Origin of the sequence: Cutibacterium porci (assembly GCF_009696315.1) — a bacterium.
Taxonomy (GTDB): Bacteria; Actinomycetota; Actinomycetes; order Propionibacteriales; family Propionibacteriaceae; genus Cutibacterium; species Cutibacterium porci.
On the sequence record NZ_VUMG01000002.1, the window covers coordinates 109,509 to 570,881 of the forward strand.

Here is a 461,373-nt window from a genome sequence, read left to right on the forward strand (position 1 = left end):
AGGTCGACGACCTCGACCGGGCCACCGTCGATCGAGTAGCCGAACTGGAGGAGCTCGAAGTCGTCGTGGTCGGCGTAGGGGTACACCCCGGATTTCGCCAGGTTCACCGGCGAGAAGGTCTCGATGTCAATGAAGAGTTCACGCATGCGCGACACCTCCTAAAAACAATGGGTGCTGGGAGGAGACCACACCGCAGAAGTGGGCGTGGTGTCCTCCCAGCACGGGTGACGGTTTAGCGGTCGTGGTCACCGCGGTACTTCTCGAGCTCAGCCTCGGTGTCAGCCATGAGCTTGTCGATGCGCTTGCGATCGCGGCGGATAGCCCGCCGTTCGGCAATCACAGAGGCGACCTTTATGACGATGAGACCGAGGACAGCGCCAACGAACATTGCCACGACTGTGGTGGTGTTTGCCGACAGCGCTGCTGAATAACACTCGTTCATGATGCTTCTCCGCTCTTCTAGTTGAGGAAGTCGTTCGACGCGGTGGTGAAGCCTCCGAAGTCAGCCTCGGCGCTGATCCGGTTGCCGCCGAGCGATTCGCCATCACGCAGCGGGAGCTTCAAGGCGGCCTTGTTCGGTCGCTTGCCACCAAACTTGCCAATCCCGGCATCGATCGCCGCGTCAATGGCGCGTTCGATCTTGGCCAGGGTCTCGGTGTCGGACTTCGGAATGATCAGCGACACGGAGTACTTGGGCTTGCCGCCCTGGATGGACTTCGCCTCGAAAATGTTGGCGTAGGACAGGCGGACCTCGCCTGTGACCACACGGGTCGGATTCGTTGCAGACATGTTTGTCTTACCTTTCTTCGTTGTTACTTGATTGCAATGAATTCGTTGGCCGCTGACTGGATCTTCAGTACAGGCCGTGTGTCGGACTCGGGAACAAGGGCGGGTTTGCCTGCTGGTGGGTGGCTTCGTATTCCTCGGCGTCGTCGTCGAGGGCTGGTTGGGCAAGCTGGGCGGCGGCGATCGGGCGGGTGCCGGGCATGCGCACGTGGTCTTCGATGCCTTCCCAGGCCGCTTCTTCGATCGCTTGGGCGAGCATCGTCGCACCCTCTGCAACCCGGTTTAACGCGGTGATGAAACGGTTGGCCTCGGTGATGCTCATGCCCGATCACCACCTTTGCCGGTCACGCCGACCGCGCGGGCGAGCGCCATAAGATCGTCGTCGTCAGCGTTGGCCATACGGACTTCGATTTCAGTGGTGTAGGAGCCGGGCAAGATGATGGCCAGACGCGGCGTCGCGGTGCCGAAGACCTGACGGATCAGGCGTTTGTTGGCCCGGATTTCCGTGGTCGAGATCGCTGCCGCTGGGTCGGGCTTCTTGCCGACCCGGAGCTTGAGCTTGGTACTCATCGGTTCTGTCCTTCCTGAGCGCCACGCTGTGCGTCGCTCAACTGAAGGCCAGAAACCGACGAAGAGTTAACACCTGCCTCACGCAGCTTCTGGACCAGTGTTGTTTTGGCCCGCTTCAATGCCTGCGAAACAGCCGCCTTGTTCACCCCACGCTCGCCAGCGACCTCGACCGCCGGACGCTGCTCAACCAAGATCGCGATCGCCACCGCGCGCTGCACCTCTGGCAGCCCGTCGATCAGTTGCTCAATCAGCACATTTAGCGCATCGCGCGTGCGCTGTTCTTCGACAGCGAAGAATTGGTCTTCCGCTGAGGCCGTGACATAGAGGTCTTGGTTGCCGTGGGCGTTCCACACCTCCCAGGAACACAACACATCCTTGTCGCGGTCTTGCCGCCACACCGTGTGCCACGTGTTGTACTCATCGCGCCCGAGCTCGGTGACAATGTCTTGGGCTGTGCGCGGCTTGATGGTTGACGGGTCGTCGGCTGCCTGTTGGCGCTGCGTGAGGTCGGCGGCGATCATCGCCGCTACCTCCTCAGGCGTGACTTCGAGGTCACGGTCGATACGTGCCTTCGCGCTGGTGTAGTTGCTAATGGGTTCTGACGTGATCGTGAGCTTCATGGCTCCTCCGCATTCGTTGCGGAAGACCCACAGGTGGTGGCGTTGTTAGCCGTTGAGGAAGGTTGGGTGCAGGTATGGCATAAGGCGGACATCCGTGGTGGATGCCCGCCCCGCCGTTACCTGCAGTTCTTCCTAGGGGGCGAACCTGAGCTCAGGAGTTGTTGACACTCGGCGTGATCAAGGTCGAGTCTTCGTCGTTCCCCTGGTGGCGGTTGCCATCTGGGGCTGCGGGGGATGCTGATGTGTCGACGGCATCGGCCTCTCCCGGGAAGGACTCCGACGCTTGGCGATGCCTGACCAAGAGACACCATCGATATGAATCTCTACGAATGCGAAGATCCAGTACGATGGAACTCAGGTCGTATTCGGCTCGACTAACGACTTCGTCCTTCACAGATGACGCTATGAAGCCGGTTGTGACGGGATTTTGTGACGACGTGTGATGGCTTGTGATGAGCCGAAGGAGGTCAGATCTATTGGCAACATCACTCTTGGCAGACCCGGCTGTTTTCGGCACGGTTGCCGAGCAGGTCGCTACTTTCATCAAGATCTTGAATGAGCACCTTGGTCTGGGAAAGGCGAATGCCAAGGTGGTGCGCTCATTCGTCAAAATGGTCACGAAGCTTCCCTACGATGCCGATTTTGAAGACACCCGCAAGAACTACCCGGTTGATCGGTGGAGTGATGACTACATGCGCTCAATCATTGAAAAACCCACTGGGTTCAGACCGGACTACGCCGATGAGATTCTCTATTACCTTGACACCACTGAGCTCGAGAAGAAGGTGCGCGCGCTCGTCCCGACGGCCAAAGATCGTCTTTCTCAAGCGTTGAGAGTCTTTGATACCAACATTGGGCGGGCGAATCTGGCGGAATGGGTCGGCGACAAAGCTGCTGAGCTGATCGCTGAATGTAGTGAAAGGGATTTCGCTCACGAGATCGCGATGGAAAAGGTCAGCCTCGCTCGTCAAGCCCTCGCGCGGACCGAGTATGAGAATTTCTTGATGGGTGAAGCTCAAGGGCTGTGCTCATTTACGTCCTGTAAGAAGCCTCTGCTTGCCAACTCTTCTGGCAAACCCGTTACCGATGTTGAGATCGTGATCATAGATCCCCACGGTGATACGGCCTCCCCAACAAACCTCCTTGCTTGCTGCCATGATTGCGCCGTTTCCTACGGGCCGGAACCATCACCGGATGACATTGCTCAGGCCAAGATCATCAAGGAAGCGCAGCAGCGCAACCACAAAATCAGTGACATTGTCGCAAAAAGGGACGTAGAAGAAGCCATCGCAAAGGTCATCCGGCAACTACCTGACGCAGATCAGGCCGATCTCAACATCGAAATTACCGAACCCCTAAGGGTGCGAACCAAACTCCCAGACCCTCGAACCGTCATGTTGGCGAACAAGATTTTGGGCTACGTCGCCGTCTATTTTTGCTACATCGACACGGTGTTGAAGAGCAACGAACTGGTACGTCCTGGAGGGTTCGATGCATTCGCCCGTACCGTCGCAGATCTGTTTGATGCGATGGATCAGGCTCAAGCACCTGAGCCGGAGATCTTTACTCGGCTCGTTTCATGGCTGAACGACCAAACCCATGGCGGAATAGAGGCATGCGAGGCAGTCATCAGCTACTTCGTGCAAAACTGTCAGGTGTTCCGATGAGACTTCCGAATAAGCTGTTTTCCTTCGAAGAATCCACACTCGCAAACCTGCCAGTAGTCCTCGGACCACTGGAATCCGGCCCCATGGCAGTCCTCGACCTCTTTCGGAGCGTGGAAGCTACCCTTGGCGGCCCGGACGAATTCCTCGACACGATGATGTGTCTCTACGCACTCGGAGCCGTGGAGATCACTGATGAAAGGCAGGTGATCGCTCATGTTGGCCCGACTATGGTCTGATAAGTTCATCGACGCTGGTGAGATACGACCACCCATTGATTTCCATCTCGGCCTCAACACAGTAAGAGGCGGCACACGCGCTGAGAACTCAATCGGCAAATCAACCCTCTTGTCGATCGTCGCTTTCGCCTTCGGCGTCGACGATTTTCTGAGCTCAACGGCCATCGGAGCGGTAGGGCACCACTCGATCTTCTTCACGTTCCGGTTCAACGGAGAAGACCGCACCTATTCACGCGCAACCGATGAACCAGGATTCGTCCAGACCTACCAAGACACTGCAGGTCAGCTACGAGCTGAACGTATCAGCATCGACGAGTTCCGAAGCGACTTGAAAGAGCACTATGGGCTTCGCGGTATCGACGCCACATTCGAGGACATCGTCGCGCGATTCTTCCGAATCCAAGAACATGCTGCAGGGCTCGTCACCCAGCCAATGCGAGCCGACCTTGACGAGCCAGCCAGCGCAGGTATCGCTGTCCTAGAGAAGCTCTTCGGTGTTTATGACGAGATCATCGCACTGGAGAGGCCCTATCGAGACGCTAGCAAACAACTACGAGCATTGAACGCGGTGCGCGACCACGACCTGATCCAGACCATGGCTCTAAAAACCAAGACCGAATACAACGAGGCAAAAGAGCGACTCGCCGAGGTGCAACGTCACCTCGCTGGGCTCAATGGTGAATCCGATCAGCAGCTCCTCGATCTTCAATACAAGCGAGACGAAGAGGTCGAGGAACTTTTCCAACAGCGTCACGCCTTGCGCACCAAGGCAGGAATCACGCGCAGCCGCATCAAGCGCATAGAAGAACAGCAAGGCAGCAAGGTCCTGATCAAGCAGGTACAACTTGACCAGCTCCAGCACTTCTTTCCCGAAGTAGATGTGCGACGCATCGAGCAAGTAGAAACCTTCCACGAAGAACTCGCCACCATCCTCGACACCGAGTTGCAAGCTCAGAAACAAACCTTCGAGGAGGAACTCGCCAGCCTCGACACGGCTATTGGACACATCGAGTCAGAACTTCGACGTAAGAACGTGCCCGTGGAGCTTTCGGCAGACAAATACAAAGAGATCGGCGATGTTGCACAACGCGTCGAACTACTTCAGCAGCAAGTCAATGCGTGGGAAACCAGCGAAGACGTGCGAGTAGCAAAGGAAGAAGCCAAGGAACGACTTGACGCTCAACGCCCAGCACTTCTCAACCAGATGGCCGACAAAATCAACACACAACTGGCCATATTCGATGCTTTGCTCTACGACACCCGTCGTATTCCACCAAGCATACGTTTCGACGAGAACAAGAAGTACCGGTACGGATCACCCGTTGACGATGGGACGGGAGCCTCGGACAAGAACCTGATCCTGTTCGACCTCACAATTCTCGCTCTCACCGATTTGCCTGCCGTCATCCACGACTCACCGCTGATCAAGAACATCAGTGACGACCTAGTCGAAAAAATCTTTGACCTGTATCGCACTTTCACGACCAAGCAGATCTTTATCGCATTCGACAAGGATCAGTCCTACACCGAATGCACCCAAAAACATGTCGAGGAGACAACCGTCATCCAACTCGGAGAGGACGAACACTCCCTCTACGGATTTGCATGGAACAAAGAGGGAGCCAAGGCCCCAGAAGAAATCCAACAAGAAGCCCAATCCCTCCAAGACCTTGCCGACACGCTAAGGAGTGAACAGTGGCCACTGTAGAAAACGCGAGCCTGCAGCTACGGATGAGCTACGAAAAGCTCTGGAATCTCCTCAAAACCCGCAACCTCCGTAAACAGGATCTCCAAAGAGAGACACGTATCAGCTCAGGCTCCATCGCCAAACTCGGTAAAGGAGCCAACATTCAAACCGACACCCTGCTCAGGATCTGCCAATTCCTCGACTGCGACATAGCCGACATCTGCGAAGCGATCCCGACAATACCGAAGGGAGAAACTAAGTAGATGGCAGCGCAACGCCTCCAGCTCACCTGGTACAACAAAGACAAAGCCCTCATCCCCACAGAGAACGGGAAGTACGGCTACACCTGGGTTGATCCCTCCGACCCACGCTACTGCGAGACCCACACCCTCATCATGGACGACTACGTCCGCGGAACTCAGACCCCCAAGACCGACGAGTTCGCCTACTCCGAGCGCGCCGACTTGGAGCCGCAGAACGATAACCTGCTCATCTTCGGTGAGTCCGGCGACGTCCTTGAAGCATTGACTCGCGTACCAGAGTTGGCGGACAAATACCTTGGCAAGATCAAGCTGATCTACATTGATCCGCCCTTCAACACGGCGCAGACTTTTGCCAACTACGAGGACAACCTCGAACACTCGGTCTGGCTCACCATGATGCGCGACCGACTGCTGCACCTCAAGAAGTTGCTTTCAGAAGACGGTTCAATCTGGGTGCATCTCGACGATGTTGAGGTCCACCGCATGCGCGTCCTGCTCGACGAGGTGTTTGGGGCGGATCGGTTTGTAGCGGAGATGCAGTGGCAGAAGACCTATTCGCCGGAGAACAGGTCGGTGATCTCCCACTCGAACGACACCATCCTCGTCTATTGCCTCAATCAGGAACGCTTCAAGGCAGTCCGCAACTTGCTGCCGCGGTCTGACGCTCAAAATCTGGTGTACCAGAATCCTGACGACGATCCTCGTGGTCGTTGGCGTCCTGACAACTTTACCGCGCAGTTCAATCCTGCTGAGAACGAGCGCGAATCCCAGCGTTACACCTTAACTACCCCCGCCGGTCTGTCTTTCGATCCCCCGTCAGGGCGGTGCTGGCTCTATACCAAGGACCGCTATCTGGAGCTGCTCGAAGACAATCGGGTGTGGTTCGGCGCGTCGGGTCAGGGCGCTCCGCAGCTGAAGCGTTTCCTCTCCGAAGTGATGCAGGGCAGGGTGCCGACGACGTGGTGGCCCCATGAGGAGGTTGGCCACAGCCAAGAGGGAAAGAAGGAGATTCTCTTGCTCTTCCCGGGTCAACAGCCGTTCTCCACTCCCAAGCCGGAACGGCTCCTGGAAAGGGTTATCACCATTGGTTCCAACCCGGGCGACATCGTCTTGGATGTGTTCGCCGGTTCGGGGACGACGGCAGCGGTGGCGCAGAAGATGGGGCGTCGTTGGGTGACGTGTGAGCTGGTTGCTGACACGTTCGAGCGGTTCACCAAGGCACGTCTGACCAAGGTGATCAATGATCAGGATCCGGGTGGTGTGACGCGCACAAAGGGGGAGCGGATCGCCGCGGAGAATGTCGAGTTGCCTGAGGGTGTCTCGCCTGGGGACGCAGCCAAGTTCACGTCGGTGTTGAACAAGTTGATCGCGGCTGATCCGGTGGCAAAGAAGGATCCTCGGGTCAAGGCGCTCAAGGCTGCTGCGAAGACGGTTCGCACGAAGGATGTTGTGAACTGGCGGGGTGGCGGCGGGTTCCAGGTGGCGCATCTGTCACCATCGTGTTTCGACTATGACCCAGTGCTGGATCGGGTGGTGTTGACGCCGGAGGCGACAGGGCAGGTGCTGATCGAGTCGGTGGCGGCGAATCTGGGGTTCAGCCTGTTGCATCCCGATGATGACTACGTTTTCGAGGGGCGGCGCGGGAACACGTTGCTGAAGGTGGTTGAGGGTGTGGCCACCATCGAGCTGGTGGATGACCTAGTCAAGGAACTCTCGCCGGGTGAAACACTGGTGTTGGTTGCCACGAGTGTGCTGGATGGGGTGCGGCAGCATCTGCGGAAGGTGTGCAAGGGGTCGCGTGTGGTGGCCGTGCCCGATGATGTCTTCAGTTACCAGAAGGAGGCGCAACTGTGAGCAGGCTTGCCATCTCGTTCGACTCGGACCTCTTGGAGCAGATCGCCTCGGATTTCGACCTGCGTGCCCCGAACAAGGAGGCGCTGCGTCAGCTGATCTTTACCCTCGATGGTGACTATGACCCGTCGGTAATGCAGGTGTTGAACTTGGCGACGGGCGTGGGCAAGACATACCTGATGGCGGCGTTCATCGAGTACTTGCGCCGCCAAGGTGTGGGCAATGTGGTGATCGTGACACCGGGCAAGACCGTGCAGGCCAAGACCTTGCAGAACTTCACCCCCGGCTCGCCGCGTTACATCGCTGGTTCGGTGGTGCCGCCGGAGGTGGTCACCCCGCAGGATTATTCGGCGTGGATCGCACGGCAGAATGGCGCCGAGATGCTCTCGATTGGTCGGGAGAAGCCGGTGCTGGCGTTCATCTTCAACATCCAGCAGCTGATTGCTCCGAAGTCGGAGGACGGCGAGACCCAGGGTTCCGGGGCGGAGGCGCAGCGTCGCAAGCCACGGCGTTTCGATGAGAACGCGGGCGTGCTGTTTGACTACCTCAAGGGTCTGGATGACTTGGTTGTCATCGCAGACGAGTCGCACCTGTATGGAGCGTCGGCGGTGGCGTTTAGTGCGGCGTTGAAGGAGCTGGACCCGGCGGCGACGATCGGGCTCACCGCCTCGGTGGATGCCACGGATCACGTGATCTACACCTATCCGCTGTATCGGGCGATCGCCGACCGCTTCGTCAAGGCCCCAGTGTTGGCATTCCGCAAGGCCGGGTATGACGCCACGCCCGCCTCAGAAGAGCAGCAGCTGCGTGACGCGCTAGCCCTGCGGGCGATCAAGCAGGCCCACTATGACGACTATGCGCAGGCCAACAATCGTCCGTCGCTGAACGCGGTTGCGTTCGTGGTCTGCTCCGATGTGGACCACGCCACTCAGGTGGCTGAGCTGCTGCGGACCCCTGAGTTCCTCGGCAAGGAAGATGCGGTGCTGCAGGTGGACACGAAACATGACGATGAGGTGACCCAGCGTCGCCTCAATGAGCTGGATGCCCCGCATTCGTCGGTTCTCGCGGTGGTGAGCGTCAACAAGCTCAAGGAAGGTTGGGACGTCAAGAACGTCGCTGTGGTGGTGACCTTGCGGGCGATGGCCTCGGAGGTGCTGACCCAGCAGACTATGGGCCGCGGCCTGCGCCTGCCGTTTGGCCGATACACAGGTGTGGGGCAGATTGACCAGCTCGACATTATCGCCCACCAGTCCTTCACCGAACTGCTCGCAGCCGAGAACGTGCTCCAGCAGTTCGGCTTGGAGGACACCACCACAGCCGATCCAGCCGCGGTGCAGTGTGCGATCCGAGACGCCGGACAACCCGAACCTCCCCAGCCCAGCGTTGGGATGACCACCACTAGTCCCGATGCGTCTGAAGCGGGATCCGCACGACCCACCGACCAGACTCCGGGAGTGGTGCCGGTGGAGAATCCGGGCGAAGGTGACAGTCTGCCCGGGCTGGGGGTGCGGTCACTGGATTCCGACCTCGAGGACGAGGCAACCGATCCGGTGCAGCTGGTAACCATCGAACGCAATCCGGTATTCGCTGAGGTGGAGTACTGGTTCCCCGTGACACGGGTAAGCGTGCAACAGCCTCCGATCGATCTGTCCGACATTCACGACGACCAGATCCGTGCGGCCGCCCAACGCGTCACCCACACCGGCGATGTTCTGCTGCGCAAGGAGATCGTCGCCGCGCTCGGTAAGAGGTTGCGCGTCGAGGACCGTGAATCCGCTGAGGTGGAGTCGATCCCTCTTGAGACATCCGATGTGGATTTGGCGCTGAATAAGCTTGTCGTCGGTATGGGCATGGTCCCCAAGACCGATGCCACGATCCGCTACGTCGCGCGGTATTTGGTGCCGACGTTCATGAAGCACGTCACCTTCACCGAGTGGACGGTCAAGTCGTTGGCCTCTGCCGAGAACGAACTTCGCACGTTGGTGCACGGGTACATCGTGGAGACCCTCCGCTCGACGCGCGAGGTGCCGTCCATTCATCCGAAGCGCGAGCCTGGAAACGGGTACACGCTCCCGCTGGGAGAACAGGTGCACGACCAGATTCAGGACCGCTCGCAGTTCGTGCGTGGACGCGTTTACGGTGGCTGGTCGAAGTCCCTGTTTGCTGAAGAGTCCTTCGATTCCTACACCGGTGAGTACCTGTTGGCTCGGTTGCTCAACACGTCCCCACACATTGTGTGGTGGCACAGGTTGCACCCGCAGGATCAGGCCTTCGTCTACTACACCTCGAAGGACCGCTACTTCCCTGACTTCGTGGCACTGGACGATCAAGGCGTGTACTGGATCATTGAAGGTAAGGACGAGCGGGGCCGAGACAACGAGAAGGTCCAGGCCAAACGCAAGGCTGCCGAAGCCCTCGTGCGTCGTCTGGTGGCCGATGATGATTTCGCCGACCAGAACTGGGGCTACCTCATTGCCTACGAGGCAGACACCCAGCGTGCTGACTCTTGGGATGATCTCAAGGCCTACTCGGCACCGGTCACGAATGAGGTCTGACCAGCTGGCAGTGTGACTGCCTTGCCATTGGTGAACACGAAACCAGGCTGCCCTCGGGGAGCACGCACCCTGCAAGAACCAGCGGGCTCGGGGCGTACAGCGGGCGGTGAGGATCTGCGTGGCGAGCCGGAAGTTCTGTCGCAGAGCGGCCGCTGTGACCGAATCGTTGACGCAGCCCGGCGTTGGACATGCCAACTGCCCGGGATCGCGCCGGTATGTGTGCCCGCAGACCCCGCAGACCACTGTGGTCGATCCTGTGGACTTGGTGACCGCGGAGATGGGCTTGTTGCTCGTGCGTCCGTACACGGTCTGACAAGCCGAGATATCAACTTCGCTGCAGACGGTCGACGGAACAAGAGCCAAGCGGTCGCGATCGACGCAGCTGCAAGGAATTCGCCGATGAAAAAGTAGCCCAACCGGGTTACTGGCCGAAGAAGATCGGGTCCCCGCTGTCGGCAACGTGATCCAGAAGTTTCTTCACAGTGGGTGTCGGTGCGATGTTGTAGGCGTGGAATTTGAGGTTGCGGTCGCGCCAATACAGGCTCCACATACCGGTGGTCTTGGTGTAACGGAGCCGGGCGATGGGGAAGCGGATGTGGTCACCGTGGCCGTCCCAAGGTGGGCGGACCTCGTCGATGGTGACGTGACGGGGTTCGATGTCGGCTTCGACCTACAGCTGGTCCCACAGGTGTTTGGGGACGCGGGCATCGCACCAGCGGCGGATACGCTTCAGATCGATGTCGGGCATGGCCACGCCTCAACGCTACCGTCCATCGTGCCTGGTTCTCAGGCCTGGCTGTTCAGCGGTCTCGGCTGGGTGTCCATCCGCGAATCAGCGGGATGGTGATCGTCTCGCCGGTCGTGGTCCCCGCGATGATCCGCGTTGTGCTGGCAACCGTCGCACACCCGACCTGCGCGAGTACATCCTCGAGCTGGAACAGTGCTCGGTCTGGTCGCACCGCGAGGACCTGCCGGATGGCCTCGGCCGTATCGGGCAGATCTCTGGTGATGAGGGCAGGGACGTCGCTGCTTCGGCAGAGTTTCTGCATGAGTAGGTTTGCCCGGCTTTTGAGGTGGGCCTGATAGATGTGTGTGGGGTGCTGCAGGTGCCGCGCATGCTGTAGTCCGTCGGGCATTCAAACACCAGTGCTGCGTGCGGGGTGGCAGTGCGCTAGTGCTTGCGGCCGTAGGGTTCTCCGCAGTGTCCGCACCATAGGTAGCCGTGGTGCTGTCGCAGGTAGCTGCCCGGCGCCAGTACGTGGGCGCCGTCCAATGCTGGTTCGGTGAGGGCGTGGATCCAGCCCAGTGCCTCGGCTATCTGGAGTCGTACCATTTCAGCCTCGTGAAAGGTGCAGGCTCCTCGAACGATGAGGTTGCGCAGCAGGCAGCATGCTCGCCGGTAGAGAGCCCAGGTGCGGCTGTCCCACGTGAACGGCTCGAACGTGATCGCTGGGGGAGTGGCCGTAGCTGGTGCGCAGGCGATGGTCATGGAAGCTCCTCTCGTCGTGGTGGTGACGGGTCCATACGTCACTCGTGAGCGCACGGATAGCATGTCGCTTCCAACGCACCCGGGAGGCGCTCGAGGGCAGACGGGGCGTGAACCAACTCTCACGCGCGGGACTCGCGCTGGCGTCCGCGTCGGTTCAATTCAGCCGAATCGACTCGACTATCGAGCCTGACGGTTGCACCAGGCCCAGGCTCCTAGAGGAGAGTTTGCGAGCGATCGAACGCTATAAATACGCAGACCTTCGTGCGTGGATGCATGAGTTCGCGCGTGATCACCGCCGGTGGGGACACCGGCGCGCCTGGATTAAGGCTCTCGCCGAGGGCTATGGGGTGTGCCGCGAAACCTTCCGGCGGATCTGGCGTGAAGAAGGCGTACGCGCTCTGCCTGGGAAGAAGCGCAAGCGTCTGGCAGCAGATACTCATCGTGACGTTCCTGCCGGGCAACAATACCCGCGCGATGTGTGGGCACTTGATTTCCGGCTTGATTCGACCAGGCATGGCAAGGCGATCAAGATCTGCAACACTATCGACGAACGCACTCGCGTGTACGTCGCCGTCGCGGCCGACAAGAAGATCGACGCGGCTTCGGTGATCGAGCTGCTCGACCTCGCGTGTCTCGAGCATGGTGGGCGCCGGAGGGTGATCCGGATGGATAACGGACGCGACATCAGCGCCCAAGCCCTCCACACCTCGACTGGAGAGGATGAGACGACCCAAGCGTTCATCCCACCAGGCCAGCCCTGGCATAACGGGAATGTCCACAACCGGATGAGGGACGAACTGCTCGAAGATAGTGGTATCGAGAACTAGGAGCACGTCCGGATACTCGTGGCCCAGTGGTCACTGTGCTACAGTAACGCCTGTCCGCATTCCTCTCTGGACTACGTCAGCCCACGGAAATATGCGGACCAATGGAGCCAAGCAAACACGGTCAACGCTTAAACCGACTGGACCTAATTCTTAGGCCACTCCATTCGGGAGAACATTTTCGAGTAAAGGTGGGAATTAAGACCCGGAAGGAGCGATCCGTTTCTCATTAGAATAAGGAACTGACTTGAGACATCTGCACTCTGGATTGAGCTTACGAGTGTCCAGATCGTATAGTGCCTGTGACGAGTAAGTGTTGTTTCTCGTGTCCCTTTTATTACGTAGACGTTGAATCGGCAGCTCAACACAGAGCGGATATGAGTAGGATATTTCCGATTGTTGAGCAGCTTGCACGACGCGAGGAAATAGATGTAGTACTTGGCGGAGGTGAGCCTACGTTGGTGGAAAATCTCGGAGAGATAATCGCCGGGATGTCATTTGCTGGGGCTCGTGTGTCAATCGCAACCAACGGCTCTCGTCCTGTTGTAGTCCGAAGCCTAAGTGTGTAAGCAGCGTACAGGTAAGTATTGATGGTTCAAGAGAGCTATTCGCCATGCTTGGGGAGCATTTGATCGTGCGATTGCAACGATAGGGAATTGTAATGACAATGATATCCCAGTTACAATTCAGACAACATTCTCGACTCTCAATATTGACGCTATTGACGAAAGTCTCGATATGCTGTGCAATCTTCCTGTTAAGCAAGTTAGACTAATAGCTGTTCGCTCTGGTTTATATGCACTAGGCGCAAATTCGGAACAGCTGCTTTTTCACGCTATGTCTAGGCGGCTATTTGGACGACCAGAGGCGCCAAGAATCACGTCGAATTTATGTCTAACAGGTATCGCGAGAGAAATTCTTCGTATCGTGCACCCTGACTCGCTCCCATGGTTTTTTGATCAAGCTGATAATGTGTTCAGGCCTGGAAGTCCAAGCGACAGTGAGTATGAGCTGTCAGCCCGAGAATTTTTGAATGAGAAATCCTGGTATGGAGTGGCTCAAAGCGCACTCGAGACTCAAATAAGAAAAGCGGATGCCTCAGCGGATACTTTTACCTTTTTCGACGATTTTTCGAACGGATTTTAGGAAGGAGGTGAATGATGTCCACTCTCACAACGCCAGAATCGGACAAGGTGCTGGACAATCTCATTGAAAAGACAATTGGACTTCTCGAAGCTGTCGCGGACACCGAGGATAGCCCATTTGAAATTGAGGAGATCGATCTGGAGCAATCGATGCTGAAAGTCTATATGGGTACGTGCCATTGCAGCTTGAGCAGTCCAGGAATTTAGTAGCGGGTGTTTGCTTGGGGCCATAGTGCCCCAAGCAAACACCCGCGAGCCTAACACGTAACACAGGAGCTGATATGGAGCCGATAATTGAAATTAAAAACCTTAGGAAGGAGTTCGGGAGTAGGGTCGCTCTTAAGATTGATGACCTAACAATTATGTCGAGTGAAACTGTCGGGATTATCGGCCCTAACGGTGCTGGTAAAACCACGTTCTTGCGACTCATCAGTAGTCTTTGGGTCCCGACGAATGCAGAAAAGCTTTATGTCGCAGGCTTGGACTTATTAGGCGATCATAATAAGAAGTTGCTGAGTCAATGGCGCTCGAAAATTGGCTTCGCAAGCAACAGCAATCAGCTCTTTGGGATGTTAACTGTGCAGGAGAACCTAGAGTACGTCGCCCGACTGTACTCCGTTCCGAAGAAGTTTAAGCGTGACAGGATCAACGAGGTGCTTTCGCTTTGTGGTGTTATCGATCGTGCTGATGAACAGGTTTGGAAGCTGTCTACTGGCCTCAAGCAACGAGCGAATATTGCGCGGGCGCTCATTTCCAGACCTCAGATTCTTTTTTTGGATGAACCGACAACAGGGTTGGACCCTTTGGCTGCCACAGAACTCTATGAGGTGATCCGTCGCCTCTCATTTAATGGCACTAGTGTCATAATTTGCACACACTTGATGAACGAAGTAGATGATTTATGTGATCGCGTTTTGTTTATGTCGAACGGCCAGATAGTTGCCGATGGATCTCCTGAGAATCTTCGAAGAATTGCGGGTGAAACGGTATATTCACTCACCGTTCCCGCTGATAAAATAGGAAGCGTCCGGTCAAGAGCTGAGGAGAACCCCGGATGGCGACTAGTTATACGAGAATCAAATCCCGCGAACGCGGAAGTTTTGCTTTTTGGGGTTACTGATATGAGCGATATTGCAGAGCTCGGGTATAGCTATTCATCACGTGCTCCACTCCTGCGCGATACATTCTTCCTTCTGGCCGGGGGCGGGCAATGAATGTGCTTACTCATGCGCAATATGGTGTCGTTATGAACTCTAGGATGCCAAGTATATGGACTAAGCTCTTGGTCATAACCCCAATTATGGAGGTGTTACCTCTGCTTATCCTCGGTGCTACCTATCTAAGCGAGGAGAGTCAGCGTCCATATATTTATACAAACATGATCTGGTCCTTCTTTGCTGCGGTAGTCATCCAATGTCTTGTCTCGATCCAAGGTATTTCATCAGGTGGGCGATTGGATACTTTCCTCATGTCGGAAGGAACTGTTGTATCGTGGCTACTCGGTTACTCGGTGGGCGTTTGTGGTTTTTATCTATTGTCCTCGCTGCTTTCGACTGCAATACTGGGATTGCTCCTAGGCTTTCCAATAGTGATAGTCAGGATGCTCCTACAGGCCTTGCTTTCCGTACCAGTGACTCTGGGGATAGTTTGTCTTGTATTCGGCTTCGAAATTCGGTTCAGTCGAACGTTTCATTTCATAAATCTTATTCTTGATATTCTGCAAGTTCTATCTTGTGTGCTCTGGCCATTGGCGGCACTTAGCGGTGTAATTAAAATAGGATCGTTAATCTCACCATTTACTTATCTAAATGAATTTGTTCGCACAAACAATGTCGTTCCCCTCTTGGTTTCTCTTCTGGTGAGTGTAGTGTTCGTGATGGCCGGACTGTTTTGGGTGATGAGATCGACGAAAAAATACCGAGAAGTAGGAGTAATAGGGGGTGACCGGTGAATACTGCCGTAGCGTTCAAGCTCCTCACAACCCTTCGGAGAAATCCAATTGATACCTTCTCCATGGCGGTACGCCCACTGCTTTCCGTTGTGCTTTTCGCAGTTTTTGCATCGACATATATCGAAACTGGAACCGGAGTTGCATTCATGGTGATTTCAGTTGCGCTCGTAAATGTCATTGTGAACTCCGTACAAGGTTCTAGCTATGAAGCGCGTGATGATATTCGCGGATTGAGATCTGATGTAATTCTCCTTGCGCCAGGCGGATTCCATAGCTTTTCAGCCGCACAAGCGCTTGTCCAGACTGTATTTGCGTCAATTCAAAGTTTTGTTATTTTAATTGTTTCCGCACCACTCTTAGAAATTCATCACACGGGTTCCGCTACGAAAATCGCGCTCGCAGGGTTGAGCCTCCTAATTGTTACGAGTTATCTCTTATCGCTAGTACTGCTAAAAATTTCAATTCTGTATGATAATTTTCTGGCAGTTTCCTTTGCGGTTGTCGTGATGGTTACGCTCGGAGGTGCGTTTTATCCTGTGGAGTCTCTTTCTGGTTGGGTGTATGTAATATCCCGACTGAATCCAGTCACATACCTAATTGATTTGTGTAGAACACCGTTGATTGGTGAGAGTCCATTCGTAGACTATTCTACAAGTTTGTTTGTTTGTGTAGGCTTTGTCGCACTATTGGTAGCTATGGATGTCGTATTGAGGAGCAAGACATTCGATCTATCTGATAAGAGTCAGTTTTAGATTCTAAGTGAGAATTAATGGTTTTGGCTTTGTATGGCTTATCTGTGGTGTTTGACGCATGAGAAGTAGAGGTCACAGTTGTTCTCAATTTCTGAAACCGGTCATATTTTCCCCATGGCACTAAATACTGCACTCATCTACCTGTTTTCTGCATCCATCTAGGCTTTGTAGCCCAAGTTGAGTACAGACAACAATGAGAAGCCTGAACGGTGCCCAGCACCGCTCGAGCTTTGCTGTGTCTGCCGTGGCACCGCGAGGCGGTTGAATGCACTCTGTGACCTCGTTGCGGCTGTGGTGGGTAGCGTCCGTGCTGTTCGGGGCTATGTGTCGCTCGTACTGGCCGGTGTCAACCATGTGGCTGTAAGACTTGCGTAGGAGTCCGGGTGTGGGGTACGTGGGTCCGTTCTGGCGTTTACGATTTGTGTGATTCTCATGCCGACTTGTTGCTTTGCAAGGAGGGCGACAGTGGTTGCTTCAGGCAGAGGTAATGCCTGGTGCGAGGCGGTAATGCTTGGGCTTAGTCGCGCGAAAGGTGATACTAGCTGTGCCGTGGTGGAGCGACACGCTGGTTTCGGTCGTTATTTTGTACTGCTGTTCTTGTCCCGTGAGGGTGAAGATGAGTTGCAAGGCGTGGCGTAGTTGATGGGGCCGTAGTTTTCGGCGATGAGGTAGGTGTCGTCTTCGAGCCGGTTCTTGTGGTAGGTGAGAATGGATGTGGCGAGGTGGTGGGCGGAGAGGTCTTCTTGGCCTTGGGTATCGGTGTGGATGAATTGGTCTCGGTTGTTTTTGAGCAGGGTTGTGGTGAGGTCGGCGCTGTCGTAGCTGCAGAGTCGGAGGAAGTACTGTTCGTAGATTCGGCGGGTGACGTTGAGCAGCGTGGTGCTAGAAGGTGCTTCTTTGTATTCGTTCCATAGTGCTGCGTAGGAGTTGAGGCCTGGGGTGTAGTTCTCTTTCTGGGAGGGGGCGTCTTGCGGCTCTTCGCAGTTGAGCGGGTAGGTAGTTGAGCGCTTTAAGGCCAGTGGTAAGTAAGAGTACGGAGAAAACAGGTAATTGATCCTAAACATAGTGATCCCGAAAGCGAAACAATCTGGGCTTTATGTTGTCTAGCCCGAAGGGTGTGAAGCGTCGTTATAAAACCTGGTGTCTCGAAGCTTTCATAATGGGCGGGTGATATTGATCGTCAACTACAAATAACTGATTTCTTAGCGGGGGATGATGGTAGATAAAGTGGTTTTGGCCACCCAGAAGTGGCTGAATGCAATCTATGAGGACACGCTGCCGTCTAGTTCTCAAGTCCAAAAAACTGGTGGGGGCACCATTAACGCGCTGATCCGCAGCTTGCAAATTTATCGTGGGATTATCACTGTGACAAATAATTTTGGTTCTGGAACACGGTCTCCCCTCAAGTCCCATTGACTAAAAGGTATTACTCAAACCGCTGGCCAGGACAATGTACATGGAATCATTCAAAATGCCTTGTAGTGTAAGGGGTATCAAGCCGAATACGGTGGCAAGACGGCTATCCTCGAGGCGCATCAAGCGATCAACAGTGGCCATAAGAACTATACGGGATCATCCCCACTGACGGTCTGTATGGCCGCGAAATAAAAACGGCTCTAATCCAGGTATTTCAGGATACACACCTACCGAAGCCACCGGGAATCCCGGTGCAGGCAGCCACTCCAAGCTGCAGACCATTAGGATCATCACCACTGGCAACAGTGCGGCGGACGTGTTGTAGCGTGCCGGTAAGTAGGGCACCGTCTACGGATAGGCAATCAACATAATGTCCGAGCGCGCCAGCGCCGGGACCCATCACGAGCGCTTAGCTCTTTTGGAGTTCCACCTATTCCGATGCCTAATTTGTGGGTAGGTCGCCTATCCCTTCATCTTCGATCATCTCATCATGTTCCAGGTCAAGATGATCCCAGGTGTCGGGAGGGTTTCCCAGTAATTGCTTTGTAGATCGCACGACGAGGTGACTGAACGCCGCGTTGCCACCTGCGCCTACGATAACACCCAACGCGAGTGGTAACTGTTTTCCTAAAACAAGTACACCTTGCTTTGTGCCATATTTTGTGACGAATCGGGGGTCGAGCATTTTATTGACGGTCCTAATAGCATCCATGGGGATCTTGTTGATGATCGTCTTACTCCAGTATGGAATTGTTTTCTTTCCTAGAGCCTGGGTGACTGTCTTGGTACCAGTATCCCCGAGAAGCGCGGTCATCACAAGAAACTTGCGTCGCTCAAAATCTTCAACATCGACGCCGTGAATCTCGGCCACGGCAAGAACATACAGCACGGAAGATTCCAAGAATGTACCCAAATCAGAAATCGCAGCCGGGATCTGAACTGCGCCGTTTGGAACCGCTGCTGCCATTCCTGCGCCTGTTCCAGAAGCAGTCACCGTACCTAGGTATGTTTTGTCGAGAAACTTGATGAGCTGCTCGGGTGTCTTATCAGGATAGACACGTCGTAACCGTGCCACCATACTGAGGGCAATCGGCTGTTGCATCTGCAACGCCTTGTTGAAACCATTCGTCGCCCATTCTCTCATCACTTCAACATCGAAGCGATGTGCAATGCCCTTGTGCTCTTTCTTGGTCACGGTCGAAGCACCCCTCCTACTGAGAGCTACACCCTACTCAGCCAGCACGTATGTTTCGCCACTTTGTATCGATCCCGTACTGGAAGTTTCGAAGAACGTCAGGCCAACCAGCTTGTCCTGGATCCGCGACAGCCGGTTGCGGCGTGTGACCGGGAGCACGCTGGTGTCGGCAAGGATCGTCTGCAGGTCCTCGTCGACGTCGCGCGTGGTCGCGGCCAGGTGGTGGACCGTCTTCTGGGCACGTCGCTGCGGCTCAAGCGGATGCCGCCCGCGTGCTGCGAGAGGCCTTCGGCTCCCAATTCGACAAGCTCGGTTACCTTAACGGGGTGACGCTAATCGGGGGCGACCAACATGTGTGGCGTCACTCTGGTCCCATTCGGGTAAGAAGTCATATACCCACCAAGCAAAGAACTCATGACAATCACGCTGAAAAGTCAGCTCTGGCGTTGACTATTGGCGCTCTATCTGGAGTTCCATGAAGTAGTTGGTGAGCGTAATGTCGCCACGTTGTGGGTGACATTCGCAGCGCGTGGTGAAGCCGCGTCGGGTAAAGAATTCGTGTGCGGCAACGGATGCGAAGGTGGTCAACCGAGATAGTCCACGTCGCTTGGCTGTAGCGATGACATGGGTAAGCAATAAGGTGGCTACGCCTTTCCTTTGCGAATTGGGGTCAACGAACAGCATGTCGATCTCGCCGTCATGTGCGAGTGAGGCGAACCCAGCCACGTGTCCGTGGCCTTGACGGGCTAGAAATAAGACCTGCCCGCGAAGGCGATTGCGCCATTGGTCACTGGTAATGGGGGCGCAGGAAAGCCACGCCTGCACCTGAATCGGGTCATAAAACGTGGGAGCGGTGTGCGTGACAGACCGTGTGAAGAGGTGAGCAATGCCTTGCCACTCGTCGGCAAGCCCCTGCGTTGCTCGCTTCTCCTCGACGTGCCACTCCACCGTCGGTCATTGTAGACGTTGACGGCGGGCGAGCCGTGATCCCGCCCCTCATGGATTGAGCAGCCATCTTCTACACGGTTGCACCGACGTGGCCGGTACCTGCGCCCGGTCGTGCATCCCTCAATGATCGCCCGCCGACGATAAGCCGCAGTGAATGTCTCCGAAAGCATGGGCTGGTCTCGACGACATCGGTCACCCTCTCGGTAACGTCATTGCGGTTGGCCACAATGTCATCGAGAGGGTCTGGACCGAGCACGACATCAGCGGATAATTCACCGCATTACCGGCGGCTTGCAAGGATCACGTGCAAGCATTATCCGAATAGCCCCAGATTACGAATAGAGCAGCGTGTTAGATGTGCGACCACAGATGGTCGACGGCGACGTGAGTGTGCAACCGCACACCGGTGGCAAGCGTCTCGTCGTCGGCGTAGAACGCAGGGTGATGGTTGGGCACTATTCCGCGTCCGCCCTCGATTGGCACCACCTGGCCGTCAACAAAGTGTGTGTCCTGCACGCCAAGACCGACATAGACGCCACCGTACGCATTAACGAATTCAGAGACGTCGTCGTAGCCAAGCGTTGGGGCTGGCTCAAAGACGTTGTCAGTGCCGACGACCTCGGTCAGTGATTGGCTGACGCTGTCCACCCACTCTGGCGTGTTCGTTACAGCGGGGACGGGTTGTAGGAACTCCACCTCGGCACGGCACCCCATTGCGGCAGCACTGCCCTCGGCAAGTTGGCGTACTTGCTGTTGGGCCTGGGCCATGACGGTGTCGGTGAGGGATCGAATAGTGCCCCACATCGTGACCTTGCGACCGATGACGTTAAACCGGCCCACGTCGTCTAGATGACCGATGCTGACAGTCAGGGCATCGGCTGCGTCATTGCGGCGGTAGATCTGGCCGATTCCGGTGAGTATCGCACCAACCGCAGGCATCGGATCGAGTCCTTGCCACGGCGTAGATCCGTGCACCTGTTCGCCGATAATTGTGATGCGCACCATACACGAGGCGGCGAATTGGTTTCCAGAAAGAATCGAGACCATGCCTTTCGGATACGGTTGTACGTGCATGCCAAATGCCATTGTCGGATCCAGGCCCTTCAGCGCACCGGCCTCGAGCATGGCCTTGGCGCCACCAACTTCATTGATGGGAGCGCCCTCTTCGGCAGGCTGGAACACCGACACGACCGTTCCCGGGATGCGATCGGCATGCTCGCACAGTACCCGCATAGCTCCGAGCAACATGGCTGTGTGGCAATCGTGTCCGCACGCGTGTGAGACGGGGAATGGTCCGCCAGGATACGTATCGTCAACCGCGTGTGAAGCGAAGTCGACGCCTGACTCGTCGGGTACCGGCAAGGCATCCATGTCGGCTCGCAGCACAACAACACCGTCGCCGGCTTGGCCACCCCGCAGAACGCCGACGACGCCATGCCCGGCAATGCCCGTGCGGACATCGTCAACACCCATGCTACGCAGGGATTCGGCCACGAATGACGCAGTCTTCTCCTCGCGGTTGGATAGCTCTGGATGAGCGTGCAGATGATGCCTCCACGAGACCATGTCGGGTGCGGTTGCGGCGACACGGCGGTCGAGGTCTGCCAGCAGCTGGGTGCGCGAATCAGCGGTCATAGAAATCCTCACTGTCATGAACGTGGGTACATAGACATCGTCAAATCTATGTGCCTTTCGGATCGTTTTACATTGACGATCGCGCCTGGTTCCCCAGCTGTCAGTGACACAATGGATCTCGTGATCCTCGCGAACCCCCTCAAGGCTGGAGACTTACTGGTGGCAAGTCTCCACATCGACGAGGGAGTTTTCTGCGAATCTGTTGTGTACCTCATCGATGTTGCACTTGACGGCGTTCTCGGGGTTATCGTCAATCAGCCGTGCACTGAAGGAACACTGCACAGACAGCTTCCTGGTTGGGTACATTTGGCCACTCCGCCGCAGGACCTGTTTCTCGGCGGTCCAATGTCGCCCAGCGGGGCTATCTGCCTTGCCCGGGTGCAGCGATCAAGCGAGGAACCTCCCGGATGGCGACGTGTCCATGGGCTCACCGGTCTGCTCCACCTCGACACTCCGACAGAACTCATCGAAGGCGCGTTTACTGACGTTCGAATCTTCGCTGGATACGCCGAATGGGGACCCGGCCAGTTAGAGGCCGAACTCATTCGCGGGGACTGGATTAGGGCCGTCGCCCACCCCGAGGATGTCTTTTCCTCTGAGCCGCGAGGCTTATGGCGAGCCGTACTGCATCGTCAGAATGGCCTTGATGCTTTACTTGCAACGTCGACCAACACCCCGAAGCTGAATTGATCTCGATGTCGTAACTGATCTCAGCGTTGAGGATGACGACGACGAGATGTGGATGGGGACTACGATATGGGCTATCCCAGAATCCAGTGAGGAGGCCCATGGTGGACGCTGCCGGTGATCATGGGCCGATTCTTGTCGTCGACGATGACGCTGCCCTGGCTGAAATGCTTCAGCTTGTCCTTGTCAAAGAAGGATTCTCGACGGTATGGGTTGGGCACGGCAACAATGTGATGGATGTGTTCCGTGAGCGCAGACCCGCTTTAGTTCTCCTTGACCTTATGCTTCCAGGGCGAGATGGCATCCAGATCTGTCAAGATATTCGACGCGAGTCTGGCGTCCCGATCATCATGTTGACCGCCCGATCCGACACCCCCGACGTCGTGCGAGGGCTGGGTGCCGGGGCCGACGACTATGTCTGCAAGCCGTTCCGGTCCGCCGAGTTGGTTGCTCGAATCCGTGCCCGGCTGCGCACACCCTTGAATCAGCGTGAGGAGGGCGACGTCATCACGGTAGGGGACCTCACCATTGATCCCGCTGCCCATGCGGTCCAACTTGCAGGAGAGGAGATTTCGCTCACTCCGTTGGAGTATTCCCTCCTTGTCACAATGGCCCAACACCCCAACAAGGTTTTCAGCAGGGAGACCCTGCTTCGTGAGGTATGGGGGTACACCAACAATGCCGACACCCGGTTGGTCAACGTCCATGTGCAAAGGCTGCGTTCCAAGGTAGAGCGCAACGCCGACCACCCCCAGATGATCGTCACCGTTCGTGGTATCGGGTACCGCGTCAGTGCCCCTGGGGAGGAGAGCTGATCACCCCGGCTCGCCGGACCGGTCGTGGTCGACGGTCGGGTAGAGCGTCATCGTGGCTGGCCGCACCGCGACGGCTGTGGTGGTCCTCGCTGCCACTGCGCACAGTCACGATAACCCTGTCGAGTAGTCTGGTCATCCTCGTTGTTGGCGGCTTTTTCCTCGTTCGTCAGGCGACGGCGGGCATCGTCGAGGCCAAGCGCACCTCCGCCATTGCCGAAACAACCGCCACCATCAACCGAATTCAGGGACAGCTGCGCGACACTGATTTGCGCACGGCCTCCCTCTATGAGCGGCTTAACCGTCTTGCCGACGACGCCGCAAGCCAATCTGGGCAATACCACGTTCTCATCCAGGGGCCAGTTTCTGGTCTCATCTCTCAAGGTGTATCCCCAGACTCAGTCCCGGCAGACCTGACAGCTCAAGTGGGCGAATCCAGCGGTGTGTGGACTGCCCCAACGATGGTGCATTACACCGACCACGTCCGTCCCGATGTCCCCGGAATTGTCGTCGGATCGACGCTGTGGTCGCCAGGATCAAGCCAATCCATCCCGGTATATTTCATCTTTCCTGAAACCCAGGAGGTTGCTACTGTTGCGCTGCTGCGCCGCAGTGTTATCAGCGTTGGTGCCCTCATGGCCGTAGCCATCGCAGTGACGACCTATCTCGCGACCCGCCACATCTCCCGACCGATTCGACAAGCGTCCATCACCGCCTCAAAGCTTGCCGGCGGTGACCTCGACGAGAGAATGGTGGTGCGCGGCACGGACGATCTGGCGACTTTGGCATCGTCCATGAACGACATGGCTGCTCAACTCGACCGACGCATTGGTGAGCTTGAACGATTATCCAGTCTGCAACAGCAGTTCGTTTCTGACGTCTCCCACGAGTTACGCACGCCGATGACGACGATGAGGATGGCCTCGGAAATGATTGAGGCCGACCCACATGATCCGGTGCAAGTACGCTCTGTGGAACTCATGCGTGCCCAGATGGAACGATTCGAGCTTCTTCTCGCTGACCTGTTAGAGATCTCGCGTTTCGACGCTGGCGCTGCCCAACTCGCCTTAGAAGATTGCGACATTGTTGAGCTGGTGCGCTCTGAGATCGTTGATGTCACACCGTTGGCCGATCGCCTGGGAGTTCCGATCGTGCTCGTCGCAGACTGTGCGCAGACCGCTGAGGTAGATCCGCGTCGCATCAGTCGCATTATCCGAAACTTGCTCGCTAACGCAGTCGAGCATGCCGAGGGCAAGGTTGTCGAGGTCACGGTGGTTGGCAACGATTGCGCGGTGGGAGTGGCGGTACGTGATCATGGCGTCGGGTTTGAGCCATGGCAGGCCGAGAAAGTTTTTGGACGATTTTGGCGGGGCGATCCATCTCGGGTGCGCACTGTGGGTGGCAGTGGATTAGGGCTGGCAATCTCCCGTCAGGACGCGAATCTCCACCATGGCTGGTTGACCGCGTGGGGGCGTCCTGGCCAGGGGGCGTTCTTCCGACTGGTGGTTCCCAGACAGCCCGGCGGGGTCATCGTCGAGTCTCCGCTTCCCCCATCGCCAACTGATGGCGACCATGCAGACGACCAGGAGGAATGATGACCTTACGTCCGTCTCGTCGCGCTGTGCTGTCTGGGGCAGCTGTTCTACTTGCTGGGTGCGCAAAAGTGCCCTCCCAGGGGCCCGTAAAGCCAGCCGACGACCCTCACGAAGCGGCGCACGAGGGTATTGACGTCGCTCCTCATCCTCCCGCAAATGGAGCCTCCATCGACCTTGTTGTCGGCGGGTTTTTGCAGGCCATGACGAGCGCTCGTGACGACTACCGGGTTGCGAGGTCCTACCTCACCAGCGACATAGCCGATCGGTGGGATCCCCATGCGAAAGCCACTATCTACGACGCCACGAACTCTAAGCCACGTAGCACCGTCGCCACCGCCGCACTCCAGGCTCCCATCGTGGGGCAAATTGATTCCCACGGCCATTACCACCCGGCCAACTCTCATATCAACCATGATTTCGGAATGGCACAGGAATCTGGCCAGTGGCGTATTTCTCGACCGCCCGAAGGGTTGCTTATTTCCCAGTACACTTTTCAACGCAGCTGGTCGACGATTCCGATCTATTTTTTGACCAACACAGCCGATCACTTGGTACCCGACGTCATCCATCTTCCCAGTGCATCCGCCAACCCCGACGCCGCCCTCCGGGCTCTCACTGCAGGCGTCCCCGAACACCTAGACGCGGCGCTGCAAACGGCCTTGCCTCGGGGCGTGACTGTCACGGGAACAACATCAGTGGATGCTGTCGGGGTGGTCACGGTTCCCTTGAGCCCTTCGGCGGCTCAACTATCGCCATCTCAGCGGCGTCTGCTAGCTAGTCAGGTCACATGGACACTCAGCGGCTTTGCAGCGATCTCGCGCATCCGTTTCACTGCTGGCGGCTCTGTGTTGCCACTGCCGGAGGCGGCTGAAGACAACACCGTATCTGCCGACCTTTACGCCGACTTCATTCCACTGCCGGCTACCCACTCCCTGACCGTGGTTGCCGTCGTCAAGGGACAGCTAGGGCGCGTTGAGACGTCAAGACATAGTATCCAGGTGATGCCCGGCGCATTGGGGCGAGAGGCAGATCCGGATACCGGCGTGGCTTCGGTTGCGTCCACCCAATTCGCGATGCCAATGGCGTCCATGAGCAGTCCAGGTGCGGTGTGGCACGCCGTCTCGTCAGATCGACGCTCGTTGCTCGCCTGGCAGGAAGGTAGCGATGACGCCCAGGTGCTGGCCACCGGCACGAACCTGTTGCGCCCGCAGGTGCTTGCCGACCACACCGTCATGACCTTCTCGGGCACGGACCCGACGCTAATTGTCGTCGGACCAGACGGCACTCGGATGTCAACCGTCGTCGATCTGGCCGGACGCAAGGTGACATCATTCAGCGTGGCCCCCGACTCGACTCGCGTTGCCCTCGTCCTCGATCGGGGGAAAGCCCTGGGGATGGGGCTGCTATCGCGCCAGGAAGGATCAATATATCTAGGCCATATTGTCGATATTCCGCTGTCCTCTTCGGATGCGAACCTGTCGATTATCACCGACGTCGCATGGTTATCCCAGACTCGACTATGTGTACTGGGTCGTGCAATCGAGGCGGGTGTGACAGCCCCGTACGAAATTGTCGTCGACGGCTCTGGTGCCACCTCGATGGGTCAGCTCACCGCAACCAACATGACAGCCGTCGTTGCAATGCCGACAGAAACGGGTACTGAGGCAGTCGTGCTGGGTGCAGACGGGACGCTGTTGCACCACGAGGAGAACTTTCGCTGGCGTCAGATCCTCCAAGGAGTCACCGCCGTCGCAGTCGCTGCATAACTCTTCCGTTGAGCCGCATAACTCTTCCGTTGAGGCGGGTCGAGTCGCAACACTAGTGGATCATGAAGCCACTCGAATCCTTGGCCGATCTGCTGTTAGGGGCATGCTGCCCAGGTTGCACAGCGCCCGGGCTCGGGATCTGTCAGGCGTGTTTGGACGCGGTTAACCCGGCACCGCGCGTCATCCTTGACGGACCGCCCCCAGTCGTCGCATGTGTGGGCTATCACGGCCCGATGCCGGGGATCATCACAGCCCATAAAGACCGCGGCGCTACCTGGCTTACCAGTCAACTTGGCCAATGGTTGGCCCACGGACTAGGGCCGGCCATAGCTGCTGCTCCCGGGCACGTGGACGTCGTCCCGGTTCCGTCGTCGAACCGGGCAGTCAGAAGGCGAGGAGTTGACCACGCTGCTGATATGACGCGTTCAGCCTTGCAGTGGCTTGCGGTACGCGAGGCGACAATGGCTCGGCTACTGCATCGAACTCGTCAAGTGGCCGATCAGCTTGAGGTCCGTGACGATCAGCGGGGCGACAACCAACGCGGGTCTATGAGGGCCGATCCAGGCAGGGGAGACGTCATCGTCGTCGACGACGTGCGCACCTCTGGGGCGACAGCCGACGAGGCCTGCCGTGCCCTCACACGGTCAGGGTGGCGGGTGCTATCCATTGTTGTGCTGGCCGACGCTGCGACGGCCACGCGTTGGCCGTGATCATGATGAGCCTCACATCATGATCACCGTGCTGTTGACATCGTCACTGCGTGCGTTGAAGCTTGCCAAACAGCTGTTGGGAATGTCCCGTATGGGCTAGCGTAGATACATGGCACGACCGAATGGCATACCGATCTCCACGTGGAGGGCGCTACTCGGTCGTGTTTTGTGTGTCAGCGTCGGAAAGACCGATGCAAACCCCAGCACAGGAGGTTGTCATGGAGGTCATCGTTTCGGGACGGCATTGCCACGTCAGTGACGACGTGCGCGCCCAGGTCGAGGACAGGCTCTCCGGGGTCGAGAAGTTGAGGGACCGGGTTCAACGTGCAGAGGTGGTCTTCACCGCCCAGGGCACCAAGGGACCCAAGGACCAAGCTATGACATGTGAGATCACGCTGCGGGCTAAGGGGCCGGTGGTGCGAGCCGTTGGACAGGCAGAGGACAAGATGGTTGCCTTCGATATGGCAGCTGATCGGCTTCGCACCCAGTTAGTCAAAGCTGCTGATCGTCGCCGCAGCCGTCGTGGGCTGCGGGTGTCGCAGGTCCTTGACATTGCGCCCGAAGAAGCTACCGAGGATGCACCCGATATCCTGGCTACGCGGAAGATCGCAGGTGACGTAGAAGTCACCGGAGACAGCCCCATCTACGTCAAGGAAAAGGTCTTCCAGGCTGTTCCCTTGACGCTAGCTCAAGCCCTCGACGAGATGGAATTGGTCGGTCACGATTTCTTCCTCTACCTTGATCAGGATTCCAAGCGGCCTAGCGTCGTTTACCGGCGAAAGAAGGGGTACAACTACGGCGTCATCCATCTGGATTTTGATCACGAGTGATACCTACTGACGTCTCGGCGTAGCGGCGATGCGGTTTTTCGCATCGCCGCTTGTCGTGCCCGGATGAGCTATCGCCTTGAGCGTCGGGTATTGGTGTCGGCAGTGATGGTGATGTGCCAAGATCGAGCCGCGACATTCTTGGTTCAGCCAGGGACCCCCTAGGATAGGTGCGGTGGCTTCACTACGCCACACGTCGGGCATATGCTCGGACGGTTACGACGTCTACTCCTTGAAGGACCCGCCCCGTGAACCTCATGGATCGCGTGCTGCACGCCGGTGAAGGCAAGATCATCCGACGACTCAACCGCATTGTCGGCCAGGTCAACAGCATTGAGGAGGACTACGCCGCCATGGATGACGACGAGTTGGCGGGGCAGACCGCCGACTTCCGTCAGCGTCTCGACAACGGCGAGAGTCTGGATCGCCTCCTCCCGGAGGCCTTTGCGACGGTTCGTGAGGCCTCGAAGCGCGTGCTGGGTAAACGTCACTTCGATGTTCAGATTATGGGTGGTGCAGCCCTCTACCAGTGCAATATCGCCGAGATGAAGACTGGTGAAGGCAAGACGCTCGTTGGTCTGCTTCCTGCCTACCTTGAGGGGCTGCTCGGTGAGGGAGTGCATATCGTCACTGTCAATGATTACCTGGCTCGGGTGCAGTCAGAGCAGATGGGTCGCGTGCACCGGTTCTTAGGACTGTCCATCTCTGCCATCCTGTCGGACATGCCGCCGATGGCTCGTAAGGAAGCCTATAAAGCTGATGTCACCTATGGCACGAATAATGAGTTCGGATTTGACTACCTGCGCGACAATATGGCCAGCTCACTTGGCGAGTGCGTGCAGCGTGGTCACCATTACGCAATCGTTGACGAGGTCGATTCCATCCTTGTCGACGAGGCCCGTACCCCGCTGATCATCTCCGGACCAGCCGAAGAGAACAAGCAGTGGTACCCGGAATTCGCCAAAATAGTCTCGCGCCTTGAGCGCGATGTCGATTACGAGGTTGATGAGAAGAAACGCACTGTTTCCGTGCTTGGGCATGGGATCACCGTTGTCGAGGAGAGGCTCGGTATCGAAAACCTCTACGAGTCGGCGAATACTCCACTTATTGGGTACCTCAACAACGCCATTAAGGCCAAGGAACTCTTTCATCGAGATAAGGACTATGTCGTCGTCGGAGGTGAGGTCCTCATCGTTGACGAGCACACCGGTCGGACCCTCGCCGGTCGTCGCTACAACGAAGGTCTCCACCAGGCCCTTGAAGCCAAAGAGCATGTTGAGATCAAAGACGAGTACCAGACGCTCGCCACGATCACCTTGCAGAACTACTTCCGCATGTACGACAAGCTCGCTGGCATGACCGGTACCGCGAAGACTGAAGAGAGTGAATTCCAGAAGATCTACGGCCTGGGCGTTATCCCAATCCCGACGAACCGTCCGATGATCCGTAAAGACCAGAAAGATCTCATTTATCGCACCGAAGAAGCCAAGTTCGACGCCATTATTGCCGATGTTGTGGAACGCCACGAGGCGGGCCAACCGATCCTTATCGGTACGGCGTCGGTGGCTAAGTCGGAGCTGCTCTCTGACAAACTCAAGCGAGCCGGTGTGCCGCACAAGGTACTGAACGCCAAACACCATGAATCTGAGGCTGCGATCGTTGCTTTGGCTGGTCGTAAAGGTGCCGTCACAGTGTCGACGAATATGGCTGGCCGTGGTACCGACATCATCCTCGGCGGTAACCCTGAGTTCCTTACTGAGCTTGATCTGCGTGAGAAGGGCCTGGACCCCGTCGAGGACGAGGAGGCTTATCAGACTGCGTGGAACAACACCCTGACTAAGTACGAAGAACAGTCGAAGGCCGAGCACAACGAGGTCGAAGAGCTCGGTGGCCTTTATGTCATTGGCTCGGAACGACACGAATCTCGCCGCATCGACAACCAGTTGCGTGGACGTTCCGGACGACAAGGTGACCCCGGCGAGTCGCGGTTCTACTTGTCACTGCAGGACGAGCTCATGCGACTGTTTAAGCCTGAGGTCATCGACCGCACGATGGTCACGTTGAAGATGCCCGAGGATATGCCCATCGAATCGAAGTGGGTATCGCGTCAGATTGAGAGCGCTCAGAAGCAGGTCGAGGCGCAGAACTTCGAGATGCGAAAGAACGTCCTCAAGTACGACGACGTTATGAACCGTCAGCGTCACGTGATCTACGGTGATCGTCGCAAAGTGCTGGAAGGTGCTGACGTCGAAGCTGAACTGCGGGCGACCACTGATCGTGTCGTTGAGGCCGGAGTCCGCAAGTACACCGAGGGTTACTCGGAGGACTGGGATCTCGCTGCGATGTGGGAGGAGATCGGGACGGTATACCCGGTTGGTCTCGATATTGACGAGTATGCCGATTGTCAGGATGCTGAGGAACTCGTCGAGGATTTCAAGGCCGATGCTCAAGAGGCCTACGATCGCCGTGAGTCTGAACTCGGCGAGGCGACGATGAGGCAGCTTGAGCGTGAAGTTCTGCTGACGGTGTTGGACCGTAAGTGGCGCGAACACCTTTACGAGATGGATTATTTACGCGAAGGCATTGGTCTGCGGGCCATGGCGCAACGTGATCCGTTGGTGGAATACCAGCGTGAAGGCGGCGACATGTTTAACTCGATGATGGACTCCTTCAAGGAGGAGGTCGTCGGGTTCTTGTTCAACCTTGAGATCGAGACAAGCCCCCAGGTTGGCTTGGTGACCGATGACGGCGGTGCCCCGGTTACGGCTGATTCGGTGCTCCCGAAGGAGAACCGCGCGCGTCGAGCCTTGACATATTCGGCGCCAGACGAACGCGGCGACGCTGAGACGACGTCCGAGGGTGGCAGGCAACAGGCACGTAGTGGGGGAAACCGTGCCGCCAGAAGGTCCGCGGCGTCGAAGAAGCCGAAGAATCGTCGCAATAAGAAGCGTCGTTGAGTGGCTCACGGCGTCAGTCCTGCGTGACTGACGCCGTCGCTATCACCCGAGACCGACGGTCTCGCAGGTGATTTTCTTCGATGTCAAGAGCGTAGCCACCTTGGGATTGAGAACGAGCTCGGCGGCGTCGAGACGCCACGAGCGATTCTCACGCACCAGACTTGTGGCGAGCGGCAACCTTCGACCCCTGAGATCAAGCAGACCCACCCCGTCAACTCGGTTGTCGTCGTAGCTGACGCGTGGCTCGCCAACGAGGAGTATGCGGCTCCAGCCTGGACCTCGAGGCCAACGCCTCATAGTTGCAACTGCGCGAGCGCTGCTGGCCTTGACGAGCTGACTCATGGGTCGGCGCCCGGCAATGGTCTCCACAATGACGATATGGACGGCGCGGGTGAGCCGTATCGCCTCGTAGCGGGCTTGCGCATCATCTGCGTCGGGGCACACCGAGGGTGCTGACGAGACAACACAGAGTTCGTCGGGCCACCAATCCCGATCGAGTTCGAGGAAGATTCCAGAGTGGTCGTCGAGTGCTGAATTGAGAGGTGTTGCCGAGGGTGTCGCTGTCATGCGCTCAAGGACAGCGCATGAGACGCTTGACGCGGAAGGGTTGGTCACGAAATCTGTGGACAACTCTGCTTCGCGAACGGTTCCATCATCTGGGACCTCGCGACCCAATATGTGATTCATGTTCCCATGTGGGTAGCGTGGATCATGGATCTGGGACCACGCTGACCAAGGAGAGTTCAATTGTCGACGTCAACCATCGTCTTCATTCCAACGAATGCGGAACAGGCTCATCGGCTCGTCGCTGCACCGATGAAACAGGTGACAGCGTTCACAGTCACGAAGGAGTTGGAATCAATCCTTGACGTCACTGATCCCGAGGAAACTGAGCATGCTGCCATGATTATCGGCTCGGTATGGGGATTAACTCATACTGGACGACGCTTGGTACTCGTCGCCCATGTTCGCCCCGAACAAATCACCAGTCATGAAGAGGTCGATAATGGCGGGGTTACCCTCACCCGCGTCGAACCTTCTCAAATTACCGCGTGGTTCGCTGACGACGACGATGCCGACTCCCAGGCGGCGGCGGAAGCTGTCAAAGGCATGACCATTGACGATGCGTGGAACGACGTCACGATCCAAACTCTTATTGGTGAGCATGAGCTGTCATGGCACGATGTCACCGAGGAGCTCCCTGCGGTCGGCACCGACCCGGAGGGGTTCCGTGGTCTTGAGTGATGCCGACCGCGTGGCCTGACCTGGCTGGCCTCAGTGAGAAGCCAGCCAGTCGTTACCGGCATCTTGCTGCATTTCAAAGGCCTGAATGATGTGAGGACCAGCGGTCTTTTCCAGTTTCTTACCAACTAACGGCACCGACACTGTGAACGTTCCGGTGTAAACGACCTCAGTCCCGGTGGCGTCAGCCCGTACGCGGGCGTGACCATCGGCCTGTGCTGGCATGCCATGAGGGACAATCTGGAGAACTCCTTCGCGTGAATTGTCGGGGCCGGCCGGCTGCCACGACAGTGTTTGCTTGGCGGTCAGAGTCGGACCAACGAATTTGGCTACTTGGCTTGGGGCTGGCATAGCCACGTCCAAACTCAGCGAATCGTCTGTAACAACGGCATTACTTGTCGTGCCACCGCCACGACGGTGAACGTCTTGCCACCATGCCGGATCAGTCATCATGGCGACGACTTGATCGGGGGTGGCGTCGAAATGGGCTCGGTAATTGATGTCCATAACAACCATGATGCCGGACCGCTGCGGTATATCTCACGTCACGCTTTTTCGCAGTGGTTCACGCAAGGGCATTGGCCCTTGTAGAGTTCTCGATGAGGACCACGCGGAGGTGGCCCCGTAACCATGGCGAAGGTGACCCGATCGTGTCAGAGATGGACAAAGTCATCCCGGCTCTCGTGGCGGCTGTGCAGGAGCAACATGCCACCGGAGATCACTATCGTGAAGAGGTGATTCATCAGGCGATGGAACATCAGGTGCAGCTTGCGCTGCAACCTGGGCCGGTTCGCGTTGATGTTATCGTCGACCCCCCGTGGTCAGATGGCCAGATCAATTCAGTTCAGGTCGTCATGGATGATCGTCCGTTCCTCGTGGACACGGTGGTGTCTTGCTTACTGAAGCATGGCTGGAGGGTTGAGGACGTCAGGCATCCGATCATCGGCGTGAAGCGTGACGGCAGCATGATCGAGTCGGTCGGAATGCCCGATCGTGGCGGTCGCTCCCCGGAATCGTGGATTCACATTGACGCGAGGGCTCCACTTGGTATCGATACCGAGAGTGCTGCCGAACAGCTTCGTAAGGATCTGAGTGCGTGCCTTGATCAAGTCGTTCGTGCCACCGACGACTGGGGCGCAATGCACGAGGCAATGCTGCGTACAGCCGAGCTAGTCAGTGCGTCGCAGGGGCCAGCCGACGATCGCGACTCAAGCCGTGAGCTGCTCGAATGGCTGGCCGATGATCACTTCATGTACCTCTCCTATGAGGAGTTTTCGGTCGATGGCGAGACGATGACTCCGGTTGCTGGTACCCGTCTGGGCATCGTTGAAGACGGTCCGCGGTTTGACGCCGTTGTGCATAGCGGGGACACAGCGACCATCGTCGTCACTAAGGATTCGGTCCGTTCAGCAGTACAGCGTAACGGCTACCGTGACTATATCGGTGTACGGATTCGTGACGAGCATGGCACTGTTGTGTCTGAGCACCGCTTCCTTGGCCTGCTAGGGTCTGCGGCGTACACGGAGTCGGTGGCTCATATTCCGGTATTGAGAGCTAAAGCATCTCGTATTCTCGCACTGTCTGGTTACCGTGCGAACTCCCATGGCGGAAAAGCCGTCATCCGCACGATTGCTGAGTTTCCACGTGACGATCTTTTTGAGGCTTCGGCCGAGGAGCTCGTGCCGCTCATTATGGCCATCGTCGACTTGCGGGAAAAGCAGCACTTGCGTGCTCTGGTGCGTCGCGGGCCGTGGGGACGCTTCTTCCACCTCCTCGTCTTTGTCCCGGCGGACCGTTTCGATGCCAGCACGGTCGGCGTCGTTGAGAGGATCGTGGCTGGACGCACTGGTGCGGTAGAGGTTGACTCGACCACCATGATGGGGGAGTCCTCGCTAGTGCGAATCATGGTGACGGCCAAGGTCGCGGACGGAGAAGTTTTGCCTCCGATTGACGATAAAGAACTGCAGGCCGAACTTGCGGACGCCACCTCGAACTGGGACGACGAGTTCATCACGTTGGCTAGCGCCATTCCAAGCAACCAGCGGGGAGTCGATTTTGGCCCCGAGTACAAGCAGGAATTCACGGCCAAGCAGGGCATCTTGGATTTGGAACTCCTCAATGGCCTGGCTGAAGACGATCTTGGGCTCGTAATGTACCGCCCCGATGACCCAGCTGATCCGTCCGATCTGAGACTCAAGATTTTCAATCAGCGGGCTGCGATGACGCTATCTCAGGTGATGCCGCACCTATCGAGTTTGGGTGTGCAGATTGTCGATGAGCATCCGCACCGCATCGTCTTGCGTGGTCGGGACGTGTGGCTGTTCGATCTCGGTCTGCAAACTCCCGGTGAGCTTTGGACAGACGCCGGACGCCATCGTTTTACTGAGGCCTTTGCGGCTTCGTGGAAGGGGCAGTGCGAGTCTGATACTTTCTCCGGATTAGTGACAGAGGCTGGATTATCGTGGTCGCAGGTAGCAATGTTGCGGTGCATCGCTCGATACCTGCGTCAAGTTGGTAGCCCCTTTTCACAGACCTACATGGCGCGAGCCTTGCGGGCTAATCCAGGTTTGGCACGCGATCTCGTGAGGATCGTCGAGGCGAAGTTTGATCCCAGTGCGTTCGATGATGGAGCTGACGCTGGTCCGCAGCGTCTAGCCAACGTTGAAGAGCTATCCGAATCTTTCCTCGCTGACCTTGAGGATGTGGCGTCCCTCGACCATGACCGCATTTTGCGCATGATGCATGCAGTCATTAAGGCCATGATCCGTACCAACTGGTGGCAGAGCGATCGACGAGCGTTGGCCTTTAAGATCCGCCCGACAGAGCTCGATTTTGCCCCGGCACCTCGTCCCAAGTTTGAGATTTTCGTCAACTCGCCACGAGTGTCCGGCACCCACCTGAGGTTCGGTGCGGTTGCGCGCGGTGGCCTACGGTGGTCGGATCGACCCGAAGATTTTCGTACCGAGGTGCTCGGCCTGGTCAAGGCGCAGATGGTTAAGAACTCCGTCATCGTTCCGGCCGGTGCTAAGGGAGGATTTGTGCCTGCGCATCTTCCCGATGCCACGACACATCGAGCTGAATGGGCCGAAGAAGGCAAGGAGTGCTACCGCATTTTTGTGTCCTCCTTGCTATCGCTGACAGACAATGTCGTTGAGGGTGAGGTCGTCGCACCGAAGAACGTTGTTCGTCATGATGGCGATGACCCGTACCTCGTTGTCGCGGCGGACAAAGGCACCGCAACGTTTTCGGATACCGCGAACGCCATCGCCGCCGACCATGGCTTCTGGCTTGGTGACGCCTTCGCTTCTGGTGGCTCACACGGCTACGACCACAAGGCGATGGGCATCACGGCCCGCGGCGCGTGGGAATCGGTCACACGACACCTGGCAGATTTAGGAATTAATCAGAGTGTCGACGACTTCACCTGCGTTGGCATTGGCGATATGTCCGGTGACGTTTTCGGCAACGGCATGTTGTTGAGTAAGCACATCAAATTGGTCGCGGCCTTTAACCACCGCCACGTTTTCGTCGACCCGACCCCGGATCCGCAAACCTCATGGCAGGAGCGTCGTCGTCTCTTCGATCTTCCGCGTTCGAGCTGGGGCGACTATGACACGTCTCTTATTTCCGAGGGAGGTGGCGTCTGGGATCGCAGCTTGAAGTCGATCCCGATAAGCCAGCCCATGCATGAGGCGTTGGGAATTGACGCATCGGTGAGCAGGATGACGCCCGACGACCTCATCTCTTCGATGTTGCGAGCCCCTGTTGATCTGTTGTGGAATGGCGGCATTGGTACCTATGTGCGCGCCACGAGTGAAACTGACGCTCAGGTCGGTGATCGTACTAACGATCCGGTGCGAATCACTGCCAAGGAAGTGCGTGCGAAAGCTGCTGGGGAAGGCGGAAATCTGGGGTGGACCCAGGCCGGGCGTATTGAATATGCCCGCAATGGTGGTCGCATCAACACCGACTTCATCGACAACTCAGCAGGAGTCGATACTTCTGACCATGAGGTCAACATCAAGATCCTTTTGGATGCTGAGGTGGCGGCAGGACGAATCAGTGAGAAGGAACGAGATGAGTTACTTCCAGCCATGGCAGATGACGTTGCCGCATTGGTATTGCGCCACAACCGCGCACAGAACTTGGCCTTGGCTAACGCGCTGAGCCCATCGGGGCCGACAGCTGGGGTACTAGAAGCCTGGATGTGTCAGCTTGAGGAATCGGGTCACCTTGATCGCGCTGTCGACACTATGCCATCGACCACGGAGATGAATCGTAGGATGGCGGCAGGGGAAGGGCTTTCTAGTCCAGAACTGTGTACTCTGCTGGCCTGGACGAAGATTGCGCTGTGCGACGCCGTGTTGGCGACAGACTTGCCAGAAGATCCATTCGTTGCAGACCGCCTCGTGGCCTATTTCCCGCCGCTATTGAGGGAGAGGTTCGCGCAGCAGATGCCGGCGCATCGGCTACATCGCGAGATCATCACGACCGAGGCCGTAAACCGCTTCGTCGACTCGCAGGGGATGACGGCTTACTACCGGTTGCATTTGCAGACGGGGGCAGATATTGCCCAGGTCATTCGATGCCAGCTGGCTGCTCGATCTGTCTTCGGGCTCGGACGAGTCGAGACTGACCTCGCCCACCTTGGCTTGGATGCCGTCCGAACTGCGAAGATTCGACTTGCGTTGCGAGACCTCGCGATGGATGCCACACGGTGGTTCCTTAATCACGGTGGTGCAGACGACATCGCAGGAACTATCGAGATCTACCGACCTGGTGTCACCAGGCTTGTTGGGACGCTATCTGAGCTGTTGTTCGACGACAACGCGGACGCGTGGCAGGAGAAGGTCGATGAGGTCACCGATCTTGGGCTTGATCGTTCGGATGCTGCGGTCGTGGCCGCCTACGATTGGGGCCCCGTGCTTTTGAGCGTCGTCGAAATCTCCGAAGAGGGTCATCCACTAGACGAGGTTGCGAAGGCCTTCCTGACGTTGGCACGCCGCGTCGACATGATTCGCCTTACTCGGCTCGTCGAGCAACTTCCGCAGGACCGTCCGACCGATGCCAGAGTGCGGGCGAGCTTGCGTGAAGACTTGTTGCAAGTAATGTCCGACGCGACTCGTCGTGCTTTGAAGGTTGGAACAGACAATGTTCTGGCAGATGGTGGTCGTATTGTGGAATCCATAGCGACAAACCCGGATCTCGCTCACTGTGTCGTCATGGTCAGTGATCTACGGTCCGCAGTGGGCCAGGAGGTCACATTGTGAGAATTGATCTCCACACCCACTCAACTATTTCAGACGGGACGGATTCACCAACGCGTCTGATGATGAAGGCCGCCAGGAGTGGTTTGGACGTCATCGCCCTTACCGATCACGACACCTTTGACGGACTGGAGGAGGCTCAGGCGGCCGGGCAGCGTTTCGGCGTCCGGCTGCTACCTGGCCTCGAGATGACGTGCCATATCGGTGGTCGAGATGTCCACCTGCTGGGTTATGGGACCCGTCTCGACGACCCGGTATTAGGGAAGGAACTACAAGCTACCCGCGTATCGCGAGTCACGCGTCTCGACGCCATCTGTCAACGGCTGTCTGATGCCGGGATGACGGTAACAGTCAACGATGTGCACCGGGCTGCCGGGGCTGCTTCTAGCCTGGGGCGCCCTCACATCGCGGATGCGATGGTGGCCAAGGGGTACGTCGAGGACCGTGACGAAGCGTTTCGCGACTGGCTGTCCGAGGGGAAACCGGCCTATGTCTCCCGGCGTAGTGTCGCCTTGGAGGATGGTATTGATCTGATCCATGATGCCGGCGGCGTCGCTGTGCTAGCCCATCCGTGGGGAAGAGGTACCCAGCAGGTTTTGACCCCGCAGGTCATTGCCTCCCTGTCGGCGTACCACCAGTTAGATGGGATTGAGGTCGATCATCAAGACCACGACCCGGCCGCCCGTCGGATGCTCTTTGATCTGGGGGGACGGCTCGGGTTAGTCCGAACTGGTGCAAGCGATTATCACGGGGCAGGCAAGAAGGATCACGAGCTGGGATGCAATGTGACGCGTGAAACTGCATATCGGGAGTTAGTGACGAGGATTCAGCTGCGCAGGGGAGTTCTTCGGGTCCGGTGAGGCTGCTACAGTGACCGTCATGACGTGTGCACCGGCGATGACCACCTCGTGGTGGCGTCGCGGTGCGCGGCGCTGAACCATGTGAGGGCCGCCTTGCCTGGTGGCGCTTCCTCGTCGCCGGAAGGTGGCGAGGAAGGATTATCGATGACTAGTGACGTCTCCGAAGTCGGATCCAACGCTGCCACTTTGGCGCGTTCGCAGGCCCGTAGCGATAAGGTTGAGGCTGATTTAGCCGCCCATCCGGATAGATGGCGCATTCTCACAGGTGATCGTCCTACTGGCAGTCTGCATATTGGGCACTACTTCGGGTCGCTAGCCAACCGGGTGCGCCTGCAGGATAAGGGCATTGAGTCTTTTCTGGTTATCGCCGATTATCAGGTCATCTATGACCGCGACGGGGTGGGCGAACTCCAAGCTAATGTGATGTCGAATCTCGCCGATTATTTGGCAATTGGCATTGATCCAGCTCGTACGACGATTTTTACCCATTCGGCTCTGCCAGCTCTCAATCAGTTGCTGTTGCCTTTCTTGTCGTTGGTGACTGACGCCGAACTGCGTCGCAACCCGACTGTTAAAGACGAATTGGCCACCTCAGACCGTCCGATGTCTGGACTCATGCTTACCTTCCCGGTACATCAGGCTGCTGACATCCTCTTCTGCAAGGCGAATCTTGTCCCTGTCGGTCGTGACCAGCTTCCACATATTGAACAGACTCGCGTTATTGCGCGGCGGTTCGACGAGCGATATGGGCGCGCTGAAGCCTCCAAGCCGGTCTTTCCCGAGCCCGAAGCGTTACTCTCGGCGACCCCGCACGTCCTCGGCCTCGATGGCACGAAGATGAGCAAGTCGAAGGGCAACACCATTGAGCTTGGCATGACCGCAGACCAGACCGCCAAACTTATTAAGAAGGCCAAGACTGACGTCGAGCGTCATATCACCTGGGATCCGGAGGGCCGACCGGAAGTTTCCAATCTGCTGTTGCTTACGTCGCTATGCGAAAACACCGATCCGGTTACTATCGCCGAGGAGATCGGCGACGGCGGGTCTGGGATGCTCAAAAAGCGTCTGACAGCGTCCCTTAATGATTATTTCGCCCCGATTCGAAAGCGTCGTGCTGAATTGGCATCGGACGAGGGGCATTTGCGTGAGGTCCTCCGCGATGGCAATGCGAAGGCCGCTGCTGTGGCTGACCAGACGCTGGCAGAGGTGCGCGAAGCTATGAAGATGGTGTACTGAAATAGCCTGGCGCACCCATCTGCCAGCGACGTGGTGCGTCGTCAGAAGGTGATGCCATCCTGAGTATTGAGCTCGGGATGGCGTGCCTTATTGCGCTTGACGGCTGGCCAGGCCAGGAGCATGACAGCGATATATATCAACGAGGCCGCCAAGACGATTCGATTCTGGGGATCGAGCACCATGAGGGCCGTCACCCCGGCCAAGCTGACAATCCCGAAAATACCTGTGACTGGATAACCGGGCATGTGGAAACCGGAATCGGCGATCTGTCCTCGGTTCACGCGTCGACGCAATACCAACTGGCACCAGAAAATCGTTGCCCATGTCCAGATGACACCGACCGCAGCTGTGTTGATGGATATCTCGAAGGCGCGCTCGGGAACGACGTACTCAAGTCCCACGCCGAGCAGGAAGACACTAGCGGTCATGAGGATGCCACCGGCAGGAGTTTTGAACCGGTTAAGGGTGCCCGCAAATCGTGGAGCTTCGCCTGCTGCCGCTAGTGACTTGAGGACTCGACCCGTCGCGTATAGCCCTGAGTTAACCGAGGAAAATGCGGCGGTGATGACGACGACGTTCATGGCGTCGCCAATCCACCCCACTCCCATAGCTGAGAATGCCGTAACGAATGGGGATTCGTCGGCGGAATATGCCTTATATGGCAGCAGCATGGCCAGCAACGCCAGCGATCCTAGATAGAACACGACGAGCCGGAAAACGACCGCATGAACTGCCTTGGGAATGACCTTGCGGGGATTCTGCGTCTCTCCGGACGCTGTGCCGACCAGCTCGATTGTGGCGTAGGCGAAGATGACGCCTTGGATGACGAGCACCAGGGGTAACACCCCTTGCGGGGCGAACCCGCCGTCGAATCGCCAGAGGTTCGACACCGCTGCCTGGTGACCGCCGACATTGACGTGGGAGGCAACCAAACCGATGGCGACGACGATGAACGCCGTCAAAGCGACGACCTTGAGCAATGCCGCCCAAAACTCGAATTCTCCGAAGGCCTTGACACTGATGAGGTTGACCGATACGAGGATCACCAAGGCGACAAGCGAGGGTATCCACATCGGCAGATTGGGCCACCAAAATTGCAGGTAGGTTCCTATGGCAGTTAGTTCGGCGATACCCGATGTCATCCAGTTGAGCATGTACATCCAGCCCACGGCATACGCCCAGCGATCGCCAAGGAGTTCCCGGGCGTAGGACACGAAAGAGCCGCTTGAGGGACGATGGATAACGAGCTCGCCGAGCGCCCTCATGACAAAGAAGGCAATGAGTGCGCAGAAAGCGTAGGACAGGATGACTGCTGGCCCGGCACTGCGCAGGCGGCTTCCCGCGCCGAGAAAGAGCCCGACCCCAATCGCCCCACCGATTGCCATCATCTGGACTTGGCGATTGGACAGGGTCGCGGCATAGCCTTCGTCACCGCGATCAACGACGTGTTGGGTCTCTCTGTTCTCAGAGAGTTGGGGGTCGGCACGAGGCGCGCTGACCTTAAGGGTTTGCGGACCATCATCACGAAACCGCTGGGTTGTGTGGGTCATCATCGACCTTCCAGAACGTCTGACTGGGTTACGGATGTGGTGCCCCAGTAAGCCGGGGGCACCACAACTTGTTCAGTGTAAAGGCCGAAGCGGTCACCTCAGGGGCCTCTTCGTGGCCGAATTGTGGATCAGACGTGATCGATGCCGTCGGTAAGACGGTCACTTGTGCAAGGCGTTTCGGGCGCGTCGTCGCCGCGGCCGCGCCTGGCGTTGACTGCCCACCGCATCACGCTTGCGACTGTTCGCCGTGCGCCCTTTCGCGTGTGTGGTCGGCTGTTGGGCATCTCGCTCAGGAGCAGCCCCTGCGACCACTTTGCCGTTGCGACGACGAATCCGCTTTCGACGCGTGTGTCCTCCGTCCCGGGAATCATCACGAGAACTGCGTCGCAGGGTCTTCTCGGAATCATCGTGGCGGTGATGCCGCCGTTTCCTTTCGGTATCGTCCTTCGTCGCGCCGGTTACGGTGCCATCGACGCCTTCGGGGATAGCGAGATCGGTGTACAGGTGCGGGGAGGTGGAATAGGTTTCAATCGGCTCAGGAAGTTCAAGGTTCAGAGCTTTATCGATAACCTTCCAGCGGGTGACGTCAGCCCAATCAACGAGGGTGACAGCAACGCCCTTGGCACCAGCGCGACCGGTGCGACCAATACGGTGAACGTACGTTTTCTCGTCCTCGGGGCACTCATGGTTGATGACGTGAGATACTCCGGTGACGTCGATGCCGCGGGCGGCGACATCGGTAGCCACCAGAATGGTCGCGTCGCCATGGCGGAACTTTTTGAGAGCCTTTTCCCGGGCAACCTGCGTGAGATCGCCATGGATGGCGCGGGCCTTAAAACCACGGTCGCTGAGGTCGTCAGACAGCCGCTGGCACGCGCGCTTGGTGCGGCAGAAAATGATGACTTTCTCGACGTCATTGGCCTGCAGAATGCGTCCAATAATCTCGATCTTGTCGAGCGGATGGGCTTGGTAAACGAATTGCTGAGTGTCGGGGACAGTGGCCTGAGTGTCGGCTCCCTCAGCGCGAACATGTACCGGTCGGTTCAGCTGAGATCGGGCTAGGGCCATTATTGGGGCCGGCATGGTTGCCGAAAACAGCATGGTCTGTCGAGAAGTGGGAGTACGCGCAATGAGGTTTTCCACATCGGGTAGGAAGCCGAGGTCTAGCATCTCGTCGGCCTCGTCGAGGACCACAATGCGTACATGGGACAGGTCGAGGTCCGTGCGCTGGGATAGGTCAAGAAGGCGTCCAGGAGTACCGACGACAACGTCGACTCCTGCCTTGAGCGCGTCAATCTGTGGCTCATAGCCGACCCCGCCGTAGACGGTGAGGATACGTGCGCCTCGGACGGACGCCGCAGTGGAGATGTCTTTAGATACCTGGAGCGCCAGCTCCCTGGTAGGGCACATAACGAGTGCTTGGGGTTTGCCTTTGGCGGTGAGTCCGTCCCAACCCTCATCGCCGGGCATGATGATGCGCTGGAGGATCGTGATACCGAAGGCGAGAGTTTTGCCAGTGCCGGTACGAGCTTGCCCAATGAGATCGGTGCCCTCAACGGCAATGGGGATCGACATAGCCTGGATAGGGAAGGGTGAAACGATTCCCACCTCTTGCAGTGCTTGGCAAATATCTCCGCGGACGCCGAGGTCGGCGAAGGAAGTGGGAGCAGAAACAGTAGTCTCGGTCAGTGTCTTGGCCTCTTCATGCATGGACCCGTCAAGGCCCGTTGTCGTTCTTATGACGTCGTTTAATGTCACGTCTGGTGTGGACCGGCGAGATGACGCGTTCGACACACCACAGGCCATGCTACCTCTCATGCCGTCAACCCTCTAACCTGATGGGGTGAGCATCGACGACACGAAAACTGGCCATACTGCCGTTGCGGAGATTTTTTGGTCTGCCGTAACGTCATGTGCTTTGCACGGGTTTTCGGCGACAGTTGCCGGCATGGCACTGGCTCCTGGGCTTTCGGAACGGTTCCTCGTCGTCGATCGCAGCGCTGAGATACAGCACATTTTGGCTGAGGCGAGAACTCGTCTGTCGGACCGCGAGACTCTCATTGACGTTGAGCCTCTCGTCGGCTCGGTGGAGGGGTACGTTCCAGCCGAGACGTGGTCTCAGGTGTTGCTGCGCGACCACATCCTGGTAGACCTCATTGCTGATTTCCTAGATCGAGTTGAGCCGAATCTCGATCCTGAGCTTCTCCCTGAGTGTGGATCTTTTGGCCCATGGTTGGGGCGAGGTACTGGAAGTCGAGTGATGTGGGATGCTGCGATGCGTCACGTCCTCGCAACACACAAAGATAAGTCTGGTGACTCTCTTTTCGCTCGGCGACTTGTAGGCGAGGTGCTGTCGGTTGCGCAGCGTCTGTTCGCTCGGCATCAAGGCCTCACATCAGCCTTGACTCAGGCCGGTGGCGGTGAATTTGACGACCTGGATCTCATCAATGAAGTCATGGCCGGTGTACTAGGCGGGCATGATCAGCGCATGATTGAACTTGGCTTAGAGCCCTGAGGACGCGCTGAACACGTCCGGCGCTGATAGGAGCCCCGACGATCGCCAGAACTCCTATTGCGTCTCGCAGCCTAGGTCAGAGCGCTCCAAATCCCACTTGCCGGCTATTTGGCTGGCCTAGATCGAGGTACGCGATGCCTCGAACTGGAATGAGGACCTTGCGGCCCTTGGCATCAGTCAAAGTGAGGACGGCGTCGGGCTGGGTCAAGCTCTCTTTGAGCTGCTGCTCGATGGTTTCGATGCTCTCCTGGGCGTCGATGCTGACTTCGCGTGCGGCGTTGACGATGCCGATTTTGATCTCCATGATCCCAAACCTACCGTCGGATCAAGAATCTCGGCGCCACAGAGCCACCGTAACGTTGTCATGGCCGCCGCAATTGTTGGCGTGAACAATGAGTCCGTTGGCTACGTCTGCTGGACAAACATGGCCGGCGTCGTCAGTGCGAGCCTTATGTACAAGGTGAGCCATGAGCCGGGCCAGGCTTCCGATATCCGGTACGTGGTTCCACAATCCGTCGCTACACACTAATAGCCATCCAGATTGTTGCGGGTGATACGCCATGACGCGAGGAGCAACGTCGGTAGCTGATGCGCCGATCCATTTTGTGATGGCGTGAGCGCCTACCCCCTTTTCAGCCTCTTCCCGAGGTACGCCAAGGTCAATGTGGGTCTGTGCCATCGAGTCGTCGATCGAGAGGCGAATAGGGTCGCCATTATCGGGACACCAGTAGGTACGAGTATCGCCGATATTGCCGACGACAATGCGATCCTGGCTTGCAACTGCGGCAGCAAGCGTGCACGCACCGATCGGATCAGATCCACTCATGGCTGCCTCATGGGCTTTGCGGAAGGCGCGTTCGAATAACGTGACGGTGTCGTCATCGTTGCTCGGCATGCCCTGGTCCATCGTCGCCGTAAGGTAATCGCGCGCCGTCAAGGAGGCGATTCTGGCGCAGTCCTCAGCTCCCTCGGTCGAGGAAACGCCATCAGCGACGACGAGAACAATGTGCTGTCCTGACCTGTCAATCCCCACAGCTGCGGCGTCCTGATTGGTGTCGTGGCGGAGTCCAATATGGGATGCACACGCGACGTCTTTTCGGGCTGCGGCGTTGTCGGTGAGATCCACCCGTGAGGTAGTGGTGTTATCGGGTGTCACGGTGGTGGACTGATCCGATTCGTTCATGAAGGTCCTCAGGCTGGGCAGGCGGTTTCCGCGTGGTCCTTGCGGCTGCGAAAAATGCTCACGATAGCCGTGCCGTCCATCTACGAACGCGGCTAAAACGAGCTATTCGGCGCGCGGAATGTGCCTCATCGTGTGAGACATCACGTCTACTGTTTCACATGCCACCACACTGCTGCTAGGAAATGGCCTCTGACGAGGTTGTTCTGTGTGATCGACATCGCATATTCGCTAAATCTGTCGTGGGTCCCTGGTGGGATATGTGTCATGAGCGGTTGGGATGACCTCCAGAATCGAGTACTTGCCGATAACGCCGGTACGGTTCTCGTCATGGGCGGGCCTGGCACAGGGCGGACGAGCTTGTGTCTGGAGATTGCGGCGCGGCATATTTCCGCCGGGGGACAGCTGTCTGACGTCTTGATGTTGGCACAGACGAGATCTTCAGCTCAGGCGTTACGCACTGCGCTCGTTCGTCGTCTCGGAGGTGCCCATCTAGAACCGCGAATTATGACGGTTCACGCGTTGGCCCGTCGTATTGTCGCTTCCCCACAGCTGCGGCTGCTCACGGCACCAGAGCAGGAGTTCCGGATGCGGGAACTGCTAGCTGCGCGGGATATGTCCGATTGGCCTGATGAGTTACGTACCTGCGCCAGGACGACACAGTTTGCCTCTGACGTGAGGGTGATGGCATCGCGTTTACGTCAAGAAGGATGTGACCCGCAAGATCTGACTAATCAGGGCATCGCGTGGCGGGTGCCTGAATGGCGCGTACTCGGGCCTTTCCTGGCCGATTATTTGGACGTTCTTGATCTGGAGGGATCACTCGATTATGCCGAGGCTGTTCATCGCGCCCGGATTGCGTTAACTCGACCGGGAGCCGATGTTGAGGTGCGGTCACGGGTCAAGCTAGTGATTTGTGATGACGTGGCGGAATGCGATCCGTCTCAGATTCGTCTTCTCGCTCAGATCGCGCGATGCCACGTCCCTTGCGTATTGAGTGCGGATCCTGACCAGACGATCTATGGGTTCCGTGGCGCTATTGCAGAACGGCTTGACGACGTCATCGACGAATTTCCAGACGTGTCAGTTCACCATCTGACAACGAATTACCGCAATAGTCAGCACATCGCCGAGGTTGTCGAAAGTGTGCGAACCGGGATGCCTGTGATCCCATCTTCGAGTCGGCTACGTCGTCGCGCCAACCGTAGCGCCGCTACTGAAGACGGCGTCGTAGCGGCGGTGCGGGCTCCGAGCATCACGCGGTTAGTTAGAAAGATTGCCGGCACACTGCGTCACGCACATGTTGCTGAGGGTGTGGCGTGGCGGAATATGGCAGTGGTTACGCGCCATGGCAATGAGTTGGGCGTGGTCGCGACGATTCTTGCAGCAGAGGGTATTCCAGTCCTGAGGTCGCGCGATGAATATGCGCTGTCGGATATTAATGCCGTAACGCACATCGTGAACGCATTGCAGGTCGCAGTTGTTCTTGCCTCCGGGGCGCAGCCTAGCGATCGAGACGTTGCAGCGCTCATGTCGAATCCGCTAGCGGGGATTGAACGCAGTGTCGTTCATCGGCTAGACACCTGGTGCCGTCTGGTGCGCGGTAGCGTCGTCAACTGGCCGGTGTTGCTGGAACTCCGAGATAATCCGACGGCTGCAATGACTCGGACGACCGGGCATGTTGGCGATACCGGTCGATCTGACGATGCCAATGACGCTGGGGATGTCAGCCGAATTGAGAATTTATCTCGCAAAGAATTGGCCATGTCGCACGAAGTACGCTCGATACCTCCTGGCTTACAGACCCGTGCCCAGCCGTTAGCGATACTAGCTCAACGGATCCAACGTGCTGCTGAGCTTTTGCGCTCTGGCGCCACGTGTCACGAAGCATTGTGGGTGCTGTGGCATGGCAGTTCCTGGGAGTCCTCGCTGCGTCGTCGAGCCTTGGCTGGTGATTCGACTGCTAACCGCGACCTGGACGGTTTGTGCTCGCTTTTCGATATGGCCGATGGCGCTCAGACGATGGCTGGAATCGCAGGCGGACGACGTCTCATTGAAGTGGTGCGGCAAGAGCAGATTCCGGCTGATCGAGCACGCGAATCCGATGAGGATCGCGACGGGGTGAGCATTGTGACTGCCCACCGTGTTAAAGGGCGGGAATTCGACGTCGTAGCTGTATGCGGCCTTGAAGAAGGTAACTGGCCCGCTCATAACCACACCGGATCCCTTACCAGCGCAGACCGTTGGTCTGCAGACGGTCTCGTGGCACCGCCCAGTTGGTCAGAGAATCTTCGCGCTGAAACGAGGCTGCTGCTTGTGGCATGCTCACGTGCACGTCGCCAGTTGCTGTTGTGTTCCGTTGAGTCTGCCGAGGACGGGAAACGTCCATCCGGGCTTGTCACCAGGCTGCCCCACATCGAGGATAATGCTGATTCGCTGCACGTCACTAGTCTCACCGAACTCGTCGGTGAGTTGCGTCGAGTCATCGTCGATGAGTCTGAACATCCGGGGGTTCGCGCCGAGGCCCAAAAACTGCTTGACGATTTGCGCGGTGAACGGCATCGCGGACAGCGATTGGTGCCACAAGCTGATCCGTCAACGTGGTGGCGTCACGGAGCACCCCGCCAGAGGGACGTGGCTGGAGAAGTAGAGCTCAGTGCCTCCCATATTGGGGAATTACTCACATGCCCGCGACGATGGTTTATGACCCGCCGTGCTGGCGCCAACAACGGATCAGCTCTTCGGGCGAGTATTGGCTCCCTGGTACACCGGATCTGTGCGGAGAACATGGACCAGTGGTCACTTCCTGACGCTCTAGCCGAATTGGAAGCGGCCTGGCCTGAAATCGAGCTATCGGCAGAGTGGCAGCGCAGCGCAGAACTCGCTGATGCGAAAGCAGCGATACAGCGTTTTGACGGATGGTTGCAGTCGCGCCATCGCCAGCCCATCGGAACTGAGGTGCGTGTAGATGGCACGATCACAGTGCCGTCCGGCATAGCTCGGATCCGGGGCAGTATCGATCGGCTCGAACGTGATGCAGAAGGCGCGTGTTACGTGGTGGATCTCAAGACCGGGACCAGCCAGAGTGATGAGATTAAGCAGTCTCACCGGCTACAAATTGGTGTATATCAGGCCGTTGTCGCATCCGGGGGAATAAAAGCCATCGGCCCGACACATGACAGCGGTGCGGAGTTAGTGCACCTACGGATTGGTGCGGGGAAAGGACATGCGAATCCGAAAGTCGACCATCAGAGTGGTCTTGTTGATGTGCCGTGGCCTGACGAATGTGATCCTGTTGACGGCTGCCGTAATTGGATTGAGGCAAGCGTCGATAGGGCATTAAGAATTGTCATATCAGGCGAGTACACCGCTGTTGCGAATCGAGGGTGTAGCCATTGCCCTGCCCGGGCAGGATGTCCCGCACTGGTACCGATGGATCCGGCTACTGCGCATACAGGAGGGCATCTCGCATGACAATCGTGACTGGCAACGCTCCGATTGATGGCGTTGATGTGGCAGCACTGCTGGGTATTCCCATTTCCGCCGAGCAGGAGAGAGCAATTAAGGCGCCGCTGAAGCCTTGTGTAGTTATTGCTGGGGCAGGAACTGGTAAGACGACGGTAATGGCCGCTCGCGTGGTGTGGCTGGTTGCTAGTGGGCAGGTAAGCCCTGAGGAAATCCTCGGGCTGACGTTCACTAACAAGGCGACGGCAGAATTATCCGATCGAATTGAGTTTAACCTCACCCGCGCAGGTTTGCTGGAGCCAGACCAGCCCCGCCCGACAGTAGCGACCTATGACAGTTTTGCCGGAACATTAGTAGGCGATTACGGAGCCTGGGATGGTATTGACACCGGTGCGCATCTCATCACTGACGCGAGGGCCTACCAACTAGCCGCAGAGATCGTTGCGGGACTCGACAAGGCCCCAGCAGCCGCGACCCATCTTGGGCCAAGGTCTATAGCTCAGGCAATAGTGGAGCTAGCGGGAGCGATGGCTTCACACGATGCAAGCACAACCACCGTAAGGAAGGCCGATGCTCGTTGGCGCCAGATGCTCTTCGACGCCCCCACAAAACGGGGAGGGGGTAGATACGCTGATATTGATAAATGGCTCTCTCGGGTCGATGAACGCGAAGAACTTCTTGACCTTGTCGAGGCCTATCAGAGCCTCAAAAAAGAACGTGGACTGGTCGAGTTTGGCGACCGCATGGTTCAAGCTCTCCATGTGGTTCGTCATCACCGGCGAGTGGGGGAGGAACTGAGGGCTCGATACCGTGTTGTTCTTCTCGACGAATACCAAGACACATCATCTGCCCAGGCCGACGTGCTCGCTGCGCTTTTTTCCGGTCCAGACTCCGCTCATGGCATGGGGCATCCGGTGATGGCTGTCGGTGATCCGCTTCAAGCGATCTACGAATGGCGTGGTGCGGCTGCTAGTAACATTTTGCACTTCCATCGGCGCTTTCCTGACAAGGACGGGGCACCAGCTCAGGTCCTCTCTCTGGCAACTAACCGAAGATGCGCCGATCAGATCATTAATGCGGCAAATCTCGCATCCGAGGAGTTGCGAAACACACTATCTTCTGCGATGGAGTCTGACGGTGATGGTCGCGCCGATTGTCGGGCGGAAGTAGCTGTCGGTAAGCCACTCATTGCGCCCAAGGAGAATCGGCCTGGCGAGGTTACGGTAGCTGCATTTCCCGACTGGGCGCAGGAGTGCCATGCGTGCGCTGACACCGTGGTGGAGGCCAGGGAGCGCGGCATCATCTCTCACTGGTCTGATGCTGCAATCCTCGTTCGGCGCAATTCAGATGTGGCAGATCTCTATGATGCGCTCAGCGCCCGTGATATTCCGGTGCGGTTCGCGAACCTGTCTGGGCTACTTCGACTTCCAGATATCGCCATGGTGGTAGCTCATCTTCGGTTACTTGTAGATCGCCACGACGATGCAGCGATGGCGAGTCTGCTCGCTGCACCACGGTTTGGGCTCAGCACGGATGACTTGGCAACGGTGTATCGACGCGCCCGCGTGTTGGCGAAAGCTCGTGCCGAGGCAGATGGTCTAGATCCCAACGATGTTGAGGCCCACCTGTGCGACGCTGTCATGGAAGGACGGCCATACGGCCATCAACGTTTGCAATGGGTACTGCAGCGGATGTGTGCCGAAATCGTTGAGGTTGATGCGCACCAAAGTGACAGTCCCGACGACTTGGTTCTGCGCATTGAGGCTATTACTGGGCTCATTGATGACTTGGCTGCTGACGACCCGCACCGCAGCGCAGCTCGGCGAGATCATCTCGACGCGCTGTGGAATGCGATACGTGAGGCTCGTCTCAGCGACGCCACGATGACGACCGCAGGAATCGTCGCCTGGTTGGCTGCTGAAGAGGATATTGGTGCCGGACTTCCTCGCGCCGCTACCGATGACCGTGACGCCGTCACAATATCGACGGTTCATGGGGCTAAAGGCCTGGAATGGCCGCTGGTCATGATTCCTGACATGGCTCAGGGCGTATTCCCGTCAACCTCGAGTCCGGACAACTTCACCTCGGTGGCCGCTGTGCTGCCTTCTTTTGCTAGAGGCGATGCTAGTGACATTAGTCATCCAGTCTCGGGAAGTGTCGCAGACGTTCAGGCTTACGTCGCGGCACTCAAGGATGATTCCCAGTGGGCTGAAGCCCGTCTCGCCTATGTGGCCCTGACTCGCGCTAAAGAGCGATTAATTGTGTCGTGGCACAAATGGAATCCGCATCGCAAAAGCGGCTTACAGCCAAGCCACTATGCGGATCTTCTCGCCGACATGCTTGGAACGTCATGGCCGGACTTTGATGAACGCCCTGACGATGACGTTGAGATTGGCACACCTTGGCCGGTGATCGTCGAGGACATGGCTTCCGGGCCCAGTGACCACGCCTACCAACCCATTGATGATCCTCGACAGGTCGATCGGGTGAATGCATGGCGGTCTGATGCTGATGCGCTGCTCAAAGACGCGAGACGACGTATTGACCTGCAAGACGAAGTCCCGCTTCCGCCTCGACTCACAACCTCGCAGATGGTGAGAGCCCACGACAATCCGCAGGAGTTCCGCGACGAGTTGCGTCGCCCAATACCTCGACGTGCTGACAGGGGAGCCGGGATTGGTACGGCATTTCACGAGTGGGTGAGCCAACGACTCGCCCCGGCAGAACCGACTCCGCTGTTCGACGCCGATGAGTTTGAAGGGCTGGATGCACCACGGGTTAGCGCTGAGCATGACGGCGCTGACGAGCGGGCGTTGCAGAGCCTGCGCAAAGCGTTTGAAGAAAGTCGGTGGGCGGACGCCACTGTGCTGGCAACTGAGAAATCGTTTGTTATGACGATTGGCCAGACGGTTGTGCGAGGCCGTCTTGACGCTGTCGTTGCTGATCCGGATCATCCGGGGGATGAGCTTGTCATCGATTGGAAGACGTCACCACCAGGCTCAGCGGATCCGCTTCAGCTATCCATCTATCGGCTGGCCTGGGCGCAAGCGAGAGGGATTGACCCTTCGAGGGTGCGTGCAGTCTTTCACCACGTGGGTGCAAACACGACTATTAGTGCCGAGCCTCTCTTAGATGCAGACCACGTGGCTGATATTTTGGCGACGTCGTCGTCTGCAAACACGGCAGTGGAAGATACCTCTGAAGCGTGATGATCAGATGGTACACAACGGGTTTAGAGTGGCGGCGTGAGTAGGATCAGCGATGTTCGGGTCGTCGGGCGACCGATAATAGACCGCTGCCATGCCGATCGGGACGATGAGAATGCAAATCGGGCTAGATGGAATGATCCGGCTGCTCGATTGTTGCTCATTGATGCTCACGACAGAGTCGTTATGGAAGACGGCCGGGTGGCTGCTGTTCCTACTGAGGGCGAGCGTGATGACCAGCGCGACCTATTACTCGGCGTTGTAGATGGTGTGCCATGGTTCGCCCGTCGCAGCAGCGAACTGCGGCCAGAGGCCCAGAGCTTGCGGACGGTTGACCTCGTCCCCGTTGATCGCGAACTCGTCATGTCGGCGGTGGCTGCATTGGCTTGGCATGAGAGTAACCCCGTATGCCCGCGATGTGGGCAGCCTACCCGTATTGCCAGTGGTGGGCTGGTGCGGTATTGCTCTCGGGGGCACCACACGTTTCCTCGTACCGACCCCGCGATCATTACCGCGGTTCTTGATGACGACGACCGCATTGTGCTTGCTCGCCAGCATTCCTGGGATTCGCATCGCAAATCAGTATTGGCAGGATTCATTGAAGCCGGAGAACCCGCAGAACATGCCGTCGTGCGTGAGGTTGCCGAAGAAACAAGCCTGACAATCACCTCGGCGTGCTACATAGGATCGCAGGCCTGGCCTTTCCCTCGGTCGCTCATGTTTGGCTACGTAGCTCGGGGGATCGGAACCATTGATGTCGGCCACGACGAGCTAGCAGAGGCCGATTATTTCAGCCGCGAGGAAGTGTCTGATCAGGTCGACGCCGGGCATCTCCAGTTGCCGCCGTCTCTGTCCCTCGCGAGGGTTCTTATTGATGCGTGGCTAGAACAGCGACTTCCGGAGCCAGAAAGCGGTTTCGACTTTTCGACGTGCTGAGGTAATTGTGCGATGGTAGTTGGGTTTCGGTGGCATTAGCGGCTACGACTTTCCTCCCAACGTCGCTGAATTCCTGACCGTCGATCATTCCTTCGATCAATAGCGCGCTCAACCGATTCTTTGGTACCTATCACAGTGAGGTGCTCACGGGCACGCGTGATGGCGGTGTAGAACAACTCACGAGTGAGAAGGGGCGACTCAGGCGGTGGCAGGATTACTGTCACATCCGTGAACTGGCTACCTTGCGCTTTGTGAATCGTCATAGCCTGAAGGGGCTGCAACGATGGGATGAGCGAACAAGGCAATCGTCTGGGGGCTCCACCCGGGCCGGGTAAAGCTAGCGTGGGGACAGGCCTTGTCTCGACTATGACGCCGCAGTCACCGTTATTGACTCCCAACTGCGGGAGGTTGTGCGTTACGATCGCGGTTTCCCCGAGAGTCCATCTGCCCTGGTTAATGCCAGGCAGCACGTCTGATAGCACGGCAACCATGCGACGGGACCACTCGTCTACTCCATATGGCCCCTTTCGGTGGGCGCATAAGAGCCGGTGGGCGTCGACGAGTTTGAGTGCGTCGGCGTCAGCGTCGTTAGTGGCCAGTTCAAGCATGTGCGCTCCGGTGCGCATAATCACTTGTGCGACCGCCGGGAGATCGTCCATCCCGATATTTTCAGGGTCGGCGTCGATCCACGTAATACTGCGAGGACCGCGGTCCGTATTGCTGTCATCGACGGCAGGCTGATCACTTGATGCTGTGGCTGCCATGAGCACGTCCAGTGCAGCGCTGGTATCTCCCTCGCGTACCGCCTCTGATAGTTGTGCGATATCTCCTCGTGATCGGTGATTATGGGTGAGGATCGTGACAGGAAGTCGGGCTTGGAGGGTGTCAGCCGACGAGACGATATCTGCTAAGACACTACCGGCGTCCACTGAAACGAGCTGGCCTGGGTCGCCAACGAGGATGAGGCGAGTCCCAGGCCCGATTGCTGACAGCAGGCTCGCAGCAAGAGTCAGAGATAGCATCGACGCTTCGTCTACGACGACGACTCCAAATGGAAGTTTGTGCTGCCTGTCATACCCGAATGAGGTCCCCGGCCCTTGCCACTTCAACAGTGAATGGACGGTCGTTGCATCAGCAACAAGCGGTTTCACGGTGTCGGGCATCCGCTCGGACACATGAGAAACGGAGTCACGCAAGCGCGCCGCCGCTTTCCCGCTTGGGGCCGCGAGGGCCACAGCCCCAAGGTGAGGATCTGCTTGCTGCAAAGCCGCCAAGAGGGCGCATACTGTGGTTGTCTTGCCGGTTCCGGGACCGCCGGCGACCACACTTATCCGGTGCGTAATTGCTGCGACGGCGGCATCAGCTTGGGCCGAGTCAAGGATGATTCCAGATGCTGCTAAGGCACCACTGATGGTGGTAACAACATCAGCAGCACAGACCGCGCCTTGGTATGGCGGGTCTGCAGCGAGGGCAGCGAGATCGCGGGCGACGTCGTGCTCAGCCTGCCAATACTTTTCTAAGTAGACCAGGCCGCCGTCAAGCCGAGCTGGCAACTTGTTGAGCGGATCATCACGGCCAGCGATGACGGGACTGGCCGCTAGCGTGGACAGCCATTCATGAGGATTCGGCCACTCTAATGCGGCGAATAAGGCCGCCTGGTCGCTTCCCTCGATGTCTGGAATTGCTGGATCAAGAACCTGACGACGGATGGCTTTTGCGATCTCGTGGGGATTCCAAAACACTGATCCGCGGCGGAGCTCACGGCATGACACAGCGATCGCGAGGTTGACGTCACCATTCGTCTCGCCACCGATGCGACATACCAGATTCGCTAGGTGAATATCGCTGGCTTCGAGAACTCCGGCTCGGGCAAAAGGCTCGAGTCGGTCGCCTGCCCCCACTGGAATGATGTCAGTCATGGATGCCTCCCAACAGCTCACTGATCGCCTCAATGAGTTCAGGCTTCGGATGCCAGGTAAAGACTCCGTCGGGCATGTGGCCGTCGGATGCCGGGAGACCAGCCATACCTCGAACAAAAAGATAGCCAATGGGGCCGAGGTGGGTTGCCGGGTCGTATCCGGACAGGTTTGACGCCAGGAATCGATGCAAGGCTGCTGAGTACAACAGTCCCTGAAGTGGGTAATGAGAACTGAACATCATCGCTCTCATTGTGCGCGTGTCGTACATATGAGGGCTGAGCTTTGACATCCCAGGAATCCGGTTCGTCTTGTAATCGACAATGACATGGCGACCATCTGGGCGCCGCAGTACCGCGTCGATCGAACCCGTGAGGAAGCCGCGTAAAGCCTGGTCAGTATTGGGAATATGAGCCAATATTTCGCCGTAGCCAGCAATGGGGTCGTCTGGTGGTACCAAACTCGGATCGCGGAGGAGGGAGGCTAGATCTGTGACAGTTGACGACCGTCCCGATTGCGACATGGCAAGTTCGAAATTCATCTCGGCGAGCCGATGTGCCGGCGGAAAATCTGCCAATGTCATGCCGGGAGCCAACATACCAAGATCGCTATGGAGAACCTGCTCTAAGCCGGCCGCGAGCTCGGCTGGCGGGACGTCTGGCATCGGCCATGTCCGAAGAGTTTTCCGGGTGATTGCCAAGACTTCGGCAGAAAGATCTGTCGCTGCAGTATCGACGTACTCAAGCACGGCGTGAACCAGGGTGCCGAACGATGTTCCGCCGGGGAGACCACACAGGCCAGTGGCACTGTCGTCGATGCTCTCGTCATCTACGGGCTCGTCGGTGAGAGCATTCGTCAATGTCGGCATGGCTGCGTGGAGGTCGGCCGTCAATGCTGAATATGACGTGTGGACAAACGCGGTGTCAATCGGCCGGTTGAGCGTGCGAGCGTTGACGCGGGAACTACGTTGAGTGCTGATTGTCCGGGTGAGGCTCCTTTGGTTAGCTGGTGCTATTGCGGTCGCAATCGGTCCAGAATTGAGCCAGGCGAGGGTCACCGGATCTGTGCTGGCATTGCCCGTGCCAAGCTCGCCCGTCGCGCGGTTCATTTCGATGAGGCGTTGGAAGGCGGACCATCGGTGTCGTCGACGGCAGGGAGACCACCACAGCCGCACGGCAGACCGGGCACGGGTCAAAGCGACGTATAGCAGGCGAAGGTCTTCTCCTTGTTCGTCCTCATTGTGGCTGTTGACTGCTATGGAACGGTCAGGCCCGTGTGAATTGATGTCCAGCACACGCCGTTGACCGTCATGCCACACGACCGGACCGCGGATGGCGTCTTTCGGCTTCCTCCCGGTGGCGATGTCAGGCAGTAGTACGACTGGGAATCCGAGTCCTTTCGCCTCATGGATGGTCATGATGGTGACGGCCTGGTGGTCACTATCTAGGCGACGGGGATCGTCATTTCCGGTCAGTTGCTGTTGCTCGCGGATCCACGCAGCGGTTGCCGTCGCCGTCCATTGTGCTTGACATGCCGCAATGTGCGCTTCTTGCGCAACCTGACGTAGATCGGTGATGTATCGCTCACCGCCCACCATGCTTACCAGACGGGCTAACGCATCTGGGCGGTGAAGGGCGGCTTCAACGGTTCCCCATACTCCCGTGACCGTCCAGGTACTCGACCAACGGGCTAGGTCAATCGCCACGTCAGAGCGCACGCGTGAATCCGGTGCGGCCAAATCGGCTGGGGTTGCACCGATGAGGTCAGATAGGCACAGTCTGGTTCTCAGCCGCTCATCAGTATTGTCGAGGGCTTCAAGTAGCGTCATAAGGTCTTCGGCAGCCTGAGACGACCACACTGATGAGGCACCAGAAAACACTGCGGGCTGGTGGGCCCGCGATAGCGCTGTCGCAAGCTCGGCGCCCCTGCGACGTTTTCGTACCAGTATCGCGATGTCGTTGGGGTGAAGCGGCCTGACCCCATGGGTGCCATCGTCAATGACCGTGCCTCCCTCAAGCATCATGATGACCTGGTTGACGAGGTCTTCAGTGACGAGTTGATCGGACAGTGTCGTATCTAGCTGAGCGTTAGCAGGAGCTTCGAGACAGCGAATTTGGAAAGGCTGAGACCAGGAGTAGCGCGGCCCATCAGTAGCCGATGTTGTGATTCGGGATGTCGAATGATGTGCCGTTACCGGCTCCATTGAGATACCATGCCCCAATTGAGCATTGCCGAAAAGGCTGTTGATGGCCTCGACGATAGGGGCATCAGCACGATAATTGACGTCGAGATGAAAGACATGGTTGACCGATTGAGCCGCTTCCTGATAGGCGTGGACGTCGGCCCCTCGAAAGGCGTAAATCGACTGCTTTGGATCTCCGATAAGCCAAAGATTGCTGTGGTTATGAAAAGCTAAGCGCAGTATCTCCCATTGCAAGGGATCAGTGTCTTGGAATTCGTCAACCATGACGAGTCCAAACCGGTGAGCGAGAGTCTGGCACGCTAGAGGGCCACGGTAGGGGTCGCGAAGGGCCGCAACAAGGTCGCCAATGAGGTCGTCAAAGGTATGGACCGACCGCAATCGGGAGCGTTGTCGAACGTCTTCCCGTATTGATCGAGCCCACTCGATATCTTGTGTCGGGATATCTTGTTTCGGGGTCTGCGCATCCTCGTCGGAGGAGAGTGGAACCTCGCCGAATTTCACCGCAACATCCCACGAAAGCTGGCGCTTTTCATGTACCGAGGGCGGTCGATCGGAGTTGACATACTGGGCTAGGTAATGGTCATCGGAGACTTCGGTTACTAAGGGCGTGAGATCCGTCACGAGTGCTGAGGATGGATCGTGATCTGATAACACGCCTAATTCCACAAGCATCCTAGACGCGAATTCATGGGTCGTGGTGATTATTGCTCTATCGAAAGCATCGAGAGCAACGTCCACTCGTTTCAATCCTTGTGGGCCAAGTTCGATAAGCGACTTGTCAAAACTGTCAGAAGGATCTCGTGATCCTGCGAGTAGCTGACGGGTGTCGACAAGGCGTTCGTAAACCCGGCCGCGCAATTCTTGGGCAGCTGAGCGGTTAAACGTCACTAAGAGAAGATTCTCAATATGCACCATCCCGGTTGCGATGGCTTTTGCGCACACCGCTGAGATCGTCCATGTCTTTCCAGTTCCGGCGCTTGCTGCCAGTAGGACGGTTCCTTGTGGCAGGGGTTGAGTGATGTCAAAGGGGATGTCGGTGGTCATGCCATCCTCCCCAGATGTGGAAACTGTTCCATGGTGGGTTGTGAGAGGCCAGTGTGACGAGATGCTTGAATAATCGGGTTGAATAGCCATCCGGCAAGGTCTTCCAGAGTGGTGCCACGATCACGGCAGCAGGCTATGAGTTCGTCGACATCGGGTCCCAAAAATGCTGCCCAGTTTGAATCTCGTTCCCTCGACCACTGTACCTGGAGAGGGCTGTCTCCGGTCCAATAGTTAGTACGTGCCATGGGCGATAACCCGACGAGAGCATGCGCTAGTTTCACGGGAAGTGGAATGAGTTGTTGGTTGCTCCACCACGCGAGTCTGGTGAGGCCGGCCAGGATGTCGCGGGCCTGGTCAGGGGCTGGGGCGGCCAGATGCGTAACGCCGTCACTGGACACGAGTGCTCCGAACCATCCGACGTCGTCAGTCGCTATGGCCACAGCCAATAGATTGACCCACAGATCGAGGAGTGGCTTGGCATTCGCCCGCGTCGCGACGGCGTGGACAATGCGATGTCCCCTCACACCAATGCGCCCGTGCATATGAATGGGGTGAGTCGGATCGACAATGAGCCCGTCAGGCCACAGCAAGTGAGGGCAGTTACCTTCAACAAGGTCGAGGGCAATTTCGATGAACTGTTCATCCTGCTCGCCTCGGAGCTGAGTAGCCGTCTGAGAAATCTGCACGGAGCTTTCAGCCAACGAGGTGACGATGGATTGGCCCAAATGTCCAGGAGCGGCAGAGCCTCGTAGCCGCTCTGCACTGATGGCATCATCTGGCAAAGAGCCGTGTTCTAGGTCAGCCAGTATACGGGAACGTATCCAGTACTTGTCCAATGCACTTGGCGAAAGTGGTAAGTCGCTCGGAAAATCGGAAAGCCGGTCGTTGACTGGTGCGCCGACACGAGCTCGCAACAGAGTCCGTGCTGGGTGAGACAGGGCGAGAGCGAGATCAGTTGGGGACATCCGGGGATCGGGGAGCTCTGTTACCGGCGGCAACACGACGCGATCAGGTCGAGGTTGTGATCCAGGATGACAGCGTGCCGCTGCGGCGGCGGCCTCGTCGAATCCAGTCCAAGCAGTCTCGGTGAAGTCACAGGACTTATCGGCGGAGAATGGTTGCAAACCGTGAACGATGTGACGTGGTGTTGCCGAGCGTGCGTCTAGAGCGTGGGCGAGGGTTGTTGTGAATGGGCCCGCCAGTACCGGAAGGTCATTGACAGGGTTACGAGTCTGCCTGACAACGACGAGGAGGGTCTTGGCCGACAGGGCAACGTCGAGTAGGTCCTGCCGTGCTTGAGCAGTCGGGTCGAGGCTATCGTCTCGCAGTCCATGAAGGGGGTTTGCGTAGACGACATCGTGGTCGGGGTCAACGATAATGACGACCTCGTGATCGACAGGGGAGAGTTCCCCCGGGTGGCACACTTGAATAGAGCCATCAAACCAGCTGTACCGGCCGTGAAAGGTGCCTGAGAGCCAGACAAGTAGATCGATAATCTCGTGGCGATCAAACTCTCTGTCTTCTGCGACGCCTTCCAAGCGTGTCAGCAGGGCGAGGGTGTCAAGCGCTGATCGAGGGGAGTCTGCGGGAGCGGCCGTGAGGTTGTCAATGATCTCGCTTATCCGACGACTCCAGGTGGCGATCGGTGCCGGTGCTGTGGTGTCGAGGATCGTCTTGCGCATACGGGATACAAGCTCAGCGAGTTTCCCGACGAGTGGGATGGTTGTTGACCCAACGTCAGTAATCGGCGTGACCGTGCCCAGATGAGTTGGTGGGGTAGATGACATCGCGATGGCCAGCAGCATCCGTTCAACACCGGCTAGCCACGTCGACTGCCTAATCCGCCCAAGCCCTGCCTGCTCTCGTGCAGCAGAGTCGATTCCCCACCGGATGTCGGCCTGGCTTACTAGCTGTTCAATTGATTCCAGATCGTTATCGGAGAATCCGAATCGTGCACGTACCGCAGGCATGGCGCACAGGTGAAGTAAGTCTTGTGCTGTGGCACGTGACGACACTAATCCCAAGATGGTCGTCACGGCTTCGGTGACGGGATTGGCATGTTCGCGTGACTCGGGGGTCGTAAACCGTAACTGATGTGCGGGGTGGTCTGTATCTGCCACTGTCGCAGCAGAAAGAAGGTGGGCGGTATCTTCTCCTCCACAACATACGACGACGATGTCTCTAGGCTCGAGAGCTGGGTAGTCGGCAAGGGTGGCGCACACGACATCGCGCACGACTTCGGCTTGGCGATCAGCCCCGTAGCAGTCATGGAATTCGACTGGGGGCAGCTGCGCGTGGTGGGTATGTGCGTCGTCCTCAACGGGGGGGATCGACGACGATGTCCACCGCATGGTCGTAGCGGAGCGCGCACGATCAAAGGTTCGCCACGGATCGGTCTTATGAAGGTTGTGATCGAGATGGACGATCGTGACGTCGCGCGAAGTGGACAGTGCCTCGGCTAAGTTGACGTCGTGGTGAGTCATGGCCGTCGATGAAAACCACACGATTGGAGGCTCAGGGCGTTCGTCACTACATATTGCGTCGACGAGAAGCCGATGTCGGCTCACGGGGTCAGGGACATGGCAGTCTTCGGCGAGAAGTGCGCGCCATAGCGGAGCCCACCATGCGCGGGCGGGATCTAGCGGGTTTCCTGCCGAGTCTGTGTCGCATGGATGAGATGTGGCGTCTGGCCCGTCGGCCCAAGCGCTCAAAACATCGTGGCAGTCGCGAGTGAGCGCGTAGATCGCATCTGCGGCTTGCCGTGCAGTTGTCCAGGATGCGCGCGGCACTCCTAGACAACGACTAGCTTCCAGATGGGCAGAAACGACCTCGAAGCCGGGGGAATCGGTTTCGATAAGGAGAGCGATTCGCAGGGCGAGAGGACCGGGCTGCCACGGGTCAGTGTCCCGATCAATACCTAATAGATCGTCCTCGAGTCGTGCTCGTAAACCTTGCGTAGTCGTGATCTGGATACCGGCGGCGACTCCGTGGCGTCGGGCAAGGGATTGGAGCAGAGCACGGGCCTGAGCATAATTGGGGGTGACCAGAATCGGTCGGATGAATGGATCGGTGGCGGGCTCGGACAAGGCAGTGACGACGGCGTCACTGACGTCGCGCCAGGAATAAGCGACTCTCACTGCACCTGTCATCGACGCACCTCCTCGTGATAGCGCCCGGCTACTTGCCGAACTGATTGGTCAGTTTATGTGTCGGTCATGACATACCGACGCCGCAGATGTGTAACAGAGGCAGAACACTCACGAAGAACGCAGCAATATGTTGCTGTCGGCCATGCCCCTTATGGTGATCGCTGTGAGAACCCAATCGGCAGATGCGATTCTGGCGGCACTGGATCCTGAACAGGCCAAGGTTGCGAAGACCTTCGACGTTCCGGTGTGCGTGATTGCCGGTGCCGGTACAGGTAAAACGCGTGCTGTTACTCATCGCATCGCGTACGGTGCGGCGACGGGCAAGCTTGATCCGCGTCGTACTCTTGCGGTGACGTTCACGACGAAGGCGGCCGGTACGATGAGGGGCCGACTTGCCGATCTCGGGGTTGTTGGGGTGCAGGCTCGCACTATTCATTCTGCTGCGTTGCGACAGATCAAGTTTTTCTGGCCACGTGCATACAATTGTGAATTACCGCCGGTGAGTGATTCGCGGTTCTCAATGGTAGCCGAGGCGTCTCGTCGTGTCGGTCTTGGCAGTGACAAGGCGCTTCTACGCGATTTATCTGCCGAAATCTCGTGGGCTAAGGTCTCCAATGTTACGAATGATCAATACGCTTCCCTAGCGAGGGCTGAAGGCCGGGTCGTGGCGGGAGTCTCTGCCACCGACGTAGGGCGTGTTCTGGCCGGGTATGAGGCTGTGAAGAGGGAATGTTGCGTCATTGATCTTGATGATATTCTATTGTGCGCCGTGGGATTGCTCGTCCAGCATCGTGACATTACTGAGGAGATTCGGAATCGGTATCAGCATTTTGTAGTTGACGAATATCAGGATATTTCTCCGCTGCAGCACCGGTTGCTTGAATTGTGGTTCGGAGATCGAAATGATGTATGTGTGGTTGGCGATCCCCATCAGGCTATTCACTCTTATGCAGGTGCGCGATCGGACTATCTACTCAACTTCGTTGCCGATCATCCTGGTGCTAAGCGCATCGATTTGGTTCGCAATTACCGTTCCACTCCCGAAGTCATTCGATTGGCCAACGAGGTTCTCGTTAACCGCGTAACTCCCGAGGAGGCTCTTGAGCATGGCACGGGAGTTACATTGGTCTCGCGCGGGCGGTCTGGCCCAGAGCCCATTTTTCAAGCCCTCAGTGATGAGGCCTCCGAGGCCGCTGCCGTGGCAATGTGGATTGAGTCGCGTCATGCTGCGGGAATCCCGTGGTCCGAGGTTGCAGTTTTATACCGAATTAATTCTCAAGCAGCCCACCTTGAGACCGCGCTGGCGGAAAGATCTATCCCATATCTTGTGAGGGGCTCTGAGCGTTTCTATGACAGAGGAGAAGTCAGATGTAGCCTCGACGCGTTGGCTCAGCTCGTGGCTGATGAACCCGGTGCTGATCCCTTGCCAGCCTTTGATCAGTTGCTCGTTGCTCACGGTTGGTCTACGACAGCACCCGAGGGAGAAGGAGATATCAGGCAGCGGTGGGAGTCTTTGCAAGCTCTGCATGATCTAGCGGTTTCGCATGTGAACGATGGCGTGACGACTTTAGAGGGTCTGGCTGCAGTGTTTTCCCGTCGGGCTGCCACCCAGGAGCCTCCAGTCGGCGACGCAGTGACGCTGGCGACACTACACGCGTCCAAAGGCCTCGAATGGGATGTCGTGGCCTTGTATGGCATCAGCGACGCGATGGTGCCGTTCGTCATGGCTGAAACTCCGGCTGAAATGGCTTCAGAGCGCCGGTTGTTGCATGTTGGTGTGACTCGAGCCAGAAGAGACCTATGGGTCTCGTACTCGTGGGCTGGTGGAAACCGGGAACGGCAGGGCATCTCGCGATTCCTGCGCGGCCTGCCCGGGACCGGGGACATGACCGACAGGTCGCCGCAACATCCGCGGAGCCGGCGTGCCACGATCATGGTGTGTTCGGTGTGCGGAAGACCCCTGACCGCCGCTAAGGATCGAAAACTTGGCCATCACCTTGGGTGCACGGTGGGAGTTGACCCGGACCTCGTCGATAGGTTGCGGCAGTGGCGCAGTGAGCGGGCGGAAGCCGACCGCGTACCCGCTTTCGTCATTCTCACTGACGCGACGTTGCTGAGTGTGGCAGAAAGGCGGCCTCATTCGGTGGAAAGCTTGTTACAGGTTCCAGGAATTGGCAGACGCAAGGCCGATCTTTACGCCGCTGATCTCATCACCGTGTTGCACGATTTTTCCTCAGACAACCAACAGTGACATCCCGGCTGGGCTGGCACGTCGATACTGCGCTCACCGGCGGTGGTGCGCACATGGAAGGTCTTCGTCTGACAGGTGATCGTCGAGTCGCGGATAGACAGTGCAGTATCTTCAACCCGACTGACGAGCCATTCGGTGACTGCCGGGTCATACCCTCCTTCCGTCATGCTGCGAGCCACTGTTACCCAGTCGGGGTCGCGGGCGGCCATCGCCATATCGACACAGTGCTGACATCCGGGACGGTGGTCGTTGATGGGGCCAAGTAGAGCCCACCCGTGGTGCCCCCATGCGATGACCGATGGGATCCCTGCGCGATGACACTGTTCGGCCATATCGCGGCCTCCGAGGAGGGTCCGAGGACAAATGACGACGACGTGAACGTCAGGGTGAGTATGCCCACTGATGCGACGAAGGTCACAGGTGTTCGGGTGTGCTCTAACCCACGTGGCTACGTCGATGCGTCGCGCTGTGAGACCGCGCACTAGGTCGTCGGAACACCCAAGGTCGCTGACGACTGCCACGCGAAGATCGCTGGGCTTGGTCGCTACCCCCACCTCGTAGAGGTGACGTGCGACATCTGCTGGAACGTCGATACGTCCATCGGTACTTGCTTTGGCACCGCGCAGCCGGAAGGACCGGCCGTCTGGAGCGAGGATGCGTAACCCGTCTGAAACTGGGATCCAAGGACAGTCAAGTTCAACGTGCATGGTTCGAGCTTTGCCAAGCCATAGATATTTACGTAAGTGCCGGGGCGTATATGGGCAACACAACGAGGATAATGGGCAACAACACAAGGCCTCGGGACAACACGTCATGCAGGTGGGACAACACGTCGTCTGGACATAGCCCGCTACGATGCACCAGATGCATAAACCCCCGGACCATCACGATGTGCCTTCCCCTGCACATCCGGGATCCGGGGGCTACCTTCAATCTAGGCCAGGGGTGAGCTCTCGTCAACTTTGCTCCGTCGCCATACGTGTCTTTGCCCCCGGGCATGATGGCTGTTATGGCTGACGCGACGGTTCCAGACGAGATCATTGCGGCGCACGACGGTAGGCCCGAGATCATTATTCGACGCAGTGCCCGTCGTCGTCGCACCCTGAGCGCCCGGATGGAGGGACGTTCCGTCCTCGTTATGGTGCCCATGAGTATGCGGAAGGCTGGCCAAGACCCTCAGGTGATGGAATTAGTGGATAAGGTGACAAGGTCCCATGCCCGTCACCGACGCCATGCTGGCGACGAGGAATTGGCTCGACGCGCTGTGCAATTGTGCCGGACGTATCTCGATCCGCAGGTCAGCGACACGGTCAGGCCGACATCGGTTCGATGGGTGTCGAACCAGAACACTCGCTGGGGTTCATGCACTCCGTCGACGGGTCAGATCAGGTTGTCTGACCGCATGCAGGGATTCCCCAACTGGGTCGTCGACCATGTCCTAGCGCACGAGCTGTGTCATCTTGTGGAAGGCCATCACAACCGACGATTTCATGAATTACTTGCCGGATTCCCCAACGCTGAGCGGGCGGAGGGGTTTCTGGCCGGTTTCCAGTGGGCTGTGGCCGGCAGCGGTGACACCGCCGTCACTGGTTCTGACGGCACCGTAGCGGATCAGTCGTCGTGACCGTGGTCTCGCAGTAGCTTCTCTAGTTCGGCGTCGAGGTCGTCGGCGCCTTCTGTAGGTTCTTGGCGATCACCCGAAACGTAACCGAGCGGATCGTCGAGGTCGGCGGTAGTGGGGACGAGGTCGGGATGGTTCCACACCTGGTCACGTCCCACCGTTCCACGGGCCTCACGTAGCGCTGCCCATAGGTTTGCGGCGTCGCGGACTCGGCGGGGACGCAACTCCAAACCGAGCAAGGATTGGAAGAAGACCTCTGCGGGTCCGGACGTGGCACGGCGACGTCGTACCGCTTCACTGAGCTGGTCGTGGCTGGGAAGCCAGGTGCGGGCAACCTGGGAGGTGACCTCGTCGACCCACCCTTCGATGAGTGCCAGCAACGTTTCTAGACGCTGGAGTACACCCTCCTGCTCCGGGGTTCGGGTCGGCTCAAAGAGGCGTCCCTGCAGGCGCTCCGACATTTCCTGGGCCTTTTCTGGCGTCAATCTGGAAAGGTCGTCGATATCAATGGCATCCTCAATCGCCGAGGAATCAATGCGGATTTCGCGGGCGTAGTGCTCAACGAGTGCTAACAGTTGCGGGCCGAGCCAGGTTACGGCATTGAACAGGCGCTGACGAGCCGATTCACGCAGCACAAGATAAATCTCAACATCTCTTGGATCAAGGTCAAGGTCATTCCATGCGGCGGCGATATTCGTGGGGAGGATGACGACTTGCGGCACCGAAAGCACCTGTAGGCCGATCTCAGTCCCGGTGACTGTTGAGGTCGACAGCTCTCCGAGCCCCTGAGCCAGCTGGGCTCCATATAGCATCGCCGACATTCTGCGCAGCACCGGACCCATCATCTGGGCGAGGGCGGCCATTGGGTCGTCAGCGCCGCCCTGAGACATCAGACCGCTCATGGCTTCCGTCAGCGAGACCAGCACAGGTTCGACGACGGACTGCCAGGACGAGAAAGTGTGTTCAATCCACTCCGCACGGCTCCAGCACGCTGGCTGGGCGTTGACCTGAGCGAACTCGCATTCCCGGTCTAGCCAGCTTTCTGCCAAGCGAGACGCATCGAGTAAAGCGGTGCGTTCCTGCTGGCCTGGCGTCGGGTCAGAGCCACGGGAAGCGGCAATATGCCTTGCCATGTCCTTGATGTGAGACCAGTCGACCGGTCCGTCACTCGGATTTGCTCCGGACATGCCGGATCCAAGCATCTGTGACAACTGTGTCATGAATGAGGCGAGGTCACCGTTGGCGGGCAGACCTAATTGCTGCATCATGCGTCGCAACTGCTCAGCCATCTCTTCGGGGTCGGGCTGCCCAGGATGCTGGGGTCCGTCATTCATTCCCGTCTCCGTTCGCTCGTCGTGGTATCTCAACCAAGTCTAGGGCCGTGGCCGTCGAGGCAAAGTCATCGTCGGTGACGGCTAGCATGGCCATCATGTCCGAGCCGACCACGCCGCATGACCCTGGCGCCTCCGTCACCGCAACAACGGTTGAGACTGAGGCTCTGCGTACGAGACGCTTTCCTACTCGCTGGACAGCGATCTCGTCGGCCCTTGTCGTGCTGCTCTGTGTTCTAGCCTTGATTCTCGTCCCGATCCCATTCGTGGCTCGCTCTCCCGGCCAGACCGTGAATCTGCTCTCGACGAACGAACAAGGCAAGCCGATGATTCAGGTCGACGGCTTAACTACGCGGCATAGTCAGGGCGAGATGCGGATGACGACCGTCTCGATTACCCGTTCTGATTCACGCCTCTCCTTGGCTGAGGCGTTGGTCGCGCATATCCGCGCGGACCACGACGTTCTCCAGCGAGAGGCGATTTATCCGCCGGGACGCTCACCTCAGCAAGTCGATGCTGATGAGTCGTACATGATGGACACCTCCCAGCGCGACGCGGCCGTGGCTGCGCTACGAGCTGCTGGTCAGCCCGTCACGGAGATGCCCATGGTGAGCGCCGTCAGCGCGGCGGGACCGGCTCACGGTCAACTTATGCCGGGAGACCTCATCGAGAAGGTAGATGGGAAACCGGTGGCGTCTCTCCTCGACGTTGGAAAGGCAGTCCGTAAACATGCGGTGGGCGATACCGTCGTGCTTGTTGTGCTGCGTAATTCGTCTGCGAAAACGATTGCGGTGACGACGGTGTCGTCAGTAAGCGATCGGCGCGCACCGGCAGTCGGCATTACCGTCGATACGGGGTATCGATATGCGCCGTCGATTCGCTATAACACTCCTGGAGACATCGTTGGGCCGTCAGCTGGGCTTGCAATGGCACTGTCGATATATCAAATGGTTGCTCCCAACGATCTCATTGGTTCCCTGCACATAGCGGGTACTGGAAGTATTTCCCCTGACGGCAACGTCGTCGCTATTGGTGGCATCCAAGAGAAAATTGCCGGGGCTGAGCGAGATGGTGCAAAGGTCTTCCTTGTCCCGGCCGGTAACTGCCGCGATATTAGCGGAGTTGAATCATCTATGAGGCTAGTGAAAGTGTCGAGTCTCAAGGACGCCATTGCTGCTATCCAGAAAATCCGTGCTGGGGGATCGGGAGTACCACATTGCTAAACGACGGTGACGAAGAAACAATGCAGGAGCCGCCCGCTGCGGCGCCGACACATGACGCGTTAATTGCATGTCTGACCGAGATCGAACGGTTTGTTGCCTCGTCGAGTTGGGGAGGCCCGCCTCGCCTGTTCGCGTTGGTGCGCACTGCCGACCTCGTGAAGGCCGAACCGGCGTTGGCCGGTCAGCTTGTCGCGGGAAGCCCCGACAGCTTGTCCAGCATTGAGCAGGATGACTTTCGTCCTGGGGCGGACCTTGCCCAGGCCCTCGCCACCACGACGTGGGGTGACGCCGTGGACGGGGCCGCCATCTGCGTCGAGAGGATCTTCCTACCAGAGGAATTTGCTGATGAGATACCTCACGATCCGGACGAAGCTGCAGCGTATGTAGCTGCTCATCCCCACCGCCATGAGGTTCGGGTGGTGGCCGGAGCCCTTCGTGATGGCAGCCACTATGGTGTCGCGCGGCTCGCCGATCACCCCGATGACCTCCTTGGCTCGATCGATTTGGTGCCTGCCTTGGAATCAGCCGTGTTGGGGACGCTGTCGTGACGATTGTGAGCGCGACCGTCATCTGATCAGTAATATGCATTGTGGTGCTGCCACATCTAGGAGACGGTCATGACGGATCACCAGCCCGCCAATGAAGAAGTCAATGTCCCCGATGACGCCGGGTCTCTCCGCGCGCCTGAGACGTATCAGCGCTCGCCTCGTGGTTCCATGAAGGGCCGCCCCGTGATCGTCGCGATCATGCCGGATATCCCGAAGCCGGTGTTGGAAACAGGGGTTGAGCACGCAAAGGCGATGGGGAGCACAATTGTCTTTGCATACGTGGCAACCGATCGAGTCTCAAGCCCGTCGAATCCCGACGCCAGCTATCCGCTTGATCCGACTGCACAGCAGACGTCGATGGAAACGGCGAGGTCAGCCATCCACAGCGCTCTCGATGTCTTCATGTCTGACTATCCGGACGCCGATTGGGATTTGGTGTACCTGTCTGGACTGCCGGATCAGCAGTTGGCGCACCTGGCTCACACTATTAATGCTGGGTGCTTCATCTTGGGCACTCGTCGGCCAGGGTTCCGTGCTGGGCTTCAAGAGTGGTTGGACGGTTCTGTTGCGGTTCAGCTGGGCCGCCGCCAGTTGCGGCCGGTGATTATCGTGCCCCTTCGAAGCGACGACTGGGAATACCCACTCTGCTCGTCATGACGGTAGGTCGATTGGCGGCCGCCGTCGCATGTTCCGCTGGCTGCCGCAATGTCGCTTTATCGCGCACATTGTTGCACGACGGGCCCAGCGTTGGATGCGAATTTGACCTTGTCAACGACGAGTAATCCACCCAGTAGGCATGGCTTTCGAGCGTGCAGCTGAGTCGGTGCTTGGGCGGGTCCCGCCAGGTGAAAAACTGTTAATTATCTCAGGCGTGACGAAGGCCGGTTCACAAGCGTTTCTCCTTGTGAACCGGCCTTTAAGTGGTAGCGGGGACAGGATTTGAACCTGTGACCTCCGGGTTATGAGCCCGGCGAGCTACCGAACTGCTCCACCCCGCGTCGACTCGTTTCACTATACAGATCACACAGATGCAAGACAAATCGGACTGCGGAGGGCTGCGTCGGGGCGTCAAGAAAGCAGCGATTTCCGTTGCCAGACGCCTGTCCTCGCCAATGGCGCTGAGTTCGCTCAGAGCGTGTCTGGGTCTATGCTCTCCGGCAGGGCGCCGAGCCCGAAGGGAGTATGACCAGACGATGCGGGACCAGCTGAAAGCTGCAGGGCTAGCCGTTGCGGTAGCTTTGTCGGCTACAGGAATCGCCGGTTGCCAGCCGAGTGACGAAAAAGTACTCACTATCGGGGCGACGGCAGCCCCTCCGACTCTGGACCTCGTGTCCAACGCAGCTGCGGCTATTCCGCAGGTTTTGCTCTATAACGTGTATGAGACTCTCGTTCGCGTTGACGATTCAGGCAAGCTTGTTGGATTGCTGGCGAGATCGTGGGAGCTTTCTGACGACGGTCTTAACCTCACCTTTCACCTTGACCCCAATGCGCGGTTTTCATCTGGTAGCCAGGTGACGTCGGCTGCCGTCAAAGCGTCGCTAGAGCGCATGAGGGGGCAGTCGGCAAGCCCGGTGAATCAGGCGAATCTGGCTGCGATTAAGGCTATTCGTACCCCAGACGCCACCACCGTCATCCTGGATTTGTCAACACGCGATAACTTCTTGCTCTTTAACCTAGCGAGCACGTCCGGAGTCGTCATTGACCCGGCGACGAAGGACCTCGCTACTCGACCTCAAGGGTCTGGGCCCTATGTCGTTAGTGAATTCACCCCTGGCCATTCGGTGACTTTGTCGCCGTCATCGCATCCCTGGCATGAGGGAAATCGCCCCACCGTCCGCTTCGCATATTATTCCGATCCGACGTCCCAGACAGCAGCTCTACTGTCAGGCGATCTCGATGTGGTCTCTGATATGACGACCCCTCAGGCGTTATCACGGTTTACTGATAATCCGAATTACCGGGTGTTACGCGGGACTACGAATGGCGAGGTAGTCCTTGGAATGAATAACACGTCGAAGGCTCTGTCAGATCGAAGGGTGCGCCAGGCCATTCTTATGGCAATCGACCGTAAGGGCTTGCTCGACGTTGTTTGGAACGGGCAGGGTACCCTCATCGGGTCGATGGTTCCTCCAACGGATCCTTGGTACACCGATCTTTCACATACATGGCCGCATGATCCGGCTCGGGCCCGTAAATTGCTTGCTGAGGCCGGGCACGCCCATGGCCTTACGCTGAGGCTGCGTACCGCTGCGTTGCCTTACGCGACCTCGGCATCCAGAGTGGTGGCTTCTGAGCTGGCACAGGTTGGTATCAAGGTTGTCACTGACGAGCTGGAGTTTCCCGCTCGCTGGCTAGACGTCGTCTACACCCATGCGGACTACGATTTGACGATCGTTGCCCATGTCGAGGCGCGTGACATTGTTAACTGGGCCAACCCCGATTATTACTGGCGCTATCGAAATAAGGAATTCAACCGGCTCATCGAGTCGGCGCGCACCGGCCCGGCTGATCGGACTAACGCGACCATGATGCAGGCCAGCAGGATCCTGGCTACCGACGCTGCCGGTGGGTTCTTATTCCTCATGCCGAAAATCACTGTCAGCAAGTCCGGCATTACCGGTCTGCAACGCAACTCCACGTCAATGAGTTTCGATCTGACGAAGGTGAGAAGATCACAATGACTCCCCTTAAACGCGTCGTGATTCCATTGGGGGAGCTACTGGTGTGGCTCGTCGTTGCATCCCTTGTGGTTTTTGCACTACTGAGTTTGCTCCCTGGGGATGTCGCCCAGGTCATTCTTGGCGCTAACGCCGACCCTAAAGCGGCTGCCGTGGTGCGCACTCGCCTCGGCCTTGACCTCCCGTGGCCTCAGCGCTATTGGGACTGGATAAGCTCCCTCGTGCGCGGCGACCTTGGCACGTCGATCGTCTCGGCTGAACCCATTGGCCCACAGATCGCTTCTCGCCTAGCTGTGACCGGATGGCTGGTCGGATTGTCCTTAATACTCGCTTTGCTGGTGTGTTTACCGGTTGGCGCGTATGCCGCTGTACACCGTCGGGAGAGCCGTGGGTTTGTGGCCTCGGCTCTGTCCCAAATCTTGATGAGCATTCCTGCCTTCTTAGCCGGCATCCTTCTCATTTTGCTGTTTTCAGTTACTCTCGGTTGGTTACCGGCCGGCGGCTACGTTCCCCTGCATGAGAACGCCGGTGAATGGGCGACCCACCTCGTGCTGCCTGTCTTGTCGCTATCGATTGTTCAGGCGGCCGTCATGACGCGGTATGTGCGTAGCGCCTTCATTGACGTACTGGCTGACGATCACCTACGCACCGCGCGGGCGGCCGGGTGGCGACTGTGGCCCGCGTTGCATCGTCACGGATTACGCAATGCGTCGATCAGCTTGGCCACCGTGCTCGGGCTCCAGGCCAGTGCGATGCTCGTCGGGGCTATCGTCGTGGAGGAAGTGTTCGTGATCCCCGGTCTTGGATCCTATCTTCTTGACGCGGTGAGCACCCGTGACTTACTCGTCGTCAGCGACGTCGTCATGGTCATTGTGGCGCTTGTGTTGGTCATCTCTTATCTCACTGACGTCATCATCGTCATCCTTGACCCGCGGCTGAGAACTGCCGCCCGCACTGCCCAGGAGGAGCAATCATGAGGCGGGCAGGTCTCATCATCGGATGCGTACTAGTTGGGATCGTCCTTATCGCAGGGGTGGTTTCTGCACTGTGGACTCCGCATGACCCAACGCTTGTTGTCCCAGCTGAACGGCTGATGCGCCCCAGCTGGCAGCACTGGCTAGGAACCGATGGGTTTGGCTCCGATATTGCCTCGCGAATGCTTGTAGGCGCTCGCACATGTCTGCTCGTCGGCGTCGTCTCTGTTCTCATAGCGGCTGGCGTCGGAGTGCCGTGGGGGATGACGTCAGCAATGTTGCCTCGTCCATGGTCGACAGTTGTTGGTCGAGCCGCAGACCTTCTCTATGCCTTTCCAGCATTGCTACTCGCCATCATTTTTGCTGCTGCCGTCGGTGGATCGACGTTAACGGGAATGATTGCGATCGGGGTATCTACGGTGCCGGTGTTTGCGCGCATCACCAGAACTGCCAGCCGTCAGATACTGGCGCAGGATTATGTCATTGCGGCGCGCAGCTCTGGCATGTCATGGCGATCAGTAGCTTTCGACCATGTTTTGCCCAACATTGCCCCCCTGATTGGGGTACAAGCCTCTGTCTCGTATGGCACGGCGATCTTGGCTGAGGCTGCACTGAGTTATCTCGGGTTGGCAACTCCAGCAACTGTTCCAACCTGGGGCCGTATGCTGCGGGATTCGCAAGTGTACCTTTTCGACTCGCCCTGGCTGACCGTAGCGCCGGCCGTGGCTATCGCGGGAGCCGTGATGGGATTCACACTCCTTGGAGACGGATTGCGGGACTTCCTCGACCCGCGGCTGAGGGAGGTCCGTTGATGTCTCTACTAGAGGTTAATGACCTGGTTGTCGATTTTGGACGTCACCGCAGGGTCGCCGTCGATCATGTGAGTTGGTCATTGGACTCCGGTGAGCGACTCGGTCTGATCGGCGAGTCAGGGTCTGGTAAATCCGTTACTGCGCTGGCGATCATGGGTCTGTTACCGGGTAATGCGCACGTGTCTGGCTCGGTGCGTTGGCGCGGCGAGGAACTGCTAGGCGCGTCAGATCACGATATGTCGGCCCTGCGAGGCAGCAGCATTGGCATGGTTTTTCAGGAACCTATGACAGCCCTTGACCCCACGATGAAGGTAGGTCGGCAAGTAGGAGAGGTACCGCTGCTGCATCGGTCTGTCAGCCGTGGGGATGCTCGTGGGCGTGTTCTCGATATGCTTGAGCAAGTCGGAATTAAGGACCCGGCTAAGGTAGCTGATTCTTACCCACATCAACTTTCTGGAGGCCAACGGCAGCGTGTCCTGCTTGCTATGGCATTGGTGAATTCCCCGGATCTGCTTATCTGCGACGAGCCCACGACGGCATTAGACGTCACAGTACAGTCTCAGGTATTGGCCACTATCAATGAGGTGCTCGACTCAGTCGGGGCGGCGTGCCTATTCATCACCCACGATTTGGCGGTGGTTTCCCATATTTGTCAAGAACTCATCGTCATGACGTCGGGAAAGGTTGTTGAAGCCGGGCCAGCACGCGCTGTGTTGTCTCACCCGGAGCATCCCTACACTCGCCGCCTGTTGCGAGCTGCCCGGCTCGACCTCGTTGAGCCTGGGACGACAATCGTGTTGGAGGATTGATGACAACTCAGATCGAGGTCGAGGATCTTCACCTGCGCCTGGGATCGGCGAAGAGGGGCACCCATGCTCTAGACGGTGTCTCGCTGCATGTTGGCCAAGGCGAACGGCTAGGTCTGGTTGGGGAGTCTGGCGCTGGAAAGTCCACTCTGCTCAAAGTAATGATGGCGCTCCTGCAGCCAGATTCCGGGGCCGTCCGCTTTAGGGGCAAACCCTTGACCGATACCGACGCTATTCGTGAGCTCCGGCGATCGGCTGCGATGGTTTTCCAGGATCCACGGTCCTCTCTCGACCCCCGTATGAGCGTGGGGCGGGCGATCACGGAGCCACTGCGGTCGCCGGTCGCGCGACGAACGACACGTCAGCAGCGCAAAGACAGGCTGGCGAAGGTGATGGTCGACGTTGGTCTGGAGCCAGATGCCGCCTGCCGCTTTCCGCATGAATTTTCGGGTGGGCAGCGGCAGCGGATTGCCATTGCGAGGGCGCTGATTACTGACCCGGACATCTTGTTTGCCGACGAACCGGTCTCAGCGCTTGATGTGTCGGTACGCGCCCAGGTCCTCAATTTGCTCAATGACTTGGTCAGGGAGCGTGGCCTGACAATGGTCTTCGTCTCCCATGATCTAGGTGTTGTACGGCACCTATGTGACACAGTTGCCGTCATGAGCCGTGGGCGGGTCGTTGAGCAAGGCCGACTTACGGATGTGTATCGCGATCCGCAACACGAGGTTACTCGGGAGCTATTGAGAGCAATTCCGCGTATTCGTCTCGACGATTCCACCCACTGAGACGGCGGAGACTGGTCGATCCTGCGTCGTTCATAAACTGGCAGTTATGAAGGCCCTCCTGCTCGAAAACATTCATGACGAAGCCGTCCGAACACTGAAAAAGGCTGGATACGAAGTTGAGCGGGTGAGCGAGGCCCTTGAGGAGGACGACCTCATCAGTGCCCTTGACGGAGTTAACCTGTTGGGCATCAGGTCGCGTACCCGCATAACCCGTCGGGTCGTTGAGGCGTGTGGGAACACTCTCAGCGCGGTTGGTGCGTTTTGTATTGGCACAAACCAGATGGATCTTGGCGCGTTAGCCGAGGTTGGTGTTCCCGCTTTTAACGCCCCCTACTCCAATACTCGCTCCGTGGTTGAACTTGCTATGGCGGAGATTATCGCGTTGGCTCGTCGTCTCGGTGATCGCAATACTCAAATGCACAATGGGGTGTGGCGTAAATCCGCAATTGGGTCACACGAAATTCGCGGGCGTCGATTGGGCATTATCGGGTACGGCAATATCGGACAGCAGCTGTCGGTAGTGGCGGAAGCCATGGGCATGCAGGTGTTCTTCTACGACATCGCTGACGTCTTGCCCATGGGTAACGCTCACAAGTGTGGCTCAATGGAAGAGTTGCTTGGAAGCGCCGAGACAGTGTCCCTCCACGTCGATGGACGCCCCAGTAACACCAATCTTATTGGTGAACGCGAATTCGCCATGATGCGACCGCGATCCCTGTTTTTAAACTTGTCGCGAGGCAAAGTTGTCGATATCAATGCCCTCGTTGACAATCTACGTACCGGGCACATCGCTGGTGCAGGTGTGGACGTCTACCCCGAAGAGCCGGCGTCCGGTAAAGAACCCTTTGTCTCTCCGTTACGCGACATGGACAATGTTATTTTGACTCCGCATGTCGGCGGTTCGACCCAAGAGGCTCAAGTCGATATTGGCCGTTATGTTGCCCGGAAACTGATCGACTATGTCGAGAACGGCGCGACCGGAATGAGCGTCAATTTTCCTGAGATCACCCCGTCGCCTCGCACAGGTGCTCGTATCGGTCATCTGCATCGCAATGTCCCTGGTGTGATGGCGACGCTGAACAGACTCGTTGCCGATCAGGGAGGAAACGTCACATACCAAGCTCTTGCGACAAAAGGGGAGCTCGGCTATTGCGTTCTCGACATTGCCGAAACTGACGGTGGCCTGCTCGCCAACGTCACGGATCTTGACGGCACAATTCGGGCTCGCATCCTTTAATGGCGAAGTTTGGCCTCTCACTGCTCAGGTTGCACTATGGCTAGGACTTCGTCGTGAAGAAAGCCGTTCGATGCTAGAGCGTTGCCCGACCACGGTCCGTCCTTGCCGTCAAGGCCGGTGAACCTACCGCCAGCTTCGGTCACGATGACGTCGAGGGCAGCCATGTCGTGCACGTTGAGTTCGGGTTCGCATGCTAGATCGACGACGCCCTCGGCAACCAACATGTATGACCAGAAATCACCGAAAGCCCGGCAACGCCACACTGACCGCATGAGCTCACCGAACCCGCGCCCCCTCCCGCTTTCGACCCAGCCGTGGAGTGACGAGTAGGACAAGAAAGCATCTCCGAGGCTGCGAACGTTTGAGACGTGGATCGGAGTTGCCGAGGCTAGAGATTTGCCTGACCATGCGCCTAAGCCACGCGCTGCCCACCAGCGGCGTTTGAGGGCAGGGGCGGAGACCACAGACACGACGACCTCATCGTCCACGCTGAGGGCAATGAGGGTGGCCCATACTGGAACGCCACGCAAAAAATTCGCAGTGCCGTCGATCGGATCAATGATCCACCGCCTTGGCCCGTCTCCGGTATCGGCACGCTCTTCGCCGTGGACGGCGTCTCGGGAGCGCATTCGAGACAGGGTCCGGCGTATTGAGTCTTCGACGGCGAGGTCAGCGTCGGTCACTTCGGAGCGATCAGGTTTAGTCGAGATTGTCAGATCTCGGGCACCGAAACGTGACATTGTCAACGAGTCGGCATCATCGGCGAGAATGTGTGCCAAGCGGAGGTCTTCGGTGTGGTCGGCCATGTCCACACCCTACTGGGAGGACGCCAAGGAGATAAGAACGGCCAGTGGCCGTAGGCTGAAGCTATGACGACAGACGAGACTCCCATCAAGGCTCCAGAGGCACCGAGTGACGACCTAGTGACGACCCGCCACACGATCTCGACGGTCGACGGTGACCTTAGCTACACCGCCACCACCGGACGCATTGTGGTGGACAGTGAGAAGATCGCAAACAACGCATTTACTGCTCACAATCCACAGGCGCTTATGGGCATTACTGCGTACACCCTGAACGACGCCGACCCCATGACAAGACCGCTGACCTTTGTTTTTAATGGTGGCCCAGGCTCTTCCTCAGTGTGGTTGCATATGGGGCTCGTCGGGCCTCGCGTCGTCGATCCGGGCACTCCTGAAGAGCCTGCTACCCCTCCCTTCCACCTCATCGACAATGAGCACACGTTGCTGCGCGAGACAGATCTCGTTGTTATCGACGCTATGTCGACTGGCTATTCCCGCGTTGTCGACGGACACGACCCTGCTGAGTGGCACGGCTGGAGCAAGGACGTTGAGCTGGTCAGCGAGCTCATCCGGCTGTGGGTCACCCGTTATGGACGATGGGGGAGCCCTCTATATCTGCTTGGCGAGTCGTATGGAACGGTCCGAGCTGTCAGCGTTGCGCAACGGTTGCAGGACACGTTCTCGATGTACCTCAATGGCATCGTTCTGGTGTCGTCAGTTCTCGACTTTGGTACTCAGGATTTTGATGATCTGAACTGGGATAGTGCGTGCATTGGTTTTCTGCCGACCTATGCTGCAATTGCTCATTACCACGGTTATAATTCCGATCGCAGCCTGGAAGATGTCCTTGCTGAGGCTGAAGAATTTGCAGACGGTCCCTACCGTCAGGCTCTGGCGGCAGGGCGTCGCCTCGATCCGGCAGATAGAGCACAGGTTGTCGCGACTCTTTCGCAGCTCACAGGTCTGGATATAACGTATATTGAGCGCGCTGATCTTCGCATCGAGCATATGCGGTTTTGCACTGAGCTGTTGCGCAACAAAGGCAAAGTCGTCGGTCGCATTGACGGGCGCTATACCGGTGCAATCCCTAAGCGTACCGATGAGATCGCCGGTTCTGACCCTACCGGTGACGATACTGGTGCCGCCTTTGTCCATGGTTTCCAGCATTACTTGCGCAGCGAGCTTGGCGTGACAACGGAGTCGACGTACACCCTCGGTTTGCCGTTGTACAAGAATTGGAATTATCACGAGTTTCAGGGGCGTCCCGTCAACGTGACAGACAAACTAGAGCGCATTTTGCGAGCTCAGAAGGGGCTACATGTGCGTGTCGAGTATGCCCATTACGACTTGGCAACCCCGTATTTTGCAGCACGAGACACGATCAATCATCTCAAGATTGATGACCATGCATTTGATCGGATCGAAGAGGTTTTCTTCGACACCGGTCATATGCCGTATCTGGGATGCCGGGAGCAGGAAGCAGACGGTATTGCGGCGTTTATCCGTCGGACAGCACGTCACGATGCTCCACATCGTGATGGCCACGACGATTCTGGCAGCACAGACTGAACAGGTATTCCACCGTCCCATCGTCAGCGTGGGGCCGTCAGCGTGGGGCGGTGGCACCTAACAGCCGACGGAACGAGTCGACCCTCGATTGCCGCACTCGCCCGTCGCGGACGGCGCTATCGAGTGCACATTCCGGGCTATCGTCGGTGTGACGGCATCCTCGGGGACAGTCGGCACAAACAGCATCGAGTTCCCGGAATCCGCAAAGAATACCCTGGGCGTCGACGTGGGATAGCCCGAACGACCGGACGCCCGGGGTATCGATGATCCAACCCCCCTCCGGCAAGGGGATCGCTTCCGCGCTGGTGGAGGTATGACGTCCTCGGCCGGTGACGTCATTGACGTGGCCGGTGGCACGGTTGACTCCAGGGACCAGCGTATTGATGAGGGTTGATTTACCGACGCCTGAGTGGCCGACGAGGACGCTCACCTTGTTTGTCAGCATTGTGCGTAACTCGGTGAGGTCGGTTCCTGGTTGGCTAGTGATGACAGGTATTCCCAGCTTCGAATACATGTCGACGAAGTCGTCACCGGATGCGAGGTCAGCCTTGGTGAGGCACAGGATAGGGGAGACTCCAGCAGCGTAACCGGCGACGAGTATCCGATCGATCATGCCTGGTCGTGGTGGCGGGTCGGCAAGAGCAGTGACGATGACCACTTGATTCGCATTAGCGACGATCGGGCGTTCATGGGGGTCTGTGTCGTCTGCGGTGCGTCTGAGTACAGTGGCACGTTCCTCGGTGTGCACGATCCTGGCGAGGGAACCCTTAGTCCCCGATACATCGCCGTCAAGGCGTACTTTGTCGCCAACAATGACTGATTTGCGACCGAGCTGGCGGGCCTTGGCTGCGGTGACGTCGACGTCACCGTCAAGGCGACAACGGTAGCGGCCGCGATCAATAGTGATGACGGTTCCGACAGGCAACGACGAGTAGTCAGGTCGCTGCTTGGTTCGCGGCTTTGTGCGGCGTCGAGGGCGGTCATAGGACGACCACTCACGCGTATCAATCCCAGAAGAGGCTAAACGCCGAGGCGACACGTTAACGCTCCTGGATGAGGTCGGCCCACATCTGCGGGAATGTCGGCATAGTTTTCGATGTACAACCGATGTCATCGAGGTCAATTCCATCGATAACGAGTCCGAGAATGGCACCGGCGTGAGCCATTCGGTGATCGGCATAGCATCGAAATGTTCCACCGTGCAGTATGGCGGCACCCCGACCAGCGATATCGAGGCCGTCATCGGTTTGGTGAATCTCAACGCCGCGGTTAGTGAGTTCCTGTTCGAGAGCGGCAAGGCGGTCCGTTTCGTGGCCGCGAATATGCGCCACGCCGCGGATACGTGAGCGGCCGTGAGCCACAGAGGCTACTGCTGCCACAACGGGTGTGAGTTCGCTGGCCTCATGGAGGTCAACGTCAATAGGTTGCAATCCTTGCCAACCGGGGGCGGTGAGAGTCATATCGCCGTCAGTATGGGAAGCTGTCGCCCCCATTGCGGTGGCAATCTCAATGAATTGAGCGCCAGGTTGGGTGTTGTTTACCGGCCAACCCGGCACTGTGACGGTCCCGCCGACGACCAATGCGGCGGCAAGAAAGACAGCGGCATTGGTGAGGTCTGGCTCGATGACGTCGTCGAGTGCATGTATTGGCCCTGGATGCACGACCCAATGACATGGCTCATCTGACATGACGGTGACACCGCGATCGGCAAGCATGGCGCAGGTCATGGCGATGTGGGGGGCCGATGGCACTGACGTTCCGTCATGACGAAGGTCTATTCCCTGTGGAAAACGAGCTGCGACTAGTAATAAGGCCGAGATGAACTGGCTTGACGCTGCTGAATCAATTGTGACCTCAGGACCACCGAGGCAAGCGGGGGAGTTCAGCGAAAATGGCAGCTGGTCAGAGTCGACGTCGACGCCGAGCTGGCGTAACCCGTCGAGAACTGGCTTGATAGGCCGTCGAGAGGCTTGCTCATCGCCTACAAATCGGGTCGTTCCAGGCACGAGGGCAGCCACGGCTGGGAGAAACCTCATGACGGTACCGGCTAACCCGCAGTCAATCGGATCAGTCGGATGAGCGAGATGCGGCACCACCTGTACGGAAGACGGACCGATAACGCGTATGTTTACTCCGAGTCGGCGTAACCCAGCCGACATGAGATCGGAGTCTCGCGATGACAACACACCGTCGAGGACGCTGGGCCCGTCACTGAGAGCTGCAAGGACGAGGGCGCGGTTCGTTTGTGACTTGGATCCAGGGATGACGACGCGCCCCGCGAGCCGGTGGTTGGCTCGCGGGGCAGTCCACAGGTCAGTTAGCAATCTTCTTCTGAGCCTTCTTGGCCTTCTTACGGGCCTTCTTTTGAGACTTTGCTGCTTCCTTGTGGGCTTTCTTCAGCTTCTTGCGAGCTGACGTCGACACGTCATCGAACGACGCAGTGATGGCTTTGCGCTGATCACCTGCAGCCGACGACACGCGGCGCTGGGTATCGGCGGCACGCCAGGCCAGGCTAGGGCGACCTGCAGTGTCGACGGAGGCCATCATCGCTCCACCAAGTAAAGCGATATTGCGCAGCAAGACGGAGCGAGCAGCTGCACGTTCGTCCTTCGGCAACGACTTGTCAGGGATAGACGCGAGCGTATGTGGAACCATCGTTGCAGCCACGATGCCGGCACCAACGCGACGTGCAAGACCAGTTGCCATGCCGAGGCCACCCAAGACTTGGGCGGCACCGGTGGCGCGAACCAGGGTCTTGGTGTCCTCAGGGATGTAGGCACCGACAGACGCTGGCAGTGCGCGCTGCACCAGTGGGAGGAGACGGTCAGCGACCGGCTCGGCATCCTCAACGAAGGAATCGGGCTTCATCGCAGAGTTCGTCCCTTTAACGATGAAGTAACTGGCGAACATGGTTCGGCCCAAACCTCGGATGATACTCATGGGTATATGTCTACCGTGCCGACGGCTTCTGCGGTAGCGAACTGGCCGGAAATTTCGCTAGATGATGAGTCGTCGCGGGAATACAGTAGCCTGACATATGTGTTGACCCACCATGACTGCTGCCGTTATGACCCACCGTCCACTGCGGAGGCCTCGCTCCTCCCCGGGTCATCGCTGTGCATTAGGCTGGACCACGATGATCAGGCGTGATTCCAAAACCACGATGGATTGCCGCGCGGACGCGTCGTCTAGCGTGGACGTCACCCAAGAGACCGAAGCCCAGCGAGCGGAACGGTTCGAACGTGACGCTCTGGAGTACCTTGACCAGCTGTATGGTGCCGCGCTACGCATGACCCGCAACCCTGCTGACGCTGAGGATATTGTTCAAGAGGCCTATGCCAAGGCTTTTTCCTCGTTCCACCAGTTTCGGCCTGGCACGAACCTCAAGGCGTGGCTATATCGTATTTTGACCAATACCTACATCAACTCTTATCGCAAGGCTCAGCGTCGTCCCCAGACGTCAGACGACCAAGACGTCGAGGACTGGCAGATCGCTAAGGCCGCCTCCCATGACAGTAATGGGCTGCGCTCTGCAGAGCTGGAAGCCTTGGATGCGCTACCTGACCAACAGATCCTTGACGCTCTCGACGGGTTATCGGATGAGTTTCGCCGGGTCGTATTGCTTGCTGACGTCGAGGGTTTTGCGTACAAGGAAATCGCTGAAATTATGGGTACCCCGATTGGCACTGTGATGAGCCGACTAAACCGGGCTCGCAAGCAGTTGCGCAAGCAGTTGGTCGATGTCGCGGGTGCTCGCGGAATTGGTCCTCGTGCCGGACAAGTAGATGAAGAGGATCTGGGTCGTCCTGCCATGGCCCGTAGCGCAGCGAAGGTGGGATCACGATGACGCAGTCCGCTGGTGATGAGGAGTCCTGTTGCTGGGTCATTGACCACCTTCAGGAATTCCTTCATGGTGAAATGAGCCAGGACGATGCTGACGCCTTCCGTCGCCATATTGCAGCCTGCGAAAGCTGCATGGATGAGGCTGACATGGAAGCCGCCGTCTCTCGAGCGTTGAAGAGATGCAATCGAACGGTGGCTGCCCCTCTGCAGTTAAGAAGTCGTCTGATACAGATGCACGTCTCGTATCGTTCGCAGGCTTGAGATCGTCGTGAAAGTCGTTATGCAATAAGACCCCCATCCACGCGGATGGGGGTCTTAACATCCCAAAGACTCAGGCGTTGGGACGCTTGCCGTGGTTGGCGCCCTTCTTGCGACGCGCACGACGCTTACGACCAGTCTTGCCCATGGCGCTCTCCTTCCTGAGGGGTCATAAACCTCCCTACTGATGAAGGAGGGTCCGCGCGGGTGCGCGGCAACGACGATCAATTCTGCCGTATGGGGCGGCCTTGACCCAAATCGAGCCACTCACCGATCCAGGTGCGAGTTGGAGCCGGGTTGAGGTGTGTCACTAGAGTGACGACATGCCCGCGCTCAACCGCATTGCCGCCGACCGTATTCGTCTTGACGCCGCCGATATCACCTGGCTCGAAGAACTTGTTGACGATTGGCAGATGTTGGCAGATACGTCGTTTTCGGACCTCATCTTGTGGGTTCCGGACAAGGATCCAAACGTATTCTGGGCCGTCGCCCAGGTGCGGCCAGACACGGGCCCGACTGCCTTGGAGGACGACGTCGTAGGGGAGTCTGTTGCCTATGACGATGAGAGTCTCGTCACAGAAGCCTTTATGAGTGCCGAGATGTGCGAAACAAGCGATAACAAGCTGTCTGCTGGCATTCCGGTCGACGTGTGGGCGATTCCGGTTATTCGGCATGGGGACGTTATCGCTGTCGTCGAAAGGCACACGAACCAAATGGGGGTGAGAGCGCCAGGCAGCACAGAGGACAATTACCTCGAAATTGCCGACATCCTTTCGGAGATGCTTCATCACGGCAGATTTCCGCAGTTCCCGGACTCTGATCGGGCGCTCGCCCCCAAAGTGACTGACGGCGTGATCCGCGTAGCGGCCACCGGAATGATCACCTTTGCCAGCCCGAATGCGCTATCAGCATTTCGTCGTCTCGGACTCGCTGGTGATTTAGATGGGGAATACCTCATTCCGACGGTGCGAGAGCTTTGCCCGAAAGTGCGCCAAGTTGGCCAGTCGCTGACCTTGGATTTGGAAGGCCGCTGGCTGACCGAGACCGATATCGAAAATTCCGAAGCCACTTTGCGAGCCCGCGTCATCCCGTTGCAGACCTGGCTCGACGACGTGGAGGTTTCGGCTGGCACGCTGATCCTTATTCGGGATCTCACCGAGTTGCGGGACAGGGATCGTCAGCTTGTGACAAAGGACGCCACGATCCGGGAGATTCATCACCGGGTGAAAAACAACCTCCAGACAGTTGCTGCACTGTTGCGATTGCAGTCACGACGCATGAATAATTCGGACGCCAAGGACGCTCTGAAGCAGGCTATGGGAAGGGTGTCGGCAATTGCCGTTGTTCACGAGATTCTCTCGCAGAACTTTGAAGAACAAGTCGCCTTTGATGAGGTCGCCGATCGCATCCTCCACATGGTGGGCGATGTAGCGGCATCGTCTGGGTCTGTTGTGGCCCGACGAGAAGGTAGCTTTGGCGAGGTGCCCGCCGAAACTGCGACCGCGCTATCTCTGGCGACGACAGAACTGTGCCAAAACGCTATTGAGCACAGCCTAGACTCATCCTCCGGGAATGTCGTTGTACGGCCCCACCGCACCGACGACACCCTCGTGGTGGATGTTGTCAATGATGGTAAACCACTGCCAGAAGGATTTTCGCTAGATGACCATCGCAGTTCGCTGGGGCTGTCGATTGTGACGACGTTGGTACAGGACCTCGGGGGAACATTCACTCTTGAAAACAACCCTGACCACATCGGAACGTGTGCCAGGCTCGTCATCCCGCTTCAGCGGGCATAACCGGGGATCAGGAGCGACGCACGCGAGAGCGGGATTGACGACGCTTGATGGCGCGCCTTTCATCTTCGCTCATGCCGCCCCATACACCATGGTCTTGGCCGGCTTCCAGAGCCCAGGCCAAGCACTCGGCGCGAACCTCGCACCGGGCACAGACCTTCTTTGCCTCCTCTATCTGGGCGAGGGCCGGGCCGGTGTTTCCAATCGGAAAGAACAGCTCGGGATCCTCGCTCAGGCAGGCAGCCCTGTGGCGCCAGTCCATCCCTCTTCGACTCCTTCTCCCCGGCGGAACCCAGGGCACGTGTGGTGGTGCGGGCGGATGACCCGTCGTGTCGCATGGCCACAGAGTGGCTATACGGCAGGTAACCATGAAAGTCTGGCAACCAATGGATGCTTTGACAAGAACATCCGCGGCAGGAAGAACATCCGTGCATGAACCGCTCGAACGTGATGCACATTAGTCCGGGCGACCATGCTTTGAGGAGCTCCATGCCAGTTCGATTATGATACGTCGTCGGCCCACCTGTGCAGGAGCAATACCATGATTCCGTCAAGTGAACACAATGGGCGATCGCCTGCGAACCATACCGTTGCCCCCGTGGCTGTGATGGTCGCCGTTGGTGGTACGTGGATGAGTTCTGCCGCATTACTGTGCGTTGCCATAAGGGTTATCGCGTCGGGTCGGGATACCTTCAGTGCCGGGGTGGGGGCCATGCTCATCATCTACGCGGGTCTCGTCGGTCTCGTCGGATGGCTAGCCGTCAAGGGTCAATCCGTGGCTCAGGGGTTGCTTGTGGCAAGCGGCCTCTTGCATCTGGTGGTGTTGGTGTCGATGCAACGGTCTGGCGGCCCAGTCTGGTTCTGGGGTCTGGCCATTCTTCCGGCAGTAGTGACGGTTGCTTCGGTGCTGCCACAGTGTCGCGCTTGGTTCAAGGGCTGAACAGGCTCGGAAATGACGGACTCTGAGACTATTGCGATACATCGCGAGGGAAGGACCTTGCTAGGGCAGTTAAATGCTTCTCAAGTACTCAGTTTAGGCTACCGTATGGGTATGAGTAAGCGGGATGAGCTTCGAGAACAAGAAAATAAGGCGCTTACTAAGAGGCGATGAGCCAAGATAGTTGCGATAGCCACTTCCGTTGTAGCTCTCGTTGTCGTCGTTGCGGTAGTAACTGCGTCCATTGTTCATAAAACAAATGTCGTGCGTGAATCAGAGAAAGGGGTGATGTCAGCTGGCTTAGTTTCTCTAGATCCGAGTCTGTATGATAAAATTGGTAAAGGGCAAGCGCAATATGTGGCAGAAGATACAGGTAACCCGATTGGGGGTTCTGGCCAAGCATCCCTACTATATGTAGGTGCAGAGTTTTGCCCTTATTGTGCCATGGAACGATTATCGCTAACTGCAGCATTATCTCGCTTTGGGAAATTTGATGGTCTTTCAGACTCTGTTTCTAGCTCAAGAGAGAAGGATATGGCAAGTATTCCGACTGTGACATACAGAAATTCTACGTACTCGAGTAAGTATGTAAGGTTTTCTCCTGTCGAACTCCAAGACTCAGACGGAAATAAAATCTCTGACTTAACTTCGGAACAGCGTAAAGTATTTCAGAAGTATGATCCGAAAGGGTACATCCCATTTTTGTATTGGGGTGATTCCGTAACCGAAATACCTGCGCAGATTCAATCACTGTCCAACAAGACGAGTAGTGACGCAATGGGTCTGATTAAAAATCCCGATACCGATGAGTCAAAGAAGGTGATTGGTGGTGCTAATCTCATGTCGGCTGAGATCTGTAAGAGAAATGGTGGTCGTCCCGCTTCTGTGTGCACATCTAAGGGTGTAAGGGATGCCGATAGCCTTTTGAGATAGAATTCTCTACCTCTATTTTCCGGATCTTCACTTCGATGACTTGATTCGCTGCGTCACCTACGTAGTCAATCATCCTTGACGCTGCTCCGCCTGTCATCGGAGCTTTTATTCCAATGAGCTGTCACGGGAGTATGTTGCCCATGGTCGGTCATATGTGACGCTAACCCCGACAGATTTTGTGATCTTGTAAGGTTAAAGACCGTCTACTCAGTGTGTGGGATTGCTATGAAAAACCTCATGTAACCGCGTGGGATTATTCCTAAGACGCAGCAGATCTTGTCTCGAATTTTCCCTCAGTCGTCCTCGTCGTCAAGCCGGGCGAGAAAGGTAGCAAGTCGCTCAACGGGAACCTCAAACTCTGGGTTGAGATCGACGAAGTGACGCAGCTCGTCGGCGAGCCACGTGAAGGTGATTTCCTCGTCTCCGCGACGATCTTCTAGTTCCTCGATGCCCCTATCAGTGAAATACATGGCCCCATCATGCACCATGGCGTCATCTCGTGGCAGAGGTGACGCCATGGTGCAGCGTGTTACGTCGCTCAGGCGAGGGCCTTCTCGAGCAACTCCTTCTCTTCACGGACATGGACGCTGTGTTGTCCCACTGAAGGAGCCGAGGACGGCGGGCGGGTGACTGCGGTCAAGCCGTCAAGGAATCCTGGCAGCTTATCCGACATAGCCTGGGGGAGGTGGGTCAGCATGTAGTACCACGCGCCCTGGTTTTCTGGCTCTTCCTGGACCCAGCGAACGTCGGTGACGTGAGTGTAAGGTGCCAGGACCTCAGCCAGTTCGTCAACCGGTAGCGGGTAGAGACGTTCCATCGGGATGATGGCAAGCTGCCCGTCAAGACCGGCTGCCTTACGCTGCTTGACTAGCTCCCATCGCACCTTGCCGGAGCACAAGATAATTCTCGTGACGGCAGAGGGATCAGTAATGGATGGGTCAGGTAGAACCGGACGCCATTTTCCGGTAGTGAAGTCTTCGGGATTCGAGGTCGCCATCTTATTTCGCAGCATCGACTTCGGCGTTGCAATGACAACTGGACGATGCATGTTGACGTAGGCGTGCTGACGCAGCAAGTGGCTGTAGCTTGCCGGCGTCGAGGGCTGGCACACGGCGAGTGCGTCCTCGCTGCACAGATTGAGGAAACGCTCCAGACGGGCCGACGAATGGTCAGGGCCCTGACCTTCGTAGCCATGTGGCAACAGCAGTACCACTCCGGACTTCTGACCCCACTTGGACCCAGCTGAGGCAATGAACTCGTCGATAATCGTCTGGGCACCATTGGCGAAATCGCCGAACTGGGCCTCCCACAGCACCAGGGAATCTGGGCGGGCGACAGAGTAACCGTACTCAAACCCCATTGCCGCGTACTCGTTAAGCGGAGAGTCGAAGACGTCGAGGTGTGCCTGTTCGCCACCGAGGTGGTTAACGGGAACGTAGAACTCGCCAGTCTCGTGATCCACGAGTGCGGCAAAACGTTGAGAGAAGGTGCCGCGCCGGCTGTCTTGGCCAGCAAGACGTACATGCACACCATCACGTAATAGGGAGCCCAGCGCGATCATCTCGCCGGTAGCCCAGTCAATGCCGCCTTCGCGAATATGCTTAGCGCGCCGTGCCATCTGGGGGGCGACCTTGGGGTGAGCATGGAAGCTCTCGGGTAGGTTCTCATGGGCCCTGGCGACGGCTTCCATTGTGTCAGGCTCGACCTTGGTCGGGTGAAGGCCACTGTGCTTGACCGGGTAGTCCGGCACACCGCTATAGGGCTCAGGGGCTGACGTAGCCTCGCGAACCTCCTTGAACACGGTCTCTAGACGAGACCGGAACTTTGACATCACAGCCTCAGCATCTTCGGGCGTGATGTCGCCGCGACCAATCAGACTTTCGGTGTAGAGCTTGCGGGTCGAGCGCTTTTCGGCGATGAGACCGTACATATGCGGTTGGGTGAAGCTCGGGTCGTCACCCTCATTGTGGCCGCGTCGCCGATAGCACACCACGTCAACGACGACGTCTCGATGGAAAGTCTGACGGTACTCGTACGCAATACGAGCAGCGTGAACCACCGAGGCGGGATCATCCCCGTTGACATGAATGACCGGTGCGCCGACGGCCTTAGCGACGTCGGTGCAGTAGGTCGAGGAACGACCGTCACGAGGAGACGTGGTGAAGCCGACTTGGTTGTTAACGACGACGTGTATGGTGCCGCCAGTGCGGTAACCGTCAAGTTGGCTCATCTGGAGGGTTTCGTAGACGACGCCCTGACCCGCGAACGCGGCGTCACCGTGCATGAGAATGGGCAGCACCGGGAAGCCTTCCGGGTTACCAAGGGCGTCAAGCTTCGCACGGCAGATACCTTCAAGAACCGAATCGACGGCCTCGAGGTGACTGGGATTGGCCGCGACCGATGCCTTGATGGTGTTTCCTGAGGCCGCAGTGAACTGGCCCTCGTCACCGAGGTGATACTTGACGTCACCGGATCCTTGAGAATTCACTGGCTCGGTATTGCCCTCAAACTCACGGAAGATCTGCCCATAAGACTTCCCGATGATGTTGGCTAGGACGTTGAGACGGCCACGGTGTGGCATGCCAATGCAGACCTCGTCGAGGCTATCGTCAGCCGCGAGATTGCACAGAGCAGCCAGCAAGACAATGGCAGACTCCCCGCCTTCAAGACTGAAACGCTTCTGACCCACGAATTTGGTCTGGAGGAAGGTCTCAAAGATCTCAGCCTCGTTGAGTTCGTCCAGGATCTGCAAGTGCATCTCCCGAGAAAGTGGCTGATGCTCCTTCTCGAAGCGGTCCTGGAACCACTTGCGCTGTTCATGGTCAGCGATGTGCATGTACTCAATACCCATCTTCGAGGCGTATGAGTCACGCAAAATCGTGAGGATCTCGCGTAGGGACATCGTGGCGCGACGTTGACCAGCAAAGTTCGCTATCGGGAAGGTGCGATCAAAGTCCCACAGCGTCAGCCCGTGGCTGTTGAGCATAAGGTCGTGGTGGAAGCGTGGCCGGTACTCGACGGGATCTAGATCAGCTGACAGATGGCCGAAACGACGCCATGCATCGATGAGTTCGATGACGCGGGCCTGTTTTCCAACCTGGTCGGCGCGGTTAGCAAGACGGTCGCTCGCCCATTGAACTGGGGCGTAGGGGATGCGTAGCGACTCAAAGATGTCCTCATAGAAGCGGTCGGCTCCCAGGAGCAGCTGGTGCATGCGACGTAGGAATTCGCCAGACTGAGCACCCTGAATGATGCGGTGGTCATAGGTGGAAGTGAGGGTTGTTACTTTCGAAATGCCCAACTCCGCCATCCGGGTAGGGGAGTTTCCCTGATACGCAGCGGGATAGTCGATTGATCCAACGCCGAGGATCATGCCCTGTCCGGGCATAAGGCGAGCGATGGAGTGGTTGGTGCCGAAACCACCAGGATTCGTCAGGGAGGCTGTGACTCCCTTAAAGTCATCGACGGTGAGTGAATTCGTGCGACCCTTGCGAACAATGTCTTCATATGCGCGCCAAAAATCGAGGAAGTCCATCTGCTCGGCGCCCTTGATGGCAGGTACGACCAGCTTGCGAGACCCATCCGAAGAAACGACGTCAATAGCCATGCCCAGGTTGATCTGGTGGTTCTCGATGAGGTGCGGTTTGCCGTCAATCTCAGCATAGGCATTGTTCATGGCGGGCACTGTTTTAAGAGCCTGAACCATGGCATAAGCCAGGATGTGGGTGAATGAGATCTTGCCGCCCTTGGCCTTCTTAAGGAAGGAGTTAATCATGGCGCGCTGCTCGATAACCAACTGCATTGGGACGTCGCGCACTGTGGTGGCCGTCGGCATTGTTAGTGACTGATCCATGTTTTTGGCGGTGCGCATCGGCGCACCCTTCATTTTCGTCACTGTTGGCTCAATGGTTTCTGGCTTAGCGCTATGGCGCGGTGCGTCGGCCGACACAGGGGGACGAGAGGGCTTCTTGGGTGGCTTCGGGGTGGGGTCGGGTGCCATGTCTTTGGCCTTCGGAGTCGTTGTGGGTGCAGGATGTGCAGCGGGTTGCGTTGCGGGCTTCGCGTCAGCCTGTGGTTTTGCGGCGGGCTGTGGGGCTGACTGCCCGTCGACACCCTTGCTGGCAGATTGTTCGCTATCGGCAGGCGTAGTTACCGTGCCAGCGGCTGCGGTTTCCTGCTGGCGAAAAAACGTAGCCCAGGCCGGCTCAACTGAGTTCGGATCCTTCTGGTATTGGTCACGCATCTCTTCGATGAGCCAGTCGTTGGCTCCAAAATCAGGAGAATTGTTGGACTTGTCGTGTGGGGCGGGACTCACCACTGCCTTCTTCCGTCAAACCGTCGTCTCGAGCGCTCGCGGAACCTCTGGACAGGCCCTTCGAGCTGCGCTGCTCTGTCTGTGCTTCATCAACCCAGACGTGATGATGGTAGCCGGATTTGCTATGTCATCCCAATAATTCGGACACATCGGGGAACACGCATCCTCGATCGCTAAAATGTGATATAAATCACCGAGACTTACTCATGCTGTGAGGCATCGCGTTGCCGATCACTCGTATCAGTGGTCACTTATGGCGTGCCGTGGTTTCTCGAGGGTGACGGTTGGCGGCGCGGGCATGTGCATGCGAAGGCTCACTATCAAAGTTGCGATACATGCCGCAAAGGTGACGAGGACTAGAACGTTTCGACTAATGAGGAGCCAGCCGCTGCTCAATGTGCCGTGCAGGATTTTCGAGTAGTGCAGCGGGTACTCCAGCTGGGTCATGAAGCCGGTGAGGGCCATCAGCACTGCAACGATCGAGCACCACGTGCGTGCCCGCGACAGCGCGTCGGGATCAACGTGGACGTCGCCAGTCGCCTCAGCCGAGACGTAATCCACGATCATCGCGGTCGGAGCAGCCCACCAGACGAAGTACTGGGGTGACAGGGTCTTATTGGCAATGACGAGGGCACCAATGATGACGAGATCCGCGATAACTGCGGAACGGTGATCGAGCCCATTGCGGCGCCACGCTACGACGGCTAAACCGACCGCCAGAGCCACCGCAAGCACCATGAGGACGGAGGACACCGACTGCCACTCAGCTACGCGCGGTCCAAAAATCTCGTACGCGTTGTACTTCGACATCTTGACGGTGTGATCGCCGTGAGAATTTCGAAAATAGTGGAGCATCGGAACAGTGGCGGGTACCGATTCGATCTGCAATCCACGGTCGGCCTGCCACGTCAACGGCGAAATAAGACGGTTCCATCCTCCCGCAAGTAATGATGCCAGGGCGAGCCCAAAACCAGTGACCGTGAAAGCAATGAGACGTCGCATAGTGGCTCGATGCCGGGAGATCATGGGCAAGATGAGGAGGGCAGGCCATAGCTTTGTTGCAGCGCCTAGCGCAATCATGACGCCACAGGCGGCAGGATGGCGTCGGTACCACAGGGCTCCCAGTCCCATACATACCGCCGGAACCATGTCGAAGCGATTCCACATGATCGGTCCCAGGAGAGGCACCAAGACAATCCACCACAGGGCACCCGCGCGGTGCCCATCGTGCCACATGGCCACAGCGAGAATAGCGTCAAGAAGCAGCATCGTCGTCGCAAAAGCCATGGGGAAATAGGCGTCGCCTCCTGCCCAATAAAGCGTTCGCATGAACCACACAACAGGCAGCGGATATTCCGGAAGAACGGACGCATCTGGCTGCCCACTCGACATCCACCACAGGTAGTACTGCACGTCACCCGTGATGTAGTTCGATGACGGCTGGATGAAGACGTGGAGCATGATGAGTCGCCCTATCGCCCACAGCACTACAGCACCTGCTGCAGACAACAGCGCGGCTCGAGATCCCCGTCGATGAATGTCAGGTAATGGCACGGACCCATACCTTATCTGGTTGGTATGCCGTGATTGGCGCGCGTGAGCGCTCCCGGAGGGATTCGAACCCTCGCTCCCGCCTCCGGAGGGCGGTGCTCTATCCCCTGAGCTACGGGAGCCGACAGGTCCGAAGACCTCGACCGTCCATCGACTCTAGCGCACGAATGGGTTGCTTCGCTATTCACGGTCACGAGCATGGACACCCCACGATCATGTCGGCGGCCTCTGGCAAGGTTGGACTATGACGCATATGCACGTTGCCGGCTCGGTTCACGCTGACGTCGTGGCTGCCGGTCCCCAGTGGCTAACTTTGCCTGACGATGTGAATGCGTTGGATCCTGCGCTGTGGTCAGTATCGGTTGATCGTGGTGACGATGGAATCATTGAGATAGCTGGGGTATCCGTTACTGAGTTGTTGTCCCAATACGGTTCTCCTCTGTACGTTCTTGACGAGACCGACTTCCGACAGCGGGCGCGGGCCTTCCGTGACGCTTTTTCTGGCTGGGACGTCTACTACGCGGGGAAGGCGTTTTTGACCCGCACGATCGCGTCGTGGATTGACCAAGAGGGGTTGTGTCTGGATACCTGTACCGGTGGCGAGCTCCTGACGGCACTACAAGGTGGAATGGATCCCGCCCGCATCGGCTTGCACGGAAACAATAAGTCACTTGACGAACTCAAACTGGCTCTCAGTGTCGGTGTTGGGCGAATCATCGTCGACTCCCTCGATGAAATCACGCGCATTGAGGATTTGTGCCGAGAAAACGGCTGGCACGCCCGTGTCATGGTTCGAGTGACGGCAGGGGTCGAGGCCCATACTCATGAATACATCGCTACCGCTCACGAAGATCAAAAATTTGGTTTTTCGATTACCAATGGTGCCGCAATGGTCGCCATGGTGAGGTGCCACACCAGCGACGTCATCGACCTGTTGGGCGTTCACTCCCATATCGGTTCTCAGATTTTCGACACTGCTGGATTTGAGGTGGCAGCTCGTCGCACTATGAAGCTTCTTCAACAGTTCCGTCAGGCGACAGGACGCTCCCTACCGGAACTTGACCTTGGTGGCGGGTTCGGTATTGCGTACACCAGCCAAGATTCTCCGGCTACCGCCGAAAGCCTTGCTGAGGCACTTCGTGAAATCGTCGCTGTTGAGGCCCGGGGGAGAGGCATGGCAGTTCCCCATATTTCTTTAGAGCCTGGTCGCGCGATTGTTGGGCCGACGACCATGGCCCTGTATACCGTTGGAACAGTCAAGCCAGTCGACCTGGATACTGGCGCGCAACGGATTTATGTGGCCGTCGATGGCGGAATGAGCGACAATATTCGCCCTGCCCTTTATGCCGCCGAATACTCTGCCGTCATTGCGAATCGCGTATCTGACGTCGCTGCTGTACTGTGCCGCGTCGTCGGAAAACATTGTGAGGCTGGCGACATTCTGGTGCGCGATGTATACCTTCCCGGCGATATATCGCCCGGCGACGTTATTGCTGTTCCTGGGGCCGGCGCGTATTCCAGATCTATGGCCTCGAACTACAACCATGTGCCGCGCTCGGCTGTCGTTCGAGTTGGGACAGGCAATCGTCCCGACGTCTCGGTTCTACTCCGCCGCGAGACTATCGACGATCTTCTTGCTCTCGATGAGGGGCCGGTACGTGCGAGGGTGGAATATCCGTGACACACCGGCCAGCCGCTATGGGCATCACCTGTGAACTTTCATCGCCTGACAACAACGAGATGAGGACGAGATGACGAATACCACCGATTCCGCGTCAGCCCAGCCAATACGTGTGGCCCTGCTGGGGTGTGGGGTCGTGGGATCCCAGGTGGCTCGGATGATTGAGTCAAGAAAGGAGGATATTGCTGCTCGAGTGGGGCGCCGGGTTGAGCTCGTTGGCATTGCCGTCGCTCATCCTGACCGCCCGCGTCAAGGTCTAGATTCGCGGCTATTTACCGATGACCCCGCAGCGCTAGTCAGTCGCGACGACGTGGACATCGTCATCGAGCTCATTGGCGGTATTGATCCCGCCCGACAGCTTTTGACGATGGCCCTCAATAAGGGGCACTCCGTTGTCACGGCGAATAAGGCCCTGCTGGCCGCTCATGGCACTGAGTTACATGCAGTGGCCGAGGACAACGGCGTCGACTTGTACTATGAAGCTGCGGTAGCTGGAGCGATCCCGATCGTTCGTCCACTGCGCGAATCCCTTGTCGGAGACCAGATCACTCGTGTCATGGGGATCGTCAATGGTACGACGAACTACATCCTTGACCAGATGACGACGACCGGCGCTGGGTTCGATGAAGCTCTTGCTCAAGCGAAGACTAAGGGATATGCCGAGGCTGATCCGACGGCAGACGTCGAGGGTTATGACGCTGCAGCCAAGGCTGCGCTGTTGTCGTCGCTAGCGTTCCATACTCGGTTGCGCGGCGACCAGGTATATCGAGAAGGCATCACGGCGATTACCCCCGACGACATCGATGCTGCGCGCGACATGGATTGTGTCGTCAAGCTGCTGGCCGTGTGTCAGGCCGGTCCTGACGGTATTTCGGCCCGTGTGCACCCTGCTCTCGTACCTGCAACTCACCCGCTGGGAGGTGTTTCGGGGGCGTTCAATGCGATATTCGTCGAGGCACGTGAGGCTGGACATCTCATGTTCCTCGGGCCCGGAGCCGGAGGCTCTCCTACGGCATCAGCCGTTATGGGGGACCTTGTTACTGTGGCGCGTAACCTCGTGCGCGGGGTCGCTGGTCCGCCTCAGGACGTCTATGGCGAATTCCCGATACTGCCCATTGCTGAGGTTCGCACCAGGTTCCATTTACGCCTGCAAGTTCGTGACCAGTCAGGTGTCCTTGCCGAAGTGGCAAAGATCTTCGCCAGCCACAGCGTGTCCTTGCAAACAGTGCAGCAGTCCGCAGTTGAAGGTACCGACCGCGCTGATGGATGGTCAGCTACTCTCAAGATCCTCACCCACGAGGCCAGAGAATGTGACGTCCAAGAGTGTGTCAATGAGCTCACCGGCCATCACTACGTTAATTCCGATCCCCGCGTTATCCGAGTAGAGGGAATGTGATCATGAGCAAGCAGAAGCGTCCTTTCGGTGTCATCGAGACCTACCGTGACCGTCTCCCCATGGACGGCATTGACCAGATTGTGACGCTTGGGGAGGGATCGACGCCGTTAGTGCCTGCCCCACGACTGGGTGCTGAGCTGGATGCGACGGTGTGGATCAAGGTCGAAGGAGCCAACCCGACTGGCTCATTTAAAGATCGTGGCATGACGATGGCTATGACGAAGGCACTCGCTGACGGTTCGAAGGCCGTAGTGTGTGCCTCTACTGGAAATACCTCTGCCTCGGCGGCGGCGTACGCATCCCGGGCTGGTATGACTCCAGTGGTGCTCCTTCCTCAAGGTAAAATCGCAGCTGGGAAACTTGCCCAGGCCGTGGTCCATGGTGGCAGGATTATTCAGGTTCTTGGCAACTTTGACGATTGCTTGCGTATTGCCCGCGAGCTGGCTGATGCACTCCCGGTATCCCTGGTGAATTCCGTCAATCCGTACCGTATCGAGGGACAGAAAACAGCCGCTTTCGAGATTATTGATGTTCTCGGTGATGCCCCCGATATTCATGCTCTTCCAGTGGGCAACGCAGGTAATATCACTGCTTACTGGAAAGGTTACCGCGAGTATGCTGCTGATGGTCCAGCTAGCCATACTCCGCGGATGTTCGGGTTCCAGGCCGCTGGCGCTGCGCCCTTGGTATTGGGTCACGATGTTGATGCCCCGGAAACCGTCGCTACCGCTATTCGGATTGGCCGGCCTGCTTCTGGGGAAAAGGCTCTGGCTGCTCGAGATGAGTCAGAAGGACTTATTGACGCCGTCACAGATGAGCAAATCCTTAATGCTCAGGCTTTCTTAGCTGCTCGCGAGGGCATCTTCGTCGAGCCGGCATCGGCAGCCGGAGTGGCAGGTTTACTGAAGTTGAAGGCGCAAGGACGTCTGGACCCTGGACAGCGCATCGTTATTACGGTCACTGGAAACGGTCTGAAGGACATTGACACTGCGCTGAGTCGAACCACCCTGTCGACTGAGGCCGTGGAGGCGTCGACTGATCGGGTGGCAGCCCTGTTAGATTTCGATTCCTGAGGAATTGACGATGGCTAACGGTGTGCGGGTGCGTGTTCCCGCTACGTCTGCGAATCTTGGTCCTGGGTACGACTGTATGGGTCTAGCTCTGGACCTGTGGGACGAAGTAGGCGTCGAGGTACTCGATCGCCCCGGCGTGGTGATCGACGTGACGGGGGAAGGGGCTGACACGGTTCCCCATGATGAGTCTCACCTTGTGGTGGCGACATTGCGCCAAGGCTTGGTGGAGCTCGGATACTCCCGCCCTGACGCTGGCTTGCACTTAACTGCCGTTAACTCTATTCCGCAAAGCCGCGGTCTGGGATCTTCAGCTGCAGCTATTGTTTCTGGGCTGGCATTGGCCTGGGGGCTGGCTCGCCCCGCAGTCCCGCTGGATCGCACGGTGCTTCTGACAATGGCTGCTGCCATCGAGGGACACCCAGATAACGCGGCTCCTGCTATTCTTGGCGGTGCCCAGCTGGCGTGGCGCGACAGCGACGTCGTCAATCACATTAGTTTGGCAGTTAACCCATCCATCATATTCCGGGTATATGTTCCCGATCGCCATGTACCGACAGCCTTGGCTCGGCAGGTGCTTCCTCGCCAGGTTGATCGCGATGATGCGGTCCATCAAGTCCTAGCCGCGTCACTGCTCGTCACTGCGTTGACGACCTCACCTGAGCACCTGCTCGCGGCAACTGAGGACTGGCTCCACCAGCCATATCGGCGTTCCCTTATGCCGGAATCTGTGGCCCTTATGGATAGCTTACGCAACCATGGTGTTGCCGCTGTTATCTCCGGAGCTGGGCCCACCGTCTTGGCTCTGGGAAGTCGAGACCAGCTTGACAGAGTGTCCGACATCGACACGACTGGATTTGTGGTGCATGACCTGGTTCTCGGTGAAGGGGTTCACTTCCTTTGACCCGATGAATGACCACGATCCGGTATGTGCGTTATAGTGGTGCTGCAGCGCGCCGGATGCGCGCAACTCCCCACTGGCGATCGTGATCCCTGTGTCACAGTCTTGTCGTTGGGGTCATGTCTTCGGCGTTCGAGGGCCTCGAACGTCACACCACGGTTGGGGTCTGTGCCCCGCGAACCATTCTGGTTTCCGTGGTGTCAGCCGCCCGACCCATTGTCGATTCCGACGGCAGGCCCGATGAAACCGCGCCCACCGGATACCGGCCGGGGCAGTTCGAAGGGACTTACGTGACTCAGACCTCACAGCCGGATGGATCTTTGGATCTGTCCACCAAGTTGCTCCCCGAGCTTCGTTCCATCGCTACTCAGATGGGGATTAAGGGAGCCCGCAGCATGCGGAAGGCTGACCTCGTCGCGGCTATTTCCGAGGGGGGATACCCAGGAGCCGGGGGGACAGCTGCCCATCTGAATCGTGGTCAGGAATCCCGAACCAGGAGTGGCGAGGACCGTCCGCATCGTGCGTCACGACGCCGTTCTGTAGAGTCTGAGAACTCTGAATCTCAACCTGCAGCAGGGGAGAAGGTTCCATCTGTAGGCGACTTGCTCGATGCTGCGGAAGCCGAGAGGGCCCAAGCTCGCAAGCACACAGACGTGAATGGGAAGACTGACGACGATAATCAGAGCGGCGACGATAGCTCAACTGATCGTTCTGTTCGCAATGACCGTGGGCGTCGAGGAGATTCCCCTCGGCGCCGGGCTCGTAACACCTCACGAGGAAACTCCAACGGTAATTCCGGCGACAGTAGCATTAACGATGAGGTCGGAGCGCGTCTCGAAGCATTGTCACGGGAGCAGCGTCATGAGCGCAACGAGTCGTCAGATCGTGGCGCTCAGGATGATCACAGTAACGACTCTTCTTCTGATTCTGACGATGAGTACGGTCGTTACTCGGAGTATGGCAATGCGGGGCGACGTTCTCGCCGTCGTCGTCAGCGTGATCGTCAGAACCGTCGCAAGCGTTCTAACGACCGCTACTCTGATTCCGAGCCGAATGTGCGCGAAGATGACGTCCTTGTGCCGTGCTCAGGCATCCTCGACATTCGCGATCAGTACGCGTTTGTGCGCACCTCGGGGTATCTACCGGGTGCCAATGATGCCTACGTCTCGATGGCTATGGTGCGTCGTAACCGGTTGCGTAAGGGCGATGTCGTCGTCGGACAGATGCGTGCCCATCGCGAAGGGGAGAGACGTGAAAAGTTCGCACCACTGGTCAAAATTGAGCAGGTCAATGGTGCTGATCCTGAGCAGATGAAGCAGCGTCCTGAGTTTTCTAAACTGACCCCGCTGTATCCGCAAGAACGGCTGCGCCTCGAGGACGACCCCAAGAACATGACGGGTCGGATTATCGATCTCGTGAGTCCCATTGGTAAGGGCCAGCGTGGCCTCATTGTGTCGCCTCCAAAAGCTGGCAAGACGATGATCATGCAGTCGATTGCAAACTCGATCACGCGCAATAACCCTGAGGTACACCTGATGGTTGTGCTGGTTGATGAACGCCCCGAGGAGGTGACCGACTTCCAGCGTACGGTGAGCGGTGAGGTCGTCGCGTCGACCTTCGACCGTCCCGCTGACGATCACACCCAGCTGTCTGAACTGGCCATTGAGCGTGCTAAGCGCCTCGTTGAGCTGGGCCATGACGTCGTCATCTTGCTGGACGGCATCACCCGTTTGGGACGCGCCTACAACCTTGCTGCCCCTGCGTCCGGTCGGATTCTGTCTGGTGGCGTCGACTCAGCCGCCCTCTACCCGCCGAAGAAGTTTTTTGGCGCTGCCCGCAATATTGAGCACGGTGGTTCCCTGACAATCCTTGCCACCGCTCTTGTCGAGACCGGCTCGAAGATGGACGAGGTTATCTTCGAGGAATTCAAGGGCACCGGCAACATGGAGTTGCGGCTTCGTCGTGAGTTTGCCAATAAGAGGCTGTTCCCGGCTATCGACGTCGACGCGTCGGGTACCCGTCGCGAAGAACTGTTGCTGTCGCGCGAAGAGACGGCAATTATGTGGAAGCTTCGTAGAGTGCTGTCTGGCCTGGAAGGCTCTCAGGCCCTAGAAATGATGCTTTCGCGGCTGCGCAAGACGCAGACGAATGTGGAGTTCTTATACACCATTTCCAAGACGACCCCGAACCAGGATTGAGATCGTTAAGTGGACTGGAGCTGGGCGCCCGGTGTAAAGTGACGCCCCGGTTCCGGTTCACGTCTGTTGGCATCAATCGGGCGACCCGGAGCGCGTTTGATAAGGAGATCACATCATGAAGCAGGGAATTCATCCCGATTACCACGAGACGACCGTGGTGTGCACCTGCGGGAACACCTTCACGACCCGCAGCACCGCGAAGTCTGGCACCCTTAATGCTGATGTTTGCTCGAAGTGCCACCCGTTCTACACCGGCAAGCAAAAGATTCTTGATGCTGGTGGCCGTGTCGCGCGATTCGAGCGCCGCTACGGCAAGAAGAACTGACGTCGTCTATCAATGACGTATTGCCATGACGCTGGGCTGCTGCTCGGCGTCATGGTTTGTTTCTGGGGCTACAACGCCAGACTCCGTCGAGGCTGGCCAGGAGGGGCATGAGCGAGTCTGCGCAACAGGCGATTGACGAGGTACGCCGTCATTTGCGGGAGATTGAGACCCAATTGGCCGATCCGACAGTGCTATCAGATCCGTCCGCCATGGGGAAGCTGGGCAAGCGTCACGCACGTCTCCGTCATGTGGTGTCAGTAGCCGATCATGTTGACCAGCTGAGCGCTGACCTAGAAGCAGCCAACGATCTCGCTGACGAAGACCCCACTTTCGAGCATGAAGCTGAGATGCTGCGCGGCCAATTGGACCGCGCCAGTACAGAGCTTACCGAGTTGCTTGCCCCGTCAGATCCGCTCGATCAGGAAGATGCCTTGGTCGAAATTCACTCGGGGGAGGGCGGTGAAGAATCTGCTCTGTTCGCTGCTGATTTATTGCGAATGTATATTAGATATGCTGAGCGGGTGGGATGGAGCGTACATGAGCTCACCAGTGAGCCGACAGATCTAGGTGGTTACCGTACGGTGGTGGTTGCCGTCGAAGGGGTCCCGTCGCGTCCGGCCTATGGTTACCTCAAGCATGAAGGTGGTGTACATCGGGTGCAACGGGTTCCGGTAACGGAGTCGGCGGGGCGCATTCATACCTCAGCGGTGGGTGTCCTTGTGATGCCGGATGTCGACGAGACTGAAGTTGATATAGATCCGGCGGATATTCGTGTTGACGTTTATCGGTCTTCAGGGCCGGGCGGACAAGGCGTCAACACTACAGATTCGGCCGTACGTCTCACCCACTTGCCTACTGGCGTCGTCGCTAGTTGCCAAAATGAGCGAAGCCAGTTGCAAAATAAGGTAGAGGCGATGCGTATGCTGCGAGCAAAAGTCGCCGCACTGGCAGCCCAGCAAGCCGCTGATGAGAATGATCGAATGAGACGCGACCAAGTGCGTACTGTCGATAGATCGGCTCGGGTACGTACGTATAATTTCCCTGAAAATCGCCTGACTGATCACCGTATCGGGTATAAGTCCAGGAAGCTCGATCAAATCTTGGCTGGTGATCTTGGTGAGGTTCTTGACGCCCTTCATGCCGATGAGGTGCGGCGTCGTATGGCGCAGCGCTCAGAGAGCCAAGAAACCTGATGGCAGATCATAGTCCCTCACTGTTACTGGCAAAAGCTACCCGTCGACTAGCCACTGGGGGAATTGATACTCCGGCAGCAGATGCACGTATGTTGTTATGCGAGGCACTCGGTATTCATCCGTCACAACTTATTGGTGTAGCGAAGGTTGATGCTGACGATGAAGATCGGTTTAACCAGATGGTGGATCGACGACGAGCTGGGGAGCCAACACAGTACATCGTCGGTCATGCCTGGTTTCGTGGCCTTCGCCTAGCGGTAGGCCCCGGGGTGTTTATACCGCGCTTGGAGACGGAGTTGGTGGCCGAGCGGGCTATTCATGAAAGTCGACGATTGGTGATGTCGGGGGCGTGTCCCAGCGTGATCGATCTGTGTACCGGTACCGGCGCTATTGCCCTTGCGGTGGCTAATGAAGTCCCAGGTTGTCGGGTAAGCGCCGTCGAAATAGATGACGATGCGTTGGTATGGGCCCGGCTCAATCTGCGCGACACCGGAGTCGAGGTCCTTTCCGGCGATGCTTTGCGGGTTCCTGACGATGGCCGTCGGTTCGATGTCGTCGTAACGAACCCGCCGTATTTGCGCCGCCGTGATGCCCCGGCAATTCCTCACGACGTCACCGATCACGAACCTGACTTCGCGTTATTTTCAGGTGACGACGGGTTAGATTTACCGTTACGGCTCGTCGAGCGGGCTGCAGAATTGCTCATGGTTGGTGGCCTGTTCATCATGGAGCATGACGAAACTCAGCGCGACCAACTGACGACGGCCATGGCGGCGTCTCACATGTGGGAGCAGATCGATGATCACGACGACCTGGCAGGCAGACCGAGGTTCGTCACCGCTCGACGACGGTGCAAGGATGGACACCATGGATGAGATTGACCAGCCAATGGTCGAGGGTAATGAGCCAGCCGGGACTGTCGCAGGTACGACCACTGCAGAAGAAGAGTTGCCCGGTGCCGGAGATACATCGGCAATCAGTGATATTGACTCAGCAGGAGACGCCACAGGCGACGATGTCGGGGTTCACCCTTTCATCCTCGACGTCACTCATGCTGATACGTGTGAGGACGCCTTAGAGCAGGCCGCAGACGCCATTGCTGATGGCGAGTGCATCGTGCTGCCTACTGACACCGTCTACGGTATTGGTGCCGACGCTCTCAATTCTTTAGCGGTGCAGCGCTTGCTGAATACCAAAGAGCGCGGCCGCGATATGCCGCCGCCAGTTCTCATCAGCGACTCAGTCGCTTTGCCGGCCCTGTGCCAGCACATACCGTCGGCGGCTCAAGACCTTGCTGAAAAGTATTGGCCGGGGGGGCTCACTCTTATCCTGCGTGCTCAGGATTCGTTGGGAATGGATTTAGGAGAAACGAACGGCACTCTTGCGGTCCGTGTCCCTAACCAGGACCAAACTCGTGAATTATTGCGTATGACCGGACCGATGGCTGTCTCCAGCGCGAATAAGTCTGGCTATCCTGCGGCTCTGACTGCTCAGGAAGCAGCAGATCAACTAGGCGTCGAGGTAGCCGTCTATTTGGATGCCGGTCCGAGTCCGGTCGGGGAGTCGTCCACGATTATTGACTTCGTCTCGACGGCAGACGGAAAAGTCGTGCGTCAAGGCGCCCTGTCACTGGACGATATCCACGAGGTTGCTCCTGACGTCCTCGGGATGGAATCGCCAGACGCGGCCACGGATTCATCTGACGATCATGACGTTGACGCCGCCGGAGACCGAGCTGACACACTGACCGAGGGCTGATTACTCGAGATGCGTGAGTACCTCTTGGTGATGCTGACATCGGGTTTGACGACATATCTGCTGTCTGGCCTGTGTCGACAGGCGGCTCTGAAATGGGGAGCCGTCGCCAAAGTGCGTTCACGCGATGTTCATACCGTCCCTATTCCCTACTTCGGCGGCGTCGCCATGCTGGGAGGAGTGGCTTTGGCGTGCCTACTGGCGCGTAATATGCCTTTCCTGGGTCGCCATCTCTTAGTTGCTGACGACGCTTTGACGATATGCCTAGCCGGTGTAGTGATTTGTGCTGTGGGTGTCGTCGATGACCTTCTGGACCTTCCAGCCCTAGCGAAGGCCGCTGGCCAGGTGCTAGCGGCTGGTGTCGTTGTTACGGGCGGCGTACGAATGTTTTGGATTCCACTGCCGAATTCCATCATCGCTTTGGGGACGCCCACCTCGATTCTGGTGACGGTGTTCTTCATCGTGTTGTGCGCTAACGCGGTGAACTTCATTGATGGGCTTGACGGCCTGGCGTCCGGGGTAGTGGCCATCGGCTCCTTGGCGTTCTTCTCGTATACCTATCTGTTGGCCCATGAGCAGGACTTTGTCGTTGCGACGACGACCAGCCTTATCACCGCAGCTACTGCGGGCGCGTGCCTCGGTTTCCTGCCCCACAACTGGCATCCGGCCAGGATGTTCATGGGTGATTCTGGTGCCTTGTTGCTGGGGCTGTTACTTGCCACATCGACAATCTCTTTGACCGGTCAGATTGATTCGTCAGCTTTGACAGCACAGGGCGGTGGACTGGTTCCGGCTTATTTACCAATTGTTGTACCGCTCATGGTGCTCGCCATCCCTTTAGTCGATCTCATCATGGGATATGTCCGGAGAACATGGCGGGGGACGTGGTTTTTTGTTGCCGACAAGCAGCACCTTCACCACCGATTATTGCAACGAGGCCATTCTCATCTACGTGCGGTCTTGTTGATGTATTTATGGACGATTGTGCTTACTTTTGGCACGGTGTTCATCGGTCTTGAGCAGACGTGGTGGGCGGTTGTCATTGTGCTGGCAGGACTTGCAGTATGCGTGGCCCTCACCATGGCGAATTCGCGGCACCCTGCTACTGAGGCCTGAGATGTCGACGAAATCGTGCTTTATGTGTTACCTTTCTCACCGAGGACATTCCCATCAGGTACATCAGTACTCGACTCACAGCGTCGCGTTGGCGAGTTTAGGTACCTCGCTTATTCACTACTGGAATCATCGGTCATGACCACGGGGAGGGATGACGAGATGACAAGTCTCGCCATGGCTGGCTCGGATCGTGGCCGGCCGACTCGCACGTGGCCGGTAACGTCGCGGCTTTTATCTGATATTTACCTCAAAGGGCTGCTATGGGCCACCGGGGCTGGACTGCTTGTGACCGCTGTGACAGCCATCATCGTTGAGTACCACATGTTGGCGATTCTCAGCGGACTGATTGGTACCACGATTGCGGTGGTGTTCTTCGCGTGCGGTCGTAGCGTTCATCTGCTCAATCGAAGCGGTTCCTGGCTTCTCAGCGTTGGATCGTTCGTGGCTCAAGTCGGCGTTCTGGGCGGCTTAGCGGCGCTGGCATCTAGCTACCACACCAGTGTTCTTGAGCTGCCATGCACATTGGCAATGGTTGGGGCATCTCTGTCGTGGATCGTCGGCGTCGTAGTAGCGGGATCGCAACATAAGCGGATTTATGACGATCCCGAAGACCTCGGTGGTGACGAAAACCATTCGACCGATAGCGGTCTTCGATGAGGGCGAGTGGGGTTATGACTGCTAGAGTCAGCATGGACATGGACACGAACTCAATGACGCGAACGAGTACCAGCTCTGCGCCGTCCAGTGACGGCGACGCTTGGGGTGTTCTGAGCTACGTCCTAGCGGGGATGCTCTTCTACGGTGGCATCGGCTGGCTACTGTCAAATCACTTCCATCACATATGGATGTTCGTCGTAGGCATGATTATTGGCCTTGTGGCGAGCGTCTATCTCATTGTTAAGCGCTACGGGGTCGTGCCCGACCAGAACGACGACCGGGAGGGTCAGTGAGCGGGATTATGTCTCCTCTGGAGTTCCATACTCCAGGGATTGAGGACTTCAAGTTCGACGGGACTTTCGGGTCTGCGTGGTTGGACAAGCCGTTCTGGCAGGTGATCATTGCGTTCCTCCTCGTCATCGGCTTCTGGGTGTGGATGAGCCGCGATCTTAAGGTGGTCCCTGGGAAGCGTCAGGTTTTCGCTGAGTATTGCTACAACTTCCTCCGTAACTCTTTGGCGCGAGACACCATTGGTCACGGATTTGAGCCATGGCTGCCATATTTGGTTGCCGTCTTCAGCTTTATCCTTATCAATAACTGGTTCGGCGAACTCTTTGTCTTCATGTTTCCGACCTTCTCTCATGTCGGCTACGTTTACGGCCTATCTATAGTGTCCTGGTTTGTCTACGTCATTGCCGGTTTCAAGACCAAGGGGATTCGCTATCTCAAGGACTCGGTACTGCCCCCCGCCGTGCCGTGGTACCTGTGGTGGCTCATCATTCCGCTGGAGTTCTTGTCAAACTTCATCACCCGCCCGCTGACCCTGTCGTTGCGACTATTTGCCAACATGTTTGCTGGCCACCTCATTATCATGATCTTCGTCGTTGGAGGCGGATTCCTCCTCACCTACCCGTCCAACATTATTTATAACGCCGCTGGTGGTCTTTCTCTGATCCTCAGCTTTGCGCTCTTTGCGCTGGAGTTGTTTGTGGGCTTCCTGCAGGCTTACGTATTCACCGTGCTGTCAGCCCAATACGTGGCGTCCTCGATTTCTGAAGGGCACTGACAGCACATCGACCCCTAGGACCTCGTCGTCGTCAAACTGCGGCGATGAAGACAACGCCCCGCAAGGGGCACAATCCGGAAGGAAACACTATGGTTCCCATGCTCATCGGAGGCTCGCTCAACGTGCTCGGCTACGGCTTGGCCACTCTTGGTCCGGCTCTCGGCGTGGCGTGGATCTTCGCTGCCGTTATCAATGGCACCGCTCGTCAACCTGAGCTTCATAGGACCATGCTGACGACGGCGTTCATTGGCTTCGCCGTGGTCGAGGCCCTCGCGCTGTTTGGCTTCATCCTTGCTTTCATCGCTAAGTGAGCTTGGACGTATGAACATTCTCGAGATGGATCTCGGGCCGCTTGCCCCTGAGCATCCCATCGAGATCATCGTCGGAATCATCCTTGTATTGCTTCTCACCTGGCTCATCGCTAAGGCGGTTGTACCCCGTTTCGAGGAGCTTTACGAGGAACGCACCGAGACGATTCAAGGTGGGATCGAGCGGGCTGAGAAGGCTCAGGCCGAGGCTAAAGCGGCTCTAGAGAAATATCAGGCTCAGCTGGCTAATGCGCGTGATGAGGCAGCCCAGATACGTGATGACGCGAAGAGCCAGGGCGCGCAGATTATTGCTGAAATGCGTGCTAACGCTCAGGCAGAGGCAGATCGAATCACGGAGCGTGCCAACGCCCAAATCCAGGCCGAGCGCGATCAGGCGGTGCGCGAGGTACGTGCCGAGATCGGCGGTCTTGCGACCACTTTGGCCAGTCGGATTGTGGGGGAGTCCCTACAGGACGACCAGCGCGTTCAGGCGACCGTCGACCGCTTCCTCTCATCGTTGGCCGAGGAGCCCTCGGCATCTGATTCGCGGACGGTGAATCGGGCATGACGACGGTGGTGAGCGCATCACAGCAGCTAGACGAGGTCGGTCGTGGTACAGGTACCGAGTTCGCTAACGAGATTTTCGCGGTAGTCGACATCCTCGATCGTGAGTCTGGCTTACGGCGGGCAGTCTCAGACACAGGTTCTGAGACCAAGGCTCGTCAAGGACTTATCGACGCGGTGTTCGCATCGAAGGTCTCGCCCGATTGCAAGGAACTCCTCGACGCAACAACCACCTGTAAGTGGCGGTCTCCGGCGGCGCTGACTCGCGCTCTGGAGCGGCAGGGGGTTCGTGCTGTGTTGCGTGGAGCCCGGCAAGCTGATCGCTTCGAGACGGTTGCTGACGAGTTGTTCCACGTAGGCCGCCTTGTACGGGGCCAGGCTGCGCTTCAAGTGGCGCTGGCTGATCCCAACCGTTCGGTGGCGGATCGACAGGAGCTACTTATGACGTTGGTTGGGGGCCAAGTCAGCGAGGAAACCCTCGTCTTGGCTCGCCGAGCCGTCGCAGCATCGGACAGCACATTCGAGCAGATGATTGATGGTTATCTGCAGGTTGCTGCCGAGATGGCTGATCGCGTGCGTGCGATTGTGACAACCGCTAGGGCACTGACTGAAGCGCAACGCATGGAAATGGTGAAACAGCTGGAACGGATCACGGGCAGACAGATCGAGCTATCAGAGGTCGTTGACCCAGCGGTGCTCGGAGGTGCGCTCATCAACCTCGGTGACGAGGTCATTGATTCGACGGTGGCCCACCGTCTGGACCAAGCCCGACGCAAACTGGGCTGACACACGTGACCCCCCGGTGCAGGACGGGGGAACTTACAAGGAGACGTAATGGCGGAACTGACGATACGTCCGGAGGAGATCCGCGACGCTCTGGACAACTTCGTCCAGAACTATGAGCCGGAGACAGCGGTCCGTGAGGAGGTCGGTACTGTCATTACATCTGGCGACGGTATCGCCCACGTCGAGGGGCTTCCCTCGGCGATGGCCAACGAATTGCTGCGCTTCGAGAATGGGACGATGGGCATCGCCCTGAACTTGGAGGAGCGGCAAATCGGTGTCGTGGTGCTCGGCGACTCCGACGGTATTGATGAGGGGTCGACGGTTCGTGGCACTGGCGAGGTGTTGTCTGTGCCGGTCGGTGAAGGTTACCTCGGCCGCGTTGTGGATGCGATGGGTAACCCGGTTGACGGGCTCGGTGAGATCAAGAGCATTGAGGGCCGCCGTGCTCTCGAGATCCAGGCTGCTGGCGTTATGGACCGTCAGGAAGTCCGTGAGCCGTTGCAGACCGGTCTCAAAGCCATCGACTCCATGATCCCGATTGGCCGTGGCCAGCGTCAGCTCATCATCGGTGACCGCAAGACTGGTAAAACCGCTATTGCGATTGACACCATCATTAACCAGAAGGACAACTGGCAGTCCGGCGACCCTAAGAAGCAGGTTCGCTGCATCTACGTCGCGATTGGTCAAAAGGGCTCGACTGTTGCCGAGGTGAAGGGCGCTCTGGAGAAGGCCGGTGCGATGGAGTACACCACCATCGTCCATGCCCCTGCCTCCGATCCCGCCGGCTTTAAGTACATTGCTCCCTATGCCGGCTCGGCCATCGGCCAGCACTGGATGTACCAAGGCAAGCACGTCCTCATCATCTTTGATGACCTCACCAAGCAGGCCGAGGCTTACCGAGCGATGTCGCTGCTGCTGCGGCGTCCACCGGGCCGTGAGGCTTACCCCGGTGATGTCTTCTACCTCCACTCCCGCCTGCTGGAGCGTTGCGCGAAGCTGTCCGACGATCTGGGCGGTGGGTCAATGACTGGCTTGCCGATCATTGAGACCAAGGCCAATGACGTTTCGGCGTTTATCCCGACGAACGTCATTTCTATTACTGACGGTCAGATCTTCCTTCAGTCGGATCTGTTCAATGCCAACCAGCGTCCGGCCGTCGACGTCGGTATTTCGGTGTCGCGAGTCGGTGGCGCTGCTCAAATCAAGGCGATGAAGTCGGTTGCTGGAACGCTGAAGATTTCACTGGCTCAGTACCGCGACATGCAGGCCTTTGCGATGTTTGCCTCCGACTTGGACGATACGTCGCGTCGTCAGTTGGATCGTGGCGCTCGCCTGATGGAGTTGCTCAAGCAGGGCCAGTTCTCGCCGTACCCGGTAGAGGAGCAGGTCATTAGCGTGTGGGGTGGCACCACTGGCAAGTTTGATGATGTCCCGGTCGACGATGTCCTTAGATTCGAGGCGGATGTTCTTGAGCACCTGCGTAGTCACAGCAATGTGCTCACGACGATCCGGGAGACTGGCAAATTCGACGATGACGCGAGGGATGCGGCTGCTGCTGCCTTTGAAGAGGTGAAGAAGGGATTCAAGACCTCTGGCGGGAAGCTGCTAGCCGGGCACGAGGAGTTCTCTCCGATGGACGATGAGAACATCGACCAGGCCAAGATCGTTCGCGCGAAGAAGGGCTGAGCCGTGGCGTCGAACCTGCGTGAACTGCGGGAAAGGCGGAACTCCGTCGCGACGACGAAGAAGATCACTCGCGCGATGGAGCTCATCGCTTCATCGCGTATCATCAAGGCGCAAAACACCGTCAAGGCGGCGAGTCCGTATTCACTGGAATTGACTCGTGCCCTCTCGGCAGTAGCTGCTCACGCTCACGAGGATCATCCGCTGACCTCGATCAACCCAGACCCAAAGCGGTCTGCAGTGCTGGTTATTACTTCGGATCGTGGCCTGGCTGGTGCCTACTCGTCCAATGTGATTCGAGCCGCTGAGGAGCTGACGGCTGCTATCCAGCCGAAGCAGGAGATCGCCACCTATCTGTGCGGTCGCAAAGCGGTGCAGTACTTCGAATTCCGAGGACGCAAGATTGACCATCTGTGGAGTGGTTTTTCTGATTCGCCGACTTATCGAGATGCCAAAGATGTCGCAAATCGTCTCATCGAAGACTTTCTGCGCCCGACTGATGAGGGTGGTGTCGATGAAATCCACATGGTTTTCACTGAGTTTGAGTCGATGCTGACCCAAACCCCGAAGGTTGTCCGTCTGCTGCCACTGGCTGTTGTTGACCCAGAGGACACTCCAGAAAGTCAATTAGCCGAAGGTGACCCCGGGGTTGGAGTTAGTAACGAGGAGATCTTTCACGAGTACCACTTTGAGCCCGATCCGATGAGTGTGCTGGACGAGTTACTCCCGCTATACGTCATCAACCGCGTCCATTATGCGTTATTGCAATCGGCTGCATCGGAGCTGGCTAGTCGTCAGCGCGCCATGAAGGCTGCGACCGACAATGCCGAGCAGCTCATCCAAACGCTGACCCGACAGGCTAACCAGGCTCGTCAGGCCGCCATTACCCAGGAAATCACCGAGATCGTGGGTGGCGCCGCTGCCCTTGCAGAGACCGCCCCACAGGAGTGAGAGAGAACACCATGACTGCGACAGCAAGTAACCCCGAGACGAAGGACAAGGTGGCCGGCGTCGGGCGTGTCGTCCGCGTCATCGGACCCGTCGTCGACGTCGAGTTTCCGGCCGGTCAGTTGCCGGAGATTCTTAACGCCCTTCACGTCGACACTGAGGTCATGGGGGAGACCCACACCATTACCCTCGAGGTAGCTCTGCACATTGGCGAGAATGTTGTGCGGGCTATCTCCCTCAAGCCGACTGACGGTATGCGCCGTGGCACCGAGGTTCGCGACACGGGTGCCCCGATCAGCGTTCCGGTTGGCGACGTCACGAAAGGCCACGTCTGGAATGTGACTGGTGATGTCCTCAACGCTGATCCAAGTACTATCGAGGTGACTGAGCGTTGGCCAATCCACCGGGATCCGCCGGCCTTCGACGACCTTGAGCCCGAGACCGAGATGCTGGAGACTGGCATCAAGGTTCTCGACCTGCTGACTCCGTACGTCAAGGGTGGCAAAATCGGCCTCTTTGGCGGTGCTGGTGTGGGTAAGACGGTGCTCATCCAGGAGATGATTTACCGTATCGCCCACAATTTCGGCGGTACTTCGGTATTCGCTGGTGTTGGTGAACGTACGCGTGAGGGCAACGACCTCATCAATGAGATGGACGAGGCTGGTGTACTCAAAGACACCGCGTTGGTGTTCGGCCAGATGGACGAGCCGCCGGGTACTCGTCTGCGCATTGCTTTGACAGGGCTCACGATGGCTGAGTACTTCCGTGATGTGCAAAACCAGGACGTGCTGCTGTTTATCGACAACATTTTCCGGTTTTCCCAAGCGGGGTCTGAGGTTTCCACACTGTTGGGTCGTATGCCCTCGGCAGTGGGCTATCAGCCGAACCTGGCTGACGAGATGGGTCAGCTACAGGAGCGAATTACCTCGACTCGTGGCCATTCCATCACCTCGATGCAGGCCGTTTACGTCCCCGCCGATGACTACACCGACCCGGCACCCGCGACGACCTTCGCTCACTTGGATGCCACCACGGAGTTGTCCCGTGAGATTGCGTCTCGTGGCCTGTACCCAGCTGTGGACCCGCTGACGTCGACCTCTCGTATTCTTGATCCGCTGTACGTGGGTCAGGAGCATTACGACACCGCCACCCAGGTCAAGCAGATCCTGCAGCGCAACAAGGAGCTTCAAGACATCATCGCTATCCTTGGCGTTGACGAATTGAGCGAAGAGGACAAGGTCACGGTGGCACGGGCCCGCCGCATTCAGCAGTTCCTGTCTCAAAACACCTACACGGCCGAAAAATTCACTGGAGTTGTCGGATCGACCGTCCCGATTGCTGACACCATTGAAGGATTCCAGATGATCTGCCGTGGTGACGTTGACCACATCCCCGAGCAGGCCTTCTTTAATGTTGGCAGCATGGATATGGTGATGGAGAACTGGGACAAGATGAAGAAGGAGGGCTGAGCCCTATGGACTACCCGCCGCTTCATGTCAAGGTCGTCAGCGCCGATCGGGAGGTGTGGAAGGGGGAGTCGGTCAACATCATCGTTCGGACTACCGAAGGTGATATCGGTCTGCTTCCCGGTCACGAAGCTTTTCTAGCGGCTCTCGTGCCGTGTGCGGCACAGATCATCACAACAGATGGCAGCCGTGAGGTGATCGCTTGCGAGGGTGGCTTTGTGTCTCTAGACAATGACGGAAACGTCTCGATTATCACCCAGTACGCCACCCGGTCCGATGAGATATCGGTCGAACAGGCAGAGCGTGATCGCGACAGTTTACGTAAGCAGCTGAACGAGCACGAGCGTTCTGAGCAAGACTCTGAGGTAATTCAGGACGTCACTCATCGCCTCCGTTTGGCTCAGGCACAGATCGCAGCTTCGCGGGTATCCGGAAAGCAGCATTCATGAATCCGATCCCTGATGGTCGTGCGGGCGAGACCCTGTCACGACCATCAGGATGAATTCTGCAAAGTTAGGCTAGCCTTCGTGGACGGTTAGGGGTGTGCTGAATAGCGTTAGAACATGCATGTGTCCACCGCTCAGTTCGGGCCTACCCCGATGCTGTCGACGCTGACGATGGATGCTGCCATTGTTGGTCTTATCGCGTGTTGTGCAGTCCTATATTTAGTGTGGCTTCTCATCAGGCACCGCGTTCTCATGCGCAGACGCGGTGCCTTTTTATGTGCTCTGCGCGTTATGGGCGGCTCTAAGCCAGGCAGCTGGATGATGGGAAGCGCTCGCTACGTTGATGGGGCCTTTGAGTGGTTCCGCGCAATCGATCCTCGCCCAGTTCCGACGATCGTTTTACGGCGGGGTGGTTTGGCCATGGTAGAGCACCGCCCGCCAACCATAGATGACGCACTCGTTGTTGCCTCTAGTTCCTACGAGATTGTTACTCTCGAAACTGGGCGTAAAGGTCGATCGTCAACATGCCAGATCGCCGTCAACCCTGGAGTTGTCACCGGACTGCTGTCATGGCTGGAAGCTGCGCCCCCAGGTGGCGTCGAATACGCCACCGAAGGGCACCTTGTATGATCAGAATGGCCTGATTATTTGGTTTTCTTCGTGCCCGTATTGCGTTCTCCGCCGGGCACCCACAACACCTCGTCAGAAGAGTCCTCGCCGGCTTTATTTGCAGCACGCGAGAGGATAAACAACAGATCCGACAGGCGATTCAGGTAGGTAATCGCAAGCTCATTGACTCCACCTGGGGTGGTTGTTGGGTCCGGTGATGCTTCGGTTCCGTAAGTCTCAGCGGCTCGCCACGCAGCCCGTTCGGCAGTGCGGACTGCAGTGCGGCAAACGTGAAGCTGGGCCCCAACGGGGTTGCCGCCGGGAAGAATGAAGGACCTGAGGGTCGGCAACGCATCGCCAAATTCGTCGCACCATCGCTCTAGGCGATCAACACTGTCCTGAACTGTTCGTAGTGGCTCCCATTTAGGGTTTGCAATGAGTGGATTGGCCAGATCCGCTCCGACGTCGAATAGCTCGTTCTGGATGATGCTAAGGGCGTGCCGAGCATCGGAGGACAGTGACGTCGTCGTGGTGTCGAGAGCGATAGCTAGACCAATGCTCGCGTTGGCTTGGTCGACAAGACCGTAAGCCTCAACACGAGGATCCGACTTTGCTGCCACCGAATTGTCAACCAGGCGTGTTGAACCGTGGTCGCCGGTACGGGTGTAGATCTTAGAAAGAATGACCATGCCCCCAGCGTACGGTCCTTGCCGATGCAACGGAGCGGGACAGCGCGCTAGGTTGGTGACACTGTCTCGACATTCTTGCGCTAGTGGATCCATTGTCCCGCCGTGTGCGGTCGCACCGCCGAGCAGCCCTCGCTGCTTGTAGGTGTTATGGCACGTCTACATGCATGGTATCCGGTCCCTACCCAGATGCAGTATTACGGAAACCGGAGTATTCTGACCGCACGTGAACTCACCGCGCCCCCAGGGATCTGTGCCACTTGAAGCTGACCTAGCAACAGACCTCGTCCTCACTTGCGGACGAATCCAGCGCTTAGCGAAGCGGCGGGCCGGCATACCGCCATCTTCTGTGACATGGCGAGTACTGCACACCCTTGAGGCTAGGGGCGCGATAAGTACCGGAAGCTTGAGCCGAATCGAAGGCACCAGGCCCACAGCGACGACCGATCTTGTGGAAAGGCTGGAACGAGAGGGACTGGTAGCGAGGCGACGCGATCCCCGTGATGCGCGCAGTCGTCTCGTGGAGATTACTGATGCCGGGCGTGAATACTGCCGCAACTGCGAACAGTCCGTGGGGGAGTCCGTCGTTCCGGCGCTAAATGGGTTAAGCAATCGGGATCGAGATGTGCTGGTGATGGCATTGCCTGCGTTGCGTCGGGCTGTCGAAGTGCTGTCCAAAGATGGCGAAAAGCCGACAAGGAATTGACGATGAGCAAAGAGCCAATTAGGCCCGCAGTGTGGGCGGTCACCATTGCGGTGGCATTCTCCTACATGGGGGTTGGGGTGGTAGACCCAATTCTCCCTGAGATTTCGTCAGCCTTGAAAGCTAGCCCCGGACAAACCGAGCTGTTGTTTAGTACCTATCTCTTCGTGTCCGCCGCGCTGATGTTTTTCGCATCTTGGGTCGCTACTCGCATTGGGCGCAAGAAAACCCTGCTTATCGGTTTGACGATTATTGTGGTTTTCGCGATGGCGTGCGCACTGTCTGGGAACGTCAATCTCATTATTGGATTCCGCGGCGGTTGGGGCGTGGGCAACGCATTGTTTGTTTCGACCGCATTGGCGGCGGTCCTAGGCGCGTCAGCCGATCCCCGGCGAGCGATCATGCTCTACGAGGGAGCTTTGGGGGCCGGAATGGCGCTCGGGCCGCTGGTTGGCGGTGCGCTCGGCTCGATCTCGTGGCGCGGCCCTTTCCTCGGAACGGCGGTCCTCATGGCTATCGGCCTCGTCGCTATCGCCTTCTTCGTTCCGGCTACACCGATTGAACGATCCGCACGGCGCTCGGTGGTGGAACCTTTTCGTGCCCTCGTCGACCCGCGGTTATCAATCCTCATGCTGGCGGCATTCGTCTACAACTATGGCTACTTCACCTTGCTGGCATACGCACCCTTCCCGGTAGCTGAGGCATCAATCCGGGCCGGGGGTCAGTTCACACCCCTGGACCTCGGCTTGGTGTTCTTCGGTTGGGGCGTGATGGTGGCCCTCGGATCGGTGTGGCTTGGGCCTCGCAGTTGCGAGCATGTCGGGATTCGTCGAACAGTCGCGGGCGTCTTGGTGCTGTTCACTATTGACGAAATTATCCTCGCGACCTGGATCTCTCCCATTCCGCAGGTGGTCGGAGTCATTCTTGGTGGGTTGTTTATTGGGATCATCAACACTGCCATGACTGAGATCGTGATGTCGGCCAGCGACATTCAGCGTGAGGTCGCGTCCTCGGCATATTCAGGTGTCCGGTTCCTTGGCGGTGCGTGTGCACCAACGCTGGCTGGGCTACTGAGCTCGGTGTGGGGGATTGGAGGCCCGTATTACGTCGGTGCCGTGACTCTTGTGGTGACGATCGCCCTGATGTGGCTGGACCGTCAACGCCGTATGCGCAGTACCGCACACAGTGTTGCCTTGGAGTGACGTCGTCAACATCCCCATCCTTGGCCGCGGCCGGTGTGATTGATATCGCATTTAGCGAGTGCTGACTCGTCGATGCGGTGTAGAGTAACGGCTCGGTCGCGGTTGACGCTCGCTAATCACTGCGGGCGGGCCACCTAAGGTATCCTCCGCCACGGCGGCGGAGGTGGTTCAAGAGGGGGAGTCATGACTCGTGTTGTCCATAGCACCTTATGTAAGGTTTTCGCTATAGTCCTCGTCATCATTGGTATCGGAGCGACGATCGGCGGGACCTACGATCATGGTTACGTCACCGATCAGTTGTCCCAAGAGAAGATCGCCATGCCGCCGGAGCAGGCGCTGAAGACCCAGGAAATGAAAGACGCCCTTGCCAAGTATGAGGGTCAGCAGATGACGACTGGGCCTCAGGCTGAGGCCTTCGCGAATCACTTCATCTACGTTCACATGATGAATACGTCCAGCGGTAAGACGTACCAAGAAGTCTCGGGAGAGTACACGACAAAGTGCTCGGCTGACGATGCAACTAAGAACACCGATGAGTGCAAGAAGCTTGATGCGATTCGTCAGAACCTCTTCATGGGTGACAGCCTCCGTGGCATGCTTCTCAACGCTTACGGCTGGTGGCTCGTTGGCACTATTGCGATTTGGGCTGGCGTGGCCTGCATCGTTTTGGGTGTCGTGCTTGCAGTCTTGGGTTGGGGAGTATTCCGCACCAAAAAGGACGTCCCTCAGGCATGACGGCGGTCCGGTAAGGTCCTACTAAGAAGGTGCCACGGAGTTTTCGAGCCCGTTCGACAGCTATCGATCGGATGGGTAGGTCGAAAACCCGTGGCACTTCGCATGGTGAATTTGTCTCATGAGACCGGGGGAAAGATGGCGAAGGACGGCAGTATCGAAATTATGCCAGGCTTCGTTATCGCTGAATCGGACTTGCAGGAGAGGTTTTCGCACAGTCCGGGCCCTGGTGGGCAAGGCGTCAATACCGCCGATTCCAGAGTGGAACTGATGTTTAATGTCAGACGGTCAGACGCCGTACCACACTATTTACGCCCGGTCATCATGTCGGCGCTGGAGAATCGACTCGTAGACGGCGTGTTGACAGTGACAGTTCATGATCAACGGTCTCAGCTTGCAAATCGCAGACTGGCTCGAGCTCGCCTTGTTGAAGTGTTGCAGGCAGCGTGCATTCAGCCTCGCCGGAGACGTCCTACAAAACGCACTCGCGGATCCCAGCGTCGTCGATTAGACGCTAAGAGACGACACAGTGAGCTCAAAAAGAATCGTCAGCGCCCACAATGGTGACGCAGTTGGTGCTCCGAGTTGACCAGGTGTTGCTGGGGGACCTGCGAAGCCATCTCAAGGCAATGGGCCGTACTAGCCGTACGCCGTCCGTAGCCGCGGTCCATGAAATGACATAATGTTTCTTATCGGACACTTAAGTGGTGGTGCATGCCTGCGCTTTGGCATTCGGAAACTGATGGCACGTGGTGAATGATTGCCTTGATCATGCAGCGTTGTGTGGATTAACGCAATCCTGCTGCTGGCGTTTTCTGCGTCGTGATACAGATGCGACCGTTGTCAATTCTCTTATTGAGACAAACCTCGGGGTGCTATTCATGATGCTCATTAGGAAAGCTTGGCGTGTGCGTCACCCAAAGGAATTCCTGGCTCTGCCGGTCGCTGCCTCGCCATCAGCAGACCAACGCGAACTGGACTGATGAGAGTGTCATGGTCTGGGTTCCGTTGGTCGCGCTAGACCGAGCATACGAATTTTACAATCGTTTCTTAGCGTTATTATCACTGTATGACGATCCAAACTCTCGATGAAGCCGAGGTCGAACTCGATGGTCCTCACCGGCTTGTAGTCGTCAGGCGTCATTTCCATGGAAAACAACACCGCGTCGCTGATCTGGATGGACCCGCATCTGCGGCAATAGTAAGGGCACAACGTTGAGCAGCCACAAACATGATCATTCCCTACCCTCCGACGCGGACCCCCGATTTCTCATTGCGGCATTGACTCTCCTGGCGGCTTTCATGATCACCGAAGTCGTGACTGCCGTCGTTTCCGGGTCATTGGCACTGCTTTCCGACGCAGGCCATATGCTGTCCGACATCGGCGCTATCGCCATTGCTTTGTGGGCAGCACGACTCACTCAGCGTCGTCCTCAAGGATCGTGGACGTGGGGTTGGAAGAGAGCCGAGATTCTTTCGGCAGCGGTCAACGGCGTCACCCTGCTCGTGGTTGCCATCGTCGTCGGAGTCGAGGCTATTCAACGACTGCTCACTCCCCCCGCTGTCGGCGGAGAGCTGATTATGGTCATCGCGGCCATTGGTGTCGTCGTCAACATCGCGGTTGCGTGGCTTGTGGCACGAGCCAGTCGCCGTAGCCTCAACGTCGAAGGTGCCTACCAACACATTCTCACTGATCTGTTTGGCTTTATCGGAACGCTGGTTGCAGGTCTTGTCATTGTGCTAACCGGATGGGCGCGTGCCGACGCGATCGCATCCCTCATTATTTGTGCTCTGATGTTGCGCGCGGCGTATTCGCTGCTCAGTCAGACAGGGCGGATACTCATGGAAGTTGCGCCCGCCTCCCTCGACCTTAACGAGGTGCGGCAGCACGTCATGGGGCTCGACCATGTGCAATCGGTTCACGATCTCCATGCGTGGACAGTCTCGAGTGATCTACCTGCGGTTAGCGCCCATATCGTCGTGGAGGATACCTGCTTTTCTGACGGGCATGCCCCTATCCTCTTGGCCCAGATTCAGCAATGTCTATCGGGCCACTTTGACCTGGAGCATTCGACACTCCAGCTAGAGCCACCCCGGCATGCCGGCACTGAAAACCAAACAGTGTGAAGCGAAGGGGTCCCGGCCAGAAAACCAGGACCCCACAGTATGGCGGCCAGGCCTCATACGTCCCAGCCGCCATCGCATTAGAAGTTGATCATGTGCCCTTCGACACCTTCCGCGGCATCCTTGAGCGCTTCCGACAGCGACGGGTGCGCATGAATGTTGCGTCCGATTTCCTCAGCAGTGATGTCCCACAGCTGAGCCAAGGTCAGCTCGGGGAGCAGCTCGGAAACGTCATGACCAACCAGAGAAGCCCCAAGAAGCTCGCCGTGGCGGGCGTCAGCAACGATTTTGACGAAGCCGCTGCCATCGCCCAAGCCCCATGCTTTGCCATTGGCGGCGAACGGGAACTTGGACACCTTGACCTCATAGCCCTTCTCGCGGGCCTGGTCCTCGGAGTAGCCGAAAGACCCCACCTGCGGCTGGCAGTAGGTGGCGCGCGGAATCATGTCATAGTTGATCGGCATGGTTTCGGCTCCAGCGATCGTCTCGGCGGCGACAACCCCCTGAGCTTCGGCGGTGTGGGCCAGCATGAGTTTGGCGGTGCAGTCACCAATGGCGTAGATGCCGTCAACGTTGGTGCGCATGAAGTCGTCAATCTCGATGGCGCCACGCTCAGTGAGCTTCACACCGGTCTTCTCTAGCCCGTATCCTTCAACCCGAGGAGCGAACCCGACGGCCTGCAAGACACGGTCAGCCTCAATGACTTTGGAATCGCCGCCCTTCGACGGCGAAACGGTGACCTTGATCTTGTCACCAGAGTCATCGATCGAGTCAACCTTGGTGGACGTCAGCACCTTGATGCCAAGCTTCTTGTAAGCCTTGGCTAGCTCAGCTGAGACCTCCTTGTCCTCATTCGGGACCATGCGGTCAAGGAACTCGACGATAGTGACGTCGCAACCGTAATTGGCTAGCACATAGGCAAACTCCGTGCCAATGGCACCGGAACCTGCGATGACAATGGATCCGGGGACGGTATCAGAGAGGATCTGCTCTTTGTAGGTGACGACCCGCTCAGAAAGCTGAGTACCCGGCAGAGTCTTGACAACTGAACCAGCCGCAATGATCGCGTTATCGAAGGTGATCTCGTCGGTCACCGTGCCGTTAGAGTCCTTCACAGAGATCGCCTTAGGGCTAGTGAACTCCCCCCATCCGTTGAACTCGGTGATCTTGTTCTTCTTCATAAGGAAGTGGATTCCCTTGACCATCCGGGCAGACACCTCGCGGGAACGGCTGAAGGCCTTGCCGAAATCGACGGTGATGTCGCCGCTGATGCCGAACGTCTTGGCTTCTTTGGTGACGATGTGGGCTAGTTCTGCGTTGCGCAGAAGCGACTTGGTGGGGATACAGCCGACGTTAAGGCAGACACCACCCCAGTATTCCTTTTCGATGATGGCGGTTTTCTTACCGAGCTGGGCAGCGCGAATGGCGGCTACGTAGCCACTAGGGCCGGCTCCAAGGACAACAACGTCAAAATGTGAGCTCATGAGTAACACTCTAGTGGGAAGGTCGGTCTGTGACGAAGATCTCACGAAAGAGACGGCGCCTGGCGCGACCGAGCCGACCGCCTCCATGGTAAAAACTCAGATCTGATATATCCTGGTGAGGAACCACGTTGTCGTCGAAAGGATCTGCTGTGGACAATATCACCCCAGCTTCGGTCGGTCGCCTCATCCGCGACGCACGCAAGCAGCATGGAATGACGCAGAACCAATTGGCGGAGATCTTGAAGACTTCCCAAAGCGCTATTCATCGGGTGGAGTCAGGCACACAGAACCTCTCTTTGGAGTACATCAACCGTATCGCAGAGGCCTTAGAGTCGCCGATCATTACCCAGCCGGGAAGCGGCACCATGAATTACCGCATTGAGGGTGGCCATCAGCTCTGTGGCTCCATCGAAGTACGGTCTTCTAAAAATGCCGCCGTCGCCCTGCTGTGTGCTTGCCTTATTAATAGGGGCCGTACCGTGCTTCGCGGCATCGCCCACATTGAGGAGGTGAACCGGATTCTTGAGGTGCTCACGTCGATTGGCGTCACGTACGAATGGTCAGACGATGAGCGCGACCTTACCTTAATTCGTCCCGCTGAACTCAACCTTGATGACATGGACGTTGAGGCTGCTCGACGCACGCGAAGCGTCATCATGTTCCTCGGACCGCTGATGCGGTTCTATGATTCCTTCAAACTTCCCTACGCCGGTGGCTGCAACTTGGGCGCTCGAACCGTCGAACCCCATTTGCAGGTATTACGCGCTTTCGGTCTTGACGTCGTTGCCACCGAGGGTTTTTACCACTGCCACGTCACTGATCGCACCGTCAAGGAGCGTCATATCGTCTTGACTGAGCGTGGCGACACCGTTACCGAGAATGCGCTGCTGGCGGCCGCTCAAACTCCTGGCGTGACTGTGCTGCGCAATGCCAGCCCGAACTATATGGTCCAGGACCTTTGCGTATTCCTATGTCAGCTAGGCGTGCAGATTGAGGGTATCGGAACAACGACTCTACGTATTCGCGGCGTCGAGGACATTGACGTTGACGTCGAATACGCCCCCTCTGAGGATCCCATCGAGGCCATGAGCCTCCTTACGGCGGCAGTCGTCACCAAGTCCGAGCTTACGATCACTCGCTGCCCGATCGAATTCCTTGAAATTGAGCTGGCGATCTTGTCCGAGATGGGCTTGGACTTTGAGCTCTCCCCCGAATACGTCTCGCACAACGATTTCACCCGTCTAGTCGACGTCACAGTGCGCCCCAGTCAGTTGCGGGCGGTAGCCGACAAGATTCATCCCATGCCCTTCCCCGGCCTTAACATCGACAACCTGCCGTTCTTCGCGGTCATCGCCGCCGAGGCCGAGGGACAGACCCTCATTCACGACTGGTGTTACGAGAATCGCGCTATCCACTTGCTTGAGCTGGGCAAACTCGGCGCGGACGTTCAGTTGCTCGATCCGCACCGTCTCATCGTGCGTGGCCCGACTCGTTGGCGCGGTCGCGAACTCATCTGCCCGCCAGCGTTGCGTCCCGCCGTGTGCCTGCTATTGGCGGCGTTGGCTGCGTCTGGCGAGACGACTCTGCGTGACGTTTATATGATCAACCGCGGTTACGAAGACCTTCCGACCCGGCTTGGGGCGTTGGGAGCCAAGATCACGGTCTTCCACGGCTGAGCGATAGCGTCCTCAGGCCACCAGTCCAGCTCGTCGCCGGGATGGGTTGCGGTGCGCTTGAGGACGTCATGGACGACGCCCGCGGCTTTGCCTAGCGCAACGTCTGGTGATGTTCCCTTCACCAACTCTGCAGTAAGAACGGCAGTGGTGAGGTCTCCTGAGCCATTGAAGTGATTGTCGAGGAGAGGCCCATGGGTCAGAATGGTCCTCTCCCCCATCACCCCTATCATCGCGATGGCGTCACCGTCGTCTTCGCGGTACGGCACGGAGGTGACGACGACAAAGCGAGGTCCAGTGAGGCTGTGAGCTGCGTCGATAGCCTCGTCAAGAGTGCGAGGTTCAGTCCCCGTCAGAATGCCGAGTTCAGCAAGATTAGGCACGACGACATCGGCCCGATGAACGGCCTGCTTCATCCACGCCACGGTCTCGTCAGGGGCGTAGGCTCTGATATGGCCATCTGGTGTCATATCCGCCATGACTGGGTCGCAGATCCACATCGTGTCGGGGTGGTGAGCGCGGCACCTCTCCACGGTTCGCAGTACCGCTGGCCCGGTACGTGGAGTGAGGTATCCCGACAGGACTGCGTCAACGTGCTTGAGCTCGCCATTGGCGTCAAGGGCGCTGACCATGGCATCAATCTGCTCGGAATCGATGGGGATACCAGCGACGCTGGAACGTCCATTGTGGTTCGACAACAGGGCGGTGGGCATTCCCCAAGCGCGCACTCCCATGGCTCGCATCATGGGAACGGCGATGCTGTTGCCGACGGTTCCCTGGACGACATGGGACTGTAGCGATAAAACGGTGACGCTCACGCTACGACATGGTAGTGGTCACGGTGTCCACCCATCCGAACCATCTCAGGGGCACAATGGACTGTTGTGAGAGCCATGGATTACCCGTACTGTCAGCGTCCATTCACCGTGTTAGCCCATCGTGGTGGCGCAGGGATGGCCGTCAACACGGGAATTGAGAACACTCTGGCTGCTTTTAGCCATGCGCTCGAGGTGGGATGCACCCATCTCGAAACCGATGTCCACGCGACCAGCGACGGCGTGCTCGTGGCTTTCCACGATCCGATGCTTGATCGCGTCACCGATGAGAGCGGCATCATTGCGGCAATGCCATGGCACAAGGTCAAACATGCCAAGGTCGGGGGCGAACCGATAGCCACCCTTGACGAGATTCTGGACGCTTTTCCTGAGTCATTCGTCAACATCGATATCAAGCATGATGGTGCTACTCAGCCACTCATCGATGTCCTTTCCCGCCACCGGGCGTGGCAACGCGTCTGTGTCGGATCTTTCAGCAGTAAACGCATCCGAACGTTCCGGCGTCTCGCCCGGGAGCGCACCGCGACTGCGGTCGGCCCTGTCGGCGTCGGCTGGGCTGTCGTCGGTCCTCATAGGATGCAAATGACAGAAGGGGACGCCTACCAGGTGCCGCATCGCTTAACTCGCTACGGGGTCCCTTTAGTGACGCCGTCATTTATTGAGGCTGCTCATCGTCTAGGCAGAGCAGTCCACGTCTGGACGGTCAACGAGATCTCTGAAGCTCGCGAGCTGATGGATATGGGAGTCGACGGCATCGTGACAGATCGTCCGGACCTTATGTGCGAGTTTGCTCGCGTCCATCAGCCGAAGGAGGCGCCAACTCTTATCCCGCGATAATCCAGCTGTTCATGTTGCTACCAGTCACCGCATTTCTACGACGAAAAAGCCGATCTCGGACGTCGGTTCGACTCCCCGAAATTTGCGGCTTGTGGAATGCTGGGGGTTATCGAGGCCCAGTCAGGGCTTGATGCCTACAGAGCAGGAGGGAGCATCATGGCCGACCGCGCGCTACGAGGCATGGGTTTGGGATCCAAGAGCTTCGAAGATGAAGAAGGCGTTGAGATGGCCGAACGCCAGGAAATCGGCTTTGATTGTCAAAACGGCCACCACTTTGACCTCACCTTCTCTACTGAGGCAGAACTGCCGAGCTTGTGGGAATGCCCGCGATGCGGTGCTGAGGCGGTCCGTAGCGACGGCACTGATCCACAGCGAAAGAAGCAGAAACCGCAGCGCACCCACTGGGACATGCTTACTGAGCGTCGCTCAATCCCCGAACTCGAAGAACTACTCGCCGAGAGGCTGGACGAAATTCGTCGGGATAGTTGATTCGCAGAGATAGGTGATTCGCGTCTCGGTTGTATGGCTGATGCGCCCCGTGGATGTGATGGTACGGGGCGCATCCGGGCTAGTCAGTGGCGAGACCGGTGCTCCTTGATATCTCCAGCGATCTTCTCGGCCCGATCCAACGCCGCGCGACCGAGATCTTTGAGCTGGTGAGAGCGATAGTCGAGCCCCCATATAGTGGTGCGTAGCAACGCCTCGATGACGATATCCTTGCTCATCTTGGAATCGCCGTATTCGCGCTCAATGAATTCGATTGGGGCTTCGGCGACAATCATCCCATTCTTGAGGGTGCGCCAGGTAAGGTCAAGCTGGAAGCAATAACCCGCCGAGGCGATATTGTCGAGTCCGATGGCGCGCAGAGTGTCAGCGCGGAAGGCGTTAAATCCGCCGGTGGGATCTTTGACGCCAATCCCCAGGCACATTCTGGTCCATAGACCACCACCCCGAGAGATCAACTCACGATATTTTGGCCAGTTGACTACCGATCCGCCTTTAACGTAGCGGGACCCTTTGACCATGTCGGCACGCTTGAGGGCCTCCAATAACAACGGCAGCTGCTCGGGTTGATGGGAACCGTCGGCGTCCATCTCAACGAGCACGTCATAGCCGAGGTCGAGGCCCCAGTGGAATCCGGCGAGGTACGCAGCACCGAGGCCCTCTTTACCCTTGCGATGCATAACGTGGACATGGTCGTCGCCGGATGCAATACGGTCGGCAATTTCTCCGGTGCCGTCTGGTGAATTGTCGTCAGCGACGAGAACATCCACGTTTGGGTTAGCGCGGCGAGTCCGCGCAACGATGGTCTCGACATTTTCCGCCTCGTTATAGGTCGGAATAATGACAAGGACCTTGTCGAGCCGGACTTCAGTGTCGGTGGCGGACATCCCTCTCCGATCTGTTGTGATTCGCTTGAGTGAGCATACCGCGTCGGCGTCGCAGCAACGACAGCGCAATCACTCCTACCGCGCATACAACGACGATGATTCGCAACCAGGGCGCACTCTGTACGCCGATGGTGAGGCCAGACTCGAGCGGAATAGTCACCGTGAAATGGGTATGGTCTCCTTCTCTAGTGCGCAGCGCGACGGATCCGTCAGGATTCACCAGTCCTGAAAAGGAATTTGTCGTCGAGACGACGATATGTCGTCCAGTTTCTATTGCTCTTGCCCTCGTGATTTGCCACTGCTGCGGTGTCTGGGCGGTGTCGATAAAAGACGAGTTGTTGGACTGAACGGCCAGAATTCGTGCCCCGTGGCGCACGGTGTCAGCGACCGTATCGTCATAGGCCACCTCAAAACAGACCACCACTCCAACCGGGACATTCTTGCCAGCGATCGTGGCATCAAGGACGCCTGGACTTGCCCCTGGGACGGACTGTCGTCCAATGTTTTTCAGGATCGGGAAGAGGGGAAGGAAGAATGACCGCGCGGGTATCCATTCGCCAAAAGGCACGAGGTTGCGTTTGTGATACGTCGAGCTTGGCTGCGGTGACGACGATGGCCACCACAGCGACGTCGTTTGACGTTCATCGTTGCCTGGGCCGTCGGTCACAGCACCGATCAGGAATGGCCGTTGTGACAAAGCCAGTGCGCCGAGGACGATGTGGTGACTCTCAGCATCGAGAATGGGGTCAATATCGGTAGAGTTTTCCGGCCATAGCACCATGTCAGGGACGGGATTGTCGGATGCCTTTTGTTCGGCTACGGCCATAATCGTCTGGGAGAGGTGATTATCGGTGACTGATCGGGCATATCCCATCGCGTAGGGACCGGCGGTTCCGTCAACTCCTCCCTGCACGACCAGTACCCGTACGGAGCGCTGGTGTGAACTACGGCGGTCTGCGAGGGTGACGCAAACAGTTGCCGCCAAGGTAACAACGAGAAGCTCTGTGACGAAGATAATCCCAGTGCGACGTCGATTACCTCCTGACACAACTCGGGCCAGTAGTCCTGCCGCTAGGGCCACCAGGAAGCTCGTCCCAATGCTGCCTGCCCATCTGAGGACACCGGACCACGGTGTATCAACAACGGTCCATGCCAGCCGTACCCAACCGAAGCCTCCGAGCGGGACAGCGGCAGCGCCCACCTCCATAGCTGTCCACACCATTGCCTGCCACGCCGGGGCTCCAGGCAGGATGCTGACGCATTGAATCGCCCATCCGGAAAGCAAACACCACAAGGACATGACAGCGATGAGCAGGAGCGCCACCGGCGGCCCCATGACTCCAACCCACGCGATTGTGGTGGAATACAAACCTATTCCAAATATGTACCCCAACCCGGCTGCGGCTCGGCTCGTGGTGGTGCGCACCAGCAGGATAAGCGCAGCGAGGCCGGGAATAACGAGGATCCACCAGTTGAGGGGCTGGAAACCTGTCCCGGTCGCAGCACCCGTGGCAAGAGCGGCCACGCCACGCAGCCAGGCAGAGCGCGGCAGACGACACGTCACCGGGTTCCCAGCATCCCGAGGTCGTCGAACATGGTCTCGAGGACGACCACTGTTTCAGTGCCGCAATGACATTCCTTGCGAATGCGAGTGAGCAGCTGATCAAGGTGACTGGTACTGGGTGCTTGGACTCGCGCCAAATAGGAGGCTGCCCCGGCAATCGAATGACAACCCCGGACCTCAGGGAAAGTTTGAAGGATGCCGGGTATCGTTTCATCCTCCTCGGGATCGATTGGGTTGAGGAAGATAAAAGCTGTGATGCCTGCACCGATCGCCTCAAGGTTGAGTGCAGCATGATACCCGGTGATGATCCCCTTGGCTTCAAGACGCTTGACACGTTGCTGGGCCGCAGAGGTTGACAGGCCGGTCTGGTGGCCAAGCTCGGTCCACGACATCCGACCGTCTTTCTCAAGTAGGCCGAGGATGTGACGATCGGTGGGCTCAAGAATCGGTGACCGATCTTCGTCCTCTTCGTCATGGTGTTTAGTCATGAATGCTCCTCCCCGTCTCCGGCTCGACCCAATGGGACTTCAGGACGTGAATGGTTGATCCGGCGAGCAAGTTTGGTGCCGCAGATGCAACCCGCGATGGATGTCCTTTGCCGTCCAAGCACACTCTTTTCACTACCTCAAGGTCGAAACTTGCGAACCAGTCCTCAAGGTCAGCGACGCCCGAATATGACTGGTTCGGAGTGTCATGCCACGAGTACGGCAGATCATGGGAGGTTGGCATCCTCCCGCCTATGATTTTCAGGCGATTACGCCAGTACACGAAGTTCGGCACGAGAAGGACAAGCAATGTACCGATACGCGCCATTTCGGCGAGCACCACATCAGGAGAGGTCACGGCCTGCAGCGTCTGGGACAAGATGACGACGTCATAGGACTTGTCGTGAAACTCCCCCAAATCATCGTTAAGGTCTAACCCCAGCACGGGTACGCCGGCTGACATCGCGGTAGTCAAGGCTGAGTGATCGAGCTCAACCCCGGTGCCTAAGCAACCCCTCGTGGTGATGAGATGACGAAGAAGCGAGCCATCACCACACCCTAGATCAAGGACCCGGGAGTGTGGCGGAACTAGTGAGGTAACAATGCGTTGATCGGGACGGAGAGTCACAGCGTCGTCTCCCTCGTACACAAGTGGCCATCGAAATGTGGGGCACGGTGTGATGCCGCCATGGGTAGTCGGCTAGCCGTCAGAAAAGCGCTCACGAGGTCGTGATAAGGGTCCAACTTCATGAGGAAGGAATCGTGGCCCCACGACGACGCGATTGTCGCGAAGCTGACCGGGAGCCCAGCTCCTTCCAGGTGTCGTACGATCCGTCGCGAGTGCGCGGGAGAAAACCTCCAGTCGGTGTCAAAACACACGATGAGGAAGTTTACGGGATCAGCGACGAGATCGTCTGTGGCACCCGGCTGGCCGAACGGGTCGAAATAGTCCATCACGCGAGTGAGGTAGATATAACTCAGTGGGTCGAATCGGGTCAGAAATGCCTCTCCCTGGTGGTCAAGATATGACTCAACAGCAAAATTGATTCCAAATCCGCGCTCAACAGATTCGGATTGACGAGCTCGCCCAAACTTTTCGGCGAAAGCGTCCTCCGATAAGTACGTGATGTGGGCGAGCATTCGAGCAATCGACAAACCAGTGTCCGGACGAACATCGTGGTAGTCACCCTCGGCAAAAGCCGGATCCCGTAAAATTGCTTCACGTCCGACCGCAGAAAAAGCAATATTTTGAGCCGTTAAGCCGCTTGATGAGGCGATGATGACGGCATTGTCGAGGGTCGACGGGTGCGTGAGTGACCAGTCAAGAGCTTGCATGCCGCCCATGGAGCCGCCGACGACGGCGTGGAAGTGTTCCACACCGAGGTGTTTCGCTAGTCGCAGGTGCACCTCGACAAAGTCGTGCATGTCGATTTGTGGAAAATCAAGTCCCCAACGCTTCCCAGTATCGGGATTAATAGATGCTGGCCCCGTCGTTCCAGAGCACCCTCCTAATAGGTTTGATGAAATGACAAAAAACCGATTGGTGTCGATGGCGCGACCAGGTCCAACGATGTTGTCCCACCATCCTGGACGGTCTGCCCCGGGATGTAGCCCGGCGGCATGTGCGTCACCTGTGAGCGCATGACAGATATAAATTGCGTTGTCGCGGGACTCGTTGAGTTCCCCGTAGGTCTCGTAAGCGACCGTGACGTGATCGAGACGCCCACCGGCCACCAGATGAAGCGGATCGTCTGGCGTGGCAACAGTTGCGTATAACGTCTCGACGGTCCCGACACCGGGGCCTTCCGGGCTGGTTCTGGGAGCTGGTTGACGGGGTGACATCCCCTCTATTCTGCCAGTTTTCCTCGCCATACATGGTGAAGGGCCATAAGCCACTACCCTCATTGTCGTGCGCATGATGGATCAAGCCGGCCTTGAAAGCGTCTTGACAAGGATGACGGGCCAACCCCGAGTGGTGTGCGGTGGCTCCGGTTCCACTCCTGTGCCCCTCCTCACTGTCGTTGACCGATGCCTAAAGAAGTGGCGCCTAGCATGCATTAATGCCCCGATCGGTGTGCCAACACGCAAGGGGATCGTCCATGAAACGGTCTTCATTGGTCCTGGATCTCGTCACGCTGACACTCTCGAATATGTACCCTGCCGGTTGAGCCTCGCCCCACGGCTCTACGAGGACCGCCTTGCCCCGGATATCCTTATCCTCCATACCAGCGCACCTCGCAACGGCACGGTCAGCATGGGGATTGAGGTGCAGGTTCTTCCGGCGGCATTGGAATCGGCGAAGCGTCGAGGAGCCCTCATTATTGCCCAGGTAAATCCGAACATGCCTTATGTTTTTGGCGACGGAATTGTCGATGTCGACGACATCGACATTGGGGTCAGCGTAGATGCTCCTTTACCGACAGCCGCCATGCCGCCAGCCGGACCAGCTGCCCAACAGATTGGCGAACTCGTGGCTTCGCGGGTACCAGCCGGAGCGACACTTCAGGTGGGTATCGGTGCAGTACCCGACGCCGTCGTTGCGATGCTGCCTGGCGACCGGACGTACGGCGTGTGGACCGAGCTACTCACCGATTCAGTGAGACTGCTTGAGCAGACTCACAGGCTTGACGAGCGCCCCGTCACGGGGACTTTCGCCATGGGAACCCCCGCCCTGTACCAATGGCTGGATGACAATCCCCGGGTGCAGTTGTTGCGCTGCGAGAAAACGAACAACCCGAATTCCATTGCGGCACAGCCAAGAATGGCCAGCGTCAATACGGCGTTGCAGGTGGACTTGTTCGGTCAAGTCAACGCCACCCGGGTGCGCGGAAAAATCCATTCCGGCATCGGAGGGTCAACTGACTTCTTAGTTGGGGCAATGCACTCACCGGGCGGACAAGCGCTTATTGCCATGTTGAGTTGGCACCCCAAAGCTGATTGCTCGACGATTGTCGGATTATTGGACTCCCCCGCCTCGGCTAGCCAACCCTCAGCAGTTGTGACTGAACAGGGCGTTGCCGATCTCTTCGGGAGATCCCAAGAGGAGCAGGCGCGACACCTCATAGACGATGCTGCCCATCCCGACGCCCGTCACGACCTCTGGCGTCGCGCCGCAGAGCTGTCGTTAGCTTGACTGTGGCCCCCCGGAACATCGACGCCCAACAATGCAGCAAGGACCGTTATAACACCGTTGTCTGTGTTCGGCGGGGCAACATAATTGGCAGCCTCGATAATGTCTGGATGACCGTTGGCCATGGCAAATGACCACGCTGCTAGGGGCATCATCTCGAGGTCGTTGAGAAAGTCGCCGAAGATAGCGGTTTGATCGCTCGTGACACCAAGGTCACGCTGGACGGCTGCGACGGCACTGCCCTTGTTGACGCCGGGGTTCATGATATCGACCCAGTTGGGGGTAGCGAGGATCACCTGGTGCTCGGCGGCAACGCGCTGCATGTCCGGGTAGGTGGCGTTCGAGGCTTCACCGAAATCGTATATAGACAGTTTGATGACATCGTCGGTGTGCTCGGTAAGGTCATCGACGACTGTGTGGCTGTGATAGTACGTTGACACATGCGAGACGAAGGGGTCGTCTGCTCGCTCAAGATAAGCGATGGACTTGGTGGCGACAACCAAGCCAACGTTATGGCCATCGTCACGAAGGTGTCGAACTCCGACAATGACCCGCCGGGCAAGTTCGGAATCAATGACCGATGACGAGATGTCGACGCCGTCACGGACGACGTAGGTCCCGTTCTCAGCGATGATCGGCATACCCTGCAGGTGCGACTGAAACATCGTGGACAAGGTGGTGAATTGGCGTCCCGACGCTGGCACGAAGGCGATGCCCCGATCTTTCATCGTGTCCAACAGCGGCCACAGCTGTGAAGGAATGTTACCGTCGCCGTCAAGGAGGGTGCCGTCCATGTCGGAGACCACCAAACGAAGGTCATCTGCGGGGACAGGAAGCGGAGTTGGATTCGGCATGACCACGTGGTCAGGATAGCGAAAGCTTCAGATAAGGTTACCCGCACTGCCCGCAAGTAAGCGGTTCACACAGCGCAATGACCCGCGCAGTGACACCTTTGGCGCGGGTCCAAGCTGGTCAGAACAGCAGTCCGAGGATCTTGTGACGAAGCTCTCGGAATTGAGGATCGTCCTGGGTACGGGGCCGATCGAGCGCCACGGGGAAGTCTGCGACGATATGCGCCGGACGCGGCGAGAACACCACAACGCGATCGGACAGCAAAAGAGCCTCATCGACGTCGTGGGTCACCATGATCCCGGTGAATCCTTGAGTTCTCCACAACCTTTCCAGCTCGCCTTGCAGGGTTGAGCGAGTCAAAGCGTCAAGTTTGCCCAGAGGTTCATCCAGCAACAGGATCTCTGGCCGGGTGACGAGGGCCCGGGCAAGGGAAGCACGCTGGGCCATACCGCCGGACAATTCTGACGGTAGGGCGTGTCGGAAGTTGTCGAGCCCAACCATGTCGATCATCTCGTCGATCCTGCGGATCGACTCATCGTCATCGCGATGGCCTTGAACCGTCGGTCCGAGACCGACGTTATGCTCCACATCAAGCCACGGCAGCAGCGTCGGGTCCTGGAAGACGAGGCCGCGACGCGGATCGGGCCCGGTGACGATCCGACCGTCCACGTACACCTTTCCGTCAACTGGCATGTCGAGGCCAGCGATCAGTCTCAGTAACGTGGACTTTCCACAACCTGAAGGCCCGATCAGACTGACGAAAGTGCCGGGCTTAACTGAGAGGTCCACCTCGTCGAGCACGGGCAATGGCTTGCCGTGATTGCGAAATGCCTGGGTGACGCCGATCACATCGACTGCCCCGGCCCGGCCATGCTGATTTTCGTTCACCATCGTGTGAGATCTTTCTGCCACGCAAGGACGCGGTTGCGGATGGCCAATTCAAGGCTGAGTAGGCTGCCACACAGGATCACCATGATGCCAATGGCGGCGTACATGGCTGGGTAGGAACTCCACCCCTTCTTCCAGTTGATATACCAACCGAGGCCGGAATTGACCCCTAAAGTCTCCGCGATAGTCAAGGTAACGAATGCTGTCGGCAACGCCATAAAGATTCCAGTGAAAATGTTCGGTAGGGCCGCTGGAAGACTCACCTTAAGCACAAGGAATCGTGTCGATGCACCGAGAGTTTGGCAAACGTCAAAGTAACTCTTCGGAACCGATCTAATACCGGCATTAGTGAGGACCGTCATCGGAAACCATACGGTCAAGGAGACAAGAAATACCGCAGCCCAAAACGTGTTTGGGAACGCAAGAAAGACAATAGGAATCCATGCGAGGGTCGGAACAGGACCGATGTACTTGACGATGGGGTTAAACCAGTACCCAGCCCGGCGGGACCAGCCCATCCATAATCCGGTAAGAAGCCCGACGATTCCTCCTATGAGCAACCCGACTATTAGCAATATCGCAGAATGGGCGATGGACTGGCCTAACAGCGTGCGATCATTCCATGCCTCGGTGAGTAACTGGCCCGGCGGGGGAACGTAGGGTGGTCTCAATACAGCGGTCTTCGCAGTAAGCACGTCGAGTAGCAAGGTGACAACGCTTAAAGCCACCCACCACCACGTCCATACTCCGAGCCACCGCGAGACACGCAACCGAAAACCATGGGTTGCGCCAATCGACAGCATCCACAGAACTACCATCACTGCGACGACCAAGCCGGTCGCGACAGCCAATGGCTTCTGACCATGAACAATGAAAGCCGTCGTATCTGGTATCCACAGGATGACTGCGGTCGTCAGTGCCCACAAGCCCACCATGAGTCCAACGAGACCATGGTTCGCTTTGCGGGCGCGATGACGCAGGGCCAATGCCGCCCTCACCTTTGGATCGGAGGCGAGGGCGGCATCCCGGTCACGAAGCCGGGCTTGCTCCTCGGAAGTAGTCACCACGTGAATCCCAGGGTCGTGAAGGCCGTATCAGCCAGCTTCTTCGGATCATCGGAAGAGTCCAAATAACCGGTCTTCTTGAACTTGATAATCCCAGGTAGCAAGGAGGACTTTAGCTTGGTCACAGACGGCTTCCATGAGTAATTCTTTAGGAACGTCTCAACGAGTTTCGCGTCCCCAGTAGCGACATATTTTCCGTCCACCTCAATCTTGGCGACTTCGGCCTCGTGTCCATTGACGTATCGAGATCCCTTGCACCAAGTTTCGACGAGCCGACGAGCCACATCAGGCTCATTTTTAATAATGTCGCCGTTGATAGCAGTGCAGCAGCAGAAATCCTGGGCCTTCTTACCGCTCATATTGTTGGCCAACTCTACCGCGGATCCGTCATGAATAGGCCAGTAGGCGATGGGGTCTGAAGTAGCAATGGCATCAACTTGTCCGCGTTTAAGTGCATCACCCAATACGGAATTGTCCATGACCTTCCACGTCACCTGTTTAGCTTCGGGAAGAGGATTGATGCCAGCGTCCAAGAGATCCATCGAGAAGAACATGGTTGCTGACGAGTGCATGCTGGGTACGCCAATCGTCGCGCCTTTGAGATTATCGATCTTGGTGAACTTCGAATTCTTAAGGACGACTAGCCGCAAGCACCCACCGTGCAGGCCCGCAACAAATTTGACATTCTGGCCCTGTTCAACGGGCTTGAGCCAGGAGTAAAAAATGCCGGATGCGGCGTCGTACTGACCTGATCCAACGGCTGCCTTGATGTCCTCATCACCGACGGTTCGGTGCAGAGAGACGTCGAGGCCAGCGTCAGCGAAGAACCCTTTCTCCTTGGCGACGATAGCTGGCGCATCACAGACATCACCGCCGAAAACCAGATTGATGTGTCGCTTCTCGCCTGCCCCAGTACCAGCAGCCGACTTGCCGCGATGATACGCGATAGGCGCGGCCACGCCGGCTCCAACGGCAAGCCCGGCAACGGCTGAGACACCAATTCCGGCGAGTAGGGCGCGACGCGAGACAGTAGCAGATCCGGGTTTAGCGGAATCGGAATCGGCCTTGATGGTGGCTCCTGAAGGTAGCACCGCAGAGTCTGAACTGTCAGAGGACGAAACGGGCTGTTCTGAATTCTGGTCTGTCATGAGATGTCCCTTTGTGGAAGATCAGCTCGACGTTGGAGTCACGACGAGCATGTGCTGAAGGCTAGGACAAACGCAGATCAAGCCACAAAAGTATCTCGTATAACGAGATCCTATATCAATATGTAAGATATGTTCAGCGTGCGCGAACAGTAAGCTCGGTTAAGCGGCACTGCGAATCTCGTTACGGGAATTCAGGCATAAACAACCGCGATAATTGTGGCCTGTCGTGGCGCAACGCGGACATGTGATTAAACACCACACGTGTCGAGAATGCATATGCAGAATCAGATGGACCATCAGTTATTGGCGGTATGCCGGGAAACGCGAACCTCTCTCACAGAAGCTCCATAACGTCGGGCTGACAGGATTTGAACCTGCGACCCCTTGACCCCCAGTCAAGTGCGCTACCAAACTGCGCCACAGCCCGTTTGGATCACTTGGTGACCCGAAGAAGTACATTAGCGTACTTCCTTTCCTTCGACAAACGATCACTTCTGCTGCCGCTTAGCCCGAGGGCGGATCTCCACGTGGACGGGTGAGCCCGCGAAGCCGAAATCTTCGCGTAGTCGCCTGATGATGAACCGCACATATCCTTGGTCGAATACCCCCGAGGTGAACAGCGCGAAGGTCGGTGGACAGTTGTGGGCTTGGGTTCCGAAGAGGATCCTCGGTTGTTTTCCTCCCCGCACCGGATGAGGATGGGCCGCTGCGAGTCGGCCTAGGAAGGCATTGAGTTTTCCTGTCGAAACGCGTGTTTCCCAGCCCTTTGCGGCGGTTTCAATAGCCCTCTCGAGTTTGTCAACGTTACGGCCGTTCAGCGCCGAGATATTGACTCGTGGCGCCCAAGAATACGCCTGGACGTCGCGCTCAATCTCGCGCTCCAAGTAGCGGCGCCGCTCGTCGTCGGTTAAATCCCACTTGTTATAGGCAATGACCATAGCTCGACCCGCATTCTCAACCATGGTGAGGATACGCAGGTCCTGCTCACTGATCGGCTCCGATGCATCAATGACGACGACACACACCTCGGCACGCTCGATAGCAGCTTGGGTACGCAGCGAAGCGTAATACTCGTGGCCGGACGCTTCTTTGACTCTCTTACGCAAACCAGCGGTATCAATGAACTGATAGACGGTGCCGCCGACCGTCACTAACTCATCGACGGGATCAACCGTCGTTCCAGAAATATCTGAGACGACGACGCGGGTTTGGCGTGCGATCCGATTCAGCAGAGACGACTTGCCAACATTCGGCTTGCCCACAATCGCGACCCGACGCGGCCCGCCGGATGATGGCTCCTGGCTTGCTTTCACCTCCGGTAGCACCGCAATAAGCGCGTCAAGAAGGTCGCCTGAACCACGCCCGTGCATCGCGGAAACCGGGTGGGGCTCCCCCAGCCCGAGGTTCCACATGGTCGCAGCTTCAGGTTCGCCACGCACGTTGTCGACCTTATTGGCAGCTACCACGACGGGTTTGCGAGACTGCCGTAGCACCTGCACGACGGCCTCGTCTTCGTCAGTCGTACCCACGCTCGCGTCAACAACAAAAAGGACGGCATCAGCAGTTGCGATAGCCAATTCAGCTTGCTCAGCGATCATGGCTGCCATGCCAGAAGCGTCCGAAGCCCATCCGCCAGTATCAACGAGGACGAACTGACGGCCAGACCATTCAGCATCGTAAGACACCCGGTCGCGGGTCACCCCCGGTACATCCTGGACGACAGCTGCTCGACGACCGAGAATGCGATTAACGAGGGTTGATTTACCGACGTTAGGTCTACCAACGACGGCGACAACTGGCTTGGGGAGAGTCTCCTCGATGCCGTCGCGGGAATCGTTGAGGAACTCGGGCGAGTCGGACATGAGGGCACGCTCCTGCTAGATGACTAAACCACGGTACACGGTGTTGCGGTAGGACGCTCAACGTAACGAAACGGGCACCAGATCAATGACAACGTCAATAACCTGGTCCAAATTCAGGTGGGTGGAGTCAACCAGGGTGACCCCCTCAGCCGGCTGCTCAAAGGTTGACACCGTCGAGTCGTCCCGGTCGCGTCTGACGATCGAATCAATGACCTGCGCCATATCAATGGTTTCCCCCAGCTCGGCTCGACGCCGTGCGATACGGACGGCTGGGTCAGCTACCAGAAGCACTTTTACCTGCGCGTCAGGGCACACCACAGTTGTGATGTCTCGCCCCTCCATGACGATCCGGCCACTGTCTGCCGCCACGTGGCGCATACGGGCGGTCAGAGCATCACGAACAGGTTGAATCGTCGCTACCGCAGACACTTTGGCGCTGGTCTGCGGGTCTCGGATTTCTTGAGTGACATCCTCTCCATCAATGATGACGCTATCGCGGGTGGTCGAGGTATCAATCTCTAAGCGACATTGTCTAGCCACCTCAATAACATCATTGGGATTGACAGTCGGATCAATACCCAGGTGAGCGACGCGACAAGCCACCGCACGGTACATCGACCCAGTGTCGAGGTGAGCTAGCCCAAGGCGGTGAGCGACCCCACGAGAGGTCGATGACTTTCCGGACCCACTAGGCCCGTCGATGGCGATGACGAGAGGTGAAGGTGACACGTTCTGCCTGCCTAACGATGGCGATCTGACGGGGAGAGACTATCGGTAACCACTGACATCGGTTCAGGATCGTACCGACCAGCCGTGATCGCGCATTGACACCGCTAACCTGTCCGCTCGGTCTGTGGCAACGTCAATCGACAAGAAACCAACTTCACGGGCTGGATCATGTTCCACCGACAAGTCCTCGACGTTCACCCCGGCTGCCTCGACGTCGGCAAATAGTCGCGCTAAGGCTCCTGGGGCATCCGGAATCTCGACGACAACGGCGGTCGTCTCGACCATCTGATGTCCGTGCTTGCCTGCTAGCTTGCGAGCCCCGGCTTGCCCAACACTGAGGAACTCCTCTAAGCGCTGTGAATCGTCAAGTCGGGACAGCAAGTCGTCGAGGTCATCACGAATTGCTTCTAACTGGCTGCGCACCTCAGTGCGGTTGGAAGTGAGGATTTGACGCCACATCGCTGTTTGGGAACGAGCGATACGCGTAACGTCGCGGATACCTGATCCCGCAAGACTCAGGTGTTCGGCACGAGCATGGCGCAAATTTGCCGCTGTAAGAATGCTCATGAGGTGGGGAAGGTGAGACACCTCTGCGACAGCCCGGTCATGCTCGTCGGCATCCATACTCACCACCCGTGCACCGCACGTTCGTGCCAACGCGACAACTTGAGCAACGTCATCGTGACGGTTATCGGTCCGCGGGGCAACAACCCAGGTGCGGTCAACGAAGAGCTCCTCAGAAGCCGTCAACGGGCCGCTATATTGTGTCCCGGCCATCGGGTGGGAGCCTACGTAGCGGGAGATGTCAACTCCGTTGCCGGCCGTGGTCAACTCCGATAGCACTGCCCCTTTTACCGACGCAGTGTCAGTAATGACGGCGTGCGGATGTCGCATTAATCGTTCAACAATCGTCGGAGCGACGACAGCCGGTGGTGTCGAGACGACCACCATCCGGTATGCCTCGTCGGGAAGATCATCAAGCGTGCCAGCTCCCCGGCCGGCAGCGACGAGGGCATTGCCGCGATCAATATCCCATAGGTGGACGTCGATTCCCGCTGCCATTAAGGCTTTGCCAATAGATGCTCCAATAAGCCCGGCACCAACGATGAGGACTGGGGCATTTAACGACACTTTGACCGACTCAGGATCTGTCACCATCAGCCCCCAAGACGGTAGCAGCGTCCAGCCGTCGGAAGTGACGCCGCGTCGAGACGTGACGATCGAGCAATCCCACTTCAAGGTTCCCTAGTTCGACGTCGAGGACGGTACTAGCCGCCCGTATGACGTCGGAAACCGTGGCGCTGGGAGGCAATTCGAGGAGGCTCTCATTGACCATACCCATGACAACAGGACCCGTGCTCGCACGCACGGCACCGTCAAAGTCGATAGTGTAAAAGCGGTCCTCTGAGGGCACTAAGCCAAGTTCAGCAACCGTGAGCTGGATTTGATAAGGCTTAACGTCTGGGCGAGCAAACACTTTGCCAATAATTCGCGCGTACATGCTGGCGAGGCTGCGACCAGTGACATCGAGGCGGTCATAAGCGTAGGCGCGTAAGTCGGCAAAACGGATACCTGCTACCCGAAGTTCTTCTGCTTCGTGGAATAGCCCGACAGCTGCAAGGGCCAAACGGTCGTGGATTTCGTAGACCGATCGCATTCCTTTGGGAAGGTCGGCGCCACACTGACGTGCTACCAACGCAATTCCCTCGACGCATCGTGCGACGATGACGCCGTCGCCTCCGTCGCGAATGAAATCCGAGACGAACTTAGAGCGATCAGCCACCCAGTCGCTCGGCGGAATGTATGCCGGAAGCATCACGACGAGGCCTCCCCGCTATCAGACGCAGTGGTCATCTCATCGACGACTCGTTTAGTGAGTAACGCCACTTCCTCAGTAGGCATCCGGGTCACGCCGTCGCAGCTTGCGCACGCGACAGTGGGGTATAAGCCGCGCGATAGATCCGGCGCCGATGCAGCCGAGGTGGCGTCGTCACTAATTGCCGTCGCCAGGGCACGAATGGCCAGGGCTACCGATTCGTCGCGGTCCATCCCCGCGCGGAAGTTCTCATTGAGCACTCCGCTGGCAAAGAGAGCTCCGGATCCCACACAGGCATGAGAGTGTTCCTCAGTTCGTCCACCGGTGCCGTCGTAGGAGAAGATCCGGCCGCGATGGGCTTGATCATCCCAGCCCGCCAGCAGCGGAGTGACGGCGAGCCCTTGGGCCATCATCGTGCCATTAGAACGGACCAAACTGGACAGCCTGACTGCCCGGCCGTCCATGCTGATCCGTTGCGCTTGTATTTTCTCAAGATGGTCGACCTCGGCTTGGAACAGGCGAAGCATTTCCCCCGCAAGACCAGCAGCACCGGCGATTCCAATGACACACCGGTCATCGGTGCCGAGGATACGGTCGATATCAGTTTGACCGAGGCGCCTGGCCAAGGCAGAACCCAGATCAGCAGCGACAGCAACTCCCCCGCTATAACGAATCGCGACGACAGTTCTGCCGTGCCTGGCAAGCTCAGGGACACTGTTGTCGACGGTTGTGGGCGGCAACAGTTCTGGGGCAACTCGCCGTAGAAAAACGGCAAAGGAATCAGTGCTCGTGCTCGACATGAGTTCATCGAGATCGGACAACGACAACGACATGGCCCTCCTCGCCACGACGACACCCGGGATTTCCAGCCTAGCCGACGGATTTGGGCTCAACCCTCCCAAGTGGATACCATCGGTATCCGATACCAGTGGTACCGCCGCTGGCGAGCTCAGCATTCCCCAAAGGACGACAACTTGTGATGCCTGCCGCAGTCGAACGACCTCATCGCGATGAGGTGAGAAACCGAATTCTTACTGCAGCCGCCCAGAACTTTGAACAGGACGGCTATGCCGGTGCCAGCCTGCGTCGCATTGCCTCAGACGCAGGTTTCACGAAAGGAGCGGTGTACTCCAACTTCGGATCCAAGCCGGATCTATTCAGGCAGGTTTGCGCGGCGCGACTTGCCAGCGGCGAGCAGGATGTCGTTGACGCCCTCTCCCCTGTCTTCTCCAGCGGTGGGCGTCCCGACGACATCGTGCACAGTATCAGCGAGAAGCTCACCGAGATTCTTTTAGACGATGCCCCGTGGCAGGTGATTCTCGCCGAGTTTCGCGCCCTAGCCCGTCGCGACACAGAGATTGCCGAGGCCTATTCCAAACTCCAGGCACAGCGGATCGCCCAACTTGCTGAATTGACGAGCCAGTACGGTGTACTTGACCGTGTTGAGTCCACTGAGCCTGCTGACCCACGCAGTCTCGCGGTGGTTGTCCTCAGCTTGGTTAATGTGCTTGCTTTGGAGTTTTCCGTAGCGGGTTCAGTTATTGACCGGCGGGTCATTACCGATGTCATCGAACGTGCGATCAGGGGGTTCCTCCAGTGATGCGATTCTCGAAACGTCCTCCGGTCGACACTAAGGCTGTCGAGGATGCGTCGGGAGTGGTGCTCCACGCCCGCGACCTCAATGCCCAAGGGCGTCAGGGAATGATCTTTGGCCCCCTTGATATGGATCTGGCACCACGCCAACTGGCCGTCATCCATGGCCCTGCTGGTGCCGGAAAGTCAGCCCTCCTCTTGGCGCTGTGCGGACGATTCCGTCGAACGAGAGGAACTCTTGTTATCGACGGCATCGATGCCATGGCAGAGCCCTACCGCGCAATCCAGCGGACCTCTGTGGCTCGCATCGCAGACTACGTCGTACCTGAGGATCGTCTGACCCTCAATGAGTCGCTCGCCGAGCGATGCCACCTCGATGCCGTTAACCTCAAGAAAGCCGAAGACAGGGTTCGCCAGATCGAAGAAATCGTTGGATTCGGCATCGATCGCTCGTGCGAATTCGAGCAGCTTGAAGCTATTGAGCGGGCCGTCGCATCGGTAGCGCTAGCTATGCTCAGAGAGACAAAGGTAGTCGTCATTGACGATGCCGACGTCATGGTGCCGCATAACCAGCAGAAATTGCTCTTCGAAATGTTTTCTAAACTCACCGAACTCGACGATTCGACGATTATCGCCGCCACCGTCGACGATGACATGGCCCCGCCGGGGTCTTTGGATGTGGAATTGCCGGCACACAACCGGGTCCATGCCGTCAAGTACCTTCACACGAATGAGGATGCCGACGATCAACCCCGAGATCCCGGAGCCCCCGAAGTGACTCAAATACCATTCGATAGCGATAATACAGCTCCGTTCGAGATTCCACACAAAGCCCATGACGCTACAGATGACCACGTCGACAACAACTCCCAAGCAGAAAATAGCCGTCCCGATAACTCCCCGCGGAGATAACGCATGCTGACTCGATTTATCAGACTCGTACAGTTCGAGTTCCGACGTTTCAAAGGACGCTCCAAGCTCGGCTTGATCTTCATTCTCATCATCCCGTTGCTCTACGGCGGTATTTACCTTCACGCGAACTGGGATCTGTATTCCAACACCAACAAGATTAAAATCGCTGTCGTTAACCACGACAAACCGGCGACATTCGACGGGCAGACAGTGAGCGCTGGCGGAGAATTCGAGGATAGCCTTAAAAGGAATCCCCGGTTCGACTGGCAGTTCTTGGGCACTGACGACGACAAGGCGTACCAAGGTCTCCGCGATGCCGAGTACTTTATGGTTATTGAGGTACCGGATGACTTTTCCACAAACATCATGTCTGCAGGTGACTTCCGCCCTGCACGTGCCACCCTTAAGCTTCACCGTGATGATGCGAACGGGTTCATTATTGGCTTGCTCACGTCTCAGGTGCAGACTGCCCTGGAACAAGCCTTAGACCAGAGCGTCTCTGAAACATATTTCAATGCGCTCTTCGTTAACCTAGGCACTATCAAAGAATCGCTTACGAAAGCGTCAGATGGATCTGGACAGATCGATGGCGGATTAAAGACCCTTAACGCTGGCATCACTCAGATGAATGACAAGGTGCTGGGGGCGACAAAAGCTGTGGGTGATTCCACTGCAACTGTCAACAAGGTTAATTCCGCACTCGCCAACGCGGACTCGGCTGCCGCAAAGACATCGAGCGCGGTCACTCAGACACGCGTTGGTGCGCAGGCAATCACTGGCGCGGCGCAGAATGTTATGACTGACTCCCAAGCTGTTAATTCGGCAATGATCCCGCTCATTAATAATGTGACGAAAAACCTTCCCGCCTTACAGGATCAGGCTAAGAACCTTGTGTCAGCTACTGCTACGTTGCAGAATCCGAATGGCAATTCTGTTGTTACGATTCAGCACAACGTAACTGGGGCTGCCAATAAGGCTTCTGCTCTCACCGTGAAGCATCCAGAGCTTGCCGATGATCCAGATTACATCTCTATGGTAAAACAGATCAATGGCGCTGCGAGTTCTACCACGACTGTGTCATCCAATATCGCAGCAGTGGCGAATGTGTCGGCCGGGCTCAACCTCAGCCTCAATCAGCAGAATGCAGACACCTTGGCAGATAATGCCACGGCGGCATTGAACCGACTCAACAAAGACGCCCAGCAAGTCAATAACGGTCTAGAGACGATTAATGGCGCCATGGACACCGCTGATTCGGCTGCTAAAGATCTCAACAAGTCTGTCAACGACGCCACTAATGCCGGTCGAGACTTCACTGCGAAGGCTCCCGAAATCGCGTCTGGTGTGATGCAACTCAGCAACGGTCTGGGACAACTCAAAGCCGGTTCAGACACGCTGTCCAAGGGAGCAACTCAGCTTCATCAAGGTCTCGATTCGGGTGCCAAGCAGATCCCCGGCTTGTCCGACGACAAGCGCACAAATCTCGCTAATGTCATGAGTTCTCCAGTTGACATCGAGCAGACCGTCCTCCATTCCGCGAAGTATTACGGTCGCGGCTTGGCACCGATGTTCTTTTCTATCGCCATGTGGATCGCTTGTATCTCGACCTTCCTCGTGGTTCGTACTTTCTCCGGACGCGCTATGACCGGACGGGCAAACAGCCTGTCGATCGCCCTCGTAGGCTTCGGCCCACTAGCCGTCATCGCGTTGGTAGGTGCCTACATCATGGCTTTCGGCGTGTGGTTAGCCTTGGGGCTCGATCCTGTCCACCCCTGGTACTTCATCGGATTTGTGACATTGACATCCCTGTCGTGGATGATGTTGGCATTCTGGATGAGGCTTATCTTCGGATCCCCCCAGACCGCGATCTTCCTTATTCTCCTGGTGCTCCAGTTACCTACCTGTGGTGGAACCTTCCCAGTGACGATGCTGCCGTCGGTGTACCAGAAGCTGGCGGTCATTATGCCGATGAAGTACTCGGTCGATGCGTTCCGAGTGCTCATTTCTGGTGGCCCGATGTCAACACTGGCTCTCGGATTCGCTGTGGAGGGTGGCATCCTCATCATCTCCACAATTATCACCTTGAGTCTGGTCCACCGTCACAAGCTGTTCCGTATGCGTGACTTGCACCCACCGATGATCACCTCAACGTCTACCGCAGACTTCGCCTTCTCAGTGAGGCCGCGATGAACGACGAGTTGGCGTCCCCGTCGGTACGCCGTGCACTGGTCGCTGACGTCATCTGCGTGATTCTCTTCGCAACGATCGGGCGAGCCAGCCATGGTGAAGTACTATCGCCGGGTGGTCTGCTGCGAACCGGCACCCCATTCGTGCTAGGGCTTGCAGTCGGGTGGGTCATCATCGTGACAGTCCGGATCGCGGCCCTGCGATGGTCGGCTGGAGCAGTGCTGTGGGCGAGCACCATCATCGTCGGAATGGTGGTGCGCCACTTCACAGGTCAAGGCGTGGCGGTGACCTTCATCATCGTCGCTGCGTGTTTCTTGGCCCTTACCCTCATCGGTTGGCGAGTCATCGCGACCGCGATCGGGGTAGCTCGGCGCAAAAGGCGTGCCTGACAACGGTGGGCCGACGGGATGTCCCGTCGGCCCACCGTTTATGACAAGACTCACGTGTGACAGACGTCGCTATCTTTCTTCTTTCGGCAAGCGCCACTGATCATGCTCAGTGATGTTGCGCGGCCGTGGCCCGTGATAATCCGGGCCGTAAGCTCCTGGAGCTGGGCGGCGCTTACGCATTGGTGCCGTCACACCTGGGGCAAGGCGTCGTGACATGACGAGGAATCCCGTGTGGCCCGTCGTTCCGTGCGCCGGACGAATCGCCAGTCCTTCGGCGTGCCAGTCACGCGTCGTCGTTTCGGTAGCCGATGGCTCAGTCCATCCACCATCTGCGCGCAGGGTATCCATAACGCGACCCATCTGAGTTGTGGTTGCGACATAACAGCACAACACGCCGCCGGGCACCAATACCCTACTCACTGTCTCGACGCATTCCCACGGTGCGAGCATATCAAGTATGACTCGGTCAAGTGGTTCTGGACCGATCCCAGTGACGAGATCGGATACCTTAAGATGCCACGTGGATGGAACTTCTCCATAAAAGGAGGCTACATTCTTCCGAGCGACATCGGCGAATTCCTGACGCCTCTCGTAGGAATACAGGTGTCCGTTTGGTCCTATCGCGCGTAGTAGCGGGATGGATAATCCTCCCGATCCTACTCCAGCCTCTAGTACCCGAGCACCTGGAAAAATATCGGCCCACATGATGATCTGAGCCGCTTCTTTGGGATAAATAATTGCCGCCTCTCGCGGCATAGATACCGTAAACTCGCTCAGGATTGGTCGCATGGCTAAAAAGTTCAAGCCACCAACAGAGGTGACGACAACTCCCTGTGGGCCTCCGATAAGGTCGTCATGGCGTACTGCACCCTTGGTGGTATGAAAGATTCCGCCGGGCTGTAAAACGATGGAATGCTTACGACCTTTGGGATCGGTAAGCGTCACCCGCTCACCTGAACGTAGGACTCCCCCACCACCATTAGCTATCGGAGCAGGTGGTTCGTCAGCGAGGTGCCAAAGACTGATCACGTCGGCCAATGACAATCCTGATAAATCAGGGCGATGTACCCGTCGTGGCCCTGGGCCAACCTGAGCCGGACCAGAGACGGTCAACACGGCTGCACCAGCATCGGTCGCTGAGGCTGCCCCCTTCGGTGAATCCTCGACAGCCAGGCACTCAGAAATGTTGACCCCAAGACGTTCAGCGGCAAGGAGGTAAGGATCTGGGGCAGGTTTAGTGGTCTGCGGGGTGACGTCGTCGAAGGTCACCACGGTGTTGAAAGGATTGCCAATCTCCTCAGTCATGGCCGCCAATACCGGCTCAACTACCGCATAAGCGGACCCGGTGACGATTGCCATCGGAATGCCGGCCTCCCGCATTTCAGTGAGGAGTTGTAATACTCCCGGACGCCAAGGAACCTCGCGTTCCCGATTGAACCGAGAGACCATAGCAATAAGGTCATGCCGGATCTCGTCAATAGTCCGCGCTCCGCCGATACTGGCGGCCATCGCCTCGCAGACATCAGTCAGCGGCCCCCCAGTGAACCCGTTGGCATAGTCGCGATCCCACACAACCCCATGTGAGGCAAGGATCGCCAACTCGGCCTCGACCCAGCGCGGCTCGGTATCAACGAGGGTACCGTCGAAATCCCACAGGACAGCGGTGAAACGGTTGGCAGTCTCGGTATGGGTCTCACTTGGCATTGAAATAGTTAGCCTCCGGGTGATGGACGACGAAGGCGTCAGTGGACTGCTCAGGATGAAGCTGGAACTCCTCTGATAACTCCACGCCGATCCTCGTCGGGTCAAGTAATGTCACCACCTTGGCACGATCTTCGAGGTTCGGGCAGGCGGCATAACCGAAACTGTACCGGCAGCCACGGTACATTTGGTGTTCGATAGCGTCAGCGACCGAGCAGTCGGTGCCATCAATACCCAATTCATGACGCACCCGAGCATGCCACATCTCAGCCAAAGCCTCGGTGAGCTGAACCGACAGGCCGTGCAACTCGAGGTATTCGCGATAGGAATTGGACTCGAACAATCGCTGGGTGGCAGCTGACACCGCCTTACCCATTGTCACGAGCTGAAAGCTGATGACGTCGGGCCCGTACCTGCCAGCTTCGTCAGCGTCGCGGAAGAAGTCAGCCAGACAGAGTCTCCGTCCGCTGCGTTGACGTGGGAAGGTGAATCGAGTGAGTTCCTGGGAGGTGTCCTCTGGATTAAGGACAATGAGATCATGGCCCTGAGAGAAGCACGGCCAGTAGCCGTCAACGACGCCGAACTGAGCGAGGTTCTCTTGACGGATGCGGTCGAGCAGCAGGCGCAACCGCGGCCGGGCCACCTCGTTGACCATACGATCCCAGGACCCGTCACTGCGTGATCCCTTAAGCCCCCACCGCCCCATAAACGTCGCTCTTTCATCAAGCCACACCAGTACATCTGCAAGCGGAATGCCGGTGGAGACTCGAGAGCCCCACAATGGCGGGGTCGGAACCTCTACGGATCCGGGGATAGGACGTGCCACATCACAGCGAGGGGCGTCCTTCTCGATCGTTATGTCTTCGGTGTCTGGCACAGGCTCGGCTACCTTAATGCGACGGCGTCGAGGCTTCGGAAGCTCGGCTCCAGGAACCCCCTTTTTTACAGCCATAACCGAATTCATCAGACGCAGTCCTTCGAACGCGTCCTTGGCGTAACGCACCTCGCCGTCAAATAGATCATTGAGGTCCTCTTCGACGAAGCTCCTTGTCAGAGCCGCTCCACCAAGCATGACCGGGTATCGTGAAGCCAGCCCCGCATGGTTGAGCTCCAGCAGATTGTCTTTCATCACCATCGTTGACTTCACCAGCAGACCAGACATGCCAATAACGTCGGCTTTATTCGCCTCGGCGGCTTCAATAATCGCTGTCACTGGCTGCTTAATGCCTAAGTTGACGACGTGGTAGCCATTATTGGACACGATGATGTCGACAAGATTTTTCCCAATATCGTGAACATCACCTTTCACCGTTGCCAAGACCAGCGTTCCCTTACCGGACGTCTCGGATTTATCCATGTGAGGTTCCAGATAGGCAACGGCAGCCTTCATGACTTCTGCTGATTGCAGCACGAAGGGCAGTTGCATCTTGCCCGAGCCAAAAAGGTCACCAACGACCTGCATACCAGCTAACAGGTCCTCGTTGACAATATCGAGGGCGGATTTGGACGCCATAGCCTCATCAAGGTCAGCTTCCAAACCTTTCGCATTACCGTCAATGATGCGCTGCTTGAGACGTTCGAAGAGCGGCATGGCGGCCAATTCGGCCTCCCGCTCAGCACGCATGGATGCGGCCGTCACCCCCTCAAAGAGCTCCAGGAATCGCGCGAGAGGATCATAGTCACCACGCCGTCGATCGTAGACGAGGTCGAGTGCAGCCTCACGCTGCTCGTCGGGAATCCGGTCGATTGGCAGGATCTTCGCAGTGTGGACGATTGCCGAATCCAAACCTGCTTTAACGGCTTCATGAAGAAACACCGAGTTAAGGACAATCCGAGCGGCTGGATTAAGTCCGAAAGAGATGTTTGAGATACCGAGAGTGGTGCGTACCCCAGGGTAACGCTTCTTAATCGTGGCAATGGCGTTAATGGTCTCTAGACCGTCACGCCGCGTCTCTTCTTGACCAGTGGCGATCGGAAAAGTGAGGCAGTCGACGAGAATATCGCCGATATCCATACCCCAGGTACCGACAAGGTCGTCAATAAGGCGCGACGCCACTCTCACTTTCCATTCGGAAGTTCTAGCCTGACCCTCCTCATCAATAGTCAGCGCAACAACTCCAGCGCCGTTTTCCACAACAATCGGCATAACGCGTTGATAGCGCGAACCGGGGCCATCGCCGTCCTCAAAATTGACCGAGTTAATAATGCAGCGACCAGGGAGGTGTTCCAAGCCAGCGGCAAGCACGTCAGGCTCGGTAGAGTCAAGAATAATCGGCAATGTACATGCAGTAGCTAAACGCGCCGATAGTTCTGACATGTCTGCCACGCCGTCGCGTCCGACATAATCAACGCACAAGTCAAGCAGGTGTGCGCCGTCGCGGGTCTGCGCCTTGGCAATGTCGACACATTCATCCCAATTGTGAGCCAGCATGGCTTCGCGGAAAGCCTTGGAACCGTTTGCATTGGTTCGCTCACCGATCGCCAGATACGCGGTGTCCTGGCTGAGCGGAACATCGTTGTAGAGAGACGCGACAGCGTCGACGTGGTGGATCGTTCGCTCACGAACTGACCGACCGGACACTCGCTGCGCGATAGCGCGGGTGTGGTCGGGAGTAGTGCCGCAACAGCCACCGACGACAGACAACCCAAAACGATCGACATAGTCGTCAAGGACAGGAGCTAGATCATCAGGGCCCAGCGGGTAACGCGCCCCCTCACCCGTGATCTCGGGCAAACCTGCGTTTGGCATGCACATAATTGGCACTCGCGCACCACGAGATAACGTACGCAAATGCTCAGCCATTTCGGCAGGGCCGGTGGCACAGTTGAGTCCGATAGCGTCGACGCCGAGGGATTCCAATACCGTCAACGCAGCTCCGGTTTCCGATCCCATGAGCATGGTGCCGGTCGTCTCCACCGTGAAATCGACGAGGACTGGCAGGTCAACCTTGCGCGCAGCGGCAGCTCGGTGTGCTCCGATTATTGCCGCGCGGGCTTGTAGCAAATCTTGGCAGGTTTCGATCTGGACGCCATCGATGCCGGCGTCGATCATAGCTTCGATGACGTGCTGGTAGACGTCACGGATAGCAGCGAAGCCGATCTGGCGCAGGGTGGGAAGCTTGGTTCCTGGCCCGATCGATCCGACGACGTAGCGTGGCTTATCGGTGCGCCTGTCAGCGGCCTGCCTGGCTAGTCTGGCAGCCGCTGATGCAAGCTCACTAGCCCGAGGTGCAATGCCGTATTCAGTCAATGCTGGCAGGTTCGCACCGAAAGTATTGGTCTCAATGATGTCTGCCCCAGCGTCTAGGTACGCCTCATGGATTCCGGAAATGACGTCGGGACGGGTGACGTTGAGGATCTCGTTACAGCCCTCGAGCCCTTGGAAGTCATCCATTGTGATATCGCTGCTCTGCAGCATCGTGCCCATTGCGCCATCAATAACGAGAACATTCTGGGACAGAGCGGTGCGAAGGGTCATGGGACTCAGCCTAGGGCGCAGGCTAACCTTGGCACCATGCGATTTCGACACATGGACCGGCCATGGGTCGTTGTGGCCTTCGGCGGCTGGAACGACGCCGGCTCGGCCGCTACCCAGGCGGCGACTCTCATCGCCGAGTATTCCGATGCAAAAATATGGCGCACGATTGATGGTGAGATCTTTCATGATTTCCGCCAAACCCGTCCCGCCATTACGGTTATGAACGACATCGAGATCGTCAATTGGCCACGAACTGCTATTAGGGTCGGGAAATGGCACGATCAACCCATCGTCGTCGTTGACGGACCCGAGCCGAGCCTGCGTTGGCGTACATACTGTTTCCGGCTGCTTCGACTGCTGCGCAAGCTCAAACCGGCCGGCATCGTGGTCCTGGGTGCCATGGCTACTGACGTGGCACATACCCGACAACTTCCAATAATGGTGTCGGCCGCCGACCCTCTCCTTATTAGCCAATTGGGGGCGGAAAAGCTCGAGTACGACGGGCCCACCGGTATCCCCTTTGTCCTGGTTACGCAAGCGCGCCACTACGGAATGAATGCTGTAGGTCTGTGGGTAGGGGTTCCTCAGTATGCTTGTGAGTCACCGTGTCCTCCTGCTGCCCAAGCCCTCCTGGTACGAATCGAAGAGCTTACGGGGATCGCTGTTCCGCAAGGTGGGCTTGAGGAAGACAAGCGAGAATGGACCGCCGCAATCAATGAAGCCGTGGCCGAACACCCTGAATTGGCTGAATACATCTCCGCGCTGGAAACTGAGCAGGACGCCGCCCTCTCTGAGGGGCTGACCGGAGATGTCCTTGCTGTCGAGTTCCAGTCCTACCTACGCCACCGGGGCCACTAGCCCCTCACCGGGCACGCACCTGGGCTGCACCAGCCAGATCACGCAATGAGGTGACCACGGTATCGGGGTCGCTCGAACGGTAGACGGCCGATCCGGCCACAAAGGTGTCGGCCCCTGCCTCGGCGGCGCGTTCAATGGTCCCGACTGAGACACCACCGTCAATTTGCAGCCAGATATCCCCACCAGCCGCATCTATGAGCTTGCGGGCCTTGCGGATCTTGGCAAGCACTGGGTCGAGGAACTGTTGGCCACCGAAACCAGGCTCGACCGTCATGAGGAGAATTTGGTCAAACTCGGTGAGAATATCGGCGAGCTGTTCGACTGGCGTTGCTGGGCGCAATGCTACTGCTGCCCGTGCCCCCATCGACCGAAGTTCACGAGCAAGTTTGATGGGGGCAGTTGCAGCCTCTAGATGAAAGGTGACCGACTGGGCCCCCGCCTCGACGTACTGCGGAGCCCATCTGTCAGGGTCCTCGATCATCAGATGGACGTCAAACATGAGGTCAGTCGCCGGGCGCAACGATGCCACAAACGGTGCCCCCATGACGAGATTCGGCACGAAGTGACCATCCATGACGTCAATATGTACGCCGTCCGCTGACGGGATACGTCCCACCTCGCCGGCGAGGTTGGCTAGGTTGGCATTGAGAATCGACGGTGTGATGCGAACTGTCATGGCGTCAGCCTAGAGCGTCGGGTAGGCGCAAGGACCCTTATCAGAGGTTGACGCGCCGTCTCAAAGGGTCTTGTGTAGTGATGTTGTTGACAGGTCAATCGACAACATAACGCGTAACAGACCACCACAAACTCACGTAAGGGAACGTAGATGATTGTCCGACAAGCGAGCCCGTCCGACCTCGATCAGATCGGGCGAATCTATCAAGACCTTAAGCGCGACGGTATGAGCGATGCGCAAAAGGCCAAATTAGGCTTTGTCCAGGGCCGTATGGATGCCGCTGGCATGGCCAAGCGCTTAGAGAAAAGCCTTGGAGCTCTGGTAGCAGTCGATGACGATATCGTCGGTGCAGCGTTCTATGACTGGACACCCCAAGCCACGGACATGCAATCGCCGGTTATCGGTTTGGCGCAATATGTAGCTACTCACAAACTCGACCCACAGCGCGTCATCATGTACGGGCCTTTAGCGGTCGCCGATTCAGCGTCAGGACGTGGAGTGGCCCGCGCCCTGGTCGACGCCGTGATTTCCGCCGCTAAGGACAATGGTGCAACTGAAGTCATCGCCATGGTGGACACTCGTAATTCCCGTTCGATGGGACTCCATGAACATCTTGGTTTCCGAATTGTGCACCGCTACGACTATGACTCGCGACCGTACCTCGTATATGGCCGGGGCGTTCATGAGGACTGAGTGAGGCTGGCTCTCTTACATAGGCAATCCTCGGGACCACGACAGTAGTCCCGAGGATTGTCGCGTATCACGCAATAGTGACGGGAGCATCGGCAGCCGGCATACAGAACGACGGCGAAGCCGGGGCGCCCTTCTTGTTGGGAGCCTTGAGAGCATCCTGGTAGGCGACCTTGAGGTCCTTCATAGCCTGATCGACATCAGCGACCCGCACCCATGCGTTGCCACGGACCAGCCCAGCCCTGCTGATAGCACGATTGAGCAGACGGATGGTGTCGCTGTCTTTGTAGTTGACGACGCACGTATTGCGATCAAAGCGGACTTGCACCATCAGCCGGCCCAGCTTGGCGCGCACGAACTTCGTCGCGACATCGGTTGGCTTGAGATCCGGCATAGCCTGAGCCTCAGCAAGGGCCTTCTTGAGGGCTGCCACCTCATCGGTCAGCTGGGCGGGAGTGGAATCAATGGTAATCAGCACGTTGATCGCGTGAGCGATTTCGAGAAACACGATTGTGTGCGCGTTCTGCACCTTGTCTTGAAGAGTGAGGGTGGCGGTATGCGCGGTATCACACATGGCCAGGAACAATTCAACTCGAGCGGGAATCGTCTTGGCGAAGGTAATGACGCCCTTGACGATCTTTTCAAGCTGAGCCTTAAGTGCTTTGGCCTGCTTCAAAAGATCAGTAATGGTGTCAATGACTTCCTTGGGAGACAGGGCAGCCTTGGCGACCTTGAGATCGTCGTTGAGCGACGCGATACGGCCATTGACGTCATTGAGCAACGTGCGTGCGTCGGCGGTACTCGACGCAGCCGGAACGGCAGGAACGGCAGCCTGAGCCGCGGGGGTAGAAAGAGTGGCTGGAACCATCAGGGCACCGGCGACTAACGGGGCGGCGATGAACTTGATCCTCATGGGGGTCTCCTCGGTAGGACGATTATGTCCGCGACTTCGGACGAATTCACCATCTCAGATAAGGAGGAACTATGGGAATACGGAAGCTCTTCTTCACTCCGAAAGGCACTACCTCATATACCAAAGATCTATGCGGCATGGCCTGGACTAACTTTTGTACCGCAGAGTGTGACATATAGCACTCGTGTAATGGCACCGCCCGCTGCCTGCATATGTAACCGGGTCGATCGCGTGGTTGCTCTGGACAACCACGCCACTGCCTCATTTTGCGTCAATACCCAGCGCGTCGACAGCCGCCTTCAGAGTGGACTGCGCTGTGGCGGCATCTTGCGCACTTGCTTGAACCATCTGATCGTTCTTAAGCCACACGTATGCCTGTGACGACGACATTTCTGGACCATTGTCGGCCGAGCTGATGGTCGTGTAGAGAGACGCCTGCTTAGCGATGTCCTCGTAACCCTTGATTGGAGTTACCTTCATAGTCATCGTTGTCTTGTGGCCCTGCAAGGTCATGGTCGCATGGCCGCACTTAGAAAATTGCTCGCTCTCGTTTTCGTACGTCTTCTTCTGGCGATCCGACATGGCGATGTTGAAGTTAATTGCAGACGGTGATGGCTGATCGGTGCTGGCCGCGGAAACAATGTTGTTTATCTCATTTCCGGTGACACTAGCTGTGGTTTGTTTAATAATCTGTCCGCATTGTTCCGGGGAAAATTTGGCCTGATTCATAGCCTGCACAACCTGCTCTACCTGGGCGCCAAGTTGCGAGCTATCGACGACGGTGAATGTCTGGTTGTTGATCTTCGTGCCCGAGACAGCCTTGGTGAAATCATCCTTGCTGAGGCGCTTGAGGTTCGTGGTCCGCGTGCTTTCTGTAGGCGTCGCAGACGCGGTGGCCAGCGCCGAGGACTGTGTGGCAGTGGTCGCCGGTGTATCGGAAGATGATGACTTGCCTCCACATGCGACAAGGCCGACAGCCATCGCACCAGTCATGCCGAGCGCACAGACCTTTATCAATGTTGTACTCATGTTGGAGTCTCCTAGATAGTCCTATATTTAATAAACCAACGTCCCGCATTAACGCCAGGATAATTTAATCACGGATAGGGGTCATCGACGCGAGGAATAGTGCACCATGTTATGGCATTTTTGACTCGTCACGCCTACGCAAGAGCGCACAGAACATGGCGTCGGTGCCATGGCGATGCGGCCATAGCTGGACGGTGTCTGAAGCACCACAAGCCGTGGTGTACGGGACGTCCGAAAGCATGGCAGGAGCGTCGAGGACGTCAACAGGCAGGCAGGTTCGCGCGAACTGAACGATGTCGATAGTTTCAGCGCGATGCGGTGAACACGTGACGTACGCGACGATTCCACCCGGACGGGTGAGGTTGACCGCCGAGGTGAGGAGCTCACGCTGAAGCTGAGTTAGCTCCTTGATGTCTCTCGGGGTACGACGCCACCGTGCTTCTGGTCGTCTGCGCAGAGAGCCCAGACCCGAGCACGGAACGTCAGCAAGTACGGCAGAAAAGGACTGGGCCGCAAGTGGTGGGCGCGTGCCGTCAGCAGTCATGACGAGATGGTCGCCCGGTATGTTCGCCAAGGCCTTTGCTACGAGCTCAGCTCGGTGCTCATGCAACTCCAGTGCGGTCACATTGCTACCGTGCTCATTCGCCAGTCCCGCCAATAGCGCGGTTTTTCCGCCCGGGCCAGCACACAAATCGAGCCACTTCCCGGAACAGCCATTGGCCTCAATCGCACGCAACAGAGCCAAGACCACCAGCTGTGAGCCCTCATCTTGGACACCTACTCGTCCATCGCGCACGGCAGCGACGTCAGAGGGATTGCCGGGTCGCACCACTCCCCACGGCGAGTATCGAGTTGGAGTGCCTGACTCGATTTCGTCACGCTGAGCGAGCCCAGGACGAACGACCAAAGTGGGAACTGGCGGTTTGTTATCGGCTAGTAAAGCGTCTTCAACCTCGTCAGCGTCGAGACGATCCTGAAATGCTTCGACGATCCACGTGGGGTGGAGCGTACGCAATGCCATGATGTCGAGAGCGTCACGTCCACCGATTGTGACGGCCCATTCCTCAAGGCTGTGAGTACTAATACGACGCGATACCGCGTTAACCAGCCCAGTGACGCGTTCTCCGATGACCTGACCAGCGAGATCTACCGACGACGCAACGGCAGCTCTCGTCGGTACTCGCATGGCTAGAATTTGATGTGCCGCCATGCGCAATACCACCCGGACGCCCGGCTGAAGCTTGGCGGGATTGCGACCAGACGCTGCCGCAATGATGCGGTCCCACGTACCGGTTCCCCTGGATGTTCCATCTACCAATTCAGTAGCGAACGCTGCATCGCGCCCGGTCATTGAGGTGGCACGCAATTGATCTGCCAGTGCCAGGTTGGCGTAGGCACCATGAGTCTCCACTGCCAACAGAGCGGTATACGCTAAACGTCGCGGCGGATCAGCTTTGCGACGCTTCTGATGTGGACGTTGACTCATCGCAGCCTAGTTCCAGCGTTGATATTGGCCCCACGAGCCCAGTCAGCCCCGTTCATGGTCCTTTTACCGAAAGCCTGCACCGACAACAGCTCTAGCGGCTGTGAGCCAGTGCCAAGGAATAGCTGCTTGCGGGTAGCGACAAGTTGACCTGGCTGGGCTGTCGCGACGACGCTCGGGACGTCGTCGTCAGCTTCAAGGCGGCGGGTCCGCAAGATTTTGAAACGCTTGTCATCTAGCTGGGCCCACGCTCCTGGGGATGGGGACGCACCTCGGACGAGGTGATCAATGTCCTCGGCATCGGCAGTTACGGTTACTCTGACGTCGTCAGGGTGGATTTGCGAGGCAATCGTCACCCCTTCAGTAGACTGTGGCGTCGGCGCTACCCCAGCGTCAAGATCCTCAAGGGTGCTAATAACAAGGGGCGTTGCAGTTTGAGCAAGCTCCTGAAGAAGCTCACCGGCGGTCGTTGTCGAACCAATAGGTACTGTCATCGTGCGATAGATCGGTCCGGCGTCTAGGGCCTCTACTAGCTGAAAGACGCACGCGCCTGTCTCGGCGTCCCCTGCCATAATGGCTCGCTGGACGGGAGCTGCCCCACGCCACCGCGGCAGGAGGGAAAAGTGGAGGTTAATCCAGCCGTGTCGCGGAACGGTTAATAGATCGGCGGGAATGAGACCTCCGTACGCGACGACGACGGCAGCATCAACGTTGAGGGATGCGACGGCGTCGTGAACGTCGCCGGATTTCACGGTTGCCGCCTTCATGGTGGGGATACCGAGTTCCTCAGCCTTCATCGCGACTGGGCACGGACGCGGGGTGCGGTGGCGCCCCACCGCTGCGTCAGGCCGGGTCAGGACGACGACGACCTCGTGGCGCCGATCGGCTGCCAAGGCCGTCAGCGTTGGGACTGCCACATCCGGGGTACCAGCAAAAAGAAGTCTCACACGGTAAGCCTATCGACCTCACAGTATGTTGACCGGGTCTATGACGATGCGCAGACTGCCTGTCTCGTGGCCCATCGTGTGCGTAGACCGTAGCCGGAATAGCCCTTGGGACAATTCTGTCGGAGCCATCGTGCCGCTGGGACGCACGATGATCCGGTCCCGCTGTGACTCGCCAGGACGGTGCTGTTGCGGCACTGGACCGAGAACCTCAAGGTCAGCGCCGAACCACTCGCGCAGCCGCTGTGCAGCCAATGCAACCGCTTTCGGGTGACCGTCAACAATCCCACACGGCACTGCGGGCGGAAAGCGAGCCTCTCGACGGTCTGCGAGTTCACGTGTCGCCCATCCGATCGGGTCGTTTCGAACCATGGCCTGTAACGAGGCGTCTTCGGAGGGGCCAACGATTACTGCCCGGCCCCCATCGCGAACCGATCGGACTAAAGCGAGTGTTGCCATCCACCGATCAACAGTCTGCTCCACCGTTGCTAACCCAGGCCTCGACAGGGACGACACCGCGTCCAAAATGACCGCACAGCTGTAGCCCGATTCCGGTAGGGGTTCAGCTCCCGGAGTAGCGACGACCAATCGCGGAGTCGAATCGACACGCTCTCGAACGTGATTAGCAGAAGAATCCACCACTGGAACGTCCGGAAAAGCCCGGCCCAATTCCGTGGCAGTTGTGGTCGCCCCCACAATTCCTGACCTCACGTCAGTGGAGCGGCATTCTGGGCAGCGCCACGCGGATAAGTGACGACCACACCAGGTGCAATGCATATCGACGCCGGATGTGGTTCGCCGACCGGTAGCAGGCCCCCCGCACGAAGGACATCGCACCGGCGTTCGGCAACGTGCGCACGACGGCGAGATAAGATCACCGACTCGCGGGACCGAGACCAGGACGGGTCCGCGCAACAATCCGTCGCGGATCGTCGCCATGGCAAGCCCAGGGAGCCGTATTGACCGTGCCAGCGGATCACGTTCCATAGCTAAATCTGAATCACCGGGAATGCGGACCGGCGCACAAACCGCCCTCATCGTCGCGCGGTCCGCGCCGATTCCGACAAGCCATCCCGACTCTAGCCACGAGGCGCTGCGTACCGAACACGAGTAGCTCGCCAACAATAAGGCGCAGTGGTCAATCTGGGCTCGCAACGCTGCGACGTCGCGGGTATTAGGGTAAGGAGCTCGTGGCTCATCGTGGTGGTCAGACCCCTCATCCCACACCGCCACGAGCCCCACATTTGCCACCGGAGCCATGACGGCCGAGCGCGTCCCTATCACGACTCTCGCTGTGCCACGAATAACTGCCAGGTAGTGACGCCATCGTGCCGAGGCCGGTTGATCAGCATGGAGCACCGCGACAGTTCCGGCCCCCAAAACAGCCTGAAAGGTCGCATGCACGGTAGCGACGTCGTCAACTGTTGGGCAACACACCACCGCACTGCGTCCTGACGCCAACGTGGCGCAGACTGCCTGCAGAAGGCCATTTTTCCAATCTCCGAGCCGATCGTCGTCTCCCGGTCCGCGCACTGGCGTGACCCGCCAGTGCGCTCGAGGACGTTGTCCAGCCTCAAGTAATGCAAGGAAGTGACGACCCCGATCCAGCGTCTGAAGAGTTCCAGACGGCATGGTTACAGTTGGGGTAGGCCATGGAGGAGGATCGGCAGCCTCAGTCGTAGCGTGGCGGGTCGGGATAGCCCACCTGAGTACTTCTTCGAGGGTGCTTGCCCAGTGGTCAGCTACGTGACGAGCCAGATTGAGCTGACCTGGCGTAGCAACGACTTGATCGGACACCAACCGTTCAAGGGGGGCCAGTGTAACCCCAGGCTCTTGCTCATGATCGACCGCCACCACGACTCCATCACACAGCCGCCCGGCTAGCTTGACCCGAACTCGTACGCCGCTCTGAACTCGGCCGACAAGATCGTCAGGGACCAGATAGTCGAAAGGGCGGTCAAGGTGGGCTAGACCGGAAGAGACGACAACATGGGCGATCCACGATGTCGTCTCTAACAGTGGTTCGGTCATGCAGCAGATGCTACGACCCACCACCGACCAAGCCGCAGCGTCATGTGTTCTCTCACAGATGCGCCGCCGCAGCCAAGGCCTCGGCGCGATCGGTCAGTTCCCACGTCACACCTGGTAGATCACGACCGAAGTGGCCACCTGCCACGAGCTGAGAATAAATCGGCCGCAGTAGATCAAGGTCCGCGATAATCGCGCCCGGTCGCAAATCAAATACGTCACCAACAGCGCGCTCGATGGCAACCTCAGGCACATGATTCGTACCAAAAGTGTCAATGCGGAATCCCACTGGACGAGCAGCGCCAATGGCATACGCCACCTGGCACTCACAGCGATCAGCAAGGCCCGCCGCAACGACGTTTTTGGCGACCCAGCGCATCGCGTAAGACGCGGAGCGGTCTACCTTGGATGGGTCCTTGCCCGAGAAGGCTCCTCCGCCATGACGTGCCATGCCACCGTAGGTGTCAACAATGATTTTGCGACCGGTGAGTCCGACGTCGCCCATGGGACCACCGATGACAAACTTGCCGGTCGGGTTAACGAGTACCCGCATGTCTTTATGGGCGAGGTCATAACGCTCCAGCACCGGGTCAATTACGAGGCGACGTAGATCGGGGCTCATCGTCGCATCTACATCAATGCCTGCACGATGCTGGCTCGACACCACGACGGTGTCGACCGCCACCGGTTTGTCGTTCTCGTCATAACGAATCGTCACCTGGGTCTTACCGTCAGGGCACAGATAATCCAGCGCACCTTCTTTACGCACCTTTGTTAATTGCAGAGACAACGCGTGGGCCATATCGATAGGCAGCGGCATGAGAGACGGCGTTTCGGTACAGGCATAACCGAACATCAGACCCTGATCCCCGGCTCCTTGAGCGTCAATAACGTCCGTAGAGCCGTGACGAGTTTCGTAGGCTGCAGTCACCCCTTGGGCGATGTCGGGACTCTGCGCATCAATCGCGACCGAAACACCACAGGATGCGCCATCGAAACCTTTGGAGGATGAGTCATAGCCAATGTCAAGAATGCGGGATCGGGCGATGCCTGCGATGTCAACATAGGCCTCGGTGGTGACTTCGCCACAGACCATCACCTGCCCGGTCGTCACGATGGTTTCCACCGCAGCGTGAGAATGAGGGTCCTCGGCCAGCATGGCATCAAGGACGGCATCGGAAATAGCGTCGGCGATCTTATCCGGATGACCCTCGGTCACTGATTCCGACGTGAACAGATGAGTTGGCATGACGTTTCCTGTCCGCGCGGCCACAAGCCGCGCATTGTGTTACTGAGTGGCCAGCAGCGCAAAGACCTCATCGAGGATGGCGACAGCCGCCTGCGACTTTGATCCGGTGATACGACGACCGGGCCCCTGCTGGTGGACCATGGTGATGTCGGTGCCAGCCGTACCGAATACCTTTCCGCCGCTCACATCATTAACGACCAGCAGGTCGCAACCCTTGCGTGCGAGCTTGGCCTGGGCCAGCGTCAAAAGCTGGTCACGGTCTGGCGTCGTTTCGGCGGCAAATCCGACGACGACCCTGTTTTGCACCGATTGGGAACAGATGCGAGCCAAAACGTCGGGAGTCTGATGAAGATGCAGGGTCATCGTCGCGCCTGTAGCGTCGTCACCCTCATGTTTCTTGATCTTGGTCTCGGCAGCGACTGGCGCAAAGTCCGCCGCAGCGACGGCTTGGATGACAACATCGGCATGTCGAGCTAGGTCGTCCATAACCGTGGCAAGGTCCTCGGTGCTATCAATGTGGGTGATCTGCACGCCAGACGGCATGGGAACGTCAGTATGGGCGGCAACGATATGAACGTCCGCTCCACGGGCTGCAGCAACTTGGGCGATCGCCCTGCCCATTCGACCAGATGACGCGTTACCGAGGTAACGCACGGGGTCGATGGCCTCCCGGGTGCCACCCAAGGAGATGACGATACGTCGTCCGGCGAGGTCTTGCTGGGTCATCGCGTCGACGCACTCAGGCTCAGCGAGGAGGAGGTCGACGAATTCTGCAATTTCGTCAGGATCAGGTAGCCGACCTGGGCCCGAGTCGCGACCGGTAAGGCGTCCCGACGCTGGGTTCTTAACAACGATGCCGTGACGACGCAGAGTTGCAACGTTATCGACGGTGGCTGCATTGCGCCACATGCCGGTGTGCATGGCGGGAGCAAGTAACACCGGCGCCGAAGTGGCAAGAATCGTCGTCGTCAAGAGGTCATCGGCATGACCTCCCGCAATGCGCGCCATGAGATCAGCGGTTGCGGGAGCGACCACGACGATGTCGGCATGCTCTGCTAAACGGATATGCTCCACGCCGGGAACGTCGTCAAAAACCTCAGTATGAACCGGATGCCCGCTCAGCGCTTCCCATGTCGGACGACCGACGAACTTGAGAGCAGCTTGAGTGGGAACAACATGCACCTCATGGCCGGCTTCGGAGAGAAGCCGCGAGAGCAAGCATGCTTTGTAGGCGGCAATCCCTCCCCCAACACCGAGAACGACGACACTCACGCCGGACTCAGATCAGGCGTTGGGATCAGCGAGGTCCGCGAACGGATCATCCAGCTCAATGGCCGGGGCCTCTTGAGCTGCAGCAGCTTGAGCAGCAATCTCTTCGGCATCCATCTCGTGGGCCTCGACGACGCCGGCCTGGATCTCGCGCATAGCGATAGATAGCGGCTTTTCTTGGTTAGTAGTTTCCACCAGCGGGCCAACATTCTCTAGCAGACCTTCTGCCAGCTGGGAGTAATACGCATTGATCTGACGGGCACGCTTCGCCGCGAAGAGGACGAGGCGGTACTTCGAGTCGACGTGCTCGAGGAGCTGGTCAATGGGCGGGTTGACGATGCCTTCAGGCGTGGTCTCAGTCAAGGAATGTCCTCCAGATATGGTCACAGACTCAGCAAGTCTACCAGACGCGCAACTGCATGGTCTACGGTATCGTTAACGACGACGGCGTCGAATTCGTCAGCATTGGCCAGCTCCACCTTTGCCGTCTCGAGGCGCTGGCTCTGCTGCTTCGGCGTCTCAGTACCACGACCCCGCAACCGACGAACTAACTCGTCCCACGAGGGTGGTGCAAGGAAAATCTGGGTCGCCTGCGGATAGGTCTCGCGCACCTGGCGAGCTCCTTGCAAGTCAATCTCTAAGACGACAGTGCGATGATCTGCAACCGCTTGCTCCACGGGCCCCCGCGGTGTGCCGTACCGATGGCTGTTATGGACGGTTGCCCATTCGAGTAACCCGCCGGTGTCGATGAGCTTATCGAACTGATCAGGGGTGATGAAGTCGTAATCGATCCCATCGCGTTCCGATGGACGCGGCGGACGTGTGGTCACCGACCTCGAAACGACAATCTCTGGGTGGCTACGCATCAAAGCCCCCACTACGGTCCCCTTCCCGACAGCTGTCGGCCCAGAGACGACAGCCACGGTGACCGGGCCGCGATGTCGAAGACCTCGGGACTTCGGGATGACGGGGTCACTACTCATAAGAACACCCTAATGGCTTGCAACGACACGGTGCCATCAGAGGTACTTACGCTCCTCAGAGGTATTTAGGAGCGTCGATCAAACTCAGCACGCAAACCAGCGATCTGATGGCGCCCGAGCCCCCGAATACGCCGATTCGGAGCGATCTCGAGACGCTCCATGATCTCCGCTGCGCGCTTCTCCCCGACGCGTGGCAGAGCCTTGAGCAGATCCACCACCTTGACATGAGCAAGCACTTCGTCGTTAGCTGCCTTATCAAGGGCCTCAGATAGGGTGATATTGCCGGAGCGAACCTGCGCTTTGAAATCAGCACGGACTCTTCGCGCCCGTGTCGCTGCTTCACGAGCGGCCGAAAGCTGTTCAGGTGAAAGAGTGGGTATGGACACGAGCCCCTCCGATCAGGTGTGCAGCGCCTCGGCGCGACAGCGGGAAGTCTCCACCGGGGACCCGATGGAAACGTTCGGCACATTAGTATGCTTACTCGCTGGTTGTGTCCGTTTTGTCGAGATCTGTCACCAATTCTTGATCTTTTGAGGCTGGATGTTCTCCAACGACCAGGCCAATCTCACCCACGCGATTCTCAGACTCCATGACATTTTTGCTAGCCGTATCCACATTGGCCGCCTCAGTAGAGGACAGGAAGCCATCTGAATCACTAGGCGCAGCGTCGACATTGTCATTGCCAATGGACACCTGGGCTATGGCTACCTGGCCACAATCATCATCTGACGCTGGGGCGTCATCGAATACTGCAGCTTCCGGCACTGAAGAGTCTGAGGGGTCCGCCTCATCCCCAGTACGGGCGGGTCCATGACTGATGACAGCACCAAGGAGTCCATTGAGAAATGGGGCTGAATCGTCGGTCGAGAACTCCTCACTCAACTCGATAGCTTCCGAAATCACCGCCTCATTCGGGGTATCCGTATGCAAGATCTCAAAAGCTCCCAGGCGGGCGAGAATACGGTCTACCCTCGGCATGCGAGCTAACGTCCAGCCTTCGGATAAGCAATCACTCAGAACCGAGTCAAGGCCGACCTGGGTAGCAGCCACTCCACGGACCAGTTCAGCCGCGAACGGCCTGACCGGATTAGTGAAGACACCTGGACGAGCTGCCAGCACATCCAGCGGGTCAGCGCCCATGAGATCCGCTTCGAACAGAATGTCGAGAGCCTGTTTTCGAGCCTTCGACCGTGTCGAGAGATCCGCGTGTTTTTGAATATCCCCGCTGACGCGTCTGACCTCGAGGTCGCCGATCCTCTCGATGGGGCCTTCGTCGCCAGAGGACGGAACGCTATTCGTACTCACTTCTCAGAGATACGGCCGAGGTAATCACCAGACCGGGTGTCGACCTTGACTTTTTCACCCGTCGTAATGAACAACGGTACCTGGATCTCACGTCCAGTTTCGAGGGTCGCAGGCTTGGTACCGCCGGTGGAGCGGTCACCCTGTAAGCCGGGCTCGGTGTAGGTGATTTCCAACTCAACCGAGGCCGGCAAATCAATGTAGAGCGGGTTTCCCTCGTGCAAAGCCACGGTCGCCGTCTGGTTCTCAAGCATGAAGTCCTTGGCGTCGCCAACGACCTCAGTCGGAATCGGCAACTGCTCATAGGTTGTCTCATCCATAAAGATGTAAGCGTCGCCGTCCTGGTAGAGGTACTGCATATCGCGCCGATCAACCTCGGCGGACTCAATCTTGACGTCAGAGTTGAAGGTACGATCGACGACCTTGCCACTCAGCACGTGCTTGAGCTTGGTACGCACGACGGTATTGCCCTTGCCCGGCTTGTGGTGTTGGAACCAGATGACCGTCCACAGCTGGCCGTCAAGGTCGAGAACGGTGCCGTTCTTGATGTCATTGGTGGAGATAACCACAGGTCGGTCCCTTTCGGAGTTGTCGGATGGGAGATGGACGGGTGGGTTAGCCACGCGGGCCCATCTTGACCAAGTGTAGCGGAATCATGGCGTACCACGTTGGTGCGGAAGGCGCCACGCTCACTCGCGATAATGATGAGCCAGGTACAGCCTTAACAGTTGAGGTCTTTTCAACCAGCAGTCTTCACGCTGGGCAGGTGTACATCTACCAGAGATCACGACGTCACCATTCGTTTACCGTCAGGCCGCTCTGCTATACCACGGTCGCGATAATGTGACGCCATGCATGACCTCGATTCCACCGAGCTGCGAGCCAGTTTCAACCCCGCGACGGATTCCGACCAGCATTCTCTGCGCGAGTTTATTGATCTGGTGGCTGACGCGGGATATGTCGTCGACTCCGATGAGCATGGCGATGATCCTGAGCTCATCGCCCCCGACGGTTCAGCGGTGGAAACGTGGCACGAGGATTATCCATACCCGACCCTCATGGATCGTCGCGAGTATGAAACCCAAAAGAGGCTCCTACAGATTGAGTTGCTCAAGCTTCAATACTCTATTGACGACACGGGTGAGCGTCACGTCATTGTCTTTGAAGGCCGAGATGCTGCAGGAAAAGGTGGAGCCATTAAGAGATTCAGCGAGCACCTCAATCCACGTCGTTGTCGTGTCGTAGCCCTTGACAAACCGTCCGACCGCGAACTCGGTCAATGGAATTTCCAACGGTATATTCAGCACCTTCCTACAGCCGGAGAGATCGTCCTATTTGACCGCTCGTGGTACAACCGCGGCGGTGTGGAACGTGTCATGGGGTTTTGCACCGATGAAGAGCATCGGATTTTCCTTCGTCAAGCGCCGATCCTCGAAGAGATGATGATCGAATCAGGCATTCATGTGACGAAGTTCTGGTTCTCTGTTACCCGGCAGGAGCAGCGCACTCGATTCGCAATTCGCCAGCTCGATCCAGTCCGCCGCTGGAAGCTCTCCCCTATGGACCTAGAATCACTGGGACGCTGGGACGACTACACCCGTGCCAAAGAGGAAATGTTCGCCGCTACCGACACCGATGCCGCACCGTGGATATGCATCAAATCAAATGATAAGAAACGTGCGCGTCTCAATGCGATGAGGTATTTCTTGTCACAGTATGACTACGAGGGCAAAGATGTGGACGTCGTCGGACAGCCTGATCCGAGGTTGGTACGTCGAGCCCGGGATATGGTTGGAGACTGACTCAGACGCCCCCATGCTATGCGTGGAACCGTCAACCCGCGTCGACGACTCGACCCGATGCTAATCGGCTCTACTCCGTACAACACCTGGCATAGCACTCAGCCAGCACAGCTTCATCCGGGTCGACAATCATGGCCACCAGACCGGGTTTACCGATGCCGACAAATCGCAACACCCGACGCCCAGTTCGCGGGTCTATCCTCGTTTTTTTGTCCAGATTCATCGTCTCGCGCAAATCTGCCCATTCGACGCCATCGCATGTTACTGGCAATCCAATCCCAGATAGTATCTCTCGAGTACGCGCGACGACGTCGCCGGACAATCCCAGATACCGGTGTGACAACTCCGCCGCGAACACCATACCGACCGCGTCAGCCTCACCATGACGCCACGTGAAGTGTTTGTGCGCCTCAATAGCGTGGGCTAAGGTGTGCCCATAATTAAGTTTCTCGCGCCCAACTTCATTTCCCGATGACATCCGCTCGTGCAAATCTGCACTCACGGCACCAGCTTTAACGGCTACCGCACGCGTCAGCACCTCGGCAAAAGTTGGGGACGTGACGTCAGTCACATGAGTATCGCCTGAAATGAGGTCAAGAATGACTGGGTCGTCGATGAATCCGCATTTGACGATCTCCGCCAGACCGGAGCGTACTTCTCGCAGGGGCAATGTCGCTAGTAGGTCGGTGTCGCATAAAACGCCAATGGGTTCATGAAAGGCACCAACAAGGTTTTTCCCGGCAGGGATATTAATGCCAGTCTTGCCACCGATCGAGGCATCCGCCATGGCTAGCACTGTTGTCGGAACGTGAATGACGTCAATCCCACGCATCCATGTGGCGGCTAAGAACCCCGCAATATCGGTCGTGGCACCTCCTCCAAGCCCGACGATGACGTCGCCACGAGTCATAGTGGCCTGCGCCAATGTGTGCCAGCCATCGACAAGAACCTCGGGGGTCTTGGCGGCTTCGGCGTCGGGAATAGCGATGATCACAGGATCATCAATACCGAGGCGCGAGACCAGATGGATCAACGTTTGTGGGCATACCACCGCTGCTCGACGGCCCGCCACCAAGTTAGGCAGCTCTGCGAGTGCTCCCGGACCGATCGTCACCTGGTACGGCTCGTCCGCAGTCACCTCTACACGATTCACGACTTCCCCTCTAAGTCGGCTAGTTCCGACACGATGACGTCGACGACTTGTTCCGGTGACAGCGTGTCAGTGACCACCCGAATCGTCGCAGGTCGCTGATAGACCGCCTGACGTTCTTTCATGAGGCGCACGAGCTGTGAATGCACCTGGCTACCCAGCAGCGGGCGACCGGTATCCTTCAGCCCGACACGATTAGCGGCGGTACGGGCTGAGACGTCCAGCCAGACAACGCACACTTGATCCAGCGCTTTTCCGACCTCGGCGTCTACTGGGGCTCCCCCACCGAGTGACACCACGCCGTCGCCAGAAAGCGCGGCAAGAGTCTCCCGTCTCTCAACCTCACGAAAGTAGGGTTCCCCCTCAACGAGGAAAATCTCGGTGATGTCACGCCCCTCGATCTGCTCTATCACGGCATCGACGTCAACAAACTGTTCTCCGATGCGCTCAGCGAGCAACGGGCCAACGGTTGACTTGCCCGATCCAGGGGCACCGATGAGGGCTATCACGGAGCCACCACCAGACCACGATCAGCGAGACGATTCAGGTAGGCCTGCGCATTGCGACGCGTCTCAGCCACCGAATCTCCGCCAAACTTCTCTAAGGCACACTCGGCCAATACCAATGCGACCATTCCTTCGGCCACGACCCCGGCGGCCGGAACCGCACACACATCGGAACGCTGGTGGTGAGCCTTCGCGGCCTGACCGGTAACCACATCCACCGTCGGCAATGCTCGCGGCACAGTAGCAATCGGCTTCATGGCCGCACGTAGCCGTAGTACTTGGCCAGTCGACATGCCACCTTCCGTGCCACCGGAACGGTCACTCATCCTATGAATACCGGACTGGGTCGGCTCAATCCAGTCGTGAGCCTGCGATCCTCGACGGCGAGCCAGATCAAAACCATCACCAATTTCGACACCCTTAATCGCTTGAATGCCCATCAAGGCCCCGGCCAGACGAGCATCTAGTCGCCGGTCTGCCTGGATGTGCGATCCCAACCCGGCTGGTACGCCATAGGCCAGCACCTCGACGACGCCTCCCAAGGTGTCACCCTCTTTCCGGCAGGCTTCAACTTCTGCAACCATGCGCTCGCTCGTGGCCGGATCAGCGCAACGCACTGGATCGGAGTCAATACGGGGCAGGTCTTCAGGCCTTGGACGCAGACTGTCCGGAGCCTCGACGTGGCCCAAGGACACCACATGGGAAAGCACGTCAATGTCGAGGGCCTGTCGAAGGAAAGCCTTCGCGACTGCCCCTAACGCCACTCGGGCAGCTGTCTCGCGAGCAGAAGCACGCTCCAGAATCGGCCGTGCCTCATCAAAGTCGTATTTCTGCATACCCGCAAGATCAGCGTGGCCAGGCCGGGGCCGCGTCAGCGCAGCGCCACGAGCTTGGCCCGCCAACACTGCGGGATCCACCGGATCTGGTGACATGACAGTGCGCCATTTCTCCCACTCCGAATTACCAATCCGGATTGCGATGGGATCTCCTAGAGTCTCACCGTGACGAAATCCGGCAATCAATTCCAATTCGTCGGCTTCAAAAGACATGCGGGCACCTCGCCCCACCCCGAGGCGGCGGCGTCGCAGCTCCGTAGAAATCTCGACAGCCCCTACACGGACATGAGCCGGAATACCCTCCATTGTCGCGACGAGAGCAGGACCGTGGGACTCCCCGGCAGTGAGGTAACGCAACATGAGTTCTAGTCTTTCAAAGGTGAGTACGTTCGGTCAGAGCGTTCTGCGCTGTGGACCTCAATAAGCGCATCGGCACCTGGCGGCCAGTCATAAGGCGCACCTGGTCGACAGCTTGTCCGGCAAGCAGATCTAAACCGTCAATAACGGTGATGCCGGCGGCCTCACCGGCGACAGTTAATGGGGTTGGCCAGGGATCATAGATGACGTCGAAGACCGCCTTCGTTCGAGCTGCAAGATCCCCAGCACGCGTCAACAGTGAACTTGCTGGAACTGTTGAGACCACGAGATCGCACTGCGGAGGGTCTGCCCCAAAAGGCTGCCACGAAACATGAAGGCCGAGGCGATGAGCGAGCTCAAGAATCTCCGTTGATCGCTGACGCGAGCGCGACATCACGACGAGTTCTCGCGCGCCGAGGTCGATAGTAGCGGCAAGGACGGATCGGGCTGTTGCACCCGCGCCAAGCATCACCACTGTGCCAACGTCCGTCACTCCGTTGGCACGAAGCGCAATACCTGCCCCAGTGACGTCAGTATTGCGGACAATGGCGTTCTTCCCGCATCGAACCCAGGTATTTGCTGCACCCAACAAATCAACTGTCGAGTCGGTCTGGCCTAACCCGACCACATCGACCTTGTGGGGCATCGTCACTGACAATCCGCGCCAGGAATCGTCAATCCCATCGATAAACGCTCCCAAACCACCAGAGGCAATATCGATAGCCTGATAAGTCCAGTCCAGATTGAGGAACTGGTATGCAGCGCGATGAATTGCTGGGGATAAGGAATGAGCTATTGGGTGGCCTATCACCGCGCAGTGCATTGCCACTCCTCCTATCTCAGCATGTACTCAGCACTTGCCCTTGTGAGCCTGGCACCAAGCTTGGAATTTCTTGACGTTTGCCTTGTGCTCGTCCAGCGTCTTCGCATACGCCGTCGTGCCCTTGTCGGGATCCGTAACAACCCAGTACAGATAGTCACTCTTGATAGGTGTCACGGCCGCCTCCATGGATGCCGCTCCAGGATTGTCAATTGGGGTAGGCGGCAAGCCACTGTAGAGGTACGTGTTGTACGGCGAATCTTTAGCACGTTCCTCATCAGTCGTCGTCAGCCTGCCCTCAGCATGGTTGGCATAAAGCACCGTGGCATCTGACTGCAACTTCATACCCTGCTGGAGGCGGTTGTAGATAATCCCAGCAACCATCTGCATGTCCTTCGGATGCTTCGCCTCCTTTTCCAAGATAGAGGCGACAATAAGAGCGTCATAAGGGCTGCGTTTAATTGTCTGAGCCTGGCCAATAAAATTCATTGTATTAACCTGCTTGGCAAACTGATTCGTTTGCATCTGCAAGATCTCTAGCGGCGTTGGGTTTGATCCCACCTCATACGTATCCGGAAAGAGAAAACCCTCCGGACGCCCTTTAGCCCAGACCGGCAAACCCAGCTTCGCGGTTTGCTTATAGGCATTCTTGAAACTGTCGACGGGCATCGTCGTGCCCTTGGCCATAATCCCGAACTGCTGCTCTGTGGTTAATCCCTCAGGAAGGGTAACGCGAGTGCGCTGAATATTATCCGGATTCCCAACGATAGACACAGCTTTGGCTGCGCTCATATGGGTCTTGAGTTTATACTGACCGGCCTGAATCGTGACGTCAGACTCCGACTCGCGAATGGCTTTGTTGTACGCCTTCGTCGACTTAATGACATCGTTGTCGAGTAGTATCGAGCCGACTTCGCTTACTGACGCGCCGGAAGGTACCCGAACTAAGACGTCCTTCTCGCCATCTCCTAGGTAGTCGTCAGCAGACTTGTATGAGATATAGGCGTCGTAGGCTTTCGCGCCGACGAAGACACACCCGCCAACAAGAACCGCCAGGGAAAGAATAACGGCGACGGCGCTGCGAAACTTGTACCAGAACTCCGCTTTGGGGTCTTCGTGGTCGTTAAACGGTCCGCTCACGAATCCGCCCCTCCTGTCATCGTCTCTGATCGTGCCGCCCGGACTTGTTCCAACACGTGCTCAAGTATGGCCACAGCAGCGGCCTGATCAATCACACCACGCTGTTGACGCGCATTCCGCCCGGCCTGGTGAAGTGCTCGGGCCGCAGTACGCGTCGTCATTCTTTCATCTACCCAGCGTAGCGGGATAGGGCTAATGGCCTGAGCTAACTCGCGTCCGGCGTCGCGGACATCGTGGGCAGCCACTTGCTCGGTGCCGTCGAGGGCTACTGGAAGGCCCATAATGACCTCCACTGGTTCATACTCGGCAACAATCTCCGCCAAGCGCCGTATCGGAGAGTCAGCGGTCCGCACCGTCTCAACAGGGAAAGCCAAAATCGCGTCGCGGTCGCTTGCGGCCACACCAATACGCGCTTTTCCCCAATCGACAGCAAGTCTCACACCACGTAGCGACGTGTCAGGATGCTCGGTGGGGTTCACAGCGCAGTCAACTCGGTATTGATGGCACGCAAGGCAGCGTCGATACCGGATCGGTCGTTGCCAGCCCCCTGAGCCATGTCGTCTTTGCCACCGCCACGCCCACCAATCGGCACAATGCCAGCTTTGATGAGAACACCGGCTTTAGCACCAGCAGCGCGTGCAGACTCAGTAGTGGCGACAATCATGGCCGGCTTGTCGTCAGTACCCCCAAAAAGGACGATGACGGCAGGGCGATCCTTAACACGGGCCCGAACCTCGGAAGCGAGGGTGCGCAAATCGGCGCCCACGACGCCCGGCACCGTTGCAGCAACGAGATCACATGGCCCGGCCGCAGTAGCTCCGGCAACGATGCCGTCCACCTTGCCGAGGAGCTCGCGGGTTCGTGCGGCTGCAAGTTTACGTTCGGCATCCTTGAGATCTGCGGCCAGCTTAGAGACTCGGTCAGCAAGCTGATCCGGTTGTACCTTGAGGATTCCAGTCAGCTCGTTGACGAGCGCCCGCTCAGCCGCCATGTGACGGAAAGCGTCAGTAGACACCAGGGCCTCGACGCGACGGGTGCCAGAACCGACCGATTGCTCACCCAACAAACTGAGCATCCCGATACGGCCAGTAGAGGCGACGTGGGTACCACCGCACAACTCGCGTGACCACGGCCCCGCCAATTCAACAACACGCACGATTGGCGGGTACTTCTCGCCGAACATGGCCATGGCCCCCATGGCTTTGGCATCCTCCAGCGGCATCTGGGTGTCGGTGACCTCGAAGTCGTCATGAATAGCAACATTGCAACGCTCTTCGATCTCGTCTTTCAGAGAACCGGAAAGCCCTTGTGTCGCGGAGAAGTCGAAGCGAAGGTAGCCAGGCTTATTGTAGGAACCAGCCTGCGTAGCTGACGGTCCCACGAGTTCACGCAAAGCAGCATGGAGGATATGAGTAGCGGTATGGGCCTGACAGGCTCCGAACCGAGTAGCAGGGTCAACCACAGCCGTCACGGAATCTCCAACGGCGAGATCGCCATCAACCTGTACCTTATGGACGATCAACCCAGGTACCGGACGCTGTACGTCAAGAACCTCAAGGTCAAAGCCGTTGGCACGGATGATGCCGGAGTCAGAATCCTGGCCACCCATCTCGGCGTAGAACGGAGTCTCGGCCAACACGACCTCAACGACAGATCCGGATTCAGCAGCTACGACGGACGTGCCGTTGGAGATGATGCCAGTCACCGTAGTATCGACTGTCAGATCGGTATAGCCAAGGAATGGCGTTTCACCGAGAGCGCGAACCTGAGCGTAGGCCTCAGGATCTGTGAGTAGGCCCTTCTTGGCCTTGGAATCAGCCTTAGCGCGAGCACGTTGCTCAGCCATGAGGGCGGTGAACTTATCGCGATCGACCTCCAACCCTTGCTCGGCCGCCATCTCGAGAGTGAGGTCAATCGGGAACCCGTAGGTGTCGTGGAGCTGGAAAGCTTTCTCCCCCGAGAGGATCGTTGACCCGGACGCCTTCGTATCGACCACCGCGGCATCGAGCATGGCGGTGCCAGCGCTCAACGTCCGCCGGAAGGTGTCTTCCTCCGCGGTGGCGGCGCTGATGACGCGGTCCCACTGGGTGACAACGTCGGGGAACGATTCAGCCATGAGGTCACGGGAAACGGGAAGTAACTCGGGCAGTACCGGATCCGAGACGCCAAGTAGACGCATAGCTCGGACAACGCGACGCAGCAGACGGCGCAATACATACCCGCGAGCCTCATTGCCGGGGGTAACTCCGTCAGTCATGAGCATGAGACCGGAACGGACATGGTCGGCGACCACACGCAGCCGGACGTCGTCGTCGTGGTTAGCACCATAACGCTTACCCGACATTTCAGACGCTTTCGCAATGACAGGAAAAACTTGGTCGGTCTCGTACATATTGTCGACGCCCTGCAGCAGGTAGGCGATACGCTCGAGACCCGCTCCGGTGTCGATGTTCAGGCTACGCAACGGGCCCGCAATGTCGAAATCATCTTTAGCCCGTACTGCCGAGAGATCTTCAGTCTCGAAAACGAGGTTCCAGATCTCGAGATAACGGTCTTCATCTGCCTCCGGGCCACCATCAGGGCCATAAGCCGGGCCGCGATCAATGTAGATCTCTGAGCATGGGCCTCCGGGGCCGGGAATCCCCATATGCCAATAGTTGTCTTTCAGGGAACGGCCCTGAATATGCTCATCAGGGACTCCAGCTGCACGCCACGCTTCGCGCGCTTCAATGTCACCTTCGGGGTAGTCGGCGTGGAACCCTGGCCCGAGAACAGTCACCCAGATGTTGGCAGGATCGAACCCCAAACCTCCTTGATCTGTCGGCTTTGTAACAAGCTCCCATGCGTACTGAATAGCTTCGCTCTTGAAATAATCACCGAAAGAGAAATTACCGAGCATTTGGAAAAATGTGCCGTGACGCGTGGTCTTGCCAACCTCGTCGATATCGAGGGTACGCACGCACTTCTGGATGCTAGTGGCCCGTTTCCATGGCGACGGCTCCGTACCCATTAAATAGGGCTTAAACGGTACCATGCCGGCGTTCACAAACAGCAAAGTCGGATCGTTGTAGAGCAGCGAGGCGCTCGGTACTACGGTATGGCCCTTACCTTCAAAGAAATCGACGAAGCGCTGTCCAATCTCCGCTGTTTTCATGCCTAGCCCTTCTCAACGTGGTCGCTCTTTGTGGCTTGTAGGAGCCGTCCCGTGTCGGGACACCGCGCCTTAACCCTACCCGTACACGCAGCAGGCCACACCTCACCGCGCCACAGAATTATAGGGAGCTCCTTGCTCTTATCCCAGATCAGTTCTGATCAGGGCCATCTTCGGCCGCCGTAACATTGGGGCCTACCTGGTGGTGATGTGCATTCTCAACGTGAGACTGCCGCGCTCGCCGCCTCGGACGACGAATCGTCCGGCGCACCCCCTCGCCGAAGGCCGCAGCCTTGACCATCGGCGTTCCGACCGTCTGCGTAAACGTCTGAGCCAATTCGGCGGCCTGGCCCGTAACGACGGTGCCATGTTCAGAAATTGTGTGAATATCCTCAATCACCTGATCGAGTTTAGAAATCTCGCCATTAGTGATAACAACGGTACCCTTGAGTTCCTCGAGTATCGGGACAGTGGACTCGTCGACGTCACGGACTGTTTTGCGCACCTCGTCAAGGACGCCACCAAGCTTGAGCAAGGGAATCGCGCACAGCGCGACAAGTACCACCGCCGCGAGCGCCGCGATGAGTCCGGCTATTTGGCCCAAGGTCATGACTTCTTCTCCTCAGAATCTCGCCCCAGCAGCACCCGTATCTGGCTTAGACGTTGCGCAATGGCAGCCTCGTTGCCGTGATCGGTGGGTTCGTAGTATCGGACCGAGGCGATGTCGTCTGGCAGGTACTGCTGTTCGGCCACTGCGTGTGGGAAATTGTGTGCGTAACGATATCCGACCCCGTGCCCGAGGTCGTGCGCCGATGCGTAGTGGGCGTCGCGCAAGTGAGCGGGAACAACACCGCCCTTCCCAGCGCGCACGTCAGCCAACGCCCCATCAATCGCGGTAATGACGGCGTTAGATTTCGGCGCTGTTGCTGCAGCAATAGTGGCTTGGGCTAGGTTGAGGCGAGCTTCTGGCATCCCTATCAATTGGACAGCCTGGGCTGCCGCGACACACGTCTGCAACACGCTCGGGGCTGCCATGCCAATATCTTCGCTGGCAAGGATCACCAGACGCCGGGCAATAAAACGGGGGTCCTCCCCCGCCTCAATCATTCGGGCAAGGTAGTGCAGTGCGGCGTCGACGTCTGAGCCGCGCACCGATTTTATGAAGGCGCTAATGACGTCATAGTGTTGATCGCCGTCGCGATCGTAGCGCACTGCTGCCCGATCAACTGCGGTAGAGACGATCTGGCTCGTGATGGTGTCAGCACCGGCAGCACTAGCACCCGCTGCGGCCTCTTCGAGATAGGTGAGAGCACGTCGCGCGTCTCCACCAGCTAAGTGCAACAGGTCAGCGCGAGCATCGTCGTCCAAGACATAGAATCCGTCGGACTCAGTCCGCAGACCGCGCGGATCGCTCAAGGCTCGATCAACTAACGACGAAATATCAGCATCTGTGAGTGGCTTGAGAGTCAACAACAATGACCGCGACAGCAGTGGTGAAATGACCGAAAAGGACGGGTTTTCAGTAGTTGCGGCAATGAGGGTCACGGTACGGTTCTCTACGGCTGGTAAGAGGACGTCCTGTTGGGCCTTAGAAAAGCGGTGCACCTCATCGACGAACAGCACAGTCGGTTTACCCAAAGCGAGCTGACGCCGAGCGGTATCGAGTTCCCGACGAACGTCTTTAACCCCTGCCGTCACGGCTGAGATTTCCACAAAACGCCGATTTGTGGCGTGGGAGACCACTGAGGCGATCGTCGTCTTACCGACTCCGGGAGGGCCCCATAGAAACACACTCATGGCCCCAGTCCCCTCTGCCAAGCGGCGCAGAGGTGAACCAGGAGTCAACAGATGCTGCTGGCCGACAATCTCATCAATGGTACGCGGACGGAGTCGAACTGCCAGTGGTGCGTCGGGGTTGGGAGTGTCCAGGGACCCACCACTGGTCGCGTCAGACTGGGCTGACGTAACGTTGCCGAAGAGATCCTCACTCACCGTGGCACCATATCGCCGCGCCGCGACAGCGAGCCGCTGAGGCGTGTTCTACAAACCACGTCGGGGCGGCGACCCCCAGGCCGCCGCCCGCTGCAACGACAACGTCGTCACTTCTTATGCTTGTCAAGCTCCTCATTCGAAGCGTGGGTGGGTTTCTTCGGCTTCGCATCGACGCCGGCCTCGCGCCGCTGGGCTGGGGTAATTGGCGCAGGGGCAGCCGTCAAGGGGTCATAGCCGTTACCAGTCTTCGGGAACGCAATAACGTCTCGGATGGTCTCGAAACCACCGAGCAGCATAACGAGACGATCCAGGCCGAAAGCAATGCCACCGTGCGGCGGAGCACCAAACTTGAAGGCGTCCAGAAGGAAGCCGAACTTCTCCTGGGCCTCCTCGGGACCAATCCCCATGACGTTGAAGACCCGCTCCTGCACATCGCGACGATGGATACGGATAGATCCGCCGCCCACTTCATTGCCGTTGACGACGAAGTCATATGCATAGGCCAAAGCTGATCCTGGATCAGTGTCGAAGGTGTCCATGCAATCGGGAGTCGGGCTGGTAAACGCATGGTGGACGGCAGTCCAGGCGCCGGCTCCCACAGCGACGTCACCGGAAGCCTCAGCCTCCTTGGTGGGCTTGAACAGCGGAGCATCGACGACCCAGCAGAAAGCCCAATCGGACGGATCAAACAGCTCGCACCGACGGCCGATCTCCAACCGCGCCGCTCCGAGTAACTCCTGGGACGACGTCTTCGAGCCAGCAGCAAAGAAAATAGCGTCGCCAGGCTTGGCGCCGACTTTCTCAGCGATACCAGCCTTTTCGTCCTCAGAAATGTTCTTGGCAACCGGACCGCCCGGCACTCCCTCGTCGGAAATCGTGATGTAAGCCAGGCCCTTGGCACCACGGGTGCGCGCCCACTCCTGCCAGGCGTCAAACTGGCGGCGCGGTAGAGAGGCGCCACCAGGCATTACGACAGCACCAACATATGGGGCCTGGAAAACCCGGAACGGGGTATTGGCGAAGAAATCGGTGACCTCAGTGATCTCGTTTCCGAAGCGTAAATCGGGTTTGTCGGACCCGTAGCGGTCCATGGCTTCATGCCAGGTAATGCGAGGCAATGGCGTCGGCATATCGACGCCGATGATCTTCCAGCAAGCCGCCATTATCTCTTCGGCTAGCGCAATAACATCGTCCTGGTCGACAAAGCTCATCTCGACGTCAAGCTGGGTGAATTCAGGTTGACGATCGGCACGGAAATCCTCGTCACGGTAACACCGAGCAATTTGGTAATAGCGCTCCATGCCGGAAACCATGAGTAACTGTTTAAACAATTGGGGGCTCTGCGGCAAGGCGTACCAGCAGCCCGGTGCCAGACGGGCTGGGACCAGGAAGTCGCGGGCACCTTCGGGGGTAGACCGAGTCAGGGTGGGAGTCTCAATGTCATAGAAATTGTGACGGTCCAACACGTCGCGAATGGCGTGGGTAACCTTCGAGCGAAGCACCAGGGCTTCATGCTGGCGCGGACGACGCAGGTCAAGGTAGCGGTACTTCAGCCGGGCGTCCTCGCCGACGCTGACGTGTTCGTCGATCTGGAAAGGTAGCGGCGCCGACGGATTGAGCACCTCGAGCTCACGAATGGCAACCTCAATCTCACCAGTGGGTAGATTCGGGTTCGCATTGCCTTCTGGACGGGCCTCGACGACGCCGGTCACCTTAATGCAGTACTCGTTACGCAAGTCGTGGGCACCGGAAAATTCCAGGATCTCGTCACGGATGACGACCTGAGCCAAACCGGAGGCATCACGAAGATCAATGAAGGCGACGCCACCGTGGTCGCGTCGGTGCCCGACCCATCCGGCGAGAGTCACCTCCTTACCGATATCGCTGGCTCGTAGGGTTCCCGCGTCATGGGTTCGCAGCACGTCTCATCCTTCCATTGTCACAGGCCACGCATAGACGGTACGGGCCGGTTAACAGCATACCGATGAGTCATGACAGTCGCCATCCGCGCGGTCGCAGATGAGCTCGCGCAATGCCCCGACAGGGGGATGCCGTAGCGATCGCCACCGCTACGGCATCCAGGTTCAGATCAGGCTTGGATCTCGGGGAACCACTCCTCGATCTGCTTTCGCATCGCCTCATTTCCACCGGAACGCTGATTATGCTCGAGGATCCAGTCACGAATCGATCCCCCGGCGAGCTCGTTAATAGCGTTACGAGCGGTCTGCGGATCGTTGAGCACCTCTTTGAGCATCGAGACCGCCTCATCATTGGTGCGATAGAAGTAGGGATAGTCCTCAGGGACTGTTTTGCGTGCCCAGGTGGTATCCGGGAAGACGCCAATAGCGCCGGCGACAAGAGCCTCAAGGTATTCGAAACCGTAGGCCTCATTCTTCGCTGTGGCCAGGAAAGCTGTCATGCGAGCGAGGGACTCCCAATACTCCTCGCGCTGACCAAACAGAGGGCCAACGGACGCCCACTTCGGCGATGACATCTTCATCGCCATGACGCTCGCGAGATCGCGCTGACTCAGACGCGCTTCCATCCTCACGTCCACATCTGCCGCGACACGAGTCATGATATCGAGGAACACTTTTGGACGCTTGACATCCGTAAGGTGAATAGCCGGATAGAGAACCGTCGGAACCTCGGGATCAACGTGCTCACGAACGAGGTCATCACGAATACCAGGCTGAATCCAGGCAATGCGAGCTTGATGAGCGAGCGGGGAGATTGTCCACCGGCGCACCAGCTCGGTCACTTCGCCAGCAGTGCGCTCACCGGAGCACAGAGTGGGGAAGAGCGCGTAGGAAAGACCCATAGCCGCGAAGTTCACCTTGTGGTGATAGTGGGACGGAGGCAGCCACTGAAGATTGAGAATCTTGGGTTCGACCCCCGCGCGGTGCATCGTCTGAAAAACGCCAACGGAATCGATGACGTCAAGGTTAATGACGAGAGTGTCCAGTGGCTCGAGGCTGGTTAGCTTCTTCGCCTCGAATCCATCGCACTGACGATCCTCATAGTTGACAACGACAGCACCTGGGTACATGGCCAGAAGCCGCTCTACCAAGGCAGTTCCGCCCCCTCGCCCAACAAGCCGACCCTGGTCGTCGACGATGGGGCTGTCATCGAGAAAACCCATCTTGATTGCGATCGTCATTGGTCATCTCCCGTTATCCGTGGGCGTCAGGCGCCGCCATGCGCCAAGGTTGTGACTGTGACTCTATCGCGAGGCGTATCAGCTCGGTAGGTGAACCGACCTGTCCCATGACAAAAACGTTAGCTGCTGACGAGAGGTCCGGTCAGGGTGCGCTGCAAAGCCGGCCCTTCTCGGGCGATAAGTTCCGCCGCCGACAGATCCGCTAGTGACTGCAGACCCACGACGTAACGAGCCGTGAATATTCCCAGCAATTGCGAAAGCCCGAGAGAGGCCCGTATCCCTGCTTCATCTGCTCCGAAACTGGGAACGAGCAGCTCGACGACGGGGGCCAGAATCTGCTCGGTATAGAACCGACGCAGCGTATCGAAGGCATCAGGCTGAGTGAGTAGAGCCTGCACCACCCCCTGCATTTGTGGATCTGGTCCTCCCAAGCCAAGGTGACCATCCCAGGCATCAATGAACGCTTTCACTAAGGCATTCCCAAGATGGTCGGCATCTGTTCGAGAGCACACCTCAGCAATGATGCGGTGCGGACCATTGGGTAAAGACATCGCTTCGTTATAGAGGGACTGCTTCGAGCCGAAATAGTAGCTCACCAGCGAGGTATCTACCCCGGCTTCGCGAGCTATCGCTCTCAGACTGACTGAATGGAAGTCACCGGCAAGAAAAAGCGACCGGGCCGCAGTCAAGATGGCTGCCCTCGCCGCCCCTGCCTCACCACGTGGACCGCGGCGAGATGACGGTGCACACGATGATTGAGACATGCCACGACCGTACTCCCCCACATCTCGACAGAAAAAGGGGCCCCACTTGCTGCAACATCATTTCTACAGTGATGAAATAGAGACATGGACGCACACATCGGCAATGCGATCCCACTGGATGCGCGAGACCTTCGGATGGGTCTCGACGTCGGATCGACGACGATTAAGGCAGTTATCCTTGACGCCAACGAGACCATCCTGTTCGAGGATTACAGACGTCACCACGCCGATATCACCGGCGCCATGGCATCTCTGCTCGACGATGCTTCCAACTCCCTTCCGGGAGCCAAGGTCCGCGCGACCGTCACCGGGTCGGCAGGACTCGGCACCGCAGAGGCGTTAGGTCTTACCTTCATACAGGAGGTTATGGCCGAGACAGCGGCCGTCCAGCACTGGAATCCCGACGCCGACGTGCTTCTCGAACTCGGTGGCGAGGACGCAAAAATCACGTACCTCAAACCTGTCCCTGAGCAGCGTATGAACGGCTCATGCGCCGGTGGCACCGGCGCCTTCATCGACCAGATGGCTACTCTGCTGCACACCGACGCTCCCGGTCTCAACGACTTAGCATCGCGGGCCAAGACAATCCACCCCATCGCGTCACGCTGTGGCGTTTTCGCCAAGTCAGATCTTCAACCCCTCATCAACGAAGGAGCCCGTCACGAGGACCTGGCCGCCTCGGTGCTACAGGCTGTTGCCACTCAATGCATTGCTGGCCTGGCGTGCGGTCGTCCAATTCGGGGAAAGGTTATTTTCCTTGGTGGCCCGCTTCACTTCATGCCAAGCTTACGAGAAGCGTTTTCGCGTGTCCTTGACGGCAAGGTTGACGAATACATTACCCCGGACCGCGCTCAGCTATATGTGGCTATGGGAGCGGCTCTGACGTCGACATCTGAACCAGTAGATCTCGCGGAAACCACGAAGCGGTCTCGGCACGCCCGTACTCGCAACGGGATTTCCCAATCCATGCCTCCGCTATTCCGTGATGAACAGGAATTGACTGATTTCACTCAGCGTCATTCTCAAGCCAAATTGCCGCAGCTACCGCTGCACGATGCTCGCGGGAATCTTTTCCTGGGTATTGACGCCGGATCAACGACAATCAAATCCGTCCTCATCGACGAGTCCCTCAACATCGTGTCTTCCCACTACGCATCCAATGAGGGAGATCCGGTCAGCGCAGCAGTGCAGATCCTCGCTGACCTTTACGACACCATGCCAGCAGAAGCGACCATTGCTCGCACGTGTACAACTGGGTACGGCGAGGGGCTCGTCAAGGCCGCGCTAGGAGCCGACGACGGCGAAGTCGAGACCATGGCCCATTATCGAGCGGCCGATCACCTACTCCCCGGAGTCACGGCGATCATCGACATTGGTGGCCAAGACATGAAGTACCTGCGCGTCGCCGATCAGATCATTGACTCAATCTCTGTCAATGAAGCATGCTCGTCAGGATGTGGATCCTTTTTACAGACCTTCGCTGCAGGCATGGATACCGATATAGAATCATTCGCATCCATGAGCCTGACTGCTGAGCATCCGGTCGATCTCGGCAGCCGCTGCACTGTCTTTATGAATTCATCAGTTAAGCAGGCACAAAAGGAAGGTGCCTCCCCTGCTGATATTGCTGCAGGATTGTCTTATTCGGTGGTTCGTAATGCCTTATACAAAGTCATCAAACTCACCGATCCCGAACAGCTGGGAGACAAGGTTGTCGTCCAAGGAGGAACGTTCCTCAATGACGCCGTATTACGGGCCTTCGAAAAGCTCACTGGACGCGAGGTTGTCCGTCCAGCTCAAGCTGGTCTTATGGGGGCCTATGGAGCCGCTTTGACAGCTCATGCCCGATTCCATGCCGGAGAGCCCTCCACCTCCGACGGCTTACGAGAGCGCGCAGAACTCGACGGTTTCGCTGTCGAAACTCATCGCGACGATTGCACCTTGTGCCAAAACCACTGCCAGCGCACCATAGCCACCTTCTCTGACGGTCGGGTGTTTGTCTCTGGCAACCGTTGTGACCGTGGTGCCGAAGTCAATAACCGCAAAATGGCCAAAGCTCCGAAGTCTGAACTGCCCAATGTGTTTGAAGCCAAGTACAAGAGGCTCTTTGGCTACCGTCGCTTGACAGCGAAGAAGGCATTCCGCGGGGACTTGGGCCTACCCCGCGCATTGAATATGTACGAAAACTACCCGTTCTGGTTCACGACGTTGTCGGCTCTGGGCTACCGTGTCATGATTTCAGGACGGTCCTCTCATGCTCTGTTTGAAAAGGGCATGGAATCAATTGCTAGCGAGAATATTTGCTACCCAGCCAAACTCAATAACGGTCATATTGAGGACCTTGTTGAGCGTGGCGTCAAACGGATTTTCGATCCCTGTATCCGCTTTGAGCAGGTCAGTGTGGCCGATGCTGACGCGCACTTCAACTGCCCGGTAGTTGCCTCGTACCCGGAGGTCATTAGGGCCAACGTTGAAAGTCTCCGCGACAAGAACGTCGAACTCATTTCTCCCTTCCTGTCACTAGCCGACCCTGCCAAGCTAGCTGAGAGACTGGCCGAGATTTTCTCTGACGATGGCGTCACCGTTGATGAAGCCCGCCAAGCAATTGCCAAAGGGCTTGCGGAGGATAAGGCCTTTCATGAAGATATCCGGAAGATGGGCGAAGATGCTTTGGCGTATATGGCCGAGCATAACGTCCCCGGAATCGTCCTGGCGGGCCGTCCGTACCACGTCGATCCAGAGGTCCATCACGGGATTCCAGAGATGGTGAACTCCTTGGGAATGGCAGTACTTACCGAGGACTCAGTAGCCCATCTGGGAGCTGACTTGTTGAAGCGTCCGCTGCGCGTGCGTGACCAATGGATGTTCCACTCCAGGCTCTACCAAGCTGCCGCTTTCGTCGGTTCCCGACCTGACCTCGAGTTGGTTCAACTGAATTCATTCGGCTGTGGCCTCGACGCTATTACGACCGACCAGGTGCGCGAGATCCTGGCTGCCCGAGACCGGATTTACACCACCCTCAAAATTGATGAGGTCTCTAATTTAGGTGCCGCGCGTATCCGCATGCGCTCACTACAAGCCGTCGCGAAGGAAAGGGCCCGCCATAACCGTAAACTGGTCGCCCATCAGCTATCCGATGACCGGGTACCTTTCACTAAGGAGATGAAAGCTACCCACACCATTCTGGTCCCCCAGTTGGCCCCGTATCAGACGTCCATTGCTGAGGCTGCTCTTCGAGCGTCTGGCTATCAGGTTGAGGTGCTGAAACAAGCCTCCCGCCAGAACATTGATTACGGTCTGTCGATCGTCAACAATGACGCCTGCTTCCCCGCCATTGTTGTCATAGGACAGCTCGTGTCGGCGTTGAAGTCTGGCAAGTATGACCTTGATCACACCACTCTGTTTCTTACCCAGACCGGTGGCATGTGCCGGGCCACTAACTACATCGGTTTACTTCGCAAGGCTCTTAAGGACGTCGGCTTCGGCAATATCCCAGTCATAGCGGCATCCCTGCAAGGCGTCGAGGACAACCCAGGATTCTCTCTGACTGCTCCCCTCATTCACCGCATGGTGCAGGCCATTACGATCGGCGACTTGTTGCAGAAGGTACATCTTCGTACCCGTCCATACGAGGCAGTTCCGGGATCGGCCGACGCCCTCATGCACCGCTGGACGACTATTGCTCGCGAGCATTTCTTAGACAATGGTCATTCCGCAACGTGGGGACGCCGCACGACGTACAAGACCATGATCAACGCCATCGTCAACGATTTCGAACATCTTGATATGATCCACGGGCCACGAAAGCCGCGTGTCGGTGTGCTCGGTGAAATCTTGGTGCAGTTCCATCCCGATGCTAATAACCACATTGTTGAGACCATTGAGTCTGAAGGCTGTGAAGCCGTCCTGCCAGGCCTCATGTGGTTTGTGTATAACTGCTTGTCTGCTGGCGATTACAACTACAAGACATTCGGCACCGACAAGTGGAGCCGCCACGTTAAGAAGGCTTTCCGGAGTCTGCTCATGCAGTACCAGAAACCCGTCACTGCAGCATTGCGCAAGTCCACGCGGTTTGAGGTCCCCACCCCGATTACCACACTCATGGAGGATGCCCAACGCATCGTCCAGCTCGGTAACCAGGCCGGTGAGGGCTGGTACCTCGTCGGTGAGATGGTCGACATGATCCGTGAAGGAGTACCCAATATCGCTGTTGTGCAGCCATTTGCGTGTCTACCAAACCACGTCACCGGGCGTGGCATCTTCCGCGAGATCCGCCGTCAATTCCCACAGGCCAACGTAGTGTCGGTCGATTATGACCCAGGGGCTTCCCAAGTCAACCAGCTCAACCGCATTAAATTGATGGCTGCCACCGCGCGCGATCGCAATGTTGCTGAGGAGCTTGAGGCCCACCAGGCAGTGCGCCCGGAACCTGAAGACGAGATCCCAACCTCTCCCCAGACGGCCTCACGCCCAGATCTGACGCCAGTTATGGAGCTGTCTGTGCACTCGTGAAGGCCTTGTGAGGCGGTGATATGGTCACCGTCATGAGACTGGTTGGCACGCGTCCGATTCAGACCGATCGGCTAGCGCTGCGACGATGGTCAGTTGACGATGCCCAGCAGATGTACGACAACTGGGCTAGTGACCCCGAGGTCACGCGATTTGTGACCTGGCCGCCACATCCCAATATCGATGCCACCCGTTCTCTGCTCACCGGCTGGGTACATGACTACGATCGTCCATCCACGTTCAACTGGGCAGTGTGGCTAGGAGATGTCATCATCGGACAGACCGCTGTGGTCAATCTTGAGACGGAAGTCGACCTCGCCGAAGTGGGTTACTGCTTTGGCTCGCGGTGGTGGAATCATGGTTACGCGACCGAAACCCTCAAAGCTGTGATGGCGTACTTGTTCGATGCCGCTGACGTCAACAAAGTTGAGGCTAGGCATGATCCTGCCAACATAGCCTCAGGCAAAGTGATGGAGAAGGCAGGAATGGTTCCTGAGGGGTTGCGGCGAGCGTGCATCGTCGGCTCGACCGGTCCGCGGGATGCGCAGTATCACGGTCTACTGCGTAGCCAGTGGAGAGACCGCCGATGACTGGTCGTCGTCGCGAGATCAGGTTCCGACGTTGGCGCTCTGCTTTCCTCATCCTCGCATCCCTCGCCTCACTTACCTGGGCCTTCGCCGGAATAATCAACCCGGCAATGAGTCAATTGCATGCATTTGTCTCTGAGTATTCTGCGCGTGATCAACCGTGGCGTTATCTATTCCAGATCACCGATATCGTCATGGGAGTGTCACTGGGTGTGGCGGGTGTGTCGACCTTGGCGTGGGTTCGGCAACGTCGCCCCCAGCGACAGGGATGGTCAGGAATCGGCTTCGTCGCAGGAGGGTTCTTCAGCATTCTTGATGCCCTTATCACGATGGACTGCTCCCCTACACGTTCTCCCGCGTGCCTGGCCGCAGAGAATGCCGGAGACGTCAGCGTAAGCCACATCATCCACATTGGGACCTCGACCATTGTCGTCATCGGGTTCGCGTTGCCGATCCTGTTGCTCAACTCGACCATGACGAGGTTCCGCGGCATCGGTCTAGTCGTCGCGTGGGCGTGGGTGTTCTTTACTCTTTTCAACGGCATCGGTGCCGTGGGGTGGCTCGACGGCACCCCTGTCGACTACACGGGACTCTGGCAACGATTCAGCTTGGGTCTAGGAACGTTGTGGTGGCTTATTTTGGCTGCTGACGACATCGTCGCTGTACGCCAGGCACGCACATCCGCCTGAGCACTGGCGGTGGGGCTCTCATATCGTGCTGAGAACCCCACCATCCACGATCACCAGGTGCCAATCACACCGGGACGCAGATCCTCAGCAGGCGGATTCCACGAGGCCGCATCAGCCTCAATCTGGTCGCCAGACCGAATATCTTTGACGGTGTCAATATCTCGGTGGTCAGCATGTTCGACACCGGGGAACCACACATACGGGATGCCTCGACGATCGGCGTGCTTGATCTGCTTTCCAAATTTATCGGCTTTAGGAGCCACCTCGCATGGTATGCCGCGAGAGCGCAACGTCTGGGCAATGGACTCAGACGTTCCGCGATCTTGTTCAGTATTAACGGCAACCAGAACGGCCGAAGGCACCGAACGCGATGAGGACAGCTCGCCACGCGACAGGATCGGTGCCAGCAACCGGGTCAAGCCCAATGAAATACCGACCCCCGGATACACATGCTTACCGTCGGACGCGAGCGACTCATACCGACCCCCCGAGCACACCGAGCCCATCGACTCATGACCAGTGAGTTCAGTCTCGTACACGGTACCGGTGTAGTAGTCCAACCCCCGGGCAATCTTGAGATTAGCGACCATACGGCCCGGAACCGCCTTGTTAACGGCAGTGACTACCCGGTTGAGGCAGTCCAGTCCTTCTTCGAGCATGTCATTGGTGACGCCCAAGTCACGGACCTTTGCAATAAAGGAGTCGTCAGCCGACTGAATAGAGGCCAATGCGACACATTTGTTAGCAACATCATCAGAAAGACTCAACTCATCGACAAGCAGGTCGCGGACGGCGTCCGGGCCAATTTTGTCATACTTATCGACCCGCTGAAGCACCGCCATCGGATTCTCAATACCCAACCCGCGATAAAACCCCTCGGAAAGTTTGCGGTTATTGACGTGCATAGTGACGGTCGGGAACCCCAATTCAGTGTGCAGTCGCTCAAGGGCCGACAACATCACGAGCGGAGTTTCGACGTCATGGTGCTCGGCGAGAGTTTGATCGCCAACGATGTCGATGTCAGCCTGGGTGAATTCGCGGTAGCGGCCCTCTTGCGGACGCTCGCCGCGCCACACCTTTTGAATCTGGTAGCGGCGAAATGGGAACTGCAGATGTCCAGCATTCTCAAGCACGTAACGTGCAAAGGGGACGGTCAAGTCGAAATGTAGGCCCAGTCGATCCTTCTCGGAACGAGAGTCGTGCGGATCGGCGTGCAACCGGTCGACGACGTAAACTTCTTTGTCGATCTCTCCCTTGCGCGTCAACTGTGTCATGGGCTCCACCGCGCGAGTATGAATCGGTGCAAAACCATGTAGCTCGAAGGTCTCCTCAAGAATCCGAGTCACATGGTTCTCCACCATTTGTCCTGAGGGCAGGAATTCGGGAAAACCGGACAAGGGCTTGAGACGGGCCATGAGGAATCCTTCGAAAAGTTGGGTGTAACTGCGGGTCACCCCGCAGGCCTTATTGTGCCAGGCCGGTGACGATCGGGCTCTTGGCGGCGCGACACATTCTAGTGGCGGTTCAAGAACGGATTGGTTGAGCGTTCATGGGCCATCGTCGTTGGCCCACCATGCCCAGGCAATATATGGGTGGCGTCGTCTAAAGGCCACACGACATCGGCAAGACTGCGCGACATCTGAGCCGGGTCTCCACCTGGCATATCCGTGCGTCCGATAGATCCAGCAAACACGACATCTCCAGACATGACGATGGGACCGTTCTCGGCATCAATCACGCGAATCATGGAGCAGCCGGGCGTATGGCCTGGGGCGTGCAGAAACTCCAGGTCAATGTCGGCGAAGCAGTGATGGGAGAACGGTTCGACGTCGATAACGTCGTCTGGCTCACGCAAGGTCGTCGATCCATACCATTGTTCAATGAGCGGACGCGCGAAGTCGGCGAGTCCAGCCATGGGGTCGCTAAGGAGATGGCGATCGTCGCGAGGGCACAGTACCGGAATGCGGTACTCGTCTGAGACCTGCCGCGCAGATCCAACATGGTCGATGTGACCATGAGTCGCAGCAACCGCCACCGGAGCAAGATGATGGGTCTTTAGCGCGTTTCCAAGGAATTCCTCAGCCCCCATGCCAGGGTCAACGATGACGCACTCCGAGCCCTCCTCGCGCGCTAGGAGGTAGCAATTGGCCTGAAAAGGGCCCGTAATAAACGACGCAATGAACACGTTTGCCACTTTATCGGGCAAGATGGGGCGTATGAGTCACGCACAAGCTCCGCAGTCCTTCGGCCGCGTCGATCAAGACGGCACCGTTTACGTCCGAACTAGCGACGGGGAGAGGTCTGTCGGCCAGGTGCCGGACTCCACTAGCGAGGAAGCCCTTGAATTCTTCGTGCGCCGCTATCACGCCCTCGAGACCGAGGTGTCGTTGCTGGAATCACGAGTGACCTCGGGCACTGCCTCGCCAGAGGAGGCACGGTCTGCCGCCAGTAAGCTCGTTACATCCATTCGAGAGGCCAATGCCGTTGGCGACCTGGAATCTCTTGCAGCCCGGGTAGAGGCGCTGAGCCCCACTATTGATGCCAAAGCCGAGACCCGCCGAGAGGAGCGAGCTGAAGCAAAGGCCCGTGCCAAGGCGGCCAAAGAGGAAATGGTCGCTCAAGCAGAAGCCATTGCTGCTGGCAACGACTGGCGTGGTGGCACGGGAAAATTCCGTGATCTGCTAGAGCAGTGGCGTCGTCTCCCCCGAATTGACAAGACCACTGACGACGAGCTGTGGCACCGCTTTTCTGGGGCTCGCACCGCGTTCACCCGCCGCCGCAAGCAGCACATCGCTGAGCAAAACCACGTGCGAGAGCGCGCTCGCGCTATCAAGGAACAAATCATCGAAGAGGCTCGTCCACTCGCTGAGTCGACGGCCTGGGGGGAAACCTCTCGCCAATTCCGCGACCTCATGAATCGGTGGAAGGCAGCCGGACCTGCTCCCCGCGATGTCGATGACAAGCTATGGAAGGAGTTCCGCGCCATTCAGGACACCTTCTTTGGTGCTCGCACCGCCGCTCAGAGCCAACAGGACGAGGAATACCGCGGTAACCAGCAGGTTAAAGAGCAGCTCCTTGATGAGGCAGAAAAAGACATCCTTCCCGTCACAGACATTGAACAGGCCAAGGCTAAGCTTCGTGCCTTCCTTGAAAAATTCAACGAGGTTGGACGAGTTCCTCGCGACGCCATGAAGCGTATTGACGCGCGCGTCCGTGACCTGGAACATCACGTCCATTCCGCTGAGGAAGCCGAGTGGAAGCGCACCGATCCGCAGGCTCGCGAACGTGCCCGCGCCACCGTCGACATGTTCAGCGCCCAGATCAGCAAGCTTAACGCTCAAGCTGAAAAGGCTGAGGCTGCCGGTCGCACCAAGGACGCCGAGAAGGCTCGCGAATCAATTAAGACCTACCAGGCCTGGCTCGACGAAGCCCAGAAAGCGCTCGACGAATTCAGTGCCTGATCATGGCCAACGGCCCCGGAACTGTCAGTTCCGGGGCCGTTGGTGCATCTGGGGTCGTCAAGACTTCACGCGAAAGACGTCATAAACGCCTGAGATTCGGCGAATCGAGTCAGTAAGGTGCTTGAGGTGTGTCGGATCCGGGGCCTCGAAAGTAAGTCGCAATCGAGCCAGATGAGACTTTGAGGTGCTCATATTGGCTGATATGACGCTGACGCCCTGCTCAGCAAGCACTCGAGACGTATCCAGTAATAGGCCGGCGCGATCAAGACCTTCAACTTGGATCGTGACCTGATAGCCCTCTTGCTGGGTTTCAGACCACGACACTGAAACGATGCGTTCCGGATGTTCAAGAAGGTTCTTCGCATTAGAACAATCCGTGCGATGCACTGAAACGCCGTCGTAGCGTGTCACAAACCCCATGATCGGATCACCGGGCAACGGCGTACAGCATCGGGCCAGCTTGACGAGCATGTCCGGGTCTCCATCGACCATAACCCCGGTTTCGCTCCTACGATGCCGCGGGGCCTTGACGCCGACGGCTAGTTCTTCCTCCACGTCAGCGGTGGTCTCTTCTGGTCCACCGCCCAATGCGATGAGCTTTTCAACGACGGATTGGGCACCGATGTTGTGCTCCCCTACCGCTGCATAGAGGGCATTGATGCCGGACACCCGAAGATCGTCGGCCACCGCTGTGAGGTATTCGACGGTCAACAATGACTGTAACGGCACTCCAGCTTGGCGCAGCTGTTTTGCGATAGCGTCCTTGCCAGCTTCGATGGATTCTTCGCGGCGTTCCTTCGTGAAATAGGACTTGATCTTGGAACGAGCACGGGGAGAGGCAATGAATCCCAGCCAGTCCCGGCTAGGGCCAGCGTCGGGAGCATTCGACGTAAGAATATCGACGACGTCGCCATTGCTGAGCTTGGTATCGAGCGTAACAAGTTTGCCATTCACCCTTGCGCCGATACAGCGGTGGCCCACCTCGGTGTGAACAGCATAGGCGAAGTCAACCGGGGTAGCGCCCTGAGGAAGACTCATGACGTCGCCCTTGGGGGTGAAAACATACACTTCCCGGGAGTTGATCTCGAAACGCAGTGAATCTAGGAACTCTCTGGGATCGGACTCTTCTTTAGACCATTGGTTAAGGGATTGTACCCAGGAAAGATCCGCGCCATCAGGCTGAATTCCTCGACCGACAGCATTCGGATTTTCCTTGTATTTCCAGTGAGCTGCCACACCATATTCAGCGCGCCGGTGCATTTCATGAGTACGAATCTGCAATTCAACTGGCTGACCGCCTGGCCCCAACACTGTCGTGTGCAGGGACTGATACATGTTGTACTTCGGCATGGCGATGTAGTCCTTGAACCGACCGGGAAGAGGGTTCCATCGCACGTGCATGACGCCGAGCGCAGCATAGCAATCGCGGGGAGTATCTACGAGAATACGCAGGCCCGTAAGATCGTAAATGTCAGAAAAATCCCTACCGCGCACGACCATCTTTTGGTATATCGAGTAGTAGTGCTTTGGTCGTCCATAGACGGTGGCCTTAATACCTGCCTCATCCAGGTCTTGACGGACGATCGAGATGACTTCTTTGAGTTGGGCTTCCCGCTGGGGAGCACGCTCGGCAACCATATGAACGATCTCGTCATAAAGCTTGGGGTTAAGAGTCGAGAAGCATAGATCTTCCAGCTCCCACTTAATAGCATTCATACCAAGCCGGTGAGCCAGCGGCGCGAAGATTTCCAGGGTTTCTTTGGCGATGCGGTTCTGCTTGTCGGGACGCAGAAACGCAAGCGTACGCATGTTGTGTAATCGGTCTGCCAGCTTAATAACGAGAACCCGAATATCGCGACTCATCGCGATGACCATCTTGCGAATCGTCTCGGCTTTCGCGGAGTCCCCATACTGGACCTTGTCTAGCTTCGTCACCCCATCAACGAGAAGAGCCACTTCTTCGCCAAAATCGGCGGTGAGCTGTTCGTTGGTATACGACGTGTCCTCGACGGTGTCGTGCAGGAGGCCAGCGCAGAGAGTTTTCTCATCCATGCCCAGCTCGGCGAGGATCATAGTCACCGCTAATGGATGCGTGATGTAAGGATCCCCAGACTGACGCGATTGCCCACGGTGATAATGCTCAGCAGTACGGTACGCTCGCTCAATAAGGTCAGTATCAGCTTTTGGGTGGTTAGCTAGCACGACCGAGATCAACGGATCAGTGACGCTTTGGGTCGGGCCGGATGGCTTAGGTGTCCCCCACCGAACGATGCGTTCACGCATCCGCATCCGAGGCTGAGGACGCTGCTGGTCAGGCTTCGGCTTACCCAGGGTTCCCTTGCCCGAACCATACGGCCCGTAGACGCTTTCGTCGGTCATCGGGACACCTCCTGGATGTTAGAGCTCCCATTCTAGTGGCATTGGACACCGTGGGGTTGGTCGAGCGCTCATCGCAGCCGGCTGTGTGATCAGACAGCTGAATCACTCACCGACTAGCGCAGCAGGTCACTCTCGGCTTGCGGCTCGTTCGGGCGTGGTACTGCTTTGCGCACCACCACGATGAGGTCGCCTGGTTGCAACTGTCCAATTGACGGATCGTAAAAGTTGCGCAGCACGTCGTTGCGAATGACCGCAAGTACCCGCTCGTTTTGAATATCTGCTGGCCGCGCACCCACTTCACTCTTGGAAACCATTCTCTGAACGACCTCCATGCCCTTGGAGCTGGACAGTAGATCGTCCACAACGGTGCCGACGTGTGGGTTAACCGACGAGAGCCCGAGCAATCGCCCCACAGCATCCGCGGACGTGACGACCGCGTTAGCACCCGACTCGCGCAGCAACGGAAGGTTCTCGTCCTCTCGACCAGACACGACGATATGGCAGCGCGGGTTGAGCTGGCGCACCGTCAGGGTTGTCAAGATCGCGGAGTCGTCGCGGTTGAGTGTGATGACGACCTCTCGTGCTTTGCTGATCTCCGCTCGTCTCAAGAGATCACGCCGGGTGGCGTCCCCCTCAAATGCCGCCAGTCCAGACCGGTTAGCCTCGGCCACTGCGGATGGACGGGAGTCGATGACAACAATTTTCTCGACTGGGACGTCGTGGTTGCGCAGTGTATTGACCGCACTGCGGCCCTTCGTGCCATACCCAATAACGACAGTATGATTCCTCATGCGCTTCCTCCAAGCACTATCGAGCAAGCCGCGTCGTCCCTCATTGGCCAGCATCTCGAGGGTGGTACCCACCAGCAATACCAGGAAGCTGATGCGCAACGGCGTAATGATGAAGGCGTTAATAAGTCGCGCATGTGTCGCGACCGGGGTGATGTCACCGTATCCAGTGGTGGTGACGGTGACTGTGGAGTAATAAAAAGCGTCAATAAGGGAGACGCCGTCACCAGCAGTGGAATCTACGTACGAATCTCGATCGACCCACACAATCAATGTGCTGACCAGCAACAACACGGCCGACCAAACCAACCGCTTCACTAGTTCCCGAAAGGGCTTAGTGGCTTTGAACGGAAGCTTGACCAGCGCAGTCTGCTCAAAGATGCTGTGGCGTCCAGAGGATTCAGATGATTCCGACACCATGATCAGACTGTTAGGACCGCGTTGACAGGGCCAATTCCGGCGCGATCGAGCTTTTCACGACCGCCCAGAGCCGACAGCTCCATAAGTACCGACACACCGACCAATTCCGCGCCCAATTGCTCCACCAGAGACGCGGTCGCGCGAACTGTACCTGCCGTCGCCAAAATGTCATCGACGATGAGCACCTTCGAGCCAGGCTGCACTGCATCTTGATGAACCGTCAGGGTTGCCGAACCGTACTCCAGCACAAAGGACTCAGAGTAAACCTCACCCGGAAGCTTTCCAGGCTTGCGGACAGGGACAAACCCTGCGCCCAACGAAAGGGCTACCGGCCCGGCAAACATGAACCCACGCGCCTCCATGCCGAGGACCACATCCACATCACGAGATGCAGTATCGACCAGTTCAGAGATCGCAGCGGCGTAACCGTTGGAATTAGCCAGTAGTGGAGTGATGTCTTTAAACGTGACGCCCGGCTCTGGAAAATCCGGGACGTCTCGGATCAAACTCGCAATGAGATCCTTACGATAAGTCATTTCTTCCTCTCGGCACGGGTAGAGCGGCGTGGCTGGTGACGATCACCGCCGGTGATAGTCGTCACGTCGCCCGGACCTTCCGCAGCAACGGTCTGTGCAACCACCTGTGGACTCGTCTGAGCAGCCTTTTCACGGCGGCGCATGACGCGTGCGGTGTGCTCTTTGATGGCCGGTTCATGCTCGCGCAGCTGAGCGAATACCGGCGTTGCAATGAAGATCGAAGAATAGGCACCGACCACCATGCCGACGAACAAGGCCAAACCAAGGTCTTCCAACGGCCCGGAACCGAGCACAAAAGCGCCAGTAAAGAGCAATGCAGCGACGGGGAGCACGCCGACAATCGTGGTATTGATGGACCGCACCAGCACCTGGTTGATCGCTCGGTTAGCGCCCTCGGCGAAGGTGTAATCGCGCTTCTCGATGTCCTGGACGTTTTCGCGCACCTTGTCAAAAACGACGACGGTGTCATACAACGAATAACCCAGAATCGTCAGGACACCAATGACAGTCGACGGTGACACCGTGAACCCGACCAGCGCATAGACACCGATGGTGACGACGAGGTCGTGCATGAGAGCGATGAGAGCGGCGATAGACATCTTCCAGTGCCGGAAATACGCCCAGATCTGCAACATCACCAAGACCAGAAAGACAACTAACGCTTTGAGCGCCTTACTGGTAATCTGCTTACCCCACTGGCTACCAACTTTGGAATAGGTAACCGAAGTCGCCTTTGTTCCGGTGGCCTTCGCAATCGCCTCCTGCACTTTTGTGGTCTCGTCATTGTTGAGAGCACGCGTCTGCACCTGGACTGCATTGGAGCCAAGACTCACGACCTCTGTGGCATCCATATCAGGGGCACCTGAAGACAACACTGACTTTCGGACGTCGTCGATGGTCGAGGTAGCGACATGGGCTGGAGCCCGGAACTGAACACCACCTTTGAACTCAATGCCGAGGTTCAGGCCACGCACCAGCAGACCGATAAGCGAAATAACGACAACGATCGCCGTAATGGTGTACCAGAGCTTACGACGCTCGATAAACCCATAGGAGATCTCACCGGTGTACAAGGCGTGAGTAAAACCATGCTTGTGTTTCTTGCCAGTCGCAGCGTCCGCGCGACGCTCCGTGACAATAGATGAGGTCTGGGAGCTCTTACCATCAGTCATCTCAGGCCTCCTTCGGCTCGGCGGTCCGCTTTGCGCGTGGAGTAGATCGTCTGCTCCTACGACCGAGTAGTTGGCTCTCAGTGACGCCCATATGCTCCGCCTCAAAGCCAGAACCGCGTCGGCCCTGTCCCCAGAACTTCGTACGCCCCAGCAGCGTGACGATCGGATGAGTAAAGAAGAAACAAATGACAAGGTCGATGAGCGTCGTCAGACCGAGAGTGAACGCGAATCCCTTCACCTGATCTACCGACAGCACAAACAAGACGATCGCCGACAGTAGGGACACACCGTCAGCCATGAGGATCGTGCCTCGGGCTTTTGCCCAACCTGTCTGTAGAGCGGTACGCAAGGTGCGTCCTTCACGAATCTCGTCTCGAATACGTTCGAAGTAGACAATGAAGGAGTCTGCTGTCACACCGATGGCAACGATCGCGCCAGCGATACCTGCTAAGGACAGGGTGAACCCGACGGCCTCGCCGAGCAAAACCATGGCCGCATATGTGGTGATACCGGCGACGATGAGGGAGCTGAGGGCAACCAAGCCAAGGCCCCGGTAGTAGAGCAGGCAGTACGCGCCAACGAGAATAAGGCCCACAATTCCAGCAATGATGCCGGCACGAAGCTGCTCACCGCCGAGGGTGGGCGAAATGGTGTCAACGCTGGAAATATCGAACGACAGCGGAAGAGCGCCGTACTTCAAGACATTGGCGAGATCAGCCGCGCTGTCCTGAGTGAAGTTGCCAGAGATCTGAGCCTCGCCACCGTTAATCGGGCAGGATGATCCTTTACTTCCGTCGAGCTGCGGAGAAGAGATGACCTTGCCATCGAGGACAACCGCAAACTGATTCTGCGGGCTTGTCTGCGAACACAGGTACGTGGTAGCAGCGCCGAACGAAGTGGTGCCGATAGAATTGAATTTCAAGTTGACGACGTAGGACAGCTGTCCTTGCGGAATACCTGAATCAGCACTGGCTACTTGGGTACCGGTAATCGCGAGCGGAGACAGCAGATATTTGGTGGTACCTTCACGATCACAGGTCACCAGCGACTGATCGCCCGGTGAGTCGACCGATTTCGCGCACGTATAGCTTTTAAAGGCTTGTTGATCTTCGGGCGTAGGCGTCCACTCCTGGGCAGCTTTTACCATTTTCGCAGCTGACTGAGGATCCTTCTCGTTGAACTGCGTAGTACTGGATTTAGCGCCACCTTTGGAGCTAGCAGGTGCATCCGGAGCCGCCGAGGCACTGGCATGAGGGTTGGCAGTCGGCAGAGTAGATGGTTGTACCGGCTGAGGAGTCGCGCCCTTCGTATTTACTGGCTCTTCCGCATACACCATACGGAATCCCAGCTGGGCGGTCTGACCCACCATTTCAACAAGCTTAGAACTCTCGACATTCGGGGCTGACACGACGATATTGCGATCACCCATCGTCCGCACCGATGACTCGCCCACTCCTAGTGCGTTCACCCGCTGTTGGATGATGATACGGGCCTGCTCGAGGCTTGTCGCTGTGGGAGCTTTGCCATCCTCCGTCTTGGCCGTCAATGTGACTGATGTCCCGCCCCTAAGATCCAAGCCGAGCTTAGGTGACCACGTACGCATAACTGCCATGAGGACGTACATGACTATCATGACCACCAGGAAAATCACCAGGGTCCTACCTGGATGATGTGTTCGCTTTTTCGTTGCCACGTCGAATGAGTTCCTTGCTCTTGGTGGGTATCAGGCTTGTGTGTGCTCGTCAGAGGTATGAGTCGTCGCAACGGCGGGCTCCGAAGCAGTCGATGCATCACGTGCCGGCTCGGTAGCGACGTCGTTGCTAGCCGTGGAGTTCTCTGCAGCGACGTCATCAGCGAAAGCAAACTCTTCCTCGTCACCGGCGGGCCGAACGATAGCCTGCTTAAGGATGCTCACCTCAACTCCCGGCGCAAGCTCAACAACTGCCTGCTTGTCCCCAATATGAGTAATGGTGACGAATAGCCCACTGTTAAGCACGACGCGGGTACCAACCTCAAGACGTGACTCGAGTTGTGAGCGCTCCTCTTGCTGCTTCTTGACCTGCTTCTTGCCCTGCCACACCGTGAAACCAATGAGGACGATGAAGATGATCAGCAGGGGCAGCATTCCGCCCAGCGGGCTCGCGAGAAGAGGCATAGAACGTTCCTTGTCTTCGGGTATGACCGGGGTCATGCTACCCCGACTCGGTTAATGTGGTCAGAACAGACCCTCGCTGGGGCCGTCGGAAGGCGGTTCAAGACCGAGATGTCGCCAGGCTCTGTCGGTGGCAACCCGGCCCCTCGGAGTACGCATAAGGAAACCAAGTCGTACCAAGAAAGGCTCAGCGACCTCTTCAACGGTCTGCGGCTCCTCCCCCACGCTAATCGCAAGGGTCGACAAGCCTACGGGCCCGCCGCCAAACTTCAGACACACCGCTGTGAGAACTGCTCTATCGAGGCGGTCCAGGCCCAACGGATCCACCTCGTAGAGGTCAAGAGCGGTCTGGGCCCCTTGCGGCGTCACTGGAGATTCATGATTAACATCGGCCCAATCACGGACCCGTCGAAGCAATCGGTTAGCGATGCGCGGCGTCCCCCGAGACCGTGACGCAATGGTGTGCGCTGTGCCCGCAGCAAGCTCAACTCCAATGACCCCGGCTGATCGCGTCACGATCCGTTCAAGGTCGGCTACCTCGTAGTAGTCGAGCTGAGCCGTAAAACCGAAGCGGTCACGCAGCGGCCCCGGAAGTAGGCCGGCCCGCGTCGTCGCTCCCACCAGGGTAAACGGCGGAATATCGATCGGAATCGCAGTCGCTCCTGGCCCTTTACCGACGACGACGTCCACCCGGAAATCCTCCATTGCCAGGTAAAGCATCTCCTCAGCAGGTTTGGACATCCGATGGATCTCATCGAGGAAGAACACCTCACCGGGTACTAATGACGACAAGATCGCAGCTAGATCCCCAGCGTGCTGAATGGCAGGCCCAGAAGAGATACGGATAGGTGCTGACATTTCGGAGGCAATAATCATGGCCAAGGTCGTTTTGCCGAGACCTGGGGGCCCTGATAGCAGCACATGATCGGGGGTCGTGCCCCGCGATTTCGACGCTGCAAGGACTAAGCCAAGTTGTTCGGCAACCCGCTGCTGCCCTCCGAACTCTGCCAGCACGCCAGGACGTAGGGCCGCTTCCTCAGCCTTTTCAGGGGGTTCGGCCGACGGATCGACGGGCGAGTGCTCCACCGACATTCTCCTTCCTGACGACGTCGGTCAGTCTGCCAGAAGTGACCGACATATCACGGCGCCAAACTGCGCAACGCAGCTCGCATAAGGTTGCCGATCGTCATAGCCGGATCAGCTTCCTTGAGGACGGCCACCTCATCAACGGCTCTCTCTGCATCTTTAGCAGACCAGCCCAATCCGATCAGACCCTCTGTCACCTGCTGCCGCCACGGTGCAGTCACCTGGACGGCACTACCCGAGGAAGGCCCGCGTGAGGCAAAAGCGGCCATCTTGTCTTTCAACTCAAGAATCATTTTCGCCGCACCTTTGCGGCCAATACCGGGCACGCGGCACAACGTCGCGTCATCTTCATCGGCAATCGCCGTGGCAAGCTGAGCAGAATCTAAGACACTCATGATTGCCGCAGCCAGTTTCGGGCCGACGCCCGATGCGGTCTGCACCAGTTCGAAAGCGTCGCGGTCATCAGCCTCAACGAACCCGTAAAGCGTGAGGGAATCCTCCCTCACGACCAGAGAGGTCTGCAAGGACATGTCTTGGTCGATCCGTGCACTCGCAGCCGTGGCAGGGGGACACAGCACCTTGATACCGACACCATGATTGTCAAGGACGACCCACGTCGGGCCAGCAGAACTCACCGTACCGGAGACGTGGGAAATCACCGTGCCAGATCCTTCCAGGAGCGGGGCGTGGGCCGACCGCGTCGTTGCGCAGCCACGGCAGCCTCGAGACGATTGGTAGCCCCGCCACGCCATAGCTGGCAAATCGCTAAAGCAACGGCGTCTGCGGCGTCAGCTGGTGTGGGAGGAGCCGATAGCCGCAGCACACGTGCCACCATGTGGCCCACCTGAGCCTTATCTGCTCGCCCCGAACCCGAGATTGCTGCTTTAACCTCACTTGGGGTGTGTAGCGCGACCGGAAGACCGTGACGCGCTGCGATCATCATTGCCATTCCAGCTGCCTGAGCAGTTCCAGTTACCGTATTGCGGTTGTGCTGTGCAAACACTTTCTCCACGGCGATGGCATCGGGGTGAGTGTTTTCCCGCCACTCTTCCAGCCCATCATGGATACGAAGTAGGCGATGTGCATGATCGAGATCAGCAGGAGTACGGATAACACCCACTGCAATCAGTTTCAGCTGCGTTCCCAGCCCGCCTTCTACGACGCCGACACCGCAGCGAGTGAGACCGGGGTCGACTCCCATAACCCTTGTAACACGCGGGTGGGAAGTCGACTCTGGAATGCTCATTCCTCCTCGTCAAGCGCCGCCGCAACCTCAGCGGAAATATCAGCGTTGGAGAATACATTTTGGACGTCGTCGAGATCTTCGAGGGCGTCAAGAATCTTGTAAAGCTTGCGAGCGTCGTCAAGCTCAACAGGCTGGGTAAAGTCGGGCTTAAATGACACCTCAGCGGAGTCGTAATCAATCCCAGCGTCCTGAACAGCCTTGCGGACATCAACAACGGCGTTTGGATCCGAAATGATCTCGAAGACCTCACCCTCATCGACGATGTCCTCGGGCTCAGCGTCAATAGTGGCCTCCATGAGCTGGTCCTCGTCCACCTCACGGGTCTCTGTCTTGCGCCCCTCCTCAACCTCGTAGGTCTTGGGCACTGAGACAACTCCCTTGCGCTGGAAGAGGCGTTGTACGGAGCCACCGTCAGCCATAGTGCCACCGTTGCGGGTCACGGCAACACGGACGTCGGAAACGGCGCGATTGCGATTATCGGTGAGGCACTCGATGAGGATCGCAACACCGGCAGGCCCGTAAGCCTCGTACATGATCGTCTCGTAGTTGACGGCGTCAGCACCTTCGCCGGATCCACGCTTGACGGCACGGGTGATGTTGTCGTTGGGAACCGAGCTCTTCTTCGCTTTCTGAATAGCGTCGTAGAGAGTCGGGTTACCTGACGGGTCCCCACCGCCAAGGCGAGCAGCCACCTCGATATTCTTAATCAGGCGGGCGAAAAGCTTGCCACGCTTGGCGTCAATGGCCGCCTTCTTATGCTTGGTGGTGGCCCACTTGGAGTGACCGCTCATGGACGGTGTCTCCCTTCCTCGAATGTCGCAGTTATCGGCCCAGCGGGGCCAAGCATCCGGCGCAGGACAAGCCCACGCACACAATCGGACAGTCTACACTCCCCGGCCGAGAACGAATCAGGCACAGAAAAGTGCCACGACAATCGGCGCTTAGTGGGAATCAGGCATCGGTGACGAATCCGCCGGGATCGGGGCTCGGCAAATCTCTAAGGCCGCTGGCAGCGTGAAATTGCCAACGTACAGGGCTGTCCCAACAATCGCTCCCTCAACACCGATCGGGACTAAGCCACGCAAGCGTCGCAAATCTTCCAACGTAGCGATGCCTCCCGACGCAACAACCTTGCCTTGCGTGCGAGCGCAAATTCGTCCGAGAAGCTCGTAATTAGGGCCGGTGAGCATGCCGTCACTGGCAACGTCAGTAACAACGTACCGCTTGCACCCCGCGTCCTCTAACCGCGCTAACACGTCAAGAACCTTCCCACCTTGGCGCGTCCACCCACGGGCTGCTAGTTGGTCGTCGCGAACATCTAAGCCAATAGCTACCTGTTCTCCGTAGCGTCCGACGACCTCGTCGCACCATTGAGGGTCCTCAAGAGCAGCAGTACCGATGTTGACTCGGGTTGCGCCAGCAGCCAACGCGGACTCGAGACTCCGTTGGTCGCGAATACCACCGGAAACCTCAACGTCGATATTCATGTGTTCAACGATGCTACTGATGATCTCAGTATTGGATCCACGCCCGAAAGCAGCGTCAAGATCAACGAGGTGAATCCACTGGGCCCCCAAATCTTGCCATCGTTGAGCTACTTCGAGAGGATCGCCAAATACTCGTTCGGAATTGGCTACCCCTTGTTGCAATTGGACGGCACGACCGCCCTGGACATCAACAGCTGGAAGCAGAGTGAGTTCTCCGGTCACAGGCTAAGGCTATCAACTCAGCTGACGCAGCCACCGACCAAGCAGAGCGAGACCTGCTGTGCCCGACTTCTCGGGATGAAACTGAGTGGACGTCACCGGTCCACATTCCGCAGCCGCGACGAATGTCACCCCCTGGTGGGTACTGGTGGTGACGTGATCGTCAGGGCCGGACACAACGACACCATAGGAGTGAATGAAATAAAACCTCTCGTCCCCGTCAGAGAAAAGCGCCGAGCCGGTGGCCGGTGACACCGTATTCCATCCCATGTGGGGCAGCCGCTGTGCCGGTAATTGCGTCACGACGCCGGGAAGAATACCGAGACATGTCACGTCGGCGTCACGTTCACGTCCACGCTCAAAGAGCATCTGGTGTCCCACACAGATACCCAGAAGGGGTCGTCCTTCATCAACCCATTCGCGGACGAGACGCTCGCCACCCATAGCGCGCAGACCGGCCATACACGCGGCTAATGCTCCTACTCCAGGCAGTACGAGGGCGTCGTTATCGCGCAGGACGCTCGGGTCATTGGAGACCGTAACCTCAGCTCCCGCCTGATGCAATGCTCGCTCGGCCGAGTGGAGGTTTCCTGAACCGTGGTCGATCACGCCAACGCGCACTGAATCAGACATTGAGAACGCCTTTAGTGCTGGGAACCCGACCCGCATTGCGCAGATCCGGCGCAATGGCCATTCTCAAAGCCCGAGCCAACGCCTTGAACTGGGCCTCGCAAATGTGATGAGGGTCGCGTCCGGCCAGTAAACGCAAATGAACGCACAACCCCCCGTTGAGTGCTAAGGACTGCACAACGTGGTACGTCATCGATCCCTGATAAGGCACGCCAGACCCACCGATACGAGCGTAAGCCTGCCCCTCCGGTTCTCCTGAGCACTCCACCCATGGCCGTCCCGCAACGTCAACAACGCACTGAGCAAGGGCCTCGTCGAGGGGAACGACGGCGTCACCAAAACGGGTAATACCGCGTTTGTCACCCAGAGCCTGAGCGAGAGCCTGCCCTAACGCAATAGCTGTATCTTCAACGCTGTGGTGGCCATCGACGTCAATATCGCCGGTCGTCGTAATCGTCATGTCGATACCTGAGTGCTTCGACAACGCTGTCAGCATGTGGTCATAGAATCCTACCCCGGTCGAAATGGTGGATTCCCCTGCCCCATCGAGATCAATCGCGACATCGACAGTAGATTCCGCAGTCTGCCGGTAAACGCGCGCGCGGCGGTGAGTCATCATTCCTCCTCGGGGACGAGACGGTGTGCGGTGGGAAGGACGTCAAGCAACGCGGTACGAAAAGCATCAGTCTGACGTGGGGTTCCAGCGCATACGCGTAAGTAGCCACTCGGCCCGACTTCTCGGATAAGTACCCCGCGATCAAGTAATGCTTGGAATACGGCGTGCCGATCGGCGAACCTACCAAACAGGACAAAGTTCGACTGCGAGGAGACGACGTCCAACCCGTGCATCTGCAGCCAGTCCTCCAGATTTGCACGAGTCTCGCGCAATTCGTCGACCCGGGCAAGCATTTCGGGAGCATGTGCGAGAGCAACCCTCGCCACCACCTGTGACACCTCGGAGAGGTGATAAGGCAGTCGGACCGTCCGCAGTGCGTCGACGACGGCCGGCGCAGCGACCGCATAACCCAATCGGCCACCCGCTAAAGCGAATGCCTTAGACAAGGTGCGTACCACAATGAGCCGACCGTATTTTGGAAGCAACGCGATGCAAGAGTCCTCTGGCGCGTCTGTAAATTCCTGATATGCCTCGTCGACGACCACGATAGCGTCGGTACGAGCACATACTTCGTCAATGACGGCAACTGGGATAGTGGTGCCGGTGGGGTTATTTGGAGTAGTCAGCAAGATAATATTCGGCTTAACCTCCTCAATTGCTGAGAGGATCTCGCTCGTCGTCAGTCCCCATGAGGCATTGCGGGGCCGAGTGACATAGGCAGTGTGGGTATTACGGGCATATTCCGGATACATCGAATATGTCGGCGTAAACGTCAGCAGGGTACGTTCAGGGCCACCAAACGCCTGCAGGATGTGAGTCATAACCTCGTTAGAGCCATTGGCCGGCCAAATCTGGCCGCTGCTGACACCGAAGCCGATGTACCGGGCCAAATCCTCGCGCAGTGCCGTGGCCTCCCGGTCCGGATACCGGTTGAGACTTTTGGCAGCCTTGGCGACGGCCTTAGCCATGTCCTTGCGTACGGCCTCCGATGGCGGATACGGGTTTTCGTTGACGTTGAGACGTACTGGAACATCAAGCTGTGGAGCCCCGTATGGTACCGCGTCGACAAGCTCGGGACGCAGCGGGAGATCCGCCAACTGAATAGAGTTAGGCTCCGGCTTCACCACTGGACGGGGTTGACGAGCCTGTCGGTGCTGAGTCAACGTGGCCTCCTTACGGTGATGGCATTAGCATGGCCGGGCAAATTCTCTGCCAGCGCGAAAGTCTCCACGGAGTCGGCCAGTTCGAGAAGGGCATCTTCGGTGTAGTCGACGACGTGGACAGCCCGCATGAAGGAACGCACCGACAGGCCAGAAGAATGGCAGGCTGCCCCTGCGGTAGGCAGGACGTGGGTGGATCCAGCCGAGTAGTCGCCCAAAGAGACCGGCGCCCACGGCCCAATGAAAATGGCACCAGCATTTCGGACCCGGGCAGCAACAGCGGCAGCATCGGCCGTCTGAATTTCCAGGTGCTCAGCCGCGTAGGCGTTAACGACTTCGAGACCCTGGTCTATATCGCGCACCATGACGATGGCTGACTGCTTGGACGTCAACGATGCGCGAATGCGCTGCGAATGTAAGGTTACCTCCACCATCGGGGCAAGTTCGCGTTGCACTGCCTCAGCCAATCTCGTCGAGTCTGTGACGAGCACTGCTGCGGCCAACGTGTCATGCTCGGCCTGGCTCATGAGATCGGCAGCAACGTGACGCGGGTTGGCGGTCTCGTCTGCGAGGATGGCAATTTCGGTGGGCCCAGCCTCCGAATCAATACCGACGGTGCCGCGCAGGTACCGCTTAGCCGCCACCACGTAAATGTTGCCCGGACCAGTAACCATGTCGACGCGCCGGCAAGAATCCGCATCATCGGAACCGTTAACACCGTAGGCAAACATCGCAATCGCCTGGGCACCGCCGACGGCGTAGACCTCATTCACGCCCAGCAAGTGACACACGGCCAGGATATTCGGATGCGGCAACCCACCGAACTCCGCCTGAGGCGGGGACGCTACCGCAATAGACGAAACACCAGCCTCCTGCGCAGGTACGACATTCATAATGACCGACGACGCTAACGGCGCGAATCCACCCGGCACATACAGGCCTACCCGCCCTACTGGAACGATGCGCTGACTCACCCGCGCCCCGCTAGCTACCTCAACCGGTCGCGAAGATGTCTCTATCTCCGCTTCCTGGCATACCTGGCGGCGACGTCGAATTGACTCGATACAGGCCTGGCGGAAGGTGTCGTCAAGGGCCTCAGCTGCCTTAGCGAGGGCCTGCGCTGGAACACGCAGATGGTCGGGAACCACATGGTCGAATTTCTCGCTGTACTCGCGTAGCGCCTCAGCGCCACGGTCCCTCACTGCAGAGCAAACAGGGATGACGGCCGACATCGCGGCATCGACATCGAAGTCAGCACGCGGCACAGCGTGACGCAGGTCGCCAGTGGTCTGACTGGTCACATCGACGATTCTCAGCACACCGTCAGTCTAGTGAACCCTCACGTAATGACTTTTTACGTCCAGTTCGCGGAGCGCCACGGCTGGCCGTCACCAAGGAGGCAATGAGCATCGGCACCATCGCGGCAAGCAGCCACACCAGGACTGCTACCCAGGTATGAAGGGCAAAATCGACCGGGATGGCCTCCCCCGACTTAGCCGAGGCGATTCGCTCCGCGAAGGAGTCAGGACCGATAAGAACGCCTACCCACCAGCACACTAGCGCCGACAGACACGCCGACGTTGCGGCAGCTAAGACGCCCCACGCTCCCCGCTGTCGCATCATGATCCAGCTCAAACAGCCAATGATAACCCCGACAACCACACCGATAAGGCAGTACATGGCGTCGGTCGAAAAGACCTCAGTGAGTCCCTTCTCTGTTGTCGACGCTGCACCGTCGGACCCGACGGTGTATGTCGGCAGAGTCACCATAGAATGCCATATTGGAGCAGCTAGTCCGCCAAGAACAATTCCAGCCACGATCACGAACAAGCTCAGGCGGAGGATCGCGAGTCGACTGGCGCGAAGGGTCTCGTTCATTGCTGCCTCCTAGGAACGCATGAGGGACCGAGCAGAGCTTTGAGGTCTGCCATGAGCGATTGTCCTTGAGTGACCTTGAGTTCGTCGGCAAGCCGAAAAGTAGTCATCTTCTTGCCGTCAATAAGTCGTAATCGCACCTCGGAGCTACCCGGATGATTGCGCAATACCCCTCGCAGTTCTTCAATCGTGCCACGGGTGCATCGTCCGCGACGCATATCGATCGTCATCGGTGCATTATTACCAGCGTCAGTGAGATCAAGCAGCCAGACATCATTAGCCGACATTTCAACAGCCTCGTCGCGTTCCCGAACAAAGCCGCGAACCTTCAAAATGCTGTCGACCGCCAACAAAGGCTCGACTCGCTGATAAACCTTTGGAAAACACGCAATCGTAATAGATGCATCGAGGTCCTCCAACGTAACCGAAGCCCAAATATCACCGTTCTTGGTGGTGCGCCGCACGATCTGAGTCACCATGCCAGCGACGGTGTACCGACCCTCGTGGTGGGCTTCGGGATTGACCAGCTCTGCCACCGAAATATCGGATTCCGCCTCCAGAGCTGCCTCGAGTCCACGCAGCGGGTGGTCCGAAACATAGAGGCCCAGCATCTCGCGTTCGAAAGCGAGCTTGGTGCTGCGATCCCAATCGTCGTCGGGAACGACCCGTTCGACGCCCATTTGGGTAGGCTGAGAGTCGTCGCCCATACCGAACAAATCGTCTTGCCCGTTGGCCTGATTGCGCTTGATATCAATGACGGCGTCGACCGCCTGCTCGTAGACAGCCATCAGGCCGCGTCGAGAATGACCCATGGAATCGAAGGCACCAGCCTTAATGAGGGATTCGATAAGTCTCTTATTGCAGACTGTCAGACTCACCTGGTCGAGGAAAGTAAAGAAGTCGGGAGCCGGACCATTCTCTTTTCGAGCACGAATAATTTCAGCTACAGCATTAGCACCGACATTTCGGACGGCTCCTAGGCCGAACCGAATATCCTCACCGACAGCGGTGAACTCAAGTGAGGAGGCATTGACGTCCGGGGGTAGGACGTTGATGTGCTGGGCACGCATATCGGCCAGATACATCGCCATTTTGTCTTTGTCGTCACCGACGCTGGTCAGCAGAGCCGCGCCGTACTCAGCGGGATAGTTAGCCTTGAGGTACGCCGTCCAGTACGAAACTAGTCCGTAGCCAGCAGCGTGGGACTTATTGAAAGCGTACCCCGCAAAGGGCACCATGACGTCCCAGAGAGTCTGGATGGCGTCGTCGGAATAACCATGTTCACGCATACCCGCCTGGAAGGGAATGAAGTTCTCCTCCAGGATGTGCTTCTTTTTCTTACCCATCGCTCGGCGCAATAGGTCGGCACCACCCAGGGTGTACCCGGCGAGCTTCCGGGCAATCGACATGATCTGCTCCTGATACACAATGAGGTGATAGGTGGGAGCAAGGATCTCGTCGAGGTCTTCTTTGAGCTCGGGATGGATCGGAACGATCGGTTCCCGGTTGTTTTTGCGCTGGGCATAGGAGATATGTGCATTAGCGCCCATCGGACCTGGACGATACAAAGCCAGCACGGCGACGATGTCGTCGAAGCATGTTGGCCCCATGAGCCGCAGCAACGACCGCATAGCCGCACCATCAAGCTGGAAAACGCCTAGAGTGTCGCCGCGGGCCAACATCTCATAGGTCGCCTTATCATCAAGAGCGAGGTCCTTGAGATCGACGTCGATCCCCCGGTTGTCCTTGATGATCTTGATGCAGTGATCCATGATGCCGAGATTGCGCAGGCCCAGGAAGTCCATCTTCATGAGCCCCATCTCTTCGAGCTGGGGATATGCAAAACCGGCAATGATCATGCCGTCCTTGTCGCGCTTATGCATCGGGACGAGGTCGAGCAGCGGGGCACTCGACAAGATGAAGGCGCAGGCATGCACGCCAGTACCACGAATGAGCCCTTCAAGCCCTTTTGCGGTCTCGACGACCTTTGCGACGTCTGGGTTATCCGCCACGAGCTGACGAAATTCTTGGCCTTCGGCATACCTCTCGTGGGAAGGATCGAAGATCTTGGCTAATGGAACGCCTTTGCCCATGACGTCGGGAGGCATGGCCTTGGTGATCTTGTCGCCGAGAGCGAAAGGGTAACCCAAAATACGGTTGGCATCTTTGACGGCAGCCTTCGCCTTAATCTTTCCGAATGTATTGACCTGGCTGGTGTACTCGGCTCCGTATTTGTGTGTGACGTAGTCAATGACTTTGTCGCGCTGACGATCGTCAAAATCAAGGTCAATATCGGGCGGGTTGACCCGCTCCGGATTGAGGAACCTCTCAAACAGCAAGCCATGTTCCAACGGGTTGATCGCAATAATCCCGGTCAAGTACGCCACCAAGGAGCCAGCAGCAGATCCGCGTCCAGGCCCAACCGGCACACCCATGGAGCGTGCAGCATTGCAGATATCGGAAACGACGAGGAAGTAAGAGGAGAATCCCAGCGGCTCAATGACCGACAACTCGGTTTCGAGACGGTCTAGGACTTCTTTGGGAGGATTCGGGCCAAACTTTTCGTCGAGTCCCTCCTGGAGTTTCTTGCGCAGCCAGGACTCCTGGGTTTCCCCTTCTGGGACGTCAAACTGCGGCATCCGGTCAACGTGTTTAAACACCTCATCGTAGGGGCCAATCATCTCGGTCAACAGCAAGGTGTTGTCGCAGGCCTCTGGGTGGTCAGGGAATAGCGCTCTCATCTGCTCCGATGACTTGATGTAGTAGCCGGAGCCGTTGAAACGAAAACGGTTGGGATCGTCTTTATTTCGACCTACGCCGACACACAGCAACGAGTCATGAGCATCAGCTTGGTCTTCGGTAACATAGTGCGAGTCGTTTGTTACGAGTAGCGGAATATCCAGCCGCTTGGCCAGCTTGAGCAGGTCTGACCTCACCTGTTTTTCAATCGGGACGCCGTGATCCATCAACTCACAAAAATAGTTTTCGTGGCCAAAAATGTCCCGATAATCGGACGCTGCTTGGCAGGCCTCCTCAAACTGTCCAAGACGGAGCCGGGTTTGTACCTCACCCGATGGGCAGCCCGTCGAAGCGATAATGCCACCGGGATACTGAGACATGAGCTCGCGGTCCATGCGCGGCTTCATGTAGTAGCCCTCGTATGACGCTAAGGACGACAGCCGGAACAGATTGTGGAGGCCCTCGGGATCCTTCGCCCACATCGTCATATGGGTATACCGGCCACCCCCAGAAACGTCCTTGCCGCCCTCGGCGTCTGGATCACCAGCATCCCGAGACGTCCCCCAAAATTCCTGAACTCGCGACTTCCGGCTGCTCGGAGCGACGTACGCCTCGATACCAATGATCGGCTTGACGAGAGGATTCTGGTCCCCGTCATATTTCTTCGAGATCTGGAAGAACTCGTAGGCGCCGAACATGTTTCCGTGGTCTGTCATGGCAACCGCGGGCATCCCCTGACGCGCCACCTCTGCGAAGAGCTTCTCATTGCTGGCAGCACCGTCCAGCATGGAGTACTCAGTGTGAGTGTGAAGGTGGACGAAGTCGGAACGGGCCACGGGCACTCCTTTCACATTCCGACCCCAAGCCGTTGGGATCGTGCCGACTTGGACAGAGTAGTCGGCGCGAAGGACATCTCGGATCGCGCAGGTGCGAACAGCGGATCAGTCGCTTGCTCCTACAGCACAGAGAGCACGGATGAGACGACTCCGTAACGCCGGTGACGAAGTCGATAAGCTGAAGTGTGCTGTTCGTCCTGGTTGGATTGTGTGCCATCACCGTGATATGCGTCACAGTCGGGAAGCGATTCGGTCTCCCATATCCAATCCTCATGATGCTGGCCTCGATCGTATTAACCTTCATTCCGGGCTTCACCGTCCCGGTAATCGACCCAGACCTCATTCTGGAACTATTCCTGCCACCGTTGCTGTTCGCGACCGCCCGCAACACGAGTTGGTCGGTGTTCCGCAAGCGCTGGCACCTCCTACTCGCCATGGCAGTCGGGCTCACTACGCTCACTGCTTTTTTGGCCGCGCTGACGCTGTGGTGGGTGGTGCCGGGTGTCACATTTACCCTGGCTCTGGTCGCCGGAGCCGCAGTCGCTCCGCCTGATCCAGTCGCCGTTGAAGCAGTTTCAGGATCGGCCCGCATACCGCGACAGATCATGATGCTGTTGCAATCGGAGGGACTGTTTAACGACGCGGTGGCGATCGTGATTTTCCAAACATCCCTTGCAGCGGTTGAAGCCGGACGCACATCAATCAGCCCGACGATCATCCTCGACTTTCTCCTTGGTGCTCTCGTAGCCGTGGCGGTTGGACTCATGATGGGATACCTGTACCGGGTTGTCGACAAGCTCACTCCTGACGTCGCCGCACGAGTCATTGTCAGCGTTGTAACTCCTTTTGCCGCCTATCTCATTGCCGAGCACCTTCACGCTTCCGGGGTCATCGCGGTAGTCGTCGCCGCGCTTGAAACGAACCGACGAGCGCGTGCAGAAGACAGCGAAACCCGAATCGCGCGGTCGACGTTCTGGGAAATCGCCAACTTGCTGGTAACGGGAATTGCATTCGGCCTTATCGGCTTGCAGATGCGTAACGTGTTTACCGGTGGCGATGACATCCGATCGTATCTAGTTCCAGTGACAGTGCTAGTGATCGTGCTGTTCGCAGTGCGATTCCTCTTCGTCCTCACTATGGGACGACTCATCATCAAAACCTCCGTACGCAAATTTGTGAGCAGCGCGGTGCTACTGACGTGGAGTGGAATGCGCGGGCTGGCCACGTTGGCCCTAGCTCTGGCTCTGCCTGAGATGGGTAAGACAAGTAGCGGAATGGACGAACGCCACCTCGTCGTAGTGTTAGCTGCATCGGTCATCTTTGTCACACTCGTGCCAACAGGCCTGACCTTGCCGTGGCTGTCACGCAAACTAGTACCACCTCAGAAGACGCGCACCATCGCGCAAATAGCCCAAATTGTCAGAACTTCCCAGCACGCAGCCGTGAAGGCCGTAGAAGAGGAATTTCCGCACGATTCCTTTGCGGACGAATTGAACAACGCCCTGGAACGTAGGTTTGAGACCCTGCGAGAAGAATTGAAGATGTCTGAGCAAATTGATGCTCACGATAACGCATCCAGCACCGCAGCCGTCGGTGAAGGCAATAATGGATCAGACGAAAATAGCATTTCCCATCGCACCCAGCATTATCAGCGAATGATGACAGTCGCGTTGGATGCCGCCTGTGAAGCCGTATTACATGCCCGCAGCGATATCGACGTCGACCCAGAACTCGCTGACCGGGTGCTGCGAATTCTCGACCAACGGATGATGGTGGTCACGCGTAGAGATTGATCACCGTCATGGCACAACCCCGTACCTCGTGAACGCATGGGTGCCCAACAGCTTAACAGCTGGGAACCCAGAAATGTGCTCAGCACATTTCTGGGTTTTTCCCAACGCAGTGGACCGATGGTGTTTTTTGGCTCACGTCTCCGTGTAGTCAGCCTCCTGCGACGATGACGTGGCAAGCCCCGAGACTTGACGCGCTGTTTACCAATACCTCGCTAGCCAAGATCAGCGAAGCGATCTTGTCACCGGGAAGAAAGGCCACGCGGCGGATATAAGTTGGCGGCATTGAATAGATCGAGAATCCGTCATCTCGCCAATGAGATTTTCACCAAGACACTTTGTGGTCAGTTCATGGTTTATCGGCCCAGTATCGACAACAATCTGCCCATCCCCCGACATCATGGGCGGGCCAGAAGCAACCTCAGCGTTGATCGCCCGCTGGAGGTTCGTATCCAGACTAGCGGCACAGAGCCCCCAATCGATGTTTCTTTGGACGTGAGAGTGACCGATAGAACCCGACAACAGCAACTTCCACATACCGGGGCGCAGCTCGTACAATCACCGAGAATCCGCCATAATGTGCTGCGCATTTGCTGATCGTACGTACCAATGATCATGCATTTTCTGCGAAAATACTCAATGACGAATCTAATGATTCAGTTCCGACAGCCCAACTACCCTTTCCGCTCAACGCCTGGACAGCATCCCATAACTGCCAATGCATCAACCCCACATAGTGAAATCAACCTTCATTCCACCGCTGAGATACGCGACCATCTCGGCATAGGGCCCGGCCACTTCGCCGACTCTCACCCAGTTCCCGTCAAGAGGTTCGTCCCTAACCATGAGATGAACCTCGCCGCAGTATCTGTCCAAAGTATCCATTTGAAGGGATCCAGCGGGACGCAATCCAGCATTGGGCGCATCAGGTACGTCCATCCCCCGCGTGCCGTCGATGCGCCATGAGATACCCGTCTCTTCCCGACGTAGAGTGTGCTCTCCCAAGAGCTCAGCACAAGCGAGATCACACAGCGGCAAGGTAATAACACCATCGGTGTCGAACCGCTCAATCCAGGTAAGGGTTCGTTGAGTCAGCGTTCCCTCGGCCACTGCCACAGTTACTCCCATCTGGCGCAGCTCGATCACGTTCGCCCACGCGTTCCGGTACCGGTGGTGCTCTAGCGTCGGCAATCCACGGTGGAGTGGGCCCCGCAATCCTCTTTCCCCGGGGATAAATGCAGTCACCGGCAGTCCGCGATCAATGAACAGCCGTGACTGCTTTAAGCACCAACTCGTCGTAATGCCAGTACTAGGACGAGGGTAATAATTGTGCCATCCGACAGGCCTTAAATCGATCAAAGAGTCAAGTGTCGTCGCGTCGATCGTAGATGCGTTGATGGCCGTACCTAATCCAGTTCGCTCAGCCAATTTATGGATGTCATAGGTTCCGAACCCAAAATCATATCGCAGTCCGACGATCCCGACATCCCGCAACTCTGGTCTAAGAAGGTCAATGGCCACCGGCGAGACATCAGCCCAAAAGGTAAGCGCGAAACGGTCGTGCAGATCCGCCAGAATGCCGAGGAAAGATTCGACATCTTCAACTTCCGGCAAATGTAGAGACGTAAATACAACTCCGCCATGCTCAGCAGCCTGGCAAGCAACCCGATCGAAACTGTCATCAGTCGGATATATAGACCATATCATTGATCAGTCCATGATGCGCTCAGCCATGGAATCTTTAAAACCGAACAGGAAAGTCAGTAACCAACCCATGATGACTGCCACGAGCCATCCGCCGAGATACCAGGCCCACTTTCCCGCAGAAATCACCGGCGCCATAAGCAAACCCGACAGACCCAAAGCCTGAGAACCAAACAATCCAGAGTGCTGCATTCCCCATGCTATGAAAGCACCGCCAAAACCGCCACCAATACACGCGGTAAGGAAAGGATACAGTAATGGCAGGGAAACCCCGTATATGAGGGGTTCACCCACGCCAAGAATACCAAGTGGCAACGCGCTTTTGATGACAGACATCAATTTCTGGCTACGAGTCTTCATAAGGACAGCAATCGCCATCCCAACCTGACCAGCTCCAGCCATTGCGAGAATGGGCAACAGCTCGGTATAACCATGATTGGCGATCAGTTGAGCGTGAATCGGGGTAAGCCCCTGGTGGATTCCCAACATCACCATAGGTAAGAAGAAAGTCGAGAGGATAAATCCACCGATGATTCCACCCTTGGCAAGTGCAAAATCCACTAGCAGCCAGGTCAGCCTCTTCATGAGTAGGGACGACAACGGCATGATCACAAAGATGGAGGCTGCGGCTCCGAGTAGCAGAGTTACAGTAGGCACAAAAAATAGCTCTATGGCCGCTGGGACAACCTTACGCAGCCGGTTCTCAATTACGGTGAACAGCCATGCCGTGATCATGACACCAATAACGCCCCCTAACCCGGGATTAAGCTCCCCGAATACTGGGATCGTCAGTGGAACACCCGCCGCCTTGTCAGTTGCAACGGTTCCGGCAAGGGCTGGCATGTACGGAACCCCTCCGGCGATAAGACCCAAGATCGGACTGCCACCACACTCTTGAGCTGTGTTATACCCCACGATCAGGTTGAGCGAGGCAATAACGATGCCTCCGAGACCAGCCAAAACGAGGAACCACCCATCGTTGGCAACTGCGGGATCGACCATCTTCCATATACCGCAAATAGCGGTGACTAATCCACAGGAGATAAATCCTGGAATAATTGGGACAAAAATGTTCCCGACGTGCCGAAACATCGCTTGCACCCGCGATGTTTGCTTGTTTCGTACCTTTGCCCTGGTACGGGCAGCCAGATCGGTGTCGTCTTCTGAAATTGCAGCCGATTCTATCTCGGTCACAGCTGGAGACGTCTCTGCCGTCGGAGTCGCAGTTGACGTGCTTGTAGTTACCGCGTCCGTGTCATTCACAGCGGAAGAACCCGCCGACCCTATAACCTCACCGAAGGATGCTCGTAATCTTTCCGCGTGACCAGGCCCAACGACGACCTGCAATTGTGTGCCCTCTACGACCCCGAGGACTCCGTCTAAGTCCTTGATGGCTTCGACGTCAGCTATATGTGGCTGAACGAGATTCAGACGTAGCCGCGTCATGCAGTTGGTAAATGATTCAATATTGTCAGGCCCTCCAGCAAGGTCAAGTATTTGTCGTGCAAGTGAGTAATAGTCCATGGCTTCCTCCCTTGGAAGACTCAGTGGTGACGGTAATTTTCGTCGACAGCAGTCCGGACTGCCCCGCCGGCTATTGCTAGTCGGCTACGAGCTTGCGCCGCAGTCATTCCCATCAGCACCATGACAATGGCCGTTTTGGCATGCCAGTCGGCCTCACGCAGCGCCGTCATGGCATCTTCCCTAGAACATCCCGTAGCAGTCATCACGATTGATACAGCTCGCTGCCGTAACTTCTCGTTATTCGGAGCGACGTCGACCATCAGGTTTCCGTACGTTTTACCTAGTTTCACCATGGTTGCGGTCGAGATCATATTGAGGACAAGCTTCTGTACTGTCCCAGCTTTGAGGCGGGTCGATCCGGTGAGGACCTCAGGACCAGCATCAATTTCGATCGGAAGCTCTACTTCGCTACTGATTGCCGCACCACGATTACAACTCACCGCAGCCGTCACTGCTCCAGCTCGTCTTGCCGCGCGCACCGCACCCACAACCCAAGGAGTTCGCCCCGACGCTGTCAGGCCGACCACGACGTCATGGTGACCTGGTTGAAGGGCGTTCATCTCTGCGACGCCGCGATCCGCATCATCTTCTGCCCCTTCCACAGCCTGGAACATGGCTTGTCGTCCTCCTGCAATGAGACCGACGACCATCGTGGGATCGGTACTGAACGTCGGTGGGCACTCCACTGCATCGAGAACACCTAGCCGTCCGCTCGTTCCGGCACCGGCATATATCAATCGACCTCCGTCAGATAGACCTCTCACAGCAGCCTCGACAACAGCCGCTACCGCTGAAAGCTGGGACGCGACAGTGTCTGGAACCCGATGGTCTTCGTCGTTCATAACGCGGAGCATCTCAAGGGTTGACAACTGGTCGAGTCCCTCGCTTGCCGGGTTTCTCCCCTCAGTGGTTGCGAGATTCGTCAGGCTGTCCATGAAATATCCCCCCTGAGTCACACTTTTCGTGGTTCCATGTCTGAGACGCCACACCACGGAACCGCACCGTCCCCGTGACGTGAAATAACTGTACATGAAATCCCGTCCGATTGGAAGGATGTTTCACATGAACGACAGCCTGCTGCCTCGGATCGATATGGCCAGAATGACGATGCGCCCTGCAGAAGCCCAGGTCGCCGCTGTCGTCTTGGCCGAACCCGATTGGACGCTCGCAGCATCAACGAGCCAGCTTGCCGAGGCTGCCGGCGTATCCCCCGCATCCGTGGTGCGCTTCTGCCGGAGCCTAGGGATGAGCGGCTACCGGGAACTTCGCACCGAGCTTGCACGCGATCTGTCTCTACGCAACCTCGAACTGGAAAGATCTTCCGTGGCCGAGGGCACTATTACTCTCGACGATTCCTTGACCCAAATGATCACGAAGATTGCGTTCCATGAGGCTCGCACGATTGAAAACACCGCACGAGCCGTCAACACCGACGAACTTGAAGCTGTCGCCAGCGCCATCTCCGTTGCCCCACGAACCGCACTATTCGGGGTCGGGTCCAGCGGTCTTGTTGCTAGCGATCTATCCGAGAAGCTCGAACGTATCGGCCTGATATGTCAACACCATCAGGACACCCATATGCAGCTTGTTCATGCCGCATTGTGCACACGCACGTGCGTAGCCCTAGGTATTTCCTTTAGCGGCAACACCCAAGAGGTGGTCGAAGCTCTCACTGTGGCGCGAGAACACGGCGCTCTTACTGTCGCTATGACGGGCCTACCTGACTCCCCCGTAGGACGCCTCGCCGACCACGTCCTGGTCACTTCAGCACGCGAAACACCGATTCGCGCTGGCGCGATGTCCAGCCGTATGTCACAGCTGGCTGTCGTCGACTTTCTCTTTGCACGGGTCGCACAACTGTGTATGGACGACCTCGAGAACATCCTTACCAGCACGCGAACCGCGGTAAGCACGCACCGAAAGCCGCTCACGTAGACTTGATTACATGTCCTCGCAGACCCTCAGTAAAACGTGGAAGTCGATCTGGTGGATTCCTTTCACTAAAGGAATCCTCGCAGTTATTGCCGCTGTAGTAGCCGTACTCTGGTCCCACCAGACGATGACCGCCCTCGTGATGATCGTCGGTATTTACGCCGTCATCGACTCCATTATGACCCTCGTCAACGCCAAGGCCCTCCATGGCATTGCTGGCGCGAGATTCATGACAGTCTGGGGCATCATCGGCATTATCGTCGGCCTCATCCTTACTATTCATCCCTGGTTTTCCCTGCACGTCATTGCCATCCTGATGGGGGTATGGTTAGTGCTCCTCGGCGTAGCTGCTACCGGGTTCGCCCTCCCCATGAGGCTTGTCACAGCAAAAGCCTGGGGTTGGATGCTTGGCGGCGGCGTCGGTCTATTTATTCTGGGTATTGTCGTTTTAGTGCATCCTGGATTCGGCGTAGTAGCCATGAGCTGGCTACTCGCGCTCGCCGTGTTTCTCTATGGTGTCGCCAACCTCGCAATTGCGGTGGGAGCACATAAAATTACGAGTTCCATCTCGTCAGCAGTACACCGCGACCCTCGCAATACCATCATTGAGGGAGACGTCGTGGACAGCCCCGAGGCACCACCTCATCGCGAACTGACGTGAATCGATGCTCAGGTTGTGGCTCCCAGCAACTGCTGGGAGCCACAACCATGTCTGAAGTTATCGGGCAGATGTGAACTGCGTGCGAATGCAGTCATAGCGCAACACTAAAGAGGGTCGCGTCGATCCTCACGCTTGGCATCATTGTCAATACCAAGCTCCTGATCGAGATGATTATCCAAGGCGTGGGCCCTCCGCTGGGACGCCAAATAGGCCCACCAAACGCCCGCGCCGATGATACCGAGGAAGGATGCAGCCCCTCCAAAGGCTCCCAGAACGAATCGTGGATCACTCTGGCCAGGGGCAGTCAAGCCAATAACGTCGAGCAGCACAAAGAGCGTCACGCACACCCACGTCAGCGCTCTGGCATGGTGAATCGCCGACTCAAGGTCCTCCTCGTCATCGCTCATCCCAGCAGTGTCCTCCTGAGGGGTGGCACTTGTCGAACTCATGAGCGCATCACACCATCATTTGACGATCGGAAGGTTGTATCGGTTTTGGTAATACCGACGGCGATCCCCTGAGGTACGCATCGACGCCGTTCGCTGCCGCCCGCCCTTCCGCGATGGCCCACACCACGAGGGACTGTCCCCGGCCAGCATCACCGCAGGCGAAAACCCCCGGCACATTGGTCTCAAAAGCGTTATTTCTCACGAGGTTGCCACGCCCGTCGAGTTCCAGACCCAGCTCAGCGACAACGCCCTCATGCTCCGGATGAGCGAATCCCATCGCAAAAATCACGAGCTCAGCCGGCAAATCGTGCTCGCTACCTTCGTCGGCTATAAATACCCGGTTCTCATCTCGATGGCCTGAGACTACCCGAACTGCCTTAACGTGGCCTTCGTCATCGCTCACGATCTCGACAGTGTTCGTCGAGTACACCCGCTCGCCACCCTCCTCATTGGAACTGGAGACACGCAGAATAAGCGGATAAGTAGGCCACGGATGGGTAGCTGGACGTTCCTTGGGCGGCTCCGGGTTGTATTGCAACTGAGTAATCGAGGCCGCGCCTTGGCGCACAGCGGTACCCACGCAGTCATTAGCCGTGTCTCCGCCACCGATGATGACAACATGCTTACCGTCGGCGCGAATTTGATCGGGAACCTCTTCTCCGGCGACGACACGATTCTGCTGGGTGAGATAATCCATGGCGTAACAAACCCCATCAAGCTCGATGCCCGGAGCATTCAGCATGCGAGGAACAGTGGCCCCGGTAGCCAAGACAACGGCGTCAAAACGTTCTCGTAGCTGTTCGCCAGTAATATCGACACCGATCTCAGTGTTCGTTTTAAAAACGGTCCCCTCCAGCACCATCTGTTTTATTCGACGATCGAGAACCGATTTTTCCATCTTGAAATCCGGGATGCCGTAACGCAGCAATCCACCGATAGCATCGTCACGTTCGTAGACGACGACCGTATGGCCGGCCCGGGTGAGCTGTTGAGCGGCTGCCAGACCCGCTGGGCCAGACCCTACGACCGCAGCCGTCTTGAGCGAATGCCACTCAGGGACCACGGGGATGACGCGACGGTCCTCCCACGCCTTGTCGATAATGGCGACCTCGACGTTTTTGATCGTCACGGGGTCGCGGTTGATCCCCTCAACACACGCCGTCTCGCAGGGGGCAGGGCACAGCCGACCAGTGAATTCCGGAAAATTGTTAGTGGCTTGTAACGAGTCAAGGGCCTCGCGCCATTCGTCTCGCCAGATGAGGTCGTTCCACTCCGGGATGAGATTGCCCAGCGGGCAGCCAGTATGACAAAACGGCACACCACAATCCATGCACCGGCTCGCCTGATCAGTAATGATAGGTAGCAGAGCATGTCCCGGCCCGCCTGGATAGACCTCTTTCCAATCGTGGACACGCTCTTCGACTGGACGCCGTTTTGCCTCTTGTCTGGGCACTTTCATAAAGCCGCGAGGATCAGCCATGAGACACCTCCATGAGCAATTCGGTCGTTTCGTTCTCACTCAGGCCGCGCTCTTCAGCGTCAACCATCGCTTTCATCATGACGGCATAGTCGCGCGGGAGCACCTTAGTAAAGGAGTTGCGAATTCCGTCAGCTCCCTGCGCCAGGATCTCCTCGGCAAGGGTCGACCCAGTCTCGGTCTGGTGCAATTTCAGCAACTCCATGACGCGGTCGACATCCGCCTGGTCCATCGGCAACGCGTCGACCATGTCTGGATTGAGACGGCTGACATCAAGGTTGCGCACCCACGCCACGCCGCCAGACATTCCCGCAGCGAAATTGCGTCCCGTAGCACCAAGCACGAGTGCTTCGCCCCCGGTCATGTATTCACAGCCGTGATCACCGACTCCTTCCACGACTGCGGTAGCCCCTGAATTGCGTACGCAGAACCTCTCACCTACCTGACCACGCAACAAGATTTCACCGGACGTTGCCCCGTAGCCAACCACGTTTCCAGCAACAATCTGATCGCGTGGCCGGAACGGTGCCTGTGGCGGTGGAGCGACGATGACGCGGCCACCGGATAGCCCCTTACCGACGTAGTCGTTGGCGTCACCGACGAGCCTCATCGTCATGCCGCGAGGCACAAATGCACCGAAGCTTTGGCCAGCAGTGCCAGTGAAGGTGAGGTCGATGGTGTTATCAGGTAGACCCTTGCCATGGGTAGCAACTGTGACACGGCTACCGAGCATGGTTCCGACAGTGCGATCAACGTTGCGGATACTCACCTCGCGCCGAATAGGGGTGCCAAGGGTCAAAGCATCCGCGCACATGTCAATTAACGTCATATCAAGACTTGTCTGGAGATCATGGTCCTGATCTCGAACATGATGCAGCGCACAGCCTTCAGGCAGGTCAACCTGGTGCAAGATCGGCGACAGGTCAAGACCTTTAGCTTTCCAGTGGGTGATGGCCTTGCGGGTATCCAACACTTCTACGTGGCCGACGGCATCGTCAATAGAGCGAAAACCAAGCTCGGCAAGAATCTCGCGGGTCTGTTCAGCCATCATCATCATGAAATTGACAACGTGGTCGGGGTCACCAGCAAATTTCTTACGCAACTCGGGATTTTGAGTAGCCACACCGACCGGGCAGGTATCTGTATGGCACTTACGCATCATGACGCATCCCTCGACGATAAGCGCCGTGGTGGCGAACCCGAATTCTTCAGCACCGAGTAAGGCTGCTATGACGACATCGCGACCGGTCTTGAGCTGACCATCGCACTGCACCACGATGCGATCACGAAGGCCGTTAAGGAGCAGGGTTTGCTGGGCTTCAGCCAAGCCGAGCTCCCACGGACCACCGGCATGCTTGATTGACGTCAGTGGAGCTGCGCCGGTACCACCGTCGTGGCCCGAGATCAGCACAACATCGGCTTTGGCTTTCGAGACACCGGCAGCGACGGTACCGACGCCAGTCTCGGCAACAAGCTTGACGTGGATTCGTGCCCGAGGATTGGCGCATTTAAGGTCATGAATAAGCTGCTTAAGGTCCTCGATGGAGTAGATGTCGTGATGCGGAGGCGGGGAAATGAGCCCAACTCCTGGGGTCGAATGACGGGTCTTCGCCACCCACGGGTAAACCTTTGGACCGGGGAGTTGGCCCCCCTCGCCCGGCTTAGCTCCCTGGGCCATCTTGATCTGGATGTCGTCAGCATTGACCAAATACTCGCTCGTCACACCGAATCGTCCCGATGCCACCTGCTTAATAGCTGAACGACGTTCGGGATCGTAGAGACGCTCAGGGTCCTCGCCACCCTCACCGGTATTCGATTTACCACCGATACGGTTCATCGCGATTGCAAGGGTCTGATGGGCCTCCATGGAAATCGAGCCGTAGCTCATAGCACCTGTCGAGAATCTCTTGACGATCTCGCTAGCTGGCTCGACTTCCTCAAGCGGCACAGCCGGGCGATCATGACGGAACTCTAACAATGACCGCAAGGTCATTAACCTGCTTGAGTTGTCATTAATGTGGTCGGTGTAGCGACGGAATTGCTCATAATCATTGGTCCGTGCTGCCAACTGCAACCGGAAAATTGACTCAGGATCGACAAGATGGCGCTCCCCCTCCCGACGCCACTGGTAGTGGCCACCAGTTTTTAGGGTCCGGTGCGCCAGGTGCACCCCGGTTTCTGGATACGCGCTAAGGTGACGCGCCAGGATCTCCTGAGCGATCTCGGTCAGGCCGATACCCTCGATGCGAGTCGTCGTCCCGGTGAAATATTCATCAATGAATTCCTGTGATAACCCAGTAGCCTCGAAGATCTGGGCCCCAGTATACGAGGGAATCGTCGACACGCCCATCTTGCTCATCGTCTTCAGGACCCCTTTACCGAGGGCCTTGTAGACGTTGTGGATGGCAGTTTCGGGGTCGGTAGACACCCACACCTCGTGTCGGGCCATATCTTCGGCCGATTCGAAGAGTAGATAGGGGTTAACGGCGGAAGCACCATAGCCTATGAGGAGGGCGACGTGGTGCACCTCGCGAACGTCACCGGCCTCGACGACCAGACCCGCCCGAGTGCGGGTTTTCTCCCTCACCAGGTGGTGGTGGATGGCCGAGGTGAGGAGCAGAGACGGAATAGGCGCGAGCTCTCGAGTGGCGTGACGGTCCGAGAGCACAATGATGGTGGCTCCATCCGCGATGGCCTCAGAAACCTCCGCACGGATCTCTTCGATGCGGCGACGCAAACCCTCGCCTCCCTCTTCGACTGCGAATAGACCCCTCACAACGTGGGTTTTGCGATCCGGGTGTTCACCATCGGCATCAATATGAACAATTTTGGCTAGCTGGTCGGAATCAATAATCGGATAGTTGACGACCACCTGACGACACGATTCCGGGCCAGGCTCAAGCAGATTTGCCTCCGGGCCGATGGTACCCGTCAAGGAGGTGACGAGTTCTTCGCGAATAGCATCCAAAGGTGGATTGGTGACCTGAGCGAAAAGCTGGCTGAAATAGTCCCAGAGCATCCTCGGACGGTTGGACAACACCGCCAGCGGCGTGTCAGTTCCCATCGCGCCAGTAGCCTCAACTCCTTGGTTCGCCATGGGTGCGACGAGCATCTTGAGCTCCTCGGACGTATAGCCGAAAAGTTGCTGACGCCGGGTCACCGAGGCGTGAGAGTGAACAATGTGAGTTCGCTCTGGTAGATCGTCAAGGTCGATGCGTCCCTCTTCTAACCACTTCCCATAAGGTTTGGCGCCGGCAAGCCGGGCCTTGATCTCGGAGTCTTCGACCACCCGGCGTTCGGTCAAGTCAACCAAGAACATCCGGCCAGGCTTAAGACGTCCCTTCTCAACAACATGAGCGTCCGGAAGGTCAAGGACCCCAGACTCCGAGGCGAAGACGACAAGCCCATCATCAGTCAACCAGTAACGAGCCGGGCGCAAACCATTGCGATCGAGCACCGCACCAATCTGATTACCGTCAGTGAACGTGACACAAGCAGGGCCGTCCCACGGCTCCATGAGGAAGGAATGGAACTCGTAAAAGTCGCGCAGTTCCTGGGTCATCTCAGTGTTTTTCTGCCACGCCTCAGGAATCATCATGAGGACAGCATGTGGTAGCGAACGTCCACCCAGGTGAAGCAGCTCCAAAACCTCGTCAAAGGACGCCGAGTCTGAACCAGACGGCGTACAGATTGGGTAAAGCCGGGCCAAATCGCCAGGAATAAGGTCGGAGTGGAGCAGAGCCTCGCGGGCCTGCATCCAATTGCGGTTACCGCGCACCGTGTTGATCTCACCGTTATGGGCGATAAGACGGTACGGGTGGGCAAGTTCCCATGCCGGGAAGGTGTTTGTCGAAAACCGGGAGTGGACTAGTGCCAAAGCGCTAGATAGATCCTCATCGTGGAGCTCCGGGAAAACCTCCTCGAGCTGATTTGTCGTCAGCATGCCCTTATAGACGAGGGTGCGCGACGACAGCGAGGCAAAATACACACCTGCCTCATTCTGGGCACGCCGCCGCAATACAAATGCTAAACGTTCCAGATCCATGCCAACGCGACCATCGCGAGCACGGATCAAAAGGTGCTCGAAATGGGGCATAGTACTCAGCGAAACCTTGGAGAGGGTGTGAGTATGCACGGGGACGTCTCGCCACCCCAACACCTCTATGTTTTCAACAGCGGCAATGAGTTCGATCGCAGCCCTAGCGCGAGCACGTTTGGCGTCATCGACAGGCATGAAGGCTAGACCAACGGCATAGGCACCGGGCTCCGGCAATCGGATTCCGGTCGTCCTTCGCAGGAAAGCGTCAGGAACTTGGAGAAGAATCCCGGCACCGTCTCCTGCAGCCGGGTCAGCGCCAGTGGCACCACGGTGGTCCAAGTTCCGAAGTGCCTCAAGCCCCTGCTCAACGATCTTATGGCTAGCCACACCCGTCATAGTGGCTACGAAAGCCACTCCGCATGCATCGTGCTCGTAGCGGGGATCATAGAGCCCCTGCTTGGGATGATGGCCGAAGATCATCGGTACTCCTTTCGACGGAGGCGAATGCCCCGTGCTACGCAGACACGCCGGGGGACAGATTGTCACACAGCGATCACACCTTGACATATACGTCCGAGTCGTGGACTCACCGCGACGAGATCACTGCGCTATGAGGTCATACGGTCACCGTTGCCGTAGCGGCGTTGCAGGACGATCAATGTGACGACCGCGCCGATAAAGACAACGAAAGCAGTAACGTCGTTGAGCCGCCATTGGCCCACGTGATGGGCCGGATCAATGCGCAGTCGCTCAATCCAAAAACGCCCAAAGGTGTAGATCGCGACATAGACCGTGAACAAACGACCGTGGTCTAACGTCCAGCGCCGATCTGCCCATACTAGAAATGCAGCACCAGCCAAACTCCACAACAATTCATAGAGGAAGGTAGGGTGGAACGTCGCGTATTGAAGATATCCTGCAGGTCGGTGAGCCAGGTCAATCTCGAGGCCCCACGGGAGGCTCGTCGGGAGGCCGAAAAGCTCTTGGTTAAACCAGTTTCCCACACGTCCAATCGCCTGAGCAGCCAAGATCCCGGGGGCAAGGGAATCCGCCACCGGAGCGAAGCGAATACCCTTGTGTCGGCAGTATAGCCAGATGGCTAAGCCACCAAGAGTAATGGCTCCCCAAATACCTAGACCGCCCTGCCAGATGAAAAATGCGTGATACCACGTCCGTCCCGGGCCGAAATACAATTGATGGTCGGTAATAACGTGATACAGCCGCCCGCCAATAATTCCGGCAATAACGCCGAGGGCGCACAATTCCTCAAAATGTTCCTGCTTACCGTCGCGAGCCTGATAGCGACGCTCACCACTGACGTACGCAATGACGATACCCGCGAGGATGCACAGGGCATAGATGTGGATAGTCAGCGGTCCGAGATGGAACGCGTCGATTGATGGACTGGGAATCGATAACTGGCTCACCGGCGCTCTGCCCGCCGCACGCCAGCTACCAGGTCATCGACAATGAGGCGCATCCGATCAATTCCCGCCGTTACTGAATCCTCTCGCTCCTCGGCCTCGACGAGAGCACGCACCAGAGCCGATCCAACGATGACGCCATCGGCAAAGGAGCCCACTTCGGCAGCTTGATCGCCATTGGACACGCCCAATCCGACGCCCACTGGGATATCGGGATTGACCTCCCTCACCCTGGCCACCAATTCGGGGGCTGCCGACGATGTCTGGGCTCGAGTTCCCGTCACCCCCATCACTGAGGTCGCATAGACCCAGCCACGACATGCCGCAATCGTTGCCTTCAGCCTCTCATCAGTGGACGACGGTGCAACCAGAAAGACACGATCCAAACCGTGCGCATCGGATGCTGCCATCCATTCCTCGGCCTCATCGGGCGTGAGATCTGGCGTAATGAGTCCAGAGCCACCAGCCGATGCCAGATCACGAGCGTAGGCGTCAACACCGTAGTGCTCGACAAGGTTCCAATAGGTCATGACGACGCACGGAGTGCCGGTCTCAGCCACGGCTTCGGCGGCCAAGAGGGTGTCGCGCGTACGTACCCCACGCTCCAAGGCCCGGGTCGTGGCGTGCTGAATGACGGTGCCGTCCATCATGGGATCGGAATAGGGCATTCCGATCTCGACGAGGTCAACGCCGATCCCGGTCGTCCCGGTCGTTAAGGCCTTCAGAGCATCAATGGAGTCAGGAACCGATGGGTGCCCCACAGGGAGGTAACCCACAAGAGCCGGACGGTCTTCTTGATGCGCCTTCAGATAGGCGTCGGCGCTGCTGCTCATTTCATACCTCCCGTCGTGGCATCGACGCTGCCGTCAATCTGGAACCACTTCAGGGCGGTATCGACGTCCTTATCTCCGCGACCAGACACTGTGACGACGACGACTGGCACCTCGCCATCATGATCCGGTAAATCCTGCACAATGTGCAGAACCCCAGCGATCGCGTGGGCTGACTCAATAGCCGGCATGATGCCCTCGGTGCGAGTAAGAGTACGCAAAGCGTCCATAGCGTCACGATCGGTCACCGGAAGATACGTCGCTCGCCGCTGTGCCGCTAACCAGGAATGCTCGGGACCAACCCCAGGGTAATCCAAACCAGCCGAGATGGAATGCGACTCCATCGTTTGGCCATCGCGATCTTGCAAAATATAGGTACGAGTGCCGTGCAATACACCGACGGAACCACCGGTAATCGACGCCGCGTGGCGACCAGTGTCCACGCCGTCGCCACCAGCTTCAAAGCCGTATAGACGAACTTCAGGATCGTCAATGAAATCGGCGAACGATCCGATGGCGTTCGATCCACCACCCACGCAAGCACAGACGGCGTCAGGCAGCCGTCCAACCCGATCGAGGCACTGTTGACGAGTCTCCGTAGAGATGACGCGCTGGAACTCTCGTACCAGCTTGGGGAACGGGTGAGGCCCAGATGCCGTACCGATGAGGTAATGAGTATCGTCAACGTGGGCTACCCAATCCCGCATAGCCTCGTTCATGGCATCCTTGAGGGTGCGTGATCCGGCTTCCACCGCAACAACCTCGGCTCCCAGCAATTGCATACGGGCCACGTTCAGGGCCTGACGCTCAGTGTCGATCTGACCCATATAAATCCGGCACTCCATGCCCATCATTGCGGCCACCGTCGCCGTCGCCACGCCATGCTGTCCAGCTCCCGTCTCAGCAATAAGGCGATGCTTACCCATCCTGCGGGTCAGTAGTGCTTGTCCCAGCACATTATTAATTTTGTGAGAACCAGTGTGATTGAGGTCTTCCCGCTTCAGCAGAACCCGTACCTTGCGACCGGTCTGCCGAGCCACGTACTGAGAAAACCGTGGTGCTTCCGTCAGAGGCGAGGGTCGTCCAGCGTAATCCCGACGCAAACCTTCTAGCTCAGTGCGGAAGCCCGGATCGACCATCGCAGCCTCAAAAGTCTCCGTAAGCTGATTAAGGGCAGCCTGGAGAGCCTCCGGAACGAATCGGCCGCCAAAACGGTCAAAATGACCCCGAATATCGGGCAGATCATGTGCGGACATGGACGACCTTTCCGTTAGATATCAGACTCACACAGTGGCTCGGTGAATCTCACGCAGCACCTGTGCCGGTTCACCATGACGGACTAGCATTTCCCCGACCAGCACAGCATCAGCACCACAGTCATGAGCTTCAACTGCCTGGTCTACGCGCAGAATTCCGGATTCAGCCACCTTGACGACGCCTTCAGGCAGCTCGCCGAGGAGTCTACCGAAAATGGACCTATCGACGTCGAGAGTCTTGAGATTGCGCGCATTAACACCCACCACACGAGCATCGAGGGCTGCGGCACGACGAGCCTCTTCAGCGGTGTGAACCTCAACTAGCGGGGTCATACCCAACTCACAAGCGAGGTCATAGAGGCGTCGCAAGTCGTCGTCGGACAACGCCGCAACAATCAGCAGGACGAGATCGGCCCCATGCGCGCGTGCCTCAAGCACCTGATAGTCCGTGACGACGAAATCCTTGCGGAGCACCGGAATCTCGACCTTCGCGCGCACCGCGTCAAGATCAGCAAGGGACCCTTGAAATCGACGCTCCTCAGTGAGAACGCTGATAGCAGCAGCTCCCCCTGCGCGGTATTGATCGGCCAGTGCTGCAGGGTCGCTGATAGTAGCCAATTGTCCTTTCGACGGACTCGACCGTTTCACCTCCGAAATCACCGATAGGCCAGGCGAGGTCAGCCGTGGAATCGGATCGATAGCGGGGGCCACGAGCTCAATGGCCTCACGAAGATTATCGGAAGTGACCATAAGCTGGCGCTCGTGAAGGTCCTTGAGAACTCCGGCAATGATCCCATCAAGGACTGTTCCAGTAGTCGTGGGCGACATTCAGCGTGCCCCACTGAAACCCATAGCCCGCATGACCAGGGTGACAACACCACCCAGCACGACAAGAGCCGCACCGACGATGCAGGTAATCCAACTCGGCCCGGCCATCGCGCCAACGGCGGCCACGATGAAGCCGATGAGGGCGACGATCGAACCTGCCCAATTCGCGGGGCTCCCGCCGTGACGGTAGTGACGAGTGGCGCGATCAGCACTCATGGTGTTCCCTCCGGTGGTCAGGCGCGGAATGTCCGCGCAGCTGGTCAAAGATGCGGGCTACACCCACGAGTTAGTCGGGGGTGAACATCCGCAACACGGTGAATCCAGAGCTAATCCTACCCTGATGTGTCGTCGGTATGGACGTGCTGTCCGTTGTCGACGTCGTTATGAGATGGCCCGGTAGCCGATGATGTCGATGGTTTCTGTTGCGAGATGTCACTGCGCGACGCCGCGATGTCGTGCCCGGCTGTCTCGGGTGGCACTGCCGCATCACTAACCGTCGGGTCTTCTCCCCTGTCCAAAGCATCCCACGTCGAGCGAGAATCGCCGGAAAACTCACCTCTACGTCGAGCAGACTGGTGAGGCCAACGGTCTGCGAGCGCTGCTAACGCAATTCCGCTAACGATCGTCACCGCCCCCGCTATAAGGCATACCCACGGCCACCCGCTGACATGTACCTGAGGAGCCCGCGCATCAACACCTTTGGCAGCCCACTGGTGTGCCGTCGCAGTGCGATGGGTAACCACGATGGCCACAATCCCTACCCCTACAAGAGCCTGCAGGATGCCAGTAATGCGACGCCCAGTCGTCTTAACGACAAGCAAAAACGCCACGGTGATGACGAGCATCAAGGCGGTTGCCGTTATCAATCCGCCCGTAACATCAGCCCCGGTCAAACCAATGCCGGCACGTTCCAGCCAGACACGACGCGAGGAAACGCTGATAAGGATAGCCGCAAGAATGGGGACGCCAGCAAGGACGATCCGCCAGCCGGGTGACATCGGGGAACTCACTACACGTCCTCTCGCAGCCCGGACAGCAACTCGGCGTCCTGAACCGCCTGAATAACTGCGGCCGCCTTATTCTCGCATTCGGCGTTCTCACGGGATCCGATTGAGTCCAGCACGATTCCGGCACCGGCTTGGACGTGAGCCACGTGATCTTTTAATACCGCTGTGCGGATCGCAATCGCGCAATCGGAGTTGCCATGCAAGTCGAAATACCCCACAACACCGCCATAGACGCCACGCCGAGTCGTCTCAAGCATCTCGATAATCCGCATAGCTGAAATCTTCGGTGCCCCGGACAATGTGCCTGCTGGAAAACAGGACATTGTGACGTCGACAGCGTCCATTCCCGCAGCGATCTGACCGGTGACAGCTGCTTCTAGATGCATCACGTGGGAATACCGACCGACGTGCATGAACTCGGTAACGTTAACTGTTCCGGGAACGCACACCCGACCCAGATCGTTGCGACCAAGGTCTACAAGCATCGTATGTTCAGAGCGTTCCTTAGGATCGGCAAGTAACTCGTCCTCCATGGCTCGATCTTCAGCCGCGGTGCGACCTCTGGGACGGGTCCCGGCGATGGGGTGCGTCGTTGCCACGCCGTCAGCCACCGTCACTAAAGCCTCTGGGGAGGACCCAATCACGTCAAAACCGGGCAACCGGAGCAAATAAAGGTACGGGCTGGGGTTGGTGCGACGCAATTGCCGATAGATGTTGAGGGCATCAGCACGCGTCTCGACGTCGAACCGCTGACTCGGCACCACTTGGAATATGTCGCCGTCGCGAATTCGATCAACCGCCTCGTCCACAAGCTCGGCGTATTGAGCCGGAGTACGCTGACGCCGCACTGGCGCTGCGGGATGGTCGACAATACGAGCTGTTAATACCTCGCGTGGTTCAGCTAGCCTCGCCACCATCGCGCTGAGAGCGCAGACGGCGGCGTCATAGGCTTGGTCGGGATCTGTCCCACTGACAACCTGGTTCGAGATGAGCCAGAGCTCACCGCGCTGGTGATCGAATACCGCCATGTCCCCGACAAGCATGAGACATGCTGCTGGAAGGCCAAGGTCATCAACGACGTCGTCACCAATGCTTTCAAGGCGACGGACCATGTCATACCCGATATACCCCACGAATCCGCTTGTCAGAGGTGGAAGGTCAGGCTCTGCTGGCGTGCTGAGATCAGCGAGCGCTTCCTTAAGGGCTTCCAACGGATCATCGCTGACCGTCAAACCACCAGGCTTGTCACCTATCCACCCCACCGAGTCTCCGTCGGAAATCAAAGCACAGCGGGCGTTGACTCCAATAAAGGACCACCTCGACCAGATGCCAGACTCAGCTGACTCCAGCAGGAACGTCAGCCCGCGGTCTCCACACAGGTGCTGGTACAAGCCCACTGGGGTGTCGTCATCACATACCAATTTGGTTCGCACCGAGACGACCGTGTGATGGGCGGCACGAGCAGCGAACTCCTGGCGCGACGGGGCAACGTCAATCATGACTCGACCTCCTCAGCTAACAAGACATCAGCATCGAAACAAGTGCGATTGCCAGTGTGGCAGGCACCACCAATCTGGTCGACGCGCAGGAGGAGCGTGTCCCCGTCACAATCAAGACTCACTGAACGCACGTGCTGGGTATGACCAGATGTTTCCCCCTTCACCCAGTACTCATGACGAGATCGAGACCAATATGTGGCCCTGCGGGTTGCTAAGGTGCGGGCCAAAGCAACGTCATCCATCCAAGCCATCATGAGAACGTCCCCGGTCGTAGCATCTTGCACCACAGCGGGCACTAGCCCAGCGTCATTACGGCGCAACCTCGCCGCGATCACGGGGGCCAAAGTTGATTCTTCGGTCAGCACGCGCCTCATTGAACACCGGATCACCGACACCTCGGGCTGAAACCACGTTCCGGACTGGTACTGGCAAGATGGACATAGCGCGAAGGAGGACCTGGATGTCCATGGCACAAGATGAACGAGCCACCCTGGCCGCAGATCTATTACGACTCGGCCCCGACGCCCCGACATTGTGCAAGGGATGGACGGCCCGAGACCTGCTCACCCACCTTCTCCTGCGGGAGAACGACCCGCTAGCGATTCCCGGGATGGCCGCCAGTGTCTTTGACGCCATCACTCGCTCACGCGCCGACAAACTAGAAACCTCCGGATCCTTTGAAGACCTCGTAGCTCGGTTCGCTCATGGCCCGGGCCGTTTCTCGGTTTTCCGCATTCCTGGCCTCGACTCTGCGGCCAACTCCATGGAGTACTACATCCACCACGAGGACCTGCTGCGAGCCCAGCCCGACTGGCATCCTCGAGAACTCGGTCATCGCGCCGAACTACGACTAGCTGCCATCCTCCGCAAATACGGGCGCGCTCTTGCCCGCCGCTCCCCTGTCGGCGTACGGGCCGAGATGACAGGACAATCGGACCCGCTCACACTCCGCCCCGGCGATCGCATCGTCACCTTGGTCGGAAAACCGTCGGAAATCATCCTGCTGTTAACCGGGCGCACAACGGTGGCCCAGGTAGATGTACTGGGCGAGCCCGCATCCATCATGGCGTTCATGCGTTCCGACCACTCGCTGTGAGTAGCCGGAACGCATCCTGAGTCAGGAGAGCTTCTCCAAGATAAGCTCCCTGACTCGCTTGGCGTCAGCCTGACCTTTCATGGCCTTCATAACTTGACCAATAAGGGCACCGGCGGCCTGCACTTTTCCGCCACGGATCTTCTCCGCAATCTGTGGGTTTGCCGCAATGACATCGTCAACGGCGCCCCCCAAAGCCGCATCGTCGGAAACCACGGCCAAACCACGACCGTCAACAACCTGCTGGGGGTCTCCCTCACCAGCGATGACTCCGTCAATGACCTGACGAGCGAGTTTATCGGTGAGTGTGCCGTCATCGACGAGCTTTTGCAGCTGAGCAACCTGATGAGGCGTCATACCAACCTCGGACAGCTCCACACCAGCCTCGTTGGCCCGACGCGACAACTCCGTCAACCACCATTTACGCGCTGAGGCGGGCTGGCAGCCGGCGTCGACCGTCGCCTCAAGGAGGTCAAGGGCACCGGCGTTAACGACCGAGGCCATGTCCGCGTCAGAAAACTGCCACTGGGCGGACAACCGGGCCCTCTTGACTGCCGGAAGTTCCGGCAGCTCGGCACGCAATTGTTCGACCCACTCTCTTGACGGGGCGATCGGCACCAGATCTGGTTCAGGGAAATAGCGGTAGTCTTCGGCGTCAGACTTATCGCGCCCGGCAATGGTGTATTCGCCAGCTTCTTGCCACATCCGGGTCTGCTGACGAACCGTGCGACCCTCCGACAACACGAAACCCTGACGCTGAATTTCGTACCGCAGCGCACCCTCCACAGACCGCAACGAATTGACGTTCTTAGTCTCAGTTCGGGTACCCAAAATGTCACTGCCGCGCGGCATCAGAGAAACATTTGCGTCACACCGTAGGTTGCCCCGCTCCATTCTGGCCTCGGAGACTCCGAGGGCAATCATAATGTCACGTAACTGAGCCATATATGCGCGCGCTACCTGGGGTGCCTTAGCCCCCAGCCCACGAATCGGCTTCGTGACAATCTCGATAAGGGGAACACCAGCCCGGTTGTAGTCCATAAGCGAGTGGCTGGCACCGGAAATGCGCCCATCAGAGCCTCCGACATGGAGAGACTTTCCGGCGTCTTCCTCCATATGGGCGCGCTCGATGTCCACCCGGAAAGTTTCGCCATCAACCTCAACGTCGAGCCAGCCGTCGTAGCATATCGGTTCGTCGTACTGAGACGTCTGATAATTCTTCGTCATGTCCGGATAGAAATAATTCTTCCGAGCCATGCGGCACCACTCTGCAATGTGGCAGTTGAGAGCCAGGCCAATACGAATGGCAGATTCGACGGCGTGACCGTTAATGGCTGGCATTGATCCGGGCAAACCCAGGCACACTGGGCAGACGTTGGTGTTGGGGTCTTTTTCCGTGTCGGTTGAGCAACCGCAAAACATCTTGGTCGCAGTGGACAACTCGACATGTACCTCAAGACCGATGACCGGCTCATACTCAGCCATCACGTCGTCGTATGGCAACAGCTCGTCGGTCATCGCTCTCCCCCCAACTCAGGGGCCTGCGCAAGTAACGAGGTGCCCCATTTCTCATTCAGCGATCGCTCCAGGACCGCACCGACACGATAGATACGGTCGTCAGCCATAATCGGCGCCATCACCTGCATCCCAACGGGCATGCCGTCAGTCTGGGATAAACCGATCGGGAAGGATCCTGCCGGGCTGCCAGCCATATTGGCCGGAATAGTGCAAAGGTCGGACCGATACATCGCCATTGGGTCTGCAATGCGTTCACCCAGCCGGAAGGCGGTCGTTGGCGTCACTGGTGACACGAGCACATCACAGGTCTGCCAGGCGTTGTCGAAGTCGCGTTGAATGAGCGTACGGACTTTCTGAGCCGAGCCGTAGTAGGCGTCGTAATATCCAGCCGACAACGCATAGGTGCCTAAGATGATGCGGCGCTTGGCCTCAGCTCCAAATCCAGCACCGCGAGTGGCGCGCATCACCTGTTCGGCAGAATGCTCACCGTCATCGTCGACGCGCAGACCGTAACGCATAGCGTCATAACGCGCCAGATTGCTCGAAACCTCGGCGGGCTGAATGAGATAATAAGCCGGCAAGGCGAGATCGAAGTGCGGGCAAGAAACCTCGACGACCTCAGCTCCGCCATCGGTGAGCATCTCGACGGCCTCGCGGAACCGGGCTACAACCTGCGGATCGTACCCGTCCCCGGCTAGCTCACTGACGACGCCGACGCGCATCCCCGAAACGTCTGTCTTTCTCGCTGCCTCGACGATAGCCGGGGTGGGCTGGTCGATCGTCGTCTGGTCCATAGCGTCATGCCCGGCCATCGCCTCGTGCAGCAATGCAGCGTCAAGGACGGTCCGGGCACAGGGCCCTGGGGTATCCAGAGATGACGCCATGGCAATAACGCCGTATCGGGAGGTCGAACCGTAGGTCGGCTTGATGCCGACGGTGCCAGTCACAGCGCCTGGCTGACGAATCGATCCGCCGGTGTCAGTGCCCAAAGCCAGCGGCGCCTGGAACGAGGCCAAACTTGCCGCCGAACCGCCGCCGGAACCGCCCGGCACCCGTTCAAGGTCCCACGGGTTATGAGTTGGTCCAAAAGCTGACGTTTCCGTCGACGACCCCATGGCGAACTCGTCAAGGTTCGTCTTGCCGAGGATCACCATTCCGGCGTCCTTGCAGCGGGCCACAATGGTGGAGTCGTAGGGCGGAATCCAGCCTTCTAACATTCGGGATGCCGCAGTAGTAGCGAGCCCCTCGGTGCAGAAAAGATCCTTGACGGCAAGCGGTACTCCGGCTAGCGGACCGAGCCGCTCGCCACGAGCAATGCGGGCATCGATACGCCGAGCAGCGTCGAGAGCCCCATCGTGATCAACGAGGAGGAAGGCACGAATGTCACCATCGACCTCGTCAATGCGATCCAAGTGGGCCTGGGTGACTTCTTCGCTAGAGATCTGTCGAGCCGCGATCCGCTCACCTAACTCGGCCGCGGTCAACGTCACAAGTTCGTTCACTGTGCCTCCTCGTCCAAGATGCGAGGCACGCGGAAGCGCTGATCCTCACTGCGTGGTGCCATGGCCAGAGCGTCGTCGGAGGGCATTGACTCTTTAATGACGTCCTCACGGAAGACGTTGGACAGCGGCAAGGCGTGCGAAGTAGGTGGCACGTCGTCGGTGGCAACGGCTGACACGGCGGCCACTGCATCGAGAATCGCGTCCAGCTGTGGAGCAAGATACGCGGTCTCGTCGTCAGTGAGATCGATGCGTGCCAAACCAGCCAAGCGGACGACGTCATCCGGCGTAAGGGCCACGATGAATCTCCTGGTTGACGGCATAGGGCGGAAATACCCTTAAACCATCCTAGAGCCACCAACTGACGTACCCGCTACAACCGCACTAGAACGACTCCAAGACCGATCAAGGCACACCACTGTGACCCGCCCATATGTTGCCCCGTTTTGGGATCGTCGCGCTAACCCGCAACAATGAGAGTGTGCTCATGATCCGTATTCAGCTGCCAGACACGCCGGGTTCTCTGGGGTCGGTGGCTACTGCTATGGGCACTGCCAATGCCGACATCTCCGCCATCGAGATCGTCGAAAAAGGCTCCGACTACGTCGTAGACGACTTCATTTTGACGTTGCCGCCCACGACGATGCCCGACACACTGGTGTCGGCCTGCGGCATGCTCGACGGGGTGCATGTCTTATGGCTCAGCCGGTATCCAGAGAATTGGAGCATTGAGTCTGACATTGCAGCCCTCAATAGGATGTCCGAAGACCCCGAGCATTCGGCAGAGATCTTATGCGGCGCCGTTCCGGTGGTCTTCCACACCCAGTGGGCAGCCCTCTTTGATGCTGACGAGCAGGTCATCATTTCAACTGCTCTTGCCCCCGAGTTCACTCCCGAGGGAATCGCACGATTAACGCCTATGGATCGTTCCCACACTGCGGAGTTAGAGGCCGGCTGGATGCCCGGATGGGGAGATACCGTGATCGCTGTTGTCCCGCTGTCGCGGGGGCGCTGCTTAGTCGCCGGTCGCCAGGGTGGGCCGGGGTTCCTGGCGTCCGAGCTTAACCGACTCCAGCACATGGCCGCATTGGCCAACTGAGGCCGCATGGAGGTTTATCTCACCTGGCAGTTCTGGTACCAGGTTCTCTCGGCCTTCGCCTTTGGCGTCGCGTCAAGTCTCGTCCCGGTTCTCAATTCAGAGCTGTTCATCGTCGGAGCGCTGGGATCCCGTCTCTTAGGGCCACTCGAGGTCGCATTGGGTCTGGCTCTCGGCCACGGGGTTGGCAAACAGGTCATGTTCATCGGCATCCGCAAAGGCTCAGACTCACGGTGGATCAAGCGCAAGGAGCCGAAGCCGGTCTTAGAAGGGTCCTGGCGATGGCGGTTACGACGATGGAATGACAAGGCCGCGCACGTCGTCGAGACGCCACGGTGGGGAATGCCTCTGCTGTTCTTTTCCGCCGTCACTGGAATACCGCCCGTATATCTTGTCGTTATTTACGCAGCGACCACGAAAATGAATTTTTGGCGGTTCTCACTATGGGTGACGATAGGATTTTTCATACGGTGTTATTTACTAGCACTAGCCACCCAGTATGGATTCCACTTAATTATCTGACAATACCTTCCCAACAAGGTATTTCAGCCTCCGACAACGATGGCCCGGAAGAAGTAATACCCAACTCCTACTAAGACGCCAAGAGCAACGCAGAAGGCAATAGGAGCGAGAACCCGCTGGACCTTTTTGCGTTTCGTGGTAGGAACCACGGCCGGGGCCCACTGTTCGTCACCGACGCGTGGCCGAGTACGTACCGGTGTCTGGCCATCCAGATTGAGATTGGTGAACAAGCCCACGGTCGAAACTCTACCTGCTCACCAGTTGCTCGTCGACGAGGTCTCCAGCCCGCCTGACAGCGCGACACACCTCAGCAGCATCGTGACGCGACCAGCCTGCCAGCCCGCAGGCTGGGGTCAAGAAGCCAGACCCGAGCAAAGCGGGGTCGATCTTCAGACCACGCGCCAGCCACAGCACGCGATCAATGAGATGGTCTATCGGTGGGATGTCACCCACCTTCATAGTGTCAACGACCCCCATGCCGAGATGTCCACCCGATTCAACCCACTCGGCGACCCGGTCCAGATCCAACGATGGGGTAACCTCACACCACAGCGTCGAGAATCCCGCTTGACGAGCCAGCGCCCACGGAATCGGCGTCCCGCAACAATGCATCCCCATCTCAACGTGTCCGCACTCTGACGTGACAGTCCGCCACAAACGCACCGCTGTCGAACCGGCCATCGCTGAATGGCGGTACAAACCAGACTGAGTAGGGATTGTGCCGGATAGCACTGCGGGAGCTGACGGTTCGTCGATCTGCAGTATCCACGTGACCTTCGGCATTCGCCGTTGTAGTTCTGCTATGAGCTGGCTGACCCCCTCGGCCAGACTGACGGTGACGTCAGTGAGTGCGGATTCATCGGCCAGTATCGCCTCTCCTGCTCGTAGATGTAAGCCGACGGCCAAGGTGAGAGGCCCAGCGAGCGAGATTTTGACCCTAGCTTCCTCACCAGCGAGAGCCTCTTCAAGATCGTCGAGGTCGCTGCGTAAGAAGGAACGCGCCGATCGAGCGGCGTGGTCAGTAGAATCAGCTACCCGCCATCCACCAGGTCCGTGGTCAACCGGAATGTCTACGAGCACAGCCGCTGCTCGCCCGATCATCTGAGCGCCGACCCCACGCGCCGGCAACTCGGGAAAAGGTATGAGCTGATCAAACGTCTCAGCCATCGCCGCCAGACTTCCCCGCATGTCGGTGCCCGGTAAGGAACCGATGCCGGTAGCAATCATGCTGCCTGCTCCGCCGTCATGCCGGAGCGATCCGTACCGCTAATTGTGGCCGATCCGACAACGAGGTCGCCGTCATACAAGACCGCCGCCTGGCCGGGAGCGACTCCACGCAGCGGGTGCTCCAATTCCATGGCTACCCCACCGGGAACCGTCGATATTGTGGCCGGCGCCGGGTCTCCATGGGCTCGCACCTGAACCTGGCCAGTCCAGGTGTCAGCGGGGTCTCCAGAACACCACACCGGCCTGATGGCCTCAATATGACGAACCGTCAGTCCCTCGGCTCCTCCGACAACCACAGTGTTGGTGACTGGTTCGATGTCCAAGACATAGCGCGGTTTGCCGTCGGGAGCCGGAACTCCCAGCCGCAGTCCGCGTCGCTGGCCAATGGTGAAGTGGTGATAGCCATTGTGGTGCCCTACGACGTCACCTGATTCATCGCGAATCTCGCCATCGTTTGAGCCGATTTTTTCTGATAGCCAGCCTGGGGTATCCCCGTCAGGGATGAAGCAAATATCGTTGGAATCGGGCTTGTCAGCCACTGATAGGCCGAGAGCTGCAGCCTCGCGGCGAACATTCGTTTTCAGGGAATCGCCGAGAGGGAAAAGCGAATGAGCAAGTTGGTCTTGGTTGAGGACCGCCAGTACGTAGGACTGGTCTTTGCCGGGATCAACTGACCGATACAGCTTCGTCACGCCGTCAACGATCTTCGTTCTCGCGTAATGGCCGGTCGCCACCGCGTCGTATCCGAGGTCCAGACCACGTTCTAGCAGAGCAGCAAACTTGATCCTCTCATTACAGCGCAGACAGGGATTGGGGGTGCGTCCAGCCTGATATTCGGCGATGAAGGGGTCAATGACTTCATCCGCAAAACGGTCGGAAAAATCCCACACGTAGAAAGGAATCCCTAACCGGTCAGCTGCGCGCCTCGCATCAAAGGAGTCTTCCAGAGAGCAACACCCTCGTGATCCTTCACGGTGGGAGCGTGGGTTGCGTGACAATGCCAAATGGACCCCAGTGACATCATGACCGGCTTCGACTAGACGAGCCGCTGCGACAGCGGAATCGACTCCTCCCGACATTGCGGCGAGAACCTTCACGGTGTTTTGTCCTCTCACGGTGGCAGCTTGATCTCGTGACCAGACGAGCTTCGATAATCCAGACGAGCTTCGATAATACGGCGTTGCCCCGATTTATCGCGCTCCGCTTGCCTTGTTTATCGCTACGGGCAAGACTGTGAGCAGACGGTCAATATCGGAGTTGGTCGTCGTGTACCCCATCGAAATCCTTACCCCTGACGATGCAACATCATCGGTCCGTCCCATGGCAAGCATTGTTGGGGAAGGGCGCGATACCCCGGCGTGACAGGCCGAACCGGCGGAGAGGTCAATGCCATCGCGGTCGGCCAGCATGACGATGTCAGTCCCTCGAGCGCCGGCAATACTGAGATGGATGATTGACGGGCTGGTCATGGGTGCGTCGTCAACGGTCACACCGGGCTGTTGTTGGCACCACGCGATGATGCGTTGCCTCAATGATCGCCAGCGGGCCGTCATGGTGGCGAATTCATCGATGCATGCCTGTAGCGCTGCGGCGAAACCGCGCGCCAACGCCACTGTCTGCGTTCCTGATCGAATGCCGTATTGTTGGCCGCCCCCCGGAGACACCGGATGTACGTCGACCCCTCGTTTCACCCAGAGTGCTCCGATCCCGACCGGACCACCAATCTTGTGGGCGCTGAAAGACGCGAGGTCTGCCCCCCATGCGTCGAGGTCGACGGGGATGTGCCCGAGAGCCTGTACGGCGTCTGTATGCATGAGTGCGCCGGCTCGATGGGCAGCCTCAGCGACCTGCGATATCGGCTGACACACCCCGGTTTCATTATTCACAGCCATGACGGATACGACGTCAAGGCTGCCCGAATGTGCGCCCACATCAGTGGGATCAACGCGTCCAGCGTGGTCTACTGGCAACAACTCACATCGCTGACCGAGTAGCCACGGGGACGTGAGACCTCCGACAGCGGGATGTTCGACGGCGGAGACAAGGGCGTGACGGTCACGAACAGCCCCCATCACTGCAAGCATGTCCGATTCGGTTCCCCCACTAGTGAACACAATCTCGAGTGGAGCGACTCCGAGGAGGTTGGCGATCTCCTCGCGAGCGTCTTCCAAAAGTGCCCGAGCAGCACGCCCGGAACCGTGAATAGCACCGGGATTACCGGGCACGTCACCTGTCATTGCCTCGAGGGCTTCGGGGCGCAGCGGAGACGTCGCCGCGTGGTCGAAATAGGCACGATCGTGATGTACTGATCCGGGCTTTGGCTGCGACATACCTGTCCTTCCTGGCGACTTCTCGACGTTACCGCCCTATGACAAGGCATGGACTGCGCATCATCGCCCTTGCGAACGCAACGGCCAACTCAGGCTAAACTGTCTCGCCGGCCCACTGACGTTGCGGCCATTATCCCCGACGAAAGGCCTCTACTGTGACCGACACCAACACGGCGTCATTCGACACCAGCGCCTTGGGTTCGACCCTCGTCAACGGCAGCTGCCGCTTTGGATTATGGGCACCTCGCGCCGAACGTGTCGAGTTGGCACGCGTGGCAGATGACGGGTCACAGGTCAACCATGACATGGTCAAAGACGAGCACGGTGTATGGACCATCGAGGTTCCGGGCGTCCAGGCTGGTCAACGCTATGGCTATCGAGTGCATGGACCGTGGGATCCTGATCGCGGCATGAGGTTCAATCCCGCCAAACTGCTGCTTGACCCCTACGCCAGAGCCATCACAGCGGGAGTCGACTATCACGGCCCGATCATGGATCACACGCCCGAGTCCAACTACGACCCCGACCCGACTGACGATGCGACATCGGTCCCGCTCGCCGTCGTTATTGAGGCTTCTGAGCCACCTACTCCCATTGCACATCGCCACGACATCAGCGAGTCCGTAATTTACGAGACTCACGTCAAGGGCTATACCCGCCTACATCCCCTCGTTCCAGAGCATCTGCGAGGCACATATGCGGGGCTTGCGTATCCGGCTGTCATCGACCACCTCACGTCGATCGGAGTCACGGCCATCGAGTTACTACCCGTCCAGCAATTCGTCTCTGAGCCATTTGTTGTTGGTCGTGGGCTGTCCAATTACTGGGGTTACAACACTCTTGGATTTTTTGCGCCACACGCCGCTTACTGCTCTGTTGGGTCCATGGGAGACCAGGTACGTGAGTTCAAGGACATGGTGACGTCCTTCCATGAAGCTGGCATCGAAGTCATATTGGACGTCGTCTATAACCACACTGGTGAGGGCGGGCACGAAGGACCGACCTTGTCGTTCCGTGGCATTGACCACCAGTCCTATTACCGACTCACCAACGATCACCGCAATGACTACGACGTCACCGGCTGTGGCAATTCTGTGGATACCTCTCGCCCAGAGGTGCTCACCATGGTTCTCGACTCGTTGCGGTACTGGGTCACCGAAATGGGTGTCGACGGGTTCCGTTACGACCTTGCTACTACCCTCATCCGTGACGCGTCTCATGGGGTCGATCAGAATCACCCGTTTAAGCAAGCTCTCGTCGACGATCCGGTCCTCAGGACGGTTAAGCACATTGCTGAACCGTGGGACCTCGGCCCGTATGGCTACCAAGTGGGCGCATGGGGTCCGAAATGGAGTGAATGGAACGACCGCTTCCGCAACTACGTCCGTGATTTTTGGCGTGGTGCCGTCAGCGGCGTCGAGGAGTTGGCAACGAGGTTATGCGGGTCGCCGGACCTGTACGGTCAGCCGACTTCCAGCATTAACTTCGTTACTGCTCACGACGGCTTCACGATGCGTGACCTGGTTACCTACGACATGAAGCACAACCAAGACAACGGTGAGGACAACCATGACGGGTCCAATGACAACCGGTCCTGGAACTGTGGCTGGGAAGGTGAAACCACTGACCAGTCCATCGTGATGTTGCGGCATCGTCAGGTGCGCAACTTGGTTGCTACCTTGCTGTTAGCTACCGGCGTACCAATGATTACTGCCGGTGACGAGATGGGACGCACGCAACACGGCAATAACAATGCTTACTGCCAGGACTCCCCCATCTCGTGGATGGACTGGGACGACGCCGAATCGTGGTCGGATGTGACCGACCTCGTCACGACGATCACAGCGCTGCGTCGCGAACACCCTGTCCTTCGCCCATCGATCTATCGGCATCATGACCCGGTCGGTGACATTAACGGGTCACGCCCGCGCCGCGCTGATCTGGCATGGTTCTCCGGCCACGGCGGAGAAATGGTGAACAATGATTGGCACGACGAAGGCCGTCGCACCCTTGGTATGTACACAAGTGACGACAGTGAGGCCTTCCTCATCTGGTTCCACGCCGGGGACCACCCGATCGAGATCGTTTTACCGACTGCTCGGTGGGGGCAGTCGTGGCGGGTGGTCGCCTCGACAGCCCTACCTGGGGAAATTCCCGACGAGGCGGTTCCGGCTGGACTATCGGTCACGTTGCCGAGTAGGTGCGTCGTCGTCATGCAGGCGTCCCATGCGGCGTAACCGCGCCATTACGCGCCAAGCGCACAGGCATCGACCCGTCCGATGACGTGTTGGAACCGGCCACGGTAGCCTGTGACGCGTGTGGAGGATCAACAGGCGAGATCGCCGTCACGACGACACGGGTTTCGACGACGAGGTGGAGGCGGTTTTGCCTGCCCCGCAACCGTTACCCGAGCAGGTGGCTTCTCCTGACCCCACCGATTCCTCTGGGATCGTGTCTGGCCCTGACCCATCACCAATGGCACCGCGCCACGCTGCTGACTCTGGTGACGAGGATTTCGTCGATGCTACGGGCGCTATTGATTCCCCTGGACGCCCGCCGCTGCGGGGATTTGGCCGCATTCCAGTCCATAATGTTCGTCCCGAGGTCGAAGGTGGCCGTCTGCCCACCTACTCGGTCGTCGACGAAGAGTTCGAGGTCACCGCAAACGTTTTTCGCGAGGGCCATGACGCCGTCGGGGCGAGCGTCGTCCTCACCGATCCGAGCGGCAACCGCCATGTCACTGACATGCACCAAATTGAGCCATGGGGGCTCGATATATGGACTGCACGAGTCCATGCTGACGTCGAGGGCGACTGGACCATGCATGTTGAGGGCTGGTCAGACACCTGGAGTACATGGCACCACAACGCTGACGCCAAGCTCGCGGCCGGCATTGACGTTGATCTCGTGTGCGCCGAGGGACATGCCCTCATCAGTGAGGCCGTTGCGCACGCTGAAAAACTCTGTGACACCACATCGCTTAGTGCTCTACGTGAGGCCGACGCCACCCTCACCGCTGATCGTGCCCCTGACTCGCTGCGGCAGGTTATCAACGTCTTCGCGTTCTGCCAGGCCATGCGCACCCATGCCCCCCGCACGCTGACCTCGCCCACCAACCCAACCCCGCTGCGGGTGGAGAGGCGCCGAGCTCTGTACGGATCATGGTATGAGTTCTTTCCCCGCTCCCAGGGTGCCCATATCGGCGTGGATGGTCAGTGGGTATCTGGCACCTTTGATTCCTCGTGGGAGCGTCTGGATGCCGCCGCAGCGATGGGATTTGATGTCGTTTATTTACCACCCATCCATCCCATCGGCACGGCATTCCGCAAAGGTAAGGACAACACCTTGACTACTGGCCCGGACGATCCGGGCTCGCCGTGGGCCATTGGCTCCTCCGATGGCGGCCATGATGCGATTCACCCCGACCTCGGTACTTTCGACGACTTCGACCGCTTCGTAGCTCACGCCCATGACCTAGGGATGGAGGTCGCCCTGGACTTCGCGCTGCAGGCTTCCCCCGATCATCCGTGGGTGCAACAACACCCGGAGTGGTTCACAACCCGCGTTGACGGCACGATTGCCTATGCGGAGAATCCTCCTAAGAAGTATCAGGACATTTACCCGATCAACTTCGATAACGACCCTGACGGCATTTACCACGAGTGCCTGCGGCTATTAGAGTTGTGGATTTCTCACGGTGTGACGATCTTCCGTGTCGACAACCCACATACCAAGCCCGTGAATTTCTGGGCTTGGTTAATGGAGCAAGTTCACCGTCGTCACCCCGGAGTCATCTTCTTAGCAGAAGCTTTCACCCGCCCCGAAATGATGGCCGCGCTGGCCAAAGCCGGTTTCCAACAGGGATACTCATACTTCACGTGGCGCACTGCTAAATGGGAGCTCGAAGCTTATCTCGACGAAGTCTCTCACCAGACCTCGCACTTTTACCGTCCCAATTTTTTCGTCAATACCCCCGATATCAACCCGATTTATCTCAATGACGGAAACCCGGCAGGCTTCGCTATCCGCGCTATTCTTGCCGCGACCATGAGCCCCTCGTGGGGCATGTACTCCGGGTTTGAGATCTGCGAGCATGAACCACTTCCCGGACGCGAGGAGTACGCACACTCCGAGAAGTACGAATACCGGCCCCGCAATTACGAATCAGATCCGAACATCACATTGCTTGTCACTCGTCTCAATGAGATCCGGAGGGCTCATCCGGCGCTGCAGCAGTTGCGTGACACCACAATCCATCATGCCCCGCATGACAACGTTTTTGTGTTCTCAAAGAAGGCGGGAGACGACGTCGTCATCGTCGTGATCTCCTTGGATCCGGTCTGGGGTGTTGAGTCCCAGATCATGCTGGATATGGCTGCGCTCGGCCTCGATCATGACGACACCTTTACCGTCCACGATGAGCTCACAGGGGCTGACTTCACGTGGACTCGGCAAGCCTTCGTCCGGCTCTACCCCGCTCAGCCCGCCCATATCTTGCACGTGCGAAAGAACGCCCGATGACCCATTCCTCCTATACTCCAGCTGAGGAGATCCCTGAGACTCTTGCCCCTACTGGGGCCCTCGGACTGACCTCGGCCCAGTTGCAGGCCAGGCTCGACGAGATCCACCCAATCGGTTCCATCGATCGCAGCGAGACCGAATGGTTCCGTACCGCCGTCTTTTATGAAGTTCTGGTGCGATCTTTTAAGGACTCCAACGGCGATGGTATTGGTGATTTTAAGGGGTTGACGGAAAAGCTCGACTACCTGCAATGGCTCGGGGTCGACTGCCTGTGGTTACCACCCTTTTATGACTCTCCGCTGCATGACGGTGGTTACGACATCCGCGATTACCGTTGGATTCGTGAAGAGTTGGGCACCATCGAAGACTTTAAGGTGTTTCTCGACGCCGCCCACGACCGTGGCCTCCGCGTCATCATCGACTTCGTCATGAACCACACCTCCGATTCCCATCCGTGGTTCCAGTCCTCACGCGCCGATCCTGATGGCCCCTACGGGAATTACTACGTATGGTCGGATACCGACGACGCCTACCCAGACGCGCGCATCATTTTTTGCGACACCGAGGACTCAAACTGGTCCTGGGATTCTGAGCGAAAGCAATTCTATTGGCACCGTTTCTTCCATCACCAACCTGACCTCAACTTCGAAGAGCCCAGGGTAATGGAAGAGATGCTTGACGCCGTCCGTTTCTGGATGGACTTGGGCATTGACGGGTTCCGGCTCGACGCCGTCCCATACCTCATCGAAGCTGAGGGCACGAACTGCGAGAACCTGCCAGGCACTCACAAGATTCTCAAACAACTGCGTACCATGGTCGACGAGGAGTATCCAGGTCGCATCCTGCTTTGTGAAGCTAATCAGTGGCCTGACGACGTCGTCGAGTATTTTGGCGATGGTGACGAATGCCAGATGGCCTTCCATTTTCCCGTCATGCCCCGGCTATATATGGGACTGCGCCGCGGTTCACGCGAGTGCATCAGTGAGATCCTTGCCAACACCCCGCAGATCCCACAGGGCTGCCAGTGGGGAACCTTCCTGCGCAATCATGACGAGCTCACCCTCGAAATGGTGACCGAAGAAGAGCGTCAATACATGTGGCAGGAGTATGCTCCCGAGCCTCGATGGCGCTGCAACCTGGGAATCCGCCGTCGCTTGAGCCCCCTTGTCGATAACGACGATGCGAGGATTCGGCTCCTTAATGCCATGTTGCTGTCCCTGCCCGGCTCACCAGTGCTGTACTACGGCGATGAGATAGGAATGGGTGACGATCCTTGGCTGCCTGACCGTGATGGCGTGCGCACTCCAATGCAGTGGGACGATTCGGAAACAGCCGGTTTCTCGACTGCCCTTCCCGAGGACTTCCATCTACCTCTCATCCACACTTTCGGTCACGACCCCGAACACGTCAATGTCGCCCGCCAAATGGATGATCCGTCTTCTCTGCTGGTGTGGACCCGGGCCATGCTCGGCATCCGTCGCCGTCACCCCGTTTTTGGCACGGGCGAGTTCACCGATCTCGGTGGAGAAGACACGGCTGTGCTGTCCTTTCTGCGTCACAATGAGCATGAAACAATCTTGTGCCTGGCCAACCTCTCTGATACTGAGCGGACAGTCGACCTTCATCTTCCGCAATTCGCGGGCGTGGCCGGTTCTTCCCTCATCCACGGTCAGGACGCGCAACCGGTCAGGGCAGACGGAAAGCTGACTGTGCCGTTGTGGCCGTATGGCTATCGGTGGCTGCAGATGTCTGGTGAGGAGAGATCATGACCGGTTGGGACGACGCCACCCTCACCGAGCGCGTCTGGAACCACATCAGCGACGCACGATGGTTTTCGGGAAAAGGTCGGTCTGGGATTCTGACGAGGCTGATGCCATTAGCTCCCGTCGTCGATGAGCACGACCTGAAAGTACTTCCCGTCATCGCTCGCGTTGGTTATCCGGACGCCGCCGACGAGTATTACCAGTTGCTGTTGGCATTGCGGCCAGGAAGCGTCGCCGGTATCGCTGAAGTTGCCATCGACGGTCGACCTTTCACCGTCACCGACGCCACGGAAGATGGACCCGCACTTATCGCATGGGCTCGTGCCATCCTCGAAGGTACTCCTGTCGCCGCCGATGACTCGTGGCAGCTACATCGCCGTCGAGCGACTCCTGAGCCGGTGCGGTCCGCCAAGCGTTTTGGCGGCGAACAGTCGAACACGTCGATCCTGGTAGGCGATGCCATAATCATCAAAATGTTCCGTCGTCTAGAGCCCGGCAACAACCTTGACATTACTGTCCATGCCGCGCTCAACGACGCTGAGGTCTCGTCAGTAGCCACGCTGTATGGCTATATCAGCGGGCAGATCCCCGCTGAGCAAAACCTGGCGACAGACCTCGCCATGATCATTGAACGTTTTCCGCAACCCCACGATGGCTGGGAGCTCGTCACTGACAAGGCAGCCGACCTCGTTGATGTCAGCGACCTTGTCGCTGAGCTGGGACGATGCTTGCGAACCATCCATGAGGCGCTACGGCAGACCTTTAGCACCACTGACATTGACGGGACCCGCGTGGCCGACGATATGGTACGTCGCCTCGATGCCGCCGTGACCACCGCACCGGAACTGGCTCCTTATCGGGACACTCTGGCAGCTCGGTTTGAGAAGCTGCGCGGACGCCGTCTACCAGCCCAGCGCATTCATGGCGACTTTCACCTCGGCCAAACCCTGCTGACGCCTCATGGTTGGCGGATCATCGACTTCGAAGGCGAACCCCTCAAAACCCTTGCCGAGCGACAGCTTCCGGACTCCCGTTGGCGTGATGTCGCCGGGATGATGAGGTCGTTGTCTTACGCCACCTCGGCTCATGCCAGGCCGACAGCACCAGAGACCCTCGCTTGGGCACGCCACGCCAGTGAGGCGTTCTTGACCGGCTACGGCTGGCCAAACCCCGATGAACGCGACGTGCTAGCCGCATACGAGGCCGACAAGGCTAGCTACGAAGCCGTCTACGAAACCCTCAACCGGCCGACGTGGGTGGACATTCCACTGTCGGCCATCCGTGCAATGCGGCAAGATTGACAATACCCAGGATTATTCGCAGATTCCGGTCAGAACATCAAACGGACACCCACACCAACGACATGCCAGGAGGACGACATGGCTCACGATGAGTTCGGAGGGCTCACCGGCTGGGACCTCGAGGGGTTCCATTCTGGTGGGGATACGGAGGTGTGGAAGAGGCTTGGATCCCACGTTGTCACCATCGACGACGATGAGCGTGGCCCGATTACCGGCACCCGATTCGCGGTCTGGGCTCCAAACGCCCAGGCAGTTGAAGTCATATCCGACTTCAACTGGTGGACCGGCGACCAGATGCGCCTCATCCCAGGATCTGGGGTCTGGGGCATCTTCGTTGAAGGTGTCGGGGAGGGAACGCTCTACAAGTTCCGCATTCAGGACCAGTCGGGCACGTGGCACGAAAAAGTTGACCCGATGGCACGCTATAGCGAACAGGCTCCACACAATGCGTCCATTGTCACTGAAACTCACTATGAGTGGAATGACGACGAGTGGATTGCCCGTCGTGAGGCGTCCCACGCACATGCCGAACCGATGAGTGTCTACGAAGTCCATCTGGGTGGCTGGCGGCACGGTTTGAGCTACCGTGACCTGGCTGACGAGTTAGTGAGCTACGTCACCTGGCAGGGATACACCCATGTCGAGTTCATGCCGTTGGCCGAACACCCGTTCTCGCCCTCCTGGGGTTACCAAGTCACCGGGTACTTTTCTCCCACTAGCCGTTACGGATCTCCCGACGACCTGCGCTACCTCATCGATAAGCTGCATCAGGCCGGTATCGGCGTCATCATGGACTGGGTTCCGGGCCATTTTCCGAAGGACGATTGGGCATTAGGCCGATTCGACGGCACCGCGCTTTACGAGCACGCCGATCCTCGCCAGGGCGAGCATATGGACTGGGGCACGTACATTTTCAACTACGGTCGCAACGAGGTGATATCTTTCCTCGTCTCGAATGCGCTTTACTGGGTAAGCGAATTCCACGTTGATGGTCTGCGCGTTGATGCCGTCGCCTCAATGCTGTATCTGGACTACTCCCGTGCAGAGGGCCAGTGGGTGCCCAACAAGTATGGCGGTCGGGAGAACCTTGAGGCCATCGACTTCCTGCGCTATGTCAACTCGCACCTGTATTCGCGTTATCCCGGCATCCTCATGATCGCGGAGGAATCCACTAGTTTCCCTGGCGTCACCAAGCCCGTCGATCACGGCGGACTGGGATTCGGGTTCAAGTGGAATATGGGCTGGATGAACGACTCGCTGCGGTACATGGAGCTTAACCCGTTCCATCGCCAATACCACCATGGCGAGATGACCTTCGCGATGGTCTACCAATACTCCGAGAACTTCATCTTGCCGATTAGCCACGACGAGGTCGTGCATGGCAAGGGGTCCATGATTACCAAGATCCATGGTGACGACTGGCAGCAGTTTGCATCGCTGCGAGCTTTCTACTCGTACATGTGGTCCTTCCCCGGTAAGCAACTAGTGTTCATGGGCCAGGAGTTTGGTCAACGTCACGAGTTCGACGAATCGGTGAGCCTAGAGTGGTTTGTCGCCGACCTGTGGGGACATGGCGGTCTCAAACGCCTCTTCCGAGACCTCAATAAGATTTACAAAGACAACCCTGCGCTGTGGCAGCTCGATAGCGATCCGCGCGGATTCGAATGGATCAACGCCGACGACGCCGGCAATAATCTGTTTTCCTGGCTGCGTCGGTCCGAGGACGGATCGACGATTGCCTGCTTCACGAACTTCTCCCCCAACCCGCAAACCGACTATCGCGTCGGCCTACCGATGGAGGGGGTTTGGACAGAGATCCTCAATACCGACTCCCTGGAATACGACGGCACTGGCGAGTTCGGCAACCTCGGCCAGATCATCGCTACCCCGCTGCCAGTTCCCGATCGGTTCCCCGCGGTTGCCACGGTGTGTGTTCCACCGATGGGATCGATATGGCTGCGTCACGATCCATCGGCAACCGCTGCCCTGCCCGGCGATCCGGGCATGCAATGATCGAGGAGTAATTCGTGGTCGATGACGAGTCCGGTTTCGAGGATTTCAGGATCCAGGTTGAGGTGATGGGTGATATTGGCCGTCTGCTCCTTGATGATCCGCCCTACCCGGAAGGTCTGACACGCGCCATCTCGCTGGCTTCTGATGACGCCATCATTGGCCATGACGTGCGGCGGCTCGAGGCTCGCGTAGCTGTCGACGACGGGGACGTCGTCCGCGCTTTGCATCGTGCCGGTTACCGTCGCGAGGGTCGGCTGCGGCAAGCGCGAGTGCGCGGAAACGGTTGGGTAGATGAGTACGTCTATTCCCGGCTGGCAACCGACGAGATCTATACCCGCACCGGCCACACCGGCATGCTCGATTCTGTCCTCCCCACCAAACGGGTCATTTCCCATGTTCTCATCCGCGATGGCGCTGGACGGGTACTGATGTGCGAAACGACGTATAAGCCGGACTGGGAACTGCCCGGTGGCGTCGTCGAACCCATAGAGTCTCCGCATGCCGGAGCCGTCCGGGAATGTCTGGAAGAGCTAGGCATCACCCTGGACATTCCCGGCACACCGACCCTCATTGATTGGATGCCTCCTGCGCTGGGATGGTCCGACGCCATTGAATTCATCTATGACGCTGGCGTGGTTGACGCGAACCTCGCCAGTCTCATGCACCCCGCTGACGCAGAGATCGGCCACCTCCACTGGGCTGAGCCGGACCACCTGGCCGACCACGTCACGGCGCTATCGGCTCGACGCATCACGGCCATATTGTCTGACCGCACACCTCGGGCTACCGAGAACGGATTCCCCGTGTAAGGCAGCCGGTTCGTAACACTCGGCGTCGACCGGCGCCCGAGTGAACGCCCGATGTCTGGTGACCTGTGACCGCCACGTCACTACCGCAAACGGGATATACCCCGGCGTGCTTTCAGCACCCAAAGGCGATTACACTTCTAGCTCGCTGTCTTCAGGACGGCGGTATCACAGGAGGACCACACAATATGTCATCACCCGCGTCCCAGATCGTAGATGCCGTGGGCGGGCCCGACAACATCGTCGGACTCACCCACTGCGCTACTCGGCTGAGGTTCCAACTTCGCGATTCCTCGCCTATCGACAAGACCAACGTCGAATCAATCCCCGGCGTCATGGGAGCCGTTCCCCAGTCCGGAAACCGGTACCAGATCGTCATTGGAGGCGCCGTCGCCGGTGTCTACAACGACATCATGGACCTGCCTGCCATGAAGGAGCTGTCGTCTGACGGAGAGCACCGCTCTGACGCCGACGTCAAAGCTGAGCACCGTTCCAAAGGTCCCCGGGGCAAATTCTCATGGCTCGACAACCTCTTCGAGTACCTTTCAGACTCCTTCCGTCCCATCATGGGCGCTCTGCTCGGAGCCTCGCTATTTATCACCTTTATGGCCCTCATGGGATCCATGGGTGTCATCGGTAACTGGGCTGACTCGCGGGTCACGCTATCCCCAAGCTGGCAGTTCGTGAACCTCGCCTGGCAATGCGTCTTTTACTTCCTGCCATTGTTGGTCGCTTATAACGCCACCAAGCGTCTCAACGCTGACCCGTGGGTCGGATTCTCTGTGATGGCTGTTGTCATGCTGCCCGGATTCACCGAGCTCGGCAAAGCTGCCCATCCGCTCACTCTCGGCGGATTCACGGTCAACGTCGTCAACGTGTTCGGTTTGCCACTGACGATATTTAACTATGGCTCACAGGTATTTCCTCCCCTCATCATGGCCGCTATCTTGGCTCCGCTATACAAGTGGCTGAAAAAGATCATTTCCCCCAATGTTCAGATGATCTTTGTACCTTTCTTGACGATGCTCATCATGATCCCATTGACGGCTTTTCTCATCGGCCCGCTCGGCGTCTACGCCGGCGCTGGACTCGCCAATGGTCTGAAAGCAGTCAATGATGTTAGCCCCTTCATCTTCGCTGTCCTCATTCCGCTGCTCTACCCCTTTATGGTGCCGTTGGGTCTGCATTGGCCACTCAACGCTGTAATGCTACTTAATATCCAGACCCTCGGTTACGACTACATTCAGGGGCCCATGGGTGCCTGGAACTTCGCCTGTTTTGGCGCCACGGCAGGCGTTCTTTTCTTGTCAGTACGCGACAAGGATGTGACGATGCGTCAAACTGCCACCGGCGCCCTAGCTGCCGGCCTGCTCGGTGGCATTTCCGAACCCAGCCTTTACGGCATCCACTTACGCTACAAAAAGATTTACCCTTCTATGCTGGCTGGCTGCCTCGTTGGCGGTGTCATCATCGGTGCCGGTGGCGGTCTACGGACCCCAGCCTTCGTCTTCACCTCACTGCTGACGATCCCGGCTTTCGATAACATCGGCCTATACGCGGTGGCCATCGCGGCCTCGTTCTTCACTGCTATGGCTCTGGTTATCGTGCGCGACTACCGCGACGACGAGCATAAAGCTGAGGCTAAGGCCCGTCGGCGTCAAGCCAGGGCTCCCGAGGCACCGGCAGTGTCCGCCACGCCGCGCACAGTCGCTTCCACCGAGCCGACAGCTGAAGCCCCCACCTCAGCTAAGGTCTCCTCTGAGGACGTCACCATCACTTCCCCCTTGCAAGGACGTGCCGTGCCGATTTCCGCGATCCCAGATCCAGTTTTCTCCACCGGGGTCGTCGGTGATGGCATCGCTATTGAACCGACTACAAACACGGTTGTCTGCCCAGCTGACGCCACCGTCGTCACTGCTCCTGATTCTGGCCACGCCTTCGGCCTCAAGCTGGACTCAGGTGTCGAACTCCTCATTCACGTCGGCATCGACACCGTCGAACTCGGCGGAAAGGGGTTCGACGTTAAGGTCAAAGCCGGAGATCACCTCAGAGCTGGGGAGCCCCTTGTCGTCTTTGACCCAGTTGTCATTGACGATGCCGGATACTCCAAGATCACTCCTGTCTTAGTGACAAATGGCTTCGATTACTCCAGCGTCACAGGCATCCCTGCCGACAACGTCACGACGAGCACACCAGTAATCACTGTCGTAAAGTGAGATCGCTACGGCCCAAGTGGGCCTGATTTCGCTATGAGTACCTATGACATAGCGGGGGCCGAGATCATCGGCCCCCGCTATTGTTCTCAGTCTCTCGGGATCGGAGACGAGACGATCGTCTCAGCAATGCTGCCAGGAACCTCAGCAGTAATGAGGGAACCATCGGCCCGACGCAAACCCGAGATCGGATGGGTAGCCCTCAAGCTGGGACGCAACGGCCCCTGATCGGACAACGGCACCCTCACCGGCTCGGCTCCAATGTGGTAAAGCTCGCCGCGCACCGTCACGTCGCGGTCATGTCCCGAAAGGATCTGGAAGGTGATGGTGTCACGTTCCAGATAGACGAGCATGTGAGAGTCGCCAATGAGCATGTGGTGCTTGATCGACGTCCACTGGGCCGGAAGCCTCGGGTCGAAACGCAGGTTCTCCCGATCATTACGCATACCGACGAAGCCATGCACAAGACATCCCCACACGCCACCAGTCGAGGCAACGTGGACTCCGTCTGAGGCGTTGTGATGGGTATCTGCCAGGTCGCAAAACAGAGCATCGAGGAAGTAGTCCATGGCCATCTCCTGATGCCCAACTTCTGCTGCCATCACCGACTGAACCACAGCTGACAGACTCGAATCGCCTGTGGTGATCGGATCGTAATACTCGAAGTCTGCGAGCTTAACGGCCTGCGTGAACTGATCTCCTTGCAGGAACAAAGCCAGCACGACGTCTGCCTGCTTAAGCACCTGGAATCGGTAGATCACCAACGGGTGATAATGCAAGAGCAATGGCCGCTTGTCATCAGGGGTGTTTTTAAGGTCCCATAGCTCACGTGAAAGGAATTGGTCGTCCTGGGGATGGATACCGAAAGTATCGTCAAAGGGAATGACCATCCCAGCGGCACACTCTTCCCAGCCACCAACTTCATCTTCGCTGAGATCCAGTTCCGAACATAGATGCTCGTACCACAATGGGTCCTCGTCACGCATCCGCCTCATGACACCGGCGGCATCAATGAGGTTAGCCCTTGCCATGACGTTGGTATAGAGATTGTTGTTGACAACGGTTGTGTATTCGTCAGGCCCAGTAACTCCATGGATGTGGAACTCTCGACCACCGTTAATGCGCCAGAACCCCAAATCAGCCCACATGCGAGCGGTCTCGACGAGAACCGGCGCAGCGTCTCTGAAGAGAAAAGTCTTATCTCCGGTCGCCCGGGCATGGTTCATAATTGCATGAACGATATCAGCGTTGATGTGGTACTGAGCTGTACCAGCCGCATAATACGCTGACGCCTCTTCTCCAGTAATAGTACGCCACGGAAAGAGGGCCCCTCGTTCAGACAATTCCTCAGCCCGTCGTCGGGCTTGGGGAAGGGTGTTCACCCGAAACCGCAACGCATTCTCGGCAATTCGTGGATGGGTGTAGGTCAGCATCGGGATCACGTAAACTTCGGTATCCCAGAAATAGTGCCCCTCATAGCCCGAACCGGTCACACCCTTTGCCGGAATACCAAGTTGATCGGCACGAGCAGATGCTTGAGCGATTTGGAAGAGGTTCCATCTGACAGCCTGCTGAATACCAGTTGGGGCACCTTCAACTTCGACATCCGCCGTCGCCCAATAATCACTGAGCCAGGCACGCTGTTCATCGTAATAGACACCATGTCCCTGCTCACGCACCCGGTCTAAACTGCGCCGCACCCGATCAAAGAGCTCATGCACCGGCACACCACGAGACGTGTGGTACGCCACGGCCTTATCGATATGAATGGGTCGGCCCTGGGTAGCCTCAATGCGATACACCCGCTTCCCAATCCCAGGCTCGGTATCAATGAGAGAGACGTATTCATTATCCGTCGTGATCTCGTGATCAGCCCCTACAGCCAGGGTCATTCCTGAGCGCGCGGTGCGGAATCCTAGGATCATCCGCTTATCAGAATGCCAATCCTTCTGTGGAATCAGCACTTTATCGGTAAATTTACGGGCCTGACGAGGATCGTCCCCCTTTTCGGCATCATCAGGCCGAACATGATACTCGTCCATGCCGTCTTGACGGTTAAGAATCTGCGAGCTGACGACGATGGGGGCGTCACCTTCAAGCATCGTCACCTCAATGCTAATAAGCGCCATGTGCCGGTGAGTGAACGAGACCATCCGCGACGTGGCGACCCGTAGCAGCTTGCCCGCCGGAGTGCGCCACACAAGCTCGCGACGCAAAACACCCTCACGAAAGTCAATCCAGCGTTTATACGACTGGATCTCATTGACGCTGAGCAGCAGCGGCTCATCGTCCACATAGAGTTTCATCAGCTTAGCGTCCGGGACATTGACAATCGTTTGACCGGTACGCGCGAAACCGTAAGCATTCTCAGCGTGATGAATATCCCATATTTCATGGAACCCGTTGATGTACGTTCCGTGGCTAAAAGAATCCCGGCCTTCGGAAGGGTTACCACGCATACCGAGATATCCATTACCAACCGAAAACAGTGTCTCGGTGGTTCCTAAATCACTGGTACTCGGAGCCGTCTCGACAATCGCCCAAGGATCGTCAGGAAAGCGCCATCGATCCATCGGGTCGACGCCTATCCGCGTCATGCCATCTCCTCAGCCATCTCGTCCAGGTCATTTACTACTCGATCAGCACCGGCTTCACGCAGCCGATCACCCCCGACGCCACGATTGACCCCGAGCACCATCCCGAATCCCCCGGCAGCTCCCGCACGTACTCCCGACACCGCATCCTCAACGACAATGCACTGCTCAGCGGGCACACCAAGGAGCTCCGCTCCTCTGAGGTACGTGTCGGGAGCAGGCTTACCAGGCAGTCCTTCAGCCTTCGACCGATTACCGTCGACGAGCACCGGGAAATCTGCAGCCAGTCCGGCAGCCTCAAGCACTGCCGCCGCATTGCGCGATGACGAGACCACTGCCATCGCAACACCATGCTCATGTAGCACATGTACCCAGCGGCGGGAGCCTGGATAAGGCTGGATACCGTCGCGAGCCAGCACCGCGGTGAAAAGATCGTTCTTACGATTGCCTAGCCCACAAATCGTATGGGTGTCAGGGCTGTCAGATGGGGTGCCCTCTGCCAGGGTGATGCCACGACTAGCGAGGAAGTCGCGCACCCCGTCATATCGGGGTTTGCCATCGACGTAGGCGAAATAGTCATCGTCAGTATAGGGAGACTGGTCTTGATGCCGAGACAACTCCTCGTTGAACATCTCCTGCCAAGCGCGCATATGGATGAGCGCGGTGGGAGTAAGGACGCCATCAAGGTCAAACAGCACGGCATGGAACTTCTCTTCGAGGGGGGTCGAGTCCATAACCACCATGCTATTCACCAAGTCGGGGAACGGTCATCTCAATACGCCCCCAAGACATTGCTCGAGATCGTCGGCAGCTCACCAGTCTTGTTGGCTGAGGCAGGCCCATCGAGATCACCCGCCCCAGCCCATGAAGGCTTTAGAACAATGCGGCTGCTAACGAACGACGAGCTGCGGCAACGTCAGGGTCAGATTGCCCGACCATCGCAAAAAGGTCGAGTAGACGGGTACGTGCAGTCTCGCGCTCGTCATCGCGGTGGGTTCGCACGACCTCAATGATCCGGTTGAATGCCTCAGCGGCGCGTCCCCCCATGAGTTCCACATCAGCGGCTGCTAACTGGGCGTCAACGTCATCTGGATGACGTTGGGCAGCGTCCAACAAGGCAGCGGGGTCTTTACCGTCCAGTCGTCCAAGCAACGCTGCTCCGTTACGACCAGCGATGAGGACTGGATCGTTCGGATCCGAAGCCAGTAATGTGTCGTATGCTGCGACAGCTTCGTCGAACTTGCCAGCCTCTATAAGCTTTTCAGCTTCGACGGTACGAGGGTCAGGGCCGACCGATTCCTCGTTGTCTACCTCTACCGTGACAGGTTCTGCGCGTCCCACCATCCCCGCAGAGGTCGCCGCCTGGATGACTTGTTCGGTGATCTGGCGGAACTGCTGCTCATCTATGGTTCCTTGAGCCAGCGGGGCGAGCTGACCACCAATGACAGCGACAAGCATGGGGACCGCCTGAATCCCTAAGCTCTGGGCCAGTCGGGGCTGGGCGTCAATATCGACGTGAACCAACAACCACTTTCCGGCCGCTTCGTCGGTAACGCGGCGTAGAACCGACTCCATCTGTTCGGCACCGTGAGCCTTCGGCGTCGTGAATTCCACCAGCACCGGGTGCTGCACCGATTTTTGCAGTAGCGAGTTGAAGTTCTCCTCGGTACCTTCAACCACCCACGTCCTTGCGGTTGTGTGACCAGCGTGGGCGGTCGGTCCAGCAGAAGAGGTGGCAGACCCGGCTGCAGCGGCCAAGCCAGACAGATCGACGGCATCGTGACGATGAATCGAGTCAGAAGACATGTCATCCATTCAACCAGATTCACGGCACGGGTCTCACTGAGATGATTCACGACCACGTACCGACACCGACCAAAGGATGCTGTTTCCTGCGGTGGCCTATCGTGACACAGCGCTCAGTGAGACAATGGCGTCATGGCTCATGAACGTGCTGGGAAACCTGCCCAGGAATCCGATCTCATTGACGTCGATGCCGTGTTGTCGGCCTATTACGACGTTTCCCCAGACCCTTCGAACCCCGACCAAATGGTCGTTTTCGGCACCTCGGGGCACCGCGGATCCTCGCTCGACGGCGCCTTCAACGATGCCCACATCGCCGCCACGACCCAAGCGATCGTGGAATACCGCGCCTCCCAGGGAATTGATGGCCCGCTATTCATTGGTAAGGACACCCATGCCCTATCTATGCCGGCGTGGACGACAGCCATAGAGGTTCTGCGTGCCAATGATGTCGAGGTTATTGCTGAGCACGACGACGAGTGGACGCCGACTCCAGCGGTCTCGCGAGCCATCATTGTTCATAACCGCTTGAGCGAGGGACGCCAGGCTGACGGGATCGTCGTCACCCCCTCCCACAACCCACCGCGCGACGGCGGATTCAAGTACAACCCTCCGCACGGCGGCCCGGCCGACACTGATGCCACCGGTTGGATCGCTGACCGCGCCAATGAATTGCTCGCTGATCCATCAGGAATCCGCCGCAAACCCTATGGACAGGTGCGCGACGAGGTCTCCCGCTATGACTACCGCAGCGCATATTGTGATGATTTGCGCAATGCCATAGACCTCGATGCTATTGACGAGGCAGGCGTCCATGTAGGTGCCGATCCGCTTGGCGGCGCTTCGGTCCAGTATTGGGAGTACATCGCTGACCACCTCGGCATTGACCTGACGGTCGTCAATCCCAAGGTAGACCCGACGTGGCAATTCATGACCCTCGATACCGACGGCAAGATCCGGATGGACTGCTCCTCCCCATCAGCAATGGCATCTCTCATTGCGAATAAGGATGCATACGACATCGCCACGGGAAATGACGCCGATTCTGACCGTCACGGAATTGTCACCCCGGATGCCGGCCTCATGAACCCGAACGCCTACCTAGCTGTGGCGATTGGTTATCTCTTCGCTCATCGACCCGGATGGAGCCCTGACGCTGGGATTGGCAAAACCCTGGTGAGCTCCTCCCTCATCGACAAGGTGGCAGCTGACCTGGGGCGTCGCCTCGTCGAAGTGCCGGTCGGTTTCAAGTGGTTCGTGCCTGGCCTGATGCGCGGCGACATCGGTTTTGGTGGTGAGGAGTCAGCCGGGGCGTCCTTCCTTGACCTCGACGGTCGGACTTGGACCACCGACAAGGACGGCATCCTGCTCGCCCTGCTCGCTAGTGAGATTAAGGCCGTCACGGGCCGCTCCCCATCTGAGCATTACGCCGACCTAGAGAATCGCTTCGGCAAGTCTTACTACGCTCGTATTGACGCCGACGCCAGCCGTGAGCAGAAGGCCCGCCTCAAGGCCCTCTCTCCCGACGATGTCCGTGCAGACACCATCGCGGGCGAGAAAATCGAAAAGATCCTTACTAAGGCGACAGGCAATGGTGCAGCTATCGGTGGCATCAAGGTTATGACCGAGAATGCCTGGTTCGCAGCCCGCCCATCCGGCACCGAAAACAAATACAAGATCTACGCCGAGTCCCTGCGTGACGCCGACCATTTAGCCACTGTGCAGAATGAGGCCCGCCACATCGTCGATCAAGCTCTCAAAGGCTGAGCACCCCCGTCCCACGTCTCCTCGGCAAGGTCGACATTGTCGGGGAGACGTGGTGCGTCATCGCGGATGAGCCAGGTTGGTCCGCAAACCAGCAACCTGAATTACCCGCTGAATCGTCAAATCGCGCTCCTCTGGATTACCCACGTAGTCAATTTCTCGCAGACCTTGATCCTGCGCTGCCGACTCAAAAATGAAGTGCCCATAGCCAAGTAGCCGTCCTAGAAAGGGCTGCTTGACAGAAATATCAAGAATGCGCGTCATCGGCATCGTAGCCAGGTGTTGATCGAAAATCCCGTGCACACGAAACACCCGCATATTCGTAATGACGAAGCGGTCCATATGGTCAAGATGAAAGCGGAGTGCTCCCCACGTCGCCATGGCTACTCCCATAAGGAAAGGAACGCCCCACCACTGCTGCGCAAAAATCATAGAAGTAAAAAGCAGCATCGCAAGGACCATAGCGAGAGCCGGTAGCACGAGCACGATCCAGTGCTTGGGTACTTCGTCTATAACGTATTCGCCTTCACTCACCAGCAGGTGACGGTCGACATCGGGGTCGAGGAATCGACGGATCATGTCGGGCAAGGTCAGGATTGCCCTCCCAGCGCTCGGATGAACCCAAACAGTCCACTAAAGAAACCACGGATCACCTGAGCTGTGCCGTTTGGATCCGTGAAGACGTAGTACAGGCAGAATACGACCAGAAACACGACGATAACCGTGTGGATTGTCTTCTTCACGTTCACTAAGGCTCCTTGCTCGGCACGCGGCCCAGGGAGGGCACAGGGGCGCTTCATCGCTATTCTCGACGCTCGAGCGGCCTGTTGACCACGCGCAACGCCGAGGAGAATCGACATGACCTTCCCAAGTCCACTGCCTCAGTCGGTGAACTGTGCGGGCCCATGATCTAATTCGGATGCACCATTGGGCTGCGTCAGTACCACGCCCTGGAGTTCTGCGGATTGCCCACCCCGCCTGACGGCTCGTTGGTCAATAGTGCAAGGATGAGGGCATGGAGAACTTTAACAACGATCCCTTTGCGTGTATTGACCACGTCGGTTTCGCCGTCAAAGACATGGATGAGGCCATCAAGTATCACTGCGATGTCCTGGGCTTCCGAGTGCTCTTCCGCGAGAAGAATGAGGGGCATGGCGTTGAGGAAGCCATGCTCGGCACTGGTAAGCGTGGCGAGGAATCGACCGTCGTCCAGCTGCTCGCTCCGCTCAGCGAGGACAGCACCATTGGCAAGTACATTTCCAAGAACAAGAACATGATTCAGCAGGTGTGCTACCGCACCTACGACTTGGACAAGACGATCGCTACCCTCAAGGAACGCGGAGCTGTATTCACCGGTGAGCCCTCCACCGGAACCGCTGGTTCCCGCGTCATCTTCCTTCACCCCAAGCACACCGGCGGTCTCCTTATTGAAATTACCGAGCCCCCGGCCGGCGGCATGCCCTACAAGGACTGACGTCACACCGCTTCGGTAAAGGCCCCAGGGATCATTCCCAGTAACCCCTGGGGCCTGTCTCATCCCGGTGAGTTGCACGGTTGTTATTCCGTTTCCATTGGTACCGTTGAAGCTACCTATTGGAAGGGGACCATCGGTGAGCACAAAAGACGTTTCTGACGGCCAGTTCGACGAAGAGACCGGACTCAACCTCTTCGACGACACCGCCAGCGCGGCCGGTAGTTTCACCCATTCGATGTGGGGTTATGACCGCACCAGCGTCGACAACTACGTCCGAGAGATTGAGCAGCAGGTATCAACCCTCAAGCAACTCACGAGACACCTTCGCGGACAGGTCTCTCAAGCCCAAGCAGAGGCCACTCAGACTGATTTCAAACGTCTGGGGGTACACGCAACGGAAATCCTCACCGCCGCCGAGGCCCAGGCTAAAGACATCGTCGCGATGGCCGGTCACGAAGCCGAACGCATCAAGGAGGAGGGCCGACGAGTTGCAGCCGATATGCGGTCCGCAGCCCAAACCGAGGCTGATGACATCCGGGTGGCCGGACTAGCCAACCAGCGCGAATTACGCGATCAGGCAGCTAAGGATTCCCAGACCGCAATCGAGCAAGCCCGCCTTCAAGCCCGCACCATCGTCGAGCAGGCCGGTACTCATGCCGAAGCCATCCTTACTGAAGCGCGTACCAAGGCTGCCACCATCGACCAGAACGCTCGCGCCCAGGCCGCTCAGATCCTCGATAGGGCTCGTTCGGAGGCTGCGACCATCACGAGCACGGCGCGCAAAGATGCCGAAAGCATCACGAACGAGGCACGCATCAATCACGACGAGGCCTCCGCCAAAATCACACAATTGCTTGAGCAAGCTACCGCCCATGAGCAAGCCAGCAGCGACACTGTTGCTAAGCGCACTCAAGAAGCCGACGCCATTCGTCAGAGCGCACTAGAAGAAGCCGAGACCACTCGTAACCAGGCTGCCCGTGACGCCGAAAACCGCATCGCGACCGCCCACCGTCAGGCCGCCATGATGAAAGAACGTCTCGAAGAGCAGTATGCCTGGCGTAAAGAACAACTCGAGCGCGAAACTGCGGCTCTGTTGCAGCGCAAGCAAGCTGTCATTGCACAGCTCAATAACCTCAAGGCACTAGCCGGAGAAGCCGAAAGCGCTTACCCCGACGCTGATCCCTTCGCCAAGTCCGAGCAGGCAGAGGAGGCGACCGACGATGACGCCACTATCGTCATTGGTGCCAACGGTTCACAGGCTCAACGTAAGCCGGTAGCGAACCAATCAGGCCAGACACGTCCCCACACAGCCAACGACACACAGGCCGACGACGGCAAGGACGCTACCCCTCACACCGATCCGGCCAACCAACGCACCCAGGTTATTCCTGCGGTGACCGACGGTAAGCCTGACCAGCCCAGCGACGCTCCTGCTAACGACGAATCGGACACCGAGAAAACCCAGGTCCTTCCCAAGGAAAACTGATTGGTACGTGACGCTGATGCTGTGAGGCTTTCCATGCCTCCTAGCATCAGAAAAGGCGATCCTCTGGATGGTCCAAGCCACGCAACGCGTCGTAATCAACAGTCACACATTCGATACCGCGATCAGTGGCCAATGTGCGCGCCTGCGGTTTGATCTTTTGCGCGGCGAATACCCCTCTCACCCGATCCCCCAGCAAATGATCTCGATTGAGGAGGTCCAGATACCGGGTGAGCTGCTCCACCCCGTCCATCTCGCCGCGCCTCTTAACCTCAACGGCGACATACACTCCTTCAGCATCGCGACACAGCAGATCGACAGGGCCGATAGGCGTCATGTACTCCCGACGGACAAGCGACCAACCATCACCCAAGGCGTCAGGATTGTCAGCCAACAATTCCTGCAGATGAGCTTCTACCCCGTCCTTCTGCAAGCCCGGATCAACACCTAGTTCCTCAGTGACGTCAAGCACCTTCGGGCCCACCAGGATCTGAAGGTGGTCGCCGGTTGGGGCATCAACCTCCCAGATCTCTTCCGCGCCGATAGCGGTGGTGGTTTCATCGCAGGGACGTATCGTGAGCGTGCATGGCGAACTCATCCAGTTCAACGGCTTGTATGCCCGATCATCAGCGTGGACGCTTATCGAGTTATCTGATTTGACGACGATGAGTCGCTTAGCCCACGGCAAGTGGGCAGTGAGACGGCCGGTGTAGTCGACCTGGCATGGAGCAATGACGAGACGCACGGTGAAGAACTCTACCTGGGCCAGGTCAGCTTCTCAGCGTTGTCGTCTCCAGCACGAGTTGAGGCACAATGGAGCCCATGGGTCGTCATCATGGTTCGCGCAAGTGGCAGCGTCCACACCGGCCCCTCAACGCGGTAAGTCACCCACACTCTGAGCAGAAGAGAGACGGCCAGTACGTCGTGCGGGCCGTGCCCGCCAGCCGAGCACTCAAGGTGTATACCTGTCCGGGGTGTTTGCACCCAGTCCAGCCAGGGACCCCCCATATCGTTGCCTGGCCACACGAACCGTCGATGTTCTCTCAGTCCCCGGTCGAGGAGCGTCGTCACTGGCATACCGGGTGTTGGAGGTCGCGCTTATGAAAGAGCTTCATATGACCATCCTCGGAGACGGTCGTCAAGACGTGTATTGGTGCCATGGGGTCTTTGGACAGGGGAAGAACTTCACTCGAGTTGCCAAGGATCTTCTCGCGACTGACCCCGACGCCTACCGTTGCATCCTCGTTGACCTGCCTAACCATGGCCGATCCCCCTGGACGACGACGCTGTCGTATCCCGATATGGCCAACGCCCTGGCCGCGACCGTGAAAGCCACCAGTGGGAACCGTCCAGTACATCTGCTCGGTCACTCGATGGGGGGCAAAGTTGTCATGCGGACGGTCCTCGACCACCCCGATCTGGCCCACAGTCTTACTGTCGTTGACATGGCACCGGTCGATTCTCGGCTTACCCGGCTCGCGCCTCTTGTCAATGCAATGACGTCGATCAATCTGGCGGAATTATCAACCCGTCGACAAGCCGAAGAACACATGTCTTCTCGGGTTCCTGACCCGACTGTCCGACAGTTTCTATTGCAAAACTTGCGCCATGAAACTGGCGAGAATGAACGCTGGTATTGGCAGATGAACCTCGATTTGTTGGGTAACGGGCTGTCCGATATCGGTGCTTGGCCATCGGTCGCTTCAACCTGGAATGGTCCAGTGCTGTGGATTACTGCCGAGCAATCAGACTATGTCGGCCCCGATCATTCGCAAGCTATGCACGAGCTTTTTCCCCAAGTGCGTCGAATTCGTGTTAAGAATTCCGGCCATTGGGTACATTCAGACCAACCTGGAGTCTTCGTACAAGTACTAGCAGCATTCTTGTCACGGTGCCGCGAAGCATAACTGGTTAAGAGGCATCATTGCATGAGCATCAGCCCATCACGACTGAGCTAATCTTCGTGTCAATCTTTGGGGATGAACCATCGTCAGCTAGTCCTTTATCAGCAATTTCGGAAATACTATTGACGCCATCCTTATCGATAGTTCCTATGACAGAGAACGAATCCGATAGTTTAGAAGCACCATAGATCAGGACAAATTGCGAACCCAGCCGATGCTGAGAATCAGCAACGAGAGCAAGAGTTCCGGCGCTCACTGATCCTCCCGTCCTATTCCCCGGCTCAATCGGGAATGAATATCCCGGACCACCGTTCCCAGTTCCAGAGGGATCACCGCACTGAAGATACTTAGCATCTCCCGTCGTCAGTTTGTGACACGATGTGTCGTTGTAATACCCCTGCTCAGCCAACGAAATGAACGCATTTGCAGCGCACGGGGCCAGTGCGCGATCAACCGTCAGCACTACCGGAGCGTCATTAATCGTGAGAGTGACGGTGGTGGATCCAGACCTCTCAAGGTTGTCCGAAGGTGGCATATCAACTGGACGAGCAGCCTTGCCTGCCACGGCATACCCGCACGGACCACTGCCTGCCGCGGGAGCCGGAGTAGTCGTCGTCGGCGCCGGGCCAGCAGCCTGCGGAGCAGACGAGGGGCGGGTAGTCTTGGCAGACGGTGAGGCCATCCACCAGGGAGTGTCACTGACCCCAGGCACCGCGCCACCGGTGTGGGAACACCCGGCGAGCAATGACAGCCCTGCTGCGGTGACCGCGATTATTGCTCGGCGCGTCATCCTCATGTAATCCATCCTTCGGTCGAGTGGCGACGCGGTCAGGCTACCGACAGGTACAACGGAATAGAGTGAGGACTCACGGTGTTATATCAACCTGCCCCCGATGGAAAGGAGGACGCCCATGGATCGGCAGAGCAATAGCTTCACCTGGCATCCCGGAATTGTGGGCCCCGATCAGGAGGTGTCCGCCCTTATCACTCTGGTGCAATCATTTGGCGACACCGGCCTAGTTCAGGCACGGGTGCGCGACGCCATCTTCTCCCAGCTTCCTCATCACGAGCTCGGAGAATTCGACATCGATCTGTTACTAGATCATCGCGATTCCCGTCAACCCATCATTTTCGACACAGATCATTTCGAGGGCTACAAGCCTCCCCGCCTTGTACTCCACGAGGTCACCGATCAATTCGGCCAAGCATTTCTTGTCTTGGACGGCCCTGAACCAGCTCTCGGCTGGGAATCGTTGGTCTCGTCGCTGACGAGTCTCGTCGACTCGCTGAAAATCCGGCTGACGGTCATTACCGATTCAATACCGATACCGACCCCTCACACCCGCCCCGCCATGGTCACGCGCTGGGCATCACGACCTGAACTGATCTTGGGAACGACGTCTCCTTTCGGTCGCATTCAAGTGCCAGCCTCCTTTCCGGTTGTACTCGGTCAGCGGTTAGGCGAAACACATCACGCCGTTATCGGGCTCGCCTCCCATGTGCCCCACTACTTGGCGGATCTGGATTACCCCGAGTCCGCCCGCGCCCTTGTAGAGGCATTGCGAGGGGCCACTGGTTTAGCACTGCCTATCGACTCGTTAGCCGTTGCTGCCAATACTGTCCGAGCCGAAATTGACACCCAGGTCAACAATTCTGAAGAGCTCAAAGCCATGCTCCGTGCTCTCGAGGAGCAATACGATTCCCGGATTGCCCAGCGAGAGCTCGGAACAACACAAGTTGCTGTTCCCAATGCTGAAGATATCGGGGCCGAGGTCGAGGATTTTTTGCGTTCGATCGATGACAGTCCTAACGACGCTTCCGATGCCGACGCTCAAGGCTCAGCTCCCAGACGCAGCAGTGATGAGAATACCGACGACGCGAAACCTGACTATCGTCCCCGCCGCGGCGGCGATACAGACGACTGACGGGGGTGTCGGACCCCAAGCCTAAACTGCCGAGCATGGATCTGGGAATCGACTTAGGAACCACCTACACTGCGGTGGCTGCTGTTGATGATGGAAACCACCCCCTACTGCCCTTTCTTGACACCGAAGGTGACTCACACGACCAGCTACCCAGCGTTACCGCTGCCGTCGATGGGTCCCTTGTCCATGGTTTCGAGGCCCGCCAGGCTATGGCCGACGGAGCTCCAGGCGTACGCTCAGTGAAGCGACTGCTTGCGGAGCCTGGAGCCGGACCGTCAACCCTCGTCCACATCGCCGATATGGAGATTCCATTAGTCGACGTGTGGGCTGACTTCTTGAGGCATGTGATCGACTGCATCGACGTTCCCGGCCCGCACCGCGCCGTCCTTGGCGTTCCCACCCACTCTCATACCGGGCAGCGGCTCGTGACGATGGATGCAGCAAGGCAAGCCGGAATCGAGGTCCTTGGCCTCGTCAATGAGCCTTCGGCCGCCGGGTTGGAGTTCGCTTTGCGTCATGCCCGCAACCTCAACTCCAAACGCACCCGGGTGATCATCTACGACCTGGGTGGTGGCACCTTCGACGCATCCTTAGTCAATATGGCTGGTCAAAGCCCGGAAGTGCTTGACTCCGTCGGTCTCAACGACCTCGGTGGTGATGATTTCGACGAAGTTCTTGCTGATCTCGCGGCCAGTCACCTTGGCCAGATGACGGTTGCTCGTGCCGACCTTGTGGAAGCTTGTCGGCTCGCTAAAGAATCCTTGCGCCCCCAATCGCGCAACCTTCTCGTCGACCTAGATACAACGACGCTACGCATTCCGGTATCTGAGGTGGCCACAGCGTGCCAGCCCCTGATAGATCGCACGATTGAGGCGATGGCGCCGCTATCTTCCCTGCTCAGCAGCACCGACTCAGACGTAGCCGGCATCCACCTCGTCGGCGGAGCAACATCCTTACCCCTCGTGCCGCGCCGATTGCGTGAACTATTTGGTCGACGCGTGCATCGCTCCCCTAATCCGACGTCAGCAACCGCTATCGGTTTAGCTATCGCGGCAGACGCCGATACCCTCGGCATTCGCGATCGCCTATCTCGTGGCTTCGGTGTTTTCCGTGAGACAGAGTCTGGACGTGGGATCGGGTTCGATGTCCTCATCGATCAAAGCACCCGCCTATCGGGGACGACCACCATTACTCGCAAGTACCGCTGCCGACACAACATTGGCGTCTTTCGTTTTGTCGAATTCTCTCGAACTGATCCCAACGGCGCGCCAGTGGGCGACCTCATTCCCTTCGCCACGGTCGTATTTCCTTTTGACGAGGTTCTGCAAGACCACAACGCTGAACTCGACGCCGACCACGTCGAGGTGCATGAAATAGATAACGGTCACATCATTGAGGAGACGTACACCATTTTCGAAACCGGCATGGTTACCGCGACAATTACCGATGTTGATACTGGGTGGTCCACGACAGCCACCATGGGACGACCAACGACAAGCACCGCTATGGGCCGCGCATGAGCAAAGCAAACCAGCCGGCGAAACCTTGGCAGCTGCTGCGCAAGCTCGTCACAATCCGCCCCGCCCCTGGACGCAACCGCCAGGCGATCGTCCTCATCACCCCGATGGCCGTATCCCTCGTCACCATGGGTCTTATCGTCAGCCCGACCCATGCGGCGATGGGCATGATGGGAGCGATGGGCGCCTTAGCCGGCGTCAACAATGCTCCCTTGTCACGAGCCCGGATCCTCCTCGGGGTCGGCATCGCAACAGTTTTTTCGCAATGCCTTGGCCTGCTATCAGTGCGAATTGAGTGGTTTTTACCACTTATCCTTGCGGGCTGGAGCCTCGTCGTCGTTTGGGTCTGGCATGCACTTCAATTGGGTCCGCCTGGCCCACTCAATATTCTCTTCGCAGCCGCATTCGGCGCCTATATGGCCAGTCATGGCTGGACGGTGAGCACTGTATTCATCGCTACGGTGCCATCCTTTCTGATCGCCGCCGCAGTCTCGATGATCATCATCCTCATCTGTCCGCATCGCCCTGTCCGCGCTGCCGTTGAGAAGGCCGAAAGCGCAGTCAATGCTTACTGCGAACCTAATGACGATGCCGACAGCCACGAGGTTGCCCGGTTACGCTCAGCTGCTCACGCGGCAATTCATCGAGCATGGTGGGCATATAACGACGGTCACTCCTCCGGCGCAGATAACCCGTCCGAGATGTCTGAATTATCTGATCTGCGCGCCCGCCTCATCACCGCTCATATGCGACTCGAGCACCAGCTGCGGTTGGAAGCCTTCCCCTCGACTGATCTCTCGCTACCCGATCACGTTGATTGGACTCCGCTCGGTCGTCCCAAAACCAGTTACCTGCTGCGAACGGCGCTTGAGCGAGGATCGCGCCCAACTATGGTGGCTCTGCGCGCGGCCATCGGCGTCTTCTTTGCTTCTTTGCTCATGATCTTGCTACCGTTCGGCCACCCATACTGGGCAGTCTTGAGCGTCCTCATTATGATGCACATGGATGCAACTCACTCAGACATGACTATCCGTGCCATCCACCGGGTGCTTGGTACCGTCGTCGGCCTTGGTCTGTATTTAGCGATCGCCGCATTCGGCCCATCCGGCTGGATCCAGGTTGGTCTTATCCTGATATTTCTGTGGTGCATGCAAGCGCTGGTGACGCGCAATTATGGCCTCGCCTGCATCTTCATTACCTGCTTTGCACTTTTCATGACGCCCATAACAAAACCTGGTGAAATGTACCAGCTCGCCCAAGACCGCATTGTCGAGACCATAGTGGGCTTGGCAGTCGGCATTATCACCATCTACGTCGTCGGTCGACGCGCCCCAGTGTTGCTGGTACGAAGCCAATATCGCCGAACTCTTCGCTCAATGATGCCGGTGCTAAGGTCCTTGTCTCGGGGAGAGCACATGACCCCACAGGCCCAGGTCGAACGAAACCAAATGGTCCACGAGCTCATTCGCGGCTCAGCTCTCCTGTCGGCAACCCGCCCTGATGCTCCCCAGGCTTTACAGGACTGGTCAAAGGTAGACCGCACTGTCACCGAGACCGGCTACGACCTGCTTTCAGTGTGTTGGCACACCAATGATGAGCCAGTCCCGTGGGCACGGCGAGTGCTGGCCGACATCGCCATTTTCATTACGGGTCTGCCGCCCATCTCAAGCCAGAACCTTGACGCCCACAGCGTCGCCAACGACGTGGAAAAGATTCGGATGGATATGGTGACCTCTCTACCGGGGGTCAGATGAACGAATACAGCGTCCTAGCAGGCCCAGTTGAAGCCACAATCGAGATCAAGCGATCCGTGTTCCTCACCAGATTGGTACGGGTGACTAGCGAGGATGAGGCACGGGAAGTTATCGACCGAGCCCGTCACGACGGCCATGACGCCCGTCACCACGTCTTCGCCTTCCTCCTAGGACCACATCGTCAAATGCAGCGATGCAGCGACGATGGAGAACCCGCTGGCACGGCGGGAATGCCAACCTTGACGGCCCTCGCAGCGGCAAGCCCGGCAGGACATCCAGATCTATCCGATGTTGTCGCCGTCACCAGCCGGTGGTTCGGCGGCATCAAGCTGGGAGCCGGAGGTCTCACCCGAGCCTATGGAAACGCCGTCGGCCATGCCCTTGCAAGTGCCGAATTCCACCGACGCATCATGATGGACGCCTTTACGACCACGATGAGCCTGCGCCAAGCCGGCCACGAGGAGGGCATTATCCGTGCCGCCGGGCACCATGTCACCAATGTGGAGTACACCGCTGAAGGATCCGTGATGACATTGACGTGCCGTGCAGGCCTGGGAGATCAGATGGCCCTTGACCTATCCGAGCTGCTGGGCCGCGACGTCAACCTTACGCCCACGGGTCAGTGCTGGGCCGACGTGTAGTGGCACAGACAGTTGCAGCGCGATGCCCTAGGCTAGCGCCGTGCAGACATCTCAGCCGCGCAAGGTGGCGGTCGTCCACAATTCCGTCAAGACGCGAAACAACCCCGGCTGGCGCGACCTCATTACCAGTAAGTGCCAGGAACATTACGGCGTCACCCCTGTGTTCCTCGCTACCACGCCCAGTGATTACGGCGAGGGGCTAGCACGCAAGGCTGTCGATGAGGGAGCCGAGCTCGTCTTGGCACTTGGGGGCGACGGCACCATCCGTCATGTCGCTGCCGGCTTGGCCAACACCGGGGTTCCCATGGGCATCCTTGGGATGGGTACCGGGAACCTCTTAGCCCGTAACCTTAATCTGCCGCATACCGATCTCACGGCTTCCCTCGAAGCTACGTTATCTCGCCCGGTCAGGGCAATCGATCTGGGCTATGTTCGCTTTGACGAGTCCGAGGAAATCTGTTTCACCGTCATCATCGGAATGGGAATGGACGCCCAGACGATGGCCGGTACCCGGGACCGCCTTAAGGAAAAAGTCGGCTGGCTAGCCTATGTTGCCGCAGGCACTTTGGCCTTGGTTCAGCCGGGGTTCCAGGCTCGGACAAGCGTCGATGGTCGTCGCTCTGCCGTCACTCGAGCGCGAACAGTGCTGGTCTGCAACTGCTCAGTATTGCCAGGTGGCGTCGACCTCGTACCCGATGGCCGCATTGATGACGGAACCCTCGACGTCCTGACGCTGTCTCCTCATGGCATTGTCGGTTGGGCTGCCGTCCTCAATCACTTTGTCACCCGCCACCGTCACGGCCACCACCTAGTGCGCCACGCGACATCGCGCACTGCCCTCGTCATCTCTGGTTCGGGACCTATCCTGGCAGAAGTTGATGGTGACCCGGTGGGAACGGTGACGACAATGAGAACCCGCGTGGCGCCTGGAGCTCTCCTTGTGAAGGCCTAACCGCGTCTGTCAGACTCGCAACACGCGAGCTAGCACGTGCGCGAGATCGCGGCCACGATGTGCGGCATCGTTGAGAAATGCTGGGAAATCCACTGCCGCGTCGCCGTCGCCAGAATCCGACAGAATCCGCACCACAGCGAAGGGCACACCGAGATGGTGGGCTGCCTGCGCTAGTGCCGCACCTTCCATTTCAACAGCGCTAGCCTCAAACGTGGCGCGCAACCACGCAACCTTCTCGGCCTGAGCGATGAACTGGTCTCCACTAACGATCGTCCCTGCCACCACTCGATGGCCGCGAGGCTCGTCAAGGGTACGCACCGCATCGAACACGGTGGCGAAAAGATCAGGATCGGGCTCCCAGAACGGAGGTTCGCCAGGAACAACCCCAATCGGGTGACCAAACGCGGTGTCGTCAGCATCATGCTGGATAAATCGATTACCGACGACGACGTCACCTATCTTTAACCCGGCAGCAACGGCCCCTGCGACTCCGGTGAAAACAATGCTCGTCGCGCCAGCCTGAACCATTGCCGAGGCAGCCAACGCGGTATTCACTTTTCCTATTCCACATTGGGCAAGCACGACAGCAGTACCGTCTAGCCGTCCGCGCAGCAATTCGCACGAACCATCAAGCTCTTCGACCTCGTCAAGGTCAGCTCGAATGAGGCGTACCTCATCCTCCATAGCCCCCATCACACCAAGCACTCGTGTACACCTTTTCCTCAATCGGCCATATCCGCCATGGCGTCATTCAAAAATCGAGGGGTCCCCTGCGCCTCGACGAGTGATAACCGCCTCTCCGGAAGTGAAGTCAACCACTGTGGTTGGCTCAGTGCCACAATCTCCCGAATCGAGGACAGCATCAAGGCGGTCACCGATCTCGTCTTGAATCTGCCATCCATCGACCATTGGTGTGTCTTGACCAGGCAGCATGAGGGTCGAGGAGACAATGGGTTCATTGAGAGTTTCAAGTAGGGCCAGAGCCGTCACATGCTCAGGAACACGCACCCCGACGGTTTTCTTTCGTGGGTGCAGCATAACTTTTGGTACGTCACGAGTAGCCTTAAGAATGAAAGTATATCTCCCAGGAATAGCGGCCTTGACGGCACGGAACACCCAATTATCCATCTGGACGTACTGGCCCACCTGAGCAAACTGGCTCATGACGAGCGTGAAGTGATGCTTGTCGGATAACTGACGAATTTTGCGAATCCGGTCCAAGGCGCTCTTATTCCCCAGCCCCGCACCAAAAGCGTAACCCGTATCTGTCGGGTATGCGATCAGACCACCATCGCGCAGGATATTGACGACCTGGTTGAGAGAACGTTGCTGCGGATTTTCCGGGTGAACTGGGAAATATCTGGACACTTCGCTATCGTAACGCCGCAACAGGCTTAGCGGGCCACCAGCGTGCACACTTCGCTCGCCTGACCATGTACTTCAGTTAGACCGATAAGGGCCAGCAAACGGGTAGGCCGGGTCACCTCCGTCACGACGCTGACGGCATCCCCGTCGACAGTAATAACAAGCTGGCTTAATCTGTCAGCTTTCGCCGCTCGCGCGGAAAGCTCTGCCGCTGCACGGGCAGCTCCGGATCCATCTTGGCCGACAAGTTGTGCCGCAGATCCTTCCTCGCAGCCAGCTCGGGCCGCCTCAGCGGCCACAGTATGAGCAACACGAGTTGCCCGAGCCCGCTCTGCACCATCGACCGCGACACCGGCAGCGACGAGGAGGACTGGCAGCATCATAGTGACCAGAACGGACAAGCTGACACCGCGATCTTCGCTGCGCCGTGGGACAGGGACACCGCATCGCAGGTGTGACGGGTGCAGGCCCTGATTGCGCGAGGAATGTATCGTCATGCCAGCAGATCAGCACGCCGACAACTAATCTGGCAAGGGTTGACTTTTCGGGACCGCGGTGTGATGTTTCAGCCCGTGCCGTAGGCTTATCAGGGTCACCCTAGACAACGAAAGAAAGGTTTCCCCATGACCGTCAAGAAGGTCGCACTCCTCACTGCGGGTGGATTTGCGCCTTGCCTGTCCACTGCCATTAGTGGATTGATCCAGCGCTACACCGAAGTAGCACCCGATGTTGAGATCATCGCCTACAAGCACGGCTACGAGGGCCTACTCAAGGGAGACTTCCTCGAAGTCACCGACACTGTCCGTAAGAATGCCGAGATCCTCAAACATTTTGGTGGTTCCCCGATTGGTAATTCTCGCGTTAAACTAACGAACGCCGCTGACCTCGTTAAGCGCGGTCTCGTTGCTGAGGGCGATGACCCGCTCAAGGTTGCTGCCGACCGTCTGGTTGCCGACGGGGTTGACGTTCTGCACACTATCGGTGGTGACGACACCAATACGACTGCCGCTGATCTGGCAGCTTACCTTGCTGAGAATAATTACGGCCTGACGGTTGTTGGCCTGCCGAAGACCATCGATAACGATGTCGTTCCGATTCGTCAGTCACTAGGTGCGTCGACCGCTGCGGAGCAAGGCTCCCGCTTTGCTCAAAACATCGTTGGCGAACACAACTCTGGATCACGTATGCTTATCGTCCACGAGGTCATGGGGCGAAATTGTGGTTGGCTGACCGCTGCCACCGCTGCCAAGTACCGCGAGTGGCTCGATACCCAACAGTGGCTGCCTGAGATCGGCTTGTCCAAGAAGGCGTGGGACGTCCACGCAGTGTATGTTCCTGAGGTCCACATTGACCTCGAGGCTGAGGCCGCACGCCTGAACAAGGTTATGGACGAGGTAGGCAACGTCACCATCTTTCTGTCCGAGGGTGCCGGTTTAGACGCCATCATTGCGGAGATGGAAAAGGACGGTCAGGAGGTCCCACGTGACCCCTTCGGCCACGTCAAGCTCGACAAGGTAAACCCGGGTGCTTGGTTCGGCAAGCAGTTCGCCGAAAAACTCGGCGCCGAGAAGGTCATGGTCCAGAAATCTGGCTATTTCTCTCGTTCAGCTGCATCTAATGAGGCTGATCTGGAACTCATCGGTCGCTGCACCGACCTCGCCGTTGATTGTGCCTTGGCTGGTAAGGCCGGCGTCATTGGTGAGGATGAGGAGAACGGCGACACGTTAACGAATATCGCCTTTGATCGCATCAAGGGTGGCAAGCCTTTCGACGTCACCCAGCCCTGGTTCACCACCATGCTCAGCGAGATTGGGCAGGCCTGACAGGTTTAGCCGGGAAATGACCCTTCCGAGGGCATCAGTCCTGATAGCTGAACTGAATGAAAACGGAAGGGTCACTTTCCACTTAAGCTCAAGGTTGCTATTCGCCGCTGTGAGCGGCCAACCGCGAGCACAGAAATGAAAGCCCAGACCATCAACACTGCGAGATAGATAAATACCGGGCCATATCCCAGCCATTGAGCCAGATATGAGCTGAGCATCGGGCCAGCAAAGGCACCAAAAACGCCGTAGGCGGTGAAAGCCAGGCCGAAGATCGGACCAAAGTGCTTGATACCAAATAGCGGCGTAAGCAGCATCGGGGAAATAGTGAAAATAGTTCCCAATGTGGCTCCTGCCAAAAAGGCTACGCTGATAAGCACCCATACGCTGGTGACAAACCCCAATAGCGCGTACCCAAGCGCAAGGGTCAAGGAAGCTATGCCTCCAATCACCGTAGGGCCAATGCGGTCGAGCACTATCGCGTCAAACACGCGTACTAGCCCATTGCCGGAAACAAAGGCAGTTATAGCTGCCACGGCACTTACCGGTACCCCAACATCGTTGAGATGTGCTGAGTAGGTGGCAACAAGTGTCATCATCGCAACAGCAGCTCCGCCACCGGCGAACCAAATCGCCCATACCTGCCAGAATGCGGGAGTCCGCACAGCCTGTGTAGTCGTCACCGAAAGGGCTGCAATCTCTGTGCGAGAAGCTGTCAGGCCTGCCGCACGCTCTTTTTCAAGCCAGTGTGGGGTAGAAAGAATAATCGCCACCACCTGTGTGACAGAGATTGTGACTATGAGCGCCACAATTGTGACTGTGAACCCCCAATGTCTCAGCATGGCCCCGACGGCAGGTGCTGCCGCGGCGGCAGGAAGCGCAAAACTGGCACTAACCAGTCCGGTGACCAATCCCAACCGTCGCGGGAACCATTCTTGGACCGCAGCCAATGACGGGGAATAAGCGAACGCCGAGGATGCTCCCGACAGCAGCGCCCAAACATAAGCAGTTGGTAGTGACCGTGGGTTAACCAGCACGACTGCCAGAGAAATGAGCATGAGGACCGTCGCCGCGATATACATCCAGCGAGTCCCCAACTGCTGCCGGACGATCCCGGCGACATACGTCAACAGTCCCGAGGCTAGAACCGCGCACGTCGTCACCCAGCCTAATGATGCGTCTGAGGCTCCCGTCGCGGCCTCCCACCATGCGGTAAATAGGGGAGGCAGCGTGAACATAACGATTCCGGGTGACACTGTGCCTAGGAGACTGGCGGCTAAGGCGCAATTAGCTCTCCGTGACGACCACACGTCGCAACTCCCTTCCTGCGTTCTCAGAGCCTGGTTATGGGGGCCGATCGCACATGGGACGAGCGTGTCACCTGGTCCGGGGGGGAGGTCGGCATCGGGTCGCCCCAAGCGGATAGCGCACCACGCAATCAATGATTCACTAATCCCCACGGCGTCGACCGAGTATGGCGCCGACAACCATGCCCCCGATTGCACCGACGATACTCGCGCCGACGACCGGCAGGCGGCTCAGCTGAGATGGCGGAATTGATGTTGCGGGTGCGTTGAGTGTCGCGCCTTCAGGTACCTGATACGGCTCACCATCGGCTCTCCCACCGCTGGCCTCTGAATCACTGGCATCGGCCGGCAAGCCGATCTGCCTGCCGTCCTCGCCGTGTTCCCCCTCCGCCTGCTGACGGGCACGGTCTGCTAAAGCCGCTTCCCAGTGCCCTTCAGCTGTAACGCAATCATCACGTCCGAGCAAAGGCTCATCGCAATCATTCCACTCATTGTCAATAGCGGGTTGGTTAGCAGTTGCGATCCACGACGCAATAAAGAGAATCAACCGGGCAACGAGGTCAAAAACCAGCATAACGATAATAATCGAGCCGAAGGCTTGAACAGCTTTGTTGGAGTGAAAGGCCTGCACCAAATATCCAGCACCCACCTGCACTAGTGCGAGAGCGAATCCGGCTGTCAGTGATCCTGTGAGGATTGGGCGCCAATTCGCCTTAACCCGAGGCATCACGGTGTACAAGAAGACGAAAAGGAGCCAGCCTGCAATCGTCGTCGCTAATAACCCTGCCAACGTCAGCAGCCAGCCATGCCCAGGAACCGAGTCGAGGCCTGTCCATCGGGCCAGCATCCCGGCCATGGACGACCCAACCTGGGAAGTGGCGATCGTCAAGAGTGTCACGAGCAGCAACCCAAGAAATGCGAGCGTGTCGGAAAGCTTCGCTCGCACGAAACCACGGTCATCGCCAACCATGTCAAAATCCGGGGCCCATTCTGCCTGAATACCTTTGCGGATATTTCCAACCCATCCGATTCCTGCCCACAACGCGGTAAGAATGGACACGACGAACGCCCACAGCGATCCTCCGACTTGCATAGCGTTCTCGATGACAGCGCGAATCTGCTGCTTATCGTCTGGATCAGTGGCCAAGCTCACAACAGAGTCCACGACTTGGTCGAGCAAGTAGGGACTCAAGCGGCTCAAAATCAAACCCAACATCGCGAAAGCAAATGCAATAACCGGGATGATCGCCAGCACCGTAAAATAGGTAATGGACGCGGCAAAATGGTTGCCAAGGCGTCGGCTAAACCGAGTGTGGGCTCGCAGCAGGTGGGCGATACTGGGCCGCTTCATAATGGCGGCTATGGTGTCCTTCACAGGGGCCTCCTCGTTGAAATCATTGCATGGAGAAGGCCCACGATGCACGGTCGCCGGTCTCGAGTACGGAGGCCGCAGAGACCTTTTCCTGTTGATTCACCACACAATCACGAGGCGTGCTTAGCAATTCTGCGTGCAGTGAACTCGTCGAGCTCGGCGTCCTCCACCGGGGCGAGGCGCTCGCTCGGCAGATCAGCGAGGCTGCCCTGGACGTCGCGCCATACCCCTCCCAGTGCAATAGCGAACATCCCTTGTCCACCGCGCAGCAAGTCGATGACCTCGTTGTCGTTGGTGCATTCGTACACCGAGACCCCGTCACTCATGAGAGTGACACGGGAGAGGTCTTCAACCCCGTTACTGCGCAGGTGGTCGATCGCTACCCGGATTTGTTGCAGGGACACCCCGGCGTCAAGGAGTCGCTTGACAACCTTAAGCATGAGAATGTCGCGGAACGAATACAACCGCTGACTTCCCGAACCACGAGCTGCTCGAATCTCTGGACGGACAAGCCCAGTTCGTGCCCAGTAATCCAGCTGACGATAGGTAATACCGGCAGCGCCAGATGCCACCGGGCCACGAAAACCGATGTCCTCAGGCAACGGGGCAAAGTCGCCCTCGAATAGGGCGTCCTGTCCGCGACGCGCGTGGCCGTCGAGAGGAGTCTCAACACTCGGCTGCTCACCGGTCGTTGCCATGTCGTCACCCTTCACCAGTTCTACTCATGGTCGACGAAGCGTGACGCCTCGCCGAACGACTCTGACGCTACGGCGCGAACCTCACGTCAGGGTCGAAGCCACGCCGTCTGCCATGCATCACGCCTGTCCACCTCCGCTAAACATCCTTCTCACTAGGCATTTTGCCGTGGCCTCAAGGTCAACCAGAGGTAGAGGGTCCAGGTCCAAAATCGTCGGGACTAACGTTGTCAAGGAAATGTCGAAACTCCTCAACAGCATCTTCTGGGCCGGCATCGAGGAGAATCCCAGCCGTAGAAATCACCTCGTCGCTGCACCAGATCGGGACTGGCAAGCGCAATGCGAGAGCCACCAGGTCAGAGGGGCGAGCGTCGATATGCATATCCCCCAGCACCAATTCACCAAACCAAATGCCGTCTTCGACCTTAGTAATGATGCACTGCGGCTCTTCCTCACACAGCAGTGCGATGACACGCGCCAATAAGTCGTGGGTGAAGGGACGGACAGGCTCCCGTTCGTTGATGGCGTCCATAATCGCCGTTTTTTCAGGATCCGCGATCCACAAAGCAAGATGACGTCGACCATCAGCCTCGCGCAGCAGCAGCACCGCCGCCCCGGAAACAGGTTCGGTCCGAATCTCGGCAACCTCGAGCAAGACCATGGGATCACCCTAGCGCGCGCCCGACGTCGATTAGTTACCTGACCAATGCTCCAACATGTCGTAAACCATCGCGGTATGGGCGTGCATCATCACTTTGGTCGTCTCAGCAGCGATTTTAGACGCTTGATCGGGATGCCTCGCGTGGGGAATGAGGGCTTGCTCGATGAGTCCAGCCTCATGTTCTGCGGCCTGTCTGATAGCGCGCATGTGACGGGTGTCCATACCGTATGCCATCAACCGACGCGCGGCGACGCAAATGACAAGGGCTTCTTGACCATAGTACGAGGCTCCTCGCTTTGGACGCACCAATTGGTGACGCTCAAGCTCCATAAGCATGGCTTCGGTAATACCGGAAGCACGAATAAGCTCGCGCCGGTTCATCCGAATAGGCCCACGAGTCCGGACAATTCCAGGACCAGTCGGCTCAGGCTGACGATCAGCAGCATCGTCGTTTTCGGTCGGAAGGGGAGGTGCCTCAGACACTGGAGGTTCCTCACCCCGGTCCATCATGTCCAAGTGGTCTCGGATAACCCGCAGCGGCTGGAAATGGTCACGCTGGCACGTCAGGATGTACCGCAATCTTTCGACGTCAGAATCGGAGTACTTGCGGTATCCCGATGGTGCCCTCTCAGGGGAGAGCAGGCCCTCGGACTCTAGAAATCGGATCTTCGAAATGCTCAGGTCGGGAAAATCCGGTTTGAGAGTCTTCATGACCTGCCCGATTGTGCGGACAGATCTTGGCATCAGGCGCGACCGGCCCCACTCGTCCCCGATGTCGTACCACCTGTGTGGTAGGTCATCCGGAATTTACCGATCTGAACTTCATCACCGTCACGCAATACCGCTGAACCATCGACAAGAGTGCGGTTGACATACGTGCCGTTGAGGCTGCCTTGGTCCTCAATAATCATTCGGCCATCGTGGCGAATGAACTTCACATGGTGTCGCGACACCGTGATGTCGTCGAGAAAGATATCGGAATGTGTGGAGCGCCCTGCCGTCGTCTCATCCTGATCTAGCAAGAACTGGGCACCAAGATTCGGGCCTCGCCGCACCACCAACATGGCATTCTCTGCGGGAAGATCAGCGATGTCCTGCAAGACTCCGGCGGGAAGATCCACATTCGGCGACGTCTCCTCGGTCACCGTCGACTCGTTGATAGTCGGGATCACACCAGTATTGTCACCCGGTGTGTCGATGGGTACCCCGAGTCGGGTCCCGCATCGGGAGCAAAAGTTTGCGCCATCTTCGTTGACATGGCCGCACATGGGGCACTTGTTCATGTTCGCATCCTCGCTCTCGGGGTCTCCGAAATAGTCATTCTAGGGGTACCTCCCCCATGCTCGCGAGGTATTCATCTGGGTCGAGCAACTCGTCGAGCTGCTCTGGATCCGACATTCTTACGTCGAAGAGCCATCCGTCGCCCCAAGGGTCAGCCTCGACCTCTTCAGAGCCGATCGCTGGGTTCACCGCTACAACCTCGCCAGTTACCGGCGAAACAATCTCCCAGGTACGCGCTGAAAATTCTACGTCTCCACAACAATCACCGCAGACAACCTGCTCGCCATCATCGGGAAGGGACAGCGACTCGACCGCTCCCCAGCGATCCAGAAGGACCGACGTGAATCCCAGTCGCACTCGATGACCGTTGCCGGGCCTCACCCATAGGTGGTCCGAGGTACACAACACATCATCGGGAATCTCGGTCATCACCACCTCCATGACAGGCCGACGTAAAAAATGTTCGCACTCGCAGAGTACCGCGCCGCGCGCCTTGATGCCTGCCTCATCTCGCTGGTGTTGCATGAGTCATTGGTTGTGGATGAGCTATCGCCGTAATAGTAAGATCCTGCGAGGTCGTCACCTCGACGCTGGCACCCACCTTGTCTGACTCCATTTGGGAGACCAAACCGCCACGGAATTTCGCTCCCTCTTTGAGATCGTGAGGCTCGCCAATAATCGTAAGGGTGTACGGGCGGGTGACGGTGGCGCCGCTAACTTGCAGACCATCTGGGCTCGGCGCAAACCACGTGTCGGCAACGACGCGCACCGTGTTATTGAGCATGATGGCCTCAGCCCCAGCGTCACGCATTTCTTCAACGGCATCGAGCATCATGTCTGAGGTGACCTTGTTGTCAGGATCATCAATAGTGATCGTGACACCAGGCCCGTGAACGGGGACAGTACCAGCCAAGATCTTCATCCGAGTAAGCCGTTCCTCAGCTTGCTGCTGAGCAACCTTTCGAGAATCAGCGCCCGACTGGAGCTCCCTTGTCGTGGCGCGTAGATCAGCAATTTCCGAATCAAGCTGGCGCGACGAGTCCGATAACGAATCCAGCATCGTCACTAGATCGGCTCGACTCATGGTGGAGTAGGCGTCCTGATCGTGACGAGATCGCACCTGAGTAACGACCATGAATGAGCACAGACACAAGATGATGGCAACAAGAATCTGGCCAGTCGATACTGAGGCTAGGTCCTTGCCAATCGTGCGCCAGCGATGCCCCGCCCGGTCTCGTCGATCGCGATGCTCAGGCATGAAGTACCTCGCGCCGAATGGCGGCAGCATTAGTAAAAATACGAATACCTAAGACGACGACGACCGCAGTCGACAGTTGCGAACCCACACCAATCTGATCCCCCACCCAGACAATGAGAGCAGCAATAGCGACATTGGACAAGAAGGACACAACGAAGACACGGTCCGAGAACGTGTGAGCCAAATAGGCACGCACTGCACCGAAGATCGCATCCAGCGCAGCAACGATCATGATTGGCAAATACGGCTGCAAACCAGGCGGCAGGGTCGGATTAACTGCGATACCGATAATGATCCCGACCACCAAGCCGATGAGCGCAATCATGGGTGTCCTTCCTGTGTGTCAGTGCCGTTCATCGTCTCATTGTCAACGATGGGGGCTCGCGTGACTCACCGATGCCTTCGATTCCGGCACAGAAACCCGGTCTTTCGTCGTCACCTGATAGGTGATCGACGAATTATCTCTGAGGTACGTCATCCAACGACCGCCAGGTGTATCTGCCAGTTCAGCAGGAAGCTTCTGCGGTGAGCCAATGGCTTCGACGACGTAGGGGCGAGACAGCGACACGTAATCGACCGTGATCGCCGATCCGGCAGAGCGAATCGCGGTGCGAGGCCCAACACGGTGTCCGTTGATAGCTACTGCTTCCGCGCCGGCTTGCCACAACGCATTGACCAACCGTCGCATATCCTTATCGCCAAGTTCGTCGGCGGGCGCAGCGTTGGCGTCATCCACGATAATGCGTATTCCCGGGCCCACCATTGCAGTTGTCGCCGAGTCCAGACCTACCTCTTCGTCAATCGGGGAAGCCGTCACCCCCTTCATGGCATTGACTGATGCACGCAACCTATCCAATTCAGCGTGCTGGGCCGATTCGTGAGCCTGAGCCGATTGCACGTGGGCGACAAGGTTTTTGCGTTCTCGCGCATCCAGAGGCGCCCGGGCAACTGTCGACCGCCATGCAATACCGATGAGCACGCCTGTGACGAGGAGTAACACCACGGCTGCCACCCCGATCGGCCGACGAGAGATGGCACCCGGGTCCTGATCGTGGCGTGCTTGGTAGTTGGGATCGAGTGCCTGCTCACGAACCTCACGCAACAGGTCCATCGACGCGTCCGGACGCTGCTTCACGACTGCTCACCCCGCGAATCCATACGCGGTACGGTTCGGACAATGTGGATGGTTTGGGCCAGGTAGAGGAAAAATGCCCACCAGTAGAGGGCTGTCCCCCACACTGCGAAAGCCCATCCGAGCACCCGACACACCGTCCATCCACCGGAACCGAAATGTCCCAGTAGCACCAGCGGAAAGGAATACAGCAGGCAGAAGGTCGCCGCTTTGCCGACGAAATGGACTGGCAGGGATGTGAATCCACGCGTCCGTAATGCCGGGACGAGACAGGCCATACACACGTCACGGGCAACAAGAAGGATGACCAGCCACAACGGGATGACATTGCGCAGCGTCAAGGCAATGACAGTCGCAAAAATATAGAGACGGTCAGCAATCGGATCGAGCATCTGCCCGATGCGGGACACTTGGTGCCACCGGCGAGCGATCCGACCGTCTAGCCAATCCGTCAGGCCCGCCACAGCAAGTACCCCGACGGCCCATCCGTCTAAACGCGGCCCCAAAGCGAGCCATAAAAAGGCGGGTACACCGATGAGTCGGATGATTGACAAGACGTTAGGGACCGTCCAAAACCGATCAGTATCCCATGGATTAGCCTCAGGAATGTCACCATGCGGCGGGGTGCGCATCACGACATCTACCCTAGCCATCCGCATCCTTCAGTTAGGAAACCGGTCACCACGTCCCCCTCATGACTCGCACGCCCGGCGCACCGCCACCATTCGTTGGACGACAGTGATCGCTCCTGCCAGCGTCAGATAACACAACGCAACTGGCAACGCAGCCAGGCACCAATGAGGGAGGACCCCGACCCTGGCGAGCCCAGTGATTTCAATAGCCACCAAGCTCACAAGTAGACGGTCCGCACGAGTCGCGATGCCCACCTTGGCTTCTACACCGACCGACTCAGCCTTGGCGCGCACGTAGGAGGTCGCCATGCCGAAGACCAGGGCAGCGCACGACATCGCCGTCCACAGCATGCTGTTACCCGGCCCGGCGAAGTACAGGGCCACTCCGACAAAGATTGCAGCGTCGCCGAAGCGGTCCAGAGTCGAATCTAGGAACGACCCCCATTGGGAGTGGCGTCCCAGCTTGCGAGCCATGTTGCCGTCGAGAGAGTCAGAGAAAATAAACAGGGTAACCAACCAAGGCCCCTGCCACAGCCAGCCACGCGGAAAGCACACGAGGGCCATAAGCACGGCACCAATTGTCCCGATCCACGTAACCACATCGGGAGTGACATGGGCCCTCAGTAGAGCATCAGCAATGGGATTCATCACCTTAGCCCATCCGGCTCTGAAGTGCTCAAGCATGAGTCATCCACGCATCAGCTAGCATACGACGGCCATCACCGAGTAACTGTGGGACAGCACGAACCCCGGCGACAATAGGCAAGAAGTTCGTATCTCCAGTCCATCGCGGGATGACATGTTGGTGCAGGTGTGCAGCAACCCCGGCGCCGCCAGATGCACCTTGGTTGATACCCATATTGAACCCTTGCGGATGGCAGACCTCTTGAAGAGTACGGATGGCATCCTGAGTAAGCTGAGCAATCTCGACAATTTCCTCCTGGGTCGCGTCGACATAGCCAGCAACGTGACGGTACGGACACACCAGCATATGTCCGGGACCGTAGGGGTAAAGGTTCATGATGACGTAACAGTGCTCGCCTCGGTGAACGATGAGGGCGTCCTCGTCAGTACGCTGCGGGGCAATGCAGAAAGGACAGCCATCCTCGGGACGATCACCATGAGGTTTATTCTCACCAGAGATGTACGCCATCCGGTACGGAGTCCAGAACCTCCTGAAGGAGTCCGGGACCCCGGCCAGGTTCTCAGCGAATTCGAGGCGGTAATCCTCAGTCATCGACAACTCCGCAATCATTGACAACTCCGCGCAATGTCTCGGCAGTCGGATCATCGTTTCGGTGTCCGTCATTCCACGCTGTAATCAGCTTTACAGCCTCGTTCACGGCGATGCCGTTGACTTGAGACCCATCACGCAGCCGGAATGACACGGCACCGGCCTCGGCGTCCTCACCGCCCGCGATAAGGACGAAAGGCACCTTCTCTTTTGAGGCATTGCGGATCTTTTTGCCGAATCGATCCGAGGACAGATCCGTCTCGACCCGAATGCCGCGCGAGCTCAACGCATCGGCGACGTTGTTGACGTAGCCGTTGAATGCTTCCGCCACCGGCACCAAACGCACCTGGACCGGGGCGAGCCAGACCGGGAAAGCACCCGCATAGTGCTCAGTAAGCACGCCAATAAACCTCTCGACGCTACCCAGCTTGGCCGAGTGCAGCATGATCGGACGCTGATGGGTACCGTCGGCCGCCGCATACTCCAAGTCGAAGCGCTCAGGCTGGTTAAAGTCGTACTGAATCGTCGACATCTGCCAGGTACGCCCGATGGCGTCCTTAACCTGCACCGAAACTTTAGGGCCATAAAAGGCTGCGCCGCCTGGATCAGGGACAAGCTGCAGACCGGTGCTCCGGCATACCTGGTCGAGGGTATCGGTAGCGATCTGCCAGTCCTCATCAGAGCCGATGAACTTTTCTCCGTTCACGGCATCGCCCTCACGGGTGGACAGTTCGAGGTAAAAATCATTCAAGCCGAAATCAGCCAAGATAGATAGGAAGAATTCAATCTGCTTCTTGATCTCGTCGGGGGCTTGGTCGCGGGTGCAGTAGGTATGGGAGTCGTCTTGGGTAAAACCTCGCATACGAGTCAGCCCGTGGACAACGCCCGACTTCTCGTACCGGTAGTCATGTCCCATCTCAAAGAACCGCAGTGGCAACTCGCGGTACGACCGACCTCGCGACCGGAAGATGAGGTTGTGCATGGGGCAGTTCATGGCCTTGAGGTAATACTCCTGGCCAGCCCGGGTGACGTTGCCTTTCTCATCCCGCTCCTCGTCGACAAGCATCGGCGGAAACATCGTGTCAGCGTAATAGGGCAAGTGACCCGAGGTGTGGAATAGCCCGCCCTTCGTGATCTCTGGAGTGTGGACGAAAACGAACCCCGCCGCCATATGACGAGTGATGACGTGTTCCTCGATGAGGTGACGCAACATCGCGCCCTTGGGATGAAAAACCACCAAACCCGGCCCAATTTCCTCCGGGAAGGAGAACAGATCAAGCTCGGCACCTAGCTTTCGGTGATCGCGACGCTCAGCCTCCTTGATGCGATGCTGGTATGCCAGCAAGTCTTCACGGCTCGCCCAGGCGGTGCCATAAATACGCTGCAACTGGTCGTTGGCTTGGTCACCCTTCCAGTACGCGGCTGAGAACTTCGTCAAAGCGAAAGCATTTGCCAGATATTTCGTCGAGGGCACATGGGGGCCACGGCAAAGGTCCTTCCATGCCACCTCGCCGTCGCGACGCACGTTGTCGTAGATCGTCAGCTCAGTGCCACCAACCTCGACCGAGGCACCCTCAGCACCCTTGCCCTTCGTACCAATGAGTTCCAACTTGTAAGGCTGGTCGGCCAATTCCTCGCGGGCCGACTCCTCGGTTGTCACTCGACGCACGAAGCGCTGATTCTCTTTGACGATTCGCTTCATCCGCTTTTCAAGTTCTGAAAGGACCTCAGGGGTGACAGGTTCTATGTTGCCGAAGTCATAGTAGAACCCGTCAGTAATGAACGGACCAATACCCAAGTTCACCTCGGGGTACAGCTGCTGGACGGCTTGAGCCATGACGTGGGTGGCCGAGTGCCGAATGATGTTGAGCCCGTCGTCACTGGTAGCCTCAACTGGCTCCACGTCGGCACCGTCATACAGTTCACGCTGAAGGTCGACAAGATTGCCGTCAACACGCATAGCGACGATGGTGCGATCGGAGCCAAACAGATCTAACCCAGTAGTTGTGGTGTCCACCTGCTGGGTCCTGGAGGTACCGGAACGGTGCAGGATGATGCTGATGGACACGATTGACTTCCTCACTCGATAGCAGTCCGACGGATGTCGGACACTGTCTAATCATGCCGTACCCAGTGGGGTTGATTCGACTCCTGGGTCAGCGAATGAGACCACTATCCCGAGCTTTGGCGACAGCTGCGCCCCGAGACGTGACTCCGAGCTTGGTGTAAATGTGCGATAGGTGCGTCTTGACGGTGGCTTCAGACACCACGAGCAATTGCGCAATCTGTGCATTCGATAGTCCCTCCGCAGAAGCTTCCAGGACGTCAAGTTCCCGGGCTGTCAGCGAAGTCTGCGGAGAGCGCATTCGAGCCATGAGGCGCGTCGCGACGGCTGGGGCTAAAGCTCCTTCGCCTCGCGCGGACTGATGGATGGCGGACAGTAGTTCCTCAGCAGGCGCATCTTTGAGCAGATACCCCGTAGCGCCGGCCTCGACCGCAGCCAAAATGTCCGCATCTGTGTCGTAATTGGTGAGGATGAGGACTTCAGGCGGATTGGGCTGAGATCGAATCGTTCGCGTCACATCGACCCCGGAAAGCGCGTCAGTGCCACTACTGAATTGCAAATCAAGTAAGACAAGATCAATGTCGACACTAGCTGCCGCAGCGAGGGCCTGAGACGGAGTCGAGGCAGTCGCAACAATCTCAATGTCAGGGTCGGTTCCGAGTAATGCCGCAACCCCTGCTCGGACCACCGGATGGTCATCTGCAATAAGGACACGCACAGTCATGATGACTCTCCTTGGCTTATGACGGCTCTCTTAAACAGTGGTGAACGCGCGACGCTGCGGGAAGGGGAAGATCGACATTAACAATGGTGCCCTCCCCCGGCTTAGACGTTATGGAGACGTCACCCGACACGTCTTCAACCCGCTGCCGGATAGCCTGTAACCCGAATGATCCGTCGCCGGCGGGCGCCTTCAGATCCATACCGATCCCGTCGTCACTAACCCTCAACAGCACATGGTCCGAGCTGGGACGCACAATCGTGATCGACGCATGGTTTGCGTGGGCGTGACGCACGACATTCGACATGGTTCCCTGACACAGCCTCAACAGCACTGTCTGGATCTCCATGGGAAGATCAGAGGTATCAGGGCAGTCGACGTCGACGTGCAGACCTCCGATTGACCAGGTCGTTACTGCGAGCCGCTCAAGCACGGTGGGAAGTCCTTGACGGGCAACCGTAGGAGGGGCCAATTCGGCAATGAGACCGCGGGTCTCCGAAAGAGCCTCTGAGGAGGCCCGATGCGCAAGGTGAATTTGCTCAATGGCGGGGTGATCGGGAGCGGTGCGCTCCACCGCAGATAGCAATAGACCGATACTTGAAAGAGATTGAGAGACGGTGTCGTGAATCTCGCGCGCCAATCGTGCTCGTTCCTCCAGCACGCCAGCTTGACGCTGAGAGGCGGCTAACCTCTTTTGTACCGTCAACAGGTCCCCATTAAGGCGTTCCAACTCGGTCGCCTGAACCTCCATGGCCTTCAAAGACAAACCGACAACGACGGCGACCGTGGCTCCCGCAACTGGACCGACGACGCCTCCGACACTCCAGCCTCTCGCCAACCCGACTGCAAGCACGATGGCCACCGCCCCCACAACGACCGCGACGCACGCTTGCAAGGGCGCTAGATGATCCACATACACAAATGACAGCGGAATCGTCAGATACGCGGCATAAGGAAAGTCGATTGCCAGTACGACCGAAACGATCACCAAAGCTGCCACCAATAAGGGACGCCACAATGCGCGGCGAGAACGATCCATGACGTGGGTACCCATCAAAGTGGTGTACACAACAATGAGTAATGCCGTCCACATGAGGATCCGCGCCAAATGTGGCGGAGATAACACGAAAGCCATGGCGATGGTGAAGATGACAAGGCCGGCGAAAAGCACCTGAATACCGATCTGCATCCCTACCTCGATGGCCACGGCGCGCCCACGGTGACCAATGTCAATGTCTCGCCAGCGGTGCAGCCTATGACGGGCGTATGTGGTGGTATTCATCGGGCCCAAGTGTAGATCCTGGCGTAAATGCGGCACCGAGGCCCAGCGTCACATCATCCAAAAGATTGAGACGCACATCCAACCTGTGTCGAAACATGACCACACCGTGCGCCGATGCCGACACGACGTTTTGCCACGACAGTGGAGCAGTCAACAATAAGGAGTTCCTCATGTTCCTCGCACGGCGTGACCTGGCTTTCGCTCAAGGACGGTTCGCCCTCATGACCGCTGTAGTTACCCTCATCTGTGTTTTAGTTGGTTTTCTCACAGGGCTTGCCGGAGGACTTGCTCAGCGCAGTGTGGCTGCAGTGGTACACCTGCCAGCCGATCGTATTGTGCTCGCGAAGAATGGATCGACTGCGACATGGACTGATTCGCGCATCAGTGACAATCAGCTCACGAAATGGCAATCTCTCAGCGGTGTCTCCACGGCCACACCGCTCGGAATCACCCAGACCCAAGCCAGGAAAGGCGATACCGAATCTGCAATCGCCATCTTCGGATCTGACGTCGCCGTAACATCACTGGGAGTCCCATCACAGGGCAACGTCATTATTTCGCAAACGATTGCCGACAGCCTTGGTTTGAAGAGGGGAGACTCGGTGGAGATCGGCTCCCGAGAGTTCACTGTGCAGTCGGTCGGAGACAACACCTGGTACAACCATTCTGCTGTTGTTGCTATGGGGTATAGGCAGTGGCGCGAGACTGCGGCACGTATGGGTCAAACTAAACCAACCGCACTGCTCGTCCGTGGCACGCCAGATTGGCAAGCCGTAGATCGGGCTGTCGGAACTGAATCAGCAACGCCGTGGGTATCTGTGCGGATGTTGCCAACTTTTGAATCTGAAATCGGTTCTTTGGCCCTTATCATCGTCTTACTTCTCGGTATTTCTTCCCTTGTTGTGGGAGCCTTCTTTACGGTTTGGACAATACAGCGCCGCCACGATATTGGCGTCCTTCGAGCCTTAGGAGCGACGACCAAAGCCTTGCGTCGCGACGCCCTCGGCCAAGCAGGGGTGATTCTAGGTATTGGCATCGGAACAGGGCTTGTCATAGTGACGATTGCCGGGTATGCCATTCGCCCCGCGATGCCCTTCGCCATGTCGTGGTGGACAACGTTGGCGCCAGGTGCCTTACTCGGCCTGCTCGGACTTGCCGGAGCAGCCATGGCAATCCGGTCTATGTCGAATACCGAACCCGAGCAAACCCTCGGCCCCACCCGCTAACTCACGTCATCACCACGTTCCAGGAGTTTCATCATGATCGATCTTGACAGCGTCACCTTTACCCGCCCTGACGGTGCCCGCCGCGTAACAGCCTTAGACAACGTCAGCATTCACGTCGACAATGGCCACGTCGCCGTCATCACCGGGCCATCAGGTTCGGGAAAGTCAAGTCTCCTTGCCGTGGCGTCGACCTTGGCTCGACCCGACAGCGGAACCATTTACATCGACGACACTGAGGTCACTGGGCTTGACGATGCCAGTGCCACCCAGTTACGCCGGGAGCGCATTGGCATCGTCTTCCAACAGTCCAACCTCATCGCGAGTCTCGACGCGCGTGACCAACTCGTCATGATGGGCGAGCTCGATGGCGCCCATCGCTCAACGCGGGCGCGACGCCGCACGCAGGCCGAGGAACTCCTTGACGCTGTAGGACTGGCCGATCACATGCACAAACGGCCAGCCCAGTTGTCTGGCGGACAGCGCCAGCGAGTCAATATCGCCCGTGCGCTCATGAATGAACCTACTGTGCTGGTCGTGGACGAGCCAACCAGTGCTCTGGACTCGCAAGCGGCAGCGCATATTACCGATATGGTCGTCAAGCTCACCCACGAACACAACGCCGCTACCATCCTCGTCACTCATGACGAAAATCTCATCGCCCGGGGATCACAGCATTTACACATGCTCGATGGACGCCTCACGCCCGCTCGTCGTTAACAGCTAGCCCGTCACCAGCACGCAGGAGTATCGGTTCACGTCTCAGCTAATTCAGGCTGCTTCCTCGAATGTCGCGGTGTCGATGACAAAGCGGAATCTCACATCGCCTGCCACGACTCGGTCGTATGCTGCGTCGACCTCGTTCACCCCGATCTTTTCCACCCACGCCCCGATGTGGTGCTCGGCACAGAAGTCGAGCATCTCCTGGGTCTGAGGAATGCCACCGATATTCGACCCAGCAAGAACCTTGGAGCCGTTAATAAGTGAACCAATTGGTAGCCCAAGTTCCTCAGGTGGCAAACCGACGCAGGTCATAACCCCACGAGGCTTGAGTAGCTTAAAGTAAGCCGACAAATCGATCGGGGCGCTAATAGTATTAAGAATGAAATCGAACTCTCCCTGATGATCCCGGAAGAAGTTGTCGTCGCTGGTAGCAAGAGTCCGCGAGGCCCCGAGTTTTGTGGCCAACTCTGCCTTGCGCAGACTCCGCGAAAGCACCGTGACGTTGGCCCCCTTGGCGGCGGCAATCTGAACGCCCATATGGCCTAGTCCGCCCAGACCTAACACGGCAACGTTCTGGCCAGCACCGACGTTCCACTGGGCGATCGGCGAGTACGTCGTAATGCCGGCACATAGCAGTGGAGCTGCCTCCATGAAGTCCAGAGAATCGGGGATGCGGCAGACGAACTTCTCGTTAACAACGATTTTCTGAGAATAGCCGCCCTGGGTGATCGTTCCGTCAACGTCACGAGAGTTATACGTCCCGACGGGACCGTTGAGGCACGCCTGCTGCTCCCCCGCCTCGCACTGTTCGCAATGGCCACACGAGTTAACCAAACATCCGACACCTACCCGGTCGCCGGGCTGGTACTGCGTCACGTCGGAACCCACAGCCTCAACAACTCCGGCAATCTCATGACCGACGGCCAGTGGAAAGTGCGCCTGACCCCACTCGTTGCGAATGGTGTGGATGTCGGAATGGCAGATTCCAGCCGCTTTGATGTCGATGACGACGTCGTCGGGGCGAGGATCTCGCCGTTGGATCTCGACGACCTTAAAGGGCTTATCCGAGTCTTCCTTCTGAAGAGCTTTAACGGTGATGGGCATGAGTGCGCCTCCTAGTTGATCCCCAGCGCCAATCTCGCGACACTGACGTGACCACAGTATTACGGCGTTGAACTGGGTCATCGTTGAACTGGGTCGTCACAGTCACTCTGATGACCGGGAAGTAAAGAGGGCTGCATGGATACCACGCAGCCCTCCATAAGACTGGTGGGCGATGCGGGGTTCGAACCCGCGACCCCTTCGGTGTGAACGAAGTGCGCTACCGCTGCGCCAACCGCCCGTGCTGGAGAAACTATGCCAGAACCGAGACCTCTTGTCCAAGCCGACGAGAGCATCACATGTTGCTGGTCGGCTACAAGGACGATCATCTACGAAAACGATTATCGCCGCATATTGCGCTGAGCCACGCAGCGAGTCTCAGCCAATCGGGTGTTATGCCCAGCCTTCCTCGTCAGGACCTCGGTTATCCATTCGCCACCCCGAGACCTGCGACACGCTACCCGCCATAAAATTCGATGTGACTAGGTGGGACACCTGGCTTCGTAGCGATCCAACCGGCTCGATTTGCATTGCCTCCAAGGCATCCTCTAGAGTTCTTTCTCGTCGCCCGGCAGGAACGACAAGGCGCGAAAGCCCTCAGAGATCCGCTGGACAGCATGCGGACGTGGCTCAGTTGGTAGAGCATCACCTTGCCAAGGTGAGGGTCGCGGGTTCGAGTCCCGTCGTCCGCTCGGAGAGGTCTTTCGGACCTATCCACGTGGTGGAGTGGCCGAGAGGCGAGGCAACGGACTGCAAATCCGTGTACACGGGTTCAAATCCCGTCTCCACCTCGGGCGGTTGGCGCAGTGGTAGCGCGCTTCCCTGACACGGAAGAGGTCGCCAGTTCAAACCTGGCATCGCCCACAACAAAGGTCGGCCGACGAAAGTCGGTCGGCTTTTTTACATCTCGCGTTAGTGACTTTGCCGCACCCCGTACGCCCATCTGTCCTACGGCGTCACGCCTGGAATGCACACCAGTTCACAGGCGCATTTTCGCCAACCCGGATCACCTATTCCGCTAAGGTAAACGGAAACGTGTAGGACTCATTGTCCTCAAAGATGGGGGAAGGAAGTGGTCCCATGGCTGCGCCGGTACTCGACCTCGTTCTCCCTGCGGTGTCCGAGGCTTCAGCAACCCTCATCGGTCAGCGGTTGCGTCAACGAATGTCGCATTTACATCCACATATTGAATCGACAGTGAGCTTCGTCCCAGATAAGGGCCGTTGCAAGGCGCCCCGCATCAAGCCGTCATGGAGTGAGTTGGTGCTGGTTCCCATCAGTGCCACCCATTTGCATTACAGCCCGCCGCAGCTGGCCCGGCATGCGGAGGACATTCATCGCACTCACCACGATCTGGCTATCCGTGTTGCGCGCCCCACCGGCCCGGCGCCAGCCCTTCTCAATCTCGTCGACGCGCGTCTTCGCCTGGCAGCACACCGAGTACATGCCCAGGAACTAGACTCCCTCGTTCTGTCGACTCCTGATGGTGGAGATCCTCGTGGAGCTGCCATGCTCTCCAAGTTGACCCGGCTATGGTCCCAGCACCATCACCTTCCGGTCCGTATCGCCACCAACAGCGGCGGTGCTACTGCTGTGGAAGAAGTCGTCACCCAATTGCGTCGGGAGGGGCGTCGCCATATTGCAGTGGGAAGCCTGTGGATCTGTGACGACGAAACCTTCCGCGCACACACCCATCGTGCCCTTCATGCTGGAGCTGAAGTGGTCTCCGCGCCGTTAGGCGACGACCCTATACTTGCAGCCCTCGCCTTCGAGCGCTATTGCTCGGCAGCAATGGGGTTAGTATCTGAGCCGATTGACGACGTCGCCCCGGAATAATAGGCGGGTTGAAACACCGGCGATGCTTCACGCCTGGCTGAGGCGTTGTTTTTCCTCCTCAACGTCAAAGTCGGCAGGAGGCCAGGTAAGCTTCATCGAACGCATGGTCTCGAGCAGGATCCGGCCTACCGCCCAATTGCGGTACCATTTGTGGTCTGCGGGAATGATGTACCACGGTGCGACGTCAGGATTGCACAGACTTAGCACGTCGTTGTAAGCATCCATGTAGTCAGACCACTTGGAGCGAGTATCAAGGTCGGACGGGTTGTACTTCCAATATTTTGCGGGATTATCCAGACGAGCTTCGAGCCTCTCCTTCTGGGTTTGCGGAGAAATATGCAGAAAACACTTAATGATGTTGTAGCCGTTAGCAACGAGTTCCAGTTCAAACTCGTTAATAATGTTGTAGCGTTCCTTCCACACCTTTTCCTCGACGAGGCTGTCCACTCTGGCTACCAAGACGTCCTCATAATGAGAGCGATCAAAGACACCTAGCATCCCGGGCTCAGGCAAGGCTTTGCGGACCCGCCACAGAAAATCATGCTCGAGCTCCTCATCAGTAGGAGCTTTGAAGCTGTGATGGTGAATTCCCTGCGGATCAACCAGACCAAAGACATGACGAACGACGCCACCCTTACCTGCGGTGTCCAGGCCTTGAAGGACGACGAGCACCCGACGGGCCTCAGGGTTGCTACGACCACGAGCAAATAGCCGCTCTTGCAATTCAGACAGCTCTTCTGCCATCGGCTCGAATTGTTTCAGAGTCTTATCTTTATCTCCCGGAGCCTCCGGAGTAGCGCCAGTGTCGATCGCGTTGATGTCAACAGGGGCCTGCGGGCAACGCAACACATCAGATAGTCGAAGCGAATCTTTAGCCATGATCGTCCTTTCTCCCTACGCTCCCCCATCCTGCCGTAATACAAATGACGACACCTGCTTTATCGTTTCATCACATACGGAGAGATTCGCCGGAGCGGAGGAGATCATGAACGACGAGCACACCACATCACCGGACCTGCAACCTCGCCTGGTGCTAACCCCTGATCAGTGGCGCGAACGTCTCAGCGACGAGGAGTACCACGTCTTACGCGAATCGGGGACTGAGGCTCCGTTCGTTGGCGAGTACACCGACACCACCGCCGAGGGCGTGTACCACTGCCGAGCATGTGGAGCCGAGTTGTTCCGTTCTACCCATAAGTTCCATTCCGGCTGCGGTTGGCCTTCGTTTTTCGCGCCGCTGGCTGAAGACCGCGTGCGGTACCTCAAGGATGAGTCCATTCCTGGCCGTCCACGAACCGAGGTCAGGTGTGCCCGCTGCGACTCCCACCTTGGCCATGTTTTTTCCGGCGAGGGCTTCGATACCCCGACTGATATGCGGTACTGCATTAACTCCATCTGCCTGGATCTGGAGCTGAGCGATCAACCCGAGTGACGACACCATTACTGGGAATCGAAACCCTCAACCTCATCCCCATAGATCCACGGTGCGCGGCGCGTCGAGGAAGCACTGTCACTGCCAGCCCCCATAACCTGAAGGGGTGATTCGGCAGATGTATCCCGTAGCTTTCGACGAGCTGCGTTCCCGGATCCTCGACTATTCGTGGTCTGACAAACTCGAAGTCCGTGAGATCCCCGCTCCTACCCGCGTCTCACCGTTCTCGGTGGCAATCGAGGGCTCGGTTTCCATCAGGGGAGACGAGCTCGGTAGCGGACGTCTCATTTTGTTGCACAATCCCTCCGGTTCTGATGCGTGGGAGGGAACCAGCCGCTTCGTCGCCATGATCCGCGCTGACGTCGATCCGTCCATGGCTTCTGACCCGCTTGTCGGGCATGTCGCGTGGTCATGGCTTACCGATTCGTTGACATCCCATTGTGCCGTCTTCCACGCCGAAGCTGGCACCGTCACCTCAGTTGTGAGCCGGCCTTTCGGCCGACTTGCGGCGGACCCCGAGTCCAACCACATTGAGTTGCGCGCCTCATGGACACCGGTCTTGTCTGCCACTGAGGACGTCGACTCTCATTTGGCATCGTGGAGCGATCTATGTCTGCTGTCGTGCGGGATTTCTCCGGCCCCCGACGAGATCGCCACTATCCCTCCCCGACGGGCTAAGCTCGCGTGAACGATGTGCCGATCCTCGCCGAACCTCGCGAGGGAGTGCCGCCGGTCGTTAACTCTCGTGAAGGCCTAATACGCACCTGTCAGGCCCTCCGTCATGGCCACGGACCAGTCGCCATCGACACTGAACGTGCTCACGGGTTTCGCTATAGTCCCCGAGCCTGCCTCATCCAGTTGCGCCGAGAGGGATCGGGAACTCACCTTGTCGATCCCCTCGCGCTCGGTGGAGCTATCGGCCTCAAACCACTCGCCGACGCACTGGCTGGAACTCAGTGGATTCTCCACGCGGCCCCCCAGGACATGCCCTGCCTTGCTATGGATGATTTACGCCCTAGTGACCTTTTTGACACTGAATTGGCAGGTCGCCTTCTCAACCTACCAAGGGTCGGATTAGGACCGATGGTCGAGCGTTATTGTGGTGTAACTCTGCTGAAAGAGCACTCCGCCTCTGATTGGTCGCGTCGACCAATCCCCCATGATTGGTTGGTGTACGCAGCTCTTGACGTCGAACTCCTCAATGATCTCAAAGACAAGACCCTCGAGGATCTTCGCAACACCGGAAAACTAGAGTGGGCTCGTCAGGAATTCGCCCACCTTGTTGAGGTCGCCGCAGGCTTGCCCAGTGAGGAACCGGGCGTCAATCCGAAGCGTTGGCGCAGGATCAGCCATATCGGTGATATTCGCAGTCGGGCTGGACTGCAATTAGCGCATGATTTGTGGCTAGCGCGAGAGAATCTTGCCCACGACCTCGACATTGCACCCGGTCGTGTGCTCCGTGACGACGTCTTGATAGCTGCGGCCCGTCGCTGCGACCGCACCGTCAACGTTGATGCCAACACAATCCTGGCCATGAAAGGATTTCGCCACAGGGAAGCAAAAAAGCACCGCTCAACGTGGGTCGATGCAATCAATCACGCACGGGGCGTATCGCCGCAGCAGTACCCGCCGTTGCGAGAGCCATCCTCGGCTATCCCCCATCCCCGCTCATGGCAGCACCATCACCCGAAGCAGGCGGCGCGGTGGTCGGCCGTCAGACCAGCCGTCAACGACGTGGCCGCTCAGTATGACGTTCCTCCCGAAAACCTCTGTACACCAGCATGGCTGAGGCAGTTTGCCTGGCAGCCTCCCGAGGACTGTTCAGTCCAAGGGGTCGACGCATTTCTGGCTGATCTCGGCGCACGGCCATGGCAACGAGAGATTCTCTCCGATGTGCTGTCCACAACGGCGCTATGAGTCTCGGCCTCCTGTGCGTCCCTCGTCACCCAGTTGGGCCATGAACTCTCTGACAGCTTCAGCAATCCCCTGAGCGTCTAGACCAAGCTCAGACATGATCGCCGAGCGCGAATCGTGATCGAGGTAACGCTGCGGGATTCCGAGATTGCGTATCGGACGCCACACACCTCGCTGCGACAGCACATCAGCCAGGTGAGATCCAAGTCCGGAAATAACCAGCCCATCCTCGACGCTGACGATTGCGCGAGCCTTCGTGGCCTCCGCTATGAGCCCCGTGCACACGGGCAAGGACCACCTCGGGCTGACGACGCGAATCGGGACGTCGAGTTGCTCTGCCGCAGTGAGGGCCTCGGCGCACAGCTGACCGTGTGCCACAAGAAGAATCCCGTTCTCGGGACCCTCACGCAGTACGTCGAGGCCATCATGGGACGCGACAACACGAATATCGTCGGGCATCGGGTCCTTGGAATACCGGATGACAGTTGGACGATCGTCAATGTCGACAGCCTCGTTGAGTACGGACACAAGGTGCTGACGGTCCCGCGGGGCCGACAGCATGAGGCCAGGGACAATGCCGCACATCGCCAGATCCCACATGCCGTTGTGAGATGCGCCGTCGGTTCCAGTGATACCAGCCCGGTCCAGCACTATCGTCACACCCGCGTGGTGTAAACCGGCATCCATGAGGAGTTGGTCAAAAGCGCGATTGAGGAAGGTGGAATAGAGGGCTACGACCGGGTGTAGGCCTGCAGCGGCCATGCCAGCAGCAGACGTGACCGCATGCTGTTCAGCGATGCCGACATCGAGAACTCGATCGGGGTGACGGGCTGCGAACGGCGCTAGGCCGACAGGATGAAGCATGGCCGCGGTCACGCCGACAATGTCAGGACGCCTCTCCCCCAGCTCAACCATGGTGCCAGCAAAAGCCTGAGTCCACGAAGCGCCACCGGATGCCTTGAGTGAGGCACCGGTAACTGGGTCGATCTTTCCGACCGCGTGGAAATGATCCTCCTCATTCGCCTCGGCAGCAGCAAATCCCTTGCCCTTGGTCGTCATGACGTGGACGATGACGGGATGGCCGTAACGCTTGGCAAGTTCGAGGGCTCGTTCGACAGAGGAAACATCGTGACCATCAACCGGGCCGAGGTACTTGATACCAAGATCGGAAAAAATCCCATTGCCGATGAGCGCGTCTTTGACACCCGCTTTTGCAGCGTGCATCAGACCAAATACCTGTTTGCCGAGCGGCTTGTCAGTGACGTGCCGCTTCATCCGGTCGAGAGCCTCCTCATAGTGAGGATCAGTGCGGATAATGGCAAGCTGGTTGGCCAGACCCCCCACCGTCGGAGTGTACGAACGACCGTTGTCATTGACGACGATCACCAGATGGAGGTCTTGTTGATCAGCGATAGAATCCAGCGCTTCCCACGCCATTCCCCCCGTCAATGCTCCATCGCCAATGACGGCGACAACGGTGCGGTCTTCTCCCCGAGAGAGAAATCCCTTAGCCATGCCCTCAGCCCATGACAACGAGGTCGAAGCATGGGAGTTTTCCACCCAATCGTGCGCAGATTCCGCGCGACTGGGATACCCAGAAAGCCCGCCACGTTGGCGCAGCTTCTCAAAACCGTTGGCGCGCCCAGTCAAAATCTTATGGACGTAGCTTTGGTGTCCAGTGTCAAAGATGATGGGGTCGTGGGGAGAGTCAAACACCCGGTGCAGGGCGATCGTCAACTCGACGACGCCCAGATTCGGCCCAAGGTGGCCACCCGTACGTGACACCTTGTCTATAAGAAAGGTACGGATTTCCTCGGCGAGGTCCTCGGCCTGCTCAATGGTGAGTTTCCTCACATCGTCGGGACAGCCGATGTCGTCGAGAAGAGCCATACGTGCCATCTTAGGACCTCCCCCGGTGACACGGGGTCTGCTTAGCGCTCGGTTTCGCCTCACGCTCACTATCTAGAGCAGCTTGCGCCCGAGCGTGGGTAGGGCCGCATCCCTCACACCGCTTCAGGAAGACGGATCCCCAGACGGAGGTTCAGCCAGCCGTAATGGCTAGAAAGCCACGCGCGCAGCGCCCCAGGGGAAAGGCGAGACACGCTTCACAACACAACGAGGGGCGGGAACCCTCCCGCCCCTCTCGTTCGTCCGTCAGCTCTGCGCCATATTCCTCAACACATACTGCAAAATGCCCCCGTTGAGGTAGTACAGCCGTTCCCCTGGGGTGTCGATGCGCACGACCGCGTCGAATTCGACAGCCTTACCGCCGACGGCCTTGACGTGGGCCGTCTCCGGGATCGTCTCGTTGATCTTATCGACACCGGTAATCTCGAACGTCTCCTCGCCGGTCAGGCCAAGCGAAGCGGCTGACTGGCCTTCAGGGAACTGCAGCGGCAAGACACCCATTCCAATGAGGTTGGAGCGGTGGATGCGCTCGTAGCTTTCAGCAATGACCGCCTTGACGCCGAGCAACTGGGTGCCTTTGGCAGCCCAGTCTCGGGACGACCCAGACCCATATTCCTTGCCGCCCAAGACGATCAACGGGATACCCTGATCGCGGTAATTCACCGAGGCGTCGTAAACCGTGGTGACGGGTCCATCAGCCCTGGTGAAATCGCGCGTGAAACCGCCTTCCGTGCCTGGGGCAAGTTGATTACGCAACCGAATGTTGGCGAAGGTTCCGCGCATCATGACCTCGTGGTTGCCACGACGGGAGCCGTAGGAATTGAAGTCGCGACGCTCGACGCCGTGACCGGCCAGCCACTGGCCTGCCGGTGAATCGGCCTTGATATTGCCCGCAGGCGAAATGTGGTCGGTTGTGACCGAATCGCCCAGCTTGAGCAGCACTCGGGCCCCGGTAATGTCGCCGACCGGCTCCGGCTCAGCCTTCATACCGTCAAAGATGGGCAGTTTGCGCACGTAGGTAGACGCCGGATCCCAAGCGAAGGTCTCGCCCTCTGGAGTGTCAAGTTCCTTCCAGCGCGGGCCACCATCGAAGACGTCAGCGTAGCGCTCGGTATACATCTCAGCGGAGATAGACGATCCAACGATCTCCTCAATCTCCTTGGTGGAGGGCCACAAATCAGCCAAACGAACCTCACGACCATCCGACGTGGTCGCGAGAACGTCGTTATTGAGGTCGATATCCATCGTGCCGGCAATCGAGTAGATGACGACCAGCGGTGGGCTCGCTAGGTAGTTCATCTTGACGTCGGGACTAATGCGACCCTCGAAGTTGCGGTTACCAGACAGCACAGCTGTGACGGCAAGATCATTGCCGTTAATGGCGGCCGAGACTTCAGGAATGAGCGGGCCGGTGTTGCCGATACACGTAGTACAGCCATAGCCGACAAGGTCGAATCCCATAGCGGCGAGGTGTTCAGAAAGCCCTGCGCGTTCAAAGTAGTCAGTAACAACCTGGGAGCCCGGGGCCAGCGACGTCTTGACCCACGGCTTCGGAGCCAGGCCCAACTCGTGAGCCTTCTTGGCGACGAGACCGGCAGCAATCATGACGCTCGGGTTTGACGTGTTGGTGCATGAGGTGATCGCGGCCACCGTCACGGCGCCGTTGCGTAACTCGAAAGAGCGGCCGTCGGCCAAGGTCACGGGAACGGCTGCATCCGGGTTCGTGGTGTAGTCACCAACAGTTTTCTCGAAGGATTCCTTAGCCTCGGAGATGAGGATGCGGTCCTGTGGGCGCTTCGGGCCCGCGATAGAAGGCTTCACTGTCGAAAGATCGAGCTCCAGGTATTCGGAGTACTGGGGCTCACGCTGCGGGTCGTGCCACATCGTTTGCGCCTTGGCGTAGGCCTCGACGAGCTTGACCTGGGACTCGTCGCGACCAGTAAGGCGCAGGTAATCGAGGGTGACATCGTCGATCGGGAAAACAGCGATGGTCGAGCCGTACTCAGGGCTCATATTGCCCAAGGTGGCGCGGTTCGCCAGCGGCACAGCAGCGACACCGGGGCCATAAAACTCGACGAATTTGCCAACAACCTTATGCTCGCGCAGCATCTGGGTAATTGTCAGAACGAGGTCGGTAGCAGTAACGCCATCGGGCAGTTCCCCAGAAAGTTTGAAGCCGACCACACGCGGAACCAACATAGAGACGGGCTGACCAAGCATGGCAGCTTCGGCTTCAATACCACCGACGCCCCAGCCGACGACACCTAAACCGTTGACCATGGTGGTGTGTGAGTCGGTGCCCACACAGGTATCGGGGTACGCGACCTTGGTACCGTCCTCGTCGCGGACGAAGGTCACCCGAGCGAGGTGTTCAATATTGACCTGGTGAACGATACCGGTACCCGGCGGGACGACGCGGAAGTTCTCAAAAGCACTCTGCCCCCAACGCAGGAACTGGTAGCGCTCACGATTTCGCTGGTATTCGATGTCCTTGTTCTGCTCAAAGGCTTCCGGAGTCCCGAAACGCTCAACGATGACAGAGTGGTCGATGACCATCTCCGCCGGGGATAACGGGTTGACCTTGCGGGGATCACCGCCGAGGTCTGCGACGGCTTCACGCATCGTCGCCAAATCGACAATGCAGGGCACACCGGTGAAGTCCTGCATGATGACGCGGGCCGGAGTGAACTGGATCTCCTTGGACGGCTGAGCGTCGGCGTCCCAATGCCCCAACTCAGCGATCTGCTCAGCAGTGATATTGGCACCGTCCTCAGTGCGCAACAAGTTCTCAAGGAGAACTTTGAGGCTGTACGGGAGGTTGTCGGAACCGTCAATCTTGGTGATGTCGTAGATCTCGTAGGATTGGCCGTCGACGTCGAGGGTTCGCCTCGCGTTGAAGCTGTTGACACTCATGTGGACTCCTGACTGGTGGATGCAGACCTCATCATCTCGCGTCGAGTTCCGCTCATGTGGCAGAACAAGGTATCTTGACGTCAAGATACCTTGTTACAAAGCCCATCCCAACTAAGGGAACACTTAGTTAGCGTTGACCATTAGTCGACCCCCTCAAGTCGGGGATCCGTGCCCAACTCATCATCCTCAGCGATAGCCACAAGATTCGTTTCAGGCGGTGTGCTTACCTTCGCCCGCGCCGCACTCCTCGACTTCGCAAGCTCATCTCGTAAGGCATCGTCGCCCATGACGAGGTACACCAATCCGCAGTCTTGAGGGCCAGTCACGTACAGCTGACACAAACTGCACGGATCCCCAGGGCGCAACGGACATTTCGGAACTGGACCTGCCATCTCAGACCTTCGGTTCTAAAACCGCAACGGCTTCAACGTGGTGAGTCATCGGAAAGACGTCAAATGCGCGAATTGAGCGCGGCGCATAGCCGTAACCGTCAAATAAGCGCACGTCGCGAGCCAGAGCGGCCGGATCACAGGCGACATGAGCGATCGCTCGGGGAGATGTCCGTGCTACAGCTTGGATGACAGCCTTACCCGCACCCTTTCGAGGCGGATCGAGCACCACTATATTGGCCTTAGTCGACATCCGGGGCAGCACCCGCTCCACACGCCCAGCGGTGAAACGGCCACCAGGTACGTTGCGTCGGGCCAGTGCCACCGCCTGACGCGACACCTCAATACCTCGAACTCGAACTCCGCGGTCTGCCAGTAGCCCCGCAAAGAGTCCAACACCGCAATACAGATCGAGCGCCTCGTCACCTTGATGGGGATTCAAGCCTTCGACGACCGCATCTGCCAACGCTTCAGCAGCCCCGGGATGAACCTGCCAGAAACCTCCGGCCCCAACCTTCCACCGGCGCTGGCCAACATGGGCTGTCATCGTTTCGCCGCCAGAAACGAGTTGCCCATCTGCAATGACGCTTACTTCTGGATCCTCCGTAAGGCAGCTGGTCACCATGACGATTGCTTGCTCAGCCGTCCGACACGCAGTTTCAGCAGCAGCACGCCCTGCCGGGTGCGCAATCGGGCAACCCCCCTGGGGAACCTGAACCAGGTCATGGCTGCGATGACGCCGCAGGGCTGGACGTTGGTTGAGGCTGCGATATTGCATACGCGTACGCCAACCCAGACCGTCAGAGGATCCGTCAACAGCCTCCACCTTGCCCGACCACGTGATGCCAGCGAGACGGCTGAGTTGCTCGGCAACAACACGCCGCTTGAGTTCGCGTTGAAAACTGACGTCGACGTGCTGAAAGTCACACCCACCGCATTCTCCCGCCACTGGGCATGGCGCATCGACGCGATGCGAATCGGCCGAGATAATGTCGACGGCGTGCCCAAACCAGTGCGAGGCCTTCGACGTATCGGTCAGCCGGACTCGGACCTTCTCGCCCGGTAACGCACCGCGGACGAAGACAACTCTGCCGTCGAGACGCGCCACGCAGTACCCACCGTGGGCGATATTGCCCATAACAAGATCGACCTCACCGGTCTGGGACGCATCAACGCAGTTCTGCATTTGCCCAAGTCTAAGACCGTTGGTGCCATATCAGTGCCGTGGAGCGATGGTTGCGCCGGGATCCCGCCATAACCGGGGATCGTTGCGCTTCCACCGCTTTTCACGAATCGCCGAGCTACGCAACTGATACGGCACCGAAGAGATCAGCACACCAGGCATAAAGTGCAGCCGAGCACGCACGACGAGGGCCGTCTGGTTGTGCAGAAAGTGCTCCCACCAGTGGCCGACGACGTACTCGGGAATGAACACTTCGACCATGTCGCGCGGATTCTCACTGCGGATACGGCGAATATGGTCGATTAACGGGTTAGTAACCTCGCGGTATGGGGAAGCGATGATTTTCAGAGGGATGTCAATGTCCTCCTCATCCCAGCGCTCTAGCAAGCGCTCTGTGACGTCGGGATCGACGTCGACGATAACGGCCTCCAGGAAGGTAGGGACAGTAGCCTTCGCGAATTGGATAGCCCTCATCGTCGGCTTGTTGAGGTCCGAAATCATAATCACGGCATGAACCCGCGAAGGTAAGGCACGGTCTGACGGGCTGTTGAGCTCCAGCTCTCGGGCCACCGAGGCGTAGTGCTTTTTGATAGACGTCATGAGTACGTACACCACAGCCATGGCGATGAGCGCTAGGTAAGCACCGTGGATGAACTTCGACGCCAAGATGATGAGCAGCACGACACCGGTGCCGACTAGCCCAATACCGTTAATAATCCTGGAGTGCTTCCACCGACGACGTTGCTTCACCCCGGCTGAGGTATCGGTACGCAGTAGGCGTGTCCAGTGGCGCATCATGCCGGTCTGACTCACCGTAAAAGAGATAAAGACGCCGACAACATAAAGCTGAATGAGGGCCGTCACAGACGCGTTGAATGCCAACACCAGGATGATGGCACCGATAGCGAGGGTCACGATGCCATTGGAGTAAGCCAACCGGTCGCCGCGAGCATGGAGACGCCGTGGCAAGAATCCGTCACGGGCAAGGATCGAACCCAACACCGGAAAACCATTGAAAGCGGTGTTGGCAGCCAGGAACAAAATAATCATCGTGCAGACGATCATGATGTAAAAGCCCGGCTTGAAGGAATCATAGAAAACGGTGCGCGCCAGCTGGCCAACCACTGTCACCTGATCTTTAACGACGTGTCCATGAGTGTCGACGAGGTGAGACTCCCCCGTCATATCGAACATCTTGACGCCAGTGACATTGGCCAGGACCAGAATCCCCATCAACATTGACACGGCGATGCCGCCAAGCATGGCCAAAGTCGTGGCGGCATTTTTTGACTTCGGTTGCCGGAACGACGGAACGCCATTCGAGATTGCCTCGACCCCCGTCAAAGCGGCACAGCCCGACGAGAAGGTGCGCGCCATAAGGACAACGAAGGCGACGCCGACTAAGCCGGTGTATTTAGGATCCCCGACAACAGTGAAGTTCGCAGTTGGCGCACGAAGATTATCTCCTAGGACGAAGATCCTCGTCATGCCCCATACCACCATGCACATCACTGAGATCATGAAGGCATAGGTGGGGACAGCGAAAAACGTTCCTGATTCCCTCACGCCTCGCAGATTCATGGCGGTGAGGATGGCAATAACGACCGCCGCCGTCAGCCCTTCATGCCCGGCGAGTCCGGGAATCATCGCTTCGGCGTTTTGGACACCTGACGATACCGAAACAGCCACCGTCAGCACGTAGTCAACGAGAAGCGCGCTGGCAACCACAAGACCGAATCGGGGACTCAGATTAGCTGTTGCGACCTCATAATCACCACCGCCGGAAGGGTAGGCATGTACCGTCTGTCGGTAACTCATGACCACAATAAGCATGACCAGAGCAACGGCAATACCGATCTTCCACGAAAACGCGAACCCAGAAGCACCTGCCAAGGACAACGTAATAAGAATCTCGTCCGGAGCGTATGCCACGCTGGAGAGCGCGTCGGAGGCGAATACCGGCAGGGCGATCCGCTTTGGTAGGAGGGTCTCGCCCAGCGCACTGCTCTCGAGCTTGCGCCCGATGAGCACCCTTTTGACGGCTTGGAAAACCTTCACGACGGGCCACTCTACTTGCGAGAAGCATCATCGGCACGTCGCCAGCATTGTCTGATCCGGTAACCTCATAGACGTCGGTCCAGGGGACGCCTTCATATGGGACAGGCTCACCAGAACGCGACACGCACCGACAACCACGACACGGATGGGTGCCATCGCCACCCAGGAGAGGGGTCACGTGCACATCGTCATTATGGGATGCGGCCGAGTTGGATCAAGCTTGGCCATCCTATTGGAGAAGCGCGGGCACGACGTGTCAGTTATTGACATCGACGAGAACTCGTTTCGCCGTCTAGGACCTGACTTCAAAGGACGGACAGTCAAGGGGGTCGGATTCGACCGATCAGTACTCGAAAAAGCTGGGATCCGGGACGCTGACGGATTCGCTGCTGTGTCCAGCGGCGACAATTCGAACGTCCTGTCCGCCAGGGTGGTCCGCGAGGAATTCGGCATCGACAACGTCGTCGCCCGTATCTATGACCAAGGCCGAGCCGAGGTCTATGAGCGGCTCGGGATTCCTACGGTCGCTACCGTCCGGTGGGCCGCAGATCAAGTGCTACGCAGCCTCATGCCGGAGGGATCTGAGCCGGCCTGGCGCGATCCATCCGGACAGGTGCGTTTGATTCGCGTCAACACCCACACCGACTGGGTCGGAATGAAGATCTCCGCAATTGAGAACCGCATCCACACTCCTCTGCCATTTCTATTGAGATTTGGTCAAGGTATGGTCCCCGACGGGTCTACCTTGCTTCAGGACGGCGACGTCGTCTACGCCGCCGTAGAGGTGGAGCGAATCACCGAAATCGAGGGCCTATTAGCCAAGCCACCGGTCAAGCGTTGATCGTCACGGACGACGCTATTTACCCGAGGCAAGGAGAATCGTGAGAATCGTCATCGTTGGAGCCGGCAACGTCGGCCGATCCATTGCCCGTGAGCTGACCGCCCATGGGCACCAGATTTTACTCGTCGACAAAAACCCGAAAGCTATGAAGCCGGACACCGTCCCGGAAGCTGAGTGGCTGTGCGCGGATGCCTGCGAGCTGGCTACCTTAGAAGAAGCCCGCCTCGACAACTGCGACATTGCTATTTCGGCCACTGGCGATGACAAGGTTAATCTGGTGCACTCCTTACTTGCGAAGACTGAATTTGGGGTGCCTCGGACAGTTGCTCGTGTCAATCACCCCGGTAACGAGTGGATGTTTGATCAGGTGTGGGGCGTCGACGTTGCTGTCTCGACCCCGCGACTCATGGCCGCCCTTGTAGAGGAGGCCGTCACCGTCGGCGAGTTGGTACGTTTGTTTACGTTCCAGAAGGGACGCGCGAACCTTGTCGAACTCACCCTGCCCGACAATTCACCCCGAGTTGGCGACCGCATCCGAGATATCTCAATGCCAGGCGACGCCGTTTTAGTCGCCATCATCCGCGATGGCCAAGGCCGGGCACCCGAACGCGAGGCTGCTCTGGAGGCCGGTGACGAGTTGCTCTTCATGGTCTCACCCAATTACGAACCCGACCTTGTTGACCTGCTAGCGCCACGCTGACGACGTCTGACGCTTTCCGAGCCGTCGCTCTTTTCTCGGGCCTTGTCTCAGGCTCAGGGCGGCGGGCTGTCAACGGCCCGCCGACTGCCCCTCAGTCGGGAAGAACCGTGTACCGAGGGTTGTAGATAACCCGTCGTCCGCCAGCCTCAGTAATCATTCCCTCAACGCTCAGGCGTCGCCCAGCGCGCAAACCGGGAATACGCCGACGCCCCATCCAGATGAGAGTCACGGCACCGGTCCCGTCCCTGAGCTCCGCCTCAAGCCACCGATTGGTGCCCCGCGGGTTGAGGGTCAGCACCTCGATGCGCCCCTGGAGGGAGGCGCGAGTACGCAACTTCGCCTCGGCAATCGTCGAGACTCCCGCATCAAGACTGGAACGCTGCAGATCGTCGTCAACGAGGTCCTCGTTGGACGCAACCATACGGTGCAGCACCCGGCGAAGCCTCGACTCGTGGTGAGGATCGTCGCCTTGAACCATGTCAGGACTCCTCTGGACGCAAACCGTCAGGCACCTTCAGTGGAATGACGTCACCAGGGACGCGCGGGCTATCGTCACGACGCACCACGAGGTTGCAAAAGAACTCCAGCAGCAACTGTCCGGTGGAGTCGAGCTTGTCGCCCAGCGCCGACTCCCCCATAAGGACACCGCGCAGCAACCAGCGCGGCCCCTGGGCCAACCAGGTGCGCGAGACGTGGTAACCGTCTTCACCGTCGGGGCCCTTCATCGGAACGATACGGCGCAACTCGGCACCCATCGGGCCTGGACCGACATTGGCTTCGCCCCCCTGACTCGCGGTGCCGCGCACCATCTCTTCGTGGACTTCGTCGATCATGAGAGTCGAAGCGGGCGCGGCGAAAAGCGCAACCTCGATGGCTGAATTTCCCTGGACAACGAGCAGACTCTGGACGGCACCTGTGGTCTGGTCCAACTGGATCTGCATCTGCATGTTCTCAAATGGGGTGACGATGAGGGAGCCGAAGTCAATGCGCTCAACGTCGTCAGCGTCGAGATCCACCTCGTCAATATCGAAAGGCCCATCCTCACGGTCGAGGTTGATTCGATAAGCAGAGGTGTCTTTTTCCTCGCCATGCTCATCCTTCTCAGGGGGCTCCGTGGCGTCGAGGTCGTCAGGAGCCTCCTCAGTAGTCTCGAGCTGTTCGTCGATAACTTCCTCGACGTCGTCGTTGCGCTTCTTGCGACCGAACATTGTGTCCTTCCTCGACCGACACTGTGGTGTCAACAAATGCAGTCTAAAATGAAGTCTATCCGTCAACCGGGGGCATACCGGAAACGCCGGTCGAACCGTAGCCTCCCTGCCCACGCTCGGTCTCGTCGAGATCCTCGACTAACTCGAAAACAACGTGTGCTACTGGGACGACGACGAGCTGAGCGATCCTGGAACCAGCATCTAGATGCACCGAATCTCGCGGATCGGTATTGACGAGCAGCACGTTGATCTGCCCGCGGTACCCGGAATCAATCGTTCCAGGTGAATTGACAATCGACAGTCCATAACGCGCAGCTAGCCCCGACCGCGGGTTCACGAATCCCACATAACCGTCAGGAATTGCAACACGCACTCCCGTCGCGACCATCGCTCGCTCCCCTGGAGCCAAATCGACATCGTGACGGCAGGTGAGGTCAGCACCGGCATCACCGGGCATGGCGTATCGGGGCATCGCCTCGGGGTCTGCCACAGTCGGCACAACGACATCAGCCATGATGATCCTCCATAGAGTTCGGAGAAGTCTCCTTGGACCTAGACGGGAACCCCACGACGTACTCGGACACGACAGCGGCGAGTTTCTCTGGATGCCGTGTACTGACGATCCATGCTTGGTGGGGATCAGCAGGATCAGCGAGCCTCAGCACAAGCCCAGATCGAATCCATGGCCGTGTCACCAAAAACGACCCCACCTGGTGACTGGATCGCATGACTGAGTTCATCGTCGTGGCGTCCATACCTCGCACCCGATCGACCCAACACCACTCGATCCAGGAACGGCCAACACCGAATCCGTCGTCAGTGACCACAATCCGCACACTTCCAGCTTTGAGGAAAGCTGCAACCACCGCGACGACGATAATGACGGCCACAATAATCCCCGTGGTCAGGCTCGTCCACGCGCCCACCGCGACGATGAGTGACACCGCTACCGCCGCACCAATAAGCCACCATGACAACGGTGCCCAGAGTCTCTCAGAGTAGACCACTGATCCTGAAGGGAAATTCACCATCACAGACTAGTCGACGAGCCAGCACACCATATGATGACAGCATGATCCCAGAAAAGATCCTGTGGAAGGTTTACGCCGGAGCCCTCGGCGCGGTCACCACCATCGTCAGCCAGAAGGTCGTCGAGGGCGTGTGGAAATACGTCACTGGCGACGACGAAACCCCTCAGCCCGACGACCCAGAGGTGTCAACCACGAAGGCACTGTCGTGGGCTCTAGCTAGCGGCATCGGCATTGCCGGATCGCAGCTGCTCATGCATCGTTTCGTCAACAAGCGCTGGATGAACTTCAGCTCGGTTAACCCCATCACCGGTAAGAACATTGGCAATGACAGCGACGACTGATCGCCTTCCCTCATGACAGCAATGGCCCCCGTCCATACTGGGCGGGGGCCATTCGCGTAAGAACTCACACGCAATCGACGCAGTAGAACTGCCCGTCACGCTCCTCAGCTAGCTGGGACCGTCCTTTAACGAGAAAGCACGATGCGCAGGTAAATTCGCCAGATTGACGAGGCAGAACACGAACCGTCAATTCCTCGTGGGAAAGATCAGCACCAGGCAACTCGAAAGCTTCGGCAGCCTCGACTTCGTCCTCATCGACTTTGCCGGAGTTTTTATCGTTGCGCTGGTTCTTGAGCTCCTCAATGGAGTCCTCACTGACCTCCTCATCGGTCTTACGCGGAGCGTCATAATCGGTAGCCATGGTCACCTTCCAGTAAGGACTCGAGACGTCGTCAACCCGTCGTGAGACGAGATGCGACCGCACAACATTCGCCCCCTTGTGTATCACACCTGTCAAATCAACAGACAGCGCGCATTGGCATCTGGGCGGTACCATCACGCCAGAAGGCAGTAAATTTGGTGACTCACACAGCCAAACCCCGGCCGCCAAGGTCCGGGAGGGAAGGTGGACGATGGACAGCGCTCTGAGCCCCCGCGAGATTCAATCGCGGATCCGTTCCGGGGCCACTGTCGAGGAAGTGGCCGCTGAGGCGGGCGTCGGCGTCGATCAGGTGGAACCATTCGCGGTGCCGGTCCTTGCCGAGTTGGACCACATCATCGAGGTTGCTATGACGTGCCCGGTGCGCCGTGCTGGGGCACCCGGATCCCATCGCACGCTGGGCACCGTGATCGCCCGAGTCGCCAAAGCCAACTCGATCCCTGACGAGAAGATCGCCTGGCGGTCCTGGCGTCACGAGGACCGTACCTGGGCGCTGGAAGCGCATTGGCCGGCCTCCGAAGAGGGCGCTCCCGACGCCGCAACCTTCCGATTTGACCTCAAGGGACGGCATACCTCTCCCGAGGATGCCGGTGCGCGGTGGCTCGTCAATGATCGGTCCCCAGCCCCAGCCGAGCCCCTACCTGAGGGAGCTCCCGATCCCGACCAGGAGCCGACCCTCGACCTCAATGACGAGCTGGCGATCGTGCGGGCTGTCAGCAACCGCCAGCGCCACAGCTCTGATCCTGAGACTGTCGCTGGGATGACGAAGCACGACGGTGTCTATGACTTCGACTCCTCCTCGCCAGCCGACATGGACATGCTCTACGAAATGTTGGCCGGTTTCCAAGAAGACTCGGTGAACATTTATGAGGGCCTCGATACCCCGGTCCTTGATGCCCCGTCTTCTTCTGACGCTAGCCAGAGCCCTGAGCCAACAGAGGATGCGTCGCACGACGACGAGAAGCCGAAGAAAACCGGGGAGGACCAGTCACCTGTCCCCTCACGCCCAGCAACCGATTCACCGTCTTCCACACGCCAGGCCACGACGTCGGCACCACGCACCAAGACCTCATTGGCTCACGCTGATACTGACACTCCACAACAGGATGCTCTCGTCGAGGAAGGCGAACGCCCCCGCAAGAAACGCAAACCGCGTAAATCAAAGCGGGCGTCAATCCCGTCCTGGGATGAGATCATGTTTGGTGGCCCAACCCCACACGCCTGAGACTCCCGACACCGGCAGGTCTGCACTGCGTGACCGCGATCCCAATACCGCTACACAGTCTGAGCCGCTCCATAATCTCAGTCGCTACACAATTCAGCACTGAATACAATCAGGCGCGATACAGAGTACAATCAGGTTCGATACTGAGTATGGTTAGGACTCTGACCCATCAAAAGGTAAGGTCTGTTCCGAGAGGGTCGCCCTGGAAATCTCCCCGGTGATCCCCTGACGGTGATGACGTCGGCACAACACCTCGTAATGGATCTCTGATCCGCCACCGACGTCTCCGACGCCGACTTGGTCACCCTCACGCACCATCACGCCATCGACGATTCGGGCATTATGGGTGGCGGGACGACCGCACCAGCACAACGGCGAAACCGGGGGTTCTACGACCCGGTCGGCCAGCTCAACGAGACGCTTCGAGCCGGGAAAAAGCTCCGTCCGAAAATCAGCTAGGATTCCGAAACAGTAAACGTCGATTCCTAAATCATCGACGACCCGTGCCAGTTGGTCAATTTGTTCGGGCCGATAGAACTGGGCTTCATCGCAGATGAGGTAGTCAATTCGTCCCCCTCGACTAAGGCGCGCGACGACGTCTTGGTAAAGGTTCAAGGCACCAGTGACCTCAACAGCCTCGACACTCAATCCAATCCGCGAGGTGATCCGAGCACCACCGGAGCGGTCATGCATGGCGTATCGGACTCCTTGGCGATCGTGCGCCGACTGCGCATGATCCATTTGCAATGCCAGAGTGGACTTTCCGGAGTCCATCGGCCCGGTATGGAAAACGAGCTCAGCCATCCTCATCCCTCACAGACCTCATCCCTCACAAATCTGTGCCAGCAACGGAACTCGCATTTCACAGCGCGTAAGCGACCCGTGCATGCCAACCAGGGTGAGCTCTTTTGGCGTAGCCCGACTCATGATGGCCCAGTCGCTACGAGTGATAGCGAGGACATCGCCGAACCGGGACCGAGTGGATGCGTCTACGCGTCCAAAAAGGCCAGCCGCAACGGCGTGGTCGCCGATCACGATCTGAGCGCGATCTCCGAGCACTCGCTGCCATCGCTGTGCGACATCGTCGGGATGGCGGGTGTAAATGTGACGGAATCGGGGCTCACCGGCTAGTAAATCGACGTCAGCAAGCAATCCGCCCTCATCCTCAACCATGACGCGATGATCACCGGGCACGTCGATCATGCCGTGGTCAGCCGTGACGACCAGCACCGTTCCAGGGTCAAGCTCGTCGAGGAGGGCACCCACAAGGTTGTCAACCCACATGAGGCGCGACCGCCATGCTGACGACTGCCATCCTTCGCCATGCCCAACGTGGTCCAAGGAGCGTTCATAGACGTACGTCAATGAAACGTCACCTGAGCGAGAGGCTCGCACAGTCTTGTCGACGCGTTCATCCACGTCGTCCTCGTCGTGAATAGGAATGAATTGCGGCCCGCGTAAACTCGCGCGCGTTAATCCTGATCGCTGAAACCGTGCTGGGCCGACGCTGCTCACCGTCACTCCCGCCGCGACAAGCGCCTCGAACGCCGTGGGATGGGGCTGGATGATTTCCGGGTCATCCCCATTTGCCCAGCTGAGGGCGTTCATGGCTCGACCAGAGGGCGCACGAAATGTGTATCCGGCGACGCCGTGACGTCCGGGCACCGTACCAGTGCCAATGCAGCTCAACGAGGTCGCCGTCGTTGAGGGCACCTGGCACGTCAGATCGTGACACTTCTGCATGTCCGACAGAATTGGGGCAAGATGATAAAACTGCTCAAGGTTGTCTCGCCCCATTCCATCGACTAGCAGGAGGACGTACCGCGTCGCGTCAGGAAGCCCTAGGCCAGCCGGACCTTCGCCCAGGAGCGCCCGACCCATCGCGGGCACCAGATGAGAAAGCGTCTTAGGACCAGGTGACGTGAGGTCGGAGGCGAGTGCGAAACTCATCGGGCTGTCCCCGTAACGGCCTGCATTCTTGTCGCGAATGCCATCAAACGGTCAACTTGGTCGGGACCATCGGCCGCCGGGCTCATTCTGATGACGATATCGTCTCCGCTGAACGTTCCGGTGTAACCATGGTCTGCGGTACACAAGGGATCTGCGCAGGTGGCAGGTTCAAGTTCAATTCGCGAGACGGCACCCCATGTCATTTGGAGCCAGGTTTCGACTGTCTGTGACGAGGGGTCTGTACCGAATCGGTCAGGGTGCTGCACGACGCGTGTAAGCACCACCGAATTCACGTGAGATAGCGGAATGGACTCGCTAGACGTCACCGCTTGCAACTGTCCTGCCTCAGCGCGCTCGTCAGTGTGGCCGATCAACATTCGGGTCGCAGTGCGCAAGATCACGGTGAGGTGACGATGAACCTCGTCGTTGTCAAAAGTCGCCTCAAGGTGTAGCAGGTGGTCGAGAACGTCTTCCCCCGCCAAAGACGTCTCAGCAACATCAATAACCAGCTCAGGGAAAAATCCGCACGACTGGATCTCAGCTGCTAGGGCAGCCGGCAGAGGAGTTCGGGCTTGATCGACAGACTGACTCACCGCCCCATCGTCCCACGATGAAGCCTGATCCAGTAATCTCCAAGACATGTCGAACCGCCCGTTCATCGGAGCCCGAGTTGAGGATGCCGTTCACAGGCGTCTCAACACGACACTGCGCAAACGGGGCTGGGTGCCGCGCGTCATCGGGTATCGCAGTTATGGATCGGCTACCCATGTGCGTGTTCTGGGGCGAGTCATTCTGACTAGTCCGCCTGGACGCAATCTCGAGCAGGAGCTTCAGCCAGACCGGTCTCCGTTGACTCGCCGAAATTTGTTGTCCATTGAATTACTGTCGCAGCGTGGTTGGCGCAACTTCCTCGGCTTACCCGCGCCTGGCACAGAAGTGGTTATCGACGTCAACGGTGAGAAAATCACGGTGCAAGCAGACCGCGCAGGATATGTCGATGTGCGCGTCAAGAACCACGGTTTGCAGCCAGGCTGGCATGAGGTCACCTTGTCGACGACCGGTGACACCGCGACTGCCAAGGTACTCGTCGTGTCCCGGAATACCCGCTTCGGCATTGTTTCAGATATTGATGACACCGTCATCGCTACGTCCCTGCCCCGATCCCTTATCGCGGCGTGGAACTCTTTCGTGCTCACCGAGCAGGCCCGCAAATCCATTCCTGGGATGGCACGGATGTACCAGCAGCTTCTAAAACGGCACCCAGACGCCCCGGTGGTCTATGTATCGACCGGCGCGTGGAATACCTACCCATTCCTGGTGCGGTTTCTCGCCCGGCACGGATATCCGCAAGGACCTTTGCTGCTGACAGACTGGGGGCCGACGAACACCGGATGGTTCCGTTCTGGGGTGGATCACAAGCGCACCGCTTTGCGCGAGTTAGCTCGCGACTTTCCTGACATCGAATGGGTCCTTGTCGGTGACGACGGCCAGCATGACATTCGAATTTACTCAGAGTTCGATGAACTCCAGCCTGGCCATACTAGGGCCATCGCCATCCGTGAGCTTTCGACGACCCAGCAGGTCCTTGCCCATGGCACGACAACTGTGCTGGAGGACCGCCATCGAGTGCAGTGGACCCCCGAATCTGCGCCACTCGTCCATGCTCCCGACGGCGATCAGCTCGCTCCGCTCCTTGACACGGTGCTTGGTCACGAAGGTCGCCCCAAGCTCTAATATGCAGTTTTCGCGCCGATCGACCAAAATGGGTCCTTAGCGCGTGCTGCTATGGAGGTAACGATGGCCAAAAAGACGGTGGACGACGACTTCACCGAGAACATCATCGACGTCGACGTCTCCCGCGAGATGGAGAATAGTTTCCTGGAGTACGCCTATTCCGTCATCTACTCCCGCGCCCTGCCTGACGCCCGTGACGGGCTCAAACCCGTTCAGCGTCGCATCCTTTACACCATGGGTGACATGGGGGTACGCCCTGATCGTCCTCACGTGAAGTCCGCTCGCGTTGTCGGCCAGGTCATGGGCCAGTTACATCCTCACGGTGACGGCGCCATTTACGACGCTCTGGTTCGCACCGCCCAGCCCTGGGCGATGCGCCTACCCCTCGTTGACGGCCACGGCAACTTCGGCTCCCTCGACGCCGGTCCTGCGGCCATGCGTTACACCGAATGTCGGATGGCCCCGCCAGCTCTGGCCATGATTGAGGGACTCGACGAAGACACCGTGGATTTTGAGCCCAATTACGATGGCAAAGAACATGAGCCGTCGGTGCTTCCAGCCGCGTTTCCGAACCTTCTCGTCAACGGAGCATCTGGCATTGCCGTGGGAATGGCCACTAACATTCCCCCCCATAACCTCGTCGAGGTCATCGCAGCCCTACGCCATATGCTCGACCACCGTGACGCTGGCCTTGACGATGTCATGAAATTCATTCCGGGGCCTGATTTGCCTACTGGAGGACGGATTATTGGCCTGAATGGCGTTGCTGACGCCTACCGCACCGGCCGAGGGTCCTTCAAAATTCGCGCTACCGCTCGTATTGAGAAGGTTTCTCCACGCAGACGCGGTATCGTCGTCACCGAGTTGCCGTATATGGTTGGCCCGGAGCGGATTATTGACCAAATTAAGACCTTAGTTCAGGCAAAGAAGATCACCGGAATCTCCGATGTTAAGGACCTTACTGACCTTGCTAACGGCACCCGTTTGGTCATTGAGGTAAAGAATGGGATAAACCCCGAGGCCCTGCTAGAACGGCTTTACAAGCTCACTAAGCTAGAGGATTCTTTCTCGATTAATGCAGTCAGCCTGGTGGAGGGACAGCCTCGCACCTTGGGTCTGGTCGACATGTTGCAGGTCTACCTGGACCACCGCCTCAACGTCACGCTACGGCGCACACATTTCCAGCTCAATAAGGCCAAAGACCGGCTGCACCTGGTCGAAGGCCTCCTACTGGCCATTGTCGATATTGACGATGTTATCGCGATCATTCGCTCCTCTGACGACGCTGCAACCGCCCGCACGCGACTCATGGACTCCTTTGGTCTAGACGACATGCAGGCCAATTACATTCTGGATATGCAGCTACGGCGCCTGACCAAATTCTCCACCATTGAATTAGAATCCGAGCGTGATGACCTGCGTGAACGCATCGACGGGCTAACGCTCATCGTCAATGACGAGGCCGAATTGCGTCGAGTCGTGTCCAGGGAGTTGGCCGACGTATCGTCCAAGTACGGCACTCCGCGTCGCACGGTACTGTTGGGAGCGGCACCGTCAGTTGCGGCGGCATCAGCTCCCCTTGAGGTGCCGGACGCCCCATGTTGGGTTCTACTGTCCGCGACTGGCTTGGTGGCTCGCATCGATACCGACGACTGCCTTCCCTCTGACGGGGATCGCGCCAACCACGACGTCATCATCTCAACCGCCCGCACCACCGCCCGCGGTGATTTCGGCATCATCACAAGTGCCGGTCGCCTGGTGCGCGCCCACGCTATCGACCTCGCTAGCCTGCCGATGACCGCGACTGCACCGTCGGTAGCTGGTGGCACCCCGCTGACCGACCTGGTCGGCTTAGAGAAGGGCGAACGGGCTCTCGCCGTGACGAGCCTGTCAGAAGAAGGACCGTCCTTGGCTCTTGGCACCCGAAACGGCATTGTGAAGAGGGTCAACCCTGAATTACTCGGTAAGGACAGCTGGGATGTCATCAGTCTCAAAAATGGTGACGAGGTCGTCGGTGCCGTTGAGATAGGTGACGACAACGTCGAATTGTGTTTCATCACCCAAGGCGCTGCCCTGCTGCATTTCCCTGCATCTGCTGTGCGCCCACAAGGGCGCTTGGGCGGCGGTGTCGCCGGTATTAAGGCTAAAGATCCAGTGATTTTCTTTGGCGCAACCCCCGGCCATGGATCGTCAGTAGTGACGGTAGCCGCGTCCTCTCCCTCGGCCGCAGGCAAGGAGCCAGGCTCGGTGAAAGTGACTCCTCTCGACCAGTACCCATCCAAGGGTCGAGCCACCGGCGGCATGAGGTGCCAGCGGTTCCTCAAGGCAGAAACGGCCCTCGTCCTGGCCTGGGCGGGACCCGATCCGGTGGTGGCCTGTGCCGCATCCGGGGTGCCTCTTTCCCTGCCAGCACCCACTCTGCGACGAGACGGGTCCGGCGACCTCGGACGACAACCGATTCTGGCTGTCGGAACTCGGCGTCATGGGGCTAATGAGAATGATCCACTACCCAACGAACCGAGCGATGTCGATAGCCCATCACCTAATGATGAATCACTCGGCACCCAGCCCGATCTGTTTAGTTAATCGGCGTCGCTATAGCTTGCATACACCGACGACAGGAAAACCCAGGCCGACACGCTGAGGCTATGGCACGTCGACGATGTCTAGCTCAGGTATTGACCGGTGCGCCAACGAGACAGATGCAAGGATTGCTGGCCGCGGTTTCCAGGACAGTGCCGCATATTTGATGGCCCGTTAGACTGCCGCCATGTTCGATGATCTGCTGGCGGGTAACGCTCGTTACGCCGAGTCCTTTGATCTGGCTGATATGCCTGGGCAGGCCGCCCAACGAGTCGGCATTGTCTGCTGCATGGATGCGCGGCTAGATCCTTTGGCCATCTTTGACCTCAAGGTCGGGGATGCCAAAATCTTGCGGACTCCTGGCGGACGTCTGACCCCCGATACCCGAATCGGGCTGATTATCGGATCCCATGTACTCGGCATCGACCGGATTGTCATGCTAGCCCACACCAAGTGTGCCATGGCTAGTGGTGATGACGCTTCAGTGGTCGAGAAGATACGCCGCGCTGATGGTACGGACCTTGCCGGTATGAGAATCGGCTCAACTCCCGATCAGATAGCCGGATTACGCTACGACGTCAATAGTTTGCGCTCAGATCCTCTGGTCGCAGCTGACGTCTGCGGAATGGTCTACGACGTCACCACTGGGCGCGTTGAGCTCGACGATTAGTCCGCGTGGGCCTGGCTGTGGATCTCAGCGGTGTTGACCGGAATCATGGCAGCCAACCCCACCAGCAATACCACGACGATGCCCATGATTCCCCAATACTGGTTGTTATCACCTCCGGTAACGTTATGGCCTGCCGTCACGAAGAAGCCAAAGAGCGCCGGAGCCAGGAACGAGACGGCCTTGCCAGTGGTCGCGTAGAGACCGAAGACCTCTCCCTGGTATCCAGGCGGGCAAATCTGGGTAAGAAGACTTCGCGACGCGGACTGGGCTGGTCCGACAAAGCCGCACATGACAAGGCCGAGCACCCAAAACACCATGGCGGAGCCGTTATGGCCGATAAAAACGCCAATACCACACGCTGATAGCACGATCAGCGAGAAGATAATGAGCCGTTTCGGACCGATGCGGTCATCGATGCGTCCCAGCAGCATTGTGGAGATGCCGGCCACGAGATTGGCCACAATGCCAAAGACGAGCACATCTGACGCGCTGAATCCAAAGGTTTGCCGAGCTATTGGCCCGCCAAACTGAAAGACGCCATTGAGGCCGTCTCGAAAGAATGCGGATGCGATGAGGAAAATAATGGTGTTACGGCTGACATGCCAGATCCGTACCACACTGCGCCATAACTGTGCGTAGGCATGCCCCAATGCTCGAAACCCCCGGAGCTTAGTCTCTGACTCGTCGGCTCGTCGTGGCGTGTCGTGCAGGATGAGGAAGGTAGGCAGGGTCAACACCAAGATCCATACCGCGCAAAACAGCATGGACACACGAATGTTCATGCCGTCATGGCTTGTTACCCCAAGCCAACCCACCGTTGGTTTGATCCAGGCGACATAAATGACGAGTAAGGCAATGATTCCGCCCAGATAGCCCATCCCCCACCCGAAGCCAGAAATCTGTCCAACTTTGCCAGACTGTGCAACGTCGTCAAGCATGCCGTTATACAAGGAACTTCCGACGTCAGAGACAATCGTCCCAACGCCCAACAGCACCAGTCCGAAGACGAGATAGGACGGATGTGGCTTGACGAAAAACAGCAACCCTGACATCACTACCAAGCCCCAGGTAAGCCACTTCAGAGCCGTCACTTGCCGACCCCGCCGACCTGCCCACTGCCCGACAACAGGTGCCAGCAGAGCAATAGCTAGGCCCGCCAAACTCATGGTCCATGACAACGCGGTGACGGTACTGTCCTTAGGTCCAAAAGCGTCACCGACGATGTAGACGGCGAAGACGAAGGTGGTAATGACTGAGGCGAAGGGCTGAGTGCCCGGATCCCACATGGCCCAAGCAAAGACTCGCTTGCGTTGATCTGCCGCAACATCGGTGTGGCTCATGGCTGCTGAGTCTACCGAGGTCAGGCCACATGCATTCGACCCTCGAATCATCCCAGTACGATCGGGGCCCAGACAGCCCCTAACAGGATGGTCACCGCAATAGATATCGTGCCAGGAAGGACGAAGGGGTGGTCAAAAACGACGCGTCCGACTCGTGTTGATCCGGTGTCATCCATCTCCATAGCTGCAACCGTGGTGGGGTAGTTCGGCAACAAGTAGTAGTTGGCCACGGCTGGATAGCAGGCCAGCATTACCACTGGGGAAAGGCCAATCTTGGCCACCACTGGCATGAAGGCGACGGTCGTCGCAGCGTGGGAGAACATCAGTGGTGCAGCAAGGTACAGGATCACCGAGAGGAACCACGGAGCCGAGTGAAGGATTGAAGCCCCAGCGTGAGTGAGAACATCCATATAGTTATTGACGAACATATTGCCCAGCCATGCCAGCCCTAAGATGCACATTGCTGCAGACATCCCGGCCCGAAAAGTCGCCTGGGTAGTGAGTTGTTTGACGTCCTCACGTGATATCACGCAGACGATCATCGCCGTCGCCAACATAATGAGCATGATCGCCGCCGACGACGTCATAGGCGGCTGAGTGAGCACACCGATCTCTTCTGAGGAGCCGGCAGCGTAACTGACCACCGCGATCAGGGCGACAAGGAAGGCAATGAGGCTAGGGATGGCCGCCTTCTTCGGTTTCCAGCTGGAATCGCTGATAGCAGCGTTGTGACTCACCAGACCCTTGGCCTCGCGTTCCTGATAGATCGGATCATCGACGAGGTCCTTGCCTTGACGCGATGCCACGACTGCACCAACGGCACACCCGATGAAGGTCGTCGGAATCGTCACCGCGAGGATTTTGAGGTAGCCCACTCCTAACGGTTCTAGGACTCCAACCAAGGCCAAGGTCGCTGCCGAGATCGGCGAGGACGCGACCGCGACTTGGGACGCCACGACAGCGATAGAAAGCGGTCTTGACGGCCGAATTTTATGCTCTTTAGCTACCTCCACAATGACAGGAAGCACTGAATAGGCGGTATGTCCCGTGCCACACAGCAGGGAAAGGAGGAAAGTCGCCAGCGGCGCAAGGTAGTTGATCTGGTTGGGATGCCTACGCAACATGACCTCGGTCAGATGCACGAGATAGTCCATGCCACCCGCAAGTTGGAGGGCAGCTATGGCACAGATCACGGTCATGATGATGCCGATAACTGTCCAGGGAATATCCTCAGCCATCTTCGTGTGCAAACCAGTAGCGGCGAGGACGAGACATCCCGCCCCGCCCGCGAGTCCGACGCCGACCCCGCCAAGGCGCGATCCGAGAATAATAAAGATGATCGCCACGGCCAAGTGGAACCAGATCATCGTTGCGACCTCCTCGCGGAGGATCCCCCGGACGCGTTTTCCGTGTCGTTACGTTCGGATTGTCGTATCTGATACGCCATGCCAGTTCCTATCCACTCAGGGCCATGACATCTCTGCCATGTCATCTCACAGAGAACCTCAGTGGAATGCATTCTGTCACTACACAGGTTCAGTGTAATTTTTCATACACACCTTGTAGGAGCGAACACTTGTGCACTTAACAATTCAGGTAAGGCCTAGACACTCAGTACGCCCATCTCACCCCGGTCCTGGGCAGCGCCGCGAATTATCGAAAGCTCATTTCAGGCGTCGATCTGTTCAGCGTCAAGACGGTAAGCCCCCTCGACAATGAATTGCTTACGCGGCGCGACCTCATTGCCCATGAGAATCTCGAAAGTGGTTTCAGCCTCCGCAGCATCATCAACGGTGATACGACGTAAAGTGCGGTGGCGCGGGTCCATGGTGGTCTCTTTGAGCTGAGACGCATCCATCTCGCCAAGGCCCTTGTACCGCTGTGGCTCTTTAAACCGCACTCCTTTCTTTGTGAGCTGGGCGGCCGTGCGCTGGTACTCGGCATCGGTGTAGGTGTAAAGGTACTTCTCCATGCCCCGTTTAGGATTGATGAGTTCAAATCGATGCAACGGCGGGACCGCCGAGAACACCCGTCCGGCCTCCACCATCGGGCGCATATACCGGAAGAAAAGGGTGGCTAACAGACAGCGAATGTGGGCACCGTCGGAATCAGCATCGGCCATAAAAATGACTTTTCCATAACGGGCCTGATCAACGTCAAAGGTCTTACCTGACCCAGCGCCAACAACCTGGATAATCGAAGCGCACTCGACATTTTTAAGCATGGCACCTAAATCGGCCTTCTGCACATTGAGAATTTTGCCGCGGATCGGCAGGAGAGCCTGGTGCTCGGAATTACGGGCCACATTCGCCGTTCCAAGGGCAGAATCGCCCTCGACGATGAACAGCTCGGTGACGTCCGGATCGGAGGACCGACAATCCTTGAGTTTGGGCGGTAAGTGAGAGGACTCCAGAGCGTTCTTACGACGCTGGTTTTCCTTGTGTGCCCGGGCAGCCACACGGGTCCGAGAGGCATTGACGACTTTCTCCATGAGAGTGCGAGCCACCAATTTGTCAGCCGCTTTAGCCGAGGTGAGGAGCGCAGTCATCTTCTCTTCGACGATACGCGCCACGAGGCGCCGAACCGGCGGGGTACCCAAGACTTCCTTGGTCTGCCCCTCAAATTGTGGCTCTGCCAGACTCACCGTCACCACGGCTGTCAGCCCCTCAAGAACGTCATCCTTGACGATTTCCTCAGAGGATTTGAGGATGCGCGTCCCCTCCAATCCAGCGTTGAACGCCCGCAGTAGGCCTTGCTCGAATCCTTGGACGTGAGTGCCGCCTTTAGGAGTAGCGATGATGTTGACGAAGGACCGCACAGTAGTGTCGTAACCGGTGCCCCAGCGCAAGGCAATGTCAACCCGGAGGTCCCGGTCGACGTCGGTCGGCGTCATGCCACCGTTCTCGTCAAGCATCGGAACAGTCTCCGTAAATGACGCCTCCCCCTGCAATCTCATGACGTCGTTGACGGGCTCGTCAGTGGCAAGATATTCCGCGAATTCGGAGATGCCACCGTCGAAACGCATCGTCTCCGAGACTGTCTCCAGCACATCTGCGGTCTCCGGATCGGTTTGAACGCCCCTCTCGTCAGTAATAACAATCTCCAAACCTGGGACGAGGAAAGCCGTCTGACGGGCACGGTCGGCAAGCTTGGACCACGACAGCGTGGCATCAGGAAGAAAGATCTGACGATCGGGCCAGTACCGAACACGTGTGCCGGTAGCGCCGCGCTTAGCCTTACCTATCTTGCGTACCCCCGATTCGGCAGTGAAGGGGGCGTCAGGGCCCTCCCCATCGAAGATCCCAGGAACGCCACGCCGAAAGCTCATCCCCCACACCGTGGACTTACGATCTACCTCGACGTCTAGGCGTGCCGAGACAGCGTTGACAACCGAGGCACCGACACCGTGCAGACCGCCCGAGACGTTGTACGCTCCACCGCCGAACTTTCCGCCAGCGTGCAGCTTGGTGTACACCACCTCGACACCGCTAAGCCCGGTACGCGGCTCAATATCGACAGGAATACCACGGCCCTCATCAGTAACGAGAATCGACCCGGCCTTTTCTAAAGTAACGGTGATGCGGTGTCCATAACCAGCAAGCGCCTCATCGACACCGTTATCGAAGATCTCCCAGAGGCAGTGCATAAGACCACGGGTATCGGTCGACCCAATGTACATAGCAGGACGCTTACGTACCGCCTCGAGCCCCTCCAACACCAGCAAATTCTTGGCGCCGTATTCCCGGCTCGTCGACGCTGTACGCAGCGTAGCGCCCTTGCCGCTCACCGTGTCCGAGGAACCAGCTGATGGCGTCGAGATATTGTCCATGGTCACGGCGACAGCCTATCGACAGCCGACGACAAAGAATCGTGTCACCATGCTCGCCCCCAGCCATCCATCTTTTGATACAGGTGGGAACAATCCGACGATAACGTAGGTTGTCTCATACGGTGACCCGATGATTCAGATGGAGGAGGTTGTCATGAGCACCACTACGATCGAACACCAAACCCTCACTACTGCGGACCGTTGTGATCGTTGCGGCGCACAAGCCTATGTGCGTATCACGCTGCGAAACGGTGGCGAGCTCCTCTTCTGCGCGCACCATGCCCGGGCCCACGAGGATAAACTCAAGCAGGTTGCCCTGCATATTCAGGATGACACCACCAAGCTGTCATCCCGGTTGTGAGGGCGGTCGTCGGTGAGGCCAGCGCGAAAACATGCTGGCACACCGACGGCCGCAAAGGCCGCTGATCAGCCGCTAGCCGCAACCCGAGCCGCATCATTGTGACTCGATCGCGTCCTCACGAATTAACCGTTGCAGCTCCACCCCTCCGAGGGAATCATCGACGGCACCATCGGTGTCGTCGATGCGGAACCCATGGCGCTGGTAAAAAGAGATGGCACGAGCGTTATCGGCAAAAACCCATACATAAGCTGGTCGACGCCCGATGCATGCATCAAGGAGATCGTCGGACGCTCCACAGGTACGCGCCTCTGGCAGCACGTGAAGGGTTGCGATCTCCCACGGCGTAGGAGCATCTGGACTCGTGGAAACTCGGGCCATGGCGACTCCCACAGTCCTCATATCTAGGCGATCAACAAGTATCTTGAAGATTGCGCCTCCGTCCATGAAGGTGTTCCACTGCTCGATAGTGGTGTGGACGATTCCGGGCCCAGTAACCTCAGTAAGGATGTCATGAGGGATCACCCCCTGACCGATCTCTCGGAAGCACACTGCCTGGACGGCCGCAGCCTCAGGAAGGTCTTCGTGACGGGCATCTTTAACGACGAAACGACCAGGAGCGGTAGCCGGGTCGTGCATCGGCCGTGACGACGTGTCGACGCTGACTGACGTATCCATGACATGATCCTACCGGTCACCGGCCTACCATAGGCTCGCTTCGATCCAGTCCGACAAAGCATGTGCTACCGGGCGCCTCGGCGTGAGTACCGTGGATGCATGGCAGACACGACGTCACCTCGGCTACGAATCGCTGCTGGCATCGTCGGCTCGGTGCTGGCCCTACCTGTACTGGCATGGTCAATAGCCGCAATCCTCCCTTCGCACACAGCATTCACGTTCGTATCCTCTGTGCTTCTAGGCTCGCTCGCCGTACCAGCCCTCGTCATTATTGCTATTGCCCTTCTCCTTGGCTTTTTCAGTCTGGGAGCGCTGCGAACCGTAACTGTCGTCATGTCGGTGATGGCTCTCATCGTCCCGATGGCCGCCACTGCGACAACATCATGGGTCACCGATCGAGCTGGCGGAAGCATTAATGCTTTTTCTGCCATCGCTGTCACGTCAATGTCCGACAGCCCCGACGAGATAATCCGATACGGATCTGGTACTGACGAAACTGCACAGATTTATCGACCCAAGAGCGCTCATGCGCATGTTTTGGTGGACATCCACGGTGGAGGGTGGAATACCGACGCCACTATGCCAGCCACTTTACGGTGGTTCGCCGACCACGGCTGGTTAGTTATTCGCCCCTCATATACCTTGGCCTCACAAGGGCACCCCACCTGGAATGTCGCCCCACAACAGATTGCGTGCGCTTGGGCCTGGAGCGTCACCCACGTGAAAGAACTCGGTGGCGACCCGTCTCACATGGCCATGATGGGAGACTCCGCAGGCGGTGGAATGGCCATTAACCTTGCCTACGGTGCCGCCAGCGGCAAGTTAACGAGTGCTTGCGGACCAATGCGGACGCCGCAAGCAGTCCTTGCCCTCTACCCGACGGTGGACGTCAGTGCCGTCGAGTCGGTCACAACGCTGGGAGCAGGCAATGCCGCAAAGATGTATATCGGCGGTACACCTCAGCAATTTCCAGATCGTTATCGCAGCGTTAACAGTTCAACGTGGATCACTCCTCAGGCGCCACCGACAATGGTGATTCAGGGACAGAACGACACCTTCGTCCCACCACACAGTGTGCGGACATTCGTCGATGCCGCCCGCCGGGATGGAGTCGAGGTCGATCACGTGCAGTTACCGATGCTCAATCACGCCTTCGATTCCCAGGCACGCAACTCACTGGGATTCCAAGTCGTCACTAGCCTTGGGCAACGTTTCCTTACTCACAACTGAACGGGTAGTCAATACCCGAGCCAACGCCTCAAGGTCACCGACAATATCGGTGTCCGGGTTCTGGATCCACCGCATCTGTAACCCCTCAGCCGCGGCAACCGCCAACCTGATCGCCTGCTCATCATCGATTTGAAGTGCCGTCTTGACGACTTCATGGACCCTCTGACGATGCCGCTCCATAAAGGCATGGGCCGGGTGATGGGGATCGGAAGCAGCCACGCTCATGTCGACAAAGAGCTTGGTTAGGCCCGGAGTACGAGTCGTTTCTGTCAGATATGCCCACACATGGTCGGGGTCGCTCAGCACACCATCATCGACTGCATGGACATCGCGCGCTTCAAGAATCGCTACGAACAATTCGTTCATCGACCCAAAGTAGTGAAGAACGCCAGCCTCTGTGAGACCAACGTCGGCAGCGATAGCCGCGAGCGTGGGCCTCTCCCCCGAGCTTTCGCCATAAAGTCGCAACGCGGCGTCGAGAATCTCAGCCCGTCGAGCAACCCCCTTAGCGTACGGTCCGCGTCGGGAGAGGCTCTTCGTCGTCACTGCCATGACCACAACTCTAGAGGAAGACCCCAGAGCACTCATCCTTCCCATTCACAAATACTAAACTGTGCTAGGTTTTAGATGTGCCTTAGCCCCAGGAGACCTCATGAGTGCCCTATTCCACCTCACCTCCAGCGATCCACGTGTCACCGATCCTGTCGAATTGGACAGGGGTGCGCCCGAATGGATTGACGCAGTGGTGCCAGGCGGGGTGCATGAGAGTCTGATAGCAGCTGGGATCATCGACCATCCATACTCAGCAGATCATGAGAAGGACTGTCGATGGGTCGAAGATCGTGCCTGGTGGTATCGCGGGACGCTGCCCATCCCCGCAGGTGATGATCCACTCATCTTGACTTTGACCGGCGTCGACACCGTCGCAGACATATGGGTCAACGGTCACCATGTCGGTCGTCACGCCAGTCAGTACCGACCTTTCCAGGCCACGCTCGCACCTCTGGACGCCGATGAAGCCGAGGTACTCATTCGCTTCGCGCCGCCACTCGATGGCCTATCCGAGCCGCCAGCCACCAGAGCAATGGTGAATGCGGTCAGCGAGGTCCTCAATGCGGCCGCCCCCAAAGATATGGACGCCGAATCCAGCGCTGGAATTCTTAGTCTCAATCTGGCCGCGACCAGGCGCCGCAAAGGCATGTTTTCATGGGGCTGGGATTTTGCTCCCCGCGTACCATCTATCGGCCTGACTGGTTCGGCGGAATTAACCCGCCGTTCGCCCGTCGAGGTGAGCTATCGCGTCGACACCATGTCCATCAATGACGACTGTGCCAACGTCAATGTCGTGGTATCAACCGTCCATCACAGCGGACCCGCGCCCATTGACGTTACTGCCACTTTGACGTCGCCAGATGGTGATCAGGTCAGTGGCCGTGCTCGGCTGAGAAGTGGTTCGGCCATCGTCGAACTTCAGGTGGATGATCCGCACCTGTGGTGGACCCATGACCTCGGTGAGCCTTCGCTGTATCGGGTCGACGTCACGGTGCGTGACGAGGATGCCAACATCATTGCTTCTGATTCCGGGATGGCAGGTATCCGCACAATTACAGTGGACCATTCGCCCGACGATCCTGAGGACGGCCAGCCTGCCCGTCATTTTCGGTTCATCCTCAATGGACTGCCCATCTTCGCGCGCGGCGCCAACCTGGTTCCACAGTCGATGCTCGTGGGATCAGTGACTGCCCAGCAGGATCGCGACCTCGTGCGAGCCTGCCGCGATGCCAATATGACGATGGTGCGCGTCTGGGGCGGAGGGATCTATGCCTCCGATGCTTTCATGACAGCTTGCGACGAGTACGGCATCCTCGTGTGGCACGACTTCATGTATGCCTGCATCGACTATCCCGGCGACGATGAGGCATTCATGACCGAGGTCCGTATCGAGGCTGACTATGAAACCCGCCGTCTCGCACATCACCCGAGCCTGGCGCTGTGGGCGGGAGGCAATGAGGTACACGCGATGCATCAAGCAGTATGGAACAGCCTCGCCCCCGGCTCATGGGGGACTGAGATCTTCGACAGCATCTTGCCGCAGGCGGTTCGCCGCAACAGCCCTACTGTCGACTATTGGCCCAATAGTCCGGCCACCGACGCCGATACCGACCCTCGCGTCAACGGCACCAGAGCCGGTGATCGTCATGCCTGGGAGGTGTGGCATGGTGCCGACGTCGGAGCCGGGACGCACGAGAATTACTCCAGTCCCGCCGAAGCCATGCACTTTCACCGCTACCGACACGACACCGGTCGATTCATTAGCGAGTTCGGCATACACGCCAGCGCTGACCTGCCCACACTCCGGCGATGGCTCGGAGCAGATCACCTCAGCCTTGACGATCCCGTCCTCGTTGCCCGCAATAAGGACACCCCAAGGGCGAAAGGTATGGCCCTCATTGAATACGAGATAGGCAAACCGACGTCGCTTCAGTCGTATGTCACCTATAGCCAAGTGCTCCAGGCAGAGGGACTCAAATTCGGTATTGAGCATTATCGACGCCGCTGGCCCCACTGCGCCGGCACCCTAATATGGCAGCTTAATGAACCCTGGCCAGGGATGACATGGTCCCTGCTTGACCACGACCTTGGTGCCAAGCCGGGCTACTACGCCGCCGCCCGCGCCTTTACGCCGGCATTGGCCGCTCTGCGCCTGACCGATGATTCACTGGAGTTATGGGTCTCCAATGCGCGGCCCACTCGCGTTACCGATACCGTGACGGTCACGATTGAGGGATTCGACGGCACCGTTGACCAGACGTATCACGTTGAGGTAACCGTGCCTGGATCAACGTCCCAACTGGTGTGGTCAGTACCGCGCACTGACGTCCCCGTCGATGCCAGCCACTACGTCTGGGTCGAAGGATCAGATCTGCCCGCTAACCGGCTCTTTCTGACGCGCATCGGCGACCTCACCTTGCCCGAGACGAGTCTCGACGTCACGGTAGACGCGATAGGACCAACGACGGCCACAGTGACGGTCGCGGCGACAACCTTCGCCTACTTTGTCCGAGTTCTGACGCCGTGGCCTGGTGTACGACCCGACGTCTCGGCATTCGATCTGCGACCTGGGACAAAGGCCGTCGTTAGTGTCAATGGCCTTCCTCAAGGGTTCAATCCCGCCGAGATCACGGTTCACCATTTCCTCGATGACGTGGACAGGTAGCCTCTCAACAACGTAGGAATGAGGGGGCGCCCAGGTGGGCACCCCCTCATCACTGAACTTGTGGATCCTCAATCAAGGTAGTCGCGCAGCACCTGAGAGCGGCTTGGGTGACGCAATTTCGACATCGTCTTGGATTCGATCTGACGGATGCGTTCCCTCGTGACACCGTAAACCTTGCCGATCTCGTCGAGGGTCTTCGGCTGCCCGTCAGTCAGGCCGAATCGCATTGAAACGACGCCAGCCTCGCGCTCAGACAAGGTATCAAGAACATCGTGCAGTTGTTCCTGAAGCAGGGTGAAGTTAACGGCATCCGCCGGGACGATCGCCTCGGAGTCCTCAATAAGATCGCCAAACTCAGAGTCGCCGTCCTCACCCAACGGAGTATGCAAGGAAATCGGCTCACGGCCATATTTCTGCACCTCAATGACCTTCTCGGCGGTCATATCGAGCTCGTTTGCCAGCTCCTCCGGGGTGGGCTCGCGACCCAGATCCTGGAGCATCTGCCGTTGCACACGAGCCAGCTTGTTAATGACCTCGACCATGTGCACGGGAATACGAATAGTGCGAGCCTGATCGGCCATAGCACGGGTAATAGCCTGCTTGATCCACCACGTCGCGTACGTGGAGAATTTGTAGCCTTTGGTGTAGTCGAACTTCTCGACGGCACGGATGAGGCCAAGGTTGCCCTCCTGGATCAGGTCAAGGAAGAGCATGCCGCGACCGGTGTAACGCTTAGCCAAGGAGACGACCAGCCGGAGGTTAGCCTCCAGGAGATGATTCTTTGCTACCTTGCCGTCCTCGGCAATCCACTCGTAATCCTCGCGGTCTTCCTCCGCGATTTTGGCGTCCGGATCGGCCAATTGCTCACCCGCGAATAGGCCGGCCTCAATACGTTTAGCGAGGTCAACCTCCTCGACGGCATTCAACAGAGCGACTTTGCCGATCTGCTTGAGGTAATCCTTGACAGGATCAGCAGTAGCACCGGCAACCATAACGGTTTGCTCGGGCTCGTCGGCATCGTCGTTATCAGACAAGGAAAACGCCTCGGTCTCCTTGTTGATCTGCTGCTCGTCCTTAGCGGCCTCGGCCGGGTCATAGTCACGCTCGTCGACGTCATCAAGGGAGCGCTTCTTGCCACCAATAGTGAGCACAACGTCGTCGCCATCGCGCTCCACCGTCACATCGACCTCACCGGATGCCGCTTGGGCGATAGTCGTTTCCTTCTTCGCCTTGGAGGTCCGTTTCTTCGTCGTCGACTTTGTGACGCGACCAGACGATGCCGTCCCGGTAGACGTCGCACCCGACGATTTCACCGCTGTCTTAGTGGACTCTGCCTTCGTGCCAGAGGCCTTCGTCGTAGCCTTGGCTCGAGAAGATTTAACCGTGGACGTCTTAGCCGCACCAGTGGACTTCTTAGTCGACGATTTGCTCGTTTTTGTGGTGGTCTTCTTGGCCCGACCTGTTGTACCGGCCTTGGCAGAGGTGGAACGTGTGCTCTTCCTCGTGGTGGCTGTCTTCGCCTCCTCGTCGGCAGCGATGTTTTCAGTGCTGGACGTGGTGGTCGACACGGGTATCCTCTCCAAGGACTGACCAGTCCTTCAGTGCTGTCCCCTCCAAAATGGGTCCGAACCGGTCAGCGCATCACTAACCACGGAACCCAAGGGCATAAAACGCCCGGGAGGCGTCAAGGCCCTGCATTTATTGTGGCATCATCCGTCCGTTGACACAAACACCCCCGTCTTGCCACAGGTCGGGGACGTCGAGCGCACAGGTACGACCGCGGTCTGATCCTCTGATGTCAGCCACGACCGCAGACACTCATCGGCCGGTCAAGGATGACATTCGACCCTCTGTGACGTTGATATAGGTATCAGCCAGTCCGACGGAGAAAGGCGAAGCACATGGACACCAAGTCCCGGGTTCGTACCACCGATGGCATTGATGGAAAGGACGCGGTCGGCCTCTACTTAGATGGAATCGCCCGCACACCTCTGCTCAATGCCGCAGAGGAGGTTGCGTTAGCTCGACGGATCGAAGCGGGTGTATTTGCACGCGCCATTCTCGAAGGCCACGCCGAGACCACCTCGGACGCCACGGTTGAGGAACTGCACCAGATCGCAGTCGACGGAGACGAGGCCATGGCTCACTTCGTGCGCGCCAACCTGCGTCTGGTCGTATCGGTGGCCCGCAAGTACGGTCGTTCTCAGATGCCGCTGCTCGACCTTGTTCAGGAGGGCAATACCGGCCTCATCCGCGCCGTCGAAAAATTCGACTACGCCAAAGGATTCAAGTTCTCAACATACGCCACCTGGTGGGTGCGTCAGGCTATTAGCCGAGGCATCGCTCAGCAGGGCCGCATCGTTCGCCTCCCCGTACATGTCGCCGAACAGGTGAACCAGGTCTCAGCTGCCCGCCGCAACCTCGAACGTCAGCTGGGCCGCGAGCCCGAGACCGCCGAGATCGCCGACGAGCTAGAGATCACGGAGGACCGTGTTATCGAGCTCATGCGTTTCGGACGAGACCACGTCTCTCTCGACGCTCCTGTGGAGGATGACGGCGATACCAGCCTGGGCGACCTCATTGCCCGCGAAACTGCTCCGGGGCCGGACGATATCGTTCTCGACGCCGAGGACCGCAGCCGGCTTGAAGGACTCCTTGACGACCTCGACGAGCGCTCAGCCGACGTTGTGCGTCGTCGCTATGGACTCGTCGATGGACGCCAAGCCAAGCTCGCTGACATCGGCAAGGTGTGGGGAATTACCGCCGAGCGGGTGCGCCAAATTGAGCGTGCCGCCTTGGCCGCCATGCGTCAGCGCAATATCGCCATGATGGCGGCCTGATCATCTGGCGATGGCTCCAGATTCGTCCGGAGCCATCGCCAGATCACTCGCTGCGGCCAAGTGGAAACGTCACCGAGGCGTCGAGATCCTTCGCGTCAACGAGCCTCATGACCCCTTCTTGACAGCAAGACGCGATGAGCTTGCCATCCTGCATCAAACGCCCCATAGAGAAACCGAGCAGACCCGACGCGCTCGGAGACACCTGGTCGTAGAGCATCCAGCGGTCCGCTTCAGCTGTGCGGTGGAACCACATGGCGTGATCCAACGATGCGGGGTTGACGACCATACCCGGTGGCACCGACCCCAAATGGGGCATGACGGCACCGGCCATAAGACTGATATCGGAAATGTACGCGAGAATTGCGCGCTGTACGACGCGGTCATCGGGAAGGCTCGCGGTGGTGCGGACCCACAGGCTCAAGTGTGTGGCATGGTTGGGGTCAGGTCGTTGCGGGCCGCTACTAGCTAGCCGCACATCGAGCGCATCCCATTCTTTGACAGTCGGCGTCGGTCGCCCGAGCATCTGCTCAAGGGCCTGGGCTAGAGTTGGGCAGTTCTCCGGCCCCGGAAGATAATCGGGCATCGGATCAGAATGCTCCGGACCGTCCTCGCGGTTTTTGAATGACACCTCTGCGGTGAAGATCGTTCGACCGTATTGTCGAGCGTTGACCCGGCGGGTACTAAAGGTTCGACCGTCACGAATTCGCTCGACGTCGAAGATCATGGGCAGGTCAGTGCGTCCAGCGTGAAGAAACAGCGCATGCATGGAATGGGCCGTGCGCTCAGGAGTTGTGCGAGCACTGGCAACTAAAGCCTGAGCTAGTACCTGCCCACCGAAAGTCCGCTGCCACGTCGTATGAGGTTGTCGGCCTCGGAATAGGTCGAGATCGAGGTCCTCAAGATCAAGCAGGTCAAGCAGTTCAGCAGTCGTCGATGGCACTTATACTACTGTGCCATTGACGACCCGCCATAGCGAATTTCAGCGAGGCGACAGAGGTACTCTGCAGCTCGGATGAACGCACGACGAGTGAACTCCGCTCCTCAGCGACGTCAGGAAAGCTTAGCTATTGCCGAACGTATCCGCTTGGGCGATACGCTGACGCGAGTACCGAGTTTCTGCGCAAAATACTGGATACGCAGCTCCTCCAGCATGAATCCGATTTCCTCGACCTCTGCGGGGAGTTTCCCGGCCGGTTGTTTCTCACATAGCACGTCATAGTCAGCCAAGAGAGGCTCAAGCTCAGCCATCTGACGGGGATCACGAGAAGGATTAGTCGTTAAAGACTCGATACGCACACTCACCCCATGGATCCAACGCGGCATGTCGTCATACCAGGGGTCCGGTGTGGCCGAAATGAAGTTTTCAAAAATGAGGTCGTCGATCTGGGCACTAATGTCGTCTCGGATCGTCGGATCTGAGACGGTTGCCAAAGCTTGACGAGCCTCAACGAGGCGCGTAAGCACATTGCCAGCAGTACGCACGACGCGAGCCATCCGATCAGCCTGGTCCTGGCGGACGGCCAGGGAAAGATCGTCGAAGGCGTCCTACTGCGAATCCCCGAGAGGTCCCCGGCCTTCTCGTGCGCCACCGAAGCCACTGCCTTGTGTCGGGCATCTGCCAGTAGGTCCGGGACGCTGGGATACGGAGACGCGGCCAGGGCAAGTTTGGTGGCGTTGTCCATATGTGCGACGACCCACTTCGTCGGATCAGGAAGGTTGAGGACGAGCAATCTGACGACGCCCGCAGCGTGACTGGTCTGCTGAGCACGAGCGGTATCGAGGACAGTCGTACCGACGGAATCTCCCTCATCAACCAGGCAGGGATAGCCGACGGCGTTAGCGCCTTTGCGTGACAGGTCAATCCGCTCCGCAATCGAATCGAAGATCCACTCCTTCGCACCGTGAATCTGAGGTCGGCCTGCAGCCTTTGTTAAGGACGCAGAGACCTTCGAGGCTAGATCGGTTTGCAAAGCATCCAGGTCTTCGGAACGAGCGATATGTGTCGGGCGAGATGTCTGCGCCCCCTTGCCATTCTTTCTGGACTTTTTACTGGCGGGAGCTCCTTCGCCATCAACAATGTCGAAACCGACGCGAAGATGTGCCGGAATGGCAGCGGTATTCCAATCCTTAGAATCGACGATGATGCCGGTGAGAGCTCTGAGTGCACGCCCAAGTTCTTCAGTAAAAGGCGCTTGACGGTCGGCGTCGTGGTCCTCCAGCCACGTCAGCGCCTCTCTGGCACGATCGGGGGCGGGAACTAACTGGGTGCGAATGCGTTTAGGGAGAGCGCGAATAAGTTCCGTCGCTAATTCGGTACGCAGCCCCGGCACCTGCCAACTAAATGGCGCTGTAGGAACCTGGTTGAGTAGCGCCAGTGGAATCGTGACGGTGACGCCGTCGTGCCCGGAACCCGGGTCAAAAACGTATCGCACCGGTAAATCGAGGCTTCCAACCCTCCAGCGATCAGGAAAAGCGTCAGCGTCCACAGAGTCGGAATCAACGAGATCTTCGATCGATAAATCGAGTTGGTGACGATCGCGTACTCGACGCCACCACGCGTCAAAATGTGAGCCAGAAACGATCCCGTCGGGGATCCGACGGTCATAAAAGGCAACAATGGCATCGTCATCGGCTACTAGTCCGCGCCTGCGGCTGCGCTCCTCAAGATCCGCAGCCTCGTCACGGACCCGATCATTATGCTTGAGGAATCCGTGCGGTGACCGCCAGTCCCGATCTACCAGGGCCGACCGAATGAATATCTGCCGAGACACCACCGGATCAATGCGGCCATAGTTGACTCGACGATCGGCCCACAATGGCACTCCAAAAAGTGTGCCACGCTCAGTAGCGACAACTGATGCTGTTGACGCTGCCCAATGCGGAGCCGTCCACGAACGCTTGATGAGAGGGCCCGCAACCTCCTCTACCCATTCAGCCTGAATGGCTGCGACTGTCCTGGCCCACAATCGAGATGTCTCAACCAATTCAACAGCCACAACGAGTTCAGGCGACTTACGCGCTAATAGCGACCCTGGATTAATAGCGAATGTTGTGCCACGGGCACCAAGGTATTCTTGCGGTCCATGACGCTGGCCACGCTGGCGAGGCGACTGTCGAACCCGAGCCAGCCCAATATGGGAGAGTAGTCCCGACAGCAACGCGACAAGGACCCGATCAGTCGGGGCAGGAGCCCGGTTGACCTCCAGGTGTAACTCCTTGGCGATGTGGCGGAGTTGGCCATGCAAATCGTCCCACTCACGCACCCTTAGGTAGTTGATGTACTCCGCCCGACACATGCGTCGAAAAGCGGAGGATCCCATCCGTCGGCGCTGGTGACGCAGATACCGCCATAGCCGGTGGATGGACATGATGTCACCACCGTCGTCGATTCCACCCGCTTGGGGAGGTACGGGAGCCTTATCCCGACGGGAATTGGTATGCGGGGTATAGCGTGCTGGACTTCCCGGTCCAGCGGCATCGACATTTTCGTCATGACCATGATGTTGACGAACCTGAGACCAATCCCCTACCCGATTATTGTCGGCGCTATCAGCCGCACGGAGTGTCTGTAACAGGTTGGTTTCGGTGGCGAAACGCCGATGAAAGCTGTCAGCCTCCTCACGTTTTTCGGCGGGACGCTCCCGGACATCGCGAATTGATAAAGCCGCGACGATAACGAGAACTTCAGCCAGACTGCCCTGTTTCGCTCCTTCAAGAAGCATACGGCCTAGCCTCGGGTCTAGCGGGACCCGAGCTAGCTGGTGACCGATCTTTGTCAGACGCGGCGAGTCACGGTGTCCTGGCTTGAGAGCTCCAAGCTCGTCAAGAAGGCGGATTCCATCATTGATCTGGGATCGATCCGGGGCTTCAACGAATGGAAAATCTGTGATCGCACCGAGCCTGGCTTCCGCCATCTGGAGGATGACGGCAGCCAGGTTCGTGCGCAGGATCTCCGGCTCAGTGAATTTGGGACGTGACTCAAAATTGGTTTGGGAGTAAAGCCTGATGCAAATTCCCGGTGCCACGCGTCCACATCGTCCGGCTCTCTGGTTTGCGCTAGCTTGAGAAATAGGCTCAATCGGCAAGCGTTGGACTTTGGTGCGCACCGAGTATCGCGAGATACGGGCAGTTCCAGGATCAATGACGTAGCGGATACCAGGCACGGTCAGGGAGGTCTCAGCGACATTGGTTGCCAGCACGATGCGTCTCCCGGAGTGAGGGGTGAAAACCCGATGCTGCTCTGCGGCCGATAGCCGCGCAAAGAGCGGCAAAACTTCGGTATTCGAGAAGTTGAGGTCAGCTAGAGCATCGGCAGTCTCGCGGATTTCTTGCTCACCGGCCAGGAACACAAGAATGTCTCCAGTACCCTCACCGCACAGCTCCTGAACTGCCCGACAGATACCAGTAACTTGGTCGACCACCTCGTCGTTCGGGCCCGTTACAACGGAGGGCACGGAAGAATCGGGGAATTCGTCGTCGACGTCGTCATCGTCGACGGCACGGACCTGCTCGGAAGGGTCCAATGGGCGATAACGCACCTCAACCGGGTAGGTACGCCCCGAGACCTCGATAACTGGCGCATCATCGAAGTGAGCGGCAAACCTGGCAGTGTCAATCGTGGCCGACGTGATGATGACTTTGAGGTCGGGGCGTCGCGGCAGTAACTGCTTGAGGTACCCCAGCAGGAAGTCGATATTGAGACTGCGCTCGTGAGCCTCGTCGATAATGATGGTGTCGTGGGCGCGCAGGTCGCGATCATGGGAGATTTCAGCAAGGAGCACGCCGTCAGTCATGACGGTAAGAGCTGTACTAGCCGTAGCACGGCGGGTAAAGCGCACCTGATACCCGACCTGTTCCCCTAACTCGACGCCCATTTCCTCGGCAACTCGTTCTGCGACGCTACGTGCGGCGATCCGACGTGGCTGGGTGTGGGCGATGTGACGGCGCCCTAAAGCCAGACAGATTTTAGGGAGTTGGGTCGTCTTTCCCGAACCGGTTTCACCTGCCACCACGACGACCTGGTGGTCATTGATGAGGTCGGCAATCTCGTCGGCGTGCGCCGCTATCGGAAGGTCAGTGTCGAAGGCGACGACTCCCCCTCCGGGAAGTTCACCTTTCAGTCGTGAATCAGGCATGACTGGCTCAGTCTATGCGGGCTCCGCGACACACAACGACCGCTTGCCATTCTCACGCCGAGAAAATCGTCATCTGCTGGATGCGGTTAAACGCTTCCGTAATCTGTCCGATGCCGACGCATACGGCTAGTCGCAGGTAGTTTCCGCAATGTGGCCCGAACGCAGTGCCGGGCAGCGTCAAAACGTGAGCTTCCCTGAAGATCCGAGCCGCTACCTCGACGTCAGATAGGCCAGTCTCTGAAATGTTGACCCATAGGTAGATCGCCCCGCGGGGACCCGACGTCGACATATGAGGGGTTTCGCAGACCCGTTCATAACAATGCTCGCTGCGGGCACGATACTCAGCGACAAGTGACGGCTGGATCTCGTTGCGAAGCCGAAGCGCGTGGAAAGCGGCGCGCTGAGACACCGAAGGAGCTGTGAACACATTATTTTCGTTAATGTCTTTGCACGTCTGGATGATGTAATCGGGTGCCACGATGTAACCAATACGCCAACCAGTCATCGCGTAGTCCTTGCTAAATGAGCTAATCGTTACGGTCCGCTCGGCCATATTGGGCAGAGTCATCATCGGTATGAACGGCGCAGAATAGGAGTATGCCGTGTAAATATCATCGGCGATGACGAGAAGGTCATGGTCGACGGCGATACGCGCTATTGCCTCCATCGTCTGGCGCGTATAACAGACACCTGTCGGATTCCCTGGCGTATTAATAATGATCGCTTTTGTACGCTCAGTGATCGCTCTTTCGATACGTTCAGGAACAATCTGCCAGTCATCCTCTTCACGGGCTGCCACAACAACTGGAACACCACGAGCGAGTCCGATCTGCTGAATATACGGCGTAAAATACGGCTCGTTGACAATTACCTCGTCGCCGTCATCCAGAATCGCCTCCAGAACAAGCCACATCGCGTGACATCCACTGGTCGTGATCATGCATTCTGTAAGGCTGCGAGTGTGGCTGTAGTCCTCGGTATACATGTCGATAATGGCCTGGCGCAGTGGAACCTCACCGGCATGATCGGTGTAGTGAGTCGCCCCATTGCGCGCATCACGGAAAGCCGCGTCGATGATTCGGAAATCCGTAGTGACATCGGGATCTCCTAAGCTGAGATCAATGGAGTCGTCGTAGCTATGCACAAGTTCATCGGAACTGCCCATGGGAGTTGTGACATTCTTCCAGTACCGCTTTGCCAGGTGGGGATTCTTCATGCGTTAGACCTCTACGGGGAGTTCGCCAACGGCGCCTTCGTCGATCTCGGTATTTGGCGTGATCTTGTTGGCATCAGCGAGTGTTATTACGGTGTAAGTGACAAGGCCAATAGCCATACCGATGATGATTGGCCAGTTACCACCAATAGCGAAGTCAAGATCACCCTGAGTCTCGCCGTAGGTCATGGTCACCATAATCGCGACCGCAGAAGCCCCCAGAGAGCATAGACCAGCACGCGGCGAAACCTTTTTAAGGATGAAAGCCGCAAAGACGGGAATAAACACGGCTCCAGAAAGGAATCCATAAGACAGGTCAAGAGCCTTAAAGATCGGCTCACCACCCAGGGATGTGATCCACACCGACAAGCCAATAATTGCCAGCCTCAGCGTGCCCGCAATAGCGCGATTAACCCACACGTCGTGCTTACCTGAAGCAGGTTCGACCGCTTCGGAACGGGCCGCATGATGACGCTCCATCGCCGAGAGTCCGGGATCTGCAGAAGCGCCGGACGACTGCTTCTTGATGAACCGCAGATAGATGTCGTTGTAGACGACGGTAGAACAGGCGAGCATCGTCCCCGACGCAACGGACATCGACGCGGCGAGAGCGGCAGCGAGCAGCAGTCCCGCAGCCCCCATCGGCAGAAAATGAGTGACACCTGCCTCAAACACCAGTTCTGGCCTGTCAAGCTTAATGCCAGCAGCAAAAACGGACATACCTAGCATGACGGCAGCAAAGGCGTAAAGGATCGAGTAAAGACCAGCAAGAAGAGTACCGCGCTTAGCAATCTTATCGTTCCTCGCTGTAAAGACTCGCTGCCAAATGTCTTGACCAATAACAAGCCCCGGAACATAGAGGAGGATCCAGTAGAGAGTCCCCCAACCACCCATAGCACCAATATTCCAGTGAGAGGACGGAACTTTGTCAATAAATCCTGACACTCCACCAATTCTCTTGTCTCGAAGGACAAATACCGGAACAAGGATCATGATCCCAAGCGTTTTTACGACGAACTGAACAATGTCAGTCATCGTTACCGACCACATGCCACCCAGGAAGGTGTAGAAAACTACAACAGCACCGGATAAAATCATCGCATAGATGGGACCAAGGGTAGGCCAAATCCCCTCCACTATTGCACCCATAGAAACGACTTGTACTACAGTAAGTGCGACCGTATAAATAATAGTAAGAATAGCGCCAAATATTCGAGCTGTAGTTCCGTAATTGCGTTCAATAACTTCGTTAATCGAAAGCGCACGAAGGCGATTAAGTTTCGAGCTAACGAGCATTCCAAGCAGGATCAATCCCATGCCCAATGAACCGCCAACCCAAGCGCCAGCAATTCCTAGTTGGTATCCCTTTCCAGTACCGCCGACGGTGACGGCGCCGCCGACAGCCATCGCAGCCATACAGCCGAAAAATAGTGGAAAACCTAGTCGACGTCCGGCCACCAAATAATCTTCGCGAGTGTTAGTCTTTATGACCGACCACACGCCGATGCCAATCATTGCAGCGAAATATAGCGCGATAACAATGAAGTCAACTGCAGATAGGCTCACCATGCCACCTTTTACGGAGTTCAGCGCAAGGCTAGATGAACAGCACCCATAGCAGTCACCCGGCTTTCTCTACCCAGGGTCGGCCTGTCAATGGCAGATAGCCAACGGCGACTGAGCGTGCGCCATGATGCCGCGACTCACGCCACCTGCGGTCCAGCCCAAGATCGGGTGCTTCTTCATGCCGATCACAAGGAGATCAACGTTGCCTGAGAGGTCGACCAACGCGTCAACAGGCTCTCCGGACAGTACGCGAGTCTCGACCTCAACATCAGGATGCTCATTGGCTCGTGGCTTGACGACCTCGTTAAGTCGCTTGAAGGCTTCATCATGAACCTTCTTGGAATCGGTACCAGGAACCGTCACCGCGAGCAGCTTACAGCCACGGCTCTCGGCCTCGGCAAATCCGAAACTGACAGCGGCGGTTCCTTCACTCTGAGGGCCGACCGCCACCGCTACGCACTTCTTTCCACCAGTCGGATCCGGAGTGGATGCACGAGAGATGACGACGACGGGAGCTGCTGACATACCCGCCACAGCTACCGACGTCGATCCGACGAACATCCGCTCCAACCCCGAGGTAGCACGACGACCGACGACAACGAGCTGGGCATCGGCGCTACGATCAGCCAAAATGGCAGCCGGGTTGCCCAGAACGACTTCTCCAGAGATCCGATCGGGGTCCATACCCCGCCCAGTTGCCACATGGATGGCGTCATCAACGACAACCTGACCAGCATCTTGAAGCGCAGTTGGGTCGTAGACAACTCCCCACGCGCCTGCGACAGCGGCGTCATCGACAGCATGGAGGACGACGAGGTCAGCGTCTCTCCTGATCGCTGATCCTGCGGCAAAGCGGGCAGCACGAAGACCGTCTTCAGAGCCGTCAACTCCAACAATGACGGTCGCGTGACGAGCCTTCGATGAGGTTCGGTCGTCAGTCATAATGGTCCTCCTCAGTGAAACATCAAAGGCATTGGCCCTTGTCACATTGTCCCACCATTTGGCGTGTGGGAAAGGGGGTTGAATCAGGAACCTTCTTCAAAAGTCGTTCTCCCCCGCAATTTGCGGGCCAATTCATTGTCCAGCCCATCGGCCAGCCTCGACATAATAGACACGGCCTGGTGGAGATGCGCGGCGACGAAGGGACGAGCCATTACCGACATCGTCACGAACACTCGGTCTTGGTGAAGGGCAAAACGCCCGTAGCGGGACTGAACGTTGAGGTCGTTGAGGACCTCGACCGCGCGGGAACGTCCCTCGACGTCATGGACGAGGGCGGCAAACAGCAACAACTCCGAGGCATCGGGGGTAGTGCGTACAAAGACCATGCATGTCCCTACTCGGATAGCAAAATCACCTTCGCTATCCCGAATTGCAGGGTGACCAAACATATGGGACAGCTCATCAGCCACCAAACGATCGAGATGATCCTTGTCTACCGGCATGATCGCAGGCACACTAGCCGCTTCCGTGGCCGACAACGGGGGCTCAGGCTGCAAGATTTCCGCAAGCTGGTCGGGAGCCAGAAACACCGGGTGCGGAACGCCAAAGATGTCGCGGAGGGTCTTTACCGCCAAGTCAGCGAGCTGCTCGGAGTCGTCTTGACTTCGGTACACCCAGTAATTGTCGGTGTGATGAACTGTGCATGTTCCAGGGTCCTGCCATCCCAAAGAACTGAGAGCGTCTAGCTGACCCGGTGTAAGGTGCGCGGTCTCTGGTAGGCAGCTATTACTCGACGCTTCGACAAGGATCATCGCGCTTTCGTCACTGCGACCGGGGTCATCTTGTACGAAACGGATGAACGGGGCTGTATCAGTACGCGCTGATAGCGTTGAGATTGTGAGCTCGCCATCATCATCAATAACTGAGACGACCTCCGCCAGACGCTCGGCAAACTGGTCCCACGCCTGCGCTGTGCTGCGATCCAGGTCGAACACAAAATCTGGTGGCTCGTCCATAGCTCCAACCTAGTAGGTCACGCCGTCATGTGCAGCTGCGCCCCGTGATCTCGCTATCCGATCATCTGAGTCTTATGTGGGCTCAGGTGCGATGCGTCGAATAGCCGGCGGGACGCAGCATCCACTGCGCCCCGCCTCGGTCATAGCATTATCAGCTGCAACCGCTAGTTGAACCGCATCCCTCGCAGACGTAGCACGATCCCGAGGGACGCATCTTTGTTCCGCAGGTTAAACACAGCGGAGCGTCGACCTCACGGCCCATCTGCTCCTCGAGGAGTTCGGCACTAGTGTGTGCTCCTCCAACCCGCTCAACCGTCTCCTGAGTTGCGAAGAGACCGGGTTGGTTTGCTCCGTCCTCGTGCACGCGGACGCGGTCAGCTGGCGTGTCTTTGAGGGTCTCAGAGTCGATGAGCTCATCTTCCTCATCAGACAGGTAGGAACCCGTTTCGACGTAGCGAGCACGCTCAGCAGCGGTGTAGATGCCTAGCTCGGCGCGCTCATCAAAATCAAGATAGTCGAGGGCCAGACGACGGAAAACATAGTCGATGATCGACGAAGAGATGCGAATGTCAGGGTCATCAGTCATGCCGGCTGGCTCGAACTTGAGGTTCGAGAACTTCTGGACAAAAGACTCGAGCGGCACGCCATACTGCAAGCCGATAGACACCGCGATAGAGAAAGCGTCCATAACACCGGCGAGGGTCGATCCCTGCTTACCAAGCTTAAGGAAGATCTCACCCAAACGTCCGGAATCGTAAGCTCCGGTCGTGAGATAGCCGCCAGCCCCCGCAACCTGGAAGCTTGTGGTACGTCCCATACGAGACTTCGGCAGACGCTGACGACGTGGCCGGTATTCGATGCGGACTTCCGGCTCTGACTTCTCGTCTTTCTTCTTCACCTCCGAGAGAGGCTGACCGACCTTGCAGTTATCGCGATAAACAGCCAAAGCCTTAAGGCCAAGTTTCCAGCCCTCCATGTAGACCTCGGCAATGTCGTCGACAGTAGACGACTCCGGCAGATTGACGGTCTTGGAGATAGCACCAGAGAGGAAGGGCTGGACGGCAGCCATCATCCGTACATGGCCCATTGGGGCGATAAACCGGGCGCCCATGGCACAATCGAAGACCTCGTAATGGGCCTCATCGAGGACAGGAGCACCAACAACCGAACCATTATCGGCGATGTAGGCGATGATCTTCTTAGCCTGCTCGGACGTGTAACCGAGATTTTTGAGAGCACGCGGCACTGTCTGGTTGACAATCTGCATCGAGCCGCCACCGACCATCTTCTTGAACTTGACTAGAGAAAAGTCTGGTTCGATGCCAGTGGTGTCACAATCCATCATGAAGCCGATGGTGCCTGTCGGGGCAAGCACAGAAGCCTGGGCATTGCGGAAACCATGAGTGCGACCGAGCTCGACAACCTTGTCCCACTCTGCTTTTGCAGCGGTGAGGACAGTGGTGTCGTTGTCGTGTAGCGGGTGTACTTGACGGTTAGCATCGCGATGCTTAGCCATGACAGCCTGATGCGGCTCCGCGTTCTTGGCGTATCCAGTATAGGGACCGACGATGGCCGCCAGCTCCGCGGATCGCCGGTAGGAGACACCAGTCATAAGGGATGTGATGGCAGCTGCGAGGGCACGTCCGCCGTCAGAGTCATAGCCCAGGCCCAGTGCCATGAGGAGAGCACCGAGGTTGGCGTATCCGATGCCGAGCTGACGGAAGTTACGGGTCGTTTCAGCGATGGCCTCGGTCGGAAAGTCAGCGAAACAAATGGAGATGTCCATCGCTGTGATGACGAGCTCAACGGCCTTGGTGAATTTCTCAACATCGAAATGGTCATTTTCGTCGAGGAACTTCAGCAAGTTGAGGCTTGCCAAGTTGCACGAAGAGTTATCCAAACTCATGTACTCCGAGCATGGGTTAGACGCGTTGATCCGTCCGCTATTCGGGTTCGTATGCCAAGCATTGATGGTGTCGTCATATTGCAGGCCAGGATCAGCACACTCCCAAGCCGCTTGCGCAATTTTTCTGAAGAGTTCTTTGGCATCAACAGTGTCTAGCACCTTTCCAGGCTCGGTGCGGGACGTTAGACCGAAAGGTTTACCCTGCTCAACAGCCGTCATAAAGGCATCGGAGACGCGCACTGAGTTGTTGGCATTTTGGTACTGAACGCTGGTGATATCACGACCACCCAAGTCCATATCAAATCCAGCATCACGCAAAGCACGAATTTTATCCTCTTCACGCGCCTTAGTTTCGATGAACTCCTCAATATCGGGATGGTCAATGTCGAGGACGACCATCTTGGCAGCACGCCGAGTCGCTCCACCCGACTTGATAGTTCCCGCCGAGGCATCAGCGCCACGCATGAAAGAAACCGGACCAGAGGCCGTACCACCAGAGCTCAACAACTCCTTTGAGGAACGGATTCGAGAAATATTGAGGCCAGCGCCAGAACCACCCTTAAAGATGAACCCCTCTTCCCGGTACCAGTTGAGAATAGACTCCATCGAGTCATCCACCGAAAGAATGAAGCAGGCACTGACCTGCTGGGGGCTCGTCGTACCGACATTGAACCACACCGGAGAGTTGAAACTGAAGTATTGGTGCACCAATAACCACGTCAGCTCATCACCAAAGATCTTTGCATCATCGTCAGACGCAAAGTAACCGTTTTTGCGCCCCGTAGCCACATACGTATTGACGACTCGGTCGATAAGAGTCTTAAGGCTATCTTCGCGAGCCGGGGTACCCAGAGCACCACGAAAGTACTTATTAGTAACGATCGTCGAAGCGTTAACGCTCCAGAAATCGGGGAACTCGACTCCGTGCTGCTCAAAAACCACATCACCGGTACGCCAATTCGTCTGCACAACGTCGCGACGTTCCCAGGTCACCTCGTCATAAGGATGAATACCTTCAGTGCTGAAGGTGCGCTCGACATGCAGCCCCTTAGAGCGGCTCGTCCTGCGCGGTGCGGACTTAGTCTCGGTCATAGCTCCCTCTGTATTGTTTGGCGATACGGGTGGTTAGTGTCGGTACTTCGGGGCGAGCTGAGCAGCAGCGCAGCTCGTCAGAACAGCGGCTCGTCTTGCTTTGAGGGCCGTTTACGCCCCGATGATTTCGCCCTGTCCGGGGACTCGTCGCGCAACCGATCGATCTCGGTAGCAAAGTCCTCAATGGTGTCGTAATTCAAGTAAACGCTGGCAAACCTCAGGTAAGCGATGGGATCAAGCTCACGCAATGGCCCTAGAATCGCCAACCCGATTTCCTCACTGGGTATCTCCGCGACGCCTCGGGCCCGCAAGCCGTCTTCGACCCGTTGCCCCAGTAACGCTAGATCGGCATCTGTGACCGGCCGTCCTTTGCATGCGTTGCGCACGCCACGGATCACCTTGTCACGCGAGAAAGGTTCCTCGATGCCATTGCGCTTATGAACTGTCATCTGCATGCGTTCGATGGTCGTAAACCGTCGTTCGCACATCGGACACTGCCGCCTCCGACGTATTGCAGTACCGTCTTCGCATACCCGCGAGTCCAAAACTCGAGAGTCATCATGCTGACAGAACGGACAGCGCATCATCGCCTCCTTTCTCAACCTCACTAGGTTCTAAGCATCTGGTTTGCCGTCGTCCTGAGAGACTACTCCTATCTGGGGGCAAAAACACAACTTGTAGAGATCACAAGACTGACCGCCACAACATCTGGTATTCAGAGGTGCTTTCCGGGGGGTGAAGTTGAACCGCTCGTCAAGCCGCCACGCGCGACACGCCCAAGACGAGCAGCTCTATAACCGGATGGCTCGTCAGGATCTGACTTCGGACAGCGCCGCTGGTTGATACCCGTCAATATGAACAACGCGAGTATGACCCTCGTAACCGACAGCAGGATCCCCTCGCCATATCTGACCAAGGCGCCCTAAGGCGAGAATCACCCCGACGATCATGACGGTGATGGTTGCTAGCACGGCAACATCCAAGAGTCGATCATGGTGGGGATGATGCGCGATCGCACCAGGCCGCCCCGCCATTAATTCCTGTCGGTCAATAACAACCACCGGCTCAGCCAATTCGTCCTGCCACGGCCCGACGACCAGGTCACCTCGATGACTGGGCGTCGTTTTGATATCCCATTCGTAAGTCTGAGCGCTCATCGGATTACCTCTCTGTCAACGAGACTCAACGAAAGCCATCCGCTCCCGTCAGCGATCCCAGGAGATGTCCCAGGAATGTTCCGGCGGGCGAAGATCCGCCGGTGCCATCAATGACAGTCCCTTGAGCCGACAAGTTCACCGCCATCGATGCGGAACACGAAGAGAACAACCTAGTCAGAACGAGTTAAGTAGCTCTGCAACGACATCGAGATCACGCACCCGTGGTCCTCAGAACGCCACCGATGACGAACTGTCGTAGCCGCCCTATACCGTGACTGCCATGACCACCGATACGCCCGGAACCGACGCCTCGGACCCGGCTGCCGTCTCGTCGGCTGTTCCGTTCACGAATACCCGTGAGCCCTCCGCTAAGGAACGCGAAGTCTTAGCAATCATCAGGGAGGGGATACGTCGCGATGGCAAAGCCCCAACGGTCCGAGCCATTGTCGACATGACGGGTGCGGGGAGCACATCCACGATCCAGCGGCGTATTTCATCCCTCATTGATCTAGGGTTGCTGCGTCGAGCCAACGGCACTCTCGAAGTGGTCGAAGGCACAGTCAAAACCGCCGTTCAGCAGGGGCCGCAAGCCTTCCGCATTGAAGTCCCCAATCTGAGCAATAACGCCCCTGAAAAACGCGATGACACCGTCATCGCGGTGCCGACCCAACTTTTAAGCCACGGCGAACATGCCGTGGTTATCGCCCACGACGACGGAATGTCCCCCGATATCCGCTCCGGAGACCTCGTAGTGGTGCGGCGTATATCAATAAGCGAGCTGCCCGATGACCCACCTGAGACCTACCTCGTAGCAGCCACGGTGGGAGGGGCGACAGTTGTTCGCACCCTATCCAAGGTCTCGGGACGGCCATGGCTGTTGGCCTCGAACCCTACCCACTCACCGATCAATCTTGACGACGCTTCCCTGCTAGGTCAGGCTGTGTCGTTGATGAGACGGCTCTAACGTCCACTAAAGCTCTAGACACGACACCACACCACGATTGGCCCATCTTGGTAGCGTCTTTCCTGACAGAGATGACGGCTACTGATTCAGGGGCTAGCGAGGCGTTGAAAATCTCGGAAAGATAGCGGCCCGTCCCCAACTGTCATTCCCCATCAACTGTCATTTCCCATATTGTGAGAAGACAGCACCGATAAACCGGACTGTAACCGTCATGATGTCCCCAGTCGTCGCAACGCCCCAATGGCCATCTCTCGATCAGTCGTCGTCCAGAAGGGCGGCATCGACGCCCTCAGAAATCCGCCGTATCTAGCAGTCACCAGCCGCGGATCGAGAACAGCAACCACCCCACGATCGTCAGCACGTCGTATGAGACGACCAGCCCCCTGAGCCAAGAGAAGTGCAGCGTGACCAGCTGACACCGTCATAAATCCGTTGCCACCGGCATCCTCAACAGCTTTACTCCGGGCCGCCATGAGCGGGTCGTCGGGTCGCGGAAATGGAATTCGATCAATAACGACCAAACGACAGGTATCACCTGGAATGTCAACCCCTTGCCACAGTGACATTGTCCCGAAAAGACACGTCTGCGGGTCAGCGGTAAACCGCCGGGTCAGATCAGCTAAATGTCCCTCCCCCTGACACAACACCGAAATACCGGGTATAGCGTTGCGCATGTGCTCAGCGGCCGCCACAGCATTGCGCTGCGAGGAAAACAGTCCCAAAGTCCTCCCACCAGCTGCCCACACAAGCTCAGCAAGATCATCAAGTACTTCGGGTGCAATGCCGTCGCGCCCAGGGCGAGGCAACGATCTGCCCACGTATAGAATCCCTTGCTTCGAATAGTCGAAAGGCGAGCCGACGTCAACTCCTCGCCACCCCATGGGGGTCTCAAGGACCTCGGGAGCGTCCCCCTCGATCTGCTCGCGCGCAGATAGCCCGACATTGCGTGCTGTCGTGAGGAAATTACCGCCAATGCATAAGGTCGCCGACGTCAATATCGTTGTGGATTGAGCAAAGACGTTCTCCCGCAACAAACCACCGACGCTGAGCGGAGCGACGTGAATACTGCGGTATCCCTTCTCAGACTCAGAGACCCACACCACGTCAGCACAGGCCAACTGCACTATGCGCTCGGCAGTCTCAAAAACCTCTCGCATCGCGGCTTGAGCCTGCACCCTTTGTGCATCGGTGAGTTCCTCGGAGTCATCATCTTTTCGACCCAACTGGCTGACTGCTGTGCGAGTGATGTCGCGTAACGCAGTGCAGCACTCAATAACATGGGACTGCGGCTCAGTGATTCGGCCTGGCGCGGTCGCATCGAGGGCATGGGCGATGGAATCAGCCTGATCAAGCAGGTCCGCACCCAGGTCGTCATCGAGCCATGTCAAAGCGCGCTTCGCTGCCGTCGTCACGATCGCTGGAGACAGATCCTTCGATGCAGCCCTAGTGAAGCGATTCACCAGCTCATGAGCCTCGTCGATGATGACCGTGTCATGCTCTGGCAGGACGCGCCCATCGTTGAGAGCATCAATCGCGAGCATCGCATGATTGGTAACGACAAGGTCAGCATTTCGAGCCTGCTCTCGTGCCGCCTCCGATAGACACTCACTGCCAAATGGGCACCGCTGAGCCCCAAGACACTCATGAGCTGGCACACTCACCTGCGCCCATGCGAGTGGAGTATGGGGAGGAGCATCGTCGCGATCGCCCAGACCAGATTCCTCGGCCTGATTTTCGGCCCATTCCCGTAGCATGACAACTTCAGCACCCAGCGCAGATTCTGGAACATACTCCGCATCCTGCGCGTCGTCATCGCCAATAAGATCCGCTCCTGGCAGGAGGGCGTCTTGTCCCTTAGCACGGGTTGAACCACCCCGCACCTTGTGCAGGCAAATGTAGTTGTTCCGTCCTTTAAGGGCTGCCACTTTCGGCCGGCGAGATAGAACATTCCCAGACGCATCGAGGATCGCCGGAACATCCTTATAGGCGAGCTGAGCCTGTAGCGCCAACGTAGCGGTGGCGACGATGACTCGTGCCCCCTTTTCTACGCAATAAACCAGGGCCGGAGCCAAGTAGCCCAGAGACTTCCCCGTTCCCGTACCGGCCTGAACCAACAGGTGCAGCTCGTCGCGCATGGCCTGGTCAACGGCATCAGTCATTGCAACCTGGCCGGGCCTCTCCTGACCACCCATCTCGCTGACTACAGTGCTGAGGAGGTCACGGCACATCTGGCTGATTCTTGCTGAATCAGTCACCACGACAAACCTCCTGAACCTCGGCCGCTAGAGCAGGGTGAAGGTGCGCGATGACATGAGTGCCATCAGCAGTGTGATCGATCAGCTCGATAGTTCCGTTATGGTGAATCTTGTCCATAAGATCCCCGCGCGCATAGGGAATGACGACGTCAATGCGCCGGGACGGTACTGGAAGTCTGGCCTCAATGGCATCGACAAGCTCACCCATTCCCTCACCGGTGTGGGCAGATACCAGGTACGCGTCTGGGAAGGCTGAGCGCAATGTCACGATGGCGTCATCGCTTAGACGATCAATCTTGTTAAGAGCGAGAATCTCAGGAATGTCACCTGCACCAATTCCTGATAGCACTGCGCGCACTGCGTCGACCTGGCCAACCGGATCTGGATCGGCTGCATCTACAACGTGAAGGAGTACATCGGCCATCGCCGTCTCCTCCAATGTAGATGCGAAGGCTTCGATAAGATCGTGCGGCAAATGTCTCACAAATCCCACCGTGTCAGTGAGGGTATAGACCCGACCATCAGAGGTTGTCGTGCGTCGAGTCGTCGGGTCAAGAGTTGCGAAGAGGGCATCCTCAACAAGTACTCCGGCCCGGGTGAGCCGGTTGAGCACGGAGGATTTTCCGGCGTTTGTGTACCCGACGATAGCCACTGAGGGCACCATACTTCGGATGCGATCGGCCCGTTTGGAGGCGCGGGTGGATTCGATGTGCTGGAGACGACGACGCAACATTGCAATCCGATGGCCGATACGACGACGGTCAGTCTCAATGCGGGTCTCTCCTGGGCCACGCCCGCCGATACCGGCACCTCCGGCAGCTCGTCCACCAGTCTGGCGCGAAAGATTGCCACCCCAACCACGCAACCTCTGTTTAAGGTAGGTGAGCTGGGCCAGTTCCACCTGGGTACGACCCTCGACGCTGCTCGCATGTTGAGCGAAAATGTCGAGAATCAAAGCCGTCCGATCCACCACTTTGACCTTGACCCGATCTTCAAGGTTGCGCAACTGAGCTGCATCAAGCTCACCATCACAAATGACGGTATCGGCACCAGTGGCCCGCACGACCTCGGCGAGCTCCACAACCTTGCCCGAGCCAATGTAGGTAGCCGGATCCGGGGTAGTCCGACGCTGCATAACGGCTTCGAGCACCTGGGATCCAGCCGTCTCGGCAAGGGCCTTCAACTCCGCCATAGCGTTCTCGGCGTCTGTAGCAGTTCCCTCAGTCCATACCGAACACAGCACTACCCGTTCCAGTCTCAGCTTGCGGTATTCAACCTCGGAAATGTCAGACAGGTCCGTTGACATACCTGGAACGCGAGTCAGCGATAAGCGTGCGTCCAGATCAAACTGGTCACCGTCGTAAAACCTCTGATCGTCTCTGAGATAGCCGAGGCCTTCCAGCGCATCCTCGCGCTCGTCGTCGATGTGTTCGGTCTCGCTCACCCGATACCCGTCCTCCCTGATGCCGTTGCGCTCAGTGTAGGAGGAGACTCTGACAGGTTCGCGCGGGTGTGTTCGCACCTTCACTCACCCGGCAAATCCACCTGACCAGCGGCCACAATGACGGCAGGACCAGTAAGGACAGCCTGGTATCCGTCGCCAGAAGGGCTGAGTGTGACGACAACTCGACCGCCCGGAACATAGACGGTCCACGGTCCTCGATACCCGGTACGGGTGGCCATGGTCGCGGCGACCGCCACCGTCCCAGTACCGCAAGACATTGTCTCTCCCGAGCCCCTCTCATGGACACGCATAGCGACAGTGCGCTGATCAATCTGCTCTACAAACTCGACGTTGACGCCGTCTGGGAAAGCGGATCGTGGCCGCCACGTCGGTGAGGCATCAAAGGAAATCTCTGAAACTGTGGTGTGGTCGGTCACAACGACAGCGTGCGGGTTTCCGACATCGACCTTGTATGCCGACCACCAGGTGTCGTGGTGCTCAATAGTTACGTCATCAGGCTCGACCCGGACCGTCCCCATCGTGACGGATACATCACCGTCGTCATGCAGTCTGACGTGGCGCACCCCTGCGCGCGTTGCGACATCAGCTGTCGTGGTCGTCATGCGCCCGGTTCGGACGAGATACCGAGCGAAGACTCGCAATCCGTTGCCACACATTTCAGCGACTGTGCCATCAGCGTTGCGATAATCCATAAACCACAAAGTCGGATCGCCATGCCAGTCGTCAACGTCACCGGCCCGCAGGGCCTGCAAGGTGCCATCAGCCCCAATCCCGAATCGGCGATGACACAACCAACGCACCTGCTCTGGGGTGAGCGGACTATCGCGGTCGACGATGACGAAGTCATTACCGGTGCCATGCCCTTTCCAAAACCTCGTCATACCATTAATCCTCCTCGCCGATAGATATGCCGGTCAACACTCGCGCCACAACCTGATCGTCAAGATCGGCAGCAAGGGCATCAAACCATTCGATGCGGTTGTCTCGCCGGTACCACATGAGCTGTTTACGAGCAAAGCGACGCGTGCCGATGACAGTCCTACGGCGCGCTTCCTCCTCGTCGTATTCACCGTCGAGATACTCCAGCACTTGACGGTAACCTAACGCTCGGCTCGCAGTACGTCCCTCGCGCAGGCCAACGTCAATGAGGGAACGTACCTCGTCGACGAAGCCATCTGCCCACATCTGGTCGACTCGATCAGCGATGCGCTGATCCATGTCTTCACGCGGCAGTGCTAGCCCAATGTGCACTGTGTTAGGCCAGTGAGAGGCCCCATCAGGGATCGTGGCCGTAAAAGACCCTGTCAGATCAATGACTTCGAGGGCCCTAACAAGCCGTCTGCCGTTGCCCGGCAAAATTGACGTGGCTGCTTGAGGATCGCGACGGGCAAGCTCGTCATGCAGCGCTTGAGGTCCCTCGACGTCAAGCTTGTGCTGCCAGCGAGCCCTCACCTGCGGATCAGTTGGCGGGACGGACATTTCGTCAATGATGGCCTTGGTATACAGCGCAGAGCCACCAACGAGAACAGGAACGACCCCGCGAGACAGACAGTCTTCCGCAGCATCACGGGCCAACGTCTGCATGAGCACTATCGAGGACGGTTCGGTTACATCAAGGATCGACACCAGGTGATGCACCACTGCTTGCTGCTCAGACAAACTAGGAGTGGCGGTACCGATGTCCATCCCGCGATACACCACCATCGAGTCGGTGTTAATGATCTCGGCAGGATGTCCACCAGCGCACAAACGACGGCACACACGGACTGCTAGCCCTGATTTTCCACTAGCGGTAGGCCCGATGAGACAAATAACCGGCAGATTCACATACTTATCCTTGCGCACCCTGGCGATATCACTGCAACAACGCGTAGAGCGAAAGATTTCACAAGTGTGAACCGCCCCATGTGTACCCTTGACAGAGTCATCCCCGAGAGGGGGAAACCTCCCGAAAGGAGATCACATGGGACTCTTTGATAAGGCCAAGGACGCCATCAGCGACCATCAGGACGACATCAAGAACCAGGCCAGCCAACACAGCGATCAGGTCGAGCAGGGCATCGACAAGGCTGGCGACGCTGTCGATGACAAGACCGGCGGCAAGTTCTCCGATCAGATCGACAAAGGTCAGGATGCCCTCAAAGACAAGCTCGGCGACCTCTGAGTCGTCCACGATATGACGCAGCTGGTCACGGACCCCACTTCGGATGGAAGTGGACATACTGCGAGACGAGGGGTGGTGCTCCGCTGGGCACCACCCCTCTTGCTATACAAAAACTCGTGTCATTAACAACGTCGGTATTGCGCACTCAACGTCGCGGCACCACCGGAACTCCGAGCATCGTTGTGCACGACATGTGACGGTCCTGCCAGGCCTCTCCCCCGCGGGTACGCCGCAAATGCACCAATCCACCATCAGCGACTAAGTGATGCGGGTGACCAGACGTAATAACAACCTCGCCGATATCACCTGGCCGTGGCACATCATCGTCGGCCTGAAGACTCACGTGAACTAAGCGATTGTCCCGGGCACGGCCCGTGACGCGGTGGGTAGCGTCATCTTTTCGACCCTCGCCCTCCGCAAACATGACCTCGACGGTACGACCAACCTGAGCCTTATTTTCTTGCCACGCAATATCGTCGACGAGGCCAACGAGACGCTCGTAGCGCTCCTGGACGACCGATTTGGGAACCTGATTCGCCATGACACCAGCCGGTGTATTGGGGCGGATGGAGTATTGGAACGTATATGCTGCCGAGAATCTCGATTCTTCAACAACTCGCATCGTCTCGGCGAAGTCCTCATCGGTTTCACCCGGAAACCCGACGATGATGTCGGTAGTAATCGCAGCTTCAGGTATGGCCTCGCGCACCCGTTCGAGAATGCCTAAGAACTTCGTGGACCGATACGAGCGTCGCATCCGACGCAAGACATCGTCGGAACCAGACTGCAGTGGCATATGCAAGCTTGGCATGACGTTGGGAGTCTCGGCCATGGCTTCGATGACGTCATCGGTAAAAGCAGCCGGATGCGGGGAGGTGAACCTCACCCTTTCCAAACCGTCGATATCTCCGCAGGCGCGTAGCAGCTTAGCGAAAGCGCCACGATCACCGAACTGAACGCCATAGGAGTTAACATTTTGTCCTAGCAGCGTGATTTCCTGAACTCCCTCGTCAACGAGCGCGCGGATTTCAGAAAGAATCTCGCCAGGGCGGCGGTCAGTTTCCTTACCACGCAACTGCGGGACGATACAGAAAGTACACGTATTATTGCAGCCAACTGAGATAGACACCCATGCCGAGTATGCGGACTCGCGTTTGGCTGGCAGATTCGATGGGAAAGTGACCAGAGACTCTTCAATCTCTACTTGAGCGGTCGCATTGTGGCGAGCTCTCTTCAAAAGCGCGGGCAGCGACCCAACGTTGTGGGTGCCAAAAACGACGTCGACCCATGGCGCTCGCGAAACAACAGTATCTTTGTCTTTCTGGGCCATGCAGCCACCGACAGCGAGCTGCATCCCAGGGTTGGCTGACTTCACTGACGCCATGTGGCCGAGGGTCCCGTAGAGACGGTTATCAGCATTTTCTCGCACCGCACACGTGTTGAAGACGACGACGTCGGCGGGTGCCAAGGTATCGGTTCTCGGATCGGGGACATAACCGGCTTCCTCAAGGAGACCGGCTATGCGCTCAGAATCATGGACATTCATCTGACACCCATAGGTCACAACCCGATAGGTCGGGGCCTCGGTGTGCTTCACGGTGTTATTGGGCATGGCGTAGACACTCTACGTCATGAACTCACTGTCACGTGCACTCGCCGATGAGCGGGGGCGATCAGATCACAGTCTGAAGCACGAGCAGAATCCCTCCATAGACAAGAACAAAAACCACCAGCGGCCAGACAAACCTCAGCCAGTGCGAATATTTAATGTCCAGCATCTGCAAAGTCGCCATCACCAATCCGGTCGGCGCTAGGAAGAGCATCGCGTATTGACCCCACTGATATGCACACAGCACAGTAGACCGCGACACCCCAGCAGTATCCCCTAGGGGAGCCATGATTGGCAGAGCTAAGACCGCTAATCCCGACGACGACGGCACGATGAAGCCAAGCAGGAAGAATACGATCAGCAGAGATAGTACGAACACCGGACCGCTGACATGGGAGACGACCTTTGCTGACTCATAAAGTAACGTGTCAGAAATCAATCCTTCATTGAGGATGTGGTTAATTCCACGCGCCAAGCCGATGATAAGCGAGACGGCGACAAGACTAGATGAACCTTCGCTGAACGCATCAACTAGTTGTTTTTCACTGAGCTTATGTGGACCCGTGGCAGCTACAAACATGATGATAATAGCAATAGCGAGAAAGGAGGACGCCATAGCTGGGAACCACCAGCCTCGGGCCATGACTCCCCACACCATAATTGGGAACGCCGCCGCAAAAAGGAACAGGATGACTTTGCGCCGCCAATCGAATCCCATTTTGGCGCCGTCACTACCCAGTGACCACTGACTTGCAAAGGCTTCCCGATCTTCCCACGCATACGAGAATTCAGGATTGGCCTTGACTTTCTTTGAGTACCACGCCAAATAAATCACCACTGCAATAGCACCACCGGCAAGACCGATAACGCGCCACGTCATCCCTTCAGTAAGCCTGATCCCAGCGGAGTTAGCTCCAATTGCCGAGGAGAACGGATTGATCGTTGAGAAGCAGGTGCCAATCGATCCAGCAAGGAAAATTGAGCCCACGACGACGAGAGCGTCATATCCCATCGCTATAAATACCGGCGCTAAGATCGGGTAAAATGCAACGGCTTCCTCTTCAAGGCCACACGTGGTGCCGCCGACGATCATAAAGAGAGACACGAAGAGAACGAGTAAAAATTCCTTGCCTTTCGATCTCGCCGCAAGACGGCCAAGGCCAGCCTCGAACGCGCCGCTCGCTTTCACCACTCCGATGAGTCCACCCAACACGAGGATGAAGACGATGATATCGACAGCCTCAATGGTGCCGGTCACCATGCCGTTAGTGATGTCTCCCACGCCCGCAGGGTGAGCTGCAACCCGCTCATAAGTACCAGGTACCGATACTGATCCCGTTATTGATCCGGATGTAAATTCCGAGATCGTCATAGCGACACCATATTTGTCAAGGGTCGCCTGGGTTGCAGCGTGCTTAGTCGTGGCTCCATGGGGATCCACAATGACCAGCTGGTTAGAACCAGCAGAGTAACTCATCTTTGAGTAACTCCCAGCCGGAACAAACCAAGTACAGACGACAGCGAGCACCGTGAGAACGAAAAGGATTGTAAAGGCCGACGGAACCCGCAGGCGATGGCGGACCTCGACAGCATTGTTACTAGACAAGGCGCACCTACTTTCTTGTAATTATAGCGACAGGACAGATAACGCTTCTTGGCCCGCCGTTGGACACTGTTACGCAATGAACAATAGCGTCAATGTATGGATACCGTGCTATAAAGACTCGCGGCTACTCACTGCGCGGGCTAGTCTTTCGCCATGATCAATGACGCCGTCCTACCCACTGGCTCCCAGTATGAGATCTCGTGTGGCCCCTGGCAGGCCATCGTCACGGAACAAGGTGCCACGCTTCGCAGCCTCCAATATGACGGGGTTGACGTCATCGCATCGTTCGATGCTCATCAATCGCCGGCGTCATCCCAAGGCCAGCAGCTTCTTCCGTGGCCTAACCGCATCCGCGACGGCCATTACACGTTCGACGGAGTCGAGCAGCAGCTAGCGGTAAGTGAAGTCGACCGCCATAACGCCATCCACGGCCTCGTAGCGTGGGCACCTTGGTCATTACTGGAGCACACCGACGTGTCAGTAACTCAGACAATCCGAATTATGGCTCGCCCTGGCTGGCCTGGAACCATCGACGTCGATCTCACCCACCGCCTGAGTGATGCTGGCTTGGCTGTCGACGTCACCGCGCGTAATGTCGGCGCGACAGCGGTGCCTTTTGGATACGCAGCTCACCCATACTTGTCTTTAGGGGGCACCATCGACGACTGGACGATCGATGCCCCGTTGTCTTCATGGCTACAGGTCGATGATCGGCTGCTTCCAGTACAGATGCGCGAGATGGATTACGCCCACGCGCTCAACGGTCTGAAAGTTGGGCACCGTACTTTTGACACCGCTTACACCGTGCACGTCGGATCGCCTACCTGGCGCATCAAAGTTACTAATGGTGACACAAGCCATGAGCTGTGGGCCGATGCCGCAATGGGCTGGGCGCAGATCTACACCCCCGCCGACCGTCGCAGTCTGGCCGTCGAGCCAATGACCTGTGGCCCAGACGCGTTCAACGAGGGCCCAACCCACGATGACGTTCTCCGACTAGAGCCTGGCGAGGCCGTCACACTGCGCTGGGGCATCGCCTAACGACAAGAAGCCTAGAGGTGGGCACTCACAACGCTATCCAACAGTTTCCACTGCTTGGAACGAGCGGATCACAGTAACCCGCGTCCTTCCGGGCACAGTGACCTGTTCCCCAATGGCAATAGCAATCTGGCGCGCAAGGCGGGAGGCCTGGACATCGTCGACAGTGCCCGGATCGACAAGAATCTGCACCTCGCGTCCTGCTTGAAGCGCAAAGGCGCGTTCGACTCCGGGAAAGCCGGTGGCAATCTCCTCGATGGTGTCCATCCGCCGGACATGGGCCTCGAGGGAGTCGCGACGTGCCCCTGGACGGGCAGCAGAGATGGCGTCGGCGGCCTTGACAATGAGGTCAGTGACACTGACCGGGTCAATTTCGTCGTGGTGGGCGGCAATGGCATGAATGACCTCCTCCGACTCACCGTAACGGCGCGCTAGCTCGGCACCAATTGCGGCATGGCTGCTTCCCTCAATTCCGGGAGTGAGGGACTTGCCGAGGTCGTGCAAAAAGGCAGCCCGGCGACACACCTCAACGTCAGCGCCAATCTCGGCGGCCAGATTGGCTGCCAGCCGAGCGCACTCGACGCAGTGATCCAATACTTGTTGACCATAAGAGGTCCGGAATCTCAGCGAACCAAGGATCGGCAGCAAGCGGTCATCAATATCGCCGATTCCCGCCTTCGACACAGCGTCAGCAGCAGCATCGAGGCACATATCTTCAATGCGGTCAACTGCCCGCTGATGGGCCTTCTCGATACTAATGGGGTGGATTCTCCCGTCCTCAACCAAATCAGTGAGAGCCTGACGAGCTACCTCGCGTCGCATCGGGTCGAAGCAACTCAGCAACACGATTCCCGGGGTGTCATCGATGATGACAGTTACCCCGGTGACTTGTTCAAAGGTGCGAATATTGCGGCCTTCTCGGCCAATAACTCGGCCCTTCATCTCGTCGCTAGGCAATGGCACAACGCTGACGACAGTGTCAGCAACCATCTCAGAGGAACAGCGCTGGATGACTTCCGCAACAATGTGACGGGCTTTGGCTTCCGCTGACGCTATCGCCTCAGAGACGATAGCGCGAGCACTATTGTCAGCAACGATGCGCGCCTCTGCCCCAAGGCGGTCAGCCAATTCGTCGCGGGCCTGCTCGAGGGACATACCAGCAACGCGTTCCAAATCGGTAACGATCTGACCATGCCGTCGATCAAGTTCGGCCTCCCGATCGTCAAGTCGCGAACTGCGTTCGACGAGCTCCAACCGGTCTCGCTCTACCTTGTTGAGTCCCTCGTCCAGATGACGACGAGCTTCTCGTAATTGGCGATCGCGTTCGGTTAACTCTTCGACGGAGCGGCGATTGATCTCTAATAGTGCCTCGGCGCTACGGCGGGCTTGATCGGCATGGTCGGCACGGCGAGCCTCGTCAGAGGCCAGCGTACGGCTCGATTCAAGCTCCGCTCGAACCGTAGCGAGAGTCTTACGATTATCGGCAATATCCTGATGTGCGAGAGACAATTTCTCTTCACTTCTGGAAAGCTCCGAGGCCTTGACGTCGCGTTCTGACTCCGCCTGCTGCGCCCTCTTGCCAATGGCCCGCCGGTCTGCCAACCAGCCGATGATGGCTACCACTGCGAGCACCGACACTGCAACGAGCGCGATGAGCATGGCCCCTATCCTCTCTCACGTTCTGACGTGAATCTGCATCGTCGCCCTTACAACACCGGGTACTAAACCATCAGATGTAAGGGGTTAAACGGTACGACTCTAGTCGAACAGGTCAGTGGTCGGGACGTCGGGGGGTTCCTCACCGAGTTCATCGTGCGCCGCGCGAATCGCTGCCCATGCGATCTGAGGACTGTAACCCTTGCGGGCGAGCGCCCCGAGCACTCGTCGAGTCAGCCGAGCTTCCTCAATTCCACGACCGGCACGCAGCTTCGTTACCGCCAGTTTCGTGGCGGCGTCGAGTTCGTCAGCGTCAGTGATCTGAGATGTCGCATCCTCGATGATGTGAGAATCGACCCCCTTACGAGACAGCTCGGCAGACACAGCTCTACGAGATAGCCCTTTCATCCCATGCCGAGATGCCGTCCAGCGATTCGCAAAATCAGCGTCGTTAATCAACCCAACCTCGGCGAGACGATCGAGGACCGCCTCACGTACTGACTCAGGCACCCCTTTGGAATCAAGGACATCCGCAAGCTCGCGGCGGGTGTTAGCCCGACGATCCAGTCGTGTGAGGCAGATCTCTCGAGCTTCCTCATACCACTGGTCATCAGTCAGTTCTGGAGTTTCGCGTCGCCGATTCAGAATTCCACCTCACCGGTCTGGGGATCGACGCCCTCAGGAACCTCGGCTTCCCGTAAACCGAGATGGGTCAAAATCTTGTCCTCAATCTCGTTAGCGACATCCGGGTTGCCCTTGAGGAAATTCCGAACGTTTTCCTTGCCCTGCCCCAACTGTTCATTGTTGTAGCTGAACCACGAACCAGACTTGACGATGAGCCCACAATCTACGCCCATATCAATGAGGCTTCCTTCGCGAGAAATGCCCTGCCCGTAAAGGATGTCAAACTCTGCTTGCTTAAAAGGTGGTGCAACCTTGTTCTTGACGACCTTGACTCGAGTGCGGTTACCGACCATCTCTGACCCATCTTTGAGAGTCTCGATACGCCGCACATCGAGGCGCACGGACGAATAGAATTTGAGGGCGCGACCACCTGTCGTCGTCTCCGGAGAGCCGAACATGACGCCGATCTTCTCGCGCAACTGATTGATAAAGATGGCAGTAGTACCGGCAGCATTCAATGCACCCGTCATCTTGCGCAATGCCTGACTCATGAGACGGGCTTGCAGACCAACATGGGAGTCCCCCATCTCTCCTTCGATCTCAGCCTTTGGGGTCAAGGCTGCCACCGAGTCGATGACGATGAGTTCCAAAGCACCCGAGCGGACGAGTGTGTCGGCAATCTCGAGGGCTTGCTCGCCATTGTCAGGCTGGCTTACCAACAGCGAATCAGTGTCAACCCCAAGTTTGCGTGCATACTCGGGGTCAAGAGCGTGCTCAGCATCGATAAAGGCGCAAATGCCGCCTTCGGCCTGAGCATTAGCGATGGCGTGCAAAGCTACCGTTGTCTTGCCAGACGATTCAGGACCATAAATCTCAACGATCCTGCCACGTGGCAGGCCCCCCACCCCCAATGCGACGTCAAGGGCCACCGAGCCTGTCGGGATAGCGGCGATTTTAACGGTCTCCTGCTCACCAAGGCGCATGATAGAGCCTTTGCCATGTTGCTTTTCGATCTGCTGTAAGGCCGTGGCAAGGGCCTTTTCACGATCAGCGGTTGCTGCCATGTCGTTCCTTCCTCACAAGCGGTCTCCCGCCTCATTTGACGTGCGGCACCGCCGCAGCGTTGGTCGTACCTGGTGATGAGGAGCCCTGTCAGCCTCCTTGAGTCATCACCCAAACTGTAGGAGCGGAGTCGGACAATTCGTCAGGCAGTTTCGTAGCTGTGGATAACCTGTCGACATGCCCGTCCGCCCGGCTGTGGACAACCCTTCCACATGTCACCGACGACAATCGAGCACACTGTGTTCCGGTTTTGTTCCGCCGCTGTTCGCCTTCGCAAAGCTCTTGGACTTCGCACGGGTGCTGGCATTCGCTAGCTTGCACCACCCGAGACGCCATCACCTCAACGAATCGGGCAGCTCTAGCGCTTTCCAACACGCCCGCCAGATCGTCTTAGCGTCAACTCCATTTGCCAATGCTTCCCGCACAGTTCGGGAGTCGAGACCCGGAACTGCCTGCTGCGAGGCCCAAATGCGGCAGTAGTCGTCACCAAGGGCCTCGGCAAGCCGCGTCCACAGCTGGGTCTCCGTCATGGCTCAAGCCTATGCGCTTCAGTGAGTCCTCCTCACAAGAGCTCTCTATCGGGCAAGAGACCCTAATGAACACTCGTACAACGCCAGTCGTCACCAGTATCTCGGCACATCGCACTGACGGCCCGGGAGCATCGTCGGCACTGATCCGCCCGGTCGCAGCGGAAAAATCGGGTCGTAACGGTGCCCAGCAACGAGACCAATAATGTCGCCGGGCACCCGATATCACGCTACGATCAACACAGATACCGGACCGCTCACAACGCCGCGTGAATGCGTCAAGCAACCTGGGAGGGGACAATGCCATCGGACACCCACTCGGCCTCTTCTCGTCGAAACGATCGTATGGTGGCCATTCTCGCTATGCTGCGCGACCGCGACGAGGTCCCCCTCCGAGAGATGGCATCAACTTTGGGAGCCAGTGCGGCTACCATTCGGCGGGATGTCGCTTCCTTGGCGGAACAGGGTCTGCTCATTCGCTCACACGGAACTGCGCGACGCGCTGGAACTGGCGCTGAGTTGCCCGTCAATCTCCGCGATGGTCGCCGGCGCCGCGCCAAGGAAGCCATTGCCCACGCCGTCGTTTCCGAATTGCCAATCGGACGTCACGCCATTGGTTTGACTGGCGGAACCACGACGACCGAGATTGTCCGAGCCCTGCATCATCGTCACGACCTGACCCTTATTACAAACTCTGTAAGCATCGCCCTTGAGGCTGCAAGTCAAGGCCAGCAGAGGGTTCTCATTACCGGCGGCGTCTTGCGTCCGTCCTCCCTTGAGCTCGTCGGCTCTTTGGCCGAATCCACCTTCAAACAGGTTAATGTCGGAACAGCCATCGTTGGCTGCGACGGTTTGAGTGCTGACGGTGGTCTGACGACCCACGATGGCATCGAGGCAGCAGCCAACCACACTATGATCAAGCGTGCAGCACGCATTATTGCGGCTGTCGACGGGTCGAAGATTGGTCGCGTCACCCTAGCCAAGCTGGCGGATGCCAAGGACGTCGACCTGCTCATCACCGACGACTCTGCTGACCCCGAAGAACTGACACGGATACGCGCACTCGGGGTCACAATTCGAATCGTCCACGCGCCCATCGACTAATTTCTCGTGGCTGTCACAGGTCAGCCATCAACCCGCAGATGCGTTGGAACTTCAATAACGTTGGGGGCTTCCAATAGCGCAAGGCCCCGGCCCCAGCGGGACCGGGAACCTCATAGGTTCAAGGCACTCAGGCTGCAACGGTAATGCGGTGTTCGGTACTGCCCTCGGTCTTCAGCATCTTGTCACTGACGATACGCATGAGCTCCGATTGGGGAAGATCCAGGGCCGTGCAAATGGCCAAGATGAGCTCGCTGGAAGCCTCTTTCTGGCCCCGCTCAACTTCTGACAGGTAGCCAAGAGACACGCGTGCGGCGGAAGACACCTCACGCAGGGTACGACCCTGTGCAAACCTCTGCTCTCGCAGAGACTCGCCGAGCACTTCACGCAACAAAGCTGATTTCATGGGCGTCTCCTCCTAAGTGATTCATCCGTGACAACACGCTGCACCGATGAAACATTCCCCACACGGCGAAATTTTTCACTTTTTTGCGCCCCACCTCATCAGCGCTCCGAAACAACCTCACAGCCCAAATCAAGAAGACGCTCCACTGTGCCACGACGAATCTCCTCGCGCGTACCGTCAAGCTGGAGACGCTCAACAACCGGGATCCCGCGATATGCCACCGAGATAAACACAGTCCCGGCCGGTTCACCATCCTGCGGATCAGGCCCGGCGACTCCGGTACAGGCCATGCCAACATCGGCACCGCAAACCTTGCGACACCCCATCGCCATTTGGGTCGCTGTGACGGAATTAATGACACCGTGCTGCGCTATCCACTGGGCGTCAACCCCTGCCAGCGTGAACTTGAGCTCACTGGCGTAGGTGATCAGACCGCCGCGAAACACCGTTGATGCCCCTGGAACAGTGGTGATCGTCGCTGCCACAAGACCTGCCGTCAAAGACTCACAGGTCGCGGCCTTCAGACCGTGCCTAGATAACACGTCGATAAGTCGGCGCGCTCCTTCGTTCCCGATCACTTGAGCGTGCGCTTCCGTGTCGGCCTGGCAGCAGCCATACGTGCGCTGTCACGAATACGAATCGCGTCACGGATATACACCACGCCGGTAACCACCGTCAGGGCGAAAGCAATGATCATGACTGCCCAACCGATGACGTAAACAAAGGTAGGCATACGCCACAGGCCGAGGCAGAACAGTGTGATCGCTAGTGACTGCATAGCAGTCTTGAGCTTGCCGCCCTTGTTAGCTGCCATCACCGCATATTTGAGCATCTTCATCCGCATGACGGTGATGCCCCATTCGCGCAGCAAGATGATGATTGTCATCCACCATGGAAGCTCATTAATGATCGACAGACCGATAAAGGCCATGCCAGTCAGCGCCTTGTCGGCAATCGAATCACCGATCTTGCCGAAGTCAGTGACGAGGTTGTATTTACGAGCAACCTTGCCATCAATGAAATCTGTAAGGATTGCCACCATAAAGACGATCGTCGTCGCTGTCCGCCAGCCGCCTTCATGAGCATGGGCTAACAGCATCCACCCGAAGACAGGAACCGCAATGACTCTCAGCAGGGTCAGCGCATTGGGAACGTTGATGTTGCTGGGGCGGTCCTTCTTCGTGGCCATAGATCCAGTATCTCGCGTGAGGACGTCTCATGCGACTCACCGGCCCGAATGGACCCGGATTAATGTGCCTATGTCAGCGTTCGCCGCGATGCCTAGACACATCGCGCAACGAGATCGACCCCATCAGCCCCAACGAATTCGACGTCGATGATGTCCCCCACGCGAACCGCAGGTGCATCAGCAACAGTGACGATCCCATCGACCTCCGGCCCCTGATGCTCGGCTCTTCCGATGACAGCGTCGCCAATGTCTTCGACCATGACCCGCCCCCGGCTGCCAATGCGGTCCTCAGCACGTTGGGACACCAACTCGTCGATAAGGTCAGCGAGATCTTCACGGCGAGCGGCGATGACGTCCTCGTCTACGTGTCCGTCAAGCCTGGCTCCCTCAGTGCCCTCCTCGTCGGAGTAAGCGAAGATGCCGGCAACGTCGAGACGAGCTCGCTGTAAGAAATCGGTCAGAACCTCGACGTCCGCATCGGTCTCACCGGGGAAACCGGCAATGAAGTTTGACCTAAACCCAGCCTCCGGGCACCGAGAACGGATCGAATCGATGATGTTCAGGAATGACTCGGCGTCACCGAATCGACGCATCCGACGCAGCAATGTCCCTGACGCGTGCTGGAAGGACAGATCAAAGTAGGGCACGACTTTATCTGTCATCAACATCGTGTCAATGAGCCCCGGTCGCAGCTCGGCTGGCTGCAAATATGACACCCGGATCCACTCCAAACCGTCAACCTTGTCAAGGCTCACGAGTAATTTCTCTAACAGCCTGAGATCCCCTAAATCCTTACCGTAAGAACTGGAATTCTCGCTGACGAGAAACACCTCCTTGACGCCATGATCCACCAGCCAATGCGCCTCTTCGACGATGTCTGCGACTGGTCGAGAAAGGTATGAGCCACGGAAACGCGGTATTGCGCAGAACGCACAACGGCGGTCACATCCCGAGGCTATCTTGAGCGGTGCGCTAGGCCCCGTTCCGAGACGTCGTCGGGTAGCTCGCGGGCCAGACGCCGGAGCGATAGCAGCCGGAAGGTCGGGAGCCGTGCCGTGACCGGGGACGGACACCCCGACGCGCGCGGTCGGTCGATCGACTGGGCTGAGCGGCAACAACGTACGCCGATCGCGGGGGACGTGGGCCTCAATCGAGCCGCCGTCCAAAATGGTTCGCAATCGAGCTGCAATGTCGTCGTAATCGTCAAATCCCAGCACTGCATCCGCCTCAGGTAGGGATTCAGCGAGTTCGCGTCCATACCGCTCGGCCATGCATCCAACCGCAACAACGGACGTCGTGGTGCCGTTTCCTTTAAGATCAGCGGCAGCTAACAAGGTGTCAACGGAATCCTTTTTGGCTTGCTCAATGAACCCGCAGGTATTGACGACGACCGTCTCCGCATCGGCAGGATCGTCAACGAGACGGAATCCGCCAGCCTCCATTCGAGCCGCGAGCTCCTCGGAATCGACGTCGTTGCGGGCACAGCCCATCGACACCAGGTGGACTGTCATGAGGTGATCAGGGGCGGACACGGGACTCCATTCTGATACGGGAGGTGGTTTCGGCTGCATCCTACGCGTCTACCGTGGGTGTCATGACGTTCCGCAAGACCGACCACCATAAAAACGCCATTAACTATGAAGTTGCCGGGCTGGCGTGGCTCGCTGCTGCCCAACCGGCTGGAGCCGCAATCGTCAACGTCATCGACCATGGCACTGGATGGCTCACCGAACCCGAGCTATCGACGGTGCGTCCCACCCGCGACGCAGCCGAGGAGTTTGGACGCCGACTAGCTCACACCCACGCAGCCGGCGCGTCGCATCTAGGAGCTGCACCTGACGGGTTTACACCAGATGGCGGATACATCGGACGGGCTCCCCTGCCTCTGCCATCCGAGCCTGTCTCCTCATGGGGAGAGTTCTATGCGCAATACCGCATCGAGCCTTATATGGACAGCCTGGACGCCGACGCCCGCGCGATCATGTCCAGGCTTGTCGACCGGCTGGCAAGTGGAGCACTCGATCATGACGAGCCAGCGTTGGTTACCGATCCTGCGGCTCGCATTCACGGCGATCTATGGGCTGGCAACCTCATGTGGACAGCCAGCGGTGTCGTCCTCATTGACCCTGCCGCCCAGGGCGGCCACGCGGAGGAGGACCTCGCAGCCCTCTCGGTTTTCGGGGCCCCATTTGCTGACACAATCCGTGCGGCCTACAACGAAGAATCGCCGCTCTCTGACGGTTGGCAAGACCGAATCGGGCTGCACCAACTTCATATGCTCATCGTTCATTGCTGGCTCTTTGGCGGCGGATATGTCGATCAGACCCTCACGATCGCTCGGCAGTGGATGTAGAGCTGCGATGAGTGACGGCACACAGCCACCGCAGTCACGGCACCCGCGCACTCATCAGTGTGAATCCGACCATGCTTGCGGATCCGACGACCACGTCGCCAGTGTGGCCTGCTGCTCAGGTGTAATCCGACCGGATTCAGCTGCCACTTCGATAAGAGTTGGATAGTTTGACAGGGTGTAGAGTGGCAGTCCAGCCTCCTCAAAGGCACGATGTCCCTTTTCTAGTTCGTACGAAAACAGAGCAAGAACACCGACGACCGTTGCCCCTTCGCGCTCTACTGCTTGAGCAGCCTTGAGCACTGAGCCACCGGTGGAAATAAGATCCTCAACCATGATGACCTTGGACTGAGCCGGAATCCGCCCCTCGATCTGGTTGCCTCGCCCATGATCCTTGGGAGCAGAGCGAACATAGGCCATAGGTGCGCCAAGCCGATCGGCGGCAAGAGCAGCATGGGCAATACCAGCCGTAGCAGTACCAGCCACAACATCGATGTCATCGAAATTTGTGCGAACGAGTGAGGCTAGCCCTTCCGCAATAAGATCGCGGGTCTGCGGGTCTGAAAGAGTTACCCGATTGTCGCAGTAGATGGGCGAGTGCAACCCGGATGCCCACGTAAACGGGGCGTCCGGGGACAGCGAAACAGCCTCAATGGCTAGCAGACGGTCAGCGAATTCACGAGCGATCGGGCTCACGGTCATGATGGTTTTCCTCCAGGTTGTATTGTCGTCAAGCTTGACGTCCGGCGTTCCAGTCGTCGCGAATGGCGTAGTAAGCAGCAACTGGGTCATCAGCCTTGGTAATTGGACGCCCCACCACAATCGCCGAGGATCCCAGCGAGGCGGCATTTCCCGGCGTGGCGACCCTGGACTGATCTCCTAGTGCCGATCCCGCCGGGCGAATCCCTGGGGTGACGCGCAGGAAATCTGGTCCGGTAACAGATGCAATATCAGCGGCCTCGTGAGCCGAACATACGACGCCGGCCAGTCCGGCGGCTTGGGCTAGCCTGGCGTAGTTGCGTACCGACTCGATCAGCGGAACCTCCACCAGCTGCTCTGTTTTCAATGCTTCTGGAGACGTGGAGGTGAGTTGAGTAATAGCTATCACGCGAGTCGACTCGGCGGCGTCTCCCAAACCCTCGAGTGCGGCCTCCATCATGGCTTTTCCGCCCGCAGCATGGACGGTTAACACATCTGTACCAAGCTTGGACAGACTCGACGCGGCACCTTTGACAGTATTGGGAATATCGTGAAGTTTAAGGTCGCAGAACACATCGTGCCCCGCCTCTTTGAGACTCGTCACGATGGTCGGCCCGGCCGCGTAAAACAACTCCATGCCGACCTTGACGAAAAGATTCTCCTCATCGAATCGACCGACGAAGCTGAGTGCTGCCTCGGCACTAGGAAAATCGAGGGCGATAATTGGGCGGCTGGTATCCATGTGAACTCCTTGAATGGTGGCCAGATCAGCGAGACTGCCTGACCTGGGTGCGTAGCTCCTCTAGGCTGTCAATGCCTAGGTCGTCCATGAGTGGCTCAAGGCCGTCGATAATCTTGGGACAGGCCAATGGGTCGGTGAAGTTAGCCGTCCCGACGGCAACTGCCGAAGCTCCAGCCATCATGAGTTCGAGGGCGTCGGCGCTCGTCATCACGCCTCCCATGCCGATAACTGGAATATCGACAGCTCGGGTAACGACATCAATCATCCGCACCGCAATAGGCAACACGGCTGGCCCGGATAGGCCACCTGTGGTGTTGGCGATGATAGGAGTCCGGCGCGCGATGTTGATCCTCATCCCAGTAAGAGTGTTGATGAGGGTAAGACCGTCGGCACCGGCGTCGGCAACGGCACGCGCGATGTCAGCGATGTCAGTGACATTAGGCGACAATTTGACATAGACAGGCACGCTCGCAGCTGCGACAACGGCCTGCGTCAGATCATAAGCTGCAGCTGCATGAGTACCGAAGGTAATTCCACCGCGCTTGACGTTGGGGCAAGAAATGTTGATTTCCACAGCGGCCACGTTGGGAGCCGTCGAGATGACCTCACACACCCTGACGTAATCTTCAGTCGTGTAGCCGGCGACATTGGCGATAATGGGTAAGTCCGGGAAGCGCTCAGCTAACCACGGCAATTTCTCGGCCATGACGACGTCAAGGCCGGGATTCTGCAAACCGATAGCGTTGAGCATGCCGCCTGGGGTTTCGGCCACCCGGACAACGGGATTACCGCGGCGAGGCTCGACGGTCGTGGCTTTAATCATGATCGACCCCAGTACCGACAGGTCGTAATACTCCGCGTACTCGGCCCCAAATCCGAAGCATCCGCTAGCAGGCATGATCGGATTCTTAAGGTCCAGCCCCGGTAGGGACACGGCCAATCTCGTCACAGCAGAACCTCCTCAGCTGCGAGCACAGGACCGTCGACGCACACCCGGAACTGATGATCAGGATCCGTGGCGTCACCAACAACGCAGGCGTAACACGCCCCTACACCACATGCCATTCTCTCCTCCAGGGAAAGCTGAGTACGCACCGTTGGGGCAAGAGCGGATTTCACCCATCTCAGCATCGGGAGCGGCCCGCAGGCCTGCACAAGATTGGGGACGAAGAGACGCGCCTCCTCGGTATCAGCGATCTGGGCGACGGTCCCCTTCGTCCCGACCGAACCGTCATCAGTGGAGACAAGAACCTCACCGAGCTGGCCGAAACGATCAGCCCAGAAAACATCATTCTTGTCACGGAATCCGAGCCGGAACTGCACCTGGACATCACGCTCGACGAGTCGCCGTCCCAGCAAGTACAGCGGCGGAATCCCAACTCCTCCGCCAACCAACAGAGCCCGTCCGCCGGGCTGCACCGCGTCGACGTCGAACCCGTGGCCAAGCGGACCTAAGACGTCAACCTTGGCACCGATCGGCTCGGTTGAGAGTTTGTCGGTTCCTTGTCCCACGACCCGAAAAATGACGGTGTACCCCTCATCATCAGCGTCAGCGTCAGCGATGGACAGTGGTCTGCGCAGCACATGCAATCCACCGGGTAGCAGATGAAGAAATGTCCCCGGCACAACGTCTGGCATAGGCTCATCAGGAATGAGTCGCACCGAATACACCCCAACAGCAATCTGCTGACGGTCGACAAGCCGCATCATCTGAGGGCCGCGACGAAGTCCCTTTATTTCAGTCATCAAATCGACTCCGTTGAGAAAACACGTGACTCCATAACTCGACAAATTGCCGCAGCCGTATCCAAAGAGGTGAAAAGCGGGATACCGCGTGCGATCGCTTCACGGCGAATCTGCTTACCATCGATAAGGGTATCTTGGCCATTTCCCATGACATTGATGACGGCGTCGCAACCATTGCGGCTAATAAGGTCAAGGACAGATTCCGTCGATCCAGCCTTTCCTGACCCAATCTTCTCCGCAACGTCAATGCGCAAACCACCCTCGTCAAAGAAACGGGCGGTGCCCGCCGTCCCAACAAGTTGGAACCCAATCCGATCAAAACGGCGGGCGAGTTGAAGTGCCTCTGATTTGGCGTCGTCCGCCACTGTGATAAGGATCTTGCCGTATTCAGGAACGTGCAGACTCGCCGCTTCGAACGCCTTATAGAGTGCTTTTTCGACGGTGTCGTCTGACCCCATGACCTCACCAGTCGACTTCATTTCCGGGCCGAGATGGGAATCGACGAGATCGAGTTTAGAAAAGCTAAATACCGGGGATTTGACGTGAATACGCTGTGACCCGGGCAATAAGCCGGGCTGCAATCCCACGTCGGCAAGTGTCTGGCCGAGAATGACCCGGGTCGCCACCTCGGCCATCGACACTCCCGTAACTTTCGACAGAAAGGGCACGGTTCGCGATGCTCTCGGATTGGCCTCAATGACGTAGACCGTTTCCTCACCGGTGGTCGGATCAGTGGCGACAACGAACTGAATGTTAAGAATGCCCTTGGTATTAAGCCCTCGCGCCAGCTGCGTCGTCACCTCAACGATCCGGTCGGCAACCTGCGTGCTCATCCGCTGGGGCGGGTACACCGCCATTGAGTCACCAGAGTGCACCCCCGCGCGCTCAATATGCTCCATGATGCCAGGGATAAGAACGTCACTGCCATCACAGATCGCGTCCACCTCGCATTCCAAACCATTGAGGTAACGGTCCACCAGAATCGGCTTATCGGGACTAGCGTGCACGGCGTCTCGCATGTACCGCATAAGTTCCTCGGCACTGGTGACAATTGCCATGGCGCGACCGCCGATGACGTAGGAGGGGCGCACCAATACCGGGTAGCCAAGCCGTTCAGCGACCGCCAATGCTTCCTCAGATGACCGTGCCGTGCCACCTGGAGCCTGCGGGATACCCAACTGGGCAAGGAGAGACTCGAACCCTTCTCGATCCTCCGCACGGTCAAGATCAGCTACCTGGGTTCCCAATATCGGCACTCCAGCCGCCGAGAGAGGACCAGCCAAGTTGATCGCCGTCTGGCCACCGAATTGGACGATGACACCATCGGGCTGCTCAAGGTCGATGACGTTCATGACGTCTTCAACGGTCAACGGTTCAAAATAGAGTTTGTCAGAGATAGAGAAGTCGGTAGACACCGTTTCCGGATTCGAATTCATGATAATTGCTTCGTACCCGGCGGCCTGAATAGCCTTAACAGAATGAACGGTCGCGTAGTCAAACTCAATGCCCTGACCAATGCGGATCGGCCCGGATCCCAATACGAGCACGCTAGGACGCTGTGATCTTTCCGACTCGTTCTCCATTTCGTAGGAAGAGTAGAAATACGGAGTTGAAGAATCGAACTCGCCGGCACAGGTATCAACCATCTTGTACACCGGTACAATCTGGTTCTCGACGCGGCGAGAACGCACCTCATCGGGTGTCTCACCCCAGATCCGCGCAATAGCTGGGTCGGAGAAGCCATTACGCTTAGCGATCCATAGCGTCTCAGGATCGTCGGGACAAGCTCGCAACCGCTCCTCGATTTCGAGGATGTGGGCAATCTTGTCGAGGAAAAACACGTCGATATTGGTCTGTTCATGTAGCTCGCGCGCAGTGCGTCCGCGTCGGATTGCCTCGGTGAGACAGAAGAGGCGATCATCACGCGCATGAAGTAACCGTTCCTCAAGGATGTCGTCAGGCAGATCGGCAACCTCGCGCAGCTCCAGATGATCCACGCCAATCTCCAGCGAACGCACTGCCTTCAGTAACGACTCCTCGATAGTGCGCCCCAGAGCCATGACCTCACCGGTCGCCTTCATCTGGGTGCCTAGACGACGATCGGCCCGAGCGAATTTATCGAAGGGCCAGCGCGGGATCTTGGCGACAACGTAGTCAAGCATCGGTTCGAACATTGCCCACGTCGTCCCAGTAACTGGGTTGCGGATCTCGTCAAGGGTCAAACCGACCGCGATTTTCGCGGCGATCTTGGCGATCGGGTAACCAGTCGCCTTCGACGCCAGGGCCGAGGAGCGCGAGACTCGCGGGTTTACCTCGATGACGTAGTACTGGAAGGAATGCGGGTCAAGGGCTAGCTGAACGTTACAGCCACCCTCGATCCCGAGCGCCCGGACAATCTCAATCGACGCATCGCGCAGCATCTCATGCTCGACGTCGGTAAGAGTTTGAGTAGGAGCAAAAACGATGGAATCACCTGTGTGAACTCCGACTGGATCGAAATTCTCCATGGTGCAGACCACCATGGTGTTATCGGCGCTGTCACGCATCATCTCGTATTCGATTTCCTTGTACCCGGCAATCGACTGTTCGACCAGGCACTCAGTGACCGGGGAAAGCTCTAGTCCCTTCCCAACGACACGTTCGAGCTCGGCCTCGTCGTGACATATACCGCCTCCCGTACCACCAAGGGTGTATGCGGGACGAACGATGAGCGGATACCCGATCGCGGCTCCGACCTCGACCGCTTCATCCACGGTATGCACAATGTCGGACGCCGGTACCGGTTGACCCAGCTCGGCCATGAGCTGTTTGAAAAGATCACGATCTTCAGCCTTTTCAATGGCCGAAAGATTAGTGCCAAGTAATTCGATGCCAAGCTCGTCAAGAATCCCAGATTTGGCCAGCTCAGTAGCCATATTGAGGCCAGTCTGACCGCCCAAGGTCGGGACAATGGCGTCAGGACGCTCCCGGCGCAAGATCGAGGAGACGAATTCGAGGGTGATCGGCTCAATGTAGACCTTGTCGGCGATGTCACGATCGGTCATGATCGTAGCTGGATTGGAGTTAACGAGGATGACCTCGTACCCCTCCTCCTTCAGTGCCAGGCACGCTTGGGTTCCAGCGTAGTCAAACTCGGAAGCCTGACCGATGATAATCGGCCCGGATCCGATGACGAGGATGCGGTGCAGGTCGGTGCGACGGGGCATCAGTTATGGCCTCCAGTGTGATGGGCATCCATGAGAGCGACAAAGTCATCGAAGACGTGAGCGGCATCGTGAGGTCCGGCGGCAGCGTCGGGATGGTATTGCACGGAGAAGGAACCGAGTCGGGTGTGACGCACGCCCATAACGGTCTCGTCATTGATCTCAATGTGGGTGATGTCTAATTCCGTGCCAACCACCGATTTGGGATCGACGGCGTAGCCGTGATTCTGACTCGTGAAATCGATCCGGCCAGTCGATAATTCGCGCACTGGGTGGTTGAAACCGCGATGACCAAAGGGAAGCTTGTAGGTATCGGCGCCGTTAGCCAGCGCAAAGATCTGATGACCCATACAAATGCCAAATACTGGGTATTCCTCCTGCAGCTCCCGCACAACGTCTTGTACGGCCGGGACAGATTTCGGGTCTCCGGGACCGTTGGAGAGCATGATGCCGTCGGGTGCCAGAGCACGCACCCGGTCCGCTGAGATGTTCCACGGCACCACCGTCACCGCACAACCTCGTTTGCTCAGCTCTCGCAAAATTGAGTGCTTCAAGCCGAAGTCGAACAGCACCACGCTACGCCCACCCAGAGGTGACGGGTAAGCGGTGCGAGTGGATACTTGGGAAATCTGATCGGTAGGCAACTGAACGTTGCGCAATTTCTCCAACTCGGCGTCGAGGTCAGCGTCAGGACCCAGCAAGGCACCCTTCATAACTCCCTCAGTGCGCAGCCGCCGTACCAACGCACGAGTGTCGATCCCCGCCAACCCCGGGATGCCGTGAGTGGCAAGGAATTCGTCAAGGCTGCGGCGGTTGCGCCAATTGCTGGCCAGTCGCGGCATCTCGCGGCAGATGACTCCGGCAGTCGTAGGAAACAACGACTCCATGTCGTCGCGGTTGATTCCACAGTTACCAATGAGGGGGTAGGTGAAGGTGACAATCTGTCCATTGTAGGACTGGTCAGTCAAAGTCTCCTGATAGCCAGTCATACCAGTGGTGAAGACGACCTCGGCGCTCACCTCGTGGTCGGCTCCGAAAGCCTCTCCTTGGTAACTCGTCCCGTCAGCCAGCAACAAGGTGCGTCTACTCATTGCGGATCTCCCATCTCACGGTCGACAGTCTTCCCCATCGGCTGACCGCGACGGTAGACCGTCCGCCCACCAACCATCGTCAGCACGCAGTCGCCAAAGACAGAACGGCCAGCAAACGGGGTGTTGCGTCCCATCCCGGCCCCTTCCTCAGGGATAATCGTGCGCTCGGTGTGCACGTCGAAGGCAGCCAAATCAGCAGGTCCTCCTACTCGCAGCCGACCGGCTTCCGGCATCCCAAAAGTCTCTGCTGGTCCGACGGTGAGCCAATCGACAAGCTGGTCGAGCCGGAACCGTCGATTGAGCACAAACGCGGTGTACAGCAGGGCGAACGTGTGCTCGTTTGTGACGACCCCGAACGCGGCATTGCGAAAAGAGCATGCCTTTTCGTCAGCCGCGTGCGGGGCGTTATCGGTGGCAATGCACGTCAAGGTTCCGTCACACAACCCCTCAACCATGGCGTCAATGTCATCGCGGGTGCGTAGTGGCGGGTTCATCTTGTAGAACCCGTCATCGTCTGGGATGTCATCATCGGCCAGCAACAGGTGATGCGGAGCGGCCTCGCCGGTAACATTCGCGCCATCTTCTCGGCCCCGCCGCAACGTACGAATCGATTGTCGGGTAGACGCGTGGCATAAGTGGTAGTGAGCGCCAGTCGCCTCAGCAATCATGACGTCGCGGGCCACCTGCACGGTCTCAGTAAGACGCGTCATAGGGGGCAGGTCGAGCTCTCTAGCCCGGCGTCCGTCATTGATTACCCCGCCCCGCACCAGCGATTCGTCCTCAGCATGAGCAGCAATCGGACGGTCTACCGCTGCTGCCGACCGCATTGCGTCATACATGACCCCGGCGAGTTGCACACCCTTACCGTCATTAGAGAATGCCACTGCCCCGGCGCTGGTTAAGGCCTCAATGTCAACAAGCGTCGTGCTCGTTAACCCAACAGTAATGGGAGAAATGGGTCGCACCCGTACCAGGGCCGACTCGTCGATCCTCCGGTTGAGTTCGGCCATGAGCTCGGGAGTATGAGGGTCAGGGACGGTATTGGGCATTGCACAAATCGTCGTCCATCCGCCTCGGGCCGCCGCAGCAGTGCCCGAGGCGATCGTCTCTTTATGCTCCTGACCCGGCTCGCGCAGATGGACATGAAGATCCACCATCCCGGGCGTCACCAGAGCCTGACCAAGATCGATGACCTCGGCATCGGCTCCGTCGAGAGCGTGAGATCGCCCTCGAGAAATGGCTTCGACTCGCCCGTCACGGACGAGGAGCTGGGAGGGAACCGGCGTGGTTCCCTCCAGCATGGTCAACCCGGTGAGGAGGACCCGTTGGCTCACTTTGCCTCCCGGCTTTGTAGCACCTGCTCAAGAATGGCCATTCGCACCATGACTCCATTCCTCATTTGCTCAAAGATACGAGATGCGGGGGACTCTACAAGGTGACCGGAGATTTCACATCCTCGGTTTACAGGAGCCGGATGCATGATAATCGCATGCGGTTTCATCCGATTTGCGCGTTCGTCAGTGAGCCCAAACGCCTGCAGGTAATCGGTAGATGAGAAATCCGGACCAGCATCGAACCTCTCGTGCTGGACGCGCAGCATCATGGCGACGTCGACATCAGCAATGACCTCGTCTAGGGTCGCCATCGAACCGAGTCGGGTGACCTCGTGATCCATCCACTCACGCGGTCCGGTAAACACGACGTTGGCCCCAAGCCGGGCCAGGATCTGAGCATCAGAACGGGCTACTCGCGAGTGCGCGATATCGCCGCTGATCGCCACCGTAAGACCGTCGACGTGGCCAAACTCCTCAGCAATGGTCATGAGGTCGAGCATGCACTGGCTTGGGTGCTGACCAGATCCGTCACCACCATTGACAACTGACAATCCAAGCATTCCGGTCGACAGTAGGTAGTCGTAGTAATGATTAGTTGAGTGACGTATGACGGCCACTTCGGCACCAATGGCGTCGACGGTGCGCACCGAGTCGTAGAGGCTCTCTCCCTTGGTCACGCTAGAGTGGCCCGGATCGAAATCAAGAATCTTCATACCTAGGCGATGCTCAGCCATTTGGAAGCTTGTCATCGTTCGGGTGGAGTTCTCGAAAAACATGTTGATGGCGACGTGGCCTGGCTCCACACGTGCAGTGGCACCATCTTTGAATTGGCGACCACGATCAATGATTCGCATGACGTCGTCATTGGACATGTCTTCAACCGACACAAAGTGACGGCCATCGTAGTCTGCATCAAATTCTTCGACAGTCTCAGCGCTCATCGGGAGGCCACCTTTCGGATGGTGACGGCGTCTTCGCCATCGACTTCAGTGACGTGTACGTCAACGGCCTCGTTCAACGAGGTAGGGATGTTCTTACCGACAAAATCAGCACGAATAGGAAGCTCTCGGTGGCCACGATCAACCATGACCGCGAGCAGAATCCGATCGGGACGTCCGGTATCGACCAAGGCGTCGAGCGCCGCCCGAACCGTACGACCGGTGAACAGTACATCGTCAACAAGTACGACAGTTTTACCGGCCAGATTGGTGGGAACGTTATTGTCCGATACCACCGGATTTTGCGGACGCTCCCGATGCTCATTGGGGTCGAGGTCGTCTCGATACAACGTAATGTCGAGCTCGCTGACAGGAACGTCGACGTCACTCAGTGACGACAACTTCAGCGCCATGCGCCGTGCAAGATATGCGCCACGAGTGCGAATTCCGACGATGACTAATTGGCCGAGCCCCTCATTACGCTCGACGATTTCGTAACAAATCCTCGTCAGTGCCCGCTCCAAAGCTTTGGAATCGAGAACGGTCACTGGACCGGATGACTGGGTGAGTTGCATAGCAGGCTCCTACCGCTGGACACCGCGGGTGCGAGGGTAGAACACACCGGACGGCACGCATATGCGCAGCCGCCTGCTGGCACGACCTTCGCGACCTCACGGGATCGCCATTAAAGGGCGTCTGTAGGAGAGTAGCACGTTTGGGATCGCTCAGAGGGTATGGTCGGCCAACACCGATTCAATGCGCACTCTCTCGTCGTCGGTGAAGGGAGTGGCTTCAAGCGCGTCAATGTCTGAATCGAGCTGCGGTACCGACGATGCCCCGACGAGCACACTCGTAATACGAGGTTCGCGCAGGATCCACGACAGCGCCATCTGGGCCAGAGTTTGGTCGCGGTCTTTGGCCACCTCATTGAGGGCAGCAACAGCGGCGCGAGTAGTGTCGTCAATCTGTTCAGGTCGCAGCGAGACCGCACCCATGCCTGCACGGGAGTGGGCAGGCACGCCCCTCAAGTACTTATCAGTGAGAATCCCCTGGGCCAATGGGGAAAAACAGATGATGCCCATCCCCTCCTGCTCACACGTGTCAACTAGCCCATCTTCAATCCACCGATCAAACATGTTGTAGCGAGGCTGGTGGATCACCAACGGGGTACCAAGATCACGGGCGATGGCGGCGGCGCGCTCAGTCTGCGCAGAATCATATGAGGAAATACCTGCGTACAAGGCACGCCCCGATCGCACGATCCGGTCGAGGGCCGCAATCGTCTCCTCGAGTGGGGTGTCCGGATCGAATCGGTGAGAATAAAAGATATCAACGTAATCCAGACCCATTCGCTTAAGCGACTGGTCGCAGGATGCGATGAGATATTTACGGGAGCCACCCTGCCCATATGGACCGGGCCACATGTCGTAGCCAGCCTTGGTACTAATAATGAGTTCATCACGATAAAGCCTGAAATCAGTCGCCATAATGCGACCGAAATTCAATTCGGCCTGCCCATACGGTGGGCCGTAATTATTAGCGAGATCGAAGTGGGTGATGCCCCGATCGAATGCGCGACGCAGGACAGCACGCTGCGTGGATCCAGGGTGAAGGTCTCCAAAGTTATGCCACAAGCCTAAAGAGATCGCCGGGAGCAACAACCCACTCGTTCCGCAACGTCGATACTCCATTGTCTCGTAGCGATCCTGGGCTGCCACGTAGGTGCTCACTGCCATAGCATCAGCGTACCGAGAATGGGAGGATATGCCCATGACTTCGTCACACCGTGCCCTGATTGTCGTCGACGTCCAACCAACCTTCTGCGAGGGAGGTGCTTTAGGAGTCGAAGGCGGCAATGCCTGCGCAGAACGGATCGCCAGGTATGTGCTGGCCCACCGTGGCCGTTACGACCTGATTGTCACCACTCAGGATTGGCATATCGACCCCGGCGATCACTTCTCCGATAGCCCCGATTTCGTGGATTCTTGGCCGCCACATGGGATTGCTGGTACCGCCGAGGCTGAGATTCATCCAGCAATCGCCGACATTCCTGTCGACGCGCGGGTCAAGAAGGGCCAATACGCTGCGGCCTATTCCGGCTTCGAGGGTATCACCGAGGACGGCACGAGCCTCGAAACGGTCCTGCGCGATGAGGGAATCAACGCGGTCGACGTCGTCGGCTTAGCCCTCTCCCATTGCGTCAAGGACACCGCCTTGGATGCCCAGCGTCTCGGGTTCACCACAATCAGTCTGACGGATCTGAGCGAGCCGGTAAGCCCCGAGCTAGGTCAGGCGGCCGTAGCAGCCATGGCGGATGCCGGAGTGAGGGTAACCACCAGTTCGCAGCTGTAAGGCATCTCACTTGTCACTGTGTGCGATTAAGCCTTGAACGATGGGGTTTCCACGCTCGTTAGCTGCGCCGCCCGCCGCGCGGGCGCACAATCTTGTGGGCCTGCCAGTCCTTACTGACGTCGTAGCTGGTGGTGAGGACCATGCCTGCGGTGTCTGCACCGTCAGACAGGTCAGCCGGATCGACAGTGCCCGGACGCCCCACCTTCGGGGTGACGAGAACGATAAACCCATCATCAGACAGATCACGCATAGCGTCTACCAAGCCGTCGGCGACATCGCCGTCATCGGCACGCAACCACAACCAGACGATGTCGACAGCATCGATTGAATCCTCAATCATGTCGCCGTCGATGAGGTCCATAACCTCCTGACGAAGATCCTCGTCAACGTCATCGTCCCAACCGAGCTCCTGGACGACCTGCCCGGCCTCGAAACCGAGCTTGTCCAAATCGGTGTCGCTTCCCACGAATCCTCAGCTTTCTCACGTGTCTGGCGTCTGACGCAAAAAGTGCGTTGAGATAAGCGTGCCAGATGCGAGACGCGGAGGCCACCTCCGGGGGTGGCCTCCGCGCTCTCACCATTGATCAGGCGTCGCCACCGGCATTCCCGGATGCTCCAGCATTAACATTGAGAAGGTCGTACTTCTCTGCGGCCCTGGTAGGCCAGTCTTCCGGAACCTCGCCACGCTCAGCGAGCATCTGAAGGGCACGCACGGCCATGGACGGTCCATCAATGTGGAAGAACCGTCGGGCGGCGGCACGCGTATCGGAGAAGCCGAATCCATCGGCACCCAGCGAGGCGTAATCCCCCGGTACCCATTGAGCGATTTGGTCGGGAACTTGACGCATGTAATCAGTAGCGGCAACAACCGGGCCCGGAGCGTCAGCGAGACGCTCAACGATGTACGGAATGCGCTTGCCCTGCTCGGGATGCAGGAAGGCCTGTTCCTCGGCGTCCATAGCGTCTCGACGCAAGTTGTTCCACGACGTCACCGACCACACGTCGGCAACGACGCCAAAGTCGTCCTTGAGGAGCTTCTGAGCCTCCAAGGCCCACGGCACGGCAACCCCAGAAGCCATCAACTGAACGCGCCGAGCATCCTCCCCGACTCCCTCGAAGGAACCCTTTGACAGCAGATACATACCTTTGACGATGCCCTCAGCGTCGACGCCCTCGGGCTCGGCGGGCTGAATGATCGGCTCGTTATACACCGTCAGGTAGTACATGACGTCTTCAGCGTTCTCACCGTACATATGTTCAAGACCTGCCTGAACGATGTGTGAGATCTCGTATGAATACGCAGGATCATACGAAATGACGGCCGGGTTCGTGGCGGCCAGCACTGGCGAATGCCCGTCCATGTGCTGAGTGCCCTCGCCAGTTAACGTTGTACGCCCGGCAGTGGCACCAATAATGAATCCCTTAGTCATTTGGTCTCCGGCTGCCCAGAAGGAGTCACCAGTGCGCTGGAATCCAAACATCGAGTAGAACAGATAGATGGGCACCATAGGCACGCCCTGGGTGGAATACGCCGACCCTGCGGCAATGAAAGCTGCTGTTGAGCCGGCTTCGTTGATGCCCGTGTGAATGATCTGCCCGTTCTTAGCCTCGCGGTAGCTGAGCATCAGCTCATGGTCAACCGGAGTGTAGCTTTGACCGTGCGGGTTGTAGATCTTGATCGTCGGGAAGAACGAGTCCATACCAAAGGTACGGGCTTCGTCAGGGATGATTGGGACGACGTGCGGGGCGAAGCCCTTATCGCGGGTGAGGTCTTTGAGTAACCGCACGAAGGCCATCGTGGTAGCGACTTCCTGCTTACCCGAGCCACGTTTGACACCGTCGAAAGCCTTCTGCTCAGGAATTGACAACGGGGTGTGCTTGGTGCGCCGCTCGGGCACAAAACCACCGAGGGCTCGACGATGCTCCAAAAGGTACTGAATGCGCTCGTCGTCAATTCCAGGATGGAAGTACGGGGCGCGATAAGGATCGGCCTCCAACACTTTGTCCGAAACCGGAATCTCGAGACGATCACGGAACTGTTTAAGGTCGTCGAGTGCCAGCTTCTTCATCTGGTGGGTCGCATTACGACCCGCAAAGTGAGTACCGAGATCGTAACCCTTAATAGTGCAAGCAAGAACCACACTCGGAGCTCCCTTGAACTCCGTGGCCGCCTTGTACGCATTGTAGACCTTGCGGTAATCGTGACCGCCACGCCGCAGCGCCCAGATCTGTTCGTCAGTCCAGTTTTCGACCATCTTGGCAGTGCGCGGATCGCGACCAAAGAAGTGCTCACGAACATAGGCGCCATCATTGGCCTTGAGAGTTTGGTAATCGCCGTCGCGGGTATTGTTCATAATATCGACGAGGGCACCGTCACGGTCAGCCTGAAGTAGCGGATCCCAACCGGATCCCCAGATGACCTTAATAACGTTCCAACCTGCGCCACGGAAGACAGCCTCAAGCTCCTGAACAATCTTGCCGTTGCCACGCACCGGGCCATCTAGCCGCTGCAGATTACAGTTAATAACGAAGGTGAGGTTATCGAGATCCTCGTTAGCAGCGACCTGCAGGAAACCGCGCGACTCCGGCTCATCCATCTCGCCGTCGCCGAGGAACGCCCAGACGTGCTGATCCGAGCAGTCCTTGAGACCACGATTAGTGAGGTACTTATTCATCGACGCCTGGTAGACGGCATTCATCGGGCCCAGACCCATCGACACCGTCGGGAACTGCCAGAAATCAGGCAACATGCGAGGGTGCGGATACGACGGTAGCCCATGGCCAGCCTTCGACTTCTCCTGACGGAACCCGTCGAGGTCATCTTCGCTGAGACGTCCCTCAAGGAAAGCACGAGCGTACATACCGGGCGCAGCATGTCCCTGGAAGAACACCTGGTCACCACCGCCAGGGGCATCCTGTCCGCGCCAGAAATGATTCTGGCCGACCTCATAGAGAGTCACTGCAGAGGCATATGTCGAGATATGACCACCGACGCCGATACCAGGGCGTTGTGCGCGATGCACGGTAATCGCAGAGTTCCAACGCAGCAGGCGACGAATGCCTCGCTCAATCTCAGCGTCACCGGGATACTCTTCCTCATCCTCAGCGGCGATGGTGTTGATGTAGTCGGTGGAGGTGAGCGCCGATAATCCGAGCCGGCTGTGACTACGAGCCCGCTCTAACAACTTAAGCAGCACAATCCGGGCACGGTTCGGACCGTCGGTCTCGACCATCTTGTCGAGGGACTCGATCCACTCCTGGGTCTCTTCGGGATCAACGTCAGGCAGGGTTGTCGGAAGCCCGTTGAGGACTGGTCCGCGTTCTTCGCGTGGGATCACGCCGGGTCCTTTCTCATCGACATTGACGCACAACCGGCAACATCACCGGTGACGACTCGAGGTGGTAACCGAAGGGCCCACCGCCAATTCATTGTGCCGCCTTGTGGGAGAAAAGTCACTCGCAGATGCCGTAAATCGACTCAACGCGTAATTTCTCGTGGATGCTAGCCGTGCGCTGCCGCTCCTGCGAGGAGGGGGCATCGCCCACTAAACTGACCGAAGTCTCGCCAGGGGGAGGCTTAGGTGGCCAAGAACGACAAAGCGACGACGCCGGTACGTCGTACGGGCACAAGCACCGGCCGGACGGTGGTGTCTTCGGACCGTACACGCAAGGCCATCGCCAAGAGGTTGATGGCCCGCACCTCAGCTATGACGACGGCCACGCTGGAGGAGATGGGTCGCCGTCACTCCTGGTTCCGCAGCCTGTCTGCCGAGGAGAGGTCGTGGATTTCGATCGTCGCTCGCTCCGGTATTGATGGTTTTGTCCAGTGGTTTGCTGACGACGACGCCGAGCCCTATTCCCCCACCGACGTTTTCGATGTAGCGCCCAGATCGATGACCCGCAAGATCTCCTTGCACCAGACCGTCGAGCTTGTCCGCACCACGATCGACGCCGTCGAGGCTCACATCGAGACCGAGATGCCCCGCGGCGATCGCCAGGTACTACGGACCGCCATCGTCCACTATTCCCGCGAGGTGGCCTTCGCCGCAGCCGAGGTTTACGCGAGAGCCGCTGAGCGCCGCGGTACCTGGGACGAACGCCTCGAATCGCTTGTCGTTGATGCGGTGGTGCGGGCCGATGCCGATGAGCAGCTCGTCTCGCGAGCCTCCACCCTTGGCTGGCGCCCAGGAATCAATCTATGCGTTGTGGTCGGACGGGCACCAACGAGCGAGCATGAACTCCACGTGTTGAGACGCGACGGCGAACGCATGCACATGACTGTGCTGGCCGCAGTCCAATCCGACCGTCTCGTCGTCATTTTGGCCGGAGAGAACCTTGTCGACGATACGGCAGCCGTCACCGCGGGGGAAGCCCTTGCAAGCCACTTCGCACCAGGCCCGATCGTCGTCGGACCCGTCGTTGCCGATCTCACCCTGGCCCCATTGTCCGCCCGCGCCGCACTGTCCGGAGCGCGGGCGGCACGGGCCTGGCCGGAAGGTCCGCGCGTCATGGCGGCCATCGACCTACTGCCTGAACAGGTCCTGTCTGGTAACGCCGACGCCATTACGTGGCTGGTTGACGAGGTCTATAACCCCCTCGCGGCGGCTAGTGGTGACCTCATGGACACCACTGTGTCCTACTTAGATCATGGCTGTTCAGTCGAGGGCACAGGTCGGGCGATGTTCATCCACCCCAATACCGTGCGATATCGCCTCAAAAGGATCCAGGACGTCACTGGATATTCCCCATCAGATCCGCGAGAAGCGTACGTGCTGCGCCTAGCAATTACTGTGGGACGGTTGAGGAGTTGACGGCGCAGCTCCAACGCCTCCCCGTATCGGGCCCATCGTCCTCATTGAGGGCTACGCTCATTCCATGAACGTCATGATCCCCGTTCGCCAGGATGGCTCGGTGGAGCCGCGATTCGGCAAAGCTCCTATGGTGGCCGTCGCACAGGTTGATAGCAACAGTCATATCACCGCGTGGCAGACATTCCACGTGGAATGGGACCGCTTGCACGATGAGGGCACCGAAGGCAGCCACCACGCCCGTATCGTTCGCTTTCTGCGTGAGCACGACGTCGTCGCATGCGTAGCTACCCACGTCGGAATGGGAATGCAGCGCACCCTAGCAGCTATGAAAATTCCAGTGCTGCCAGCCACATCCCCTGACGCTCGGGAGTCGGTGGAGGCCGCCGTCGCAGCAGCATATGGAGCAGACAAGGACGAGTCATGAAAGCGGCAGTCATTGGAGCCGGAGCCATCGGTGCCTTCTACGGAGCAGCCTTAGCGAATGCCGGGGTTAACACCTCCTTCATCGCTCGCGGCAAGACCCTCAGCGCCATTCGCAAGCATGGCCTGCGTCTCGTCGGTAACACGGAATTGACCCTTGAGGTACCCGCCACTGATAACTCAGCCGATATCGGCAACGTTGACGTCGTCTTGATGTGCACCAAGACCTTCCAAGTGGCAGAGGCGGCACGCACCTACCTCCCCGCTCTCATGAGTTCTCACACACTGGTCGTAACTACCCAAAATGGCGTGACCGCACCGCGCGAACTCTCCGCGATTATTGGCTCTGAGCATGTTGCGCCAGGGGTATGCCGCGAATGGGTCAAGATCGTGGAACCAGGTCTCATCATGGATTTGGGAGGCCCTCGAATGATCGAGATCTCCACCATTGACAACTCCCCCAACACCATCATCACCGAGTTACGAGACGCGTTCCGTAAGGCCGGGCTCACCTCTCCCGACGTGGACGACATCACCACCACCTTGTGGCGCAAGATGTGTTCGGTCGTCCCCCAAGGAGCCTGCGGTGCCGTACTCGACGTTCCCCTGGGAGACCTCCTCACCGACTACCGCGATCTTTTCTCACGATGTATCGACGAGACAGTTCAGGTGGCCCGCGCCCATGGAGCCCAACTCACCACTGACTTCGTCGACAAGAATCTTGCCGCTTTGGCCGGGCAGGATCCTGCGTCGACAACCTCCTTTCAACGCGACATTCTTGCTGGACGCCCCAGCGAATACGCTGCCCAGGTGGGGGCTGTCCCTGGTCTGGGTGACCACGTCGGCGTCGATACCCCCATCAACGACGTCATCGCAGCCGTGCTGGGACGACGAGAAGCTGCGAATCGCGCCTAGTACTACGGCCCACAAGTCGTGCTTTTGGAGGATCCCCCCTGCCAATTTGTGGGGATCCCACAATGGCCACCGCGGGTACTTCGTCGGTTCCCTGTCTCGCATTGGGCCCTGCAAGGGGGCACAGTGGGGATGTGCTTGCAATTGTCGCTCCGGGACAAGGAGCCCAGAAACCAGGATTCCTGTCGGACTGGATGTCCGACCCCACTTTTTCCGATCACCTTGCCTGGCTCTCGGCGGTGGCAGATATCGATCTTGTGACCCACGGCACGACCTCCGACGAAGCGACTATCAAGGACACTGCGGTCGCCCAGCCACTGCTGGTCGCCGCCGCGCTCGCCACCGCATGGTCGGTTGATCCCGCGATTTTCTCCAAGGCTGATGTGCTCGCTGGCCACTCCGTTGGTGAAATCGCAGCAGGAGCCGCTGCCGGAGCCTTTTCTGCCGAGGCCGCCATGGTTCTCGTGCGTGAACGCGGTCGCGCAATGGCCGAGGCCGCATCACGCACGGCGACATCCATGACCGCTGTCATTGGCGGGAACGCCGATGACGTACTGGCTGCCATTGAGGCCGCCGGACTCACCCCGGCCAACCACAACGGTAAAGGGCAGATCGTAGCCGCCGGCACCGTCGAGCAGCTCGAGGCCTTCGCAGCTGAGCCGCCGGCACGCACCCGGCTCTTCCCGCTGTCGGTCGCGGGGGCTTTCCACACAGTTCATATGGAGCCAGCCGTCGATCACCTCCGAGAGGTCGCCGCAGCCATGCCGACTACTACCCCGTCGGTAGCCCTGTTGTCTAACCGCGATGGTGCCGTTGTCACGGATGGACGCGAGTTCGCTGATCGCCTCGTCAATCAGGTTGCCCACCCAGTCCGCTGGGACCGTTGTATGGACACCATGGCTCAACGCGGTGTCACCGGCCTCCTGGAACTTACCCCAGCCGGTACGCTCACTGGCATTGCCAAACGCAACCTCAAGGGTGTCGAATTGTTCAATCTCAATACCCCAGACCAGATCCCGGCTGCCCGCGAGTTCATTGCGGCACATGCCGGTAAGGAGAATGCATGACAGCCATCAAGACCCGCCCGGTAGACAGATACTCGACGTTCCTGTCTACCGGGTCTACACGGGGCTCCCGTGTGGTCACAAACGAAGAGATGTGTACCATCATCGACTCCACCCCAGAATGGATCGAGCAGCGTACTGGCATCACTGAGCGTCGCTGGGCCACCGAGTCTGAAACGGTGCTGTCGATGGGCACCGAGGCGGCCCGTATTGCCCTGGAACGCTCCGGCTTGCAGACCTCCCAGATTGACGCCATCATCGTGGCAAGCGTTTCCCACCACCGTCCCTCCCCAAGCTTGGCGACCTACATTGCTCGGGAACTCGGCTTAGGTGACGCTGCCGCCTTCGACCTCAATGGCGCATGTGCGGGTTTCTGTTACTCAACGGCCCTAGCTGACTCTATGATCCGCACCGGATCGGCGAACTATGTCCTCGTCATCGGCGTTGAGAAGCTCTCCGATATGACGAATCTTGACGATCGATCCACCGCTTTCCTCTTTTCCGACGGGGCCGGTGCCGCAGTCATTGGTGCCAGTGATGAACCCGGTATCGGCCCAGTGGTGTGGGGATCTCGTTCCGACCAGCTCGCGACCATCGAGATTGAAGACTGGGCTGCGGCTAGTGCCGATCCCGGGAAAACCCATCCCCTCATTCACATGGAGGGCCACGCAGTCTTCAAGTGGGCTATGACTGACGTCGCCAAGCGCGCCGCCGAGACCGTCGCTGAGGCGGGAATCACTCCTGAAGACCTCGATGTCTTTATCCCCCATCAGGCTAACGACAGGATTACCGACGTTGTATGTCGTCACCTCAAGCTGCCTCAGTCAGTGACGGTGTGCCACGACATTGCAGATATGGGAAATACCTCCGCCGCATCCGTGCCGATCGCCATTGACCGTATGCTTCAGCGTGGAGAGGCCCATAGCGGTGACCTCGCCCTCATTATCGGATTTGGAGCCGGGCTGGTATATGCCGGTCAGGTGATTCGCCTCCCCTGAGCCCCACCTTCGATACGAGAAAAAACAAGCTTCGGGCTCACACCCGAGAAAACAACAAGAAAAGGAACAATCATCATGGCTGACAAAGACCAGATCCTTGCCGACATGGCTGACATCGTCAACGACATCACCGGAGTCGACCAGTCCGAGGTCACCCTTGAGAAGTCCTTTGTCGACGACCTCGACGTCGACTCGCTGTCCATGGTCGAGATCATCTACGCATGTGACGAGAAGTTCGGCGTCGAGATCCCTGACGAGGAGTCCAAGAACATCAAGACTGTCGATGATGCTGTCACCTACATCGTCGAACACCAGAGCTGATTTCAAGGCGTCCGGGGCCTCGCAGCCCCGGACGCCGGCTTGCACTGACCCATCACCGATACTGGAGAATTCATGAGCGACGTCGTCATCACTGGTTTCGGGGCCACCACACCGTTGGGACCCGATGCCCCCACCACCTGGGAGGGGCTGCTGGAAGGTCGAAACGGGGTGCATAGCCTCGACGTTGACTGGATTGACGACGTCCCCGTCAAATTCGCAGCCCCTGTGGTCGACGATCCAACCAACCACCTGCCCCGCCCCCAGGCCCGTCGCCTAGACCGTTCAAGTCAGCTGGCCCTTGTCGCCGCTAAGGAGGCCTGGACCGACGCAGGCCTTGAGCTTCCTGAACCCAACGATGATTCTGGCTCTAACGGTATCGACCCCGAGCGCCTGGCCGTATGCTGCGCTACCGGTATTGGGGGCCTGCATTCTCTACTCGGCCAATGGGACATTCAGAAAGACAAAGGATTCAAGCGGGTTAGCCCCTTCACCGTGCCAATGCTGATGGCAAATGCCCCTGCTGCCAATATTGGTTTGATGGTGCATGCCAAAGCCGGTGTCCACACCCCTGTTTCAGCTTGCGCTTCATCCTCTGAGGCGATTTCTTTAGGCTTGGATCAAATTCGTTTGGGGCGAGCTGATATCGCTGTTGTCGGTGGCGCCGAAGCCATCATCCACCCATTGCCGGTGGCTGCCTTCGCTCAAATGAAAGCGTTGTCTACCCGCAATGACGATCCCAAGCACGCATCGCGCCCGTGGGACGTTGATCGTGACGGCTTCGTCATTGGTGAAGGGGCCGCAATCATGATCATCGAGACTCTCGAGCATGCTCAAGCCCGCGGTGCAAAGATTTACGGCACTCTTGCTGGATCGGGTATCTCGGCGGATTCGCATGACATCGTTCAGCCCGATCCCACCGGCTCTGGCCAGACATCGTCAATGCGCAAGGCCCTCGCTTCGGCTGACCTGTCACCCAACGACATTAATCACGTGAACGCGCACGCAACCTCGACTCCTTTGGGCGATACTGCGGAGGCTCACTCAATCGCTGGCGTCTTCGGCACCGCCACCGATCATGTGCTCGTCAACGGCACCAAATCAATGACCGGGCATCTTTTGGGGGGCGCGGGTGCCTTGGAATCCTTCGCCGCAGTGATGGCCCTGCTCAAGCATCGAGTACCGGGCACCATCAACATCGACCACATCGAGGAAGACCTCGGCATCAATGTCGTCACTGAAACGACCGACCTGCCTGAGGGCAACCTGGCTGCTCTCAATAACTCATTCGGATTCGGGGGGCACAACGTTACCCTCGCGTTCACCAACGAGAACGCCACCCGCTAATAGCGGCGTCGGGGCTAGTCCGAGTGACCAGCCCCGACACTGATCGCCATTCAGGACGTCACTCACCCAGCTGACAGCCATGGCACGTGGAGCGACGGGTCACAAGCCCGATACGGCTCCAACTCAACGTCCCACGGTTCACCGAGCAGGTCGCAGATCTCGTCGTCGAGACGCAGCCCAGTGCGACGGGAAGCAGTCATCGCAGAACGCAACCTCATCTCGTCAACGAGGACGGAACCAGCTTCGTCGGTGGGTGCGGAAAAGATACCTAGGTCAGGGGTGACGCTCCAGCGATGTGGGGCTGCCCCTGTGTCAACGGTGACCTCGACACGCACCCGCCGCCAGGCCGCCAGCGTGGAAATGAGTTTGCGAACGTCATCAACGTCGCCACGCCATGTCGACTCTGCTCTCCATGTGCCCGGTTCGACTGGCTGATTCGTCCACCGCAGTGGTGCGGGCATAGCAAACGCGGCATCGGCTGCCCATTCAATGTGGCTGCGCAATGCCGTCGGCGCCGAGTGGATGAAAAAAGTTCCACCGGCCAACTGTGTCGTGTCCACGATCGTCCTCCCGATACCACGTGCCTTCCCCTGCAGTGGTGCGGTATGGACTTACCAGCAACAATAGACGACGCGACTCACGGACGCCATATCTGCGCCGGATCGCGGGGCCCGAAAATATCGGTGCCGATTCTCACTTGAGTCGAGCCGTGGGCAATGGCAATCTCCAGGTCCCCTGACATTCCCATGGACAGTTCAGACCAGTCACTGACATTGCTGACGTCCTGGCGCAGCTTCTCTTGCGTTGCAACGACAATATCGAAACAGTCGGCAACGGCCTTGGGGTCGGGAGTATTGAGGGCCACTGTCATGAGTCCGCGCACGTCGAGAGAATCGAAGGCAGTTAGTTCTCGAGCGAATTCGACAGCCTCTTCGGGGGCTATTCCAGACTTTTGGGGCTCAGCTGAGGAATTAACCTGAACTAATACCCGTAGCTGGCGCCCTTCCTGCTGCAACCTTTTGTCAAGCTCGTGGGCAACCTTGAGCGAATCGAGAGCCTGAAACTCGGTAGCGAAGCGGGCTACATATTTGGCTTTGTTAGTCTGCAAACCGCCGATAATGGACCATTCTAATCCGGGATGGTCGGCATCCATAAGCTCAGATTTCGCGAGCGCGTCTTGTACCTTATTCTCGCCGAACAGACGGTAGCCAGCCCGATACGCCTCATCCACCATGCTCGGCGGCTTGGTTTTGGAAACCGGCAGCAACGAAACGTCGCTGGGATCTCGACCGCAAGCTCGGCAGGCGTCATCGATCCGGGTACGCACAGCCGCTACGTTGTCGGCCACACTCATGGGAAGCTCCTTATTACCACAATGACGAATGTACTCTTGCGGCGGCGCATTAGGGCCATCGAGCACACAAACTGATAACTGAAATGGCCGTCGCCACGATGAGAGCTAAAGCGACGCCGACGTATCTGTCCGTCACTTCTCCGAAAACTTTCTCGTACCCCACCGATTGGGCGATTGATTTATAGACGTCTGACAGCTGGCCCAAGGACTCTGCCGAGAACTTTTCGCCTCCAGAGGCTTTTGCGACCGCCGCTAATTCATAGTGGTTAACGGGAACGGGCTGACGCTGGCCGCCCTCGACGACATATCCGCCTGCGGTGCCATAAGCAATGGTGTACACCGGCACATGCTGACGTCCGGCCTCCTTCGCTGCTTCCAAAGACGGACGGCCAACATTGGTTGCGCCGTCGGAAAGGAGCACGATCGCCGCTGGCGGCTTTTGCCCAGGATGTTTCGGATCGTCGGGAACGAGCTTTAGGGCATTAAGGGAGGAATAAATCCCTTCACCTATCGCGGTAGATGGCAGCACCTGAAGATTCGCGATCGCGGTTGACACCGCAGCACGGTCAGTCGTTGGGGGTACGACGACTTGAGAGGATGCCGCAAATTTCACCAAGGAGACATTAAATCGTGGCGGCAATTCACCCAGGAAATCCTTAGCGGCCGTCTTGGCAGCAGACAGTCGGGAGGGATCGACGTCGGTCGCCACCATGGAGCGAGACACATCGATAGCCACCACGATGGTCGCTCGGTCTCTCGGCACGTTGTGGTAGGCCCTTGGCTGGGCGAATGCCAATACCATGGCAGCCATCGAGAGGACTGACAGGCCCATCGCCACATGCTGCTTCCATGGTCGCGAGCTCGGCAGTAATCGCCTCAACTCGTTACGGCTCTGGTGCGGTCTGCGACGCCACATCACCACCGAAAGGTACATAGCAAGGAAAAGGACCGGCACCAGGAGCCACCAGAGTCGTCCAGGGCGTCCAAAAGCAATGAGGGTCATCATGGCCATCTCACCGCCACTGACAACGTGGCCAACCCGGAGATGACGGCGAAGCAGAACGCATAGAACGCCCACGTCGCCGTCACCTCCTTTCTGACCGGTTCGTAACCCACCGACGAATGCACCTGCTGATAAACCTCCTGGAGCTTGTCTGCCGAATCAGCAGTCCACGACTTAGCATGAGTACGCTCAGCGACGGCAGACAGGAGCTTGGTGTCGGGCGCAACCCTCTCTCGTTGGCCGTCAAGATCGACATACCCAGTTTCGGTGCCAAAGGCGATGGTGTACACCGGGACTTTGGCTGCAGCAGCTTGATTAGCCGATACCAGTGGAGAACCGCCCTGGGTATTGCCTCCATCGCTGAGCATGACAATGGCAGCGGGAGCCGGATCCTTAGATCCTCCGGGGGCCATCTTGACGGCCTCAAGAGACTTATCAATCGCCCCGCCTAGTGCGGTACCGTCTTGCAGCTCGATACCGTCAATGGCGCGCAATACGGTGGGTCGGTCAGTCGATGGTGGCATCCGAATCTCTGGATGTTCAGAAATACTCACCACTGCAACATTGAATCCAGCTGGCAGAGAATTGATAAAGTCCTTGGCCTTAGCTTTAGCCGCAGCGAGGCGATTAGGAGATACATCGTCAGCTTTCATTGACAGGGATGAATCGAGGGCAACAACAATCGTGGCGCGATCGCGCGGCACCTGCTCTACGCCCATCGGTCGGGCCCACGCAACAGTAGTCGTTGCTAAACACAGCAGAACAGCAGCGACAGTGATATGCCTCTTCCACTGCGGCTGCTTACTCATCACCGCCCCTAAAATGGCGGTATTGGTAAACCTCATCGCTGTAGACCTGCTGCGATGTAAAGCCCAAATGTAGAACACCAGTAACGCCGGGACGAGCAGCAGGAGCCAAAGTACCCACGGCGACTTCACTTCAGGTAGGCCAAGGATAAGCGGCGTCATTTCGTCACCCCCTGCGGCGGCCGATGCAAGATCGCAGCAGTACGCCGGTATCCGAGGACGAATCGTGCGATATCAGTCACCCAATCAGAGTCAGTACGCAGCTGTAGATGCCCGGCCCCCGCGCGTCGAATAGCCGCTGAAATGCGCGTGCGCTGATCCCGAGACGCAGCGTTCATCCGCTCGCGAGTGGCTTTGTCGGACGTATTGACGTAGTGAGCAAAAGACGTTTCTGGGTCTCGGACCATGACGTCGCCAACGTCGGGAAAGTCCAGCTCAGCGACGTCAACGATTTCGATACACAGCACCTGATTTCTTACCGACAACCGGCGCAAAGACCGTTCCCATTCCGGGCGATGGTTGGGGTCCAGAACGTCGTCACCGGGAGAAAGAAAGTCAGAAACGACGACCTTCATACCTCGGCGCCTGCCCGATGCAGCAAGACTCTCGATGCCTTTGGCTAGAGTCATTTGTCCGGGAGCGTTGTCAGCGACAATCGGCTCAGTGAGCATTGACCGCAGCAGGCCATAGAGTGCCGTACGTCCCGATCTGGCTGGCAGGCGTCTCACCGAGTCGGGACGCATGATGATGCCGCCAAAACGGTCCCCCATGCGCTGAGAAAGAAAACCGATCGTCGCGATAGCAGCAATTCCCAAGTCGCGTTTCGTCATGGACACCGTTCCCCAGTTCATGGAACCGGTGACGTCGAGAAGTGCCCACACCTCGAGCTCACGGTCAGCGATGGTTTCGCGCACATGCGGGACGGTCGTGCGAGCCGTCACGGCCCAATCCATCATGCGCACATCGTCTTGACCGGGTTCGTATGGTCGAGCGTCATTGACGTCGGCGCCCGCGCCAGGCAGCAAACCCAGGTGGTCACCGTGGAGGAATCCTTCCAACCGACGCACGATCGTCAGTTCTAGGCGCCGCAACGCTGCCTCAGGGGCGAGCTGATTGAGTGGTACGGTCGCTCCGGTCGGTGGGCTCACCAACGTCTGAGCCACTGACGACGGCTGTGGGTCGCGGAATGTTGGTCGCGTCATGGCGAACGCCTCAGGACCAAGCGGGCGGGGCTGTCGGAGCAGGGTACTGGTCGACATTGTCAGTGTTACTGCGCTGAGCAGCCTGATGCTGTTCCTCATTCCACACTGGGGTGGGCGGCGGAACCATGGCGACGACCCTCTCAATAACGTCGGAGGCTGACACGTTGTCAGCAATGGCGTCGAAGCTGAGTACCAAGCGGTGAGCCATGACGTCGACAGCTACGGCCTGGACATCAGTCGGAAGAACGTAATCACGACCGTGAACCAGCGCCAAGGCCCGGGCAGCGGCGACCAGACCGAGGGTTGCTCGCGGCGAGCAACCAATCTGTATGACGTTGGCAAGGTCAGGCATTCCAAAGTCACCGGGATTACGGGTTGCCAGCACCAGGCGTACCACATATTCGGCGACGAGGTTGTGGACGAAGACGTCAGAGGCCATATCTTGCAGGGCTACGACAGCCTCCGGCGTTAACACCTGCTGAGGCTGAGGCGCTTTAACGCTCATCCTGCGGAGGATCTCGAACTCCTCGTTTCCACGCGGGTACGGAACGTCAATCTTGAGCAAAAACCGGTCACGCTGAGCCTCAGGGAGAGGGTAGACACCCTCTGATTCCACCGGGTTCTGGGTCGCTATGACACTGAATGGGTGCGGCGCAGGGAATGTCTGTCCGGCAATCGACACCTGTTTCTCAGCCATAAGCTCAAGCATCGCTGACTGCACTTTTGCGGGAGCTCGGTTGATCTCATCAGCAAGGACGAAGTTGACAAAAACCGGCCCAAGTTCGATATCAAAAGTTTCCTTCGATGCTGAGTAGATGCGAGTGCCGACGATGTCAGAGGGGACGAGATCCGGGGTGAACTGCACCCGTGCGAAACCGCCACCCAACACAGTTGCGAAGGAGCGCACGGCAAGGGTCTTAGCAACACCTGGGACGCCTTCAAGAAGGATGTGACCTCGAGCAAGAACTCCGACCATAAGCTGCTCGACCATGCGTTCCTGGCCAACAATGACCCGCTGTACCTGCCCAATGGCCTGACCGATGAGACGGGCTGCCTCGTCGTTCGACATCGGGGCGTCCTGGTTACCCTTACCGATGTCCTGACCATCTGAGTAGTGCTGGGTGCTCACTAACGTCTCCTGCCTGACTTACGCACGACCCACCACGGGCCCGCACTCACGATACCGTGACAGCGCCACAGCCCAAGAACGGCAACAAATTCACTCAGATGAACGTCTACCATTCGAAGGTCGTCGTCCACATGTGGTGAGATGGTAGGTGATGTCGAGTAATCCGTGGCCTCCTGAGGCAATACCCCTACAATCGTCTGACCCACCGCGGGTCGACGAGTTCTGGCTCGACGCCCGTGCCCTAGCGACGCCGTCAGGTACGGTCTTTTTCGCCCACGACGATGACGGCCAGGCCGTCCTGGTCATTGTGTTGTCCCACGGCGCAGCCGGCGATCCCGCGTCGTGGGATCGACTTGCCGGAGAAGTCAACCATCTCCACAGTGAGACCGTCATCGCCCGCGGTGGTGCGGGACAAAACACCGGTCGCCTCGCCGGTTTATACCGCCCGGTCACTGGCCCTGATGAGGATGCTCAGCTCGTGGCCCCTTGGGTCGCTCTGGTTAACGACGGTTCGCCAGCAGCCGTGGCAGAATCACGACGGATCCTCGACGCTGTCGATATGTCGGTCGTATCGGGATTCCCGCCAGCAGCCGGCCCGAATTTCCGTTTGCACTGGATCGACGACACTGCCACAGGCCTAGTACGTACTTGGCCACTGCCTTGGCCAGGTCGACGCGACAAAGCTGGTTGGTCAACAACCGTCGTAGCATGGCTCCTTACCCTGTTCATTGCCTTGACCGGCCTACTCATAGCGGTGCTGCTATTCCAAAATGTTCCGCCGACTCCCCCACCGCCACCAGTCCCAACATCTGGATCGTCGAGTAGCTCGGCAAATAGTTCCTCAAGCCCCACTCCTGGTCGTAGCTCCGGTCAAAGCTCGTCGCCGTCGAGCAGCAGTAATTCGGCAAGCCCCTCCAAGGGGCAGTCCCCCTCATCGGCTAGCAAGACCCCCTCGACGGGAGGTAGCGAATCCCCGACCCCGTCGAATAATCCGTCGATGTCGCCGTCACGCACCCCGTCCATGCAGTCGCCAGGTGCAGGCACCGGAACCTCGTCGGGGTCCCCGACTGGACGAGGAAGGCTGTGATGGTTGCACTCATTGCTACTGACCTAGATGGCACGTTCCTGGGCACCGACAAAATGCCTGGTGCTGAAAACACTGAAGCCGTGCTCGCTGCAGCCAATGCCGGGGTACACGTCGTCTTCGCTACCGGACGCCCTTACCGCTGGCTGACGGTCCTTGACCCGTTCCGCCCGATCCATCCGACGCTGTTGGCATCCAATGGAGCGGTGAGTGTCGACGCCGCCACCGGAGAAGTGTTGCACGACGCATGTATGGATCCTCAGACGGTCCGCGACATCGTCCACGACATCCGTGATGCGCTTCCGCAGGCGCTGTTTTCGACCGAGGAAGCCACCCGATGGTTCTCCGACAAAGGGTTCGATCGTTGGCAGATCGGCGGCCCACCCGACGGCGAGGGCCCAATCGAGGGCTTTTTAGGAGATGACCACCGCATCGTCAAACTGCTTGTGCGAACTTTCGGTTGTCCCAGTGACGCATTATTTAAGGTGGTCAATCCCATTGTCGGTAATCGTGGAACCGTCACTTTCTCCGCGATAATGGTTGATGGCCTGGTAGAGATTGCGGCGTGTGGAGTCTCTAAGGGGGCTGCCCTCAAACGCGTCTGTGACGATTTCGGTATCGATCCCTCCGACGCGGCTGCTTTCGGTGATATGCCGAATGATCTCACCATGCTGGAACTCGTGGGACATCCATTTATCGTCTCGGGAGCTCACCCAACACTGCGTGACCGGGGATTTACCATCATTGGGGACCATGACGAGTCTGCAGTGGGGCGACAGATACAAACACTACTGGGTTAGGGCACCAATCCGAGCGGGCTGTGGTCGCCATGCCCGCACGCGTTCAGCTAACAACCACCGGATGACAGCATTAGCGCTGGCTGCTACGAGAGCAGCCAGCGCTAACACTAGACGCGGTTTATCGCACCAATGATGCGGTGGCGGTAATAAAGGTCACTGGATGTATCCGGGCACATAGACGCAGTGGATCGCCTTGGCTTTATCTGGAAGCAGGGCGTTAAACACGACTTGGAAAGCGACCGGATCATACGTGAACCCGAAGTGGTCAGTATGGTCTTTAGCACACACAGACTGCATGGTGATATTCGTTACCCCAGGCTGACGAATGAACGCGTTGGTGTACGGCGTAACGACATCGTCATACTTAGTACTAATGACGGTGTAGCGCACGCCCGGCGCAGTCATCCCGCCGTCGTTGAGTTCGCTCAGGAATTGTGAGCCGGCAAGCTGCTGTGGCAGCGACTCGTAATTATGCTTGTCTGCGTAGCTCTGCAACGCCTGAGCGCCTAGACTTCCAGGCCTATCGAGACCAGCAAAAGTCGCCAAACCGTAAACGCTCGTGCCCTTGTTTGACGGAACGAGGCCGATGAGATGGTTGACGACCCGGTCTCCGCCATACCACTTAATGTAGGCACGAGGGAGGGGACCTCCGCCCTGGGAGTGGCCGACAAGATCGACTTTCTCGGCACCAGTCGCCGCTCGCACTTTGTCGACATAGTGGGCTAGGAATGCCGCACTAGAACGAATATCGCCAGCAGTGGCAGCCCATTCGCGATCAGGGTTCGTCTGAATGTTGTAGTTGAAGGTAAATACGCACAGACCGGCCAATTTAAGCTCGGGTGCGTAGTATGACCAGGTCGCGAATGCGTCTTCGCCGGTCCCAGGGATAAGAACGACAGGACGACTGCCTGGAGCAGGCTTACATGTAAAGTCGTTGGCCCCCTTAGGATTCGCGCCTAGATGCGAGTGGGAATACTGCGAAGCCATAGGCCAGGTGTGAAACTGGGGTCCAGTGCCATTCGAGGGGACGCCATCCGGACTGTGTGGAGCGGCAACGCCGCCGGGATGGTCGGGAGTGATCTCCGAATCCGCAGCCCACGAGGTACCGGCCGTCATCATCATCGGTAGCGCCGTCGCTGCGGCAGTGAGGACGGCAAGGACCGACCTGCGTAGCTTGATAGATCTCATGAATGACACTCCTTGTCGATCAATAGCTTGGCCTCTATGCCAAGGCGACGATCACGCTACCGGGACAATGGTGCACTTCAGTTCACCATGACGAAAACGACCAATCGTGCAGCACCAGCAGCATCTCAACGCACAGTTTTTCGTTTGACGACAGGCCCATATCCGTCATTTACCTGACGCCTGATCATCCGATTGAATGATCTCTTTCATCGTGTGAATGAATGACCACCTACAGCACATTCATTCCGGGCTCGACGGAGGATTTCGCACCTCGACGCCGCGGAACCCATGACCGCAGGGTGCTGGACTACCCGGGTTGCAGGACCGTATGAGGTGGGGCGTGCGGGGCTCGAACCCGCGACCCAGGGATTATGAGTCCCCTGCTCTGACCGGCTGAGCTAACGCCCCGAGACAAGTAGCTACCTTACCGGGTAATGGAGTTCGCCTACCAATTCGCCATCCGCGAGTCTTTGCCCGACAACTAACGGAGCAGGGACGTCAAAACTCACGATCCGTGAGCCATACCAGAACTACAGGCGCTAAAGCGTGTCCCAGCCGACGGGAAAACCTCCGCCAGACTCAATCTCGACGTCCCTCACATCGCCACGAACTCTGACGAGCCGATAGGCAGCCCACGATTGAGGCTGACCTGTAATCCCGGTGCCGGCATGTCAGGGGCGAACGCTTGTTCCCCCAGCCTCTCCAAACCTCCTGGCTGTCCGCTGGACTGCTTCGGAGTCTTTACCTATGCCAGCGGGTATGACTCCAGCCAATGGGGCTGCGGCAGCATCCTCGATTTCTTCGAGGTTGCACCTCTCGGCAAGGTCGGGGCGGTCCGGCCACGAGCCGATGACGATCGCGTCGACCTGATGCCCCCGATCGCGGATGGCACGACAGGTCAAACCAGTGTGGTTGAGGGTACCGAGCGCCGAGCGAGTGACGACGATGACGTGGGGCTCGTGCCCACGCCCGGCAAGAACATCCATGAGGTCCAGGACTCCAGACCCGTCATTGTCCAAACCCACGAGGACGCCACCTGCTCCTTCGACGAGGGTGGCGTCGTGTCCATCAGAATCCTCAAGAATGCGGGTTGCGACGTCCTCGATTGAGGGAATGGTCATACCAGCTCGGGCAGCCGACGTGGTCGGGGCCAGTGGCTCGGGGCAGCGCACGTACTCCAGCAGGTTATTGGCGTCGATACCGGCGAGGTGGCCAGCATCGTGGACGTCACCCGGTTCGTCAGGGGCCAGACCGGTCTGGTACGGCTTGATGATGAGAACATCTTTGCCGGCTTGCTTCAGCGCTGAGGCGATAACTGCAGTAGTGACGGTCTTTCCAGCGTCGGTGTCAGTTCCGGTAACGATGATGATTCCCTCGAGATCGGTAATGTTCATGATTCCTTCCGGTGATTAATCTTGTCCTGAGCAGCATCAAGTTGATCTATGACAACGGCACGCATACCGGCAGCCATGGCCTCCAGATCATCGTTGGTACAGATATAGGGCGGCATGGCGTAGACGAGATCGCGGAAGGGCCGTAGCCACACCCCGTTCTCGACGGCGGTGCGAGTCGCCCGTCGCATGTTGATCGGGGTGTCAACCTGGACTGCGGCGATAGCTCCGAAGACGCGGACGTCGATAACCCCAGGCTCGTTGCGCAGTGACGCTAGCTCCCTAGACATCACCTCAGCAATGCGGGTGACGTCGTCGTTCCACTGCCCCTGGGAGATGATCGCCAGACTCGCTGCAGTGACGGCACTAGCCAAGGGGTTTCCCATGAACGTGGGGCCGTGCATTAGTGATCCGCCGGGGCCTCGGCTGACCTCACTGGCCAGCTCGTCGGAACACAACACGGCCGACTGAGTCAGGTATCCGCCAGTCATGGATTTCCCGACCACCATGATGTCGGGGACGACATCGGCCCACTCACAGGCGAAGAGTTTGCCCGTGCGTCCAAAACCGGTTGCAACTTCGTCGGCAATAAGAACGAGGTCGAGTTCATCAGCACGACGGCGCAGGTGCTTCAGACAGGACGGGGACCACGGCCACATACCCCCAGCTCCCTGCAAGATCGGCTCGACGATGATTCCGGCCAGATCGTCACGGTGGTCATCCAAAACCTCATCGGCCTCATGGCACCATGCCTCCACCTCAGTCGCCTCGGCGGCGAAGGCAGGCGGGCGCGGCAGGAAGATCTGTTGGGGAACAGAATCGCTGAACATGGCGTGCATCCCGCCGATAGGGTCGCATACGCTCATGGCGCCGAGGGTGTCACCGTGGTACGCCCCTCGGAGTGCCGCAATACGGGTTCTCGTCAGGGTGCCACCGCGTGCTGCGGTGCGAGCTATCTGCACCTGCCGAGCCAACTTGAGGCTGACCTCGACGCCAACCGATCCGGAATCGCCCAGAAATACCCGATCCAGCGGGGCCAACTCGACCAGTGCCGTGACGGCGTCAACTGCGGCTTTGTGGGTGAGTCCGCCAAACATGACGTGACTGAACTGGGACCTTTGGCGGTTGAGGGCCTCGTCGAGGACCGGGTTTCGGTAGCCGTGAATCTGGCACCACCACGAGGCCATCGCGTCGATCACCTCGTGGTGGCGTTCCCCATCGTGCAGCTGCAGCCGGACTCCGTTGGCAGCCGTGACTGCAAGCATCGGGTCTGCCCCTACCGTCGGGGCGTAGGGGTGCCATACATGACGTCGGTCATATTCGAGAATCTGCTGTTCAGGACTCACAGCGAGGAATGCTAGCCATCATCCTTGAACAGTGTTCAATCAGGGTCGTTATGAACCGTCACCAGACGGCTCCGACTGTCTTACCGACACGCCTCGTAGCCACGTGCGATGCACCCGGTCGTCGTTGGTCTCCTCTGGATGAAAAGACAAGGCGAGGATGTTCCCCTGTCTCACCCCGACAATGACGCCGCTCGCCTCACTGCCATCATCGGGCAGTCGGGAAATGATCTCGACCCCAGGCCCCACCCGAGTAATGACGGGAGCCCGGATGAACGTAGCCGGGATGCCTTGCCCAACACCGTCGATATCCAGCGCCCCCTCAAACGAGTCCAGCTGGGATCCGAAGGCGTTGCGACGCACAGTAACGTCAAGCAGGCCGAGGGTTTGTTGGTCTTGTGCCGCATCCTCCAAATCAGCAGCTAGCACGACAAGCCCGGCACAGGTGGCCAGCACGGGAAGACCGCTGCGCACAGCATCTTTCAACGGTTCGGCCAGACCGAACGACCTCATGAGCTTGTCAATAACGGTCGATTCTCCGCCCGGTAAGACAATCCCGTCTAGTCCGTCGAGATCGGCATCCCGACGAACCCGACGAGTATCAGCCCCCAACGACTCAAGAAGCTTCATGTGCTCAGCAAACCCACCCTGCAGAGTCACCACCCCGATGAGTGGGGCCATGTCACCAGCCTCGCTCAGCCAGACGGTGCGGGGCGGGCACATCAGCGACATTGATGCCAACCATGGCCTCGCCCAAACCGCGTGACACCTCAGCAATCGTGTCCGGGTCGTCATAGGCAGTCGTCGCTTTGACGATTGCTGCGGCACGAGCCGCCGGATTGCCGGACTTGAAGATGCCCGAACCTACAAAGACGCCCTGCGCGCCCATTTGCATAACGAGAGCGGCATCAGCTGGAGTGGCTACTCCCCCGGCAACAAAAAGCACTACCGGCAACTCGCCTGTACGGGCCACCTCAGCGACAAGATCGTAAGGGGCCTGAAGCTCCTTGGCAGCCACGTAGACCTCATCAGGTGACATGCTGCTGAGGCGCGCCATCTCGGCACGAATGGTGCGCAAATGACGGACGGCCTCGGAAACGTCTCCGGTACCGGCCTCTCCCTTGGATCGGATCATCGCGGCACCCTCGGTGATACGGCGCAGAGCCTCACCCAGGTTTGTCGCCCCACACACAAAGGGGACGTCAAAGGCCCACTTATCAATGTGATTGGCGTAGTCAGCTGGGCTAAGGACTTCCGACTCATCAATAAAGTCGACCTTGAGAGACTCAAGCACCTGGGCCTCGACAAAATGACCGATCCGGGCCTTAGCCATGACAGGAATAGAAACAGCGTCAATGATGCCCTCAATAAGGTCGGGGTCGCTCATCCTTGCGACCCCTCCCTGAGCCCGAATGTCGGCCGGCACACGCTCCAATGCCATGACGGCACATGCTCCGGCATCCTCAGCGATCTTCGCCTGCTCGGGAGTGACGACGTCCATGATGACGCCACCCTTAAGCATGTCGGCCAGTCCGCGCTTGACCCGTGTCGTTCCAGTGCTGTTCGTTGCAAGGCTAGGTTCACTCATGGACCCATCGAATCCACGATTATGGTTCATGACAAGATCCATATATGACCACTTCCATTGGACCACTTTTAGGGTCACAGCCGTGAGACCAGATCTTGTCGTCGAGTTACCACTGCGCCTATCAGACGACGCGCGCCCCTTACCCGTTCGGATCTGTGAGGGTGTGCGTGAACTCATTATGGACGGCGTGCTTGCTCCGGGAGATCACCTACCGAGTACTCGATCCCTGTCAGCTCAGCTCGCAGTGTCGCGCGGAACCGTCGTCGCTTCTTACGAGCAACTTGAAGCAGAGGGCTATCTCGTGGCTGCTGCGGGATCGGGAACCCAAGTCAATCCCGACCTGCATGGCCTCCATCGTCGCTGCGCTACCACGGCAGCAACCCCCCGGCCCCAACGCCATCGGGGAATCGACCTGACGCCTGGAGCACCAGACACCGCTGGGCTAGCTAACTCCGCGTGGCGCTCGGCGTGGCATCGCGCCTGCGTCAACCCGCCTCGCATCACCGACCCATTGGGCTCGCCGCGCCTTCGCCACGAGATTGCCGAACATCTGCGCCAGATGCGTAGTCTGCTGGCCGATCCTCGCCAAGTCGTCGTCACCGGGGGTGCACGAGCCGGGCTCGCTGAGCTCATCCAAGTACTCTCTGCAGGATCTCGTCGCCTAACAATTGGCGTAGAAAGCCCTGGATACCCGAGTCTACGAAAGGTGCCGACAGCCCTTGGACATCGCACCATTGGACTGCGCACTGACGACCACGGACTGGATCCCGACAGCCTGCCGACTAGTCGAGACGGGACAGAACTTGACGCCGCGCTCATTACTCCCAGCCATCAATACCCGTGGGGCGGATCGCTGTCGGCTAGCCGACGGGCAGCCGTCATTCAATGGGCGGAAGCAACGTCATGCTGGATCGTCGAGGACGATTTTGACTCTGAGCTACGCCATGTAGGTGCACCGTTGCCTGCCCTGGCTTCCCTAGACGCGGAGCACACCATCCTGCTAGGAACTTTCTCCTCAGTACTTACGCCAGCGCTGGGATGCGGTTACCTCGTTGTGCCTCCCGATCTAGTCAATCCCTTCGCCCGGCAGCGTCGGGCAACCGGCCAGCCCGTCCCTACCATCGTCCAAGAGGCCGTGGCCGACTACCTGTCCACCGGTGCACTGCGGCGACGAACCCAGCGGATGCGTCAGATCTACCGCCGCAGACGCCGCACCGTCATCGACATCCTCGGATCATTACCGGGGACAACCTTGCAACCGATTGATGGCGGGCTACATGCCGTCCTGGTATTTCATGGGTCAGAGGAGGGCATCGTCCAACAGTGCCGCCACGAGGGCGTTGGCGTCATACCATTATCGACATATTGGGGATCTCATGATCCCGAAGTGGCAGGGATAGTTCTCGGTTTCGGCAGCCACGACGACGCAACTCTTGCTTCCGCACTGAAGATCATTGCCAAGGTCGTAACCGAACATGCCTAACCAATACGCAGCGGCCGACACCCTGAAAGGTGCCGGCCAGTCCGCGAACCTCTATCGTCAGTCGACGAGGCCCTCGAATAGAGCAGTCGACAGGTAACGCTCACCAGTGTCGGCGATAACGACAACGATTGTTTTGCCAGCGAACTCCGGGCGAGCCGCAACCTGGCCGGCAGCCTGCAGGGCACCACCACCGGAGATACCCGTGATGATGCCTTCCTCAGCAGCAGCACGACGGGCGAAGGTTATGGCCTCATCGCCGGGAACTAGCAGGATCTCGTCGACGACGGACTTGTCAAGGTTATCGGGAACGAAGCCCGGCCCCCAGCCCTGAATCTTGTGCGGGGCCTTTTCACCCTTGGTAATAACCGGGGACTCTGCGGGTTCAGCACCGAAGGTCTTCACCTCGGGATTCTTTTCCTTGAGGTATTTACCGACACCAGAAATAGTGCCGCCAGTACCGATGCCAGCAACGACGGCGTCGACTTTGCCGTCAGTATCGTTCCAGATCTCCTCACCGGTGCGATCATGGTGGATAGCCGGGTTAGCAGGATTGTCGAACTGACGTGCCAGGATGGCACCAGGGGTGTTCTCAACGATCTCAGCAGCCTTAGTGTTCGCTCCCGGCACACCGTCAGCGCCTGGCGTCAGAACCAACTCGGCTCCCAACAGACGGATGATGGCGCGACGCTCCTTAGACATCGTCTCGGGCATAGTAATGATGACCTTGTAGCCGCGAGCCGCACCGACCAAAGCCAGGCCGACACCAGTATTACCCGAGGTCGCCTCAACAATGGTGCCTCCCGGCTTGAGCTCGCCGGAGGCCTCGGCTGCGTCAACGATCGACTGAGCAATACGGTCCTTGACGCTTGATGCCGGGTTAAAGAATTCCAGCTTGGCCAGCACGGTGGCCTGAGAGTTCGGGAACAGTTTATTGATTTTGACTAGCGGGGTATTGCCAATGAGGTCAGTGACATCATTACCGATCTTCGCCATGGTGATACGTCCTTTCAATGATGCTTGCAAGTATTGTGGTGTGCGTAGCTACGGGTCATGCCTTTTCGACGGTAATCGTCCAGCCAGCATCACCCACCTTTCGGAAATCAGTGACGGGGTAGCCTGCTGTCGCTGCCCACTCGGGGATGGACTCGGTGGCCTGGGTGCAGTCGAAATTGATCGTCAGACGGTCCCCGACCGGCAGTCCAGCGATCGCCTTCTGAGCCTCGACGAGAGGGAACGGGCACACCTGCCCGCCGGTTTCTAAGATGTGGGTAGTCATGACACTCCTTCAGCGACGGTGGTAGATGACAGCGTCCCCAGGGGCGAGGTACGGCCAGTGAAGCCAATGACGAAGACCTTCGTACCGAGCCCGACTCCCAGGAACATGAACAGGAAGGAAATCCAGCCTTGGAAGCTGAACTGGGCCGTCTCGACCATGGCATTGCCGATCGTGCATCCACCAGCCCAGCTGGCTCCAATCCCCATCCCGAGGCCACCAGCGATCGACCTCACGACCTGAGCGGCATCAGGAACACGGATACGGAATTCTCCAGATGCCTTCGCAGCGATATAGGACCCCACCAGGATCCCAACGACGAGCAGCACACCCCAGTCTATGTACGAGGCATGACCGGTTACGGCCCACTCCAGCAGGTTTCCTGTCGGGGTAGTGATGCCCAAACCCGCATGACGGCCAGTCGCCTCGCTAAGCGGATAAGTGATAATCGCGATGACAGAGATGAGAGCAGCAGTAATAAACGGATGCCACTTAGCCTCGAATAGCAGGTGTGCGATTCCAGTTTTCTCCGGCGCCAACGTCGCTACCTTCCGGGCCGGCTGTCGTAACTGACGCCACACTAAGATCCCGACGACAACAGCCAGCACGATGGTAGGTATCCACGGAGAAATGCCGAGGGCGGGGATAGTCGTGACCGGGGCCTTGAAGGACCTTACTGAATTGTTGACGCCTACCAGTGCACCATACTTCATGGCGGCAGCTCCGACGGCGTAGAACACCAACGCGATCCATGATCCGACTAATCCCTCACCACTACGGAACCATGTTCCAGTGGCACATCCGCCGGCCAACACGATAGAGACGCCAAAGAGTAATCCGCCGACGATGACGCCGAGCCACGGCAACGGCTTCCACGACAAGTGGATGACGCCGAGCTGAATCAGCGTCGTGACGCCCACAGCCTGAATCGCGATGACGAGCAGAAACGCCGTCATCCAGGTGGTGCTCTTCGCCACCCATACTTGACGAAAGGCGTTCGTGACACAGAAGCGGCCACGCTGCAAAACAAATCCGAAGGCAATTCCAACTAGTAAGCCAGTAAGAATCATGGTGAATTCCATTCAGAACGTTTCGACATCTTCAGCCACAGGGCAACCGTGGCTATTAATTCGTCGAAATGATGGATAGTGGGGCGCGCCTCTGAGGCGCTCAAGTGGCATGTGAATACAGGTCCGCTCATGCCCGGCAAGCTGGCTAGATCAGCAACAGCGTCGACACATGGAACACATCATCATGACGGAGGTCACAACCGACTGACCGGCATGATTGCTCCAGACACGATGTGTATCCACCATTCCGCCTTTCCACTCATTAACCATGATTACCGACTAAACCCCGACGCTTTTCAATCTTTCAAAACACGTCGAGCGACATCGGCCATCACTAAGGTCAGAAATCATGCAAGCACAATCGCCCTGACCTTTCAAGAAAAATAAGAATTTGTCTTAGAATATGAGAAGTTGTATCACATTTCGATACAGACGCGGTCTGCTAGCGCCCCCAGAAACGCGGCGATTCCCTCCGTCTGGTCACAGACGACGTCGGCGTATTCAGCCATCGATGGCTGCTCCCCAGAGAAACTAATCACGCGGGCACCAGGACGGCCAGCATCAATCCACTCGGCGACAACATTGAGTGCCGGAACGTCGCCCAGATCGTCACCGCACATGATGACGGTCTGCGGCTTGACCTCGTCGATAAGCTCACGCATTGCCTGAGCCTTCGTCGTCACGGCAGCTTTCAATTCGATGATGTTGCGGCCATCCTCGCAGTGCAGCTCCAAGTCCGCGGCAATGTCGCGCACCCTCGGCACCGCAGTAGCTAGGGCATGAGCCGGGTCAGCGGCTCGTCGGGTGTGCAAGGCCACTGCGCGCCCCTTATCCTCGACCCAGCAGCCGGCATCCCGCGGATCCTCGCGACCAAGCTGTTGCGCAAGGGTGTCCAACCGTCCCTTCGCGGTACGCACCGATTCGGGAATCTCCGGGTCTCGCAACGTCCCAGTAGCAGCGTCATAACGCTCTACTCCGTACTGCCCGAGTATCACCAGATGCTCCAAGCCTGGCTGTTCGTCGACGGCAGTCATACGTCGCACCGCCGCGACCTCTCGCCCAGTCACGATCGCCACCGTGGCCAACACGCCGTCTAGACGAGACATGGCGTTGCGCGATTCTTGCGTCATCGTCGACGCAACGGGATCGTCAACAATTGGTGCCAACGTGCCATCGAAATCCAATGCGAGGAGCACGGACGCTGGATCAGCCGCTACGGCGTCCAAGATCCCCCTTCCGGCATCAGTTACAGCGGTCCACGACGTGTCGGCTACTACAGGACGGTTCGTCATAAGCCAATAGTCACATACACCACGATTCACAATGAGTCCCCGTCACCCAATAGCGAAGATTGACTCCGCAGGCGAGCCAATGGTTGGTAGCGTGAAAGTGGCCTTGCTGCACAGCATGACTGCCATGAGAGGTGTGATCGAAGATGTCGGAGACCGTCCAGGACAAGGTCGACTTCCTTGTCATTGCTAACCGCCTGCCTGTCGACCGCAAGATCGACGACGACGGCAATGTCAGTTGGAAGTCCTCCCCCGGTGGCCTCGTCACCGCTCTGGAGCCTGTCATGCAGCGCAAGGGCGGCGCATGGATTGGGTGGCATGGCGCGCCCGACGAAGTCGTCGAACCCTTCCACCATGACGGTTACGACATCCACCCTGTGCCGCTGAGTGCTCAAGAAGTCGAGGAATATTACGAGGGGTTCTCTAACGCGACACTGTGGCCGCTGTACCACGACTGCATCGTCGAGCCGGTATTCCACCGCGAATGGTGGGACGCCTTCCAGAAAGTCAATAAAAGGTTCGCTGAGCAAGCTGCTCGGCAGGCTTCAGAAGGCGCCACCGTGTGGGTGCAGGACTATCAACTCAACCTCGTACCGAAGTACCTGCGGCAAATGCGACCAGACCTGCGCATTGGGTTCTTCCTTCATATTCCGTTCCCGCCGATCGAGCTTTACAGCCGTCTGCCGTGGCGCGAAGAACTCGTCGAAGGACTGCTGGGAGCTGACCTCGTTGGATTCCAGACGCCCGGAGCCGCCGCTAATTTTCAGCGGTTGGCGAAGCGACGCCCAGGAGTGACTGCCGCTCGTGGGCGCGCACACACCCCAGATGGCCGCACCGTCGTCATCCGCGACTTCCCCATTTCAATCGACTCACGCGGATTCCACGAATTGGCCACATCGGAAAAGGTCAAGGCAGAGGCCATCAAGCTTCGTGAGGACCTTGGCAATCCCGGAACGATCATCTTCGGCGTTGATCGTCTCGATTACACCAAAGGTCTTCGCCAACGCATCCGGGCGGTCGGAGAGCTGTTTAAGGAGGGCAAGCTCGATCCTCACGAGGTCGTCTTCTTGCAGCTAGCCACTCCCTCACGCGAACGCGTTGAGGAATACAAGATTTTGCGCGACGACATCAATCTGCTCGTCGGGCAGATCAACTCTAAAGTTGGGACAATCGCCAACCGCGCGCTGGTCTACCGCAATGAGTCGGTGCCGCGTGAAGTCCTGGCCGCAATGTACCAGGTAGCTGACCTCATGCTCGTCACCCCAGTGCGTGATGGTATGAACCTCGTAGCCAAGGAGTACATCGCTTGCCGCTCGAACGACGATTCCGCACTAGTGCTTTCCGAGTTCGCAGGCGCAGCGCGTGAACTCAAGCAGGCCTATATGGTCAATCCTTATGACATTGACGGTATGAAGGCCACCATCATGAAGGCGCTCACGGATTCTCCCAAGCTGAAAGCCCGCAAGATGCGAGCTATGCGCCGACAGGTCTTCGATAAGACGATCGACGTCTGGGCAGACAGTTTTCTCACCGAGCTGGAAGGCCATTGAGGTCTACGAAGCCGGATCTATAGAGGAGATAACCAGCAATGAAACTCAGTGCATTAGAGCAAATACCATTATTTGTCGGACATGACGTCACCCAAACCCTCGACGAAACCGTCGCCTTGGCTCAAGGACTCGAAGAGATCGGTTTCCATCGGTTTTGGCTGGCCGAGCACCATAACACCGACCACTTCCTGTCGAGTGCGCCAGACCTGCTCATGGCGCGCATCGCGGCAGCGACGCAGTCGATTCGACTTGGCTCGGGCGGTGTGATGGCTATGCATTACGGCTCCCTGCAGATGGCTGAGCGGTTTTCAACACTCACCGCACTGTTTGGCGATCGTATCGACATGGGCCTAGGCCGAGCCCCAGGTGGTGACATGCTTTCAGCCCATGCCCTCAATCAGGGGCACGTCATCCACCCCGAGGCCATCAACACCCTGATCGCCGAAACGGTGGGATTCATTCGTGGCACACTGCCGTCGGAGAATCCGTACGCGAACGTCGTCGTGACACCGGCGGGCCACGTACAGCCACAGACCTGGCTGTTGGGGTCGTCGGGTCAGTCGGCGGCGTGGGCTGCCGAGCACGGCATGGACTACGCCTACGCCCAGTTCTTCACTGGGCATCAGAACACCGGGATCATGGACCACTATCGCGCTCATCTTGCCGATGGTTGTCCTGGACGCACCCTGTCGGCAGTGTGCGTATCGGCCGCACCAACACGTCAAGAAGCCCTGGAACAGTCGTTTATGGCGGCAAATTTCCGGGTGAGTCTGGGGACGGGACGGCCGGTGACTTTCGTCAAGACCTCTGAGATGGACGACGACACCCGATCTTTACTGACACAGTATGTTCTGTCGAATGAGGACACCATCTTCGTCGGAGATTACGACGAGGTGGCCGACAAACTCTCCGCTTTTCAGGACGCTCACCACGTCGACGAGTTAATGCTCATTAGCTACATCGACGACGTGAAGGTCAAAGTAGAGCAGTACCGTCAACTCGCAACGCGACTCATCTGAATGTTGGATGCGCGGGGCCTATTAGCCGCCGATATGGAGAGAAAACCCATATGCGATGGCGGCCCGCCTCACCGCCACGGATTCTCCGGGCCCCGCCGCGTGAACATGGCCAACAGCAACATAGACGGCCCCGGCGTGCGCTACGTCACCACTAGTGCGATGTCGATGTGTGCTGTCAGATACGACGTTCATGGGGTCTATCACCAGGGTGTTGCCTCAGACCACATCAGATTCGGAACCTGCCGTCGGGTTTCCTTACAGTGTTGCGACGCGTACCAGACCGTCGTGGCGGTTTCCTCGATATAAGACTGCATCCCCGCCCAGGTCTCAGCAAGAGCGACATTGCCCTTGCACAGGCGGCACATTCGGTGGCTCCCCCGACTGGACTCGAACCAGTAACCCTCTGATTAACAGTCAGATGCTCTGCCAATTGAGCTACAGGGGATCAGCGCCCTAGCGCGAGATAAAACATTAGCAGCATCACTGACATGAAGACAAATCACGCTGCGTAGACGGGACTGGCCGCATTCACACTATCTTCACCCCCACTCCTTTTTAAGGGAGCTAGTCGTCTCCATAATTACCTGACGAGTCTCAGGGTCGTTAAGGTCAGCTGACTCTCTCGCCAGCGCCGTCCACGTGATAGATCCATCGGCGAGGTGACCAGCCGGAATGCGGCCTGCAATGAGAATGCTCCCCCCGCGCACCGGCACCGTTCTCGTTGCTGCGATGGATTCGGTGATCTTGGCTCTAAATACCTCGGGGATCTTGCCCGGTTTGTTCAGCACCACGGAAGTTCCGGAACCGTCTAGGAATTCCCAACTGAGAGTCTCAGTATTCCCATTCCACTTACCGCGAACGATCTCATGCCAGGCCACCGCTGAGTCAGCGTCATCGGTCAGCACGACCAATCCCTCGATCACGGCGATCGCGGTCACCCCATCGCCACGCCCGCTGGCGAGCACCTTCACGTCGTCGAATCCGAGAACCGCTCGCAGACGGGCCATCTCGTCAGCACTCGGCCCCTTTGTCCACCACATGTTTCCATCCTGTCACGCAGCAACGACCCGCTGCAGATGACGCCTCAGTCGTGCAAGTGCCCGATGCTCAATGCGTCTGGCGTTCGACGCCGATAGACCTAGCTTGTCGGCAACCGCAGTGATCGTCATGGGCTCACCGTGAAAACCGTGCCTCATCTCGACGATGCGTCTCTCCTGGCCCGTCAACAAGCTAATTAGCCCGGACTCGGGTTCGTCGCAACATGTGTGAACAACAGCCATCTGCTCGAAAAAACTCGTTTCTACCTCCCAGCATTCGACTCTCCGCTTCTCCACCCACATGACGTCCTTGCCCATCTGTGCGGCAATCGCATTACTGCTGGGCACTCGTTGCCAACGGGCCGTCAACTCCTCCTCGACACGAGCAACCTCTGCCGCCTCCCTCATCACGGCCCGCGATCTGGCCCCGCTCAGTCGCACGGCCTCTTCTCCAATCCGGCGGCGAATCCATGTCCAGGCAACGGTAGAAAACCGCGCTCCACGCCGCTCGTCGTACCTGTCAATGGCTTCCCCTAGCCCGATGCAGCCGGCTTGGATAAAGTCCTCGACGCTGCACCGGTATGTCACAGCAGCCTGACGGGCCTGGGTCAACACGAGCGCCAACATGTAGCGCCACAGGACCTGCCGGGCCGCCGCTCCATCGTCTGAAATCTTGCGCAGCTCTGTCTCACTCGCCGGGACAGCTGCCACGAAATAACCCTCGAGGACGGCATCAGCAATGGCACCGGCATCAAGCTTGCGGAATAGCTCGCGCTCCTGCGCAGAATCCAAGGCGACGGCACCGTCAATGAACTCCGTATATCTCATGGTCTGACGATGACGCGCGTCGGGACGTGATGAAACCCCTCACAGATAATCTGTGGACACAGAAAAAGTTGTCCACATGTGTCACATCAGGCCGAGGTGGCTCCGCCTGCCGCAATGAGACTCTTACGTAGCGCCTCGAGAGTCACCAAATCAGAGAACATGGCGTCATAGAGCTTGCGATCTTGATTTGGGTTTGTACGTTGCAAGCGCGATTTGAGGTTGGCAATGTCGTCGGTAATCGACAACAACCGCACCCGGGCCGCATATGCCTGCGCATAACCTCGGTCAGGCTCCTCACGCAGCACCGGCTCCACCAGCAGGGCCACTTCAAGTTGCTTCACGAGTGGATCCGGAGTCGCCTCGCCGACCTTCTCAGCCCATCTGTCCTGCCCACGCGGCACAGCCAAGACAGCGTCGAACACCGCCTGGTACGCCGGGTGCCGCAAATCCTCGACCTCGACCTGATCCCATTCCTCATCAAAGAGATCGGGATATTGCAAAGCGAGTTTGAGAAATCCTCGCTCCACGGATAGGGAGACATCAGCCGGATCCGGCCAGGGAGTCCCTGAACTTTGCTGAGGCGACGCAACGGCGACCGCCTGCGGCTCAGAGCGGCGTTGCTTTCGGGCACGCGACACTTCTCGACGAACCACGTCGATGTCAGCACCCACTACCTGGGATAACTCACGCAAATAACCATCCACGAGAGACTGATCGCGAATGCTCGTAACTAATGGCGCGGCTGCCCTAATGGCAGCCACGCGACCATCCGCACGGTCAAGGTCAAACTGGCTGACGGTGTTCTCCATGACATAGCGATACAGCGGGACGCGACGCGCGACGAGCTCACGCACAGCTTGTGGGCCGCGTTGCATCAGTAAATCGCACGGATCGAGCCCAGTTGGCTCGATAGCAACGTAGGTTTGAGACGAAAACTGGTTATCGCCGCGGAATACTTTGAGAGCCGCTTTCTGGCCTGCAGCGTCACCGTCAAAAGTGAAGATAACTTCTCCGTTGAGAGACCCACTATTGCCCATGAGACGCTGAATAAGCCGGGCGTGGTCATCGCCAAAAGCTGTACCGCAGGCCGCGACAGCGGTATCGACGCCAGACAGGTGCGCAGCCATAACGTCGGTATACCCCTCGACGATCACAGCTTGGCTCTTCTTACCGATATTGGCACGAGCCATGTCTAGGCCATACAGAACATGCGACTTCTTGTAGACCGGGGTTTCAGGGGTATTGACGTACTTGGCGGGAAGCCGGTCGTCGTCGTAGACCCGTCTAGCGCCAAACCCGAGCACGGATTTACCGGAATCCTTAATTGGCCACAACACTCGTCCCTGAAAGAAGTCCCACCCTTGGGAGCGCACCAAACCCGACTCGATGAGAACTTTGGGAGTAAACCCTTTAGCCATCAAGTGGTCACGCAGCACATGACCACCACGCGGCGCATAGCCCATCCCGAACTGCACAGCGGCATCCGGGGAGAAACCCCGCTCAGCGACGAATTCTCGAGCAATGCGGCCCTCGTCGGTCGACATCTGGGATTGGAAGAACTGCGCTGCAGCCTCGTTAGCGGCGAGAATCTGCATCCGCAAGCCTGGCTCAAGGCCGGGGCGACCATCATCGACAATACGCAGCTGAACACCGACCTTATCGGCGAGACGCTGAACAGCCTCAACGAACGTGAGGTTGTCGATCTTTTGGAGAAAGGAGATGGTGTCCCCGCCTTCACCGCAGCCGAAACAGTAGAACAGACCGCGCGACGGCGTCACCTGAAAGCTGGGGGTCTTCTCGTCGTGAAAAGGGCATAAACCCTTCAGAGAGCCGCCGCCGGCATTGCGCAAGGTGACGTATTCACCAACGACCTCGTCGATCCGGACACGTTCCCGGACCAGGGCGATGTCCTCATCGTTGATCCGGCCAGCCATGTTTGCAATCCTACCCATGGTCAGAGCACCCGAATGGTGCAAAACTGTCCGCCGTGACCGTAAACCCTACCTGGCAACTTGGGTTGGCGATAGTTCTGCTCGTTGTACTAACCGTTGCCGCATCTATTCTTGGACGTCTCGGCATCGCCAAGGCGTCCGTCATCGCTGCAGTACGCGCAATAGTGCAGCTCGGAATCGTCTCCATCATCCTGGTCTACGCCTTGGCCCATATGTGGGCGGCATTACTGTTCACCGTATTCATGTTCGCTATTGCCGTGCGTACGACTGCGAATCGTTCCGGAGTATCTACAGCATGGGTATGGGCGGCAGTAGCCATGCTCGCCGGCGTCCTTCCGGTACTTCTCATCATTTTTGCAACTGGCTGCGCTCCATTAACTCCAGTATCTCTAGTGCCAGTTTCTGGCATTATCATCGGCAATATTATGAGCGGCCATACCTTGGCTTGCCGTCGGTTTTTTGCCGATCTGCGCGAGGAGATTGGTACCTATGAAGCGGGGCTAGCCGTCGGTTTCCCACGCCGTGACGCTATTGCGCTCGTCACCGAGCCTAGCGTCACTGAATCAGTGCTGCCGACGGTCGACCGCACGGCAACTGTCGGCTTGGTGACCTTACCTGGAGCTTTCGTCGGCGTGCTCTTAGGCGGCGGCTCAGCGCTGCAAGCGGGTGCTGCTCAAGCCCTCGTCCTCATTGGCATTTTGGCTGGTCAAGCGGTAACTGTTGTCGTGGCACATGACCTCGTCACACGAGCGAAACTCTTGCCCGAAGATCTAGCAACCCAACTTCACCCCTGAAACCGGTAACCCCGATCCATATTGGGCGATCAAAAACCCCTACCCATACCCCGGGGAAGACGACGTCGATCCCACCCCAACAACTCAGAGGCTTGAGAAAAAGCGAATTGATCGGTCATTCCAGCCACATATGCGACGACCTGGTGAATTCGATCAGCGTCAGTCTCCAGAAATTCTTTGGGAACCATATCAATATGGTCTTGGTAATACGTCACCAATCCATGTAAAACCTCAATGACAGCCTCTGATTGTCCCAAGGATTCAGGGCGGGTATAAATCCGCTCGTAGTTAAAGGCTCGCAGGGCTGCCAGGGCTTCGGCTACGTCTGCGGCCATCCCAACTCGTCCAGTCGCACACGTGGTATCAATAACGCAGCGGATGAAGACCGACAGTTGGGTGCGTCGATCCGTTCCTGCCACCTCGCTGACGACCTGTGGCAATTCATTGACAGTGACGATCCCCGCTTTCACTGCATCTTCGAGATCGTGAGCACAGTAGGCAATCCGGTCGGCAAGCGAGACCACCTCTCCCTCCACCGTTCCGGGCGCCGGCCGCGACCACGAATGGTTACGGATGCCATCGAGAGTTTCAGCGCAAAGGTTAAGGCTGGCCAGGCTGACGTCAGCTCCCCACGGGCCGTGATCGAATCCTTCCGGGATGAAGGCGTCAAAAGCCTGCTCGGAGGCGTGCCCTCCCGGCCCGTGACCACAATCGTGGCCCAACGCCATAGCGTCGGCCAAGGTGACATTAGCCCCAATTCCGGCAGCAATCGACCGCGCTACCTGAGCCACTTCGAGGGCATGCGTGAGGCGAGTGCGCTGATGATCGGTGGGATAGACAACAACCTGGGTCTTGCCAGCCAGTCGTCGAAACGCCGTGGAATGGACGATCCGATCCCGGTCGCGCTCAAAACAGGTACGCTCCGGATCCGGCTGCTCGGCAATGGCGCGGTTGCCCGCACCGCTCGCGCGGGTGGCTCCATGGCGCAGCAGCACAGTCTCGCGGTCTTCGCGGGCTTGACGACCAACAACCTCACCGGTGTCGATGCGGGCGCCACTCGACGAATGGGCGTAGACAATGTCGTTCATACCGCGGTGACCAGCCATCGTCAGGGCCCATGCTCGGGCGCGTTCCCCCACTTCGGACATGCTCCCATCCTGTCCTAACGAGGGCCGCAGGACCAGCAGCTGATGGAATCAGCCACCAGAAGCGTCAATTTCAGCGGCAGACAGATCATCGTCGTCAAGGGTGCGGGAGTCCAGCCACCCGTGTGGCATGACGACCTTGCGCCTCGGCGCGCCCTGACGCCCACGAGCCTTACCAAGCTCCTTAATCGGAAACGGAGCATTGCGATCAAGGCTGGCCAATAAGTTATCGAGTTCTTCGAAACTGGAAATCTGGCCGAGTGCGTGACGGGTCTGCCCACCTATTGGGAATCCTTTGAGATACCAAGCCATATGCTTGCGCATGTCTATAAGACCATGCATTCCCTGATACTTCACCAACAATTCGGCATGACGACGGATCACGGCGCACACCTCGCCCAAGGTCGGCAACGTGGTGGTGGCTCGACCTGCGAAAGCATCGGCCAGGTCGCGGAACAGCCATGGCCGACCGAGGCAACCACGGCCGACTTCGACGCCAGCGCAACCTGTCTGCTCGACCATGGCCAGCGCGTCGCTCGCCTCCCAAATGTCACCGTTGCCGATGACAGGAACATCCACTGCCTTCACAAGGTCGCCGATAGCTTCCCAGTGGGAATGCCCGGCGTAAGCCTCAGCGACAGTGCGAGCGTGCAAACATACCGCAGCAGCACCAGAGTCGACGGCGGCCCGGGCTGAATCAAGGTAGGTGATGTGGTCATCGTCAATACCTATCCGAGTCTTGACGGTGACTGGAACCCCGTAGTCGTCAGCGGCTTGTACTGCAGCAGAAACGACAGCCGTGAACCGATCAAGCTTCCACGGCAAGACTCCCCCGCCGCCTTTACGGGTGACTTTGGGCACGGGGCAGCCGAAGTTGAGGTCGACATGGTTGACCCCATATCTCTCGCACAAAATCGACGTTGCCTCGCCCACCATTGACGGATCGACTCCATAGAGCTGCACCGACCGCACGTCCTCGCACTCGGCGAAGGCAAGCATGGCGTGTGTCTTGCGGTCTCCATATACCAGGCCACGCGACGTAATCATCTCGCAGACGTAGAGACCCGCCCCCTGTTCCGCACACAGCTGACGGAACGCCGCATTGGTGACGCCGGCCATGGGGGCCAGCACCACCGGAGTGTCCACAGAAACGGTGCCACCGGAGGGTGCGGTCAGGGTGAGAGGGTGAGAGAGCACCAACCCATGGTAAGCGGGGTATTCCGGATCAGCAGAAACTGTTGTACCAGCGCCAGGGACGCAATCAGACATCTCGACCCACATTTCCACACCATCCCGGCGACATGGTGCCGCAAACCGAGCACTACCCTCGTGCTGTGACGACCACTGACGAGAACCCATCTGCCAGCCAGCGCTGGAACCGCCCGATTCCCCGAATCGGCGACACCACTTCTTCGGCCACCCGAGCCGCCGACCCCACCGGATGGTCTCTAGGCGACCAGGTGCAGTTGGGGCTGGACGCCGCCATCGACGCTCGACGTGACATCCGCCGATATCGCCACGACGATGTCTGTGAAGAACTCATCAACACCATATTGTGGGCCGGTCACCGGGCTCCGAGCGTAGGCCATAGCCAGCCGTGGAGGTTCATCGTGGTGCGCGACGCCGACATCCGTGATCGCGCCGCCGTCATGGCAGACCGCGAGAGACTGCGTCAGGCCGACCTCCTCACCCCGGATCGCAAATCCCGTCTCCTCGACCTCCAGTTGGAGGGAATCCGCGAAGCTCCGGTCGGCATCGTCGTCGCCTGTGACCGTCGAGCGCCAGCATCAGGGGTACTGGGGCGAAACACGTTTACCGATGCCGACATGTGGAGTTGCGCTTGTGCCGTCGAGAATATGTGGCTGACCGCCCGCGCCCATGGCTTAGGGATGGGGTGGGTGACGCTTTTCCAGCCCACAGAATTAGCGGAGCTCCTTCACCTTCCAGACGGCGTCGAAACCCTCGGTTGGCTGTGCCTGGGATGGCCTGACGAACGTCCGCCGGCTCCTGGACTTGAGAGGCGCGGCTGGTCACGCCGTGTGCCACTCAACGACGTCACCTTGTATGATCGCTGGCCCGATACCGCACAGCCCAAGGCTCCCATCTCGGCCCTGCGCCAGCCCCTACACTCCCCCGACCGTCGTCACGTCGTGGCTGCTCACGATGACGCCGACCAACTCCTGACGCCACCGGGATCCCTCGGTTTGCTTGACCAAACCCTGGATCGAGTCGAGGCCGCACATGGTGCCGACATCACCAGCGGCACCCTCGTTCTCGTCGGAGCTGACCACCCCGTCGCCCACCTGGGTGTCACGGCTTTCGACACCTCAGTGACCCATGACGTCATGGCAGCGTCCGTCGCCGGAACTGGACTGGGCGTGTCCACCGCAACTGCTGCCGGACTGTCCCACCTTGTCGTCGACGCCGGGGTTGCCCAACCCGTACAGGGCGCCACGTCCCTACGCCTCCCCGGCAAGCGCGGCGACCTCTGCCACACTGACGCCATGACCCCGACCGACGTCGAGGCTCTGCTGAGCGAAGGGCGACGCATAGGTGCACAAGCAGCCTCGAATGGACTGGTATGCCTGGGCGAAGTTGGAGTCGGGAACACCACTGTGGCCACGGCACTGGCGTGCGTGTTAACCGGGTTGGATCCCGAACAGGCTGTTGGTTTGGGGGCCGGAAGCGACACCGCCATGGTCGAGCGCAAGGCCGACGTCATCAAGGCTGCCCTCGCCCGTACTCACGCCACGTGCGATGATCCAGAGCATCTTCTCGCCACCTTGGGAGGCCCAGAATTTGCGGTCTTAGCCGGAGTATGTCTCGGGTCGGCCGAGGCCGGCTCTCCCGTCATCCTTGATGGTCTGGCTACCAGCGTCGCAGCCCTCATCGCGGCCACACTGTCGCCAGGTCTCCACGGTTGGCTCGTCGCTTCGCACGTATCACGAGAACATGCCCATGAAGCTGTACTGGCCGAATTGGGGCTAGAAGCGCTCATGGAGTTGCGGATGCGCGCTGGTGAAGGTGTCGGAGCATGTTTCGGCGCCCAGATGATCCTTACTGGTCTGCACGTTCGCCGTACCGCTGCACGAACCCGCTAATCCTTATTGGTGGCCCCGTAACGTCGGTCTCAGTACCGCGAAAGGATCCGTCACCTCATAGTCATGGCGAGTGAAAGTCCAGGTCGCTGGAGGACGACCGCCTCGTAACCCTGACTCTTCCCGGTGCCCAGTCTTAGCGATCTGGCCACGACGCCTCAATACTCGCGACAGGTTTGTCACATCGACGTCGTGGCCCAGGCCGGCTTGGTAAACGTCACGCAGCTGAGCCAAGGTAAATTCTGCCGGGGCCAGGGCATATGCGATATTGGTGTAGGAAATCTTGCCACGCAGCCTGACGACGGCTTCGGTAACGGCCTGAGCGTGGTCAAAAGCCATCGGCGTGGAAGGTCGGACCGGCAACCATCGCGCCTTCCCCTCCGCCTCGGTATCTGGTGCCACCAAACCGAGATATGTCGTCGCTACAGTCCTCTCAAAGGGATCACGACCCGGCTCTGAGCGCGTCGACAGCTGCTCTTGATGGCCTAAACGGGAGACGTCCAGCAGACCATCCTCATACCGAAGCACTGCCTGCTCCATCGTTTCGTCGACTTCCAGCGGCCCGCCGGGCAGAGCCGGCATTCCCGTGAATGGTTCGCGAGATCGATCGGTAACAAGCACCTCAAGATCGGCTTGAGACACTCTTAAGACGACGGCGAGCACCTCGTGACGAAACTTGGCCACCCCACGTTGATCGCGGTAGATCGTGCGCGGCACCCTGCCTGCTGAGTCATCGCGATCCACCGCCACAGCAGTAGCTTACCGGCACGCATCGGGCGGCTAACCCGCCATTAACAGTCGCACCACCCCAACAGGTTTTCGCCTATGAGACGATTAGTTATAGACTTCGAGTCGATTATTTGAAAGGAGTCGTCCTCGTGACCACTGCCCCCGCATCTTGCAGCATCTCAACCACCTGGGCCGACGACGTCCGCCGTCTCGCACGCGAGCGTGACGCGATCATCCTCGCCCACAACTATCAAGCTCCCGAGATTCAAGACGTAGCCGACCATGTTGGCGACTCCTTAGCCCTCGCCCGGCTAGCCGCCAACAGCTCTGCAAGCACCATCGTGCTGGCCGGGGTTCACTTCATGGCTGAAACTGCCGCCCTGCTCTGCCCCGATAAGACCGTCCTCATTCCCGATGCACAGGCCGGATGCTCCCTCGCTGACTCACTGACCGCCGAGCAGCTGCGAGCCTGGAAAGCCGAATATCCCGACGCCGCCGTCGTCACCTACGTCAACACGACCGCCGAGGTGAAGGCCGAATCTGACATCTGCTGCACCAGCTCCAACGCCGTCGACGTCGTCAATTCACTGCCTGCTGACCAGGAGATTCTCTTTGGGCCCGACCAGTTCCTTGGTGCCCACGTGCGCCGCGTTACCGGTCGCCACAACATTCACGTCTGGATGGGTGAATGCCACGTACACGCCGACATATCCCCTACGCAGCTGCGCGATCAAGTCGAGGCCAACCCCGATGCCGACCTCTATATCCATCCGGAGTGCGGGTGCACCACGAGTGCGCTGTGGCTCACGAGCAACGGAGACCTTCCCAGCGAGCGCACCCACGTCCTCTCAACTGGCGGGATGCTCGATGCTGCACGGACAACGCGCAACCGTCAGGTACTCGTCGCCACCGAAACCGGAATGCTGCACCAGCTTCGCCAGGTCAACACCGACACGACCTTTACTCCTATCAATCCCGACGCCGTTTGCCCTTTCATGAAGATGACCACCCCCGAAAAGCTGCTGCGGTGTCTGGAAACTGGACGCGACGTCGTCACTGTCGATCCCGTCCTCGCCACCAAGGCTCGCACGGCCGTGGAACGGATGATTGCCATCGGTGGATCAGCCTCCCCCGCCAGGGAGTCCAGCCATGCCTGAACACCAGTGCGACGTCCTCGTTGTCGGCAGCGGAGCCGCTGGCCTTTCCAGTGCCCTCGCTGCAGCCAAAGCGGGACGAGCCGTGACGATCATGACCCGCGAAAGTATCGCTGACTCCTCCTCCGACCTGGCCCAAGGTGGCCTGGCAGCAGTATGGGGATCAGACGATTCCTTTGCCCTTCACCTCGAAGACACTCTCACTGCAGGGGCCGGGCTCTGCCACCGCGACAACGTCGACGATCTGGTACACCATGCACCACAAGCTCTACGTCACCTCATGGAGCTCGGCGCTCACTTCGATACCGATGCTGACGGCCAACCCGATCTACACCTTGAGGGCGGCCATCATGCTCGACGGGTTCTCCACGCCGAGTGCGACCGATCTGGTCACGAAGTTCACCAATGCCTTAGCTCACGCCTCGACGCCGCCGGGATAACCGTGCTCACTCACACCCGCCTTATCGACCTCGTCATCGGCGCGAGCGGCACGGTACGTGGAGTGACCGCCTTGTCCAACGGCCACTCAGTGACGATCCCGGCACGCTGCGTCGTGTTAGCCACCGGGGGTATCGGCGCGCTGTGGTCAGCGACCTCTAACCCCCTCGTCTGCACCGGGGATGGCCTAGCTGCGGCACTTCGGGCCGGGCTGACGATTCGAGACCCTGAGTTTATGCAGTTTCACCCCACTGTGCTCTTCATCCCAGGCCAGCAGGGACGCTCTCCGCTGATCTCAGAGGCTGTCCGAGGCGAAGGAGCAGTTCTACTTGACGTCACTGGCCGTCGCATCATGACTGGAATACACCCGCTGAAAGACCTCGCTCCCCGTGACGTCGTTTCCGCAGCTGAGCACGAAGCAATGCTCGCAACAGGATCCGACCATGTACTTCTGGACGCGACCGCGTTCGGTGAGGCGACGTGGCAAAGCCGTTTTCCCACAATTCTTTCCAGCTGTCGCGAACACGGAATCGACCCCTGCACTGAGCCCATCCCCGTCGCACCCGGTGCCCATTACCACTGTGGAGGTATCGTTGCCGGCCTCGACGGACGCACCGAAGTTCCCGGCCTACTGGCTGTCGGCGAAACTGCCTGCACTGGAGTCCACGGCGCGAATCGATTGGCATCGAATTCCTTGACCGAAGCCCTTATCGCCGGTGAGCGCAGCGGACGCTGCTCTACTAGTCCCGTCGGCCCAGTACCCTCACCAAACCATATTCACGCCGTTCACCGCCAGGGTTGGCTTCCCGGCGAGGCGATACGACCTATCCGAACCATCATGGATCGTGACGTCTCTCTTAGCCGTCATGGTGACGGTCTCCAGCGAGCACTTGGTGAACTTCGTCAAATCCGCGCCACAGCCGGCCTCGACGATGCCGCTCTCACTGCGACCAACGCTGCAACGATCGCCGCTGCTATCGCAACAGCGGCGTTGTGGCGCACTGAATCACGTGGCGCCCATCGTCGACGTGACTATCCCCGTCAAGACGCAACTTTCCGCGTCCACACTGATCTGCGCCTTGTCGAGGGGCGACCGACGGTGGTTTCCCAGAGGTCAGAAAAGAAAATCGCATGATCCCTTTACCTGAGTCGCTCATCCGCACGCTGTCAGAGCGTGGCTTAGACCCCGACCTCGTCGTCAGAATCGTCAACACCTGCCTGGACGAAGACTTGCGCGACGGTACCGACATCACGACAGATTCTCTTTTCACAGACGCCATTGGCCAGGCAGACATTCGTACTCGCCAGCGGGGGTGCCTGGCAGGCGTGCCGGTAGCCGCAGCGGTGCTACACGGGCTGGCATACCGCACTGGCACCGAGGTCGAGTTCACTACCCGCCTTGACGATGCTAAGCGGGTCTGCCCCGGAGACACAGTGGCCACCGTGTCAGGCCCGGTGCGCACCCTGCTCGTCGCAGAACGCACCATGCTCAACCTCCTCAGCCACCTATCCGGGGTAGCGACGTCTACCTCACAATGGGTTGACGCTCTGGCCGCAACGACAACGAGGATCCGTGACACTCGCAAAACAGTCCCCGGTTTACGTGATCTCGACAAATACGCGGTGCGCTGTGGAGGCGGCGTGAACCACCGCATGGGCTTGTCAGACGCCGCCCTCATCAAGGACAATCACATTTCCGCAGCCGGATCCCTGACAGCTGCCGTCGATGCGGTTCGATCCCATCAGCCCGACGCCATCTGTGAGGTTGAGTGTGACACCGTCGATCAAGTCCGCGAGGCCGTCAATGCCGGGGTGCAGACCATTTTGCTTGACAACATGGACAATGCCCAGATGACAGAAGCAGTCAGCATATGTCACCCGCGCGGCGTCGTTACCGAGGCATCTGGCGGGTTGACCCTCGATCATGCCAAAGAGATCGCCAAAACCGGGGTCGACTACGTCGCAGTCGGTGCCATCACCCACTCCGCCCCGATTCTCGACCTGGGGTTGGACTTCGACTAAAACCGCAATCGGGTGTTAGCCGGTGCTCAGGTGCCCCGAGCACCGGCTAACATACTCAGTTGTCCTTACTGTGAGCTCCTCGGAACCCGGCACGCCAGCGCTCCCGATTGACCCGCGCAACGGCCACTAGCGGAATTCCCACCGGACAGGCCTCCACACATTCGCCGTATAGCGAGCATGGGCCGAACTCCTCATCAAGAGCGGTAATCATGCGTCGGGCTCGCTTCGAACGTTCCTGACGTCCCTGCGGCATCATCGCTAGATGCGAAAGCTTCGCACCTGCGAAGAGCATCGCCGCACCATTTGGGCAAGCTGCCACGCATGCCCCACATCCGATACACGACGCGAAGTCGAGCGCTTGCTCGGCCTCGGCGTGTGGCTGCGGCACCGAGTCAGCATCGGGAGCTGTACCTGTCATGACGTCGACTGTTCCACCAGCCTGTATCAAGTGGTCCATGCTCGTGCGGTCGATGGCTAGATCACGAATAACCGGGAAAGCCGCCGAGCGGAAGGGCTCGATCGTGAAGTGCGTGATGTCAGGGAATGCTCTCAGATGCTGACGGCACGCGGGGGTATTCGGCAAGGGACCATGCGGCTTGCCATTGACGACAAAACCACAGCACCCGCACACCCCTTCACGGCAATCAGACTCGAAGACGATCGGATCGCCGTCATTGTCAACAATCTGATCATTGAGCCGATCAAGCAACTCCAGCAAGCTCCACTCAGGCTCAGCGTCCTCGACAACGTGGTGCTCAAAATGTCCTTTAGCATCGGGGCCATCCTGACGCCAGATGTCCAATTCCACCCTCATCGGTAATCCCTCACCTGCAGATCAATCAACGAGAACGACAACGGCTCGCTATGCCGTACTTTGGTGCCGTCAGGTCGCGTCTCCCAAGCCGAAACCGCGCACCAATCATCGTCATTGCGTTTAGCTTCACCGGCTTCAGTAGCGAATTCGGTACGGAAATGTGCACCAGCCGATTCCCGACGGTCCAGGGCATCGAGAATCATGACCTCGCCAAGCTCGATGAAGTCAGCAACTCGACCAGCCTTCTCGAGTTCCTGATTGAGCCGGTTACCCGTACCAACAACCTTGACGTCGCGCCAGAACTCCTCGCGCAGTGCGCGAACTTTTGTCAGCGCGTCAAGGAGTCCGGCCTCATCGCGAGAGACTCCGCAACCCTCGTAGAGGATGTCGCCAAGCTTGCGGTGGAACCATTCTGGACGATGCGTTCCGCCGCAGTTAAGCAAGGCATCAGTGCGCTTCTGCACCCTTTCAATGGCTGCGCTGACCTCGGGAGCGTCAAGGGGTAGCACCGGTTTTCCGACGAATCCGGCCAAATAGTTTGGCACCGTCAGTGGCAGGGTGAACCATCCGTCGACGCTGGCAGAAAGCAAAGAATTGGCCCCCAACCGGTTCGCACCGTGATAGTTATTCGACGCCTCACCACCGACGAACAAACCTGGGATCGTGCTCATCTGGTCGTAGTCGACCCACAAGCCACCCATTGTGAAGTGGGCGCCTGGGGCAATGCGCATCGGCACCTCGTAGGGATTTTCCCCCGTGGCGTCAAAGTACATGTCGAACAGGTTGCCGTAACGCTCTGCAATGGTCTTTTTCCCGAGCCGCTCAATGGCGTCACGGAAGTCCAGATACACCGAATTCTTGAGCGGGCCAACTCCGTGGCCACTGTCAATCTGAGTCTTGGCATTGCGGGAGGCGACGTCACGCGGTGTCAGGTTTCCGAAAGCCGGGTATTTACGCTCCAGGTAGTAGTCGCGCTCCTCCTCGGGGATGTCATTGGCCGGGCGATCATCGCCAGCTTTCTTTGGCACCCAGATACGACCATCGTTGCGCAACGATTCACTCATGAGAGTGGTCTTGGACTGCCAGTGCGAACTGACGGGCAAGGCAGTCGGATGGAACTGCACGAAGCAGGGGCTAGCGAAGTATGCGCCTTGACGGTGAGCACGCCACGTCGCGGTGGCGTTCGATCCCTTGGCCAAGGTGGACCAGTGGTACACCGATCCATATCCACCAGTGCACAGGATGACGACGTGGGCCGTCCATGCCTTGATCTCACCGGTGAGAAGGTCGCGGGTGACGATGCCCTGGGCTTTGCCGTCGGCAACGATGAGATCAAGCATCTCGGTGCGGTTGTGCATTGTCACCGAACCAGCGTCAATTTGTGCCTGAAGAGCCTGAGAGCAGGCTACTTCGAGCTGCTGACCGGTCTCGCCGCGGGTGTAGTAGGTGCGCGAAACCTGCACGCCTCCAAATGATCGGGTAGCCAACTGGCCGCCATATTCTCGGGCGAACGGCGCACCGATGGCGTACATGTGGTCAATGACTCGTACAGATTCTGTGCCGAGTCGGACGACATCAGCCTCCCGACCCCGGTAGTCACCACCCTTGACGGTGTCCTTCACGAACCTCTTGAGGGAATCGCCGTCAACTTTGCGGGCGCGAGCGGCGTTGATGCCGCCCTGGGCGGCCACCGAGTGTGCTCGACGCGGCGAATCATGGAAGCAGAACGCATCGACGTGGTAGCCGAGCTGGCCAAGGGTTACGGCGACCCCCGACCCGGAAAGGCCAGTTCCGACTACGATGACATTCATCTTGCGACGATTGGCGGGGTTGACGAGTTTGTACTCGCTTTGGCGACGGGTCCACGCGGTGAGCGGATCACCGTCGGGAGCTTTACCGTCCAATTCGTCACCGACGAGATAACCGGCCTTCTTTTGCGCTGGCCCAAGAATGTCACGAGCCTTGGACCTCTTGGCACCCTTTCGAGTCACTGGTGACGACGCGGCCCGCTTAGGCTGCCGCCGCTCCGATTTTCCAGAGCCGGATTTCTCCGGCTTGTCATCCATATGACGCCCAGCAATTACCTCAAGAGGCCTTTTGACGGCCTCGATCCAGTTATTCATGAGATCACCCCAGCAAGAATGAGCATGGGAAGTGCGCCGTTGCACACCACAATGGCCAGCGCGATGAGGAGACCAATCACTGTCCAAATCGCACGCAGTCGGCGTCCAGTACCGCCAAAACCATTAATGGTATTGCGTACCCCCTGAGCGATGTGCAACCCGATGATGATCATGACGACGGTGTAAAAGATCGCCATCCACGGACGCGACAGGCTGGCGACAAGGTTCTGGTATGCGGTGATGTGGATATCGGGCGTTCCCTCATTGGTTGGTGCCCGGAAGGATGACGATTGCACCACTCTACCCAAGGTCAGATCGAGCAGATGCACCACGACGAAGGCCAGAATGACGATTCCCGACAGCGCCATCGTACGGGCTCCCCAGCTCATGGCTTTCATACTGTGTCGGGAGAATTTGCCGCGTGCTCGTCGTCCCCTCACCCAGATCGTGAGTCCGGCCCACACATGCAAAACCAAGCACACCAGCAACACAATCCGGAAGCACCACAGCACCCCACCGATGGGGAAAAGCGGGTACAACACGGTGCGGAGGAACTCGGCGTAAGCGTTGTAATCTCCTGGGCCCATAAAGGCCTTCAGATTTCCGACCATATGAACGAAAACGAATAACGCGAAAATCGTCCCCGTAATGGCCATGATCAATTTTAATGTGACGTTGGAAGGACGTGCCGCGCTGCGCGTACGAACGGCCACGGCATCCCCCCTGCGTTCAAGGTCACGTCGGTCTCGAACGTCAGGCACACTCATGGAGTCATCACCCTTTCGTTGCTGTGCAACTAGCCTAAAGGACGATGTTTTACGCGATAACACCGGGGTCGAAATACCCATCACGGGCATCCGACCCCGGTGTTATAGATGTCATTTGTGCACAACCACCTTTGTGTCGTTGTTCATTTGTGCACATATATCTTGCAAACGCGATCTAAGAAATCAGCATCCGCATAGTTTTCCACCAAGGTATTCCTCAACCTTGTCGATGCTGACTCGTTCCTGAGCCATGGTGTCACGCTCGCGAATCGTCACGGCATCATCTTCGAGGGAATCAAAGTCGACGGTGACGCAGAACGGCGTACCAATCTCGTCCTGCCGACGGTACCGCTTACCGATCGCCTGGGCATCGTCAAAGTCAACATTCCAATGCTGACGCAATCGAGCAGAAAGGTCACGAGCCTTCGGCGACAAGTCGGAATTACGACTCAGCGGGAGTACCGCAGCTTTTACCGGTGATAGACGCGGATCCAGCTTAAGCACAGTGCGCTTGTCGACCCCACCCTTAGCGTTGGGAGCTTCATCCTCGGTGTAAGCATCAACCATGAAAGCCATCAAAGACCGAGTCAACCCAGCCGCCGGCTCAATGACATATGGCAGGTAGCGCTTGTTGTTAGCCTGGTCGTAGTACGAAAGGTCCTTGCCAGAATGCTTGGAGTGGGTACTCAAATCGAAGTCGGTGCGGTTAGCAATCCCCTCAAGCTCACCCCACTGCGACCCGGCGAATCCGAATTTGTACTCGATGTCGACAGTACGCTTCGAGTAGTGGGAGAGTTTCTCCTTGGGATGCTCGTAGTGACGTAAGTTATCCCGGTTAATGCCGAGGTCGGTGTACCAGGATGTGCGGGCGTCGATCCAGTACTGGTGCCACTCCTCATCGGTGCCCGGTTCGACGAAGAACTCCATCTCCATCTGCTCGAACTCACGGGTACGGAAGATGAAATTCCCGGGTGTGATTTCGTTGCGGAATGACTTGCCAGTCTGCGCGATGCCAAACGGCGGCTTCTTCCGTGCGCTCGTGAGCACATTCTGGAAATTGACGAAAATTCCTTGGGCGGTCTCAGGGCGCAGGTAATGCAGACCTGACTCATCCTCGACCGGGCCGAGGTACGTCTTCAGCATCATGTTGAAGTCACGCGGCTCGGTCCACTGCCCCTTGTTGCCGCAGTTGGGGCAATTGATCTGCTCAAGCGGGATTGAATCAGGGTTGTCGATCCCATGCTTGGCTGCATGCCCTTCCTGCAGATGGTCAGCGCGCATCCGCTTGTGACACGACAGGCACTCCGTCAGCGGATCATTGAACACGCCGACGTGGCCCGACGCCACCCACACCTCGCGAGGCAAGATAACCGAGGAATCCAAACCGACGACGTCATCACGGCGAGTCACCATGGCACGCCACCACTGCCTCTTAATGTTCTCCTTGAGCTCGACACCGAATGGACCGTAATCCCACGCAGCACGGGTGCCACCATAGATTTCCCCACATGGGAAAACGAATCCACGCCGTTTACAGAGATTGATGACATTGTCGAGTGTGCTAGCGGAGGCCACAGCCATCCCTTTCTTTCAAGTCCTCATTGGAGCGGGCACCCGGATGATGCCCGCACGCGCAGATCGAGCCGCTAAGCGCAACTGTAGCGGCTCCGATTCCAAAGACCGGCGCCAAGATCCCATTGCTGACCCAACCGACACACGCTCACCACAAGCACCAGGCGCTACGCGAGCTGGTCCCCTCGTAACAGCGGGCCACACGTCCAGTAGTGTCCCCGGCTCGTTCTAGCAGATTTGACAGGCCCGCAGCCTTTCATGACGCCAGCGGCAGATGAATAGATGTCAGAGACGAAAAACATCTAGATCAAATTCCATGGTTCCCAAGCGATTCTCGTCAATTCAGTCAAGACGACCTTGATACTCATCTATAAACAAGCACGGTGGGTGTCGGAGCCTTGTCCGACGTAACTCCTGAGAGTCAATACGTGAGCACCCGATTGACCCCCACTACGATGTCTTCCCGCCGTGGGGCTCCTACCGGGCTCACACTCGCACTACTCGAGTCCGGCCCTACGTACTCAACTCTCGACGTACTCAACTCGCCACGACGAATCATCGGCACATCATGCCGACATCAACGTACACACTGACCGGACAGGCTTTGACTGTTCCCGCTTCCTCCACCATCGGAAAGCAGGTACTGCATCCACGTGCGTACCGCTACGGCTTGGCCATGCTGGGTTGTGGTGCCATAACATCCAGTACTCCCCGACATGCTCGACGTCGCCGCGAGAAGCCGTCACGGATTCCCCACTGTGGACATCGACGACTACGGAGACACGGTCTTCCGGGGTATAGTCTGACCTTACTTTCACGCGCAATAGTGAGGTTGATCATGACTGGAAACCGGCGTCGCACGACCAAACAGCGCCTTGCGATTCGCGCTCTGTTTGACGACGAGTCGTTCTTCCTCACTGCCCAGCAAGTTCACGATCAATTGCGCGAACGCGGAGACCAGGTTGGTTTGGCAACCGTTTATCGGAATTTGCAAACACTGGCTGACGATGGCGAGCTTGATGTCATTCGCGCTGAAGACGGCGAGATGACCTATCGTCGTTGTTCCTCAGCGCACCACCATCACCTGGTGTGCCGCAGCTGCGGTAAAGCCGTTGAAATTGGGCCGGAAAAGATCTTGGAGGATTGGGCTCGCGACGTCGCTGCGAAGCACGGGTTCAGCGAGACCGGTCATGAGCTGGAATTGTTCGGGATCTGTTCGGAATGCTCCGCAGCGCGAACTGATCCAGTGTCGTAAGTCAACGACGCAGGCGCGGTGTCACCAAACCGAGCTCGCACGCCCTCACGAGTATCTCAAGACGACTGCGCACTCCCAGCTTTTTTGCTAAATGACCGAGACGCTGCTTAACAGCGGACTCACTGAGACACAGTTCATCAGCGATAACAGCATTCGGAAGCCCCTCAGCAAGAAGTTGCAAGACGTCGTCGTCAGCATCAGACAATTCCACCGGAGTCATATCAACCCGATGAGACTGGCCGCCTGAGGGCTGAGATGAAAAGGCCTCGACAACGCCCCGAGCGACCTCAGGAGATACTGTCACCTGACCGGCCATAACGGCACGGACCCCAGCTATGACGGCCTCCGGCTCAGATTCTTTGAGAAGGTATCCAGAAGCGCCCGCGAGGATAGCCCCAACGACGATATCTCGGCGGGCAAAGGTTGTCAGAGCGACGACACGAACCGACGGATGACGCGAAGCAATCATGCGAGTCGCGGCTAGACCGTCCATCTCAGGCATCTTGAGATCCATGAGGACAACATCGGGCAGTAGCTCATCGACAAGGTCAACCGCCTCACGACCATTAGTAGCCTGACCGACGACCTCCATCTCCTCGACACGAGAGAAATAGCCAGCAAGAGCCTGCCTCATGATCGGATGATCGTCAGCCACCACAAGTCGAACTGACATCACACCTCCTCACACTTACGCTGAGCGCTGCTAGCCCGGATGAACCCTCGTCATCCAGATGACCGCACGACTCAGATAACACCTTCGACGCGAGGCATCCAGCTAACGTCACACTACCTTCCATCTTCGCATGGTGCAGCGACCTGTCTAGCACCGAGTTAGCTGCAAGGCCCGATGAGCCAAACGTGTACGGCCTAGCCGAGAACCTGACCGGATGGGCAATCAGTCGATGCGACACGCGACTCTTTTCGGCACGTAACCTTCTCGTCACATCGTCTTCACTGCGGCCGTTGTAGGTGGCCCTCCACGCGGGATACATTATGCGCATGAAGAAAATCATCACCGGCATCGTGGCTGCGCTGGCCGTCAGCTCCTTTTCGGTCGCCGTCCCCGCTCAAGCCTCCACTGACTCCACCCCTGTCCAGAACGCCGTCAAGACGCAACCCAAGGCCCATGTCGAGGGAATCATGGACGGCCTGTGCACCATTTACCCCAACTGGTGTTACGACTGGAACTGATTTCTCACCCACACCTGCGCCTACCGTGTGAGGCGCCTAACCCGCGAGATGTGCATTGATGAATAGTGCTTCGACTGTACGCAACCTTATATTCGAAAAGGACAGTCGAACCGCTACTATCACGGCTGTCATCATCACTGTGCTAGTCCTGTCTGGGTTAGACGATTTGCGTGTGGCCGTCGCGACTCATCGGAGCGACGGTGCGATGATCTGGACGGCGGTCACGTACGTTTTCAGTGTCGTTGCATTGTTGTGCTGGAAGCACCCTATAGTCCAGGAATTGTTACTGCTTATCGGTCTGGTCAGCAGTGTTATGGCAGGGAATCTCGCATTCAGCATTCCGCTGTTAGTCGTACTCGCGTTCTTCGCCAGCCAACGTGGTCTAGGTTACCATCTCATTCCGGCCGCCATCGGAACGGCCGTTATTGTCATTCGAGCAGCTGGCCACAATGCACGATGGGTGTCCATTTTTTTGGTGACATGTATCGCGTGCATAATCGGTATAGGATTTGGCTCCGCTTTCCGCTGGCTCGATAACCGCCGTGAACAAGCCGAGAAGCAAGCTGCTGATGCTCTCGAGCAGGCGGCACATGCCCGCGAAGAAGAGCGTCAGCAGCTTGCAGCCGAGCTCCACGACATGGTGGCCAAAGATCTCACCGTCATCACTATGTTGGCGGGATCATTGCGCCTCAACACCGCAGATGAGGCCGTGATCACAGCTTCCAAATCAATAGAAACGACATCACGGACGGCCTTAGACGACCTTCAGCGCCTACTCCTCGTGCTGCGTAACCGCGACCTCCCGCTCATCTCCTCCCCCACTCATGAGGACTCCGTCGAGGCCACAGTAGCTGCTATGGTGACTCGGCTCGAGACACTGGGCTGGCATGTTGAATCGTCGGTCACGTGCGCTCCGATGCCGGTCAGTGTCTCCGACGCTATCAACCGAATTCTTGACGAATCCACCGCCAATGCCATAAAACACAACGGCCCCTCCACAGCGAAAATCACCGTCATGGATGACGGCGATGACGTTGTGGTAACCGTCTCTAATCCCGTCATTGGCTCTCAGATAGAACCCGTTCGGTCGACTGGAATGGGTATTGCGCGATTAAAAGAGCGTGTCACCCTGCTCCGTGGCGAGATTTCCATTGGTCTGCGCAACGGTTGGTGGGTTGTTAACGCGCGTATTCCGCGCGCAAAGCCTCTTCGTGAGACGTAGCAGGCCCCCACACAGGTCGGGACCGGCAAGCCATAACCAGCCCATTAATAGCAGCTCACCGCTCCGCAAAAGGCATTGACCGCAGGCCACGATCCATATGCCACGACACAAATGCTGCTACCAGTCCGGAACCTTCACGAATTCTCGGCCACGCGACGCTGCGGGTGGCGGCCCAGTCGCCCACCAGTAAAGCCCGTAGGTACGAAATCGTCTCTTCATGAGGATGAGGAGTCCCGGGTGGCTGACAGTTGATGCACACCACACCCCCTAGGCTCGGCGAGAATCCTGGGTGTGGGCCAGGTGCCCCGCACCGGACGCAGTCGACGAGATCCGGGGCATATCCTGACGCCGCAAGCGAACGCAACAGATACGAATCCAGCACCATCTCGGGCGGTCGAGGACCGTCCGTCGTCCCTTGCCCCAGCACCCGCAATGCACCCGCTAGCAGCCTGTACTGGGTCGGAGCCGGTTCACGGTCTACCGGCACTAGATGGTCGGCAGCCTCAACCATCACCTCAGCAGCGGTAAACAGGGCGTAGTCCTGCCGTAGCGGCGCTGAATACGGATGCAGACACTCCACCTGACTGACGACATCGAGGTTGCGTCCCTTTACGAGCTGCAGGTCGACGAGGTTAAACGGGTCTAACCGAGCACCGAATTTACTGGAGGTGCGCCGGACCCCTCGCGCCACCGCACGGATTTTACCGTGCTCACGTGAAAGCATTGACACGATCCGATCAGCCTCACCTAACTTGTGCGTACGCAACACGATGGCTTGATCACGGTAGGTGGGCATGTCACCTATTGTCTCTCCACAATGGCGTACAGCCGAAACATGGGCCGTGAGAAGGTAGGAAGTGTTCGTCGCAGGTAGACGGCCTCACCCGTTGGAACCCCGTACCAGGAGACGCCCATGGATTCCTTTTCCACGCTGCTCGGCAGTGTCTGGTATTTGGTACTTGTTGCTGCCGTCAGCCCTGTTATGATCCTCAACGCCAGCGCGGCAGTACACGGCCAACGGCAGAACCACGGTTGGGCTTTTGTCTCTGGTGCCGGCCTGGTACTCGGGGCCATCGGCGTCACTAGTTTCGGCCTGTTAGGCACTGCGGCCACTGATTTCGCTTCCCGTCAACTAGCGTCGCACGCCGTTGACCGGGTGCTGGGCGTCGCGCTTTTCTTATTCGGCTGTTATCTGGCATGGAAGAAATGGGGCTCACATCGCCTGCAGAGACATCGAGGCAAGAACGCCTCAGGGCCACGGTCCGCTGGCGCCTATGGCATGTTTACCTGGGGAGCTCTCGGGATGGCTACAAATTTCACGACTATCCCGCTGTTCATCTCGTCGAGCCAGCGCATTGGAACTGCCGATCTGCCACTCATCGTCAGAATTCTGACGTTCATTGTGTCGTGGTGGATCGTCCTTATTCCGGCATGGTTTCCCGTCGTTATTGATCGGTTGCGACCCAATTCCCCGGGCATTTCTGGACGCACTCGTGAACGCATCAGTCATTGGACGAGCGTCGCCTCGATCATCGCGTGCCTCGGCTCCGGAATCATTATCGTATGGACAACCCTGTGAAACCGGTCGTGCACCGTTGTCACCACGACGACAGCGCACGACTGGCCTCACCGCCCTCCCAATCCCACTACGCTGTGACTCATGGCCCAAACCACACCGCGACCCCCAAAACGCGGCCCGCAGCCGCACCCGTCCGGAGCTCGTCCACCTGAGCTACCACCAGAGCTGATCCCCCAACATGTCGCCGTCGTCATGGACGGTAATGGACGCTGGGCCAAGCAGCGAGGTCTTAAACGCACTGAAGGTCACGCACGCGGCGAGGATGCGCTTTTCGATGTTATTGAGGGCGCAATCGAAATGGGCATCCCGTATTTGAGCGCATATGCGTTTTCTACCGAGAACTGGAAGCGCTCTCCTGATGAAGTTCGATGGCTTATGGGGTTCAACCGTGACGTCATCCACCGCCGTCGCAATGAACTTGACGCCATGGGAGTGCGCATCCGCTGGGCCGGACGCCGTCCCAAATTGTGGAAATCAGTCATCAAGGAATTGGAATCCGCTGAAGAACAGTCAGCTGATAATACTGTCCTCACTTTCCAATTCTGTCTCAATTACGGCGGTCGCGCAGAGATTGTTGACGCGGTGCGTGACATCGCTCATATGGCCGCCGAGGGAAAGATTGATCCAGATCACATCACGGAGAGGACTTTCCGTGCGCACCTTGACGAGCCTGAAATCCCCGATGTCGATCTATTCTGGCGGTCCTCCGGAGAACAGCGCACATCGAACTTTCTATTGTGGCAATCGGCTTACGCCGAGATGGTATTTTCTGACGTCTTATGGCCCGACGTTGATCGACGGGACCTCTGGGCTGCGGTGGTGGAATACGCCAAACGCGACCGGAGGTTTGGTGGGGCTGTCCCCAATCCCACCCCACCGTCATGAATCCCTGTCCAGGCGACGTGACATCGACATGCGCTTGCGCTGACAGGCTCATGGTCTGACGATAGAAACTGTCATACGCACCTCGCCATCAGCTGATGGATTGCGGGTTAATCACGAATCAACATACGAGTGGATCTATGCCCACTGAACCGCATGAGCCAATGCAATGAGCGTCGTCATTCAGCCAGCTCGAGCTAAGATAACTTGAAAAAGAGAGATCGAATCGATCGAGACCATTCGTGGTTTTATATATTCTCATTTAAAATCAGGGAATGGGCATGACGGAATATGCAACACTCACCGCCACCACAAGTGCCCCACCCCATTTCGCCCCCAATCGCTTCGAAGCCTACTCACGAACGAAGAACGCAAACCGCATAATTTGAAAACATCTTCTCAGGAGAGACATAGTTGCTGAGCCATCGACCTGTTATCGATCGATGACGAAACGAGCGACACGTCCCGACATACTCTCGGATCCTTCATCCCAAGGGAGATCCTCCGGCAGAATATACATTGAGGTAGCCACCGCTACCGCTACTTGACGTCAATCCAGAACTGGCCTATAACTGGATTGTGGTATCGGTGTGATAACACCCTTAAGCCATCGTAGAGATCTAGATTCCCTTGAAGGAGGAAAAGATGTTACCCCCCCAAAGAGGCCATTACTTTAATGTAGCCAGCCTTGCAGCGTTCACGACATTAGCAGCAATGGGAATCGCTATGTCCGCAACTAACGCCGAAGCAGCCTCACACTGCAGTCTTGTGGCAAATATGCCCGTACGCGCGTCCAACACCGTTGCACATTCCGTAGGAGGGCGCTCTGGGTGCAGCAATTCCGTCAGCAGCGTGGCGGTGGCCATGTATCACGAAACATGGCGATGGGATGATCGCATGGCCTCAGCATCCAAATCAAATGTGCGTAATGCCACGTGGACAGTCGTTGGAAATCCGAAGTCAGGATGGGATATCTACACGAGAACTAATTCATCAACAGGGGCGAAATCGGAGTCCTCAGATCTGCGGTGGCCGTGACCGCACCGTCCATTCACGCTAATCACGTCAGCTATTCATACCGTCGTCGCATAGCGCTCCACGATGTTACATTCGCAGTTGATGGAGGAGTGATAGGTCTCGTTGGCCCAAACGGAGCCGGTAAGTCCACCCTCATCCGGCTTCTGGCAACCCTTCTCACACCATCGTCCGGTGCGCTGACGGTGTGCGGTCATGACACCACACGTGAGCGCAACCTGGTGAGGCCTGACCTTGGTTACCTTCCGCAGTCGTTCGACATCATGGGATTTTCCACGGTCCTCCGCAACGCGGAATTCGCGGCGTGGGCGCATGGTCTGGCCCCGAGCGAATGTACAAATGCCGCACGACAAGCCCTCGAGAAGGTCGGCCTGTGGTCCAGAAGAAATTCGCGAGCCCGCTCACTCTCGGGTGGAATGCGACAACGTCTTGGTATTGCCTGTACAATTGTTCATAACCCTCGTGTCGTCCTTTTGGATGAACCTTCCGTGGGCCTCGATCCAGTGCAGCGTGTAAAATTGCGTGAGCTCGTCGAGCAGATCGCGGTCGATTCGACAATCATTCTTTCCACCCACCTCATCGAAGACCTCAGCGCCATGACTTCCCAGGTTCTTGTCCTCGAGGAAGGTCGGCTGCGTTTCTGCGGCACAATGGCCGAAATCGAGTCGATGGCTTCCATCTCATCCCCTGGGATGTCGGCAGCTGAAGTTGGGTACACAAAACTCTTGGAACCGGAAGATTCAGCATGAGTGATGGCCCACTCCGTTCGCGCCCGACTTCTTGGACACTGCTTCTCGTGGCAGTTGCGATCGCCGCTGTCATCTCACTATTAGCGGCACGGCCTCTTCTTGATTGGCGCCCAACAGATATTCGTAGAATTGTCGTAACGTACCGCGAGGGACTAGCACCGTTTGTTCTCGTCATCATGGCGATGACCGTGATACAGACTGCCCCGCACGCCCCCAACAACGTTATTATTGGCCGAGCGCCTGCTCGCCCCAGAAAAACGATCGCGTGGAGGCAAATTGCCGAGACATCTGCTGCGGTAAGCATTGGCTTGGCAGTCGGTATGGCTGCACCACTCATACGGGCCTCCATACATAAGATTTATGGTACAGATATCCTCGCTCTTCTGGGAGTTTTCTGTGGACTGTTCATGGCAACATGTGTCTCTTATGCAGCATGTCTGCTATTTCGTTTTCCATATTCAGCTTTAGGTGGCCCTCTGCTATCAGGAGCACTCCTTGGAATTCCAATATTCCTCAACGATGTCGTGCTGAATAACACGGGATATTCAACCCTGGCGTCGTCACTGACCTGGGGTATGACAAGTCCCGAAGGAGCGTGGGATTTCTCTGCTTCAGTGGCGATCTACCGCGTTGCGTTGTTCTGTCTTACCGGCGCGTGCATGCTGAACGTTGCACTGGCGGTAACGGATTCCGGTTTACCGCTAGTCCGCCGTCTCACCACATCCGCAGTAAACGTCGCAGTGCCCGTCATTCTCATCACCGCAATGACACTATTGTCCCCAAACATCGTCGTTCCTAGCCAGCGTACCGTCACATGTACCGACCAGGACAAAATACGAGTTTGCACTTTCCCTGGTGCAAAAAGTCTTCAGACTCCGGCCATCGAAGCGGCAAGACAGGTACTCGCGCAAGTACCAAAGGACCATCGCCGGTCACTGGCGATGACTCAGGACAACAGCCCTGACGCCGTCGCAGATATCTGGTTGCCGCCAGTTCCGAGCTCCGATCCCCAAGCTTTCCGGGCCCAAGTGGCCGCAGATGTGGCACGGGTGATGGCGGGATCGCCGGCGTGCCCACTCTCATCAAGTCACCTCGCGTCCGCGCTCGAGCTTGACGCGGTCCTTCGTCAGCGAAGCGGGTTCAGTCCCGAGAACGGAACCAACAGCCCGTTAGCTGACATCCCGAAGCGTTCCTTTGAAGCGTGGTGGAAATCTCACGATACCAAGATCATGCATTGTCAACTCACCGCAGCGGATCTGGGGCAAAAGTGACAGCGCGCATCATCGCGCACCCGTGTACGTGGGTAACCACCAACGTGGCGGGAGTGTTCATCACCGTCATCTGGTGGTACGCGCGCGTCAATTTATACCTTGACCATTCGGAATGGCCCAGACCTATCCTCCTTATGGAGGTAGCCCCTGTGCTCATGATAAGTCTGAGCGTGGCTGCTGCGGTAATACCCGCTACATGGCTCGTCATGACCTCACCGCGGCGGCTGGAATTATCTTTCGCAGCCACCGCTCTCCTAGCCACCGCCCCTGCAATAATGACACCGCTCATTATGACGAGCATTCTTAGGATACTTCCCCTAAAACTCCTACCCGGGGCGCGCTATCTTGATCCATCCTCCCCCACCCCAGTAGCCGATCTATTCGGATGGGCAGATATGGCCGCGTTTGTGCCAACCCTTATGATTTGCGCCGGAATAGCACTCCTGATTGAGGGTATATTGGGCCGCCTCGTTAGCCTTCCAATAGCTCCCCTGACGCTTATGCTGATCGTCATATTCCAGTCACATGGGTACTGTCGTTTTCTACCCGGAGTACCGCACACCGCCACCACGTCGAACACGATGGGTTGGCTTCTGGGTATAACCACCTGGGCACTGGGAACAGCAATCTTTGGGGCGTCGCGCGGCGGTTCTCGCGGTCTCCTGTCACGGTAGTGAGGGAAGCCGCCAATGTGGTCCAGCTCAGCCGACCTCACGCGCACGATTCACCGCACTGACGACCGCGTTAAGGGAAGCCTGCGTGATATCAGGATCAATGCCAACTCCCCAAAGGATTCGCGAAGTTTCGCCATCCCCAATTTCACATTCAACGTATGCAGCCGCCTTGGCAGTACCGCCTGAGGTCATGGCGTGCTCAGAATAGTCGAGCACTTGTACAACGATGTCGAGGGAAGCCAGAGCGTCGATAAACGCCGACACCGCACCGTTACCTTCGCCCCGGATCTGAACGTCCTCACCATCAATTCGAAGGTTAGCGGTGAGCTGGTGGCTACCGGTCTCAGTAGACGTCATGCGGCTGACCAACTCGATGCCGGGAGCTTGCAGGTACTCGCGACTAAACAGATCCCAGATCTCATCATGGCTGACCTCGCGGGCCTGGTCGTCGGTGTAATTCTGCACAGCGCGAGAGAATTCAATCTGCAGACGACGCGGCAGGTCGACTTGATGCTCAGTTTTCAAGAGGTAGGCCATACCGCCCTTACCGGACTGGCTATTGACGCGGATGACCGCTTCGTAGGTACGCCCGACGTCGTGCGGGTCAATGGGAAGGTACGGTGCTTGCCAGTCGATTTCGTGGATTCCGATGCCCTGGTCCTGAGCCCGGCGCTCCAGGTCTTCCAAGCCTTTCTTGATGGCGTCCTGATGAGAACCGGAGAAGGCTGTAAAGACGAGGTCACCGGCGTAGGGCTGACGAGCTGGCACTGGCAGCCCGGTGCAGTACTCGACGGTACGGCGGATCATTGGCATATCAGAGAAGTCGATACCTGCGTCGATCCCCTGGCTGACGAGGTTCATGCCCAAGGTGACAAGGTCAACGTTGCCCGTGCGCTCGCCGTGGCCAAACAGGCACCCCTCGACACGATCAGCCCCCGCCATCTGAGCGAACTCAGCGGCTGCAACGGCAGTACCACGGTCGTTATGCGGGTGTAGAGAGACGCACACGTATTGGCGGTCACGAATGTTGCGACAGAAATACTCAATCTGGTCGGCGTAGGTGTTCGGGGTGCTCATCTCAACGGTGGCGGGAAGATTAAGGATGATTTCACGGTCCGGTCCAGGCTGCCAGACGTCCATCACAGAGTGACACACCTCAATGGCAAAGTCAGTGGGGGTTTGGCTGAAGATTTCCGGAGAATACTCATAGCCGAACTCAACGTCACCAAGGTATTTCTCGGCGTATGCGACAACCCATTCAGTACCCCGGTGAGCTAGGTCGATGCACTGCTGCTCGTCAACTTTGAAAACGACGCGTCGGAAAAGCTCTGCGACCGCGTTATACATGTGGATAGTGGCACGGTGCGCACCGACCAAACTCTGTGCGGTACGTTCGATGAGGTCCTCACGGGCCTGAGTCAGCACCGAGATAGTGACGTCGTCGGGGACGATATCGGACTCGATAACCTGACGGACAAAATCGTAATCAGCCTGGGAGGCTGAAGGGAAGCCAATCTCAATCTCCTTGTAACCCATGCCAACGAGAAGTCTGAACATCCGCATCTTGCGAGCCGGAGTCATGGGATCAATAAGGGCCTGATTACCGTCACGCAAATCGGTGGATAGCCAACGGGGAGCATGGTCCAAGGTCTTGCTTGGCCAGGTACGGTCCGGCAATTGCTGCGGCACGAAAGGCTTGTAACGCCGGGTAGGCATTGGGCTGGTGAGCTGGCAAGGGCGAGGCTGAATTCGCGTCATGATATCTCCCGTGTGTGATGTTTCGGGTAGCCCGTTTCCCCGCAGCGAGGAGGCCACCCTTTCAACGGGTCTCGCTGCGGCACACAAGGAGGAGTGCACGCGACATGGCCGTCACAGTACACCGCAATCGACGATGCGTGGGATATATCTCAGAACCGTCCAGAGTGTGACATCACCCGCCGTCGGTGGGACTATCTGGGAGTGATCTTGCTCCACGACGCCAGAATTCTCGACCTCACGGACGGGTCGATCAGCGACCTCACTGACGTATTGCTTTCAGATCGTGTCCTCGCACTCGGCCCCGAAGCGCGCCACCACGCCCGCCATGCAAGGGTACGGAGCATTGACCTTGATGGTCGACTCCTTATGCCTGGCCTATGGGATGAGCACGTCCACGTCGAGCAGTGGGCATTAGCGTCGCGAAAGTTCCTCATTAGCCAGACGGCAAGCTGCGAGACGGTATTGAAGGAAGTTGCCGCCCATGTCAGCAGACGCGCGCGCAGCAACGAGCCGATCCTGCAGGGATTCGGATTCCGTCCTTCCCTATGGAGCTCAAACCCTAACGCCAGCCAACTCGATGCTGTCACCGGTGATCGTGCCGTCGTCCTCGTCTCAGCTGATCTGCATTCCTCATGGTGCAACACCGCCGCTATGCGCAAACTCGGTATCGGGGGAAACGGATTCCTACGCGAGCAGGACAGTTTCGACATCCAAACTCAGCTTTCGCAAGTCGACCGCCACGTTTTGGACGGTTGGGTAGGAAGCTGCAGTGGCGCCGCAGCACGCCTCGGAATAACTGGCATTCGCGATATGGAATTCAACACCGATGTGAGCACATGGCTACAACGCGAGGCCGATGGCCGGTGTCCCCTACGAGTTGAGGTCAGTGTGTATCCCGAGCGGTTAGATGCGGCTCTTAGGCAGGGTTTAGCCACCGGTCAATCCCCCATCACTGATAAACCTGGCCCAAGCCGAGTAGCTATGGGCCCGCTCAAGGTCATCGTTGATGGTTCGATGTCGACGCGTACTGCCTGGTGCACGGACCCGTACCCAGCAGGCGGAGGCCCCGACGGAGCCGGAATTGACTCAGTGAGGTCCGAAGACCTCGTCAACCTCATGAGGCAAGCGAAGTATGGCAACCTGCAGTGTGCGATCCATGCTATTGGCGACCGAGCGGTCAGCGAGGTCCTCGATGCTTTTGAAGCGACCGGAGCCACCGGATCGATCGAACACGCTCAGCTGCTCGCCGACGAGGATGTGTCCCGTTTCGCAGCTCTCAAGGTGCGGGCGAGCGTCCAGCCACTACATCTTGTCGACGATCGAGACGCGATCGACGTCATGTGGGCTACTCGCGCCAACCGATGCTTCCGATTCGCCGACATGGTCAACGCTGGGATCGACTTAGCACTGGGATCAGACGCACCGGTCTCCCCCGTCGACCCGTGGGGCGCAATCCGCGTAGCTGTCGAAAGAACCGTCGGCAAGCGACCAAGCTGGCACCCCAACCAGGCGCTCACCCTCTCCCAAGCGATCATGGCTAGCACCCGTCACGTGGCAAAGGTTGTCAGGGGTGGGCCAGGCGATGTCATCGCTGTGGCCCACAACCCGTTCGACCTGTCTGGCGACGCATTGGCAGCGCTTACGAGTGACGTGACAGTTGTCGGCGGCGAGGTGACGGCCTCGGCTCTGTAAGATCGTCAGATATCTCAGAACCCCAATCGGTTGAGGTATTTCACGTCGGACTGCCAATTTGGCAACACCTTGACCTGGAGGTCCAAGTGAGTCGGCGTTCCTAGCAGAGCTGCGATCTGCCGCCTGGCGTGGGTGCGGACCTGCTTGATATGGGAGCCATGGTGCCCGATCATGATGCCCTTTTGGGACTCACGCTCCACGATGAGAGATGCGTAAACGTCCAGTAGCTGCTGATCGTCGGGCTGGCCCTCGCGAAGCCCCATCTCCACGATTTCTACAGCCAAGGAGTGGGGAAGCTCCTCACGCACCCCCTCGAGCGCCGCCTCGCGGATCAACTCCGCAACAAGGGTCTCGGTCGGTTCATCGGTTACCTCACCGTCTGGATAGTAGGCCGGCCCTTCCGGTAGCAAAGAAACGATGACGTCGCGCACCTCATCGACCTGCTCGCCGGATACTGCAGAGCACGGAATGATCTCGGTGAACTCGACGCCAACCTGCTGCTGCAGCCTGTCAATGGCAACTAAGTGCTCGGCCATCCGCGCTTTAGGCACGAGGTCGGATTTCGTTGCCAGTGCGACAAGAGTAGGACGACGGGGAAGGTCAGCGATGTGAGAGACGAGGTAGGTGTCGCCTGGCCCAATCCTCTGGTTAGAGGGCAGACATACCCCGATGACGTCGACCTGAGTCCAGGTATCGAAGACGAGGTCATTGAGTCTTTGACCTAGCAGGGTACGCGGTTTATGGAGACCCGGAGTGTCGATGACGACTATCTGAGACTTCTCGTCGGTGACTACGCCACGGATGACATGACGGGTGGTCTGAGGTTTTGACGAGGCAATGGCGATCTTTGAACCAACGAGGGCATTGGTGAGGGTCGACTTACCGGCGTTTGGGCGCCCGACGAAGCATACGAAGCCAGAGTGGAATCCGGCGTGGGTGGACTCCGCTACCCGAGCAGCAACGTAGTCGACATCGGAGACTTCCTCGTCGTCACCGTCCATGAGATCGGCCAGCGAGGGCATGTCATCGTCACTCATCGTCGTCCTCCTCATCGGGGGTGTCTTCGGGAGCTCGCCTCACCAAGCAGGTGTCCACCTGGTGACGCCGACCGGTTGCCTTTTCGGCGGTGATCTCGAGCCCTTCCCAGATGATGACAGATCCAGGGATGGGCACGACGGATAGTTCCTTGGCCATCAAACCACCTACTGTCTCAACGTCGTCGTCGTCGACCTTGAGGTCAAATAGCTCGCCCAGGTCATCAACCGGCAGGCGTGAGGAAATCCGGAAAACACCATCATCAATCTCCTCGGTAAGGGTGGGCTCTGCATCGTATTCGTCAACGATCTCGCCGACGATTTCCTCGACAATATCCTCAATCGTCACCAGCCCCGCTGTACCGCCGAACTCGTCGACGACAATGACGAGATGATTGCGATCCCGCTGCATTTCGCGCAGCACCTGGTCGACCGGTTTAGAGTCCGGGCAGAGCACAGCAGGCCGCATAATCGACTCAACACTTTCAGTGACGTAGCCGTCAGGATTGTCAAGCACCCGTCGTGAAAGATCCTTGAGGTAGACGATGCCGCGAATATCGTCGAATCCCTCACCGACAACTGGAACCCGGGAAAACCCTGACCTCAGGGCCAAGGACATCGCCTGACGCAAATTCTTCGTCCGGGGAATGTAAACCACGTCGGTGCGCGGAACCATGACCTCCTTCGCCAAAGTGTCACCCAACTCGAAAACCGAGTGGATCATCTCCCGTTCGTCGGCCTCGATGAGGTCGGACGCCTCGGCATAGTCGACCATCTCGCGCAGCTCAGCCTCGGAGGTGAAGGGGCCCTCGGCGTATCCCTTTCCAGGAGTCAAAGCATTGCCGATGAGGATCAACAAGGCCGCGATAGGCCCAAGAATGTGGGCAAGCACTCGCCAGGGACGGGACCAAAACGTGCAAATACCGGTGTCATGCTGGCGCCCCAAGGTACGCGGGGCCACTCCCCATGCCAAGAAATCAACGAGCACCATGATCGCCATAACGACGAGTACCCGCTGCCACGGAAGGTCAAAATGACCGAAAATGAGGAGCGCGACGAGAGCTGTCGCTGCCACCTCGGAAATAACCCTCACCAGCATCGCCGTATTGATGAAGGGCGCCGGATCGGCGACCATATCGAGCACTCGTTGGTGAGCGGTCTTACCGTCGGCAGCAAGCGCCTCGGCCTTGGAGTGGGACATGTGCTGAAGCGCTGTCTCCATAGCCACATTGAGGCTTGCTAACACCGTGCAAATGAAGGCGATCGCGAGAACGATCCATTCTTGTTGTGTCACCGCTGACCTGTCTGTTCTCGATGATCATCCCATGCCGCGATGATCTCGTCATTGAGTCCGAACATGACGCGTTTCTCCTCCGGCTCAGCATGGTCGTGACCGAGCAGGTGCAACAAACCGTGAATGAGCAGGTATTCCGCCTCCCCATCGGGGGTACGACCATTCTCGGCGGCTTGCCGAGCAGTGACGGCCGGGCATAGCACAATGTCACCAAGCAACCCAGAGGGCGGGTCTTCGTCATCGCCGGGGGCACGCATCTCATCCATCGGGAAACTCAGGACATCAGTCGGCCCAGGAAGGCCCATGAATTTTTCGTGATATGCCTCCATCGTTTGCTCGTCAACGAGAATGATGGACAGCTCTGACGACGGGTGAATCCGCAACCAATCAAGGGCAAACGTCGCGAGTCCGACGAGCCCCTCCTCATCAGCCGGGGAACCAGACTCATTCGTGATGTCGATCATTGGGTCTTCCTGTTCTTGCGCGGATCCTTGACACCGTGTGGTTCGGTGACGATGTCGTAACGGTCATAGGCGGCGACGATTTTGCCCACCAGACGGTGGCGAACAACATCCCGGCTGGTGAGATGACAGAAGGCGATGTCGTCGATGCCGTCGAGAATGCCCTGCACCACGTGTAGCCCAGACGTCATGCCGCCAGGCAGATCGACCTGAGTGATGTCGCCGGTGACGACGATCTTTGACCCGAAACCGAGCCGGGTCAGGAACATCTTCATCTGCTGCGGTGAGGTGTTTTGCGCCTCATCCAAGATGACGAAAGCGTCGTTGAGGGTGCGGCCCCTCATGTAAGCCAGCGGTGCCACCTCAATGGTTCCGGCACCAAGCAGGCGCGGCACAGTATCGGGGTCGACCATGTCGCGCAAGGCATCATAAAGCGGGCGCAGATAGGGGTCGATCTTTTCCGACAACGTACCAGGTAGGTAACCGATTTTCTCACCCGCCTCGACGGCCGGACGGGTAAGAATAATCCGGCTTACCTGTTTGGTATGCAGGGCTTGCACCGCTTTGGCCATTGCCAGATAAGTTTTCCCCGTACCAGCCGGTCCGATGCCAAACGTGACGGTGTTGGCGTCGATTGCGTCAACATACCGCTTCTGGTTAAGGGTCTTAGGGCGAACGGTTCTGCCGCGGCTACTGAGGATGTCGGCCGTCATGATTTCGGCCGGGCCTTCTCCATTGCGGGTCATGGCCACAACCCGATCGACGTCGTCGGCGGATAGGCCCTGTCCCGTGCGAATGATCGCAATCATCTCTGACAGGATGTCTCCAGCATCCGCCAGATCTGCGGGATGGCCGGCAAGGTGAATCTCATTGCCGCGTACCAGAATGTCGGCGTCCAGGGCGTCCTCGAGACGTTTTAAGAATTCGTCATTGGGTCCGACCAGGGTCACCATGGGAATCGACATGGGCACCGCGACAACGCGGCGCGACACGCCCCCTTCGCCGGTATCGGTGTTGTGGATGTGCAAGGTCGTGGTCAGGGCTCTCTCCGGTGTGACGGGAATGTGTACTCTCCCACTGTAGACGTAGCCAACGACGACGCGGCGCGCCGATAGGTGCGGCGTGCCAGGAGGAAGCGATGGGACTGGGCTGGCTCGACGATGCCGCGTTCACGCTGGGCACCGAGTTGTCACTGGGCAACGTTCTTCGCGAAGGAGTGCGTACAAGCGTGGCCCGGTGCTGGGTAGATGGTTCCACCACGGCAACTGCAGGTGCGCGAACCGTTGTGGCGAAATGCTTCCGATCAACATCAATGGCGCACAACTCTGGTGGACTGGGGATCGTCAGGGAAGTCGCCGGTTTGGGTTGTCTGCCACATGCTCCGCAGCTGTATGCAGCTGATCTCGACATGGGCGTGGTCGTCATGGAGGATATTGCGGGAACGACCCTGGAATCTATCTTGACCGGCAACAATCCAGCAGTGGCCTTCGCTGCCGCACAGATGTGGGGTCGGGCGACAGCGAGGGTGATGGCGGCCTCGATGCAGAATGCATCTGCACGGGTCATCCCACTATTCCAGGACGCCGTGCGCCACCTTGATCCACAGACACGTTCTGCGGGTGGTCCCGCCTCGCCTCGTCTGCCAGGTCGAGGCCTCAAGAAAATGTGCGCAGCACTAGAGATAGCGGTGCCTGATAATGCCGAGCTCGAGCTGTTTCAATCACTGCGCGGAACCGACGGCGCAGAAGTCGTCACTCAAGCTGACCCATGCCCCGGCAATGTACTCATCGCCACGGATGGAGCCAGGTTTGTCGACTACGAAGCCACCTCCATCCACCACCCTGCAGTCGACGTCGTCAATCTGGTCATGCCGTGGAGCAGCTGTGATGGGCTCGTTGGAGTGCCTACAGAATTTATCGACGCCATCCGCGACGGTTTCCTCAACGGTTCCAGATATGCGCGTTCCTGGCTGTCTGATGAACCGATGATCGGTCTGGCAGGGGCCGCCGATACCCTCCAACTCACCGAGCTGTCTTTAGACACTCTTCGTCGTCACCATCGAGATCGACGCAGCGATATGGCTCGACGCGCCATGGTTCACCGCTGGACATGGGTCGCAACGCACGGCATCCTCACTCCGGTCATCGCAGACTTGTGCGGGCGAATGGCGCATCGCGCAATCCACGACTGGGGGTGGCCGGAGCACCTCACTGTCGCGAGCTGCTTCACCCCGGCTACGCGGTGACTTCCTGAGGCCCAGTCGACGATGTTTACAGTCACCTCGACTGGGCTCTCACCAGAAACCCCGGTCACCGCTGGGCGAACTCGTCACACGCCTTAACTAATTCGGAGGAAATCAACGGTTCGAATGCAGAATGACCTGCCGTCACGATTCGCAGATCGGCACTCGGCAGCGCGCGCGACAAATCGACGGCCGTGACATCGGGGCAGCACATGTCGTAACGCCCCTGGACGATAACCGTCGGAATGCCGGCCAGCTTGTGGGCGTCACGCAGAAGCTGCCCCTCCACCATGAAACCGTGGTTGACGAAGTAGTGGTTCTCGATGCGGGCAAAGGCAAGCGCAAAGTTCGGATCTGAAAACTCCTCAACGTGAGAGGGGTCAAAAGACAGCGAAGTCGTCGCTGCCTCCCACGTCGTCCATGCAACAGCAGCAGGACCGTGGACGTCGGGATCGTCATCCCAGAGCAGGTCGTAGTAAGCGGCAATATTGTCACGGGAGAAGTCATGGCCGGAGCGACGCAATGGCTCGCAGAACTTGTCCCACAGCTCCGGAAAAACTTCGGAAGCACCAAAGTTGTAGTACCAGTCCAACTCCTGCTCACGCAGAGTAAAAATGCCACGAAGTACAAGTTCGGTTACGCGATCAGGGTGAGTCTCTGCGTAGGCCAATGACAAACAGGATCCCCACGATCCGCCAAAGACCTGCCAGCGTTCGATGCCGAGCAGCTCCCGAATGACCTCGAGGTCCTCGACAAGTTTCCACGTCGTGTTGGTAGCCATCTCATCTGGCGTGCGGGCTTGGGCAATGTGCGGAGTCGACAGACCGCAGCCCCGCTGATCCAAAATGACAATGCGGTAGGCATCGGGATTGAAAAAGCGACGCCGATCACTACCACCACCGCCACCAGGACCGCCATGAAGGAAAACCACCGGCTTACCGTCAGGGTTGCCGCACTGCTCAACGTAAAGCTGCTGGCCGTCCCCCACGTCAACCATCCGGGTGTCGTAGGGCTCGATCGGCGGATAGAGAACCCGCTGCGGAGTAATAGTCAGCTCCGAGGTAGCAAGAGTCACGGAAACCTCCTGTGGTCATGGTCGTCATGTCGATGATATGCACCAACGCGGTTACCATTTCGCCGTGATGTCACATTCCAGTATCCCCAGGCTCTCCGCGACAGCCCGCCCGGCGTACGCCGACCGAGGATCGGGGCATTATGACATCCTGCTCACCCTCATGTGTGTCGTCGTCATCCTGTCAAACATCGGCGGGTCGAAGGGCGTGCAGCTCGGACCCATCACGACCGACGGCGGCTTTTTCCTGTTCCCGTTGGCTTATGTCATGGGGGACATCACCACAGAGATCTACGGAATCAAGGCCGCACGCCGCGCCATCGTTATGGGATTCATCTGCGCAATTCTCTCGGTGCTGTGTTTTTGGGCCATCATCGCCCTTCCGGGATTTACTGACCCCTATTCGGTAGCCCATGACGCCGCACTGAAAATGGCGCTCGGTCCACTGTGGCAGATGGTACTAGCCGGACTATGCGGATTCCTCGCCGGCCAATTCACAAACTCGGTCATCATGGTTCGCCTCAAAGCCACATGGTTGGAACGTGGTCTGGTCGGTCGACTCATGGGCTCCACGGGTGCCGGAGAAGCCATTGACACCATCATCTTTTGCGCGATCGCAGCACCAGTTGTCGGAATCAGCAGCTTTGGCCAGTGGTGCAATTACGCCTTCTTCGGATTCCTATGGAAGACCCTCGCCGAGTATGCATGTATACCCGTCACGACACGTGTTATTGCCTGGATCAAGTTGCATGAGCCGAGTTATCAGGAAAGGCTCGCCCATGAGGACGTCCCCTCCTGACACCATTCCCACTGGAACGATTCCCACTGAAGCCGTTCTCGCCCCAAGGGCAGAGATGTTCGTCAGCCCCGACGCGAATCAGGACAGGCAACGTCACGCTCACCGCAGCGACGAGCATAACCTTCGGCTTGGCGATGCCCGTCCTTCTCTCTTACGGTTGAGATATATCCGGTAGGTCGTCATGTCAATCGGCTCTCAGCAACCGGCCACCGTTGGCATTCCACCGGCCCATGAAATCGGCCTCAAAACCATCGAGATCACCGCTACGCATAGCAGCACGGATCTGGTCGACGAGTCGCACCGTCCAACGTTCATTGTGAATTGTCGCCAGCGTGTTTGCGAGCATTTCCTTAGCCTTAAAGAGATGGTGAATATAGGCGCGGGAATAGTGAGTGCACGTGTAACAATCACAGCCGTCCTCCAACGGGCCAAAGTCCCGCCGACACCGCGCGGTGGTGATGTTGTAACGACCATCAACGGTATAAATAGCGCCGTTGCGGGCCACGCGGGAAGGATTGACGCAGTCGAAAGTGTCAGCTCCTGCGCGACACGCGGCGAAGAGGTCGTCGGGCTCCGAGATCCCGAGGAGGTGGCGGGGGCGGTCCTCGGGAAGCTCCTCGGCACACCATGTGACGATTCGCCCAAGGTTGGCCTTCTCGATTGCTCCCCCCAGGCCGAAACCGTCGAATTGCTGACCATGAACCTCCATCGCGGCAAGATCACGGCACGCTTTACGGCGTAGATCCTCGTACTGAGCTCCTTGAACAACCCCGTAAAGGGCCTGATAAGGCTTTTCGGCCGACAGCTCGGTGAGGCGACGATGCTCAGCCAGGCACCGCTCGGCCCACAACCGAGTGCGCTCCAGTGCCTCCTCTTGGTAAGCGCGGGTATTCATGAGGGTCGTCAACTCGTCGAAGGCCATCATGACGTCGGCACCAAGGTGGTGCTGGATCTGCATTGACACCTCGGGGGTAAAACGGTGTATGTCACCGTTGAGGGGGCTGCGGAAGGTGACGCCGTCGTCGTCGACCATTGCCTTACGATCGGCGTCAGCAGCGATGACATCGGCCTCCGTAAGCTGAGAAATGTCCATCGCGAGAGTCTTCTTAAACCCGCCTCCCAGGCTAAGCACTTGGAAGCCACCGGAGTCGGTGAAGGTTGGGCCAGGCCAGTTCATGAACCGGCCCAGCCCACCCGCCTCCTCCACCAACTCCGGACCGGGCTGCAGAAAGAGGTGGTAGGCATTGGCGAGCACCGCCTGGGCACCTAGCTGCGCCACGGATTCGGGCAACACGGACTTGACGGTCGCCTTTGTCCCGACGACCACAAAAGCAGGGGTCTCGATGGAACCGTGCGGAGTGTGAATAATCCCGGTACGGCCGCAAGCATCGTCGAGACGGGACGTGACCTCGAAGCCAAATGACATAGGTGACATTCTTGCAGGATGACCGAATCACGTCATCGACTCGAGCCGTCAAGCTCACCACATTTGGCAATCACGGCGTTATGGTGGCGTTCGTGCGCGGAGCGATCTTGGTATTCATGGCCATCCTCTCGGTGCAATTCGGGGGTGCTTTTGCGGCAACGCTTATCCCCCGCGTCGGAGCATTAGGCACCGTGGCACTGCGAATGTCCTTGGCGGCAATCGTCCTCGCCCCCATTGTTCGGCCACGCATCAAGGGCCACACCCGCGCTGACTGGAGGAGGGTGCTGGCCTTAACCATCGCTTTAGCCGGCATGAACACCGTGTTCTACTTCTCGTTAGAGCGCCTGCCCCTCGGCGTTGCAGTCACCGTGGAATTTCTGGGTCCCTTAGGTATGGCAGCCTTCGGAAGCCGATCTTTGCGTGACTGGCTCGCCATCGCGCTCGCTGGGTGCGGTGTTGTGGAGGTCTCGGGCGCGCTGACGACAGACTGGTCCCAACTAGATGTTGTGGGTCTGGTGCTCGCCCTCGTCGCAGGGGTCTTCTGGGCCCTCTATGCCACCTCAGCGCAGCTCGTTGGGATGACCTGGCCCAAACTGGAAGGACTGTGGTGGGCCATCTTGTTCAGTTCGATTGTTCTGGTTCCTTCCGGCCTCGTGACGGCAGGCATCCATCTCGTTGCACCGCGCAACCTCTTTACCGGAGCGGTAGTAGCAGTAATGTCGTCGGCTCTTCCCTACAGCCTGGAAATGTATGCGCTACGCCACATTGACACCATGGTCTACGGCGTCCTGACTGGTGTCGAGCCAGCCGTCGCAGCAACCGCGGGATTCCTTATCCTTGGGCAGAACCTCACCGTGCCCCAGATGATCGGGATGACATTCGTCGTTGCAGCAGCTTGGCTCGTCATGGCCCGCAACCGCCAACAGGAGTGACTAGGCTGGCGACAACGGATTACGATCTGGAAAGGATCATCGATGGACGTCAACTCCCGTGCGCTCGAACCGCGCGGCCTGAAAAAGGTGGCTCAACTCATCGACAAAGGGGTGCGCATCCCAAATCCGCTGACCGTCGACATTGATGACGCGGTCGACATCGACAACATCAGTAGCGATGGTGTGGTCATCGGGCCTGGATGCCGGATCCGTGGCCGTCGTACTGTCATTTCAGCGGGATGTGTGCTGGCAGATGAAGCCCCTATGACGATCCAGGACTGTCAACTTGGTGCCGGAGTCAAGCTCAAGGGTGGATTTGCTCAGGACGCTGTCTTTCTGGCTGGGGCGAATATGGGGTCCGGAGCCCATGTCCGGGCAGGCACTATCCTTGAGGAGGAAGCCAGCGCAGCCCACACCGTTGGCCTCAAGCAAACCATCCTCATGCCTTTCGTGACGTTGGGAAGCCTCATCAACTTCTGTGACGTCCTCATGGCCGGAGGAACGTCACGCTCGGACCACTCTGAGGTTGGCTCCTCTTATATTCACTTCAACTTCACCCCCGACGGCGACAAGACGACAGCATCCTTGTTCGGCGATGTGCCCCACGGAGTTTTACTCAACCGTCATCCAATCTTCCTTGGTGGCCAAGGCGGTACTGTCGGACCAGTTGCAACCGGATTCGGCACTGTGGTCGGGGCAGGTTCGATTCTGCGTGACGACGTTCCCTACGAGGATCAACTGATACTACCAGCTCCTCTGGCGGGACGTCAGCGTCCCCTCGTGCCACATAGCTACACGAAGTTAGATCGCATCATCGCCCGTAACGTCACCTATCTAGGTAATTTGTCTGCTCTGCAGGCCTGGTATCACCAGATTCGTCGTCTCTTTATGTCCCGTGATCGCCTCTCCGGATTGGTCTGGCAGGGCGCTCTCGACAACCTCGTCTCAGCGCGTACAGAACGGGTCAAGAGGCTCAAATCCCTCGTTGGCAAGGTCCAGCCGACCGACGCTGGGCGCGCTCAACTGATCGACAATCGTGACGCCTTCCTGTCCTCCCTCGAGGCCGTCGATTCCCCTGCACCAGCTGACGTCGTGCGCCTTTGCGGTGCGGCCGCTAGCGCCGGGGATGAATACCTTGACGTTATCCGGGCCTTTGATGAAACCGCCCGAAACCAGGTTGTTGAGTGGCTTGGCGGGATCGTCACCGCCCAGCAGAGTCGGGCGCAAAACGTCATTGACCACCTGCCACTGCCGTTCTGACAACGCTGTTCTCCTATTGTGCCGGAATCTCACCACGAAACTGTCATGAGCCCCGGAAAGAATGACGGCATAAGGAGGGGCCATGACAACGTATACCGACGCAGTGGTGAGCGGAACAGATTTACACGCTCGCGGGCTGGCAATTCTTCGGCGACTTGTCGGTCGTAACGATGCCGATTTCCACCCCGGCCAATGGGAGGCAATTGAGGCCCTGGTCGCCCATCACCGTCGCGCGCTCGTCGTCCAGCGCACAGGCTGGGGAAAATCGGCGGTTTATTTTGTCGCCGCCTTGTTACAGCGCGCCATTGGCTGTGGTCCAACCCTCATCGTGTCGCCGCTCATTGCCCTCATGCGCGACCAGGTCGCTGCTGCACAGCGGGCTGGGGTGCGTGCAGCGGCGATCTCATCGGCCAATGCCACCGAATGGCCCGATATTGCCCGCCGCCTCGACGCCGATGATCTTGACGTTCTCCTCATCTCCCCCGAACGCCTTGTCAATCCCACATTCGCCAGCCGGCAACTACCCGAGCTCATACAACGAATGGGCATGCTGGTCATCGACGAAGCTCACTGCATCTCTGACTGGGGGCACGATTTTCGTCCCGATTACCGACGCATCCGTGACTTGGTGTCCGCCCTACCACTGACCATTCCGGTACTTGCGACAACAGCGACTGCAAACTCCCGTGTGGTCCAGGACGTGGCCGAGCAGATTGCTCCTAGTGCCGATGATGTGTTCATTCTTCGTGGACCATTAGCCCGAGACTCATTACGCCTCGGTGTACTCACTTTGCCTCAGCCTTCTGACCGATTCGGTTGGCTCATCCAACACCTCGATGAACTTCCGGGATCGGGAATCATCTACTGCCTGACAGTTTCTACAGCCGAAGACACCGCTCGCACATTGGCCATGGCCGGTCATAACGTGCGGGCATACACCGGACGCACCGATGCCGAAACAAGGACCGAACTCGAGGAAGCTTTACGCGATAACCGCGTCAAAGCCTTAGTTGCAACGAGCGCATTGGGAATGGGGTTTGGCAAACCGGATCTCGGTTTCGTCGTACATCTGGGAGCGCCAAGCTCTCCGATCGCCTACTACCAACAGGTAGGTCGTGCCGGTCGTGCCACCGATAATGCCGATATCTTGTTACTTCCGGGCTCAGAAGATCCTGACATCTGGACATACTTCGCCACCGCGACTATGCCAACCCAAGAACGAGCCGATGGCGTTCTCAGAGCACTCTCCGGTGGCCAGGCGCTCTCTGTTCCTGCTCTGGAGACACGGGTCGATCTCAGGCGTAGCCAGTTGGAGTTATTGCTCAAAGTGATGGCGGTCGACGGCTCAGTCGTGAAGGTCAAAGATGGGTGGCAGGCCACCGGCAAGCAATGGGTATATGACGCTGAACGCTACGAACGTATCGACCAGGCACGTCATAAGGAGCAGCAGGCCATGCTCAACTATGAGCACTCAACAACGTGCCGCATGGCCTATCTCACCGAGCAACTCGACGACCCTTCCGCAACGGCCTGCGGGCGCTGCGACGTCTGCGCTGGCACATGGTATCCCACCGAGGTCAATCAATCAGCCTCTGCTAGGGCCACCGAATCCCTCAATCGGGTGGGAGTCCCGGTAGAGCCGCGCACTACGTGGCCCTCGGGGATGGATTCCCTCCATGTTGCGCTGAAAGGACGCATCAGCGCCGAGGAGATAGCCGAGGAGGGTCGCGTCATCGCCCGACTATCCGACATTGGTTGGGGAAGCGCGCTGCGCGCCTTACTGCGCTTCGACGAAAATGGTGTCCCGGTCGACACTGATATCACCCCGGCCCTGGCCCAGGCATGCCTGCGGGTGTTAGCCGAGTGGGAGTGGGATCAACGTCCGGCTGCGGTCGTGCGAATCCCCTCGATAACGCGCCCGCACCTCATTGATTCCCTGGCCTCAGGAATCTCCCGGATTGGCCAACTGCAAGACCTTGGATGGCTGGATCTGGCGCAAGGAGCCGCGCGACGACAGTCATCCACAAACTCGGCCTATCGACTCCGTGACGTTCACGATCGGTTCAGTGTCGGCCCGGAGCTGATGTCTCGGCTATCCCATCTTGGCGGCGCGTCGATCCTGCTTGTCGACGACATCATCTCTAGTCGATGGACGATGACAGTTGCTGCACGATTGTTGAGGCGGGCCGGAGCCGGGCGTGTTCTTCCGCTGGCCCTCGCCTTATCAGGCTGACTTCTGTTTTCTGTGGGCCACACCGAATCGATGCCTCGCAGATCACGGTCCCGATTCGAGGTCGCCGCCGGGAGCGGGACTCGATAGACAACGGTGGATTCATCACCTACACGCGAACGTTACCCTTTCACCAAGCCTGTCATGGGGGCAGGGCGAGTAATCTTGCGGCACGATAGACGTAGCATCAAACCAGCCAGGAGGATATATGTCACTTGCCAAGTTCACCGCCCGTTCTCTGCTGTCGACCATCTTCATCACTGGCGGCCTCGGGGAGTTTAAGAAGGCCGATCAGCTTTCCGGAGCTGTCGACGGACTGCTCGCGAAGCTTCCGGAGTCGGCCCGTTCCAAGATCCCTGACGTCGATCCGGCCCTGCTAGTCAAGGTTAATGGAGCCAGCATGCTGACCGGCGGATCCCTACTGGCCCTCGGTATTAAGCCCCGGCTAGCTGCCGCAGTCTTGGCCGCGCAGCTCATCCCGGTGACTGTTGCTGGACATGCGTTCTGGGATAAGGAAGGCGCAGAAAGGCAGAGCGACAAGATCCAAGTCTACAAGAATCTGAGCCTGATCGGCGGCCTGCTTGCCGTCGCTCTTGACGGCGCTAAGTGACGTCTTGCCCTCAGGGGCGACGTATATCGACGGGGTCGGACAGATGTCATCTGTCCGACCCCGTTGTTTTTACGCCGCTCGAAACCAACACAACACAACTCCTTGACAACATAAACAAACAGATCCAGACTTGTTCACAGATCGATGGGGATCCTGCCAACGATTGGTAGCTGAGCACACTGGAGTTCCGATGTCATTACCTGATGCGACGGTCAACAAGAACCTGCAGGGACACGGCGTACGTGCCTCCGTCCAACGATTCGGAGGCTTCTTGGCCGGCATGATTATGCCGAATATCGGAGCGTTTATTGCCTGGGGATTGTTGACGGCCCTCTTCATCGAAACAGGGTGGGCCCCCAACGCAACCCTCGCCAAACTTGTCGACCCAACCCTGACGTATCTGCTTCCCGTCCTCATCGGCTACACCGGTGGCAAGATCGTCAATGGGACGCGTGGTGGAGTCATTGGCGCGATCGCCACGATGGGCGTCATCGTCGGTGCCGACATCACGATGTTTCTTGGCGCAATGGTGATGGGGCCGTTCGCCGCGTGGCTGCTCAAACACGTCGACAAGCTCCTCAAAGGTCGAGTTCGTTCCGGGTTCGAAATGCTCGTGGACAACTTTGAGATTGGCATCCTCGGCATGGTCCTAGCAATCATCGGGCACATGGGCGTCGAGCCGGTCGTCTCTACCCTCATGGGCTGGTTGGCCGCCGGGGTCGGATTCCTCGTCCACCACGGTTTGCTACCGCTGGCATCTGTCCTCGTCGAGCCGGCAAAAGTTCTTTTCCTCAATAACGCCGTGAACCACGGCATTTTCACTCCGCTGGGCACCCAAGAGGCTCACACCACCGGGCGTTCAATACTCTTTATGGTTGAGTCGAATCCTGGCCCCGGTCTCGGCCTGCTCCTGGCCTACCAGTTCTTCGGCTCCCGCCAGATTCGTCAATCGACTCCCGGCGCCATCATCATCCACCTCTTTGGCGGCATTCACGAGATCTTCTTCCCCTACGTGCTCATGAAGCCGAAGACGATTCTCGCCACCATTGCCGGCGCAATGAGTGGTCTGGCAGTCGGCGTCGCACTTCACGCCGGCCTCGTTGCACCTGCCTCTCCTGGGTCAATTATTGCGTGGTTCCTCATGTGTCAGCCTGGGCACTACATGGCTATGATTGCCGATTTCCTCACTGCAACCGTCGTCTCCTTCATTGTGGCAATGCTGCTGATCCGCAAAGATCGTGACAAGGACGACGCTGCTACTGGGACCAAGCCTGCCACACGCGCCACCGCAACGAGTGTTGAAGCGCCACTTACCGACATCCGTGAAGTCATCATCGCCTGTGACGCAGGCATGGGTTCCTCGGTCATGGTCGCATCCGCCATGAAAAAGCGGTTGTCGCCCTATGGGATCGGCGTCACCCACACAGCCATCGACCAGATTCCCCCGGACGCATCCCTCATCCTCACTCAGCAAGGGCTCGTTGACCGCGCTCATAAGCGTGCTCCGGGCGCCCGTATCGTTGGGTTTACGAACTACATGAATGATCCTGCGTTTGATCGAGTCGAGGCTGATATTCGTGCCGCGCATGGTGCATCCGCGCCTGTTGCCGACGTCGAGCTCCCCCACACGTCGACCGCTAAGAGGTCTTCTACTACCCATGTCGCCACCAGCGTGCTGCCACGAGACGCCATCCGGCTAGGCCAACATGCCGTGAGCAAAGAGGAGGCCATCATCATGGCTGGCCAGGTGCTCATTGACGAAGGCGCCGCAGATGATGTCTACGTCAAGGGCATGCTCGCCCGCGAGAACCAGATCTCCACCTACATGGGCGCTGGAGTCGCGATCCCCCACGGAATCAACGAAGTCCGCGATCACATTAGCAAGGCCACCCTGGGCTTCCTCCAATTTCCCGAGGGAGTTGAATGGGATGGAAACACCTGCACCGTCGTCATTCCCATCGCGTCGTCGAGCGACGAGCACCTCGAGATCATGGCGACCCTCGCGAGAATCCTGTCCAATGCCGACACTGCCCGGCAGCTTCGTGAAGCAACATCCGCCGACGAAGTCCTGCGTCTCCTCTCTTCCCAGCAGGCATAAACCCACATCATAGAAAGGCACACATAATGAAGGCATTGAGGTTCCATGCACCCGAAGATGTTCGTCTGGAAGACGTTCCCGAACCGGAGTGCAAGCCTGACGAAATTAAGATCAAAGTTCGCAATTGCTCCACCTGTGGCACCGACGTCAAGATCCTCCACAATGGTCACCAAAACATCACTCGAGTCACGACCATGGGACATGAAGTTGCCGGTGAGATCGTCGAGATCGGCTCTGACGTGACTGGAAACTGGAAGATCGGTGACCGAGTTCAATCGATTGCTGCGGTCCCGTGTGGCGAATGCTACGAATGCCGCAAGGGATGGATGCAGGTCTGTCAGAACCAGACCAGTGTCGGATACCAATACGACGGTGGCTTCGCTGAATATATGATCGTCCCGCCGGAAGTACTCAAGGTAGATGGTCTCAATCGCATCCCCGACGGCGTCGATTTCGATGAAGCCAGCGCCGCCGAGCCTTTCGCCTGCGCTATTAACGCCCAGGAACAACTTGGCATCGAAGAAGGTGATGTCGTCGTCATCTTCGGTGCCGGACCGATCGGCTGTATGCATACCCGCATCGCGCGCGGCGTACACAAGGCTGGCACGATCGTCATGATCGACATCAATGCCGAACGCCTTGCTATGTCGGCTGCTGCTGTCAAACCCGACGTCACTATTGACGGTTCGCACGAAAATGTCGTCGACAGGGTGATGGAACTGACCGATGGTCGAGGTGCCGATGTCGTGATCACGGCTACCCCAGCGAACATCACTCAGGAGCAGGCGCTGTCCATGGCGGCTCGAAATGGCCGTATCTCGTTCTTCGGCGGGCTACCAAAAACCAACCCGACGATCACCTGCGACTCGAATCTGGTCCATTACCGTCAACTTCATATCCATGGTGCCAATGGTTCAGCCCCCGAGCACAATAAGCGCGCCTTGCAATATATTGCGTCCGGGCAGGTTCCGGTCAAGGACCTCATTACCCGACACGTGAAACTCGATGACGTCATGACGGTCTTCGACATCGTCGCCAAGGGCGAGGCCATCAAAGTAACCGTCGAGCCCTGACCCGCTCTGCTCGATCCTCAACCGTTGGCGGTGAAGTTGGCCATGGCCCGCAACTGGGCTAGGCCAACCACGCCGGCGGTTGACGTCCTCAATACCCCGTCCGACACCGTCACAGGGCATGCCCCAGCTGAGACGAAGGCCTCCACTTCCTGGTCGGTGATGCCACCTTCTGGCCCGACGATGAAGATAACCTCGCCAGATGCCGGCAATGTCTGTTGCACGAGTGGCGTGGTGGCCGATTCGTGCAAAATGTATGCGGCGTCGGCATGGCGGATTCGCTCAACAACATTGCGAGTATGTGCCAGCTCTACGTCAGGCACAATAAAACGTCGAGACTGCTTTGTAGCTTCACGGGCAGCCGCCTGCCATTTCGCAACACCTTTGACTTGCTTGTCGCCCTTCCATCGCACAATGCTGCGATCAGCCTGCCATGCGAGGATCTCGTGAACTCCCATTTCAGTGAGAGTTGCTACCGCCAGCTCGGCTCTATCGGACTTCGGTAATGCCTGAACGGCAACCCACCGATGCGCAGTGGCGGCAGTTTCCAGGATCTCAACGGCTTCGACGCTCACTGACCCCTTCGTCACCTCAATGGCAGGGCCCCGAACAGCATGGCCCCGACCGTCAGTAACGAGAACGGACTCACCCACTCGAATGCGTCGAACTGATCCAGCATGATGGCCTTCTGCCCCGGTGATTTTCACCACTGATCCGGGTGCAGCTGCGGCGACCTCGCCAAGGAAGCAGGGGTCACTCATCCGCCAAAAGCTTCCTTGATCCGAGAAAACATGCCGCGCCCGCCCGACTTCTCCACCGAGGCCGACGCCTTGGTCTCGCCGCGAGCCTCAGCCAGCTGACGTAGCAGGTCCTTCTGGTGAGAGTCGAGTTTCGTCGGTGTCTGGACGATGAAGGTGACGCCAAGATCACCGCGCCCGCTCCGGCGAAGCCGTGGAACGCCACGCTCAGCGACGACGATCCGCGTCCCCGACTGAGTTCCAGACGGCACCTCAACAGTAACCGACTTGGTGTCTTCGGCGAAGTCCTCACGGTCATTCTCCAGCGTATGCACCAAGACCTTCGTGCCGAGCGCTGCCGCCGTCATCGGAATGGTGACGATCATCTCGAGATCGTCACCATGACGGGTAAAGACGTCATGGGGGCTGACTGTCATCTCAACATAGAGGTCTCCGGCCGGGCCACCGCCAGGACCGACTTCTCCTTGGGAATCGAGATGAATGCGGTTACCGTCTGCCACTCCAGCAGGAATCTTCACGTTGAGCGTACGAGTGGTTCGTACCCTACCCTCACCGGAGCACTCCTGGCATGGGTCAGGAATGACCGTGCCATAACCGTGACATGTCGGACACGGCTGGCTGGTACGGATATCACCGAGGAAGGAGCGCTGCACGGTAATAACTTCACCGCGCCCCTGACACGTATTGCAGGTCACCGGCGCGGAACCGGACTCAGCACCCTTGCCCTGACATTTCGGACACACCACCGCAGTGTCGACTTCTAACGGCTTAGTGACGCCAAACACAGCCTCTGCCAAGCTCAAGCGCATTCGGACCAAAGCGTCCTGGCCACGGCGGGTTCGCGAACGCGGGCCACGGCCACCGCTCGACCCAAAGGGAGAACCGCCACCGAACATGGCGTCGACAAGGTTGGTGAAATCGAATCCGGCGCTGCTAAATCCACTGTCACCGAACCCGCGAGCGTTGGGGTCGCCACCACGATCGAAGACAGCGCGCTTCTGCGGATCCTGGAGGACCTCGTAAGCCTCTTGGACCTTCTTAAACTCTTCCTCTGATCCAGGTCCGGCAACATCGGGGTGGAGCTTCATGGCCTTGCGGCGATATGCCTTCTTGATCTGGTCGGCACTCGCGTCATGGGAAACGCCAAGAATCTCGTAGTAGTCGTTACTCAAGAATCATCCTTCTGCCAGGAACCGGCCCACATAACGGGCCACGGCTCGCACAGCTGCCATGGTTGAGGGGTAGTCCATTCGGGTGGGCCCGACAACGCCAAGACTGGACAAGGCATTCTCGGGACCATAGGTGCTCGCCACGAGCGATGTCGATTGGAAAGGCACATCTGTGTTCTCCGCACCAATACGCACCGTGACCTCGCCAGCCTCCCCCGCGGTCGCCTCACCGAGCAGTCGCATGAGGACGACCTGTTCTTCGAGAGCTTCCAAGACGGGACGCACCGTCGTCTCCCACTGTGCACCGAATGCAGTGAGGTTGGGAACCCCAGCAACCACAACACGAGCGGATGGGTCGATGGCGAGAATCTCGAGAACGGCGGCGATCACCGAGGCCGCTCGCGACCCCTCGACTGGCTCCAGATCGTCAAGAAGCCGATTGAGAGAGTCAGCGGCCTCAGCACCTGTGAGTCCGACGAGGGCGTCATTCAGCCGGGTGCGAAGCACAGCAAGACTCTGCTCATCATGGCCGGGGAGCTCGACGATCTGCCGCTCGACTGATCCCGACGACATAATGAGCACAATGAGGATACGGTCGGTCGACAAGCTCACCAACTCGAGATGACGGATTGTCCCCGCCATCGCCACCGGGTACTGCATGATTGCGACTTGGTGGGTGATTTGAGCAAGCAGGCGCACCGTGCGGCGCACAATGTCGTCGAGGTCCACGGCCCCCGTCATGAATGCTTGGATGGCTCGACGCTCTGGTGCCGACAAGGGCTTGAGAGTGCCAATACGATCGACGAAGAGACGGTAACCCTTGTCGGTAGGGATACGCCCGGCACTGGTGTGAGGATGGGTGATGTACCCCTCCTCTTCTAGCACCGCCATGTCATTGCGGACGGTGGCTGGGGAAACCCGCAGACCATGGCGCTCAACCAGGGCTTTTGAACCAACCGGTTCCTTGCTAGAGACGTAATCGGTGACGATGGCTTTGAGCACGTCGAGCTTACGGTCGTCGAGCACAACTCCTCCTCACACGATTCGACCGGGTACAGACTCCACTTTGGCACTCCCAAGTGCCGAGTGCCACTTTATCGCGTTCCCCTCGATCCTCCTGCGTCTCTCGCTGGCAGCACATTTCTGCAGACGTGCCAGACTGGTGGTCATGTCGACGATTCCCGAGACTCCTCAATGGTCTGCCCTCACAGCTCGGGTGTGGACGACCACTGTCGAACCAGAAAGTGTCACGTGCGGTCTGGTAGCTGGCGAGGACCACGCCCTCCTTATCGATACCGGATCGACTCCCGATCAGGGGCGGGCCCTGGCGATGTCCGCGGCGCGCATGCTTGGACGACGCGTAGACAGGGTTGTCGTCACCCATCACCACAGTGACCACAGTGGCGGACTACCTGGGATTAGCGCTGCCGAGGTGTGGATGCACGAAGCCGCCCTAGCCCACTGCCCCGATCTTCATGTCGACCACCCGGTATCCCTCATGGCGTATGTGGACTTGGGGGGATTGGGAGCCGAGGTTATCCATCCTGGTCCTGCTCACACCGACGGCGACCTCATCGTCATTGTGCGCGACGAGAACATCACCTTCGTCGGAGACCTCGTGGAGACCGCCGGAGAACCGCAATCTGACGACACCACTAACGTCCGTGGTTGGCCACGCGCGATCGATTCGGTCATTACTGGTACCGATGGTGCCGGCTTGTACGTTCCTGGACATGGCCACCCCATCGACGCCACCGCTGTCATGGCGCAACGTGCCCAACTTGCCGAGCGAATCCCCATGGACATCCCGCTCACGCCGGTGGGACACATCCCTCCTCAGCTATCCTGACGCCCTGCATTCAACGCAGCAGCTCGACAACTGTCTCGTAAGCGCGTTGATCGGCAGCAACGACAAGCCTTCCCCGCGTTTCTCGCAGTCCGTATTCGGCTCCATCGACCGTACGCACGACCCCGCCAAGCTCTCGCACCATGAGCGCGCCAGGAAGGTGATCCCACGGATGCGAGTGCTGATAGACGGTGACGTCATTGTCGCCCAAGCACACCAACGGATAGTCCACCGCGCAGCACCATTTCGCCATCCGCCATTCCACCGCCGGGGAGGCAATTTTGTACGCCTCATGGGTCGTCGCGGCGCGAACTGGGCAGTGCGAACCTGCACGTGTTATTTCAGCGCCGTCGCACGTCACTCCGGCACCGCGTTCAGCAAACCACATATGTCCATACTGCGGTTGCCAAATCCATCCTCGGACCGTTTCACCCCGGTTGAGCTGAGCCAACATAACGCCATGATCAACCGATCCGTGCACGAAATTCTTGGTGCCATCAATTGGGTCGATCACCCAGGCCATGTCTGCGTCAGGGATGGCGTCGAGGATAGCCGGATTCGCGAAGGCTGATTCCTCCCCCACAACGACACCACCGGCATACGTTGCCAAAGCGCGTCCCAACTCGCGCTCAGCCTGACGATCGGCGTCGGTCACGAAGTCTCCGGGTTTTTTCTCGTGGATTTGATGATCGTGAAGGGCCCGGAACCAAGGGTCAATAACCCTAGCGCTCACGTCCCGAATGAGATCAGACACTGTGTCGACGTCAATACTCATGCCATCTCCTCATTGCCCAGCTCGCCGACGTGATCGCATGTGACGAAGTCGATGAGTTTCTCCATCTCAGTGTTAAATCGAGGGTCCAAATCGTGCCAGTCACGCACCCGGGCTAACATCGCCCGCCAAGCTTTACCGACGTCAGCTTGAGTCGAGTGGGGCAAACCGAGCCGCTTGAGAGTACCAAGTTTGAAGTCTTCGTCCATCGGCACCTCAGGCCACGCCTTGCGGCCAATACGCTGAGGGCTAATGGCCTGCCAGATGTCGACAAAACGGTGGCCTGTAATCATGACGTACTCGCCATATCCACCGCGACGCACCTCGTCTGCTACTCGCGACTCCTTGGTGCCAGCGACAAGGTGATCGACCAACACGCCAAGACGATGTCTGGGACCAGGCTTGAACTCAGCGACGATCCCGACCAGATCATCCATGCCACCCATGTACTCCACAACGACCCCGACGTGGCGCAGATCGTCACCCCATATCTTTTCGACCAGCTCGGCGTCGTGACGCCCTTCGACGTATATCCGGCTAGGAAGGGCGACTCGGGCCGGTTCAGCCTGACCTGCGATAGACCCACTCGCGGTGTGCTTTAGTCTGGCACTCCCCTGACGGGGAGGAATACACAGGTTGACGGGTTGACCATCTACCCAGAACCCCGGCCCGATGGGGAAGGATTTGCGCTTGCCTTTCCGATCTTCAAGCACAACCAGACCGTTTTGCCACGCGACGACGGCTCCAACGAACCCGCTGGAAGGATCCTCAACGACAAGGTCGAGTTCCAGCGGCATGTCAACGCTCTTTTTCATGTGTGAGGTGCGCCAGCCGCTTGCGAGGACATCGTGAGAGTACCGGTCAATCACGGTAGCCACTGTATTGCCACACCTGGCGATAGCAACAAGCCGTGCCGCCCGTAGCTCACAGGTTCTAGACCAACAGGTCGGTGATGATCCGGTCAGCCACCATCCGTCCCGACAGATTGAGAACCAGCCGTCCTTGCGCGATCGCACCGAGCCCCTGCTCGACAACGTTGGCAGCCCGCACATGTTCGACCTCGGACAGAGCCGCCATTGGCAAACCATCAGCCAACCGCAGCTGTAGCAACACCGTCTCCTCATGGCGCTGCACGTCGTCGAGCACTTCGTAGCCGTCAACGGGAAGCTTCCCCTCACCCAGCGCGCTCCGGTAACTGGCTGGGTGCTTGACGTTCCACCATCGCGTGCCGGCGACGTGAGAGTGAGCTCCCGGTCCAATGCCCCACCAGTCGTGTCCCAGCCAATAGGCCATATTGTGCCGACACCGGTGATCACGACCACTGCGAGGTCGAGCCCAGTTCGAAACTTCGTAGTTAATGTACCCAGCGTCGGTAAGGACTCTTTCGGCCAACAGGTACTTATCAGCGAGATCGTCTTCGTCAGTCATCGGCAGTTCTCCCCGACGGATTCGGGCCGCCAACCGAGTCCCCTCTTCGACGATCAGGGAGTACGCGGAAATGTGGTCTGGCCCAGCCGCCAACGCAGCGTCAAGGCTGCGCCACCACGATTCAAGGCTCTCCCCTGGAGCGCCAAAGATGAGATCCAAACTAACGTCGTCAAATCCCACCTGGCGCGCAAGATGAGCCATCTCGACAGCGCGTCCCGGACGGTGACGGCGATCTAGGACTGCCAAAACGGCTTCGTCGGCCGACTGCATCCCCATGGACAGCCGGTTAATCCCGGCCGCTAGAAGACCAACCAAGACATCTTCAGTAAGGGTCTCCGGGTTGGCTTCTGTGGTGACTTCGCCATGAGGGTCAATTCCCCACAAGGTGCGAATATGATCGACGAGTTCGCCCAATTGCGCTGGTGAAAGCATCGTCGGAGTGCCACCGCCAAAAAACACTGTCGACACTGGAGGTCTGCCAGCCCCCAGCACATCTGCAGCCAGATCAAGTTCCCGATGAGCAGCGTTGACATACCCCGCTACCGCATCATCCCCCATCGCTGACAGCACGTACGTGTTGAAGTCGCAGTATCCGCATCGCGACGCGCAAAAGGGAACGTGGAGGTAAATGCTCCATGGCCCGTCAGCCGGGTGAAGTCCCGGCAGGCTGCTGTCAGGGTGCGTCATCATCCTCCTTGTCCTGTAGTGACGATGCGCTGTTATATGACGCTACCCGATAAATCATCTGCTACACGCGAACACTGTCACGGTGTGGTGGCGAGACTCCAGACAATGCCTCACAGCTACCCCCATAACGAACATTTAGCTCATCGCGGGAAACTTTCACGGCTTGAGGATTAAGCTGCCATCATGGATTTTTCTCGCCGTCACTTCCTTAGCGCATCTGCTGGTCTGGCGACTGCCGCCGTCCTGGCCGGATGCGGTTCAAACACCGGTGGTGTCTCAACTAGTTCGGATTCTAATGCCACCTCTGGTGGCTCCGGAAAGATCGTCCAGTGGTACCACGAATACGGCGAGAAAGGTGTCCAGCAGGCCGTCAACCGCTACGCCAAGGACTACAAGGATGCCACCGTTAGCGTGAAGTGGAATCCTGGCACTGACTACATGAAACTCCTGGGCACTACTCTGCTGTCAGGCTCGGGCGTCCCGGACGTCTTCGAGTCGGAATACGGTGCCACTCTCGATATGATCCAGAAAGGGCAAGTCGTCGATCTCACTGACGCCATCGGTGACGCCACGTCGAAATTCTCCCAGCCAGTGCTCGATCGCATGACCCTCGATGGCAAGATCTATGCGATTCCGCAGGCCGTCGATATGCAGCTCCTTTACTACCGTAAATCAGCACTAGAAAAGGCCAAGCTTTCGGCTCCAACCACCTTTGAACAGCTTGTTGAGGCAGCCAAGGCTGTCGCGACTAAGGATATGGGTGGGTTCTTTGCCGGAAATGACGGCGGCGTAGGCGTACTTGGCAACCTTCTCATCTGGTCTTCTGGATTCGAGCAACTCAACGATGATCACACCGACGTCGCCTTCATGGAGCAGGCATTCTTCGACGGTGTGGCTGCCTACCGTGATTTCTACAAGTCCGGCGCTCTCCTCACCGCCGCTTCCAAGGACTGGTTCGACCCATCTCCCTTCGTGAACGGCGAAACCGCCATGCAATGGGGCGGTCTATGGTCCTTAAGCGATATCTCGAAGAAGTGGAAAGACGACTTTGGCGTCATCCCATTTCCGGCCATTGGCTCCTCCGGTAAGCAAGCCGTTCCTTTCGGCGCATACGGATCTTGTGTCGCCGCCAAGGGGGTTAACAACGACGTTGACGCTGCCAAGAAATTCGTCAAATGGCTGTGGATCGACCAGACAGATAAGCAGGTCGATTTTGCCAACTCATACGGCACTCATATTCCATCGCAGCCTGATCTCACTGCCAGGTGTTCGCAAATCAATAGCGGCGCTGGCAAGGACGCCGCTGAGATGATCGACAAATACGGCAAGGCGCCGAGCCTCTTCTGGACGTCAAAGATCTCTGACGCCTACTCCGCTGCACTCACCAACGTCGTCAAAAAGGGCGCTGACCCGAAATCAGCCTTCGCAGACGTGCAATCGACTGCCAAGGCCGAACTTCAACGCGTCGGCAAGTGAATGCAACCTCGAAGCCCCCGGCCCGTAACTTCTGGCAGCGGTTCCGGGGGCACCAGGGGCGAAACCTCTGGTTCGCGCTATTCGTTGGGCCATTCTTTATCGGATTACTGGTCTTCGTTTACATTCCGGTTTTGTGGAGCGCCTATCTCTCGTTTTTCGACGCCCGGGCGACGCTATCGCCCACGAAGTTCGTCGGCTTCGCGAACTACCAGAACTTATTATCGGACACCCTGTTCCGCAACTCAATGCTGGTCTTTGTCATCTTCGCGATCGTCATCGTTCCACTCACCTACGTCTGTTCCCTAGCTCTCGCGTTGGCGCTCAACAACGTCGGCCATTTCCGAGCATTCTTTCGGTCGGCGTTCTTCATACCGACGGCCTGTTCCTATGTCGTCGCCGCGATGGTCTGGCGCCTCAGCTTCTTCAATGGCGCCCGCTTTGGGCTAGCGAACTCCTTACTACGCACGTTCGGCGGGACGAACATCGACTGGTTGTCAGGAGTCGGCTACTGGTACTGGATCGCATTGATCTCGCTTCGCCTGTGGCTCCAGGTCGGCTACTACATGATCTTGCTTATCGCCGGGCTCAACCGCATTCCCACCGACACCTACGAGGCCGCCGCTATTGATGGCGCCGGACGGTGGGCAACCCTGCGCCACGTCACCATGCCCCAACTGCGTGGGGTGAGCGCCGCCGTCCTTATGCTGCTGCTCATTGGCGCGTTCCAAGCCTTCGACGAGTTCTACAACCTCTTGTCCTCCTCAGGCACATACCCGCCCTACGCCCGCCCACCGCTAGTGCATCTGTACCTCGTGAGTGTCGGCGGAGCCGATCAGGACCTTGGTATGGGAGGTGCCGGAACCGTCATCCTCACAGCGGTCATCGTCCTTTTTGGGCTAGCCCAAAACTGGCTCACGACCAGTCAGGAACGTCAGGAAAGGAAGGCCATGAGGCACGCTAGCCGTCACGAGATATCCCATGGCTGACGAACGTTCTCACATGGTTGCGGGCCGCTCCGGAAAAACCCTGCACGGCCTCAAAATCAGCGTTCTATTTATTCTATCCCTGCTATTCTTATTGCCATTTTACGTCATCTTTCGTAACGCCTTCACTAGCCCAGAATCCTTCGTGTCCTCCGACTGGAAATGGCTACCGGACAACCTCGATTTTTCGGTCATACGAAACCTTTTCTCAGACACTGATCTCAATCTGCCCGGAGCAATGATCCATTCGGCTATTCAAGCCGTCGGTCAAACGATACTGACGGTTCTCGTCAGTTTCATGGCCGGATACGGGCTGGCTAGATTCCGCAATACGGCAGCTACTATCGTGCTGCGTCTCACTGTGCTTACGCTGATGGTACCGACTGCGGTAACCTTTGTACCAAGCTTCATCATGACGACCCAATTCGGCTGGATTGACTCCTACCGAGGTCTCATCATCCCTATGATGTTTTCGGCGTTCGCGACCTATATGTTCCGGCAATCCCTTCTGGAATTTCCCCACGAGCTGGAAGAAGCGTCATACCTCGATGGCGCCAATCCCTGGACAACGATGTGGCGCATTGTCGTCCCCAATTCCAAGGGCATTATTGCGGCAGTCTCGACGATTACCTTCATCGGCGCATGGAACTCTTTCTTGTGGCCACTACTTGTAGCTCGCGAGAACACCACGACCGTGCAGCTCACCTTGAGCCGGTTTATGACAAGTCAGGGGGTCCAATACTCCGAGCTCTTTACCGGCGCCTTGGTAGCGATCGTGCCGGTCGTTATCGTCTTCCTGGTCTTGCAGCGCTACCTGGTACAGGGTTTAGAAACCTCAGGAATGGACTGAAGCGCAAGGGCCGGGGTCCATATCCCCGGCCCTTGCGTGACGGAACCTCAATCCTCCAGGGTGGAAAGGTCTCCCTCATCCTCGCCAAGGGCACGCGCCTTGAGCACGCGACGCATGATTTTGCCAAAGCGAGTCTTCGGCAGTTTGTCAACAAAGTCGATGGTATCGGGTTTAGCTATCGGCGATAATGTTTCGGCAACGTGACCGCGAATATCAGAGACGAGATCCTTCGTAGGCTCAAAACCAGTATTGAGCACAACAACCATATGAATCGCGTTGCCCTTCACCTCGTGCGGCAAGCCGATCGCGGCGCACTCAGCGACAGCTGGATGGGAGCCGACGGCTGCCTCGACCTCGGCCGTGCCGATGCGGTGACCAGATACCTTGATGACGTCGTCGGTGCGACCGATGATCCAGACGTATCCGTCCTCGTCAATCCGCGCGGAGTCACCGGTGAGGTAGACGCCCGGGTACTTCGACCAATACGTCGTGACGTAACGCTCCGGCTCCTTGTACAAGGTGCGCAGCATCGACGGCCACGGGTTCTTGAGGACAAGGAAGCCGTCAGTGCCCGGCGGCACCTCCTTACCCTCCTCATTGACGACGGCGACCTCCTGGCCAGGAATGGGCTTACCTGCCGATCCCGGCTTCTTGGGCATCGTCGGGAGGCTCGTAAGTTGCATAGCTCCGGTCTCGGTCTGAAACCAGGTGTCAATGACGGCGCATTTGCCGTCACCAACGACGTCATGGAACCACTGCCAGGCTTCCGGATTCAGGGGCTCGCCAGCACTGATAAGGATGCGCAGGCTGGACAAATCGTGCTTACGCACCCAGGCGTCACCAAAACGCATGAGCGTACGGATGGCCGTCGGCGCGGTGAACATACTGTTGATGCCGTAATGCTCGATGAGCTGCCACCACACGTCAGGATATGGGAAGACCGGGCTCCCCTCAGCCATGAAGGTGGTGGCGCCGCGCAACAGCGGGGCATAGATGACGTACGACGTGCCAGTAATCCAGCCCGGATCAGCGGTGCACCACCACCGATCTTCCTCATGAATGTCCATGCAGTACTTCATGGTCGCCGATAGGTGTACCTGGTAGCCGCCATGAGTATGCACGACACCTTTTGGTTTACCGGTAGACCCAGAGGTGTAGAGGATGAATAGCGGGTCCTCTGCGTCCACTTGAACTGTTTCGCACTTGCCCTTAGCGATGGGCAGCTTGCACAACTCGTGATACCAATGGTCACGCGTCGGATCCATTGTGACATCGGTGCCAGTGTTCTTGACGACAATGACATTTTCGACCGTCGGAGAGAACTTCACAGCATCATCGACAATCTGCTTCATCGGGAAAACCTTGCCATTAATCCACGACCCATCGACGGTGATAACAACCTTCGACTCCGAGCCATCAATACGGGCATTGAGAGCCTCCGACGAGTACCCGGCAAACACCACCGAATGCACCGCACCGATCTTGGCACACGCCAGCATCGCGAAAAAGATCTCAGGGATGCGGGGCAGGTAAATAGTGACAACGTCACCCTTGCGCACACCCATCGAGAGCAAGATATTTGCCATTTGCTCGACTTCACGGGCAAGTGAGAAGTAAGAGAAGGTGCGCACCTTGGAGGTATCTTCGCCAACCCAAATCAGAGCCAGCTTATTGCGGCGGGCAGTAGTCAGATGACGGTCCACCGCGTTCGTAACGATATTGGTGCGTGCACCGGTAAACCACTTAAAGAAGGGCTTATTCGAGTCGTCGAGAACCTTGTCCCACGGCTTCGACCATTCCAATTCCGTGGCCTCAGTCTCCCAGAATCCTTCCGGGTCGGCCTTGGCAGATTCAAGTAGCTGGCTCCAGTCGCTCACATTGGCGATCTCTGCGACGGGCTGCGGAACGTCGACGATGGTCTCGTCAGTCATGATGTCCTCCTTGGCATCAGGCGGTTGGGTGGGTAGATCGGGTCACGATGTCGGCGGGGTCCCTGATGTACCCGACATCGGGACCCCCTCAGTAGTGCATATCCGCTTGTGGCTGACCGGTCACCAGCCGGGATCATTCTTCAAGAGTGGAAAGATCGCCTTCGTCTTGTCCCAGGGCACGCGCCTTGAGTACGCGCCGCATGATTTTGCCCGAGCGAGTCTTCGGCAACTTCTCGGGAAAATCAAAAATGTCGGGCTTAGCAATAGGTGAAAGCACCTCAGCCACATGGGCCCGCAAATCTGCCGTCAACTGTTTGGAAGGCTTATACCCCTGAGACAGGATTACTGCGCAATGGATGGAATTTCCCTTCACGTCGTGCGGCAAGCCGATAGCTGCAGCCTCTGCAACGGCCGGGTGAGAAATGAGAGCGGACTCGACCTCGGCCGTGCCGATGCGGTGACCAGATACCTT

407 protein-coding genes, 9 tRNA genes and 1 pseudogene (2 of these 417 running past the window's edge) are annotated in these 461,373 nt (G+C 58.0%); 170 read left to right on the forward strand and 247 right to left on the reverse strand.

Annotated elements, in window-relative coordinates:
- The 6 genes from FYJ43_RS04510 to FYJ43_RS04535 all read right to left on the reverse strand — a co-directional run.
- Positions 1 to 146 carry the start of a DNA-directed DNA polymerase gene (locus tag FYJ43_RS04510; protein ID WP_229771626.1) on the reverse strand. The gene continues 628 nt to the left of window position 1, outside the view, so 146 of the gene's 774 nt are visible here — the first part of the coding sequence; the start codon lies at positions 144 to 146; its stop codon lies beyond the left edge, outside the window.
- An 86-nt stretch (positions 147 to 232) separates the two neighbouring features.
- A complete protein-coding gene (locus FYJ43_RS04515; RefSeq protein ID WP_154562491.1) occupies positions 233 to 442 on the reverse strand; it encodes a lipopolysaccharide assembly protein LapA domain-containing protein in 210 nt (69 codons plus the stop codon).
- A 17-nt stretch (positions 443 to 459) separates the two neighbouring features.
- A complete protein-coding gene (locus FYJ43_RS04520; protein WP_154562492.1) occupies positions 460 to 789 on the reverse strand; it encodes an ssDNA-binding protein in 330 nt (109 codons plus the stop codon).
- Positions 790 to 853: 64 nt separating this feature from the next.
- Positions 854 to 1,108 (reverse strand): hypothetical protein, encoded by a 255-nt coding sequence (locus FYJ43_RS04525; protein ID WP_229771627.1) that lies wholly within the window; start codon positions 1,106 to 1,108, stop codon positions 854 to 856.
- A complete protein-coding gene (locus tag FYJ43_RS04530; protein ID WP_154562494.1) occupies positions 1,105 to 1,356 on the reverse strand; it encodes a hypothetical protein in 252 nt (83 codons plus the stop codon). The genes FYJ43_RS04525 and FYJ43_RS04530 overlap by 4 nt, the downstream gene beginning before the upstream one ends.
- Positions 1,353 to 1,976, reverse strand: a complete 624-nt coding sequence (locus FYJ43_RS04535; RefSeq protein WP_154562496.1) for a sigma-70 RNA polymerase sigma factor region 4 domain-containing protein — start codon at positions 1,974 to 1,976, stop codon at positions 1,353 to 1,355. The genes FYJ43_RS04530 and FYJ43_RS04535 overlap by 4 nt, the downstream gene beginning before the upstream one ends.
- A gap of 476 nt (positions 1,977 to 2,452) precedes the next feature.
- Here FYJ43_RS04535 and FYJ43_RS04540 point away from each other — a divergent pair, with 476 nt between their 5' ends.
- The 6 genes from FYJ43_RS04540 to FYJ43_RS04565 are packed head-to-tail and all read left to right on the forward strand — an operon-like array spanning position 2,453 to position 10,235.
- Complete coding sequence (locus tag FYJ43_RS04540; RefSeq protein ID WP_154562498.1) at positions 2,453 to 3,643, forward strand: ABC-three component system protein; 1,191 nt, start codon at positions 2,453 to 2,455, stop codon at positions 3,641 to 3,643.
- Positions 3,640 to 3,879, forward strand: a complete 240-nt coding sequence (locus tag FYJ43_RS04545) for an ABC-three component system middle component 7 (protein ID WP_154562499.1) — start codon at positions 3,640 to 3,642, stop codon at positions 3,877 to 3,879. The genes FYJ43_RS04540 and FYJ43_RS04545 overlap by 4 nt, the downstream gene beginning before the upstream one ends.
- Positions 3,857 to 5,587 (forward strand): DUF2326 domain-containing protein, encoded by a 1,731-nt coding sequence (locus tag FYJ43_RS04550; RefSeq protein WP_154562501.1) that lies wholly within the window; start codon positions 3,857 to 3,859, stop codon positions 5,585 to 5,587. The genes FYJ43_RS04545 and FYJ43_RS04550 overlap by 23 nt, the downstream gene beginning before the upstream one ends.
- The gene (locus FYJ43_RS04555; protein WP_326833337.1) at positions 5,575 to 5,829 is read left to right on the forward strand and encodes a helix-turn-helix domain-containing protein; all 255 of its coding nucleotides are present in this window, start codon (positions 5,575 to 5,577) and stop codon (positions 5,827 to 5,829) included. Before FYJ43_RS04550 ends, FYJ43_RS04555 begins: the two co-directional genes overlap by 13 nt.
- The gene (locus FYJ43_RS04560) at positions 5,830 to 7,683 is read left to right on the forward strand and encodes a site-specific DNA-methyltransferase (protein ID WP_154562502.1); all 1,854 of its coding nucleotides are present in this window, start codon (positions 5,830 to 5,832) and stop codon (positions 7,681 to 7,683) included. It begins immediately after the preceding gene.
- Positions 7,680 to 10,235: a DEAD/DEAH box helicase gene (locus tag FYJ43_RS04565; protein ID WP_326833338.1), complete on the forward strand. Its 2,556-nt coding sequence runs from the start codon at positions 7,680 to 7,682 to the stop codon at positions 10,233 to 10,235. The genes FYJ43_RS04560 and FYJ43_RS04565 overlap by 4 nt, the downstream gene beginning before the upstream one ends.
- A gap of 421 nt (positions 10,236 to 10,656) precedes the next feature.
- Here FYJ43_RS04565 and FYJ43_RS12230 read toward each other — a convergent pair whose 3' ends face one another.
- The 3 genes from FYJ43_RS12230 to FYJ43_RS04580 all read right to left on the reverse strand — a co-directional run bounded on the left by FYJ43_RS12230 (position 10,657) and on the right by FYJ43_RS04580 (position 11,724).
- Positions 10,657 to 10,893, reverse strand: a complete 237-nt coding sequence (locus FYJ43_RS12230) for a DUF3024 domain-containing protein (protein WP_326833432.1) — start codon at positions 10,891 to 10,893, stop codon at positions 10,657 to 10,659.
- A gap of 142 nt (positions 10,894 to 11,035) precedes the next feature.
- Positions 11,036 to 11,371: a hypothetical protein gene (locus tag FYJ43_RS04575; RefSeq protein WP_229771629.1), complete on the reverse strand. Its 336-nt coding sequence runs from the start codon at positions 11,369 to 11,371 to the stop codon at positions 11,036 to 11,038.
- Between the two features lie 35 nt (positions 11,372 to 11,406).
- A complete protein-coding gene (locus FYJ43_RS04580) occupies positions 11,407 to 11,724 on the reverse strand; it encodes a hypothetical protein (RefSeq protein ID WP_154562504.1) in 318 nt (105 codons plus the stop codon).
- 269 nt (positions 11,725 to 11,993) lie between these two features.
- Between FYJ43_RS04580 and FYJ43_RS04585 the strand changes: the two genes are divergently transcribed.
- From FYJ43_RS04585 to FYJ43_RS04600, 4 genes are all read left to right on the forward strand, one after another.
- On the forward strand, positions 11,994 to 12,551 hold the full coding sequence (locus FYJ43_RS04585; protein WP_154562506.1) for a DDE-type integrase/transposase/recombinase: 558 nt from the start codon (positions 11,994 to 11,996) through the stop codon (positions 12,549 to 12,551).
- A 1,154-nt stretch (positions 12,552 to 13,705) separates the two neighbouring features.
- On the forward strand, positions 13,706 to 13,900 hold the full coding sequence (locus FYJ43_RS04590) for a hypothetical protein (protein WP_154562508.1): 195 nt from the start codon (positions 13,706 to 13,708) through the stop codon (positions 13,898 to 13,900).
- A gap of 74 nt (positions 13,901 to 13,974) precedes the next feature.
- Positions 13,975 to 14,907, forward strand: a complete 933-nt coding sequence (locus FYJ43_RS04595; protein WP_154562509.1) for an ABC transporter ATP-binding protein — start codon at positions 13,975 to 13,977, stop codon at positions 14,905 to 14,907.
- A 733-nt stretch (positions 14,908 to 15,640) separates the two neighbouring features.
- Entirely contained in the window at positions 15,641 to 16,396 is a 756-nt protein-coding gene (locus FYJ43_RS04600) for an ABC transporter permease (RefSeq protein ID WP_154562511.1), read from the forward strand.
- A 578-nt stretch (positions 16,397 to 16,974) separates the two neighbouring features.
- On the opposite strand, the gene FYJ43_RS04605 is transcribed toward FYJ43_RS04600, so the two are convergent.
- The 4 genes from FYJ43_RS04605 to FYJ43_RS04620 form a co-directional block, all read right to left on the reverse strand.
- On the reverse strand, positions 16,975 to 17,460 hold the full coding sequence (locus FYJ43_RS04605; protein ID WP_154562512.1) for a hypothetical protein: 486 nt from the start codon (positions 17,458 to 17,460) through the stop codon (positions 16,975 to 16,977).
- A 794-nt stretch (positions 17,461 to 18,254) separates the two neighbouring features.
- Positions 18,255 to 19,007: a hypothetical protein gene (locus tag FYJ43_RS04610; RefSeq protein WP_229771630.1), complete on the reverse strand. Its 753-nt coding sequence runs from the start codon at positions 19,005 to 19,007 to the stop codon at positions 18,255 to 18,257.
- 450 nt (positions 19,008 to 19,457) lie between these two features.
- Positions 19,458 to 19,955: a GNAT family N-acetyltransferase gene (locus FYJ43_RS12235; RefSeq protein WP_154562514.1), complete on the reverse strand. Its 498-nt coding sequence runs from the start codon at positions 19,953 to 19,955 to the stop codon at positions 19,458 to 19,460.
- A gap of 351 nt (positions 19,956 to 20,306) precedes the next feature.
- Entirely contained in the window at positions 20,307 to 21,590 is a 1,284-nt protein-coding gene (locus tag FYJ43_RS04620; RefSeq protein ID WP_154562516.1) for a M20 metallopeptidase family protein, read from the reverse strand.
- 111 nt (positions 21,591 to 21,701) lie between these two features.
- Here FYJ43_RS04620 and FYJ43_RS04625 point away from each other — a divergent pair, with 111 nt between their 5' ends.
- The 7 genes from FYJ43_RS04625 to secA all read left to right on the forward strand — a co-directional run bounded on the left by FYJ43_RS04625 (position 21,702) and on the right by secA (position 30,944).
- Positions 21,702 to 22,280 carry a YqgE/AlgH family protein gene (locus FYJ43_RS04625; RefSeq protein WP_154563315.1) on the forward strand — a complete coding sequence of 193 codons (579 nt, stop codon included), beginning with the start codon at positions 21,702 to 21,704 and terminating at the stop codon, positions 22,278 to 22,280.
- Positions 22,281 to 22,381: 101 nt separating this feature from the next.
- On the forward strand, positions 22,382 to 23,092 hold the full coding sequence (gene mtrA, locus FYJ43_RS04630; protein ID WP_326833433.1) for an MtrAB system response regulator MtrA: 711 nt from the start codon (positions 22,382 to 22,384) through the stop codon (positions 23,090 to 23,092).
- Positions 23,093 to 23,181: 89 nt separating this feature from the next.
- Positions 23,182 to 24,684 carry an MtrAB system histidine kinase MtrB gene (gene mtrB / locus FYJ43_RS04635; protein WP_268234108.1) on the forward strand — a complete coding sequence of 501 codons (1,503 nt, stop codon included), beginning with the start codon at positions 23,182 to 23,184 and terminating at the stop codon, positions 24,682 to 24,684.
- Positions 24,684 to 26,450 carry an LpqB family beta-propeller domain-containing protein gene (locus FYJ43_RS04640; protein ID WP_154563318.1) on the forward strand — a complete coding sequence of 589 codons (1,767 nt, stop codon included), beginning with the start codon at positions 24,684 to 24,686 and terminating at the stop codon, positions 26,448 to 26,450. The genes mtrB and FYJ43_RS04640 overlap by 1 nt, the downstream gene beginning before the upstream one ends.
- A gap of 215 nt (positions 26,451 to 26,665) precedes the next feature.
- Entirely contained in the window at positions 26,666 to 27,160 is a 495-nt protein-coding gene (locus FYJ43_RS04645) for a ComF family protein (RefSeq protein WP_326833434.1), read from the forward strand.
- 218 nt (positions 27,161 to 27,378) lie between these two features.
- Complete coding sequence (gene hpf / locus FYJ43_RS04650) at positions 27,379 to 27,990, forward strand: ribosome hibernation-promoting factor, HPF/YfiA family (RefSeq protein WP_407643723.1); 612 nt, start codon at positions 27,379 to 27,381, stop codon at positions 27,988 to 27,990.
- Between the two features lie 245 nt (positions 27,991 to 28,235).
- A complete protein-coding gene (gene secA, locus FYJ43_RS04655) occupies positions 28,236 to 30,944 on the forward strand; it encodes a preprotein translocase subunit SecA (RefSeq protein WP_456064346.1) in 2,709 nt (902 codons plus the stop codon).
- A 42-nt stretch (positions 30,945 to 30,986) separates the two neighbouring features.
- Here the strand turns inward: secA and FYJ43_RS04660 are convergent, their stop codons facing one another.
- On the reverse strand, positions 30,987 to 31,511 hold the full coding sequence (locus FYJ43_RS04660) for a hypothetical protein (RefSeq protein ID WP_154563324.1): 525 nt from the start codon (positions 31,509 to 31,511) through the stop codon (positions 30,987 to 30,989).
- Between the two features lie 180 nt (positions 31,512 to 31,691).
- Here FYJ43_RS04660 and FYJ43_RS04665 point away from each other — a divergent pair, with 180 nt between their 5' ends.
- Complete coding sequence (locus tag FYJ43_RS04665) at positions 31,692 to 32,189, forward strand: DUF6912 family protein (RefSeq protein ID WP_154562521.1); 498 nt, start codon at positions 31,692 to 31,694, stop codon at positions 32,187 to 32,189.
- 30 nt (positions 32,190 to 32,219) lie between these two features.
- Here FYJ43_RS04665 and FYJ43_RS04670 read toward each other — a convergent pair whose 3' ends face one another.
- Positions 32,220 to 32,693 (reverse strand): DUF2505 domain-containing protein, encoded by a 474-nt coding sequence (locus tag FYJ43_RS04670; RefSeq protein ID WP_154562523.1) that lies wholly within the window; start codon positions 32,691 to 32,693, stop codon positions 32,220 to 32,222.
- Positions 32,694 to 32,785: 92 nt separating this feature from the next.
- On the opposite strand from FYJ43_RS04670, the gene FYJ43_RS04675 reads away from it, so the two are divergent.
- From FYJ43_RS04675 to trpS, 3 genes are all read left to right on the forward strand, one after another.
- The gene (locus FYJ43_RS04675) at positions 32,786 to 37,456 is read left to right on the forward strand and encodes an NAD-glutamate dehydrogenase (protein ID WP_154562524.1); all 4,671 of its coding nucleotides are present in this window, start codon (positions 32,786 to 32,788) and stop codon (positions 37,454 to 37,456) included.
- Positions 37,457 to 37,458: 2 nt separating this feature from the next.
- On the forward strand, positions 37,459 to 38,313 hold the full coding sequence (locus FYJ43_RS04680) for a PHP domain-containing protein (protein WP_326833435.1): 855 nt from the start codon (positions 37,459 to 37,461) through the stop codon (positions 38,311 to 38,313).
- 144 nt (positions 38,314 to 38,457) lie between these two features.
- Positions 38,458 to 39,549 carry a tryptophan--tRNA ligase gene (trpS, locus tag FYJ43_RS04685; RefSeq protein ID WP_154562526.1) on the forward strand — a complete coding sequence of 364 codons (1,092 nt, stop codon included), beginning with the start codon at positions 38,458 to 38,460 and terminating at the stop codon, positions 39,547 to 39,549.
- 41 nt (positions 39,550 to 39,590) lie between these two features.
- Here the strand turns inward: trpS and FYJ43_RS04690 are convergent, their stop codons facing one another.
- Positions 39,591 to 41,102, reverse strand: a complete 1,512-nt coding sequence (locus tag FYJ43_RS04690) for an amino acid permease (protein WP_154562528.1) — start codon at positions 41,100 to 41,102, stop codon at positions 39,591 to 39,593.
- A gap of 156 nt (positions 41,103 to 41,258) precedes the next feature.
- Positions 41,259 to 42,917: a DEAD/DEAH box helicase gene (locus tag FYJ43_RS04695; protein WP_154562530.1), complete on the reverse strand. Its 1,659-nt coding sequence runs from the start codon at positions 42,915 to 42,917 to the stop codon at positions 41,259 to 41,261.
- Between the two features lie 130 nt (positions 42,918 to 43,047).
- Between FYJ43_RS04695 and FYJ43_RS04700 the strand changes: the two genes are divergently transcribed.
- A complete protein-coding gene (locus tag FYJ43_RS04700) occupies positions 43,048 to 43,614 on the forward strand; it encodes a hypothetical protein (protein WP_154563328.1) in 567 nt (188 codons plus the stop codon).
- 76 nt (positions 43,615 to 43,690) lie between these two features.
- Here FYJ43_RS04700 and FYJ43_RS04705 read toward each other — a convergent pair whose 3' ends face one another.
- Together FYJ43_RS04705 and FYJ43_RS04710 are read right to left on the reverse strand one after the other, a co-directional pair.
- Entirely contained in the window at positions 43,691 to 43,918 is a 228-nt protein-coding gene (locus FYJ43_RS04705) for a DUF3107 domain-containing protein (protein ID WP_154562531.1), read from the reverse strand.
- Between the two features lie 21 nt (positions 43,919 to 43,939).
- Positions 43,940 to 44,797, reverse strand: a complete 858-nt coding sequence (locus FYJ43_RS04710) for a PP2C family protein-serine/threonine phosphatase (RefSeq protein WP_154562533.1) — start codon at positions 44,795 to 44,797, stop codon at positions 43,940 to 43,942.
- Between the two features lie 264 nt (positions 44,798 to 45,061).
- On the opposite strand from FYJ43_RS04710, the gene FYJ43_RS04715 reads away from it, so the two are divergent.
- The 3 genes from FYJ43_RS04715 to nudC are packed head-to-tail and all read left to right on the forward strand — an operon-like array spanning position 45,062 to position 52,401.
- Positions 45,062 to 48,268: an ATP-dependent helicase gene (locus FYJ43_RS04715; RefSeq protein ID WP_154562535.1), complete on the forward strand. Its 3,207-nt coding sequence runs from the start codon at positions 45,062 to 45,064 to the stop codon at positions 48,266 to 48,268.
- Positions 48,265 to 51,468 carry an ATP-dependent DNA helicase gene (locus FYJ43_RS04720; protein WP_154562536.1) on the forward strand — a complete coding sequence of 1,068 codons (3,204 nt, stop codon included), beginning with the start codon at positions 48,265 to 48,267 and terminating at the stop codon, positions 51,466 to 51,468. Before FYJ43_RS04715 ends, FYJ43_RS04720 begins: the two co-directional genes overlap by 4 nt.
- A 36-nt stretch (positions 51,469 to 51,504) precedes the next feature.
- Complete coding sequence (gene nudC, locus FYJ43_RS04725) at positions 51,505 to 52,401, forward strand: NAD(+) diphosphatase (protein WP_326833339.1); 897 nt, start codon at positions 51,505 to 51,507, stop codon at positions 52,399 to 52,401.
- A gap of 35 nt (positions 52,402 to 52,436) precedes the next feature.
- On the opposite strand, the gene recD is transcribed toward nudC, so the two are convergent.
- Genes recD through FYJ43_RS04740 form a run of 3 tightly spaced genes read right to left on the reverse strand, consistent with a single transcriptional unit; the run spans position 52,437 to position 60,713 of the window.
- Entirely contained in the window at positions 52,437 to 54,320 is a 1,884-nt protein-coding gene (gene recD, locus FYJ43_RS04730; RefSeq protein WP_154562538.1) for an exodeoxyribonuclease V subunit alpha, read from the reverse strand.
- The gene (locus tag FYJ43_RS04735) at positions 54,313 to 57,564 is read right to left on the reverse strand and encodes a UvrD-helicase domain-containing protein (RefSeq protein WP_154562540.1); all 3,252 of its coding nucleotides are present in this window, start codon (positions 57,562 to 57,564) and stop codon (positions 54,313 to 54,315) included. The genes recD and FYJ43_RS04735 overlap by 8 nt, the downstream gene beginning before the upstream one ends.
- The gene (locus tag FYJ43_RS04740) at positions 57,561 to 60,713 is read right to left on the reverse strand and encodes an exodeoxyribonuclease V subunit gamma (protein WP_154562542.1); all 3,153 of its coding nucleotides are present in this window, start codon (positions 60,711 to 60,713) and stop codon (positions 57,561 to 57,563) included. The genes FYJ43_RS04735 and FYJ43_RS04740 overlap by 4 nt, the downstream gene beginning before the upstream one ends.
- Before the next feature lie 127 nt (positions 60,714 to 60,840).
- Between FYJ43_RS04740 and FYJ43_RS04745 the strand changes: the two genes are divergently transcribed.
- Entirely contained in the window at positions 60,841 to 62,964 is a 2,124-nt protein-coding gene (locus tag FYJ43_RS04745) for an ATP-dependent DNA helicase UvrD2 (RefSeq protein WP_154562544.1), read from the forward strand.
- Here the strand turns inward: FYJ43_RS04745 and FYJ43_RS04750 are convergent.
- Complete coding sequence (locus FYJ43_RS04750) at positions 62,907 to 63,779, reverse strand: hypothetical protein (RefSeq protein WP_195839907.1); 873 nt, start codon at positions 63,777 to 63,779, stop codon at positions 62,907 to 62,909. The genes FYJ43_RS04745 and FYJ43_RS04750 overlap by 58 nt on opposite strands.
- A gap of 182 nt (positions 63,780 to 63,961) precedes the next feature.
- On the opposite strand from FYJ43_RS04750, the gene FYJ43_RS04755 reads away from it, so the two are divergent.
- Positions 63,962 to 64,588, forward strand: coding sequence for a M48 metallopeptidase family protein (locus FYJ43_RS04755; protein ID WP_154563332.1), 627 nt, complete (start codon positions 63,962 to 63,964; stop codon positions 64,586 to 64,588).
- Here the strand turns inward: FYJ43_RS04755 and FYJ43_RS04760 are convergent.
- Entirely contained in the window at positions 64,576 to 65,919 is a 1,344-nt protein-coding gene (locus tag FYJ43_RS04760; protein WP_154562548.1) for a zinc-dependent metalloprotease, read from the reverse strand. The genes FYJ43_RS04755 and FYJ43_RS04760 overlap by 13 nt on opposite strands.
- Before the next feature lie 86 nt (positions 65,920 to 66,005).
- Here FYJ43_RS04760 and FYJ43_RS04765 point away from each other — a divergent pair, with 86 nt between their 5' ends.
- From FYJ43_RS04765 to FYJ43_RS04775, 3 genes are all read left to right on the forward strand, one after another.
- Positions 66,006 to 67,139, forward strand: coding sequence for a YlbL family protein (locus FYJ43_RS04765; protein WP_154563334.1), 1,134 nt, complete (start codon positions 66,006 to 66,008; stop codon positions 67,137 to 67,139).
- A gap of 20 nt (positions 67,140 to 67,159) precedes the next feature.
- Positions 67,160 to 67,687, forward strand: a complete 528-nt coding sequence (locus tag FYJ43_RS04770; protein ID WP_154562550.1) for a PPA1309 family protein — start codon at positions 67,160 to 67,162, stop codon at positions 67,685 to 67,687.
- A 168-nt stretch (positions 67,688 to 67,855) separates the two neighbouring features.
- Positions 67,856 to 68,344, forward strand: a complete 489-nt coding sequence (locus FYJ43_RS04775) for a universal stress protein (RefSeq protein ID WP_195839924.1) — start codon at positions 67,856 to 67,858, stop codon at positions 68,342 to 68,344.
- A 264-nt stretch (positions 68,345 to 68,608) separates the two neighbouring features.
- Here the strand turns inward: FYJ43_RS04775 and FYJ43_RS04780 are convergent.
- Positions 68,609 to 68,685: transfer RNA gene (locus FYJ43_RS04780), tRNA-Met, on the reverse strand.
- 195 nt (positions 68,686 to 68,880) lie between these two features.
- Here FYJ43_RS04780 and FYJ43_RS04785 point away from each other — a divergent pair.
- From FYJ43_RS04785 to serA, 6 genes are read left to right on the forward strand one after another with little or no spacing between them, the layout of a single operon-like run.
- Positions 68,881 to 70,368: an ABC transporter substrate-binding protein gene (locus tag FYJ43_RS04785; protein ID WP_154562554.1), complete on the forward strand. Its 1,488-nt coding sequence runs from the start codon at positions 68,881 to 68,883 to the stop codon at positions 70,366 to 70,368.
- The gene (locus tag FYJ43_RS04790) at positions 70,365 to 71,342 is read left to right on the forward strand and encodes an ABC transporter permease (protein WP_154562556.1); all 978 of its coding nucleotides are present in this window, start codon (positions 70,365 to 70,367) and stop codon (positions 71,340 to 71,342) included. The genes FYJ43_RS04785 and FYJ43_RS04790 overlap by 4 nt, the downstream gene beginning before the upstream one ends.
- Complete coding sequence (locus tag FYJ43_RS04795) at positions 71,339 to 72,151, forward strand: ABC transporter permease (protein ID WP_154562558.1); 813 nt, start codon at positions 71,339 to 71,341, stop codon at positions 72,149 to 72,151. The genes FYJ43_RS04790 and FYJ43_RS04795 overlap by 4 nt, the downstream gene beginning before the upstream one ends.
- Entirely contained in the window at positions 72,151 to 72,960 is an 810-nt protein-coding gene (locus tag FYJ43_RS04800) for an ABC transporter ATP-binding protein (protein ID WP_154562560.1), read from the forward strand. Before FYJ43_RS04795 ends, FYJ43_RS04800 begins: the two co-directional genes overlap by 1 nt.
- Positions 72,960 to 73,745: an ABC transporter ATP-binding protein gene (locus tag FYJ43_RS04805; RefSeq protein WP_154562562.1), complete on the forward strand. Its 786-nt coding sequence runs from the start codon at positions 72,960 to 72,962 to the stop codon at positions 73,743 to 73,745. Before FYJ43_RS04800 ends, FYJ43_RS04805 begins: the two co-directional genes overlap by 1 nt.
- 46 nt (positions 73,746 to 73,791) lie before the next feature.
- Positions 73,792 to 74,982, forward strand: coding sequence for a phosphoglycerate dehydrogenase (gene serA, locus FYJ43_RS04810; RefSeq protein ID WP_154562564.1), 1,191 nt, complete (start codon positions 73,792 to 73,794; stop codon positions 74,980 to 74,982).
- A 17-nt stretch (positions 74,983 to 74,999) separates the two neighbouring features.
- Here serA and FYJ43_RS04815 read toward each other — a convergent pair whose 3' ends face one another.
- Positions 75,000 to 75,788, reverse strand: a complete 789-nt coding sequence (locus FYJ43_RS04815) for an inositol monophosphatase family protein (protein ID WP_154562566.1) — start codon at positions 75,786 to 75,788, stop codon at positions 75,000 to 75,002.
- 285 nt (positions 75,789 to 76,073) lie between these two features.
- Between FYJ43_RS04815 and FYJ43_RS04820 the strand changes: the two genes are divergently transcribed.
- Positions 76,074 to 77,354, forward strand: coding sequence for a S10 family peptidase (locus tag FYJ43_RS04820; RefSeq protein WP_195839925.1), 1,281 nt, complete (start codon positions 76,074 to 76,076; stop codon positions 77,352 to 77,354).
- A gap of 37 nt (positions 77,355 to 77,391) precedes the next feature.
- Here the strand turns inward: FYJ43_RS04820 and rsgA are convergent, their stop codons facing one another.
- Genes rsgA through FYJ43_RS04835 form a run of 3 tightly spaced genes read right to left on the reverse strand, consistent with a single transcriptional unit; the run spans position 77,392 to position 80,300 of the window.
- Positions 77,392 to 78,393: a ribosome small subunit-dependent GTPase A gene (gene rsgA, locus FYJ43_RS04825; RefSeq protein WP_326833340.1), complete on the reverse strand. Its 1,002-nt coding sequence runs from the start codon at positions 78,391 to 78,393 to the stop codon at positions 77,392 to 77,394.
- 1 nt (position 78,394) lies between these two features.
- Positions 78,395 to 79,678 carry a 3-phosphoshikimate 1-carboxyvinyltransferase gene (gene aroA, locus FYJ43_RS04830; protein WP_154562570.1) on the reverse strand — a complete coding sequence of 428 codons (1,284 nt, stop codon included), beginning with the start codon at positions 79,676 to 79,678 and terminating at the stop codon, positions 78,395 to 78,397.
- Positions 79,668 to 80,300 (reverse strand): DoxX family protein, encoded by a 633-nt coding sequence (locus tag FYJ43_RS04835; RefSeq protein ID WP_326833436.1) that lies wholly within the window; start codon positions 80,298 to 80,300, stop codon positions 79,668 to 79,670. The genes aroA and FYJ43_RS04835 overlap by 11 nt, the downstream gene beginning before the upstream one ends.
- Positions 80,301 to 80,490: 190 nt before the next feature.
- Here FYJ43_RS04835 and FYJ43_RS04840 point away from each other — a divergent pair, with 190 nt between their 5' ends.
- Both FYJ43_RS04840 and FYJ43_RS04845 read left to right on the forward strand, forming a co-directional pair.
- Complete coding sequence (locus FYJ43_RS04840) at positions 80,491 to 81,201, forward strand: sigma-70 family RNA polymerase sigma factor (protein ID WP_154562574.1); 711 nt, start codon at positions 80,491 to 80,493, stop codon at positions 81,199 to 81,201.
- Positions 81,192 to 81,458: an anti-sigma factor RsrA gene (locus tag FYJ43_RS04845; protein ID WP_326833437.1), complete on the forward strand. Its 267-nt coding sequence runs from the start codon at positions 81,192 to 81,194 to the stop codon at positions 81,456 to 81,458. Before FYJ43_RS04840 ends, FYJ43_RS04845 begins: the two co-directional genes overlap by 10 nt.
- Before the next feature lie 70 nt (positions 81,459 to 81,528).
- Here the strand turns inward: FYJ43_RS04845 and FYJ43_RS12570 are convergent, their stop codons facing one another.
- The gene (locus FYJ43_RS12570; RefSeq protein ID WP_369797015.1) at positions 81,529 to 81,603 is read right to left on the reverse strand and encodes a 50S ribosomal protein bL37; all 75 of its coding nucleotides are present in this window, start codon (positions 81,601 to 81,603) and stop codon (positions 81,529 to 81,531) included.
- 175 nt (positions 81,604 to 81,778) lie between these two features.
- On the opposite strand from FYJ43_RS12570, the gene FYJ43_RS04850 reads away from it, so the two are divergent.
- Positions 81,779 to 83,254 carry a sensor histidine kinase gene (locus FYJ43_RS04850; protein ID WP_154562578.1) on the forward strand — a complete coding sequence of 492 codons (1,476 nt, stop codon included), beginning with the start codon at positions 81,779 to 81,781 and terminating at the stop codon, positions 83,252 to 83,254.
- Positions 83,255 to 83,261: 7 nt separating this feature from the next.
- On the opposite strand, the gene FYJ43_RS04855 is transcribed toward FYJ43_RS04850, so the two are convergent.
- On the reverse strand, positions 83,262 to 83,513 hold the full coding sequence (locus FYJ43_RS04855; protein WP_002513444.1) for a WhiB family transcriptional regulator: 252 nt from the start codon (positions 83,511 to 83,513) through the stop codon (positions 83,262 to 83,264).
- Between the two features lie 279 nt (positions 83,514 to 83,792).
- On the opposite strand from FYJ43_RS04855, the gene FYJ43_RS04865 reads away from it, so the two are divergent.
- Entirely contained in the window at positions 83,793 to 84,191 is a 399-nt protein-coding gene (locus FYJ43_RS04865) for a hypothetical protein (protein WP_154562580.1), read from the forward strand.
- Positions 84,192 to 84,452: 261 nt separating this feature from the next.
- Positions 84,453 to 85,121 (forward strand): DUF929 family protein, encoded by a 669-nt coding sequence (locus FYJ43_RS04870; RefSeq protein WP_154562582.1) that lies wholly within the window; start codon positions 84,453 to 84,455, stop codon positions 85,119 to 85,121.
- A gap of 293 nt (positions 85,122 to 85,414) precedes the next feature.
- Here the strand turns inward: FYJ43_RS04870 and FYJ43_RS04875 are convergent, their stop codons facing one another.
- The 4 genes from FYJ43_RS04875 to FYJ43_RS04890 all read right to left on the reverse strand — a co-directional run bounded on the left by FYJ43_RS04875 (position 85,415) and on the right by FYJ43_RS04890 (position 91,109).
- The gene (locus FYJ43_RS04875) at positions 85,415 to 85,591 is read right to left on the reverse strand and encodes a DUF6104 family protein (RefSeq protein WP_229771647.1); all 177 of its coding nucleotides are present in this window, start codon (positions 85,589 to 85,591) and stop codon (positions 85,415 to 85,417) included.
- 68 nt (positions 85,592 to 85,659) lie between these two features.
- Complete coding sequence (locus tag FYJ43_RS04880) at positions 85,660 to 89,439, reverse strand: multifunctional oxoglutarate decarboxylase/oxoglutarate dehydrogenase thiamine pyrophosphate-binding subunit/dihydrolipoyllysine-residue succinyltransferase subunit (RefSeq protein WP_326833341.1); 3,780 nt, start codon at positions 89,437 to 89,439, stop codon at positions 85,660 to 85,662.
- Positions 89,440 to 89,676: 237 nt separating this feature from the next.
- Positions 89,677 to 90,897: a glycosyltransferase family 87 protein gene (locus tag FYJ43_RS04885; RefSeq protein ID WP_154563338.1), complete on the reverse strand. Its 1,221-nt coding sequence runs from the start codon at positions 90,895 to 90,897 to the stop codon at positions 89,677 to 89,679.
- Between the two features lie 140 nt (positions 90,898 to 91,037).
- Positions 91,038 to 91,109: transfer RNA gene (locus FYJ43_RS04890), tRNA-Arg, on the reverse strand.
- Between the two features lie 122 nt (positions 91,110 to 91,231).
- Here FYJ43_RS04890 and lysA point away from each other — a divergent pair.
- From lysA to FYJ43_RS04995, 21 genes are all read left to right on the forward strand, one after another.
- Positions 91,232 to 92,668 (forward strand): diaminopimelate decarboxylase, encoded by a 1,437-nt coding sequence (lysA, locus tag FYJ43_RS04895; protein WP_154562585.1) that lies wholly within the window; start codon positions 91,232 to 91,234, stop codon positions 92,666 to 92,668.
- A 70-nt stretch (positions 92,669 to 92,738) separates the two neighbouring features.
- A complete protein-coding gene (locus FYJ43_RS04900; RefSeq protein WP_154562587.1) occupies positions 92,739 to 94,064 on the forward strand; it encodes a homoserine dehydrogenase in 1,326 nt (441 codons plus the stop codon).
- A complete protein-coding gene (thrC, locus tag FYJ43_RS04905; RefSeq protein WP_326833342.1) occupies positions 94,061 to 95,137 on the forward strand; it encodes a threonine synthase in 1,077 nt (358 codons plus the stop codon). Before FYJ43_RS04900 ends, thrC begins: the two co-directional genes overlap by 4 nt.
- Positions 95,138 to 95,147: 10 nt before the next feature.
- Positions 95,148 to 96,038: a homoserine kinase gene (gene thrB / locus FYJ43_RS04910; RefSeq protein ID WP_154562591.1), complete on the forward strand. Its 891-nt coding sequence runs from the start codon at positions 95,148 to 95,150 to the stop codon at positions 96,036 to 96,038.
- A 287-nt stretch (positions 96,039 to 96,325) separates the two neighbouring features.
- Positions 96,326 to 98,233 (forward strand): transcription termination factor Rho, encoded by a 1,908-nt coding sequence (gene rho / locus FYJ43_RS04915; protein ID WP_326833438.1) that lies wholly within the window; start codon positions 96,326 to 96,328, stop codon positions 98,231 to 98,233.
- 115 nt (positions 98,234 to 98,348) lie between these two features.
- On the forward strand, positions 98,349 to 98,558 hold the full coding sequence (gene rpmE / locus FYJ43_RS04920; protein ID WP_154562595.1) for a 50S ribosomal protein L31: 210 nt from the start codon (positions 98,349 to 98,351) through the stop codon (positions 98,556 to 98,558).
- Positions 98,559 to 98,665: 107 nt separating this feature from the next.
- On the forward strand, positions 98,666 to 99,751 hold the full coding sequence (gene prfA / locus FYJ43_RS04925) for a peptide chain release factor 1 (protein WP_154562597.1): 1,086 nt from the start codon (positions 98,666 to 98,668) through the stop codon (positions 99,749 to 99,751).
- Positions 99,751 to 100,626 carry a peptide chain release factor N(5)-glutamine methyltransferase gene (gene prmC, locus FYJ43_RS04930; protein ID WP_154562599.1) on the forward strand — a complete coding sequence of 292 codons (876 nt, stop codon included), beginning with the start codon at positions 99,751 to 99,753 and terminating at the stop codon, positions 100,624 to 100,626. The genes prfA and prmC overlap by 1 nt, the downstream gene beginning before the upstream one ends.
- On the forward strand, positions 100,610 to 101,509 hold the full coding sequence (locus tag FYJ43_RS04935; RefSeq protein WP_154563340.1) for an L-threonylcarbamoyladenylate synthase: 900 nt from the start codon (positions 100,610 to 100,612) through the stop codon (positions 101,507 to 101,509). Before prmC ends, FYJ43_RS04935 begins: the two co-directional genes overlap by 17 nt.
- Before the next feature lie 9 nt (positions 101,510 to 101,518).
- On the forward strand, positions 101,519 to 102,622 hold the full coding sequence (locus FYJ43_RS04940; protein WP_154562601.1) for an MraY family glycosyltransferase: 1,104 nt from the start codon (positions 101,519 to 101,521) through the stop codon (positions 102,620 to 102,622).
- 135 nt (positions 102,623 to 102,757) lie between these two features.
- Entirely contained in the window at positions 102,758 to 103,279 is a 522-nt protein-coding gene (locus FYJ43_RS12245) for a cyanate permease (protein WP_229771631.1), read from the forward strand.
- Between the two features lie 14 nt (positions 103,280 to 103,293).
- Positions 103,294 to 103,572 carry an AtpZ/AtpI family protein gene (locus FYJ43_RS04950; RefSeq protein ID WP_154562603.1) on the forward strand — a complete coding sequence of 93 codons (279 nt, stop codon included), beginning with the start codon at positions 103,294 to 103,296 and terminating at the stop codon, positions 103,570 to 103,572.
- A complete protein-coding gene (atpB, locus tag FYJ43_RS04955) occupies positions 103,569 to 104,345 on the forward strand; it encodes a F0F1 ATP synthase subunit A (protein WP_326833343.1) in 777 nt (258 codons plus the stop codon). The genes FYJ43_RS04950 and atpB overlap by 4 nt, the downstream gene beginning before the upstream one ends.
- 89 nt (positions 104,346 to 104,434) lie before the next feature.
- Positions 104,435 to 104,656 (forward strand): ATP synthase F0 subunit C, encoded by a 222-nt coding sequence (atpE, locus tag FYJ43_RS04960; protein ID WP_154563346.1) that lies wholly within the window; start codon positions 104,435 to 104,437, stop codon positions 104,654 to 104,656.
- Between the two features lie 10 nt (positions 104,657 to 104,666).
- A complete protein-coding gene (locus FYJ43_RS04965; RefSeq protein WP_154562605.1) occupies positions 104,667 to 105,221 on the forward strand; it encodes a F0F1 ATP synthase subunit B in 555 nt (184 codons plus the stop codon).
- The gene (locus FYJ43_RS04970; RefSeq protein ID WP_154562607.1) at positions 105,218 to 106,003 is read left to right on the forward strand and encodes a F0F1 ATP synthase subunit delta; all 786 of its coding nucleotides are present in this window, start codon (positions 105,218 to 105,220) and stop codon (positions 106,001 to 106,003) included. Before FYJ43_RS04965 ends, FYJ43_RS04970 begins: the two co-directional genes overlap by 4 nt.
- Before the next feature lie 48 nt (positions 106,004 to 106,051).
- Positions 106,052 to 107,689 (forward strand): F0F1 ATP synthase subunit alpha, encoded by a 1,638-nt coding sequence (gene atpA / locus FYJ43_RS04975; protein ID WP_154562609.1) that lies wholly within the window; start codon positions 106,052 to 106,054, stop codon positions 107,687 to 107,689.
- Between the two features lie 3 nt (positions 107,690 to 107,692).
- Positions 107,693 to 108,637: a F0F1 ATP synthase subunit gamma gene (locus FYJ43_RS04980; RefSeq protein ID WP_326833344.1), complete on the forward strand. Its 945-nt coding sequence runs from the start codon at positions 107,693 to 107,695 to the stop codon at positions 108,635 to 108,637.
- An 11-nt stretch (positions 108,638 to 108,648) separates the two neighbouring features.
- Positions 108,649 to 110,103: a F0F1 ATP synthase subunit beta gene (gene atpD, locus FYJ43_RS04985; protein ID WP_154562611.1), complete on the forward strand. Its 1,455-nt coding sequence runs from the start codon at positions 108,649 to 108,651 to the stop codon at positions 110,101 to 110,103.
- A gap of 5 nt (positions 110,104 to 110,108) precedes the next feature.
- Positions 110,109 to 110,549, forward strand: coding sequence for a F0F1 ATP synthase subunit epsilon (locus tag FYJ43_RS04990; protein ID WP_154562613.1), 441 nt, complete (start codon positions 110,109 to 110,111; stop codon positions 110,547 to 110,549).
- 114 nt (positions 110,550 to 110,663) lie between these two features.
- Positions 110,664 to 111,176 carry a DUF2550 domain-containing protein gene (locus tag FYJ43_RS04995; RefSeq protein ID WP_154562615.1) on the forward strand — a complete coding sequence of 171 codons (513 nt, stop codon included), beginning with the start codon at positions 110,664 to 110,666 and terminating at the stop codon, positions 111,174 to 111,176.
- A gap of 14 nt (positions 111,177 to 111,190) precedes the next feature.
- Here the strand turns inward: FYJ43_RS04995 and FYJ43_RS05000 are convergent, their stop codons facing one another.
- Positions 111,191 to 111,844 (reverse strand): cob(I)yrinic acid a,c-diamide adenosyltransferase, encoded by a 654-nt coding sequence (locus FYJ43_RS05000; protein WP_154562617.1) that lies wholly within the window; start codon positions 111,842 to 111,844, stop codon positions 111,191 to 111,193.
- Between the two features lie 346 nt (positions 111,845 to 112,190).
- Here FYJ43_RS05000 and FYJ43_RS05005 point away from each other — a divergent pair, with 346 nt between their 5' ends.
- The 5 genes from FYJ43_RS05005 (at position 112,191) to FYJ43_RS05025 (ending at position 116,605) form a co-directional block, all read left to right on the forward strand.
- Positions 112,191 to 112,547, forward strand: coding sequence for a MarR family winged helix-turn-helix transcriptional regulator (locus FYJ43_RS05005; protein WP_326833440.1), 357 nt, complete (start codon positions 112,191 to 112,193; stop codon positions 112,545 to 112,547).
- 2 nt (positions 112,548 to 112,549) lie between these two features.
- The gene (locus FYJ43_RS05010; RefSeq protein WP_154562619.1) at positions 112,550 to 113,746 is read left to right on the forward strand and encodes an MFS transporter; all 1,197 of its coding nucleotides are present in this window, start codon (positions 112,550 to 112,552) and stop codon (positions 113,744 to 113,746) included.
- Positions 113,747 to 113,929: 183 nt separating this feature from the next.
- A complete protein-coding gene (locus FYJ43_RS05015; protein ID WP_154562621.1) occupies positions 113,930 to 114,481 on the forward strand; it encodes a hypothetical protein in 552 nt (183 codons plus the stop codon).
- A gap of 135 nt (positions 114,482 to 114,616) precedes the next feature.
- Positions 114,617 to 115,045, forward strand: a complete 429-nt coding sequence (arfB, locus tag FYJ43_RS05020; protein WP_154563352.1) for an alternative ribosome rescue aminoacyl-tRNA hydrolase ArfB — start codon at positions 114,617 to 114,619, stop codon at positions 115,043 to 115,045.
- Between the two features lie 705 nt (positions 115,046 to 115,750).
- Positions 115,751 to 116,605, forward strand: coding sequence for a cation diffusion facilitator family transporter (locus tag FYJ43_RS05025; protein WP_326833441.1), 855 nt, complete (start codon positions 115,751 to 115,753; stop codon positions 116,603 to 116,605).
- Positions 116,606 to 116,682: 77 nt separating this feature from the next.
- Here FYJ43_RS05025 and lpdA read toward each other — a convergent pair whose 3' ends face one another.
- The gene (lpdA, locus tag FYJ43_RS05030; protein ID WP_154562625.1) at positions 116,683 to 118,086 is read right to left on the reverse strand and encodes a dihydrolipoyl dehydrogenase; all 1,404 of its coding nucleotides are present in this window, start codon (positions 118,084 to 118,086) and stop codon (positions 116,683 to 116,685) included.
- Positions 118,087 to 118,235: 149 nt separating this feature from the next.
- Here lpdA and FYJ43_RS05035 point away from each other — a divergent pair, with 149 nt between their 5' ends.
- Positions 118,236 to 119,762, forward strand: coding sequence for a helix-turn-helix domain-containing protein (locus tag FYJ43_RS05035; protein ID WP_326833345.1), 1,527 nt, complete (start codon positions 118,236 to 118,238; stop codon positions 119,760 to 119,762).
- Here the strand turns inward: FYJ43_RS05035 and pdxY are convergent.
- Positions 119,699 to 120,577 carry a pyridoxal kinase gene (gene pdxY, locus FYJ43_RS05040; protein WP_326833346.1) on the reverse strand — a complete coding sequence of 293 codons (879 nt, stop codon included), beginning with the start codon at positions 120,575 to 120,577 and terminating at the stop codon, positions 119,699 to 119,701. The genes FYJ43_RS05035 and pdxY overlap by 64 nt on opposite strands.
- Positions 120,578 to 120,643: 66 nt before the next feature.
- Here pdxY and FYJ43_RS05045 point away from each other — a divergent pair, with 66 nt between their 5' ends.
- Together FYJ43_RS05045 and FYJ43_RS05050 are read left to right on the forward strand one after the other, a co-directional pair.
- On the forward strand, positions 120,644 to 121,432 hold the full coding sequence (locus FYJ43_RS05045) for a glycerophosphodiester phosphodiesterase (protein ID WP_326833347.1): 789 nt from the start codon (positions 120,644 to 120,646) through the stop codon (positions 121,430 to 121,432).
- Positions 121,433 to 121,588: 156 nt separating this feature from the next.
- Positions 121,589 to 121,921, forward strand: a complete 333-nt coding sequence (locus FYJ43_RS05050) for an RNA polymerase-binding protein RbpA (RefSeq protein WP_154562629.1) — start codon at positions 121,589 to 121,591, stop codon at positions 121,919 to 121,921.
- An 83-nt stretch (positions 121,922 to 122,004) separates the two neighbouring features.
- On the opposite strand, the gene FYJ43_RS05055 is transcribed toward FYJ43_RS05050, so the two are convergent.
- From FYJ43_RS05055 to metX, 5 genes are read right to left on the reverse strand one after another with little or no spacing between them, the layout of a single operon-like run.
- Positions 122,005 to 122,823: a polyprenol monophosphomannose synthase gene (locus FYJ43_RS05055; protein ID WP_154562631.1), complete on the reverse strand. Its 819-nt coding sequence runs from the start codon at positions 122,821 to 122,823 to the stop codon at positions 122,005 to 122,007.
- Positions 122,804 to 124,387: an apolipoprotein N-acyltransferase gene (lnt, locus tag FYJ43_RS05060; protein ID WP_326833348.1), complete on the reverse strand. Its 1,584-nt coding sequence runs from the start codon at positions 124,385 to 124,387 to the stop codon at positions 122,804 to 122,806. The genes FYJ43_RS05055 and lnt overlap by 20 nt, the downstream gene beginning before the upstream one ends.
- Complete coding sequence (locus FYJ43_RS05065; protein ID WP_154562633.1) at positions 124,384 to 124,875, reverse strand: Lrp/AsnC family transcriptional regulator; 492 nt, start codon at positions 124,873 to 124,875, stop codon at positions 124,384 to 124,386. Before FYJ43_RS05065 ends, lnt begins: the two co-directional genes overlap by 4 nt.
- Positions 124,868 to 125,521 carry a methionine biosynthesis protein MetW gene (gene metW / locus FYJ43_RS05070; RefSeq protein WP_326833349.1) on the reverse strand — a complete coding sequence of 218 codons (654 nt, stop codon included), beginning with the start codon at positions 125,519 to 125,521 and terminating at the stop codon, positions 124,868 to 124,870. The genes FYJ43_RS05065 and metW overlap by 8 nt, the downstream gene beginning before the upstream one ends.
- Positions 125,497 to 126,744, reverse strand: a complete 1,248-nt coding sequence (gene metX, locus FYJ43_RS05075) for a homoserine O-acetyltransferase MetX (RefSeq protein WP_154562635.1) — start codon at positions 126,742 to 126,744, stop codon at positions 125,497 to 125,499. Before metX ends, metW begins: the two co-directional genes overlap by 25 nt.
- 43 nt (positions 126,745 to 126,787) lie before the next feature.
- On the opposite strand from metX, the gene FYJ43_RS05080 reads away from it, so the two are divergent.
- Positions 126,788 to 128,005 carry an acetyl-CoA hydrolase/transferase C-terminal domain-containing protein gene (locus FYJ43_RS05080; protein WP_154563358.1) on the forward strand — a complete coding sequence of 406 codons (1,218 nt, stop codon included), beginning with the start codon at positions 126,788 to 126,790 and terminating at the stop codon, positions 128,003 to 128,005.
- Here FYJ43_RS05080 and FYJ43_RS05085 read toward each other — a convergent pair.
- From FYJ43_RS05085 to prcB, 10 genes are all read right to left on the reverse strand, one after another.
- Positions 127,963 to 128,856, reverse strand: a complete 894-nt coding sequence (locus FYJ43_RS05085) for a Cof-type HAD-IIB family hydrolase (RefSeq protein ID WP_154562637.1) — start codon at positions 128,854 to 128,856, stop codon at positions 127,963 to 127,965. The genes FYJ43_RS05080 and FYJ43_RS05085 overlap by 43 nt on opposite strands.
- Positions 128,857 to 128,974: 118 nt before the next feature.
- A complete protein-coding gene (locus FYJ43_RS05090) occupies positions 128,975 to 129,745 on the reverse strand; it encodes an ABC transporter ATP-binding protein (protein ID WP_154562639.1) in 771 nt (256 codons plus the stop codon).
- Positions 129,739 to 130,806 carry an ABC transporter permease gene (locus tag FYJ43_RS12425; protein WP_326833350.1) on the reverse strand — a complete coding sequence of 356 codons (1,068 nt, stop codon included), beginning with the start codon at positions 130,804 to 130,806 and terminating at the stop codon, positions 129,739 to 129,741. Before FYJ43_RS12425 ends, FYJ43_RS05090 begins: the two co-directional genes overlap by 7 nt.
- On the reverse strand, positions 130,803 to 131,954 hold the full coding sequence (locus FYJ43_RS05100) for an ABC transporter substrate-binding protein (RefSeq protein ID WP_154562641.1): 1,152 nt from the start codon (positions 131,952 to 131,954) through the stop codon (positions 130,803 to 130,805). The genes FYJ43_RS12425 and FYJ43_RS05100 overlap by 4 nt, the downstream gene beginning before the upstream one ends.
- A 353-nt stretch (positions 131,955 to 132,307) precedes the next feature.
- A tRNA-Pro gene (locus FYJ43_RS05105) sits at positions 132,308 to 132,381 on the reverse strand.
- A gap of 61 nt (positions 132,382 to 132,442) precedes the next feature.
- Positions 132,443 to 133,816: a ribosome biogenesis GTPase Der gene (gene der / locus FYJ43_RS05110; RefSeq protein WP_154562643.1), complete on the reverse strand. Its 1,374-nt coding sequence runs from the start codon at positions 133,814 to 133,816 to the stop codon at positions 132,443 to 132,445.
- A 57-nt stretch (positions 133,817 to 133,873) separates the two neighbouring features.
- Positions 133,874 to 134,545 carry a (d)CMP kinase gene (cmk, locus tag FYJ43_RS05115; protein ID WP_326833351.1) on the reverse strand — a complete coding sequence of 224 codons (672 nt, stop codon included), beginning with the start codon at positions 134,543 to 134,545 and terminating at the stop codon, positions 133,874 to 133,876.
- 63 nt (positions 134,546 to 134,608) lie between these two features.
- Positions 134,609 to 135,784, reverse strand: coding sequence for a prephenate dehydrogenase (locus tag FYJ43_RS05120; RefSeq protein ID WP_154562645.1), 1,176 nt, complete (start codon positions 135,782 to 135,784; stop codon positions 134,609 to 134,611).
- The gene (gene prcA / locus FYJ43_RS05125) at positions 135,687 to 136,361 is read right to left on the reverse strand and encodes a proteasome subunit alpha (RefSeq protein WP_154563360.1); all 675 of its coding nucleotides are present in this window, start codon (positions 136,359 to 136,361) and stop codon (positions 135,687 to 135,689) included. Before prcA ends, FYJ43_RS05120 begins: the two co-directional genes overlap by 98 nt.
- Positions 136,361 to 137,194: a proteasome subunit beta gene (gene prcB, locus FYJ43_RS05130; RefSeq protein ID WP_154562647.1), complete on the reverse strand. Its 834-nt coding sequence runs from the start codon at positions 137,192 to 137,194 to the stop codon at positions 136,361 to 136,363. Before prcB ends, prcA begins: the two co-directional genes overlap by 1 nt.
- A 146-nt stretch (positions 137,195 to 137,340) precedes the next feature.
- On the opposite strand from prcB, the gene FYJ43_RS05135 reads away from it, so the two are divergent.
- The 4 genes from FYJ43_RS05135 to FYJ43_RS05150 are packed head-to-tail and all read left to right on the forward strand — an operon-like array spanning position 137,341 to position 141,442.
- Entirely contained in the window at positions 137,341 to 137,961 is a 621-nt protein-coding gene (locus FYJ43_RS05135; protein WP_154562649.1) for a TetR/AcrR family transcriptional regulator, read from the forward strand.
- Positions 137,961 to 138,866: an ATP-binding cassette domain-containing protein gene (locus tag FYJ43_RS05140; RefSeq protein WP_154563362.1), complete on the forward strand. Its 906-nt coding sequence runs from the start codon at positions 137,961 to 137,963 to the stop codon at positions 138,864 to 138,866. Before FYJ43_RS05135 ends, FYJ43_RS05140 begins: the two co-directional genes overlap by 1 nt.
- Positions 138,867 to 138,869: 3 nt before the next feature.
- On the forward strand, positions 138,870 to 141,056 hold the full coding sequence (locus FYJ43_RS05145) for a YhgE/Pip domain-containing protein (protein WP_154562651.1): 2,187 nt from the start codon (positions 138,870 to 138,872) through the stop codon (positions 141,054 to 141,056).
- Positions 141,053 to 141,442, forward strand: a complete 390-nt coding sequence (locus tag FYJ43_RS05150; RefSeq protein ID WP_154562653.1) for a DUF3054 domain-containing protein — start codon at positions 141,053 to 141,055, stop codon at positions 141,440 to 141,442. The genes FYJ43_RS05145 and FYJ43_RS05150 overlap by 4 nt, the downstream gene beginning before the upstream one ends.
- A gap of 69 nt (positions 141,443 to 141,511) precedes the next feature.
- On the opposite strand, the gene FYJ43_RS05155 is transcribed toward FYJ43_RS05150, so the two are convergent.
- Together FYJ43_RS05155 and metH are read right to left on the reverse strand one after the other, a co-directional pair.
- Entirely contained in the window at positions 141,512 to 143,146 is a 1,635-nt protein-coding gene (locus tag FYJ43_RS05155; protein WP_154562655.1) for an HAD-IA family hydrolase, read from the reverse strand.
- On the reverse strand, positions 143,136 to 146,621 hold the full coding sequence (gene metH / locus FYJ43_RS05160) for a methionine synthase (RefSeq protein WP_154562657.1): 3,486 nt from the start codon (positions 146,619 to 146,621) through the stop codon (positions 143,136 to 143,138). Before metH ends, FYJ43_RS05155 begins: the two co-directional genes overlap by 11 nt.
- 51 nt (positions 146,622 to 146,672) lie before the next feature.
- Between metH and FYJ43_RS05165 the strand changes: the two genes are divergently transcribed.
- The gene (locus FYJ43_RS05165) at positions 146,673 to 147,479 is read left to right on the forward strand and encodes a proteasome assembly chaperone family protein (protein WP_154563364.1); all 807 of its coding nucleotides are present in this window, start codon (positions 146,673 to 146,675) and stop codon (positions 147,477 to 147,479) included.
- Positions 147,480 to 147,483: 4 nt separating this feature from the next.
- Here FYJ43_RS05165 and rpe read toward each other — a convergent pair whose 3' ends face one another.
- Positions 147,484 to 148,155 (reverse strand): ribulose-phosphate 3-epimerase, encoded by a 672-nt coding sequence (rpe, locus tag FYJ43_RS05170; protein WP_154562659.1) that lies wholly within the window; start codon positions 148,153 to 148,155, stop codon positions 147,484 to 147,486.
- Positions 148,156 to 148,305: 150 nt separating this feature from the next.
- Between rpe and FYJ43_RS05175 the strand changes: the two genes are divergently transcribed.
- Complete coding sequence (locus FYJ43_RS05175; RefSeq protein WP_154562661.1) at positions 148,306 to 148,848, forward strand: GNAT family N-acetyltransferase; 543 nt, start codon at positions 148,306 to 148,308, stop codon at positions 148,846 to 148,848.
- A 67-nt stretch (positions 148,849 to 148,915) separates the two neighbouring features.
- Here FYJ43_RS05175 and FYJ43_RS05180 read toward each other — a convergent pair whose 3' ends face one another.
- The 12 genes from FYJ43_RS05180 to efp all read right to left on the reverse strand — a co-directional run bounded on the left by FYJ43_RS05180 (position 148,916) and on the right by efp (position 160,614).
- Positions 148,916 to 149,758, reverse strand: coding sequence for a CAMP factor family pore-forming toxin (locus FYJ43_RS05180; protein WP_154562663.1), 843 nt, complete (start codon positions 149,756 to 149,758; stop codon positions 148,916 to 148,918).
- A 261-nt stretch (positions 149,759 to 150,019) separates the two neighbouring features.
- Complete coding sequence (locus FYJ43_RS05185) at positions 150,020 to 150,787, reverse strand: hypothetical protein (RefSeq protein WP_154562665.1); 768 nt, start codon at positions 150,785 to 150,787, stop codon at positions 150,020 to 150,022.
- Positions 150,788 to 150,896: 109 nt separating this feature from the next.
- Positions 150,897 to 152,273: an RsmB/NOP family class I SAM-dependent RNA methyltransferase gene (locus tag FYJ43_RS05190; protein ID WP_154562667.1), complete on the reverse strand. Its 1,377-nt coding sequence runs from the start codon at positions 152,271 to 152,273 to the stop codon at positions 150,897 to 150,899.
- The gene (fmt, locus tag FYJ43_RS05195; protein ID WP_326833352.1) at positions 152,270 to 153,217 is read right to left on the reverse strand and encodes a methionyl-tRNA formyltransferase; all 948 of its coding nucleotides are present in this window, start codon (positions 153,215 to 153,217) and stop codon (positions 152,270 to 152,272) included. Before fmt ends, FYJ43_RS05190 begins: the two co-directional genes overlap by 4 nt.
- A gap of 18 nt (positions 153,218 to 153,235) precedes the next feature.
- A complete protein-coding gene (locus tag FYJ43_RS05200; RefSeq protein ID WP_154562669.1) occupies positions 153,236 to 155,245 on the reverse strand; it encodes a primosomal protein N' in 2,010 nt (669 codons plus the stop codon).
- A gap of 52 nt (positions 155,246 to 155,297) precedes the next feature.
- Positions 155,298 to 156,491, reverse strand: a complete 1,194-nt coding sequence (gene metK, locus FYJ43_RS05205) for a methionine adenosyltransferase (RefSeq protein WP_154562671.1) — start codon at positions 156,489 to 156,491, stop codon at positions 155,298 to 155,300.
- Between the two features lie 39 nt (positions 156,492 to 156,530).
- Positions 156,531 to 157,763, reverse strand: coding sequence for a bifunctional phosphopantothenoylcysteine decarboxylase/phosphopantothenate--cysteine ligase CoaBC (gene coaBC, locus FYJ43_RS05210; RefSeq protein WP_326833353.1), 1,233 nt, complete (start codon positions 157,761 to 157,763; stop codon positions 156,531 to 156,533).
- A gap of 12 nt (positions 157,764 to 157,775) precedes the next feature.
- The gene (rpoZ, locus tag FYJ43_RS05215; protein WP_002516821.1) at positions 157,776 to 158,123 is read right to left on the reverse strand and encodes a DNA-directed RNA polymerase subunit omega; all 348 of its coding nucleotides are present in this window, start codon (positions 158,121 to 158,123) and stop codon (positions 157,776 to 157,778) included.
- A 20-nt stretch (positions 158,124 to 158,143) separates the two neighbouring features.
- Positions 158,144 to 158,743 (reverse strand): guanylate kinase, encoded by a 600-nt coding sequence (gene gmk, locus FYJ43_RS05220; RefSeq protein ID WP_154562673.1) that lies wholly within the window; start codon positions 158,741 to 158,743, stop codon positions 158,144 to 158,146.
- A gap of 65 nt (positions 158,744 to 158,808) precedes the next feature.
- Positions 158,809 to 159,129: an integration host factor, actinobacterial type gene (gene mihF / locus FYJ43_RS05225; protein WP_326833354.1), complete on the reverse strand. Its 321-nt coding sequence runs from the start codon at positions 159,127 to 159,129 to the stop codon at positions 158,809 to 158,811.
- A 91-nt stretch (positions 159,130 to 159,220) separates the two neighbouring features.
- Positions 159,221 to 160,048 carry a transcription antitermination factor NusB gene (gene nusB / locus FYJ43_RS05230; protein ID WP_326833355.1) on the reverse strand — a complete coding sequence of 276 codons (828 nt, stop codon included), beginning with the start codon at positions 160,046 to 160,048 and terminating at the stop codon, positions 159,221 to 159,223.
- Entirely contained in the window at positions 160,045 to 160,614 is a 570-nt protein-coding gene (gene efp / locus FYJ43_RS05235) for an elongation factor P (RefSeq protein WP_326833443.1), read from the reverse strand. Before efp ends, nusB begins: the two co-directional genes overlap by 4 nt.
- Before the next feature lie 282 nt (positions 160,615 to 160,896).
- On the opposite strand from efp, the gene ppk2 reads away from it, so the two are divergent.
- Entirely contained in the window at positions 160,897 to 161,847 is a 951-nt protein-coding gene (gene ppk2, locus FYJ43_RS05240) for a polyphosphate kinase 2 (RefSeq protein ID WP_195839910.1), read from the forward strand.
- A 70-nt stretch (positions 161,848 to 161,917) separates the two neighbouring features.
- On the opposite strand, the gene FYJ43_RS05245 is transcribed toward ppk2, so the two are convergent.
- From FYJ43_RS05245 to FYJ43_RS05300, 12 genes are all read right to left on the reverse strand, one after another.
- Positions 161,918 to 163,000, reverse strand: coding sequence for a 3-dehydroquinate synthase family protein (locus FYJ43_RS05245; protein WP_326833356.1), 1,083 nt, complete (start codon positions 162,998 to 163,000; stop codon positions 161,918 to 161,920).
- Positions 162,997 to 163,506: a shikimate kinase gene (locus FYJ43_RS05250; protein ID WP_326833357.1), complete on the reverse strand. Its 510-nt coding sequence runs from the start codon at positions 163,504 to 163,506 to the stop codon at positions 162,997 to 162,999. The genes FYJ43_RS05245 and FYJ43_RS05250 overlap by 4 nt, the downstream gene beginning before the upstream one ends.
- The gene (gene aroC, locus FYJ43_RS05255; RefSeq protein WP_154562675.1) at positions 163,503 to 164,699 is read right to left on the reverse strand and encodes a chorismate synthase; all 1,197 of its coding nucleotides are present in this window, start codon (positions 164,697 to 164,699) and stop codon (positions 163,503 to 163,505) included. Before aroC ends, FYJ43_RS05250 begins: the two co-directional genes overlap by 4 nt.
- A gap of 13 nt (positions 164,700 to 164,712) precedes the next feature.
- Positions 164,713 to 165,519, reverse strand: coding sequence for a shikimate dehydrogenase (locus tag FYJ43_RS05260; RefSeq protein WP_154563376.1), 807 nt, complete (start codon positions 165,517 to 165,519; stop codon positions 164,713 to 164,715).
- A 27-nt stretch (positions 165,520 to 165,546) separates the two neighbouring features.
- A complete protein-coding gene (mltG, locus tag FYJ43_RS05265; RefSeq protein ID WP_326833358.1) occupies positions 165,547 to 166,656 on the reverse strand; it encodes an endolytic transglycosylase MltG in 1,110 nt (369 codons plus the stop codon).
- A complete protein-coding gene (ruvX, locus tag FYJ43_RS05270) occupies positions 166,653 to 167,096 on the reverse strand; it encodes a Holliday junction resolvase RuvX (RefSeq protein ID WP_326833359.1) in 444 nt (147 codons plus the stop codon). Before ruvX ends, mltG begins: the two co-directional genes overlap by 4 nt.
- Positions 167,097 to 167,131: 35 nt before the next feature.
- Positions 167,132 to 169,810: an alanine--tRNA ligase gene (alaS, locus tag FYJ43_RS05275; RefSeq protein ID WP_154562677.1), complete on the reverse strand. Its 2,679-nt coding sequence runs from the start codon at positions 169,808 to 169,810 to the stop codon at positions 167,132 to 167,134.
- 148 nt (positions 169,811 to 169,958) lie between these two features.
- Positions 169,959 to 170,417 carry a DUF948 domain-containing protein gene (locus tag FYJ43_RS05280; RefSeq protein ID WP_154562679.1) on the reverse strand — a complete coding sequence of 153 codons (459 nt, stop codon included), beginning with the start codon at positions 170,415 to 170,417 and terminating at the stop codon, positions 169,959 to 169,961.
- On the reverse strand, positions 170,414 to 171,799 hold the full coding sequence (locus FYJ43_RS05285; RefSeq protein ID WP_326833360.1) for a replication-associated recombination protein A: 1,386 nt from the start codon (positions 171,797 to 171,799) through the stop codon (positions 170,414 to 170,416). The genes FYJ43_RS05280 and FYJ43_RS05285 overlap by 4 nt, the downstream gene beginning before the upstream one ends.
- A 107-nt stretch (positions 171,800 to 171,906) precedes the next feature.
- Complete coding sequence (aspS, locus tag FYJ43_RS05290) at positions 171,907 to 173,721, reverse strand: aspartate--tRNA ligase (protein ID WP_326833361.1); 1,815 nt, start codon at positions 173,719 to 173,721, stop codon at positions 171,907 to 171,909.
- A gap of 167 nt (positions 173,722 to 173,888) precedes the next feature.
- A complete protein-coding gene (locus FYJ43_RS05295) occupies positions 173,889 to 174,959 on the reverse strand; it encodes a glycosyltransferase family 1 protein (protein ID WP_154562681.1) in 1,071 nt (356 codons plus the stop codon).
- Between the two features lie 119 nt (positions 174,960 to 175,078).
- On the reverse strand, positions 175,079 to 175,723 hold the full coding sequence (locus FYJ43_RS05300) for a TetR/AcrR family transcriptional regulator (RefSeq protein ID WP_456064347.1): 645 nt from the start codon (positions 175,721 to 175,723) through the stop codon (positions 175,079 to 175,081).
- Positions 175,724 to 175,807: 84 nt separating this feature from the next.
- On the opposite strand from FYJ43_RS05300, the gene FYJ43_RS05305 reads away from it, so the two are divergent.
- The 3 genes from FYJ43_RS05305 to FYJ43_RS05315 are packed head-to-tail and all read left to right on the forward strand — an operon-like array spanning position 175,808 to position 181,508.
- Positions 175,808 to 180,235: an acyl-CoA dehydratase activase-related protein gene (locus FYJ43_RS05305; RefSeq protein WP_154562683.1), complete on the forward strand. Its 4,428-nt coding sequence runs from the start codon at positions 175,808 to 175,810 to the stop codon at positions 180,233 to 180,235.
- A gap of 32 nt (positions 180,236 to 180,267) precedes the next feature.
- Positions 180,268 to 180,822 carry a GNAT family N-acetyltransferase gene (locus tag FYJ43_RS05310; RefSeq protein ID WP_154562685.1) on the forward strand — a complete coding sequence of 185 codons (555 nt, stop codon included), beginning with the start codon at positions 180,268 to 180,270 and terminating at the stop codon, positions 180,820 to 180,822.
- The gene (locus tag FYJ43_RS05315; RefSeq protein ID WP_154562687.1) at positions 180,819 to 181,508 is read left to right on the forward strand and encodes a DUF998 domain-containing protein; all 690 of its coding nucleotides are present in this window, start codon (positions 180,819 to 180,821) and stop codon (positions 181,506 to 181,508) included. The genes FYJ43_RS05310 and FYJ43_RS05315 overlap by 4 nt, the downstream gene beginning before the upstream one ends.
- A gap of 50 nt (positions 181,509 to 181,558) precedes the next feature.
- On the opposite strand, the gene hisS is transcribed toward FYJ43_RS05315, so the two are convergent.
- Positions 181,559 to 182,923: a histidine--tRNA ligase gene (gene hisS / locus FYJ43_RS05320; RefSeq protein ID WP_154562689.1), complete on the reverse strand. Its 1,365-nt coding sequence runs from the start codon at positions 182,921 to 182,923 to the stop codon at positions 181,559 to 181,561.
- 98 nt (positions 182,924 to 183,021) lie between these two features.
- Entirely contained in the window at positions 183,022 to 183,693 is a 672-nt protein-coding gene (locus tag FYJ43_RS05325) for an MBL fold metallo-hydrolase (RefSeq protein ID WP_326833362.1), read from the reverse strand.
- On the opposite strand from FYJ43_RS05325, the gene FYJ43_RS05330 reads away from it, so the two are divergent.
- Positions 183,686 to 184,969 carry a DUF349 domain-containing protein gene (locus tag FYJ43_RS05330; RefSeq protein WP_154562693.1) on the forward strand — a complete coding sequence of 428 codons (1,284 nt, stop codon included), beginning with the start codon at positions 183,686 to 183,688 and terminating at the stop codon, positions 184,967 to 184,969. The genes FYJ43_RS05325 and FYJ43_RS05330 overlap by 8 nt on opposite strands.
- Before the next feature lie 57 nt (positions 184,970 to 185,026).
- Here FYJ43_RS05330 and FYJ43_RS05335 read toward each other — a convergent pair whose 3' ends face one another.
- The 17 genes from FYJ43_RS05335 to dnaE all read right to left on the reverse strand — a co-directional run bounded on the left by FYJ43_RS05335 (position 185,027) and on the right by dnaE (position 204,310).
- The gene (locus FYJ43_RS05335; RefSeq protein WP_154562695.1) at positions 185,027 to 187,348 is read right to left on the reverse strand and encodes a RelA/SpoT family protein; all 2,322 of its coding nucleotides are present in this window, start codon (positions 187,346 to 187,348) and stop codon (positions 185,027 to 185,029) included.
- A 113-nt stretch (positions 187,349 to 187,461) separates the two neighbouring features.
- Positions 187,462 to 188,556, reverse strand: coding sequence for a potassium channel family protein (locus FYJ43_RS05340; protein ID WP_154562697.1), 1,095 nt, complete (start codon positions 188,554 to 188,556; stop codon positions 187,462 to 187,464).
- A gap of 2 nt (positions 188,557 to 188,558) precedes the next feature.
- Positions 188,559 to 189,092: an adenine phosphoribosyltransferase gene (locus FYJ43_RS05345; protein WP_154562710.1), complete on the reverse strand. Its 534-nt coding sequence runs from the start codon at positions 189,090 to 189,092 to the stop codon at positions 188,559 to 188,561.
- Positions 189,089 to 190,264 (reverse strand): protein translocase subunit SecF, encoded by a 1,176-nt coding sequence (gene secF, locus FYJ43_RS05350; protein ID WP_154562712.1) that lies wholly within the window; start codon positions 190,262 to 190,264, stop codon positions 189,089 to 189,091. Before secF ends, FYJ43_RS05345 begins: the two co-directional genes overlap by 4 nt.
- A 1-nt stretch (position 190,265) precedes the next feature.
- On the reverse strand, positions 190,266 to 191,915 hold the full coding sequence (gene secD, locus FYJ43_RS05355; protein ID WP_326833363.1) for a protein translocase subunit SecD: 1,650 nt from the start codon (positions 191,913 to 191,915) through the stop codon (positions 190,266 to 190,268).
- A 72-nt stretch (positions 191,916 to 191,987) separates the two neighbouring features.
- On the reverse strand, positions 191,988 to 192,455 hold the full coding sequence (gene yajC / locus FYJ43_RS05360) for a preprotein translocase subunit YajC (protein WP_154562716.1): 468 nt from the start codon (positions 192,453 to 192,455) through the stop codon (positions 191,988 to 191,990).
- A gap of 24 nt (positions 192,456 to 192,479) precedes the next feature.
- On the reverse strand, positions 192,480 to 193,508 hold the full coding sequence (gene ruvB, locus FYJ43_RS05365) for a Holliday junction branch migration DNA helicase RuvB (protein ID WP_154562718.1): 1,029 nt from the start codon (positions 193,506 to 193,508) through the stop codon (positions 192,480 to 192,482).
- A 47-nt stretch (positions 193,509 to 193,555) separates the two neighbouring features.
- A complete protein-coding gene (ruvA, locus tag FYJ43_RS05370) occupies positions 193,556 to 194,161 on the reverse strand; it encodes a Holliday junction branch migration protein RuvA (protein ID WP_326833364.1) in 606 nt (201 codons plus the stop codon).
- Positions 194,158 to 194,703, reverse strand: coding sequence for a crossover junction endodeoxyribonuclease RuvC (ruvC, locus tag FYJ43_RS05375; RefSeq protein ID WP_154563382.1), 546 nt, complete (start codon positions 194,701 to 194,703; stop codon positions 194,158 to 194,160). The genes ruvA and ruvC overlap by 4 nt, the downstream gene beginning before the upstream one ends.
- Before the next feature lie 41 nt (positions 194,704 to 194,744).
- A complete protein-coding gene (locus FYJ43_RS05380; protein ID WP_154562722.1) occupies positions 194,745 to 195,539 on the reverse strand; it encodes a YebC/PmpR family DNA-binding transcriptional regulator in 795 nt (264 codons plus the stop codon).
- A 150-nt stretch (positions 195,540 to 195,689) separates the two neighbouring features.
- Positions 195,690 to 196,457, reverse strand: a complete 768-nt coding sequence (priA, locus tag FYJ43_RS05385) for a bifunctional 1-(5-phosphoribosyl)-5-((5-phosphoribosylamino)methylideneamino)imidazole-4-carboxamide isomerase/phosphoribosylanthranilate isomerase PriA (RefSeq protein ID WP_326833365.1) — start codon at positions 196,455 to 196,457, stop codon at positions 195,690 to 195,692.
- A gap of 12 nt (positions 196,458 to 196,469) precedes the next feature.
- A complete protein-coding gene (gene hisH, locus FYJ43_RS05390; protein ID WP_154562724.1) occupies positions 196,470 to 197,087 on the reverse strand; it encodes an imidazole glycerol phosphate synthase subunit HisH in 618 nt (205 codons plus the stop codon).
- Entirely contained in the window at positions 197,080 to 197,700 is a 621-nt protein-coding gene (hisB, locus tag FYJ43_RS05395; protein ID WP_154563386.1) for an imidazoleglycerol-phosphate dehydratase HisB, read from the reverse strand. The genes hisH and hisB overlap by 8 nt, the downstream gene beginning before the upstream one ends.
- Positions 197,700 to 198,827, reverse strand: a complete 1,128-nt coding sequence (locus FYJ43_RS05400) for a histidinol-phosphate transaminase (protein WP_326833444.1) — start codon at positions 198,825 to 198,827, stop codon at positions 197,700 to 197,702. The genes hisB and FYJ43_RS05400 overlap by 1 nt, the downstream gene beginning before the upstream one ends.
- Before the next feature lie 32 nt (positions 198,828 to 198,859).
- Positions 198,860 to 200,179 carry a histidinol dehydrogenase gene (gene hisD / locus FYJ43_RS05405; RefSeq protein ID WP_326833366.1) on the reverse strand — a complete coding sequence of 440 codons (1,320 nt, stop codon included), beginning with the start codon at positions 200,177 to 200,179 and terminating at the stop codon, positions 198,860 to 198,862.
- Between the two features lie 4 nt (positions 200,180 to 200,183).
- Entirely contained in the window at positions 200,184 to 200,738 is a 555-nt protein-coding gene (locus FYJ43_RS05410) for a hypothetical protein (protein ID WP_154562728.1), read from the reverse strand.
- Entirely contained in the window at positions 200,735 to 204,310 is a 3,576-nt protein-coding gene (gene dnaE, locus FYJ43_RS05415; RefSeq protein WP_326833367.1) for a DNA polymerase III subunit alpha, read from the reverse strand. Before dnaE ends, FYJ43_RS05410 begins: the two co-directional genes overlap by 4 nt.
- Positions 204,311 to 204,531: 221 nt before the next feature.
- Here dnaE and FYJ43_RS05420 point away from each other — a divergent pair, with 221 nt between their 5' ends.
- Complete coding sequence (locus FYJ43_RS05420) at positions 204,532 to 206,103, forward strand: cation:proton antiporter (RefSeq protein WP_407643728.1); 1,572 nt, start codon at positions 204,532 to 204,534, stop codon at positions 206,101 to 206,103.
- Between the two features lie 720 nt (positions 206,104 to 206,823).
- Here FYJ43_RS05420 and FYJ43_RS05425 read toward each other — a convergent pair.
- The 3 genes from FYJ43_RS05425 to murQ are packed head-to-tail and all read right to left on the reverse strand — an operon-like array spanning position 206,824 to position 210,263.
- Positions 206,824 to 207,807 carry a MupG family TIM beta-alpha barrel fold protein gene (locus FYJ43_RS05425; protein ID WP_154562732.1) on the reverse strand — a complete coding sequence of 328 codons (984 nt, stop codon included), beginning with the start codon at positions 207,805 to 207,807 and terminating at the stop codon, positions 206,824 to 206,826.
- A 3-nt stretch (positions 207,808 to 207,810) separates the two neighbouring features.
- Positions 207,811 to 209,328 carry a PTS transporter subunit EIIC gene (locus tag FYJ43_RS05430; protein ID WP_154562734.1) on the reverse strand — a complete coding sequence of 506 codons (1,518 nt, stop codon included), beginning with the start codon at positions 209,326 to 209,328 and terminating at the stop codon, positions 207,811 to 207,813.
- 20 nt (positions 209,329 to 209,348) lie between these two features.
- The gene (gene murQ / locus FYJ43_RS05435; RefSeq protein WP_154562736.1) at positions 209,349 to 210,263 is read right to left on the reverse strand and encodes an N-acetylmuramic acid 6-phosphate etherase; all 915 of its coding nucleotides are present in this window, start codon (positions 210,261 to 210,263) and stop codon (positions 209,349 to 209,351) included.
- 118 nt (positions 210,264 to 210,381) lie between these two features.
- Here murQ and FYJ43_RS05440 point away from each other — a divergent pair, with 118 nt between their 5' ends.
- Both FYJ43_RS05440 and FYJ43_RS05445 read left to right on the forward strand, forming a co-directional pair.
- On the forward strand, positions 210,382 to 211,263 hold the full coding sequence (locus FYJ43_RS05440; RefSeq protein ID WP_154562738.1) for a MurR/RpiR family transcriptional regulator: 882 nt from the start codon (positions 210,382 to 210,384) through the stop codon (positions 211,261 to 211,263).
- A 10-nt stretch (positions 211,264 to 211,273) separates the two neighbouring features.
- Positions 211,274 to 211,921 (forward strand): HdeD family acid-resistance protein, encoded by a 648-nt coding sequence (locus FYJ43_RS05445; protein ID WP_154562739.1) that lies wholly within the window; start codon positions 211,274 to 211,276, stop codon positions 211,919 to 211,921.
- A 104-nt stretch (positions 211,922 to 212,025) separates the two neighbouring features.
- Here FYJ43_RS05445 and FYJ43_RS05450 read toward each other — a convergent pair whose 3' ends face one another.
- The 11 genes from FYJ43_RS05450 to hisI form a co-directional block, all read right to left on the reverse strand.
- On the reverse strand, positions 212,026 to 212,328 hold the full coding sequence (locus FYJ43_RS05450; RefSeq protein ID WP_154563392.1) for a hypothetical protein: 303 nt from the start codon (positions 212,326 to 212,328) through the stop codon (positions 212,026 to 212,028).
- Positions 212,329 to 212,377: 49 nt separating this feature from the next.
- Positions 212,378 to 213,850, reverse strand: coding sequence for a glutamate synthase subunit beta (locus tag FYJ43_RS05455; RefSeq protein ID WP_154562741.1), 1,473 nt, complete (start codon positions 213,848 to 213,850; stop codon positions 212,378 to 212,380).
- Positions 213,843 to 218,366, reverse strand: coding sequence for a glutamate synthase large subunit (gltB, locus tag FYJ43_RS05460; RefSeq protein ID WP_154562743.1), 4,524 nt, complete (start codon positions 218,364 to 218,366; stop codon positions 213,843 to 213,845). The genes FYJ43_RS05455 and gltB overlap by 8 nt, the downstream gene beginning before the upstream one ends.
- A 128-nt stretch (positions 218,367 to 218,494) precedes the next feature.
- On the reverse strand, positions 218,495 to 219,313 hold the full coding sequence (gene lgt / locus FYJ43_RS05465; protein ID WP_326833368.1) for a prolipoprotein diacylglyceryl transferase: 819 nt from the start codon (positions 219,311 to 219,313) through the stop codon (positions 218,495 to 218,497).
- A complete protein-coding gene (gene trpA, locus FYJ43_RS05470) occupies positions 219,310 to 220,143 on the reverse strand; it encodes a tryptophan synthase subunit alpha (RefSeq protein WP_154562745.1) in 834 nt (277 codons plus the stop codon). Before trpA ends, lgt begins: the two co-directional genes overlap by 4 nt.
- Positions 220,140 to 221,396, reverse strand: a complete 1,257-nt coding sequence (trpB, locus tag FYJ43_RS05475; RefSeq protein ID WP_154562747.1) for a tryptophan synthase subunit beta — start codon at positions 221,394 to 221,396, stop codon at positions 220,140 to 220,142. The genes trpA and trpB overlap by 4 nt, the downstream gene beginning before the upstream one ends.
- A gap of 27 nt (positions 221,397 to 221,423) precedes the next feature.
- A complete protein-coding gene (trpC, locus tag FYJ43_RS05480; protein ID WP_154562749.1) occupies positions 221,424 to 222,224 on the reverse strand; it encodes an indole-3-glycerol phosphate synthase TrpC in 801 nt (266 codons plus the stop codon).
- Positions 222,225 to 222,440, reverse strand: a complete 216-nt coding sequence (locus FYJ43_RS05485; RefSeq protein ID WP_154562751.1) for an HGxxPAAW family protein — start codon at positions 222,438 to 222,440, stop codon at positions 222,225 to 222,227. It abuts the gene before it with no gap.
- Between the two features lie 116 nt (positions 222,441 to 222,556).
- The gene (locus tag FYJ43_RS05490; protein ID WP_154563394.1) at positions 222,557 to 223,222 is read right to left on the reverse strand and encodes a Trp biosynthesis-associated membrane protein; all 666 of its coding nucleotides are present in this window, start codon (positions 223,220 to 223,222) and stop codon (positions 222,557 to 222,559) included.
- An 11-nt stretch (positions 223,223 to 223,233) separates the two neighbouring features.
- Positions 223,234 to 224,730, reverse strand: coding sequence for a chorismate-binding protein (locus FYJ43_RS05495; RefSeq protein WP_154562753.1), 1,497 nt, complete (start codon positions 224,728 to 224,730; stop codon positions 223,234 to 223,236).
- Positions 224,727 to 225,104 (reverse strand): phosphoribosyl-AMP cyclohydrolase, encoded by a 378-nt coding sequence (gene hisI / locus FYJ43_RS05500; RefSeq protein WP_154562755.1) that lies wholly within the window; start codon positions 225,102 to 225,104, stop codon positions 224,727 to 224,729. Before hisI ends, FYJ43_RS05495 begins: the two co-directional genes overlap by 4 nt.
- A gap of 86 nt (positions 225,105 to 225,190) precedes the next feature.
- Between hisI and FYJ43_RS05505 the strand changes: the two genes are divergently transcribed.
- Complete coding sequence (locus FYJ43_RS05505; protein ID WP_154562757.1) at positions 225,191 to 225,826, forward strand: TIGR03085 family metal-binding protein; 636 nt, start codon at positions 225,191 to 225,193, stop codon at positions 225,824 to 225,826.
- 21 nt (positions 225,827 to 225,847) lie between these two features.
- Here FYJ43_RS05505 and gatB read toward each other — a convergent pair whose 3' ends face one another.
- From gatB to gatC, 3 genes are read right to left on the reverse strand one after another with little or no spacing between them, the layout of a single operon-like run.
- A complete protein-coding gene (gene gatB / locus FYJ43_RS05510; protein ID WP_154562759.1) occupies positions 225,848 to 227,341 on the reverse strand; it encodes an Asp-tRNA(Asn)/Glu-tRNA(Gln) amidotransferase subunit GatB in 1,494 nt (497 codons plus the stop codon).
- A complete protein-coding gene (gene gatA, locus FYJ43_RS05515) occupies positions 227,338 to 228,843 on the reverse strand; it encodes an Asp-tRNA(Asn)/Glu-tRNA(Gln) amidotransferase subunit GatA (protein ID WP_326833369.1) in 1,506 nt (501 codons plus the stop codon). The genes gatB and gatA overlap by 4 nt, the downstream gene beginning before the upstream one ends.
- Positions 228,840 to 229,163 (reverse strand): Asp-tRNA(Asn)/Glu-tRNA(Gln) amidotransferase subunit GatC, encoded by a 324-nt coding sequence (gene gatC / locus FYJ43_RS05520; RefSeq protein ID WP_154562761.1) that lies wholly within the window; start codon positions 229,161 to 229,163, stop codon positions 228,840 to 228,842. Before gatC ends, gatA begins: the two co-directional genes overlap by 4 nt.
- 164 nt (positions 229,164 to 229,327) lie before the next feature.
- On the opposite strand from gatC, the gene FYJ43_RS05525 reads away from it, so the two are divergent.
- The gene (locus tag FYJ43_RS05525) at positions 229,328 to 229,939 is read left to right on the forward strand and encodes an ACT domain-containing protein (RefSeq protein ID WP_154562763.1); all 612 of its coding nucleotides are present in this window, start codon (positions 229,328 to 229,330) and stop codon (positions 229,937 to 229,939) included.
- A gap of 6 nt (positions 229,940 to 229,945) precedes the next feature.
- Positions 229,946 to 230,458 (forward strand): VTT domain-containing protein, encoded by a 513-nt coding sequence (locus FYJ43_RS05530; protein WP_154562765.1) that lies wholly within the window; start codon positions 229,946 to 229,948, stop codon positions 230,456 to 230,458.
- Positions 230,459 to 230,481: 23 nt separating this feature from the next.
- Here the strand turns inward: FYJ43_RS05530 and FYJ43_RS05535 are convergent, their stop codons facing one another.
- The 4 genes from FYJ43_RS05535 to FYJ43_RS05550 form a co-directional block, all read right to left on the reverse strand.
- On the reverse strand, positions 230,482 to 230,694 hold the full coding sequence (locus FYJ43_RS05535) for a hypothetical protein (RefSeq protein ID WP_326833370.1): 213 nt from the start codon (positions 230,692 to 230,694) through the stop codon (positions 230,482 to 230,484).
- 10 nt (positions 230,695 to 230,704) lie between these two features.
- Entirely contained in the window at positions 230,705 to 231,646 is a 942-nt protein-coding gene (locus tag FYJ43_RS05540; protein ID WP_229771655.1) for a methionine synthase, read from the reverse strand.
- 35 nt (positions 231,647 to 231,681) lie between these two features.
- A complete protein-coding gene (mnmA, locus tag FYJ43_RS05545) occupies positions 231,682 to 232,782 on the reverse strand; it encodes a tRNA 2-thiouridine(34) synthase MnmA (RefSeq protein ID WP_326833371.1) in 1,101 nt (366 codons plus the stop codon).
- Between the two features lie 93 nt (positions 232,783 to 232,875).
- Positions 232,876 to 234,015, reverse strand: a complete 1,140-nt coding sequence (locus FYJ43_RS05550; RefSeq protein ID WP_154562769.1) for a cysteine desulfurase family protein — start codon at positions 234,013 to 234,015, stop codon at positions 232,876 to 232,878.
- A gap of 155 nt (positions 234,016 to 234,170) precedes the next feature.
- Here FYJ43_RS05550 and glgX point away from each other — a divergent pair, with 155 nt between their 5' ends.
- The 7 genes from glgX (at position 234,171) to FYJ43_RS05585 (ending at position 246,635) form a co-directional block, all read left to right on the forward strand.
- Positions 234,171 to 236,252, forward strand: a complete 2,082-nt coding sequence (glgX, locus tag FYJ43_RS05555) for a glycogen debranching protein GlgX (RefSeq protein ID WP_326833372.1) — start codon at positions 234,171 to 234,173, stop codon at positions 236,250 to 236,252.
- Between the two features lie 79 nt (positions 236,253 to 236,331).
- Positions 236,332 to 238,536: an alpha-1,4-glucan--maltose-1-phosphate maltosyltransferase gene (locus FYJ43_RS05560; RefSeq protein ID WP_326833373.1), complete on the forward strand. Its 2,205-nt coding sequence runs from the start codon at positions 236,332 to 236,334 to the stop codon at positions 238,534 to 238,536.
- On the forward strand, positions 238,533 to 240,305 hold the full coding sequence (gene treS / locus FYJ43_RS05565; protein ID WP_154562771.1) for a maltose alpha-D-glucosyltransferase: 1,773 nt from the start codon (positions 238,533 to 238,535) through the stop codon (positions 240,303 to 240,305). Before FYJ43_RS05560 ends, treS begins: the two co-directional genes overlap by 4 nt.
- A complete protein-coding gene (locus FYJ43_RS05570; protein ID WP_154562773.1) occupies positions 240,302 to 241,600 on the forward strand; it encodes a phosphotransferase in 1,299 nt (432 codons plus the stop codon). The genes treS and FYJ43_RS05570 overlap by 4 nt, the downstream gene beginning before the upstream one ends.
- A 78-nt stretch (positions 241,601 to 241,678) precedes the next feature.
- Entirely contained in the window at positions 241,679 to 243,613 is a 1,935-nt protein-coding gene (gene glgB, locus FYJ43_RS05575; protein ID WP_154562775.1) for a 1,4-alpha-glucan branching protein GlgB, read from the forward strand.
- A 14-nt stretch (positions 243,614 to 243,627) separates the two neighbouring features.
- Positions 243,628 to 244,422 (forward strand): NUDIX hydrolase, encoded by a 795-nt coding sequence (locus FYJ43_RS05580; protein WP_326833374.1) that lies wholly within the window; start codon positions 243,628 to 243,630, stop codon positions 244,420 to 244,422.
- 185 nt (positions 244,423 to 244,607) lie between these two features.
- Positions 244,608 to 246,635 carry a glucose PTS transporter subunit IIA gene (locus FYJ43_RS05585; protein WP_154562777.1) on the forward strand — a complete coding sequence of 676 codons (2,028 nt, stop codon included), beginning with the start codon at positions 244,608 to 244,610 and terminating at the stop codon, positions 246,633 to 246,635.
- A gap of 86 nt (positions 246,636 to 246,721) precedes the next feature.
- Here the strand turns inward: FYJ43_RS05585 and FYJ43_RS05590 are convergent, their stop codons facing one another.
- The 3 genes from FYJ43_RS05590 to FYJ43_RS05600 form a co-directional block, all read right to left on the reverse strand.
- A complete protein-coding gene (locus FYJ43_RS05590) occupies positions 246,722 to 249,229 on the reverse strand; it encodes a glycoside hydrolase family 65 protein (protein WP_154562779.1) in 2,508 nt (835 codons plus the stop codon).
- Positions 249,226 to 249,969, reverse strand: a complete 744-nt coding sequence (locus FYJ43_RS05595) for an HAD family hydrolase (RefSeq protein WP_154562781.1) — start codon at positions 249,967 to 249,969, stop codon at positions 249,226 to 249,228. Before FYJ43_RS05595 ends, FYJ43_RS05590 begins: the two co-directional genes overlap by 4 nt.
- 130 nt (positions 249,970 to 250,099) lie before the next feature.
- Positions 250,100 to 251,041, reverse strand: coding sequence for a tetratricopeptide repeat protein (locus FYJ43_RS05600; protein ID WP_154562783.1), 942 nt, complete (start codon positions 251,039 to 251,041; stop codon positions 250,100 to 250,102).
- Positions 251,042 to 251,164: 123 nt separating this feature from the next.
- On the opposite strand from FYJ43_RS05600, the gene pgm reads away from it, so the two are divergent.
- Positions 251,165 to 252,796 carry a phosphoglucomutase (alpha-D-glucose-1,6-bisphosphate-dependent) gene (gene pgm / locus FYJ43_RS05605; protein ID WP_154562785.1) on the forward strand — a complete coding sequence of 544 codons (1,632 nt, stop codon included), beginning with the start codon at positions 251,165 to 251,167 and terminating at the stop codon, positions 252,794 to 252,796.
- Between the two features lie 57 nt (positions 252,797 to 252,853).
- On the opposite strand, the gene FYJ43_RS05610 is transcribed toward pgm, so the two are convergent.
- Positions 252,854 to 253,381: a PH domain-containing protein gene (locus FYJ43_RS05610; RefSeq protein WP_154562787.1), complete on the reverse strand. Its 528-nt coding sequence runs from the start codon at positions 253,379 to 253,381 to the stop codon at positions 252,854 to 252,856.
- A gap of 2 nt (positions 253,382 to 253,383) precedes the next feature.
- Positions 253,384 to 253,536: a hypothetical protein gene (locus FYJ43_RS05615; RefSeq protein WP_229771677.1), complete on the reverse strand. Its 153-nt coding sequence runs from the start codon at positions 253,534 to 253,536 to the stop codon at positions 253,384 to 253,386.
- Between the two features lie 272 nt (positions 253,537 to 253,808).
- Here FYJ43_RS05615 and FYJ43_RS05620 point away from each other — a divergent pair, with 272 nt between their 5' ends.
- Together FYJ43_RS05620 and FYJ43_RS05625 are read left to right on the forward strand one after the other, a co-directional pair.
- A complete protein-coding gene (locus tag FYJ43_RS05620) occupies positions 253,809 to 254,267 on the forward strand; it encodes a VOC family protein (protein ID WP_154562791.1) in 459 nt (152 codons plus the stop codon).
- 136 nt (positions 254,268 to 254,403) lie between these two features.
- On the forward strand, positions 254,404 to 255,753 hold the full coding sequence (locus FYJ43_RS05625; protein WP_326833375.1) for a DivIVA domain-containing protein: 1,350 nt from the start codon (positions 254,404 to 254,406) through the stop codon (positions 255,751 to 255,753).
- Between the two features lie 46 nt (positions 255,754 to 255,799).
- Here FYJ43_RS05625 and nucS read toward each other — a convergent pair whose 3' ends face one another.
- Positions 255,800 to 256,495 (reverse strand): endonuclease NucS, encoded by a 696-nt coding sequence (gene nucS / locus FYJ43_RS05630; protein WP_326833376.1) that lies wholly within the window; start codon positions 256,493 to 256,495, stop codon positions 255,800 to 255,802.
- Positions 256,496 to 256,850: 355 nt separating this feature from the next.
- On the opposite strand from nucS, the gene FYJ43_RS05635 reads away from it, so the two are divergent.
- Positions 256,851 to 257,657 carry an alpha/beta fold hydrolase gene (locus FYJ43_RS05635; RefSeq protein ID WP_154562797.1) on the forward strand — a complete coding sequence of 269 codons (807 nt, stop codon included), beginning with the start codon at positions 256,851 to 256,853 and terminating at the stop codon, positions 257,655 to 257,657.
- A 28-nt stretch (positions 257,658 to 257,685) separates the two neighbouring features.
- Here FYJ43_RS05635 and FYJ43_RS05640 read toward each other — a convergent pair whose 3' ends face one another.
- Positions 257,686 to 258,189 (reverse strand): peptidylprolyl isomerase, encoded by a 504-nt coding sequence (locus FYJ43_RS05640; RefSeq protein ID WP_154563408.1) that lies wholly within the window; start codon positions 258,187 to 258,189, stop codon positions 257,686 to 257,688.
- Between the two features lie 376 nt (positions 258,190 to 258,565).
- Here FYJ43_RS05640 and FYJ43_RS05645 point away from each other — a divergent pair, with 376 nt between their 5' ends.
- The 5 genes from FYJ43_RS05645 to FYJ43_RS05665 are packed head-to-tail and all read left to right on the forward strand — an operon-like array spanning position 258,566 to position 264,443.
- Positions 258,566 to 259,579 carry a PAC2 family protein gene (locus FYJ43_RS05645; protein ID WP_154562799.1) on the forward strand — a complete coding sequence of 338 codons (1,014 nt, stop codon included), beginning with the start codon at positions 258,566 to 258,568 and terminating at the stop codon, positions 259,577 to 259,579.
- Positions 259,580 to 259,614: 35 nt separating this feature from the next.
- Positions 259,615 to 261,099: an Hsp70 family protein gene (locus tag FYJ43_RS05650; RefSeq protein ID WP_154562801.1), complete on the forward strand. Its 1,485-nt coding sequence runs from the start codon at positions 259,615 to 259,617 to the stop codon at positions 261,097 to 261,099.
- On the forward strand, positions 261,096 to 262,850 hold the full coding sequence (locus FYJ43_RS05655) for an FUSC family protein (protein WP_154562803.1): 1,755 nt from the start codon (positions 261,096 to 261,098) through the stop codon (positions 262,848 to 262,850). Before FYJ43_RS05650 ends, FYJ43_RS05655 begins: the two co-directional genes overlap by 4 nt.
- The gene (locus FYJ43_RS05660; RefSeq protein ID WP_154562805.1) at positions 262,847 to 263,491 is read left to right on the forward strand and encodes an IMPACT family protein; all 645 of its coding nucleotides are present in this window, start codon (positions 262,847 to 262,849) and stop codon (positions 263,489 to 263,491) included. Before FYJ43_RS05655 ends, FYJ43_RS05660 begins: the two co-directional genes overlap by 4 nt.
- Positions 263,492 to 263,531: 40 nt before the next feature.
- Complete coding sequence (locus FYJ43_RS05665; protein WP_326833377.1) at positions 263,532 to 264,443, forward strand: diacylglycerol/lipid kinase family protein; 912 nt, start codon at positions 263,532 to 263,534, stop codon at positions 264,441 to 264,443.
- Between the two features lie 9 nt (positions 264,444 to 264,452).
- On the opposite strand, the gene FYJ43_RS05670 is transcribed toward FYJ43_RS05665, so the two are convergent.
- Genes FYJ43_RS05670 through FYJ43_RS05680 form a run of 3 tightly spaced genes read right to left on the reverse strand, consistent with a single transcriptional unit; the run spans position 264,453 to position 266,188 of the window.
- The gene (locus FYJ43_RS05670) at positions 264,453 to 265,148 is read right to left on the reverse strand and encodes a 5'-methylthioadenosine/adenosylhomocysteine nucleosidase (protein ID WP_456064348.1); all 696 of its coding nucleotides are present in this window, start codon (positions 265,146 to 265,148) and stop codon (positions 264,453 to 264,455) included.
- A gap of 42 nt (positions 265,149 to 265,190) precedes the next feature.
- Positions 265,191 to 265,811, reverse strand: a complete 621-nt coding sequence (locus FYJ43_RS05675) for an L-threonylcarbamoyladenylate synthase (protein ID WP_326833378.1) — start codon at positions 265,809 to 265,811, stop codon at positions 265,191 to 265,193.
- Positions 265,812 to 265,837: 26 nt separating this feature from the next.
- Positions 265,838 to 266,188, reverse strand: coding sequence for a hypothetical protein (locus tag FYJ43_RS05680; protein ID WP_195839929.1), 351 nt, complete (start codon positions 266,186 to 266,188; stop codon positions 265,838 to 265,840).
- A gap of 243 nt (positions 266,189 to 266,431) precedes the next feature.
- Here FYJ43_RS05680 and FYJ43_RS05685 point away from each other — a divergent pair, with 243 nt between their 5' ends.
- Positions 266,432 to 267,631: a pyrophosphate--fructose-6-phosphate 1-phosphotransferase gene (locus FYJ43_RS05685; RefSeq protein ID WP_154562806.1), complete on the forward strand. Its 1,200-nt coding sequence runs from the start codon at positions 266,432 to 266,434 to the stop codon at positions 267,629 to 267,631.
- Between the two features lie 71 nt (positions 267,632 to 267,702).
- Here FYJ43_RS05685 and FYJ43_RS05690 read toward each other — a convergent pair whose 3' ends face one another.
- The 16 genes from FYJ43_RS05690 to FYJ43_RS05765 all read right to left on the reverse strand — a co-directional run bounded on the left by FYJ43_RS05690 (position 267,703) and on the right by FYJ43_RS05765 (position 281,220).
- The gene (locus tag FYJ43_RS05690; protein WP_154562808.1) at positions 267,703 to 268,866 is read right to left on the reverse strand and encodes an MFS transporter; all 1,164 of its coding nucleotides are present in this window, start codon (positions 268,864 to 268,866) and stop codon (positions 267,703 to 267,705) included.
- Between the two features lie 211 nt (positions 268,867 to 269,077).
- Positions 269,078 to 270,286, reverse strand: a complete 1,209-nt coding sequence (locus tag FYJ43_RS05695; protein ID WP_154563416.1) for a YhjD/YihY/BrkB family envelope integrity protein — start codon at positions 270,284 to 270,286, stop codon at positions 269,078 to 269,080.
- A 131-nt stretch (positions 270,287 to 270,417) separates the two neighbouring features.
- Positions 270,418 to 271,005, reverse strand: coding sequence for a MerR family transcriptional regulator (locus tag FYJ43_RS05700; RefSeq protein ID WP_154562810.1), 588 nt, complete (start codon positions 271,003 to 271,005; stop codon positions 270,418 to 270,420).
- A gap of 178 nt (positions 271,006 to 271,183) precedes the next feature.
- Positions 271,184 to 271,663 carry a bifunctional nuclease family protein gene (locus tag FYJ43_RS05705; protein ID WP_154562812.1) on the reverse strand — a complete coding sequence of 160 codons (480 nt, stop codon included), beginning with the start codon at positions 271,661 to 271,663 and terminating at the stop codon, positions 271,184 to 271,186.
- Positions 271,664 to 271,693: 30 nt separating this feature from the next.
- Complete coding sequence (ftsR, locus tag FYJ43_RS05710) at positions 271,694 to 272,407, reverse strand: transcriptional regulator FtsR (RefSeq protein ID WP_154562814.1); 714 nt, start codon at positions 272,405 to 272,407, stop codon at positions 271,694 to 271,696.
- The gene (locus FYJ43_RS05715) at positions 272,407 to 272,946 is read right to left on the reverse strand and encodes an FHA domain-containing protein (protein ID WP_154562816.1); all 540 of its coding nucleotides are present in this window, start codon (positions 272,944 to 272,946) and stop codon (positions 272,407 to 272,409) included. Before FYJ43_RS05715 ends, ftsR begins: the two co-directional genes overlap by 1 nt.
- 34 nt (positions 272,947 to 272,980) lie before the next feature.
- A complete protein-coding gene (locus tag FYJ43_RS05720) occupies positions 272,981 to 273,385 on the reverse strand; it encodes a glycine cleavage system protein H (protein ID WP_154563418.1) in 405 nt (134 codons plus the stop codon).
- A gap of 64 nt (positions 273,386 to 273,449) precedes the next feature.
- Positions 273,450 to 274,202, reverse strand: a complete 753-nt coding sequence (locus FYJ43_RS05725) for a DUF881 domain-containing protein (protein ID WP_154562818.1) — start codon at positions 274,200 to 274,202, stop codon at positions 273,450 to 273,452.
- On the reverse strand, positions 274,195 to 274,527 hold the full coding sequence (locus tag FYJ43_RS05730) for a small basic family protein (protein ID WP_154562820.1): 333 nt from the start codon (positions 274,525 to 274,527) through the stop codon (positions 274,195 to 274,197). Before FYJ43_RS05730 ends, FYJ43_RS05725 begins: the two co-directional genes overlap by 8 nt.
- A gap of 42 nt (positions 274,528 to 274,569) precedes the next feature.
- Entirely contained in the window at positions 274,570 to 275,313 is a 744-nt protein-coding gene (locus FYJ43_RS05735) for a DUF881 domain-containing protein (protein WP_154563420.1), read from the reverse strand.
- 20 nt (positions 275,314 to 275,333) lie between these two features.
- Entirely contained in the window at positions 275,334 to 275,993 is a 660-nt protein-coding gene (locus FYJ43_RS05740) for a CDP-alcohol phosphatidyltransferase family protein (protein WP_154562822.1), read from the reverse strand.
- A 33-nt stretch (positions 275,994 to 276,026) separates the two neighbouring features.
- Positions 276,027 to 276,650 carry a phosphatidylinositol phosphate synthase gene (gene pgsA / locus FYJ43_RS05745; protein WP_154562824.1) on the reverse strand — a complete coding sequence of 208 codons (624 nt, stop codon included), beginning with the start codon at positions 276,648 to 276,650 and terminating at the stop codon, positions 276,027 to 276,029.
- Entirely contained in the window at positions 276,643 to 277,203 is a 561-nt protein-coding gene (locus FYJ43_RS05750) for an HIT family protein (RefSeq protein ID WP_154562826.1), read from the reverse strand. Before FYJ43_RS05750 ends, pgsA (FYJ43_RS05745) begins: the two co-directional genes overlap by 8 nt.
- Complete coding sequence (gene thrS / locus FYJ43_RS05755) at positions 277,196 to 279,283, reverse strand: threonine--tRNA ligase (RefSeq protein ID WP_326833380.1); 2,088 nt, start codon at positions 279,281 to 279,283, stop codon at positions 277,196 to 277,198. Before thrS ends, FYJ43_RS05750 begins: the two co-directional genes overlap by 8 nt.
- A 73-nt stretch (positions 279,284 to 279,356) precedes the next feature.
- On the reverse strand, positions 279,357 to 279,989 hold the full coding sequence (locus FYJ43_RS05760; protein ID WP_154562828.1) for a response regulator: 633 nt from the start codon (positions 279,987 to 279,989) through the stop codon (positions 279,357 to 279,359).
- Positions 279,990 to 280,005: 16 nt separating this feature from the next.
- On the reverse strand, positions 280,006 to 281,220 hold the full coding sequence (locus FYJ43_RS05765; protein ID WP_326833446.1) for a sensor histidine kinase: 1,215 nt from the start codon (positions 281,218 to 281,220) through the stop codon (positions 280,006 to 280,008).
- A 143-nt stretch (positions 281,221 to 281,363) separates the two neighbouring features.
- On the opposite strand from FYJ43_RS05765, the gene FYJ43_RS05770 reads away from it, so the two are divergent.
- Positions 281,364 to 282,494, forward strand: a complete 1,131-nt coding sequence (locus tag FYJ43_RS05770; RefSeq protein WP_229771634.1) for an ABC transporter permease — start codon at positions 281,364 to 281,366, stop codon at positions 282,492 to 282,494.
- A 33-nt stretch (positions 282,495 to 282,527) separates the two neighbouring features.
- Entirely contained in the window at positions 282,528 to 283,211 is a 684-nt protein-coding gene (locus FYJ43_RS05775) for an ABC transporter ATP-binding protein (RefSeq protein ID WP_154562832.1), read from the forward strand.
- Positions 283,212 to 283,262: 51 nt separating this feature from the next.
- Here the strand turns inward: FYJ43_RS05775 and FYJ43_RS05780 are convergent, their stop codons facing one another.
- Both FYJ43_RS05780 and FYJ43_RS05785 read right to left on the reverse strand, forming a co-directional pair.
- On the reverse strand, positions 283,263 to 284,318 hold the full coding sequence (locus FYJ43_RS05780; RefSeq protein WP_154562834.1) for an NAD(P)-dependent alcohol dehydrogenase: 1,056 nt from the start codon (positions 284,316 to 284,318) through the stop codon (positions 283,263 to 283,265).
- A 163-nt stretch (positions 284,319 to 284,481) separates the two neighbouring features.
- Positions 284,482 to 284,556: transfer RNA gene (locus FYJ43_RS05785), tRNA-Val, on the reverse strand.
- Positions 284,557 to 284,934: 378 nt separating this feature from the next.
- On the opposite strand from FYJ43_RS05785, the gene FYJ43_RS05790 reads away from it, so the two are divergent.
- The 4 genes from FYJ43_RS05790 (at position 284,935) to FYJ43_RS05805 (ending at position 286,151) form a co-directional block, all read left to right on the forward strand.
- A tRNA-Gly gene (locus FYJ43_RS05790) sits at positions 284,935 to 285,007 on the forward strand.
- A 28-nt stretch (positions 285,008 to 285,035) separates the two neighbouring features.
- Positions 285,036 to 285,106, forward strand: a tRNA-Cys gene (locus FYJ43_RS05795).
- A 1-nt stretch (position 285,107) separates the two neighbouring features.
- Positions 285,108 to 285,179: transfer RNA gene (locus FYJ43_RS05800), tRNA-Val, on the forward strand.
- Positions 285,180 to 285,395: 216 nt separating this feature from the next.
- Positions 285,396 to 286,151, forward strand: a complete 756-nt coding sequence (locus FYJ43_RS05805) for a sirohydrochlorin chelatase (RefSeq protein ID WP_154562836.1) — start codon at positions 285,396 to 285,398, stop codon at positions 286,149 to 286,151.
- 27 nt (positions 286,152 to 286,178) lie between these two features.
- On the opposite strand, the gene FYJ43_RS05810 is transcribed toward FYJ43_RS05805, so the two are convergent.
- Entirely contained in the window at positions 286,179 to 287,030 is an 852-nt protein-coding gene (locus tag FYJ43_RS05810) for a PPK2 family polyphosphate kinase (RefSeq protein WP_154562838.1), read from the reverse strand.
- Between the two features lie 106 nt (positions 287,031 to 287,136).
- Here FYJ43_RS05810 and msrB point away from each other — a divergent pair, with 106 nt between their 5' ends.
- From msrB to FYJ43_RS05825, 3 genes are all read left to right on the forward strand, one after another.
- Positions 287,137 to 287,583, forward strand: a complete 447-nt coding sequence (msrB, locus tag FYJ43_RS05815; protein WP_154562840.1) for a peptide-methionine (R)-S-oxide reductase MsrB — start codon at positions 287,137 to 287,139, stop codon at positions 287,581 to 287,583.
- Positions 287,584 to 287,701: 118 nt separating this feature from the next.
- The gene (locus FYJ43_RS05820) at positions 287,702 to 288,271 is read left to right on the forward strand and encodes a DUF3000 domain-containing protein (protein WP_154563426.1); all 570 of its coding nucleotides are present in this window, start codon (positions 287,702 to 287,704) and stop codon (positions 288,269 to 288,271) included.
- Positions 288,268 to 289,500 carry an HRDC domain-containing protein gene (locus tag FYJ43_RS05825; protein ID WP_326833381.1) on the forward strand — a complete coding sequence of 411 codons (1,233 nt, stop codon included), beginning with the start codon at positions 288,268 to 288,270 and terminating at the stop codon, positions 289,498 to 289,500. Before FYJ43_RS05820 ends, FYJ43_RS05825 begins: the two co-directional genes overlap by 4 nt.
- Here the strand turns inward: FYJ43_RS05825 and dxs are convergent.
- The 5 genes from dxs to FYJ43_RS05850 all read right to left on the reverse strand — a co-directional run bounded on the left by dxs (position 289,495) and on the right by FYJ43_RS05850 (position 297,948).
- Entirely contained in the window at positions 289,495 to 291,387 is a 1,893-nt protein-coding gene (gene dxs / locus FYJ43_RS05830) for a 1-deoxy-D-xylulose-5-phosphate synthase (RefSeq protein WP_154562842.1), read from the reverse strand. The genes FYJ43_RS05825 and dxs overlap by 6 nt on opposite strands.
- A gap of 264 nt (positions 291,388 to 291,651) precedes the next feature.
- Positions 291,652 to 294,318: an aconitate hydratase AcnA gene (gene acnA / locus FYJ43_RS05835; protein ID WP_154562844.1), complete on the reverse strand. Its 2,667-nt coding sequence runs from the start codon at positions 294,316 to 294,318 to the stop codon at positions 291,652 to 291,654.
- Between the two features lie 140 nt (positions 294,319 to 294,458).
- Complete coding sequence (locus FYJ43_RS05840; protein WP_154562846.1) at positions 294,459 to 294,710, reverse strand: DUF6767 domain-containing protein; 252 nt, start codon at positions 294,708 to 294,710, stop codon at positions 294,459 to 294,461.
- 1 nt (position 294,711) lies between these two features.
- Positions 294,712 to 295,893, reverse strand: coding sequence for a class I SAM-dependent RNA methyltransferase (locus FYJ43_RS05845; RefSeq protein ID WP_154562848.1), 1,182 nt, complete (start codon positions 295,891 to 295,893; stop codon positions 294,712 to 294,714).
- Positions 295,894 to 295,923: 30 nt separating this feature from the next.
- Positions 295,924 to 297,948 (reverse strand): APC family permease, encoded by a 2,025-nt coding sequence (locus FYJ43_RS05850; RefSeq protein ID WP_326833382.1) that lies wholly within the window; start codon positions 297,946 to 297,948, stop codon positions 295,924 to 295,926.
- A gap of 145 nt (positions 297,949 to 298,093) precedes the next feature.
- Here FYJ43_RS05850 and FYJ43_RS05855 point away from each other — a divergent pair, with 145 nt between their 5' ends.
- Both FYJ43_RS05855 and FYJ43_RS05860 read left to right on the forward strand, forming a co-directional pair.
- Entirely contained in the window at positions 298,094 to 298,789 is a 696-nt protein-coding gene (locus FYJ43_RS05855) for a potassium channel family protein (protein ID WP_154562850.1), read from the forward strand.
- 40 nt (positions 298,790 to 298,829) lie between these two features.
- The gene (locus FYJ43_RS05860; RefSeq protein WP_326833383.1) at positions 298,830 to 299,489 is read left to right on the forward strand and encodes a potassium channel family protein; all 660 of its coding nucleotides are present in this window, start codon (positions 298,830 to 298,832) and stop codon (positions 299,487 to 299,489) included.
- 91 nt (positions 299,490 to 299,580) lie between these two features.
- On the opposite strand, the gene FYJ43_RS05865 is transcribed toward FYJ43_RS05860, so the two are convergent.
- From FYJ43_RS05865 to FYJ43_RS05880, 4 genes are read right to left on the reverse strand one after another with little or no spacing between them, the layout of a single operon-like run.
- Complete coding sequence (locus FYJ43_RS05865; RefSeq protein WP_407643729.1) at positions 299,581 to 299,910, reverse strand: OB-fold nucleic acid binding domain-containing protein; 330 nt, start codon at positions 299,908 to 299,910, stop codon at positions 299,581 to 299,583.
- Between the two features lie 58 nt (positions 299,911 to 299,968).
- Positions 299,969 to 300,697 (reverse strand): DUF3710 domain-containing protein, encoded by a 729-nt coding sequence (locus FYJ43_RS05870; RefSeq protein WP_154562854.1) that lies wholly within the window; start codon positions 300,695 to 300,697, stop codon positions 299,969 to 299,971.
- A gap of 55 nt (positions 300,698 to 300,752) precedes the next feature.
- A complete protein-coding gene (gene dut, locus FYJ43_RS05875) occupies positions 300,753 to 301,211 on the reverse strand; it encodes a dUTP diphosphatase (protein WP_154562856.1) in 459 nt (152 codons plus the stop codon).
- Positions 301,204 to 301,728 carry a DUF3093 domain-containing protein gene (locus FYJ43_RS05880; protein ID WP_154562858.1) on the reverse strand — a complete coding sequence of 175 codons (525 nt, stop codon included), beginning with the start codon at positions 301,726 to 301,728 and terminating at the stop codon, positions 301,204 to 301,206. The genes dut and FYJ43_RS05880 overlap by 8 nt, the downstream gene beginning before the upstream one ends.
- Before the next feature lie 41 nt (positions 301,729 to 301,769).
- On the opposite strand from FYJ43_RS05880, the gene FYJ43_RS05885 reads away from it, so the two are divergent.
- Entirely contained in the window at positions 301,770 to 302,069 is a 300-nt protein-coding gene (locus tag FYJ43_RS05885) for a DUF4235 domain-containing protein (RefSeq protein ID WP_154562860.1), read from the forward strand.
- A 64-nt stretch (positions 302,070 to 302,133) separates the two neighbouring features.
- Here the strand turns inward: FYJ43_RS05885 and FYJ43_RS05890 are convergent, their stop codons facing one another.
- A complete protein-coding gene (locus tag FYJ43_RS05890; protein WP_002513666.1) occupies positions 302,134 to 302,430 on the reverse strand; it encodes a DUF4193 domain-containing protein in 297 nt (98 codons plus the stop codon).
- Between the two features lie 211 nt (positions 302,431 to 302,641).
- Between FYJ43_RS05890 and sepH the strand changes: the two genes are divergently transcribed.
- Positions 302,642 to 303,673 (forward strand): septation protein SepH, encoded by a 1,032-nt coding sequence (sepH, locus tag FYJ43_RS05895; protein ID WP_154562862.1) that lies wholly within the window; start codon positions 302,642 to 302,644, stop codon positions 303,671 to 303,673.
- Positions 303,674 to 303,826: 153 nt separating this feature from the next.
- Here sepH and FYJ43_RS05900 read toward each other — a convergent pair whose 3' ends face one another.
- The 3 genes from FYJ43_RS05900 to FYJ43_RS05910 are packed head-to-tail and all read right to left on the reverse strand — an operon-like array spanning position 303,827 to position 306,282.
- Entirely contained in the window at positions 303,827 to 304,483 is a 657-nt protein-coding gene (locus tag FYJ43_RS05900; protein WP_154562864.1) for a thymidine kinase, read from the reverse strand.
- Between the two features lie 12 nt (positions 304,484 to 304,495).
- Positions 304,496 to 305,623, reverse strand: coding sequence for an alkaline phosphatase family protein (locus FYJ43_RS05905; protein ID WP_154562866.1), 1,128 nt, complete (start codon positions 305,621 to 305,623; stop codon positions 304,496 to 304,498).
- Entirely contained in the window at positions 305,620 to 306,282 is a 663-nt protein-coding gene (locus tag FYJ43_RS05910; RefSeq protein WP_154562868.1) for a DUF5998 family protein, read from the reverse strand. The genes FYJ43_RS05905 and FYJ43_RS05910 overlap by 4 nt, the downstream gene beginning before the upstream one ends.
- Between FYJ43_RS05910 and FYJ43_RS05915 the strand changes: the two genes are divergently transcribed.
- From FYJ43_RS05915 to FYJ43_RS05925, 3 genes are all read left to right on the forward strand, one after another.
- A complete protein-coding gene (locus FYJ43_RS05915) occupies positions 306,263 to 307,357 on the forward strand; it encodes an App1 family protein (protein WP_326833384.1) in 1,095 nt (364 codons plus the stop codon). The two genes, FYJ43_RS05910 and FYJ43_RS05915, sit on opposite strands and share 20 nt — an antisense overlap.
- 63 nt (positions 307,358 to 307,420) lie before the next feature.
- Positions 307,421 to 309,943 (forward strand): DNA gyrase/topoisomerase IV subunit A, encoded by a 2,523-nt coding sequence (locus tag FYJ43_RS05920; RefSeq protein WP_154562870.1) that lies wholly within the window; start codon positions 307,421 to 307,423, stop codon positions 309,941 to 309,943.
- A gap of 184 nt (positions 309,944 to 310,127) precedes the next feature.
- A complete protein-coding gene (locus tag FYJ43_RS05925) occupies positions 310,128 to 310,610 on the forward strand; it encodes a carbonic anhydrase (protein WP_154562872.1) in 483 nt (160 codons plus the stop codon).
- On the opposite strand, the gene FYJ43_RS05930 is transcribed toward FYJ43_RS05925, so the two are convergent.
- From FYJ43_RS05930 to FYJ43_RS05940, 3 genes are all read right to left on the reverse strand, one after another.
- Complete coding sequence (locus FYJ43_RS05930; RefSeq protein WP_154562874.1) at positions 310,607 to 311,950, reverse strand: MFS transporter; 1,344 nt, start codon at positions 311,948 to 311,950, stop codon at positions 310,607 to 310,609. The genes FYJ43_RS05925 and FYJ43_RS05930 overlap by 4 nt on opposite strands.
- Positions 311,951 to 311,997: 47 nt before the next feature.
- Positions 311,998 to 313,317 (reverse strand): anaerobic C4-dicarboxylate transporter family protein, encoded by a 1,320-nt coding sequence (locus FYJ43_RS05935; RefSeq protein WP_154562876.1) that lies wholly within the window; start codon positions 313,315 to 313,317, stop codon positions 311,998 to 312,000.
- Positions 313,318 to 313,619: 302 nt separating this feature from the next.
- Positions 313,620 to 315,779 (reverse strand): DNA gyrase/topoisomerase IV subunit B, encoded by a 2,160-nt coding sequence (locus FYJ43_RS05940; protein WP_154563433.1) that lies wholly within the window; start codon positions 315,777 to 315,779, stop codon positions 313,620 to 313,622.
- Between the two features lie 130 nt (positions 315,780 to 315,909).
- On the opposite strand from FYJ43_RS05940, the gene FYJ43_RS05945 reads away from it, so the two are divergent.
- Complete coding sequence (locus FYJ43_RS05945; protein ID WP_154562878.1) at positions 315,910 to 316,140, forward strand: DUF7455 domain-containing protein; 231 nt, start codon at positions 315,910 to 315,912, stop codon at positions 316,138 to 316,140.
- 93 nt (positions 316,141 to 316,233) lie between these two features.
- Here FYJ43_RS05945 and FYJ43_RS05950 read toward each other — a convergent pair whose 3' ends face one another.
- The gene (locus tag FYJ43_RS05950; protein WP_154562880.1) at positions 316,234 to 316,815 is read right to left on the reverse strand and encodes a GNAT family N-acetyltransferase; all 582 of its coding nucleotides are present in this window, start codon (positions 316,813 to 316,815) and stop codon (positions 316,234 to 316,236) included.
- A gap of 60 nt (positions 316,816 to 316,875) precedes the next feature.
- Between FYJ43_RS05950 and FYJ43_RS05955 the strand changes: the two genes are divergently transcribed.
- Entirely contained in the window at positions 316,876 to 318,045 is a 1,170-nt protein-coding gene (locus FYJ43_RS05955) for an alpha/beta hydrolase (protein WP_229771635.1), read from the forward strand.
- On the opposite strand, the gene FYJ43_RS05960 is transcribed toward FYJ43_RS05955, so the two are convergent.
- Entirely contained in the window at positions 317,989 to 318,597 is a 609-nt protein-coding gene (locus FYJ43_RS05960) for a TetR/AcrR family transcriptional regulator (RefSeq protein ID WP_154562884.1), read from the reverse strand. The two genes, FYJ43_RS05955 and FYJ43_RS05960, sit on opposite strands and share 57 nt — an antisense overlap.
- A 100-nt stretch (positions 318,598 to 318,697) precedes the next feature.
- Between FYJ43_RS05960 and FYJ43_RS05965 the strand changes: the two genes are divergently transcribed.
- On the forward strand, positions 318,698 to 321,262 hold the full coding sequence (locus FYJ43_RS05965; protein WP_154562886.1) for a glycoside hydrolase family 2 protein: 2,565 nt from the start codon (positions 318,698 to 318,700) through the stop codon (positions 321,260 to 321,262).
- A gap of 68 nt (positions 321,263 to 321,330) precedes the next feature.
- Here the strand turns inward: FYJ43_RS05965 and FYJ43_RS05970 are convergent, their stop codons facing one another.
- Positions 321,331 to 322,845: an RNA polymerase sigma factor gene (locus tag FYJ43_RS05970; RefSeq protein ID WP_154562887.1), complete on the reverse strand. Its 1,515-nt coding sequence runs from the start codon at positions 322,843 to 322,845 to the stop codon at positions 321,331 to 321,333.
- Positions 322,846 to 323,163: 318 nt separating this feature from the next.
- On the opposite strand from FYJ43_RS05970, the gene FYJ43_RS05975 reads away from it, so the two are divergent.
- A complete protein-coding gene (locus tag FYJ43_RS05975; protein WP_154562889.1) occupies positions 323,164 to 324,102 on the forward strand; it encodes a sigma-70 family RNA polymerase sigma factor in 939 nt (312 codons plus the stop codon).
- A gap of 43 nt (positions 324,103 to 324,145) precedes the next feature.
- Here the strand turns inward: FYJ43_RS05975 and FYJ43_RS05980 are convergent, their stop codons facing one another.
- From FYJ43_RS05980 to FYJ43_RS06020, 9 genes and pseudogenes are all read right to left on the reverse strand, one after another.
- The gene (locus tag FYJ43_RS05980; protein ID WP_326833385.1) at positions 324,146 to 325,042 is read right to left on the reverse strand and encodes an acyl-CoA thioesterase; all 897 of its coding nucleotides are present in this window, start codon (positions 325,040 to 325,042) and stop codon (positions 324,146 to 324,148) included.
- Between the two features lie 110 nt (positions 325,043 to 325,152).
- Positions 325,153 to 329,237, reverse strand: a pseudogene (hrpA, locus tag FYJ43_RS05985) (ATP-dependent RNA helicase HrpA).
- A gap of 52 nt (positions 329,238 to 329,289) precedes the next feature.
- A complete protein-coding gene (locus FYJ43_RS05990; protein ID WP_154562891.1) occupies positions 329,290 to 330,453 on the reverse strand; it encodes an aminotransferase class I/II-fold pyridoxal phosphate-dependent enzyme in 1,164 nt (387 codons plus the stop codon).
- Positions 330,454 to 330,456: 3 nt separating this feature from the next.
- A complete protein-coding gene (locus tag FYJ43_RS05995) occupies positions 330,457 to 332,019 on the reverse strand; it encodes a sodium:solute symporter family transporter (protein WP_154562893.1) in 1,563 nt (520 codons plus the stop codon).
- 84 nt (positions 332,020 to 332,103) lie between these two features.
- On the reverse strand, positions 332,104 to 332,958 hold the full coding sequence (locus FYJ43_RS06000) for a universal stress protein (protein ID WP_154562895.1): 855 nt from the start codon (positions 332,956 to 332,958) through the stop codon (positions 332,104 to 332,106).
- A gap of 83 nt (positions 332,959 to 333,041) precedes the next feature.
- The gene (locus FYJ43_RS06005; protein ID WP_154562897.1) at positions 333,042 to 333,974 is read right to left on the reverse strand and encodes a T3SS (YopN, CesT) and YbjN peptide-binding chaperone 1; all 933 of its coding nucleotides are present in this window, start codon (positions 333,972 to 333,974) and stop codon (positions 333,042 to 333,044) included.
- Between the two features lie 151 nt (positions 333,975 to 334,125).
- Positions 334,126 to 336,972, reverse strand: a complete 2,847-nt coding sequence (locus FYJ43_RS06010; protein WP_154562899.1) for a vitamin B12-dependent ribonucleotide reductase — start codon at positions 336,970 to 336,972, stop codon at positions 334,126 to 334,128.
- Positions 336,973 to 337,049: 77 nt separating this feature from the next.
- The gene (gene nrdR / locus FYJ43_RS06015; protein WP_154563439.1) at positions 337,050 to 337,556 is read right to left on the reverse strand and encodes a transcriptional regulator NrdR; all 507 of its coding nucleotides are present in this window, start codon (positions 337,554 to 337,556) and stop codon (positions 337,050 to 337,052) included.
- Between the two features lie 225 nt (positions 337,557 to 337,781).
- Positions 337,782 to 338,129 (reverse strand): hypothetical protein, encoded by a 348-nt coding sequence (locus FYJ43_RS06020; RefSeq protein ID WP_154562901.1) that lies wholly within the window; start codon positions 338,127 to 338,129, stop codon positions 337,782 to 337,784.
- A gap of 280 nt (positions 338,130 to 338,409) precedes the next feature.
- Between FYJ43_RS06020 and FYJ43_RS06025 the strand changes: the two genes are divergently transcribed.
- Positions 338,410 to 339,093 carry a LexA family protein gene (locus tag FYJ43_RS06025; RefSeq protein ID WP_154562903.1) on the forward strand — a complete coding sequence of 228 codons (684 nt, stop codon included), beginning with the start codon at positions 338,410 to 338,412 and terminating at the stop codon, positions 339,091 to 339,093.
- 209 nt (positions 339,094 to 339,302) lie between these two features.
- Here the strand turns inward: FYJ43_RS06025 and FYJ43_RS06030 are convergent, their stop codons facing one another.
- The 4 genes from FYJ43_RS06030 to miaA all read right to left on the reverse strand — a co-directional run bounded on the left by FYJ43_RS06030 (position 339,303) and on the right by miaA (position 344,574).
- A complete protein-coding gene (locus tag FYJ43_RS06030) occupies positions 339,303 to 341,321 on the reverse strand; it encodes an ATP-dependent DNA helicase (protein ID WP_154563445.1) in 2,019 nt (672 codons plus the stop codon).
- Positions 341,322 to 341,340: 19 nt separating this feature from the next.
- The gene (gene hflX, locus FYJ43_RS06035; RefSeq protein ID WP_326833447.1) at positions 341,341 to 342,792 is read right to left on the reverse strand and encodes a GTPase HflX; all 1,452 of its coding nucleotides are present in this window, start codon (positions 342,790 to 342,792) and stop codon (positions 341,341 to 341,343) included.
- 80 nt (positions 342,793 to 342,872) lie between these two features.
- Positions 342,873 to 343,694: a diaminopimelate epimerase gene (gene dapF / locus FYJ43_RS06040; protein ID WP_154562905.1), complete on the reverse strand. Its 822-nt coding sequence runs from the start codon at positions 343,692 to 343,694 to the stop codon at positions 342,873 to 342,875.
- A 4-nt stretch (positions 343,695 to 343,698) separates the two neighbouring features.
- On the reverse strand, positions 343,699 to 344,574 hold the full coding sequence (gene miaA, locus FYJ43_RS06045) for a tRNA (adenosine(37)-N6)-dimethylallyltransferase MiaA (protein WP_326833448.1): 876 nt from the start codon (positions 344,572 to 344,574) through the stop codon (positions 343,699 to 343,701).
- Between the two features lie 202 nt (positions 344,575 to 344,776).
- On the opposite strand from miaA, the gene FYJ43_RS06050 reads away from it, so the two are divergent.
- Positions 344,777 to 344,977, forward strand: coding sequence for an antitoxin (locus FYJ43_RS06050; RefSeq protein WP_154562907.1), 201 nt, complete (start codon positions 344,777 to 344,779; stop codon positions 344,975 to 344,977).
- A gap of 145 nt (positions 344,978 to 345,122) precedes the next feature.
- On the opposite strand, the gene miaB is transcribed toward FYJ43_RS06050, so the two are convergent.
- Entirely contained in the window at positions 345,123 to 346,589 is a 1,467-nt protein-coding gene (miaB, locus tag FYJ43_RS06055) for a tRNA (N6-isopentenyl adenosine(37)-C2)-methylthiotransferase MiaB (RefSeq protein WP_154562909.1), read from the reverse strand.
- Between the two features lie 61 nt (positions 346,590 to 346,650).
- On the reverse strand, positions 346,651 to 348,192 hold the full coding sequence (locus tag FYJ43_RS06060; RefSeq protein WP_154562911.1) for a YfcC family protein: 1,542 nt from the start codon (positions 348,190 to 348,192) through the stop codon (positions 346,651 to 346,653).
- A gap of 153 nt (positions 348,193 to 348,345) precedes the next feature.
- Here FYJ43_RS06060 and FYJ43_RS06065 point away from each other — a divergent pair, with 153 nt between their 5' ends.
- Entirely contained in the window at positions 348,346 to 349,233 is an 888-nt protein-coding gene (locus FYJ43_RS06065; protein WP_154562913.1) for an aldose 1-epimerase family protein, read from the forward strand.
- A gap of 33 nt (positions 349,234 to 349,266) precedes the next feature.
- On the opposite strand, the gene rny is transcribed toward FYJ43_RS06065, so the two are convergent.
- The 4 genes from rny to FYJ43_RS06085 form a co-directional block, all read right to left on the reverse strand.
- On the reverse strand, positions 349,267 to 350,889 hold the full coding sequence (gene rny / locus FYJ43_RS06070; RefSeq protein ID WP_154562915.1) for a ribonuclease Y: 1,623 nt from the start codon (positions 350,887 to 350,889) through the stop codon (positions 349,267 to 349,269).
- Positions 350,890 to 350,988: 99 nt separating this feature from the next.
- Entirely contained in the window at positions 350,989 to 351,504 is a 516-nt protein-coding gene (gene recX / locus FYJ43_RS06075; RefSeq protein WP_154562917.1) for a recombination regulator RecX, read from the reverse strand.
- A 23-nt stretch (positions 351,505 to 351,527) separates the two neighbouring features.
- Entirely contained in the window at positions 351,528 to 352,574 is a 1,047-nt protein-coding gene (recA, locus tag FYJ43_RS06080) for a recombinase RecA (protein ID WP_154562919.1), read from the reverse strand.
- Between the two features lie 333 nt (positions 352,575 to 352,907).
- Entirely contained in the window at positions 352,908 to 353,102 is a 195-nt protein-coding gene (locus tag FYJ43_RS06085) for a DUF3046 domain-containing protein (protein ID WP_154562921.1), read from the reverse strand.
- A 65-nt stretch (positions 353,103 to 353,167) separates the two neighbouring features.
- Here FYJ43_RS06085 and FYJ43_RS06090 point away from each other — a divergent pair, with 65 nt between their 5' ends.
- Positions 353,168 to 353,305 carry a hypothetical protein gene (locus tag FYJ43_RS06090; protein WP_154562923.1) on the forward strand — a complete coding sequence of 46 codons (138 nt, stop codon included), beginning with the start codon at positions 353,168 to 353,170 and terminating at the stop codon, positions 353,303 to 353,305.
- Between the two features lie 139 nt (positions 353,306 to 353,444).
- Positions 353,445 to 354,203 (forward strand): DeoR/GlpR family DNA-binding transcription regulator, encoded by a 759-nt coding sequence (locus tag FYJ43_RS06095; protein WP_154563451.1) that lies wholly within the window; start codon positions 353,445 to 353,447, stop codon positions 354,201 to 354,203.
- 127 nt (positions 354,204 to 354,330) lie between these two features.
- Here FYJ43_RS06095 and FYJ43_RS06100 read toward each other — a convergent pair whose 3' ends face one another.
- The 4 genes from FYJ43_RS06100 to rimO all read right to left on the reverse strand — a co-directional run bounded on the left by FYJ43_RS06100 (position 354,331) and on the right by rimO (position 357,306).
- Positions 354,331 to 354,606: a helix-turn-helix domain-containing protein gene (locus FYJ43_RS06100; protein WP_154562925.1), complete on the reverse strand. Its 276-nt coding sequence runs from the start codon at positions 354,604 to 354,606 to the stop codon at positions 354,331 to 354,333.
- Positions 354,607 to 354,704: 98 nt separating this feature from the next.
- Positions 354,705 to 355,184 carry a CinA family protein gene (locus FYJ43_RS06105; RefSeq protein WP_326833387.1) on the reverse strand — a complete coding sequence of 160 codons (480 nt, stop codon included), beginning with the start codon at positions 355,182 to 355,184 and terminating at the stop codon, positions 354,705 to 354,707.
- Entirely contained in the window at positions 355,181 to 355,795 is a 615-nt protein-coding gene (gene pgsA / locus FYJ43_RS06110) for a CDP-diacylglycerol--glycerol-3-phosphate 3-phosphatidyltransferase (protein ID WP_154562927.1), read from the reverse strand. The genes FYJ43_RS06105 and pgsA (FYJ43_RS06110) overlap by 4 nt, the downstream gene beginning before the upstream one ends.
- A gap of 92 nt (positions 355,796 to 355,887) precedes the next feature.
- The gene (rimO, locus tag FYJ43_RS06115) at positions 355,888 to 357,306 is read right to left on the reverse strand and encodes a 30S ribosomal protein S12 methylthiotransferase RimO (RefSeq protein WP_154563455.1); all 1,419 of its coding nucleotides are present in this window, start codon (positions 357,304 to 357,306) and stop codon (positions 355,888 to 355,890) included.
- Positions 357,307 to 357,341: 35 nt separating this feature from the next.
- On the opposite strand from rimO, the gene FYJ43_RS06120 reads away from it, so the two are divergent.
- Positions 357,342 to 358,148, forward strand: a complete 807-nt coding sequence (locus FYJ43_RS06120) for a fructosamine kinase family protein (protein WP_326833449.1) — start codon at positions 357,342 to 357,344, stop codon at positions 358,146 to 358,148.
- Between the two features lie 54 nt (positions 358,149 to 358,202).
- Here FYJ43_RS06120 and pyrE read toward each other — a convergent pair whose 3' ends face one another.
- The 10 genes from pyrE to mgrA form a co-directional block, all read right to left on the reverse strand.
- On the reverse strand, positions 358,203 to 358,847 hold the full coding sequence (pyrE, locus tag FYJ43_RS06125; RefSeq protein WP_154562931.1) for an orotate phosphoribosyltransferase: 645 nt from the start codon (positions 358,845 to 358,847) through the stop codon (positions 358,203 to 358,205).
- A 28-nt stretch (positions 358,848 to 358,875) separates the two neighbouring features.
- Entirely contained in the window at positions 358,876 to 359,586 is a 711-nt protein-coding gene (pyrF, locus tag FYJ43_RS06130) for an orotidine-5'-phosphate decarboxylase (protein WP_154562933.1), read from the reverse strand.
- Positions 359,587 to 359,611: 25 nt separating this feature from the next.
- Positions 359,612 to 360,535, reverse strand: coding sequence for a dihydroorotate dehydrogenase (locus FYJ43_RS06135; protein WP_326833388.1), 924 nt, complete (start codon positions 360,533 to 360,535; stop codon positions 359,612 to 359,614).
- On the reverse strand, positions 360,532 to 361,332 hold the full coding sequence (locus FYJ43_RS06140) for a dihydroorotate dehydrogenase electron transfer subunit (RefSeq protein ID WP_154562935.1): 801 nt from the start codon (positions 361,330 to 361,332) through the stop codon (positions 360,532 to 360,534). The genes FYJ43_RS06135 and FYJ43_RS06140 overlap by 4 nt, the downstream gene beginning before the upstream one ends.
- A complete protein-coding gene (gene carB, locus FYJ43_RS06145; RefSeq protein ID WP_154562937.1) occupies positions 361,332 to 364,538 on the reverse strand; it encodes a carbamoyl-phosphate synthase large subunit in 3,207 nt (1,068 codons plus the stop codon). Before carB ends, FYJ43_RS06140 begins: the two co-directional genes overlap by 1 nt.
- Complete coding sequence (locus tag FYJ43_RS06150) at positions 364,538 to 365,626, reverse strand: carbamoyl phosphate synthase small subunit (protein ID WP_154562939.1); 1,089 nt, start codon at positions 365,624 to 365,626, stop codon at positions 364,538 to 364,540. The genes carB and FYJ43_RS06150 overlap by 1 nt, the downstream gene beginning before the upstream one ends.
- Entirely contained in the window at positions 365,623 to 366,960 is a 1,338-nt protein-coding gene (locus FYJ43_RS06155) for a dihydroorotase (RefSeq protein ID WP_326833389.1), read from the reverse strand. The genes FYJ43_RS06150 and FYJ43_RS06155 overlap by 4 nt, the downstream gene beginning before the upstream one ends.
- On the reverse strand, positions 366,957 to 367,901 hold the full coding sequence (locus tag FYJ43_RS06160) for an aspartate carbamoyltransferase catalytic subunit (protein WP_154562941.1): 945 nt from the start codon (positions 367,899 to 367,901) through the stop codon (positions 366,957 to 366,959). Before FYJ43_RS06160 ends, FYJ43_RS06155 begins: the two co-directional genes overlap by 4 nt.
- Positions 367,898 to 368,473, reverse strand: a complete 576-nt coding sequence (gene pyrR, locus FYJ43_RS06165; protein ID WP_154562943.1) for a bifunctional pyr operon transcriptional regulator/uracil phosphoribosyltransferase PyrR — start codon at positions 368,471 to 368,473, stop codon at positions 367,898 to 367,900. Before pyrR ends, FYJ43_RS06160 begins: the two co-directional genes overlap by 4 nt.
- A gap of 150 nt (positions 368,474 to 368,623) precedes the next feature.
- Entirely contained in the window at positions 368,624 to 369,634 is a 1,011-nt protein-coding gene (gene mgrA / locus FYJ43_RS06170; protein ID WP_154562945.1) for an L-glyceraldehyde 3-phosphate reductase, read from the reverse strand.
- Positions 369,635 to 369,668: 34 nt separating this feature from the next.
- Between mgrA and FYJ43_RS06175 the strand changes: the two genes are divergently transcribed.
- Complete coding sequence (locus FYJ43_RS06175) at positions 369,669 to 370,250, forward strand: isochorismatase family protein (RefSeq protein WP_154562947.1); 582 nt, start codon at positions 369,669 to 369,671, stop codon at positions 370,248 to 370,250.
- 58 nt (positions 370,251 to 370,308) lie between these two features.
- Here the strand turns inward: FYJ43_RS06175 and FYJ43_RS06180 are convergent, their stop codons facing one another.
- Positions 370,309 to 370,716, reverse strand: a complete 408-nt coding sequence (locus FYJ43_RS06180) for a DUF3052 domain-containing protein (RefSeq protein WP_326833390.1) — start codon at positions 370,714 to 370,716, stop codon at positions 370,309 to 370,311.
- A 118-nt stretch (positions 370,717 to 370,834) separates the two neighbouring features.
- On the reverse strand, positions 370,835 to 373,621 hold the full coding sequence (gene aceE / locus FYJ43_RS06185) for a pyruvate dehydrogenase (acetyl-transferring), homodimeric type (protein WP_154562949.1): 2,787 nt from the start codon (positions 373,619 to 373,621) through the stop codon (positions 370,835 to 370,837).
- Between the two features lie 318 nt (positions 373,622 to 373,939).
- Here aceE and FYJ43_RS06190 point away from each other — a divergent pair, with 318 nt between their 5' ends.
- The 7 genes from FYJ43_RS06190 to FYJ43_RS06220 all read left to right on the forward strand — a co-directional run bounded on the left by FYJ43_RS06190 (position 373,940) and on the right by FYJ43_RS06220 (position 380,120).
- Positions 373,940 to 375,061 carry a PucR family transcriptional regulator gene (locus tag FYJ43_RS06190; protein ID WP_154562951.1) on the forward strand — a complete coding sequence of 374 codons (1,122 nt, stop codon included), beginning with the start codon at positions 373,940 to 373,942 and terminating at the stop codon, positions 375,059 to 375,061.
- Between the two features lie 64 nt (positions 375,062 to 375,125).
- Complete coding sequence (locus tag FYJ43_RS06195; RefSeq protein WP_154562953.1) at positions 375,126 to 375,485, forward strand: NifB/NifX family molybdenum-iron cluster-binding protein; 360 nt, start codon at positions 375,126 to 375,128, stop codon at positions 375,483 to 375,485.
- Positions 375,482 to 376,396, forward strand: a complete 915-nt coding sequence (locus FYJ43_RS06200; protein ID WP_195839911.1) for a 2-dehydropantoate 2-reductase — start codon at positions 375,482 to 375,484, stop codon at positions 376,394 to 376,396. The genes FYJ43_RS06195 and FYJ43_RS06200 overlap by 4 nt, the downstream gene beginning before the upstream one ends.
- 191 nt (positions 376,397 to 376,587) lie before the next feature.
- A complete protein-coding gene (locus FYJ43_RS06205) occupies positions 376,588 to 377,460 on the forward strand; it encodes an ACP S-malonyltransferase (protein ID WP_229771658.1) in 873 nt (290 codons plus the stop codon).
- Positions 377,457 to 378,455, forward strand: coding sequence for a beta-ketoacyl-ACP synthase III (locus FYJ43_RS06210; RefSeq protein ID WP_154562957.1), 999 nt, complete (start codon positions 377,457 to 377,459; stop codon positions 378,453 to 378,455). Before FYJ43_RS06205 ends, FYJ43_RS06210 begins: the two co-directional genes overlap by 4 nt.
- 75 nt (positions 378,456 to 378,530) lie before the next feature.
- On the forward strand, positions 378,531 to 378,776 hold the full coding sequence (locus tag FYJ43_RS06215) for an acyl carrier protein (RefSeq protein WP_154562959.1): 246 nt from the start codon (positions 378,531 to 378,533) through the stop codon (positions 378,774 to 378,776).
- 72 nt (positions 378,777 to 378,848) lie between these two features.
- On the forward strand, positions 378,849 to 380,120 hold the full coding sequence (locus FYJ43_RS06220; protein ID WP_154562961.1) for a beta-ketoacyl-[acyl-carrier-protein] synthase family protein: 1,272 nt from the start codon (positions 378,849 to 378,851) through the stop codon (positions 380,118 to 380,120).
- A 62-nt stretch (positions 380,121 to 380,182) separates the two neighbouring features.
- On the opposite strand, the gene FYJ43_RS06225 is transcribed toward FYJ43_RS06220, so the two are convergent.
- The 6 genes from FYJ43_RS06225 to FYJ43_RS06250 all read right to left on the reverse strand — a co-directional run bounded on the left by FYJ43_RS06225 (position 380,183) and on the right by FYJ43_RS06250 (position 385,614).
- Positions 380,183 to 380,680 (reverse strand): DUF3145 family protein, encoded by a 498-nt coding sequence (locus FYJ43_RS06225; protein WP_326833391.1) that lies wholly within the window; start codon positions 380,678 to 380,680, stop codon positions 380,183 to 380,185.
- A 77-nt stretch (positions 380,681 to 380,757) separates the two neighbouring features.
- Positions 380,758 to 381,474: a YggS family pyridoxal phosphate-dependent enzyme gene (locus FYJ43_RS06230; protein ID WP_154562965.1), complete on the reverse strand. Its 717-nt coding sequence runs from the start codon at positions 381,472 to 381,474 to the stop codon at positions 380,758 to 380,760.
- A 49-nt stretch (positions 381,475 to 381,523) separates the two neighbouring features.
- Entirely contained in the window at positions 381,524 to 382,486 is a 963-nt protein-coding gene (locus FYJ43_RS06235) for a VWA domain-containing protein (RefSeq protein WP_154562967.1), read from the reverse strand.
- A complete protein-coding gene (locus FYJ43_RS06240) occupies positions 382,477 to 383,445 on the reverse strand; it encodes a VWA domain-containing protein (RefSeq protein ID WP_154562969.1) in 969 nt (322 codons plus the stop codon). Before FYJ43_RS06240 ends, FYJ43_RS06235 begins: the two co-directional genes overlap by 10 nt.
- A complete protein-coding gene (locus FYJ43_RS06245) occupies positions 383,442 to 384,446 on the reverse strand; it encodes a DUF58 domain-containing protein (protein WP_326833450.1) in 1,005 nt (334 codons plus the stop codon). Before FYJ43_RS06245 ends, FYJ43_RS06240 begins: the two co-directional genes overlap by 4 nt.
- 49 nt (positions 384,447 to 384,495) lie before the next feature.
- Positions 384,496 to 385,614, reverse strand: coding sequence for an AAA family ATPase (locus FYJ43_RS06250; RefSeq protein ID WP_456064349.1), 1,119 nt, complete (start codon positions 385,612 to 385,614; stop codon positions 384,496 to 384,498).
- Positions 385,615 to 385,765: 151 nt separating this feature from the next.
- Here FYJ43_RS06250 and FYJ43_RS06255 point away from each other — a divergent pair, with 151 nt between their 5' ends.
- Both FYJ43_RS06255 and FYJ43_RS06260 read left to right on the forward strand, forming a co-directional pair.
- Positions 385,766 to 386,701, forward strand: a complete 936-nt coding sequence (locus FYJ43_RS06255) for a hypothetical protein (RefSeq protein WP_154562973.1) — start codon at positions 385,766 to 385,768, stop codon at positions 386,699 to 386,701.
- Positions 386,701 to 387,498: an HAD hydrolase family protein gene (locus tag FYJ43_RS06260; RefSeq protein ID WP_154563468.1), complete on the forward strand. Its 798-nt coding sequence runs from the start codon at positions 386,701 to 386,703 to the stop codon at positions 387,496 to 387,498. The genes FYJ43_RS06255 and FYJ43_RS06260 overlap by 1 nt, the downstream gene beginning before the upstream one ends.
- A 153-nt stretch (positions 387,499 to 387,651) precedes the next feature.
- Here the strand turns inward: FYJ43_RS06260 and FYJ43_RS06265 are convergent, their stop codons facing one another.
- The 6 genes from FYJ43_RS06265 to pdxS all read right to left on the reverse strand — a co-directional run bounded on the left by FYJ43_RS06265 (position 387,652) and on the right by pdxS (position 392,942).
- Complete coding sequence (locus FYJ43_RS06265) at positions 387,652 to 388,686, reverse strand: esterase/lipase family protein (protein WP_154562975.1); 1,035 nt, start codon at positions 388,684 to 388,686, stop codon at positions 387,652 to 387,654.
- Between the two features lie 334 nt (positions 388,687 to 389,020).
- Positions 389,021 to 389,094: transfer RNA gene (locus FYJ43_RS06270), tRNA-Ile, on the reverse strand.
- Between the two features lie 263 nt (positions 389,095 to 389,357).
- On the reverse strand, positions 389,358 to 390,080 hold the full coding sequence (gene bioD / locus FYJ43_RS06275; RefSeq protein WP_154562977.1) for a dethiobiotin synthase: 723 nt from the start codon (positions 390,078 to 390,080) through the stop codon (positions 389,358 to 389,360).
- Positions 390,077 to 391,423: an adenosylmethionine--8-amino-7-oxononanoate transaminase gene (gene bioA, locus FYJ43_RS06280; protein ID WP_326833392.1), complete on the reverse strand. Its 1,347-nt coding sequence runs from the start codon at positions 391,421 to 391,423 to the stop codon at positions 390,077 to 390,079. The genes bioD and bioA overlap by 4 nt, the downstream gene beginning before the upstream one ends.
- Before the next feature lie 48 nt (positions 391,424 to 391,471).
- Positions 391,472 to 392,143, reverse strand: a complete 672-nt coding sequence (gene pdxT / locus FYJ43_RS06285) for a pyridoxal 5'-phosphate synthase glutaminase subunit PdxT (RefSeq protein WP_195839931.1) — start codon at positions 392,141 to 392,143, stop codon at positions 391,472 to 391,474.
- The gene (gene pdxS / locus FYJ43_RS06290) at positions 392,103 to 392,942 is read right to left on the reverse strand and encodes a pyridoxal 5'-phosphate synthase lyase subunit PdxS (protein ID WP_229771660.1); all 840 of its coding nucleotides are present in this window, start codon (positions 392,940 to 392,942) and stop codon (positions 392,103 to 392,105) included. Before pdxS ends, pdxT begins: the two co-directional genes overlap by 41 nt.
- Positions 392,943 to 393,090: 148 nt before the next feature.
- Here pdxS and pdxR point away from each other — a divergent pair, with 148 nt between their 5' ends.
- Positions 393,091 to 394,491 (forward strand): MocR-like pyridoxine biosynthesis transcription factor PdxR, encoded by a 1,401-nt coding sequence (gene pdxR / locus FYJ43_RS06295; RefSeq protein WP_326833393.1) that lies wholly within the window; start codon positions 393,091 to 393,093, stop codon positions 394,489 to 394,491.
- A 57-nt stretch (positions 394,492 to 394,548) separates the two neighbouring features.
- Here pdxR and cysK read toward each other — a convergent pair whose 3' ends face one another.
- From cysK to otsB, 4 genes are all read right to left on the reverse strand, one after another.
- A complete protein-coding gene (gene cysK / locus FYJ43_RS06300; protein ID WP_154562985.1) occupies positions 394,549 to 395,484 on the reverse strand; it encodes a cysteine synthase A in 936 nt (311 codons plus the stop codon).
- 55 nt (positions 395,485 to 395,539) lie between these two features.
- On the reverse strand, positions 395,540 to 395,767 hold the full coding sequence (locus FYJ43_RS06305) for a sulfurtransferase TusA family protein (RefSeq protein ID WP_154562987.1): 228 nt from the start codon (positions 395,765 to 395,767) through the stop codon (positions 395,540 to 395,542).
- Positions 395,764 to 396,834, reverse strand: coding sequence for a YeeE/YedE family protein (locus FYJ43_RS06310; RefSeq protein WP_154562989.1), 1,071 nt, complete (start codon positions 396,832 to 396,834; stop codon positions 395,764 to 395,766). The genes FYJ43_RS06305 and FYJ43_RS06310 overlap by 4 nt, the downstream gene beginning before the upstream one ends.
- Positions 396,835 to 397,250: 416 nt before the next feature.
- Positions 397,251 to 398,126: a trehalose-phosphatase gene (gene otsB, locus FYJ43_RS06315; protein ID WP_154562991.1), complete on the reverse strand. Its 876-nt coding sequence runs from the start codon at positions 398,124 to 398,126 to the stop codon at positions 397,251 to 397,253.
- Between the two features lie 143 nt (positions 398,127 to 398,269).
- On the opposite strand from otsB, the gene FYJ43_RS06320 reads away from it, so the two are divergent.
- Positions 398,270 to 399,673 (forward strand): alpha,alpha-trehalose-phosphate synthase (UDP-forming), encoded by a 1,404-nt coding sequence (locus FYJ43_RS06320; protein ID WP_154562993.1) that lies wholly within the window; start codon positions 398,270 to 398,272, stop codon positions 399,671 to 399,673.
- A gap of 38 nt (positions 399,674 to 399,711) precedes the next feature.
- The gene (locus tag FYJ43_RS06325; protein ID WP_154562995.1) at positions 399,712 to 400,692 is read left to right on the forward strand and encodes an MsnO8 family LLM class oxidoreductase; all 981 of its coding nucleotides are present in this window, start codon (positions 399,712 to 399,714) and stop codon (positions 400,690 to 400,692) included.
- A 369-nt stretch (positions 400,693 to 401,061) separates the two neighbouring features.
- On the opposite strand, the gene FYJ43_RS06330 is transcribed toward FYJ43_RS06325, so the two are convergent.
- The 4 genes from FYJ43_RS06330 to dnaG all read right to left on the reverse strand — a co-directional run bounded on the left by FYJ43_RS06330 (position 401,062) and on the right by dnaG (position 404,509).
- Positions 401,062 to 401,137: transfer RNA gene (locus FYJ43_RS06330), tRNA-Asn, on the reverse strand.
- A gap of 94 nt (positions 401,138 to 401,231) precedes the next feature.
- Positions 401,232 to 401,732, reverse strand: a complete 501-nt coding sequence (locus tag FYJ43_RS06335) for a hypothetical protein (protein ID WP_154562997.1) — start codon at positions 401,730 to 401,732, stop codon at positions 401,232 to 401,234.
- A gap of 12 nt (positions 401,733 to 401,744) precedes the next feature.
- Positions 401,745 to 402,557: a sigma-70 family RNA polymerase sigma factor gene (locus FYJ43_RS06340; protein ID WP_154562999.1), complete on the reverse strand. Its 813-nt coding sequence runs from the start codon at positions 402,555 to 402,557 to the stop codon at positions 401,745 to 401,747.
- Positions 402,558 to 402,643: 86 nt separating this feature from the next.
- A complete protein-coding gene (gene dnaG, locus FYJ43_RS06345) occupies positions 402,644 to 404,509 on the reverse strand; it encodes a DNA primase (protein WP_195839913.1) in 1,866 nt (621 codons plus the stop codon).
- Between the two features lie 35 nt (positions 404,510 to 404,544).
- Between dnaG and FYJ43_RS06350 the strand changes: the two genes are divergently transcribed.
- Positions 404,545 to 405,303, forward strand: coding sequence for an ABC transporter permease (locus FYJ43_RS06350; RefSeq protein ID WP_407643724.1), 759 nt, complete (start codon positions 404,545 to 404,547; stop codon positions 405,301 to 405,303).
- Positions 405,304 to 405,332: 29 nt separating this feature from the next.
- Here the strand turns inward: FYJ43_RS06350 and FYJ43_RS06355 are convergent, their stop codons facing one another.
- On the reverse strand, positions 405,333 to 406,451 hold the full coding sequence (locus tag FYJ43_RS06355; protein WP_154563003.1) for an HD domain-containing protein: 1,119 nt from the start codon (positions 406,449 to 406,451) through the stop codon (positions 405,333 to 405,335).
- A gap of 48 nt (positions 406,452 to 406,499) precedes the next feature.
- On the reverse strand, positions 406,500 to 407,717 hold the full coding sequence (gene dusB, locus FYJ43_RS06360) for a tRNA dihydrouridine synthase DusB (protein ID WP_407643725.1): 1,218 nt from the start codon (positions 407,715 to 407,717) through the stop codon (positions 406,500 to 406,502).
- Positions 407,718 to 407,749: 32 nt separating this feature from the next.
- Between dusB and bluB the strand changes: the two genes are divergently transcribed.
- Positions 407,750 to 409,549 carry a 5,6-dimethylbenzimidazole synthase gene (gene bluB, locus FYJ43_RS06365; protein ID WP_154563007.1) on the forward strand — a complete coding sequence of 600 codons (1,800 nt, stop codon included), beginning with the start codon at positions 407,750 to 407,752 and terminating at the stop codon, positions 409,547 to 409,549.
- Between the two features lie 3 nt (positions 409,550 to 409,552).
- Here bluB and FYJ43_RS06370 read toward each other — a convergent pair whose 3' ends face one another.
- Positions 409,553 to 410,263, reverse strand: coding sequence for an NUDIX hydrolase (locus FYJ43_RS06370; protein ID WP_326833451.1), 711 nt, complete (start codon positions 410,261 to 410,263; stop codon positions 409,553 to 409,555).
- A gap of 161 nt (positions 410,264 to 410,424) precedes the next feature.
- On the opposite strand from FYJ43_RS06370, the gene nadA reads away from it, so the two are divergent.
- From nadA to nadC, 3 genes are read left to right on the forward strand one after another with little or no spacing between them, the layout of a single operon-like run.
- A complete protein-coding gene (gene nadA / locus FYJ43_RS06375) occupies positions 410,425 to 411,432 on the forward strand; it encodes a quinolinate synthase NadA (protein ID WP_326833395.1) in 1,008 nt (335 codons plus the stop codon).
- Entirely contained in the window at positions 411,425 to 413,002 is a 1,578-nt protein-coding gene (gene nadB, locus FYJ43_RS06380; protein WP_154563011.1) for an L-aspartate oxidase, read from the forward strand. Before nadA ends, nadB begins: the two co-directional genes overlap by 8 nt.
- On the forward strand, positions 412,999 to 413,889 hold the full coding sequence (gene nadC, locus FYJ43_RS06385) for a carboxylating nicotinate-nucleotide diphosphorylase (protein WP_154563013.1): 891 nt from the start codon (positions 412,999 to 413,001) through the stop codon (positions 413,887 to 413,889). Before nadB ends, nadC begins: the two co-directional genes overlap by 4 nt.
- A gap of 55 nt (positions 413,890 to 413,944) precedes the next feature.
- On the opposite strand, the gene FYJ43_RS06390 is transcribed toward nadC, so the two are convergent.
- The 4 genes from FYJ43_RS06390 to FYJ43_RS06405 all read right to left on the reverse strand — a co-directional run bounded on the left by FYJ43_RS06390 (position 413,945) and on the right by FYJ43_RS06405 (position 419,168).
- On the reverse strand, positions 413,945 to 414,703 hold the full coding sequence (locus tag FYJ43_RS06390) for a succinate dehydrogenase/fumarate reductase iron-sulfur subunit (protein WP_154563015.1): 759 nt from the start codon (positions 414,701 to 414,703) through the stop codon (positions 413,945 to 413,947).
- Positions 414,700 to 416,826 carry a fumarate reductase/succinate dehydrogenase flavoprotein subunit gene (locus FYJ43_RS06395; RefSeq protein WP_154563017.1) on the reverse strand — a complete coding sequence of 709 codons (2,127 nt, stop codon included), beginning with the start codon at positions 416,824 to 416,826 and terminating at the stop codon, positions 414,700 to 414,702. Before FYJ43_RS06395 ends, FYJ43_RS06390 begins: the two co-directional genes overlap by 4 nt.
- Positions 416,823 to 417,539: a succinate dehydrogenase cytochrome b subunit gene (locus tag FYJ43_RS06400; RefSeq protein WP_407643726.1), complete on the reverse strand. Its 717-nt coding sequence runs from the start codon at positions 417,537 to 417,539 to the stop codon at positions 416,823 to 416,825. The genes FYJ43_RS06395 and FYJ43_RS06400 overlap by 4 nt, the downstream gene beginning before the upstream one ends.
- Positions 417,540 to 417,776: 237 nt before the next feature.
- Positions 417,777 to 419,168 (reverse strand): glycine--tRNA ligase, encoded by a 1,392-nt coding sequence (locus FYJ43_RS06405; RefSeq protein WP_407643730.1) that lies wholly within the window; start codon positions 419,166 to 419,168, stop codon positions 417,777 to 417,779.
- A gap of 835 nt (positions 419,169 to 420,003) precedes the next feature.
- Between FYJ43_RS06405 and FYJ43_RS06410 the strand changes: the two genes are divergently transcribed.
- Positions 420,004 to 420,420, forward strand: coding sequence for a Fur family transcriptional regulator (locus tag FYJ43_RS06410; RefSeq protein WP_154563023.1), 417 nt, complete (start codon positions 420,004 to 420,006; stop codon positions 420,418 to 420,420).
- Between the two features lies 1 nt (position 420,421).
- Here the strand turns inward: FYJ43_RS06410 and FYJ43_RS06415 are convergent, their stop codons facing one another.
- Positions 420,422 to 421,093: a response regulator gene (locus tag FYJ43_RS06415; protein ID WP_154563025.1), complete on the reverse strand. Its 672-nt coding sequence runs from the start codon at positions 421,091 to 421,093 to the stop codon at positions 420,422 to 420,424.
- Between the two features lie 326 nt (positions 421,094 to 421,419).
- Here FYJ43_RS06415 and FYJ43_RS06420 point away from each other — a divergent pair, with 326 nt between their 5' ends.
- Both FYJ43_RS06420 and FYJ43_RS06425 read left to right on the forward strand, forming a co-directional pair.
- A complete protein-coding gene (locus FYJ43_RS06420) occupies positions 421,420 to 421,611 on the forward strand; it encodes a hypothetical protein (protein WP_195839914.1) in 192 nt (63 codons plus the stop codon).
- Positions 421,612 to 421,669: 58 nt separating this feature from the next.
- A complete protein-coding gene (locus FYJ43_RS06425; RefSeq protein ID WP_154563029.1) occupies positions 421,670 to 422,833 on the forward strand; it encodes a sensor histidine kinase in 1,164 nt (387 codons plus the stop codon).
- A 55-nt stretch (positions 422,834 to 422,888) separates the two neighbouring features.
- On the opposite strand, the gene recO is transcribed toward FYJ43_RS06425, so the two are convergent.
- Positions 422,889 to 423,629: a DNA repair protein RecO gene (gene recO, locus FYJ43_RS06430; RefSeq protein ID WP_154563031.1), complete on the reverse strand. Its 741-nt coding sequence runs from the start codon at positions 423,627 to 423,629 to the stop codon at positions 422,889 to 422,891.
- A gap of 117 nt (positions 423,630 to 423,746) precedes the next feature.
- On the opposite strand from recO, the gene FYJ43_RS06435 reads away from it, so the two are divergent.
- From FYJ43_RS06435 to FYJ43_RS06450, 4 genes are all read left to right on the forward strand, one after another.
- Positions 423,747 to 424,412 carry a hypothetical protein gene (locus FYJ43_RS06435; RefSeq protein ID WP_154563033.1) on the forward strand — a complete coding sequence of 222 codons (666 nt, stop codon included), beginning with the start codon at positions 423,747 to 423,749 and terminating at the stop codon, positions 424,410 to 424,412.
- A 192-nt stretch (positions 424,413 to 424,604) separates the two neighbouring features.
- Positions 424,605 to 425,297 carry an isoprenyl transferase gene (locus FYJ43_RS06440; protein WP_229771664.1) on the forward strand — a complete coding sequence of 231 codons (693 nt, stop codon included), beginning with the start codon at positions 424,605 to 424,607 and terminating at the stop codon, positions 425,295 to 425,297.
- Between the two features lie 1,031 nt (positions 425,298 to 426,328).
- Positions 426,329 to 427,078 carry an ABC transporter ATP-binding protein gene (locus FYJ43_RS06445; RefSeq protein ID WP_154563036.1) on the forward strand — a complete coding sequence of 250 codons (750 nt, stop codon included), beginning with the start codon at positions 426,329 to 426,331 and terminating at the stop codon, positions 427,076 to 427,078.
- Between the two features lie 47 nt (positions 427,079 to 427,125).
- On the forward strand, positions 427,126 to 428,349 hold the full coding sequence (locus FYJ43_RS06450; protein WP_154563038.1) for a hypothetical protein: 1,224 nt from the start codon (positions 427,126 to 427,128) through the stop codon (positions 428,347 to 428,349).
- A gap of 701 nt (positions 428,350 to 429,050) precedes the next feature.
- On the opposite strand, the gene leuA is transcribed toward FYJ43_RS06450, so the two are convergent.
- Entirely contained in the window at positions 429,051 to 430,781 is a 1,731-nt protein-coding gene (gene leuA, locus FYJ43_RS06455) for a 2-isopropylmalate synthase (protein ID WP_154563040.1), read from the reverse strand.
- Between the two features lie 201 nt (positions 430,782 to 430,982).
- Here leuA and FYJ43_RS06460 point away from each other — a divergent pair, with 201 nt between their 5' ends.
- Positions 430,983 to 432,473, forward strand: a complete 1,491-nt coding sequence (locus FYJ43_RS06460; RefSeq protein ID WP_326833452.1) for an amidohydrolase — start codon at positions 430,983 to 430,985, stop codon at positions 432,471 to 432,473.
- 14 nt (positions 432,474 to 432,487) lie between these two features.
- Here FYJ43_RS06460 and era read toward each other — a convergent pair whose 3' ends face one another.
- The 4 genes from era to FYJ43_RS06480 are packed head-to-tail and all read right to left on the reverse strand — an operon-like array spanning position 432,488 to position 436,290.
- Entirely contained in the window at positions 432,488 to 433,510 is a 1,023-nt protein-coding gene (era, locus tag FYJ43_RS06465) for a GTPase Era (RefSeq protein ID WP_154563042.1), read from the reverse strand.
- Positions 433,503 to 434,801, reverse strand: a complete 1,299-nt coding sequence (locus FYJ43_RS06470) for a hemolysin family protein (protein WP_326833396.1) — start codon at positions 434,799 to 434,801, stop codon at positions 433,503 to 433,505. The genes era and FYJ43_RS06470 overlap by 8 nt, the downstream gene beginning before the upstream one ends.
- Entirely contained in the window at positions 434,798 to 435,265 is a 468-nt protein-coding gene (ybeY, locus tag FYJ43_RS06475; RefSeq protein ID WP_154563044.1) for an rRNA maturation RNase YbeY, read from the reverse strand. The genes FYJ43_RS06470 and ybeY overlap by 4 nt, the downstream gene beginning before the upstream one ends.
- Positions 435,262 to 436,290 (reverse strand): PhoH family protein, encoded by a 1,029-nt coding sequence (locus FYJ43_RS06480; RefSeq protein ID WP_154563046.1) that lies wholly within the window; start codon positions 436,288 to 436,290, stop codon positions 435,262 to 435,264. Before FYJ43_RS06480 ends, ybeY begins: the two co-directional genes overlap by 4 nt.
- 110 nt (positions 436,291 to 436,400) lie before the next feature.
- Here FYJ43_RS06480 and FYJ43_RS06485 point away from each other — a divergent pair, with 110 nt between their 5' ends.
- Entirely contained in the window at positions 436,401 to 437,507 is a 1,107-nt protein-coding gene (locus FYJ43_RS06485) for a phosphotransferase (RefSeq protein ID WP_154563048.1), read from the forward strand.
- Positions 437,508 to 437,571: 64 nt separating this feature from the next.
- Here the strand turns inward: FYJ43_RS06485 and pip are convergent, their stop codons facing one another.
- A complete protein-coding gene (gene pip, locus FYJ43_RS06490) occupies positions 437,572 to 438,579 on the reverse strand; it encodes a prolyl aminopeptidase (RefSeq protein WP_326833397.1) in 1,008 nt (335 codons plus the stop codon).
- A gap of 37 nt (positions 438,580 to 438,616) precedes the next feature.
- On the opposite strand from pip, the gene FYJ43_RS06495 reads away from it, so the two are divergent.
- Complete coding sequence (locus tag FYJ43_RS06495; RefSeq protein WP_154563050.1) at positions 438,617 to 439,375, forward strand: queuosine precursor transporter; 759 nt, start codon at positions 438,617 to 438,619, stop codon at positions 439,373 to 439,375.
- Positions 439,376 to 439,559: 184 nt separating this feature from the next.
- Here the strand turns inward: FYJ43_RS06495 and tgt are convergent, their stop codons facing one another.
- Positions 439,560 to 440,801 (reverse strand): tRNA guanosine(34) transglycosylase Tgt, encoded by a 1,242-nt coding sequence (tgt, locus tag FYJ43_RS06500; RefSeq protein WP_195839915.1) that lies wholly within the window; start codon positions 440,799 to 440,801, stop codon positions 439,560 to 439,562.
- 80 nt (positions 440,802 to 440,881) lie between these two features.
- Between tgt and FYJ43_RS06505 the strand changes: the two genes are divergently transcribed.
- The 6 genes from FYJ43_RS06505 to FYJ43_RS06530 all read left to right on the forward strand — a co-directional run bounded on the left by FYJ43_RS06505 (position 440,882) and on the right by FYJ43_RS06530 (position 449,004).
- Positions 440,882 to 441,733, forward strand: a complete 852-nt coding sequence (locus tag FYJ43_RS06505) for an EamA family transporter (protein ID WP_154563486.1) — start codon at positions 440,882 to 440,884, stop codon at positions 441,731 to 441,733.
- A gap of 42 nt (positions 441,734 to 441,775) precedes the next feature.
- Positions 441,776 to 442,993: a UDP-N-acetylglucosamine pyrophosphorylase gene (locus tag FYJ43_RS06510; protein ID WP_154563054.1), complete on the forward strand. Its 1,218-nt coding sequence runs from the start codon at positions 441,776 to 441,778 to the stop codon at positions 442,991 to 442,993.
- Positions 442,994 to 443,075: 82 nt separating this feature from the next.
- Positions 443,076 to 445,226, forward strand: a complete 2,151-nt coding sequence (locus FYJ43_RS06515) for a RecQ family ATP-dependent DNA helicase (RefSeq protein ID WP_154563056.1) — start codon at positions 443,076 to 443,078, stop codon at positions 445,224 to 445,226.
- Positions 445,227 to 445,431: 205 nt separating this feature from the next.
- Positions 445,432 to 445,833 (forward strand): DoxX family protein, encoded by a 402-nt coding sequence (locus FYJ43_RS06520; RefSeq protein WP_154563058.1) that lies wholly within the window; start codon positions 445,432 to 445,434, stop codon positions 445,831 to 445,833.
- A gap of 190 nt (positions 445,834 to 446,023) precedes the next feature.
- Positions 446,024 to 447,931: a PTS mannitol transporter subunit IICBA gene (locus tag FYJ43_RS06525; RefSeq protein WP_195839916.1), complete on the forward strand. Its 1,908-nt coding sequence runs from the start codon at positions 446,024 to 446,026 to the stop codon at positions 447,929 to 447,931.
- A gap of 26 nt (positions 447,932 to 447,957) precedes the next feature.
- The gene (locus FYJ43_RS06530; protein ID WP_154563060.1) at positions 447,958 to 449,004 is read left to right on the forward strand and encodes a zinc-dependent dehydrogenase; all 1,047 of its coding nucleotides are present in this window, start codon (positions 447,958 to 447,960) and stop codon (positions 449,002 to 449,004) included.
- A gap of 17 nt (positions 449,005 to 449,021) precedes the next feature.
- Here FYJ43_RS06530 and FYJ43_RS06535 read toward each other — a convergent pair whose 3' ends face one another.
- From FYJ43_RS06535 to hrcA, 3 genes are read right to left on the reverse strand one after another with little or no spacing between them, the layout of a single operon-like run.
- The gene (locus tag FYJ43_RS06535) at positions 449,022 to 449,762 is read right to left on the reverse strand and encodes a 16S rRNA (uracil(1498)-N(3))-methyltransferase (RefSeq protein WP_154563062.1); all 741 of its coding nucleotides are present in this window, start codon (positions 449,760 to 449,762) and stop codon (positions 449,022 to 449,024) included.
- Complete coding sequence (gene dnaJ / locus FYJ43_RS06540) at positions 449,759 to 450,931, reverse strand: molecular chaperone DnaJ (RefSeq protein WP_154563064.1); 1,173 nt, start codon at positions 450,929 to 450,931, stop codon at positions 449,759 to 449,761. Before dnaJ ends, FYJ43_RS06535 begins: the two co-directional genes overlap by 4 nt.
- Before the next feature lie 3 nt (positions 450,932 to 450,934).
- Positions 450,935 to 451,954: a heat-inducible transcriptional repressor HrcA gene (hrcA, locus tag FYJ43_RS06545; RefSeq protein ID WP_326833398.1), complete on the reverse strand. Its 1,020-nt coding sequence runs from the start codon at positions 451,952 to 451,954 to the stop codon at positions 450,935 to 450,937.
- A gap of 142 nt (positions 451,955 to 452,096) precedes the next feature.
- Between hrcA and FYJ43_RS06550 the strand changes: the two genes are divergently transcribed.
- On the forward strand, positions 452,097 to 452,777 hold the full coding sequence (locus FYJ43_RS06550) for an MBL fold metallo-hydrolase (protein WP_154563066.1): 681 nt from the start codon (positions 452,097 to 452,099) through the stop codon (positions 452,775 to 452,777).
- A gap of 10 nt (positions 452,778 to 452,787) precedes the next feature.
- Here FYJ43_RS06550 and FYJ43_RS06555 read toward each other — a convergent pair whose 3' ends face one another.
- From FYJ43_RS06555 to hemW, 3 genes are read right to left on the reverse strand one after another with little or no spacing between them, the layout of a single operon-like run.
- Positions 452,788 to 453,549 carry an inositol monophosphatase family protein gene (locus FYJ43_RS06555; RefSeq protein ID WP_154563068.1) on the reverse strand — a complete coding sequence of 254 codons (762 nt, stop codon included), beginning with the start codon at positions 453,547 to 453,549 and terminating at the stop codon, positions 452,788 to 452,790.
- On the reverse strand, positions 453,546 to 454,424 hold the full coding sequence (locus tag FYJ43_RS06560; RefSeq protein ID WP_326833399.1) for a DUF3097 domain-containing protein: 879 nt from the start codon (positions 454,422 to 454,424) through the stop codon (positions 453,546 to 453,548). The genes FYJ43_RS06555 and FYJ43_RS06560 overlap by 4 nt, the downstream gene beginning before the upstream one ends.
- Positions 454,425 to 454,479: 55 nt before the next feature.
- Positions 454,480 to 455,661: a radical SAM family heme chaperone HemW gene (gene hemW / locus FYJ43_RS06565; RefSeq protein ID WP_154563070.1), complete on the reverse strand. Its 1,182-nt coding sequence runs from the start codon at positions 455,659 to 455,661 to the stop codon at positions 454,480 to 454,482.
- A 183-nt stretch (positions 455,662 to 455,844) separates the two neighbouring features.
- Here hemW and FYJ43_RS06570 point away from each other — a divergent pair, with 183 nt between their 5' ends.
- From FYJ43_RS06570 to FYJ43_RS06580, 3 genes are read left to right on the forward strand one after another with little or no spacing between them, the layout of a single operon-like run.
- Positions 455,845 to 457,137 carry an ABC transporter substrate-binding protein gene (locus tag FYJ43_RS06570; RefSeq protein ID WP_154563072.1) on the forward strand — a complete coding sequence of 431 codons (1,293 nt, stop codon included), beginning with the start codon at positions 455,845 to 455,847 and terminating at the stop codon, positions 457,135 to 457,137.
- Positions 457,134 to 458,123 (forward strand): carbohydrate ABC transporter permease, encoded by a 990-nt coding sequence (locus tag FYJ43_RS06575; protein WP_326833400.1) that lies wholly within the window; start codon positions 457,134 to 457,136, stop codon positions 458,121 to 458,123. The genes FYJ43_RS06570 and FYJ43_RS06575 overlap by 4 nt, the downstream gene beginning before the upstream one ends.
- Positions 458,116 to 458,970 (forward strand): carbohydrate ABC transporter permease, encoded by an 855-nt coding sequence (locus FYJ43_RS06580; RefSeq protein WP_154563074.1) that lies wholly within the window; start codon positions 458,116 to 458,118, stop codon positions 458,968 to 458,970. Before FYJ43_RS06575 ends, FYJ43_RS06580 begins: the two co-directional genes overlap by 8 nt.
- A 47-nt stretch (positions 458,971 to 459,017) precedes the next feature.
- Here FYJ43_RS06580 and acs (FYJ43_RS06585) read toward each other — a convergent pair whose 3' ends face one another.
- A complete protein-coding gene (gene acs, locus FYJ43_RS06585; RefSeq protein WP_154563076.1) occupies positions 459,018 to 460,901 on the reverse strand; it encodes an acetate--CoA ligase in 1,884 nt (627 codons plus the stop codon).
- Positions 460,902 to 461,034: 133 nt separating this feature from the next.
- Positions 461,035 to 461,373, reverse strand: partial view of an acetate--CoA ligase gene (gene acs, locus FYJ43_RS06590; protein WP_154563078.1) — the end only. It continues 1,548 nt past the right edge of the window; only the last 339 of its 1,887 coding nucleotides appear in the window; the start codon falls outside the window, past its right edge; the stop codon is at positions 461,035 to 461,037.

What these genes read in the sequence shown, in the direction of transcription:
- FYJ43_RS04515 (WP_154562491.1), bottom strand. Translation starts at nt 442, where the DNA reads ATGAACGAGTGTTATTCAGCAGCGCTGTCGGCAAACACCACCACAGTC.
- FYJ43_RS04520 (WP_154562492.1), bottom strand. Translation starts at nt 789, where the DNA reads ATGTCTGCAACGAATCCGACCCGTGTGGTCACAGGCGAGGTCCGCCTG.
- FYJ43_RS04525 (WP_229771627.1), bottom strand. Translation starts at nt 1,108, where the DNA reads ATGAGCATCACCGAGGCCAACCGTTTCATCACCGCGTTAAACCGGGTT.
- FYJ43_RS04530 (WP_154562494.1), bottom strand. Translation starts at nt 1,356, where the DNA reads ATGAGTACCAAGCTCAAGCTCCGGGTCGGCAAGAAGCCCGACCCAGCG.
- FYJ43_RS04535 (WP_154562496.1), bottom strand. Translation starts at nt 1,976, where the DNA reads ATGAAGCTCACGATCACGTCAGAACCCATTAGCAACTACACCAGCGCG.
- FYJ43_RS04545 (WP_154562499.1), top strand. Translation starts at nt 3,640, where the DNA reads ATGAGACTTCCGAATAAGCTGTTTTCCTTCGAAGAATCCACACTCGCA.
- FYJ43_RS04550 (WP_154562501.1), top strand. Translation starts at nt 3,857, where the DNA reads ATGTTGGCCCGACTATGGTCTGATAAGTTCATCGACGCTGGTGAGATA.
- FYJ43_RS04560 (WP_154562502.1), top strand. Translation starts at nt 5,830, where the DNA reads ATGGCAGCGCAACGCCTCCAGCTCACCTGGTACAACAAAGACAAAGCC.
- FYJ43_RS04575 (WP_229771629.1), bottom strand. Translation starts at nt 11,371, where the DNA reads ATGCCCGACGGACTACAGCATGCGCGGCACCTGCAGCACCCCACACAC.
- FYJ43_RS04580 (WP_154562504.1), bottom strand. Translation starts at nt 11,724, where the DNA reads ATGACCATCGCCTGCGCACCAGCTACGGCCACTCCCCCAGCGATCACG.
- FYJ43_RS04585 (WP_154562506.1), top strand. Translation starts at nt 11,994, where the DNA reads ATGCATGAGTTCGCGCGTGATCACCGCCGGTGGGGACACCGGCGCGCC.
- FYJ43_RS04590 (WP_154562508.1), top strand. Translation starts at nt 13,706, where the DNA reads ATGATGTCCACTCTCACAACGCCAGAATCGGACAAGGTGCTGGACAAT.
- FYJ43_RS04595 (WP_154562509.1), top strand. Translation starts at nt 13,975, where the DNA reads ATGGAGCCGATAATTGAAATTAAAAACCTTAGGAAGGAGTTCGGGAGT.
- FYJ43_RS04605 (WP_154562512.1), bottom strand. Translation starts at nt 17,460, where the DNA reads ATGTTTAGGATCAATTACCTGTTTTCTCCGTACTCTTACTTACCACTG.
- FYJ43_RS04620 (WP_154562516.1), bottom strand. Translation starts at nt 21,590, where the DNA reads ATGACCGCTGATTCGCGCACCCAGCTGCTGGCAGACCTCGACCGCCGT.
- FYJ43_RS04625 (WP_154563315.1), top strand. Translation starts at nt 21,702, where the DNA reads ATGGATCTCGTGATCCTCGCGAACCCCCTCAAGGCTGGAGACTTACTG.
- FYJ43_RS04640 (WP_154563318.1), top strand. Translation starts at nt 24,684, where the DNA reads ATGACCTTACGTCCGTCTCGTCGCGCTGTGCTGTCTGGGGCAGCTGTT.
- hpf (WP_407643723.1), top strand. Translation starts at nt 27,379, where the DNA reads ATGGAGGTCATCGTTTCGGGACGGCATTGCCACGTCAGTGACGACGTG.
- FYJ43_RS04660 (WP_154563324.1), bottom strand. Translation starts at nt 31,511, where the DNA reads ATGACAGCGACACCCTCGGCAACACCTCTCAATTCAGCACTCGACGAC.
- FYJ43_RS04670 (WP_154562523.1), bottom strand. Translation starts at nt 32,693, where the DNA reads ATGGACATCAATTACCGAGCCCATTTCGACGCCACCCCCGATCAAGTC.
- FYJ43_RS04675 (WP_154562524.1), top strand. Translation starts at nt 32,786, where the DNA reads ATGAGGACCACGCGGAGGTGGCCCCGTAACCATGGCGAAGGTGACCCG.
- trpS (WP_154562526.1), top strand. Translation starts at nt 38,458, where the DNA reads ATGACTAGTGACGTCTCCGAAGTCGGATCCAACGCTGCCACTTTGGCG.
- FYJ43_RS04690 (WP_154562528.1), bottom strand. Translation starts at nt 41,102, where the DNA reads ATGATGACCCACACAACCCAGCGGTTTCGTGATGATGGTCCGCAAACC.
- FYJ43_RS04695 (WP_154562530.1), bottom strand. Translation starts at nt 42,917, where the DNA reads ATGAGAGGTAGCATGGCCTGTGGTGTGTCGAACGCGTCATCTCGCCGG.
- FYJ43_RS04700 (WP_154563328.1), top strand. Translation starts at nt 43,048, where the DNA reads ATGGCACTGGCTCCTGGGCTTTCGGAACGGTTCCTCGTCGTCGATCGC.
- FYJ43_RS04705 (WP_154562531.1), bottom strand. Translation starts at nt 43,918, where the DNA reads ATGGAGATCAAAATCGGCATCGTCAACGCCGCACGCGAAGTCAGCATC.
- FYJ43_RS04710 (WP_154562533.1), bottom strand. Translation starts at nt 44,797, where the DNA reads ATGAACGAATCGGATCAGTCCACCACCGTGACACCCGATAACACCACT.
- FYJ43_RS04715 (WP_154562535.1), top strand. Translation starts at nt 45,062, where the DNA reads ATGAGCGGTTGGGATGACCTCCAGAATCGAGTACTTGCCGATAACGCC.
- FYJ43_RS04720 (WP_154562536.1), top strand. Translation starts at nt 48,265, where the DNA reads ATGACAATCGTGACTGGCAACGCTCCGATTGATGGCGTTGATGTGGCA.
- recD (WP_154562538.1), bottom strand. Translation starts at nt 54,320, where the DNA reads ATGACTGACATCATTCCAGTGGGGGCAGGCGACCGACTCGAGCCTTTT.
- FYJ43_RS04735 (WP_154562540.1), bottom strand. Translation starts at nt 57,564, where the DNA reads ATGACCACCGACATCCCCTTTGACATCACTCAACCCCTGCCACAAGGA.
- FYJ43_RS04740 (WP_154562542.1), bottom strand. Translation starts at nt 60,713, where the DNA reads ATGACAGGTGCAGTGAGAGTCGCTTATTCCTGGCGCGACGTCAGTGAC.
- FYJ43_RS04745 (WP_154562544.1), top strand. Translation starts at nt 60,841, where the DNA reads ATGTTGCTGTCGGCCATGCCCCTTATGGTGATCGCTGTGAGAACCCAA.
- FYJ43_RS04750 (WP_195839907.1), bottom strand. Translation starts at nt 63,779, where the DNA reads ATGACGTGTTGTCCCGAGGCCTTGTGTTGTTGCCCATTATCCTCGTTG.
- FYJ43_RS04755 (WP_154563332.1), top strand. Translation starts at nt 63,962, where the DNA reads ATGATGGCTGTTATGGCTGACGCGACGGTTCCAGACGAGATCATTGCG.
- FYJ43_RS04760 (WP_154562548.1), bottom strand. Translation starts at nt 65,919, where the DNA reads ATGAATGACGGACCCCAGCATCCTGGGCAGCCCGACCCCGAAGAGATG.
- FYJ43_RS04765 (WP_154563334.1), top strand. Translation starts at nt 66,006, where the DNA reads ATGGCCATCATGTCCGAGCCGACCACGCCGCATGACCCTGGCGCCTCC.
- FYJ43_RS04770 (WP_154562550.1), top strand. Translation starts at nt 67,160, where the DNA reads ATGCAGGAGCCGCCCGCTGCGGCGCCGACACATGACGCGTTAATTGCA.
- FYJ43_RS04775 (WP_195839924.1), top strand. Translation starts at nt 67,856, where the DNA reads ATGAAGGGCCGCCCCGTGATCGTCGCGATCATGCCGGATATCCCGAAG.
- FYJ43_RS04785 (WP_154562554.1), top strand. Translation starts at nt 68,881, where the DNA reads ATGCGGGACCAGCTGAAAGCTGCAGGGCTAGCCGTTGCGGTAGCTTTG.
- FYJ43_RS04790 (WP_154562556.1), top strand. Translation starts at nt 70,365, where the DNA reads ATGACTCCCCTTAAACGCGTCGTGATTCCATTGGGGGAGCTACTGGTG.
- FYJ43_RS04795 (WP_154562558.1), top strand. Translation starts at nt 71,339, where the DNA reads ATGAGGCGGGCAGGTCTCATCATCGGATGCGTACTAGTTGGGATCGTC.
- FYJ43_RS04800 (WP_154562560.1), top strand. Translation starts at nt 72,151, where the DNA reads ATGTCTCTACTAGAGGTTAATGACCTGGTTGTCGATTTTGGACGTCAC.
- FYJ43_RS04805 (WP_154562562.1), top strand. Translation starts at nt 72,960, where the DNA reads ATGACAACTCAGATCGAGGTCGAGGATCTTCACCTGCGCCTGGGATCG.
- serA (WP_154562564.1), top strand. Translation starts at nt 73,792, where the DNA reads ATGAAGGCCCTCCTGCTCGAAAACATTCATGACGAAGCCGTCCGAACA.
- FYJ43_RS04815 (WP_154562566.1), bottom strand. Translation starts at nt 75,788, where the DNA reads ATGGCCGACCACACCGAAGACCTCCGCTTGGCACACATTCTCGCCGAT.
- FYJ43_RS04820 (WP_195839925.1), top strand. Translation starts at nt 76,074, where the DNA reads ATGACAAGACCGCTGACCTTTGTTTTTAATGGTGGCCCAGGCTCTTCC.
- FYJ43_RS04840 (WP_154562574.1), top strand. Translation starts at nt 80,491, where the DNA reads ATGATCAGGCGTGATTCCAAAACCACGATGGATTGCCGCGCGGACGCG.
- FYJ43_RS04850 (WP_154562578.1), top strand. Translation starts at nt 81,779, where the DNA reads ATGCCCGCGCTCAACCGCATTGCCGCCGACCGTATTCGTCTTGACGCC.
- FYJ43_RS04855 (WP_002513444.1), bottom strand. Translation starts at nt 83,513, where the DNA reads ATGGACTGGCGCCACAGGGCTGCCTGCCTGAGCGAGGATCCCGAGCTG.
- FYJ43_RS04865 (WP_154562580.1), top strand. Translation starts at nt 83,793, where the DNA reads ATGATTCCGTCAAGTGAACACAATGGGCGATCGCCTGCGAACCATACC.
- FYJ43_RS04875 (WP_229771647.1), bottom strand. Translation starts at nt 85,591, where the DNA reads ATGTATTTCACTGATAGGGGCATCGAGGAACTAGAAGATCGTCGCGGA.
- FYJ43_RS04885 (WP_154563338.1), bottom strand. Translation starts at nt 90,897, where the DNA reads ATGCTCCACGTCTTCATCCAGCCGTCATCGAACTACATCACGGGTGAC.
- lysA (WP_154562585.1), top strand. Translation starts at nt 91,232, where the DNA reads ATGACGCATATGCACGTTGCCGGCTCGGTTCACGCTGACGTCGTGGCT.
- FYJ43_RS04900 (WP_154562587.1), top strand. Translation starts at nt 92,739, where the DNA reads ATGACGAATACCACCGATTCCGCGTCAGCCCAGCCAATACGTGTGGCC.
- thrB (WP_154562591.1), top strand. Translation starts at nt 95,148, where the DNA reads ATGGCTAACGGTGTGCGGGTGCGTGTTCCCGCTACGTCTGCGAATCTT.
- rpmE (WP_154562595.1), top strand. Translation starts at nt 98,349, where the DNA reads ATGAAGCAGGGAATTCATCCCGATTACCACGAGACGACCGTGGTGTGC.
- prfA (WP_154562597.1), top strand. Translation starts at nt 98,666, where the DNA reads ATGAGCGAGTCTGCGCAACAGGCGATTGACGAGGTACGCCGTCATTTG.
- prmC (WP_154562599.1), top strand. Translation starts at nt 99,751, where the DNA reads ATGGCAGATCATAGTCCCTCACTGTTACTGGCAAAAGCTACCCGTCGA.
- FYJ43_RS04935 (WP_154563340.1), top strand. Translation starts at nt 100,610, where the DNA reads ATGGACACCATGGATGAGATTGACCAGCCAATGGTCGAGGGTAATGAG.
- FYJ43_RS04940 (WP_154562601.1), top strand. Translation starts at nt 101,519, where the DNA reads ATGCGTGAGTACCTCTTGGTGATGCTGACATCGGGTTTGACGACATAT.
- FYJ43_RS12245 (WP_229771631.1), top strand. Translation starts at nt 102,758, where the DNA reads ATGACCACGGGGAGGGATGACGAGATGACAAGTCTCGCCATGGCTGGC.
- FYJ43_RS04950 (WP_154562603.1), top strand. Translation starts at nt 103,294, where the DNA reads ATGACTGCTAGAGTCAGCATGGACATGGACACGAACTCAATGACGCGA.
- atpE (WP_154563346.1), top strand. Translation starts at nt 104,435, where the DNA reads ATGGTTCCCATGCTCATCGGAGGCTCGCTCAACGTGCTCGGCTACGGC.
- FYJ43_RS04965 (WP_154562605.1), top strand. Translation starts at nt 104,667, where the DNA reads ATGAACATTCTCGAGATGGATCTCGGGCCGCTTGCCCCTGAGCATCCC.
- FYJ43_RS04970 (WP_154562607.1), top strand. Translation starts at nt 105,218, where the DNA reads ATGACGACGGTGGTGAGCGCATCACAGCAGCTAGACGAGGTCGGTCGT.
- atpA (WP_154562609.1), top strand. Translation starts at nt 106,052, where the DNA reads ATGGCGGAACTGACGATACGTCCGGAGGAGATCCGCGACGCTCTGGAC.
- atpD (WP_154562611.1), top strand. Translation starts at nt 108,649, where the DNA reads ATGACTGCGACAGCAAGTAACCCCGAGACGAAGGACAAGGTGGCCGGC.
- FYJ43_RS04990 (WP_154562613.1), top strand. Translation starts at nt 110,109, where the DNA reads ATGGACTACCCGCCGCTTCATGTCAAGGTCGTCAGCGCCGATCGGGAG.
- FYJ43_RS04995 (WP_154562615.1), top strand. Translation starts at nt 110,664, where the DNA reads ATGCATGTGTCCACCGCTCAGTTCGGGCCTACCCCGATGCTGTCGACG.
- FYJ43_RS05000 (WP_154562617.1), bottom strand. Translation starts at nt 111,844, where the DNA reads ATGGTCATTCTTTCTAAGATCTACACCCGTACCGGCGACCACGGTTCA.
- FYJ43_RS05010 (WP_154562619.1), top strand. Translation starts at nt 112,550, where the DNA reads ATGAGCAAAGAGCCAATTAGGCCCGCAGTGTGGGCGGTCACCATTGCG.
- FYJ43_RS05015 (WP_154562621.1), top strand. Translation starts at nt 113,930, where the DNA reads ATGACTCGTGTTGTCCATAGCACCTTATGTAAGGTTTTCGCTATAGTC.
- arfB (WP_154563352.1), top strand. Translation starts at nt 114,617, where the DNA reads ATGGCGAAGGACGGCAGTATCGAAATTATGCCAGGCTTCGTTATCGCT.
- lpdA (WP_154562625.1), bottom strand. Translation starts at nt 118,086, where the DNA reads ATGAGCTCACATTTTGACGTTGTTGTCCTTGGAGCCGGCCCTAGTGGC.
- FYJ43_RS05050 (WP_154562629.1), top strand. Translation starts at nt 121,589, where the DNA reads ATGGCCGACCGCGCGCTACGAGGCATGGGTTTGGGATCCAAGAGCTTC.
- FYJ43_RS05055 (WP_154562631.1), bottom strand. Translation starts at nt 122,823, where the DNA reads ATGTCCGCCACCGACACTGAAGTCCGGCTCGACAAGGTCCTTGTCATT.
- FYJ43_RS05065 (WP_154562633.1), bottom strand. Translation starts at nt 124,875, where the DNA reads ATGACTAAACACCATGACGAAGAGGACGAAGATCGGTCACCGATTCTT.
- metX (WP_154562635.1), bottom strand. Translation starts at nt 126,744, where the DNA reads ATGGCGAGGAAAACTGGCAGAATAGAGGGGATGTCACCCCGTCAACCA.
- FYJ43_RS05080 (WP_154563358.1), top strand. Translation starts at nt 126,788, where the DNA reads ATGATGGATCAAGCCGGCCTTGAAAGCGTCTTGACAAGGATGACGGGC.
- FYJ43_RS05085 (WP_154562637.1), bottom strand. Translation starts at nt 128,856, where the DNA reads ATGCCGAATCCAACTCCGCTTCCTGTCCCCGCAGATGACCTTCGTTTG.
- FYJ43_RS05090 (WP_154562639.1), bottom strand. Translation starts at nt 129,745, where the DNA reads ATGGTGAACGAAAATCAGCATGGCCGGGCCGGGGCAGTCGATGTGATC.
- FYJ43_RS05100 (WP_154562641.1), bottom strand. Translation starts at nt 131,954, where the DNA reads ATGACAGACCAGAATTCAGAACAGCCCGTTTCGTCCTCTGACAGTTCA.
- der (WP_154562643.1), bottom strand. Translation starts at nt 133,816, where the DNA reads ATGTCCGACTCGCCCGAGTTCCTCAACGATTCCCGCGACGGCATCGAG.
- prcA (WP_154563360.1), bottom strand. Translation starts at nt 136,361, where the DNA reads ATGCTTCCGGCATACATTCCGCCGAGCGACTGGGTGGCTGATCGCTCT.
- prcB (WP_154562647.1), bottom strand. Translation starts at nt 137,194, where the DNA reads ATGTCGTTGTCGTTGTCCGATCTCGATGAACTCATGTCGAGCACGAGC.
- FYJ43_RS05135 (WP_154562649.1), top strand. Translation starts at nt 137,341, where the DNA reads ATGCCTGCCGCAGTCGAACGACCTCATCGCGATGAGGTGAGAAACCGA.
- FYJ43_RS05140 (WP_154563362.1), top strand. Translation starts at nt 137,961, where the DNA reads ATGCGATTCTCGAAACGTCCTCCGGTCGACACTAAGGCTGTCGAGGAT.
- FYJ43_RS05145 (WP_154562651.1), top strand. Translation starts at nt 138,870, where the DNA reads ATGCTGACTCGATTTATCAGACTCGTACAGTTCGAGTTCCGACGTTTC.
- FYJ43_RS05150 (WP_154562653.1), top strand. Translation starts at nt 141,053, where the DNA reads ATGAACGACGAGTTGGCGTCCCCGTCGGTACGCCGTGCACTGGTCGCT.
- FYJ43_RS05155 (WP_154562655.1), bottom strand. Translation starts at nt 143,146, where the DNA reads ATGCCAAGTGAGACCCATACCGAGACTGCCAACCGTTTCACCGCTGTC.
- metH (WP_154562657.1), bottom strand. Translation starts at nt 146,621, where the DNA reads ATGACCCTTCGCACCGCTCTGTCCCAGAATGTTCTCGTTATTGATGGC.
- FYJ43_RS05165 (WP_154563364.1), top strand. Translation starts at nt 146,673, where the DNA reads ATGGACCGGCCATGGGTCGTTGTGGCCTTCGGCGGCTGGAACGACGCC.
- rpe (WP_154562659.1), bottom strand. Translation starts at nt 148,155, where the DNA reads ATGACAGTTCGCATCACACCGTCGATTCTCAATGCCAACCTAGCCAAC.
- FYJ43_RS05175 (WP_154562661.1), top strand. Translation starts at nt 148,306, where the DNA reads ATGATTGTCCGACAAGCGAGCCCGTCCGACCTCGATCAGATCGGGCGA.
- FYJ43_RS05180 (WP_154562663.1), bottom strand. Translation starts at nt 149,758, where the DNA reads ATGAGGATCAAGTTCATCGCCGCCCCGTTAGTCGCCGGTGCCCTGATG.
- FYJ43_RS05185 (WP_154562665.1), bottom strand. Translation starts at nt 150,787, where the DNA reads ATGAGTACAACATTGATAAAGGTCTGTGCGCTCGGCATGACTGGTGCG.
- FYJ43_RS05190 (WP_154562667.1), bottom strand. Translation starts at nt 152,273, where the DNA reads ATGAGTCAACGTCCACATCAGAAGCGTCGCAAAGCTGATCCGCCGCGA.
- FYJ43_RS05200 (WP_154562669.1), bottom strand. Translation starts at nt 155,245, where the DNA reads ATGACCGAACCACTGTTAGAGACGACATCGTGGATCGCCCATGTTGTC.
- metK (WP_154562671.1), bottom strand. Translation starts at nt 156,491, where the DNA reads ATGCCAACTCATCTGTTCACGTCGGAATCAGTGACCGAGGGTCATCCG.
- gmk (WP_154562673.1), bottom strand. Translation starts at nt 158,743, where the DNA reads ATGAGTAGTGACCCCGTCATCCCGAAGTCCCGAGGTCTTCGACATCGC.
- ppk2 (WP_195839910.1), top strand. Translation starts at nt 160,897, where the DNA reads ATGCATGACCTCGATTCCACCGAGCTGCGAGCCAGTTTCAACCCCGCG.
- aroC (WP_154562675.1), bottom strand. Translation starts at nt 164,699, where the DNA reads ATGTTGCGTTACCTCACTGCCGGGGAGTCCCACGGTCCTGCTCTCGTC.
- FYJ43_RS05260 (WP_154563376.1), bottom strand. Translation starts at nt 165,519, where the DNA reads ATGCACTGCGCGGTGATAGGCCACCCAATAGCTCATTCCTTATCCCCA.
- alaS (WP_154562677.1), bottom strand. Translation starts at nt 169,810, where the DNA reads ATGAAAACAGCGGAGATTGGACAGCGCTTCGTCGATTTCTTTGAAGGT.
- FYJ43_RS05280 (WP_154562679.1), bottom strand. Translation starts at nt 170,417, where the DNA reads ATGACCTTGGGCCAAATAGCCGGACTCATCGCGGCGCTCGCGGCGGTG.
- FYJ43_RS05295 (WP_154562681.1), bottom strand. Translation starts at nt 174,959, where the DNA reads ATGACGATCGCAATCAAGATGGGTTTTCTCGATGACAGCCCCATCGTC.
- FYJ43_RS05300 (WP_456064347.1), bottom strand. Translation starts at nt 175,723, where the DNA reads ATGTCTCAATCATCGTGTGCACCGTCATCTCGCCGCGGTCCACGTGGT.
- FYJ43_RS05305 (WP_154562683.1), top strand. Translation starts at nt 175,808, where the DNA reads ATGGACGCACACATCGGCAATGCGATCCCACTGGATGCGCGAGACCTT.
- FYJ43_RS05310 (WP_154562685.1), top strand. Translation starts at nt 180,268, where the DNA reads ATGAGACTGGTTGGCACGCGTCCGATTCAGACCGATCGGCTAGCGCTG.
- FYJ43_RS05315 (WP_154562687.1), top strand. Translation starts at nt 180,819, where the DNA reads ATGACTGGTCGTCGTCGCGAGATCAGGTTCCGACGTTGGCGCTCTGCT.
- hisS (WP_154562689.1), bottom strand. Translation starts at nt 182,923, where the DNA reads ATGGCCCGTCTCAAGCCCTTGTCCGGTTTTCCCGAATTCCTGCCCTCA.
- FYJ43_RS05330 (WP_154562693.1), top strand. Translation starts at nt 183,686, where the DNA reads ATGAACACGTTTGCCACTTTATCGGGCAAGATGGGGCGTATGAGTCAC.
- FYJ43_RS05335 (WP_154562695.1), bottom strand. Translation starts at nt 187,348, where the DNA reads ATGACCGACGAAAGCGTCTACGGGCCGTATGGTTCGGGCAAGGGAACC.
- FYJ43_RS05340 (WP_154562697.1), bottom strand. Translation starts at nt 188,556, where the DNA reads ATGGTGTCGGAATCATCTGAATCCTCTGGACGCCACAGCATCTTTGAG.
- FYJ43_RS05345 (WP_154562710.1), bottom strand. Translation starts at nt 189,092, where the DNA reads ATGACTTATCGTAAGGATCTCATTGCGAGTTTGATCCGAGACGTCCCG.
- secF (WP_154562712.1), bottom strand. Translation starts at nt 190,264, where the DNA reads ATGACTGATGGTAAGAGCTCCCAGACCTCATCTATTGTCACGGAGCGT.
- yajC (WP_154562716.1), bottom strand. Translation starts at nt 192,455, where the DNA reads ATGACCCCGGTCATACCCGAAGACAAGGAACGTTCTATGCCTCTTCTC.
- ruvB (WP_154562718.1), bottom strand. Translation starts at nt 193,508, where the DNA reads ATGTCGGTGGAGCACTCGCCCGTCGATCCGTCGGCCGAACCCCCTGAA.
- ruvC (WP_154563382.1), bottom strand. Translation starts at nt 194,703, where the DNA reads ATGGGAGTCGACCCCGGTCTCACTCGCTGCGGTGTCGGCGTCGTAGAA.
- FYJ43_RS05380 (WP_154562722.1), bottom strand. Translation starts at nt 195,539, where the DNA reads ATGAGCGGTCACTCCAAGTGGGCCACCACCAAGCATAAGAAGGCGGCC.
- hisH (WP_154562724.1), bottom strand. Translation starts at nt 197,087, where the DNA reads ATGTCTGATTCAGTGCGCGTTGGCGTGATCGACCACGGTTCAGGAAAC.
- hisB (WP_154563386.1), bottom strand. Translation starts at nt 197,700, where the DNA reads ATGACTCACCGCCGCGCGCGCGTTTACCGGCAGACTGCGGAATCTACT.
- FYJ43_RS05410 (WP_154562728.1), bottom strand. Translation starts at nt 200,738, where the DNA reads ATGAACGAGACCCTTCGCGCCAGTCGACTCGCGATCCTCCGCCTGAGC.
- FYJ43_RS05425 (WP_154562732.1), bottom strand. Translation starts at nt 207,807, where the DNA reads ATGATATGGTCTATATATCCGACTGATGACAGTTTCGATCGGGTTGCT.
- FYJ43_RS05430 (WP_154562734.1), bottom strand. Translation starts at nt 209,328, where the DNA reads ATGGACTATTACTCACTTGCACGACAAATACTTGACCTTGCTGGAGGG.
- murQ (WP_154562736.1), bottom strand. Translation starts at nt 210,263, where the DNA reads ATGGACAGCCTGACGAATCTCGCAACCACTGAGGGGAGAAACCCGGCA.
- FYJ43_RS05440 (WP_154562738.1), top strand. Translation starts at nt 210,382, where the DNA reads ATGTTTCACATGAACGACAGCCTGCTGCCTCGGATCGATATGGCCAGA.
- FYJ43_RS05445 (WP_154562739.1), top strand. Translation starts at nt 211,274, where the DNA reads ATGTCCTCGCAGACCCTCAGTAAAACGTGGAAGTCGATCTGGTGGATT.
- FYJ43_RS05450 (WP_154563392.1), bottom strand. Translation starts at nt 212,328, where the DNA reads ATGAGCGATGACGAGGAGGACCTTGAGTCGGCGATTCACCATGCCAGA.
- FYJ43_RS05455 (WP_154562741.1), bottom strand. Translation starts at nt 213,850, where the DNA reads ATGGCTGATCCTCGCGGCTTTATGAAAGTGCCCAGACAAGAGGCAAAA.
- gltB (WP_154562743.1), bottom strand. Translation starts at nt 218,366, where the DNA reads ATGATCTTCGGCCATCATCCCAAGCAGGGGCTCTATGATCCCCGCTAC.
- trpA (WP_154562745.1), bottom strand. Translation starts at nt 220,143, where the DNA reads ATGAGCAGCAGCGCCGACGCCTATCTGAAGGCGCATCAAGAAGACCGT.
- trpB (WP_154562747.1), bottom strand. Translation starts at nt 221,396, where the DNA reads ATGTCCGCACATGATCTGCCCGATATTCGGGGTCATTTTGACCGTTTT.
- trpC (WP_154562749.1), bottom strand. Translation starts at nt 222,224, where the DNA reads ATGTCGCCCACGACTACTGGAACAGTCCTTGATGGGATCATTGCCGGA.
- FYJ43_RS05485 (WP_154562751.1), bottom strand. Translation starts at nt 222,440, where the DNA reads ATGAGTGCTGATCGCGCCACTCGTCACTACCGTCACGGCGGGAGCCCC.
- FYJ43_RS05490 (WP_154563394.1), bottom strand. Translation starts at nt 223,222, where the DNA reads ATGTCACCCGGCTGGCGGATCGTCCTTGCTGGCGTCCCCATTCTTGCG.
- FYJ43_RS05495 (WP_154562753.1), bottom strand. Translation starts at nt 224,730, where the DNA reads ATGATTGACGTTGCCCCGTCGCGCCAGGAGTTCGCTGCTCGTGCCGCC.
- hisI (WP_154562755.1), bottom strand. Translation starts at nt 225,104, where the DNA reads ATGAGGCGCGTGCTGACCGAAGAATCAACTTTGGCCCCCGTGATCGCG.
- FYJ43_RS05505 (WP_154562757.1), top strand. Translation starts at nt 225,191, where the DNA reads ATGTCCATGGCACAAGATGAACGAGCCACCCTGGCCGCAGATCTATTA.
- gatB (WP_154562759.1), bottom strand. Translation starts at nt 227,341, where the DNA reads ATGACCGACGAGCTGTTGCCATACGACGACGTGATGGCTGAGTATGAG.
- gatC (WP_154562761.1), bottom strand. Translation starts at nt 229,163, where the DNA reads ATGCCGTCAACCAGGAGATTCATCGTGGCCCTTACGCCGGATGACGTC.
- FYJ43_RS05525 (WP_154562763.1), top strand. Translation starts at nt 229,328, where the DNA reads ATGATCCGTATTCAGCTGCCAGACACGCCGGGTTCTCTGGGGTCGGTG.
- FYJ43_RS05530 (WP_154562765.1), top strand. Translation starts at nt 229,946, where the DNA reads ATGGAGGTTTATCTCACCTGGCAGTTCTGGTACCAGGTTCTCTCGGCC.
- FYJ43_RS05540 (WP_229771655.1), bottom strand. Translation starts at nt 231,646, where the DNA reads ATGCGGGGAAGTCTGGCGGCGATGGCTGAGACGTTTGATCAGCTCATA.
- FYJ43_RS05550 (WP_154562769.1), bottom strand. Translation starts at nt 234,015, where the DNA reads ATGTCGCAGCCAAAGCCCGGATCAGTACATCACGATCGTGCCTATTTC.
- treS (WP_154562771.1), top strand. Translation starts at nt 238,533, where the DNA reads ATGACCCATTCCTCCTATACTCCAGCTGAGGAGATCCCTGAGACTCTT.
- FYJ43_RS05570 (WP_154562773.1), top strand. Translation starts at nt 240,302, where the DNA reads ATGACCGGTTGGGACGACGCCACCCTCACCGAGCGCGTCTGGAACCAC.
- glgB (WP_154562775.1), top strand. Translation starts at nt 241,679, where the DNA reads ATGGCTCACGATGAGTTCGGAGGGCTCACCGGCTGGGACCTCGAGGGG.
- FYJ43_RS05585 (WP_154562777.1), top strand. Translation starts at nt 244,608, where the DNA reads ATGTCATCACCCGCGTCCCAGATCGTAGATGCCGTGGGCGGGCCCGAC.
- FYJ43_RS05590 (WP_154562779.1), bottom strand. Translation starts at nt 249,229, where the DNA reads ATGACGCGGATAGGCGTCGACCCGATGGATCGATGGCGCTTTCCTGAC.
- FYJ43_RS05595 (WP_154562781.1), bottom strand. Translation starts at nt 249,969, where the DNA reads ATGGTGGTTATGGACTCGACCCCCCTCGAAGAGAAGTTCCATGCCGTG.
- FYJ43_RS05600 (WP_154562783.1), bottom strand. Translation starts at nt 251,041, where the DNA reads ATGGATGACATGTCTTCTGACTCGATTCATCGTCACGATGCCGTCGAT.
- pgm (WP_154562785.1), top strand. Translation starts at nt 251,165, where the DNA reads ATGGCTCATGAACGTGCTGGGAAACCTGCCCAGGAATCCGATCTCATT.
- FYJ43_RS05620 (WP_154562791.1), top strand. Translation starts at nt 253,809, where the DNA reads ATGGAGAACTTTAACAACGATCCCTTTGCGTGTATTGACCACGTCGGT.
- FYJ43_RS05635 (WP_154562797.1), top strand. Translation starts at nt 256,851, where the DNA reads ATGAAAGAGCTTCATATGACCATCCTCGGAGACGGTCGTCAAGACGTG.
- FYJ43_RS05640 (WP_154563408.1), bottom strand. Translation starts at nt 258,189, where the DNA reads ATGCCACCTTCGGACAACCTTGAGAGGTCTGGATCCACCACCGTCACT.
- FYJ43_RS05645 (WP_154562799.1), top strand. Translation starts at nt 258,566, where the DNA reads ATGGATCGGCAGAGCAATAGCTTCACCTGGCATCCCGGAATTGTGGGC.
- FYJ43_RS05650 (WP_154562801.1), top strand. Translation starts at nt 259,615, where the DNA reads ATGGATCTGGGAATCGACTTAGGAACCACCTACACTGCGGTGGCTGCT.
- FYJ43_RS05655 (WP_154562803.1), top strand. Translation starts at nt 261,096, where the DNA reads ATGAGCAAAGCAAACCAGCCGGCGAAACCTTGGCAGCTGCTGCGCAAG.
- FYJ43_RS05660 (WP_154562805.1), top strand. Translation starts at nt 262,847, where the DNA reads ATGAACGAATACAGCGTCCTAGCAGGCCCAGTTGAAGCCACAATCGAG.
- FYJ43_RS05680 (WP_195839929.1), bottom strand. Translation starts at nt 266,188, where the DNA reads ATGCTGCCAGTCCTCCTCGTCGCTGCCGGTGTCGCGGTCGATGGTGCA.
- FYJ43_RS05685 (WP_154562806.1), top strand. Translation starts at nt 266,432, where the DNA reads ATGACCGTCAAGAAGGTCGCACTCCTCACTGCGGGTGGATTTGCGCCT.
- FYJ43_RS05690 (WP_154562808.1), bottom strand. Translation starts at nt 268,866, where the DNA reads ATGTTCACGCTGCCTCCCCTATTTACCGCATGGTGGGAGGCCGCGACG.
- FYJ43_RS05695 (WP_154563416.1), bottom strand. Translation starts at nt 270,286, where the DNA reads ATGAAGCGGCCCAGTATCGCCCACCTGCTGCGAGCCCACACTCGGTTT.
- FYJ43_RS05700 (WP_154562810.1), bottom strand. Translation starts at nt 271,005, where the DNA reads ATGGCAACGACCGGTGAGCAGCCGAGTGTTGAGACTCCTCTCGACGGC.
- FYJ43_RS05705 (WP_154562812.1), bottom strand. Translation starts at nt 271,663, where the DNA reads ATGGTCTTGCTCGAGGTTGCCGAGATTCGGACCGAACCTGTTTCCGGG.
- ftsR (WP_154562814.1), bottom strand. Translation starts at nt 272,407, where the DNA reads ATGCCAAGATCTGTCCGCACAATCGGGCAGGTCATGAAGACTCTCAAA.
- FYJ43_RS05715 (WP_154562816.1), bottom strand. Translation starts at nt 272,946, where the DNA reads ATGAACAAGTGCCCCATGTGCGGCCATGTCAACGAAGATGGCGCAAAC.
- FYJ43_RS05720 (WP_154563418.1), bottom strand. Translation starts at nt 273,385, where the DNA reads ATGGAGGTGGTGATGACCGAGATTCCCGATGATGTGTTGTGTACCTCG.
- FYJ43_RS05725 (WP_154562818.1), bottom strand. Translation starts at nt 274,202, where the DNA reads ATGCCTGAGCATCGCGATCGACGAGACCGGGCGGGGCATCGCTGGCGC.
- FYJ43_RS05730 (WP_154562820.1), bottom strand. Translation starts at nt 274,527, where the DNA reads ATGATTGCGCTCATCGGCTTGGTGGTCGGGATCATTATCGGTATCGCA.
- FYJ43_RS05735 (WP_154563420.1), bottom strand. Translation starts at nt 275,313, where the DNA reads ATGGACCTGTTGCGTGAGGTTCGTGAGCAGGCACTCGATCCCAACTAC.
- FYJ43_RS05740 (WP_154562822.1), bottom strand. Translation starts at nt 275,993, where the DNA reads ATGCGGATGGCTAGGGTAGATGTCGTGATGCGCACCCCGCCGCATGGT.
- pgsA (WP_154562824.1), bottom strand. Translation starts at nt 276,650, where the DNA reads ATGCTTGAGCACTTCAGAGCCGGATGGGCTAAGGTGATGAATCCCATT.
- FYJ43_RS05750 (WP_154562826.1), bottom strand. Translation starts at nt 277,203, where the DNA reads ATGACTGAGGATTACCGCCTCGAATTCGCTGAGAACCTGGCCGGGGTC.
- FYJ43_RS05760 (WP_154562828.1), bottom strand. Translation starts at nt 279,989, where the DNA reads ATGACTGTGCGTGTCCTTATTGCAGATGACCATCCGGTGGTCCGAGCA.
- FYJ43_RS05770 (WP_229771634.1), top strand. Translation starts at nt 281,364, where the DNA reads ATGACCACACCGTGCGCCGATGCCGACACGACGTTTTGCCACGACAGT.
- FYJ43_RS05775 (WP_154562832.1), top strand. Translation starts at nt 282,528, where the DNA reads ATGATCGATCTTGACAGCGTCACCTTTACCCGCCCTGACGGTGCCCGC.
- FYJ43_RS05780 (WP_154562834.1), bottom strand. Translation starts at nt 284,318, where the DNA reads ATGCCCATCACCGTTAAAGCTCTTCAGAAGGAAGACTCGGATAAGCCC.
- FYJ43_RS05805 (WP_154562836.1), top strand. Translation starts at nt 285,396, where the DNA reads ATGGCTGCGCCGGTACTCGACCTCGTTCTCCCTGCGGTGTCCGAGGCT.
- FYJ43_RS05810 (WP_154562838.1), bottom strand. Translation starts at nt 287,030, where the DNA reads ATGGCTAAAGATTCGCTTCGACTATCTGATGTGTTGCGTTGCCCGCAG.
- msrB (WP_154562840.1), top strand. Translation starts at nt 287,137, where the DNA reads ATGAACGACGAGCACACCACATCACCGGACCTGCAACCTCGCCTGGTG.
- FYJ43_RS05820 (WP_154563426.1), top strand. Translation starts at nt 287,702, where the DNA reads ATGTATCCCGTAGCTTTCGACGAGCTGCGTTCCCGGATCCTCGACTAT.
- dxs (WP_154562842.1), bottom strand. Translation starts at nt 291,387, where the DNA reads ATGGCTCTTCTCGACGACATCGGCTGTCCCGACGATGTGAGGAAACTC.
- acnA (WP_154562844.1), bottom strand. Translation starts at nt 294,318, where the DNA reads ATGAGTGTCAACAGCTTCAACGCGAGGCGAACCCTCGACGTCGACGGC.
- FYJ43_RS05840 (WP_154562846.1), bottom strand. Translation starts at nt 294,710, where the DNA reads ATGGCAGGTCCAGTTCCGAAATGTCCGTTGCGCCCTGGGGATCCGTGC.
- FYJ43_RS05845 (WP_154562848.1), bottom strand. Translation starts at nt 295,893, where the DNA reads ATGCAGAACTGCGTTGATGCGTCCCAGACCGGTGAGGTCGATCTTGTT.
- FYJ43_RS05855 (WP_154562850.1), top strand. Translation starts at nt 298,094, where the DNA reads ATGGGTGCCATCGCCACCCAGGAGAGGGGTCACGTGCACATCGTCATT.
- FYJ43_RS05865 (WP_407643729.1), bottom strand. Translation starts at nt 299,910, where the DNA reads ATGGTTGCGTCCAACGAGGACCTCGTTGACGACGATCTGCAGCGTTCC.
- FYJ43_RS05870 (WP_154562854.1), bottom strand. Translation starts at nt 300,697, where the DNA reads ATGTTCGGTCGCAAGAAGCGCAACGACGACGTCGAGGAAGTTATCGAC.
- dut (WP_154562856.1), bottom strand. Translation starts at nt 301,211, where the DNA reads ATGGCTGATGTCGTTGTGCCGACTGTGGCAGACCCCGAGGCGATGCCC.
- FYJ43_RS05880 (WP_154562858.1), bottom strand. Translation starts at nt 301,728, where the DNA reads ATGGTGAATTTCCCTTCAGGATCAGTGGTCTACTCTGAGAGACTCTGG.
- FYJ43_RS05885 (WP_154562860.1), top strand. Translation starts at nt 301,770, where the DNA reads ATGATCCCAGAAAAGATCCTGTGGAAGGTTTACGCCGGAGCCCTCGGC.
- FYJ43_RS05890 (WP_002513666.1), bottom strand. Translation starts at nt 302,430, where the DNA reads ATGGCTACCGATTATGACGCTCCGCGTAAGACCGATGAGGAGGTCAGT.
- sepH (WP_154562862.1), top strand. Translation starts at nt 302,642, where the DNA reads ATGGACAGCGCTCTGAGCCCCCGCGAGATTCAATCGCGGATCCGTTCC.
- FYJ43_RS05900 (WP_154562864.1), bottom strand. Translation starts at nt 304,483, where the DNA reads ATGAGGATGGCTGAGCTCGTTTTCCATACCGGGCCGATGGACTCCGGA.
- FYJ43_RS05905 (WP_154562866.1), bottom strand. Translation starts at nt 305,623, where the DNA reads ATGAGTTTCGCACTCGCCTCCGACCTCACGTCACCTGGTCCTAAGACG.
- FYJ43_RS05915 (WP_326833384.1), top strand. Translation starts at nt 306,263, where the DNA reads ATGTCGAACCGCCCGTTCATCGGAGCCCGAGTTGAGGATGCCGTTCAC.
- FYJ43_RS05910 (WP_154562868.1), bottom strand. Translation starts at nt 306,282, where the DNA reads ATGAACGGGCGGTTCGACATGTCTTGGAGATTACTGGATCAGGCTTCA.
- FYJ43_RS05920 (WP_154562870.1), top strand. Translation starts at nt 307,421, where the DNA reads ATGGCCAAAAAGACGGTGGACGACGACTTCACCGAGAACATCATCGAC.
- FYJ43_RS05925 (WP_154562872.1), top strand. Translation starts at nt 310,128, where the DNA reads ATGTTCGATGATCTGCTGGCGGGTAACGCTCGTTACGCCGAGTCCTTT.
- FYJ43_RS05930 (WP_154562874.1), bottom strand. Translation starts at nt 311,950, where the DNA reads ATGAGCCACACCGATGTTGCGGCAGATCAACGCAAGCGAGTCTTTGCT.
- FYJ43_RS05935 (WP_154562876.1), bottom strand. Translation starts at nt 313,317, where the DNA reads ATGATCTGGTTCCACTTGGCCGTGGCGATCATCTTTATTATTCTCGGA.
- FYJ43_RS05940 (WP_154563433.1), bottom strand. Translation starts at nt 315,779, where the DNA reads ATGGACAATATCTCGACGCCATCAGCTGGTTCCTCGGACACGGTGAGC.
- FYJ43_RS05945 (WP_154562878.1), top strand. Translation starts at nt 315,910, where the DNA reads ATGATTCAGATGGAGGAGGTTGTCATGAGCACCACTACGATCGAACAC.
- FYJ43_RS05950 (WP_154562880.1), bottom strand. Translation starts at nt 316,815, where the DNA reads ATGGATACGTCAGTCAGCGTCGACACGTCGTCACGGCCGATGCACGAC.
- FYJ43_RS05955 (WP_229771635.1), top strand. Translation starts at nt 316,876, where the DNA reads ATGTGCTACCGGGCGCCTCGGCGTGAGTACCGTGGATGCATGGCAGAC.
- FYJ43_RS05960 (WP_154562884.1), bottom strand. Translation starts at nt 318,597, where the DNA reads ATGGCAGTGACGACGAAGAGCCTCTCCCGACGCGGACCGTACGCTAAG.
- FYJ43_RS05965 (WP_154562886.1), top strand. Translation starts at nt 318,698, where the DNA reads ATGAGTGCCCTATTCCACCTCACCTCCAGCGATCCACGTGTCACCGAT.
- FYJ43_RS05975 (WP_154562889.1), top strand. Translation starts at nt 323,164, where the DNA reads ATGGACACCAAGTCCCGGGTTCGTACCACCGATGGCATTGATGGAAAG.
- FYJ43_RS05990 (WP_154562891.1), bottom strand. Translation starts at nt 330,453, where the DNA reads ATGAAGAATCCCCACCTGGCAAAGCGGTACTGGAAGAATGTCACAACT.
- FYJ43_RS05995 (WP_154562893.1), bottom strand. Translation starts at nt 332,019, where the DNA reads ATGGTGAGCCTATCTGCAGTTGACTTCATTGTTATCGCGCTATATTTC.
- FYJ43_RS06000 (WP_154562895.1), bottom strand. Translation starts at nt 332,958, where the DNA reads ATGACTGACGACCGAACCTCATCGAAGGCTCGTCACGCGACCGTCATT.
- FYJ43_RS06005 (WP_154562897.1), bottom strand. Translation starts at nt 333,974, where the DNA reads ATGGACGAGCCACCAGATTTTGTGTTCGACCTGGATCGCAGCACAGCG.
- FYJ43_RS06010 (WP_154562899.1), bottom strand. Translation starts at nt 336,972, where the DNA reads ATGACCGAGACTAAGTCCGCACCGCGCAGGACGAGCCGCTCTAAGGGG.
- nrdR (WP_154563439.1), bottom strand. Translation starts at nt 337,556, where the DNA reads ATGCGCTGTCCGTTCTGTCAGCATGATGACTCTCGAGTTTTGGACTCG.
- FYJ43_RS06020 (WP_154562901.1), bottom strand. Translation starts at nt 338,129, where the DNA reads ATGAGCGCTCAGACTTACGAATGGGATATCAAAACGACGCCCAGTCAT.
- FYJ43_RS06025 (WP_154562903.1), top strand. Translation starts at nt 338,410, where the DNA reads ATGACCACCGATACGCCCGGAACCGACGCCTCGGACCCGGCTGCCGTC.
- FYJ43_RS06030 (WP_154563445.1), bottom strand. Translation starts at nt 341,321, where the DNA reads ATGTGCCGTGACCTCCTCAGCACTGTAGTCAGCGAGATGGGTGGTCAG.
- dapF (WP_154562905.1), bottom strand. Translation starts at nt 343,694, where the DNA reads ATGACGAGGTTTTGGAAAGGGCATGGCACCGGTAATGACTTCGTCATC.
- FYJ43_RS06050 (WP_154562907.1), top strand. Translation starts at nt 344,777, where the DNA reads ATGGGACTCTTTGATAAGGCCAAGGACGCCATCAGCGACCATCAGGAC.
- miaB (WP_154562909.1), bottom strand. Translation starts at nt 346,589, where the DNA reads ATGCCCAATAACACCGTGAAGCACACCGAGGCCCCGACCTATCGGGTT.
- FYJ43_RS06065 (WP_154562913.1), top strand. Translation starts at nt 348,346, where the DNA reads ATGATCAATGACGCCGTCCTACCCACTGGCTCCCAGTATGAGATCTCG.
- rny (WP_154562915.1), bottom strand. Translation starts at nt 350,889, where the DNA reads ATGCTCATCGCGCTCGTTGCAGTGTCGGTGCTCGCAGTGGTAGCCATC.
- recA (WP_154562919.1), bottom strand. Translation starts at nt 352,574, where the DNA reads ATGGCAGCAACCGCTGATCGTGAAAAGGCCCTTGCCACGGCCTTACAG.
- FYJ43_RS06085 (WP_154562921.1), bottom strand. Translation starts at nt 353,102, where the DNA reads ATGACGGAGACCCAGCTGTGGACGCGGCTTGCCGAGGCCCTTGGTGAC.
- FYJ43_RS06090 (WP_154562923.1), top strand. Translation starts at nt 353,168, where the DNA reads ATGAACACTCGTACAACGCCAGTCGTCACCAGTATCTCGGCACATCGC.
- FYJ43_RS06095 (WP_154563451.1), top strand. Translation starts at nt 353,445, where the DNA reads ATGGTGGCCATTCTCGCTATGCTGCGCGACCGCGACGAGGTCCCCCTC.
- FYJ43_RS06100 (WP_154562925.1), bottom strand. Translation starts at nt 354,606, where the DNA reads ATGAAATCAGCTTTGTTGCGTGAAGTGCTCGGCGAGTCTCTGCGAGAG.
- pgsA (WP_154562927.1), bottom strand. Translation starts at nt 355,795, where the DNA reads ATGGCCACGAAGAAGGACCGCCCCAGCAACATCAACGTTCCCAATGCG.
- rimO (WP_154563455.1), bottom strand. Translation starts at nt 357,306, where the DNA reads ATGACAGTCCACCTGGTGTCGATGGGCTGTGCCCGCAACGACGTCGAT.
- pyrE (WP_154562931.1), bottom strand. Translation starts at nt 358,847, where the DNA reads ATGACCGTGAGCCCGATCGCTCGTGAATTCGCTGACCGTCTGCTAGCC.
- pyrF (WP_154562933.1), bottom strand. Translation starts at nt 359,586, where the DNA reads ATGGATACCAGCCGCCCAATTATCGCCCTCGATTTTCCTAGTGCCGAG.
- FYJ43_RS06140 (WP_154562935.1), bottom strand. Translation starts at nt 361,332, where the DNA reads ATGACTGAAATAAAGGGACTTCGTCGCGGCCCTCAGATGATGCGGCTT.
- carB (WP_154562937.1), bottom strand. Translation starts at nt 364,538, where the DNA reads ATGCCCCGTCGCACCGACCTGCACCGCATCCTCGTCATCGGATCCGGG.
- FYJ43_RS06150 (WP_154562939.1), bottom strand. Translation starts at nt 365,626, where the DNA reads ATGAGTAGACGCACCTTGTTGCTGGCTGACGGGACGAGTTACCAAGGA.
- FYJ43_RS06160 (WP_154562941.1), bottom strand. Translation starts at nt 367,901, where the DNA reads ATGAGCGCTGAGACTGTCGAAGAATTTGATGCAGACTACGATGGCCGT.
- pyrR (WP_154562943.1), bottom strand. Translation starts at nt 368,473, where the DNA reads ATGCAACTCACCCAGTCATCCGGTCCAGTGACCGTTCTCGATTCCAAA.
- mgrA (WP_154562945.1), bottom strand. Translation starts at nt 369,634, where the DNA reads ATGGCAGTGAGCACCTACGTGGCAGCCCAGGATCGCTACGAGACAATG.
- FYJ43_RS06175 (WP_154562947.1), top strand. Translation starts at nt 369,669, where the DNA reads ATGACTTCGTCACACCGTGCCCTGATTGTCGTCGACGTCCAACCAACC.
- FYJ43_RS06190 (WP_154562951.1), top strand. Translation starts at nt 373,940, where the DNA reads ATGGCCCGCACCTCAGCTATGACGACGGCCACGCTGGAGGAGATGGGT.
- FYJ43_RS06195 (WP_154562953.1), top strand. Translation starts at nt 375,126, where the DNA reads ATGAACGTCATGATCCCCGTTCGCCAGGATGGCTCGGTGGAGCCGCGA.
- FYJ43_RS06200 (WP_195839911.1), top strand. Translation starts at nt 375,482, where the DNA reads ATGAAAGCGGCAGTCATTGGAGCCGGAGCCATCGGTGCCTTCTACGGA.
- FYJ43_RS06205 (WP_229771658.1), top strand. Translation starts at nt 376,588, where the DNA reads ATGTCCGACCCCACTTTTTCCGATCACCTTGCCTGGCTCTCGGCGGTG.
- FYJ43_RS06210 (WP_154562957.1), top strand. Translation starts at nt 377,457, where the DNA reads ATGACAGCCATCAAGACCCGCCCGGTAGACAGATACTCGACGTTCCTG.
- FYJ43_RS06215 (WP_154562959.1), top strand. Translation starts at nt 378,531, where the DNA reads ATGGCTGACAAAGACCAGATCCTTGCCGACATGGCTGACATCGTCAAC.
- FYJ43_RS06220 (WP_154562961.1), top strand. Translation starts at nt 378,849, where the DNA reads ATGAGCGACGTCGTCATCACTGGTTTCGGGGCCACCACACCGTTGGGA.
- FYJ43_RS06230 (WP_154562965.1), bottom strand. Translation starts at nt 381,474, where the DNA reads ATGAGTGTGGCCGACAACGTAGCGGCTGTGCGTACCCGGATCGATGAC.
- FYJ43_RS06235 (WP_154562967.1), bottom strand. Translation starts at nt 382,486, where the DNA reads ATGGCCATGATGACCCTCATTGCTTTTGGACGCCCTGGACGACTCTGG.
- FYJ43_RS06240 (WP_154562969.1), bottom strand. Translation starts at nt 383,445, where the DNA reads ATGACGCCGCTTATCCTTGGCCTACCTGAAGTGAAGTCGCCGTGGGTA.
- FYJ43_RS06255 (WP_154562973.1), top strand. Translation starts at nt 385,766, where the DNA reads ATGTCGAGTAATCCGTGGCCTCCTGAGGCAATACCCCTACAATCGTCT.
- FYJ43_RS06260 (WP_154563468.1), top strand. Translation starts at nt 386,701, where the DNA reads ATGGTTGCACTCATTGCTACTGACCTAGATGGCACGTTCCTGGGCACC.
- FYJ43_RS06265 (WP_154562975.1), bottom strand. Translation starts at nt 388,686, where the DNA reads ATGAGATCTATCAAGCTACGCAGGTCGGTCCTTGCCGTCCTCACTGCC.
- bioD (WP_154562977.1), bottom strand. Translation starts at nt 390,080, where the DNA reads ATGAACATTACCGATCTCGAGGGAATCATCATCGTTACCGGAACTGAC.
- pdxT (WP_195839931.1), bottom strand. Translation starts at nt 392,143, where the DNA reads ATGTGCCCGCCCCGCACCGTCTGGCTGAGCGAGGCTGGTGACATGGCC.
- pdxS (WP_229771660.1), bottom strand. Translation starts at nt 392,942, where the DNA reads ATGCTTAAGGGTGGCGTCATCATGGACGTCGTCACTCCCGAGCAGGCG.
- cysK (WP_154562985.1), bottom strand. Translation starts at nt 395,484, where the DNA reads ATGGCGAAGATCGGTAATGATGTCACTGACCTCATTGGCAATACCCCG.
- FYJ43_RS06305 (WP_154562987.1), bottom strand. Translation starts at nt 395,767, where the DNA reads ATGACTACCCACATCTTAGAAACCGGCGGGCAGGTGTGCCCGTTCCCT.
- FYJ43_RS06310 (WP_154562989.1), bottom strand. Translation starts at nt 396,834, where the DNA reads ATGATTCTTACTGGCTTACTAGTTGGAATTGCCTTCGGATTTGTTTTG.
- otsB (WP_154562991.1), bottom strand. Translation starts at nt 398,126, where the DNA reads ATGACGAACCGTCCTGTAGTAGCCGACACGTCGTGGACCGCTGTAACT.
- FYJ43_RS06320 (WP_154562993.1), top strand. Translation starts at nt 398,270, where the DNA reads ATGTCGGAGACCGTCCAGGACAAGGTCGACTTCCTTGTCATTGCTAAC.
- FYJ43_RS06325 (WP_154562995.1), top strand. Translation starts at nt 399,712, where the DNA reads ATGAAACTCAGTGCATTAGAGCAAATACCATTATTTGTCGGACATGAC.
- FYJ43_RS06335 (WP_154562997.1), bottom strand. Translation starts at nt 401,732, where the DNA reads ATGTGGTGGACAAAGGGGCCGAGTGCTGACGAGATGGCCCGTCTGCGA.
- FYJ43_RS06340 (WP_154562999.1), bottom strand. Translation starts at nt 402,557, where the DNA reads ATGAGATATACGGAGTTCATTGACGGTGCCGTCGCCTTGGATTCTGCG.
- dnaG (WP_195839913.1), bottom strand. Translation starts at nt 404,509, where the DNA reads ATGGGTAGGATTGCAAACATGGCTGGCCGGATCAACGATGAGGACATC.
- FYJ43_RS06355 (WP_154563003.1), bottom strand. Translation starts at nt 406,451, where the DNA reads ATGTCCGAAGTGGGGGAACGCGCCCGAGCATGGGCCCTGACGATGGCT.
- dusB (WP_407643725.1), bottom strand. Translation starts at nt 407,717, where the DNA reads ATGTCTGATTGCGTCCCTGGCGCTGGTACAACAGTTTCTGCTGATCCG.
- bluB (WP_154563007.1), top strand. Translation starts at nt 407,750, where the DNA reads ATGGTGCCGCAAACCGAGCACTACCCTCGTGCTGTGACGACCACTGAC.
- nadB (WP_154563011.1), top strand. Translation starts at nt 411,425, where the DNA reads ATGCCTGAACACCAGTGCGACGTCCTCGTTGTCGGCAGCGGAGCCGCT.
- nadC (WP_154563013.1), top strand. Translation starts at nt 412,999, where the DNA reads ATGATCCCTTTACCTGAGTCGCTCATCCGCACGCTGTCAGAGCGTGGC.
- FYJ43_RS06390 (WP_154563015.1), bottom strand. Translation starts at nt 414,703, where the DNA reads ATGAGGGTGGAATTGGACATCTGGCGTCAGGATGGCCCCGATGCTAAA.
- FYJ43_RS06395 (WP_154563017.1), bottom strand. Translation starts at nt 416,826, where the DNA reads ATGAATAACTGGATCGAGGCCGTCAAAAGGCCTCTTGAGGTAATTGCT.
- FYJ43_RS06410 (WP_154563023.1), top strand. Translation starts at nt 420,004, where the DNA reads ATGACTGGAAACCGGCGTCGCACGACCAAACAGCGCCTTGCGATTCGC.
- FYJ43_RS06415 (WP_154563025.1), bottom strand. Translation starts at nt 421,093, where the DNA reads ATGTCAGTTCGACTTGTGGTGGCTGACGATCATCCGATCATGAGGCAG.
- FYJ43_RS06420 (WP_195839914.1), top strand. Translation starts at nt 421,420, where the DNA reads ATGAAGAAAATCATCACCGGCATCGTGGCTGCGCTGGCCGTCAGCTCC.
- FYJ43_RS06425 (WP_154563029.1), top strand. Translation starts at nt 421,670, where the DNA reads ATGAATAGTGCTTCGACTGTACGCAACCTTATATTCGAAAAGGACAGT.
- recO (WP_154563031.1), bottom strand. Translation starts at nt 423,629, where the DNA reads ATGCCCACCTACCGTGATCAAGCCATCGTGTTGCGTACGCACAAGTTA.
- FYJ43_RS06435 (WP_154563033.1), top strand. Translation starts at nt 423,747, where the DNA reads ATGGATTCCTTTTCCACGCTGCTCGGCAGTGTCTGGTATTTGGTACTT.
- FYJ43_RS06440 (WP_229771664.1), top strand. Translation starts at nt 424,605, where the DNA reads ATGGACGGTAATGGACGCTGGGCCAAGCAGCGAGGTCTTAAACGCACT.
- leuA (WP_154563040.1), bottom strand. Translation starts at nt 430,781, where the DNA reads ATGACGCGAATTCAGCCTCGCCCTTGCCAGCTCACCAGCCCAATGCCT.
- era (WP_154563042.1), bottom strand. Translation starts at nt 433,510, where the DNA reads ATGAGTGACGATGACATGCCCTCGCTGGCCGATCTCATGGACGGTGAC.
- ybeY (WP_154563044.1), bottom strand. Translation starts at nt 435,265, where the DNA reads ATGATCGACATCACGAATGAGTCTGGTTCCCCGGCTGATGAGGAGGGG.
- FYJ43_RS06485 (WP_154563048.1), top strand. Translation starts at nt 436,401, where the DNA reads ATGGGACTGGGCTGGCTCGACGATGCCGCGTTCACGCTGGGCACCGAG.
- FYJ43_RS06495 (WP_154563050.1), top strand. Translation starts at nt 438,617, where the DNA reads ATGCACCAACGCGGTTACCATTTCGCCGTGATGTCACATTCCAGTATC.
- tgt (WP_195839915.1), bottom strand. Translation starts at nt 440,801, where the DNA reads ATGTCATTTGGCTTCGAGGTCACGTCCCGTCTCGACGATGCTTGCGGC.
- FYJ43_RS06505 (WP_154563486.1), top strand. Translation starts at nt 440,882, where the DNA reads ATGGTGGCGTTCGTGCGCGGAGCGATCTTGGTATTCATGGCCATCCTC.
- FYJ43_RS06510 (WP_154563054.1), top strand. Translation starts at nt 441,776, where the DNA reads ATGGACGTCAACTCCCGTGCGCTCGAACCGCGCGGCCTGAAAAAGGTG.
- FYJ43_RS06515 (WP_154563056.1), top strand. Translation starts at nt 443,076, where the DNA reads ATGACAACGTATACCGACGCAGTGGTGAGCGGAACAGATTTACACGCT.
- FYJ43_RS06520 (WP_154563058.1), top strand. Translation starts at nt 445,432, where the DNA reads ATGTCACTTGCCAAGTTCACCGCCCGTTCTCTGCTGTCGACCATCTTC.
- FYJ43_RS06525 (WP_195839916.1), top strand. Translation starts at nt 446,024, where the DNA reads ATGTCATTACCTGATGCGACGGTCAACAAGAACCTGCAGGGACACGGC.
- FYJ43_RS06530 (WP_154563060.1), top strand. Translation starts at nt 447,958, where the DNA reads ATGAAGGCATTGAGGTTCCATGCACCCGAAGATGTTCGTCTGGAAGAC.
- FYJ43_RS06535 (WP_154563062.1), bottom strand. Translation starts at nt 449,762, where the DNA reads ATGAGTGACCCCTGCTTCCTTGGCGAGGTCGCCGCAGCTGCACCCGGA.
- FYJ43_RS06550 (WP_154563066.1), top strand. Translation starts at nt 452,097, where the DNA reads ATGTCGACGATTCCCGAGACTCCTCAATGGTCTGCCCTCACAGCTCGG.
- FYJ43_RS06555 (WP_154563068.1), bottom strand. Translation starts at nt 453,549, where the DNA reads ATGAGTATTGACGTCGACACAGTGTCTGATCTCATTCGGGACGTGAGC.
- hemW (WP_154563070.1), bottom strand. Translation starts at nt 455,661, where the DNA reads ATGACGCACCCTGACAGCAGCCTGCCGGGACTTCACCCGGCTGACGGG.
- FYJ43_RS06570 (WP_154563072.1), top strand. Translation starts at nt 455,845, where the DNA reads ATGGATTTTTCTCGCCGTCACTTCCTTAGCGCATCTGCTGGTCTGGCG.
- FYJ43_RS06580 (WP_154563074.1), top strand. Translation starts at nt 458,116, where the DNA reads ATGGCTGACGAACGTTCTCACATGGTTGCGGGCCGCTCCGGAAAAACC.
- acs (WP_154563076.1), bottom strand. Translation starts at nt 460,901, where the DNA reads ATGACTGACGAGACCATCGTCGACGTTCCGCAGCCCGTCGCAGAGATC.